The organism is Mesorhizobium opportunistum WSM2075 (assembly GCF_000176035.2).
In the GTDB taxonomy this organism is placed as follows: Bacteria; Pseudomonadota; Alphaproteobacteria; order Rhizobiales; family Rhizobiaceae; genus Mesorhizobium; species Mesorhizobium opportunistum.
Genome location: NC_015675.1, coordinates 4,675,987 through 5,123,702, shown reverse-complemented (window position 1 = coordinate 5,123,702; position 447,716 = coordinate 4,675,987). Strand labels below are relative to the sequence as shown.

Annotated in this window: 457 protein-coding genes, 9 tRNA genes and 2 pseudogenes (2 of these 468 only partly in view); 275 read left to right on the top strand and 193 right to left on the bottom strand. The window is 62.5% G+C overall.

The genetic code is table 11. The features are described from left to right. Nucleotides 1-651 carry the 5' portion of a formimidoylglutamate deiminase gene (locus tag MESOP_RS24765; RefSeq protein WP_013896069.1) on the bottom strand. It extends 702 nt beyond the left edge of the window, so the window shows 651 of its 1,353 coding nt (coding positions 1-651); its start codon is at nt 649-651; its stop codon lies off the left edge, out of view. 100 nt (nt 652-751) lie between these two features. Between MESOP_RS24765 and hutI the strand changes: the two genes are divergently transcribed. The 8 genes from hutI to MESOP_RS24725 all read left to right on the top strand — a co-directional run bounded on the left by hutI (nt 752) and on the right by MESOP_RS24725 (nt 18,962). Next, on the top strand, nt 752-1,987 hold the full coding sequence (hutI, locus tag MESOP_RS24760; RefSeq protein ID WP_013896068.1) for an imidazolonepropionase: 1,236 nt from the start codon (nt 752-754) through the stop codon (nt 1,985-1,987). Continuing rightward, on the top strand, nt 1,984-3,519 hold the full coding sequence (gene hutH / locus MESOP_RS24755) for a histidine ammonia-lyase (RefSeq protein WP_013896067.1): 1,536 nt from the start codon (nt 1,984-1,986) through the stop codon (nt 3,517-3,519). The genes hutI and hutH overlap by 4 nt, the downstream gene beginning before the upstream one ends. Before the next feature lie 262 nt (nt 3,520-3,781). Then, entirely contained in the window at nt 3,782-4,597 is an 816-nt protein-coding gene (hutG, locus tag MESOP_RS24750) for an N-formylglutamate deformylase (RefSeq protein WP_013896066.1), read from the top strand. Nucleotides 4,598-4,628: 31 nt separating this feature from the next. Next, nucleotides 4,629-6,299 (top strand): urocanate hydratase, encoded by a 1,671-nt coding sequence (gene hutU, locus MESOP_RS24745; protein WP_013896065.1) that lies wholly within the window; start codon nt 4,629-4,631, stop codon nt 6,297-6,299. 12 nt (nt 6,300-6,311) lie between these two features. Next, a complete protein-coding gene (locus MESOP_RS24740; RefSeq protein WP_013896064.1) occupies nt 6,312-6,908 on the top strand; it encodes a HutD/Ves family protein in 597 nt (198 codons plus the stop codon). Nucleotides 6,909-7,174: 266 nt separating this feature from the next. Then, complete coding sequence (locus MESOP_RS24735; protein ID WP_013896063.1) at nt 7,175-15,817, top strand: glycoside hydrolase family 94 protein; 8,643 nt, start codon at nt 7,175-7,177, stop codon at nt 15,815-15,817. A 373-nt stretch (nt 15,818-16,190) separates the two neighbouring features. Next, nucleotides 16,191-17,963 carry a glucan ABC transporter ATP-binding protein/ permease gene (locus MESOP_RS24730; protein WP_013896062.1) on the top strand — a complete coding sequence of 591 codons (1,773 nt, stop codon included), beginning with the start codon at nt 16,191-16,193 and terminating at the stop codon, nt 17,961-17,963. Between the two features lie 234 nt (nt 17,964-18,197). After that, nucleotides 18,198-18,962, top strand: coding sequence for a heme ABC transporter permease (locus MESOP_RS24725; protein WP_013896061.1), 765 nt, complete (start codon nt 18,198-18,200; stop codon nt 18,960-18,962). Between the two features lies 1 nt (nt 18,963). Here the strand turns inward: MESOP_RS24725 and MESOP_RS24720 are convergent, their stop codons facing one another. Further along, nucleotides 18,964-20,022, bottom strand: coding sequence for a D-TA family PLP-dependent enzyme (locus MESOP_RS24720; protein ID WP_013896060.1), 1,059 nt, complete (start codon nt 20,020-20,022; stop codon nt 18,964-18,966). A gap of 247 nt (nt 20,023-20,269) precedes the next feature. Between MESOP_RS24720 and MESOP_RS24715 the strand changes: the two genes are divergently transcribed. Then, nucleotides 20,270-20,956 (top strand): D-lyxose/D-mannose family sugar isomerase, encoded by a 687-nt coding sequence (locus MESOP_RS24715; protein WP_013896059.1) that lies wholly within the window; start codon nt 20,270-20,272, stop codon nt 20,954-20,956. A 27-nt stretch (nt 20,957-20,983) separates the two neighbouring features. Here MESOP_RS24715 and MESOP_RS24710 read toward each other — a convergent pair whose 3' ends face one another. From MESOP_RS24710 to MESOP_RS24685, 6 genes are read right to left on the bottom strand one after another with little or no spacing between them, the layout of a single operon-like run. Then, nucleotides 20,984-21,847 (bottom strand): RDD family protein, encoded by an 864-nt coding sequence (locus tag MESOP_RS24710; RefSeq protein WP_013896058.1) that lies wholly within the window; start codon nt 21,845-21,847, stop codon nt 20,984-20,986. After that, nucleotides 21,834-22,853: a stage II sporulation protein M gene (locus tag MESOP_RS24705; protein WP_013896057.1), complete on the bottom strand. Its 1,020-nt coding sequence runs from the start codon at nt 22,851-22,853 to the stop codon at nt 21,834-21,836. The genes MESOP_RS24710 and MESOP_RS24705 overlap by 14 nt, the downstream gene beginning before the upstream one ends. Beyond that, nucleotides 22,850-24,154 carry a DUF58 domain-containing protein gene (locus tag MESOP_RS24700; RefSeq protein ID WP_013896056.1) on the bottom strand — a complete coding sequence of 435 codons (1,305 nt, stop codon included), beginning with the start codon at nt 24,152-24,154 and terminating at the stop codon, nt 22,850-22,852. The genes MESOP_RS24705 and MESOP_RS24700 overlap by 4 nt, the downstream gene beginning before the upstream one ends. Beyond that, complete coding sequence (locus tag MESOP_RS24695; RefSeq protein ID WP_013896055.1) at nt 24,151-25,107, bottom strand: AAA family ATPase; 957 nt, start codon at nt 25,105-25,107, stop codon at nt 24,151-24,153. The genes MESOP_RS24700 and MESOP_RS24695 overlap by 4 nt, the downstream gene beginning before the upstream one ends. Continuing rightward, nucleotides 25,094-26,305 (bottom strand): hypothetical protein, encoded by a 1,212-nt coding sequence (locus MESOP_RS24690; RefSeq protein ID WP_013896054.1) that lies wholly within the window; start codon nt 26,303-26,305, stop codon nt 25,094-25,096. The genes MESOP_RS24695 and MESOP_RS24690 overlap by 14 nt, the downstream gene beginning before the upstream one ends. Continuing rightward, nucleotides 26,302-26,934 (bottom strand): DUF4129 domain-containing protein, encoded by a 633-nt coding sequence (locus tag MESOP_RS24685; RefSeq protein WP_013896053.1) that lies wholly within the window; start codon nt 26,932-26,934, stop codon nt 26,302-26,304. The genes MESOP_RS24690 and MESOP_RS24685 overlap by 4 nt, the downstream gene beginning before the upstream one ends. A 147-nt stretch (nt 26,935-27,081) precedes the next feature. Here MESOP_RS24685 and MESOP_RS24680 point away from each other — a divergent pair, with 147 nt between their 5' ends. Continuing rightward, nucleotides 27,082-27,861, top strand: a complete 780-nt coding sequence (locus tag MESOP_RS24680; RefSeq protein ID WP_013896052.1) for a hypothetical protein — start codon at nt 27,082-27,084, stop codon at nt 27,859-27,861. A gap of 48 nt (nt 27,862-27,909) precedes the next feature. Here the strand turns inward: MESOP_RS24680 and MESOP_RS24675 are convergent, their stop codons facing one another. After that, nucleotides 27,910-29,595, bottom strand: a complete 1,686-nt coding sequence (locus MESOP_RS24675) for a hypothetical protein (RefSeq protein WP_013896051.1) — start codon at nt 29,593-29,595, stop codon at nt 27,910-27,912. 47 nt (nt 29,596-29,642) lie between these two features. After that, entirely contained in the window at nt 29,643-30,275 is a 633-nt protein-coding gene (locus MESOP_RS24670; RefSeq protein ID WP_013896050.1) for a hypothetical protein, read from the bottom strand. Nucleotides 30,276-30,458: 183 nt separating this feature from the next. On the opposite strand from MESOP_RS24670, the gene MESOP_RS24665 reads away from it, so the two are divergent. Beyond that, nucleotides 30,459-30,701, top strand: coding sequence for a hypothetical protein (locus MESOP_RS24665; protein ID WP_013896049.1), 243 nt, complete (start codon nt 30,459-30,461; stop codon nt 30,699-30,701). On the opposite strand, the pseudogene MESOP_RS35250 reads toward MESOP_RS24665, so the two are convergent. Beyond that, nucleotides 30,701-30,787 (bottom strand): annotated as a pseudogene (locus MESOP_RS35250) (DUF899 domain-containing protein); the annotation flags it as partial. The gene MESOP_RS24665 and the pseudogene MESOP_RS35250 sit on opposite strands and share 1 nt — an antisense overlap. A gap of 310 nt (nt 30,788-31,097) precedes the next feature. Between MESOP_RS35250 and MESOP_RS24660 the strand changes: the two are divergent. Beyond that, nucleotides 31,098-31,637 (top strand): hypothetical protein, encoded by a 540-nt coding sequence (locus MESOP_RS24660; protein WP_013896048.1) that lies wholly within the window; start codon nt 31,098-31,100, stop codon nt 31,635-31,637. Between the two features lie 129 nt (nt 31,638-31,766). Here the strand turns inward: MESOP_RS24660 and MESOP_RS24655 are convergent, their stop codons facing one another. Beyond that, a complete protein-coding gene (locus tag MESOP_RS24655) occupies nt 31,767-32,078 on the bottom strand; it encodes a hypothetical protein (protein ID WP_013896047.1) in 312 nt (103 codons plus the stop codon). Nucleotides 32,079-32,169: 91 nt separating this feature from the next. Then, entirely contained in the window at nt 32,170-32,499 is a 330-nt protein-coding gene (locus tag MESOP_RS24650; protein ID WP_013896046.1) for a hypothetical protein, read from the bottom strand. Between the two features lie 99 nt (nt 32,500-32,598). Here MESOP_RS24650 and MESOP_RS24645 point away from each other — a divergent pair, with 99 nt between their 5' ends. Continuing rightward, on the top strand, nt 32,599-33,552 hold the full coding sequence (locus MESOP_RS24645) for an Abi-alpha family protein (RefSeq protein ID WP_013896045.1): 954 nt from the start codon (nt 32,599-32,601) through the stop codon (nt 33,550-33,552). A 63-nt stretch (nt 33,553-33,615) separates the two neighbouring features. Continuing rightward, nucleotides 33,616-34,131, top strand: a complete 516-nt coding sequence (locus MESOP_RS24640) for a hypothetical protein (RefSeq protein ID WP_013896044.1) — start codon at nt 33,616-33,618, stop codon at nt 34,129-34,131. A gap of 87 nt (nt 34,132-34,218) precedes the next feature. Here the strand turns inward: MESOP_RS24640 and MESOP_RS24635 are convergent. Both MESOP_RS24635 and MESOP_RS24630 read right to left on the bottom strand, forming a co-directional pair. Then, nucleotides 34,219-34,292, bottom strand: a tRNA-Gln gene (locus MESOP_RS24635). 243 nt (nt 34,293-34,535) lie between these two features. Further along, on the bottom strand, nt 34,536-35,468 hold the full coding sequence (locus tag MESOP_RS24630) for a lysylphosphatidylglycerol synthase domain-containing protein (protein WP_013896043.1): 933 nt from the start codon (nt 35,466-35,468) through the stop codon (nt 34,536-34,538). 276 nt (nt 35,469-35,744) lie between these two features. Between MESOP_RS24630 and MESOP_RS24625 the strand changes: the two genes are divergently transcribed. After that, nucleotides 35,745-37,109, top strand: coding sequence for a Ppx/GppA phosphatase family protein (locus tag MESOP_RS24625; RefSeq protein ID WP_013896042.1), 1,365 nt, complete (start codon nt 35,745-35,747; stop codon nt 37,107-37,109). Nucleotides 37,110-37,273: 164 nt separating this feature from the next. Here MESOP_RS24625 and MESOP_RS24620 read toward each other — a convergent pair whose 3' ends face one another. After that, nucleotides 37,274-38,212: an IS110 family RNA-guided transposase gene (locus MESOP_RS24620; RefSeq protein ID WP_013892107.1), complete on the bottom strand. Its 939-nt coding sequence runs from the start codon at nt 38,210-38,212 to the stop codon at nt 37,274-37,276. Between the two features lie 269 nt (nt 38,213-38,481). Between MESOP_RS24620 and MESOP_RS24615 the strand changes: the two genes are divergently transcribed. Next, entirely contained in the window at nt 38,482-39,192 is a 711-nt protein-coding gene (locus MESOP_RS24615; protein WP_013896041.1) for an RlmE family RNA methyltransferase, read from the top strand. Nucleotides 39,193-39,396: 204 nt separating this feature from the next. Here MESOP_RS24615 and MESOP_RS24610 read toward each other — a convergent pair whose 3' ends face one another. After that, on the bottom strand, nt 39,397-40,818 hold the full coding sequence (locus tag MESOP_RS24610; RefSeq protein WP_041164299.1) for an MFS transporter: 1,422 nt from the start codon (nt 40,816-40,818) through the stop codon (nt 39,397-39,399). 268 nt (nt 40,819-41,086) lie between these two features. On the opposite strand from MESOP_RS24610, the gene MESOP_RS24605 reads away from it, so the two are divergent. From MESOP_RS24605 to MESOP_RS24585, 5 genes are all read left to right on the top strand, one after another. Beyond that, entirely contained in the window at nt 41,087-41,332 is a 246-nt protein-coding gene (locus MESOP_RS24605) for a type II toxin-antitoxin system prevent-host-death family antitoxin (protein ID WP_013896039.1), read from the top strand. Then, nucleotides 41,329-41,784 carry a PIN domain-containing protein gene (locus MESOP_RS24600; RefSeq protein ID WP_013896038.1) on the top strand — a complete coding sequence of 152 codons (456 nt, stop codon included), beginning with the start codon at nt 41,329-41,331 and terminating at the stop codon, nt 41,782-41,784. Before MESOP_RS24605 ends, MESOP_RS24600 begins: the two co-directional genes overlap by 4 nt. Before the next feature lie 134 nt (nt 41,785-41,918). After that, entirely contained in the window at nt 41,919-43,421 is a 1,503-nt protein-coding gene (gene guaB / locus MESOP_RS24595) for an IMP dehydrogenase (RefSeq protein WP_013896037.1), read from the top strand. Between the two features lie 22 nt (nt 43,422-43,443). Next, nucleotides 43,444-43,995 carry a hypothetical protein gene (locus MESOP_RS24590; RefSeq protein WP_013896036.1) on the top strand — a complete coding sequence of 184 codons (552 nt, stop codon included), beginning with the start codon at nt 43,444-43,446 and terminating at the stop codon, nt 43,993-43,995. A 43-nt stretch (nt 43,996-44,038) separates the two neighbouring features. Beyond that, a complete protein-coding gene (locus tag MESOP_RS24585; protein ID WP_013896035.1) occupies nt 44,039-44,458 on the top strand; it encodes an MAPEG family protein in 420 nt (139 codons plus the stop codon). Between the two features lie 67 nt (nt 44,459-44,525). On the opposite strand, the gene rnd is transcribed toward MESOP_RS24585, so the two are convergent. The 3 genes from rnd to MESOP_RS24570 form a co-directional block, all read right to left on the bottom strand. Further along, nucleotides 44,526-45,677, bottom strand: a complete 1,152-nt coding sequence (gene rnd / locus MESOP_RS24580) for a ribonuclease D (RefSeq protein ID WP_013896034.1) — start codon at nt 45,675-45,677, stop codon at nt 44,526-44,528. Nucleotides 45,678-45,752: 75 nt separating this feature from the next. Next, complete coding sequence (locus tag MESOP_RS24575; RefSeq protein WP_013896033.1) at nt 45,753-46,997, bottom strand: MFS transporter; 1,245 nt, start codon at nt 46,995-46,997, stop codon at nt 45,753-45,755. 95 nt (nt 46,998-47,092) lie between these two features. Beyond that, on the bottom strand, nt 47,093-48,325 hold the full coding sequence (locus MESOP_RS24570) for an MFS transporter (protein WP_013896032.1): 1,233 nt from the start codon (nt 48,323-48,325) through the stop codon (nt 47,093-47,095). Between the two features lie 118 nt (nt 48,326-48,443). Here MESOP_RS24570 and MESOP_RS24565 point away from each other — a divergent pair, with 118 nt between their 5' ends. Then, entirely contained in the window at nt 48,444-49,202 is a 759-nt protein-coding gene (locus MESOP_RS24565) for a DeoR/GlpR family DNA-binding transcription regulator (protein ID WP_013896031.1), read from the top strand. 209 nt (nt 49,203-49,411) lie between these two features. Next, complete coding sequence (gene aspS / locus MESOP_RS24560) at nt 49,412-51,202, top strand: aspartate--tRNA ligase (RefSeq protein ID WP_041164986.1); 1,791 nt, start codon at nt 49,412-49,414, stop codon at nt 51,200-51,202. Nucleotides 51,203-51,319: 117 nt separating this feature from the next. On the opposite strand, the gene MESOP_RS24555 is transcribed toward aspS, so the two are convergent. Beyond that, a complete protein-coding gene (locus MESOP_RS24555; protein ID WP_013896029.1) occupies nt 51,320-52,510 on the bottom strand; it encodes a hypothetical protein in 1,191 nt (396 codons plus the stop codon). Nucleotides 52,511-52,849: 339 nt separating this feature from the next. On the opposite strand from MESOP_RS24555, the gene parC reads away from it, so the two are divergent. Together parC and MESOP_RS24545 are read left to right on the top strand one after the other, a co-directional pair. Then, the gene (parC, locus tag MESOP_RS24550) at nt 52,850-55,102 is read left to right on the top strand and encodes a DNA topoisomerase IV subunit A (protein ID WP_013896028.1); all 2,253 of its coding nucleotides are present in this window, start codon (nt 52,850-52,852) and stop codon (nt 55,100-55,102) included. A 242-nt stretch (nt 55,103-55,344) separates the two neighbouring features. Then, nucleotides 55,345-56,559: an AI-2E family transporter gene (locus MESOP_RS24545; protein ID WP_083833293.1), complete on the top strand. Its 1,215-nt coding sequence runs from the start codon at nt 55,345-55,347 to the stop codon at nt 56,557-56,559. A gap of 35 nt (nt 56,560-56,594) precedes the next feature. On the opposite strand, the gene MESOP_RS24540 is transcribed toward MESOP_RS24545, so the two are convergent. The 3 genes from MESOP_RS24540 to MESOP_RS24530 form a co-directional block, all read right to left on the bottom strand. Continuing rightward, nucleotides 56,595-57,491 carry a DMT family transporter gene (locus MESOP_RS24540; RefSeq protein WP_041164298.1) on the bottom strand — a complete coding sequence of 299 codons (897 nt, stop codon included), beginning with the start codon at nt 57,489-57,491 and terminating at the stop codon, nt 56,595-56,597. Nucleotides 57,492-57,619: 128 nt separating this feature from the next. After that, on the bottom strand, nt 57,620-58,384 hold the full coding sequence (locus MESOP_RS24535) for an arginyltransferase (RefSeq protein ID WP_013896025.1): 765 nt from the start codon (nt 58,382-58,384) through the stop codon (nt 57,620-57,622). A 138-nt stretch (nt 58,385-58,522) separates the two neighbouring features. Beyond that, nucleotides 58,523-58,993, bottom strand: a complete 471-nt coding sequence (locus tag MESOP_RS24530; protein WP_013896024.1) for an RDD family protein — start codon at nt 58,991-58,993, stop codon at nt 58,523-58,525. A gap of 210 nt (nt 58,994-59,203) precedes the next feature. Here MESOP_RS24530 and sthA point away from each other — a divergent pair, with 210 nt between their 5' ends. Continuing rightward, nucleotides 59,204-60,592, top strand: a complete 1,389-nt coding sequence (gene sthA, locus MESOP_RS24525; RefSeq protein WP_013896023.1) for a Si-specific NAD(P)(+) transhydrogenase — start codon at nt 59,204-59,206, stop codon at nt 60,590-60,592. 80 nt (nt 60,593-60,672) lie between these two features. Here sthA and MESOP_RS24520 read toward each other — a convergent pair whose 3' ends face one another. Beyond that, on the bottom strand, nt 60,673-61,368 hold the full coding sequence (locus MESOP_RS24520) for an alpha/beta hydrolase (protein WP_041164296.1): 696 nt from the start codon (nt 61,366-61,368) through the stop codon (nt 60,673-60,675). 202 nt (nt 61,369-61,570) lie between these two features. Between MESOP_RS24520 and MESOP_RS24515 the strand changes: the two genes are divergently transcribed. Beyond that, nucleotides 61,571-62,749 carry an OpgC family protein gene (locus tag MESOP_RS24515; protein WP_013896021.1) on the top strand — a complete coding sequence of 393 codons (1,179 nt, stop codon included), beginning with the start codon at nt 61,571-61,573 and terminating at the stop codon, nt 62,747-62,749. Nucleotides 62,750-62,764: 15 nt separating this feature from the next. On the opposite strand, the gene MESOP_RS24510 is transcribed toward MESOP_RS24515, so the two are convergent. Continuing rightward, nucleotides 62,765-63,841 carry a LacI family DNA-binding transcriptional regulator gene (locus tag MESOP_RS24510; RefSeq protein WP_013896020.1) on the bottom strand — a complete coding sequence of 359 codons (1,077 nt, stop codon included), beginning with the start codon at nt 63,839-63,841 and terminating at the stop codon, nt 62,765-62,767. A 371-nt stretch (nt 63,842-64,212) separates the two neighbouring features. Here MESOP_RS24510 and MESOP_RS35815 point away from each other — a divergent pair, with 371 nt between their 5' ends. After that, nucleotides 64,213-64,362 (top strand): hypothetical protein, encoded by a 150-nt coding sequence (locus MESOP_RS35815; RefSeq protein ID WP_013896018.1) that lies wholly within the window; start codon nt 64,213-64,215, stop codon nt 64,360-64,362. Nucleotides 64,363-64,374: 12 nt separating this feature from the next. Here the strand turns inward: MESOP_RS35815 and MESOP_RS24505 are convergent, their stop codons facing one another. After that, entirely contained in the window at nt 64,375-64,740 is a 366-nt protein-coding gene (locus MESOP_RS24505) for a DUF423 domain-containing protein (protein ID WP_013896017.1), read from the bottom strand. Nucleotides 64,741-64,779: 39 nt separating this feature from the next. Continuing rightward, nucleotides 64,780-66,033 (bottom strand): MFS transporter, encoded by a 1,254-nt coding sequence (locus tag MESOP_RS24500; RefSeq protein ID WP_013896016.1) that lies wholly within the window; start codon nt 66,031-66,033, stop codon nt 64,780-64,782. Nucleotides 66,034-66,150: 117 nt separating this feature from the next. On the opposite strand from MESOP_RS24500, the gene MESOP_RS24495 reads away from it, so the two are divergent. Further along, entirely contained in the window at nt 66,151-66,816 is a 666-nt protein-coding gene (locus MESOP_RS24495) for a GntR family transcriptional regulator (RefSeq protein ID WP_013896015.1), read from the top strand. A gap of 103 nt (nt 66,817-66,919) precedes the next feature. Next, on the top strand, nt 66,920-67,180 hold the full coding sequence (locus tag MESOP_RS24490; protein WP_013896014.1) for a DUF982 domain-containing protein: 261 nt from the start codon (nt 66,920-66,922) through the stop codon (nt 67,178-67,180). Nucleotides 67,181-67,230: 50 nt separating this feature from the next. Here the strand turns inward: MESOP_RS24490 and MESOP_RS34005 are convergent, their stop codons facing one another. Continuing rightward, nucleotides 67,231-67,377, bottom strand: a complete 147-nt coding sequence (locus MESOP_RS34005) for a hypothetical protein (protein ID WP_013896013.1) — start codon at nt 67,375-67,377, stop codon at nt 67,231-67,233. A gap of 200 nt (nt 67,378-67,577) precedes the next feature. On the opposite strand from MESOP_RS34005, the gene MESOP_RS24485 reads away from it, so the two are divergent. Beyond that, entirely contained in the window at nt 67,578-68,549 is a 972-nt protein-coding gene (locus tag MESOP_RS24485; RefSeq protein ID WP_013896012.1) for a glycosyl transferase family 90, read from the top strand. Between the two features lie 156 nt (nt 68,550-68,705). Next, the gene (locus tag MESOP_RS24480) at nt 68,706-69,677 is read left to right on the top strand and encodes a glycosyl transferase family 90 (RefSeq protein ID WP_013896011.1); all 972 of its coding nucleotides are present in this window, start codon (nt 68,706-68,708) and stop codon (nt 69,675-69,677) included. A 13-nt stretch (nt 69,678-69,690) separates the two neighbouring features. On the opposite strand, the gene MESOP_RS24475 is transcribed toward MESOP_RS24480, so the two are convergent. Then, nucleotides 69,691-70,734: an aldo/keto reductase gene (locus MESOP_RS24475; RefSeq protein WP_013896010.1), complete on the bottom strand. Its 1,044-nt coding sequence runs from the start codon at nt 70,732-70,734 to the stop codon at nt 69,691-69,693. Nucleotides 70,735-71,015: 281 nt separating this feature from the next. Here MESOP_RS24475 and ppk2 point away from each other — a divergent pair, with 281 nt between their 5' ends. Continuing rightward, on the top strand, nt 71,016-71,936 hold the full coding sequence (ppk2, locus tag MESOP_RS24470; protein ID WP_013896009.1) for a polyphosphate kinase 2: 921 nt from the start codon (nt 71,016-71,018) through the stop codon (nt 71,934-71,936). Between the two features lie 65 nt (nt 71,937-72,001). On the opposite strand, the gene MESOP_RS24465 is transcribed toward ppk2, so the two are convergent. The 3 genes from MESOP_RS24465 to MESOP_RS24455 form a co-directional block, all read right to left on the bottom strand. Further along, nucleotides 72,002-72,649, bottom strand: a complete 648-nt coding sequence (locus MESOP_RS24465; RefSeq protein WP_013896008.1) for a dihydrofolate reductase family protein — start codon at nt 72,647-72,649, stop codon at nt 72,002-72,004. Nucleotides 72,650-72,862: 213 nt separating this feature from the next. Beyond that, complete coding sequence (gene hemB, locus MESOP_RS24460) at nt 72,863-73,894, bottom strand: porphobilinogen synthase (protein WP_013896007.1); 1,032 nt, start codon at nt 73,892-73,894, stop codon at nt 72,863-72,865. Nucleotides 73,895-73,980: 86 nt separating this feature from the next. Next, nucleotides 73,981-74,838: a DUF2066 domain-containing protein gene (locus tag MESOP_RS24455; protein ID WP_013896006.1), complete on the bottom strand. Its 858-nt coding sequence runs from the start codon at nt 74,836-74,838 to the stop codon at nt 73,981-73,983. Nucleotides 74,839-74,980: 142 nt separating this feature from the next. On the opposite strand from MESOP_RS24455, the gene MESOP_RS33065 reads away from it, so the two are divergent. From MESOP_RS33065 to MESOP_RS24365, 17 genes are all read left to right on the top strand, one after another. Then, nucleotides 74,981-75,529, top strand: a complete 549-nt coding sequence (locus tag MESOP_RS33065) for a methyltransferase family protein (RefSeq protein ID WP_013896005.1) — start codon at nt 74,981-74,983, stop codon at nt 75,527-75,529. 107 nt (nt 75,530-75,636) lie between these two features. Beyond that, entirely contained in the window at nt 75,637-76,680 is a 1,044-nt protein-coding gene (locus MESOP_RS24445; RefSeq protein WP_013896004.1) for an enoyl-CoA hydratase/isomerase family protein, read from the top strand. Next, nucleotides 76,677-77,099, top strand: a complete 423-nt coding sequence (locus MESOP_RS24440) for a DUF6163 family protein (RefSeq protein ID WP_013896003.1) — start codon at nt 76,677-76,679, stop codon at nt 77,097-77,099. The genes MESOP_RS24445 and MESOP_RS24440 overlap by 4 nt, the downstream gene beginning before the upstream one ends. 238 nt (nt 77,100-77,337) lie before the next feature. Further along, nucleotides 77,338-77,853, top strand: coding sequence for a transcriptional regulator LdtR (gene ldtR / locus MESOP_RS24435; RefSeq protein ID WP_013896002.1), 516 nt, complete (start codon nt 77,338-77,340; stop codon nt 77,851-77,853). A gap of 558 nt (nt 77,854-78,411) precedes the next feature. Next, on the top strand, nt 78,412-79,347 hold the full coding sequence (locus MESOP_RS24430; protein WP_041164293.1) for a hypothetical protein: 936 nt from the start codon (nt 78,412-78,414) through the stop codon (nt 79,345-79,347). A gap of 1,055 nt (nt 79,348-80,402) precedes the next feature. Further along, nucleotides 80,403-81,656, top strand: coding sequence for a L,D-transpeptidase family protein (locus MESOP_RS24420; RefSeq protein WP_013895999.1), 1,254 nt, complete (start codon nt 80,403-80,405; stop codon nt 81,654-81,656). Between the two features lie 207 nt (nt 81,657-81,863). Then, the gene (locus MESOP_RS24415; protein ID WP_013895998.1) at nt 81,864-83,507 is read left to right on the top strand and encodes a Na+/H+ antiporter; all 1,644 of its coding nucleotides are present in this window, start codon (nt 81,864-81,866) and stop codon (nt 83,505-83,507) included. Nucleotides 83,508-83,682: 175 nt separating this feature from the next. Next, on the top strand, nt 83,683-84,996 hold the full coding sequence (gene glyA, locus MESOP_RS24410) for a serine hydroxymethyltransferase (protein ID WP_013895997.1): 1,314 nt from the start codon (nt 83,683-83,685) through the stop codon (nt 84,994-84,996). A gap of 139 nt (nt 84,997-85,135) precedes the next feature. Next, a complete protein-coding gene (locus tag MESOP_RS24405) occupies nt 85,136-85,714 on the top strand; it encodes a hypothetical protein (RefSeq protein ID WP_013895996.1) in 579 nt (192 codons plus the stop codon). A 157-nt stretch (nt 85,715-85,871) separates the two neighbouring features. Then, a complete protein-coding gene (gene nrdR, locus MESOP_RS24400) occupies nt 85,872-86,351 on the top strand; it encodes a transcriptional regulator NrdR (RefSeq protein WP_013895995.1) in 480 nt (159 codons plus the stop codon). A gap of 2 nt (nt 86,352-86,353) precedes the next feature. Then, the gene (ribD, locus tag MESOP_RS24395; RefSeq protein WP_013895994.1) at nt 86,354-87,484 is read left to right on the top strand and encodes a bifunctional diaminohydroxyphosphoribosylaminopyrimidine deaminase/5-amino-6-(5-phosphoribosylamino)uracil reductase RibD; all 1,131 of its coding nucleotides are present in this window, start codon (nt 86,354-86,356) and stop codon (nt 87,482-87,484) included. Nucleotides 87,485-87,669: 185 nt separating this feature from the next. After that, entirely contained in the window at nt 87,670-88,287 is a 618-nt protein-coding gene (locus tag MESOP_RS24390) for a riboflavin synthase (protein WP_013895993.1), read from the top strand. 69 nt (nt 88,288-88,356) lie between these two features. Beyond that, nucleotides 88,357-88,617, top strand: a complete 261-nt coding sequence (locus MESOP_RS24385) for a CopG family ribbon-helix-helix protein (RefSeq protein WP_013895992.1) — start codon at nt 88,357-88,359, stop codon at nt 88,615-88,617. After that, nucleotides 88,617-88,892, top strand: coding sequence for a type II toxin-antitoxin system RelE/ParE family toxin (locus MESOP_RS24380; RefSeq protein WP_013895991.1), 276 nt, complete (start codon nt 88,617-88,619; stop codon nt 88,890-88,892). Before MESOP_RS24385 ends, MESOP_RS24380 begins: the two co-directional genes overlap by 1 nt. A gap of 81 nt (nt 88,893-88,973) precedes the next feature. Next, nucleotides 88,974-89,468, top strand: a complete 495-nt coding sequence (ribH, locus tag MESOP_RS24375) for a 6,7-dimethyl-8-ribityllumazine synthase (RefSeq protein WP_013895990.1) — start codon at nt 88,974-88,976, stop codon at nt 89,466-89,468. Continuing rightward, nucleotides 89,465-89,965: a transcription antitermination factor NusB gene (nusB, locus tag MESOP_RS24370; RefSeq protein ID WP_013895989.1), complete on the top strand. Its 501-nt coding sequence runs from the start codon at nt 89,465-89,467 to the stop codon at nt 89,963-89,965. Before ribH ends, nusB begins: the two co-directional genes overlap by 4 nt. Then, nucleotides 89,962-91,173, top strand: coding sequence for an MFS transporter (locus tag MESOP_RS24365; protein ID WP_013895988.1), 1,212 nt, complete (start codon nt 89,962-89,964; stop codon nt 91,171-91,173). Before nusB ends, MESOP_RS24365 begins: the two co-directional genes overlap by 4 nt. Before the next feature lie 9 nt (nt 91,174-91,182). Here the strand turns inward: MESOP_RS24365 and MESOP_RS24360 are convergent, their stop codons facing one another. Further along, entirely contained in the window at nt 91,183-91,755 is a 573-nt protein-coding gene (locus MESOP_RS24360; RefSeq protein WP_013895987.1) for an NADPH-dependent FMN reductase, read from the bottom strand. A 207-nt stretch (nt 91,756-91,962) separates the two neighbouring features. Here MESOP_RS24360 and osmF point away from each other — a divergent pair, with 207 nt between their 5' ends. From osmF to MESOP_RS24335, 5 genes are all read left to right on the top strand, one after another. Continuing rightward, the gene (osmF, locus tag MESOP_RS24355; protein ID WP_013895986.1) at nt 91,963-92,874 is read left to right on the top strand and encodes a glycine betaine ABC transporter substrate-binding protein OsmF; all 912 of its coding nucleotides are present in this window, start codon (nt 91,963-91,965) and stop codon (nt 92,872-92,874) included. A 312-nt stretch (nt 92,875-93,186) separates the two neighbouring features. Further along, nucleotides 93,187-94,350 (top strand): ABC transporter permease, encoded by a 1,164-nt coding sequence (locus MESOP_RS24350; RefSeq protein WP_013895985.1) that lies wholly within the window; start codon nt 93,187-93,189, stop codon nt 94,348-94,350. Then, nucleotides 94,347-95,285 (top strand): ABC transporter ATP-binding protein, encoded by a 939-nt coding sequence (locus MESOP_RS24345; RefSeq protein ID WP_013895984.1) that lies wholly within the window; start codon nt 94,347-94,349, stop codon nt 95,283-95,285. The genes MESOP_RS24350 and MESOP_RS24345 overlap by 4 nt, the downstream gene beginning before the upstream one ends. After that, entirely contained in the window at nt 95,282-96,031 is a 750-nt protein-coding gene (locus tag MESOP_RS24340; protein ID WP_013895983.1) for an ABC transporter permease, read from the top strand. Before MESOP_RS24345 ends, MESOP_RS24340 begins: the two co-directional genes overlap by 4 nt. A gap of 251 nt (nt 96,032-96,282) precedes the next feature. Beyond that, nucleotides 96,283-98,424, top strand: coding sequence for a sodium-translocating pyrophosphatase (locus MESOP_RS24335; RefSeq protein ID WP_013895982.1), 2,142 nt, complete (start codon nt 96,283-96,285; stop codon nt 98,422-98,424). A 91-nt stretch (nt 98,425-98,515) separates the two neighbouring features. Here MESOP_RS24335 and MESOP_RS24330 read toward each other — a convergent pair whose 3' ends face one another. From MESOP_RS24330 to MESOP_RS24320, 3 genes are all read right to left on the bottom strand, one after another. Beyond that, complete coding sequence (locus tag MESOP_RS24330; protein WP_013895981.1) at nt 98,516-99,508, bottom strand: glycosyltransferase family 2 protein; 993 nt, start codon at nt 99,506-99,508, stop codon at nt 98,516-98,518. Nucleotide 99,509: 1 nt separating this feature from the next. Beyond that, nucleotides 99,510-100,055, bottom strand: coding sequence for a dTDP-4-dehydrorhamnose 3,5-epimerase family protein (locus MESOP_RS24325; RefSeq protein ID WP_140571369.1), 546 nt, complete (start codon nt 100,053-100,055; stop codon nt 99,510-99,512). 157 nt (nt 100,056-100,212) lie between these two features. Continuing rightward, nucleotides 100,213-100,728: an outer membrane protein assembly factor BamE gene (locus MESOP_RS24320; protein WP_013895979.1), complete on the bottom strand. Its 516-nt coding sequence runs from the start codon at nt 100,726-100,728 to the stop codon at nt 100,213-100,215. Between the two features lie 114 nt (nt 100,729-100,842). Between MESOP_RS24320 and MESOP_RS24315 the strand changes: the two genes are divergently transcribed. From MESOP_RS24315 to MESOP_RS24285, 7 genes are all read left to right on the top strand, one after another. Then, entirely contained in the window at nt 100,843-101,391 is a 549-nt protein-coding gene (locus MESOP_RS24315) for a ubiquinol-cytochrome C chaperone family protein (protein ID WP_013895978.1), read from the top strand. Next, a complete protein-coding gene (locus tag MESOP_RS24310) occupies nt 101,388-101,936 on the top strand; it encodes a YceD family protein (RefSeq protein WP_013895977.1) in 549 nt (182 codons plus the stop codon). Before MESOP_RS24315 ends, MESOP_RS24310 begins: the two co-directional genes overlap by 4 nt. A 113-nt stretch (nt 101,937-102,049) precedes the next feature. Continuing rightward, the gene (gene plsX / locus MESOP_RS24305) at nt 102,050-103,120 is read left to right on the top strand and encodes a phosphate acyltransferase PlsX (protein ID WP_041164288.1); all 1,071 of its coding nucleotides are present in this window, start codon (nt 102,050-102,052) and stop codon (nt 103,118-103,120) included. A gap of 9 nt (nt 103,121-103,129) precedes the next feature. Then, the gene (locus tag MESOP_RS24300; RefSeq protein WP_013895975.1) at nt 103,130-104,101 is read left to right on the top strand and encodes a beta-ketoacyl-ACP synthase III; all 972 of its coding nucleotides are present in this window, start codon (nt 103,130-103,132) and stop codon (nt 104,099-104,101) included. A 102-nt stretch (nt 104,102-104,203) separates the two neighbouring features. Beyond that, the gene (locus MESOP_RS24295; protein WP_010915609.1) at nt 104,204-104,527 is read left to right on the top strand and encodes an integration host factor subunit alpha; all 324 of its coding nucleotides are present in this window, start codon (nt 104,204-104,206) and stop codon (nt 104,525-104,527) included. A 225-nt stretch (nt 104,528-104,752) separates the two neighbouring features. After that, nucleotides 104,753-105,292 (top strand): MerR family transcriptional regulator, encoded by a 540-nt coding sequence (locus MESOP_RS24290; RefSeq protein WP_013895974.1) that lies wholly within the window; start codon nt 104,753-104,755, stop codon nt 105,290-105,292. Between the two features lie 87 nt (nt 105,293-105,379). After that, nucleotides 105,380-105,682 carry a hypothetical protein gene (locus MESOP_RS24285; protein ID WP_013895973.1) on the top strand — a complete coding sequence of 101 codons (303 nt, stop codon included), beginning with the start codon at nt 105,380-105,382 and terminating at the stop codon, nt 105,680-105,682. 215 nt (nt 105,683-105,897) lie between these two features. Here the strand turns inward: MESOP_RS24285 and MESOP_RS34000 are convergent, their stop codons facing one another. Both MESOP_RS34000 and MESOP_RS24280 read right to left on the bottom strand, forming a co-directional pair. Beyond that, nucleotides 105,898-106,098, bottom strand: coding sequence for a hypothetical protein (locus MESOP_RS34000; protein ID WP_083833291.1), 201 nt, complete (start codon nt 106,096-106,098; stop codon nt 105,898-105,900). Between the two features lie 196 nt (nt 106,099-106,294). Beyond that, entirely contained in the window at nt 106,295-106,909 is a 615-nt protein-coding gene (locus MESOP_RS24280; protein WP_013895971.1) for a hypothetical protein, read from the bottom strand. Nucleotides 106,910-107,222: 313 nt separating this feature from the next. Between MESOP_RS24280 and MESOP_RS24275 the strand changes: the two genes are divergently transcribed. Next, nucleotides 107,223-107,507: a helix-turn-helix domain-containing protein gene (locus MESOP_RS24275; RefSeq protein ID WP_013895970.1), complete on the top strand. Its 285-nt coding sequence runs from the start codon at nt 107,223-107,225 to the stop codon at nt 107,505-107,507. A 147-nt stretch (nt 107,508-107,654) separates the two neighbouring features. Further along, on the top strand, nt 107,655-108,116 hold the full coding sequence (locus tag MESOP_RS24270) for a YbaK/EbsC family protein (RefSeq protein ID WP_013895969.1): 462 nt from the start codon (nt 107,655-107,657) through the stop codon (nt 108,114-108,116). Between the two features lie 120 nt (nt 108,117-108,236). On the opposite strand, the gene MESOP_RS24265 is transcribed toward MESOP_RS24270, so the two are convergent. The 7 genes from MESOP_RS24265 to MESOP_RS24235 form a co-directional block, all read right to left on the bottom strand. Then, entirely contained in the window at nt 108,237-109,004 is a 768-nt protein-coding gene (locus MESOP_RS24265; protein ID WP_013895968.1) for an outer membrane protein, read from the bottom strand. 250 nt (nt 109,005-109,254) lie between these two features. Further along, nucleotides 109,255-109,596 carry a hypothetical protein gene (locus MESOP_RS24260; RefSeq protein ID WP_041164287.1) on the bottom strand — a complete coding sequence of 114 codons (342 nt, stop codon included), beginning with the start codon at nt 109,594-109,596 and terminating at the stop codon, nt 109,255-109,257. A 144-nt stretch (nt 109,597-109,740) separates the two neighbouring features. Continuing rightward, a tRNA-Pro gene (locus tag MESOP_RS24255) sits at nt 109,741-109,817 on the bottom strand. A 57-nt stretch (nt 109,818-109,874) separates the two neighbouring features. Continuing rightward, entirely contained in the window at nt 109,875-111,143 is a 1,269-nt protein-coding gene (locus MESOP_RS24250) for an O-antigen ligase family protein (protein ID WP_013895967.1), read from the bottom strand. Beyond that, nucleotides 111,140-112,675 (bottom strand): undecaprenyl-phosphate glucose phosphotransferase, encoded by a 1,536-nt coding sequence (locus MESOP_RS24245; protein ID WP_013895966.1) that lies wholly within the window; start codon nt 112,673-112,675, stop codon nt 111,140-111,142. Before MESOP_RS24245 ends, MESOP_RS24250 begins: the two co-directional genes overlap by 4 nt. Before the next feature lie 88 nt (nt 112,676-112,763). Continuing rightward, the gene (locus tag MESOP_RS24240) at nt 112,764-113,894 is read right to left on the bottom strand and encodes a glycosyltransferase (RefSeq protein WP_013895965.1); all 1,131 of its coding nucleotides are present in this window, start codon (nt 113,892-113,894) and stop codon (nt 112,764-112,766) included. Between the two features lie 10 nt (nt 113,895-113,904). Then, the gene (locus tag MESOP_RS24235) at nt 113,905-114,468 is read right to left on the bottom strand and encodes a polysaccharide biosynthesis/export family protein (protein ID WP_041164984.1); all 564 of its coding nucleotides are present in this window, start codon (nt 114,466-114,468) and stop codon (nt 113,905-113,907) included. Nucleotides 114,469-114,726: 258 nt separating this feature from the next. On the opposite strand from MESOP_RS24235, the gene MESOP_RS24230 reads away from it, so the two are divergent. Then, nucleotides 114,727-116,955 (top strand): GumC family protein, encoded by a 2,229-nt coding sequence (locus MESOP_RS24230; protein WP_013895963.1) that lies wholly within the window; start codon nt 114,727-114,729, stop codon nt 116,953-116,955. A gap of 30 nt (nt 116,956-116,985) precedes the next feature. Here the strand turns inward: MESOP_RS24230 and MESOP_RS24225 are convergent, their stop codons facing one another. Both MESOP_RS24225 and MESOP_RS24220 read right to left on the bottom strand, forming a co-directional pair. After that, nucleotides 116,986-117,822, bottom strand: a complete 837-nt coding sequence (locus MESOP_RS24225; RefSeq protein WP_013895962.1) for a GNAT family N-acetyltransferase — start codon at nt 117,820-117,822, stop codon at nt 116,986-116,988. Between the two features lie 125 nt (nt 117,823-117,947). Then, on the bottom strand, nt 117,948-119,177 hold the full coding sequence (locus MESOP_RS24220; protein ID WP_013895961.1) for a GNAT family N-acetyltransferase: 1,230 nt from the start codon (nt 119,175-119,177) through the stop codon (nt 117,948-117,950). A 90-nt stretch (nt 119,178-119,267) separates the two neighbouring features. Between MESOP_RS24220 and MESOP_RS24215 the strand changes: the two genes are divergently transcribed. Beyond that, nucleotides 119,268-120,326, top strand: a complete 1,059-nt coding sequence (locus MESOP_RS24215; protein ID WP_013895960.1) for a polysaccharide deacetylase family protein — start codon at nt 119,268-119,270, stop codon at nt 120,324-120,326. 29 nt (nt 120,327-120,355) lie between these two features. On the opposite strand, the gene MESOP_RS24210 is transcribed toward MESOP_RS24215, so the two are convergent. Beyond that, nucleotides 120,356-120,571, bottom strand: coding sequence for a DUF2842 domain-containing protein (locus tag MESOP_RS24210; RefSeq protein ID WP_013895959.1), 216 nt, complete (start codon nt 120,569-120,571; stop codon nt 120,356-120,358). A gap of 152 nt (nt 120,572-120,723) precedes the next feature. Between MESOP_RS24210 and MESOP_RS24205 the strand changes: the two genes are divergently transcribed. Next, the gene (locus MESOP_RS24205) at nt 120,724-121,815 is read left to right on the top strand and encodes a COX15/CtaA family protein (RefSeq protein ID WP_013895958.1); all 1,092 of its coding nucleotides are present in this window, start codon (nt 120,724-120,726) and stop codon (nt 121,813-121,815) included. 166 nt (nt 121,816-121,981) lie between these two features. On the opposite strand, the gene MESOP_RS24200 is transcribed toward MESOP_RS24205, so the two are convergent. The 3 genes from MESOP_RS24200 to speB are packed head-to-tail and all read right to left on the bottom strand — an operon-like array spanning nt 121,982 to nt 124,828. Continuing rightward, nucleotides 121,982-122,824, bottom strand: coding sequence for an aminoglycoside phosphotransferase family protein (locus MESOP_RS24200; RefSeq protein WP_210160826.1), 843 nt, complete (start codon nt 122,822-122,824; stop codon nt 121,982-121,984). Nucleotides 122,825-122,863: 39 nt separating this feature from the next. After that, nucleotides 122,864-123,790 carry an N-acetyl-gamma-glutamyl-phosphate reductase gene (argC, locus tag MESOP_RS24195; protein ID WP_013895956.1) on the bottom strand — a complete coding sequence of 309 codons (927 nt, stop codon included), beginning with the start codon at nt 123,788-123,790 and terminating at the stop codon, nt 122,864-122,866. A gap of 30 nt (nt 123,791-123,820) precedes the next feature. Continuing rightward, a complete protein-coding gene (gene speB / locus MESOP_RS24190; protein ID WP_013895955.1) occupies nt 123,821-124,828 on the bottom strand; it encodes an agmatinase in 1,008 nt (335 codons plus the stop codon). 124 nt (nt 124,829-124,952) lie between these two features. On the opposite strand from speB, the gene MESOP_RS24185 reads away from it, so the two are divergent. Both MESOP_RS24185 and MESOP_RS24180 read left to right on the top strand, forming a co-directional pair. Continuing rightward, the gene (locus MESOP_RS24185; RefSeq protein WP_013895954.1) at nt 124,953-126,161 is read left to right on the top strand and encodes an acyltransferase family protein; all 1,209 of its coding nucleotides are present in this window, start codon (nt 124,953-124,955) and stop codon (nt 126,159-126,161) included. A 97-nt stretch (nt 126,162-126,258) separates the two neighbouring features. Then, nucleotides 126,259-127,314, top strand: a complete 1,056-nt coding sequence (locus tag MESOP_RS24180) for a glycerophosphodiester phosphodiesterase family protein (RefSeq protein WP_013895953.1) — start codon at nt 126,259-126,261, stop codon at nt 127,312-127,314. Nucleotides 127,315-127,582: 268 nt separating this feature from the next. Here the strand turns inward: MESOP_RS24180 and rpsI are convergent, their stop codons facing one another. The 4 genes from rpsI to MESOP_RS24160 all read right to left on the bottom strand — a co-directional run bounded on the left by rpsI (nt 127,583) and on the right by MESOP_RS24160 (nt 129,955). Continuing rightward, complete coding sequence (gene rpsI / locus MESOP_RS24175; protein WP_013895952.1) at nt 127,583-128,065, bottom strand: 30S ribosomal protein S9; 483 nt, start codon at nt 128,063-128,065, stop codon at nt 127,583-127,585. A gap of 1 nt (nt 128,066) precedes the next feature. Further along, complete coding sequence (gene rplM / locus MESOP_RS24170; protein ID WP_010915638.1) at nt 128,067-128,531, bottom strand: 50S ribosomal protein L13; 465 nt, start codon at nt 128,529-128,531, stop codon at nt 128,067-128,069. A gap of 267 nt (nt 128,532-128,798) precedes the next feature. Further along, entirely contained in the window at nt 128,799-129,407 is a 609-nt protein-coding gene (locus tag MESOP_RS24165) for a LysE family translocator (protein ID WP_224730394.1), read from the bottom strand. Between the two features lie 101 nt (nt 129,408-129,508). Further along, nucleotides 129,509-129,955, bottom strand: coding sequence for a PaaI family thioesterase (locus MESOP_RS24160; protein WP_013895950.1), 447 nt, complete (start codon nt 129,953-129,955; stop codon nt 129,509-129,511). Between the two features lie 154 nt (nt 129,956-130,109). Here MESOP_RS24160 and MESOP_RS24155 point away from each other — a divergent pair, with 154 nt between their 5' ends. The 6 genes from MESOP_RS24155 (at nt 130,110) to MESOP_RS24130 (ending at nt 134,597) form a co-directional block, all read left to right on the top strand. Then, nucleotides 130,110-130,931 (top strand): enoyl-CoA hydratase, encoded by an 822-nt coding sequence (locus MESOP_RS24155; protein WP_013895949.1) that lies wholly within the window; start codon nt 130,110-130,112, stop codon nt 130,929-130,931. A 13-nt stretch (nt 130,932-130,944) separates the two neighbouring features. Beyond that, a complete protein-coding gene (locus MESOP_RS24150) occupies nt 130,945-131,367 on the top strand; it encodes a VOC family protein (protein WP_013895948.1) in 423 nt (140 codons plus the stop codon). 27 nt (nt 131,368-131,394) lie between these two features. Continuing rightward, complete coding sequence (locus tag MESOP_RS24145; RefSeq protein ID WP_013895947.1) at nt 131,395-132,177, top strand: AAA family ATPase; 783 nt, start codon at nt 131,395-131,397, stop codon at nt 132,175-132,177. After that, a complete protein-coding gene (locus MESOP_RS24140; RefSeq protein ID WP_013895946.1) occupies nt 132,174-132,695 on the top strand; it encodes a CoA-binding protein in 522 nt (173 codons plus the stop codon). Before MESOP_RS24145 ends, MESOP_RS24140 begins: the two co-directional genes overlap by 4 nt. Nucleotides 132,696-132,852: 157 nt before the next feature. Further along, nucleotides 132,853-134,133 (top strand): O-acetylhomoserine aminocarboxypropyltransferase, encoded by a 1,281-nt coding sequence (locus tag MESOP_RS24135; protein WP_013895945.1) that lies wholly within the window; start codon nt 132,853-132,855, stop codon nt 134,131-134,133. Between the two features lie 116 nt (nt 134,134-134,249). Then, entirely contained in the window at nt 134,250-134,597 is a 348-nt protein-coding gene (locus MESOP_RS24130; protein ID WP_013895944.1) for a cupin domain-containing protein, read from the top strand. Here MESOP_RS24130 and MESOP_RS24125 read toward each other — a convergent pair whose 3' ends face one another. The 4 genes from MESOP_RS24125 to MESOP_RS24110 form a co-directional block, all read right to left on the bottom strand. Continuing rightward, nucleotides 134,598-135,662, bottom strand: coding sequence for a hypothetical protein (locus MESOP_RS24125; RefSeq protein ID WP_013895943.1), 1,065 nt, complete (start codon nt 135,660-135,662; stop codon nt 134,598-134,600). It lies immediately after the preceding gene. Between the two features lie 25 nt (nt 135,663-135,687). Continuing rightward, a complete protein-coding gene (locus MESOP_RS24120) occupies nt 135,688-136,932 on the bottom strand; it encodes a cytochrome P450 (protein ID WP_013895942.1) in 1,245 nt (414 codons plus the stop codon). Between the two features lie 105 nt (nt 136,933-137,037). Further along, the gene (locus MESOP_RS24115) at nt 137,038-138,417 is read right to left on the bottom strand and encodes a pyridoxal phosphate-dependent decarboxylase family protein (RefSeq protein ID WP_013895941.1); all 1,380 of its coding nucleotides are present in this window, start codon (nt 138,415-138,417) and stop codon (nt 137,038-137,040) included. 84 nt (nt 138,418-138,501) lie between these two features. After that, on the bottom strand, nt 138,502-139,092 hold the full coding sequence (locus MESOP_RS24110; protein ID WP_013895940.1) for a hypothetical protein: 591 nt from the start codon (nt 139,090-139,092) through the stop codon (nt 138,502-138,504). 352 nt (nt 139,093-139,444) lie between these two features. Between MESOP_RS24110 and clpP the strand changes: the two genes are divergently transcribed. From clpP to MESOP_RS24090, 4 genes are all read left to right on the top strand, one after another. Continuing rightward, entirely contained in the window at nt 139,445-140,074 is a 630-nt protein-coding gene (gene clpP, locus MESOP_RS24105; RefSeq protein WP_013895939.1) for an ATP-dependent Clp endopeptidase proteolytic subunit ClpP, read from the top strand. Between the two features lie 294 nt (nt 140,075-140,368). Then, complete coding sequence (gene clpX, locus MESOP_RS24100) at nt 140,369-141,643, top strand: ATP-dependent Clp protease ATP-binding subunit ClpX (protein ID WP_013532190.1); 1,275 nt, start codon at nt 140,369-140,371, stop codon at nt 141,641-141,643. A gap of 275 nt (nt 141,644-141,918) precedes the next feature. Next, a complete protein-coding gene (lon, locus tag MESOP_RS24095; RefSeq protein ID WP_013895938.1) occupies nt 141,919-144,330 on the top strand; it encodes an endopeptidase La in 2,412 nt (803 codons plus the stop codon). A 197-nt stretch (nt 144,331-144,527) separates the two neighbouring features. Continuing rightward, on the top strand, nt 144,528-144,800 hold the full coding sequence (locus MESOP_RS24090) for an HU family DNA-binding protein (RefSeq protein ID WP_006201846.1): 273 nt from the start codon (nt 144,528-144,530) through the stop codon (nt 144,798-144,800). 82 nt (nt 144,801-144,882) lie between these two features. Here the strand turns inward: MESOP_RS24090 and MESOP_RS24085 are convergent, their stop codons facing one another. Continuing rightward, on the bottom strand, nt 144,883-145,905 hold the full coding sequence (locus MESOP_RS24085) for an aldo/keto reductase (protein WP_013895937.1): 1,023 nt from the start codon (nt 145,903-145,905) through the stop codon (nt 144,883-144,885). Nucleotides 145,906-146,021: 116 nt separating this feature from the next. Here MESOP_RS24085 and MESOP_RS24080 point away from each other — a divergent pair, with 116 nt between their 5' ends. Beyond that, the gene (locus MESOP_RS24080; RefSeq protein ID WP_013895936.1) at nt 146,022-146,648 is read left to right on the top strand and encodes an SIS domain-containing protein; all 627 of its coding nucleotides are present in this window, start codon (nt 146,022-146,024) and stop codon (nt 146,646-146,648) included. 3 nt (nt 146,649-146,651) lie between these two features. After that, nucleotides 146,652-147,395 (top strand): creatininase family protein, encoded by a 744-nt coding sequence (locus MESOP_RS24075; protein ID WP_013895935.1) that lies wholly within the window; start codon nt 146,652-146,654, stop codon nt 147,393-147,395. A 48-nt stretch (nt 147,396-147,443) separates the two neighbouring features. On the opposite strand, the gene MESOP_RS24070 is transcribed toward MESOP_RS24075, so the two are convergent. From MESOP_RS24070 to MESOP_RS24060, 3 genes are all read right to left on the bottom strand, one after another. After that, nucleotides 147,444-148,361, bottom strand: a complete 918-nt coding sequence (locus MESOP_RS24070) for a carbohydrate ABC transporter permease (protein ID WP_013895934.1) — start codon at nt 148,359-148,361, stop codon at nt 147,444-147,446. 12 nt (nt 148,362-148,373) lie between these two features. Next, the gene (locus tag MESOP_RS24065) at nt 148,374-149,495 is read right to left on the bottom strand and encodes a carbohydrate ABC transporter permease (RefSeq protein WP_041164284.1); all 1,122 of its coding nucleotides are present in this window, start codon (nt 149,493-149,495) and stop codon (nt 148,374-148,376) included. 90 nt (nt 149,496-149,585) lie between these two features. After that, nucleotides 149,586-151,250, bottom strand: a complete 1,665-nt coding sequence (locus tag MESOP_RS24060; RefSeq protein ID WP_013895932.1) for an ABC transporter substrate-binding protein — start codon at nt 151,248-151,250, stop codon at nt 149,586-149,588. A 292-nt stretch (nt 151,251-151,542) separates the two neighbouring features. On the opposite strand from MESOP_RS24060, the gene MESOP_RS24055 reads away from it, so the two are divergent. The 3 genes from MESOP_RS24055 to rbsK are packed head-to-tail and all read left to right on the top strand — an operon-like array spanning nt 151,543 to nt 154,051. Further along, on the top strand, nt 151,543-152,592 hold the full coding sequence (locus tag MESOP_RS24055) for an ABC transporter ATP-binding protein (RefSeq protein WP_013895931.1): 1,050 nt from the start codon (nt 151,543-151,545) through the stop codon (nt 152,590-152,592). Nucleotides 152,593-152,649: 57 nt separating this feature from the next. Further along, the gene (locus tag MESOP_RS24050) at nt 152,650-153,102 is read left to right on the top strand and encodes an RbsD/FucU family protein (RefSeq protein WP_013895930.1); all 453 of its coding nucleotides are present in this window, start codon (nt 152,650-152,652) and stop codon (nt 153,100-153,102) included. 4 nt (nt 153,103-153,106) lie between these two features. After that, a complete protein-coding gene (gene rbsK / locus MESOP_RS24045; protein WP_013895929.1) occupies nt 153,107-154,051 on the top strand; it encodes a ribokinase in 945 nt (314 codons plus the stop codon). A 196-nt stretch (nt 154,052-154,247) separates the two neighbouring features. Here rbsK and MESOP_RS24040 read toward each other — a convergent pair whose 3' ends face one another. Then, complete coding sequence (locus MESOP_RS24040; RefSeq protein WP_041164282.1) at nt 154,248-154,763, bottom strand: hypothetical protein; 516 nt, start codon at nt 154,761-154,763, stop codon at nt 154,248-154,250. Between the two features lie 342 nt (nt 154,764-155,105). Further along, a tRNA-Asp gene (locus MESOP_RS24035) sits at nt 155,106-155,182 on the bottom strand. A 217-nt stretch (nt 155,183-155,399) separates the two neighbouring features. Here MESOP_RS24035 and MESOP_RS24030 point away from each other — a divergent pair. After that, nucleotides 155,400-155,475: transfer RNA gene (locus MESOP_RS24030), tRNA-Val, on the top strand. A gap of 384 nt (nt 155,476-155,859) precedes the next feature. Here MESOP_RS24030 and MESOP_RS24025 read toward each other — a convergent pair. Both MESOP_RS24025 and MESOP_RS35240 read right to left on the bottom strand, forming a co-directional pair. Continuing rightward, nucleotides 155,860-157,536 carry a hypothetical protein gene (locus MESOP_RS24025; protein ID WP_013895927.1) on the bottom strand — a complete coding sequence of 559 codons (1,677 nt, stop codon included), beginning with the start codon at nt 157,534-157,536 and terminating at the stop codon, nt 155,860-155,862. After that, nucleotides 157,533-157,958: a hypothetical protein gene (locus MESOP_RS35240; RefSeq protein WP_013895926.1), complete on the bottom strand. Its 426-nt coding sequence runs from the start codon at nt 157,956-157,958 to the stop codon at nt 157,533-157,535. The genes MESOP_RS24025 and MESOP_RS35240 overlap by 4 nt, the downstream gene beginning before the upstream one ends. Nucleotides 157,959-158,770: 812 nt before the next feature. Between MESOP_RS35240 and MESOP_RS24020 the strand changes: the two genes are divergently transcribed. Continuing rightward, nucleotides 158,771-159,022: a hypothetical protein gene (locus tag MESOP_RS24020; protein WP_013895925.1), complete on the top strand. Its 252-nt coding sequence runs from the start codon at nt 158,771-158,773 to the stop codon at nt 159,020-159,022. 115 nt (nt 159,023-159,137) lie between these two features. On the opposite strand, the gene MESOP_RS24015 is transcribed toward MESOP_RS24020, so the two are convergent. The 6 genes from MESOP_RS24015 to MESOP_RS23990 all read right to left on the bottom strand — a co-directional run bounded on the left by MESOP_RS24015 (nt 159,138) and on the right by MESOP_RS23990 (nt 164,570). Then, nucleotides 159,138-159,404, bottom strand: coding sequence for a hypothetical protein (locus tag MESOP_RS24015; RefSeq protein ID WP_013895924.1), 267 nt, complete (start codon nt 159,402-159,404; stop codon nt 159,138-159,140). A 240-nt stretch (nt 159,405-159,644) separates the two neighbouring features. Beyond that, nucleotides 159,645-160,415, bottom strand: coding sequence for an SDR family NAD(P)-dependent oxidoreductase (locus tag MESOP_RS24010; protein WP_013895923.1), 771 nt, complete (start codon nt 160,413-160,415; stop codon nt 159,645-159,647). A 30-nt stretch (nt 160,416-160,445) separates the two neighbouring features. Beyond that, nucleotides 160,446-161,441: an ABC transporter permease gene (locus MESOP_RS24005; RefSeq protein ID WP_013895922.1), complete on the bottom strand. Its 996-nt coding sequence runs from the start codon at nt 161,439-161,441 to the stop codon at nt 160,446-160,448. A gap of 121 nt (nt 161,442-161,562) precedes the next feature. Continuing rightward, nucleotides 161,563-162,603: a sugar ABC transporter substrate-binding protein gene (locus MESOP_RS24000; RefSeq protein WP_013895921.1), complete on the bottom strand. Its 1,041-nt coding sequence runs from the start codon at nt 162,601-162,603 to the stop codon at nt 161,563-161,565. 39 nt (nt 162,604-162,642) lie between these two features. After that, nucleotides 162,643-163,407: an ATP-binding cassette domain-containing protein gene (locus tag MESOP_RS23995; RefSeq protein ID WP_013895920.1), complete on the bottom strand. Its 765-nt coding sequence runs from the start codon at nt 163,405-163,407 to the stop codon at nt 162,643-162,645. Continuing rightward, a complete protein-coding gene (locus tag MESOP_RS23990) occupies nt 163,404-164,570 on the bottom strand; it encodes an ROK family transcriptional regulator (protein ID WP_013895919.1) in 1,167 nt (388 codons plus the stop codon). Before MESOP_RS23990 ends, MESOP_RS23995 begins: the two co-directional genes overlap by 4 nt. Before the next feature lie 220 nt (nt 164,571-164,790). On the opposite strand from MESOP_RS23990, the gene MESOP_RS23985 reads away from it, so the two are divergent. Both MESOP_RS23985 and MESOP_RS23980 read left to right on the top strand, forming a co-directional pair. Then, nucleotides 164,791-165,969, top strand: coding sequence for a M24 family metallopeptidase (locus MESOP_RS23985; protein ID WP_013895918.1), 1,179 nt, complete (start codon nt 164,791-164,793; stop codon nt 165,967-165,969). 10 nt (nt 165,970-165,979) lie between these two features. Further along, nucleotides 165,980-166,867, top strand: a complete 888-nt coding sequence (locus MESOP_RS23980) for a class I SAM-dependent methyltransferase (RefSeq protein WP_013895917.1) — start codon at nt 165,980-165,982, stop codon at nt 166,865-166,867. A gap of 27 nt (nt 166,868-166,894) precedes the next feature. Here MESOP_RS23980 and MESOP_RS23975 read toward each other — a convergent pair whose 3' ends face one another. Continuing rightward, nucleotides 166,895-168,199, bottom strand: a complete 1,305-nt coding sequence (locus tag MESOP_RS23975) for a M23 family metallopeptidase (protein ID WP_013895916.1) — start codon at nt 168,197-168,199, stop codon at nt 166,895-166,897. Between the two features lie 300 nt (nt 168,200-168,499). Here MESOP_RS23975 and MESOP_RS23970 point away from each other — a divergent pair, with 300 nt between their 5' ends. Together MESOP_RS23970 and MESOP_RS23965 are read left to right on the top strand one after the other, a co-directional pair. After that, nucleotides 168,500-169,495: a sterol desaturase family protein gene (locus MESOP_RS23970; protein WP_013895915.1), complete on the top strand. Its 996-nt coding sequence runs from the start codon at nt 168,500-168,502 to the stop codon at nt 169,493-169,495. Continuing rightward, on the top strand, nt 169,492-170,634 hold the full coding sequence (locus MESOP_RS23965; RefSeq protein ID WP_013895914.1) for a GNAT family N-acetyltransferase: 1,143 nt from the start codon (nt 169,492-169,494) through the stop codon (nt 170,632-170,634). The genes MESOP_RS23970 and MESOP_RS23965 overlap by 4 nt, the downstream gene beginning before the upstream one ends. 75 nt (nt 170,635-170,709) lie before the next feature. Here the strand turns inward: MESOP_RS23965 and MESOP_RS23960 are convergent, their stop codons facing one another. Continuing rightward, complete coding sequence (locus MESOP_RS23960; RefSeq protein WP_013895913.1) at nt 170,710-171,177, bottom strand: peroxiredoxin; 468 nt, start codon at nt 171,175-171,177, stop codon at nt 170,710-170,712. Between the two features lie 95 nt (nt 171,178-171,272). On the opposite strand from MESOP_RS23960, the gene MESOP_RS23955 reads away from it, so the two are divergent. Beyond that, the gene (locus MESOP_RS23955; RefSeq protein WP_013895912.1) at nt 171,273-174,653 is read left to right on the top strand and encodes a DUF3971 domain-containing protein; all 3,381 of its coding nucleotides are present in this window, start codon (nt 171,273-171,275) and stop codon (nt 174,651-174,653) included. Between the two features lie 7 nt (nt 174,654-174,660). Here MESOP_RS23955 and tyrS read toward each other — a convergent pair whose 3' ends face one another. Beyond that, a complete protein-coding gene (gene tyrS / locus MESOP_RS23950; RefSeq protein ID WP_013895911.1) occupies nt 174,661-175,914 on the bottom strand; it encodes a tyrosine--tRNA ligase in 1,254 nt (417 codons plus the stop codon). 309 nt (nt 175,915-176,223) lie between these two features. On the opposite strand from tyrS, the gene MESOP_RS23945 reads away from it, so the two are divergent. The 4 genes from MESOP_RS23945 (at nt 176,224) to MESOP_RS23930 (ending at nt 179,821) form a co-directional block, all read left to right on the top strand. Then, nucleotides 176,224-176,958: a glycosyltransferase family 2 protein gene (locus tag MESOP_RS23945; protein ID WP_013895910.1), complete on the top strand. Its 735-nt coding sequence runs from the start codon at nt 176,224-176,226 to the stop codon at nt 176,956-176,958. After that, nucleotides 176,951-177,283, top strand: coding sequence for a lipid-A-disaccharide synthase N-terminal domain-containing protein (locus MESOP_RS23940; protein ID WP_013895909.1), 333 nt, complete (start codon nt 176,951-176,953; stop codon nt 177,281-177,283). The genes MESOP_RS23945 and MESOP_RS23940 overlap by 8 nt, the downstream gene beginning before the upstream one ends. A gap of 42 nt (nt 177,284-177,325) precedes the next feature. Further along, nucleotides 177,326-178,975, top strand: a complete 1,650-nt coding sequence (locus MESOP_RS23935; RefSeq protein WP_013895908.1) for an ArnT family glycosyltransferase — start codon at nt 177,326-177,328, stop codon at nt 178,973-178,975. Nucleotides 178,976-179,158: 183 nt separating this feature from the next. Then, on the top strand, nt 179,159-179,821 hold the full coding sequence (locus tag MESOP_RS23930; protein ID WP_245264956.1) for a phosphatase PAP2 family protein: 663 nt from the start codon (nt 179,159-179,161) through the stop codon (nt 179,819-179,821). 12 nt (nt 179,822-179,833) lie between these two features. Here MESOP_RS23930 and MESOP_RS23925 read toward each other — a convergent pair whose 3' ends face one another. Both MESOP_RS23925 and MESOP_RS23920 read right to left on the bottom strand, forming a co-directional pair. Beyond that, nucleotides 179,834-180,502 carry an FMN-binding negative transcriptional regulator gene (locus MESOP_RS23925; RefSeq protein ID WP_013895906.1) on the bottom strand — a complete coding sequence of 223 codons (669 nt, stop codon included), beginning with the start codon at nt 180,500-180,502 and terminating at the stop codon, nt 179,834-179,836. A 43-nt stretch (nt 180,503-180,545) separates the two neighbouring features. Further along, nucleotides 180,546-181,220: an alpha/beta hydrolase gene (locus MESOP_RS23920; RefSeq protein WP_013895905.1), complete on the bottom strand. Its 675-nt coding sequence runs from the start codon at nt 181,218-181,220 to the stop codon at nt 180,546-180,548. A gap of 238 nt (nt 181,221-181,458) precedes the next feature. On the opposite strand from MESOP_RS23920, the gene MESOP_RS23915 reads away from it, so the two are divergent. The 7 genes from MESOP_RS23915 (at nt 181,459) to sufA (ending at nt 188,804) form a co-directional block, all read left to right on the top strand. Then, a complete protein-coding gene (locus MESOP_RS23915) occupies nt 181,459-182,637 on the top strand; it encodes a cysteine desulfurase family protein (protein ID WP_013895904.1) in 1,179 nt (392 codons plus the stop codon). Between the two features lie 243 nt (nt 182,638-182,880). Further along, on the top strand, nt 182,881-184,398 hold the full coding sequence (gene sufB / locus MESOP_RS23910; protein ID WP_013895903.1) for a Fe-S cluster assembly protein SufB: 1,518 nt from the start codon (nt 182,881-182,883) through the stop codon (nt 184,396-184,398). A gap of 227 nt (nt 184,399-184,625) precedes the next feature. Next, the gene (sufC, locus tag MESOP_RS23905) at nt 184,626-185,381 is read left to right on the top strand and encodes a Fe-S cluster assembly ATPase SufC (RefSeq protein ID WP_013895901.1); all 756 of its coding nucleotides are present in this window, start codon (nt 184,626-184,628) and stop codon (nt 185,379-185,381) included. A 25-nt stretch (nt 185,382-185,406) separates the two neighbouring features. Beyond that, nucleotides 185,407-186,675, top strand: a complete 1,269-nt coding sequence (gene sufD / locus MESOP_RS23900; RefSeq protein WP_013895900.1) for a Fe-S cluster assembly protein SufD — start codon at nt 185,407-185,409, stop codon at nt 186,673-186,675. Between the two features lie 5 nt (nt 186,676-186,680). Continuing rightward, complete coding sequence (locus tag MESOP_RS23895) at nt 186,681-187,925, top strand: cysteine desulfurase (RefSeq protein ID WP_013895899.1); 1,245 nt, start codon at nt 186,681-186,683, stop codon at nt 187,923-187,925. Nucleotides 187,926-187,930: 5 nt separating this feature from the next. Then, nucleotides 187,931-188,323, top strand: coding sequence for an SUF system Fe-S cluster assembly protein (locus MESOP_RS23890; RefSeq protein ID WP_041164978.1), 393 nt, complete (start codon nt 187,931-187,933; stop codon nt 188,321-188,323). Between the two features lie 100 nt (nt 188,324-188,423). Next, entirely contained in the window at nt 188,424-188,804 is a 381-nt protein-coding gene (gene sufA, locus MESOP_RS23885; RefSeq protein WP_013895897.1) for a Fe-S cluster assembly scaffold SufA, read from the top strand. Between the two features lie 33 nt (nt 188,805-188,837). Here sufA and MESOP_RS23880 read toward each other — a convergent pair whose 3' ends face one another. Next, nucleotides 188,838-189,335, bottom strand: a complete 498-nt coding sequence (locus MESOP_RS23880; RefSeq protein ID WP_013895896.1) for a GFA family protein — start codon at nt 189,333-189,335, stop codon at nt 188,838-188,840. A gap of 92 nt (nt 189,336-189,427) precedes the next feature. Here MESOP_RS23880 and MESOP_RS23875 point away from each other — a divergent pair, with 92 nt between their 5' ends. Continuing rightward, a complete protein-coding gene (locus MESOP_RS23875) occupies nt 189,428-189,751 on the top strand; it encodes a TfoX/Sxy family protein (protein ID WP_013895895.1) in 324 nt (107 codons plus the stop codon). A 24-nt stretch (nt 189,752-189,775) separates the two neighbouring features. Here MESOP_RS23875 and MESOP_RS23870 read toward each other — a convergent pair whose 3' ends face one another. Then, a complete protein-coding gene (locus tag MESOP_RS23870) occupies nt 189,776-190,693 on the bottom strand; it encodes a pseudouridine-5'-phosphate glycosidase (RefSeq protein ID WP_013895894.1) in 918 nt (305 codons plus the stop codon). Between the two features lie 73 nt (nt 190,694-190,766). Continuing rightward, complete coding sequence (locus MESOP_RS23865; RefSeq protein WP_013895893.1) at nt 190,767-191,711, bottom strand: carbohydrate kinase family protein; 945 nt, start codon at nt 191,709-191,711, stop codon at nt 190,767-190,769. A 280-nt stretch (nt 191,712-191,991) separates the two neighbouring features. Between MESOP_RS23865 and recA the strand changes: the two genes are divergently transcribed. Both recA and alaS read left to right on the top strand, forming a co-directional pair. Next, nucleotides 191,992-193,092 carry a recombinase RecA gene (recA, locus tag MESOP_RS23860; RefSeq protein ID WP_013895892.1) on the top strand — a complete coding sequence of 367 codons (1,101 nt, stop codon included), beginning with the start codon at nt 191,992-191,994 and terminating at the stop codon, nt 193,090-193,092. A 261-nt stretch (nt 193,093-193,353) separates the two neighbouring features. Further along, nucleotides 193,354-196,020: an alanine--tRNA ligase gene (gene alaS / locus MESOP_RS23855; RefSeq protein WP_013895891.1), complete on the top strand. Its 2,667-nt coding sequence runs from the start codon at nt 193,354-193,356 to the stop codon at nt 196,018-196,020. Between the two features lie 234 nt (nt 196,021-196,254). Here the strand turns inward: alaS and MESOP_RS23850 are convergent, their stop codons facing one another. After that, complete coding sequence (locus MESOP_RS23850; RefSeq protein WP_013895890.1) at nt 196,255-196,881, bottom strand: glutathione S-transferase family protein; 627 nt, start codon at nt 196,879-196,881, stop codon at nt 196,255-196,257. 68 nt (nt 196,882-196,949) lie between these two features. After that, a complete protein-coding gene (locus MESOP_RS23845) occupies nt 196,950-198,161 on the bottom strand; it encodes an NADP-dependent isocitrate dehydrogenase (RefSeq protein WP_013895889.1) in 1,212 nt (403 codons plus the stop codon). Nucleotides 198,162-198,376: 215 nt separating this feature from the next. Between MESOP_RS23845 and MESOP_RS23840 the strand changes: the two genes are divergently transcribed. Continuing rightward, nucleotides 198,377-199,297, top strand: a complete 921-nt coding sequence (locus MESOP_RS23840) for an RNA methyltransferase (RefSeq protein ID WP_013895888.1) — start codon at nt 198,377-198,379, stop codon at nt 199,295-199,297. Then, entirely contained in the window at nt 199,290-200,117 is an 828-nt protein-coding gene (gene murI / locus MESOP_RS23835) for a glutamate racemase (protein ID WP_013895887.1), read from the top strand. The genes MESOP_RS23840 and murI overlap by 8 nt, the downstream gene beginning before the upstream one ends. On the opposite strand, the gene MESOP_RS23830 is transcribed toward murI, so the two are convergent. Next, nucleotides 200,087-201,466, bottom strand: a complete 1,380-nt coding sequence (locus MESOP_RS23830; RefSeq protein ID WP_013895886.1) for an RNB domain-containing ribonuclease — start codon at nt 201,464-201,466, stop codon at nt 200,087-200,089. The two genes, murI and MESOP_RS23830, sit on opposite strands and share 31 nt — an antisense overlap. Nucleotides 201,467-201,580: 114 nt before the next feature. On the opposite strand from MESOP_RS23830, the gene MESOP_RS23825 reads away from it, so the two are divergent. After that, on the top strand, nt 201,581-201,769 hold the full coding sequence (locus MESOP_RS23825; RefSeq protein ID WP_013895885.1) for a DUF3008 family protein: 189 nt from the start codon (nt 201,581-201,583) through the stop codon (nt 201,767-201,769). Nucleotides 201,770-201,846: 77 nt separating this feature from the next. Here the strand turns inward: MESOP_RS23825 and MESOP_RS23820 are convergent, their stop codons facing one another. Beyond that, entirely contained in the window at nt 201,847-202,044 is a 198-nt protein-coding gene (locus MESOP_RS23820) for a hypothetical protein (protein ID WP_013895884.1), read from the bottom strand. Nucleotides 202,045-202,420: 376 nt separating this feature from the next. Between MESOP_RS23820 and rpsD the strand changes: the two genes are divergently transcribed. The 5 genes from rpsD (at nt 202,421) to MESOP_RS23795 (ending at nt 205,852) form a co-directional block, all read left to right on the top strand. Then, nucleotides 202,421-203,038, top strand: coding sequence for a 30S ribosomal protein S4 (rpsD, locus tag MESOP_RS23815; RefSeq protein WP_013895883.1), 618 nt, complete (start codon nt 202,421-202,423; stop codon nt 203,036-203,038). Between the two features lie 133 nt (nt 203,039-203,171). Beyond that, nucleotides 203,172-204,047 carry a tRNA 2-thiocytidine(32) synthetase TtcA gene (gene ttcA / locus MESOP_RS23810; RefSeq protein ID WP_013895882.1) on the top strand — a complete coding sequence of 292 codons (876 nt, stop codon included), beginning with the start codon at nt 203,172-203,174 and terminating at the stop codon, nt 204,045-204,047. Next, complete coding sequence (locus MESOP_RS23805) at nt 204,037-204,864, top strand: inositol monophosphatase family protein (protein WP_013895881.1); 828 nt, start codon at nt 204,037-204,039, stop codon at nt 204,862-204,864. The genes ttcA and MESOP_RS23805 overlap by 11 nt, the downstream gene beginning before the upstream one ends. A 100-nt stretch (nt 204,865-204,964) precedes the next feature. Continuing rightward, a complete protein-coding gene (locus MESOP_RS23800) occupies nt 204,965-205,348 on the top strand; it encodes a hypothetical protein (RefSeq protein ID WP_013895880.1) in 384 nt (127 codons plus the stop codon). A 66-nt stretch (nt 205,349-205,414) separates the two neighbouring features. Next, nucleotides 205,415-205,852, top strand: coding sequence for a VOC family protein (locus MESOP_RS23795; RefSeq protein WP_013895879.1), 438 nt, complete (start codon nt 205,415-205,417; stop codon nt 205,850-205,852). Nucleotides 205,853-205,916: 64 nt separating this feature from the next. On the opposite strand, the gene MESOP_RS23790 is transcribed toward MESOP_RS23795, so the two are convergent. The 5 genes from MESOP_RS23790 to purL all read right to left on the bottom strand — a co-directional run bounded on the left by MESOP_RS23790 (nt 205,917) and on the right by purL (nt 210,975). After that, on the bottom strand, nt 205,917-207,185 hold the full coding sequence (locus MESOP_RS23790; protein WP_083833394.1) for a multidrug effflux MFS transporter: 1,269 nt from the start codon (nt 207,183-207,185) through the stop codon (nt 205,917-205,919). A gap of 191 nt (nt 207,186-207,376) precedes the next feature. Beyond that, nucleotides 207,377-207,712: a Grx4 family monothiol glutaredoxin gene (gene grxD / locus MESOP_RS23785; protein ID WP_013895877.1), complete on the bottom strand. Its 336-nt coding sequence runs from the start codon at nt 207,710-207,712 to the stop codon at nt 207,377-207,379. 152 nt (nt 207,713-207,864) lie between these two features. Beyond that, complete coding sequence (locus MESOP_RS23780; RefSeq protein WP_013895876.1) at nt 207,865-208,098, bottom strand: BolA/IbaG family iron-sulfur metabolism protein; 234 nt, start codon at nt 208,096-208,098, stop codon at nt 207,865-207,867. 124 nt (nt 208,099-208,222) lie between these two features. Further along, nucleotides 208,223-208,747, bottom strand: coding sequence for a hypothetical protein (locus MESOP_RS23775; protein ID WP_013895875.1), 525 nt, complete (start codon nt 208,745-208,747; stop codon nt 208,223-208,225). Beyond that, on the bottom strand, nt 208,744-210,975 hold the full coding sequence (purL, locus tag MESOP_RS23770) for a phosphoribosylformylglycinamidine synthase subunit PurL (RefSeq protein WP_013895874.1): 2,232 nt from the start codon (nt 210,973-210,975) through the stop codon (nt 208,744-208,746). The genes MESOP_RS23775 and purL overlap by 4 nt, the downstream gene beginning before the upstream one ends. A 162-nt stretch (nt 210,976-211,137) precedes the next feature. Here purL and MESOP_RS35810 point away from each other — a divergent pair, with 162 nt between their 5' ends. Continuing rightward, complete coding sequence (locus MESOP_RS35810; RefSeq protein ID WP_013895873.1) at nt 211,138-211,302, top strand: hypothetical protein; 165 nt, start codon at nt 211,138-211,140, stop codon at nt 211,300-211,302. Between the two features lie 57 nt (nt 211,303-211,359). On the opposite strand, the gene MESOP_RS23765 is transcribed toward MESOP_RS35810, so the two are convergent. Further along, a complete protein-coding gene (locus MESOP_RS23765; protein WP_013895872.1) occupies nt 211,360-212,778 on the bottom strand; it encodes an aminotransferase-like domain-containing protein in 1,419 nt (472 codons plus the stop codon). A 92-nt stretch (nt 212,779-212,870) separates the two neighbouring features. Between MESOP_RS23765 and MESOP_RS23760 the strand changes: the two genes are divergently transcribed. Beyond that, nucleotides 212,871-213,116 (top strand): DUF1127 domain-containing protein, encoded by a 246-nt coding sequence (locus tag MESOP_RS23760; protein WP_041164275.1) that lies wholly within the window; start codon nt 212,871-212,873, stop codon nt 213,114-213,116. A gap of 5 nt (nt 213,117-213,121) precedes the next feature. Here MESOP_RS23760 and MESOP_RS23755 read toward each other — a convergent pair whose 3' ends face one another. From MESOP_RS23755 to purQ, 4 genes are all read right to left on the bottom strand, one after another. Further along, nucleotides 213,122-213,763, bottom strand: a complete 642-nt coding sequence (locus MESOP_RS23755) for a Pr6Pr family membrane protein (RefSeq protein WP_013895870.1) — start codon at nt 213,761-213,763, stop codon at nt 213,122-213,124. Nucleotides 213,764-213,765: 2 nt separating this feature from the next. Next, a complete protein-coding gene (locus tag MESOP_RS23750) occupies nt 213,766-214,173 on the bottom strand; it encodes a hypothetical protein (RefSeq protein ID WP_041164273.1) in 408 nt (135 codons plus the stop codon). Further along, nucleotides 214,170-214,835, bottom strand: a complete 666-nt coding sequence (locus tag MESOP_RS23745; protein WP_013895868.1) for a glutathione S-transferase family protein — start codon at nt 214,833-214,835, stop codon at nt 214,170-214,172. Before MESOP_RS23745 ends, MESOP_RS23750 begins: the two co-directional genes overlap by 4 nt. A 70-nt stretch (nt 214,836-214,905) precedes the next feature. Further along, nucleotides 214,906-215,574 (bottom strand): phosphoribosylformylglycinamidine synthase subunit PurQ, encoded by a 669-nt coding sequence (gene purQ / locus MESOP_RS23740; protein WP_013895867.1) that lies wholly within the window; start codon nt 215,572-215,574, stop codon nt 214,906-214,908. A 119-nt stretch (nt 215,575-215,693) separates the two neighbouring features. Between purQ and MESOP_RS23735 the strand changes: the two genes are divergently transcribed. Then, the gene (locus MESOP_RS23735) at nt 215,694-216,440 is read left to right on the top strand and encodes a hypothetical protein (RefSeq protein ID WP_013895866.1); all 747 of its coding nucleotides are present in this window, start codon (nt 215,694-215,696) and stop codon (nt 216,438-216,440) included. On the opposite strand, the gene MESOP_RS35805 is transcribed toward MESOP_RS23735, so the two are convergent. The 3 genes from MESOP_RS35805 to purC are packed head-to-tail and all read right to left on the bottom strand — an operon-like array spanning nt 216,426 to nt 217,682. Further along, nucleotides 216,426-216,596 carry a hypothetical protein gene (locus MESOP_RS35805; RefSeq protein ID WP_013895865.1) on the bottom strand — a complete coding sequence of 57 codons (171 nt, stop codon included), beginning with the start codon at nt 216,594-216,596 and terminating at the stop codon, nt 216,426-216,428. The genes MESOP_RS23735 and MESOP_RS35805 overlap by 15 nt on opposite strands. Nucleotides 216,597-216,615: 19 nt before the next feature. After that, nucleotides 216,616-216,858, bottom strand: a complete 243-nt coding sequence (gene purS / locus MESOP_RS23730) for a phosphoribosylformylglycinamidine synthase subunit PurS (RefSeq protein WP_013895864.1) — start codon at nt 216,856-216,858, stop codon at nt 216,616-216,618. A 29-nt stretch (nt 216,859-216,887) separates the two neighbouring features. Beyond that, the gene (purC, locus tag MESOP_RS23725; protein WP_013532127.1) at nt 216,888-217,682 is read right to left on the bottom strand and encodes a phosphoribosylaminoimidazolesuccinocarboxamide synthase; all 795 of its coding nucleotides are present in this window, start codon (nt 217,680-217,682) and stop codon (nt 216,888-216,890) included. A 276-nt stretch (nt 217,683-217,958) separates the two neighbouring features. On the opposite strand from purC, the gene MESOP_RS23720 reads away from it, so the two are divergent. Both MESOP_RS23720 and MESOP_RS23715 read left to right on the top strand, forming a co-directional pair. Then, nucleotides 217,959-218,279, top strand: coding sequence for a DUF1476 domain-containing protein (locus MESOP_RS23720; RefSeq protein WP_013895863.1), 321 nt, complete (start codon nt 217,959-217,961; stop codon nt 218,277-218,279). Nucleotides 218,280-218,439: 160 nt separating this feature from the next. Further along, nucleotides 218,440-219,213, top strand: a complete 774-nt coding sequence (locus tag MESOP_RS23715) for an HpcH/HpaI aldolase family protein (protein ID WP_013895862.1) — start codon at nt 218,440-218,442, stop codon at nt 219,211-219,213. Between the two features lie 31 nt (nt 219,214-219,244). Here the strand turns inward: MESOP_RS23715 and MESOP_RS23710 are convergent, their stop codons facing one another. Together MESOP_RS23710 and MESOP_RS23705 are read right to left on the bottom strand one after the other, a co-directional pair. Continuing rightward, complete coding sequence (locus tag MESOP_RS23710; protein ID WP_174324783.1) at nt 219,245-219,424, bottom strand: hypothetical protein; 180 nt, start codon at nt 219,422-219,424, stop codon at nt 219,245-219,247. Between the two features lie 142 nt (nt 219,425-219,566). After that, nucleotides 219,567-220,115 carry an RBBP9/YdeN family alpha/beta hydrolase gene (locus tag MESOP_RS23705; protein WP_013895860.1) on the bottom strand — a complete coding sequence of 183 codons (549 nt, stop codon included), beginning with the start codon at nt 220,113-220,115 and terminating at the stop codon, nt 219,567-219,569. Nucleotides 220,116-220,354: 239 nt separating this feature from the next. On the opposite strand from MESOP_RS23705, the gene MESOP_RS23700 reads away from it, so the two are divergent. Then, nucleotides 220,355-221,167: a VOC family protein gene (locus tag MESOP_RS23700; protein WP_013895859.1), complete on the top strand. Its 813-nt coding sequence runs from the start codon at nt 220,355-220,357 to the stop codon at nt 221,165-221,167. A gap of 191 nt (nt 221,168-221,358) precedes the next feature. On the opposite strand, the gene purB is transcribed toward MESOP_RS23700, so the two are convergent. Genes purB through MESOP_RS23685 form a run of 3 tightly spaced genes read right to left on the bottom strand, consistent with a single transcriptional unit; the run spans nt 221,359 to nt 223,960 of the window. After that, on the bottom strand, nt 221,359-222,666 hold the full coding sequence (purB, locus tag MESOP_RS23695; RefSeq protein ID WP_013895858.1) for an adenylosuccinate lyase: 1,308 nt from the start codon (nt 222,664-222,666) through the stop codon (nt 221,359-221,361). A gap of 59 nt (nt 222,667-222,725) precedes the next feature. After that, on the bottom strand, nt 222,726-223,238 hold the full coding sequence (locus MESOP_RS23690; RefSeq protein WP_013895857.1) for a hypothetical protein: 513 nt from the start codon (nt 223,236-223,238) through the stop codon (nt 222,726-222,728). After that, on the bottom strand, nt 223,235-223,960 hold the full coding sequence (locus tag MESOP_RS23685; RefSeq protein WP_013895856.1) for a DUF2259 domain-containing protein: 726 nt from the start codon (nt 223,958-223,960) through the stop codon (nt 223,235-223,237). The genes MESOP_RS23690 and MESOP_RS23685 overlap by 4 nt, the downstream gene beginning before the upstream one ends. A 134-nt stretch (nt 223,961-224,094) precedes the next feature. Between MESOP_RS23685 and MESOP_RS23680 the strand changes: the two genes are divergently transcribed. Further along, nucleotides 224,095-224,349 (top strand): DUF2171 domain-containing protein, encoded by a 255-nt coding sequence (locus MESOP_RS23680; protein WP_013895855.1) that lies wholly within the window; start codon nt 224,095-224,097, stop codon nt 224,347-224,349. 9 nt (nt 224,350-224,358) lie between these two features. Here MESOP_RS23680 and MESOP_RS23675 read toward each other — a convergent pair whose 3' ends face one another. Continuing rightward, complete coding sequence (locus MESOP_RS23675; RefSeq protein WP_013895854.1) at nt 224,359-225,384, bottom strand: P1 family peptidase; 1,026 nt, start codon at nt 225,382-225,384, stop codon at nt 224,359-224,361. Between the two features lie 16 nt (nt 225,385-225,400). Then, entirely contained in the window at nt 225,401-226,468 is a 1,068-nt protein-coding gene (locus tag MESOP_RS23670) for a branched-chain amino acid ABC transporter substrate-binding protein (protein ID WP_041164269.1), read from the bottom strand. Nucleotides 226,469-226,648: 180 nt separating this feature from the next. Here MESOP_RS23670 and MESOP_RS23665 point away from each other — a divergent pair, with 180 nt between their 5' ends. From MESOP_RS23665 to MESOP_RS23635, 7 genes are all read left to right on the top strand, one after another. Next, nucleotides 226,649-227,176 carry a flavin reductase gene (locus MESOP_RS23665; protein ID WP_013532115.1) on the top strand — a complete coding sequence of 176 codons (528 nt, stop codon included), beginning with the start codon at nt 226,649-226,651 and terminating at the stop codon, nt 227,174-227,176. Further along, nucleotides 227,173-228,102, top strand: a complete 930-nt coding sequence (locus MESOP_RS23660; RefSeq protein WP_013895852.1) for an AAA family ATPase — start codon at nt 227,173-227,175, stop codon at nt 228,100-228,102. Before MESOP_RS23665 ends, MESOP_RS23660 begins: the two co-directional genes overlap by 4 nt. 3 nt (nt 228,103-228,105) lie before the next feature. After that, nucleotides 228,106-229,350 carry a vWA domain-containing protein gene (locus tag MESOP_RS23655; protein WP_013895851.1) on the top strand — a complete coding sequence of 415 codons (1,245 nt, stop codon included), beginning with the start codon at nt 228,106-228,108 and terminating at the stop codon, nt 229,348-229,350. A gap of 50 nt (nt 229,351-229,400) precedes the next feature. Beyond that, nucleotides 229,401-229,739, top strand: coding sequence for an XdhC family protein (locus tag MESOP_RS23650; RefSeq protein ID WP_013895850.1), 339 nt, complete (start codon nt 229,401-229,403; stop codon nt 229,737-229,739). 6 nt (nt 229,740-229,745) lie between these two features. After that, on the top strand, nt 229,746-230,450 hold the full coding sequence (locus MESOP_RS23645; protein WP_013895849.1) for an XdhC family protein: 705 nt from the start codon (nt 229,746-229,748) through the stop codon (nt 230,448-230,450). After that, nucleotides 230,447-232,057 carry an NTP transferase domain-containing protein gene (locus tag MESOP_RS23640; RefSeq protein ID WP_013895848.1) on the top strand — a complete coding sequence of 537 codons (1,611 nt, stop codon included), beginning with the start codon at nt 230,447-230,449 and terminating at the stop codon, nt 232,055-232,057. The genes MESOP_RS23645 and MESOP_RS23640 overlap by 4 nt, the downstream gene beginning before the upstream one ends. A gap of 230 nt (nt 232,058-232,287) precedes the next feature. Then, entirely contained in the window at nt 232,288-233,139 is an 852-nt protein-coding gene (locus MESOP_RS23635; protein ID WP_041164266.1) for an alpha/beta hydrolase family protein, read from the top strand. 27 nt (nt 233,140-233,166) lie between these two features. Here MESOP_RS23635 and MESOP_RS23630 read toward each other — a convergent pair whose 3' ends face one another. Further along, nucleotides 233,167-234,219 (bottom strand): DUF1176 domain-containing protein, encoded by a 1,053-nt coding sequence (locus MESOP_RS23630; RefSeq protein WP_013895846.1) that lies wholly within the window; start codon nt 234,217-234,219, stop codon nt 233,167-233,169. Nucleotides 234,220-234,359: 140 nt separating this feature from the next. Here MESOP_RS23630 and MESOP_RS23625 point away from each other — a divergent pair, with 140 nt between their 5' ends. Beyond that, nucleotides 234,360-234,866, top strand: coding sequence for a DUF1993 domain-containing protein (locus tag MESOP_RS23625; RefSeq protein ID WP_013895845.1), 507 nt, complete (start codon nt 234,360-234,362; stop codon nt 234,864-234,866). A 54-nt stretch (nt 234,867-234,920) separates the two neighbouring features. Here the strand turns inward: MESOP_RS23625 and MESOP_RS33980 are convergent, their stop codons facing one another. Further along, entirely contained in the window at nt 234,921-235,085 is a 165-nt protein-coding gene (locus MESOP_RS33980; protein WP_013895844.1) for a hypothetical protein, read from the bottom strand. A gap of 397 nt (nt 235,086-235,482) precedes the next feature. Here MESOP_RS33980 and MESOP_RS36270 point away from each other — a divergent pair, with 397 nt between their 5' ends. The 3 genes from MESOP_RS36270 (at nt 235,483) to MESOP_RS23610 (ending at nt 238,456) form a co-directional block, all read left to right on the top strand. Continuing rightward, complete coding sequence (locus MESOP_RS36270; protein ID WP_049802390.1) at nt 235,483-235,950, top strand: hypothetical protein; 468 nt, start codon at nt 235,483-235,485, stop codon at nt 235,948-235,950. A gap of 121 nt (nt 235,951-236,071) precedes the next feature. Continuing rightward, complete coding sequence (locus tag MESOP_RS23615; RefSeq protein WP_013895842.1) at nt 236,072-237,139, top strand: aldo/keto reductase; 1,068 nt, start codon at nt 236,072-236,074, stop codon at nt 237,137-237,139. A gap of 48 nt (nt 237,140-237,187) precedes the next feature. Continuing rightward, the gene (locus MESOP_RS23610) at nt 237,188-238,456 is read left to right on the top strand and encodes a cysteine desulfurase-like protein (RefSeq protein WP_013895841.1); all 1,269 of its coding nucleotides are present in this window, start codon (nt 237,188-237,190) and stop codon (nt 238,454-238,456) included. 15 nt (nt 238,457-238,471) lie between these two features. Here MESOP_RS23610 and MESOP_RS23605 read toward each other — a convergent pair whose 3' ends face one another. The 9 genes from MESOP_RS23605 to MESOP_RS23565 form a co-directional block, all read right to left on the bottom strand. Beyond that, nucleotides 238,472-239,500 (bottom strand): histone deacetylase family protein, encoded by a 1,029-nt coding sequence (locus tag MESOP_RS23605; protein ID WP_013895840.1) that lies wholly within the window; start codon nt 239,498-239,500, stop codon nt 238,472-238,474. Then, complete coding sequence (locus tag MESOP_RS23600; RefSeq protein ID WP_013895839.1) at nt 239,497-240,009, bottom strand: GNAT family N-acetyltransferase; 513 nt, start codon at nt 240,007-240,009, stop codon at nt 239,497-239,499. The genes MESOP_RS23605 and MESOP_RS23600 overlap by 4 nt, the downstream gene beginning before the upstream one ends. Before the next feature lie 210 nt (nt 240,010-240,219). After that, nucleotides 240,220-241,149, bottom strand: a complete 930-nt coding sequence (gene kce / locus MESOP_RS23595; protein ID WP_013895838.1) for a 3,5-dioxohexanoate:acetyl-CoA acetone transferase — start codon at nt 241,147-241,149, stop codon at nt 240,220-240,222. Nucleotides 241,150-241,153: 4 nt separating this feature from the next. Next, nucleotides 241,154-242,539, bottom strand: a complete 1,386-nt coding sequence (locus MESOP_RS23590) for an aminotransferase family protein (protein WP_013895837.1) — start codon at nt 242,537-242,539, stop codon at nt 241,154-241,156. A gap of 1 nt (nt 242,540) precedes the next feature. Further along, nucleotides 242,541-244,181: a N,N-dimethylformamidase beta subunit family domain-containing protein gene (locus MESOP_RS23585; RefSeq protein ID WP_013895836.1), complete on the bottom strand. Its 1,641-nt coding sequence runs from the start codon at nt 244,179-244,181 to the stop codon at nt 242,541-242,543. 8 nt (nt 244,182-244,189) lie between these two features. After that, nucleotides 244,190-244,954, bottom strand: coding sequence for an amino acid ABC transporter ATP-binding protein (locus MESOP_RS23580; protein WP_013895835.1), 765 nt, complete (start codon nt 244,952-244,954; stop codon nt 244,190-244,192). After that, nucleotides 244,951-245,610, bottom strand: a complete 660-nt coding sequence (locus MESOP_RS23575; RefSeq protein ID WP_013895834.1) for an amino acid ABC transporter permease — start codon at nt 245,608-245,610, stop codon at nt 244,951-244,953. Before MESOP_RS23575 ends, MESOP_RS23580 begins: the two co-directional genes overlap by 4 nt. 11 nt (nt 245,611-245,621) lie before the next feature. Beyond that, a complete protein-coding gene (locus tag MESOP_RS23570; RefSeq protein WP_041164262.1) occupies nt 245,622-246,269 on the bottom strand; it encodes an amino acid ABC transporter permease in 648 nt (215 codons plus the stop codon). 64 nt (nt 246,270-246,333) lie between these two features. Then, nucleotides 246,334-247,116: an ABC transporter substrate-binding protein gene (locus MESOP_RS23565; protein ID WP_013895832.1), complete on the bottom strand. Its 783-nt coding sequence runs from the start codon at nt 247,114-247,116 to the stop codon at nt 246,334-246,336. Nucleotides 247,117-247,252: 136 nt separating this feature from the next. On the opposite strand from MESOP_RS23565, the gene MESOP_RS23560 reads away from it, so the two are divergent. Next, nucleotides 247,253-248,212, top strand: coding sequence for a LysR family transcriptional regulator (locus MESOP_RS23560; RefSeq protein WP_013895831.1), 960 nt, complete (start codon nt 247,253-247,255; stop codon nt 248,210-248,212). Nucleotides 248,213-248,227: 15 nt separating this feature from the next. On the opposite strand, the gene MESOP_RS23555 is transcribed toward MESOP_RS23560, so the two are convergent. After that, nucleotides 248,228-248,644, bottom strand: a complete 417-nt coding sequence (locus tag MESOP_RS23555; RefSeq protein ID WP_013895830.1) for an acyl-CoA thioesterase — start codon at nt 248,642-248,644, stop codon at nt 248,228-248,230. A 165-nt stretch (nt 248,645-248,809) separates the two neighbouring features. Between MESOP_RS23555 and MESOP_RS23550 the strand changes: the two genes are divergently transcribed. From MESOP_RS23550 to MESOP_RS23540, 3 genes are all read left to right on the top strand, one after another. Further along, nucleotides 248,810-249,058 carry a ParB N-terminal domain-containing protein gene (locus MESOP_RS23550; RefSeq protein ID WP_013895829.1) on the top strand — a complete coding sequence of 83 codons (249 nt, stop codon included), beginning with the start codon at nt 248,810-248,812 and terminating at the stop codon, nt 249,056-249,058. 173 nt (nt 249,059-249,231) lie between these two features. Beyond that, nucleotides 249,232-249,717, top strand: coding sequence for an SRPBCC family protein (locus MESOP_RS23545; protein ID WP_013895828.1), 486 nt, complete (start codon nt 249,232-249,234; stop codon nt 249,715-249,717). Between the two features lie 63 nt (nt 249,718-249,780). Continuing rightward, entirely contained in the window at nt 249,781-250,731 is a 951-nt protein-coding gene (locus MESOP_RS23540) for an alpha/beta fold hydrolase (protein WP_013895827.1), read from the top strand. Nucleotides 250,732-250,780: 49 nt separating this feature from the next. On the opposite strand, the gene MESOP_RS23535 is transcribed toward MESOP_RS23540, so the two are convergent. Beyond that, entirely contained in the window at nt 250,781-251,809 is a 1,029-nt protein-coding gene (locus MESOP_RS23535; RefSeq protein ID WP_174324782.1) for an isopenicillin N synthase family dioxygenase, read from the bottom strand. A gap of 114 nt (nt 251,810-251,923) precedes the next feature. On the opposite strand from MESOP_RS23535, the gene MESOP_RS23530 reads away from it, so the two are divergent. From MESOP_RS23530 to MESOP_RS23505, 6 genes are all read left to right on the top strand, one after another. Beyond that, the gene (locus tag MESOP_RS23530) at nt 251,924-252,322 is read left to right on the top strand and encodes a GFA family protein (protein WP_013895825.1); all 399 of its coding nucleotides are present in this window, start codon (nt 251,924-251,926) and stop codon (nt 252,320-252,322) included. A gap of 151 nt (nt 252,323-252,473) precedes the next feature. Next, a complete protein-coding gene (locus tag MESOP_RS23525) occupies nt 252,474-252,671 on the top strand; it encodes a hypothetical protein (protein WP_013895824.1) in 198 nt (65 codons plus the stop codon). A gap of 227 nt (nt 252,672-252,898) precedes the next feature. After that, nucleotides 252,899-253,771, top strand: a complete 873-nt coding sequence (locus tag MESOP_RS23520; protein WP_041164261.1) for an undecaprenyl-diphosphate phosphatase — start codon at nt 252,899-252,901, stop codon at nt 253,769-253,771. 143 nt (nt 253,772-253,914) lie between these two features. Then, on the top strand, nt 253,915-254,541 hold the full coding sequence (locus MESOP_RS23515; RefSeq protein WP_013895822.1) for a transglutaminase-like cysteine peptidase: 627 nt from the start codon (nt 253,915-253,917) through the stop codon (nt 254,539-254,541). A gap of 132 nt (nt 254,542-254,673) precedes the next feature. Then, a complete protein-coding gene (locus tag MESOP_RS23510) occupies nt 254,674-255,465 on the top strand; it encodes a phosphodiester glycosidase family protein (protein WP_041164259.1) in 792 nt (263 codons plus the stop codon). Between the two features lie 216 nt (nt 255,466-255,681). After that, nucleotides 255,682-256,749, top strand: coding sequence for a glycoside hydrolase family 25 protein (locus MESOP_RS23505; protein WP_013895820.1), 1,068 nt, complete (start codon nt 255,682-255,684; stop codon nt 256,747-256,749). 33 nt (nt 256,750-256,782) lie between these two features. Here the strand turns inward: MESOP_RS23505 and MESOP_RS23500 are convergent, their stop codons facing one another. Continuing rightward, on the bottom strand, nt 256,783-256,971 hold the full coding sequence (locus MESOP_RS23500; RefSeq protein ID WP_013895819.1) for a hypothetical protein: 189 nt from the start codon (nt 256,969-256,971) through the stop codon (nt 256,783-256,785). A 181-nt stretch (nt 256,972-257,152) separates the two neighbouring features. Between MESOP_RS23500 and MESOP_RS23495 the strand changes: the two genes are divergently transcribed. After that, complete coding sequence (locus tag MESOP_RS23495; RefSeq protein WP_041164258.1) at nt 257,153-257,776, top strand: class I SAM-dependent DNA methyltransferase; 624 nt, start codon at nt 257,153-257,155, stop codon at nt 257,774-257,776. A 43-nt stretch (nt 257,777-257,819) separates the two neighbouring features. Here the strand turns inward: MESOP_RS23495 and MESOP_RS23490 are convergent, their stop codons facing one another. Beyond that, a complete protein-coding gene (locus tag MESOP_RS23490) occupies nt 257,820-258,191 on the bottom strand; it encodes a VOC family protein (protein ID WP_013895817.1) in 372 nt (123 codons plus the stop codon). A 110-nt stretch (nt 258,192-258,301) separates the two neighbouring features. Here MESOP_RS23490 and MESOP_RS23485 point away from each other — a divergent pair, with 110 nt between their 5' ends. Next, the gene (locus MESOP_RS23485; protein ID WP_013895816.1) at nt 258,302-259,267 is read left to right on the top strand and encodes a DUF3592 domain-containing protein; all 966 of its coding nucleotides are present in this window, start codon (nt 258,302-258,304) and stop codon (nt 259,265-259,267) included. A gap of 13 nt (nt 259,268-259,280) precedes the next feature. Here MESOP_RS23485 and MESOP_RS23480 read toward each other — a convergent pair whose 3' ends face one another. Continuing rightward, entirely contained in the window at nt 259,281-259,640 is a 360-nt protein-coding gene (locus tag MESOP_RS23480) for a hypothetical protein (protein ID WP_013895815.1), read from the bottom strand. 194 nt (nt 259,641-259,834) lie between these two features. Here MESOP_RS23480 and MESOP_RS23475 point away from each other — a divergent pair, with 194 nt between their 5' ends. From MESOP_RS23475 to MESOP_RS36265, 3 genes are all read left to right on the top strand, one after another. Next, nucleotides 259,835-260,113 (top strand): TfoX/Sxy family DNA transformation protein, encoded by a 279-nt coding sequence (locus MESOP_RS23475; RefSeq protein ID WP_013895814.1) that lies wholly within the window; start codon nt 259,835-259,837, stop codon nt 260,111-260,113. A gap of 95 nt (nt 260,114-260,208) precedes the next feature. Next, nucleotides 260,209-260,730 (top strand): hypothetical protein, encoded by a 522-nt coding sequence (locus MESOP_RS23470; protein ID WP_013895813.1) that lies wholly within the window; start codon nt 260,209-260,211, stop codon nt 260,728-260,730. Nucleotides 260,731-260,815: 85 nt separating this feature from the next. After that, entirely contained in the window at nt 260,816-260,983 is a 168-nt protein-coding gene (locus MESOP_RS36265; RefSeq protein WP_245264954.1) for a hypothetical protein, read from the top strand. Nucleotides 260,984-261,250: 267 nt separating this feature from the next. Here the strand turns inward: MESOP_RS36265 and MESOP_RS35795 are convergent, their stop codons facing one another. From MESOP_RS35795 to MESOP_RS23430, 7 genes are all read right to left on the bottom strand, one after another. Then, on the bottom strand, nt 261,251-262,417 hold the full coding sequence (locus MESOP_RS35795; RefSeq protein ID WP_013895811.1) for a hypothetical protein: 1,167 nt from the start codon (nt 262,415-262,417) through the stop codon (nt 261,251-261,253). A gap of 140 nt (nt 262,418-262,557) precedes the next feature. Beyond that, nucleotides 262,558-266,349 (bottom strand): vitamin B12-dependent ribonucleotide reductase, encoded by a 3,792-nt coding sequence (locus tag MESOP_RS23455; RefSeq protein ID WP_013895810.1) that lies wholly within the window; start codon nt 266,347-266,349, stop codon nt 262,558-262,560. A gap of 685 nt (nt 266,350-267,034) precedes the next feature. Next, nucleotides 267,035-267,346, bottom strand: coding sequence for a PilZ domain-containing protein (locus MESOP_RS23450; protein ID WP_013895809.1), 312 nt, complete (start codon nt 267,344-267,346; stop codon nt 267,035-267,037). A 107-nt stretch (nt 267,347-267,453) separates the two neighbouring features. Then, nucleotides 267,454-267,942: an NUDIX hydrolase gene (locus MESOP_RS23445; RefSeq protein ID WP_013895808.1), complete on the bottom strand. Its 489-nt coding sequence runs from the start codon at nt 267,940-267,942 to the stop codon at nt 267,454-267,456. Nucleotides 267,943-268,153: 211 nt separating this feature from the next. Then, complete coding sequence (gpt, locus tag MESOP_RS23440) at nt 268,154-268,654, bottom strand: xanthine phosphoribosyltransferase (protein WP_013895807.1); 501 nt, start codon at nt 268,652-268,654, stop codon at nt 268,154-268,156. 116 nt (nt 268,655-268,770) lie between these two features. Beyond that, the gene (locus MESOP_RS23435; protein ID WP_013895806.1) at nt 268,771-269,604 is read right to left on the bottom strand and encodes a universal stress protein; all 834 of its coding nucleotides are present in this window, start codon (nt 269,602-269,604) and stop codon (nt 268,771-268,773) included. Nucleotides 269,605-269,742: 138 nt separating this feature from the next. After that, a complete protein-coding gene (locus MESOP_RS23430) occupies nt 269,743-270,486 on the bottom strand; it encodes a competence/damage-inducible protein A (protein WP_013895805.1) in 744 nt (247 codons plus the stop codon). A gap of 159 nt (nt 270,487-270,645) precedes the next feature. Here MESOP_RS23430 and MESOP_RS23425 point away from each other — a divergent pair, with 159 nt between their 5' ends. Together MESOP_RS23425 and MESOP_RS23420 are read left to right on the top strand one after the other, a co-directional pair. Further along, a complete protein-coding gene (locus tag MESOP_RS23425; protein ID WP_013895804.1) occupies nt 270,646-271,662 on the top strand; it encodes an alpha/beta fold hydrolase in 1,017 nt (338 codons plus the stop codon). A gap of 53 nt (nt 271,663-271,715) precedes the next feature. After that, nucleotides 271,716-272,003 carry a hypothetical protein gene (locus MESOP_RS23420; RefSeq protein ID WP_013895803.1) on the top strand — a complete coding sequence of 96 codons (288 nt, stop codon included), beginning with the start codon at nt 271,716-271,718 and terminating at the stop codon, nt 272,001-272,003. Nucleotides 272,004-272,099: 96 nt separating this feature from the next. On the opposite strand, the gene MESOP_RS23415 is transcribed toward MESOP_RS23420, so the two are convergent. From MESOP_RS23415 to MESOP_RS23400, 4 genes are all read right to left on the bottom strand, one after another. Next, entirely contained in the window at nt 272,100-272,339 is a 240-nt protein-coding gene (locus MESOP_RS23415) for a DUF2188 domain-containing protein (RefSeq protein WP_013895802.1), read from the bottom strand. Nucleotides 272,340-272,368: 29 nt separating this feature from the next. Continuing rightward, nucleotides 272,369-272,647 (bottom strand): DUF982 domain-containing protein, encoded by a 279-nt coding sequence (locus tag MESOP_RS23410; protein WP_013895801.1) that lies wholly within the window; start codon nt 272,645-272,647, stop codon nt 272,369-272,371. A 154-nt stretch (nt 272,648-272,801) separates the two neighbouring features. Then, nucleotides 272,802-273,119 (bottom strand): SH3 domain-containing protein, encoded by a 318-nt coding sequence (locus MESOP_RS23405; protein ID WP_013895800.1) that lies wholly within the window; start codon nt 273,117-273,119, stop codon nt 272,802-272,804. 129 nt (nt 273,120-273,248) lie between these two features. After that, on the bottom strand, nt 273,249-274,352 hold the full coding sequence (locus MESOP_RS23400; protein ID WP_013895799.1) for an NADH:flavin oxidoreductase/NADH oxidase: 1,104 nt from the start codon (nt 274,350-274,352) through the stop codon (nt 273,249-273,251). Nucleotides 274,353-274,511: 159 nt separating this feature from the next. On the opposite strand from MESOP_RS23400, the gene MESOP_RS23395 reads away from it, so the two are divergent. Then, nucleotides 274,512-275,090, top strand: coding sequence for an NUDIX domain-containing protein (locus MESOP_RS23395; protein ID WP_013895798.1), 579 nt, complete (start codon nt 274,512-274,514; stop codon nt 275,088-275,090). A 1,128-nt stretch (nt 275,091-276,218) separates the two neighbouring features. Further along, nucleotides 276,219-276,518, top strand: coding sequence for a hypothetical protein (locus tag MESOP_RS35230; RefSeq protein ID WP_150111226.1), 300 nt, complete (start codon nt 276,219-276,221; stop codon nt 276,516-276,518). 726 nt (nt 276,519-277,244) lie between these two features. Here the strand turns inward: MESOP_RS35230 and MESOP_RS23385 are convergent. The 3 genes from MESOP_RS23385 to MESOP_RS23375 all read right to left on the bottom strand — a co-directional run bounded on the left by MESOP_RS23385 (nt 277,245) and on the right by MESOP_RS23375 (nt 279,362). Continuing rightward, nucleotides 277,245-278,219, bottom strand: a complete 975-nt coding sequence (locus MESOP_RS23385; protein ID WP_013895796.1) for an AlbA family DNA-binding domain-containing protein — start codon at nt 278,217-278,219, stop codon at nt 277,245-277,247. A 109-nt stretch (nt 278,220-278,328) separates the two neighbouring features. Further along, nucleotides 278,329-278,414: transfer RNA gene (locus tag MESOP_RS23380), tRNA-Leu, on the bottom strand. Between the two features lie 282 nt (nt 278,415-278,696). Beyond that, entirely contained in the window at nt 278,697-279,362 is a 666-nt protein-coding gene (locus MESOP_RS23375) for an outer membrane protein (protein WP_013895795.1), read from the bottom strand. 259 nt (nt 279,363-279,621) lie between these two features. On the opposite strand from MESOP_RS23375, the gene ade reads away from it, so the two are divergent. After that, nucleotides 279,622-281,439 (top strand): adenine deaminase, encoded by a 1,818-nt coding sequence (ade, locus tag MESOP_RS23370; protein ID WP_013895794.1) that lies wholly within the window; start codon nt 279,622-279,624, stop codon nt 281,437-281,439. 41 nt (nt 281,440-281,480) lie between these two features. Here the strand turns inward: ade and MESOP_RS23365 are convergent, their stop codons facing one another. After that, nucleotides 281,481-282,641, bottom strand: a complete 1,161-nt coding sequence (locus MESOP_RS23365; RefSeq protein WP_013895793.1) for an alpha/beta hydrolase — start codon at nt 282,639-282,641, stop codon at nt 281,481-281,483. A 144-nt stretch (nt 282,642-282,785) separates the two neighbouring features. Further along, complete coding sequence (locus MESOP_RS23360) at nt 282,786-283,859, bottom strand: alpha/beta hydrolase (RefSeq protein ID WP_083833288.1); 1,074 nt, start codon at nt 283,857-283,859, stop codon at nt 282,786-282,788. Between the two features lie 409 nt (nt 283,860-284,268). Between MESOP_RS23360 and ilvA the strand changes: the two genes are divergently transcribed. Both ilvA and MESOP_RS23350 read left to right on the top strand, forming a co-directional pair. Beyond that, complete coding sequence (ilvA, locus tag MESOP_RS23355; RefSeq protein ID WP_013895791.1) at nt 284,269-285,525, top strand: threonine ammonia-lyase IlvA; 1,257 nt, start codon at nt 284,269-284,271, stop codon at nt 285,523-285,525. Next, nucleotides 285,522-286,076, top strand: a complete 555-nt coding sequence (locus tag MESOP_RS23350; RefSeq protein ID WP_013895790.1) for a DUF1697 domain-containing protein — start codon at nt 285,522-285,524, stop codon at nt 286,074-286,076. Before ilvA ends, MESOP_RS23350 begins: the two co-directional genes overlap by 4 nt. A 2-nt stretch (nt 286,077-286,078) precedes the next feature. Here the strand turns inward: MESOP_RS23350 and MESOP_RS23345 are convergent, their stop codons facing one another. Both MESOP_RS23345 and gloA read right to left on the bottom strand, forming a co-directional pair. Next, entirely contained in the window at nt 286,079-286,372 is a 294-nt protein-coding gene (locus tag MESOP_RS23345) for a DUF2218 domain-containing protein (RefSeq protein WP_013895789.1), read from the bottom strand. Between the two features lie 141 nt (nt 286,373-286,513). Continuing rightward, entirely contained in the window at nt 286,514-286,954 is a 441-nt protein-coding gene (gloA, locus tag MESOP_RS23340; protein WP_013895788.1) for a lactoylglutathione lyase, read from the bottom strand. Between the two features lie 216 nt (nt 286,955-287,170). On the opposite strand from gloA, the gene MESOP_RS23335 reads away from it, so the two are divergent. Genes MESOP_RS23335 through MESOP_RS23325 form a run of 3 tightly spaced genes read left to right on the top strand, consistent with a single transcriptional unit; the run spans nt 287,171 to nt 289,138 of the window. After that, entirely contained in the window at nt 287,171-287,767 is a 597-nt protein-coding gene (locus tag MESOP_RS23335; RefSeq protein ID WP_013895787.1) for a cold-shock protein, read from the top strand. Between the two features lie 23 nt (nt 287,768-287,790). Next, nucleotides 287,791-288,351: a DUF192 domain-containing protein gene (locus MESOP_RS23330; protein WP_013895786.1), complete on the top strand. Its 561-nt coding sequence runs from the start codon at nt 287,791-287,793 to the stop codon at nt 288,349-288,351. A 19-nt stretch (nt 288,352-288,370) separates the two neighbouring features. Continuing rightward, the gene (locus MESOP_RS23325; RefSeq protein WP_013895785.1) at nt 288,371-289,138 is read left to right on the top strand and encodes an alpha/beta fold hydrolase; all 768 of its coding nucleotides are present in this window, start codon (nt 288,371-288,373) and stop codon (nt 289,136-289,138) included. 235 nt (nt 289,139-289,373) lie between these two features. On the opposite strand, the gene MESOP_RS23315 is transcribed toward MESOP_RS23325, so the two are convergent. Then, a complete protein-coding gene (locus tag MESOP_RS23315; RefSeq protein WP_013895784.1) occupies nt 289,374-289,979 on the bottom strand; it encodes an HD domain-containing protein in 606 nt (201 codons plus the stop codon). 145 nt (nt 289,980-290,124) lie between these two features. On the opposite strand from MESOP_RS23315, the gene cysE reads away from it, so the two are divergent. Together cysE and MESOP_RS23305 are read left to right on the top strand one after the other, a co-directional pair. Further along, the gene (gene cysE, locus MESOP_RS23310) at nt 290,125-290,973 is read left to right on the top strand and encodes a serine O-acetyltransferase (protein ID WP_013895783.1); all 849 of its coding nucleotides are present in this window, start codon (nt 290,125-290,127) and stop codon (nt 290,971-290,973) included. Between the two features lie 152 nt (nt 290,974-291,125). After that, entirely contained in the window at nt 291,126-291,329 is a 204-nt protein-coding gene (locus tag MESOP_RS23305) for a DUF3126 family protein (RefSeq protein WP_013895782.1), read from the top strand. A 56-nt stretch (nt 291,330-291,385) separates the two neighbouring features. Here the strand turns inward: MESOP_RS23305 and MESOP_RS23300 are convergent, their stop codons facing one another. After that, entirely contained in the window at nt 291,386-292,117 is a 732-nt protein-coding gene (locus tag MESOP_RS23300; protein ID WP_013895781.1) for a hypothetical protein, read from the bottom strand. 123 nt (nt 292,118-292,240) lie between these two features. On the opposite strand from MESOP_RS23300, the gene MESOP_RS23295 reads away from it, so the two are divergent. Then, nucleotides 292,241-292,582: a DUF6949 family protein gene (locus MESOP_RS23295; RefSeq protein ID WP_013895780.1), complete on the top strand. Its 342-nt coding sequence runs from the start codon at nt 292,241-292,243 to the stop codon at nt 292,580-292,582. A 20-nt stretch (nt 292,583-292,602) separates the two neighbouring features. After that, entirely contained in the window at nt 292,603-293,130 is a 528-nt protein-coding gene (locus tag MESOP_RS23290) for a gamma carbonic anhydrase family protein (protein ID WP_013895779.1), read from the top strand. Nucleotides 293,131-293,173: 43 nt separating this feature from the next. Here MESOP_RS23290 and MESOP_RS23285 read toward each other — a convergent pair whose 3' ends face one another. From MESOP_RS23285 to MESOP_RS23270, 4 genes are all read right to left on the bottom strand, one after another. Next, on the bottom strand, nt 293,174-293,734 hold the full coding sequence (locus MESOP_RS23285; protein WP_013895778.1) for an ankyrin repeat domain-containing protein: 561 nt from the start codon (nt 293,732-293,734) through the stop codon (nt 293,174-293,176). Nucleotides 293,735-294,012: 278 nt separating this feature from the next. Further along, the gene (locus tag MESOP_RS23280) at nt 294,013-294,621 is read right to left on the bottom strand and encodes a transglutaminase-like cysteine peptidase (protein ID WP_013895777.1); all 609 of its coding nucleotides are present in this window, start codon (nt 294,619-294,621) and stop codon (nt 294,013-294,015) included. Between the two features lie 280 nt (nt 294,622-294,901). Continuing rightward, complete coding sequence (locus MESOP_RS23275) at nt 294,902-295,519, bottom strand: PilZ domain-containing protein (RefSeq protein ID WP_013895776.1); 618 nt, start codon at nt 295,517-295,519, stop codon at nt 294,902-294,904. 118 nt (nt 295,520-295,637) lie between these two features. Then, on the bottom strand, nt 295,638-296,270 hold the full coding sequence (locus MESOP_RS23270) for a PAS domain-containing protein (protein ID WP_013895775.1): 633 nt from the start codon (nt 296,268-296,270) through the stop codon (nt 295,638-295,640). A gap of 393 nt (nt 296,271-296,663) precedes the next feature. On the opposite strand from MESOP_RS23270, the gene MESOP_RS23265 reads away from it, so the two are divergent. After that, entirely contained in the window at nt 296,664-297,419 is a 756-nt protein-coding gene (locus MESOP_RS23265; protein ID WP_013895774.1) for a rhomboid family intramembrane serine protease, read from the top strand. A gap of 87 nt (nt 297,420-297,506) precedes the next feature. Further along, nucleotides 297,507-297,938, top strand: a complete 432-nt coding sequence (locus tag MESOP_RS23260) for a CBS domain-containing protein (protein WP_013895773.1) — start codon at nt 297,507-297,509, stop codon at nt 297,936-297,938. Between the two features lie 46 nt (nt 297,939-297,984). Here the strand turns inward: MESOP_RS23260 and MESOP_RS23255 are convergent, their stop codons facing one another. Continuing rightward, the gene (locus tag MESOP_RS23255; RefSeq protein ID WP_013895772.1) at nt 297,985-298,242 is read right to left on the bottom strand and encodes a YjhX family toxin; all 258 of its coding nucleotides are present in this window, start codon (nt 298,240-298,242) and stop codon (nt 297,985-297,987) included. Between the two features lie 288 nt (nt 298,243-298,530). On the opposite strand from MESOP_RS23255, the gene gatB reads away from it, so the two are divergent. The 3 genes from gatB (at nt 298,531) to MESOP_RS23240 (ending at nt 301,381) form a co-directional block, all read left to right on the top strand. Then, the gene (gene gatB, locus MESOP_RS23250) at nt 298,531-300,030 is read left to right on the top strand and encodes an Asp-tRNA(Asn)/Glu-tRNA(Gln) amidotransferase subunit GatB (protein ID WP_013895771.1); all 1,500 of its coding nucleotides are present in this window, start codon (nt 298,531-298,533) and stop codon (nt 300,028-300,030) included. Between the two features lie 4 nt (nt 300,031-300,034). Continuing rightward, entirely contained in the window at nt 300,035-300,526 is a 492-nt protein-coding gene (locus MESOP_RS23245; protein WP_013895770.1) for a GNAT family N-acetyltransferase, read from the top strand. Nucleotides 300,527-300,682: 156 nt separating this feature from the next. Then, on the top strand, nt 300,683-301,381 hold the full coding sequence (locus tag MESOP_RS23240) for an AIM24 family protein (RefSeq protein ID WP_013895769.1): 699 nt from the start codon (nt 300,683-300,685) through the stop codon (nt 301,379-301,381). An 87-nt stretch (nt 301,382-301,468) separates the two neighbouring features. Here MESOP_RS23240 and panC read toward each other — a convergent pair whose 3' ends face one another. Together panC and panB are read right to left on the bottom strand one after the other, a co-directional pair. Further along, nucleotides 301,469-302,320: a pantoate--beta-alanine ligase gene (gene panC / locus MESOP_RS23235; RefSeq protein WP_013895768.1), complete on the bottom strand. Its 852-nt coding sequence runs from the start codon at nt 302,318-302,320 to the stop codon at nt 301,469-301,471. After that, nucleotides 302,317-303,183, bottom strand: a complete 867-nt coding sequence (gene panB, locus MESOP_RS23230; protein ID WP_013895767.1) for a 3-methyl-2-oxobutanoate hydroxymethyltransferase — start codon at nt 303,181-303,183, stop codon at nt 302,317-302,319. The genes panC and panB overlap by 4 nt, the downstream gene beginning before the upstream one ends. A 232-nt stretch (nt 303,184-303,415) precedes the next feature. On the opposite strand from panB, the gene MESOP_RS23225 reads away from it, so the two are divergent. The 3 genes from MESOP_RS23225 (at nt 303,416) to MESOP_RS23215 (ending at nt 305,031) form a co-directional block, all read left to right on the top strand. Then, on the top strand, nt 303,416-303,814 hold the full coding sequence (locus tag MESOP_RS23225; protein ID WP_013895766.1) for an NADH:ubiquinone oxidoreductase subunit NDUFA12: 399 nt from the start codon (nt 303,416-303,418) through the stop codon (nt 303,812-303,814). A 158-nt stretch (nt 303,815-303,972) separates the two neighbouring features. After that, nucleotides 303,973-304,566 carry a DUF2155 domain-containing protein gene (locus tag MESOP_RS23220; protein ID WP_013895765.1) on the top strand — a complete coding sequence of 198 codons (594 nt, stop codon included), beginning with the start codon at nt 303,973-303,975 and terminating at the stop codon, nt 304,564-304,566. A gap of 75 nt (nt 304,567-304,641) precedes the next feature. Next, a complete protein-coding gene (locus tag MESOP_RS23215; protein WP_013895764.1) occupies nt 304,642-305,031 on the top strand; it encodes a hypothetical protein in 390 nt (129 codons plus the stop codon). A 3-nt stretch (nt 305,032-305,034) separates the two neighbouring features. Here the strand turns inward: MESOP_RS23215 and aat are convergent, their stop codons facing one another. The 6 genes from aat to MESOP_RS23185 form a co-directional block, all read right to left on the bottom strand. Further along, on the bottom strand, nt 305,035-305,652 hold the full coding sequence (gene aat / locus MESOP_RS23210; protein ID WP_013895763.1) for a leucyl/phenylalanyl-tRNA--protein transferase: 618 nt from the start codon (nt 305,650-305,652) through the stop codon (nt 305,035-305,037). Nucleotides 305,653-305,664: 12 nt separating this feature from the next. After that, nucleotides 305,665-307,008 carry an acetyl-CoA carboxylase biotin carboxylase subunit gene (gene accC / locus MESOP_RS23205; RefSeq protein ID WP_013895762.1) on the bottom strand — a complete coding sequence of 448 codons (1,344 nt, stop codon included), beginning with the start codon at nt 307,006-307,008 and terminating at the stop codon, nt 305,665-305,667. Between the two features lie 10 nt (nt 307,009-307,018). Continuing rightward, nucleotides 307,019-307,477: an acetyl-CoA carboxylase biotin carboxyl carrier protein gene (accB, locus tag MESOP_RS23200; RefSeq protein ID WP_013895761.1), complete on the bottom strand. Its 459-nt coding sequence runs from the start codon at nt 307,475-307,477 to the stop codon at nt 307,019-307,021. A gap of 26 nt (nt 307,478-307,503) precedes the next feature. Then, the gene (gene aroQ, locus MESOP_RS23195) at nt 307,504-307,938 is read right to left on the bottom strand and encodes a type II 3-dehydroquinate dehydratase (RefSeq protein ID WP_013895760.1); all 435 of its coding nucleotides are present in this window, start codon (nt 307,936-307,938) and stop codon (nt 307,504-307,506) included. 145 nt (nt 307,939-308,083) lie between these two features. Further along, nucleotides 308,084-308,905, bottom strand: coding sequence for a DsbA family protein (locus tag MESOP_RS23190; protein ID WP_013895759.1), 822 nt, complete (start codon nt 308,903-308,905; stop codon nt 308,084-308,086). A 64-nt stretch (nt 308,906-308,969) separates the two neighbouring features. After that, nucleotides 308,970-310,361, bottom strand: a complete 1,392-nt coding sequence (locus MESOP_RS23185; RefSeq protein ID WP_013895758.1) for a M48 family metalloprotease — start codon at nt 310,359-310,361, stop codon at nt 308,970-308,972. Nucleotides 310,362-310,507: 146 nt separating this feature from the next. On the opposite strand from MESOP_RS23185, the gene MESOP_RS23180 reads away from it, so the two are divergent. Then, entirely contained in the window at nt 310,508-311,656 is a 1,149-nt protein-coding gene (locus MESOP_RS23180; protein ID WP_013895757.1) for a pyridoxal phosphate-dependent aminotransferase, read from the top strand. A gap of 4 nt (nt 311,657-311,660) precedes the next feature. Then, on the top strand, nt 311,661-312,626 hold the full coding sequence (locus tag MESOP_RS23175; protein WP_013895756.1) for a glutaminase: 966 nt from the start codon (nt 311,661-311,663) through the stop codon (nt 312,624-312,626). Nucleotides 312,627-312,729: 103 nt separating this feature from the next. On the opposite strand, the gene MESOP_RS23170 is transcribed toward MESOP_RS23175, so the two are convergent. Beyond that, entirely contained in the window at nt 312,730-315,738 is a 3,009-nt protein-coding gene (locus MESOP_RS23170; protein WP_013895755.1) for a ribonuclease E/G, read from the bottom strand. A 651-nt stretch (nt 315,739-316,389) separates the two neighbouring features. Between MESOP_RS23170 and MESOP_RS23165 the strand changes: the two genes are divergently transcribed. The 5 genes from MESOP_RS23165 (at nt 316,390) to MESOP_RS23145 (ending at nt 322,735) form a co-directional block, all read left to right on the top strand. Next, entirely contained in the window at nt 316,390-317,649 is a 1,260-nt protein-coding gene (locus MESOP_RS23165; RefSeq protein WP_013895754.1) for an N-acetylmuramoyl-L-alanine amidase, read from the top strand. 213 nt (nt 317,650-317,862) lie between these two features. Continuing rightward, nucleotides 317,863-320,307 (top strand): penicillin-binding protein 1A, encoded by a 2,445-nt coding sequence (locus tag MESOP_RS23160; RefSeq protein WP_013895753.1) that lies wholly within the window; start codon nt 317,863-317,865, stop codon nt 320,305-320,307. A 150-nt stretch (nt 320,308-320,457) separates the two neighbouring features. After that, nucleotides 320,458-321,589, top strand: a protein-coding gene (prfB, locus tag MESOP_RS23155; RefSeq protein ID WP_150111225.1) for a peptide chain release factor 2 whose coding sequence is annotated in 2 segments (ribosomal slippage) — nt 320,458-320,523 and nt 320,525-321,589 — 1,131 coding nt in all. Because the reading frame shifts where the segments join, the coding sequence is not laid out codon by codon here. A 33-nt stretch (nt 321,590-321,622) separates the two neighbouring features. After that, the gene (locus MESOP_RS23150) at nt 321,623-322,045 is read left to right on the top strand and encodes a GFA family protein (RefSeq protein ID WP_013895751.1); all 423 of its coding nucleotides are present in this window, start codon (nt 321,623-321,625) and stop codon (nt 322,043-322,045) included. 312 nt (nt 322,046-322,357) lie between these two features. After that, a complete protein-coding gene (locus MESOP_RS23145) occupies nt 322,358-322,735 on the top strand; it encodes a hypothetical protein (RefSeq protein ID WP_013895750.1) in 378 nt (125 codons plus the stop codon). A gap of 76 nt (nt 322,736-322,811) precedes the next feature. Here MESOP_RS23145 and MESOP_RS23140 read toward each other — a convergent pair whose 3' ends face one another. Continuing rightward, nucleotides 322,812-323,681, bottom strand: coding sequence for an NmrA/HSCARG family protein (locus MESOP_RS23140; RefSeq protein WP_013895749.1), 870 nt, complete (start codon nt 323,679-323,681; stop codon nt 322,812-322,814). Between the two features lie 104 nt (nt 323,682-323,785). Between MESOP_RS23140 and MESOP_RS23135 the strand changes: the two genes are divergently transcribed. The 4 genes from MESOP_RS23135 to MESOP_RS23120 all read left to right on the top strand — a co-directional run bounded on the left by MESOP_RS23135 (nt 323,786) and on the right by MESOP_RS23120 (nt 326,802). Beyond that, nucleotides 323,786-324,676, top strand: a complete 891-nt coding sequence (locus tag MESOP_RS23135) for a LysR family transcriptional regulator (protein WP_013895748.1) — start codon at nt 323,786-323,788, stop codon at nt 324,674-324,676. Between the two features lie 106 nt (nt 324,677-324,782). Next, nucleotides 324,783-325,151 carry a GFA family protein gene (locus MESOP_RS23130; RefSeq protein ID WP_013895747.1) on the top strand — a complete coding sequence of 123 codons (369 nt, stop codon included), beginning with the start codon at nt 324,783-324,785 and terminating at the stop codon, nt 325,149-325,151. Between the two features lie 154 nt (nt 325,152-325,305). Continuing rightward, the gene (locus MESOP_RS23125) at nt 325,306-325,956 is read left to right on the top strand and encodes a YiaD family glycine zipper/OmpA-like lipoprotein (protein WP_013895746.1); all 651 of its coding nucleotides are present in this window, start codon (nt 325,306-325,308) and stop codon (nt 325,954-325,956) included. A gap of 240 nt (nt 325,957-326,196) precedes the next feature. Beyond that, entirely contained in the window at nt 326,197-326,802 is a 606-nt protein-coding gene (locus MESOP_RS23120; RefSeq protein ID WP_013895745.1) for a hypothetical protein, read from the top strand. Nucleotides 326,803-326,886: 84 nt separating this feature from the next. Here MESOP_RS23120 and MESOP_RS23115 read toward each other — a convergent pair whose 3' ends face one another. The 3 genes from MESOP_RS23115 to glf form a co-directional block, all read right to left on the bottom strand. Next, nucleotides 326,887-328,497: a DEAD/DEAH box helicase gene (locus tag MESOP_RS23115; protein WP_041164249.1), complete on the bottom strand. Its 1,611-nt coding sequence runs from the start codon at nt 328,495-328,497 to the stop codon at nt 326,887-326,889. A 192-nt stretch (nt 328,498-328,689) separates the two neighbouring features. Then, complete coding sequence (locus MESOP_RS23110; protein ID WP_041164248.1) at nt 328,690-329,463, bottom strand: NAD kinase; 774 nt, start codon at nt 329,461-329,463, stop codon at nt 328,690-328,692. Between the two features lie 582 nt (nt 329,464-330,045). Next, a complete protein-coding gene (gene glf, locus MESOP_RS23105; protein WP_013895742.1) occupies nt 330,046-331,230 on the bottom strand; it encodes a UDP-galactopyranose mutase in 1,185 nt (394 codons plus the stop codon). 249 nt (nt 331,231-331,479) lie between these two features. On the opposite strand from glf, the gene MESOP_RS23100 reads away from it, so the two are divergent. The 4 genes from MESOP_RS23100 to MESOP_RS23085 all read left to right on the top strand — a co-directional run bounded on the left by MESOP_RS23100 (nt 331,480) and on the right by MESOP_RS23085 (nt 336,102). Next, on the top strand, nt 331,480-332,403 hold the full coding sequence (locus tag MESOP_RS23100; RefSeq protein WP_013895741.1) for a hypothetical protein: 924 nt from the start codon (nt 331,480-331,482) through the stop codon (nt 332,401-332,403). A 361-nt stretch (nt 332,404-332,764) separates the two neighbouring features. Then, a complete protein-coding gene (locus tag MESOP_RS23095; protein ID WP_013895740.1) occupies nt 332,765-333,799 on the top strand; it encodes an extracellular solute-binding protein in 1,035 nt (344 codons plus the stop codon). A gap of 110 nt (nt 333,800-333,909) precedes the next feature. Continuing rightward, nucleotides 333,910-335,337, top strand: coding sequence for an amidase (locus tag MESOP_RS23090; RefSeq protein WP_013895739.1), 1,428 nt, complete (start codon nt 333,910-333,912; stop codon nt 335,335-335,337). A 48-nt stretch (nt 335,338-335,385) separates the two neighbouring features. After that, nucleotides 335,386-336,102, top strand: coding sequence for a TetR/AcrR family transcriptional regulator (locus MESOP_RS23085; RefSeq protein WP_245264951.1), 717 nt, complete (start codon nt 335,386-335,388; stop codon nt 336,100-336,102). Nucleotides 336,103-336,120: 18 nt separating this feature from the next. Here the strand turns inward: MESOP_RS23085 and MESOP_RS23080 are convergent, their stop codons facing one another. Genes MESOP_RS23080 through MESOP_RS23060 form a run of 5 tightly spaced genes read right to left on the bottom strand, consistent with a single transcriptional unit; the run spans nt 336,121 to nt 340,680 of the window. Beyond that, nucleotides 336,121-336,882, bottom strand: coding sequence for an MBL fold metallo-hydrolase (locus tag MESOP_RS23080; RefSeq protein WP_013895737.1), 762 nt, complete (start codon nt 336,880-336,882; stop codon nt 336,121-336,123). A 2-nt stretch (nt 336,883-336,884) separates the two neighbouring features. Next, nucleotides 336,885-337,949 carry an ABC transporter ATP-binding protein gene (locus MESOP_RS23075; protein WP_013895736.1) on the bottom strand — a complete coding sequence of 355 codons (1,065 nt, stop codon included), beginning with the start codon at nt 337,947-337,949 and terminating at the stop codon, nt 336,885-336,887. Continuing rightward, on the bottom strand, nt 337,946-338,728 hold the full coding sequence (locus MESOP_RS23070; protein ID WP_013895735.1) for an ABC transporter permease: 783 nt from the start codon (nt 338,726-338,728) through the stop codon (nt 337,946-337,948). The genes MESOP_RS23075 and MESOP_RS23070 overlap by 4 nt, the downstream gene beginning before the upstream one ends. A gap of 2 nt (nt 338,729-338,730) precedes the next feature. Further along, complete coding sequence (locus tag MESOP_RS23065) at nt 338,731-339,582, bottom strand: ABC transporter permease (protein ID WP_013895734.1); 852 nt, start codon at nt 339,580-339,582, stop codon at nt 338,731-338,733. A 6-nt stretch (nt 339,583-339,588) separates the two neighbouring features. Continuing rightward, on the bottom strand, nt 339,589-340,680 hold the full coding sequence (locus tag MESOP_RS23060) for a polyamine ABC transporter substrate-binding protein (protein WP_013895733.1): 1,092 nt from the start codon (nt 340,678-340,680) through the stop codon (nt 339,589-339,591). A gap of 90 nt (nt 340,681-340,770) precedes the next feature. Here MESOP_RS23060 and MESOP_RS23055 point away from each other — a divergent pair, with 90 nt between their 5' ends. Then, nucleotides 340,771-341,385 carry a TetR/AcrR family transcriptional regulator gene (locus MESOP_RS23055; protein ID WP_013895732.1) on the top strand — a complete coding sequence of 205 codons (615 nt, stop codon included), beginning with the start codon at nt 340,771-340,773 and terminating at the stop codon, nt 341,383-341,385. A gap of 127 nt (nt 341,386-341,512) precedes the next feature. After that, nucleotides 341,513-342,082 (top strand): DUF2569 family protein, encoded by a 570-nt coding sequence (locus MESOP_RS23050; RefSeq protein WP_013895731.1) that lies wholly within the window; start codon nt 341,513-341,515, stop codon nt 342,080-342,082. Between the two features lie 62 nt (nt 342,083-342,144). Here MESOP_RS23050 and MESOP_RS23045 read toward each other — a convergent pair. Then, a tRNA-Thr gene (locus tag MESOP_RS23045) sits at nt 342,145-342,220 on the bottom strand. A gap of 156 nt (nt 342,221-342,376) precedes the next feature. Between MESOP_RS23045 and MESOP_RS33965 the strand changes: the two genes are divergently transcribed. From MESOP_RS33965 to MESOP_RS23035, 3 genes are all read left to right on the top strand, one after another. Then, nucleotides 342,377-342,544, top strand: coding sequence for a hypothetical protein (locus MESOP_RS33965; protein WP_013895730.1), 168 nt, complete (start codon nt 342,377-342,379; stop codon nt 342,542-342,544). A 210-nt stretch (nt 342,545-342,754) separates the two neighbouring features. Next, nucleotides 342,755-342,952 (top strand): hypothetical protein, encoded by a 198-nt coding sequence (locus MESOP_RS23040; protein ID WP_013895729.1) that lies wholly within the window; start codon nt 342,755-342,757, stop codon nt 342,950-342,952. A gap of 222 nt (nt 342,953-343,174) precedes the next feature. After that, nucleotides 343,175-343,486 (top strand): BA14K family protein, encoded by a 312-nt coding sequence (locus MESOP_RS23035; RefSeq protein WP_013895728.1) that lies wholly within the window; start codon nt 343,175-343,177, stop codon nt 343,484-343,486. Nucleotides 343,487-343,557: 71 nt separating this feature from the next. Here the strand turns inward: MESOP_RS23035 and MESOP_RS23030 are convergent, their stop codons facing one another. Next, entirely contained in the window at nt 343,558-344,001 is a 444-nt protein-coding gene (locus MESOP_RS23030) for a hypothetical protein (RefSeq protein WP_013895727.1), read from the bottom strand. A gap of 115 nt (nt 344,002-344,116) precedes the next feature. Between MESOP_RS23030 and MESOP_RS23025 the strand changes: the two genes are divergently transcribed. Beyond that, complete coding sequence (locus MESOP_RS23025; protein WP_013895726.1) at nt 344,117-344,476, top strand: hypothetical protein; 360 nt, start codon at nt 344,117-344,119, stop codon at nt 344,474-344,476. Here MESOP_RS23025 and bhcR read toward each other — a convergent pair whose 3' ends face one another. After that, nucleotides 344,477-345,298 (bottom strand): HTH-type transcriptional regulator BhcR, encoded by an 822-nt coding sequence (bhcR, locus tag MESOP_RS23020; RefSeq protein WP_013895725.1) that lies wholly within the window; start codon nt 345,296-345,298, stop codon nt 344,477-344,479. Nucleotides 345,299-345,511: 213 nt separating this feature from the next. On the opposite strand from bhcR, the gene gcl reads away from it, so the two are divergent. The 3 genes from gcl to MESOP_RS23005 all read left to right on the top strand — a co-directional run bounded on the left by gcl (nt 345,512) and on the right by MESOP_RS23005 (nt 349,241). After that, nucleotides 345,512-347,293 carry a glyoxylate carboligase gene (gcl, locus tag MESOP_RS23015; RefSeq protein ID WP_013895724.1) on the top strand — a complete coding sequence of 594 codons (1,782 nt, stop codon included), beginning with the start codon at nt 345,512-345,514 and terminating at the stop codon, nt 347,291-347,293. A 10-nt stretch (nt 347,294-347,303) separates the two neighbouring features. Continuing rightward, on the top strand, nt 347,304-348,101 hold the full coding sequence (gene otnI, locus MESOP_RS23010; protein ID WP_013895723.1) for a 2-oxo-tetronate isomerase: 798 nt from the start codon (nt 347,304-347,306) through the stop codon (nt 348,099-348,101). Between the two features lie 222 nt (nt 348,102-348,323). After that, a complete protein-coding gene (locus MESOP_RS23005) occupies nt 348,324-349,241 on the top strand; it encodes a 2-hydroxy-3-oxopropionate reductase (protein ID WP_013895722.1) in 918 nt (305 codons plus the stop codon). Between the two features lie 125 nt (nt 349,242-349,366). Here MESOP_RS23005 and MESOP_RS23000 read toward each other — a convergent pair whose 3' ends face one another. Continuing rightward, nucleotides 349,367-350,215, bottom strand: coding sequence for a TrmH family RNA methyltransferase (locus tag MESOP_RS23000; protein ID WP_013895721.1), 849 nt, complete (start codon nt 350,213-350,215; stop codon nt 349,367-349,369). A 200-nt stretch (nt 350,216-350,415) separates the two neighbouring features. Between MESOP_RS23000 and MESOP_RS22995 the strand changes: the two genes are divergently transcribed. Together MESOP_RS22995 and MESOP_RS22990 are read left to right on the top strand one after the other, a co-directional pair. Continuing rightward, a tRNA-Tyr gene (locus MESOP_RS22995) sits at nt 350,416-350,500 on the top strand. A gap of 91 nt (nt 350,501-350,591) precedes the next feature. Then, nucleotides 350,592-350,665, top strand: a tRNA-Gly gene (locus MESOP_RS22990). An 88-nt stretch (nt 350,666-350,753) separates the two neighbouring features. Here the strand turns inward: MESOP_RS22990 and MESOP_RS22985 are convergent. Continuing rightward, nucleotides 350,754-351,218 carry a YidB family protein gene (locus MESOP_RS22985; RefSeq protein WP_013895720.1) on the bottom strand — a complete coding sequence of 155 codons (465 nt, stop codon included), beginning with the start codon at nt 351,216-351,218 and terminating at the stop codon, nt 350,754-350,756. Nucleotides 351,219-351,349: 131 nt separating this feature from the next. Here MESOP_RS22985 and MESOP_RS22980 point away from each other — a divergent pair, with 131 nt between their 5' ends. Beyond that, complete coding sequence (locus MESOP_RS22980; protein WP_013895719.1) at nt 351,350-351,607, top strand: GlsB/YeaQ/YmgE family stress response membrane protein; 258 nt, start codon at nt 351,350-351,352, stop codon at nt 351,605-351,607. An 89-nt stretch (nt 351,608-351,696) separates the two neighbouring features. Here the strand turns inward: MESOP_RS22980 and MESOP_RS22975 are convergent, their stop codons facing one another. Beyond that, nucleotides 351,697-352,584, bottom strand: a complete 888-nt coding sequence (locus MESOP_RS22975) for a DMT family transporter (RefSeq protein WP_013895718.1) — start codon at nt 352,582-352,584, stop codon at nt 351,697-351,699. A 293-nt stretch (nt 352,585-352,877) separates the two neighbouring features. On the opposite strand from MESOP_RS22975, the gene tuf (MESOP_RS22970) reads away from it, so the two are divergent. The 6 genes from tuf (MESOP_RS22970) (at nt 352,878) to MESOP_RS22945 (ending at nt 357,895) form a co-directional block, all read left to right on the top strand. Further along, complete coding sequence (gene tuf / locus MESOP_RS22970) at nt 352,878-354,053, top strand: elongation factor Tu (RefSeq protein ID WP_013895701.1); 1,176 nt, start codon at nt 352,878-352,880, stop codon at nt 354,051-354,053. Between the two features lie 163 nt (nt 354,054-354,216). Next, nucleotides 354,217-355,887 carry a COG3904 family protein gene (locus MESOP_RS22965; protein WP_041164246.1) on the top strand — a complete coding sequence of 557 codons (1,671 nt, stop codon included), beginning with the start codon at nt 354,217-354,219 and terminating at the stop codon, nt 355,885-355,887. Nucleotides 355,888-355,976: 89 nt separating this feature from the next. Continuing rightward, nucleotides 355,977-356,462 (top strand): group II truncated hemoglobin, encoded by a 486-nt coding sequence (locus MESOP_RS22960; protein WP_013895716.1) that lies wholly within the window; start codon nt 355,977-355,979, stop codon nt 356,460-356,462. Nucleotides 356,463-356,493: 31 nt separating this feature from the next. Next, the gene (locus tag MESOP_RS22955) at nt 356,494-357,048 is read left to right on the top strand and encodes a putative glycolipid-binding domain-containing protein (RefSeq protein WP_013895715.1); all 555 of its coding nucleotides are present in this window, start codon (nt 356,494-356,496) and stop codon (nt 357,046-357,048) included. Between the two features lie 85 nt (nt 357,049-357,133). Beyond that, a tRNA-Trp gene (locus MESOP_RS22950) sits at nt 357,134-357,209 on the top strand. Between the two features lie 98 nt (nt 357,210-357,307). Beyond that, nucleotides 357,308-357,895, top strand: a complete 588-nt coding sequence (locus MESOP_RS22945; protein WP_013895714.1) for a cation efflux transmembrane domain-containing protein — start codon at nt 357,308-357,310, stop codon at nt 357,893-357,895. 57 nt (nt 357,896-357,952) lie between these two features. On the opposite strand, the gene MESOP_RS22940 is transcribed toward MESOP_RS22945, so the two are convergent. Then, nucleotides 357,953-358,429, bottom strand: a complete 477-nt coding sequence (locus tag MESOP_RS22940) for a gamma-glutamylcyclotransferase family protein (protein ID WP_013895713.1) — start codon at nt 358,427-358,429, stop codon at nt 357,953-357,955. Between the two features lie 710 nt (nt 358,430-359,139). Between MESOP_RS22940 and secE the strand changes: the two genes are divergently transcribed. The 9 genes from secE to MESOP_RS22895 all read left to right on the top strand — a co-directional run bounded on the left by secE (nt 359,140) and on the right by MESOP_RS22895 (nt 372,212). Further along, the gene (gene secE, locus MESOP_RS22935; RefSeq protein ID WP_013895711.1) at nt 359,140-359,343 is read left to right on the top strand and encodes a preprotein translocase subunit SecE; all 204 of its coding nucleotides are present in this window, start codon (nt 359,140-359,142) and stop codon (nt 359,341-359,343) included. Nucleotides 359,344-359,370: 27 nt separating this feature from the next. Beyond that, nucleotides 359,371-359,898, top strand: coding sequence for a transcription termination/antitermination protein NusG (gene nusG / locus MESOP_RS22930; RefSeq protein ID WP_013895710.1), 528 nt, complete (start codon nt 359,371-359,373; stop codon nt 359,896-359,898). Nucleotides 359,899-360,086: 188 nt separating this feature from the next. Beyond that, on the top strand, nt 360,087-360,515 hold the full coding sequence (gene rplK / locus MESOP_RS22925) for a 50S ribosomal protein L11 (protein WP_010909262.1): 429 nt from the start codon (nt 360,087-360,089) through the stop codon (nt 360,513-360,515). A gap of 4 nt (nt 360,516-360,519) precedes the next feature. Beyond that, a complete protein-coding gene (rplA, locus tag MESOP_RS22920) occupies nt 360,520-361,218 on the top strand; it encodes a 50S ribosomal protein L1 (protein WP_013895709.1) in 699 nt (232 codons plus the stop codon). A gap of 373 nt (nt 361,219-361,591) precedes the next feature. Next, on the top strand, nt 361,592-362,110 hold the full coding sequence (rplJ, locus tag MESOP_RS22915) for a 50S ribosomal protein L10 (protein WP_013895708.1): 519 nt from the start codon (nt 361,592-361,594) through the stop codon (nt 362,108-362,110). A gap of 54 nt (nt 362,111-362,164) precedes the next feature. After that, nucleotides 362,165-362,542, top strand: a complete 378-nt coding sequence (gene rplL, locus MESOP_RS22910) for a 50S ribosomal protein L7/L12 (RefSeq protein WP_006202136.1) — start codon at nt 362,165-362,167, stop codon at nt 362,540-362,542. Nucleotides 362,543-362,806: 264 nt separating this feature from the next. Beyond that, the gene (gene rpoB, locus MESOP_RS22905; protein WP_013895707.1) at nt 362,807-366,943 is read left to right on the top strand and encodes a DNA-directed RNA polymerase subunit beta; all 4,137 of its coding nucleotides are present in this window, start codon (nt 362,807-362,809) and stop codon (nt 366,941-366,943) included. A gap of 150 nt (nt 366,944-367,093) precedes the next feature. Continuing rightward, nucleotides 367,094-371,290 carry a DNA-directed RNA polymerase subunit beta' gene (gene rpoC, locus MESOP_RS22900; protein WP_013895706.1) on the top strand — a complete coding sequence of 1,399 codons (4,197 nt, stop codon included), beginning with the start codon at nt 367,094-367,096 and terminating at the stop codon, nt 371,288-371,290. Between the two features lie 256 nt (nt 371,291-371,546). After that, the gene (locus MESOP_RS22895; protein ID WP_013895705.1) at nt 371,547-372,212 is read left to right on the top strand and encodes an O-methyltransferase; all 666 of its coding nucleotides are present in this window, start codon (nt 371,547-371,549) and stop codon (nt 372,210-372,212) included. Nucleotides 372,213-372,376: 164 nt separating this feature from the next. Here the strand turns inward: MESOP_RS22895 and MESOP_RS22890 are convergent, their stop codons facing one another. Both MESOP_RS22890 and MESOP_RS22885 read right to left on the bottom strand, forming a co-directional pair. After that, nucleotides 372,377-373,303: a Gfo/Idh/MocA family protein gene (locus tag MESOP_RS22890; RefSeq protein WP_013895704.1), complete on the bottom strand. Its 927-nt coding sequence runs from the start codon at nt 373,301-373,303 to the stop codon at nt 372,377-372,379. Nucleotides 373,304-373,470: 167 nt separating this feature from the next. Next, a complete protein-coding gene (locus MESOP_RS22885; RefSeq protein ID WP_013895703.1) occupies nt 373,471-373,752 on the bottom strand; it encodes a hypothetical protein in 282 nt (93 codons plus the stop codon). A 472-nt stretch (nt 373,753-374,224) separates the two neighbouring features. On the opposite strand from MESOP_RS22885, the gene rpsL reads away from it, so the two are divergent. The 41 genes from rpsL (at nt 374,225) to MESOP_RS22680 (ending at nt 405,192) form a co-directional block, all read left to right on the top strand. Then, nucleotides 374,225-374,596: a 30S ribosomal protein S12 gene (gene rpsL, locus MESOP_RS22880; RefSeq protein WP_006333356.1), complete on the top strand. Its 372-nt coding sequence runs from the start codon at nt 374,225-374,227 to the stop codon at nt 374,594-374,596. 71 nt (nt 374,597-374,667) lie between these two features. Beyond that, nucleotides 374,668-375,138, top strand: coding sequence for a 30S ribosomal protein S7 (gene rpsG, locus MESOP_RS22875; RefSeq protein ID WP_008875664.1), 471 nt, complete (start codon nt 374,668-374,670; stop codon nt 375,136-375,138). Between the two features lie 29 nt (nt 375,139-375,167). After that, entirely contained in the window at nt 375,168-377,258 is a 2,091-nt protein-coding gene (gene fusA / locus MESOP_RS22870; protein ID WP_013895702.1) for an elongation factor G, read from the top strand. A 67-nt stretch (nt 377,259-377,325) separates the two neighbouring features. Then, on the top strand, nt 377,326-378,501 hold the full coding sequence (tuf, locus tag MESOP_RS22865; RefSeq protein ID WP_013895701.1) for an elongation factor Tu: 1,176 nt from the start codon (nt 377,326-377,328) through the stop codon (nt 378,499-378,501). Nucleotides 378,502-378,570: 69 nt separating this feature from the next. After that, on the top strand, nt 378,571-378,879 hold the full coding sequence (gene rpsJ, locus MESOP_RS22860; protein ID WP_010909272.1) for a 30S ribosomal protein S10: 309 nt from the start codon (nt 378,571-378,573) through the stop codon (nt 378,877-378,879). A gap of 61 nt (nt 378,880-378,940) precedes the next feature. Then, complete coding sequence (gene rplC / locus MESOP_RS22855; RefSeq protein ID WP_013895700.1) at nt 378,941-379,654, top strand: 50S ribosomal protein L3; 714 nt, start codon at nt 378,941-378,943, stop codon at nt 379,652-379,654. Beyond that, nucleotides 379,654-380,274: a 50S ribosomal protein L4 gene (gene rplD / locus MESOP_RS22850; protein ID WP_013895699.1), complete on the top strand. Its 621-nt coding sequence runs from the start codon at nt 379,654-379,656 to the stop codon at nt 380,272-380,274. Before rplC ends, rplD begins: the two co-directional genes overlap by 1 nt. After that, a complete protein-coding gene (locus MESOP_RS22845; protein ID WP_010909275.1) occupies nt 380,271-380,564 on the top strand; it encodes a 50S ribosomal protein L23 in 294 nt (97 codons plus the stop codon). Before rplD ends, MESOP_RS22845 begins: the two co-directional genes overlap by 4 nt. A 23-nt stretch (nt 380,565-380,587) precedes the next feature. Next, nucleotides 380,588-381,421 (top strand): 50S ribosomal protein L2, encoded by an 834-nt coding sequence (gene rplB, locus MESOP_RS22840; protein ID WP_013895698.1) that lies wholly within the window; start codon nt 380,588-380,590, stop codon nt 381,419-381,421. 16 nt (nt 381,422-381,437) lie between these two features. Beyond that, nucleotides 381,438-381,716, top strand: coding sequence for a 30S ribosomal protein S19 (rpsS, locus tag MESOP_RS22835; protein WP_006205463.1), 279 nt, complete (start codon nt 381,438-381,440; stop codon nt 381,714-381,716). Between the two features lie 2 nt (nt 381,717-381,718). Further along, on the top strand, nt 381,719-382,108 hold the full coding sequence (gene rplV / locus MESOP_RS22830; RefSeq protein ID WP_006205462.1) for a 50S ribosomal protein L22: 390 nt from the start codon (nt 381,719-381,721) through the stop codon (nt 382,106-382,108). Next, the gene (gene rpsC / locus MESOP_RS22825; protein WP_013895697.1) at nt 382,108-382,833 is read left to right on the top strand and encodes a 30S ribosomal protein S3; all 726 of its coding nucleotides are present in this window, start codon (nt 382,108-382,110) and stop codon (nt 382,831-382,833) included. The genes rplV and rpsC overlap by 1 nt, the downstream gene beginning before the upstream one ends. 27 nt (nt 382,834-382,860) lie before the next feature. Continuing rightward, complete coding sequence (gene rplP / locus MESOP_RS22820) at nt 382,861-383,274, top strand: 50S ribosomal protein L16 (RefSeq protein WP_006205460.1); 414 nt, start codon at nt 382,861-382,863, stop codon at nt 383,272-383,274. A gap of 13 nt (nt 383,275-383,287) precedes the next feature. Further along, a complete protein-coding gene (gene rpmC, locus MESOP_RS22815; protein WP_006205459.1) occupies nt 383,288-383,488 on the top strand; it encodes a 50S ribosomal protein L29 in 201 nt (66 codons plus the stop codon). Nucleotides 383,489-383,499: 11 nt separating this feature from the next. Then, nucleotides 383,500-383,739, top strand: a complete 240-nt coding sequence (gene rpsQ, locus MESOP_RS22810; protein WP_010909280.1) for a 30S ribosomal protein S17 — start codon at nt 383,500-383,502, stop codon at nt 383,737-383,739. A 72-nt stretch (nt 383,740-383,811) separates the two neighbouring features. Beyond that, nucleotides 383,812-384,180, top strand: coding sequence for a 50S ribosomal protein L14 (gene rplN, locus MESOP_RS22805; RefSeq protein ID WP_006205457.1), 369 nt, complete (start codon nt 383,812-383,814; stop codon nt 384,178-384,180). A 12-nt stretch (nt 384,181-384,192) separates the two neighbouring features. Next, nucleotides 384,193-384,507, top strand: coding sequence for a 50S ribosomal protein L24 (gene rplX / locus MESOP_RS22800; RefSeq protein WP_006205456.1), 315 nt, complete (start codon nt 384,193-384,195; stop codon nt 384,505-384,507). Further along, complete coding sequence (rplE, locus tag MESOP_RS22795) at nt 384,500-385,078, top strand: 50S ribosomal protein L5 (RefSeq protein ID WP_013895696.1); 579 nt, start codon at nt 384,500-384,502, stop codon at nt 385,076-385,078. Before rplX ends, rplE begins: the two co-directional genes overlap by 8 nt. Nucleotides 385,079-385,105: 27 nt before the next feature. Next, a complete protein-coding gene (gene rpsN / locus MESOP_RS22790; RefSeq protein ID WP_013895695.1) occupies nt 385,106-385,411 on the top strand; it encodes a 30S ribosomal protein S14 in 306 nt (101 codons plus the stop codon). A gap of 12 nt (nt 385,412-385,423) precedes the next feature. Next, entirely contained in the window at nt 385,424-385,822 is a 399-nt protein-coding gene (rpsH, locus tag MESOP_RS22785; protein WP_006205453.1) for a 30S ribosomal protein S8, read from the top strand. Between the two features lie 89 nt (nt 385,823-385,911). After that, nucleotides 385,912-386,445, top strand: a complete 534-nt coding sequence (gene rplF, locus MESOP_RS22780) for a 50S ribosomal protein L6 (RefSeq protein ID WP_013895694.1) — start codon at nt 385,912-385,914, stop codon at nt 386,443-386,445. Nucleotides 386,446-386,585: 140 nt separating this feature from the next. Continuing rightward, nucleotides 386,586-386,945 (top strand): 50S ribosomal protein L18, encoded by a 360-nt coding sequence (gene rplR, locus MESOP_RS22775; RefSeq protein ID WP_010909284.1) that lies wholly within the window; start codon nt 386,586-386,588, stop codon nt 386,943-386,945. Nucleotides 386,946-387,021: 76 nt separating this feature from the next. Then, on the top strand, nt 387,022-387,585 hold the full coding sequence (gene rpsE / locus MESOP_RS22770; protein WP_006333394.1) for a 30S ribosomal protein S5: 564 nt from the start codon (nt 387,022-387,024) through the stop codon (nt 387,583-387,585). 24 nt (nt 387,586-387,609) lie between these two features. Beyond that, on the top strand, nt 387,610-387,807 hold the full coding sequence (rpmD, locus tag MESOP_RS22765) for a 50S ribosomal protein L30 (RefSeq protein WP_006205449.1): 198 nt from the start codon (nt 387,610-387,612) through the stop codon (nt 387,805-387,807). Between the two features lie 22 nt (nt 387,808-387,829). After that, nucleotides 387,830-388,303, top strand: coding sequence for a 50S ribosomal protein L15 (gene rplO / locus MESOP_RS22760; RefSeq protein WP_013895693.1), 474 nt, complete (start codon nt 387,830-387,832; stop codon nt 388,301-388,303). A gap of 194 nt (nt 388,304-388,497) precedes the next feature. After that, entirely contained in the window at nt 388,498-389,838 is a 1,341-nt protein-coding gene (gene secY, locus MESOP_RS22755) for a preprotein translocase subunit SecY (RefSeq protein ID WP_013895692.1), read from the top strand. Next, entirely contained in the window at nt 389,835-390,443 is a 609-nt protein-coding gene (locus tag MESOP_RS22750) for an adenylate kinase (RefSeq protein WP_013895691.1), read from the top strand. Before secY ends, MESOP_RS22750 begins: the two co-directional genes overlap by 4 nt. A 206-nt stretch (nt 390,444-390,649) precedes the next feature. Continuing rightward, nucleotides 390,650-391,018 (top strand): 30S ribosomal protein S13, encoded by a 369-nt coding sequence (gene rpsM, locus MESOP_RS22745; RefSeq protein ID WP_006205445.1) that lies wholly within the window; start codon nt 390,650-390,652, stop codon nt 391,016-391,018. A 127-nt stretch (nt 391,019-391,145) separates the two neighbouring features. Then, nucleotides 391,146-391,535 (top strand): 30S ribosomal protein S11, encoded by a 390-nt coding sequence (rpsK, locus tag MESOP_RS22740; protein WP_006205444.1) that lies wholly within the window; start codon nt 391,146-391,148, stop codon nt 391,533-391,535. A gap of 100 nt (nt 391,536-391,635) precedes the next feature. Then, nucleotides 391,636-392,646: a DNA-directed RNA polymerase subunit alpha gene (locus tag MESOP_RS22735; RefSeq protein ID WP_006205443.1), complete on the top strand. Its 1,011-nt coding sequence runs from the start codon at nt 391,636-391,638 to the stop codon at nt 392,644-392,646. Between the two features lie 104 nt (nt 392,647-392,750). Beyond that, nucleotides 392,751-393,182: a 50S ribosomal protein L17 gene (gene rplQ, locus MESOP_RS22730; protein WP_013895690.1), complete on the top strand. Its 432-nt coding sequence runs from the start codon at nt 392,751-392,753 to the stop codon at nt 393,180-393,182. 181 nt (nt 393,183-393,363) lie between these two features. Further along, complete coding sequence (locus MESOP_RS22725) at nt 393,364-394,857, top strand: DegQ family serine endoprotease (protein ID WP_013895689.1); 1,494 nt, start codon at nt 393,364-393,366, stop codon at nt 394,855-394,857. A 41-nt stretch (nt 394,858-394,898) separates the two neighbouring features. After that, nucleotides 394,899-396,206, top strand: a complete 1,308-nt coding sequence (locus MESOP_RS22720; protein ID WP_013895688.1) for a replication-associated recombination protein A — start codon at nt 394,899-394,901, stop codon at nt 396,204-396,206. A 5-nt stretch (nt 396,207-396,211) separates the two neighbouring features. Continuing rightward, nucleotides 396,212-396,889 carry a DUF930 domain-containing protein gene (locus MESOP_RS36260; RefSeq protein WP_245264946.1) on the top strand — a complete coding sequence of 226 codons (678 nt, stop codon included), beginning with the start codon at nt 396,212-396,214 and terminating at the stop codon, nt 396,887-396,889. A 159-nt stretch (nt 396,890-397,048) separates the two neighbouring features. Continuing rightward, nucleotides 397,049-397,879, top strand: coding sequence for an aspartyl/asparaginyl beta-hydroxylase domain-containing protein (locus MESOP_RS22710; RefSeq protein WP_013895686.1), 831 nt, complete (start codon nt 397,049-397,051; stop codon nt 397,877-397,879). Between the two features lie 380 nt (nt 397,880-398,259). Then, nucleotides 398,260-399,918, top strand: coding sequence for a hypothetical protein (locus MESOP_RS22705; protein ID WP_013895685.1), 1,659 nt, complete (start codon nt 398,260-398,262; stop codon nt 399,916-399,918). A 67-nt stretch (nt 399,919-399,985) separates the two neighbouring features. Then, nucleotides 399,986-400,360 carry a fluoride efflux transporter CrcB gene (crcB, locus tag MESOP_RS22700; protein WP_013895684.1) on the top strand — a complete coding sequence of 125 codons (375 nt, stop codon included), beginning with the start codon at nt 399,986-399,988 and terminating at the stop codon, nt 400,358-400,360. Between the two features lie 61 nt (nt 400,361-400,421). Then, nucleotides 400,422-401,402, top strand: a complete 981-nt coding sequence (locus MESOP_RS22695; RefSeq protein ID WP_013895683.1) for an RluA family pseudouridine synthase — start codon at nt 400,422-400,424, stop codon at nt 401,400-401,402. 41 nt (nt 401,403-401,443) lie between these two features. Then, nucleotides 401,444-402,316: a DMT family transporter gene (locus tag MESOP_RS22690; RefSeq protein ID WP_049802473.1), complete on the top strand. Its 873-nt coding sequence runs from the start codon at nt 401,444-401,446 to the stop codon at nt 402,314-402,316. Nucleotides 402,317-402,327: 11 nt separating this feature from the next. After that, on the top strand, nt 402,328-403,119 hold the full coding sequence (locus tag MESOP_RS22685) for an ATP12 family chaperone protein (RefSeq protein ID WP_013895681.1): 792 nt from the start codon (nt 402,328-402,330) through the stop codon (nt 403,117-403,119). Between the two features lie 183 nt (nt 403,120-403,302). After that, nucleotides 403,303-405,192 (top strand): MFS transporter, encoded by a 1,890-nt coding sequence (locus MESOP_RS22680; RefSeq protein ID WP_013895680.1) that lies wholly within the window; start codon nt 403,303-403,305, stop codon nt 405,190-405,192. Between the two features lie 78 nt (nt 405,193-405,270). On the opposite strand, the gene MESOP_RS22675 is transcribed toward MESOP_RS22680, so the two are convergent. Then, the gene (locus tag MESOP_RS22675; RefSeq protein ID WP_013895679.1) at nt 405,271-405,462 is read right to left on the bottom strand and encodes a DUF2735 domain-containing protein; all 192 of its coding nucleotides are present in this window, start codon (nt 405,460-405,462) and stop codon (nt 405,271-405,273) included. 317 nt (nt 405,463-405,779) lie between these two features. Here MESOP_RS22675 and MESOP_RS22670 point away from each other — a divergent pair, with 317 nt between their 5' ends. After that, nucleotides 405,780-406,820: a glutamine synthetase beta-grasp domain-containing protein gene (locus MESOP_RS22670; RefSeq protein WP_013895678.1), complete on the top strand. Its 1,041-nt coding sequence runs from the start codon at nt 405,780-405,782 to the stop codon at nt 406,818-406,820. Between the two features lie 122 nt (nt 406,821-406,942). Here MESOP_RS22670 and MESOP_RS35215 read toward each other — a convergent pair whose 3' ends face one another. The 3 genes from MESOP_RS35215 to MESOP_RS22655 all read right to left on the bottom strand — a co-directional run bounded on the left by MESOP_RS35215 (nt 406,943) and on the right by MESOP_RS22655 (nt 409,650). Continuing rightward, on the bottom strand, nt 406,943-407,107 hold the full coding sequence (locus MESOP_RS35215; protein WP_174324781.1) for a hypothetical protein: 165 nt from the start codon (nt 407,105-407,107) through the stop codon (nt 406,943-406,945). 720 nt (nt 407,108-407,827) lie between these two features. Continuing rightward, complete coding sequence (glnA, locus tag MESOP_RS22660; protein ID WP_013895677.1) at nt 407,828-409,237, bottom strand: type I glutamate--ammonia ligase; 1,410 nt, start codon at nt 409,235-409,237, stop codon at nt 407,828-407,830. A 74-nt stretch (nt 409,238-409,311) separates the two neighbouring features. After that, on the bottom strand, nt 409,312-409,650 hold the full coding sequence (locus MESOP_RS22655) for a P-II family nitrogen regulator (RefSeq protein WP_006205430.1): 339 nt from the start codon (nt 409,648-409,650) through the stop codon (nt 409,312-409,314). Between the two features lie 358 nt (nt 409,651-410,008). On the opposite strand from MESOP_RS22655, the gene MESOP_RS22650 reads away from it, so the two are divergent. Continuing rightward, the gene (locus tag MESOP_RS22650) at nt 410,009-411,538 is read left to right on the top strand and encodes a bifunctional ADP-dependent NAD(P)H-hydrate dehydratase/NAD(P)H-hydrate epimerase (RefSeq protein ID WP_013895676.1); all 1,530 of its coding nucleotides are present in this window, start codon (nt 410,009-410,011) and stop codon (nt 411,536-411,538) included. A 13-nt stretch (nt 411,539-411,551) separates the two neighbouring features. On the opposite strand, the gene MESOP_RS22645 is transcribed toward MESOP_RS22650, so the two are convergent. After that, entirely contained in the window at nt 411,552-413,084 is a 1,533-nt protein-coding gene (locus MESOP_RS22645) for an acyl-CoA carboxylase subunit beta (protein WP_013895675.1), read from the bottom strand. A gap of 66 nt (nt 413,085-413,150) precedes the next feature. Between MESOP_RS22645 and MESOP_RS22640 the strand changes: the two genes are divergently transcribed. The 3 genes from MESOP_RS22640 (at nt 413,151) to MESOP_RS22630 (ending at nt 415,464) form a co-directional block, all read left to right on the top strand. Next, nucleotides 413,151-413,387: a transcriptional regulator gene (locus MESOP_RS22640; RefSeq protein WP_013895674.1), complete on the top strand. Its 237-nt coding sequence runs from the start codon at nt 413,151-413,153 to the stop codon at nt 413,385-413,387. A 6-nt stretch (nt 413,388-413,393) separates the two neighbouring features. Then, nucleotides 413,394-413,681, top strand: a complete 288-nt coding sequence (locus tag MESOP_RS22635) for a type II toxin-antitoxin system RelE/ParE family toxin (RefSeq protein ID WP_013895673.1) — start codon at nt 413,394-413,396, stop codon at nt 413,679-413,681. A 349-nt stretch (nt 413,682-414,030) separates the two neighbouring features. Beyond that, nucleotides 414,031-415,464, top strand: a complete 1,434-nt coding sequence (locus MESOP_RS22630) for a DEAD/DEAH box helicase (RefSeq protein WP_013895672.1) — start codon at nt 414,031-414,033, stop codon at nt 415,462-415,464. Between the two features lie 114 nt (nt 415,465-415,578). Here MESOP_RS22630 and MESOP_RS22625 read toward each other — a convergent pair whose 3' ends face one another. After that, complete coding sequence (locus MESOP_RS22625) at nt 415,579-416,553, bottom strand: alpha/beta hydrolase (protein WP_013895671.1); 975 nt, start codon at nt 416,551-416,553, stop codon at nt 415,579-415,581. A gap of 92 nt (nt 416,554-416,645) precedes the next feature. Further along, nucleotides 416,646-417,470, bottom strand: coding sequence for an SDR family oxidoreductase (locus MESOP_RS22620; RefSeq protein ID WP_013895670.1), 825 nt, complete (start codon nt 417,468-417,470; stop codon nt 416,646-416,648). Between the two features lie 225 nt (nt 417,471-417,695). Between MESOP_RS22620 and MESOP_RS22615 the strand changes: the two genes are divergently transcribed. From MESOP_RS22615 to MESOP_RS22590, 6 genes and pseudogenes are all read left to right on the top strand, one after another. Next, a complete protein-coding gene (locus MESOP_RS22615) occupies nt 417,696-418,730 on the top strand; it encodes a cysteine synthase A (RefSeq protein WP_013895669.1) in 1,035 nt (344 codons plus the stop codon). Next, entirely contained in the window at nt 418,730-419,473 is a 744-nt protein-coding gene (locus tag MESOP_RS22610) for an alanyl-tRNA editing protein (RefSeq protein WP_013895668.1), read from the top strand. Before MESOP_RS22615 ends, MESOP_RS22610 begins: the two co-directional genes overlap by 1 nt. Before the next feature lie 30 nt (nt 419,474-419,503). Continuing rightward, nucleotides 419,504-420,370, top strand: coding sequence for a 3-mercaptopyruvate sulfurtransferase (sseA, locus tag MESOP_RS22605; RefSeq protein ID WP_013895667.1), 867 nt, complete (start codon nt 419,504-419,506; stop codon nt 420,368-420,370). A 5-nt stretch (nt 420,371-420,375) separates the two neighbouring features. Then, on the top strand, nt 420,376-420,939 hold the full coding sequence (locus MESOP_RS22600; protein WP_013895666.1) for a GNAT family N-acetyltransferase: 564 nt from the start codon (nt 420,376-420,378) through the stop codon (nt 420,937-420,939). A 98-nt stretch (nt 420,940-421,037) separates the two neighbouring features. Next, a pseudogene (locus MESOP_RS22595) lies at nt 421,038-421,596 on the top strand (OmpA family protein). A 181-nt stretch (nt 421,597-421,777) separates the two neighbouring features. Then, nucleotides 421,778-422,245 (top strand): DUF1203 domain-containing protein, encoded by a 468-nt coding sequence (locus MESOP_RS22590; RefSeq protein ID WP_013895665.1) that lies wholly within the window; start codon nt 421,778-421,780, stop codon nt 422,243-422,245. 231 nt (nt 422,246-422,476) lie between these two features. On the opposite strand, the gene MESOP_RS22585 is transcribed toward MESOP_RS22590, so the two are convergent. Further along, entirely contained in the window at nt 422,477-423,787 is a 1,311-nt protein-coding gene (locus tag MESOP_RS22585; RefSeq protein WP_013895664.1) for an outer membrane protein, read from the bottom strand. A 213-nt stretch (nt 423,788-424,000) separates the two neighbouring features. Beyond that, nucleotides 424,001-425,116, bottom strand: a complete 1,116-nt coding sequence (ald, locus tag MESOP_RS22580; RefSeq protein WP_013895663.1) for an alanine dehydrogenase — start codon at nt 425,114-425,116, stop codon at nt 424,001-424,003. Between the two features lie 158 nt (nt 425,117-425,274). Between ald and MESOP_RS22575 the strand changes: the two genes are divergently transcribed. Next, nucleotides 425,275-425,748: an Lrp/AsnC family transcriptional regulator gene (locus tag MESOP_RS22575; protein ID WP_013895662.1), complete on the top strand. Its 474-nt coding sequence runs from the start codon at nt 425,275-425,277 to the stop codon at nt 425,746-425,748. Nucleotides 425,749-426,204: 456 nt separating this feature from the next. Here the strand turns inward: MESOP_RS22575 and MESOP_RS22570 are convergent, their stop codons facing one another. Continuing rightward, nucleotides 426,205-426,855 (bottom strand): 5-formyltetrahydrofolate cyclo-ligase, encoded by a 651-nt coding sequence (locus MESOP_RS22570; protein ID WP_013895661.1) that lies wholly within the window; start codon nt 426,853-426,855, stop codon nt 426,205-426,207. A gap of 165 nt (nt 426,856-427,020) precedes the next feature. Between MESOP_RS22570 and MESOP_RS22565 the strand changes: the two genes are divergently transcribed. After that, entirely contained in the window at nt 427,021-428,286 is a 1,266-nt protein-coding gene (locus MESOP_RS22565) for an NAD(P)/FAD-dependent oxidoreductase (RefSeq protein WP_013895660.1), read from the top strand. Between the two features lie 148 nt (nt 428,287-428,434). Further along, nucleotides 428,435-430,414 (top strand): bifunctional 2',3'-cyclic-nucleotide 2'-phosphodiesterase/3'-nucleotidase, encoded by a 1,980-nt coding sequence (locus MESOP_RS22560; RefSeq protein ID WP_013895659.1) that lies wholly within the window; start codon nt 428,435-428,437, stop codon nt 430,412-430,414. 54 nt (nt 430,415-430,468) lie between these two features. Here MESOP_RS22560 and MESOP_RS22555 read toward each other — a convergent pair whose 3' ends face one another. The 4 genes from MESOP_RS22555 to MESOP_RS36615 all read right to left on the bottom strand — a co-directional run bounded on the left by MESOP_RS22555 (nt 430,469) and on the right by MESOP_RS36615 (nt 434,185). Further along, entirely contained in the window at nt 430,469-431,455 is a 987-nt protein-coding gene (locus MESOP_RS22555) for a glycerophosphodiester phosphodiesterase family protein (protein WP_041164239.1), read from the bottom strand. 37 nt (nt 431,456-431,492) lie between these two features. Then, nucleotides 431,493-432,323, bottom strand: coding sequence for an NmrA family NAD(P)-binding protein (locus MESOP_RS22550; protein ID WP_013895657.1), 831 nt, complete (start codon nt 432,321-432,323; stop codon nt 431,493-431,495). A gap of 325 nt (nt 432,324-432,648) precedes the next feature. After that, the gene (locus MESOP_RS22545; protein ID WP_013895656.1) at nt 432,649-433,905 is read right to left on the bottom strand and encodes an SAM-dependent methyltransferase; all 1,257 of its coding nucleotides are present in this window, start codon (nt 433,903-433,905) and stop codon (nt 432,649-432,651) included. Between the two features lie 94 nt (nt 433,906-433,999). Continuing rightward, the gene (locus MESOP_RS36615; RefSeq protein WP_150111224.1) at nt 434,000-434,185 is read right to left on the bottom strand and encodes a DUF1365 family protein; all 186 of its coding nucleotides are present in this window, start codon (nt 434,183-434,185) and stop codon (nt 434,000-434,002) included. 24 nt (nt 434,186-434,209) lie between these two features. On the opposite strand from MESOP_RS36615, the gene MESOP_RS36610 reads away from it, so the two are divergent. Then, complete coding sequence (locus MESOP_RS36610) at nt 434,210-434,344, top strand: hypothetical protein (protein ID WP_013895655.1); 135 nt, start codon at nt 434,210-434,212, stop codon at nt 434,342-434,344. Nucleotides 434,345-434,485: 141 nt separating this feature from the next. Continuing rightward, nucleotides 434,486-434,776, top strand: coding sequence for a Dabb family protein (locus tag MESOP_RS22540; RefSeq protein ID WP_013895654.1), 291 nt, complete (start codon nt 434,486-434,488; stop codon nt 434,774-434,776). Here MESOP_RS22540 and MESOP_RS22535 read toward each other — a convergent pair. From MESOP_RS22535 to MESOP_RS22520, 4 genes are read right to left on the bottom strand one after another with little or no spacing between them, the layout of a single operon-like run. Continuing rightward, nucleotides 434,746-435,714: a glycosyltransferase family 2 protein gene (locus MESOP_RS22535; RefSeq protein ID WP_013895653.1), complete on the bottom strand. Its 969-nt coding sequence runs from the start codon at nt 435,712-435,714 to the stop codon at nt 434,746-434,748. The two genes, MESOP_RS22540 and MESOP_RS22535, sit on opposite strands and share 31 nt — an antisense overlap. After that, a complete protein-coding gene (locus MESOP_RS22530) occupies nt 435,711-436,712 on the bottom strand; it encodes a GNAT family N-acetyltransferase (protein ID WP_041164238.1) in 1,002 nt (333 codons plus the stop codon). The genes MESOP_RS22535 and MESOP_RS22530 overlap by 4 nt, the downstream gene beginning before the upstream one ends. Further along, the gene (locus MESOP_RS22525; RefSeq protein WP_013895651.1) at nt 436,705-437,682 is read right to left on the bottom strand and encodes a hypothetical protein; all 978 of its coding nucleotides are present in this window, start codon (nt 437,680-437,682) and stop codon (nt 436,705-436,707) included. The genes MESOP_RS22530 and MESOP_RS22525 overlap by 8 nt, the downstream gene beginning before the upstream one ends. Continuing rightward, complete coding sequence (locus MESOP_RS22520; RefSeq protein WP_150111223.1) at nt 437,679-439,259, bottom strand: glycosyltransferase; 1,581 nt, start codon at nt 439,257-439,259, stop codon at nt 437,679-437,681. The genes MESOP_RS22525 and MESOP_RS22520 overlap by 4 nt, the downstream gene beginning before the upstream one ends. On the opposite strand from MESOP_RS22520, the gene MESOP_RS22515 reads away from it, so the two are divergent. The 3 genes from MESOP_RS22515 to MESOP_RS22505 all read left to right on the top strand — a co-directional run bounded on the left by MESOP_RS22515 (nt 439,218) and on the right by MESOP_RS22505 (nt 441,490). Beyond that, nucleotides 439,218-440,108, top strand: coding sequence for a VOC family protein (locus MESOP_RS22515; protein ID WP_013895649.1), 891 nt, complete (start codon nt 439,218-439,220; stop codon nt 440,106-440,108). The two genes, MESOP_RS22520 and MESOP_RS22515, sit on opposite strands and share 42 nt — an antisense overlap. Next, entirely contained in the window at nt 440,105-440,965 is an 861-nt protein-coding gene (kdsA, locus tag MESOP_RS22510; protein ID WP_013895648.1) for a 3-deoxy-8-phosphooctulonate synthase, read from the top strand. Before MESOP_RS22515 ends, kdsA begins: the two co-directional genes overlap by 4 nt. Before the next feature lie 159 nt (nt 440,966-441,124). Continuing rightward, entirely contained in the window at nt 441,125-441,490 is a 366-nt protein-coding gene (locus tag MESOP_RS22505; protein WP_013895647.1) for a PRC-barrel domain-containing protein, read from the top strand. Nucleotides 441,491-441,571: 81 nt separating this feature from the next. Here MESOP_RS22505 and MESOP_RS36605 read toward each other — a convergent pair whose 3' ends face one another. After that, on the bottom strand, nt 441,572-441,697 hold the full coding sequence (locus MESOP_RS36605) for a hypothetical protein (RefSeq protein ID WP_013895646.1): 126 nt from the start codon (nt 441,695-441,697) through the stop codon (nt 441,572-441,574). 198 nt (nt 441,698-441,895) lie between these two features. Between MESOP_RS36605 and eno the strand changes: the two genes are divergently transcribed. From eno to MESOP_RS22480, 5 genes are all read left to right on the top strand, one after another. After that, nucleotides 441,896-443,170 carry a phosphopyruvate hydratase gene (gene eno, locus MESOP_RS22500; RefSeq protein WP_013895645.1) on the top strand — a complete coding sequence of 425 codons (1,275 nt, stop codon included), beginning with the start codon at nt 441,896-441,898 and terminating at the stop codon, nt 443,168-443,170. 159 nt (nt 443,171-443,329) lie between these two features. Beyond that, complete coding sequence (locus MESOP_RS22495; protein ID WP_013895644.1) at nt 443,330-443,653, top strand: FtsB family cell division protein; 324 nt, start codon at nt 443,330-443,332, stop codon at nt 443,651-443,653. 193 nt (nt 443,654-443,846) lie between these two features. Continuing rightward, a complete protein-coding gene (pdhA, locus tag MESOP_RS22490) occupies nt 443,847-444,884 on the top strand; it encodes a pyruvate dehydrogenase (acetyl-transferring) E1 component subunit alpha (protein WP_013895643.1) in 1,038 nt (345 codons plus the stop codon). Between the two features lie 16 nt (nt 444,885-444,900). Continuing rightward, complete coding sequence (locus tag MESOP_RS22485) at nt 444,901-446,298, top strand: pyruvate dehydrogenase complex E1 component subunit beta (protein ID WP_013895642.1); 1,398 nt, start codon at nt 444,901-444,903, stop codon at nt 446,296-446,298. An 18-nt stretch (nt 446,299-446,316) separates the two neighbouring features. Then, nucleotides 446,317-447,716 carry the 5' portion of a pyruvate dehydrogenase complex dihydrolipoamide acetyltransferase gene (locus MESOP_RS22480; protein WP_013895641.1) on the top strand. Its footprint extends 22 nt past the window's final position, so 1,400 of the gene's 1,422 nt are visible here — the first part of the coding sequence; the start codon lies at nt 446,317-446,319; its stop codon lies beyond the right edge, outside the window.

The following is a 447,716-nucleotide window of genomic DNA, read 5'->3' as shown; positions in this document are numbered from 1 at the left end:
CTTGAGTTCTTCGGGCGTCGCGGCGCGCAGGCTGTGCGGTGCGACGCCGACGACAGCTTGATTCAACGCGCGAACCGATTCGCGGCTTTTCTCAACGAGCCGGGAGAACTGATTCACATCGTTGACGAATCGCCGCTGGCCCTCGTTTGGAGCCGCGCCGCCAAAAGACGAATGCGCGTAAAACACCGGCAGCAGCGTCAGGCCGATGCCGGTTTCGCCGGCCGCGGCCGCGATCCGCTCGGCCATCTCGGCAAGATTGGCGTAGGGTTTTCCATCGCGGTCATGATGCAGATAGTGGAATTCGCCGACGCGTGAAAAGCCGGCCTCCAGCATTTCGACATAGAGCTGCGCCGCAACTGCCTCGACCTGGTCGGGCGTCATCGACAGCGCGAAGCGGTACATCACCTCGCGCCAGCTCCAGAAACTGTCGGCGGAAGGGCCGCGGAGCTCGGCAAGCCCCGCCATGCCGCGCTGGAAGGCGTGGCTGTGCAAATTGGGCATGCCGGGCACGAGAATGGAATGGCGCTCGTCGACGGCCGATGCAACGGCTCCGGGCTCGACGGCCGTAATGCGGCCATCGGCGAAAATGATCCGCACATTGTTGTGCCAGCCATCGGGGAGGAGAGCCCGTTCCGCAAGGATCGCTGTCACTTTTTTCTCTCCGCTTCCCTGTCCAGCATGCGATGATAGCACTTGCAGTGCGTTTCGATATGTATATACATAATCGCCGCCGATTGAAACGGAAAAGATGATGGCCGCAGAGAGCAAAAGCCGGGCAGGGGATCTTCGTCTGTGGCGCAATGCGCGCCTGGCGACCATGGCCGAAAGTTCCGCCGGACTTGGTGTCGTCGAACGCGGCGCTGTCGCCGCACGCGATGGCCGCATTGTCTATGCCGGCCCGGAATCGGAGATGCCGGCGGCATTTTTGCAGGGCGCCGAGACCGTCGATTGCGAAGGCCGCTGGATCACGCCGGGCCTGATCGACTGCCACACGCATCTTGTTTATGCCGGCAACCGCGCCAACGAATTCGAGATGCGGCTGGCCGGCGCGACCTATGAGGAAGTCGCCCGGGCCGGCGGCGGTATTGTGTCCTCGGTCAAGTCGCTGCGCGCCGCCAGCGAGGATGAGCTCGTTGCCCAGACGCTGCCGCGCCTCGATGCGCTGATGGCCGAGGGTGTCACGTCGGTCGAAGTCAAATCGGGCTATGGCCTCGATCTCGACAATGAAAAGAAGTCGCTGCGCGCCGCCCGCCGGCTGGGCGGAGAACGGGCGGTGACGATCCGCGCGACCTGTCTGGCTGCGCATGCCCTGCCGCCCGAAGCAAAGGGGGACAAGGACGCTTTTATCGATCTGGTCGCCAGGCAGATTGTTCCGGCGATTGCCGCCGAAGGACTGGCGGATGCGGTCGACGGTTTTTGCGAAGGCATAGCGTTCTCGCCGGAGCAGATGGCGCGCGTTTTCGATGCCGCCAAGGCTTTGGGGCTGCCGGTCAAGCTTCACGCCGATCAACTGTCCAACCTGCACGGCGCCGAACTTGCCGCGCGCTATGGCGCGTTGTCGGCGGATCATCTCGAATACACGGATGAGGACGGCGCTGCCGCGATGGCGAAAGCCGGCACGGTGGCGACCATCCTGCCCGGCGCCTATTACTTCATCCGCGAAACGAAGAAGCCGCCTGTCGACTTGTTCCGCCGCCATGGCGTGAAGATGGCGGTGGCGACGGACAGCAATCCCGGCACGTCGCCGCTCACCTCGCTGTTGCTCACCATGAATATGGCGGCGACGCTCTTCGGCTTGACCGTCGATGAGTGCCTTGCCGGCGTCACCCGCGAGGCCGCGCGAGCGCTTGGTCTTCTCGGCAAGGCCGGCACGCTGGAAGCCGGAAAATCCGCCGACCTGGCGATCTGGGACATCGAGCGCCCCGCCGAACTCGTCTACCGCATGGGCTTCAACCCGCTCCATGCCCGCATCTGGAGAGGACAATGACCGAACTGACCCTGAAGCCCGGCAGTGCGACGCTAGCCGACTGGCGCGCCATCTATCGTGGCGCCGTGCCAAAACTCGACAATGCCTGCCGTCCAAAGATCAAGGCGAGCGCCGAGGCGGTCGCCAGGATCGTTGCCAAGGGTGAGCCCGTCTATGGCATCAACACCGGCTTCGGCAAACTGGCCAGCGTCCGCATCCCGGCCAGCGATCTCGAGACCTTGCAGCGCAACATCGTGCTGTCGCACGCCGCTGGCGTTGGCGAGCCGATGCCGGTTGCCGTGGCCCGGCTGATGATGGCGCTGAAACTTGCCAGCCTGGCGCAGGGCGCCTCTGGCGTCCGCTCCGAGACCATCGAGTTGCTCGAGGCAATGCTCGCCAACGACGTCATCCCGGTGGTGCCGGCGCAAGGCTCGGTCGGCGCCTCCGGCGATCTCGCGCCGCTGTCGCACATGACGGCGGTAATGATCGGCGTCGGCGAATGCTTCACCCCGCATGGCCGCTTTCCGGCCAAGGTCGCCTTCGTCTCGCACGGACTGGAGCCGGTGACATTGGGCGCCAAGGAAGGCCTGGCGCTGCTCAACGGCACGCAGTTCTCGACCGCCTACGCGCTCGCCGCCCTGTTCGAGGCCGAAGTGCTCTACCAGTCGGCGCTGGTTGCCGGCGCGCTCTCGACCGATGCGGCAAGGGGCTCCGACGCGCCCTTCGATCCGCGCATCCATGTGCTGCGAAAGCATCCCGGCCAGATCGAGACGGCGGACGCGCTGCGCAATTTGATGGCCGGCAGCGCTATCAGGGAATCGCACCGTGTCGGCGACGAGCGGGTGCAGGATCCTTACTGCCTGCGCTGCCAGCCGCAGGTCATGGGCGCTGCACTCACCGTGCTGCGTCAGGCCGCCGACACGCTCGGCACCGAGGCCAATGGCGTCACCGACAATCCGCTGATCTTCGCCGAGGACGACACCGCGCTTTCCGGCGGCAATTTCCACGCCGAGCCGGTGGCCTTCGCCGCCGACATGATCGCGCTTGCGGTTTGCGAGATCGGCTCGCTGTCGGAACGCCGCATCGCCATGCTGGTCGACCCCGCGCTGTCCGGCATGCCGGCCTTCCTGACGCCGAAGCCCGGCCTGAACTCCGGCTTCATGATCCCGCAGGTGACGGCGGCCGCGCTCGTTTCGGAAAACAAGCAGAAGGCCTATCCGGCGAGCGTCGATTCCATTCCGACCTCGGCCAACCAGGAAGACCACGTCTCGATGGCCGCGCATGGCGCCCGCCGCCTGATCGGCATGGTCGAGAATGCGACGGCTGTGATCGGCATCGAGTTGCTGGCCGCGGCGCAAGGTTGCGATTTCCATGCTCCGCTGGCCTCGAGCGATGCGCTGGAAGCCGTGCGCAAGCTGGTCCGGGACGAGGTGCCGCATCTCGACAACGACCGCCACTTCCACCCCGACATGGAAAAGGCGATCGCCATGGTGCGCAGCGGCGCCGCGGTGAAGGCGGCAGCGGCGGTGCAACTGCCGGGTATTGCGTCGTGAGACGGCACGCTCTGATAGGCCGAGTTCTGTCGCGCCCCCCTCTGTCCTGCCCGTCCTCCGCAGCAGCTGCGCTGCAGCTGCGGAGGATGGACCGGACATCTCCCCCTCAAGGGGGGAGATCAGCAGCTTCTTTGGCGCCGCCCGTTCTCCCACGCTGGCGATTGGCGAAAGCCGGCGTGACAGCCAATCTCCCCCCAAGAGGGGGAGATGTCCGGCAGGACAGAGGGGGGCGCCATAGAGCTCCAACCTGCGGAGGTTTCGCATGACACCTCCTTGGCTGACAGTAAAACAAGGCACCGCGCCGCTGCTGGTGTCGATCCCGCACACCGGCATCGACCTCGCCGGCCTCGAAAGCCGGCTGGTGTCGCGCTGGCTCGGACGCCGCGACTGCGACTGGTGGATCGACAATCTCTATGATTTCGCCGGCAGCCTCGGCGCCACCGTCGTCCACACCGCGATCTCGCGCACCGTCATCGACGTCAACCGCGATCCGTCCGGCGCTTCGCTCTATCCCGGCCAGGCGACAACAGGCCTTTGCCCGACCGAGACTTTCGATGGCGATCCGCTCTACGGCGAGGGCGAAGAGCCGGGACCGTCGGAGATCGACGAACGGCGCCAGAAGTTCTTCGTACCCTACCATGCCGCCCTGCAGGCCGAGATCGACCGGCTGCGCGGCATGCACGACAAGATCGTCCTCTACGACTGTCATTCGATCCGCTCGGTGCTGCCGCGCCTGTTCGAAGGCACGCTGCCGGTCTTCAATCTCGGCACCAATGATGGCAAGAGCGCCGACCCGGCGCTGCAGGAGAAGGTGGCTGCAATCCTGGCCGAAACCGGCGAGACATGGGTCGTCAACGGCCGCTTCAAAGGCGGCTGGATCACGCGCCATTTTGGCCAGCCGCTGCAGGGCGTCCATGCGCTGCAGATGGAACTCTCCAACCGGGGCTACATGCGCGAGCCCGACGAAAAGGGCACGCCGGAGAACTGGCCGGTCCCTTACGACGCTACCTATGCGGCGCCGATCCGCGCCACGCTGAAGACCATCCTCGAAACCGCGATCGGCTGGGCAACGCGCTGACGCGCCGCCGTCTTGCTTGAAAGGGACAATGATGACCAATCCTCGTCACAACATTCGCGAAGTGCGCAGCCCCCGCGGCGACAAGCTCAATGCCCGGTATTGGACGACCGAGGCGCCGCTGCGCATGCTGATGAACAATCTCGACCCCGACGTCGCCGAGAACCCCAACGAACTGGTCGTCTATGGCGGTATCGGCCGGGCGGCGCGCACCTGGAACGATTTCGACAGCATCGTCGCCTCGCTGAAGACGCTTGGCGAGGACGAGACGCTCTTGGTGCAGTCCGGCAAGCCGGTCGGCGTGTTCCGGACGCACGCCGATGCGCCGCGCGTCCTGATCGCCAACTCCAACCTGGTGCCGCACTGGGCGAATTGGGATAAATTCAACGAGCTCGATAAGAAGGGCCTGATGATGTACGGCCAGATGACGGCCGGCTCGTGGATCTACATCGGCACCCAAGGCATCGTGCAGGGCACCTACGAGACCTTCGTCGAGGCCGGCCGTCAGCACTATGGCGGCAATCTCAAGGGCAGGTGGATCCTGACCGGCGGCCTCGGCGGCATGGGTGGCGCCCAGCCGCTGGCCGCCGTCATGGCCGGCGCCTGCTGCCTGGCGATCGAATGCAATCCGGATTCGATCGATTTCCGCTTGCGCACCCGCTATGTCGACGAGAGGGCCGAGACGCTCGACGAGGCGATGGCGATGATCGAGCGCTGGACCAAGGCCGGCGAGGCGAAGTCGGTCGGCCTGCTCGGCAACGCAGCCGAGATCGTGCCCGAAATGTTCAGGCGCGGCATCCGCCCCGACATGGTCACCGACCAGACCTCGGCCCACGACCCCATCAACGGCTATCTGCCGAAGGGATGGACCATGGCCGAGTGGCGCGAGAAGCGCGTCAGCGACCCGAAGGCGGTCGAGAAGGCTGCCCGCGCCTCGATGCGCGAACATGTCGAGGCAATGGTGGCGTTCTGGAACGCCGGCGTGCCGACGCTCGACTACGGCAACAACATCCGCCAGGTGGCCAAGGACGAAGGCTTCGAGAATGCCTTTGCCTTCCCCGGTTTCGTGCCTGCCTATATCCGCCCACTGTTCTGCCGCGGCATCGGTCCGTTCCGCTGGGCCGCACTTTCGGGCGATCCCGAGGACATCTACAAGACCGACGCCAAGGTGCGCGAACTGACGCCGGGCAACACCCATCTGCACAACTGGCTGGACATGGCGCGCCAGCGCATTTCCTTTCAAGGGTTGCCGGCGCGCATCTGCTGGGTAGGTCTGGGCGACCGGCACCGGCTCGGCCTCGCCTTCAACGAGATGGTGGCCAAGGGTGAGCTCAAGGCGCCGGTCGTCATCGGCCGCGATCATCTCGATTCCGGTTCGGTCGCTTCGCCCAACCGCGAAACCGAATCCATGAAGGACGGCTCGGATGCCGTCTCCGACTGGCCGCTGCTCAATGCGCTGCTCAACACCGCGTCGGGTGCCACCTGGGTATCGCTGCATCATGGCGGCGGCGTCGGCATGGGGTTTTCCCAGCATGCCGGCATGGTCATCGTCGCCGACGGCACGCCGGACGCCGCAAGGCGGCTGGAGCGGGTGCTGTGGAATGACCCGGCGACCGGCGTCATGCGCCACGCCGACGCCGGCTACGACATCGCCATTAATTGCGCCAGGGAACACCAGCTCAACCTGCCCGGCATTCTCGGGTGACAGGCTGAACACATGCGCATCCTTCGTGCCGCCGAATACCGCGTCATGCCGTGGAAGAACGGCGGCGGCACGACGACCGAGATCGTCGTCTGGCCCAACGGTGCCGGGCTCGACGATTTCGATTGGCGCGTCTCGATGGCGCGCGTCGAAGGCAGCGGCCCATTCTCGAAGTTTGCCGGGATCGATCGCACGCTTGCCATACTTGAAGGCGAGGGCATCGTGCTCGATATTGCCGGCCGCCCGCCGGCATCGGTCAACAGGGCAACCGCCCTGTTTTCCTTTCCGGCCGACGTGCCGACGTCCGCCACGCTGGTTGGCGGGCCGATCACCGACCTCAACGTCATGACCCGCCGCGGCAGGACGACGCACTCGGTCGAACGCCTGGTCGTTTCTGCCCCAGTGGAAATCCGGACGGAGCCCGGCACGACCCTCGTCCTGTGCCCGGACGGGGAGGTGGTCATCGCCGCCGCCGAACCGGTTCGGCTTGGTCCGCTCGACACGTTGCTGGTCGAACACGACACCGCCAGCCAGCCTGCCCAGCCCACGCTGCTTGTCCGGCCTACCCATGACACGACGCTGTTCGTGATCCGCATACGCGGCAACGATTAACGCTTGTTTCCAAACATGATCGCGATGCCGGCGAAATATAGCGTAAGCTCTTGTCGGCATCACGAAAAAGCCCGAATCCTTTCCGTCGATCGATCCCGATGGGAAGAGGGGCGATCGTCTTTGAATGTTGTCGAGAGATGACGCCCTGTCGCGGTGCGGAAACAAACTTTCGGCAAGTGGGATTATGCAACCAATTGCATTTGAATCGGTTTTAGGGCCATTGCCGTAGCGGTGACGCCGCTGAGTGGCCGCTTACGGAATTTTCAATGAATATTCAGACGAATCCAGCACACATCGAGAAGACAAGCGCGAGCTTTCCGGCCATTACGGAAGAGCCGATAAGATCGACCTTTCTGCCGGAGGAACGCCTCCGGCTGCTCGGCGAGCGCCTGGCAAAAGGCGATCTCACCGACTTGTTCGGCCTGACGCCATTCGACTTCCAGGCCCGCATCCGCGACAGCGCCAAGAAGATACTGGAAGTCTACCGGTCGACCAATGCGGCGCAGGGCAAGGGAGAGACGATCACCCCGGCCGCGCAATGGCTGCTCGACAACAACTATCTGGTCGAGGAGACCATTTTCCAGGTCAAGCGCGATCTGCCGCGCCGTTTCTATCGCCAGTTGCCGACGTTGAAGCTGCCCGATGGCGGCACCGTGCCGCGCGCGCTGGCGCTGGCCTGGACCTATGTGGCGCATTCGGACAGTTCCGTCTCGGCAACCATGTTCAAGGCGATCGTCCAGGGTTTTCAGTCGGTCGAGCCGCTGAAGATCGGCGAACTCTGGGCCCTGCCGTCGCTCCTGCGCTTCGTGCTGATCGAGAATCTCCGCCGGCTGGCGGTCAGGGTCAATCGCACCCGCCAGATGCGCCAGATCTCCAACGACGTGGCCGACAAGGTACTGGCGACCGACGACAGCGCCGACCGGCAGGCGATCCTGGCCAATTTCTGCGCGCATGCGCAGGACACCACCTTTGCCACCCAGCTTCTCTATCGCCTGCGCGACGGGTCGCAGAATGCCGGCAAGGCCCTGGAATGGCTTGAAGGCGAGCTCGAGAAGACCGGTTCCGATGCCGAGGAGATCATCATCTCCGAGCACCACACGCTCTCCAGCGGCAATGTGACGACCGGCAACATCATCCGCGGCCTGCGCCTCATCAACGACGTCGACTGGACGGTGTGGTTCGAGGGCGTCAGCCGCATCGATACGGTGCTGCGCGAGCGCACCGACTTCGCCGCGCTCGACTTCTTTTCGCGCGATCAATACCGCACCGCGATCGAGGAATTGGCGCGCCGCTCGAACCTGTCGGAATACCGTGTCGCCGAAAAGGCCATCGAACTGGCCAGCCAGGCAGCTAGTGAACGCGCCGCCAGTGAAATTGCGGCCAGTGAAATTGCGGCCAGCGAACTTGCGGCCAGTGAACTTGCATCGGCTGGCGATGCTGCCGATTCCGTGCCGGCTCCGTCCGCGCACACCGATGTCGGCTTCTTCCTCGTCGGCCCGCGCCGGCTGGAGCTGGAAAAGGCGATCGGCTATCGGCAGACGATCAGCCAGACGGTCAAGCGCACCTTCGCCAAGACCGGATGGGTGGGCATCGTGCTGCCGGTATTTGCTTTGACCGCTCTGCTGCTTGTGGTCACCGGCAATGCCTTGGCCAACCTTGGTCTGTCGGTGACCTCGATCGTCCTGATGCTGGCTCTGTTTGCCGTGCCGGCGAGTGAGGGCGCGCTGGCCTTCTTCAACACCGTGGTTTCGCTGTTCCTCAAGCCGACACGCCTTATCGGCTATGACTACAGGCATGGCGTGCCGCCCGAGGCGCGCACGCTCGTGGTGGTGCCGTCGCTGATCGGCTCGCGTGACGATGTCGAGGAAAACATCCGCAACATCGAAGTGCACTACCTCGCCAATCTCGCGGACGAGATCCATTTCGCGCTGCTGTCGGACTGGCCCGACAGCAAGATCGAGATCGATGCGGCGGACACCGAGATCCTCGAATTCGCCCACGCCGAGATCGCCCGCCTCAACGCCCGCTATCCCTCGGAAGGCGCACCGCGCTTCTACATCCTGCACCGCCGCCGGCTCTTCAACGCGGCGCAAGGCGCCTGGATGGGCTGGGAGCGCAAGCGCGGCAAGCTGCATGAGCTTGACCTTTTGCTGCGCGGTGACAGCGACACCACCTTCCTGCCCTTGGAGGTGCCGCTGCCGGAGAAAGTCGTCCATGTGATGACGCTCGACGCCGATACCCGCACCACCCGCGACGCGGTGGCGACCCTGGTCGGCAAGCTCTGCCATCCGCTCAATCGTCCGCATTTCGACGCGACGCGGCGCGTCGTCACCGCCGGCTACACGATCCTGCAGCCGCGCATCACCGCTTCGCTCACCAGCGGCGACGAGGCCTCGTTCTTCCAGCGTGTGTTCTCGGCCAACCGCGGCCTCGACCCCTATGTCTTCGCCGTCTCGGACCTCTATCAGGATGTCTTCGGCGATGGCTCCTTCACCGGCAAGGGTCTCTATCATGTCGACGCCTTCGAGGCGGCGCTGAAGGGCCGCATCGAGGAAAACACCATCCTCAGCCACGATCTGCTCGAGGGCGCGCTGGCGCGTTCGGCGCTGGTCACCGATGTCGAGCTGGTCGAGGACTACCCGACCCGCTACTCCGTCGACGCCTCGCGCCACCATCGCTGGGCACGCGGCGACTGGCAGCTCCTGGGCTTCATCCTCGATCCGCGCTCCGGCGTTCCGGCCCTGTCGCGCTGGAAGATGATCGACAATCTGCGCCGTTCGCTGACGCCCATCTTCTGGGTGATGGCGGCCATCGCCGGCTGGACCTTGCTGCCCTTCACGCAGGCCGCGCAATGGCAGGCCCTGCTGATCCTCAGCCTGTTCATGGCGCCGACATTCGATGTCGTCAACGCCATCCTGCCCAAGAGCGGCGACCAGACGCCGCGCGGCCATTTCTCGGCACTCGCCCGCGACGTCGCCTTCGGCACCGCCATGGTGGCGCTGAAGATCGTGCTGATGGCGCACAACGCCTGGATGATGGGCGATGCCATCGTGCGCACGCTCTACCGGTTGTTCGTCAGCCGCCAGAACCTTCTGGAATGGCGCACCGCTTCGCAGGCCCACAAGGCCGGCGACAACGATATCGGCTCGTACTATGGCATGATGTACGGTGCCGTGATCATCGGCTTCGTCGGCCTCGCCATTCCGGTGCTGGCCGATTCCACCGGCGCCTTCGTCGCCTTCTTCTTCGCCCTGTTCTGGATCGGCTCGCCGGCGATCGCCAGCTGGATCAGCCGCTCGGCGGAAACCGAGGACCGCTTGCGCATATCGCAGGCCGATATCCATACGCTGCGCACGGTGGCGCGGCGCACCTGGCATTATTTCGAAACCTTCGTCACGGCAGAGCATCACCATCTGCCGCCCGACAATTTCCAGGAAAGCCCGGCGCCGGTCGTGGCGCCGCGCACCTCGCCGACCAACGTCGGTGTCTACCTCTTGTCGGTCGTCTCCGCGCGCGATTTCGGCTGGATCAGCCTGTCCGACGCCATCACCCGCATCGATGCCACCATGGCGACCATCGAGAGCATGCCGCGCGAGCGCGGCCACCTCTTCAACTGGTATGACACCACGACGCTGAAGCCGCTCTATCCGCTCTATATTTCCGCTGTCGACAGCGGCAACCTCGCTGGCCATCTTGTCGCTGTGGCGGCTGCCTGTGCCGAATGGGCGGAAGCGCCTTCCGTTCACCTCCAGGGCGATTTCGAAGGCATTCTCGACACCGTCACCATCCTCAGCGAAAGCCTCGATGAGCTGCCCGACGACCGCCGCCAGTTGCGGCCGCTGCGCCAGCGCCTCGTCGACCGCCTCGACGGCATGCGGCGCGCGGTCGATACCATCAAGGCGCAGCCGGAAATGGCCTCGATCCGCACCATCAACCTGGCCGTGCTGGCGGGCGAGATCCGCAAGCTGGCGACCGCAATCCACACCGAGGCGGCATCGGCCCAGAGCGACATCATCGTCGACTGGGCGGCCAGGCTGGAAGCGACTTGCGAGGCGCATGTCCACGATGCCCACAGCGACGAAAACGCCGTCGAGGCGTTGCGCGCCAAGCTCCTGACCTTGCGCGAGCGCACACGCCGTTTCGCCTTCGAGATGGAATTTGCCTTCCTGATGCGACCGGAACGCAAGCTTCTGTCGATCGGCTACCGGGTCGAGGAACATCAGCTCGACGAAAGCTGCTACGACCTTCTCGCCTCCGAGGCGCGGCTGACCAGCCTGTTCGCCATCGCCAAGGGCGACCTGCCGACCGAGCACTGGTTCCGGCTCGGCCGCCCGATCGTCGAGATCGGCTTCCAGGGCTCACTGATGTCCTGGTCGGGCTCGATGTTCGAATATCTGATGCCACCGCTGGTGATGAAGGAGCCGCAAGGCTCGATCCTCAACCAGACCAGCAAGCTGATCATCAAGCGCCAGATGCAGTACGGCCGCCAGAAGAACGTGCCGTGGGGCATTTCGGAAGCTGCCTACAATGCCCGAGACCGGGAACTGACCTACCAGTACACCAATTTCGGCGTGCCCGGGCTTGGGCTGAAGCGCGGCCTTGGCCAGAACACGGTGATCGCGCCCTATGCCACCATATTGGCGGCGCAGTTCAACCCGCGCGAAGCGGTGCAGAATCTTGCGCGTCTGCGCGAGATCGGCGCGCTTGGTCCCCATGGTTATTACGATGCGGTCGATTTCACGCCGCAGCGCGTGCCTGAAGGCACCAACCATGCGGTCGTGCTGAATTACTATGCGCACCATTCGGGCATGTCGATCGCGGCGGTGGCCGACGCGATCTTCGAGGGTCGCCTGCGCGACCGCTTCCACAGCGATCCGGTCATTGAATCTGCCGAACTCTTGCTGCAGGAGAGGGCGCCGCGCGACATCCCGACGGCGACCGTCCGCACCGAGGCCGACGAGCGCTCCAAGGACGAGACCGAGATCGAGAGTCCCGATACCCGCATCGTGCTTGATCCCTTGAGGGCGCTGCGTTCGACCAATGTGATGTCGAACGGCCGCTATTCGGTGATGGTGACCGCGACCGGTTCCGGCTACAGCCGCTGGGGCGATCTTGCCGTCACGCGCTGGCAGCCCGACCCGGTCGAGGACCGGCTTGGTTCCTACATTTTCCTGCGTGACGCCACCACGGGCGACTGGTGGTCGGCGACATCGGAGCCCAAGCGCGCGGCCGAGGAAAAGACGCAGACCCTGTTCTCCGACGACAAGGCGAGCTTCGTAAAGTTGGTTGGCACGCTGCGCTCCGAAGTGGAATGCATCGTCGTCTCCGAAGGCAATGGCGAAGGCCGGCGCGTCACCCTGTTCAACGAAGGGCCGACCGACCGTCACATCGAAGTGACGTCCTTTGCCGAGCTGGTGCTGGGTTTGGAGGCTTCCGACAACGCGCATCCTGCCTTCTCGAAGATGTTCGTGGAGACCGAAATCGCCGCCAACAACGGCGCGATCTTCGCCACGCGCCGCAAGCGCGAAACCAGCGAGCCCGACATCACCCTGGTACATTTCGTCACCGATCCGTCCGGGCCGGCGCGTGACGCCGAGGCAGAGACCGACAGGCGCGCCTTCATCGGCCGTGGCCGCACCATCGTCGATGCCGCCGCCTTCGATCCCGGCGCCAGGCTCGGCGGCGGCTCCGGCTTCACGCTCGATCCTATCGCCTCTCTGCGCCGCCAGGTGCGCGTGCCCGCCAACAAGAAGATATCGCTGACTTTCTGGACCGTCGTCGGGGCCAACCGCACCGAACTGGAGGAGGCCATAAACCGCCTCGACCATCAGGAGAGCTTTGCCCGCCAGGCGATGCTTGCCTGGACCCGAAGCCAGGTGCAGACCCGCCATATGGGCCTCAGCCTCGCCGATGCCGCCAATGTGCAGAAACTGGCGCGCTATCTGATCTATCCCGATCCGTTTCTGCGTCTGCCGGCCGATTCCATCGCTGCGGGCCTTGGCAAGCAGTCGAGCCTGTGGCCGACCAGCATTTCCGGCGACTTCCCGATCTTCCTGGTCAGGATCGGCGATGTCGCCGATCTGGAGATCGTTGCCCAGGCACTGCGCTTCCAGGAATACATGCGCACCCGCGGCATGATGATCGACTTCGTCGTCGTCAACGAGCAGGCCTCGTCCTATGTCCAGGACCTGCAGCGTGCGGTCGAGACGCTGTGTGAAAACAGCCGTCTGCGCGGCAAGGAACTCGGCCCCCGACAGCACATTTTCGCGGTGCGCCGCGACCTGATGGAAGAAACCACCTACAGGACGCTGCTCGCCGTCGCCCGGGTGGTGCTGCATACGCGCAACGGCACCATCTTCGACCAGATCGAGCGGGCCGATGCGGCTGCCTTGCAGGCGCGCGACGGCCTTCAGCCGGGCGGGCTGCCGGCCCCGCGCGAAATTACGGCGCCGACGACGCATGCGTTCGCCTCGCAGGCCCTGGCCGATGTCAGCGCCGATGGCGCCGGCCTCAGCCAGTGGAACGGTTTCGGTGGCTTCGACGGCGACGGGCGGCACTATGTGGTGAGGCTTGCCGGCCGGCGCACCACGCCGCAGCCGTGGATCAACGTCGTCTCCAACGCTTCTTTCGGCTTCCACACCTCGGCCGAGGGTGCTGCCTTCACCTGGAGCCGCAACAGCCGCGACTACCAGTTGACGCCGTGGTCGAACGACCCGGTCTCGAACCGGCCGGGCGAGGGCATCTACATCTACGACCAGGCCAGCGGCCGGGCATTCTCGCCGCTCGCAGCCATGGTGCGCGATCCCTCGATGACCTACGAGGCCTGGCATGGCCAGGGCTTCTCGACCTTCCGCTCGAAGCGCGGGCCTCTGTCGATGGACCTGACCCATGTCGTCGATCCCGTCGATCCGGTGAAGATCACGCGCCTGCGCATCCAGAACTCCGGCTCGGTGCCGTCGCGGCTGCGCGTCTATGCCTATGCCGAATGGGTGCTTGGCGGGCATCGGTCCCGCACCGCGGCAACCATCGTCCCGTCGCGCGACGGCGCGACCGGCGCGTTGCTGGCGCAAAACCCATACGGCCTCGATTTCAGTGAGCGGGTGGCTTTCCTCGCCGCCGATGCCGGCGTCCACTCGGTGACGGCGGACCGCGCCGAATTCCTCGGCCGGCATGGCTCCAGCGAGCTGCCGCAGGCGGTGCTGAGCGGTGCGGCCTTATCGGGCCGTGTCGAGGCCGGAGACGATCCTTGCGCGGCGATCGCCCGCGACATCGAGATTCCGGCCGGTGGCGACGTTACGCTGCTCTGGCTGCTCGGTGACGCCGAGTCCTCCGCGCAGGCGAGCGCGCTGGTGGAAAGGCACCGCGGCAAGGATTTCGACCAGCGCCTGGCCGACAACGAGCGCGAGTGGCGCGGTTTCCTCGACACCATCCAGGTCGAGACGCCGGACAAGGCCCTCGATGCCATGGTCAATCACTGGCTGCCCTATCAGAGCCTTGCCTGCCGCATCCGCGCCCGCTCGGCCTTCTACCAGGCGAGCGGCGCCTTTGGTTTCCGCGACCAGTTGCAGGACACGCTGTCGCTGCTGGCGCACGATCCGACGCTGGCGCGCGACCAGATCCTCAATGCCGCGCGGCGGCAGTTCCCCGAGGGAGATGTGCAGCACTGGTGGCTGCCGCGCACCGGAGCCGGCGTGCGCACCATGATCTCCGACGACGTGGTCTGGCTGGCCCATGCCACGGCGCGCTATCTGACGGTGACCGGCGATGCCGGCATCCTGAAGGAGCAACTGCCCTTCATCGACGGGCAGGCGCTGGGCGAGGGCGAACACGATGCCTTCTTCACCCCGGAAATCTCGAAGAAGACCGTGTCGCTCTACGACCATTGCGCGCGTGCGCTCGACCTTGCCATCAAGCGCAGCAGTCCTGGCGGCCTGCCGCTGATCCTCGGCGGCGACTGGAACGACGGCATGAACCGCGTCGGCGAGCACGGCAAGGGCGAGAGCGTGTGGCTGGGCTGGTTCCTGCTGAAGACGTTGGGCGATTTCGCCCCCGTCGCCAAGGCCGAGGGTGACACCAAGCGTGCGCAGGCCTGGACAAAGCATGCCGAGGCGCTGAAGCGGGCGCTTGAAAGCACGGCGTGGGACGGCGAATGGTACCGGCGCGGCAGCTTCGACGACGGCACGCCACTGGGCTCCCGCACGTCGCAGGAGTGCAAGATCGACTCCATCGCACAATCCTGGAGCGTGCTTTCGGGTGAGGGCGACCCGGCGCGGTCGACGACGGCGATGCAGCAAGCGACCAAGCTGCTCGTCGACGACAAGCTCAAAATCGTGAAACTGTTCACGCCGCCCTTCTCGAAGACGCAGAAGGATCCCGGCTACATCAAGAGCTATCCGCCGGGCGTGCGCGAGAATGGCGGCCAGTACACCCACGCCGCCACCTGGTTCGTCATTGCGCTGGCCGAGATGGGGCTGACCGATGAAGCCTATCGCTGCTTCTCGATGCTGAACCCGGTCAACCACGCCTTCGACGAGGCCTCGGCCGAGCATTACCGTGTCGAACCCTATGTGGTCGCGGCTGATATCTATGCCGGAGACGACAAGGGAGGCCGTGGCGGCTGGACCTGGTACACCGGCTCGGCCGGCTGGCTCTACCGGGCGGCGGTCGAAGGCATTCTCGGCATCGAACGGCGCGGCAAGCAGATCACATTACGGCCGAAACTGCCCAGCCACTGGGATGGCTACCAGGCCTCGCTCAAAATGCTTGGCGCCGAGATCAAGGTTCATGTCATTCGCGACAAAAAAACCAAGACGATCTCGCTTGAAGTCAATGGTTCGAAGACAAAGTCCGCGTCCTTCGAACCCAAAGCCGGCAGCCAGACCGAGGTTGTGGTCAAGATACCGGGGTGAAATCAAAAGGTTAATCCGACCTATCGCGCGTCCTGCGGGGCGCGCGAAGCCGCGCCCGGTTTACTTGCGCGAGATCCGTGGCGGCAACCGCCGGGTGGCCCCTGAATAGGCCGTTCAAGCCTACTGTGATTAAAAATGTGGCACTGCTCTGCCGTTGCCATGATTTTGCCGCAAGGCTGACATTTCACCTTTTATCTCAAACCGTTAGGTGATCACGTCAGATTTCGCATCGTCGTCATCTTTTGTTCGCTAAATGGGAACGGAAGCGATAGACGGGCATTGTTTTGCGACGCGTCAACCGTTACGTGTCATTAAATGGTGCAGTGCACAATACTGGAATTGAGCACAATAGAGAGTTGGCGGAGTAGCTGAAGTGTCACTTCTGCAGATCTATTGGAGAGCGCTGGGGTATTTGGCCGCCGACAAGAAGCGCGTCGCGCTGATTTGCGGCGCCAATATCGCCCTTGCCGCCATCGCCATCCTGGAGCCGATCATGTTTGGCCGGGTGATCGATGCGATTTCGGCGCATGGCTCGGTATTCTCCACGCTTGCCGTGTGGGCCGGTTTGGGCGCCTTCAACGTCATGGCTTTCGTTCTCGTGGCGCGCGGCGCCGACCGCTTTGCTCATGCCCGGCGCAGCGAAGTGCTGTGCGAGTCCTTCGAGCGTGTCATCACCATGCCGCTTGCCTGGCACCATCAGCGCGGCACGTCGAACGCCTTGCACACGCTGCTGCGCGCCGTCGAGACGCTGTTCAGCCTGTGGCTCGAATTCATGCGCCAGCATCTGTCCACGGCAGTTGCACTTGTGCTGCTGGTGCCGACCGCACTTAGCATGGATGTGCGTATGTCGATGGTGCTGCTTGGGCTCGGCATCCTCTATGTCGGCATCGGCCGTCTGGTGATGAAGCGCACCAAGGCCGGCCAGGCCGCCGTCGAGCGCCACTATCACAAGGTGTTCGCGCACGTGACGGATTCCGTCAGCAACGTCGCTGTTCTCCAGAGCTACAATCGCCTTGGCCATGAGGCCGAAACCTTGCGCCGCTACGTCAAGAACCTGCTCGACGCACAGAACCCGGTGCTCGACTGGTGGGCCATCGCCAATGCGCTCAATCGCCTGTCGTCGACCATCTCGATGATGGTGGTGCTTCTGATCGGCGCCTATCTGGTCACCCACGGCCAGTTGCGGGTTGGCGATGTGATCGCCTTTACCGGCTTTGCCACGCTGTTGATCTCGCGGCTCGACCAGATGTCGGCTTTCGCCAACCAGATTTCGGAGGCCCGCGCCAAGCTCGAGGACTTCTACAAGCTCGAGGACTCGGCTGCCGATGTCGCCGAACCGGATGGCTTGCGCGATCTCACCAACGTCACCGGCCATGTCCGCTTCGAGGAAGTCGGCTTCGAATTCCCCAATTCGGGCCAGGGCGTCAGCGATGTTTCCTTTGAGGTCCAGGCCGGCCAGACCGTCGCCATCGTCGGACCGACGGGTGCCGGCAAGACGACGCTCATCAACCTGCTGCAGCGCGTCTTCTCGCCGTCGCACGGTCGTATCCTGATCGACGGCATCGATACCCGCACGGTGACCCGCAAGTCGCTGCGCCATTCGATCGCCACCGTGTTCCAGGATGCCGGCCTGCTCAATCGTTCGATCGAGGATAACATCCGCGTCGGCCGCGCCGATGCGACCAATGACGAGATCCATGCCGCCGCCAACGCGGCTGCCGCGCAGGATTTCATCCTGGCCAAGAGCGGCGGCTACGACACCGTGGTCGGCGAGCGTGGCGGCCAGCTGTCGGGTGGCGAGCGCCAGCGCATCGCCATTGCCCGCGCCGTGCTGAAGGATGCTCCGATCCTGGTGCTCGACGAGGCGACCAGCGCGCTCGACGTCGAAACCGAGGACCGCGTCAAGGAAGCGATCGACGAGTTGCGGCGCGACCGCACCACCTTCATCATCGCCCACCGCCTGACCACCGTTCGCGACGCTGACCTGGTCGTGTTCATGGACAAGGGCAAGGTGATCGAGATGGGTGGCTTCGCCGAATTGTCGCTGCGCAATGGCCGCTTCGCCAGCCTGCTGCGCGCCGGCGGCTTGCTCAACGACGAGGAAGTCCGCCGCCTCAGCCGCTCCGTGCAGGGCGAGGCCGCGTAAGCAGGTGACGGTTCTTCCTTCTCCCCTTGTGAGAGAAGGTGGATCGGCGCGCAGCGCCGAGACGGTTGAGGGGTGTTCCAGGGAACGCCAACGCCTCACTCCGCTGGAACACCCCTCATCCGACCTCGCTTCGCGAGGCCACCTTCTCCCGCAAGGGGAGAAGGAAGAGGCTTATACGCCTGCGACACCGCCGCTCGATTGCCCCAAATGCATTGGCGGTCTATGTAAAGCCGCATGAGCGACATCACCTCACGCCTGACCGGCTGGACCGATCTTGCCAACCCGACGCGCTTCGTCGGGCTGGCGGACAAGGTTGTGCCGTGGCTGGCAGCGATTGCGGCGCTTGTCCTCGCCGTCGGGCTCTATATGAGCTTCACCGCGCCTGAGGATTTCCAGCAAGGCATCACCGTTCGCATCATGTACATCCATGTGCCTTTCGCCTGGCTCGCCATGATGTGCTACACGCTGATGGCGCTCTCGGCACTCGGCACCCTGGTCTGGCGCCATCCGCTGGCCGATGTCGCGCTGAAATCGGCTGCCCCCATCGGTGCCGCCTTCACCGCACTGGCGCTGATTACCGGCTCGATCTGGGGCAAGCCGATGTGGGGCACCTGGTGGGTCTGGGATGCGCGGCTGACCTCGGTCTTCGTGCTGTTCCTGATGTATCTCGGCATCATCGCGCTGACCCGTGCGCTCGATGACGCCAGCCGCGCCGCCTGGGCCGCCGCCATCATCACGCTGGTCGGCTTCATCAACATCCCGATCATCAAATTTTCGGTCGACTGGTGGAACACGCTGCACCAGCCGGCCTCGGTGTTCCGCATGGGCGGATCGACCATCGACCCCTCGATGCTGTGGCCGCTGCTGGTCATGGCTATCGGCTTCACGGTGCTGTTCTTCGCATTGCATCTGATGGCAATGCGCACCGAAATCCGCCGCCGCCGGGTCATCGCCATGCGTCGCGTGGCGGCACGGCAGGCCGAACGGCAGCCGGCCTAATTCATCGCATCCGCCCGCGCGCGGCCACCGGCAGCGTTTCCAGCACCGTCTCGCCGTCGATCAGGTTGACCTCGTCGAACAAATTGGTGACGACGCAGCAATGGTCGGGCACCACACGCACGCGCTCGCCGATTTTAAGCGTGCCATCGCCGGAAAGCGTTACGGTGCCATGCTCTTCGCTGAGGCCTGTCACCCGCGCGCCGGAGACGCCGAGCAGCTCGCCGAAGTCGGGCAGCCCCAGCGTGTCGCTGGACAACGCCTTGCTGCCGCTGTCGAGGATGGCGCGGGTCGGTGTCGGGTGGCTGACCACCGTCGACAGCACCGTCAGCGCGCAATCGTCGAGCGAGCCGACGCCTTTGGCGACCTGATAGCGGTCGAGATAGATGTAGGTGCCGGGGCGGTATTCGGTGACGACGCTGTCCTTGCTGGAACGCCACATGTCCGGTGTGCCGCCGCTGGAGATGCGCTCGCAGGCGAGACCGCAGACGGCAAGCGCCTGGCTGGCGTTGGCGAGCCAGGCTTCGGCCTCCGCCGCACGGCCCGCGGCCGGATAGGTCATCAGCCCGCCGAAGGCGAGGCCTTTGGCAGTGTCGATCTGTCTTGCCAGCCCAACCGCGTCACCCGCTGTCTGTACGCCGCAGCGCCCCATGCCGGTGTCGCACTCGACCAGCACCGTCAGACGATGGCCGGCATCGGTGAAGGTGGCGGCCAGCCCATCGATGGTCTCCGTGCTGTCCGCCGTCACCGACAAGATTACGCGCCTGTGCAGCGCCAGAAGCCGCTCCAGCTTGGCGCGGCCAAGGATGTTGTAAGGGAGAAAAATATCGGTCAGGCCGGCCTCGGCCATCACCTCGGCTTCGCCGATCTTCTGGCAGGTGATGCCGACCGCGCCCGCCGCCACCTGCTTCTTCGCCCAGTAGGGCAGCTTGTGCGTCTTGATATGCGGCCTCAGCTTCAGCCCGTTCTTGTCGGCATGGGCCTGCGCGCGGGCAATGTTGGCTTCGGCGCGTGCGGCGTCGATCAGGATCGATGGCGTATCGAGGTCATGGATGGTCGGCATCAGCTATCACTCCTGAATTCCGCAGGGGTTATGGCCTCGAAAGCGCGTGATGTCACGCAGCCAGCGGACGGGATCGGTGGGCCATCGGTTCACGGCCAGGGCGGAGCAGGCGGCTGGATGGATCGACACCGCACCAGTGTTCGGCTATGCGAATTGCCATGCATGTCGCCCAAAAAGTGGCCAATGGTTTTGGGACAACGACATGCATGCTGCCAAACAAAGCGTATCGACACGAAGGACCATGATCATGAAACGCTCCGCCATCAACGACATCATCCGCGAAGCCGACGCTTTCATCCGCTCGTTCGGCTACATCATGCCGCCCTTCGCCTACTGGTCACCCGAGGAGATGAAGGCGCGCCAGGTCGATTCCTCGGCCATCTTCACCTCGCGGCTCGGCTGGGACATCACTGATTACGGCCAGGAGAAATTCAACGAGCTCGGCCTGTTCCTGTTCACCGTTCGCAACGGCCGCTACGAGGACATGAAGAAGGGCATGGGCATGCTCTACGCCGAGAAGATCATGATCTCGCGCAAGGACCAGCTCTCGCCGATGCACCGCCACAACATCAAGGCCGAGGACATCATCAACCGCGGCGGCGGCAAGCTGGTGCTGGAACTGTTCATGCACGATCGCGACGGCGGCATCGATCCCAAGGCCGAAGTATCGGTGCCGGTCGATGGAACCATCCACAGGATGCCGGCCGGCGGGTTGCTGAAGCTCGACCCGGGCCAGAGCGTCACGCTGCTGCCGGGCGTCTGGCACGCCTTCTGGGCCGAGGGCAAGGACGTGCTGATCGGCGAGGTGTCGACCGTCAACGACGATCTCACCGACAATGTCTTCCGCGAGCCGATCGGCCGCTTCTCCAACATCGACGAGGATGTCGCGCCGGTGCACCTCTTGGTGTCTGACTATGAGAAGTGGCTGAGGTAGAAAACCCGGCTGGCGTAGAGACCCGGGCTACCGCGCATACTTGTCCACCTTGCGGTTGCCGAGCAGAAGCTTGCGTTCCAGATGCGCCCTGAGCTCACCGTAATAGGCGGTCAAGAAGGCCTTGGAATCGTTCGGTTCGATCGTCGCGCCGATCTTGCGGCCGATGGTTTCGGCAACCGCCTTCATCGCGAAATGGTCATCGCGCCGCAGCACTTCCTCCAGTCTGTGCAGTTCGGCGATGCCGTAGGCGTCGAGCTGCGCCGGGCTGAAGTGGAAGCGGCCGGCGGCCGGATCCTGTCTTAGCGACAGGTCTTCGACCAGCGCCAGCTTCGGCGCCTCGACCACCCATGTGCCGGCGAGCAGGTCGCCGATGCGCAGGCGATCGCGGTTGAACAGCGGAAACAGCGAAAAAAGCAGCGCCCACACCAGGCCGAAGATCGTCGACAGCGTATCGGCGACGCCGGTGCCGCCGCGCACGGCGATGATCGACAATGGCAAAAACACCTCGAGCTCGCGCATCAGGTTGCGGGCGATGACCTGGTCGATCGTGAGGCCCGCGCCGCCGCGCGACGCGACCCGAACGCCGACGATCCGCTTGCCTGGTGTCGCGGCGCGCCGGCCCGCCTCGAAGGCGATGAAATAGACGTTGCGCAGCAGGAAGATGAAGATGATCCAGACCACGAAAAGTGGCTCCGCCTCGCGCAGGCCAAGGCCGCCGAGGCCGAAGATCGCGACCAGGCTGACGGCCACCGCGGCGGCGACGATAATGACCACATCGAGCAGGAAGGCCGAAGCCCGCGTGCCGGCGTCCGCCAGCTTGACCCTGAGGTCGACGCCCTCCGGCGTGATCAACGGCCTGATCAGTGCGGCGGGGTTCCTAGCCGTTGCCATGCCGCACCATCCGGAACAGGTAGAAATAGGCAATCCATAGCGTCAGCATGCCGCCGCCAATGGCGTAGCGGGTCGCATCGCTGGTGATCGTCTGCCGGCCGATGCCTTCGAGCAGGCCGGCAAACAACAGCATCACCATCACGCCGACCATCACGGTCGCCGCCACCTGTCCGGCTTGAGCGGCGGCGGCCATCCGGGTCGATTCGCCGGGAAAGGCGATGCGCGTGCCGATCCGCATGCCCGCGGCACCGGCCAGCGCGATGGCAAACAGTTCGGTCGTGCCGTGGATCGACAGCCAGCCGCCAAGCGCAAAGCCCAGCCCCTTGGCGGCGTAGACCTGGAACAGCGCGCCGAGCATGCACCCGTTCATCAGGATGATCAGGACGCTCGGCACCGCGAAGGCGAAGCCGAGCGCAAACGCCAGGATCGCCACTTGCGTGTTGTGGGTGAAGAGATAGGCGGCAAATCCCGACAGGAAGTGGCTGCTGCCGCCATCGTAAAGCACGCTGCGCAGCGCCTCGACCGACGAATCCGGATTGCGGCCGCCGGCAAGGCTGGGCGCGATGATGGCGTCGTACCAGCGGTTGTCGGAGGCGACCAGCCAGTAGCCGGCAATGGCGCCGACAAGGGTCAGTCCGACCGAGACCGAGGTCTCGCGCCACAGATCGCGGATCGCCGCCGGCCAATCGCGCAGGAAAAAATCGCCGACGCGCTGCCGCAAGCCCCGTTTCGCGCCATAGAGATAGAAATAGCCGCGCAGGCACAGCGCCTCGAGATAGGCGATCAGCGCGCTGTCCAGCGATGTCGCGCGGGCGACCGACAGCGAAGAAAGCGCCGAACGGTAGAGCAGCGGCAGCGACAGCAGCTCATCTTCCGAAAGCGTGCGCGGGGCGCGTTTCTCGACGCGCGCAAGCAGCGCCTCGAATGCCTTCCAGTCGGCCTCGCGCTCCTGACGGAAGCTCGCCAGCGATTGGCGTACCGCATCGGTGCCAGCGGGCAGCGTCATAGAAGGTTCTCCTCCTTGAGCTGAATATAGCGCTCGACCAGCGCCGGGCCGAGCCGCTGGTGGTCGGCCTCGATCACATGCGCGCCGAGCAGCCGCAGCCGGCCGATCACCACCTGGCGTTGCCGAAGCAGGCCGCCGGCGGTGACCGCACGGGCTACATCCTCCGGCGTGGCGGGTGCCATGTCGGCCAGCGCCTCCAGCTCGGCGTCCTTCATCAGCATGAACAGCACCAGATGCCGCTCGGTCAGCCGGCCGACGGTGCGCAGCATCAGCTCGGCGCTGATCGGATCGACGAAATCTGTGAAGATGATGACCAGCGAGCGCCTGTCGAGCTTGGCCGCCAATGTCGTCAGCGCCAGGGTGAAATTGGTCTCCTCGCTGGAATAGTCGATCTCGGCGGCGCGCTTCTGGATCATCGTGAAACTCGGCGAGCCGCGCACCGCGCCGCTCGACACGCGCGGCCTGGCGTCGAAGGAGAACAGGCTGACGAGGTCGCCGCCCTTGAGCGCGATGAAGGCCGACAACAGCGCTGCCGTGACCGCCCGGTCGACTTTCGGCACGCCGTCCACCGGCTCGCACATCAGCCGTCCGCAGTCGATCGCCAGCACGATGTTGTTGTTCTCCTCGATGCGAAATTCGCGCGCCAGAAGCTTGCCGTGGCGCGCGCTGCGCTTCCAGTCGATCATCCGACGGCCCATGCCGGGCTGATAGTCCTTCAGCGCTTCGAACTCGCGGCCCTGGCCGGCCCGCCTTTGCGCATGGCCGTCGGCCAGCGCGGAGCGCTGCAGCAATGTGATCGCCTCGTCGCGGGCACTGCTGACATCGGGCAGCACCGCGACTTTCCGGTCCATCGGCAGGACCACCTGGTTCCAGATCAGTCCGAACGGGCCGCGCCAGCGCAGCCACAGCCGGTCGAAGCCGGCGATGCCGCGCCTGAGCGCATCGAATTCGAGGTCGAGCGTGCCGCCATTGGCCGGCAGCGCGCCGCCGGTGCCGGCCACTGGCGCCAGCCGCTGATCATGGCCGACCCGCGCCTGCAGCGCGCGCGGCCGCCCGCCGAGGCTGGCCGCGACATGAAGGGTGAAACGGCCGCCGACGCCGACTTGCGGTGGGGCGGAAAGGCTGGCGGTGAGCGCTGCACGCCCACGCCCGGCAGCCGCGTCGACCGCCAGGAATGCAAGCAGGATGCAGATCCACAGCAGGCCGAGATACCAGAAAGAGGGCAGCGCAAGCGCGATCAGGAAGGCGGGGATGGCGCCCGCCGCCGCTGCCCAGACCGCACGGCCGCTCGGATAGATCAACGCGGTGCTTCCGTCTGGTCGACAAGATCGGACACGATCTGCTCCACCAGCCGCCCGTCGATCTGCGCCGCCGGCGACAGGATGACGCGGTGGCGCAATGCCGGCACCGCCAGCGCCTTGACATCGTCGGGGATGACATAGGCGCGGCCGTCGAGCGCTGCCCTGGCGCGTGCGGCGCGCGCCAGCATGGCGCCCGCGCGCGGGCTTGCGCCAACCTCCAAATCGGGGCTCTCTCGCGTGCCGCGCACGAGGGCGGCGATGTAACCCACGACATCGTCGACCAGCATGACGTCGCCGACGGTGGCGAGCGCCTTCTCCAGCGTCTTTCGGTCGGCCTGCGCCGTGATGCCATATTGCTTGATGTCGTGGGAAGCGGAGCCGCCGCCATGATGGACGATGATGGCGCGTTCCTCCCGCGCGTCGGGATAGCTCACCTTGTGCTTGAACAGGAAGCGGTCGAGTTGGGCTTCGGGAAGCGGATAGACACCCTGATGCTCGATCGGGTTCTGTGTCGCCACCACCATGAAGTTATGGCTGAGCGCATGCGTTGTGCCGTCGAAGGTGACGGCGTGTTCCTGCATGGCTTCCAGCAGCGCCGCCTGCGTCTTCGGCGGCGTGCGGTTGATCTCGTCGGCAAGCAGGAGGTCGCAAAAGATCGGGCCGCGCGTCAGCGTGAACTGCCCGGTCTGGAAATTGTAGATGTTCGAGCCGACGATGTCGCCCGGCATCAGGTCAGGCGTGAACTGGATGCGCCCGTAGACGACGCCGAGCGCCTGCGCGAAGCAGCGCGCGGTCATGGTCTTGGCCGTGCCTGGCGGGCCCTCGAGCAATATGTGCCCGCCGGCGAACAATGCCGTCAGCATCAGATCGACCGTGTCGCGCTGTCCGGTGATCGCCTTCGCCACTTCTTCCCTGATCGCGGTCGCCAGGGCCTTCACATCATCGACGTTCACCGAGCCTCCTTGTCGTCCAGTCATGCAGCTCCTGCGCTGCTTCATGCATTTGAGCCAAATTCCTGGCTTCGTTCGCGGCCTTGAAGCGACGGCTGAAGCCTCGGGTTTCGCCGTGGTCGCGGGAATCGAGCCAGCGGTCGAGCGCTTCGCCTGGCAAGCCTTGCGGCGCGCCGAGCAATGCTGCGGCACGCGCACGCATCAGCACCGCATAACGGTCGCCGAGCTCCTGCAACCGCCCGGCGCGCCTGAGCAGCATCGCCGTGGTGTCGACCAGCGCCCGCTTGCCGAAGGCGATCGCCCGGCCCTCGGCCCGTGGCGGACCGAACCGACCGAGACCATGCAGGAAGGCAAGGGCGGCCGCCGCCAGCACCGACAGCGTCAGCGCCAGGAACGGCGGCTCGACCAGCAATTTGGCAAGATCGTATCTCTGGCCGGCACCGTGCAGCGTCAGATCGAAGATCACGGCGCCCTTGGCCGGTTCGAGTGAAGCGATGAGGTCGAGCGCCGCCTGGGCTTTGGTGAAGTCCTTCAACGCGGCATTGTTGATCAGGTCCGGATCGGTCAGGATATAGAATGGCTGGTCCTTGACTTCGGAGAGCACTGCCTTGCCGTTGCCTGCCGCGATCAGCGGCTGGTCGTCGGCAATCCATTGCAGTTGATCGGGCGCGACGACCATATGACCCTGCACGTCGATCTGCCCGACAGTGCTGTTGCCGATACCGAGCCTTGCCTTGACGATGTGGCCGAGCCAGTCGTTGACCACCGTATCGGGCAGCCGTTCGATCTTCATCTCAAACTCCTGGCGCCCCTCGAGCGGCAGGGTCAGCCATTTCGGCAGCACGAACAGCGTCGGCTTGTTCGCGCGAAGCCTGACGATGCGGTCGAGCGCGGCGGGGTCGCTGTCTGGCGAGATGGTGACGATCAGCAGGAACCCGGACAATATGCCTGTGCTGATATCTTTCTGGTTTCGCGCCATGGGTGCCGGCGTTCCCGTCAATTGCAGCCATTTGACGATGCCGGCATAGCCCGAGCCGCCCTTAGAGAGCGGGGTGGCGCCGCCGCCGGGCTGGCGGAAATCCGGGGCATAGGTGGACAGGAGAAAGAATGCGGCCGCGGCCAGCAGGCTGGCAAAAATGCCCCAAAACAGGGTTCTGCGGCTGAACGGTTCCTGCGCTGTCTCGGCAGCCGGCGCGCTCATGTCCAGGCATCCCTGAAGGCAAATCGCTCATAGGCGCCGCGCGCCCGCTGCCAGCCTTCGGCGCCGACCGGCCGGCGGGCAAAGAGCGCCGCCTCGACGATGCGCGCGATCTCGCTGAACGCCTGGCGCGCCCGCGACGGAAGCGATGGTGCAGTTGCGATGTCGCGCGACGTCAGCGATGGGCGCAGGAAGTCGGGCAGCCGTCCGGCGATGTCGGCGACGCTGCGCCGAAGCAGGAGATGCACCGCCTCGTCGAACGCGCCGCGCGCTGCGAGCGCGTCAGCCTCGGAAAGCAGGATCTGCGCCGCGCTGGAATCCGGGCGCCAGTCGTCCTGCGTCTCCGCTTCCTTGCGGGTGCGCCGCCAAGGCAGGCGCCAGGCCACCCCCTTCGCTTCGAGTGCGACCAGAAGGACGATGACCGCCACGCCGATAATCACCGCGCCCCAGAACATGTAGATCATGTAGGGGCCCATCCGCGCCAGCATCTCCAGCACGGGCTTCAGCCATGCCGGCGGTTCTGATGGCACCAGGCTCGGCAGATCGAATTGGATGGAGTGGTCCGCCAGCAGCTGCGTGTGCAGATTTGCCAGCCCTTCGGCGTCCGCCGTGTCCGGCTGTGCGACTGTCACCCGCTCGCTCCCTGCAACCCGCGGTTCGTCGCCAACACTGGCAATGCTGCACGGCAATTGCAAGTGATTGGACGTCGGTTATCAATACTGACAGATTAGCAGTCGGGAACACCGCTTGGCATGGCCCGGTGAGGAGGGGACGACGTCATGACTTCAACCACATTGGCACGGCGGGAGAAATTCGATATCGGCAGGGTGTTCAACAACACATTTGCTGTTATCGGCCGCAACATCGGGCTCTGCATTGGCCTTGCCGCCGTATTTTCAGGATTGCCGAATCTTGTCTCGCAGCTTGCGCGACCAGCTGCCCCTGCAGTTGGAGATCCGGCTGGTCTTGCCGTGGCGACCGCGAATTACACATTCGGCTATTTCGTCGGCTTCGCGGTGTTTGGAATACTCTATGTCGGTCTTTCGCTTCTGTTGCAGTCCAGTCTTGTTCGAGCGGCGATCGAAGATCTGAACGGCAAGAGGCCGAGCTTTGGCGACTGCATCCGGGTGGCGATCCGCAATTTGTTGCCGACGCTCGGGATTGGCCTGCTTGTCGGGCTTGGCGTTGGCGTTGCCTCGATTGCTTTGGTGGTGCCCGGCATCATCCTCTGGCTCGGCTGGTCGGTGTCGATACCGGTGCTTATCCAGGAGCGGCTCGGCGTGTTCGGCTCGATGTCGCGCAGCCGCGCGCTGACGAAGGGCAGCCGCTGGGCCCTGTTCGGGCTTTTCCTGATCCTGATGATCATAGCACTTGTCATCCAGTCGATGAGCGCGGTGGTCATCTATCTCTTCCACGGAATTGCCGCTGCGGTCTTGGGCGCCCTGGTGCAGACCATCGTGTCGATGGTGATCTCCGTCGCCACGGCTGTCAGCTATGTCGAACTGCGCCAGGTCAAGGAAGGCGTCAGCGTCGACGAGTTGGCGGAGATCTTCTCGTAGCGGAAGGTGCCGTTCGCGTCAGCGCGACGGCCCACTTCCGCGACAGCTTCAATGACAGCAGCAATGATCCGCTTGCACGCTCGTCCTGCATAGGCAGGACGAGGTGATCGGCACGTCCGCCTTGGCCGACGCCACGGCAAGACGTGCCTGCAGCGCCTGCAATTCGTCGCTCTCGCCACGCCGTGTCAGGCATTCCACCAGCCCGTGCAGTGCCCAGACATTGTTCGGGTGCTGGGCGCAGCGCTGCACCGTGCCGCTGAGGCCGAGATCGTCGCGGTAGACCTGCTCGGCCTCCTCGGCGTGGCCCTGGTCGAGCAGCAGGGCGGCCAGTGCATGGCGCGGCGGGTGCATCCACGCCCATGGCTCGGTGTAGGAGAGGTTGTCGTCCAGCTCGACCGCTTGCCGCAGATGGCCATAAGCCTCGTCGTGCCGGCCCTGGTGATAGGCAAGCTCGCCATCGAGCAAGGCAGCCCCGACCGCGAGCGAGGCACGGGTGGGATTGCTGAGAAAACGCCGCTCCGGCGCAATGCTTTCCACATGCCGGTGGAACCGCTCACGCTCGCGCTCGGCCTCGGCGAATTGCCTCAGCGTCGCGTGCGCGACGCCCTTGGCGTAGTGCTGCATGGCCGCCGTCAGTACATAGAGGCCGGGCTCCGCCGTCACCGGTTCGTCGATGATCTCCTGCCAGCGGCCGAAGCGCACGAGCACATGCGACTTCATCGCGTGATAGCCTTCCACTGTTTGCGTGAGCTTGGGACGATCCTGGATGGCGACCACGTCGCGCACGACCAGGCTTCGCACCTTGTCGGCGGCCCACAGCGCCGGCCGGTATTGGCCTGACAGCATGCAGGTGAACATCATCAGGTGCAGATCGTGGCAGCAGCCGAGCAGATAGTAGGTCGGCTCGTTGGCATAGGCGAGATAGAGGTCGTTGGCGCGCACCGCCTTTTCGCTGGCGAGTTTCGCCTTCTCGTATTCGCCGCACAGCACATAGATATGGCCGGGCATGTGGTTCATGTGCCCGGCATCGGGACACATCTGCCCGAGCAGGTCCGCCGAGCGCATGCCGCGTTCCGGCATGGTGGACATTTCCAAGAGATGGATGTGCAGGTGGACGATCGCCGGATGCTGGGCGACGCCGGCCCGGTCTGCCAACCGGATTGACCGCTCGCAGACCTCCAGGGCTTCAAGCACGTCCGAGTTCGGCGCCGGCGCACCGGTCTTGAGGTTCCACAGCCGCCGCACCGTGCGCATCATCAGCGCCTCGACCAGCAGTGCCATCACGTCATGGTCATCAGGAAAATCCTGGTAGACCAGCCGCATCGCGGCGGCATAGGCATCGTCCCACTGCTCGAATTCCTGTGGGCTCACCTTCTGTGGCTTCTGGAAGCGAGCGGCCAGCGCCTCGATCAAGGCCCGTTCGATCTCGCTGGCGGCAGCCGCATTGGCGTGCGCCTGTTGCACATGCTCGAAGCAGCGCTTCGTCGCGCTGTTTGCCTCGGCCTCGCCATGCTCCTTCCAGGTCAGGTTGTAGAAAGGCCCGGCGGCATAGGCGATGCCCCAATGCACCATCGGACAGTCCGGATCCGTTTCCAGCGCCTTCTCAAAACACTTGATGCCTTCCTCATGATTGAAGCCGTAGCACCAGTTCAGCCCGACATCGAACCAGCGCTGGGTTTCAGTCGAGCGGGTAGAGATGGGGCGGCGGTAGGTGCCGAGATTGAAGCGGTCCATGTCTTCCATTCAAGTTTGATCGGCTGTTCCAGGTATTACCGCCGCCCTTAGTCGGTCCCTTCGGGCACCGCTTCATTTTGCCATCCGGCCAGCTCTGGCAGGTCGTCGAGCCAGCTTTTCTCTGAAATCAAGGCATCGTCGGCCTGCGGGGTAGCCTCGGTGGCGTTTTGAATGAGCCAGTCCATCCATTTCCGATAGGCAACTGGATCCAGCTGCGGCGGCAGCACCTTGGCCTTGAGCAGCATCCTCTTGCGGAAACTGGTTTGCCGGCGGAGCTTGGTCGTCGTGAACTTGATGACCTTGCCCTGGTATTCAACCGTCCAGCGGCCATCGCCATGGCTAGCGAGCCTGTCGATGGCAAAACCGGCATCGACAGGCCTATCGCGCCAGGGAAGCTCGATGGCATTCTTCCTCAGGTCGAGTGCCCATCGCCTGTAATTGGTCCCGGCACGCTGGGGCGGCAGCACACCAGCCTGTTCGAGTATCTTCCTGCGGAAAGTAGGCTGCTTCTTGAGCTGGCCGGTCGTGAACTCGATCCGGTGCCCGCGAAACTCGACGTGCCAACGGATCCTTCCGTTGCCGACATACTTCACCAGCCTGTCGATGAGGAATTCGCCATCGTCAAGCACCGCACAGCCCTGGCTGATGCTTTCGAGAATGTACTGGCTGTCAGTGACCATTATGGAGCCCAATGCAAAAAACCTTTGCGGAGCTTAGCCCGGCAGCGACTGCCATGACCAACGCGTTATTTGCCTCTGAGGAGGGAGCCGGGTCGGATCAAAGGGATAGGGCCTCGTCCTTTTGAAGGAATCGCAAACCGTGAGAAGCCGGCGTAAGGATTCGTTGCGCACAGTGAGGTCCCCATGTTTTTTGAACCGCTCAATCTGGACGGCCGAAAGCGAAGCGCCGCCCATCATGCAACACGGCTTTCGAAGCTGCACGGCCGGCTGGCGAAGAAGCTCGACCAGGTCGACCATGCGGCCGACCGGGTTGAACGGGCAGCGGCCGTCTTGGTCGAGGCCACCCGTCAATCTGCCATGCATGAGACGATGGCACCTTCGGCAGTTTTCGTGCATCTGGGCGCCAGTCAGACACTCGGTCTGTGAAGCGTCGCCTTTTCCTTCACCAGCATCTTTTCGCGTGCGGCTTCCCAGTCCTGCCGTGAAACGACCGGCGGTGTCTTCATCGTCATGTGCTTGGTCGCGACGTTATCGGCGCTTCATTTCTGATTTGAGGGATCGCTTCCCCTGTCCTAAGTGTCATCATTTAAGTGCTGACTTTTAGGACAGGGGGAAAGTCATATACTGCAGGGATTGGGCGACGAGAAAAGCAAGCGGGAAGGAAACAAGACCCGGTTCGAAAAGACCAAAGAGGTCGCGCGAAGCGCGAGCAAGGCCGAAGGCCGCGCAGGGAGGGCCGAAGGCCCGAGTAGACGCGCTTTGGTTTTGCGCTCACAATACGTGCTTTGAACGCGTGTTTAGCCGGTGATTTTAGGATTCCAAATGGAAACGTTTCATCTTCGCGTCTTTCAGCGGCAGGTCTTGGATCAATGTAAGTTCCTCCTCACCGCAGCCAACGAGATAAACGCGGGCCTAGCCTCACATAACATCGACCACGTTTTATACGCGGTGCAAAACCTGCTTAATGCTGGCGCGAACATCTCTAAAATGTTGTGGGGGCAGAAGGGAAAACTCGCCAACCAACGCGAGCGACTCCGCCAAAGCATTGGCATTGCCGATGACTCGCCGCTCCGGGACGTCAATATGCGAAACAATTTTGAGCACATGGACGAGCGCATAGACAGGTGGTGGGCCGAATCTAAGTCGCACAATCATGCTGATAAGATCATCGGGCCTAAAAACAGTGCCATCGTTGGGATGGAGCCAACGGACATGTTCCGAATGTTCGATCCGCAAACGACGGACGTCATATTCTGGGGAGAGGAATTTAACATTCAGGCCCTCGTAACCGAAGCCCAACGGATACTCCCACTGCTCCAAGCAGAGGCACATAAGCCACATTGGGATGAGCCCGGCCGATAAGGCTGGCAATAGGAAATAATTCCTCTTCCCCCAACGGCCTCGAAAGTGGCCACAGGATCACGGCTACGCAACGGTCAGCTAGATAATGGCACACATGCGAAGGGCGCGGATCATACCGCGCTCTTCCGCTTACCGCCGGCTCCTGTAGTAGGGTGTGACCCGCGTTCCGTTGGCCTTCGTGTAGCCGGCCACGCGTGTGGTTCTAGGATTGCCCGTTATCTCACTTATGGCACCGTAGCCAGTCGCGGCGCTTCCGCTTTGCTCGCGCAGCCGCTGTTGTGCAAGCAGCCCGGCTTGGCCATCCCAATACAGCGGTCCGGTAACCCGTTCATTGGTCTTCTCGCCGAAGTAGATGATGGACGGCCATTTTTCTTCGGCGCTGGCTGAAACCAGGCCAGGCGTCGAGAATAGAACAGAGAGTAAAAGCACGGTCCGGCGCATGTATGAATCTCCGCAGCGCGAAGGCAAAAGACTCCACACGGCTTGAAACTAGAGGGGGTGACGTTAGCGGCGCGGTTAAGGAAGGCTTGCTCTATGAGAAGTCCCTCTTCACGTATTGCGCCGCGAATTCTGCTTCCAGTCGCTTGTAATCGTCCCACGACATCGGGTTGGGATTATTCTTCTCCCATGCCCGCAAGCGCACGTCTGCAGCTTTCATCGCTTTAAAGATGTCACGGTTCGAAAGGTCGTCGGCTCCAGTTTCATGCCTGAAGGATTTTGCCGCTTCATGTCGTCGCTCGGACCATTCGGCATAAGCAGCATGGTTGGCGAGCCGGTATTCTTGAAGCACGTGTTCGCGGTGCTCGGCGGAACGCTTTTCCCAAGGGGCCGGTTTGCCCTTTTTTCCCGGATTGTTGCTCATCGGCTTCTCTGTCTTGCTATCAGAAGTGGGTTCTATTTGCATGTGACCAGAACAACCTTATGTTCTGCTGCGGGACAAATGGGAAGAGGGCTGCTTTTGATGGGAACCGACCTAACGCCTGCTCCGGAAATAACGCTGATAAAAAGCGAGATGGAGGCCGCAGCGGCTCGCGTGGCAGAAAGGGCGATGAACACAACGCTGGATGGCATTTCAGGCGTTCTAGGGGATGTATTTGGCGGATGGTTTGGCGACGACGTGAAGCAATGGAGAACGCGGCGACTCATCACAACCCTCATCAAGACAAAGGAACATTTGGAGGCGGCCGGCATCCCTATCGAGAATGCGAAATCCCTGCCGATGGGGGAGCTTTATGCGATCTTCGATGGGTGCTCTAAGCAAGAGGATATCTCCCTCACAGAAATGTGGTCGGCTTTGCTCGCAAACGCTATGAATCCGACCAATGACAAGTATATTGATCCATCGTTCTCTAGGATTCTTGGAAATTTAAGCGGGCTAGATGCGGCGATCTTAAAGTATATAATGGACTTTAATAGTAAAAGAGATGCATTATTTGCGAAGCGTAGAGAAATATTGAACGATGCTCACGTTAATAAGCAGATGAAGGGAGGTAAGAGTTTTGATCTCATGATTGATGAAATCGAAAAGGAGTTCTCAGATTGGGCTGATGGTGAGCATCAGGGTCAGTTCAAAGGATTTAGTGTAGAAAATATTTCCTATTCCATAAGCAATTTGCTTAGAATCGGATTGATTTACTCTCCGGAATACACGATCCCAGAAAATCTTATCCAGGTCGGCATCAAGAAAAAAACCGGGAGGGAGAATGAACTCGTAGCTGACGATAGGCGGTTGCGTGCATATCTACGAGCGATGAACGATCAGGCGGGCGCCGCCATCGAGAAGAAAAGCACCCTTCAAAGCCTTATCACAAGCGTCCGTCCCAATTGGCCAATGATTCAGCGAAACCCGACAATTCAGCCGGCGTATTCGCTGTCTGGCCTTGCAACGCGGTTCCTGCTGGCGTGTTCTCCATAGGTGGCCTACGGCGCTGGTAACCACGCAGGAAATCAAAAATAGCGTTTTGGGGGAGGAATGGAAATGTCATCCGTCCAGCATTGGGTGGGAGTTGCGGGGCTATGTTGCGACTTCTACGGGGTTCTTTTGCTCACCAAAGAGTGGCCCTTCATGTTCGGGCGCGGACTGACCCGGTTGGCCGACAAAGTGGGTGTTAGAAACGTTCGCAGGGCAGAGAAGATTCAAGCCAAATTCGAGAAACTCACCGCCGACAGGCGTCGGAACGAACACAAGATTTTCGATTGGACTTATCGGCTGGCGCAATCGGCGCTGCGGCTGGAATCTCGCCGGGAGGCATGGGCAATAAAGAGGCAGGTCACAGGGCCAGCCGGCAGCGTAGTTGGCGCCGATCTAGATATTATTGATCCGAACGGCCTGCTTGATCCGATCGCCGTAAAGCGTCTGGGCGCCTCTATCCATGGATTCTTGGAGGATCTGGTGGAAAATGGTGAGGCGCGCGATTTGTCGGGGAAGGGACTTAAGTGGGTTCTTGTCGGTCTTACCGGCCAACTTATCGGAACTCTGCCGCTAGGACTCTAAATGACCATGTGGAGCATCCACAAAGGTGTAACACTTCATGTGCGCTAACATTGCTTAACTCATTGAAAAACAACGAAGAAAGAGAGTTGGCTGGGGAACCTGGATTCGAACCAGGACTAACGGAGTCAGAGTCCGTGGGTCTACCGTTAACCTATTCCCCAGCAGGCGTGGTCATGGACCGCGCGGGCCGAACGGCTGAGCCGCTTGAGCGCTGCCTTGTAGCCGCCAGCGGAAAATAGTCAAGCCTGCTCTGCGGCTCAAATCGGCCAATCGCACAAGTTTGCGCTGCCCCTCATCCGCCTGCCGGCGTTCGTCGGACGAAAAGCCAAGCAGTTGGCTTTTCGTCCGCTTTGCGGACCGCTCCTCAACTCCCCGTGAACGGGGAGAAGGCCGCCGAACGCGTCTCAGCTCTCCGTCCGGCTGAACTGCGAGCGTTCGAAGAACAGCACGACGCCAAGCCCGAGAATCAGCGGGATGATGAGATAAAACAGCCGGAACACCAGCAGCGCCGCCAGCACCCCGACCGGGTCCATGTCCGAAAGCCCGGCCAGGAACACCACCTCGAACACGCCGAGGCCGCCCGGTGCGTGCGAGATCTGGGCGATCGAGAACGAGACGAGGAACACGCCGAGCACGACGAAATAGCCGGGATTGTGGGTCTCGGGCAGGGCGAAGAAGATGATCGCGGTCGCCGCCAGGAGTTCGATCGGGCCGACCAGCAATTGCCTGGCGACGATCGGCAGTGCTGGATAATGCACCTGAAAGCTGGCGATCTTCAGCGGGCGCAGGTGCAGCCAGCTGCCGAATATGTAGGCGGCGACGAGGATCAGCATGGCGATGCCCGCCGCTTCCGACAGGCCGTGATGGGCAATGCCGGAGAACCGGTCGAGAACCTGCGGCTCGAAGACCAGCACGAGGCCGGAGACGAGGATGGTCGACAGCACGAAGGTGATCCAGCAGATCGCCACCAGCACGCCGACATCCTGGCCGTTCAGGCCCCTGGTGCCGTAGGCGCGGTAGCGGATGACGGCGCCGGAGAACACCGAGCCGCCGATGTTGTGCGACAGGGCGTAGGTGGTGAAGGAACAGAGCGTCACGAACAGCCACGACACTTTTTTACCGATATGAAGCAGGGCGATGTGGTCGTAGCCGGCGAGCGAGGCATAGGCGATGACCGAACTCACGGCCGCCAGGACCCAGCCGCGGGTTGGGATGGCCGCGAGACCCTCCCAGACATCGTCGAGCGAAATGCCGCGCAGTTCGTGCCAGAGCAGCAGCAGTGAGAAGATCACCGCGGCGATGCCGACGACCGGCCAGAAATAGCGTCTCCAGTTCATTGCCTGACTGCCATGCGTTGCGTTTCCGCTTCCTTTTTGCCTGATGGTGGGAGGCCGGCTGCCCGGTGACCTCAATCCATTTCAGAAATGCCTCATTGAAGCCGGCTATTCAACCGCGAACACTTGTCGCGCGGGCGGCCGCGCGGCCAGCCGGCAAAATTCAGCAACCGGCTCTTGGTGATCGGGCGCGGCACTGTTAGTCTGGCGGCAACTTGAAACATGCCAAAGCGCCTGCTGCGTCCGTCACCGGTTCGCGCGGCGCCGGAAGGAACGACAGTGGAAGACCGCGACACCGGCGCAGGCGCGCCGGAGGTGGGCGCGTCCAGCGCTTCCCCAGGGCCATCGGGCTCGGGGACGGCCGGTTGGCAGCAACGCCGCCCGACGGAGCCTCGCTCCGCCGACGGGCAGGCGGGCGACGCGACCCATAACCAGAAGGGCAAACCCAAGAAGCGGCGCAAGCGAAGGCGCGGGCGCAAGGTTTTCGCGCGCGATGAAGCGCGTCCGCAGGACAATCGGTCACCGGTGCCGGGAACGGCCGCGGTCCTGGCAGTGGCGCCTATTCCGTCGGCGGCTGCGGCGATCGCATCGGTCGTTCCAACACCACGCCCCGAACAGGGTACCCGTCGGCCTCCGGTGCACGAGCTTCCCGTTTTCGCGGCCCTCGACCTCGGCACCAACAATTGCCGGCTGCTGGTCGCGGTGCCGACGCGTCACGGCCAGTTCCGCGTCATCGATGCCTTTTCGCGCATCGTCAGGCTGGGCGAGGGGCTGACCGCCAATGGCCGGCTCGGCCAGCCGGCGATGGACCGCGCCGTCGAGGCGCTGAAAGTCTGCGGCGACAAATTGCGCGGCCGCAAGATCAGGAAGGCCAGGCTGATCGCCACCGAAGCCTGCCGCTCGGCCGAGAACGGGGTCGAATTCCTCGAACGCGTCGAGCGCGAGGCCGGGCTGAAGCTCGAGATCATCGACCGCCAGACCGAAGCGCGGCTGGCGGTTTCCGGCTGCGGTTCGCTGGTCGAACGCGACACGCAGGGCGTCGTCCTGTTCGATATCGGCGGCGGTTCTTCGGAGATTGCGTTGATCGACCTCACCGGCCGCCGTTCGCCGCGGCTCGCCAACCACATCGTGTCCTGGACGTCGCTGCCGGTCGGCGTCGTCTCGTTGGCCGAACGTTTCGGCGGCCGCACCGTGACGCGCGAGATTTTCACCGCCATGGTCGATGACGTCGCCGGCAGGCTGGCCTCGTTCGACGGTCGCGACCGGTTGAGCCATCTCAAGGCCAGCCCGAATTTCCATCTGCTCGGCACATCCGGCACGGTGACGACGCTCGCCGGCGTCCACCTCGATCTCGAGCGCTACGACCGTCGCCGTGTCGACGGGCTATGGATGGACCGCGACAGCGTCGATCGCATGGTCGAGAAGCTGGTCGGCTGGGATTTCCAGCAGCGCTGCGCCAACCCGTGCATCGGCGCCGATCGCGCCGATCTGGTGCTGGCCGGCTGTGCTATATTGGAAGCCATCCGTGCGGTGTGGCCATCCGAGCGGCTGCGCGTCGCCGACCGCGGGCTGCGCGAGGGCATATTAAGCGAGCTGATGGCGGATGACGGCGTCTGGCGCAACGATGGGTGGGGCAGGGCATGATCCCGAATCTAAGGACCTCGTCAGCAATGAGCAGTCGACCCCCACTCCGTCGAGCTTCGCTCGACACCTCTCCCCCGGTCGACGGGGGAGAGGAAAGGCGCGAGCGTGCGCCGGCTGGCGCCTTTCCTCTCCCTCCGGAGGGGGGAGAGCGACTGTCTGGGGTGTCAAGTTGCATTTGCGAACTCGGCTCGCGCATCGCGTGCTTTTGCATTGAGGATGACGAGGAGTTTTCGGGCGAGTGCGATGCGGATGAGCATTTTGGACTTTCCGGCCTGTTGCAACCGCTGAGCGAACGCTTTGAGATGGGGATCGAACTTGGCCACGATGGCCGCGACGATGAAGAGGATGCCTCGCGGCCCGGCGCGTCCGCCGCGCACATGCCTGTTGCCGGCCCGCCTGCCGCTGTCATCTGCGATGGGGGCGAGGCCTGCCAGCTTAGCGATGGCTTTGTTGGAGATGAGGCCGATCTCAGGCAGTTCGGCCATCAGGCGGGCGACGGTGCGCCCGGCCACCCCCTTGAGCGAACGGAAGGCCCGCTCCAGCCTGGCCCACAGCGGATCGTCGTCGATCATCGAGGCAATCTCGCCTTCCAGCCGTCGTTGCTCGCGCTTGAGGAAGGCCAGCATGGCCTCGATGCTGGCGCATGTCTCGGCGTCGCGTGCGGCACTTCTGCGCTGCTTGTTGATGGTCGCATCGCCGACAACCTGGCAAAGCCGCGCAACCAGTGCGGCGAGCCGCTGCTGGGCAGCGCTCGGCGGTGGCGTGGGGACCGTCTTCTTGACTTCGCTGTAATGGGCGATGACAGCAGCGTCGATCCGGTCGGTCTTTTCCAGATAACCCATCGCCTCGGCGAAGCGACGCACGCTCTTGGCATTGACCACGCCGCACGGCATGCCATGCGCCCACAAAAGCATGAACCCCAGCCTCTCATAGCCGCCCGACGCCTCCATCACCGCCATTGCTGCGCCGTGGCCACGGCAGAACAGCCAAAGAGCTGCGATGCCCGTCGCGTCATTGGCGAAACGCTCTGCCGCACCGCCTGGCCAGACATGCGCGTCCAGCCAATCCTTCGAAACATCAACTCCACAAATGATCTTGTTCACGGTAACCTGCCTTGTGCGTACGGTTGGAACCAAGCGACTGTTCGGTCGTGCGTGACGAAGGCGAAGATCCCAAGCTCTCCCGCGGCTGTAACCTCAGGTGGTACGGGCGACTTCGCCAAGCCAAGGTCCGGGCGGCCGCCCGGACCTTGGCTCAATCGCTTCAATCCCACGAAATCGCTCTCGTGTAGATACAAGGTGGCGCCGCGAAGCGGCGACGGAATGGGGGAAGCCCTCCGCGAAACGCACATGCTCAAGCAAGAAATCAACCAATGACCAAGAAACCGGAAAAACCAGGCTCCGCCAGCATTCGCGTGCTGAAGACGCGAATCAAGAAGAAGAGTGGCCTGAAGGAATCGTCGCGCCGCTGGCTGCAGCGCCACATCAACGATCCCTATGTCCAGCGGTCGAAGGCCGACGGCTACCGCTCGCGCGCGGCCTACAAGCTGATCGAGATCGACGACAAGCATCACTTGCTCAAGCCCGGCATGAAGGTGATCGACCTTGGCGCCGCGCCCGGCGGCTGGTGCCAGGTGGCGGCCGCGCGGACGAAATCGACGGCGGAAAACCCGCATGTCATCGGCATCGACTATCTGGAAATGGATGCCGTGCCCGGCGCGCCGGTGCTGCTGATGGATTTTCTCAATCCGGCAGCCCCGCAGAAGCTGGCCGAGGCGCTGGGTGGTGACCCCGATGTCGTGCTGTCCGACATGGCCGCACCTACCACCGGCCACAAGCGGACCGACCATATCCGCACCATGCATCTGTGCGAGGTGGCCGCCGATTTCGCGCTATCGGTGCTGAAGCCGGGCGGACATTTCCTCGCCAAGACGTTTCAGGGCGGCGCGGAGAACGAGCTGCTCTCGATGCTCAAGAAGAATTTCCGGTCGGTGCACCACGTCAAGCCACCCGCCTCGCGCGATGAATCTGTAGAGCTTTATCTCTTGGCGAAGGACTTCAAGGGGCGAGACGACAGGGTGTGAAAGACGCTTGGTAGCGATCCTTCACACCCCCCTCTGTCCTGCCGGACATCTCCCCCGCAAGGGGGGAGATTGGCAGCTTCATCGCCTAGCCAGCCTTCCAATGTTGGTGATTGGCGAAGGCCGAGGCGACATCCGATCTCCCTCCTTGCGGGGGAGATGGCCGGCAGGCCAGAGGGGGGTGCTGTCCCGCCGGGGTCAAAAAATTCACTCCCCCGGCGATCTCACCGGTTCCAGCGTCTTGGGCGTGGTCAGCCGGCCATGGCCGGAGACGGCGTTGCCGGCATCGGGCGCCAGGCGCATGAACGACAGCGACGCGGCGGCCGAAATCGCGGCGACGATGAAAAAGGCGAGGTGGAAATCGGCCAGCATCAGCGATCCGCCATGGATGCTCGTAGACACTTCCAGGATGCCGCCCGCAACCGCCACACCGAGCGCGATCGACAATTGCTGGAAGACGGCGGCGATCGGCGTCGCCTTGCTGGTATCCTCGGCCGAAACCTCCGCATAGGCGAGGGCGTTGACGCCGGTGAAGAACATCGAGCGGATGAAGCCGCCGACCAACAGCATGGCCAGCATCAGCAGATAGGGCGTGTCGGGGGTGAACAGGCCGTTGATGGCGATCGACCCCGCCGCCACCAGCGAGCCGACGATCAGCACGCGGCGGAAGCCGGCAACGCGAAAGATCAGCGCGGTGACGAATTTCATGCCGATGGCGCCGATCGCCGAGACGAAGGTGATCATGCCGGACTGGAACGGCGTCAGCCCGAAGCCGATCTGGAACATCAGCGGCAGCAGGAACGGCACCGCACCGATGCCGATGCGAAACAGAGAACCGCCAAGCACCGACGAGCGGAACACCTGGTTGCGGAACAGGTCGAGCGCCAGCAAGGGGTTTTTCGCGCGGCGCGCATGCATCAGGTAGAGCGCGCCCGACAACAGGCCGACAGCGACGGTGATGAAACCGGTCGCCGGCGGCAGATAGGGCAGGCTGACCACCGAGAGGCCGAACACGACGCCGGATGCCGCCAGCCCGCTCAGCACGAAACCGATGAAATCGAGTGGCGGCGTTTCCATCGATTCGGTTTCCGGCAGGAAGCGGGTGGCGAGCCAGATGCCGATCAGGCCGATCGGCACGTTGATCAGGAAGATCCAGTGCCAGGTGAAGTAGGTGGTGATGAAGCCGCCGACCGGCGGTCCGACCAGCGGACCGACCAATGCGGGAACGGTCAGCCACGACATGGCGGCGACCAGTTCGCTCTTGGGTGTGGCGCGTACCAGCACGAGGCGCCCGACCGGCGTCATCATGGCGCCGCCAATGCCTTGCAAGAACCGCGAGACCACGAAGGCCGGCAGCGAACCGGAGAGAGCGCAGGCGATCGAGCCGGCGATGAACACCGCGATCGCGGCACGAAAGACGTTCTTGGCGCCGAAGCGGTCGGCCATCCAGCCGCTGATCGGAATGAAGATCGCCAGCGACACCAGATAGGCCGTCAGCGCCAGCTTGAGTGCGATCGGGCTGGTGTGGATGTCGATGGCGATCGCCGGCAGCGATGTCGCGATCACGGTCGAATCCATGTTTTCCATGAAAAGAGCGACCGCCAGTATGAGCGGGATGGTGCGGTTCACGAGCGTGGCCGTTTCAGATTTCTTTCCGGCCCACTTCTTGTCTAGAAAGGGGGCAAGCCGATACAAGGGGGCGGTTATCACGGCCGGACACCGATGTCGTGTTAATTTGCTGTCACTTTTGTGCGACCGGGCCGAGACGGCGACGGCTCTCCTGGCCTGCCCGAGAGACTGGCGGCCGCATTCCAGGGCGGTGGGCGGCGATGAGAAGCTTGCGGAAAACGGTGCGCCTCATTATTGTAGTGATAATAACTACTATATAGGCCGTATCATGGAAGAAGCCGTTTCGGCAGCCGATGCCAACCGCAAGTTCTCGCTCATCCTGCGCGGTGTTCGCGAAGGACAAAGCTACGTCGTGACCAGTCACGGACGCCCCGTGGCGCGGATCGTGCCCGCGGATCAACAAGAGGGGGTGGTCTCCCGCTCGCGCGCAGCGCTGCTGTCGCGCCTCGAACGCCAGCCTGCGACTGATGTTGGGCGCTGGACCCGCGATGAGCTTTACGAGGACGAGCGGTGAAGGTCGCGCTCGACACCAATGTCCTTGCCTATGCGGAAGGGGTCAACGGTGTAGAGAAGCGCGACACCGTTCTCGAGTTGATGCGCAAGGTCCCGCAAGAGGCCGCCATTATTCCCGTTCAGGTCCTTGGTGAATTGTACAATGTTCTCGTCCGCAAGTCCGCAAGACCGCCTGTCGAGGCCCGGGATGCCCTTCTGAGCTGGCGCGATGCGTTTGCGGTTGCCGCGACAACGCAGGACGTGATGATGATGGCGGCTGATCTGGCGACGGACCATCGCTTCAGCATTTGGGATGCGGTCATTCTCTCCGCCGCCTCGCAAGCCGGTTGCCGGCTGCTGCTTTCGGAAGATCTGCAGGACGGCTTCACATGGGGAGGGGTAACTGTCGTCAATCCTTTCGCATCGCCGCGCCATGCCTTGCTGAATGCTCTCGTGGGAGAGTCCGCCGAATAGACGCGCCGGGCGCAACGATCGGCTTTTCATCGGCGCCACGACGTGTTACCAGCCAGCGCCAATCCTGAAAGGGAATAACGAGTCGGCGCTGTCCATTCCGGTCCAGCGCCTTTCATGCATTCTAAGGACTGGCCATGGCAAAAATCATCGAAACGTCCACCGGCGCACTGGCGCTGACCTTTGACGACGTGCTTCTGCAGCCGGGTCATTCCGAGGTCATGCCTGGCGAAACCGATGTCCGCACCCGCATTGCCGGCGATATCGACCTCAATGTCCCGATCCTGTCGGCCGCGATGGACACCGTCACCGAGGCGCGTCTCGCCATCGCCATGGCCCAGGCCGGCGGCATCGGCGTCATCCATCGCAATTTCTCGCCGGCCGAGCAGGCCGAGCAGGTGCGGCAGGTGAAGAAATTCGAATCCGGCATGGTGGTCAACCCGGTCACCATCGGGCCCGATGCTACCCTTGCCGATGCGCTGTCGCTGATGCGCACCTATTCGATCTCGGGCATTCCGGTGGTCGAGAATGGCGGCACCGGCGGTCACAAGACGGGGCGGCTGGTCGGCATACTGACCAACCGCGACGTGCGCTTTGCTTCCGATCCGGCGCAGAAGGTCTACGAGTTGATGACCCGTGAGAACCTGATCACGGTCAAGGAGAATGTCGACCAGGACGAGGCCAAGCGGCTTCTGCACCAGCACCGGATCGAAAAGCTCGTCGTCGTCGACAAGTCGGGCAATTGCGTCGGGTTGATCACCGTCAAGGACATCGAGAAGTCGCAGCTCAACCCGCATGCCACCAAGGATGCGCAGGGGCGCCTGCGCGCCGCCGCCGCCACCAGCGTCGGCGACGATGGCTTCGAGCGCGCCGAACGCCTCATCGAGGCCGGCGTCGACCTCCTGGTGATCGACACCGCGCATGGCCACTCGCAGCGCGTGCTGGACGCCGTCACGCGGGCGAAGAAGCTCTCCAACTCGGTGCGCATCCTGGCCGGCAACGTCGCCACCGCGGAAGGCACGCAGGCGCTGATCGATGCCGGCGCCGACGCCGTCAAGGTCGGCATCGGCCCGGGCTCGATCTGCACCACCCGTATCGTGGCCGGCGTCGGCGTACCGCAGCTCTCGGCCATCATGTCGGCGGTCGAGACGGCGCATAAATCGGGCGTTTCGGTGATCGCCGATGGCGGCATCAAATATTCGGGCGATCTTGCCAAGGCGCTCGCCGCCGGCGCCAGTGCCGCCATGATCGGTTCGCTGCTGGCCGGGACGGACGAGAGCCCGGGCGAGGTCTATCTGCACCAGGGCCGTTCCTTTAAGGCCTATCGCGGCATGGGTTCGGTCGGCGCCATGGCGCGCGGATCGGCCGATCGCTACTTCCAGGCCGAGGTGCGCGACACGCTGAAACTGGTGCCGGAAGGCATCGAAGGGCAGGTTCCCTATAAAGGACCTGTGTCTGGCGTGCTGCACCAGCTTGCAGGCGGGCTGAAAGCCGCTATGGGTTATGTAGGCGGCCGCGACCTTGCCGATTTCCGCGACCGCGCCACCTTTGTGCGCATATCCAACGCCGGACTTCGTGAAAGCCACGCCCATGACGTCACGATTACCCGCGAAAGCCCGAACTATCCCGGAGGAGTCTGACCCTTCCGGAACCTGGCGCAGCTTGACGGTGGCGGTCCTGCGGCTGTCGCGTCATGCCGCGGCACTCTGTTTCCTGTCGGGCGCGGTTTTTATCGCCATGACTGGGCTGGAATTCTTCTATTTCCGTCAGTTGAGCGGCGGTTTGCCTTCGCTCGACATGCGCTTTTTCGGCTTCACGCCCGACGAAGGCATGGCCTGGCTGACGGCGCTCGGCCGGCGCGGCGGCGAGATCATTCTCGTCTGGCACTATCTGACCTTCGATCTGCTGTTTCCGGCGCTGCTGTCGCTGACGCTGGTCAGCCTGATCCTGGCTATCGGCCGGCGCCTGAAGAATTTCCGCGTGCTGCCGCCGCAGGTGCAGTCGATCTTCGCGCTGGTCCTGGTGCTGCCCTATACGCTTGCCGACTATGCCCAGAACATCGCCGTGGCGCGTCTCCTGTCCGATTTCCTGTCGGCCAACCCGGATTCGCTGTCCTTCGCCTCGGCTCTCATCGTCACCAAATTCGCGCTTCTCGCCATCCCGGTGATCGTCATTGCCGCTTTCTGGCTGGCGAGCCAGAAACATCAGGCTTGATGCCGGACCGGAGAGCGGGCATTTACCGGGCAGGGGGCGTGTCATGAACCAGACGACGATCTTCTGGCCTGTCCTGGCCCACGTGCTGCTGATCTACATCGTCTACTGTGTCCTCGGCCGCCGCAGATATGGCGCGGTCAAGTCGGGAGAGGCCAAGGTCGGTCAATACAAGATGCGCTCGACCGAGCCGGCGTCCAGCGCCACGGTCGCCGCCAATCTCAGCAACCAGTTCGAACTGCCGGTGCTGTTCTACGTGCTGTGCCTGACGCTGCATGCCACCAACGGCGTCAACTATCTGACGCTCGCGCTGATGTGGATCTTCGTCGCCTCGCGCTATGTCCACGCCTGGGTTCACCTGACCAGCAACAACCTACTGCTGCGCAACCGCTCTTTCGTTATAGGTGCCGGGGTTATCCTGCTGGGCTGGATCTGGTGCGCGCTGCACCTGCTTGGGGTGGTTTGAACAGTCTGACCCTCTCCCTTGTGGGAGGGTCACTCCGCAAAGCGGAGCGGGCGGGGGTACGCTATTCCTACAAATCGAAGACCGCGATCTTGCGCTTGTCGAACTTGATGCCGATCTCGCCGCGAACCAGCTTCAGCGCCGCTTCGCCGAACACGGCGCGCCGCCAACCTTGCAGGGCCGGCACGTCGGCCTCCTCGCCTTCGGCCGCGATACGGTCGATATCGTCGCTGGAGGCCAGCACTTTCGAAGCCACGCCCTGCTTTTCGGCGATGATCCTGAGCAGCACTTTCAACAGTTCCGCGGCAGCGCTCGATCCCTCGGGCGGTTGGAAACTCTTCGGCAGCTTCGGCATCTGCTCCTTGGGCAAGGCTAGCGCCGTGTTGACGGCGCCGAGCAGCGCCGTCGCCGTCGATGACCGCTCCCAGCCCTTCGGCGTCGTGCGCAGCTTGGCAAGGGCCGCCGCATCGCGCGGCGCCTGCTGCGCCACCTCGTAGATCGCGTCGTCCTTGAGCACCCGGCCACGCGGCACGTCGCGTTCCCTGGCCTCGCGCTCGCGCCATGCCGCCACGGCCTGCACGATCGCCAGTTCCTGCGGCTTGCGCAGCCGCATCTTCAGCCGCTTCCAGGCGTCCTCGGGATGCGGATCGTAGGTCTCGCGCGAGGTCAGCACGTCCATTTCCTCGTTCAGCCAGTGGGCGCGGTTTTCCCGCGCCAGTTCGGCGTTGAGGTGCTGATAGACCTCGATCAGATGGGTGACGTCGGCCAGCGCATAATCGAGCTGCTTGTCGGAAAGCGGCCGGTGGCGCCAGTCGGTGAAGCGCGACGACTTGTCGAGCCGCGCGCCGGTGATGCGCTGCACCAGCTGATCATAGGAAACGCTGTCGCCGAAGCCGCAGACCATCGCCGCGACCTGTGTATCGAAGACGGGATGCGGAACCAGGTCGCCGAGATGGACGATGATTTCGATGTCCTGCCTGGCGGCGTGGAAGACTTTGACCACCGCCTCGTTGGCCATCAGCTTGAAGAACGGCCTCAGGTCGATGTCCGATGACAAGGGATCGATCAGCGCCGTCACGCCCGGCGCGGCCATCTGGATCAGGCACAGGATTGGCCAGAAGGTCGTCTCGCGGATGAATTCGGTGTCGACGGTGACGAAATCCGACTTTTCGAAAGCGGCGAGAGCGGTCTCGAGTTCTTTCTGGGTGGTGATGACGTGCATCAAATCGCTTTTGGCAGGAGTAGGGTCTTCCTAGATTTCAGCCGGGAAGGCTTTCGTCAAGCCGTGGCACCCTCGTCACGGCTTTTCCGGGCCGTCCGGATCGCCGTTTCTTCTGGCCAGCCGTGCGAAAACGGTGGAAGTGCGCAACAATGCGGTGAAACGGCTGCGCTTGCCCGCTGGCACGCCGGACCGTGCCTGCATGCGGTAGAGGATGACGGCGATGAAGATCGCGTAGACCATGGCGCTGAACACGAACAGCGCGCTCGGCCCGAAATACTGCATCGCGGTCGAGGCGGCGAAAGGGCCGCCGATGGCGCCGAATGAGTAGAACAGCATCAGCGCCGCGTTGATCAGCACGAACTCGCCAGTGTCGGCGCGGTCGTTGGAATGCGCCGCCGACAGCGAATAGAGCGGCATGGCGAAACAGCCGAAGATGAAGATGATGACGAAGTTGAGCGCGGGGTTGCTGCCGGCGATGAACACCAGCGCTAGGGCCGAAAGCATCGCGCAGCAGGTGGTCATCAACAGCACCCGGCGCCGGTCCCAGCGGTCGGAGAGGTAGCCCAGCGGATACTGGATGATGGCGCCGCCGAAAATGCCGACGCTGACGAAGGTGACGACATCGGCGACCGACATGCCGATCTGCTCGGCATAAACAGGTGAGAGCGTGCGAAACGCGCTGTTGGTGACGCCCACGGCGATGCAGCCGAAGCAGCCCAGCGGTGAAATCCGCCAGACGCGCGCCAGGTCGAGCTTGACCCCCTCCGGTGGCGTCGGGTTGGATCGGTCGCCGAGGGAAACCGGCACCAGCGACAGCGTGATCATGATCGACATGATGGCGAAGATGGTGAAGCCGCCGGCGCCGAAGACCGGGATCAGGAACTGGGCGCCGGTCACCGAACCGGTATCGACCATCCGGTAGATCGCCAGTACGCGGGCGCGGTCGTGGTTGCTGACGCCGGAATTGAGCCAGCTTTCCACGATCGTGAACAGCCCGGCGAAGCAGAAGCCGCCGGCAAAGCGCACCGCGCACCACATCACCGGATCGAGGACCAGCACTAGCAGCAAGGTGCCGACCGAGGCGATCGCCGCTAGCGCCGAAAACGCCCTGATATGGCCGACCGCCTTCATGATGCGGGTGATGGCCAGGCAGCCGAGCAGGAAACCGGCGAAATAGAAGGTGCCCATCAGGCCGATGTCGGAGGCGGAAAACCCTTCCTGCGCACCGCGCAGCGCGATCAGCGTGCTCTGCAGCCCATTGCCGCCGAGCAGGATGCCTGCGGCGAGAAGAAGCGGGATCAAGGGGCGGATGGAAGACATGTAAAAGGACGATCACGTATCGGTGATCCCTTCTTGAAACATTGCCCTGGTCAATGCCAGCGGCAATTCCAGGTCGCCAACAGGGCGCGTGCTCCTCAGGCCTCGCCGGTCCGCGCCGGTATTTTCCGCCGCGCCAGGCCGGAGGCCTCGTTGGACGTCGCCGCTGGCTTCTCCGAGGGCGCCCGTCGGCCAAGCGCGCCGGCGGTTAGCAGGCTGAGCGCAATGAACGGAATGCCGATGCCGAAGGCCGAGCGGATGCCCCAATGGTCCGAGACGAAGCCGAGCAGCGGCGGCCCGAGCAGGAAGGCGACGAAGGAGATCTGCGACAGCGCCGCGACATTGATTGCCGCCGGCCGGTCCGTCCGCTGCGCGGCCGCAGAGATCGCCAGTGGGAAGAGCGCGCTCGTGCCGATGCCTAGAAGAGCAAAACCCAGCATGGACAACAGCGGCGAAGGCGACAGGAAGACCATGAAGACGCCGGCCGCCATGCAGGCCAGCAGCACCCGTGCCACGCCGCTCGGCGAGTGCCGATCGACGAAGCTGTCGGCGAAGAAGCGCGTGGTCGCCTGCGAAAACGCAAACAGCGCCACGGTGAAACCGGCAACGAACGGGCCGGCATCGAACACGGTGCGCATGTAGATCGCCGACCAGTCGATGCTGGCGCCCTCCATCAGCATCGCAGAAAGCGTCACCGCCACCAGGACGAGGATCGGCAGCGTTGGCCGCGCGAAGGTGGGCGCCTTGTCGCCGGTGCTGGCGAAACGGGCCGGTGCCGGCTGGTAACCGCCGAGAAACAGCGCCATGGATATCGCGACCATGGGCACGACAATAGCCAGGTGCAGTTGCGGCGACACACCGAGATGCCCAAGTGCTGCACCGAACAGGCCAGCGCCGAAGAAGCCCATGCTCCAGAACGAATGCGCCCTGTTCATGATCCGGCGTTTCAGCAGGAATTCCGTTCTGTCGGCTTCGACATTGAGCATGATCTCGACGCTGCCGATCATCAGGCCGACCGGAAAGAGCATCAGGAACAGCGCCAGCGGACCCCTCGCATGTACGGCGATGGCATAGGCAAGCGCCACCAGCGGGATCAAGGCAAGCAGCGCGCGGCGGAAGCCGACGCGCTCGAGCAGCGGCGTCGCAAGGGTCAGCGCCGTCAAGGTGCCGATCGGCGTTCCGATCAGGCTGAGGCCGAGCGTGCCGTCCTCGATGCCCATGGCGTGCTTGATGTCGGGCAGCCGCGGAAAGATGTTGCCCATGGCAAACGAATAGATCGCGAAGCCGGCATAGACCCGGTGTTGAGGGGAGAGGCTGAGGCCAAGGGTCATCGCTATGCCTTCAAGGAAAGAGGAGCCGCGGCTGGTCTGCTCGACTGCCCGATGCGTCGACTTCTTGCATAAGCATGCAGAACATGCAAGAACGTGCACAAAAATATAGGAATGTGCAATGCTGACCGATGAACGGCACCAACTCATTCGCGACCGGCTTGCATCGGAGGGCCGGGTATTGGCTGGCGAACTGGCGACTCGCTTCGGTGTATCGGACGATACGGTCCGGCGCGACCTGAGGGAGCTGGCAAAGGCCGGGCAATGCCGCCGCGTCTATGGCGGCGCGGTCGCGCCCGCACCATTCGCCGCGGCGTCCATCAACCTGCGCGGCAGCCATGCCGTCGAGGAGAAGATGCGGCTGGCGCGGACGGCGGTGGCTCTGCTCTCCAGCGGGCAGAGCCTGTTCATCGATGGCGGAACCACCAATGCCGCGATCGCCAAGGCCATTCCGCGTGACCTCGAACTCACCATAGCAACCAATTCGCTCGGCGTCGCCTCGGCCCTGTCCGATCACGCTCTGGTCGAATTGATCGTGCTGGGCGGAAGGTTCGACCGCGAACTCGGAACCTGCGTCGGAGGCGACACGCTGGCCGCCGTCGCGCAGCTTGGCGCCGATCTGTTTTTCCTCGGCTCCTGCGGTCTCGATGCCACAAGAGGCGTGACCGCTTTCGATTCGGCGGAAGCCGAGGTGAAGCGGGCCATGGCCAGGAACAGCGGCGGCATCGTCATCGCCGTTACCAACGACAAGCTGGCCACTGCATCGCCCTATCGTGTCGCCGGCCCCGAAGCGATCCGCCATCTGGTCGTCGACAAGACCGCGCCGGCCAGTATCCTTGCGGAATTCGAACGTCAGGGCGCTGAAATCCACTTCGCTTGAAGCCGTCGCCCGCGCATCCGCCAACGGGGTGCCCTGATTTCGAGTTTTCGCCCGGGCTTCGACCCGGGCTTCGACAAGGGATGTCGAAACAGGCGGCTGCGCTCGCTTGCCTTGACAAATCCGGCCTCCCATGCGCTTTTCGCGCAAATTTTGAGGCCGGGCTTGATGCTTCGGCCTGCAACCCAGCACCCCGGACTTTACCAATGACCATGCACCGTTACCGCAGCCACACCTGTGCCCAGTTGAGAAAGAGCGACGTCGGCTCGACCGTTCGCTTGTCGGGCTGGGTGCATCGCGTGCGCGACCATGGCGGCCTGCTGTTCATCGACCTGCGCGACCATTATGGCCTGACCCAGATCGTCGCCGACCCCGATTCGCCGGCCTTCAAGGTTGCCGAGACCGTGCGCGGCGAATGGGTGATCCGTGTCGACGGCGAGGTCAAGGCACGCTTGCCCGAGACCACGAACGCCAACCTGCCGACCGGCGAGATCGAGATTTTCGCCCGCGAGATCGAGGTGCTGTCGGCGGCCAAGGAACTGCCGCTGCCGGTGTTCGGCGAGCCGGACTATCCTGAGGACATCAGGCTGAAATATCGCTTCCTCGACCTGCGCCGCGACACGCTGCACAAGAACATCGTGGCGCGGACGAAAATCATCGCCGAGATGCGCAAGCGCATGACCGATGTCGGCTTCACCGAATTCTCGACGCCGATCCTGACCGCGTCCTCGCCGGAAGGCGCGCGCGACTTCCTGGTGCCGTCGCGCATCCATCCCGGCACCTTCTACGCATTGCCGCAGGCACCGCAGCAGTACAAGCAGCTGATCATGGTGTCGGGCTTCGACCGCTATTTCCAGATCGCGCCCTGCTTCCGCGACGAGGATCCGCGCGCCGACCGTCTGCCCGGCGAATTCTACCAGCTCGACCTGGAGATGAGCTTCGTCGAGCAGGACGACGTGCTGTCGACCATGGAGCCGGTGATGCGCGGGGTCTTCGAGACCTTCGCCAACGGCAAGCCGGTGACGCAGACATTCCAGCGCATCCCCTATGATGTCGCCATGCGCAAATACGGCTCCGACAAGCCCGACCTGCGCAACCCGATCGAGATGCAGGCCGTCTCCGACCATTTTCGCGATTCGGGCTTCAAGGTGTTCGCCAACATCCTGGCCAACGACCCGAAGGCCGAGGTCTGGGGCATTCCGGCCAAGACCGGCGGCAGCCGCGCCTTCTGCGACCGCATGAACTCCTGGGCGCAAGGCGAGGGCCAGCCGGGGCTGGGCTACATCTTCTGGCGCAAGGAGGGCGACAAGCTCGAAGGCGCCGGTCCGCTCGCCAAGAACATCGGCGAGGAACGCACCGAGGCGATCCGCCTACAGCTCGGCCTTGCCGATGGCGATGCCGCCTTCTTCGTCGCCGGCGATCCGAAGAAATTCGTCTCCTTCGCCGGTGCCGCGCGTACCCGCGCCGGCGAGGAGCTGAACCTCGTCGATCGCGAGCGCTTCGAACTGTGCTGGATCGTCGACTTCCCGTTCTTCGAATGGAACGAGGAGGAGAAGAAGATCGACTTCGCCCACAATCCGTTCTCGATGCCGCAAGGCGGCATCGATGCATTGAATGGCGAGGATCTGCTCGGGATCAAGGCGTTCCAGTACGATATGGTCTGCAACGGTTTCGAGATCGCCTCAGGCGGCATCCGCAACCATCTGCCCGAAACCATGGTCAAGGCCTTCGAGACGGTCGGGCTCGACCGTGCCACGGTCGAGGAGCGCTTTGGCGGCCTCTACCGCGCCTTCCAGTACGGCGCGCCGCCGCATGGCGGCATGGCTGCCGGCGTCGACCGCGTCGTCATGCTGCTGGTCGGAGCGAAGAACCTGCGCGAGATTACCATGTTCCCGATGAACCAGCAGGCCTACGACCTGCTGATGAACGCGCCTTCGGAAGCGAGCCCGCAGCAGCTTCGCGAACTGGCGCTGCGCGTCGCACCGACCAAGAAGGACGCCTGATCGGAAGCTTCGGGTGGCACTTTAAAGAACCGCCCGAACCGATTCTTTCGAGTCGATAATCCAAAAAATAGCCCGGCATCGCTGCCGGGCTATTTTCGTATCTTGAGCTAACTTCGATCAGTCTTCGTTCGCCTTGACGCTGACGCCCAGCGTCTTCGGCAGGTCGAGCGGGTTGGACATGGCGCCCGCCATGATCAGCGCGAACGGCACCGATGCCGGCGGCTCGGCCGAGATTTCGAGGCTCTTCGGGTCGTCGAGATACTTGCCGACGGCTGCCGTCACCTGCGCCGTCAGTTCCGGATTGTTGAGCTGCGCCATGCCGAACGGCACGATTGCCTTGGCCTGGTTGGCGATGTCCTTGGCCGACATGCCCTGCTGCTTGCCGACATATTCCAGCACCTTGTTGGTCAGCGAATCGTCGTCGAAGCGGATCGAGGCGCTGTTGAACGAAAGCTGCTGCAACAGGCCGAGCATGGCCATGCCCTGCGCGGAATTGTCGGCGCCTTCGGGCTGCGCGGCCATCTTCTTCTGCATCTCCTGCAGCGACTTGACGAAGTCCATCGTGTAGCCGCCGAGGTCGAAGGTCATGCCGAGCGTTCCGGCATTCTCGACGGAAATGTCATATTTCGACAGTTCGATCTTGCCATCCGAGGGCTGCCAGGTGCCGGCCATTTCGAGATTGCCCGAGATATTCTGGTAGCCGAGAGCGTTGATGACTTCCTTCGACTTGGGATCGTCGACCAGCGTCAGGTCCGCATTGAACTTTTCCGTGGTGCCGGTGAATTCCATCGCCTTGCCGTCCGCCGGCGGCGTGATCTCGATGGCAAGGCCGTCCATCGAGAAGGCGGTCTTGTCGGCGACCTTGACGGTCATGTTTTCGAGTTCGGCGGATTTGTACATCATCAGCGAGCCCAGCGGGCCGGTGGAGCCATCGGCCGGAACCGTCATGTCATGGATGACGAAGGGGCTGAGATTGAGGGTGACGCCATCCTTGCTGTGTTCGAAGGCCGACGTCGACACGGTGGCGATGTCATAGCCGCCATTGGCTTCGGTGACGCCCTCGAGCTTGACGTCGCCGATCGGCAGGGCTTCCTTTTCCGCAGCCGGTTTGATCGCGACGCCCTGCAGCACCATGCTGGTGTTGTCGCCGGTCACGCCGGTCCAGGAGATGTCGACGCCCTGCGCGGAAAGCGCCGCCTTCAGCCGGTCGGCGACCGCGGCGTCCTGTGCCAGGGCCGCATTCAGTGGCAGCGTGAGCAAGAAGGTCGAAAGAGCGAATTTCCGGAGAATTGAGCGGTTGATTGTCATCACAAGGTCCCTGAGAGTGTTCTGAAATTGTTTTTCAATTCTTTGCGCCATCACCATTCCGTGACGAACTGGACGGGAAAAAGGCGTATCCCCCGGCACATTGGTCAAAAATCGCGGCGAAAGGCAAACCCGATCCGAACGTCATTGTCTAAAGCGGTGAATTTGGCGTGAAGAGCGGGTCACGCAGCGCCGTCGCGCTTGGCAATAGATGCGGCGTGTAACAGATTGATGTTGGCCGGCAAGCCGGACCTTTCGGCTTCATGTTGCACAAAGGACGCAAGTCGATTGGCCCGGCACGCGCCACTTGCCGCGAATCACCCGCTCGGCTAGTTCCAGCCCATGGGAAAAAGGCTTTTGCCGCCTGACAATGGCGGTGGCGATCATATCGAACCGGTCGACCTGAAGAAGGCGCTGGAAGAGCGCTATCTCGCCTATGCGCTGTCGACCATCATGCATCGGGCGCTGCCCGACGTGCGCGACGGACTGAAACCGGTCCATCGCCGCATCATGCATGCCATGCGCCTGCTGCGGCTCAACCCCGACCAGGGCTTCGCCAAATGCGCCCGCATCGTCGGCGAGGTGATGGGCAAGTTCCACCCGCATGGCGACCAGTCGATCTATGACGCGCTGGTGCGGCTGGCGCAGGATTTTTCGATGCGCTATCCGCTGGTCGACGGGCAGGGCAATTTCGGCAACATCGACGGCGATAACGCCGCCGCCATGCGTTACACCGAAGCGCGCATGACCGACGTCGCGACCGAGCTGTTGGCCGGCATCACCGAGGATGCTGTCGACTACCGGCCGACCTACAATGAAGAGGACGAGGAGCCGGTCGTGCTGCCCGGCGCTTTCCCGAACCTCCTGGCCAATGGCTCGTCGGGCATTGCCGTCGGCATGGCGACGTCGATCCCCCCGCACAACGCAGCCGAACTTTGCGACGCCGCACTTCACCTGATCGAGCACCGGGACGCGCCGGTGGCGAAGCTGATGGATTTCGTCCAGGGTCCGGATTTCCCGACCGGCGGCATCATCGTCGACAGCCGCGCCTCCATCCTCGAAGCCTACGAAACCGGCCGCGGCGGCTTTCGTGTCCGCTCCAGGTGGAGCCAGGAAGACCAGGGCAGGGGCACCTGGAGCATCGTCGTCACCGAAATCCCTTATGGCGTGCAGAAGGCGCGGCTGATCGAGAAGATCGCCGAGTTGCTGATGGCCCGCAAACTGCCGCTGCTCGAAGACATCAGGGACGAAAGTGCCGAAGACATCCGCGTCGTGCTGGTGCCCAAGAGCCGATCGGTCGATCCCGGCATCCTGATGGAATCGCTGTTCAAGCTCACCGAGCTCGAAAGCCGCTTCCCGCTCAACATGAATGTGCTTTCGCGCGGCAAGGTGCCCAATGTGCTGTCGCTCAAGGGCGTCCTGCAGGAATGGCTCGACCATCGCCGTGATGTGCTCGTCCGCCGCTCCAAGCATCGCCTGGGCGAGATCGAAAGACGGCTGGAGATCCTCGCCGGCTATCTGATCGCCTATCTCAACATCGACGAGGTGATCAAGATCATCCGCGAGGAGGATGAGCCCAAGCAGGTGATGATGGCCCGCTGGTCGCTCACCGACACCCAGGCCGAAGCCATCCTCAACATGCGCCTGCGCGCCCTGCGCAAGCTGGAGGAGTTCGAGATCCGCAAGGAATTCGACGGCCTCACCACCGAGAAGAAACAGATCGAGGCATTGCTTGCGTCCGACGCCAAGCAATGGTCGACGATCAAGTGGGAAGTCACCAGCATCCGGGACAAGTTCGGCCCGGAGACAGAGCTCGGCAAGCGCCGCACCCAGTTCGCCGATGCACCCGAGCACGACCTGACCGACATCGCCCATGCCATGATCGAGCGCGAGCCGGTCACCGTGGTGGTTTCGGAAAAGGGCTGGCTGCGGGCGATGAAGGGCCATCTGGCCGATCTCTCGACGTTGACCTTCAAGGAGGGCGACAGCCTCAAGCTCGCCTTCCACGCCCAGACCACCGACAAGGTGCTGGTGTTCACCACCGGCGGCAAGTTCTACACGATCGGCGCCGACCGGTTGCCGGGCGGGCGCGGCCATGGCGAACCGATCCGCATCATCGTCGACATGGACAATGACCAGGATATCGTCACCGCCTTCGTCCACGATCCCAAGCGCAAGCTGTTGCTGGCCTCCTATGACGCCAACGGCTTCATTGTGCCGGAGGAGGAAGTCGTCGCCAACACCCGCAAGGGCAAGCAGGTGATGAACGTCAAGGCGCCGGACGAAGCCAAGCGCTGCGTCCCGCTCACCGGCGATCATCTCGCCATCGTCGGCGAGAACCGCAAGATGCTGGTGTTCGCGCTTTCAGACATCCCGGAAATGGGTCGCGGCAAAGGCGTGCGGCTACAGAAATACAAGGATGGCGGCCTGCTCGACCTAAAGCCGTTCACGCTGGAGACCGGCCTGTCCTGGCAGGATTCGGCCGACCGCACGTTTACCCGGTCGCGCGAGGAACTGGCCGAATGGATCGGCGCCCGCGCGTCGGCCGGACGGATGGTGCCGAAGGGATTTCCGAGGACGGGGAAGTTTGGGTAGCGGCTGATCTCCACCCTCGAGGGGGAGACGTCGCCGAAGGCGACAGAGGGGGTCGGTTCGACCGGACGCAACCTCCTGCTTTAACAGAAGAGGCTAACGCCTTACGGGCGGCGACCCCTCTGGCCTGCCGGCCATCTCCCCCTCGAGGGGGAGATCGCTCACTCCCCCAACTCATTTGGAGTATCGTCACGATTGCTGCACTATATCCGTGCATAATGGGGTGCTTGGGAGAGACGGGCGTTTTGAAGGAAGCAAAAATCCAGAAACCGGAACGGCAGCAGCGCCTGTTCGGCCTGTCGACGCCACTGCGGTCCGCGGTCATTCCGCCGCTGTCGGCGGCGCGCTGGCTGCTGGTGCTGATCGTCGCCGCCGGCGTCTATTTCTTCCACGGCTTCCTTTTCCCGGTGCTGGCGGCGCTCGTCATCGCCTTCGCAAGCTGGCCGCTCTACCGGCGCCTGCTGGCCAGCGTCGGCGGCAACCGCACCATTGCCGCCACCTTTGCCATCCTGTTCATCCTGGCCTTCCTGGTCATACCGATCGCGCTTGCCGGCACCTACGCCATCAACGAGGTGCGCGAGTGGGTCGGCTGGGCGATCGAGACCAATCGGCACGGTGCCACCACACCGCACTGGATTGCTACGCTGCCTGTCATCGGTGAGTGGCTGAACGAACAATGGACGGACAATTTTGGCCATCCCGGCGGCATCGGCGAGCTGATCCAGTTGATCAGCGGCGCCAATATCGGCAGCATCTATCGCGGCGTGCTCGCCGCCGGCGGCAGTGCTTTCGGGCTGTTGCTGACGCTGCTGTTCATGATGATCGCGCTGTTCTTCGCCTATCGCGACGGCGAACACTTTGCCGGCCAGGTCGACCGGCTCGGCGAACGCATCCTGCCGACCCGCTGGGAGCGGATCTCGCGCGTCGTGCCGGCGACGATTTCTTCGACCGTGACCGGCATGACCGTTATCGCCATCGGCGAGGGGCTGGTGCTGGGCATTGCCTACTGGCTGGCCGGGGTGCCATCCCCGGTAACGCTCGGCGCCCTGACCGGCGTCATGGCGCTGATACCCGGCGGCGCACCGCTGTCCTTCACGCTGGTCTCGATCTACCTCGCCGCCAGCGGCTCGCCGATGGCCGGCCTGGCGCTGTTCCTGTGGGGAGCGGTCGAGCTGTTCATCGTCGACAAGACATTGCGCCCGAAGCTTGTCGGCGGCCCGATAAAGCTACCCTTCCTGCCGACCTTTTTCGGCCTCATCGGCGGCGTCAAGACCATGGGTTTCCTCGGCCTGTTCATCGGACCGGTGCTGATGGCGCTGCTGGTGGCGATCTGGCGCGAATGGCTGCGCGAGGTGGAGCTGGCCGACGAGACGGCCGCCGACTCGGCGGCCGAAATCGAGGCCGGTCCGCAGATCGAAGTCCTGCCGGAATCCAGTGCGGCGAAGAAAGCCAGCGCCTGATAAGGACCGGCTTTGCGCCGTAAGCCGAATTGTCGCTAGACCGGGTGGTGCACCGCGAAATCGACCCGGCGCTTGCGCCCTTCATGCAGCTGCCAGAGCGAGTGCGCGACCAGCGTGACGATCAGGATCGCGCCGCCGATCAGGCTGTTGCGGGTCGGTGCCTCGGCAAAGATCATCCATACCCAGACCGGCGCCAGCACGGTTTCGAGCAGGTAGAACATCGCCACCTCCGGTCCTGAAATGTATTTCGGCCCGGCGGCGAGGCAGAAGAACGAGATCGGCATGATGATGGCGCCGTTGAAGACGATCCACCATGGCGCGTTCACATGAAAGCCTTCGCCTGACACCATGAAGACCGCCAGCGCGAGCGGCAGAAGGACGCCGACGAGCGAGGTGAATCCCATGTCCTTGCCGCTGGCGCGCGAGATGGTGATGGCCACCGCGATGAAGAAGGCCGAGCACAGCGCCATGAAATCGCCGAACAGCTTGCCGGTGCCGACCGAGCCGCCGACGATGACCAGCACGCCGAGGATCATGATCGCCATCGCCGCGATGGTCACAAGCCGTGGCCTTTCCCTCAGGAATATCCAAGATAGCAAGCCCGCGAAGACGGTGTTGAAAGCCAGGATGAACACCAGGTCGGCGGTCGAGGTGTGGTAGACGGCGGTGACGAAGGTGATCCCGGTCAGCCCGTAGCATATCGCCACGATCAGGCCGGACCAGCCGGGGATGAGCGGCGGGGCGCTTCGGCTGAGTGCCCGCCAGACCGACCAGATGACCATGGCCGCCACGAAAGTAGTGCCGGTGCGCAGCAGCATGATCGTCCATGCGCCTCCGTCGGCGAGGCGGATCAACGGTATATCGACAGTCAGCGTGAGCCCGCCGAGGGCGGTTATCAAAAGACCTTTCTGGTGATCGTAATGAGAGGACATGCAGGAACTTTCGCAATGAAATGCAGGCTGGCGGCCGGCTGGTGCAATGGCGCACTCTCTCCAGCCAACCGGCTGAAAGACCAGCATCCCCTGCCTTGAAACAGTTTAAGGGCGGACCGTGGAAAAACTCAGCGCGAAACCGCTTCGTTGATGTAGCGTTCCCAGCCCTTGGGGCCGAGATGCTCCTGCGGCATGAAGCGCATCTTATAATTCATCTTGCGCGAGCCATTGACCCAGTAGCCGAGGTAGACATGGGGCAGGCCCATCGCCCTGGCGCGGGCGATGTGGTCGAGGATCATGAACGTGCCGAGCGAACGGCTTTCGAAATCGGGATTGAAGTAGGAATAGACCATCGACAGGCCGTCGGCCATCTTGTCGGTGAGCGCCACCGCGATGAGTTCGCCCTGGCCCTTGCCTGTGATGAAGGTGTCGGGGCCGCGCCGCCGGTATTCGATCACCTTGGTGTCGACATGGGTATCCTCGACCATCATGGCGTAGTCGAGCACCGTCATGTCGGACATGCCGCCGCGGCGGTGGCGGGCATCGAGATAGCTGCGGAACAGTGAATATTGTTCAGTCGAGGGCTCGGCATTGTGCATGGCGCCGACGAGGTCGGAATTATGCTGCAGCACGCGCTTCATGTTGCGGCTGGCAACGAATTCCTGGGCCAGGATGCGCACGGACACGCAGGCGCGGCAGGTCTCGCAGGCCGGTCTGTAGGCGATGTTCTGCGAGCGCCGGAAGCCGCCTTGCGTCAGGAGATCGTTCATCTCCGACGCCTTGTCGCCGACCAGATGCGTGAACACCTTGCGCTCGAACTGACCGTCGAGGTAGGGGCACGGCGACGGCGCGGTCAGGAAGAACTGCGGCGACTGGGTCGGGTGCTGCGTCATCGAGCCTTGGAAACACTCCTTCGAGTCGCTCTACCTTTGGCGCGGAAAGCGAAAAATTCAACAGGATTGTGAAGGTACGGGCGAACAGACGCCTTCACATTTGTGCCGATATGGCGGTAGCGCTTCCAGAAAATGCCGTCAACGGCCGGTGCGGCTGACCACGGTGCCGAGCAGAAGGTCATGCAGCGTGCGCTTGCGGTCGGCAAACAGGGTCACCAGCAGGACGAGCGGCGACAGGATGACGTTGCCGGCCCAGAACAGCACGGAATGGACGACCGCGGTGAGGCCGTCGATCGGCCTGCCGTCGAGCCGGTCGAGGCGGATGCCCATCATCTTCATGCCCGTGGTGGCCTGGTCGGTGCTGCCCAGCGTGTTCCAGATGTAGAGGATGGCAACGGCCGGCACGAGGACGCCAAACAGCACCCAGCCAAGGCCGAGGGTCAAGAGCCCGAGGAAGAACACCAGTATGGCGAACGGAATGGTGAGCAGCGCGACCATGATATAGTCGAGCACGAAGGCCAGGATGCGCCTTGTGCGCACGCCTTCATAGGCCCTGACATCATCGAGCCTGGTGTTGATGATTTCGCCGTCGAGAACGCGCGCGTTCATGTCATTTCCTCGTAACAGGGCCCGACATAGGCTGCGGGCCGCCCGACAATGAAATGGTGAAGGCCTGTGCCGGAATCAAGATCGGGCTTCATTGCGGGCGCGAGGACGGAACGGCGTCTGGCGCAAGCCGAACCGGTTGAATTTGCCGCGCGAATGGCATTAGCTTGCTGCGGCGCACCAAAGCGCCGAGGGGCAGGGGAACGGGGCACTATGGACTACGACATGCTGGTCATCGGCAGCGGCCCTTCCGGCCGCCGCGCCGCGGTGCAGTCCGCCAAGCTCGGCAAATCGGTGCTGGTGGTCGATAGGGGCCGGCGTCTTGGCGGCGTCTCGGTGCACACCGGCACCATCCCTTCCAAGACGCTGCGCGAAACGGTGCTCAACCTCTCGGGCTGGCGCGAACGCGGCTTTTATGGACGCGGCTACCGGGTCAAGCAGGATATCTCGGTCGGCGACCTGGTCGAGCGGCTGCACAAGACGCTCGACCATGAGGTCGAGGTCCTGCAGCACCAGTTCATGCGCAACACGGTCAAGAGCGCACGTGCCGCGGTAAAATTTCTCGGTCCAAACAAGGTCAGCCTGACGACCGACAATGGCGACTACAGCGAAGTCGGTTTCGCCAATGCGCTGATCGCGGTCGGCACCAGACCGCACCGGCCGCGCGACGTGCCCTTCGACAAGACCCGCGTCTTCGACAGCGACGAGATGCTGGAACTCGACCGCTTGCCGCGCACGCTGACGGTGATCGGCGCCGGCGTCATCGGTGTCGAATACGCCACGATCTTTTCCGCTCTCGACGTGCCGGTGACGCTGGTCGAGCCGCGCAGCTCCATCCTCGATTTCGTCGACCGCGAGATCGTCGACGATTTCATCCATCAGATGCGTGATCGTGGCATGACGATAAGGCTGGGCAGTGCGGTGAAGGAAATCCGCTCCAGGCCGGAAGCCGCCGAGGTAGAACTGGCCGATGGCCGCACCATTCGCTCCGAGGTCGTGCTCTACGCCGCCGGCCGCACCGGCAATGTCGGCAGCCTGGGGCTGGATGTGGTCGGCATCGATGCCGATACCCGAGGCCGCATCAAGGTCGACCCGCAGACCTTCCAGACCAGCGTGCCGAACATCTACGCGGCTGGCGACGTCATCGGCTTTCCGAGCCTCGCCTCCACCTCGATGGAGCAGGGCAGGGTCGCCGCCTGTCATGCCTTCGGCGTGGCATTGCCGCCGCCGCCGGAAACATTCCCTTATGGCATCTATGCGGTGCCGGAAATCTCGACCGTCGGCCAGTCCGAGGAACAGGTGCGCGAGAGTGGCGCCGCCTACGAGGTCGGCGTGGCGCGCTTCCGCGAGACGTCACGCGGCCACATCATGGGCGTCAACACCGGCTTCCTGAAATTGTTGTTCTCGATCGAGACGCGTCGCCTGCTCGGCGCGCACATCGTCGGCGAGGGCGCTACCGAACTCATCCACATCGGCCAGGCGGTGATAAATCTCGGCGGCACGGTCGACTTCTTCGTCAACAACACCTTCAACTACCCGACGCTTGCCGAGGCCTACAAGATCGCCGGACTTGATGCCTGGAACAGGATGGGGCGGGGGTAGGCGCTAGCTCTCCACGCGGATTCCGCAGGCCCGCACGGCCGAGCGCAGATCGACACTCTGACCGTTCGGGACAGAAGCCCTCAGCTTCGCTGTATCGCCGCCTGTCCCGCCAGCCATTGCTTGACGATCGCCGCGTCCGGCTCACCGATTTCATGGCCCGAAGGAATGATCCGGGCGTCGATCTCGCTGCCGTGGCGGCTGAGCAGCGTCACCAGTGCAGGCGCGAAGGGACCGTAGGTCTCGTCGGCTGCTCCGGCGATGATCAGCGTTCGTGTCCCGATGAGGGTCGCCGCCGGCGCCTGGTCGAGTACAGGCATTTCGGGCTCAGGCATTTCGAGCACAGGCATCGGCCTCAGCAGCGCCGCCCCGCGCACGATGCCTGGATGCAGCAGCATCAGGCTTGAAACCAGATTGGCGCCGTTCGAATAGCCGAGGAATGTTGCCCGGGCGAGCTCAAGCCCATGGCGCTTGGCCGCTTCGCCGGCGAATGCCGCGAAAGCGGCAGTTTCGGCAACGATGTTTTTCTGTTCGAATCGCGTCGGGGTGATCCGCTCGAACCAGCGAAAACCGTCCTCCTGGGGGATCCGGCCACGCGCAGCGATCAGCACGGCGTCGGGCGCGATCTGTCTCGCCAGCGGCACCAGGGTCGTCTCGTCGACACCGGAACCATGGAGCAGGAACAGGCATTCACGGCGGCTCCCGCCGGCACCTAGAAGCCGGTAGGGAAAGGCCAGATCCATGACCAGCGGGCCGTTTTCGACGCTGTCGCCCATCATTCCGCATCCTCTTGATTATATGAGGTTTCGCTGAATTTGCCGGCTTCAAAACGCAATATTTTCATGCTCCGCGAAAGTTGATTGAACCGGGCGCATTCCAGCCCGTTTCTGCGCCGATACACTCCCGTGGGAGGAATCGAAGCGGTGCGCCCCGGGGGTCGCATTGCTGGACATGAACAACCAGCTTTGAGGCCTTTTGTCGATGACCACCCCCATTTCGCCGGAACGCGATACGCGTATCGATGTACTGCGCGCGCTCGCCCTGCTCACCATCTTCGTCGACCATGTGCCGGGCACCGCTTTCGAGGTGCTGACCTACAAGAATTTCGGCTTCTCGGACGCGGCCGAGGCGTTCGTGCTGATTTCCGGCATCTCGGTCGCGCTCGCCTACGGCACGAAATTCCGGCCGGGCGGCCGGCTTCTCGCAACCTTGAAGATGTGGCGGCGGGCGGGTGTGCTCTACGTCACCCACATCGTGACGACCATGGCGGTGATGGCCCTGTTCTGCGCCGTGGCGGTGTTTGCGAGGCGGCCGGACCTGCTGAGGCTGATCAACATCGAGCCGCTGATGAAGAACCCGCCGGAAGTGCTGGTCGGCATCGTCACGCTCGGCCATCAGCTCGGCTACAACAACATCCTGCCTGTCTATGCCGTGCTGCTTTTGATGGCGCCGGCCTTCGTCCTGTTCGTCAGCTACAGGCCCGTCGCCGCACTTGTCGTGTCCGGCGCGCTGTGGCTCGTCGCCGGCATCTGGCAGATCGCCCCGCCCAACTATCCAGAGCCTGGCTTCTGGTTCCTGAACCCGCTGTCCTGGCAGTTCCTGTTCAACATCGGCCTGGCCGCCATGCTGCATGTCAGGCGTGGCGGTGTTATCCCGGTCAATCGCTGGCTGGTCGGCGCCGCCGCTGCCTATGTGCTGACGGCGCTGGTCTGGGTGCACAGTCCGCTGTGGGGGCAGATAACCTGGTTCAAGCTGCCCGTGGTGATCGGCGGCTTCGACAAGACCTTCCTGTCGTTGCCGCGGCTGTTGCACATCCTGGCGGTCAGCTATCTCGTCGTTGCCCTGCCGGCGCTCTCCAGTCTGTTCCGGACCAGCCCCGACCATCCGCTGGCGATACTGGGCAAGCGCTCGCTTCCGGTCTTCATCGCCGGCACGCTGATTGCCATGCTCGCCCAGGTGATGAGGCTGATCAATCCGGGCGGGCTCGTCTATGACAGCCTGCTGCTATCGGCCGGCATCGCCATGCAGTTCGCGCTCGCCTTCTATCTCGAATGGCTGTCGACCATCGCAGGATCGGGCAAAGCCCGCGCGACGCAAAAGGACGTCGCGCCGGTCCGCGCGCCTTTCGGCATCTCCGCCGTGGCGAGAGCCAATCGCTGAGCTTGGCCGCACGGCTCAGCCGCGTGGCGGAGCCGACGAGGCCCGCACGATCAGTTCGACAGGCAAAAGCTGCCGGCTGACCCTGCCGTCGCTCTCCAGGATCGCTTTGACGGCAAGGCGGCCGATCTCGGCGATGGGCTGGGCGATCGTGGTCAAGGGCGGCTTGGACGTCGCCGCTTCCGGAACGCCGTCGAAGCCGATGACGGAAACGTCGCCGGGCACGGCCAGCCCGCGCGCGCTCAGCCATTCGAGCGCCACCAGGGCTGTCCTGTCGGACATCGCCAGGATGGCGGTGGGCGGCTCGCTGGAAGCGAAGATGGCTTCAAGCCCCGCTTTCGTGGTGGCCGCATCGTTGGCGGTCTCGTAGACGGGCACTTTGGATATGTCGACGCCAACCCGCGAAAGCTCCTGGAGATAACCGGTGAGGCGGTCGCGCGTCCCCGCATAGGTCGCGGCACGAACCTGCTCGGGCGACACAAGACCTGTCCTGTCGTCGGCGAAAGGCAGCGCCAGGACGGCAAAGCGGCGATGTCCGAGATCGGTGAGATGGCGCGCCGCCAGGCCGGCGCCGGCGATGTTGTCGACGCCGATCGCCGCGACCGATCCGTCCTGCGAATCCAGATCGAGCGCCACGAACGGCAGTTTGCGCTCGCGTGCCAGTTCCACCAGACGCGAGCCGCCTTCGATGCAGAAGACGATGAAGCCGTCGACCAGCGCGCTCTGGATGTTCCAGGCAAGCTGTTCGTTGTTGGCGGCCGAGACCAGGGAAATCCCGGCCCCGGTTGCGTCGCAGGCTTGCGAGATGCCCGCCATCATGACGCGCGCGAAGGGATCGTCGAAGAAGTAGGAGAGGGGCTCGGCGGTGGCCACGCCGATGGCGTTGACCTTGCCGGCCCGCAGCAGCCGGCCCTTCGGATCCGGCCCGCCATAGCCCATCGCCTCTGCAGCCGCCTTGACCCGTTCACGGACTTCCTCGCGCACGATCTCGGGGCGGCTGAAGACATTGGACGCGGTGCCATGCGAGACACCTGCGGCCTTGGCGATGTCGGCCAGCCGGACGGGTCGTCGATTGCCTGCGGTGAGTGACGCCATTTTGCGCGTGCCTCCTGACATGCATTTAGCACGTTCCGGGCTTGCATCTAGCACTTTCGTTGGATCGATTCAAATTCTGCTTGACCAACGGCGGCCGAGGGCCTATCTTTGAATCGATCCAAACTGGCAGATTCAGGCTGCCGAAATGACCGAAGGGGAGGTGCGCCATGCATCCCGTCAACTATCTGTTTCAAGACATCTATCGCAACGACTGGAGCATTGTGTCAGCTGCCAACAGATCCAGGCGTCGAAATCATGCCGGCCCATGGGTTCGGGACCTTCGCTTTCTGGTGGAACGCAAGCGGAGCTGATCGGCGCAGCCGTTTTGTGCTCACCGATTGGATCGATTCAATTCAAGAGAGAGAAAAACCATGCATCCCGTCAAGCATCTGTTCGAAGACATCTATCGCAACTATTGGGGCATCGCGCCGGCCGCCGAGCGGCCCGAGGCGCCGCGCCGGACAAGGCTAGCCTCGCGCGGTCGCGACCTTTGGGTCCGATCCGAACGTCACCGGGACTGACCGTTCGGCATCTCAGGATCTTGGGCGCACCAAGGCGGAGGCGGCAATCGCCAGCCAGCCTGCGATGAGCAGGGTGCCGCCGATCGGCGCCGACATCGGAAACAGTCTCGATCCGAGAAAGTCGCGGGCGAGCAGATCGCCCGCGAAAAGCACGAGCCCGACAAGCAGGGCCAGGCTGGCCATCCGCAGCAAGCGGTTCGCACCGGCAAGGCCGACGGCGAGAAACACCGGTGCGTGCATCAGGAGGAACGATGCGGCCGTGCCGGTAAAGGCGCCGCCACGGTGCGCGGCCGCCGCCGACAGTGCCACACCTGCCGCACCGACGAGACCGCCGGCAAGCACGAGGATGCGGCTGGCGTTGGATTCAGCGAGACTCATGATAGCACGGCCCTTCGATTGCTGACTTGGGCGAATCCCTCAGGGCTCGCCCGCCTCCAGCAGCATATGCCGTGTCCGCCGCGACTGGACAATCCAGTTGTAGACGGCGCCGCCAGCCATCAGCACCGATGTGCCGAGAAACACCGCCGGCATGCCGAAGTGGCCGCCGACGAAGCCGCCGGTCAAGGGTCCGGCGACCTGCCCGACATATTGCGCCGAAATCGCCAGGCCAAGCACGTTGCCGCCGACGCCGTCGGGGACGTTGTGGCGGATGACGCTGGTGATGCAGGGCAGCAGGCCGCCAAGCGCCAGACCCATCAGGAAGCGCAGTCCTATCAATTGCCAGCTGTCGGTGACGAAAGCCTGCGGAATGAGCAGCAGGGCCGAGACAGCGAGCGCGCCCACGACGACGTTCCAGTGACCGACGCGGTCGGCGAGCTTGCCGAGCCAGGAGGCCGACAGGATGGTGCCTAGCGCCGCCGCCGACATCACCACGCCGGCGACCAGCGTCACCCGGCTCTGATCCTCGATGAGCTGCTGCACATAGACGGTGATGATCGGCTCGATCGACATGGTGGCGAACGCAAGCAGCATTCCGGTTGTCAGCATCGCCACGACCGGACGCTTGTCCGGGATCTGCGACCAGCCGCTCTTCGGCTTTGCCGCCGAAGCCGCTTTGGCTGCCTTCGGGCGGGGGGTCTCCTTGATCAGGAAGGTCGTGGCCAGGAAGGCAAGGAAGATGACGCCGCCGGACAACAGGAAGGTGGCGCGGATGCCGATGACCGGCGGCAGGGCGCCGCCGAGCAGGGGGCCGACCAGCGAGCCCGCTGTGATCCCCGCCGACAGGACGCCGAGCGCCCAACCAGAGCGGTCCTTGGGCGTCTGCATGGCCACCAATATGGTCGAACCCGAGGAATAGCCGCCGGCAAAACCGATCAGCAGGCGCAGCAGCACCAACTGCCAGACCGTTTCGACCATGCCTGTCAGCGACATGCAGATCGCCATGCCGAAACTGGCGCGCACCAGCATCACCTTGCGGCCGTAGCGGTCGCCCAGGCGTCCCCATAGCGGCGCAACCATGGCCGCGGCGAAGAAAGTGGCGCCATAGGCGATGCCGGACCACTGCACGATGGCCGCATGTCCCTGCGCGCCGAGCTGTTCGACATAGAGCGGCAGGAAAGGCAACAGCAAGGTCATGGCGATGAGCGTGCTGAACGAGCCAGCGAAGCAGACGGCGAGATTGCGCCGCCAGTGGATGTTGTAACCGCTTTGTCGGGTGTCTTCCTGCGTCATGTCCTTGCCTGCTCGATACCAGCGCTTGTTGCGGATACCGTTTTGGGATACCAAACTGGTATACGTCATGAACTTCAACCCCGCTGCTGTCAATGCGGCTTCGGAAAGGCGAGCGCGATGTCGCAGATGCAGAATGTCGAACGGCGGTTGCGCGAGATGATCCTGGGGCTCGAGATCGGGCCAGGAGAGCGGCTGACCGAGCGTTGGATCGAAGGCCGCTTCGGCGCCTCGCGCACGCCGGTCAGGGCAGCGCTTCTGCGGCTGGAGACCGAGGGGCTGGTCGGCAGGGACGGGCGCGGCTGGACGGTGTCGCCCATCAACCTTGCCGAGCTCGAGCAGATCGCGGTCTATCGCGAAGCGGTCGAGGTCGCGGCTCTGCGGCTGACATGCACGCACGTCGACGGGAATGCCATCGATGTCATCGAGGCGATGCTCGATTCCTGCGACGAAAGCACGCCGCGCGAGGAGTGGCATCGCGTCGGCATGGATTTTCACATCGAGCTGGCGCGCCTGTCGGGCAATGAATTCCTGTTCCGGGCCGTTCGCGATGCCATGACGCGGCTGTCGCGCGCCCGCTGGCTGGAGGTTCGCGACGAAGCCGCCCTTGGCCGCGCCTGGGCCGAGCATCGCGCCATCCTGGCGGCAGCACGCCTTGGCGATGCCGATGAAGCGGCCCGCCGGCTTTCAGCCCATATCGTTGGCAGCCGTGACCGGCTGGTGACGTCGCTTGCCAACGATCGACGCGGGCTTCGCGCCAGGGGTTTTGCCGTGGTCGCTGCTTAGCGCGGTCTGCACAAGGCGGGGCGATCGCTGCGAAAAGGCTGCGTCCCGATACAAAGCGCACTTTCGGCCTCGCTTCATGGATGCTGATGGCGTAAGAGCGGCGATGGAAAACAACCGATTTGAAACACCCGTGACCGTCAAGTCCGTCACGGCGGGAAGCACTCAGCTCTTGCGTTCGGCCCGGGAGGCTTCCGATTACCTCCTCAACAGCTGGCCCGGCAAGCGCAGCCCCAAGCACCGTGCGGCGCTGCAGGCCTGTCATGACGCGCTGGCCGGCGACAAGCCGGCCATGAATGCCAGGCGCGCCTTCATCGCGGCGGCGCGTGAAGTCGACGTTTTCGTCAGCGACAAGGCGCCCGCTTGACGCAATCCAATCGGATTGAGACGAGGCCCGCATTCGCGGGCCTCTTGCCGTCATTCCTCTGTTTCGGCGTCGGTCTCGGTCTCCGGCTTGGACCGTTCCCGCGCGGCGACCTTGGCGGCCTGCTTTTCGGCCTTCTTGGCTGCCTTTTGCCGGTCGCGTTCCTTGCGTTCCTGATCGTAGTTTGGTGCTCGCGCCATATCGGCTCCTTTTTGACCTGCCTTGCGGCTCAAACCTTGCCTAGGAGCATTAGCCGTCAAACACAACAGCCGAGGCAAAAGTACCGCAGCGTTCGCTTCCGCGGTTGGGTAGGGCTTGCCAGATGCGCGGCACAATGGTGTAGGAAGCGTCGGGGCGCCAACGAATTGAGAGCTGCCTGTTTGTTTTGATCAAGTGAACCATGGCCACAATTGCGCGGACGACGGCGAGGGTGTTCTATTATGCGCGAAACGTCGCGCGCGACGTCATTCCCCAAGCCCTGTTTCGACGCAGGCTGGCCGCTCGTCTCGAAACGGCCAGGCTTTCCGGCGAGCCGGCGCGCCGGCGGCTGAATTACTACAACAAGCTGCAGGATGGTTTCACGCCAAGCGCAAAGGCCGTGCGCATCAGCGAGCTGCCCTTCACTCCGACCATGTATTATTACGACCTGAAGGAGTTTGCCCGCTACTTCGATCCCGGCTTGCTGATCGACGTCCAGTTCGGAGACGTCATGAAGGTGCCGAAGGTGCCTTCGATCGTCAAGGATCGGCCGATCCGTGACGACGACAGCAACGCGGTCATCATGAAGCTCGACAAGTTTCGCCATTTCCAGATGCCGGCCGATACGATCCCGTTTGCCGACAAGCTGCCGACGGTGGTCTGGCGCGGCGATCTCAACAATCCGATCAGGACACGGTTTCTGGAAGCGGCGCGCGACCTGCCGTTCTGCGACGCCGGCTCGCACAAGGCCAACGCGCCGGCGGAGTATGCCAAGCCCTTTCTCACCATCCGCCAGCACCAACGCTATCGCTACATCGTTTCGCTCGAAGGCAACGACGTGGCGACCAACCTCAAATGGATATTGAACTCGAAGTCACTCTGCCTGATGCCGCCTCCGACATACGAGACATGGTTCGCGGAGCGGCAGCTCGAGGCCAATGTTCACTACGTGCCGCTCGCAGCGGACTTCTCCGACCTTGCTGAACATGTGGCTTTTTTCGAGCGGCACCCGGCGAAGGCCGAGCGCATCGTCGCGGCCGCGAACGCCTATTGCCGGACGTTCGACAATGAGCAGACCGAACAGGCGATCTCCCTGCTGGTGCTCTACAAATATTTCGTGCTTAGCGGCCAGATCAAGCCGGATGCCGATGTCTGGCGCTACATAACGGGATAGTTGCCGGCGACATAGCCGGCCCCTGTGGCCAAGCGCGCTGTCACCATTTGGAGGCGTCGCCCATTTTGCGAAATCTCTGACACGACCACGCGGGGGCGCGCGAGGAACTATTTCGGCTGTCGTGCGTTTGCTGGCGCTTGTTTTGATCAGAGAACGATGGCCACCATACAGCGAACGACCCAAAAGGTTTTCTACTATGCGCGGAATGTCATACGCGATGTCGCACCACAGGCAATCTTCCGACGACGGCTGGCAGGTCGCCTCGAGCAGGCCAGGCTCTCCGATGAGGCCGTCCGCCAACGATTGAACGACTACAACAAACTGCACGACACGTTCTCGCCCAGCCCCGATGCCGTCCGTATCGACAGCCTGCCGTCGACACGCAGCATGTATTACTACGACCTGAAGGAATTTGCCCGTTACTTCGATGCCGGACTGCGCCTCGACCTGGAGTTTGGCGACGTCATCGAGGTGCCCAAGGTGCCGTCATTCGTCAAGGATCGCCCGATCCAGGCCGACAACGACAATGCGGTGCTCATGAAGTTCAACAAGTTCCGCCACTTCTACATGCCTGTCGACACGGTTGCCTTCGCCGACAAACTGCCGGCCGTGGTCTGGCGTGGCGATCTCAACAATCCGCTCAGGACAAGGTTTCTGGATGCCGTGCGCGACTTGCCGTTCTGCGATGCGGGCTCGCACAAGCCGAACGCGCCGGCAAAGTACAGCAAGCCCTTTCTCAGCATCGGCCAGCACCTGCGCTATCGCTACATCGTCTCGCTGGAGGGCAATGACGTGGCGACCAATCTGAAGTGGATCATGAATTCGAACTCGCTCTGCCTGATGCCGCCGCCGACCTACGAAACGTGGTTTAGGGAGAGCCAGCTCGAGGCCAATGTCCACTATGTGCCGCTCGATCCGGATTTCGCCGATCTGGCCGAAAAAGTAAGCTATTTCGAACGGCACCCGGCCGCGGCGGAGCGCATCGTCCTCGCGGCCAATGCGCATTGCCGCAAGTTCTCCAACCAGCGAGACGAGCAGGCGATCTCCCTGCTCGTGCTCTACAAATATTTCGTGCTCAGCGGCCAACTCGAACCCTATCCCGAACTCTGGCGGTTCATCGGGGGCTAGATCCTGATGTCCGTCAGATGGCGCTGCGGTCGAGAACCGTGTCGGCGGGGCTGAAGCGATCCTTTGCCGTCAGTTGCTGGTGCCAGTAAGGGTAGAGCAAAGGCGGCCGGCTGACCGCGTCGAGGCGCTGGCGTTCGTCGGCACTGAGTTCCAGGGCGGCGGCTGCGAGATTGTCCTTGAGCTGGGCATCGTTGCGGGCGCCGATCACCAGGGAGGAGACGGCGGGGCGGCCGAGCAGCCAGGCAAGGGCCACCTGCGCCGCGGAAACGCCGCGGGCCTTGCCGATTTCGACCAGCACGTCGACGATCCGCCAGAGCCGGTCCTCGTCCCGGATCGGCGGCTCGGACCAGCCAGCGAGCTGCCGGGCGGTGGGGCTGTCGCGGCGGTATTTGCCGGACAGCAAGCCGCCGGCGAGCGGGCTCCACACCAGCACGCCGAGCCCCTGGTCGACCGAGATCGGCAGCAATTCATACTCTGCCTCGCGCGCCTCCAGCGAGTAGTGGATTTGCTGGGTGACAAAACGCGGCTGGTGATGGCTGTCGCTGACGGCGAGCCCCTTCATCACCTGCCAGCCGGAGTAGTTGGAGCAGCCGACATAGCGGATCTTGCCCTGGCCGACCAAGGTGTCGAGCGCGGCGATGGTTTCCTCAAGTGGGGTCAGGCCGTCCCATTCGTGCAGGAAATAGATGTCGATGACATCGGTCTTGAGCCGCTTCAGGCTCCTCTCGCATTCGCGGATCAGGTGATAGCGCGACAGGCCTTCGTCGTTGGGCCCCTTGCCGATCCGCATCCTCGCCTTGGAGGCGATCAGCACGTCGCTCTTGCGCTTGCCGCCGAGTGCCTCGCCGATGATCTCTTCCGAGATGCCGTTCGAATAGACATTGGCGGTGTCGAGAAGATTGATGCCGGCATCGATGCACATGTCGATCATCCGTTTGGCTTCGGCGAGATCGCTGTTGCCGACCGCGGCGAACGGGCCGGCGCCGCCGAAGGTCATGGTGCCCATGGTCAGTGTCGAAACCTTCAGGCCGGAACGGCCGAGAGTACGGTATTCCATGTCAGTCCTCGCGATTGTGTTGAATTGGGGCGGCGCGAAAGGGCAGCCCGGAATGCGACCGGGGATTTGTAGGACAATTCGGTCCGCTTGTCGCCATGCCAGGACGACGATCGATCATATCTCGCGGAATTTGCAGCGCCGGCAATCGTGCTCGGGCTGCAATAAAACCGTCACTGCCGGCCTATATTGAATTCGGCTAAGGTGTTCCGTTCCAGGCCGCGGGCCAGCAGGGTTGGGGCGCCGGGACATAAACCGACAGGCTTGCACGCGGAGCAACTGATATGACCGAGCTAAGACAGAATTCCCCTGCAAAAGACTGGCTCGAAGCCGAGCTCGCCGACACGCTCGACGAAGACTATGAGCTCGAAATGTCGGAACCGGCGCTGTCGATGGAGATCGCCAAGATCTACAAGAACTCGCATCCGCCTTCGATCGACCGCATGCAATATTTCCGCGACCTGATCACCTTGCAGTCCGAGCTGATCAAGCTGCAGTCGTGGGTCGCCTATCACAGGAAGAAGCTGGTGGTGATCTTCGAGGGCCGCGACTCCGCCGGCAAGGGCGGCGTCATCAAGCGCATCACCCAGCGGCTCAACCCGCGCATCTGCCGCGTCGTGGCATTGCCGGCACCGACCGAACGCGAAAAGTCGCAATGGTATTTCCAGCGCTACGTCCCGCATCTGCCGGCCGGTGGCGAGATCGTGCTGTTCGACCGCTCCTGGTACAACCGTTCCGGCGTCGAACGGGTGATGGGTTTTGCCGGACCGGAGCAGGTCGAGGAGTTCTTCCACGACGTGCCGGAGTTCGAGCGCATGCTGGTGCGCTCGGGCATCACCGTGGTCAAATACTGGTTCTCGATCACTGACGAGGAACAGCAGATGCGCTTCCTGATGCGCATCCACGATCCGATGAAGCAGTGGAAACTGTCACCGATGGACCTGCAGTCGCGCGTGCGCTGGGAACAGTACACCAAGGCCAAGGAAGAAACCTTCGCCCGCACCAACATTCCCGAGGCGCCCTGGTTCATCGTCGAAGGCAACGACAAGAAGCGCGCGCGGCTGAACTGCATCGATCATCTGCTGAAGCAATTGCCGTATGAAGAGGTGCCGCACGAGGAGATCACGCTGCCCGAGCGCGTCTTCAACCCGGAATACGAGCGCCAGGTCCTGCCGCGCGAACTTTACGTGCCGGAGAAGTATTGAGGGTTCTTCCTTCTCCCCGTATAGTGACGGGGAGAAAGGGGCCTGCCGCCAAGGGTTTCGCCAAACTACGCGCGATCGATGATCACATGCGTGGCAAGCGCTGTCGCCACCTGCTCCGTGCACCGATAGCCAAGCTTCACCATATCCAGGCTCGCGAAGAGGTTCTCGCCTGTGCCCAGCAGCACCGGTGAGATCGCCAGGTGCATGGTGTCGATAAGCTTCTCCTGGAGATATTGCCGGATGGTCGAGACACCGCCGCCGACCCGCACATCCTTGCCGCCAGCCGCCGACCTTGCCTGCTCGAGCGCCGAATGGATGCCGTCGGTGACGAAGTGGAAAGTGGTGCCGCCCTCCATCGTGATCGGCGCTCGCTTGAAGTGTGTCAGCACGAAAACCGGCACATGGTAGGGCGGGTTGTCGCCCCACCAGCCCTTCCAGGTTTCGTCGGGCCATTCGCCGCGGATCGGTCCGAACATGTTTCGGCCGAGGATCCAAGCGCCGACATTCTCGAAGCTGCGCGCCGCGAACGCCTCGTTGATATCGGTGGCGCCGCCGTCTTGTCCCAGCACCATCTTGCGGAAGGTGCGGGTATCGACAAACCACTTGTGCAAGGATTCCCCACCGACGCCGAGCGGATTTTGCAGATCCTGGTCGGGACCGGCGCCATAGCCGTCGAGCGATAGGGTGAAAGCGTTGACACGCAGCTTGGACATGAAAACCTCCTCGATAACCAGTTGTATTTTGCAAGTGGTTGCCTTGTAGCAAACCGATTGCGAATTGCAAGTGGTATTTTCTACGGCGAAGAAACACGTACCCGGACCTCTCCGCCATGTAGCGGGAAGTCCTTGCCTGTAAGTTCCTTATGGAAGTCGCGGATGCCGTTCATGGACGACCACGTCGCTGAATGGCCGGGGGAGGGCGAGAACCTACCCCTTCAGCATCGTCGCCACCTCTGGCGCGAAATAGGTCAGGATACCGTCGCAGCCGGCGCGCTTGAAGGCAAGCAGGCTCTCCAGCATCGCTTTCTCGCCGTCGATCCAGCCATTGGCGCCCGCCGCCTTGATCATCGAATATTCGCCCGACACCTGGTAGGCGAAGGTCGGCATCTGGAATTCGTCCTTCAGCCTGCGGATGATGTCGAGATAGGGCAGGCCGGGCTTGACCATCAGCATGTCGGTCCCCTCGGCGATGTCCTGTTCGGCCTCGCGCACGGCTTCGTCCGAGTTGGCATGATCGATATAGTAGGTCTTCTTGTCGCCCTTGAGCAGGCCGGCGGTGCCGACCGCCTCGCGATAGGGGCCGTAGAAGGCCGAGGCGAATTTGGTCGCGTAGGACATGATCGCCACGTCCTGAAAGCCGTTGGCGTCGAGCGCGTCGCGGATGGCGCCGATACGCCCGTCCATCATGTCGGACGGCGCGATGATGTCGGCGCCGGCCGCCGCCTGGATGACGGCCGCCGCCGCGACCTGTTCGACCGTCTCGTCGTTGACGATGATGCCGTCGCGCAGGATGCCGTCATGGCCGTGGCTGGTGAACGGGTCGAGCGCGGCGTCGGTGATGATGCCGATCTCGGGCACCGCGTCCTTTATGGCACGGGTGGCGCGGTTGATGACATTGTCGGGGTCGAGGATGTGCGAGCCGGTCTGGTCGCGCAAGGCCAGATCGACATTGGGGAAGGTGGCGAGCGCGGGAATGCCGAGCCTGGCCGCGCGCTCAGCCTCCTTGATTGCAAGGTCGATCGACAGGCGGAAGACGCCCGGCATGGCGGCAATCGGCTCGCGCACATTTTTGCCCTCGACGACGAAGATCGGCCAGATCAGGTCGTCGACCGTAAGCCGGTTCTCCTGCACGAGCCGGCGCGACCAGTCGGCCTTGCGCATGCGGCGCAGGCGGCGGCTGCCGGTGACATCGTCGACGCTTCGAGCGCCGGCTGGCTTTGTCGGGGTGAATCTGTTCATTGCCAAAACTCCGGATCAGCGGCTTTTACCACGAGCCCTCGGTGCTGACCAATGCGACACGTTTGTGCCAGGAGCCGCACGCTATGTCAGCCGGGTTGACCATTGCCGGATAGTATTTGTGCGGCGCCACGGATCGCGGCGCGGAACGCCTCGTCGAAGCTGACGCCGCGGACCTGCCACTCATAGGTTTTGCCATCGACCGCAAGGGTTTTGCCATCGACCGTAAGCCACCAGTCGACGACCCAGCCCAATTCCTTGTCGCGCCAGCTGATGTGCCCGAAAAGCAGCGGTCGGCCGCCAAGGGTTCTTGCAACGCCGCCCAGCATTTCGGGCGAGGTGGCCATGGCCCTTACCTCCTCGAAAATGAAGCCGCCCTTGGTGAGCTTAGCCTTGTCTGGAATGACGATCGACATTGCCAGGGGCTGGGCAGCCGCCTCAAACGATTCCCGCATATAGGGGCTCTCGTCCCCGTCACTGGCGAGTACGAAGCCACGCCCAGCACGTTCCACGGCCAAGAGTATCGTCAGCGCCGGCCGTTCGCCAAGCCAGGGCCTGCTGCCCAGCGACGCCAGCACCTTGTCGATCACGTCAGGCTTGTAGAGACAGGTGAGATCATGCGGCCGGTCATGCGTGCCTTGCTCGTCGTGGATCGGAATGCCCTCCAACCGGTCATGGTAGCGGAAAGCATCGACGAAGCTGCCGGCCTTGTCGCGCAGATCCGCTATCTCTGGCTTGTCGAGCAACCGCTGGTCGCCCGAAACCCTGACCAGAACCCGGTCCAGGCAATCCCGGAAGCCTGTCTGGCGGTTCTCCTCGCCTTGGCCGGTGACGATGGTCTGCGACTGGTAGAGATCGTCCAGCGTGGTTGCCAGGACAGGATGGGCGGCCAGGCATCGCCCGATCAGCCCGATTGCCACCAGCGCAAGGCGTAAAAATCGAGCCATGAACAACGTCCGCCGTCCAGCATTTGCCGGTCGATTTCTAGCATCGACCACGGACGCGAGCCAAGAGGCTGTACCGGCCTTGTGGCGTTGACGTGTCCTTGCAGCACGCTAGGTCGGCATGGGGCGGCGGAAGGAGCAAGCCATGGTCTTCGTCTGGTCCATCTATGCCGCCTGGCTCGTGCTGATCGTCTACCTGACCGTTTCGGCGTTCGGTGTGAAACGGGATACCGAAGAGCACATGCCGCAGCGACTGGCACTGTTGGCCGCCATGATCGTCGCTTTCCTGCTCCCGCGTGTGCCGATGTTCCGGTTCGTCAACTTCGCACCCGTGAACGCCGTGTTGAGCAGCATCGGTGTCATCGTGGCCGTTGCCGGGATGGCCTTCCTGGTCTGGGCGCGGCAAACCCTTGGCAGCAATTGGAGCCAGATCGTCTCCGCCAAGCAAGGCCATGAACTGGTGACGTCAGGCCCTTACCGCTATGTCCGCCACCCCATGTACACAGGTGGCCTTGTTGCATGCATCGGCTCGGCGATCGTGGTGGGCGGTGGTTTCGTCTTTCTGCTGATCCTGCTAGGCGTGATCTTCCTGTGGCGTGTCGGCGCGGAAGACAGGCTTCTGGCAGGGCAATTTCCCGACGAATTCCCAGACTATGCGCGTCGCACGAAGGCGTTGATCCCGTTCGTGTGGTAGCAATTCCAACCGATCATGCTTCCTGTCCCGGCACACGACAATTGACGTTCGCTCGGTCGCCGCTTAGCACTTCAGTCCCGCAGGCGCGGGGGAGGGATTCTCTGGCGATGGATTTTGGTGGAGGCGACGAAATTCGCTTCGAACGGTTGGGCAGGGCTGGTGTCGTCACGTTGACGCGGCCGCAGGCGCTCAATGCCGTCACCCATCGCATGGTCAAGGCGCTGGGCAAGGCCCTGCGTTCCTGGGAGCGTGACGACGGTGTCGACGTCGTGGTCCTCAAGGCCGAGGGCAGGGCGTTTTCGGCCGGAGGCGACATCCTGGATATCTACGAAGCCGGCCGTGCCGGAGAGCCGCCGGTCGCGTTCTTCGCCGACGAGTACCGGCTCAACGCCTACATAGCGCGCTTCAAGAAACCCTACGTGGCGCTCATCGACGGCATCGTCATGGGCGGCGGCGTCGGCATTTCGTTCCACGGTTCGCATCGGGTGATGACCGAGAATGCCCAGTTCGCCATGCCGGAGGTCGGCATCGGCTTTTTCCCGGATGTCGGCGCCAGCCATCTGCTGCCCGATCTTGGCGGCTCGTTCGGCATGTATCTGGCGCTGACCGGCAACCGCATCCGCTATGGTGACGCGCTGTGGTCGGGGCTGGCCACCCACACCATCAAGGCCGAGGACCAGGCGAGCTTCCTCGATCGGCTGGTACTGACCGGCGATCCGGAATCGGTGCTGCGCGGTTTCTTCGTCCAGGCCAGGCGAGAGACCGACAGGCCGATCCTGGAAGCGATATCGCGTCATTTCGCCCAACCATCGCTGCAGGATGTCGTCGACAGCCTGGAACGCGCGGCGGGCACCGACGAATTCGCGGCAAAAACGTTGGCGACGATCCGCATGCGCTCCCCGACCAGCCTTCGCGTCGCCTGGCGGCAGATCAACGCCGGGCTGACATTGTCGATGGACGATTGCATGAAGATGGAATTCCGCATTCTCAACCGCATGCTTGCCGGACACGATTTCTATGAAGGCATCCGCGCCGCCATCATCGACAAGGGGTCAAAGCCGCAATGGCGGCCGGCAAGCCTCGACGCGGTCAGCGAGGCCGATGTCGAGGCCTATTTCGCCCCGCTCGGTGAACGGGAACTCCTGGCATGAGCGAGGTGACTTCGAGACGCGTGGTGCTTCAGCCCTCGACGGTCGAGGTCATCTTCGCCTGGTTCCAGCGCGTCATCGCCGGCTACTGCCTGCTGTTCGGCATCCTGTACTGGGTCAAGCTGATCGGCTTCTATCCAGGTTCGCTGTGGCGCTTCGACCTCATGCCGGTGCACTGGCAGGTCGCGGCGGTGATGCTCGCCGTGTTCTTCCCCTTTGCCGCGGCGGGACTGTGGATGCTGGCCTCCTGGGGGCCGGTGATCTGGTTCATTTGCGCGGTCACAGAGACCGTCATGTATGCCGGCTTTCCCGAGCTTTTCGGTCATCGGCTGCTGATTGTCGTCTCGCATGCGGCGGTGGCGCTGCTCTACATCGTCTTTCGCGTCGTCATCTGGCTGCAGAAACGCCCGGTACGGCACTAAGCCGTTGAGCGCATTGATGACTTCGTGATCGCCCCGAACCGGCCCCGCGAGAGGCGCCTAAGCCTTTAGGTTAATTATCCTTACTCGGGTGACCGTTCGTTAAGCCTCTTCCGAAACCTATTACCGGTAAGCTCTTGTTAGCCCTAGCGTTTAAGTCGAATTTTATGAGTATTCGATAGTGTCGCGATCAAGGTGAAAAACAAAAAATCACCAAGGCGACAAACGAGAGGCAAAGACAATGATCAATTCGCGTCCGGCGGCGAAGACCGCCAACGTATCCGACGATCGCCGCGAGGCTATCCGTTCCCTGTACATGGAATCGCTGCAGCTTGTTGAGCGGCTGCACCGCCGCCTGCTTGATGTGATCAAGGACGAATTCGACCGCAACGGCCGTTCCGACATCAACGCCATCCAGGCGCTGCTGCTGTTCAACATCGGCAACTCCGAACTGACCGCCGGCGAACTGCGCTCGCGTGGCTACTATCTCGGCTCGAACGTGTCCTACAATCTGAAGAAGCTGGTCGATCTCGGCTTCATCAACCACCAGCGTTCGCGCATCGATCGCCGCTCGGTCCGCGTCTCGCTGACGCCGAAGGGCAACGAAGTGGCCGATGTGGTCGCCGGTCTTTATGAGCGCCATGTCGGCTCGATCGAGCAGGTCGGCGGCATCAACACCGACGAGTTCAAGCAGATGAACCGTGCCCTGCAGCGGCTCGACCGCTTCTGGAACGACACCATCGCCTATCGCATGTAAGGCGTCCGTCGCATCGGATTTGGCCCGCGCCAAAGAAGCGCGGCCGCAAGAGCGACCTTCAGTCAGGACCGGTGCCGAAAGCACCGGTCCATTTTCTTGTGGGGTTTTGGCAGGCATGTCGGGTTACGGCATCAGTCGGCAGAGCTTCTCGGGGCACTGGGGAGTGGCGATTGCAGTGCCTCGGTGAGTCCTGGAACAGCCGGGCGACCGAGCGGCTCCAGCAGAACTTTTCAAGCTCTGGCGCGGCTTAGGCACATACGTGTTGTGTCGCGGCAGATATCGGTCCCATCACGAAAATTTTACCGAAGTATTGCCGCTGGTGATGCAACCCCGTCCGCCAACCGTGAAAACCGAAATTACGCAGCCGCTTGTTGATTGGGATTAAAGTCATCTCGAAGAATCCATTGATCGAAATGTCTTCGGTGCCGGCCGGCGGATACCAGATCGGCGACAAGGAGATACTTGAAATGAAAAATAAAATGTGAAGGAATGCGAAGAGGGGTCGCCAGAACAAAAAATGAGAACTGGCGCGGAGGGGGATACGTGCACAAGATTTGCATGCTGACCGTGTCGGCGGTCTCTATATGCCTTGAGGGATGCGGCATAAGGCCATTACCGCAAGACGTAACTAAATATAATACGTCGGATATTGTTCGTCACATCAGATGTGAAACGCGAGAGGCCATAAAACATCAGCTGATCGCGTGGCTTGAGGATCGTGGCAAGCACGGGGATCCTGCGGCCATTCGAGTGGCTCAGGACATTCGAGACAAAAAAGACCCCAGAAAAATAATTTACGACGGACTCAAGCCTGATACCGTTTACGCTATCGGGTTGTTTGCTCAAACGGTCGTCGCCTACGCATTTACGTTCGACATGACCGTTGCAAGCAATAACACTTTCGGAATGAATTTCCTAGATACATTGCACTCCGGAGCAAAGAATACATTAGGTATAGGCGCTGGAATGAATCTCTCACGGAATAATATAAGGACTCTCACGGCGGCCGATACTTTTGCTAGCCTCTACACGGATGTCGGCAACAATTATTGCGACAACGAGCTGAAGGAGGCGAATTACCTTTATCCTATCACTGGGAAAATAGGTATGGATGAACAGATTTCCGATTTTGTCGACAATTCTATTTTCAACAGCCTGGCTGGAAAGGATGGATCGACATCCGGCCCGGAAACTGAGGCCGACAGTCTGGATTTCGAGACAGTCGTAACGGGCAATATAAATCCGAAGATTACGCTCGCGGGAGCGAGCGGTTTGACGGATGTGTCTTATATTGGATCGATAACCCGCACGGATAAACACAAGGTGATAATAGGATTCTCACTTCCGGTTGGTGGAAAAGGGTCGGCGGATGTGAAGGAATTTGTAGGTAAATATATATCTGGAAGCGGAGACGCGACGATGAGACGTGCGTATCGTGTCATCGATCAGGCCAAGCAAGATCAGTTGCTATCAAGGGCTATAGTGTTGAATTGAGGAGGGATGAATGAGTAACAGTTCAAAGATAAAATCGGAGAAGACGACTGTAAAGCGGAAGCCTGCGGTAACTCGGAACAATGTGATGTCTGAGGCGGATGAATTTTCACAATCGTCCACGCCGATGACGTTCACCTCGGCGCACGCACTGCGGTTTGTTCGCGCGCTGGACAAGCATAAAGTCTTAAGCAGATTTATAAAGGAGTCGAAATTGGACAAGGAGAATTCTATCTCTTTCAGTCCGTCGGCAATTAATTTGGGAAAGAAGCTTTTGGCTGAAAAGAACGCTCACAGGACTGATGTGTTTGCCAAGAGCATAGTTGGAGACCCTCAGATACCCAGCACGGACCCTAAACGGTGCCCTCACTACGATAAATGATCACTATAGTTTGTATGTTCACTATTCGGTAGGTACGAGGTTTGCCACACGGGATCGATCTATTCTGTTGCAGATTGGCTAGATCGTGTTTCATTTTTTCAGCCAGCAGAATTTCTCGCCAAAATCTGCAAGGCCCGTTAGGTAGTGGATGCCGCCGTCTTCCTCGGCTGCTTAGCTCGTGAAGACCGCGGGCGATCGGGAACCTGCCGCAAAGGTTCGTTTGCCTGTTAGCCTTATCTGAGGGGCGCCCTGTTGCAGATGGTGTAGTGAGATAGGCGTCAATCTCTGACAATCTCTTAGGACTGCTGCCGTTAGGGCTGCCAGCCTATCCGAGTGCGTCTTTGACGGTTGGCGGATTGCTGGTCGATCTCGGGGCAGACAACAACGGTTCGGTACCGGAAAAGCACGCACCTTTCATTTCGCTGCACCGGCAGGCTCGATTTGAGCCCAAGGCCACGTTGCCGCCATAATCGCGGTGGAAGCGAGGATGCGGGTGATGCTGCCGGCCAGCGCTTGCGCTCACTTGAACCCGCATCGCGACAGCGCATTTGACGCCTATGCGATGCAGGTCATGGTTGGCTAATTCTTAACATTGCCAACCCTAGACTGCGGGCTCAATCGCCCGTTGAGAGCAAACCGAGCGAGATCGAACACAGCAAGAATGTCTGGAACGTCCATGAGAACCAGCCGCCGTTTTTTCCTTTCTGGAGCCTCCGCGCTCGCCGCCGCCATGGTGGCCGGCCGCGCGAGTGCGCAGGATGTGATCGGGGATATCCTGAAATCCTCGGCTCGCGGCAATTGGGATGACCAGTTCGACGCCCGCGCCAGCGAAGGCGGCAAGGTCGCCTCGACATTGCCGATCTTCAGTCCGCAGACCGTTGCATTCACCGAACAGGCGGTGGCGCAATACCAGAACATTGTCGGTCAGGGCGGCTGGGTAGATGTTCCCGCGACCAAGAAGCTGGAACTCGGCGTCGATGACCCGGACGTCGTCCCGCTGCGCAAGCGCCTGATGATTGCGGGCGACCTGTCGCAGAGCGCCGGCATTTCGACGGCCTTCGATTCCTATGTCGACTCCGCGGTCAAGCGCTTCCAGTTGCGCCACGGTCTTCCGGCAGACGGCTCTATGGGCAAATACACCTATGCGGCGATGAATGTTTCGGCGCAAATCCGGCTCGGTCAGTTGCAGACCAATCTGCAGCGGCTGAAGGAGAAGGCCGGCACGCTCGGCAGCCGCTATGTGCTGGTCGACATTCCGGCGGCGCAGATCGAAGCGGTCGAGAACGACCGCGTCGTGCTTCGCCACACGGCCATCGTCGGCAAGATCGATCGCCAGACACCGATCGTCAATTCCAAGATCAACGAGATCATCGTCAATCCGTACTGGAACGCGCCGGTCTCGATCGTGCGCAAGGACATCATTCCGCTGATGCGGAAGGATCCCGACTATCTGAAGAACAGCCATATCCGCCTGTTCGCGCCGGATGGCAGCGAAGTCGATCCGATGAATGTCGACTGGTCGACCGACGATGCCGCCAAGTACCGTTTCCGGCAGGATCCCGGTTCCGAAAACGCCATGGCGTCGGTGAAGATCAATTTCCCGAGCCCGGATGGCGTCTACATGCACGATACGCCGCAGCAGAGCCTGTTCGGCAAGATGATGCGGTTCGATTCCTCGGGCTGCGTGCGCGTCCAGAACGTGCGCGACCTCGTCACCTGGATCCTGCGCGACACGCCCGGCTGGGACCGCCAGCATTTCGAGGCGGCGATCAAGACGGGACAGAACACGCCGATCCAGGTCACCAACCCGGTCCCGGTGCACTTCCTCTATCTGTCGGCCTGGTCGACCGGCCCCGGCGTCGTCCAGTTCCGCGACGACGTCTATGCGCTCGACGGCAACAGCGAACTGCAGATCACGTCTTCGCTCTAAGCGCCTGATAATTTTGACGAAAAGCCGCCTTCGAGGCGGCTTTTCTGTTTGCGGGCGCAGCCGCTGATTGACCAGCCTCGCCACCGCTTGCGCACGATTGATGACGCCGAGTTCGGGGATGGCCTTTGGTCATCTTGGTGCCGGCGCGGCCTGGCTGGACGCGGCGCCGGCGATTGCGCATGGTCTCCCGACAGCCGGAATCGCGCAATGCAAACCGCCATCTTCATCCTTGTCGTGCTCGTCTTCGTCGCCGTTTCCGGCGCGCTGGTGCGCCTGGTGCGGGTGCCGCTGCCGGTGCTGCAGATCGCCATAGGCGCCGCGCTTGCCTGGCCGGTGCGCGGCATCCATGTCGAGATCGATCCGGAACTGTTCCTGCTGGTGTTCATTCCGCCGCTGCTGTTCAGCGACGCCTTTGGCGCGCCCAAGCGCGAACTCATCGCTTTGCGCCGGCCGATACTCGATCTCGCCATCGGCCTCGTCTTCTTCACCATTGTCGGCTTCGGTTATGCCTTGCACTGGCTGGTGCCGAGCATTCCGTTGGTCGTGGCCTTCGCGCTCGCCGCGGTGCTGTCGCCAACCGATGCGGTGGCTGTTTCCTCGATCGTCGACAGGAACGTGGTGCCGGCGCGGCTGATGCACATCCTGGAGGGCGAGTCGCTGCTCAACGACGCGTCGGGCTTGGTGATGTTCCGCTTCGCCGTCGCGGCGGCATTGACCGGCAGTTTCTCCTTCGCCGCCGCCTCGCTAAGTTTCCTCTATGCCGTGGCGGTCGGCATCCTGGCCGGGGTGGCTGCACTGTTCGTCGCCGCCAAGATGCTGCAACTCTTGAACCGCATTGGCGGCGTGCCGGCCGAGGCGCAGGTGCTGATAACCATCCTGCTGCCCTTCGTCGCCTATCTCGCGGCCGAGCATTTTGGGGCTTCGGGTATCCTGGCCGCGGTCACCGCGGGCCTTTTGACCGGGAGCACCGGGATATTCCGCTTCCTTGGCGTCTCGGCGCGCATGCAGACCATCTCGCTGTGGACGACGTTTTCTTTCGTCTTCAACGGCGCGCTGTTCATCGTGCTCGGCCTGCAGCTTCCCGAAATCATCCGCAAGGTGCCGGCGGAACTCACCGGCCACTATCCCGTCGTCCAGCCAGTGCTGACCGTGCTGGCGCTGACGCTGTGCCTGATCGCGCTTCGCTTCGTCTGGATCTGGATCGGCGACATCACGGCGGGTATCGCGGCGCGGCTCGGCAAGCGCGAGGCCGAGCCATTCGGCCTGCGCGTGCGGTTGGCCGGATCGGTGGCGGGCGTGCGCGGGGCGATCACGCTGGCCGGCATCTTGTCGCTGCCGCTGGCCTTGCAGGACGGCACGCCATTCCCCGCGCGCGACCTTGTCATATTCCTCGCCGCCGGCGTCATCATTTGCTCGCTGGTGATCGCTAGCCTTGCCCTGCCGGTGATCGCGCGCGGGCTGGTCGAACCGGGCGAAGATGCCGGCGCGGCGGAGGAGCGCTTGGCGCGTGTCAATGCGGCGAACGCTGCAATTGCCCACATCGAGAGCATGGCGAGCGGCAGCGACGACGACGGCGAGGTGCCCGGCGCCAGACTTGTCGCCGCCGAAAACATCGTCGCCGGCTACCGACGCCGCATCGCTGCTTCCGACGCTGCCGATGAGGCCCGAGCCGAGGCGCGCGAGGCCGGGCGGGTGGAGCTCGAAATGCGACTTGCCGGCATCGAGGCCGAGCGCTCGGCCGTACGCAACATGGTCCGCAGTGGCCAGATCAACGACCATACCTCGCGTGCGTTGTTTACCGAGATCACGCTCACCGAAGCCTTGCTCAGGGGGCGGCAGGAGCGGAAATAGCCGGTTCCGGTCCGCCTCTGCCGCAAAACGGCCAGCAAATTTCGCGCTGCAAACGTGGCGAGGCCAAAACAACTGTGTTAATGGCGCGGCAATGCAGGTCGCCCAAAGGCGTGCAACGATTTTGGGCCGACGATGTGCATAAACAAATTGCCCCCGAACCGGAGGATTTCAGGCCATGGCAATAGCAGCGGCAGCGTCGAACAAATTCGAATCCTTCTTCGAAACCACGCTGGAAGACGCCGATCCGGAGATTTTCGGCGCCATCCGCAACGAACTCGGTCGCCAGCGCCATGAGATCGAACTGATTGCCTCGGAGAACATCGTTTCCCGCGCGGTGCTCGAGGCGCAGGGCTCGATCATGACCAACAAATACGCCGAGGGCTATCCGGGCAAGCGCTACTATGGCGGCTGCCAGTTCGTCGACGTGGCCGAGGAACTGGCCATCGAGCGGGCGAAAAAGCTGTTCGGCTGCAACTTCGCCAACGTCCAGCCCAATTCCGGCAGCCAGATGAACCAGGCGGTGTTCCTGGCGCTGCTGCAGCCCGGCGACACATTCATGGGTCTCGACCTCAATTCCGGCGGCCATCTCACCCACGGCTCGCCGGTCAACATGAGCGGCAAATGGTTCAAGGTCGTGTCCTATGGTGTGCGCAAGGAAGACCATCTGCTCGACATGGACGCGATCGAAAAGACCGCGCACGAGACCAAGCCGAAGCTGATCCTGGCCGGCGGCACCGCCTATTCGCGCATCTGGGACTGGAAGCGATTCCGCGAGATCGCCGATGCGGTCGGCGCCTATTTGATGGTCGACATGGCGCACATCGCGGGCCTCGTCGCCGGCGGCGTGCATCCCTCGCCTTTGCCGCACGCGCATGTGGTGACGACCACCACGCACAAATCGCTGCGCGGCCCGCGCGGCGGCATGATCCTGTGCAATGACGAGGACATCGCCAAGAAGATGAACTCGGCGGTGTTCCCCGGCCTGCAGGGCGGACCGCTGATGCATGTCATCGCTGCCAAGGCGGTCGCGTTCGGGGAAGCGCTGAAGCCGAGCTTCAAGATCTATGCCGAGAGCGTCGCCGCCAATGCCAAGGCTCTGGCCTCCAGCCTTCAGGAAACGGGCCTCGACATCGTGTCCGGCGGCACCGACAACCATCTGATGCTGGTCGATCTGCGCCCCAAGAACGCCACCGGCAAGCGCGCCGAGGCAGCCCTTGGCCGCGCCAACATCACCTGCAACAAGAACGGCATCCCCTTCGACCCGGAAAAGCCCTTCGTCACCTCGGGCGTGCGGTTGGGCACGCCGGCCGGCACCACGCGTGGCTTCGGCCAGGCCGAATTCCGCGAGATCGGGAAGCTGATCGCCGAGGTGCTGGACGGGCTCAAGGTCGCCAATTCCGACGAGGGCAATGCCGCGGTCGAGGCGGCGGTCAAGGCCAAGGTGGTGTCGCTGACCGATCGTTTTCCGCTCTATCCTTATCTTGGCTGACCATCCTTGTCTCGATTGACCATCCTTACCTCGATTGACAAGGCCCTTATCTCGATTGACCAGACGCGAAGCGTCATCTTTTATCCGCCGGCAGCGCGTCGCCCCTGATCGGGTGGCGCATGAAACTGGAGAATTGATGATGCGCGATTTTCGTCTTGCCTCACTCGGCGCTCTGGGCTGGCTGGCTGCTTGCGGATCCGCCTTGGCGCAGACCCAGCCGGCCCCCGACATGCCTGCCAGCAGCACGTTCGGCCGGTGGACAACCATGGTCGATACGCTCGACACCGGCCAGGATGCGCGCAAGACCTGCGCGGCTTCGACGGCGTTCTACGATGCGGGTGGCAATTCGGGCACGCTGACCTTGTCGATCTCGAACGGCGATGCGCTGCCGCCGGATGCCTATCCGGCAGTCATGATCACCATCGACAACAGGAGCCTGCAGACCGGCAAGAAGATCGCCGCGATTTTCGGCGATCCCGGCGTCAAGGTTTCGACGACTGTCTATTCCAACGACGCGGTCAATGGCCGTCCGACCTGGACGGTCGACAATCAGCCCAAGACCAGTCTCGCGCTGCTGCGTGCCATGCGCCAGGCCACCTCGCTCGACGTGACTTTCGGCAAGCAGGCTATCGCCAGCATCCCGATGGACGGCTTTACCAAGGCCTATCGCAGCCTTGGTGCATCCTGCGGCTTCCCGACCAAAGACGTCGCGCCGTGACGCGGACAACCGGATCGGCATAGGCGCCGCTGGCAATCTTCCTCGTGCCTCGCTATCTCTGATGCGGCAGGCCGTCGAAGACACGGAATTGCTTCAATCCCGGCCGGAAAGGCTCTAAGCCTTTCGCCTCACCAGATTCGCGAACCCAAGGCTCTCCATGCGCTGTCCCTATTGCCAGTCCGAAGATACGCAGGTGAAGGATTCGCGCCCCGCAGAGGACGGCGCGGCGATCCGCAGGCGGCGTGTCTGCCCCGATTGCGGCGGCCGGTTCACCACATTCGAGCGCGTGCAGCTGCGCGACCTCGTCGTGGTCAAGAAGTCGGGGCGAAAAGTGCCATTCGACCGCGACAAGCTGCTGCGCTCGGTCGAGATCGCGGTGCGCAAGCGCAATGTCGATCCCGAGCGCATCGACCGCGCGGTGACCGGCATCGTGCGCCAGCTCGAAAGCTCCGGCGAGACGGAAGTGGCCTCGGGCGAGGTCGGCCGCCTGGTCATGGAGGCGCTGAAGTCGCTCGACGATGTCGCCTATGTGCGGTTCGCCTCGGTCTACCGCAATTTCCGCGAGGCCAAGGATTTCCACGAGTTGCTGGGCGAACTGAAGGGCGACGAAGACAAGAGTGAAGAGGAAGCCGGCTGAGCATGGCAGGATCGCGACAGGGCGAGGCCGCACAAGCGGCCCTTGATCACCGTTTCATGGCCGCTGCGCTACGGCTGTCGCGCAGGAATGCCGGCAGAACCTCGACCAACCCTTCCGTCGGCACGCTGATCGTGCGCGATGACGGTGCTGGGCCGATGATCGTCGGCACAGGTGTCACGGCAGTCGGCGGCCGGCCGCATGCCGAGACCGAGGCGCTGGCCGAAGCGGGCGAACTCGCGCGCGGTGCCACGGCTTACGTCACCCTGGAACCCTGCGCCCATCACGGCCGCACGCCGCCTTGCGCCAATGCGCTGGTCAATGCCGGCGTCGCGCGCGTCGTCGGTGCCTCCAGCGATCCTGATCCGCGCGTCTCCGGCAAGGGCTATGCTATTCTGCGGGCTGCCGGCATCGAGGTAGTCGAAAAGGTACTGGCGGCGCAAGCCGCCGAGCAGATGGCCGGCTATCTCATTCGATCACTCAAAAAACGTCCGGAAGTGATTCTGAAACTTGCGCTTTCCAGTGACGGCAAGATCGGCAGGGAGGGCGCCGGCCAAGTCGCGATCACCGGCGACATGGCCCGCCGCGAAGTCTATCTGATGCGGGCCGAGGCTGACGCCATCCTGGTCGGCATCGGCACGGCGCTTGAGGATGACCCAGCGCTGACGGTTCGCTTGCCCGGGCTGGAGAACCGTTCGCCGGCGCGCATCGTGCTCGACCGGCAGATCAGGCTGCCAGAGGCTTCGAAACTGGTTTCGGGCGTGGATCGCGTGCCGCTGTACGTCGCCGCTTGCCTGCAGGCCGATCCGCAGCGCAGGGCGGCCCTCGAGCGCGCCGGCGTGCGCTTCATCGGCACGGAAACCCATGAAGGCGGCGTCGCACTGCCGGAGCTGCTGGAGGATCTGGCGGCGCTCGGCATGGCAAGCGTGCTGGTCGAGGGCGGCGCCAGGGTGGCGAGCGCCTTCCTGGCCGACGGGCTGGTCGACCGTATCGTGCTGTTCCAGGGACCGGAAGCGATCGGCGAGGGCGGCATTGCATCGCCCATCGACGGTGACCATATCCCGGCAGGCTTTCGTAAGCTGCGCGAGATGCGTTTCGGCGAAGACGGTTATGCCGAGTGGATTAGAGATCTCTAGACCATGATCCCGAAAAGTGGGACCCGGTTTTCGGACAAGGTCATGGTCAAACGGGATAGACCATGATCCCGAAAGGTGGGACCCGGTTTTCGGACAAGGTCATGGTCAAAACGGGACAGACCATGATCCCGAAAGGCGGCACCCGGTTTTCGGGCAAGATCATGCCAAACAGGAAGACAACATCGATGTTTACCGGAATTGTCACTGATGTCGGCACCGTCGCGGCGATCAAGTCGCTGAGCGAAGGCGTCGGCTTGCGCATCGACACCGCCTATGACCCCACGACCATCGCCATCGGCGCGTCGATCTCCTGCGGCGGCGTTTGCCTGACGGTCACAGCTTTGCCTGACCATGGTTCGAACGCCCGCTGGTTCGAGGTCGAAGCGTGGGAGGAAGCCTTGCGGCTGACCACGGCCTCTGGCTGGAAATCCGGCACCAAGGTCAATCTCGAACGGGCGCTGAAGATCGGCGACGAACTTGGCGGCCACATCGTTTCGGGCCATGTCGACGGCACCGCCGAGATCGTCGAGCGCAAGGATGAGGGCGACGCGGTGCGCTTTACGCTGGAAGCGCCGCGCCATCTGGAGAAGTTCATCGCGCCGAAAGGCTCCGTCGCGCTCGACGGCACCTCGCTCACCGTCAACAAGGTCGAGGGGACCCGCTTCGACGTGCTGCTGATCCACCATTCGCTGACCGTGACCACCTGGGGCGAGCGCAAGGCCGGCGACCGCGTCAATCTCGAGATCGACACCATGGCCCGCTACGCGGCGCGGCTGGCGGAGGCGGCGGAAGAGGGACTTTGAGTGCTGCCTGCTTGAACCTCGACTTAGTCAGTACTAATCGCTATGATTAAGTCTGATTGTGAGGCTCAGATGGACACAAAAGTAATCACCGCTCACGTTCCGCTGCCGCTAGCAGAAAAGGTGGATCAGCTAGCTGCTCGCCTCGATCGCCCGCGCGGCTGGATCGTCAAACAAGCTCTTTCCGCGTGGGTGGATTTGGAGGAGGAGCGCCGACGTCTCACGCTTGAAGCACTGGCCGATGTGGATGCAGGACGGGTCATCGATCACCAGGCCGTGCAGGCGTGGGCTGAGAGTCTTGGCACCGACAAGCCACTACCGGTGCCTCGTTGATGGAGCTGAAATGGACCAATAAGGCTTTGTCCGACTTGGTCCGGCTCCACGATTTTCTCGCGCCAGCAAATGGCCCGGCGGCCGCACGCGCCGTGCAGGCGCTTGCTGCCGCGCCGGCACGGTTAGTCGAGTATCCGCGCATCGGTGAGAGACTAGAAGAGTTCGAGCCACGAGAAGTGCGCCGCATTTTGGTAGGCAGCTACGAAATTCGTTACGAAATACAGAACGCGACAATTTCTGTGTTGCGCCTGTGGCATACGCGAGAGGATCGATAGGCCCGGCGGCCCTCCGCCAATCTTCCGCTTGCGATCAACCCGGCTTCGGCCTAAGTCACCGGCAACCCCCCGGAGACTTTTATGGCTGGTACCTCCCAACACGGCAAAGCCTTCATTCGCCCGAAGGCGAAGGCGCACTTGCTTATCATCGAAGCGCGCTTCCACGACGGCCTTGCCGACGCGTTGCTTGATGGCGCGACAAGGGCGCTCGATGAAGCGGGCGCGACCTACGACGTCGTCACCGTTCCAGGTTCGCTGGAGATTCCCGCGGTCATCACCTTCGCGCTGGACGGCGCGGCGGAAGGCGGCACGAATTACGACGGCTTCGTCGCGCTCGGCACCGTCGTTCGCGGTGATACATATCATTTCGACATCGTCGCCAATGAATCCAGCCGCGCGCTCATGGACCTGTCCGTGCAGGACTCGGTCTGCATCGGCAACGGCATCCTGACCACCGAGAACGACGCGCAGGCGTGGACGCGGGCCAAGCGCTCGGAAGGCGACAAGGGCGGCTTTGCCGCGCGTGCGGCGCTGACCATGATCGCGCTCAAGGAAAAATTGGGAGCGCAATCGTGAGCGAGCCCGCTTCGCCCGGCCAGCCGGCGGTGCGCCACGCCAACAAGCGCGGGGCTGCCCGTCTTGCCGCCGTGCAGGCGCTCTATCAGATGGATGTCGCCGGCAGCGGCGTCTTCGAGATCACCGCCGAATATGAGGCGTTTCGCCTTGGCAAGGAAGTGGACGGTGCGCTCTACCGCGAGGCGGATGCCCAATGGTTCCGCGCCATCCTGACGGGCGTCGTAGAGGACCAGAAGACCATCGATCCGATCATCCGCCAGTCGCTGACCGAGGACTGGCCGCTGTCGAGGCTGGATTCGACGCTGCGCGCCATTCTGCGCGCCGGCGTCTATGAACTGATGAAGCGGGAAGACGTGCCGGTGGCGGTGATCGTCTCGGAATATGTCGACATCGCCAAGGCCTTCTACGAGGAAGATGAGCCGAAGCTGGTCAATGCCGTGCTCGACCGCGTGTCACGCCGGGTGCGCGGCGAGGGACGCGGCAAGGACGCATCGTGACAGCCATCGCCGTCGAGGTGGGCAAGGGTGGGCGGCGCACAGCGCTGATCCTCGCCGCCTCGCAGGCGATCATCGGCTCGGCGGCACCCATTGCTATCTCCATGGGCGCGCTGGCCGGGCAATATCTGCTCGGTGCCGACAAATCGCTGGCGACGGCGCCGATCACCGGCTTCAACCTTGGCGTGGCGCTCGGCGCTCTGCCCGCCGCGGCCATCATCCGCAAGATGGGCCAGCGCGGCGGCTTTATGACCGGAACCGTCGTCACCGCGCTTGGCGGCCTGGTTGCCACCTTCGCGCTTTTCCATGGCAGTTTCTGGCTATTCGCGTTCGCGCTGCTGGTGATCGGCATCGGCGGTGCCTTCGTCCAGCAGTTCCGCTTCGCCGCCGCCGACAACGCACCACCGGAGTTCAAGGCGCGCGCCATCTCCTTCGTGCTGGCGGGCGGCATCATCACCGCCATCCTTGGGCCGCAGATCGTCATCTTCACCCGCGAACTGTTCGCGCCGGTGATGTTTGCCGGATCGTTCGCCGCCATCCTGCCGCTTGCCGCGGCCGGCGCCATCATCCTGTCCTTCCTGCAACTGCCGGCGAGGGCGCCCGGCAGGGTGGAAATCGTCGACAGCGACGCAAGACTGTTGGCGGAAATCGTGACCAAGCCCCGTTTCGTCGCGGCGCTGTTCTGTGCGGTCGGCAGCTATGCGCTGATGAGCTTCGTCATGACCGGCGCACCGCTGGCCATGGTCGGCTGCGGCCTGTCGGAGGATGATGCGACGCTGGGCATCTCCTGGCACGTCATGGCGATGTTCGCGCCGAGCTTCTTCACCGGCTCGCTGATCCATCGTTTCGGCGCCGAACGCATTGTCGCCATCGGCCTGCTGCTGCTGATCGGCTGTGGTGCCGTAGCTTTGTCGGGCCTGGCGCTGTGGCAGTTCTGGACGGCTCTCATCCTGCTTGGCCTCGGCTGGAACTTTGCCTTCATCGGCGCCACCGCGATGGTGGCGGCCAGCTACCGGACGTCGGAAAAGGGCAAGGTGCAGGGCTTCCACGACTTTGTCCTGTTCGGCTCCGTCGCCTGCGCTTCGCTGATGTCGGGCATGGTCTACAACGCCTGGGGCTGGACCATGCTGAATTGGATGATCTTCCCGGTTGCCGTGCTCTGTTTCGTGGCGCTGGGCGCGCTGAAGGTGACGAGCGCGCGTCCGGCTTGACGTTAAAACCTATGCGTCCGGCGGCAGAACCTGAAGCACCCGCGCTATGAACATGTGGAACTCGGCCATGTAGTTGCGCAGGAAATCCTCGGTGGATTCGACCGTCACTTCGCCGTCGTCCGTTATCAGTCCCGGGGTGAACTGGATGTAGGCCTCTGGGGCATTCATCTGGGGTGAGTTGCAGAAGCTCAGAACGCTGCGCAGGCTTTGCTGGGCGACAGCGGTTGCGATGGCGCCCGGCGATGTCCCGATGACGGCGGACGGTTTGCGCGCGAATGAATTCTTTCCATAGGGGCGGCTGGCCCAATCGATCGCGTTCTTCAATCCTCCAGGGATCGAGCGATTGTACTCCGGCGTGACGAACAGCACGGCCTGGACGGACGCGATCGCCTTCTTGAAATCCTGGGCGACCTGCGGGAAATCGGCGTCGTAGTCGTAGCTGTAAAGGGGCAGATCCCTGAAGGGGATTTCGGTCATTTCAAGTTCCGGAGGAGCCAGTTGAACGAGCGCCTTCGCGAGCTTGCGGTTGATGGATCCCCGGGCAAGACTGCCGATGAGGTAGCCGACTTTGTGTATGGCCATGACACGCTCTCCGTGTTTGCCACCCCGCACCCTCACTGCATTATCCGCCAGATGGCGGCAGATCGCCAGCGTCGCCTCGAAATTGCCCTTCCCAACAAAAATATTGCGTCTGTGCCCATTGTTATGAAACCGTGTGCCCCGACTGGCCGTTGAAGCCATGCTCATATGCGGCGGCCGCACTACGGTTCACAGCAAGGGATTTTCACGATGTTTTCAGTCAAGGTTCTGGCCAGCGCGGCATTGGCGCTCGGCATCACAATGGCATCCGCCAGCGCCCAGGTGGTTGTCTCCTCGAAGATCGACACCGAGGGTGGCGTGCTCGGCAACATCATCCAGTTGGTCCTCAACGCCAACAACATCAAGACGACCGACCGCATCCAACTCGGCGGCACGCCGGTGGTGCGCAAGGCGATCACCGCCGGCGAGATCGACATCTATCCCGAATACACCGGCAATGCCGCCTTCTTCTTCGAGAAGGCCGACGACCCCGTGTGGAAGGATGCCGCCAAGGCCTATGAGACGGCAAAGAAGCTCGACTACGACGCCAACAAGATCGTCTGGCTGTCGCCGGCGCCCGCCAACAACACCTGGGCGATCGCATTGCGCAAGGAAGTGGCCGACACCAACAAGCTCGCCACGCTCTCCGACTTCGGCAAATATGTCGCGGGCGGCGGTCAGGTGGTGCTGGCGGCATCCGCCGAGTTCGTCAATTCGGCGGCAGCCTTGCCGGCCTTCCAGACCACCTATGGTTTCAAGCTGAAGCCTGAGCAGTTGATCACGCTCTCCGGCGGCGACACGGCGGCGACCATCGCCGCGGCCGCCAATCAGACCAGCGGCGCCAACGCCGCCATGGTCTACGGCACCGACGGCGGCATCGCGCCGTCCGGTCTTGTCGTGCTGGAGGACGACAAGGGCGTGCAGCCGGTCTACCAGCCGGCGCCGATCATCCGCGAATCCGTGCTCAAGCAACATCCCGAGATCGAGACGCTGCTGAAGCCGGTCTTCGCCAAGCTCGACCTCGTCACCCTGCAGGAACTGAACGGCCGCGTGCAGGTCGGTGGCGAGCCGGTCAAGGGCGTCGCCGAGGGCTTTTTGAAGAAGAACGGGTTTTTGAAGTAGTCAGCCAGAGATCGTGACGTTGGTGCGAGGCGCCCCCCTCTGGAAGCTGTTGATCTCCCCCCTTGCGGGGGAAATGTCCGGCAGGACAGAGGGGGGTGCTGTCCCGCCGACCTCTCAACCCGTTACAGCTGCGGGCTTCGACAGGATTGCTTCTGAACAAGCCAACGATCGAAAGTTGGCGATCCTTCACACCCCCCTCTGGCCTGCCGGCCATCTCCCCCGCAAGGGGGGAGATCGGATATCGCGTCGGCTTTCGCCAATCGCCAGCCAGCCGTGCGCAACATGGCAAGTCGCCACCCAAGTGGGGCGGCCATGACCCTCCGCTTCGACAAGCTCGGCGTGGTCATCGCCGCGATTGCGGCCTACGCGGCGTTCCTTGCCCCCTTCGCCACGTTCCGCGCCAACCGCATCGTCCCTGGCCAGCCGCGCTCGATTCTCGAGGCGCTGCCGGCAATCACCGGGCCGTTGCTTTTGGCGATCGTGGTCACGGCAGCGCTCATAGCACTGTTCAAGACGCCGCTCGTGCTGCGGCTTGCCGCCAGCGTGGTTGCGCTGGTCGCGCTCGCAGTGCTTGTCGGCGTCGCCGGCACATTTCTGACGCCGGCCGGCAACACGTTTGCCAGGGTGTCGCCGGCCTCTGGTTTCTGGATATTCATCTTCGCCTTCACGCTTTTGCTGGCGGACGTGCTGACGCGCCTGAACCTGTCGCCCTCGGCCCGTGTCGGCGTGCTGCTCGCCGCCGCCGCGGCCATTGGCCTGCTTTTGGTGTCGGGGGCCTGGAACGACCTTTCCATCCTCAAGGAATACGCCAACCGCGCCGACAGTTTCTGGGCCGAAGGCTCCAAGCATGTGACCCTGGCGCTCGGCTCCCTGCTTGCCGCGGTGGTCGTCGGCCTGCCGCTCGGCATCCTCTGCCATCGCGTCGAAAGGCTGCGGGCCGGCGTGCTCAACGTGCTCAACATCATCCAGACCATTCCCTCGATCGCGCTGTTCGGCCTGCTGATCGCGCCGCTCGGCTGGGTCGCTACGCATGTGCCGGGGGCTGCCGCGCTCGGCATCCGCGGCATCGGCACGGCACCTGCTTTCGTCGCCCTGTTCCTCTATTCGCTGCTGCCGGTGGTGGCCAACACCGTGGTCGGCCTCGCCGGGGTGCCGCGAGCCGCCAACGATGCGGCGCGCGGCATGGGCATGACCGAACGCCAGCGCCTGTTCGGCGTCGAGTTTCCACTGGCCTTTCCGGTGATCCTGACCGGCATCCGCATCGTGCTGGTGCAGAACATCGGCCTCGCCACCATCGCAGCACTGATCGGCGGCGGCGGCTTTGGCGTGTTCGTCTTCCAGGGCGTCGGCCAGACGGCGATGGACCTTGTGCTGCTCGGCGCGGTGCCAACCGTGGCGCTCGCCTTCGCCGCCGCCATCATCCTCGATGCGGTGATCGAAATGACTGCCACCAAGCGCAGGGTTGAAACGGCATGATCGAGATCGAAGGCATTACCAAGCGCTACGACGCGACAACGGTGGTCGACGACGTGTCGATGGTCATCGAGCCGCGCACCATCGCGGTCATTGTCGGCACCTCGGGCTCCGGCAAGACGACGCTGCTGCGCATGATCAACCGGCTGGTCGAACCGACCGCCGGCATCATCAAGCTCGACGGCGCCGACAATCGCTCGGTGCCCGGTTACGAACTGCGCCGCAGCATCGGTTATGCCATCCAGGGCCATGGCCTGTTTCCGCACCGAACCGTGGCGCAGAACATCGCCACCGTGCCGGTGCTGCTCGGTTGGGACAAGGCCCGTATCGATGCGCGCGTGGACGAGTTGATGACGCTCTACCAGCTCGATCCCCGGGAATTCGGGCCGCGCTACCCGCACGAATTGTCCGGCGGTCAGCAGCAGCGCGTCGGCGTTGCCCGCGCGCTCGCCGCCGAACCCAACGTGCTGCTGATGGACGAGCCGTTCGGCGCGCTCGACCCGATCATCCGCACCAAGGCGCAGGAAGACCTGCTGGCCATCCAGAAGCGCTTCGGCACCACCATCATCCTCGTCACCCACGACATGGAGGAAGCCGTGCATATGGGCGACAAGATCGCCGTGATGGATGCCGGCAAGCTCGTGCAATACGCCAAGCCCGCCGAGATCCTGGCAAACCCGGCCAGCAGCTTCGTCGAGACCCTGGTCGGCGCCAGCGAACGGCCATTCAGGCTGTTGTCGCTCGGGCGGGTGCGCGACGCTGTCGAGAAGGGCGCCGCCGATGGCGAGGCGATCCCCGGTGACGCCAGCCAGCGCGATGCGCTGGCTGAACTCCTCTGGTCGGGCCGGCCGGCGCTGCCGGTGAAAGGCGCCGACGGCAAGCCGCTCGGCCGCGTCACGGTGGACGGGCTGGTCAAGCGCGCGGCGAGGCCAGCATGAAGGCCTGGCTGCCTTTGCTGCTCAGGCTTGCGCTGGTGGTGCTGCTCGTTGCCTTCGTCACCAGCCCTGGATGGTTCGAGCCGCTGCTGAAACCGCTGACCGAAAACAACGCTCCTGTGATCTACAACCAGGGCAGCCTGCTGACGCTGACGCTTTTGCATCTGCGCACCGTGCTGATCGCCACCGTCGCCGCGACCATCGTCGCGGTGGCCTTGGCTATCCTCGTCACCAGGCCGGCCGGCGCCGAATTCCTGCCCTTGTCGCGCAGCCTGGTCAACATCGGCCAGACCTTTCCGCCAGTGGCGGTGCTGGCGCTCGCGGTGCCGGCTGTCGGCTTCGGCGAGAAGCCGACACTGATTGCGCTGTTTCTCTATGGCTTGCTGCCGATCTTCGAAAATGCGCTGACCGGGCTGACGACGCTCCCAGCCAACGTCGTCGAGGCGGCGCGCGGCGCCGGCATGACCGGCTGGCAGCGGCTGACCAAGGTCGAACTGCCGCTCAGCGCGCCGATCATCCTTGGCGGCATCAGGCTGTCGGTGGTGATCAGCCTGGCCACGGCCACCATCGGCTCGACCGTGGCCGCCAGGACGTTGGGGGAGGTCATCATTGCCGGCCTGTTGTCGAACAACTTGGCCTTCATCCTGCAGGGCGGCCTGATCGTGGCCGCACTTGCCGTGCTGATCTATGACGGCCTGTCGGCCGTCGAGCACTACGCGGCGCGGCGCATGGGACGCCAGGCGGAGTAGCTCTTGAGGGCGCTGGCGGTGATTCCCTTGCGTCATTTCAATCGATCTAAATGAAAGACCACACGGGCAGGACCGTCGCGGCTTTTGTCTTTTGGGCGAAAGCCGGGCAAAAACCGAACAATATCTTGACGTTCGCGACCCTGTTTCGCATACACCGCTGCGAAGAGGCGGATTCCGTTCGCGGATCCGGTCTTTGTCTCAACGGCCCAGGGAGGGGTTCTTTTGGGCCATCAATCGAGGAAAATCCGGCAATGACAATTATTTCCGCCGTCATCGCCTGCGGTCTGCTTTCTGTCCTTTACGCCATCTGGGCGACACGTTCGGTTCTCGCGTCCGATCAGGGCAATGCACGCATGCAGGAAATCTCCGCCGCCATCCGCGAAGGCGCGCAAGCCTATCTGGCACGCCAGTACACAACCATCGCCATCGTCGGCGTGGTCGTGCTCGTGCTCGCCTGGTGGCTGCTTTCCATCACCGCCGCGATCGGCTTCCTGATCGGCGCCGTGCTGTCGGGCGCCGCCGGCTTCATCGGCATGCATGTTTCGGTGCGGGCCAATGTGCGCACGGCGCAGGCAGCCTCCAACAGCCTGGCCGCCGGCCTCGACATCGCCTTCAAGTCGGGCGCCATCACCGGCATGCTGGTCGCGGGCCTCGCCCTGCTTGGCGTCTCGATCTACTATCTCATCCTGACCCACTTCATGGGCCTTGAGCCCAACGACCGTATCGTCATCGACTCACTGGTCTCGCTCGGTTTCGGCGCGTCGCTGATCTCGATCTTCGCCCGTCTCGGCGGCGGCATCTTCACCAAGGGCGCCGACGTCGGCGGCGATCTGGTCGGCAAGGTCGAAGCCGGTATTCCCGAGGATGATCCGCGCAACCCGGCCACTATCGCCGACAATGTCGGCGACAATGTCGGCGACTGCGCCGGCATGGCCGCCGACCTGTTCGAAACCTACGCGGTGACGGTCGTCGCCACCATGGTCCTCGGCGCCATCTTCTTCGGCGGCACCGCCATCCTGGGTGCCGCGATGCTCTATCCGCTCGCTATTTGCGGCGCCTGCATCCTGACCTCGATCGTCGGTACCTTCTTCGTCAAGCTCGGCTCCAACGGCTCGATCATGGGCGCGCTCTACAAGGGCCTGATCGTCACCGGCCTGCTGTCGATCGTCGGCCTCGCCGTCGCCACCTCGGCAACGCTCGGCTGGGGCGAGGTCGGCACCGTCGCCGGCATGACCATCACCGGCAAGAACCTGTTCATCTGCGGCCTGATCGGCCTCGTGGTGACCGGCCTTATCGTGGTGATCACCGAGTACTACACCGGCACCAACAAGCGCCCGGTCAACTCGATCGCCCAGGCGTCGGTGACCGGCCATGGTACCAACGTCATCCAGGGCCTTGCGGTCTCGCTGGAATCGACGGCGCTGCCGGCAATCGTCATTGTCGGCGGCATCATCTCGACCTACCAGCTCGCCGGACTCTACGGCACGGCGATCGCCGTCACCACCATGCTCGGTCTTGCCGGCATGATCGTCGCGCTCGATGCCTTCGGCCCGGTCACCGACAATGCCGGCGGCATTGCCGAAATGGCTGGCCTGCCCAAGGAAGTGCGCCACTCCACCGACGCGCTCGACGCGGTCGGCAACACCACCAAGGCCGTGACCAAGGGCTACGCAATCGGTTCGGCCGGCCTTGGCGCGCTGGTGCTGTTCGCCGCCTACTCGAACGACCTGAAGTTCTTTGCCGCCAACGGCGACAAATATCCTTACTTCCAGGGCATGGGCGAAATCTCCTTCGACCTCTCCAACCCCTACGTGGTCGCGGGCCTCATCTTCGGCGGCCTGATCCCTTATCTGTTCGGCGGCATCGCCATGACGGCCGTCGGCCGCGCGGCGGGCGCCATCGTCGAGGAGGTGCGCAAGCAGTTCCGCGAGGATCCGGGCATCATGGCCGGCACCTCCAAGCCGAACTACGCACGCGCGGTCGATCTTCTGACCAAGGCGGCGATCCGGGAAATGATCATCCCGTCGCTGCTGCCGGTGCTGGCGCCGCTCGTCGTCTATTTCGGCGTGCTGCTGATCTCGGGTTCGAAGGCGTCCGCCTTCGCAGCTCTCGGCGCTTCGCTGCTCGGCGTCATCGTCAACGGCCTGTTCGTGGCCATCTCGATGACTTCGGGCGGCGGCGCCTGGGACAACGCCAAGAAGTCGTTCGAGGACGGTTTCACCGACAAGAACGGCGTCAAGCACCTGAAGGGCTCCGAGGCACACAAGGCCTCGGTGACCGGCGATACAGTCGGCGATCCCTATAAGGACACCGCCGGCCCGGCGGTCAATCCGGCGATCAAGATCACCAACATCGTCGCCCTCTTGCTGCTGGCCGTGCTCGCGCACGGCTGAGCGGCCGGCGTTTTGAAATGAAGATCCGCGGGGAGCGATCCCCGCGGATTTTTATTGGGAGCGGTTTCTCGCCGGAACGAATGGTTTTGGCTTAGCTGTCCTTGGCGGCGGCATCCTTGCGGTCGCGATAGAACATCAGCATCTCGTCCACGCCCGGTTCGCGCTCCGGCATTGGCGCGAGGCCGCGTATCTCGCGCAGCCGGGCGACAAAGGCGCCGCGTCCATGCTTGTGGCGAAAGGACCGGGCCCTGGGATGGATGCCGCAGGCAGCCAGGACCCTACGCCTGAGATAGGTATATCGGCTCGAGCGGGGCGCTTCGGCCGTGGCAAGGACCGTCGCACGCAGGGCGTCCGGCATGTGCATTGCGTCAAGGAGTTCCTCCTGCTCCGTCGCCGTGTCGCCGACATAGCTGCCCTTGCGGGTGCCCGAATGCAGCTTGAGCACGGTCAGATGGGGCATCGTCGAGATGAGTGCGCCCTTTCGCCAGGCCCGAAACAACCAGTCTTGCGATGATTCGCAAAAGCACTGGCTGGCCGGACGCCAGGGTCCCAATCGGTTCAACGATGCCCGCCGCACGATCTGCGCCGACCCAAACCCGGTCGTCGAAGCGGGATCGTAGAAGCCGTCCTTGCCGATCCCGAATATCGAGTTCTTGACAGGCTTGCCATCAACCGGCGGCTCGACAACGACACCGCGCGCGATCACCACGTCGGCATTGGTCGCGTCGATCCATCCCGTGGTCGCCGCGAGATGGTCGGGAAACCAGAGGTCGTCATGGTTGAGCAAGGCGACGAACCGGCCGCGCGCCCTGGCAAAGCCGATGTTGTTGGGGCCTGATTGTTCGCCAAAATTGACCGGCAGGTCGACATAGAGGATGCGCGGATCGCCAAATTCGCCGACGACGGCTGCTGTGTCAGGGCGGCAGGCGTCGCCGATCACCAGAATTTCAAAGTCCTGCAAGGTCTGGGCCAGCACACTCTTCAACGCCTGTCGCAGCGCGGCGGGCCGGTTGTGCGTGGCAATCACCACCGAGACGAGCGGCGCGTTCCACCCGGTCGCATCGGACTGGCCCGGTTGCTCCACGCTACACCAGCTTGTAGGGGATGTGTTCGGTGTCCGGCGGCAGGCGCCAGTGGTCCGGCGCGTCATAGGCATAGGCCTTGTCGACCAGATTGAGCAGCATGGCCGTCTCCGGCCCGAGCGCGGTCACACCGTGCCACACGCCCGGCGGGATGATGACAATCGCCGGGCGCAACGCACCGACGATCTTGTGCCAGACGGCGCCGAAACTGGGGGAGGCCTTTCGGCCGTCATAGAGCGATATGCGGACACTGCCGGCACAGCAGAACAGCCGATCCAGCGTCACATTGTGTGCGTGCCAGCCCGTCACCGCGCCGGGATACATCGTGCGCTGAAACACCTGGCCGACGGGCAATTGATCGAGCTCCCACTCGTCCCGGAAGACCTCGGTCAAATAGCCGTTGGACGTTGCGACCGGCCGAATTTCCTTGATCCTGACGCCATCGATCGTTGGTGGGTCGATGGCAAGCCAGTCGGATGTCACGGTTTGACGGTCAGGCGAACCGGTGGCCATCCAGCCATCCGGCCTTGCATGATCATTGCCACTCATTTCGAAGCCCCCAGCACCGGCAGCTTTGATAGGGTTTCGCCCCATCGCTGGCAAGCCGGACCGTCCCTGACCAAAACAAAAACCCGCAGGATCGCTCCCGCGGGCTTTTGGTCGCCTGAGATGGTGCTGCCCTCCAAGGGAAGGCAGGATCTGAAGATCAGGGAGTGCCGCCGCCGGGAATGCCGGGCGCCAGCTTGCTGGCGCCGTTGATGATCTGGCTGAGGAAGTTCTGGTCCTTGCCGCCGGTCGGCGTGGTGCGCGAGATGAAGTCGAAAATCTTGCCGTCCTTCATCCCGTAATTGGCGATCTGGGTGACGCGGCCGTCATCGCCGAAATAGACCGCCAGCACTTTCTGGTCGATCAGTCTCGGCTTGTCGAAGGCGACATAACGTTTGCGGGTTTGCGAGATGTAATAAAACGCCTCATTGTCGAAAGTGGCCGTGGTCGACGGCGTGCCAAGCGCCAGAAGCACCTGCTCGCGGCTGGACCCGACGGGCACCGAATCGACCGCCTGCTGGTCGTAGACATACCCTTGCGTCAGCGTCTCGCTCGGGCTGAGATCGCCGATCATCTTGCTGGTGTGGCATGCCGACAATGCCGAAACGACAAGCAGCAGCGAGATCGCGCCGGCGGGCCCGGAAGTGAAGGTCGACTTGAAATTCAGCGCGCGCAACAACAATTCTCCATTACATCGCCGCAACTTGCGCTGGGCCGCAAAACCGGTAAACCAGCTTGCTTGCCGTTGCAACAAGGCCAATTCAACAAACGGTCCCCGGAGACCATCCCCATGTTCCAGCGCCTTTTTGGCCGCGAACGCCACGCCAACCGCGCCATCACCGACGCGCTTTACGCACAAATCGTGGCGGCGGCGCGGCAGACTGCATTTTATTCCGATTTGAATGTGCCGGATACGCCACTCGGCCGGTTCGAGATGCTTTCGCTGCACATGTTCCTGTTCCAGCATCGGTTGCGCGGCGAGGATGGCGTGGGCCAAGAGGTCGCGCAGGTGCTGATCGACGAGTTCTTCCTAGACGTCGATCATTCGCTGCGCGAACTGGGCATTGGTGACGTCGGTGTGCCCAAACGCATGAAGAAACTGGCCAAGATGTATTATGGCCGCACCGCAGCCTATGACGATGCGCTGGAGAGAAACGATCACGACGGGCTGACCGCGGCACTTGCCCGCAATATCCAGCCCGATGCCGGCTCGTGGCCGCAGGCATCGCAACTGGCCAACTATGTCGCCGACGCCCGTCGGCAACTGGCCGCGCAGCCGTCCGAATCAATCGTTTCCGGCACGGTGTTTTTTCCGCTCGCAAGCGAGGTTGATCGATGAAACATGCCGATCCGCAAAGCCCGGTTTCCTTCCGCGCAAATGTCGCCCGTCTGCCGCACAAGGGGCTGCCCGTAGTGATCGACGCCGACGCGGCGCAGCGCGCCGCGCTCGCCGAGGAGCACGGGCTGCTGTCCGTCGAAGCCTATCGCGCCGAACTCCTGGTCGTCTCCTGGAAGCGCAATGGCGTGAAGGTCAGCGGCCGTGTCGAGGCCGACATCACCCAGGCCTGCATCGTCACCCTCGAGCCCGTCGAGGCCCATATCGATGAGCCGGTCGAGGCACTGTTGCTGCCCGAGGACTCCAAGCTTGGACGGCAGGGGTTCGAAGGCGGCGGCGAAATACTGCTCGATGCGGACGGGCCCGACAGTCCCGAAACGTTTTCCGGCGACACCATCGATGTCGGGGCTCTCGCCGAACAGTTCTTCGGCCTGGCGATCGACCCCTATCCGCGCAAGTCGGGCGCAGCGCTGGATGCCGCCGGCGATACCGAACCGGAGGAGAATGAATTTCAGCAAAAACTGCGATCCTTGCTGGGAAAATCCTGAAAACCGCGACGGCGACGGAAAAGTCGGTTGTGTGAAAACCCAAAACCGCTATTTTCGCCGAACCTTTGCGGCCACTAAAGCGACCTGCCGCATAACCGTGAGATGAATACCGCGTGATCAGGATTTCCATCGATGCCATGGGCGGCGATCACGGACCAGCCGTGGTCATTCCGGCGCTCATGACGGTCGCGACCCGCCGTCCCGACATCCGTTTCGTCATCTACGGGCGTGAGGAGTTGGTGCGTCCCGAACTGGCCAAATTTCCCAGACTGGCCGAGGTCAGCGAGTTCATCCACTGCGAAATCGCGGTCAGGATGGATGACAAGCCGAGCCAGGCGTTGCGCCATGGCCGCTGGAAGTCATCGATGTGGAAGGCGGTCGAAGCGGTCAAGTCGGGCGCCGCGGACGCCTGCATCTCCGCCGGCAACACCGGTGCGCTGATGGCGATGTCGAAATTCTGCCTGCGCACCATGGCCACCATCGATCGCCCGGCGATCGCGGCATTGTGGCCGACATTGCGCGGCGAAAGCGTGGTTCTGGACGTTGGCGCCACCATCGGCGCCGATGCGCACCAGCTCATTGATTTTGCCATTCTGGGCACCGGCATGGCGCGTTCCGTGTTCGGCATCGCCCGGCCGATGGTTGGCCTGCTCAATGTCGGCGTGGAAGAGATCAAGGGCCAGGAAGAGGTCAAGGAAGCGGGGCGCATGCTGCGCGAGGCCAACATGGCCTCGATGAACTATCATGGCTTCGTCGAAGGCGACGATATCGGCAAGGGTACGGTCGACGTGGTGGTGACGGAAGGCTTCGCCGGCAATATCGCGCTGAAGACGGCGGAGGGCACCGCGCGCCAGATCGCAGGTTATCTGCGCGCCGCCATGAGCCGTACCCTGATGGCCAAGATCGGCTACGTCTTCGCCAAGGGAGCCTTTGATCGCCTGCGCGAAAAGATGGATGTCGGCCGCTCCAATGGCGGCGTTTTCCTGGGCTTGAACGGCATCGTTGTCAAAAGCCATGGCGGTGCTGATTCGGACGGGTTCGCCGCCGCGATCGAACTTGGCTATGACATGGTCCGCAACAATCTGCTCGACCGCATCGAGGCCGACCTGGACCTGTTTCATGCGCGCAACCCGCATGCCCTGACATCTAGGAAATCCGACGTCGTTATCGACGCGAAGGAATAGGAAAGAACTTTGATCAGATCAGTCGTGCGCGGCACCGGTGCCGCGCTGCCCCACCGCATCATGAAGAATGCCGATTTCGAAGGCATGGTCGAAACCTCGGACGAGTGGATCGCCCAGCGCACCGGCATCCGCCAGCGCCATATCGCGGCCGACGACGAGACGACGGCTTCCCTGGGTGAGGCCGCGGCGCGCGCGGCACTGGCCGATGCCGGGCTGACGCCGGACGACATCGACCTGATCGTGCTGGCGACCTCGACGCCCAACAACACATTCCCTGCCACCGCGGTCGACATCCAGAACCGGCTTGGCATGCATCACGGCTTTGCCTTCGATATGCAGGCGGTGTGCTCCGGCTTTGTCTATGCGGTGACGACGGCCGATCTCTACATCCGTGGCGGCCTTGCCAAGCGCGTGCTGGTGATCGGCTCGGAGACTTTTTCGCGCATTCTCGACTGGAGCGATCGCTCGACCTGCGTGCTGTTCGGCGACGGCGCCGGCGCGCTGGTTCTGGAAGCCGGGGAGGGCAGCGGCACGATCGCCGACCGCGGCGTTCTGGCGGCCAGCCTGCGCTCCGACGGGGCGCACAAGGACAAGCTTTTTGTCGACGGCGGCCCATCGACCACGGGAACGGTCGGCCACCTCCGCATGGAAGGCCGCGAAGTCTTCAAGCATGCGGTCGGCATGATCACCGACGTCATCGAGGCGACCTTCTCGGACGCCGGCATCACGGCCGCCGACCTGGATTGGTTCGTGCCGCATCAGGCCAATAAACGAATTATTGACGCTTCCGCCAGGAAGCTCGGGATAGATGACCAAAAAGTGGTGGTTACCGTCGATTTGCACGGTAACACCTCGGCTGCTTCCGTACCGCTGGCGTTGTCGGTGGCCGTTGCCGATGGCCGCATCAAGAAGGGTGACCTCGTGCTCCTGGAAGCGATGGGCGGCGGCTTCACCTGGGGCGCTGTTCTGGTTCGTTGGTAAGTTGCCAAACGGTCCGGTTTCGGTCCTTGACCTTGCCGGATCAATTACTTAGGCTCTGCGGCTGTTGTGCCGATTTTATGTTTGAACTGATGGGACGGTCGCATGGGGGGAAAGACACTTACGCGCGCCGACCTTGCCGAGGCCGTCTACCGAAAGGTCGGTCTGTCGCGGACTGAATCCGCGGAGCTTGTCGAAGCGGTGCTGGATGAAATCTGCGAAGCCATCGTTCGTGGCGAGACGGTAAAATTATCGTCATTCGCGACATTCCATGTCCGCTCCAAGAACGAGCGTATCGGGCGCAATCCCAAGACGGGTGAAGAGGTGCCGATCCTGCCGCGCCGGGTGATGACCTTCAAGTCGTCGAACGTGCTGAAGAACCGCATCCTGCGTTCTCACCAGAACAGCAAGGCCAAGGGCGGCAAGTAGCCTCCCAAGGTGCGTCCATTGTACGGTTGAAAACCGGCCCCGGCATGACACCGGGCTTGAATATTGTTTCACAAACCGCTGAAATAAGGCCCGATTCGGCAGCATGGCCGGATTGGTGTTCTGCGTAAGATCCATTCTGTGCAAACGGAATGAGCTTTCTCTTGGTTGAGCGTGATCCCGTCTGAAGACCGTTCCGGATCACGCTCCAGCGTGAGGATTTCGCCCATGGACAAGAGCCCTGACGCCTTCCGGACCATCAGCGAGGTCGCCGAAGATCTCGACCTGCCACAGCATGTGCTGCGTTTCTGGGAGACGCGCTTCAACCAGATCAAGCCGATGAAGCGTGGCGGCGGCCGCCGCTACTACCGCCCGCAGGACGTCGAATTGATCAAGGGCATCCGTCACATGCTCTACGATCAGGGTTACACGATCAAAGGCGTGCAGAAGCTGCTGCGCGAAAACGGCAATCATTTCCTGGTCGCCATCGGCAATGGCGACATGGCCGCCGTCGAGGCGATCTCGCAACGCAAGCAGGCCGACCAGGTGCCGTTGACGCCGGCGGCGCAGCCACGCGGCGGAGACGATGAGCTGGTTGGCCAACCAAGGGTCAAGCCCAGCCGGCGCTTTTTCGGCCTCGGCAAGGGCGATGAGGAAGGTCCGGTCCAGCCGGACGCGTCGAAACTCTCGCGCGACAACCGCGCGCTGCTGCAGGAGGCGCTGTTCGACCTTCTGGAATGCAAGCGCCTGCTCGACCAGGTGCGCTGACCCGCGCACGAAGGCTCCGGTGCGCAAACCGGAACCCGCCTGCGGGTGAGGCGTTACGTTTCCTTCTGCAAATGAAGGAAGCACGTCATGGCATCGTTCTCGACCCTTTCGGACATTGACCTCGATAGGCAGGTCGCGGCCCTCTCCAGGGAATTGGCGGCGTTGAAAAAGGCCGTCTCCCAACGGAGCGGCGCTTACTACGAAGATGGTCGTGACGCCGCGCTCGACACCTATTCAGATCTGGCCGGACGCCTGCGCGATGCCATGCCGGCGATCCGCAAGCAGGGCAGGGTGATCGAAAAATCGGCCCGTGACCATCCGGCGGCGGCCGCGGCGGTCGGTCTTGTGGTGCTCGGCCTGGTTGCCAGCCTGCTGTTCAGCCGGCGCTGATGCCCGTCCATGCGACCCGAGCGCGAAGTGCGTCGGCATAGAGGCCACGGCAGCTTTGTGGCGCCGCCGCAGGAACGCGGATCGGTCGAACCGCCAGAGCCGCCCGATCTGGCCGGCGAACGCCGGATCGATACGGCCCGCAATCGAGCCTCTTGAATCAGGAGGAGACCAGCCTTGAACAGGGAAGCCAAGGCCGGTCTTCTCATTGGCAATCCTTAGGCCTTGTTGCCCATCTTCTTCATGTGGTGGTGGTGATGATGGTGGTGATGATAGCGATGGTGGTGGCGATGATGATGGTGATGACGATGATGATGCCTTGCCATCGGGGCCGCATCCGCGCTCGTTGCACCGATCACCGGCACCGTGAAAGCAAGCGCGACTGCAAGCCCGAGGGCCGAGAGGAGGGACTTCTTCATGGATCGTTTCCTTCTTTTCGCAGGCAGGTATGAAACGGGCCGACAACCCGACCGCCGCGATGGCGATTACGCTCCTCGATTTTTTCGTCAGTATTTCCCGATTGTAGAATTTTGTTTCTGAACTATTTCCGGGAATCCAGGCTTTTCGCCGTCTTCATCCCGCAGGCCAAAAGCCGCGTTTTGCCGCGGGTTTCCACTACATCGGCGGTACCACGCCTTTGTTTCCCACCACGACGCGGCTGGAGCTCAGCGTGCCGTCAGCCTCGCGCTGCGCGGTGACGAAGACCGTTGCGCCTGGCTTGAGATCGGCCGGCGTGGCCGGAGCGAAGGTCACGACAGGCGTGCTGTCGGGTATCGAGATCTTCTTGGTCTGCCCGTTGTCGTAGGTCAGCGTGACGGCTCGTCCGTTGATGTCGGTGACGTCGGCGACGGTGCCGTTGGTCATGCGGCTGTTCGGCTGCAGGTCCCATGGCCGATCACCCTCGCCGGTGCCCTTCAGGGCCGCCGGAAAGACCACCACTTCCAGCGCGCCGCTGCCGCCATCCGCCTTCGAGACGGAGGCGATGCCGAGGAAGTCGCCCTGCTTGATGTCCTTCATGGAGGCGCTGGCGACGCCTGAAACCTTCCAGCCGGCATTGAGCTTGATCGCCGAGGTCTCACCCTGGCGGGTTTTCACCGTGAGCAGCGATGGCTCGAAACTGACGACCGTGCCGCGCACGCGCAGCGCGTCCGCCGCCTGGGCGGCAGCCACGCCGGCGCCGGAAAGCATGGAAATCGTGCCGAGCACGAGGAGGGATGTCTTGAGCTTCATTTGCGTATGTCCTTCTAGGAAAAGGCTGGCCAGGAAAAGGCTGGCCAGGAAAAGGCTGGCAGGAGCCGATCGGCTTTCATGCCAGCAACGCCAGGACAACGAATGGGCGTGGCCAAAATGCCGAGCAAAAGGCGCTTCGGCGTTCAAAACAACTTGATCGGGACGAGATGGCCGGGACGCCGCGCGCCCCCCTGCTTCACGATAGCGTGACGGTCTTTTTGGGACTTGGCAAATCGCCGCCGAGCGGGCATCTTCCCATCGTCTCAGGCAACATCCCATTTTGATCAAACTCTTTCAGCCAACGGAGTTGCCAATGCCCAAAAATGCAAAAAGCCATGCCCTCTCCGAACCGTTAGCCAATGAGATCGGGCAAGATTACAGTGCCCTCAAGGCCATGCGGGAAACCCGCGGATACAGTTTGGAAGAGCTTTCCCTGACGTGCGGCCTGTCGGTCGACGAAATCGAGGACATCGAGAACGGCAGGGCGGCCGATCCGGCGAAGCTGCGTCGTATTGCGTCCGCGCTTCGGCTTCCTCCGGACACTCTCATTGCTTCGGCAGCCAGCACGCCGGCCGCACAAGGCCGGCCCCTGGCATAAGCCAGTACCAGGCATGCCCGAGAACCCGCCAAGGCCCCTTGGCGGGTTTCTTGCTGATGCCACGGGTTTTGCCACCGGCCGGGCTTGCCGATTTGCAAATCGCACGTGTTTATACGCGCGGCATCCTTGAACCCTGGGGTTTTCGATATGAGCCTGGAATCCGTTCGTGCGTTCTTCGCCGCTCATGCGCCTGACATCGAGGTCATCGTCACGGAAGCGAGTTCGGCGACCGTGACGCTGGCGGCGCAGGCGCATGGCGTGTTGCCGGCGCAGATCGCCAAGACGATCTGCCTTCGCGTCGGCGACCGCACCATGCTGGTCGTGACCAGCGGTATCGCGAGGCTGGACAACCGCAAATTCAAGGACCAGTTCGCCGGCAAGCCGCGCATGCTGGACGCGGAGGAAGTCGTCGCCGCCACGAGCCATCCGGTCGGCGGTGTCTGCCCGTTCGGCCTGCCGGCGCCGCTGCCGGTCTATTGCGACGTGTCGCTGCGCGAGTTCGACGAGGTTGTCCCCGCCGCCGGCGCCACCAACGCGGCGGTGCGGATTACGCCGCGGAGGATGGTCGAGCTTACCGGCGCTGAATGGGTGGATGTCTGCCAGGGATAGGCCGCGACCGGGCAGGGCCGTCGCCCTAATCGACCAATGGCGTCATGAAAACCAGATGCGAATAGGGGAGCTCCTCGCGGGCTCCCCGTGACGCTTAGATGCTGAAGCCCAAACGGCTAATTACTGACCCATTCCGAACTTGTAGGTTAGCCTGGCCATCACGGCATCGACCTTTGCCTCGGTGCGATACGTCTCAGGATTGTCACCGAGGTGCCCGTCATCGTAAACGTTGTCGCCCGTGCTCGTCTTATGACCGAGGTCAATGTGGGTGTAGTCCACGCCCAGCGAGAGGTTGTTCGTAAGAGCATAGTCGATGCCGGCGCCGAGCGCATAGCCGTTCTGCCACTCATTCTTCTCGTAGGACACGAGAGCGTCATTGTCTCGGGCGCGGAAATCCACCTTGCCGCCGGCATAGCCCGCCTTCGCGTAAATCAGCACGCGATCGAAGGCGTAGCCGACACGGCCAACGATCGTGGCATAATTCGAGATCTTGCCGGTCTCGGTGTCACTGTCCGGGTAATAGGGACTGGTGATGGTTTTGCGGATGCCCGTTGCAGTCCAGGTCGCCTCGCCGCCCAGAACGAATTGCCCCCACTGCCATTGCGCGCCCGCATGGATACCCCCGGCTACGCCCGCTTTGTTGAAGTCAAAGCCCTCTGTTCCGGCCGGAACGAGCTCGGTGAAAAAGCCGCCGTTTGGCTCGGTCATGTCCGTCGCCGTGATATCACCATCGGCAACGCCGATATGGCCGCCGACATAGAAACCGCTCCAGTCATAGGCCGACCCCGCAACCGGGGCCACCACGTCCGCTGCTGAGGCAGTGCTTGCCGACAGGGCGGCAACAGCGAAAACTGCTAAGAATTTATTCACGTATTTCTCCCAGCCCAAGTAATTCCCCCGTCCATGACAATAGCCGGGGCGGTGTAAAAAGTATGTGACCTTTTTGCAACTAGCTGTATTTTGCCTTGGCCCAATCTTCCATCGATCACTGTGCCTACACTGACCTGACACTTCCAGGCGCAAATCGAGCCCAGTAAAGGGCTTGTAGAGCGCTCGGCCCCGAAATCCGTATATCAGTCAACGGACAGATCTTCACTGGTAGAGCGATTCCTTGAGGAAGACGTTAGGTGTGCGGTTTTCATTCGGGCATGAAAAAGCCCGCACCCCAAAGCCGAGGCGCTTTTCCCGCCGGAAAAGACAAAACGAAGGGGCTTGCGTCGCATGCATTGCCACCCGGGCTCGAGTCGCCGCCAATGATTGGCGTGCCGTTTACGACGGCGATTTCGTCGAAACTGACATACTCGTTTGCGTGTATGACTTTTCCATCGACTGATAGCTGATCCTGAGTTTGACCAACCTTGTTCTTCAGTATCGAAATGTCATGTCCGAACGCACGGAGTTCCCCGCCAGAGGCCGGCTGCAGTTCGATGCACCATAGAATATGCACGCCAGAGTAGCGCGACAGATCACCATCTCGCATTCCCCTTACATACCCGTCGATAGTCGCAGGAAACGCTCGGAAATCAATGAAAGAGCCCAAAGCAGCTCTGTTACTCCATCAGTCATCCTGCGCAGTACGCCGGAACTGAGAGTAGGACTTTTGGGGCAAGTCCTTGTTCTAAAATGGTCGGAGTGGCCGGATTCGAACCGACGACCCCTTGACCCCCAGTCAAGTGCGCTACCGGGCTGCGCTACACTCCGGACCGGTCGCGATGTATCGTGATAACCCCGCTCGGGTCAACCGAAATTCGGCGTTTATTATGTTGCCGCGATCGCAGGTGTCGATGAGCCGCGCAATACCGGCCGCAACAGCCGCTGATGGCGGTATTCGAGCGCGATGGCGCCCCAGATCAGGCCTAGCAGCAGGTACATGTGGCGCCAGTGGTCGATGTCGATGAAGGTGCCAAGCCCGACATTGCCGATGAAGGCGACGTAGGAGCACAAGAGATAGGGTTGCCACGGCCGGTCGCGCAGCAGGATGCGGAACCCGGCTGCGATTGTCCACAGGACGAGCGTCAGGAACGACACGAAACCGATCCAGCCATAGTCCATCAGCATCTTCAGCCAGATGTCGTGCGTGTCCTCGCCGAAAATCGTGCCGAAGACCAGCGGCCCGATGCCGAACGGATGCTCCATCGCCATCTGGAAACCGATCGTGTAGCGGGCGAAGCGGCCGAGGCGGGCGGTGTCGTAGCTCTGTTCGAGATGTGCACGGTTGGAGAACATTTCCGACACCCCGGGCAGCTGCAGGATGACAATGATGGCGATCGTCAGCAGCGACAGCGCGGCGACGGTCATGATCACCACGCGCAGCCGGAACATGCCGCTGGCGCTCTGCAGGAACAGACAGCCGGTGAGCAGCACCGCCGAAACCGCGAACATGCCCCAGGCGCCGCGCGAGAACGAGAAGAAGATGCCGGCGGTGATGATCAGCAGCGGTACCGCCAGCAGCGGCATGCGCGAAACCGAACCGGTCAGGATCAAATAGAGCAGGTAGATGCCGGGCAGCACCAGGAACGGCCCGAATACGTTCGGGTCCTGGAAGGCGCCGGCGGCACGGTCGTATTTGGTGAACATCTCGGCGCCGGGGAAGGCGTGGAAATAGCCTGCTATGCCGAGCAGCGAAGTCATCACGGCCGAGATCACATAGGCAATGAAGATCAGCCGGTAGAGGCCTGGCTGCGTGGCTGTAACCGAGGCGAAGAACACGGCGCTGAAGGCGAGGAACAGCGACACGGCAAGGTAGAGCGGCGTGTTGGCGAGATCCGCCATCTGCGTCATCGAAATCATGCCGCCGATGTTCATCGTCACCAGCAGCACCAGCAGCGGCAGCGCCGCACGGGAGATCCTCATGCCGAAAAGAGCCCAGATGGCGATCAGCCCGGCCATGTAGAGTTCATAGGGCGCCGGTTCGCTTATGACGAAACCGGACAGCAGGATGCCCAGCACGACCGCCCCCGAAGAGATCATCGCGATCAGCTTGGCGTTGACGGCGGCCTGCGGCAGCTCAAAGGAGGTCGCGCTCAATAGGCGTTTTCCGTGTTGAGCAGGCGGATCGGTGTCAGGAACAGGATTCTGAGATCGAACAGCAGCGACCAGTTCTCGATGTAATAAAGGTCGTATTCGGTCCGCATGCGGATCTTCTCGTTGGTATCCATCTCGCCGCGCCAGCCATTGATCTGCGCCCAGCCGGTGACGCCGGGCTTGACCTTGTGGCGGGCGAAATAGCCGTCGACCACTTCATTGTAGAGAAGGTTGTGCGACTGCGCGGCGATCGCATGCGGGCGCGGACCGACCAGCGACAGCGAACCCAAAAGCGAGTTGAAGAACTGCGGCAATTCGTCGATCGAGGTCTTGCGGATGAAGCGGCCGACACGGGTGACGCGCGGATCGTTGCGGGTCACCGTCTGCTTGGCGGTCGGGTCCGAACGGTCCGTGTACATCGAGCGGAACTTGTAGACCTCGATGATCTCGTTGTTGAAACCATGCCGCTTCTGGCGAAACAGCACCGGCCCCTTGCTGTCGAGCTTGATGGCGATGGCGGTGGCCAGCATCACCGGCGAGAACACGACGATGCCGATCAGGCTGAAGATGATGTCGAAGGCGCGCTTGGCGACCGAATCCCAGTCGTTGATCGGCTTGTCGAAGATGTCGAGCATCGGCACCGAGCCGATGTAGGAATAGGCGCGCGGGCGAAATTGCAGCGCGTTGGAATGCGCGGACAGGCGGATATCGACCGGCAGCACCCACAGTTTCTTCAAAAGCTGCAGCACGCGCGATTCGGCGGTCAGCGGCAGCGACACGATCAGCATGTCGATGCGCGCGATGCGGGCGAATTCGATCAGCTCGGAAATGGTGCCGAGCTTGGGATAGCCGGCGACAAGCGGCGGCGAGCGCTTGTCGTTGCGGTCATCGAAGATGCCGCAGATGCGGATGTCGTTGTAGGGCTGCTTCTCGACCGAGCGGATCAGGACTTCCGCCGCCTTGCCGCCACCGACGATGACGGCGCGCCGCTCCATGCGGCCATCGCGTGCCCAGCGTCGGATCAGCCTCGACATCACCAGCCTGAGACTGAAGAGGCAGACGAAGCCGACGACGAACCACGTGCCGAACAGCAGGCGCGAATAGTCCTGCGACATCTTCATGGCGAAGGCCGTCAAGGCCATCAGCGCGAAGGCGCCGGCCCAGACCAGCAGGATGCGGCCGAAATTGGCGATAGGCCGCATCAGGGACACGACCTGGTAGCAGTCGGTGACGTCGAGCAGCACCACGGCCAGGAATGACGCGGCGCCGATCGTCAGCGGATATTGCCAGGCGAGATAGTTGAAGAACCCGACATAGTGGAAATAGACGCAGAGGCCCGAAACCAGAAGCACCCCGAATTCGACCATGCGCAGGACACCGCTGACCATGATCGGCGACATCGTGTCCCGCCGGTACTGCGAGGCGACCTGCCGGGCAACGTCGTTCATGCCGCCGGGCGCAATGCCCTCGGCCGGAGTGTCGAGTTTACGCACTGCTTCTGGTGAAAAGCGGCGCGCGGGATCGATCTCATTCATGGAACAGTCCGCAAGCTTCCCCAGGGTGATTAGCAAAAGAGAGCTAAGAAACCCTTGAAACAACGCGTGGCTTTGGAAGGGCCTGGGGCTATCTGTCGAGCGCGGCGAAGTAGGCCTTCTCGATTTCGGCGGCCATGACGTCGGCGCCGAAGCGCGCCCTGAGGCTGGCATCGTCGGGCATCAGCTTGCTGTAGGCGGCGAGATCGGTCAGCGCCTGGCTCATCTTGTCGGCGAGTTCGGTCGGGTCGGGTCGGATCAGGGCAGGGGAGTTTGAACCGAAAATCTCCGGTATGCCGCCGACGGAGGTCGCGATCATGGGTCTTGCCGCGGCAAGCGTTTCCAGCACGATGTATGGCATGGCTTCGGCGCGCGAGGGAACCACGACGAGCGCCGCCAGCCCAAACGCCTCCCGGGCCGGCATCGGCGGCAGGAAACGGACGTGGCCTTCAAGACCGAGACGCTTCACCTGTGCTTGGTAGCGCGGCAGGTCGTCGCCGTCGCCCACCATCACCGCGCTCAGTGCGCGGCCGAGCCGGGGCCCGGCGAGGGCCAGGGCATCGATGAAGATGTCGGGTCCCTTGAGGTCCCGCATCATGCCGATATAGAGCAGGTCCGCCGCGTCGGCGCTGGGGACAACCGGCTCGAATTCGGTGGCGCGAAGTCCATTGTAGGCCAGCGTGTTCGGGATCGGCGGCTCGCCGACCTTCCTGCGATAGGTCAGCCGCTCGTAGTCGGAGACGAACAACAGGCAATCGGTGAAGCGCGCCATGATGCGCTCGAGCGCGAAGAACAGCTTTCCGGTGACGGTGCTCTCGTCATAGTGGAGAGAGCCGCCATGCGGCGAATAAAGGCGGGCTACGCGAGACCTTGATACCCGCAACAATGAGCCGAACAGACGGGCATAGGCACCACCCTTGGCGCCATGCCCGTGCAGAACGTTCGGCTGCAATTCCTTGATGATCCTGTAGGTGCGCCGGGCCGAGGCGAGGTCGCCCAGGCCGACATGGCGCTGCATTGGCGTGCGATGGATGCCGAGCGCCAGCACGTCCTTCATCTGCTCGAACAGGCGCTCCTCGAATTCGCCGCCCGTCGTCGAATCGCAGACGATGCCGACCGCATGACCGGCGGCGACCTGGGCTTCGGTCAGGTCGCGCACATGCCGGAAAATTCCTCCGACGGGTGAACGAAAGCAGTGGACGATCCTGAGCTTGTCCGCCACGTGGTGCCGGTCAGAACAGGCGTTCGCGGACGTAGACGGTATCTCCGGGCAGCAGTGGATCCGAGGTGACCACGCGGCCGGTCATCACCTTGCCATTGATGTCGCGGGTGACGTCGACGCTCTCCTGGTTGGCGCGCGGTGTGAAGCCTCCGGCAATGGCGATGGCCTTCTGCACCGTCAGGCCGGGCACATAGGAATACTGGCCGGCGGCGCCCACCTCGCCCATGACGAAGATCGGCCGGTAGCGATCGATCTCGACGGAGACATCGGGATCGCGAAGGTAGCCTTGCCGCAACTTGTCGGCGATCTCCTTTTCCATCTGCTGTGCGGTGTGGCCACGGGCGGGTATGGCGCCGACAAGCGGGAAAGAGAGATAGCCGGACTGGTCGACGCTGTAGGTGTTGGTCAGCCCGTCCTGTTCGAACACCGTGACGCGGACGCGGTCGCCGGCGCCGAGACGATAGGGTTGGTCGAGGACCTCGTGGAAGGCTGCCGGTGTCGGCCGGTAGCTGGAGCAGCCGGCAAGCATCGATACGGCAAGCAGCGCGCGAAAGAGGGAAGCAGTGCTTTTCATGACCGGACACGTACCTTCGACTGGCCGCTGCGGCGTCGCAGCAAACATCTGATATCAAGGCTCGTTATCATCCTGTTAGGGTTAATGGCCGGTAAAGGAGCCGGCCGATACCGTCCGCGCCGGCAAGGATTTTGGTATTTTATCGTTTTTTTCTTGCCGCTCGCCAGCAAGTCCTAACGAGAGCTTACCTTGGTCTTAACGGCTGAGTTACCATAGTTGTTTACGGTGCATCCTGACCCAGTTTCGGAGTAGGGATGCATGTCCGTTCAGTCCGCGGCCGCAGATGTCGATGTTGACCTCAAGCAGCTCTTCGCCAGCCTGGCGAGGCGTTGGCTGCGCACAGTGCTTGTCGTTCTGGTGGTGACGGGGCTGGCCTTCGCTTTGGCGTCGCTGGCAACCCGGCACTATAAGGCGGAGACGCAGGTGGAGATCGTGCCGCGCGAATCCGTATACACGCGGCCGGCCAGCAACAACAGCGACACCGACAAGCCGATTCTCGATGAACAGGGCGTCGCCACGCAGGTCCAGATCATTTCCTCCAACGAAATCCTCAAGCAGGTGGCGCAGAAGCTTGGCCTGGAGAAACTGCCCGAGTTCAACGATGCGCTCGACATGTCGCCGCTGAGCCGCCTTTTGGTCCTGGTCGGACTGAAAAGCGATCCGATGGAAATTCCGACGGAAGAGCGCGTGCTCAAGAAAATGCACGAGAAGCTCAACGTCTATGGCGTCGAGAAGACCCGTATCATCGCCATCGAGTTCTCATCGGAAGATCCAAAGCTCGCGGCCGCCATACCCGACGACATTGCTGCCGCCTATATTGCCGGCCAAGGCGCGGCAAAGCTCGAATCGAACAACGCCGCCGCCGACTTCCTGGCGCCGGAGATCGCCGACCTGCAGCGGCAAGTCAAGGATGCCGAGGCGAAGGTCGCGGCCTATCGCGCGCAGTCCGATCTTTTGATGGGCGGCAACAATTCGGTGCTCGCCACCCAGCAGCTTTCGGAATTGTCGAGCGAACTGTCGAAAGTGCGCGCCAATCGCGCCGCGGCCGAAGCGACAGCCGACGGTGTACGCAAAGCGCTGCAGAATGGCGGCTCGCTGGACGCGGTGCCGGAAGTTCTGTCATCCAACCTGATCCAGCGTCTGCGCGAGCGTCAGGTCGAACTGCGCACCAACATCGCCGATCTGTCGACGACGCTGCTCGACAATCATCCGCGCATTCGCGCACTGAAATCGCAGCTGTCCGATCTCGACGCACAGATCCGCAGCGAGGCGCAGAAGGTGATGAAGGGCCTGTTGATGCAGGCCGAGACCGCCAAGGCCCGCGAGAGCCAGCTTGTCGCCGACGTCAACACGTTGAAGGCGGCGTCGGCCCAGGCCGGCGAACAGCAGGTCGATCTCGACGCATTGCAGCGCGATGCGGCGGCCAAGCGCCAGCAACTCGAACTTTATCTGACCAATTACCGCGAAGCGGCTTCGCGCCAGGATCGCAAATATCTGCCGGTCGACGCCAGGATCGTCTCGAAGGCCTCGGTGCCTTCGGAAGCCTATTTCCCCAAGATCGGGCCGATCGTCGGCGCTGCCTTCGCGGCCTCGCTGCTGCTGATGGCGGTGCTCACGCTGTTGCAGGAACTCTTTTCGGGCCGCGCCATGCGCCCGGCCAGTGGCGCCCGTTTCGAGCCGATCGATGAGGTGGCGATGCCGGCGACGGCTCGCTCCGAGCCATCCGGCCGCCTGGAACCGCTAATCCCCAGCGAGCCCGCCAACCGTGCCGCCGAGACACCATGGCCTCCCGAAACGATCTCGGATCCGGAGGCGCGGCCAACTGCCGAGCCTGTCGCCGAATCCGAGCCCGAAGCCGAGCCCGTCACGGAGGTTCGGCGGCCACGATCGGTGCTCGGCGAGATCGACATCGAGAAGGCGGCTGAAAAGCTGATCGCGAGCGGAGCCGCGCGCGCCATATTCGTTTCGCCCGAAGGCGACGAGGCCGCCGCATCGGCGATCCTGGTGGCGCGCGAGGTTTCCGACGCCGGCTTGCGCGTCCTGCTGCTCGACCTTACCGCCTCGGGCGCCGCCTCGCGGCCGATGCTGGACAGCGGGCTTTTCCCCGGCATCACCGATCTGCTGGCTTCGCAGGCGCAGTTCAGCGACGTGATCCATGCCGATCTCTATTCCGACTGCCACGTCATTCCCGTCGGCACCGCCGATCCGGTCCGCGCCATGCGCGCCGCCGACAGGCTGCCGATCATCATGCAGTCGCTGACCACGGCCTACGATCTGGTGGTGGTCGAATGCGGACCGGCCGACGCACAAGGCATCAGCCGTCTGGGCGGCGATGCCACCGAGGTGTTCCTGTCCATGCTGGAGCCGGACGACGAGGTAGCGCAGGCCGCGGTCAAGCTGATCGAGAACGGCTACCCGGACGTGACGCTGGTGACGCCGCTTGGTCACGAACCGCCGGGCACCCCGGGACGCCGTTCCGCCGCCTGAAGGAACCGCTGTCCAGAGGCAGGCTTCGGCCTATCCGAGTTCAAGCGTTGTCACGCCGAATATCCTGTTGGCGTCGAGCTTCGGCGGCGGTCCTTTGTACATGCGGGTGGTGGAGAAGGTCGGTGAGAAACCCGCCGCGCCGAGTGCCGCGATGAAATCCACCTGGGTGGCCGGTACGTCGATGTTCAGGTCGCCACCCTCGCACGCGCTCGCCAGTTCCTCGAGCAATCCGACCGCGGTCTGCATGTCGTCGGCGAAAAGCGGGCCGATCTTGAAGCCGCTGCGGCAGGATCGCGCCACCGCATAACCCGCCATTCCCCGCGGCGTGATCGCCGCCAGCGCATGGTGCGGCGGCTGCACCCATCGCCGCAGGAAGGAACTCCGGGATGCGGGAAAGCAAAGTGCGTCATAGGCGATGATGTCGGGCATCAGTTGCGCCGTCACCATGCGAGGCCGCTCGGCGCCGATGGGCGCGGCTGCGGGGCGCCCGCTGTAGCGGACGGTTTCGTAGGCCGGCGTGAATCCCTTGCTCTGGTAGTTGGCCTGCTGCTCCTCGACGCCATCGAGCCCGATGGTGCGCCCGGCCAGCCGGTCCATGCCCGCGGTCCACACCATCTTGCCGTAACCCTTGCCGCGCATGTCCGGACGGCAGATGTAGAGACCGATGAAACCGAAATCGTGCCCATAGGCCACAGCCGAGATCGCGGCGACCATTTCGTTGCCGACAAAGGCACCGATGAACCCCTCCGGATCCGCTGGCTGGAACATCGCGGCATCTTCAAGGCCGGGATTCCAGCCCTCGGCAGCTGCCCAGTCGACGAGGACGGCCAGTTCTTCAAGCGACAGCGCGCGCATGGTCGGCTTCATGATGCTCATTTCGCAGCGAGGTTGTGGTCGAAGGATTTCAGCAGAGATGACCGGTCTTGGCCAGTCGCTTGCATCGGCGCCGCGCTTCGAGGTCGAGGCCTGCCGAAAGCAAGCCGCGGCAAGGCCTAGTTGTCGTCTTCGGCGGGGGCGGGGGCCGGCTGTCCAGCGGCCTTGCGGCGCAGCATCTTGGTCAGCTTCCAGACCATCGGGCTGTTCTTGATAAAAGCCTTCAGCCGCGTGCCCTGGCGAAGCGCCAGCGCCAGCGCGCGGCCCTTCAGCGTCAGCGGGACCAGCACCTCGAAATGCCGGGTTTCGATATCGCACCATAGCCGCTTGTAGGGCTCGTCGCCGACCGAGAAATCATAGACCTCAAAGCCGGTCTCGCAGGCTTCTTGGATGTTGTTGAAGAACAGGAAGTCGCCGGGACTGGTGTGAGCGAGATCGTCCTCGGAGATCGCCCCGAATTCACAGATCACACGTTTGCCCGAAAAGCTGGATCCGGTGACGGCGCGCAGCCTGCCGGCAACCTCTAGCCCGTGCAGCACGAAGGAGGGTTTTTGTTCGGCCAGGGCCTGGCCGAACAATGCCCGGAAGAAAGCGCGCGTGTGGTCGTCGCCGAAGACGTTGGCAATGCCCATCTTGCGGAAGCGGGATTCCTTCATCTCGAAGAAGGCGTCGAGCAGCCTGTTCACCTCTTCCGGTGTGGCGGCCGTGATGCGCCGATGGCTGCCGACGGCCTCGAACTTGCGTGTCTGCGAACGATGCTTCTTGCGTTTGCGCTTGCCGCTCGCACGCGCCAGCAACGCGTCGAAGCCGCCGTCGAGATCGACGGCCAGCGCAAGGTTGGGGCTGGCAAAATGATCGAGCGATGCGAAGGGATTGGCGATGCCGTCGAGGTCGGGCAACAGTCGTTCCAGCGCGATGAGATCGATGTCGGGGCGCGCCCTGGCGATGGCGGCAAGCAACGTCCGGATGGCCGCGACATCCGCCTTGGCCAGCCATTGCGGGTCTGCGGCGGCAAAATTGCCATTGGCGTGTCGGCCGCCCATGAAACGGGCGACCCGGAACGGGCCGCGGCGGGTCACTTCCAGCGCCAACGCCAGGACCGGTTTGCCTCCGAGAGCGAGCGTCGCGACGATCGGATCTGGCCTGACCTGCGTGGCCCAGTTCAGGGTCCATATAGCGCCCTGTGCCGGAGCGCAGAGCGCAGAGCGGCAGAACGCCGCATAGGCCGCGAGCCCCTCGGCGGCGGCAACGCAAACAGACAGCCCGGCGGCATCTTTCGGCAGGGCCCGTGACGAGGCTTCGGTCGCCGTGAGCCGATTGCCCTCAAATGACGCCGATGCGTCAACCATACCTCAATCCTTAGGGCGTATTGATCCCGATTTGGGGTTCGCTCAGGCGTATTCTGTGCTTGGATCAGCCTAGGCGCAAAAGGTGAATGAATGATCGACGGCGGGGAGGCAATCCGGAAACTGGCGCTCAACGTCGCCCGCTATACCGGCCTCGCACCGCTGGCCAGGCCGTTTGTCGGCGGCATCGGCGCCATCCTGATGCTGCACCGCGTGACGGCGACGCCGGAAAAGCCCGATAGCGTTAACCGGCACCTCAACATCTCGCCCAGCTTCCTCGACGCCATGATCGCCGACATGAAGGCGGGCGGCTATGCCTTCGTCTCGATGGACGAGGCGATCGAGCGCATCAAGGCAGGCGGCAAGGGTGGCCGGTTCGCCACCATCACCGCCGACGACGCGTACCGGGACAATTTGACCGAGGCTCTGCCGGTGCTGGAAAAGCACGGCGCGCCGATCACCATCTATGTCGCACCCGGGTTGATCGACGGCACCGCCGATCTGTGGTGGGATGTGGTCGAGGACATCGTCAACGCGTCCGACCGCCTGACCCTGACGACCTCGAACGGCCCGGTGCTGATCGATTGCAAGACCCCCGCCAGGAAACACCAGGCCATCGCCCGGCTGCACACCTACTTCACCACCGAAGTTCGCGAGGAAGACTTGCGGACCGTGCTGCGCGAACTGGCCAGTGCAAATGGCATCGACGTGGATGCCTCACGCCGGCGCACGCTGATGAACTGGGATGAGATCCGCACCATCGCGGCGCACCCGCTGGTGACGATCGGTGCCCACACCATCAATCACAGCAATCTGAAGCGGCTTTCCGAGGCCGGCGCACGGCAGGAGATCGGCGCTGTGAAGGACATGTTGCGGGCTGAGCTTGGCGCCGAGCCCCGTCATTTCGCCTACCCCTATGGCTATGCCAGTGCCGTCGGCTGCCGCGAGGTGGGCTTTGCCCGTGATGCCGGCTATGCCTCCGCGGTGACGACCCGCCACGGCGTGCTGCGCGCCGAGCACGCCGGCTTCCTGCATGCCTTGCCGCGCCTCTCGGTCAATGGCCGCTACCAGAGCCTCGCTCATATCCGCACCATGCTGTCGGGCGTGACAACGCCGCTCGCCAATGCCGGCAAGATGGTCGTGACAATCTGACGGATTATCTGGCTAGGCCAGGCCAAAGCTCAGCGCTTGGCCCGCGGCTCCAGCATCAGCCATTTGATGATGCCCATCGCCGGCAGCACCCACAGCAGGCCGCTGAGCAGGAAGAACAGGAACTGCACCAGCGCACCGGACTCCGACAGCCGGGCGACCGCGAAGATCGAGGCGACCAGCGCATAGATGATGACCAGTGCCACCAGCAGGAACATTCCGATCAGCTTTTTCAGGCGAATGGGCATGGCTTGGCCTCGTTGATCGCACTCGCTTAAGCCGAACGCGGGGCACGCGCAACCCGCGGCGGACGGCGCGACGGCGTGCCGCGCCGGACGGTCTTGCCAGCACGGGTACGATGGTCCACCAATCCGCGACCTCAACCTGCCGGGAATAGATCATGGCTGCCATTTCAGCCGCCGCGCCGTACGTGGCCCGCGACCGCGACCTGCACAACCGCGCACTGCTGCGCGGCTGGCTTTATGTCGTGCTTCTGGTGTTGTTCGCGCTGGTGCTGGTCGGCGGCGCCACCCGGCTTACCGAGTCCGGCCTATCGATCACGCAATGGCAGCCGATCCATGGCGTCATTCCGCCGCTCAACGATGCCGAGTGGCAAGAGGAATTCCAGCGCTACCAGCAGATCCCCCAATACACCGAGCTCAACAAGGGCATGAGCATCGAGGCGTTCAAGTCGATCTTCTGGTGGGAATGGGCACATCGCCTGCTGGCACGCAGCGTCGGCCTGGTCTTTGCCGTGCCGCTGCTGGCCTTCTGGGCGACGCGCCGCATCGAGCGCGGCCTCGGACCCAAACTGGTCGGGATTCTGCTCCTCGGCGGTTTGCAGGGCGCCATCGGCTGGTGGATGGTGGCCTCGGGCCTGGTCGACCGCGTGTCGGTGAGCCAGTACAGGCTGGCGACGCACCTGACGCTGGCAGCGCTGATCTTCACCGCCACCATGGTCGTGGCGCGTGGACTGGCGCCGCATTCCGAACCCGCCGCCGATCGCTCGACGCAGCGCCTGGCCGGCTTCATCGTACTGTTGGCGCTGATCCAGATCTATCTCGGCGGCCTGGTCGCCGGCCTCGACGCCGGCATGAGCTACAACACCTGGCCGCTGATGGACGGCAGGATCATCCCGGGCGATCTGCTGATCCTCGAGCCGGCATGGCGCAATTTCTTCGAGAGCCCGAAGACGGTGCAGTTCGTCCATCGTCTGGGCGCCTACACGGTCTTCGTCGTCGCGCTCTGGCACATGATCGCGACGCGTCGGCGGCTGCCCGGGTCGACCCATGCGCGCCGCGCGACGCTGCTGTTTGTGCTGGTGCTGGTGCAGGCCTCGATCGGCATCGGCACGCTGCTGATGCAGGTGCCGCTGCATATGGCGCTGACGCACCAGGGTTTTGCGCTGGTCGTGCTGGGCTTCGCCGCCGCTCACTGGCGCGGCACCAAGGGTGCTTACCCCCTGCCGCACCAGGTTGCGCTCCGGACCTGATCGCGAGCCGATCGGTCGATCACATCCAGAATTCGTTGGACCGCGTGGTCTTCTCGCCGTCGAATTCCGCCTGGCGCAAGGTGGCGGCGGATGGGGTGGACTGGCTCTGGGCTGCCTTGGCAGCCTTGTCGGCGTCGGCAAGCGATTACCGCTCCCGTCCACGGACTTAGAAAGCGGCCCGCACCGTCCGGATCGCCGCGGCTATCGACAGTTCGCGGTTCTCCTCGACCGCGTTGTCGTCCTCGTGATGCCAGGCCGCGGACAGGCAGCCATAGGCGATGGCGTGGTCCAGCATCGCTGCGGGTGTCTGCTTCAGCGTCATGGCAAAGACTTCGGCCATATGCGCGATCCGCTCCGGATCGAGGCAGAGTGCGTCACGATCGAGCGGATTGTAGAACATGTTGGCGGCGTCGAAGCCGGGGTCGCCGAGCACGCCCTTCGGATCGATCGCCAGCCAGCCGCGCGGGCCATGCAGGATGTTCTCGTGGTGCAGGTCGCCGTGGAGCGGCCTGACATTGCGCGGGTCGGCCAGCAATCGATCTGCGATTGCGGCGGCCTCGACATAGGGGCTGTCATGACCGTTGGCGCGATCGGTTGCGGCTTTCTTGAAAAGGCTGGCGAACCGCTCCCTGAGCGGCTGAAGCTCGGACGGGAAGGAGTGCTTCGATGGCGAGAGCAGCCTTGCCATCACCTCGGCGGCGATTTCGGTGGCGATTTTGTCGCCTTGCTCATCGAGAACCTTGGAAAGCAGGGTTTCGCCGGAAAATTCGAGCAGCATGCTGTGACCGTCGCGGCCAAGCAGGCGCACCGCGCCTTCGCCGCGCCGCCAGGCAAGGAAATGCTCGCCGCGCAACTCGTCAGCGACATCGTCGAACGGCTTGAGCGCCTTGACGATCGCCGGCGAGCCATCCTCGCGCCGCACCTTCCAGATGCGGCTCGAAAAGGTTTCGGCGATGAGTTCTGGCGCGCTGACATTCCAGCGCGCCGGGAAGGCTGGTGCGTCCATCAATGCATGTCGCTCAAGAGTGGCCCCGAAAGACGACGCGCTTTAGGTCCCGAGCATCAGGTCCATGTTCTGGACGGCGGCACCCGACGCGCCCTTGCCGAGATTGTCGTAGACCGCCAGCAGCAGTGCCTGCGCGCGTTTGTCGTTGGCAAAGACATAGACCTTCATGCGGTTGGTGCCGTTGTAGACCTCGGGGTCGATGTCCGGCACGCGTTCCAGATGCGCATAAGGCGCCACCTCGACCACGCCGCCCTTGATTGCGGCGAAATGGTCGGCAATCGCGGCATGCAGCTCGGCACCGCTCGGTACATGATCGAGGCCGCCGAGCTGCAGCGGCACCACGGTAATCATGCCTTGGGCGAAATTGCCCACTGCCGGCTGCATGATCGGGTCATGCGACAGCTTCGCATAGGCCCGCAATTCCGGCACGTGCTTGTGCTGCAGGGTGAGGCCGTAGGGCAGGAACTCCGAAGCATCTTCGCCCTTGGCGACATAATCCTCGATCATCGGACGCCCGCCGCCCGAATAGCCCGAAATGCCGTTGACGGTGATCGGGAAATCCGCCGGCAGCAGGCCAGCGGTGACCAGCGGCCGCAGCGTCGCGATCGGTCCTTGCGGCCAGCAGCCGGGGTTGGCGATACGCTTGGCCGAGGCGATCGTCTTCGCCTGATCCTTGTCCATTTCAGCGAAGCCATACGCCCAGCCCTCGGCCACGCGATGCGCGGTCGACGCATCGATGACCTTGGTCGTGTCATTGGTGATCAGCGAGACGCTTTCCTTCGCCGCGTCGTCCGGCAGGCACAGGATCGCGATATCGGCGGCATTGAGGAATTCGGCGCGTGCGGCCGTTTCCTTGCGGCGCTCGGCGGGAATGGAAATGATCTCGAGGTCGCCGCGCTCGGCAAGCAGCGCCCGGATCTGCAGGCCGGTGGTGCCGTGCTCGCCGTCGATGAAGATTTTCGGTTTCATTGCCTGATCAAATTCCCTGAAATTTCAAGACTATATGCCGTTACCATGATTCACCACGGCACCGTTGTGGTTGCCGTTGTTCAGCTCTTCGAGCCGGGCCTTTCGCTCCGCCAGCAGGCCGAGATACTGCATGGCCACCATCGAGCCGGCAATCGCCGTTATATCGGCGTGATCATAGGCCGGCGCAACCTCCACGACATCAGCGCCGACAATATCGACCTGGTTGAGCTGCCGCAGCGTCGACAGGATCTTCGCCGAGGACGGCCCGCCGGCAACCGGTGTGCCCGTGCCGGGCGCATAGGCCGGATCGAGGCAGTCGATGTCGAACGTCAGATACGTCTTCTTGCCGCCGGTGCGGTCGACGATGGCGTAGGCGATGTCGGACGCGCGCATCTCCTCGATTTCGTGGCCATGGAGAATCTTGATGCCGAACGTGTCGGGGGCATGGGTGCGGATGCCGATCTGGATCGACCGGTCGGGATCGATGATGCCTTCCTTGACCGCGCGGCCGACGAAGGAACCGTGGTCGATGCGCTTACCGTCGTCCTCCCACGTGTCCTGATGCGCGTCGAACTGCACCAGGGCGAGCGGTCCGTGGATTGCGGCATGCGCCTTGAGCAGCGGCCAGGTGACGAAATGGTCGCCGCCAAGCGTCAGCAGGAAGGCGCCCGACTTCAGGATCTTGGCCGCCTCGCGCTCGATCGTGCCCGGCGTCTTCTGGTGGTTGCCCGAGTCGAGCAGGCAATCGCCATAATCGACCACCGCGAGGTGCTCGAACAGGTCGCGCGAAAAGGGGTATTGCGGGTCGTTGTCGAGGATCGCCGAGGCACGGCGGATAGCCTGCGGGCCGAAACGCGCGCCTGGCCGGTTGGTGACGGCGGCATCGAACGGAATGCCCCACACGACCGCGTCCGCGCCCTTCACGTCCTTCGTATATTTGCGCCGCATGAACGACAGCGCGCCGGAATAGGTCGGCTCGAACGCAGCGCCCGTTTTGGAGCGGGCGGTGAAGGCATGGTCGATGGTCTTGGTCGCCATTAATGGTCCTCGGTTTTCATCGGGGTGCAACAACTACAGAACCGGCATGGAAGATGCCAGTCACAGCTTGGGGAGACGAAACCGCGCCGCCCGGGTGCCACGGCAAGACAGGATTTGTACCATCATGACGCAAACAGCGTTTCTTAATCCGTCCCGTGCCGTGGTGTCGACCCACGCCGGCACGATCGCCGGCGAACGCTTCCAGGTTCTCGATTCCTGGCGCGGGATCTGCGCGCTGCTGGTGGCGCTGTTTCACTTCCCGACCGCTTCGGTGATCTCGCAGAGCCGTTTCATCGGTTCGTCCTATCTTTTCGTCGACTTCTTCTTCGTGCTTTCCGGCTTCGTCATCGCCAGCAGCTACGCCGACCGCCTGAGCCAACCCGATGAGGTCGCTCGCTTCGCGCTGGTGCGTTTCGGCCGCATCTATCCCCTGCATTTCATCATGCTCGCGGCCTTTGCCGGGTTCGAACTGCTGCGGCTGATGCTGCCGCAACTGCATGGCGCCGGCGCTGCTCCGTTCACCGGCGGTTTCGACCTGAAAAGCCTGCTTGCCAATCTTCTTCTGCTGCAAGGTGTCGGCTTCGAGGATCGCCTGACCTGGAATGCACCAAGCTGGAGCATTTCGGCGGAGTTCTTCGCCTATCTCCTGTTCGCTGGCGTCGTCTTCGTCGCCGGCGCGCGTGCCTGGATATGGTTCGTCGCCGCCGCTGTCACGGCGCCGCTGTTCCTGCTCGGCTTCTCCACGCATCATATGGATGTGTCCTATGATTTCGGCTTCATCCGTTGCCTCTACGGCTTCTCGCTCGGCGCCCTGCTGGCTTGGTTTCAGCATGATTCCATTGCAAGGGCGCGACAGGTTCTCGCCAGGCGCGGCCCACGGGTGAACTGGACCCTTGCCGAAATCGTCATGGTGGCGGTCATCGTTCTTTTTGTCTCGCTGGCGGGCAGCAATGATTTTGGCATCGCGGGACCGCTGGTGTTCACGCTGGCGCTGTTTCTGTTCGCCCACGAAGGCGGCTGGATTTCAGCTCTGCTGAGGGCGCCGTTCATGCTGACGCTCGGCGCGCTGTCCTACTCGATCTACATGGTCCATATCTTCGTCCAGGCGCGGCTGATCAATGTCGCCGGGCTCGTCGAGCGCAAGCTCGGCCTCGGCCTTGTCGGCGACATCGTGCTGCGCGGGCAACCTGCGACCGGTTTCGGTGCCGGTTGGGTCGGGATAGCCGCGATCGTTCTCATGCTCGCTGCCACCGTCGCTCTATCCTGGATCACCTGGCGCTTCGTCGAAATGCCTGCGATGGCATGGTTCCGCCGGCAAGCGAAACGCATCTGACGCACCGGCCAGCGCGCATTCCGCTAGCCGGCTTCGTTCACCTGGATGTCACGGGCATCGCCTATCCGGATCTCGATCCGGCAAGGAGCGATTCTCGATGCGGACCATCTGGCTGAGCGTTCTGTTTTCCACGGCACTCGCGGCCGCCTGCGGCCAGGCCTTGGCCGGCGAGACCCGCGCCGGGCAGATCCTCGACCGCTTCGAACATGCCAATCAGTGGCGGGACCACATCATGGTGGCCGCGCATCGCGCCGGCAGCATGCAGGCCGGCAAGACGCTCTATGCGGAAAATTCGCTCGCGGCTGTCGAAGGCTCGATCGCCATGGGCGCCGAGATCGTCGAGGTCGACATCAGGCGCTCGAAGGACGGCGAGTTCGTGGTCATGCATGACAGTTGGCTCGACCGCACGACGACCTGCAAGGGCGAGGTGGTGAAATACACGCTGGCCGAACTGAGGACCTGCCGGCTGGTGATCGAGGGTACCCGCGCCGTCACCAACGAGACGGTCTCGACGCTGCGCGAAATGCTGATGGCGACCAGGGACAGGATCCTCATCAACCTTGACAACAAGCTCGAGGTCGGTGACCTCCCAGGCATGATCGCCGTGGCGCGCGATCTCGGCATGGCGGATCAGGTCATCGTCAAGGAAAACCTGTGGAACCAGGGCAGGATCACCGCGGCAAAGGCCGCCATGGCTGCGGTCGGCGGCGTCCAGTTTATGCCGATCATCGCCGATGACGCGGTGCATGATGCCGGTTTCGCCGAGACGGTCGACCATGCTTTTGCGCCGCGTGCGATCGAACTGATCAACTGGCGCGCAGGCGCCGAGACGCTGACCGAAACCGGCGGACCGCTGTTCAGCACGCGCATGCGGGCCGCCGCGGTGCGCGGCAACTGGCACATCTGGGCCGACACCTATGCCATCGCTGGCAAGCCGGGCGGCTTCCTGGCCGGCGGCCGTGGCGACGAGCTGGCGGTGCAGGCCAGCCTGCCGCGCGAAGCCTGGGGTTTTTGGGCCGACCGCGGCGCCACCATCATCCAGACCGACGAACCGAAGGCGGCAATCGGCTGGCTGGCGGCGAACGGCTACCGCGTGCCTTATGCCGATGAGGTACGGCCGGTTGAGGCCTCCAGCACTGCCAGCATCAACTAGGAAAAAATAGGAAATCCGACGCTGGCGCCATTACCCCACCCGGCGCTGCGCGCCGACCTCCCCATCGAGGGGAGGTAAGGCGCCGGGTTTTGGTCAGTCACGAATCCCGACCGCTCCGACACTGCATTGGCCGGTGCAAAGGACACGCACTCTTCTACCTCCCCTTGATGGGGAGGTCGGCGCGTAGCGCCGGGCAGGGTGACTGCCGAGCCGCAAACAAAAAGGCCACCCGGAGGCGGCCTTTTCGATTGTCCAAACTGCGGAGCGCTTAGCGCTTCGAGAACTGGAAGGAGCGGCGGGCCTTCGCCTTGCCGTACTTCTTGCGCTCGACGACGCGGCTGTCGCGGGTCAGGAAGCCGCCCTTCTTGAGCACGGCGCGCAGCGCAGGCTCATAGTAGGTCAGCGCCTTGGAGATGCCGTGACGCACAGCACCGGCCTGGCCGGAGAGGCCGCCGCCGACGACGGTGGCGACGATGTCGTACTGGCCAGCGCGGTTGGAGGCGATGATCGGCTGGTTGAGGATCATCTGCAGGACCGGACGCGCGAAATAGGTTGCGAATTCCTTGTCGTTGACGACGATCTTGCCGGAACCCGGCTTTACCCAGACGCGCGCAATGGCGTTCTTGCGCTTGCCGGTGGCATAGGCGCGGCCCGACTTGTCGAGCTTCTGGACGTGGACGGGTGCCGCGGCCTGCGTATTGGTGTTGCCGGTGGCGGCGCCCAGTTCTGCGAGCGAGGAAAGCTCAGCCATCTTATGCGACCTTCTTGTTCTTGGAATTCAGCTTGGCCACGTCGAGGACTTCTGGCTGCTGGGCGACATGCGGATGCTCGGCACCTGCATAGACGCGCAGGTTCTTCATCTGGCGACGGCCGAGCGGGCCACGCGGCACCATGCGCTCGACGGCCTTCTCGACGACACGCTCGGGGAAACGGCCCTCCAGCAGCTGGCGCGCGGTGCGCTCCTTGATGCCGCCGGGGTGGCCGGTGTGCCAGTAATAGACCTTGTCGGTGAACTTCTTGCCGGTGAACACCACCTTGTCGGCATTGATGACGATGACGTTGTCGCCGTCGTCGACATGCGGGGTGAAGGTCGGCTTGTGCTTGCCGCGAAGATGATTGGCGATGACAGTGGCGAGACGGCCGACGACGAGACCCTCGGCGTCGATCAGGATCCACTTCTTCACCACATCCGCAGGCTTCTGCGAAAAGGTTGTCATGTTTTCTGCTCTCGGTTTGGACCTTCCCAAAAACATAGAGAAGGCGTTTCTTGTTGCTTGGATTGGCGAAAAGCACTTGCCCGCCGCCAATAACAAAACGGCGGCCTTTGCGGGCCGCTGCTTCGTGAGGGCTTATAGGGGAGAAGGGTAGCCCTCGTCAAGCATCATTGGCGGTCAACGAAACCGAAAAACCGTTAAATTTCAAGTGTTAAACTATGTGGTATTATTTTACAACACGGCCTGCCGCCAAAACGGCTGGTATTTCGCTCACCGCCGGCCACTCGTCACTGCAAGCAGGAGTCTGATGCCGACGGCGACCATAATGGCTCCGGCCAGCCTTCCCTGCCACACGACGAAGCTGCTTCGGCGCGACAGCCAGCCGCCGACCGCGCCGGACGTCAGCGCGACGGCGCCGAGGACAACCATTCCCATCATCTTCATAGTCGTGCCGAGAATGATGAACTGCAACGCCGCTGGACCGGCCCAAGGGTGAACGAATTGCGGCAGCATCGCTAACATGAAGGCAAGCGTCGTCGGATTGGTGAGATTGCAGATCATGCCCTGCCGGAAAGCGGCTGCAGTGCCACCGGTGTTGGCAAAGGCAAAGATACGACTTTCATCCTGCCGGCGCGCCAACAGGAATTTGACCCCGATGGCGATCAGATAGATGGCGCCGACGATTTGGAGAAAGCTGTAAAGAGGCGGCGAGGATGTGATCAGCGTGGCAAGTCCCATCGCAAGTAATGGAATTTGCACGACGCCGGCCGATACGCAGCCTGTCGCGGCCGCCAGTGCGTGGCGCCAGCCCTGTCCGACGCCGCGACTGATCACAAGCATCATATCGGGCCCGACGCCGGAAAGCTGGTAGGCAAGCACGGCGCCGAGAAAGGCAAGGTATGTGGTCAGATCGGGCATGCCGCAAAACGGACGTGTCGATCGGGAGTTCCGGCCAGGATGCCGGATCGGCCTTCTCCGTGTCAGCGTTTCGGCGGGATCGAATAGGTCCCCGTCGCGTGCGCGATCGTGTGTCCGCCCTCGCCGGCGACGATGTCGATGTCGAACACCATCAGGTTCTTTCCCAGCTTCAGGATGCGGCAGTGGCCATCGATCGGTCCTGTCCCGGCCTTGCGGACGAAGTTGATGTTGAGGTTGGTGGTGACCGAGAGTGCATCCGGCCCGGCATGGCTGAGCACGCATACATAGCCGCCTATGTCGGCCAACGTGAACAGGGCAGGGCCGGACACCGTGCCGCCTGGACGAAGATGCCGGTCGCCGGCATTGAGCCGCACGATGCAGCCGCCCGGGAAAACGTCGATCGCCTCATAGGCCGCGACTCTTTCGTTAAGCTGCGGAAACTCGGCTTCCATCAGCGCATTCACCTGCTGTGCGTTCAGCACCGGCTTGAGGTTAGTCTGGGCGGGCATGTCGGTCTCTCGTTTTGCGCCGGACCCTGTATGAGCGCAGCCGCCCGTTTCTGGCAACACCTCCGTCCGTCTGGCGCAAGCGATCGGTGTTGGACGAAACCCGATCCGGTATTAGATACTCAGGCAGCCCGAGCGGAATCGCGGAGACCTTAACATGGCCGAAATCCTTGCCATCAAGCCTGCCGCTGTCGAGGGGCCGGTCGCGACCCGGCTGGACAAGGGCGTGCTGCGCCTCATGCTGGCCAATCCGCCCGCCAACGCCCTGTCGCTGGCGGTGATGGCGGCGCTGACGGCGGAACTCGAACGCGCCAAGGCCGACAAGGCCGTGCGCGTCATCGTGCTGTCGGCGGCAGGCAAGGTGTTCTGCGCCGGCCATGACCTCAAGGAGATGACGGCGCGGCGTGCCGACGCCGATCGCGGCAAGGCCTTCTTCGAAGAGACGTTTGCCGCCTGCGCCACGTTGATGCAGGCGATCGTGCGGCATCCGCTGCCTGTCATCGCCGAGGTCGACGGCCTGGCGACGGCCGCCGGGCTGCAACTGGTCGCCAGTTGCGATCTGGCAATCGCCTCGCACGAAGCGACCTTCTGCACGCCGGGCGTCAACATCGGCCTGTTCTGCTCGACGCCGATGGTGGCGCTGTCGCGCAATGTCTCGCGCAAGCAGGCGATGGAGATGCTCTTGACCGGCGAGACGATCGACGCGGCGACCGCGAAGGACTTCGGCCTGGTTAACCGCGTCGTGCCGCGCGAGTACCTGAATCAGATTGTCACCAAATACGCGCAAACCATTGCTTCCAAATCGTCTTTGGTGGTGAAGACCGGCAAGGAAGCCTTTTACGCCCAGGCCGAGATGGGATTGGCGGACGCCTATGCGCATACCGGCCGCGTCATGGTCGAAAACATGCTGGCGCGCGACGCGCAGGAGGGCATCGGTGCCTTCATCGGCAAGCGCAATCCGGAATGGATGGACGAGTAAGGGAGACGCATTCATGGAACCGCGCATCTCCATCATCACCATCGCCACAGACGATCTCGATCGCGCGGTGCGTTTCTACGAGGCGATGGGCCTGAAACGGCATGCCGGCATCACCGAAGGCGTCGCCTTCTTCCAGATGGGGGGCGTCATTCTCGGCCTGTTCCCGCGCGAAAGCGCCGAGCAGGATTCCGGCGTCTCCTTCACCGGGGCGCCGTCCGCCGTCTATCTCGCCTACAACACCCGCTCTGATGCCGAGGTCGACGAGGTGCTCGCCATGGCGGAAAAGGCTGGCGGCCGCATCGTCAAGCCGGCCGGCCGCGCTTTCTGGGGCGGCTGGTACGGCTATTTTGCCGACGCCGACGGCCATGTCTGGGAAGTGGCGCACAATCCGGCCTTTCCAATCGCGGAAGACGGCACGATTTCGCTGCCCGAATGATGCAGCCCCGGCGATGCTGACCAAGTGATGGCCCACCGCAAGCAGCTGACGCGGCTCAAGGCACCCTATCTCAAACGCATCCTGCTCGATCCCGCGCGCGTGAACGATTGGGAAAAATACCCGTGGAGCCTGCCGCTGTTTCGCGGCCGTGCCTTCGAACTCGAATTCACCACGCCGATCACCATCATCGTCGGCGAGAACGGCACCGGTAAATCGACCTTGCTCGAGGCGATCGGCGCTCTGGCCGGTTACGACGAGGCTGGCGGCGGCAAGGGCTACCGGCCGGTCGACCATTCCAGCGCCATCGACAAGAGTGGCGCCGCGCTGGCGAACACGTTCCGTGGCCACTGGCTGCCGAAGGTCACCGCCGGCTGGTTCTTCCGCGCCGAATCCTTTTATTCCGTCGCCCGCTACCTCGACCAGGCAGCGCTGGAAGACCCATTCAAGCCGCCGCCGCCGGATTTCCTGTCCTGGTCGCATGGCGAAGGGTTCATCCGCTTTTTCGAGGAACGTTGCCGCAGGCAAGGCATCTATATCCTCGACGAGCCCGAAAGCGCGCTCTCCCCGTCGCGCCAGATCGAACTGCTCAAGATGCTGCGGCGCATGGACCAGTCGGGCACCGCGCAAGTGATCATGGCCACGCACTCGCCGCTGCTGATGGCCTGTCCCGGCGCGCGGCTGTTCCGCATCAGCCGGTTCGGGCTCGAGCCCGCCGACTTTCGCGATACGGACCATTTCCGCATGCTGCGCGATTTCAGCAATGACCCGGATGGTTTTCTCACCGAGGCGTTGTATGAGGACGAGGCATGAATCACGATAGCTACGACAACACCTACATCGGCGGCATCCTCAATTCGGTGAAGACCATCGCCATGGTCGGCGCGTCGGCCAATGACGTCAGGCCAAGCTATTTCGTGCTCAAATACCTGCTGGCTAAGGGGTTTTCAGTATTTCCGATCAATCCTGGCCAGGCCGGCAAGGAAATCCTTGGCCGCATGACCTATGCCAGGCTGGCCGACATTCCGGAGCCGATCGACATGGTCGATATCTTTCGCGCGCCGGCGGCGGTGCCAGGCATCGTCGACGAGGCGTTGCGGCTCGATCCCCTGCCGAAAGTGATCTGGATGCAGCTTGGCGTGCGCCATGACGAGGCGGCCGCACGTGCCGAGGCCGCCGGCATCAAGGTGGTGATGAACCGCTGCCCCAAGATCGAGTACGGCAAGCTCTCCGGCGAGATCGGCTGGACCGGGGTTAATTCCGGCGTCCTGTCGTCGAAGAAGCCGCTGATGCGCCAGGGCTTTCAGAGCTTTGGTGTGCGCCAGAAATAGGCAGCAGCAAAAGCGCAAAATTATTCCGGCAAAAGCCGTATTTCCCTTCGGCTTGGTCGAAGGTTCCACGCCGAAGGGTATTTTCTTCTTTGCATTCCGGGCCGGGCTTCGCCAAGAATGCCCGGCGATTTTCAGAAGGTTTTTTAGGGAGGTTTCCGTGACCCGTACGCCCGGTTTCAATACGCTCGCCGTCCATGCCGGCGCCAAGCCCGATCCGGCCACCGGCGCGCGCGCCACGCCGATCTACCAGACCACGTCCTTCGTCTTCGACGATGCCGACCATGCCGCCTCTCTCTTCGGCCTGAAGGCCTTCGGCAACATCTACACCCGCATCATGAACCCGACGCAGGCTGTGCTCGAAGAGCGCGTCGCCGCACTCGAAGGCGGCACGGCTGCCCTTGCGGTGGCATCCGGCCATGCCGCGCAGGTGATCGTGTTCCACAATCTGATGCAGCCGGGCGACAATTTTGTCGCCGCCAATAAGCTTTATGGCGGATCGATCAACCAGTTCGGCCATGCCTTCAAGAATTTTGGCTGGGAGGTGCATTGGGCCGAAGCCAATGACGTCTCGACCTTCGAAAGCCAGATCGACGACAGGACCAAGGCGATCTTCATCGAGAGCCTGGCCAATCCTGGCGGTACCTTCGTCGATATCGAGAAGATCGGCGAAATCGCGCGCAAGCATGGCCTGCCGCTGATCGTCGACAACACGCTTGCCTCGCCCTACTTGATCCGGCCGATCGAGCACGGCGCCGACATCGTCGTCCATTCGCTGACCAAGTTCATCGGCGGCCATGGCAATTCGATCGGCGGCGTCATCGTCGATGGCGGCACCTTCGACTGGTCGAAGTCGGGCAAATACCCAATGCTGTCGGAACCGCGCCCCGAATATGGCGGCCTCGTGCTGCACGAGACCTTCGGCAATTTCGCTTTCGCCATTGCCGCGCGCGTGCTCGGCCTGCGCGATCTCGGCCCGGCGATCTCGCCGTTCAACGCGTTCCTCATCCTGACCGGCCTCGAAACCTTGCCGCTGCGCATGCAGCGCCATTGCGACAACGCGATCACCGTCGCCGGCTGGCTGTCCAACCATCCCAAGGTCGCCTGGGTGAATTATCCCGGTCTTCCCAGCGACAAGAACAACGCGCTGCAGAAGAAATATTCGCCGCAAGGTGCCGGCGCCGTGTTCACCTTCGGCCTCAAGGGCGGCTATGAGGCCGGCGTCAAGTTCGTCGAGGCGCTCGAACTGTTCTCGCATTTGGCCAATGTCGGCGACACCAAGTCGCTGGTCATCCACCCGGCGTCGACCACGCACCGCCAGCTTTCCGACGAGCAGAAGGTCAAGGCCGGCGCCGGTCCGGATACCGTGCGGCTTTCCATCGGCATCGAGGATGTCACCGACATCGTCGCCGACCTGGAACAGGCGCTCGCCAAGGTCTGATTTTTGAGTCAGTAGTCAGTAGTGACTAGCCACCCGAGCGTCGACGGGAGCGCTTCCACTCACCACTCACCACTCACCACTCACTACTGACTACTACTCACTGTGGGAGGCAAGTCTTGTCCGCGCATTACCTGACAATATCGACCGACAGCGTCGAATCGGAATCCGGCGCACCGGCGCCGGATCGGCTGATCTCGGGCGACCCGAAATTCCGCACCTGGAATGTCGAGGAGCGGGATGGCGGGCTCTACGCCGGCATCTGGGAATCCACCCCGGGCAAGTGGCGCATCGTCTATGACGAATGGGAATTCTGCCACATCCTGTCCGGGGTCTCGATAGTCGCGGAACAGGGCGGCGAGGCGCGCACGGTCAGGGCAGGCGACAGTTTCGTGCTGAGGCCAGGCTTCAAGGGCAGCTGGGAAGTGCTTGAAACGACACGCAAGGAGTATGTGATCAAGCTGTGATCACTTCGCCGGAAACTGGCCGAGACAGGCTTCCGAAGCCTTGTCATGGGCGGTCAGCAAATTGGCGTCCTGGGCTTCGAGATCGGCGTCGGCAATCTCGTCGCGATAATATCGCGTCAACAGGTCCAGCCCTTCCTGGGCGATACCCTGGGTCGGCATTTCCCGCGCCAGACAGCCGCAAAGGCTGAGTGCGCGGTCCGGCGAGCCGACCTTGCGGTTGGTCAGGATGAAATCCTGGGCCGGGCAGGCGGCGATGAAGTCGTTGAAATCCAGCCCCTGTTGCGGCTGGTCGCCATGGTTGAAGTAGGCCGGCTGCCACTGGCTCTTGCCGCTGACGACGTCGCAGCCGGTTGCGGTGTCGCTTGCCTTCGTGGTGACGGCTTGCCAGGCTTTCTCCTTGTCGCCGCTGGGATACTCGAAATTCTCGCCCAGCGAGGCGGCATACTGGTCAAGGTCGTCCTGGGTGAAGCCGATCGCCTGAAACCGGTTGAACTGGCATTGGCATTCACCGGCAACCTGTTCGGCCTCGCCCTCTTCTGGCTGTTCGCTGGATTTGCTTTTTTGGCAGGCGGCGATGAAGACGGCGCCATCGAGCGACGTGACGGGGAAGGTCGAGACTTCAGCGTAGTGGTCGCCGGTCCAGCCAAACAGCTTCTGGTCGAGTTGCAGGTCGATGAAGCCGTTGCGCTTGAAAGCACCGAGCGCGACCCTGTCTGGAGCCGTCAGCCTCGCACCGGGGATGTCACCGAGAACCTCACGGTAGCCATCGCCTTCCAGCACGAAAAGGAAAAGCCCGCATTTGGCGCCATCGCAAGCGGGATCCGCGACGTAGGCGTAGATTTCGGACAGACCGTCGAGGTTGAAGTCGACTTCATAGGCCGAGAACTTGTCCGCGGGCACGGCAGCACCCGTCTGGCGCTCCAGCAGGCCAGCCGCCATCGCCCTGGCGATGGCATCGCTGTTTTCCTGCGGGATGTTTTCCGGCTGCTGCGCCTGGGCGTGCGCCAGGCATGCGCATAGCAATGCCGATGCGAACGCCGTCGCCAGTTTGGAAAACAGTCTCATCGCGCAGCCCCTGGCCCGCGATCGTTCAAAAGCCGACAGCGAGCGTTTCCAGCCCATGGAAATGGTAAGTGTCGCGGAAGCGCGGGCTTTCGGCAAGATGCAGCTTTGGCTGGCGCTCGAACAAGGTCTTCAGCGACACCTGCAATTCGAGCCGGGCGAGCGGCGCGCCGATGCAGAAATGGATGCCGGCGCCGAAGGACACGTTCTTCTGGTCTGTCCGGTCCGGCCGGAAGTCCTGCGGGTCGGCAAAGGCCCGCGGGTCGTGATTGGCCATGCCGAGCAAGAGCCCGATCGTCTGGCCCGGCTGCACGACGATGCCTGGCGCCACTTCGATCTCCTGATAGGCGTATCGGGTGAACATGTGCAGCGGTGCGTCGAAGCGGAGGCATTCCTCGACTGTTGCAGCGGTAGCTTCCGGCGAGGTGAAGAAGCGGCGCGGGTCGCCCTGTTGCGCCAGGATCGAGCGCACCGCATTGCCGGTCTGATGCACGGTCGCTTCATGGCCGGCGTTCAGCAGCAGGATGGCCGACGACACCATCTCGTCCTCCGACAGTCTTTGGCCGTCTTCCTGCGCCGAGATCAGCAGCGACAGCAGGTCGTCACCCGGGTTCTTGCGGCGTTCGGTGATGTAGCCGCGCAGGAAATCGGCAAATTCGCCCGCGGCGCGGTTGGCCGTCTCCTCGGTCTCGCGGCTGCGGCCATGGATGTACATGGCGACCATTTGATGTGACCAGTCGAGCAGTTGCGGCCCCATCTCGACAGGTACGCCGAGCATTTCGGCGATGATGGTGATCGGCAACGGCGCCGCGAAGGCGGGCAAAAGGTCGACCGGACCGGCCGGATCGAAACGGTCGATCAGCTCATTGGCAAGCGCTTCGACACGCGGCCGCAGCCGTTCGACCTGGCGCGAGACGAAGGCGCGATTGACCAGTGTTCGCAGCCGGGTGTGCACCGGCGGTTCCAGCTCCAGCATGGAGTTCGCTTCGATGCCGTCGAAGGCCTTGAGATGGCTTCTGTCCTGGCCGATGCCGCGACTGTCGGGAATGCCAGCCGGGTTCTGGCGGCCGAAGCGGCGGTCGCGCAGCAGCCGGTTGACGTCGTCGAAGCCGCCAAAGCACCAGCAACCGAACTCCTCCCAGAAAAACGCATTCGATAGGCCGTGCAGGCGTGCATAGGCCTCGTACGGGTTGAGGAAGAAAGCCGGCTCGTGTGGATCGAGCCGCAGGTGGCGGGTGGCTGGATCAAAGGCCAGATAGGGGAGCGTGGTCATGCCAGACCCATAGCGCGGCTTGCCAGCCCCATTCCAGACCGTATGTTGGTGCGCGATAGCCCATGAGTTGAGCCAGCCGGTGCGGCTACGGAAGGTCTCGGCGGCTCAGCGATTGAGCTCTTCGGCGGCGGCAATGACTTCCGATACAATGGCCCGCACGTCATCCGGGGCCGTCCGGTGATTGACGAAACACGCCCGCAGCACGAACTGACCATTGATCGTTGCATTCGACAGATACACCCGGCCGCGCTCGATCACGCGTCGGAGGATCGCTTCATTGTCCTTCGAGCGATGACGGAAGCAGACCGCGCTCAGCGACACGGGCGCAAGCTGTTCCAGCTCTGGATGCAATGCGATCGTTTGCGCCAATATTTGCGCATGATCGAGATCGCGCCTGATGGCTTCGCGATAGGCACCGCGTCCGTGAAACTGCAGCGACATCCAGAGCTTCAGCGCGCGGAAGCGTCGAGACAGCTCGATCGACTCCTCAAAGAACGCAAAGGCTTCGGTGGGATCTTCGCTCAATATCCTGACATAGTCGTCGCTGTGCGAGAAAGTCGTGCGCGCGATGTCTGGATGACGATTGAGCAGGCAGCCGCAATCGAGTGGTTGATACAGCCATTTGTGCGCGTCGAGCGACAGCGAATCCGCCAAGGACAATCCCTCGAACTTTTCCGGCACTGCCAGGGCCGCCATCCCGCCATAGGCACCATCGACGTGCATCCACAGCGCCTCCCTGCGGGCAATGTCCGCGATTTCAAGGAGGGGATCGATTGCGCCGGAGACGATGGTGCCGACCGTGGCCACGATGGCGATAGGCACGTTTCCGGCCTCGCGGTCGGCGGTTATGGATGCCTGGAGGGCGTCCGTGCGCATCTTGAATTTGTCGTCGACGGGGATCAGGCGCAGATTTCTTCTGCCGATGCCCAGCAATGCGACGGCTTTTGGTATCGACATGTGCACTTGCTCGGAAGCGTAGATCACGCATGGCTGTACGCCCGTTTCATTGGCGGGCAGCTTCGCTTCCCGCGCCATCGCCAGCGCCATGAGGTTGGCCATCGAGCCGCCGCCGCACAGGCTGCCTGTAAATCCGGCGCAGCCGACGGCCTCGGCCAACCACCCGACGACGGCGCGTTCGATCGATGTCGCCGCCGGCGCCGACCGCCATGACGTCACATTTTGATTGAGCACGGCCGCCAGCAATTCCCCCAGCGCGCCGATCGGTTCGCCCGAGCCGACGACGTAACCGAAGAACCTGCCGGTGCCGGGGCGCGCATGCTCCGCGATCGACTTGAAATCCTGAAGAATTTCCCGACCACGGCCGTTCTCCAGCCAGGGCCGCGAGAAGAGCTCGGTCGTGTCCTCGCCGCTGGTCGAGGGATATGCCCGACGCCCTTCGAGAGACGCCCAATAGCTTTTGGCCAGCCCCAAGGCTTCTTCCGCAATATCCGACAGTTCCTGGTTGGAAATTTCCAGGTCGCGCATTGCTCGGCCCAAAACAGGTTTCCGTTGCGCGCAGACTACACTTCCGGTTGAAATCCAACAACCGTCGTGGGGTCGTCTATGTCGCTAGTCCTGGCAATGCCTTGGAATATGTACGCGCCGCCAGCCTGACGACCCTTCGCGCACCAGAACGCGCCTTGCGACGGTCTGGTAAGAGGCGGGAATATCGATAACGCGCCTTTGCTCGGGCCGAACCAGCACCTCCTCGGCGATCCGGTCATACTGCGCCGGAATGACGATGCGCCGTGTGCGCTCCGGCTGGACCACCACGGTCTCGGCGACGCGCTCGTAGCGCGCCTGGTGCCGGACCTTGCACAGCACCCTGCGGCCATGGATGACGCGCCATTCCCAGGAATAGCCGCCATCATCGACCTGGACCGTATGGTAGACGGTGCGGGTGACGGCGGGCACGACCTCGTAGCTCACCTGGGCCGGAACGGTCATCACCACGCGTTCGCGCGTGCCATAGATGGGCGGGTCGTAGTCTACCTGCTGGCCGGGCGGGCTGACCATCACGTCCTCGTAGACCGTATCGTAGACGGCAGGCGAACGGACCGGCTCATAGCATTCGACGGCGCGGCCACCGGCCGCCGTCGGCGAAATCGTGCCGAGCACGGTCAGCCCGGCAATGGTGAAGCACGCGATTTTCCCAGGCATGGCACTCCCCCTGCTGAACGGCGCAATGACAGTTCAACGTTGGATTGTAGGGGAAGCGGCTTCGGAGGAAAGCGGTTTCGGCGCATTTCGTTAAGTGACGCGGTTAAGAAACTGCTACCCGGCTGACCCGAGGGTGTGCGTTATAGAGCGGCAGAAGCGTCGGCCGCTGCGAATCCTTGGCTGGAAACCTTGATTCGACTTGCCCAGATGGCTAGGACGGGTCGGCCTTGCACAAGGATGAGCCGGCATCCTATTTACAGAATAACGATCCAGAACCGATTCTGCCCGACTTGCCAGCCCACTTGCCAGCCTTCCCGGAGCCGGAATCCCACCGCGAGATAAGAGACAACGAATGAAGAACCCCGTCGAAACCTACATGAACCTCGTTCCGATGGTGGTCGAACAGACCAATCGCGGCGAGCGTGCCTACGACATTTTTTCGCGCCTCCTCAAGGAGCGCATCATTTTCATCACCGGTCCGGTCGAGGACGGCATGGCGACGCTGGTCTGCGCGCAGCTCCTGTTCCTCGAAGCCGAGAACCCGAAGAAGGAAATCAACCTCTATATCAATTCGCCGGGCGGTGTCGTCACCTCGGGCATGGCGATCTACGACACCATGCAGTTCATCAAGCCGGCGGTGTCGACGCTCTGCATCGGCCAGGCGGCCTCGATGGGCTCGCTGCTCCTGACCGCCGGTCACAAGGACATGCGCTTCGCCACGCCGAACGCCCGCATCATGGTTCACCAGCCCTCCGGCGGCTTCCAGGGCCAGGCGTCCGACATCGAGCGTCATGCCCAGGACATCATCAAGCTGAAGCGCCGCCTCAACGAGGTTTACGTCAAGCACACCGGCAAGAGCTACGAAGAGATCGAGAAGACGCTCGACCGCGACCATTTCATGACCGCCGACGAGGCCAGGGACTTCGGCCTCATCGACAAGGTCATTTCGTCGCGCGAGGCGGCCGAGGGAGCGCTGGCATAAGGGCTTGTTGGCAGTTGGATGGCACCATCACGCGCTTTTGGTGCGTCTTGCGTCATTTCGGCCACAATTGGCTGTTCCCTCGACGGTCGGGATTGCCTACGTTAAGGCTATGTTGATTTTCGACGGCTTAGCTTTACGTGGGGAGCTGCGAATCATTGCCACGTTTTCTGATTTGTGTTTCGTACGGAATACGTTGCGGGAGCCGGGACACTGGCGGCGGCGGATTCCCGCGATAGATTGAAGTTGCGCCCTTTCAGCCAGACCATCGGCGGGCGGCCATGAAAGGACATGAAAATGAGCAAGGTCGGCAACAACAGCGGTGATTCCAAGAACACGCTCTATTGCTCGTTTTGCGGCAAGAGCCAGCACGAGGTGCGCAAGCTGATTGCTGGCCCGACGGTCTTCATCTGCGATGAATGCGTCGAGCTCTGCATGGACATCATCCGCGAGGAGAACAAGACCTCGATGGTGAAGTCGCGCGAGGGCGTGCCGACACCGCAGGAGATCCTCAAGGTTCTCGACGATTATGTCATCGGCCAGCCCTATGCCAAGCGCGTGCTGTCGGTGGCGGTCCACAACCACTACAAGCGCCTCGCGCATGCCGGCAAGAACAACGATGTCGAACTGGCGAAGTCCAACATCCTGCTGATCGGCCCGACCGGTTGCGGCAAGACGCTGCTCGCGCAGACGCTGGCCCGCATCATCGACGTGCCGTTCACAATGGCGGACGCCACGACGCTGACCGAAGCCGGCTACGTCGGCGAGGACGTCGAGAACATCATCCTGAAGCTGCTGCAGTCGGCCGACTACAATGTCGAGCGCGCCCAGCGCGGTATCGTCTACATCGACGAGATCGACAAGATTTCGCGCAAGTCCGACAATCCCTCGATCACCCGCGACGTGTCGGGCGAGGGCGTGCAGCAGGCGCTTCTGAAGATCATGGAAGGCACGGTCGCCTCCGTGCCGCCGCAGGGCGGCAGGAAGCACCCGCAGCAGGAATTCCTGCAGGTCGACACCGCCAACATCCTGTTCATCTGCGGCGGCGCCTTCGCCGGACTGGACAAGATCATCTCGGATCGCGGCCGCAAGACCTCGATCGGCTTCGGCGCCGTCGTCGCTTCGCCGGAAGATCGGCGCACCGGCGATGTCTTCCGCCTGGTCGAGCCGGAGGATCTCTTGAAGTTCGGCCTGATTCCGGAATTCGTCGGCCGCCTGCCAGTCCTGGCGACGCTGGAAGACCTCGACGAGCCGGCGCTGATCCAGATCCTGACCGAGCCGAAGAATGCGCTGGTCAAGCAGTATCAGCGGCTGTTCGAGATGGAGAATGTCGACCTGACCTTCCACGAGAACGCCTTGTCGGCGATCGCCAAGCGCGCCATCGAGCGCAAGACCGGTGCGCGCGGCCTGCGCTCGATCATGGAAGCGATCCTGCTCGATACGATGTTCGAACTGCCCGCGCTCGAAGGCGTGCGCGAAGTGGTGATTTCGGAGGAAGTGGTGACCGGCAGCGCCCGGCCGCTCTACATCTACTCCGAGCAGAAGGAAAAGAAGGGCAACGTCAGTGCCTGATATGGCACTTCAGCCCATATTTTTGTGGAACGGCGCCCTTGCGGCGCCGTTTTGCTGTCACGGGGCATACGACCTTTGCAATGGAATGGATTGCGGACGATGTTAACTCTTGATCTTTGCCCCGCTTGCATCCACCTAACACGAGAAGGCCGAGGTGCCCGATTTCTGTGCTGTAAAACTCCCGTCACAAACGGTGGTAGGCGGAACGATCCCCGGTCGTTAATATAAGATTCGCGGTTGGCTCAATTAGCGGCCGCGACATGAAAGGTTGGACAATGGCCAAAATATCCAAGGCTCCCAGCGACGGCGTCTTCGCAGTCCTCCCACTGCGCGACATCGTGGTGTTCCCGCACATGATCGTTCCGCTCTTTGTCGGGCGTGAGAAATCGATCAAGGCGCTGGAAGAGGTGATGGGGCAGGAAAAGCAGATCCTGCTTGCCACCCAGATGAATGCCGCCGATGACGATCCCGAGCCCGATGCCATCTTCGATATCGGCACGCTCGCCAATGTGCTGCAATTGCTGAAGCTGCCCGACGGCACCGTCAAGGTTCTGGTCGAGGGCGCCTCGCGCGCGAAAATCGTCTCCTTCACCGACCGTCCCGACTTCCATGAGGCCCGCGCTACGGCGCTGGTCGAGCCGGAAGAGGAAGAGGTCGAGGTCGAGGCGTTGGCGCGTTCGGTCGTCACCGACTTCGAGAACTACGTCAAGCTGAACAAGAAGATCTCGCCCGAAGTGGTAGGCGCTGCCAGCCAGATCGACGACTATTCCAAGCTCGCCGACACGGTTGCCTCGCATCTCGCCATCAAGATCCCCGAGAAGCAGGAAATGCTGGCCACGCTCTCTGTCAAGGAGCGGCTGGAAAAGGCGATGGGCTTCATGGAAGCCGAAATCTCCGTCCTGCAGGTGGAGAAGCGCATCCGCTCGCGCGTCAAGCGCCAGATGGAGAAGACGCAGCGCGAATACTACCTCAACGAGCAGATGAAGGCGATCCAGAAGGAGCTCGGCGAAGGCGAGGACGGCCGCGACGAGGCCGCCGAAATCGAGGCGCGCATCAAGAAGACCAAGCTCTCCAAGGAGGCCCGCGAGAAGGCGGAAGCCGAATTGAAGAAGCTGCGGACAATGTCGCCGATGTCGGCGGAATCGACCGTCGTGCGCAACTATCTCGATTGGCTGCTGTCGATCCCGTGGGGCAAGAACTCCAAGGTCAAGCAGGATCTGGCTTATGCGCAGAACGTGCTTGATACCGATCACTTCGGCCTCGACAAGGTCAAGGACCGCATCGTCGAGTACCTTGCCGTGCAAAGCCGCCAGAAGAAGCTGAAGGGGCCGATCCTGTGCCTCGTCGGCCCTCCCGGCGTCGGCAAGACCTCGCTCGGCAAGTCGATCGCCAAGGCGACCGGCCGCGAATTCATCCGCATGGCGCTGGGCGGCGTGCGTGACGAAGCCGAGATCCGTGGCCACCGGCGCACCTATATCGGCTCGATGCCCGGCAAGGTCATCCAGTCGATGAAGAAGGCGAAGAAGTCCAACCCGCTCTTCCTGCTCGACGAGATCGATAAGATGGGCCAGGACTTCCGTGGCGATCCGTCGTCGGCGCTGCTCGAGGTGCTCGATCCCGAGCAGAACTCGACGTTCATGGACCATTACCTCGAGGTCGAATACGACCTGTCGAGCGTGATGTTCGTGACGACGGCCAATACGCTGAACATCCCTGCGCCCTTGATGGACCGCATGGAGATCATCCGTATCGCCGGCTATACCGAGGACGAGAAGATCGAGATCGCCAAGCGGCACCTGATGCCGAAGGTGGTGCGCGATCATGCGCTGCAGCCGAAGGAGTTCTCCGTCGGCGAGGACGCGATCCGCGCCATCATCCAGACCTACACCCGCGAAGCGGGCGTCAGGAGCCTGGAGCGCGAGCTGATGAAGCTCGGGCGCAAGGCGGTGACCGAGATCCTGAAGACGAAGAAGAAGACGGTGACCATTACGGCGGCGAACCTCGCCGATTACCTTGGTGTCCAGCGCTTCCGCTTCGGCCAGGTCGAGGCTGACGATCAGGTCGGCGTCGTTACCGGGCTTGCCTGGACGGAAGTCGGCGGCGAGCTGCTGACCGTCGAAGGCGTCATGATGCCCGGCAAGGGCCGCATGACGGTGACCGGCAATCTGCGCGACGTGATGAAGGAATCGATCTCGGCGGCGGCCTCCTATGTCCGCTCGCGCGCGCTCGATTTCGGCATCGAGCCGCCGCTGTTCGACAAGCGCGACATCCATGTCCACTTGCCGGAAGGCGCCACGCCGAAGGACGGCCCGTCCGCGGGTGCTGCGATGGCGACAGCCATCGTGTCGGTGCTGACGGGTATTCCGGTCCGTGCCGATGTGGCGATGACTGGCGAGATAACGCTTCGCGGCCGCATCTTGCCGATCGGCGGCCTCAAGGAGAAGCTGCTCGCCGCACTGCGCGGCGGCATCAAGAAGGTGCTGATCCCGGAAGACAACGCCAAGGATCTGGCGGATATACCGGACAACGTGAAGAACGGCATGGAAATCATTCCGGTCTCGCGGGTCGGCGAGGTGTTGCGCCACGCGCTGGTGCGTATGCCGGAGCCGATCGAATGGGTCGAACCGGTCAATCCGCCGGCCACGACGGACACCACCGACGATGCCGGAAAGTCGCTTGCACATTAGTAATTGCTAAAGTTGCAGCGCACAAACAGAAGAGCCGGGCCTCGCGCCCGGCTTTTTCATGTGAAAAACCCCGGAATTCCGGGCTTTTTCCGGTTTTTTCCTGCCTTTTCGACTTGGTTGCGGAAGCGCTTCTTTCTAAAGTCCGTTTCCTGCCGGATGAGTCGTTAGTTCCGGTGTTCTCATGGAAGGGAATTTTTATGAACAAGAACGAACTGGTGTCCGCTGTCGCCGACGCCGCGAGCATTTCGAAGGGTGACGCGCAGTCGGCGGTCGATGCGGTATTTTCCGTGATCACCGGCGAACTGAAGAAGGGCGGCGATGTCCGGCTTGTCGGCTTTGGCAATTTCACCGTGTCAAAGCGTGCGGCTTCGACCGGCCGCAACCCTCAGACCGGCGCCGAAGTGAAGATCCCGGCACGCACCGTGCCGAAGTTCTCGGCCGGCAAGGGCCTCAAGGACGCAGTCAACTAAGCGTTTTTTCTTTTTCAGAGACCAGAAAAGCCGGGCCCGCCCGGCTTTTCATTTTTGTGCGTTCGGCCGCCAGGGCCCCGGTCTATGCGGTGGGCGCATCCGCGCGCATCAGGCCTTCCTTCTTGAGGTCGGCCCACAGGGCCGCGGGCAGCTTGGCGTCGAGCAGCGATCGGTTGCTCTCCACTTCGCTCGGCCGCTGGCCGCCGGGGATCACCGAGACGACCGATGGATGCAGCAGCGGGAACTGCAGCGCCGCCTCGATCAGCCTGACGCCATGGCGCTTGCAGACGCCCTCGATGCGGGCGACCCGCTCAAGGATGTCCTTGGGGGCCTCGGAGTAGTTGTAGTAGGCGCCCGGTTTCGGTCCGGTTGCCAGGATGCCGGAATTGTAGGGGCCGCCGAGAACGATGCCGATGCCGCGCTTCTGGCAGAGCGGCAGGAAGGACGTCAGCGCCTCCTGTTCCAGCAGCGTGTAGCGCCCGGCAAGCAGGAACAGGTCGAAATCGCCGCGCTCGGCCAGCGTCTGGGCAACCTGCCATTCATTGATGCCGCCACCGAACGCCTTGATCACGCCCTGGTCACGCAATGACAGCAGCCCGTAATAGCCCGAGCGCATGAACTCCTCGATGCGCTGGTCGGACGCTTCCTTGCTGCCATGGGTGAAGATGTCGACATCGTGCACGAAGAGGATATCGATGCGGTCGACGCCGAGGCGCTCCAGCGAGGCCTCGAACGAGCGCATGACGCCATCATAGCTGTAATCGTACACCTCGCGCCGCGACGGCGTGTCGAAGAACTTGCCTATGCCCGTGCGTTGCTCCGGCGGGCAGGCGCGCATGATGCGGCCGACCTTGCTCGACAGCACATAGTCGTCGCGCTTCCTGCCGCGCAGGAACGGGTTGAGGCGTGTTTCCGACAAGCCAAGCCCGTAGAGTGGCGCGGTGTCGTAGTAGCGGCACCCGGTCCCCCAGGCGGCTTCGAGCGTGGCATTGGCATCCTCATCCGAAACGGCGCGGTAGAGATTGCCGAGCGGCGCGGTGCCGAAGCCGAGCTCGGTAAAAGTGATGCCGCCATTGCCGATGCGGTCGAAATGCCGTGTCTTCATGTCCTGCAGTGTCCCGGATTGATCTGTGGGTTGATTTGTCTGGCATGACACTATCATGCCTGTGATCAGGCAAAAGCGCCGCGCGGCGTTGGACACGCATTTTCGCGGTTGCTAGCATGAACGAAATCAAGCTGTTCGTGGGAAAATCGCAAGATGATTTCGAGAGCGGGTTTGCCGTGAGCGACCGGAACGAAACCCTGTTCAGGACCGCGCTTGCCGAACTCGGCGGCGTGCTGGAGCGCGTCGACGAGAGCCGGATCGACACCGCCTGCAAGATGCTGGCTGATGCTGGACGGGTCGTCGTCTATGGCTGCGGCCGCGAGGCCTTGCAGGTCAAGGGCTTCGCCATGCGGCTCTATCATCTCGGCCTGCCGGTTTCCGTGGTCGGCGACATGAACACGCCGCCTCTGGGGCCGGGCGACGTCTTCCTGGCCAGTTCCGGACCGGGAGAAACCACGACCGTGCTGACCTTGATGCAGGTTGCGCACGCCGCCGGCGCGACCAACCTTCTGCTGACCGCCCAGGCCGAAAGCAGCGCTGCGAAGCGCGCCGATTTCACGCTGCTCATTCCCGCACAGACCATGGCCAACGATCAGGGCGCGCAAAAGACATCGGTGCTGCCGATGGGCTCGGTGTTCGAAGGAGCGCTGTTCCTGCTGTTCGAAGTGATGGTGCTGAAGCTCAAATCCCTGACCGGTGCGTCGCCTGAAGCCATGCGCGCCCGCCACACCAACATGGAATAGATCATGCGCTATGAACTGATGCTGCCGCACCAGATCCGCAAGGCGATCGCTGAGAATTGGCCGGTCGCGCTGCCGCTCGGCGTGCTCGAATACCATGGCGAGCACATGGCTGTCGGCATGGACACGCTGGCTGTCGTCAAGACGCTGGAACTGTTCGAGAAGGAGAGGGAGGTCGTCATCCTGCCGCCCTTCTACTACGGTGCCGCGAGCTACGCGGTGGCGCCGCCGGAGGGCACCGGCTCGGTGCAGGTCGGCGGCAATCAGCTGGCGCCGTTCGCGGAAGAGCTGTTCTACGGCCTGCTGCGCATCGGCTTTCGCAACATCCACGCCGTCATCCACCACCAGACCGAGAACTTTGCCGCCGGCATGCCGACCGACCTCGCCTTCAAGACCGCCGGCCGTCAGGCGATCTTCCGTTTCCTCGAAAAGCAGCGCGGCGAGGGCTGGTGGGGCTCGCAGGAGATGGCCGACTACTATTCCGGGCATGCCGCGGGTGAAAACTTCTTCAACTGGGTGCAGGTGCATCCGCTGATGCCGGCGACCATGAACGGCAAGTACCCGTTCGACCACGCCGGCATCGGCGAGACATCGCTGATGTTGGCGTTATGTCCGGAAGCTGTCGATGCCGCCCACTTCGCCGATAACACCGGCTGGTACACGGCAAGCGCGCCGGAGGCCTCGGCGGAGTTGGGGCAGAGGGGCGTGGCGATGATTATGGATCATCTGAGAGAAATCCTCAGGCGCTAGCGGAGGTTCTTCCTTCTCCCGCAAGGGGAGAAGGAAGAGCGGCAACCGCTACTTCACCGCTCCCGCGGTCATGCCCATGATCAGATAGCGCTCCAGCGCGATGCCGATGACCGCCAGCGGTGCTATCGCGGCGGTGGCAAGCGCTGCCATCGACCACCAGTTGATGCCTTGCGAGCCGGTCTGGCTCGCTACCATGACGGGAATGGTCTTGGCATCGGTCGAGGTCAAAAGCGCGGCGAAGAAATACTCGTTCCAGCACAGCACCATCGCCAGGATGAAGGCGGCGACCATGCCCGGCAGCGCGATCGGCATGACGATGCGGAAGAAAGCGCCCCAGATCGACAATCCGTCGACGAGCGCTGCCTCCTCGAGCTCGACGGGGATGGAGTTGAACTGGTCGCGCATGATCCAGATGACGATCGGCAGCACCATCAGCGTGTAGAGCAGGATCAGCCCGATGCGGGTGTCGAGCAGCCCGACTTCCCGGTAGAGCACCAGGAAGGGCAGGGCGAGCACCACCGGCGGCAGGATCAGCTGCGACAGGAAGAAGAAGGAGATGTCCTCGTTCTTGAACCAGGCGAATTTGTAGCGGTAGCGCGTCAGGCCGTAGGCGGCGAGGCTGCCGATGACGATGGCGAGGCTCGACGCGCCGACCGAGGTGATGACCGAGTTCATGAAACGCTTGAAGAACTCGTCGCGCACCGTGGAGGTCTGGAAGATCGAATCCGGCGACAGGCCGAGCGATCGCCAGCCTTTCCAGTCCGGCCAGAAATCGACGAACGGGATCAGATGTCCTTGCGTGACGTCGACCGCCGATTTGAACGAGGTCGTTATCGTCCAGTAGATCGGGAACAGGCAGATGAAGGCCCAGAAGACAAGCGCGCCGTAGATGACGACACGGCTGGTGATGAAGCTCGCTGGAGAGCGGATTTCGGAAACGGTGTATTCGGTTGTCTGAACGCTCATGATCCGGCCGCCCTAGTTCACGTTGCGCACGAAGCGGTTGGCGATCTTCAATAGCCAGGTCACGAATACGACGATGATCACGAGATAGGCCATCGCCAGCATGGTGCCGTAGCCGACATTCGAGCGGTCGCGGTATTCGCGGTAGATGAAGCTGGAGACGGAATCGGTCGCGCCGCCCGGGCCTCCGGACGTCACGGTGATGATGATGTCGGCAAGCTTCAGCTTAAAGATGATGCGCAGGATGACAGCGGTCACCGAAACCGGCAGCATCAGCGGGAAGGTGACCTGCCAGAAGGTCTGCCAGGCATTGGCGCCGTCGACGCGGGCCGCTTCCAGCACCTCGCGCGACATGGCCTGCAGGCCGGCCAGCAGCATGATCATCATGAACGGAATGAAGGTCCAGGCATCGAGTATCATGATCGAGATGCGCGCGATGATCGGGTCGGAAAAGAAGGCGGGATTTTCCCAGCCGAGATGGCGCGCCAGCGTCGCCGCCGGGCCGAACCGGTACTCCATCAGCGATTTGCCGATCATCCAGGATACGGCGACCGGCGACAGCATCAGCGGCATCAGGAAGACGACGCGGAAGAATTTTCGCGCCCGGATCTGTGCGTTGAGCAGAAGCGCCAGCCCGAAGGCGATGACATATTCGACCAGCACCGCCAGCACGTAGAGCACCATGTTGAACAGCGCGTTGCGGTAGTAAGGATCACCCAGCATCTGCCAGAAATTGTCGAGCCCGTTGAACTTGCGGCCCGAGAACGAACTCAGGTTCCAGTCCGTCAGCGCGATGTAGAAGCCGAACAGCGTCGGGAAGATCACCATGGCGATGGTGAACAGCAGCGCCGGCAGCAGGAACAGCGCGCGTTGGCCGTCCTCGCCGCGCATCAGCACCTGGCCGACGCCGAGCGCCACGCCCCACAGCACATAGGCATAGACGACCGGGCGCCAGGTCTCGAAGCCGACGGTGCCGGCCTCGGTCTTGTACAGGATCTCGATCACGATGATCGCCAGCAGGCCGAGCGTTGCCGCAGCCATCAGCGCCCAGCCAAGCCGTTTGCGGGCCGGGGAAATCAGATCGTAAGCACCGGCATCTGCCGGCCACTGGTTTGCGGTCGAAGTCTGGTCAGTCACAAATCTCGCCCGTTTGGAAGGCTCCTCGATGAGCCGGAGCCGGTCTAAAGTGGTCCGGCGTTGCCGCCGGACCACGGTTCATAGGCCAGCCTACATGCCGAGCGAGGCCTTGTAGAGCTTGATCTGGTTGTCGCGGCCGATCTGGTCGGTCAGCTTCTCCCAGGCCGCTGCAATGGCGTCCGCGCCTTCCTGCGCCTTCATCTTGCCGGCGAAGGTGTTGGCCAAAATATCCTCGGCGGCGGAATAGTACTGGAAGATGCCGGGGATACGCGGCTCGATCGCCGCATTCGGGTGGTTGTAGCTGTCGCCTTCCGACTTGAGATACGAGGTGATGAAGGCCTCGTCATAGCCGGCCGCCACCCACTCGGGAATGTCGAAATGCGAGTTGCGGTAGGGCTGGAAGCCCGACGGGTACATGGCCGTCCAGATCGACAGGTCCTTGCCGCCGAGATGGGCGGCCGCGGACCATGCCGCCTTCTTCTTCTTCTCGTCGGCATCGACGCGGGCCATGACATAGACGCCCCAGCCGAGATAGGCGCAGTTCGGCGCGTAGTTCGGCCCGCTGGCGAGCTTGTCCCACTTACCGGTCTTCGAATTGTAAACGTCGTCCGAGCCCGGCAGGATCGAGAAGCCGGTGACGTCGCCGATGACCGAGGAATCGTTCGTTTTGACGTTGGAACCGACGTCGCCCCACCAGGTGACCATCGATCCGGTACCCGCCAGGAACTGCTGGAAGGCGGTCGTGTTGGGGTCGGCGTTGATCTGGTCGGCGGGTTCGGACGGCAGCGCGTCGATGACGTCCTGGATGGCGCGCACCCAGGCCGGGTTGTTGACGCGCGGCTTCATGGTGTCGGCGTCGAACAGCCAGGCCTTGTCGTCGGGGTGCTTGGCATAGGCGGTGGCGCGGCTGCCGAGGAAGTAGAAGCCGAAGCCGCCCCACGGCTTTGGCGCGTCGAGATAGCCGTAGACGTCCTGGTCCTTGAGCTTCTTGCCCTTGAGGAACTTGGTCACGGCCTGCACCTGCTGCCAGGTCTTCGGCACGCCCCATTCGCCTTCGCCGCCGCCATCCTTCCAGGCCTTGGCGAGATCGGCATCGGCGAACACGTCGGTGCGGTAGTTGAAATTGTGCGCGTCGCCGTCGACGGTCACGCGGTACTGCTTGCCGTTCCAGGTGCCGACCGGCGGTTTCAGGTAGTTGACGAGATCGTCGAAATCGATCTGCGTCTTGACCCAGTCGGGCATCTCGGAGGTCAGGCCCTTGCCGCAAACATCGCCCTCGAAGGGCGCGCCCATCTCGATGATGTCGAAGTCGACGGTGCCGGTGGCGATCGACTGCTGCAGGCGGGCATTGTAGTCGGCCTGCGCCAGGTCGATCCAGCTGATCTTGGCGCCGGTATAGGCCTCCCACGGCTTCAGGAAGCCGCGGAACAGCACATTGTGCAGGTTCTGGTTGTTGAGGCCCATGAAGGTCAGCTCGACGCCGGCGAATTCGCCTTCCTTGACATTGGCCTTGGTCGCTTCGAGGCAGAGCTCGCCAACCTTCTGGAAGTCGGCATCGGTCGGCTGGCCTTTGCCAACGCCGGGAATCTGCAGGATTTGCTTGCGTAGCTCGCTTGCCGCGGAAGCAGGGCGCGTCAGGGCGCCGAGCCCCGCGCCGGATGCCGCCGCGATCGCGGCCATGCTGGCCGCGCCCTTCAATATGTCGCGCCTTGTAGCGCCGGCACGGGTCAGTTTTTCGTAAAGATCGACTCTCATGTACCATTCCTCCCAGAACAACAGCCGTGATTGAAATGCCAACTTCTCTCGGACGCCGGAACGTCGACGGTTCTCCTCGATAAAACAGGGACCTGAGACCCCACCCAGTGTCCGCCTGGAGCTCCGTCTTCCGGTCAAAGGTCCGGCATTCGGAATTGGCGACCATCACTATTCTCGCAACGCGATGGCGTGTCAACGAGATCGGGTTTTTATCTATAAGGGACCGACTTGCCCTGACAGGTCGCGTTGGTTAGCTTCTGCGCCTACGGCTGGTGGAGCCGATGGGGGAGACATGGCTCAAGTCGCAATCAGCAAAGTGGCCAAGGCCTTCGGAACCGTCAAGGTTCTGCACGAAGTCAGCGTCGATATCGCCGATGGCCAATTCGTGGTGCTGGTCGGCCCTTCGGGTTGCGGCAAGTCGACGCTGCTCAGGATGGTGGCCGGGCTGGAGACCGTCTCGGGTGGCACGATCGCCATCGGCGACCGCGTCGTCAATCATTTGCCGCCGGCCAAGCGCGACATCGCCATGGTGTTCCAGAACTACGCGCTCTATCCGCACAAGACGGTCGAGCAGAATATGGCCTTTGCGCTGAAGCTGCGGAAGACCGATCCGGCCGTGGTCGCCGAGCGGGTCAAGCGCGCCGCCGACATCCTCGACCTCAACCCTTATCTGAAGCGCTATCCCCGGCAGCTCTCGGGCGGGCAGCGCCAGCGCGTGGCCATGGGCCGCGCCATCGTGCGCAATCCGCAGGTGTTCCTGTTCGACGAGCCGCTCTCCAACCTCGACGCCAAGCTGCGCGTACAGATGCGCACCGAGATCAAGGAACTGCACCAGCGGCTGAAGACCACAACCATCTACGTCACCCACGACCAGATCGAGGCCATGACCATGGCCGACAAGATCGTCGTCATGCGCGACGGCCGCATCGAGCAGGTCGGCGCGCCGCTGGAATTGTTCGACCGGCCGGCGAACCTCTTCGTTGCCGGCTTCATCGGCTCGCCTTCGATGAACCTGCTCAAGGGTGTCGTGCGCAAGGATGGCGTCGACATAGCCGGAACGCTGTTCCCGATCGCCCCCAACAATACCGTGCAGGACGGTCAGGCCGTCGTTTACGGCGTGCGCCCGGAACATCTCGAAATCCATCCCGATGGCGTACCGGCGAAGATTTCGGTGGTCGAGCCGACCGGCTCGGAGACGCTGGTTTTCCTGCGCTTCGGCGATGGCGAGATGGTGGCGCTGTTTCGCGAGCGCCACGACTTCAAACCCGGTGACACGCTCAAGCTGCGGCCAAGGCTCGACCATATCCACCTGTTCGACGCCGAGACCGGCCAACGTCTTTGATCTCATCAGCGTCTCTAACGGCGTCTCCAATCTCAAACGGACTTCACGAGGACCATCATGCTCAAAGGGATCCATCCGTTGCTCAATGCCGACGTGCTCCAGGCATTGCGGGCAATGGGACATGGCGATGACCTGATCATCGCCGACACCAATTTTCCTGCCGCTTCGGTGGCGAAGCAGACCGTGCATGGCAAGCTCCTGCGCATCGATGCGCCGGCCGCCGAGGTGGTCAAGGCGGTGCTGTCGCTTTACCCGCTCGATACGTTCGTCGACGACTCGGCCGCGCGCATGGAAATCGTCGGCAAGCCCGACGAGATCCCGCCGGTGCAGACGGAAGTGCAAAAGGAGATCGACAAAGCCGAGGGCAAGGCCTGGCCGATGATCTCCGTCGAGCGCTATGCCTTCTATGAGCGCGCCAAGCAGGCTTATTGCGTCATCCAGACGGGCGAGCGCCGCTTCTATGGCTGCTTTGCCTTCCGCAAGGGCGTCGTCCCGCCGGACGCGGAGTAGCGGCATGGCCTCGGGCAAGCCGGTCGTCATGAAGCCTGTGGTCATATTGGGGGTCTTCGTTGCCGATACCGCCTATCGCGCCGATCGCCAGCCGCGCATGGGCGAAACGATTCTCGGCAATTCGTTCAAGCTCGGACCTGGCGGCAAGGGCTCCAACCAGGCGGTCGCCGCCGGCAAGCTCGGCGCCGACGTCACGTTTCTGAGCCGCCTTGGCGTTGACCCCTTCGCCGACATGGCGAAGCAGACCTGGGCGCAGGCGGGTGTGAAAAGCGCCGTCATCGACACGCCGGACAGCTACACGGGCGCCGCCTACATCTTCGTCGAGGAGGGAAGCGGCAACAACGCCATCATCGTCAGCCCGGGCGCCGCCATGCTGATCTCGCCGGCGGATATCGAGGCCAACGCGGATCTGATCCGCGCCGCCGGCGTCTTCGTCACACAGCTCGAACAGCCGATCGATGCGGCGATGCGGGCATTGGAGATCGCGCGCGGGGCAGGGGTGACGACCATCCTCAACCCGGCTCCGGCGGCAAAGCTTCCCGATCGCATCTACACGCTCTGCGACTATCTCACGCCCAATGAAACCGAGACGGAGGAATTGACCGGCATGAAGGTCTCTTCGGTCGGCGAAGCACGGGCCGCCGCGGACAGACTGCTCGAAAAGGGCGTCGGCACGGTCATCGTCACGCTCGGCGACAAGGGCGCGCTTCTGCACGCGAAGGATCGCTCGGAGCATGTTCCCGTCGTCAGCGCGGGCCCGGTGGTTGAAACCACCGGAGCAGGGGATGCCTTCAACGGCGGCTTCGCCGCGGCCCTGTCGCGAGGCGTGGAGCCGCTGGAGGCTGTGCGCTTCGCCTGCGCCGTCGCCGGTATTTCCGTGACCCGTCCAGGCACGGCGCCATCGATGCCGACGCTGCAGGAGGTCGAGGCGCTGCTGGCGAAGGGTTGAGATAATTGAGGTTCGCGGGCCGACCGAACGATCAGGCTGTTCCAGCCCTAAGGCATGCCGCCCAACAATGACCTCGGTTTTGGGACCTCGGTTTTGGTAGAACGGCATGCCTTGAAACTAAGGGCCCAAAGCGAGTCGCATGAATCCGCTTCAACGCGATGCGCCTTGGATGTCCCGTGAGCGATCGTCTGACCAATTACTGCTTGATGTAGCAGCGCTTTCTCTGATCAGGCGCGGGATCGCCGAATACATCGTTGTCGCATTGGACACCGTTGCGGAACACGTCCTGCGTGAATCGGCCGCGCGCTCCGTACCTGACCACTTTGCGGCCATCGAAGTCGCAGAACTCACCTTCATCGGCACAGACCGCCCAGCTCTCGCGGCGCGGCGCGTCGTAATCGTCATCCGACTGGTCCCGGTCGCGCATGACGATGAAGCACGACTTCGGCCTGCCCGGTGCTGGGTCGCCAAAAACGCGATTTGAACAGGGTACTGCGTTTCGCTCGATATAGCGCGAGGTGGTGCGGCCCCGGGCGCCGTACACCACCTCGGCGGGGTACGGCAGACGGCAGATGCCGCCCTCGCGCGCGCACTGCTGCAGCCGGTCGGCCGACGCGGTCGCCGGGAAAAGGGCGGTGGCGATCGTCGTTACGGCACCCAGGTAAAGGAGCGTGAATATCGTGCGTATAGGAATGTTTCGTGCGATTGACACTGTAAGTCCTCCATGCCGTTTCGGCAGCATATCTGTGCAGCTCCGCTGTCTGCGAAATGAATGGAGCGCTTTGTGGGCAAATCCGCAAGCCGGATCCGCAATCAGACACGGTTCAACGGTTTCAAGAGCCGCTTTTCAGCATATTGGAGTGGCCTCCCGTTTGCCGCACCGTCGCTTATGCATGTTTGTTTTTTGAAGCCGGCTGTGAAGACCGTCGGCCGTGTACGACCGGCGCGGGGAGCGATCACTGACCGCGCCTCGACACTTCATTTCCGAAAGTGGACTTTGACAATTTATGTCGGCATTTCCCTTGTACCAAGAGTTTGAAACCCTTGAGAGAAATGGCGCGAGTGACGGGGCTCGAACCCGCGACCTCCGGCGTGACAGGCCGGCACTCTAACCAACTGAGCTACACCCGCGCATTGACGAGCACGTGTCAGCCGTGTTCGTCGTTGGGGCGCTGGATAAGGGGTTCGCCACCGGGTGTCAAGCGCACCAAACCATCATAACAGCAAACTGGAGAAGGTTTTTTGACAGCCGGCGTTTTGTTGGCAAATCCGGCCCGCGAACAGGGCGTCGCCTTTTCATTTGGCCTTGCGAAGCCGGTCCCGACCGCTTAAAGGTCCGGCCCGGAGCGGGCGATTAGCTCAGTTGGTAGAGCGCTTCGTTTACACCGAAGATGTCGGCGGTTCGAGCCCGTCATCGCCCACCACTTTGATTAAACAAGGTAATTTTTGTTTTTGTGCTTTTTCTGCAAACCGTCGAAAATTGCCGCCTAGCTACAAAATAGCAACAGGAACAAAAGTAGCTCGCCAGATTCTCTCGGGCCTTGTAACGGCGATCTTCATATCTTAGCTCAAGGCACAACAAAAAAATGGCGGTCTGTCCAACGGCCTAGGCCATCTCAATCAGAGGGCAATCTTGGTCATCCGAGATCTCGGAATTCGGGCTAACCCTATCGCTTAGGCGCTTCGCTCTGATCAACCATTCTTGCCAACTAGGACAGTGGTCGGACGTGCGACTCGCATTCTCATCGCTGTCCTGCATTTTTCGAGGGTAGCTATGAGGCCTTTTGGCGGCGGACTGACCAGCCCAATCAGTAAGGTCCGCGCCAGTTATCAAGAAATGATCTCCCTTTATCTATCGGCACGATATCATAAAAAATGTAGCCTCCCTCGATCGTGGAGTCTGCGAAAACGGTGAAGCCATCGCCATTAAGAATATACGAACCGATTCCACATTGAAGATAGTCAATGCGCGCGTTACCGATTGCAGTAATTTCTTCCGTCGATAGCTGAAAAATATTCGCAAACACAGTGACCGACAAAGCGATCTGCCGATAATATTCAACTGAACCAAATTTTGCGCCAACAGGCAGGGCGAATCGAATGCTTTTTAACCGTCCATAGTCCTCGATGACCTCCACAAAGCCTTTAAGTTCTTTATCAATAGGAAAGCCAACCCAGCACTCGGTGCCGGGGCACAGCTTGCCCTCCTCCATGCCATAGAATCCAGAAAGCGCGCGTAAAATATCATTTGAATTCCAGGGAAGGTCAGCTTGCGTAGCTGGCTCTCGACGAAACGATATCGACGGATCATTCAACGTGTTCAAGAGATCGGTGCCTTCTCGAACATTGAAATGTCCTCGAAATTCAAACTTGTCCGTCATGACCTGCAGAAGCCTCACCGCTCTTTCGAAATTATGAGGATGGGTGAGATAGACGTTTGCCCCCCTCAGCCGCTTTGCAAGCCCCTCATACTCAGATCTGGTAAGGACAGGGAGATGAGTCTCAGCACCTACAGCAACACGATCTGGGTTCGTATAGTCGAGATCAGCAAACGCAGAGTTATTTCGGCAACTGGCGTGGAGCATCTTGATGACGAAATCCTCCGCATTTAACCCTCTCTCCCCAACCAGCAAGTGATTAAAGACTATATCTTTCATTAGAAAGAGATAGGATTCCATCCCTTCCGCAAATAGCTTAGCGTTTAAGCTATTGTTTTTCTTAATGTATAGGTATGTGTTCCCCACGTCGATTGCGGCGACAGTGTCCGCTCGCACCTCCTCGTCAAACGTGCTCTGCGCTAGACGGCGATCTAAGAAGTCTAGGAGAGAGTCGAATAATCCGCTTGTCTCTGCCACTGGCACTTCAATTGTTTTGAGATGTGCGAGCTCGTGAAAAAGCAGCTGCGAAAAGGCCCCCGCAAAAACAAAATCTATGTGCTCATCATGGAGGGCCCCCGCCGCGCGCAGCAGATCCTTAACCTCCTTAGTAACATCTTCACCGTCCGGAACGTATCCCCTTCGTAATTCCCTCAGTAGCGTAAGGCGTCTGATTGAGAATATTTTTAAGTCAGTTATAGAATCCGTCAGAGCATCTCCCGATCTATTTGCGTTTTCGTATGTATAAGCCAATGATGAATTCATGGCGCCTAAAGTCAAAGTCGATGCAAGCAATTCACTAATCAGAATGATGTTAGGCTTGACGGCCATCGCATTCATGCTCAAACTTGGCATCGATGAGTACAAAATTGCTGACTCCTTGACTACCTTGATATTAACCTTCGATCCATCCAGCCCAGGCCCGACATGAATGTAGTCTCCTATCCTGAGGAGCTCTACAACAGATGCCAGCCTGTCGCGAAATTCAGGAACCTCGAACTCATCCTTAGCGAGATCGCGGATATCCGAGGCTGACCGCGCTGATCCTAATGAAAGGAGCAGGCCGCATATTACGGCGGCAATTGTTCGCGCCACTTTGAAAGCGTTCATACTTGCGGTTTTTTGGAGTACTTGCTTTCAACCGACGCAAGTATTATTCTGAAGAAAAACCCGTTCTGATACGATATTAAAAAGGCAACAAACGAGTCTGTGATGGAAATTATAGAATTATATGTGTACATAACGACAATAGGTGCTATTAGAGAAGCGGATATAATGCCTTTCTTTAAATCTGTTGGTTTTTCGGTGATGTACTCATAGATTGATTTTGATATAACACCTAGAAATGTCCCAACCGACGCAATAAGTGGAGCTTTGTAGTCTCGCAGTATCGAAATATCAAAATCTCCATGCACCTCCGGGTCTCTGAAAAAATTGAAGTAGAGCGCATAAGCAAGATAGGTCAGTGCGAGCACAAGGAGCGCATAAATTACATACAGAGGGACGGGAGGCAGGCGGCGGCTTTCAGCCATTAGTGGCGTCCTCCAAGTGCGGTTTCGCACTAAGTTGGCCGATTGGGCGGCCTTAGTTGGTCCTGTTGGGAGACCATGGCCTCTAAGGCGATCGACCGTTCATGTTGACCTTGGGGAATCTATCATGCAGTGGGGCAGCCGGTCACGCAAATTGTGGCGGCAGGGTCGAATACTGTGCGGCCAAACGCAAACGCTCTGATCGATCCAACACACGCGCCGAGCCTAGTCCGAGGCAGCATCCCTGAGCATCATCAGCGATGAGGGTAGGAAGTCTTGGGTTGCACCAGGAACATGAAGCCAATCGGCTAGCTCGTCATCTATCGGCGCAAAGCCTGCCCCATAGGCGTTAGTGTCTTAATTTGAAAACGGGTTCACGATTGATCCCTGCTCAACCAGTTTTTGGCCGTAGGATTTTTGTCAGCTTTCTATAACCGCAGCCCTAGTTAGACCTGCGCCCGGAGTAGAGCAGTTTACCTGCCTCCCGGCTTCCTGCGCTGCAACTACAGCCGCGTTCCATGGTCTATCCTCTGTCATCGGTCCTTTCAACTGTGAACACTTGTTTGTCACGATCGGTCACGATCAGGAGAAATGGCTTAATTGGCATGTTCGATCTCTCTTTCGATGTTTCGCCACGATCGGAGCCCGCACGGCATCAACCGGCGTATTGATCGGCGGTATCTGTAGCACGGCGTGCGCGCTCACAAGACCCTGCGCATTACGGCAGCTATGGCGGCAGGTGTGCGCAATCGGCTATGGTCGAAGGAAGAATTGGTGGAAGCGAGCGTATCGAGCTGAAATGGGAGGAGCGGTAAATGTCGGACCAGACGCAAACATATGTAGAGTGCGAAGTTGGAAATGATCTGTCGAATGATGAGGTTTTTGCTTGGGTCGATCAAGCGCTTGAGCAGAACAAAAACATGGCCGCGATTGGAATCAACGTAAGCAACTCGCTGCATCAACGCGGTCTTACTGGCGAACATCGTGGCGTGAAAATCGCGATGGACCCAAGCCTGTACCCACGCGATGTCGTGCGCATTCAGTTCGGACCCAAGAAATCAAATTAGGAGACTACCCCATAGGCACTTGCCGGTACGGAGCGGCCAACGGTGTTCGTCGGCAGCGCGGACTGCAACGAGATTGACCGGCATATATGTCCGCTGGAGGGTCGGTTCGCCAGCGTCAAGGATTTTGAGCGCTCTTTAGTTCCTGGATTTCCTCAAGCAGGTTTTTGACCAATATCTGGTAGACTTGCGTGAGTTCCGCTGGTGTGAGTTCGACCCGGATATCGTACGAGCCGGCATAGTTCACTTGCAGCGTCGCCGTCCCGAACAGCGTCGTGGTGCCGTCGCGAATATCAGTCGCCACGATCAGGTTTTGGACAGGTTGGTCGAGCAGGATGACGCCAGCTTCGCCGGGATTGTTATGGGTCGTTGTCCTAATTCTCATGTCGGCCTCCTGTTCACACACAGCAGCGTGCGGCACCATTGTCTTCCGCGATCGCACCATAGGCTAATACGATCAGGCAGTTCACAATACACCTACAAGCGGTCGATTCCTCCGGGATGTAGCCACTCCAAAAACCCGCCACGGGTCGCTCCCGTGGCGGGTTTTTCATCGATCAGGGGGTTGCGGGCCACCGGCGCGAGCTTCCTGACGCCTCGTCGGCGTGATTTCGCACCTGAGGGGTCACGGCGGCAGCAGCCGAAAGTCATTGCCCTCGGGCAGCAATTGTCCGCCATCGACGACGATGGTCGTGCCGGTGATGTAGCTGGCGTCATCCGAGGCGAGGAACAGGAAGGCGTTGGCGACGTCGCGCGGGCTGCCGAGCCTGCCGAGCGGGATGGAATCCTCCATGTTCTTGATGTAGGCGGCGCCGCGATGCTGCTGGATGGCTTCGGTCAGGATGTTGCCGGGCTCGACGCCGTTGACGGTGATGCCATAGCCGGAGAATTCCAGCGCCGCCGCCCGGATGAAGCCGTTGATTCCGGCCTTGCTGGCCGAATAGTGGCCGTGGCCCGGGCTGGTCACGTGCGGACCGGTTATGGAGGAGGTGTAGAGCATGCGGCCAAAACGCTGCGCCTTCATCGGCACCAGTGCGGCGCGGCTGGCATTGAAGGTGCCGCGCAGATTGACGGCCATGACGCGGTCCCAGTCGTCGGCGCTCGTGTTCTCGATCAATTGCCAGGGATAGATGCCGGCATTCTGCACGATGATGTCGAGGCGGCCGTGCTGCTTCAGCGCCAGAGCCACCGCGGCCTCGGCGTCGCTCATCCGCGAGATATCGGTGCGGATGAAGGGCACGCCGAGTTCGCTGGCGGTCGCTTGGCCGGCCGCCGCCTCGGTATCGGCGAGCACCAGCCTTGCGCCTTCCTCGGCGAAACGCTGCGCGATGCCCTTGCCGATGCCGCGCGCGCTGCCGATGATCAGCGCCACCTTGTCTTTCAGTCGTCCGGTCATGCCCGCCTTCCTGTCATGCGAATCGTCCTGTCATGCGAGTCTTTGGCGAATGGTTTGCTTGAAGGCGTCGAGCAGCACGGCCGCCAGCACCAGCAGGCCGTGGATGACCTGGGTGAAGTTGGCGGGCAGCCCCATCAAATTGATCGCCGTGTTGATGGCCGAGAGCAGAAGCACGCCGGCATAGACGCCGGGCAGGGTGCCGACGCCGCCCTTCAGGCTGACGCCACCGATGACGACCGCGGCAAAGGCGTTGAACAGCAGGCCGACGCCGAGATTGGCGGTGGCGCCCGAGGTGCGGATCGCCAGCAGCCAGCCGGCTAGGCCGGCTATGGCGCCGGCGAGCACGAAGGCGATGACTAGGTTGCGGTTGACTCGGATGCCGGCGCGGAAGGTTGCCGTCTCGTTGCCGCCGATCATCACCAGGTGTCGGCCGAACGGCGTCTTGGCCATGATCAGCGAGAAGACGACGAAACAGGCGATGGCGATCCAGGCGGTGAGCGGCAGGCCGGCGAGGCGCTGGATGCCGAACCAGCGAATGGCCGGCGCCAGGTCCTGCGCCGAGCGGCCGCCCGAAATGACCAGTACCAGGCCGCGCACCCAGATGTAGGACGCCAGCGTGATGATGAAGGCGCTCATCTTCACCTTGACCACCAGATAACCGTTGAAGACGCCGATGAGGCCGCCGACGGCCAGCGCCAGCAGCAGCGATACCGGCACCATCAGCCATTCCGGATGCAGTTGCACGCCCATGCCAATGCCTGACGAGCAGAACAGGATGCCGACCGCCATGGCGCTGAGCGCGGCGACGGATTCGACCGACAGGTCCATGTGGCCGGCGATGATGACCAGCGCCAGGCCGATCGACATGACCCCGAGCACGCTCGAAGCCTCGATGATGTTGGCGAAGATGCCGAGCTGAAAATAGTTCGGCACGAAGATGGAGAACACCACCAGCACGAACAGCAGCATGAACCAGACGAGGTTGTCGAGAACGAACTCCAGGGCATGGCGGGTGCGGAGGTTCATGGGCTGATCCGGCTGGCGCATGCCTCCGAAAATCAGTTCGATTTTCGGAGGCATGCGCGGATTGGAATTGCGAAGGATTGGCTCCGGGCCGAGAGGGCCCGGAGCGTTTCAGGCGAGATGCCTATTCGACCGACTTGACCGTGTCCGTCGGCGGCTTCTGGTTGCCCCAGAAAGCCGGGTTGTCGACGTTTTCCTTGGTAATGGCCGCACCCGGGATCTTGATGTTCGGGCCCCAGCTTTCCTTGGTGACGACCGATTTCAGGCCAAGCACGTCATAGTCGCCGGGCTTGATTTCTTCCTTCTTGACCACCTTGTCCATGAACATGGCAACCGCCGCGGCCTGTGCGTAGAGCGGCTGCTCGACTTCGACGTTGAGCCAGCCCTTGCGGATCAGGTCGAGGCCGACCGGAGCGCCGTTCGAGCTCATCAGCATGACGTCGCCCGGCTTCTTGCCGGCGGCCTCGAGCGAGGCGACGGCGGCGACCGACAGGTGCGCGGCATGGCTGAAGATCAGGTCGATGTCGGGGTTGGCCAGCATCTGGTCGGCGACGATGGTGCCGGCGTTGCTGGCTTCCCACTGCATGGCCGGAAGCGAGATGATCTTGACGTCCGGAAACGCCTTCATCTTCTCCTCGAAGCCCTTCTGGATGTCGAGCGTATAGGGATCGCCGGGGTCGCCCAGCACTTGCAGCACCTTGCCCTTCACCGAGCCGTTCTTGGCTTTCAGCAGTTTCTCTGCCTGGTCGGCCGCGACATGGCCGATCTCGACGGTTCCGGCGACCGATGTGAAGTCGGAAGGCGTCGAGGTGATCTGGCGGTCGAACTCGACCACCGGGATGCCGGCCGCACGCGCCGCCTCGATGGACGGTTTCAGCGCGTTGAAATCGACCGCGGCCAGGATGATGGCCGCCGGCTTCAGCGCGATGACGTCGTTCATCTGCGACTGCTGCGCGTCGGTCTTGTTGTCGGCATTCAGCGTTTTCACTTCATAGCCGACCTGCTTGAGGAACAGCTCCAGCGCGCTCACCGAGCCGGTCTGGAACTCGTCGAGCAGTGTCGGCACCATGTAATAGACGGTCCCCTTGGACTGGGCGAATGCCGGCGTGAGCGTGGCAAAGGCCAGTGCCAGGATACCGAAGACAGCAAGAAGTACTCGCTTCATGTTGTTGGCTCCCTGTTAAGCCGGACCCCTCTTTGTCCCTCAGCCCGCCGGTCCGGCACCGGCAAGCGTTTCACCGGTGATCATGTTGATCACCGCATCGGGACTTGTTTTGCTGCGTGCGACATCGCCCGCCACGACGCCTTGCCGGATCACCACGATCCGGTCGGCGACCTGAAAGGCCTGCTGCATGATGTGGGTGATGATGACGACGCCGATGCCCTGGCTCGCCACCTGGCGGATCATGTCGAGGCCGCGCCGCGTCTGCTCGACACCAAGGGCGGCGAACGGTTCGTCCAGAAGCACCAGCTTGCCGCCCCAGTGTACGAACCGGTTGAGCTCGATGGCTTGCCGCTGGCCGCCCGATAGGTGCTCGACATTGGTGCGCAGAGACGGAATGCGGGTGCCGGCGCTCGCCAGGGCCTTCCCAACGACGGCCTCCATGGCGCGCTCGTCGAGCACGGGAATGCCGAGAACCTTCCGGGTGATCTCGCGGCCCATGAAGAAATTGGCCACCACATCGACATTGGTGCACAGCGACAGGTCCTGGTAGACGGTCTCTATGCCCGCCGCCTTCGCTTCGGCGGGCGATTTGGCGAGAAACTCCTTGCCCTCGAACAGCATGCGGCCCGAGGTCGGCTCCAGTCCGCCCGCTATGATCTTGACCAGTGTCGATTTGCCGGCGCCGTTGTCGCCGAGCAGGGCCACGACCTCGCCCTTGCCGATCGAGAAGCTGATCCCCTTCAGCGCTTCGATCGCGCCATAGTTCTTGGTGACGTTGTCGAGCACCAGCAGAGGTTCACTCATGCGGCAATCTCCTTGGCCGCCAGGAGATCGCGGCCACGCTCGCGCTCTGCCGTGAACATCTGCCCGAAGCGCGGCGACAACACCCCTGAAACTGCAAGGGCGGCGGCGCCGCGCAGCACGGATTGCTGGCCGCCGCCCGCGACGACCACGCGGGGCGCCTTGCGGTCGCCGCGGGCCGAGACCGAATTGAGCAGCGGCGTTGCCGCGCCCGCCAGAAGTTGCAGCAAGTCCGGCGCCGCCAGCCCGCCGAGCACGATCGTCTCGGGATCGAACAGGTTCTCGATGATGGCGATGGCATTGCGGAAGATCGGGCCGACCTCAGCCACCCAATCGGCGTCGTTGCCGGCCCAGCGCCCCCGTGCTTCGAGCGAAAGATAGCGTTCGAGGCAGCCCCGGTTGCCGCAAGGACAGGGCTCGCCGCCGGGAACGACGGGAATGTGGCCGATTTCGCCGGCATTTCCCCAGGCGCCGCGCATCACGCTGCCGTCATGCATCATGGCGCTTCCCAGCCCGACGCCGAAATAGAGATAGTAGTATTCGGAATGGTGGACCCCGATGCCATAGAGGCGTTCGCCCATCGCGGCGGCGGCCATGTCGCTTTCGAAGAACGCCGGCAGTCCCGTCGCGGCCGTCAGCCGCTCGCGCAGCGCCACATCCTTCCAGCCAGCCATCGTCGTTGGCCCGACGAAGCTCATGGAGTCCACGCCAAACGGTCCGGGAAGCGCCATGCCGATGCCGATGACACGGCCGCCGGCCCGCTTCCCCGTTAGATCACGGACCATGCCGCCGATCTCATCGAACGCATGATCGGGCGCCGCGTTGGGCGCTTCGCGGTGCGAACTCTCGATCACGTCGCCGCTGAGATTGATCAGTGCTGCATCTATCCCGAGCGGCGTCAAATGGATGCCGACAGCATAGCCGCCCTCTGGATTGATGCGCAGCGTCGCCGGAGGTAGGCCGCGCCCCTTGGGTTCCTCTCGCAGGGACAGGATGTAGCCCTGTTCCTCCAACTCGCGGACGATGGTCGATACGGTCTGCACGGTGAGCCCGACATGCCGGGCGATATCGCCGCGGGCGATGGGGCCGTTACGGCGGATCGACTCGAGCACGATGCGCCGGTTGTACGGCCGCCCAAATTCCTGATTGGTCCCCCGCAACGCCATGCCTTGCACTCCCAACGGATACAAGTTTGCATCAAAGATTTATTCAGTCAAATGGAATTCAAAAATAAATCAGCAAAAAGTCCGGGGGCAAAAAGGCGCTGGGATGGACGTTGCTGGGTTTAGGACCTGTTCAGGTGCCGCCCTTGGCCGATTGCCGCAATCGCGAGAACCGCTTCAATGGTGGCCAAGCAACCGCGACGCAACACAGCATGGAGCAAAGATGATCGAATTGCCGTTTGCCCGCGAGGAGTACCAGCAGCGGCTTCGCAAGATCCGCGCCGAGATGGCCAAGCGCGGTCTCGAGCTCCTGATCGTCAACGACGTTGCCAACCAGCACTATATCACCGGCTATGACGGTTGGTCGTTCTACACGCCGCAGGTGGTGCTGGTTCCCGTGGAAGACGTCGAGCCGGTCTGGATCGGGCGCGCCATGGATGCCGCCGGCGGTCTTCTCACGGCCTGGATGAGACCCGAGAACGTGGTTGGCTTCCCGGAAGATCACGTCCAGCGTGTCGATCGCCATCCGATGGACTGGATCGCCAACTGGATCGTGGCCAAGGGCTGGGGTACCAGGCATATCGGCATCGAGCTCGAAGCCTATTATTTCTCCCCGAAAGCGCATGCGCGGCTCGTCGCCGGCCTTCCCAATGCAAAATGGCACGATGCCGATCTCCTGGTGAACTGGATCCGTGCGGTCAAATCGGCGCCCGAGATCGCCTATTTGCGCAAGGCGTCGACCCTGGCCGAAGCGGCGGTGGCGCGGGCCTTCGAGGTGATCGCGCCGGGTGTGCGCGAGTGCGATGCGATTGCGTCCATCCAGGCGGCGCAGATCGCCGGCAGCCCGGATTTCGCCGGCGACATCACGGCCCTTCCGCCGACAATCCTCGGCGGCGAGAACGCCTCGGCCCCGCACATCATGTGGAGCGACCGTCGGTTCGGGGACAACGAGACCATTGCCCTGGAACTCGCCGGCGTCTGCCGCCGCTATGCCGCCGGGTTGGCGAGAACGATGCAGCTTGGCAAGACGCCGACGCGTGTCGCGGACACGGCAAGGGCGGTGATCGAGGGCATGGACGCGGTACTCTATGCGGTCCGGCCAGGAACATCGGCCGAAGCGGTCGAAGGTGCATGGCGCAAGGTCATCCAGCGCTACGGGCTGAAGAAGGAGTCGCGCATCGGCTATTCCATCGGCGTCGCCTATCCGCCGGATTGGGGCGAACACACGATCAGCCTCCGCCCGGGTGACAAGACGGTGCTTCAGCCCGGCAACGTCGTTCATTCCATCCTCGGCATGTGGATGGACGGCTGGGGTATCGAGATCAGCGAGACCATCCTGGTCACCGAAACCGGCCATGAGACGCTGACCAGGTTCCCGCGGGAGATCCATGTCAAAGCCTGAGGGATCGGTCATGGCCGACGGTGGCGCGATTTCCGGCGGTGTTGGCCAGGCCTGTTATTGTCGGAGGCGCTGCAATCCAGGCTTCAGATGTCGGCGGGCCGGTGCGGTATGGACCAAGCAGGCAAGTCCATGGCCGCTTGATTTTCCATCCCACCTCACTCAAAAGGGCGCATTTGGGGGAGCGCGAATAGTGTCAAAACTTACAAGTTTTCTGGAGGGCCACGGTCTCAAGCGAAAGCGCCGGCCATCGGCTGTTGTGCTTCCAGAACGGCGTATGACACAAATATTGCACGAGCGCTGCGTTATCGAGAGTGCCGATTTTGCGGCGCCGCACATGGAAAATGCGCTGCTTTTCGACGACCACCAGCAAATACGAAATTATGCAATCGAGAAAGTCGCGAAATCCGGGTTTCTGCTGGAATTTGGTGTCTTTGACGGGACAAGCATCAACCATTTCGCAGGGAGACTTTCGTCATCTGGCGACACGCGGTCAATCTTTGGATTTGATGCTTTCCTAGGTCTTCAGGAAAACTGGACTGGAACTGGCTTCCAGGCCAGAGGCCGGCAATTCAACAGGGACGGCGTTGTGCCGAAGGTTCGGCAAAATGTGAATCTGATAAAGGGCTGGATTGAAGATACGCTTCCAACGTTTCTTAAGCAGCACCAAGGTCCAATTGCTTTCATTCATATTGACACGGACACCTACACGCCCTGCAAAGCCATTCTCACGCTCTGCAAGGACAGGCTTGTCAGTGGCAGTGTCGTCCTGTTTGACGAACTGCTCTGCTACCCAGGATGGCGATTTGGAGAGTACAAGGCGCTGAACGAGGTGTTGGGTCCAGACCGGTACACCTGGGCAGCGTTCGAAGAGCAGCGGGCCGCGCTTGTCATCAACTGAAGGTTTCACTCCGAGGACTGGCGCGCCTCAGAGATACTGGGCGACCTTCTTGCCGACGGTGAGGAAGCGCAGCGGATCGATCGCTTCGCCATTGTGGCGCACTTCGTAGTGCAGATGCGGGCCGGTCGAGCGGCCGCTGCTGCCGGTCTTGCCGAGGACGGCGCCGGCATCGACCTTCTCGCCGACGGTCACGTCGATTTCGCTCAGATGCCCGTAGCGGGTCGCAAAGCCGTTGCCGTGGTCGACTTCCACCATGCGGCCATAGCCGCCGTTCCAGCCGGCCTTGGTGACGACGCCGGGCGCCGTGACCCTTGCCGCCATGCCGATCGGCGCCCTGAAATCCATGCCGGAATGCAGCGCGGCGGTGCCGAGGAGGGGGTCGGTGCGAATGCCGAACGGGCTGGTGACGGAGTGGCCGGGTGCGGGGTTGGACAGCGGCAGCTGGCGCGCTTCCTTCTTGAGATGGTCGAGCGTATCCAGGGCTTCGTCCAGTTCCTTGACCTTGCTGTCGAACATCATCGAGCTGTCGAGCGGGATCAGCGGTCCGCCGACATCGCTCTGGTCCTTGCCGAAATCGCCGTCGACCGGCAGTCCCGCCGCTTGCAGCGCCTGGGTGATCGCGTCGGCGCTCTTATAGGCATTGTCGGCGAGTGCGCTGATGCGGGTGAGCTGCTCGGTCTCGATCGATTTCAGCGACTGGTTGATCGAGACGAACAATTTGTCGGCGCGATCGGCGGCTGAATCGTTTGGCAAAGGATCGGAGCGGGTCGACCACAAGGAGAACGGCCTCGTGTCTGCGGCTCCGGGGTCCGCGCTCAGGCTAGCGACCGCGTAATTCTGCGCCGGCTGGCTGATGCTGCCGGTCACTTCGGCGGGTTTGTCAGGCTTCGCGGCTGCTGCCGGGGCCTCGCCTGGCGCTGTTCCGACGTCATTCTCTGCGCGTTCGAGCAACGGGCCGAGGCGGCCGTGACGCTGGCTGAGCTGCGTCTGCCGGTCAAGCAACTCGCTGACCTTGGTCTCCATCAATTGCTGATCGAGCAGCTGGCGGCTGGTGATGCGGTCGACCTGGGCGCGCAGTGCCGAAATACGGTCCTCGTAAGCCTGCTGCATGCGCGCCTGGCGCGCGGTGGTGGCGCCGATCAAGTCATCGCGCAGCACCAGGTAGGACGTGGCCAGCAGGTAGCCGACGGCAATGGCGGCGAGTGCCGAGCCGATGAATGCCGCGAGCCAGGGTCGGATCGTGAAGTGCCTGATCTCGTTACCCCGGGCAATGATGACAGTGTGGGGTTCCTTGCGCCTGCCGAAGACTGCGGACTGACCGGTTGCGTTCACGGGACCAAGCTTTCGTTTACGACACCACGACGGCTTGATTACACATTATTAGGGTTAACAAAGGCTTGCCGGACCGATCGCGCGGCAACGAATACACGCGGCGAGGGCAGTGGGTTGCATCAACACTGCCGAGGGAGCGGCCATCGTGCGCGCGTCACGCACCATGTTTCAACCAGAGGAACGGGTCACTCGCCGATTAAGGTCAAGAATCCTTAACTCTCTTTGATCGCATTTACTTGACGGTTTTCGGTTAAAGGCGTGATGGGGTTTGGGAATCTATTGAAGAAGGCGGTCCAAGGGATGCTGAGCGATCTGGTTGGCAAGGTCCTCGACAGGCTCTCCGGCACCAGTCTGCTGGCGACCGGGCTTTTGCTGCTGACTGCCTTGGTCAGCGCGCTCGTGGCCTATTGGCGCACGGTGGAGGAGAAGAGCTGGAAGGAGTTTTTCGAGTTCGCCGTCCCGCATGAGGTTATCACTCATCCCTCGGCGAGAGCCGACCTGCTGTTCTGGGTGACGAAGAAAGCTCTGATGCCCTTCCTGATGCTGCCCGCCGGAATTGTCTTCGTCACGGCGGTAGGCTACGGGACCAACTGGCTGTTCTCGACACTGTTCCAGTTCCAGCCGCCGCTGATCGAGGGGCCGGCGGGTCCGGTAACGGTGCTGATCTTCACCATCACCATGCTGCTCGCCTACGACATTTCCTATTATCTCTATCACGTCGCCCAGCATCGCTATCCGGTGCTCTGGGAACTGCACAAAGTGCATCACTCGGCCGAGGTGATGGTCGGTATCACCAAGGACCGGGTCCACCCGCTCGACGAACTGATGAACCGCGCCTGGGACGGCATCGTGGTGGGCATCTGCTTCGGCATCTGGTCGCTGGTTTCGCTGAACCTGGTCGAACTGACGGTCTTTGGCGTCAACGTCTACGTCATGCGCAACATCCTGATGATGGATTTCGTCAGGCACACGCATTTCAAGATCTCGTTCGGCCCGCTCAACAATTTGATCCTGTGTCCCCATTGGCACCAGCTGCATCACAGCACCGATCCGCGCCACTACGACAAGAATTTCGGGCTGCTCTTCTCGTTCTGGGATCGCCTCTTCGGAACATTGTGCGTGCCGAAGCCCGACGAGGATTTCAAGTTCGGCCTGGTCGATCGCGATGTGCGCGACTACCAGTCGCTTGCCGGCCTCTATGTCATGCCGCTGAAGCGAATGTGGCGACATATCGCTCGGCGCGTCCGTCCCGGAAAGCCGGAGACAACGCGAGCATCGCAGAGGGCTCGGTCGTGAACGCTCCCGTGGCGCCCACTATTCCGCGGAGCTTCGTCTTCGAAGTCGTGACATCGGCGGCGCGTTTGGACGAGATCGCCCCGGCCTGGAGTGCGCTTTGGCAGCGAGCCGGCGGGCTTGTCTTCCAGCATCCGGCCTGGATCGCGGCCTGGTGGCGCACCACCCCCCATCAGGAGCGGCGCACGCTCAGGATCGGGCTGGCCTGGAACGGCGACCGGCTCGAAGGCGTGATAGCGCTCGCCACCTTCAGGCGCTCCGGCATCCGCGTTCTCGAATGGGCGGCGAAGGATCACAGCGACTATGGCAACGCGCTGTTTGCCCCCGGCGGCGACCCGCAACAACTCTCCCGGCTCTGGCAGTATGTTCTCGACCAGGGCGGCTTCGACCTCATCTATCTCAATCGTCTGCTGCCGGATGCCGGTTTCCGTGCCCTGCTGGATCCGGCCTCGCGCCACGGCAAGGCGCTTCGGCGCAACCACCGCTGGGAAATCAGCTACCGTGTCGAGGGTTCCTGGCCGCGCGGCGCGGACTGGTTCGAGACGCTGTCCAAAAAGGCCCGGCAGAACTACCGTCGCGGCTGCAAGTTCATGGAAGAAGGCGGCGCATTGCGTTTTCGCCTGATGGATATCGGCGAACCGCTTGAGCCGGTGCTCGCTCGGGTCGCGGCGCTGAAGCGGCTGTGGCTGGCGCGGCACGGGCGCGTCTCGGACCTGTTCGATGAAGGCTCGCCTGTTCTCGCCGCGCTTGTGTCGGTGCTGGCCGAGCTCGGGCTGTTGCGCATTTTCGTCTTGGAGCTCGACGATACGATCGTCGCCGTCTCGATCAATTTCGAGCAGCACGGCACCATGATGGCTTTCGTCACCACTTACGATCCCGAATACGAGCGCGCCTCGCCGGGTATGGTGCTGATGGTGGACTATATCCAATGGTCGCTCGACCGTGGCCTTGGCAAAATTGATTTCCTCTGCGGCGGCGAGGATTTCAAGCGGCGCTTCGCCACGCAGTCGGTCAGGCTGTCATCGGTGATCGGCGCGCGCGGCTTGCGCGGTCGCCTCGCCGCGCTGGCCGATCATCTGAACCATGTTTCGAAATCCTGGCGGGCGCGACAGCAGCCGAAGGTGGAAACACCCGAAGAGTAAGGACGCCTGATTTCGGCATCAGCCGGATTTCGTGCGCCGACATGAAGGCCGTATCGCCGTCGGCCTTCGTGGCGCTCAAAGCGCTCGGACGGCCTCGAGAACTTCCTCGGCATGGCCCTTCACCCGGACCTTGCGCCAAATCCTGGCGATCCGGCCATCGCGGCCAATCAGGAACGTGGCGCGCTCGACGCCCATGTATTTGCGGCCATACATCGATTTCTCGACCCACAGATGGTAGGCATCGATCACCTTGCGCTCCTCGTCGGCGGCGAGGTCGATGGTGAGGCTGTATTTGGACTTGAACTTGTCGTGCTTCTTGACGGGGTCGGGCGACAGGCCGATCACCACCGCTCCGGCCTTCTCGAATTCCGGCTTGAGCTGTGAAAAGCTGATCGCCTCCTGCGTGCAGCTTGTTGTGTCGTCCTGCGGATAGAAATAGAGCACCACGGGCTTGCCGGCGGATGCGGCAAGGCTGATTGAGCCGCCGCCGTCTCGCGGCAGGTCGAATTGCGGCGCAAGATCGCCCACGACGAGGTCAGCCATACCGATGCCCTTGTTTGAGGTTACGCGCGAAGCCACACCGATATAGTGTCGAGCGGGGATTCGTCCACGAGCGAATTCGTACAACGGAAGATTGCGTGGATCAGGAGCAACCGCAGCACGAGAAGATCAGGTTCAGGCGGGATGAGATCGCCGACCTGGGGACCTTGCCGTCCGCGTGCCGGGTGCCGCCGCTTGGTCAGGCCCGGATCGGACGTGGCCTTCGCATCCTTTCGCGCGTGTTCGCGGGCATGGTTGCGCTCACGCTGCTGGTCGCGATAGCCGTCTATCTCATCGGTCTTTCCGGCATCGGGGCGGACCGGCTGCGCGTCGAGGCGGAAACCGCCATCGAGAAACTCGCCGGCGTCGATGTCCATGTCGCGGTCGGGCCCGCTCGCATCACGCTCGACAGTTCGAGTTTCGTTGCGCTCCAGGTCAGCGACGTCAGCCTGAAGACGAACGACGGCAAGCCCATGGCCGACGCCGGGCGTGTGCGCTTCGGTGTCCGCCTTGTGCCGCTGCTGTGGGGTGAGGTGCGGCTGACGAGCGCCAGGATTTCCGATGCGCGCATCGTCATGGCGGCGATGCCCTCCGGCGGCGACTGGACCGCCGCGCTGCGCAATGAGGACGGCCTCGTCGATCCCGAGAAACTGTCGGACGCGGTGTTCGGCAACATCCATCGCGCCCTCGACGCCGTGCGGGAAGATTCGATGCGCCGGATCGATCTCAGCAATGTCGAATTCGTGCTGCCCGATACCGGATCGATCAAGCTGGTCAAGATCGCCGACGCCACCGTCGTTCAGTCGGGGCCGGGCGGCATGGAATTTTCGTCACAGGCCGATGTCGACGGCAGGACGATCAAGGTTGCCGCTTCCGCCACACGCGATGTCGCGGCGCATCGCGTGACGGCGCTGGAAGCGAGCATCGATCTGGCGGCTCCCGCCGGCACCACGGCCGGCGCCGGGAAGCTGGGCGCCGTGGCGTTGAAGCTGAAGGGATCGGAAGGTGCCGGCACGAATGCGTCGCAACTGACGGCCGCCTTGTCGTCGACCGGGTCGGTGCTCGATCTCGGCACACGTGGATTGCTGCCGGCGGACGTCGCGGTCGATGCGACGCTTGTCGCCGGCAGCAACAAGATCCAGGTGGACAGGATGCTGTTCAAGACCGGCCGGTCGACATTCGATTTCGCCGGCTCCATCGGGCCGAAGCCGGCATCGGGAGCGGCCGGCGACGAACCCGCCTACCGCTACGATCTGACCAGCGACGGTTCGTCGCTGGCGCCATCGGAGTCACCCGAGCCCGCGTTGAGCTTCCTTGCGCGAATAGCCGGCGTGTACCAGACCAAAAGCCACAAATTGGTGGCCGAGCAGATCGCGCTTCGTTCCGATACCAGTGGCGAAGTGCTGGGAACCGCGGCCGTCGAGTTCGTCGACGGCAAGGCGCCCGGGATCAACCTCGCTTTCAACGTTCACAACATGCTGGTCTCCCACGTCAAGCAGCTCTGGCCGTGGTTTTCAGCGCGCAATGCGCGGCTCTGGGTGCTGAGCAATCTGTTCGGAGGCCGCGTCGTCGACGGCAATCTCCAGTTCCAGGTGGTGCCCGATCGCCTCGGCAACGGTGTGCCGCTTTCCGCCGACGAAGTGTTCGGCCGCTTCCAGATCGACGGGACGCGTTTCGACACGGCCGGTCGCATTCCGCCGATACGCGACGCGGTCGGTGTCGTCGCCTTCCACGGCAATGACGTCGACGTCTCCCTGTCCTCGGGCACCGTCTTCATGCCCAGCGGCCGCACCGTGGCGGCCAGCAACGGCACGCTGGCGGTAAAGGCGGCGAACCGCCCGCCGGTCATCGGCGCGCTCGACATCGACGTTGCCGGCGACGCGGCGGCTGTCGCCGAATTGGCCTCCTACGAACCGATCAATGCCATGCGCCATGTCGGCTTTCTGCCGGATGACCTGTCCGGCAGCGTCACCGGCCATGTCAAGGCTGATATCCCGCTTCAGTCCGGCGTCGACAGCTCCAAACTCGACTGGCTCGTATCGCTCGACTACACCGGCCTTTCACTGGCCAAGCCGTTCGAAGGGCAGACCGTGGCGGATGCCGACGGCTCGATCACGGTCGATCCCGAAAAGGCGGTGATCTCGGCCAAGGCGTCGCTGAACGGCATTCCGGCCGAACTCGACCTCGTCGAGCCGCTGGCCGATGATGGGCCGGCGCGCAGCCGCAAGGTCGCCCTGGTGCTCGACGACAAGATCCGTGCCGCCGCCATGCCCGGCCTTACGCCGCTGCTTGCCGGCACGGTGAAGGTCGCGATCGACAAGAGCGGCAGCGGCAATCAGAACGTCTCGGCCGACCTGACCAATGCCAGGCTGGACATTCCCTGGGCCGGCTGGAGCAAGGGGGCAGGGGTTCCCGCCACCGCTACATTCGTCATGACAAAGTCGGGCGAGACCACGACGCTGTCCGACTTCGAGCTCGACGGCAAGACTTTCTCCATCGACGGCAACGTTGTCCTGCTCAACGGCGCCCTGTCGTCGGCAAAGTTCAGCAAGGTCACCTTGAATCGGGGCGACGACGTGGCGGTGTCCGTCAGGCGATCGGGCAAGGGCTATGCTGTCAACGTCAGCGGCAACGCCCTGGATGCCCGCTCGCTGATCAAGCAGTTCACCTCGGACGTCGACACCGCCACCAAGACCACTGGCGCCGACGCCATTTCGGTGAGCGCCGACGTCGATCGGCTCACCGGTTTCCACGACGAGCAACTCTCCAACCTGAAGCTCGACTACAGCGCGGCCGGCTCGCGGGTGAACGGCCTGAAGGTCAGTGCGACGGCGAGTTCTGGCGCCGCCATCACCATCAGCAACACCACCGGTGACGGCCAGCGGGCGCTCAACGTGCAGTCCGCGGACGCCGGCGCCATATTGAGGTTCCTGAACGTCTACGAGCACATGGAAGGCGGGTCGATCATGCTGGCCCTGTCGGGAGCCAGCGACGGGCCGATGAAGGGCAAGGTCGACACCAGCAATTTCTTCGTCGTCAACGAACCGAAGCTCGCCTCAATCGTCTCGACCACCCCGGCCGGCGACAGCCGTAGCCTCAACCAGGCGGTCAAGGGCAAGCTCGACACGTCGCGGGTCAAGTTCGAGCGTGGCTACGCCGAGATCGAGAAAGGCAGCGGTTATCTGAAGCTGGCCAACGGCGTGCTGCGGGGGCCGCGTATCGGCACGACCTTCCAGGGCATCCTCTACGACCAGAACAACAACATGGACATGACCGGCACCTTCATGCCGGTCTACGGCCTCAACCGCATCTTCGGCGAGCTGCCGATCGTCGGGGCGCTTCTCGGCAACGGCCGTGACAGGGGCCTCATCGGCGTGACCTACCGGCTCAGGGGCAATGCCAACAAACCGGTGCTCGACATCAATCCGCTCTCGGTGATCGCGCCGGGGATATTCAGGTCGATCTTCGAATACCGGTGAAGCGGCCTTAGATAGGCCGCACCAAAATGTGCTTTTTCCTGCCCAAAGATAGCTTTACGACGTTTTCCGGACTCAGATCCTGAAGCGTCACCAGCCGGCGCTCGTCGCTGACAGGCTGGTCGTTCAACCGCACCGCACCGCCTTGCACATGCCGCCGCGCTTCGCCGTTCGACGCCGCCAGCCCGGCGGTCACCAGCAGCGACAGGATACCGATGCCGGCTTCGAGCTTGGCGTTCTCAACCTCGACGGTCGGCAGCGATTCGGCGAGCGCGCCTTCCTCGAACGTCTTGCGTGCCGTGTCGCTGGCCTGTTCCGCCGCCGCGCGACCATGCAGCAATGCGGTGATCTCCGTGGCGAGCACCTTCTTGGCGTCGTTGATCTCGGATCCGCCGAGCTGCCCGAGGCGCGCGACCTCGTCCAACGGCAGCGTCGTGTAGAGTTTCAGGAACCGGCCGACATCGGCGTCCTCGGTGTTGCGCCAATACTGCCAGAACTCGTAAGGCGAGAGCATGCTGGCATCGAGCCAGACCGCGCCCGAGGCGGACTTGCCCATCTTGGCGCCCGACGAGGTGGTGAGCAGCGGCGTGGTCAGCGCATAAAGCTGCGCGTCCTCCATGCGGCGACCGAGATCGATGCCGTTGATGATGTTGCCCCACTGGTCGGAGCCGCCCATCTGCAGACGGCAGCCGAGGCGCTTGTAGAGTTCGACGAAGTCGTAGGCCTGCAGGATCATGTAGTTGAATTCGAGAAAGGACAATGACTGCTCGCGGTCGAGCCGCAGCTTGACGGAATCGAACGCCAGCATGCGGTTGACCGAAAAGTGACGGCCGACATCGCGCAGGAAATTGACGTAGTTGATCTCCATCAGCCAGTCGGCGTTGTTGACCATGATGGCGTCATTCGGACCGCTGCCGAATTTGAGGTACGGCACGAAATTGCGACGGATGCCGACGAGATTGTCGTCGATGTCCTGCGGGGTCAGAAGCTTGCGCGCCTCGTCCTTGAAGGAAGGGTCGCCGATCATCGAAGTGCCGCCGCCCATCAGCGCGATCGGCCGATGGCCGGTCTGCTGCAGCCAGTGCAGCATCATGATCTGGATCAATGAGCCGGCGTGCAGGCTCTTGGCGGTGGCGTCGAAGCCGATATAGGCCGTCACCGTCTCCGTGGCGAAGAGATTGTCGAGGCCGGCATCATCCGAAGTCTGGTGGATGAAACCGCGCTCGCTCATCGTGCGCAGGAAGTCGGATTTGAAGGCAGGCATGGTTTCTTTCCCGAAAGCGTCCGCCCGTCCGGCGCGGGCGTATGTGAACGGGCGCGTTTAGCATCCAAGCGCGATCAGCAAAAGTGGATTCCGATCTTGCGCCGGATTGCCTGCCAACCGAGGGGCTGCGACCAGCAGGGGGTGGATGCGGTTTTGTGGCACGCACGGATGATGTCCGTCATGCTTGCTTCATCGTTTCGGCTGGCGTAATGAGGCGCCGCGCCACAAGGTTCTTGCAGCCCACGACCTCCAGCGGCACCGTACGGCATTCAAAACATGCCATATCCGACGACAGAGCCCCGACGCGACATGCCGGACGCATTGATATCCATTGTCATTCCCTGCCGGAACGAGGCGGCAAACCTGCCGTTGCTGATCGACGAGATCGAGGCGGCGATGGTAGGGCGCGACTTCGAACTGATCATCGTCAATGATGGCTCGACCGACGACACCGCGGCCGTTCTTGCCGAACAGGCAGGTCTTCGCCCGTTCCCGGTGCGGGAATTGCGGCACCGGAAATCCGCCGGCCAGAGCCTTTCGGTGCGTTCGGGCGCCTGGGCAGCGCGCGGCGGCATCGTCGCCACGATCGATGGCGATGGCCAGAACGATCCGCAATACATTCCCGTGCTGGTCGACGCCTTGCGGCAGGCCGGCCCCGATTTCGGCGCCGCACAGGGGCAGCGCCTCAAGCGTCGCGACAGCAAGGTCAAGCAACTGGCGTCACGTTTCGCCAATTGGCTGAGGAACGCCATCCTGCATGACGAGACGCGCGATACCGGCTGCGGCCTGAAGGCTGTTCATACCGACATCCTGCGCAAACTGCCGTTCTTCGACGGCACGCATCGCTTCGTGCCGGCTCTGGTCATCCAGGAGGGGTACCGCGTCGTGCACTGCGACGTGGTCGACCGTTCGCGCCGGCACGGCAAATCGAATTACGGCATCTTCGATCGTGGCCTGCAGGGCGCGCTCGATCTTGGTGGCGTCTGGTGGCTGCGCCGCCGGCGCCGCAGAATGCCAAAAGTAGAGGAAATCAAGCGTGTTTAACGTGCTTCAGGAACTGGGGACCTGGCTTCATCAGGTCTTCATCAAGCAATTCGATGCGTGGGTCCTGCTCGGCTTCATCGCCCAGTTCTTCTTCACCATGCGCTTTCTGGTGCAGTGGTTGGCCTCCGAAAAGGCCAAGCGCAGCGTTGTGCCGGTTGCCTTCTGGTTCTTCTCGCTGTTCGGCGGCGGCCTGCTTCTGATCTACGCCATCCAGCGCCAGGATCCGGTGTTCATCGCCGGCCAGGCCATGGGCCTGTTCATCTACATCAGAAATCTCTGGCTGATCGCCAATGAGCGCAAGGCGGCGATGACCAAGGTCGATTGAGCGGCCCGTGTGCGTGAAGAACATGATCGGAGAGGCTCAAAAATGGCGTTGAACAGGAACTACATCCTTCTCTTCCTGTTCAGCCTGATGATGACGGCCTCGGGGCTGGCATCCCTGCCGCCGATCGACCGCGACGAGTCGCGCTTCGTCCAGGCTACCAAGCAGATGGCGGAGAGCGGCGACTATGTCGACATCCGCTTCCAGGAGGCCTCGCGCTACCAGAAGCCGGTTGGCATCTACTGGCTGCAATCGGCAGCCGTGACGCTGAGCGGCAAGGGCGCTGAAGCACCGATATGGGTCTACCGCACGGTCTCGGCGCTCGGCATCGCCATTGCGGTGCTGGCGATCGCGTGGACGGGAACCAATCTTTTCGGAGCGAATGCCGGTGTCGTCGCTGGCCTGGTGATGGCTGCGATCTTCGCCACCGCCTTCGAGGGGCGGGATGCCAAGACCGATGCGATGCTTTTGGCCTGCTGCGTGGCCGCGCAAGGCGCGCTGGCGCAGATCTACCTGGCATCGCGCCGCAACGAGCCGGTCGCCGGCCATCTCTGGTGGATTTTCTGGATCGCGCAAGGCGCGGCGATTCTCATCAAGGGGCCGATCGCGCCGCTGCTTTCGGCGCTGACCATCGCGGTGCTGTTTGCCTTCGAGCGCGATGGGCGCTGGCTGTCGAAGCTCAGGATCGGGCGCGGCCTGCTGCTTGTCGTGGTGATTGCGCTGCCCTGGCTCGCCGCGATCACCTGGAAAAGCCATGGCGCCTTCCTGCAGCAGGCCGTCGGCAAGGACATGCTTGGCAAGGTCGCGTCGGGCGAGGAATCGCACGGCATGCCGCCGGGCTTCTATATGCTGACCTATTCGCTGTTCATGTGGCCGTTCGGCCTGATCGCGGTCGGCGCCGGGCTGCAGGCCCTCAACCGGTTGCGCGACGACCCCAGGCTGCGCTTCTGCCTTGCCTGGTACATCCCGTTCTGGCTGGTCTTCGAGTTGATCCCGACCAAGCTGCCGCACTATGTCCTGCCGGCCTATCCCGGCATGGCGCTGCTGATCGGCTGGCTTTTGACCTTGCAGCCCGAGGATGCCAATGCGCCGCTCAAGCGCTGGCAGACCTGGTTGTGGTGGTCGACGGCATTTGGCCTGGTCGTGGTCAGCCTCGGCCTGGCGGCGGTCTGCGTGGGCGCACCGATCTACCTCACGCACACATTCTCATGGTGGAGCATCCCGGCCGCGGCGGCGGCGCTCGGCGCCGGCTACCTCGCCTTTTCGTGGCAGTTGCAGGTGCCGCTGCCCCGCATCGGCGCCATCGCCGCCTGTGCGGGCATCACCTATGGCTTGCTGTTTGGCGTCATCGCGCCGTCGCTGAAGCCGATCTGGCTGAGCCCGACCATCGAGACCGCGGTCAGCGCCTACAAGCCTTGCGATACCACGGTGCTGGCCTCGGCGCGGTATCAGGAACCGAGCCTGGTATTCCTGGTGGGCACGAAAACGGTGCTGACCGATATCGGCGGCGTGGCGGAACATCTGCTGGCCGATCCTGCCTGCGGCTTGGGACTGGCGCCGATCGAAGACGAGCAGAAACTGAACGGCATGCTGTCGGTGCAAGGCAAATCCGTGAACCGCCTCGCCGAGGTCGATGGCCTCAACTATTCGTCGGGAGACAAACTGTCGCTCGGCCTCTATCGTGTGGCGCCATGACGGCTGGTCCATGACAGGGTCGAATTCCCAATGCTCGTGAAACCGCGCCCTTCCGCTTTCGCCAGGCTTGTAGCGGTGAGACGCCGCTCCCTCGACAATTTTCGCGACACGTTGCGGATCGTGAGAAGGCGCTTTGCCGTTCGTCCAGCACGTTACCCTGACGTTGCATGGCCGGTTTGGATCGTGGTTTGGGTGCTGCTGACGGCGGCGGCCTTTGTCCGTCTCGACACACCGGCAGGGATGCTTCATGGCCAATGGTCGGGGGCACGGTTTGCCGAGTTCACGACCCAGTTCGCTCTCGGCGGCTGGTATCTGATCCCATCGGCGCTCTTGCTCGTCGCGGCCAATCTGATCGATTGGCGAGGCCTTTCACGGCGATCGTTGATGCTCGTCTACAACTGGACCTGCCTGGCATTCCTGGTGCTGAGTTCGGTTGGCCTTTCCGGCTTGCTGGTCAATGTCCTGAAATATGCGATCGGCCGCGCCCGCCCGCTCTACTTCCAGGATTTTGGTGTCCTGGCGTTGCATCCATTCGCCTTTGACGCGCGCTTCGCCGGTTTTCCCTCCGGCCATGCCACGACGATGGGCGCCGTGTTCGGTATTCTTCTGCTCTTGTTTCCACGGCGCTGGGCCATCGCCCTGATGGTCACGGCCTGCATCGCCTCGACCAGGGTCTTCGTCGGCGCGCACTATCCGAGTGACACCGTTGCCGGCTTCGGCCTCGGCTGCGCCTTCGCTCTCGCATGCGGATTGGTCTTTGCCCGGCTGGGCTTCATTTTCCGCCCGGCAGCCTCCGGTTTGCCGGTACGCAAAGCATCGTTCCGGCTGATTGCGCCGGAACGATAGGTCGCTGCCGGCTTAATTGCCGTCCAGGCCACCGTAAGACTTTACCAGGCGAACCATATCGGACGAATCGGCGACTTCGCTTTCAAGTCCGTGCGCGACGCCGACGCGATCAGCGACGGGACGGTTCTGGCTGACCTTCCACTTGCCGTGGATCTCGCCGATCTCGATCTCCAGCCCAATGATGCCCTTGATCTGCGACTGGATGAAGGGCGCCGGCGCGTCCGTCACCGCCCAGGGTGCCTCGCGAACGCCTTCCTGGGAGGCGGTCAGATCCGCGATCTGTCGTGCCAGCCAGTCCTGGTCATCCATCACCTTGACGGTGCCGCGCACCTGCACGATGGCGTAGTTCCAGGTCGGCACCACCTTGCCGGTCTCGCGCTTGGTCTCGTACCAGGACGGCGTCACATAGGCATCGGTGCCCTGGAAGACGATCAGCACGGGCGACGCCGGATTGTCGGCGATGAGGCGCCATTGCGGGTTGGCCCTGGCCAGGTGCGCGCGCAGCCTGCCGTTCGGCGGCAGGCTTTCACTAAGTTCAGAGGGGGCATCGAGCAAGAAGGGAATGGCGTTGGCCACCGGGCCGTCCGGCCCGTTCGAGATCAGCATGCCGAGCGGATGCGCCCGGATCAGTCCGTGCAGGACATCCGGCCGCGTTTCCTGGAACTGGGGAGGCTCATACATCCGCGCTCGTACCTTCCTTTTGCTTATCTCAGCCGCCCTTTTGCTATCTCAACCGCTTGGGCCGCGGATCCGACAATTCTCCAGCCAGCCGGCGGTCGAGATAGTCGGAGCATTCCTCGATCAGCAGATCGGCGTCGTTGGCGAAGAAATGGTTGGCGCCGGGCAAGGTCTTCTGCGTGATGGTGATGCCCTTCTGGGTGTGCAGCTTGTCGACCAGGCCCTGCACATCCTTCGGCGGCGCCACCTTGTCGGCGTCGCCATGGATGATCAGGCCCGATGACGGGCAGGGCGCCAGGAATGAGAAGTCATAAGTGTTGGGCTGCGGCGCGATCGAGATGAAGCCTTCGATCTCGGGCCGGCGCATCAGGAGCTGCATGCCGATCCACGAGCCGAAGGAATAACCGGCGACCCAGCAGCTCTTGGAATCCGGATGCAGCGATTGCACCCAGTCGAGCGCAGCCGCCGCGTCCGACAACTCGCCGGTACCGTGGTCGAATTCGCCCTGGCTGCGGCCGATGCCGCGGAAGTTGAAGCGCAGCGTGGTGAAATCGCGCTTCTGGAACATGTAGAAGAGGTCGTAGACGATCTTGTTGTTCATCGTGCCGCCGAACTGCGGATGCGGGTGCAACACGATGGCAATCGGCGCGCTCTTTTCCTTTGAGGGTTGGTAGCGCCCCTCCAGACGGCCGGCCGGACCGGTAAAAATGACCTCAGGCATGAAATACTCCACTTGTAATACGAATGCGCGGCGCCCGGAACGAACCTTCCTCTGGCCTTGACGCAGGGCGAGCGTCTTCCTAGAAGCTAGTTTAGAACTGTTCAAAACTGAGTGGCCAGACGTCGAGCCCGGCCACCGGCGCCGCAAGCCGCGTAAATAGGACGGCTCGCCTTGGAATTTCAAGGAAATAACGCCATACGACAACCGAATGGCTTCTGACGGGACCAACTGGACGAAAATGGCCGCAAAACGTGCCTATCTCGACTACAATGCCAGTGCACCGCTGCTTGCCGCGGCGCGCGAGGCCATGGTCGCGGCACTTGATGTTGCCGCCAACCCGTCATCGGTCCACGCGGAGGGGCGCGCGGCGCGGCGCCTGATCGAGACGGCGAGGCGCGAGGTGGCGGCGCTGGTGAATGCCAGGCCCGAACATGTCGTGTTCACCTCCGGTGCGACCGAAGCCGCCTCGACGCTGCTTTCCCCGGACTGGCAGATGGGACGCGGCAGCGTGCGCATGAGCCGGCTCTACGTCTCCGAGGCGGACCATCCCTGCCTTTTGAATGGCGGGCGCTTTCCCGCGGCGCAGGTGACGCGCATCGGCGTCGATGCCAACGGCATTGCCGATTTCGGCGCTTTGGCCACAGCGCTTGGCGGTCACGACAAGGCCGATGGCCTGCCGCTGGTCGCGATCCATGCCGCCAACAACGAGACCGGCGTCATCCAGCCGATCGATCGCATCGCCGAAATCGTCAAGGCGGCGGGCGGTGTCCTGGTGGTTGACGCGGTCCAGGCAACGGGCCGCGTTTCGATCGATATGTCAGCGGGTTACGCCGATTATTTGGTTCTGTCTTCGCACAAGATCGGCGGCCCCAAGGGTGTCGGCGCCATTGTCGCCGCCGCGGACCTGATGATGCCCAAGCCCCTGGTCAATGGCGGCGGTCAGGAAAAGGGCCATCGCGGCGGCACGGAAAACCTCGCCGCCATTGCCGGTTTTGGCGCTGCCGCGCGTGAGGCCCTGAACGGGCTGCAGGCGATCGATACGGTGCGCAAGCGCCGCGACGAGATCGAGGCCATCGTGAAAACCTTGGTGCCCGAGGCGGAAATCTTTGGAACCGGCGCGCCAAGGCTTGCCAACACGACATTCTTCGCTATTCCCGGCGTCAAGGCCGAAACCGCGCAGATCGCCTTCGATCTTGCCGGCGTGGCGCTGTCGGCGGGCTCCGCCTGTTCGTCGGGCAAGGTCGGGCCGAGCCATGTGCTGAAAGCCATGGGTTACGGTGACAGTCTTGGTGCCTTGCGCGTGTCGATCGGTTCGGCGACGGGCGCCGAGGATATCGAGCTGTTCAGGACCGCACTGGCGGGCATCGCTGCAAGGCAGGCCGCCAGGGAAAAGGCGGATAGAGAAGAAGCCGCGTAGCGGTTGGGAGCATCGGACCGAAAAGTGCGTAGCGGTTTTCGGGAAAATCCGATGCTTGACTAAGATGTTTTGGGTCTTTTTGACCTGGTAGAGCCGTGCGTTTCATGTTGGCCGGGTGAATTTCCGGTCGAGACGCATTATATGGAACTTACGCTGCCGCGAGCGCTTCTTTGGCGGTCATTTCGGCGGTGCCATAGTTTGAAAACTGTCGGGCCTTGACCCCGGCGTGGATGGAGAACGCATATGCCTGCTGTGCAGGACACGATCGATCGGGTCCGAAAGATCGACGTCGACCAATACAAATATGGATTCCAGACCGAGATCGCCGTCGACAAGGCTCCCAAGGGGCTGAGCGAAGACATCATCCGTTTCATTTCGGCCAAGAAGGACGAACCGTCCTGGATGCTGGAATGGCGCCTGGAAGCCTATCGCCGCTGGCTGACGCTGGAAGAGCCGACCTGGGCGCGCGTCAACTATCCCAAGATCGATTTCCAGGACATCTACTACTACGCGGCGCCCAAGAGCACGCCTGGCCCGTCGTCGCTCAGCGACGTCGATCCCGAACTCTTGAAGGTCTATGAGAAGCTCGGCATTCCGCTGCGCGAGCAGGAAATCCTCGCCGGCGTGCAGAAGACGGATGTTTCCGAGCTCGAGGAAGCCAGCGACAATGTCTACAAGTCGGGCCGTGTCGCCGTCGACGCGGTGTTCGATTCCGTCTCGGTGGTCACGACCTTCAAGAAGGAACTGGCGCAGGCCGGCGTCATCTTCTGCTCGATCTCGGAAGCCATCCGCGAGCATCCGGAACTGGTGAAGAAATATCTCGGCTCGGTCGTGCCGACGTCGGACAATTTCTATGCCACGCTGAATTCGGCTGTCTTCACCGACGGCTCGTTCGTCTTCGTGCCCAAGGGCGTGCGCTGCCCGATGGAGCTGTCGACCTATTTCCGCATGAACGAGAAGAACACCGGCCAGTTCGAGCGCACGCTGATCATTGCCGAGGAGGGGGCTTACGTCTCCTATCTCGAAGGCTGCACGGCGCCGCAGCGCGATGAGAACCAGCTTCACGCCGCCGTCGTCGAACTGGTCGCGCTCGACGATGCCGAGATCAAATATTCGACGGTGCAGAACTGGTACCCCGGCGACGCCGAGGGCAAGGGCGGCATCTACAATTTCGTCACCAAGCGCGGCGACTGCCGTGGCAACCGTTCGAAGATCTCGTGGACGCAGGTCGAGACCGGCTCGGCGATCACCTGGAAATATCCGAGCTGCATCCTGCGCGGCGACGATTCCCAGGGCGAGTTCTATTCGATCGCGGTGTCGAACGGCTACCAGCAGGTCGACTCTGGCACCAAGATGATCCATCTCGGCAAGAACACGTCGAGCCGCATCATCTCCAAGGGCATCGCCGCCGGCTTCTCGCAGAACACCTATCGCGGTCAGGTTTCGGCGCACCGCAAGGCGACCAATGCCCGCAACTTCACCAACTGCGACTCGCTGCTGATCGGCGACCAGTGCGGCGCGCACACCGTGCCCTACATGGAAGCCAAGAACTCGACGGCGCAGTTCGAGCACGAAGCGACGACCTCGAAGATTTCCGAGGACCAGAAGTTCTACGTCATGCAGCGCGGCATTCCCGAGGAGGAAGCCATCGCGCTGATCGTCAACGGCTTCGTCAAGGATGTCATCCAGCAGCTGCCGATGGAGTTCGCCGTCGAGGCGCAGAAGCTGATCGGCATCTCGCTGGAGGGAAGCGTGGGGTGACAAAGGCGCGCAAACGCGAACCCGCAGAAAGACATGTCTACCTGCGGGATCGAGTGGATAACTGGGAAGCGGGCCTGGGCCTCGCATTCTGGCTGTGCGCGATAGGAATAGCGCTGCTCGCTGCGGCCTACTCGCCGGATGGCTTTTGGCAGGGGCTTTGGGAAGCCTTGAAGCAGTTGTTGAATCGAGTTTAGCCAGGCAGACGGCTACTGATAGGACGAATGGAAATGCTTGAAATCAGAAACCTCCATGCCCGCATCGTCGATGACGGCACCGAAATCATCCGCGGCCTGAACCTGACGGTAAAAGCCGGCGAGGTCGCCGCGATCATGGGCCCGAACGGCTCGGGCAAATCGACATTGTCCTACATCCTCGCCGGCCGCGAGGATTATGAGGTGACCGAGGGCGACATCCTGTACAATGGCCAGTCGATCCTCGAAATGGATCCGGCCGAGCGCGCGACGTCGGGCATCTTCCTCGCTTTCCAGTATCCGATGGAGATACCGGGCGTGGCGACCATGGAATTCTTGAAAGTGGCCATGAACGAGCAGCGCAAGGCGCGCGGCGAGGAGCCGCTGAAGATCCCGGAATTCCTGAAGCGCGTGAAGGAAGCCGCCGCCTCGCTCAGCATGGACATGGCGATGCTGAAGCGGCCGCTCAATGTCGGCTTCTCCGGCGGCGAGAAGAAGCGTGCCGAGATCCTGCAGATGAAGCTCCTGGAGCCGAAGCTCTGCGTGCTCGACGAGACCGATTCCGGCCTCGACATCGATGCGCTGAAGATCGTTTCCGATGGCGTCAACGCGCTGCGCGCGCCGGACCGGGCGTTCCTGGTCATCACTCATTACCAGCGCCTGCTCGAACACATCGTGCCCGATAGCGTGCACGTGCTCTACAAGGGCCAGGTCATCAAGTCCGGCGACAAATCGCTGGCGCTCGACCTCGAAGCCAACGGCTATGCCGGCGTGATCGGGCAAGCCGCGTGAGATGCCAGAAGGCAAGGTCAAACTGATGAATATTCACACACAACCCCAGCGGACACCGGCCGAGACGGCGTTGATCGACGCCTTCGGCGACCGGCTGTCGCTGCTGCCGGGCGATGGCGCGGTGATGCTGAAGCGCGACGACGCCATCGAAGCGATCAAGCACGGCCTGCCGACGCGGCGCGTCGAATCCTGGCACTACACGGACCTTCGCCGGCTGCTGAACGCGGTGCCGGATTTCGATCCGGCTGCCGCCCCCAAGGCCGTTGGTCCGATCGTCGAAGGCTCTGCCGTGCTGGCGGTCCTGAACGGCAAGTCCGATGCGAAGATGCCGGCGGTGGACGGCGTCACCGTTGAGCGTCTGTCGGAAAAGCTGACCGACGGCAGCATCGCGCCGGGGCTCGATCCCTATGGCAGCGACGATGCCATCGGGGCGCTGAACACGGCATTCGTCGCCGATGGGTATTTTGTCGACATCGCCGACGGTGCCGAACTGGAAAAGCCGATCGAATTGCAGAATTTGCAGGCCGGCGGCCAGACCCATGTGCGCCTGCCGGTGCGTGTCGGTGCCGGCGCCAAGGCGGTCATCGTCGAACGCCAGGCCGGCGAGGGTGCGGCGTTGACCAGTTCGGTCAGCCAACTCGTGCTCGGCGAGGGCGCCGACGTGACATGGCTGATCGTCCAGGAACAGCCCGAGACCGCGACGCATCTGGCGCAGTTCAAGGCCCATATCGGCAAGGACGCGAAGCTGACGCTGTTCGTCATGAATGCCGGCGGCAGGCTGGTGCGCCAGGAGATCGTGGTCAGGACAACCGGCGAAGGCGCCGATTTCAAGCTGCGCGGCATCAATCTGCTGGCTGGCGACACCCACACCGACGTGACCATGGTGCTCGACCATGCCGTGCCGCATACGACCTCGACCGAAATTGTCCGCAACGTGGTGACGGGCAAGGCGCGCGGCGTCTTCCAGGGCCGCATCAACGTCCATCAGTATGCGCAGAAGACCAACGCCAAGATGGCCTGCAACACGCTGCTGTTGTCGGACGATGGCGAGTTCTCGACCAAGCCCGAGCTCGAAATCTTCGCCGACGACGTCGTCTGCGGTCATGGCGCGACGGTCACCGAGATCGACCACGACCATCTCTTCTACCTGATGGCGCGCGGTGTTGACGAGAAGAGCGCCCGCGGCCTTCTGGTCAAGGCGTTCGTCGCCGAGGTGATCGAGGAACTGGACGACGAAGCGATCGTCGACGCGCTCGAAGCGCGGCTCGACAGCTGGTTCGTGGCACACGGGTGATCCTGATGAACGCTCCAGGCAAGATTGGAGATTTCTACGACGTCGAGGCGATCCGCCGCGACTTCCCGATCCTGTCGCGGGAAGTCTATGGCAAGCCGCTGGTCTATCTCGACAATGGCGCCTCGGCGCAGAAGCCGCAGGTGGTGCTGGATACGATCCAGCATGCCTATTCCCAGGAATATGCCAACGTGCATCGCGGCCTGCATTTCCTGTCCAATGCGGCCACCGACGCCTATGAAAAGGCGCGGGAAACGGTGCGTCGCTTCCTCAACGCACCGAGCACCGACAACATCGTCTTCACCTCCAACACGACGTCGGCCATCAACACGGTCGCCTATGGCTATGGGATGCCCAACATCGGCGAGGGCGACGAGATCGTGCTGTCGATCATGGAGCATCACTCCAACATCGTGCCCTGGCATTTCATTCGTGAGCGGCAGGGCGCGAAACTGGTCTGGGTGCCGGTCGACGATCTCGGCATCTTCCACATCGAGGAATTCGAGAAGCGCCTGACCGACCGCACCAAACTGGTCGCCATCACCCAGATGTCGAACGCGCTGGGCACGGTGACCCCGATCAAGGAAATCGTGCGCATCGCGCACGCGCGGGGCATTCCGGTGCTCGTCGATGGCAGCCAGAGCGCTGTCCATATGCCCATCGACGTCCAGGACCTCGACTGCGACTTCTTCGTCTTCACCGGCCATAAGGTCTATGGGCCCTCGGGCATCGGCGTGCTCTATGGCAAGAAGGACATTTTCCAGGGCATGCGCCCCTTCATGGGCGGCGGCGAGATGATCGAGGAGGTGACGGAAGACATCGTCACCTACAATGAGCCGCCGCACCGCTTCGAGGCCGGCACGCCGCCGATCGTCCAAGCGATCGGGCTCGGTGCCGCGCTGGAGTATATGGAAAAAATCGGCCGCGAGCGCATTGCCGCGCATGAGGAAGACCTCAAGATCTATGCTCATGAACGGCTGCGCGCCATCAACTCGCTGCGCATTTTCGGCGACGCTCCAGGCAAGGGCGCCATCATATCGTTCGAACTCCAGGGTATTCATGCCCATGACGTGTCGATGGTGATAGATAGGCAAGGCGTGGCGGTCCGCGCCGGCACCCATTGCGCCCAGCCGCTGTTGAAACGCTTTGGCGTAACCTCCACATGCAGGGCATCGTTCGGCATGTATAATACCAGGGCCGAAGTCGACGCTTTGGCTGAAGCGCTTGAAAAAGCGCGCAAGTTCTTCGGGTGACGATGATGGATGACGCGAGCCCCACTGCCGAGACCACCGCGGAAACCGCCGCCAACGCCGTGGTTTCGGCGTCCGCCATTCCCGCCGACGAACTGGCGCGGTTGACCGACGACATCGTTTCGGCGCTGAAGACGGTCTACGACCCGGAAATCCCCGCCGACATTTACGAGCTCGGCCTCGTCTACAAGATCGACATCGAGGACGACCGCTCGGTCAAGATCGACATGACGCTGACCGCCCCCGGCTGCCCGGTGGCCGGCGAAATGCCCGGCTGGGTCGAAAATGCTGTCGGCGCCGTCGAAGGCGTTTCCGGCGTCGAGGTCAACATGACCTTCGACCCGCCCTGGTCGCCCGACCGCATGTCGGAAGAGGCACAGGTGGCGGTGGGCTGGTATTAAGTGCAAGCGGAAGGCGCACTTGCGCCAGCGGTAAAACTTCACCATTTTAGGTGAGGAATCGTTCGGCAGGCCTTGAACCTGCACGGAATGGAGAAAACGAATGGGACGCTTTGCCGTCATCACCATGACCGAAAAGGCCGCCGACCGGGTGCGCGAGATCGTGGCCACGCGTGAGAACGCGCATGGCATTCGCCTTGGCATCAAGAAGGGCGGCTGCGCCGGTATGGAATACACGGTCGATCTGGTGACCGAACCCAACACCAAGGACGACCACATCGAGCGCGACGGCGCTCATGTCTATGTGGCGCCTGAGGCGGCCCTGTTCCTGTTCGGCACCGAGATGGATTTCGAGCAGACGACGCTGCGCACCGGCTTCACCTTCCACAATCCGAACCAGAGTTCGGCTTGCGGTTGCGGCGAATCCGTTGAACTGAAGCCTGCGGATTTGAAGGCGCTGGCCGAAGCACGCGCTTCGGCTTGATCGTCCTTCGCCCCGTTTACGGGGAGAAGAAACTCACTCCACCCACATCCCCGTCCGCTTGTGCCAGTCGGCGATCGATTCCTCGGGATAGACGTCAAAAGTCTTGTCGCCTTTGCCGACATCCGGCTCGACCCAGTTCGCCTTGTATTTCAGCATCAGGTGTACCTTTTCAGGCGGTTTCGGCAGGTCGCTGTCGATCGCCGAGGCGAAGGGATGCACCAGCTCCGGCCAGGTCGGGTCGTAGAGCCAAAGTGCTGATCCACATTTCTTGCAGAAATTGCGCTCGCCGGTCGAGATTTCGCAATGCGGATGCTCGTCGTCCTCGATCTCGGCGCGGTAGACGCCAAGGCTCCTCTTGCCCCGGATGTTCAGCGTTTCGTAGTCGGCGCCGAGATTGATGGCGAAACCGCCACCGCCCTGCTGCTTGCGGCAAATCGAGCAGTAGCACAGCATGAACGGCACCGGCGTGTGGCTTTCCACCTCGAAACGGACGGCATTGCAGCGGCACGAGCCTTTGAGCAGGACAGGCATGGCGGGAAACTCCGATCGATCCTCTTTCAACCTGTCAGCATGATTTTGGTTGCGGCGATGACAAGCTCTGACGCCGATGACATGATCGCGGCATGGACAATGAACGCATCGCCGAACTGTTCGAAGGCCTCGGCCCGGTCAGCATACGCAAGCTGTTCGGCGGCAAGGGCATCTACTTCGATGGTGTCATCGTCGCCATCGTGCTGCGCGGCGAATTGCTGTTGAAGGCGGATGAACAAAGCGCCCCCGATTTCGAAGCCGCCGGCTGCAGGCAATGGACCTACACCGGCTCTCGCCACGGCAAGCTGGTCGCCATGCCCTATTGGAGCATTCCTGACAGCGCTTTCGATGATCCCGACGAGATGACGGTGTGGGCACGCCGCGCGTATGAGGCGGGGCGAAGAGCTGGGAAGTGATGCCAACTTGCGGACGTCGGCGCCCTACAGCGCCTTCGCGATCCTCGCCGCCAGCCGCGCATTGTTCTCAACCAGCGCGATGTTGGTCTTCAAACTGCGGCCGCCGGTCAGTTCGAGGATTTTCGACAACAGGAACGGCGTCACCGCCTTGCCCGTCACATTGAGCGCCTCTGCCGCCTTTTGCGCCGCCTCGATGTAACCAGCCATCTCCTCAGCCGGGATCTCGTGGTTTTCCGGCACTGGATTGGCGATCAGCATGCCGCCACTCAAGCCCAGTGCAGCCCTGGTCCGGAAGAAATGCGCGATCTCTTCCGGCTTGTGCAGGGTCAGCGGCGCGCGGAAGGGCGACTGCCGCGACCAGAAGGCCGGCATCGTTTCGCAGCCAGCGCCGACGACCGGCACGCCGCGCGTCTCCAGCACCTCCAGCGTCTTTTCGATGTCGAGGATCGCCTTGGCGCCGGCCGAGACGACGATGACCGGCGTGCGCGCCAGTTCGTCGAGGTCGGCCGAGATATCGAAACTCTTTTCCGCCCCCTTGTGCACGCCGCCGATGCCGCCGGTGGCGAATACTTTTATGCCGACCATGTGCGCCGCGATCATGGTGGCGGCGACCGTGGTGCCGCCGGTGCGCCCTTGCGCGACGGCAAAGCCGAGATCGGCACGCGACAGCTTCATGGCATCGCCCGTCATGGCCAGCGATTCCCGCTCGCCATCCGAGAGGCCGATCTTGATGCGGCCGCCGACCACTGCGATCGTTGCCGGCACGGCGCCGCCGTCGCTGATGATCTTTTCCACATCCGCCGCCATGGCGCCATTGTCGGGGTAGGGCATGCCATGGGTGATGATGGTGCTTTCCAGCGCCACCACCGGCTGGCCGGCGGCGAGGGCCCGCGCCACCGGCGCATGGACGTCGATGAAGGGGTGGGCGGTTTCCGGGTTCATCTGGATCTCCAAGCTGGAGCGCCCGCGTCTATCTCGACGCTGGCCGGCGCTGCGGACCATGAATTTGCCGGTCTCATGCCATTTCCTGCGCATCCGGCACAAGGGCCAGGGCTTGCACGAAGGATGCCTCGCTGAAATCGGGAACGGCATCGGCGCTTTCGATGGCCAGCGTCGCCGCCGCGACTCCGTCGCGCAAGGCCTCGCGAAAAGGCAGACCGCGCAGCAAGGCCGCGATCGTTGCACCTGCCAATGCGTCGCCGGCTCCGGTGACATCGGCGATTTTTCTCGGGGCAGGCGGCAAGATCGAAAAGGCGCCTGCTTGGTCGAAACCCAGCACCGCGCCGCCACCTGCGGTGACCACACCGCTTCTGAGACCGCTGCAGCGCAGCCCGTCGACGACAGCCGGACTCGCGGCATTTGCGTTGACGCCCGCCAGCGCGATGGCCTCGCTCCGGTTCATGAAGACCAGCGCCAGCGCGCCGAGCACCGGCATCAGCCGCACCACCTTGGCCGGCGAAATGGCAATCGCGTACACCGGCTTGCCCGCGGCGAGTGCGACGAGCCGCTCCAGCGCCGAGGACGGCAAATTGGCGTCGCACAAGATAGCATCGGCGGCCGCGACCACCTCCCGCACCTTGGAACGCCTGATCTGCTTGGGGAACGCCATGTCGTAGAGAGCCATGTCGGCAAAGCCGACGATCAGTTCGCCCTCGCGGTCGATCAGCGCCGTATAGCTCGGCGTGGTTCGGTCGAGGAACACCGCCGAGAGATCGGCGATGCCAGCTTCCGCTATGGCGCGCGAAACGGTGTCGCCCGCCGCATCGCCGCCGCGCATCGACATCAGGGAGGCCGACACGCCGCGCCGCACTGTGCTGCGCAACGCATTGAAGACGCCGCCGCCGACATCCTCGCGCATCGTGCCGGGATTGGACGCGGCGGGCACATAGGCGCCGGACACCTGGCCACGCCGGTCTATGTGGGCGCCGCCCACGGCCAGTATCTTTGCGGATTTCACCATGCCGGCGATATGCCCTTTGTTATTCCTGCCGCACAAGCGTTAGGCTGCGGATGGAGTTTCGCACGCAAGGCAGCGATTCGGCGAACCGAAACAATCGAGCTGTCTGGCCCAATCTGAGGTGCATTGCTGTTCGATCCCTTGGTACGAAAAAAGAACAAATCCGGATATCACTTGTTTTTCAGATGTTTGATCCCTCTTGCCAAACGAGAACAAAAAAGGTACAAAATGGTAGGGATTACGGATTGTCCGGCCTTCATTGACGACCAAGGGGTGATGTATCATGGCTCAGAATTCTTTGCGGCTTGTAGAGGATAAGGCAGTGGACAAATCAAAGGCTCTGGATGCGGCGCTGTCGCAAATCGAGCGGGCTTTCGGCAAGGGCTCGATCATGCGGCTCGGCGCGAACGAGCAGGTCGTCGAGATCGAGACGGTGCCAACGGGCTCGCTCGGCCTCGACATCGCGCTTGGCGTCGGTGGCCTGCCGCGCGGCCGCATCATCGAGATCTACGGGCCGGAAAGCTCGGGCAAGACGACGCTGGCGCTGCACACGGTGGCCGAAGCCCAGAAGAAGGGCGGCATCTGCGCCTTCGTCGATGCCGAGCATGCGCTCGATCCGGTCTACGCCCGCAAGCTTGGCGTCGATCTCGAAAACCTCCTGATCTCGCAGCCCGACACCGGCGAGCAGGCGCTGGAAATCTGCGACACGCTGGTGCGTTCCGGCGCCATCGACGTGCTGGTGGTCGATTCGGTCGCGGCGCTGACGCCACGCGCCGAAATCGAAGGCGAGATGGGCGATTCGCTGCCGGGTCTGCAGGCCCGTCTGATGAGCCAGGCGCTGCGCAAGCTCACCGCCTCGATCTCGCGCTCCAACACCATGGTCATCTTCATCAACCAGATCCGCATGAAGATCGGCGTCATGTTCGGCTCGCCCGAAACCACCACTGGCGGCAATGCGCTGAAGTTCTACGCCTCGGTGCGCCTCGACATCCGCCGCATCGGTTCGGTCAAGGACCGTGACGAGGTCGTCGGCAACCAGACACGCGTCAAGGTGGTCAAGAACAAGCTGGCGCCGCCCTTCAAGGTGGTCGAGTTCGACATCATGTACGGTGAAGGCGTGTCCAAGACCGGCGAACTGGTCGATCTCGGCGTCAAGGCCGGCGTGGTCGAGAAATCGGGCGCCTGGTTCTCCTACAATTCGCAGCGTCTCGGCCAGGGCCGGGAAAATGCAAAACTGTTCCTGCGCGACAATCCCGATACGGCGCGTGAGATCGAACTGGCGCTGCGGCAGAATGCCGGGCTGATCGCCGAGAAATTCCTCGAAAATGGTGGCTCCGAGGGCAATGGGGACGACGGTTTCGAGGATGAAGCCGGCGCAATGTAGGCCAATGGCCGGAGTTCGGCCATAATTCCTGCCTATGATCCAATGCTTATGTAATCGAGTTCTTTAGTACCGCGTCCAAAACCGCCGGCCTTCGAGCCGGCGGTTTTTGTTTTTGGGCTGCCGGCAAGCTGGTGGATTGGCCCAATTCCGTGTTTCTGGACAGGGTGAAGCGTGCCCGCTAAAAGGCCCAATCTATCTCTGGAAAAGCAGAGCCCATTTCCGCCGGGTCGCCGGCGGTTTTCGCGAAAAAAGGCAGCAGTCATGAGTGGCGTGAACGAAATCCGGTCGACATTCCTCGACTATTTCCGCAGGGAGGGCCACGAGGTCGTCGCCTCGAGCCCGCTCGTGCCGCGCAACGACCCGACATTGATGTTCACCAATGCCGGCATGGTGCAGTTCAAGAACGTCTTCACCGGCCTGGAGAAGCGGCCCTATTCGCGCGCCACGACTGCTCAGAAGAGCGTTCGCGCCGGCGGCAAGCACAACGACCTCGACAATGTCGGCTATACCGCGCGCCACCTGACCTTCTTCGAGATGCTCGGTAATTTCTCGTTCGGCGATTACTTCAAGGAACGCGCCATCGAACTTGCCTGGAACCTGATCACCAAGGAGTTCGGGCTGAAGAAGGACAAGCTGCTGGTCACCGTCTATCACACCGACGATGAGGCCGCCGGCTTCTGGAAGAAGATCGCCGGTTTTTCGGACGACCGCATCATCCGCATCCCGACCTCGGACAATTTCTGGGCGATGGGCGACACCGGTCCTTGCGGCCCGTGCTCGGAAATCTTCATCGATCGTGGCGAGCACATCTGGGGTGGTCCTCCCGGCAGTCCCGAAGAGGATGGCGACCGTTTCCTCGAATTCTGGAACCTGGTGTTCATGCAGTATGAACAGGTGACGAAGGAGGAGCGGATCGACCTGCCGCGCCCGTCGATCGACACCGGCATGGGCCTGGAGCGTATGGCGTCCATCCTGCAGGGGGTGGAAAGCGTCTTTGAGACCGACCTGTTTCGGCACCTGATCGACGTGGCGTCCTCCGCACTCGGGCGCGCTCCCGATGCGGAAACCGTGGCGTCCTACCGCGTCATCGCCGATCACCTGCGCTCGTCCTCCTTCCTGGTCGCCGATGGCGTGCTGCCGTCGAACGAAGGCCGCGGTTATGTGTTGCGCCGCATCATGCGCCGCGCCATGCGCCACGCTCAGTTGCTCGGCGCGAACGAGCCGCTGATGTGGAAGCTGGTGCCGGCGCTGGTGCGCGAGATGGGCCAGGCCTATCCCGAACTGCTGCGCGGCGAACAGTTGATCACCGAGACGCTGAAGCTCGAGGAGACGCGCTTCCGCAAGACGCTGGTGCGCGGCCTCGGCCTGCTCTCGGAGGCGACGGAAACGCTTACCGCCGGCGACATGCTGGACGGCGAGACAGCCTTCAAGCTCTACGACACCTACGGCTTCCCGCTCGACCTGACGCAGGATGCGCTGCGCCAGCGCAGCATCTCGGTCGACCTTGCCGGCTTCACCAATGCGATGGAACAGCAGAAGGCCGAGGCCCGCAAGCATTGGACCGGATCCGGCGAGGCCGCGACCGAGACAGTCTGGTTCTCCGTGCGTGAAAAGACCGGCGCTACCGAGTTCCTCGGCTACGAAACCGAGCAGGCGGAAGGCCTCGTCCAAGCGCTGGTCAAGGACGGCAAGACCGTCGACAGCGCCGGCAAGGGCGACGCCGTTGCGGTGGTCGTCAACCAGACGCCGTTCTATGGCGAGTCCGGCGGCCAGATGGGCGACACCGGCATCATCTCCGGCGAAGGGTTTTCGATCGAGATCTCCGACACGCAGAAAAAGGCCGACGGGCTGTTCGTGCATCTCGGCACGGTGGCGAGCGGCACCGTCAAGGTAGGCGCCGCCGTTGAACTCAAGGTGGATCACGCGCGCCGGTCCAGGCTGCGTGCCAACCACTCCGCGACGCACCTGATCCACGAGGCGCTGCGCGAGGTGCTGGGCACCCATGTCGCGCAGAAGGGTTCGCTTGTCGCGCCCGAACGCCTGCGTTTTGACATCTCGCACAACAAGCCGATTTCACCGGAGGACCTCGAAGAGGTCGAGCGCATGGCCAACGAGATCGTCGTCCAGAACGGCCCGGTGACCACGCGCCTGATATCCGTCGACGACGCCATAGCCGAGGGCGCCATGGCGCTGTTCGGCGAGAAATACGGTGACGAGGTGCGCGTCGTCTCGATGGGCACCGGTGTGCACGGCGCCAAGGCCAACCGGCCCTATTCGGTCGAACTCTGTGGCGGCACCCATGTCCGGGCGACCGGCGATATCGGCTTGGTGCGTGTCGTGTCGGACAGCGCCGTCGCCGCCGGCGTGCGCCGCATCGAGGCATTGACAGGCGAAGCCGCGCGCAAACATCTCGACGAGCAGGACAGGCGTTTGAAGGCGACGGCAGCCGTGTTGAAGATTTCGCCGGCCGATGTACCGGCGCGCGTCGAGACGCTGCTCGAAGAGCGCAAGAAGCTCGAGAAGGAACTGACCGAAGCGCGCAAGAAGCTGGCGCTGGGCGGCGGTGCCGCGGCCGGCGCGCCCTCTGAAAACGAAACGGTCGCGGGTGTCGGCTTCCTCGGCAAGATGGTCTCCGGTGTGTCGCCGAAGGACCTGAAGCCGCTGGCCGATGCCGGCAAGACATCGCTCGGCTCCGGCGTCGTCGTCTTCGTCGGCGCCGGCGAGGACAACAAGGCCAGCGTCGTGGTCGCCGTCACCGACGACCTCGTTGGCCGCTTCAGCGCCGTCGACCTCGTCCGCGTCGCCTCCGCCGCGTTGGGCGGGCAGGGCGGTGGCGGCCGGCCCGACATGGCCCAAGCCGGAGGCCCGGATGCGTCCAAGGCCGGCGATGCGATTGCGGCGGTAAGGGCGGCACTCGAAGCGGTGTAGGCAAGTGGGCTGAATTTATTGCAATGGTTGGAGGGACAGCGCCCCCCTCTGTCCTGCCGGACATCTCCCCCACGAGTGGGGAGATCGGACGTCGCATCGGCTTTCGCCAATCTCCCACGTGGAAACACCGCGCCGGAATAGGCGCGCCAGCGGACGCTGCCAATCTCTCCCCAAGTGGGGGAGATGTCCGGCAGGACAGAGGGGGGCATTGTCCCGCAGACGTCTCAACACTTGTCAGCCGACTTTTTCAGTCCGAACGAAGCTCGGCCACGCCGCAATGCGCGCATACCAGTCCCGGATATCCGCGAACCGCGCCAGCAGCTTTTGCCCCTCGCTGACCTTGACGAAATAGGCAATGATCGGCGCCGCGTGCAAGTCGGCCAGTGTCAGCCGCTCGCCGAGCAACCATGGTCCCTCAGTCGTCAGCGAGGTCAGCACGTTGAGCACCGTCTCCGCTTGCCGCAGGCCGCCGGCGATCAACGCCTCATCCGCCGCTTCCTTTTTCAGTCGCTCGACGGCGACATCCCAGACCATTGACCGGTAGGCATAGGCGTCGAGCATGCCGATGATCTGGCCCATCCTGGCGCGGCTGCGCGCGTCGGCAGGCTGCAGCGCCGGTCCGTCGAAGGCCTCGTCGATATAGCGGGCAATCGCATTGGTCTCGAAAACGCGAAACCCGTCATGCTCGAAAGCCGGGATGCGGCCGAAAGGATGGTGCTCGAGATACCAGGCTGGGATGCCCTCGGCGGCGAAGATATCGACCGGCACGAGTTCGTGGTCGACGCCTTTCTCCTGCAGCGCCATCCGGGCGATGCGCACATAGACGCTGTAATCCGCGCCGTACAGGATTGGCTTGATCATGCTTTCGCTCTCGGTGGTCTAAAAAGCGAAAGCCCCTTTCGGAGCCTTCGCATCCAGACTGCCGGTATTTACGCCATTGCCTTCTGCAAATTCTCGTCGATCTTGTCGAGGAAGCCGGTGGTCGAGAGCCATGGCTGGTCGGGGCCGATCAAGAGCGACAGGTCCTTGGTCATGAAACCGGACTCGACGGTCTGGATGCAGACCTTCTCCAGCGTGTCGGCAAACCGCTTCAATTCGGCATTGTCGTCGAGCTTGGCACGGTGGGCCAGGCCACGCGTCCAGGCGAAGATCGAGGCGATCGAGTTGGTCGAGGTTTCCTCGCCCTTCTGGTGCTGGCGATAGTGGCGGGTGACGGTGCCGTGCGCGGCTTCGGCTTCCACCGTCTTGCCGTCCGGCGTCATCAGCACCGAGGTCATCAGGCCGAGCGACCCGAAGCCTTGCGCCACCGTGTCGGACTGGACGTCGCCATCGTAGTTCTTGCAGGCCCAGACATAGCCGCCCGACCATTTCAGGGCGGAGGCCACCATGTCGTCGATCAGGCGGTGTTCGTACCACAGCTTCTTCGACTTGAACTCGGCCTCGAATTCGGCCTCGTAGACTTCCTGGAAGATGTCCTTGAAGCGGCCGTCATAGGCCTTGAGGATGGTGTTCTTGGTCGACAGGTAGACCGGATAGTTGCGCAGCAGGCCGTAGTTCAGCGAGGCGCGGGCGAACTCGCGGATGGATTCGTCGAGATTGTACATGGCCATGGCGACGCCGGCGCCGGGCGCATCGTAGACATCGTGCTCGATCACCTGGCCGTCCTCGCCGACGAACTTGATGGTCAGCTTGCCCTTGCCGGGGAAGCGGAAATCGGTGGCGCGGTACTGGTCGCCGAAGGCGTGACGGCCGACGATGATCGGCTTGGTCCAGCCGGGTACCAGGCGCGGTACGTTCTTCATGATGATCGGCTCGCGGAAGATCGTGCCGCCGAGGATGTTGCGGATGGTGCCGTTCGGCGACTTCCACATCTTCTTCAGCTTGAATTCCTCGACGCGCTGCTCGTCGGGGGTGATCGTCGCGCATTTCACGCCGACACCGTATTTCTTGATGGCGTTGGCCGAATCGATCGTCACCTGGTCGTTGGTGGCGTCGCGATGCTCGACACCGAGGTCGTAATATTCAAGCTTGAGGTCGAGATAAGGGTGGATCAGCTTGTCCTTGATGAACTGCCAGATGATGCGGGTCATCTCGTCGCCGTCGAGTTCGACGACCGGGTTCGCCACCTTGATCTTCGCCATGGAAAGAATGCCTCGTTGCTGGGAATGGGACGGCCTTGCCCGTGTGGCATTCGGCCGGGGGATGCCGCCCGTATATCAAAGCGCTTTTGGCCGCGCAAACGGCGATCGGTCACGAATGCGGGGCTGCCGCCGCGATCATTTGCGAATGCTTCATTTTCGCCGCCGAATATGGCAGGGGACGCTGAAATGCCGCAAACAGCAGTTCATTGACAATCATGCCCATCACCAAAGATCCCGATAACGCTTCAGCAGCCGGTCCGGCCATCATCCTCGTCGAGCCGCAGCTTGGCGAGAACATCGGCATGGTCGCTCGCGCCATGGCCAATTTCGGCCTCTCCGAGCTGCGCCTGGTCAACCCGCGCGACGGCTGGCCGAGCGAAAAGGCACGCGCGGCCGCCAGCCGTGCAGATCATGTCATCGATGCGGTCAAGGTGTTCGACGACCTCGCCTCGGCACTTGCCGACCTCAATTTCGTTTTCGCCACCACTGCGAGGCAACGCGACGGCTTCAAGACCGTGCGCGGCCCGGTCGAAGCGGGCAGGGTGCTGCGGGCGCGTCACGGAATGGGTCAGCGCACCGGCATCCTGTTCGGCCGCGAGCGCTTCGGTCTCTACAATGACGAGGTCGGCCTCGCCGACGAGATCGTCACCTTCCCGGTCGATCCCGACTTCTCCTCGCTCAACATCGCCCAGGCAGCGCTTCTGATGTCTTACGAGTGGATGAAGTCCGGCCTTGAGGACGAGACCAGGACGAATTTCTCCGGTCCGGACATGAAGCCGGCCAGCAAGGAAGAGCTGCACGGCCTGTTCGCCTATCTCGAAGGCGCGCTCGAGGCGCGCGGCTATTTCCGGCCGGCGCCGAAGAAGCCGAAGATGGTCGACAATCTGCGCGCCGTGCTGACGCGCGCCGGCTTTGCCGAGCCGGAGCTGAAAGTGCTGCGCGGCATTATCTCGTCGCTCGACAGGTTCTCACCGGCAATGCCGCGCGGCGATGGTTCGCCGGGCGACGATCCACGGCGGTTGCCCGCGGCGGCCGCGCGTGCCCGCAAGGCGGATACGGCTGGCCATGCGCCGGACGCCAACGGCGATGACACGGACACGCCGCCGCTCGGCGGCAAGGGAACCGACAATGACTGACCAGCCGATCCTGATGTTCGATTCCGGCGTTGGCGGCCTGACCGTGTTGCGCGAGGCGCGCGTGCTGATGCCGGACCGGCGCTTCGTCTATGTCGCCGACGATGCGGCCTTTCCTTTCGGCGCGTGGGAAGAACCGGCGCTGCGCACCCATATACTGGAACTGTTCGCCAGGCTGCTCGACCGGTTTTCGCCGGTCATTTCGGTCATCGCCTGCAACACTGCCTCGACGCTGGTCATCGATGCGCTGCGCGACAGATTTCCCGGCCATCCCTTTGTCGGCACTGTTCCGGCGGTCAAGCCGGCGGCCGAGCGCACGCGCTCGGGCCTGGTCTCGGTGCTGGCGACGCCGGGCACGGTCAAGCGGCAATACACGCGCGACCTGATCAGCAAGTGGGCGCAGAAATGCCATGTCCGCCTGGTCGGCAGCGACAGGCTGGCGGGGCTTGCCGAAGCCTATATGCGCGAGGGCTTCGTCGACGAGGAGGCCGTGCGCGCCGAGATCACCCCCTGTTTCATGGAGCATGACGGGCGCAGGACCGACATCGTCGTGCTGGCTTGCACCCATTATCCATTCCTGGTCAATCGCATGCGCAAGACCGCGCCCTGGCCAGTCGACTGGATCGATCCGGCCGAAGCGATCGCGCGGCGGGCGCTTTCCCTTCTGCCGCCTGTCGATGGGGCGCTGCCGCAAGGCGAGCCTGATATCGCCGTCTTCACGTCTGGCAAGGCGGATTTCGCCGTCAGCCGGCTGATGCAGGGCTTTGGACTGGTGGCGGAAGCGTCCGCTGTTCAGGCAGGTTCGAACACGATTCGGCGTTGATCCGGATCGGCCAGGACTAGCCTTAGCGTTAGGCCGTCACCCTGTCTGACCCCGGTCGCGTTCAGGTTGGCAACGATAGGCATGTCGGCAAGCTGGACGCGCACCCCATGGTTGACGTCGGTCACGACGGCCTTGAACGTCTCTCCCTCGCGTCCCCTGAGCATCACCGCCTCGGCAAGGTCGATGGCCGCATGGTTGATCTGCGAAGCGCGGGCACCCGCCCGTCCCATCACTTTCGGCAATCTGGTGAACGCATCGGTGACGGCCTGCGGTGCGGGCTGGCCGTTGGCGATTGCCAGCACGCAGCGCACGACGTAGCGATCTGCCAGTCGCCTGAGCGGCGCGGTTGCATGGGCATAGGTCGCCGCCATCGCCTCATGCCAGGGGACGACACCTTCCTGATAGGGTTGGTAAGACGCGCCGGGGCTCGCATGGCGGATTTCCAGCATCAGCGCCGCCTGTTGCGGATCGGCCGGGTCAAGGGTTCGCTGGTAGTCGTGCAAGCTGGTAGAGGCCGGCCAGGACAGCCCCAGAGCCAGTGCCGCGTTGCGCAGTCTTTGCACCTTGGAAGCATCCGGCTCCGACATCACACGGAACAAGCCGGTATGGTGCGCAAGCATGGCGTCGGCAATCGCCATGTTGGCGGCCAGGGAAAGCGCGGCGTTGTCTTGCTCGGATTGCAGCAGCGGCCTGAACGAAAGCCGGAACGTGCCGTCGGCGAGCCTTTCCACCTCCTGCTCGGGCGGGTCGACGCGGGACGCGCCACGCCGCTTCTCGTTCATCGCCATGCGCCGTGCCATTTCGGCGAAGCCGGCCGGAAGATCGGAGGCCTGCACGCTGTCATAGGCGAGCTTGGCGCGGCTTTGAATGATTGCCCGCTCCGCGCCGTCCAATTTCACCAGACCATCCTCGGCGACCCGGACGGTGAAGACGACCGCCGGTCGCGGTCCATCCGGCAGCAGGCTCGCTGCGCCTTCGGCGAGTGCCGGCGGGTAGAGCCCGGCCTTGCCGTCCGGGAGGTAAAGCGTCTCGCCCCGCGTCCAGGCGTCGAGATCGATCGCGTCGCCGTCCTCGACGAACCAGGCTACGTCGGCAATGGCATAATGCAGCAGCAGATCGCCGCCGCTCGCCTCGATTGAAAACGCCTGATCAAGATCGGTGGAGCTTGCCGGATCGAGCGTGACGAAGGGCATCGCTGTTCGATCGGTGTGCTGGCTGGGCACGCGTTTGGCCGCCACCTCAGCGGCGGCCATTACGACTGCCGGAAATCCATCCGGCACGTGGAATTCGGTGCGGATTTTCGTTAAGCCCGTGGAGAGTGCTTGTGAGGGATCGGTCAGTGATTTCATGCCGCAGTCCTACACTGGCGCTCCGGACACGGGAAGGCGGGAACTGGGCGCCGCTGGCGACGGAACCGCCGCCGAGGCGCGGGCGTTTCTCCTGACAGCAAAGGAGAAACGGCCATGCCAGCCACCTCGAAAGCCCAGCAGAAAGCCGCCGGCGCTGCCCTGTCGGCCAAGCGCGGAGAGACGAAAAAGAGCGAACTCCAGGGCGCTTCCAAGGGCATGTATAAATCGATGAGCGAAAAGCAGCTTGAGGAATTCGCCGAGACGAAGCGCAAGGGACTGCCGGAGAAAAAATCCAAGGATTGAGCGCTTCGAGCCAGCCTGACTATTGAATGAAAAGGCCAGCGACGGTTCGCTGGCCTTGGATTGTTGCATTGGGCAGCTTACCAGCGGTGGCAGCGCCTCACCCTCTGTACGATCACCCGGCGATGGCCGTGCCGCCATACCACCCTTTTCTTGACGATAACGCGGCAGACCTGCTTGTGCCCGTGCCAATGACGGGCCATCGCCGGCTCCGGCGCAACCGCCATCGACCCGGCCAATACCGCGGCACCGGCCAAGGTAAGGAAGAACTTCTTCATGCTCATTGGACTCCTCTAGCTCCAGTCGCTTCCTGGTGCCGTTGGCGCAAACCTCCCGCCACAACCGGCATCGCATCTACGTCCCGGACGGTATAAGGTTGTGTTACGCCGCGCCACTCACAAGCTTGACATCGGTTAAATCTCGGTTTAACCAGCCGCCAACGCCGGGCAGCGATGTCCGGTGTTTGTTTTGTATGCGCAAGGTCGGCGACCCTGGTTGTTTCTGGTCTTGTTTGAACTGACGTGTCCCGTGGGCTTTCCGCCGCGTTGCGTGGGAAAACCCTGTCAGGCCTCGAAAACGGAGGCCAGAGGAGGGCGCGTTTCCTTCACCCGGACCATGAGGTGCCGGGTGTGTTGTTTTTGAAAAGGGAATGCGATGAGCAAGCGCGAATCCGCGAAATACAAGATCGACCGCCGTCTCGGCGAAAATATCTGGGGCCGCCCGAAGTCCCCGGTCAACAAGCGTGAATACGGCCCCGGCCAGCACGGCCAGCGCCGCAAGGGCAAGCTTTCCGACTTCGGCCTGCAGCTGCGCGCCAAGCAGAAGCTGAAGGGTCACTATGGCGACGTTTCGGAAAAGCAGTTCCGCAAGGTCTATGAAGAGGCCGACCGCCGCAAGGGCGACACCTCGGAGAACCTGATCGGCCTGCTCGAGTCGCGTCTCGACGCGGTCGTCTACCGTGCCAAGTTCGTGCCGACCATTTTCGCCGCCCGTCAGTTCGTCAACCACGGCCACGTCAACGTCAACGGCAAGCGCGTCAACATCGGTTCGTACCGCTGCAAGCCGGGCGACGTCGTCGAAGTGCGTGAAAAGTCGAAGCAGCTCGTGATCGTCCTGGAATCGGTCGGTCTCGCCGAGCGCGACGTTCCGGACTACATCGAAGCCGATCACAACAAGATGGTCGCGACCTTCTCGCGCATCCCCGGCCTGGCGGACGTTCCGTTCGCCGTGCAGATGGAGCCGAACCTGGTCGTCGAATTCTATTCGCGCTAAGCGAACGCTTTTCTGCGATATCGGAAAGGCCGCCCTCGAGGCGGCCTTTTTGTTTCGTGCATCCGCTTTGCCGTTTCGGTTTTCCGGCCGATGCGCTAATCCGGTCGGTAGTCACATACGGGGCCGTCGCGCCATGAACATGCAGCCAGACATCGAAACGCTTGAACCGATCGCCGAAGGTGGTTTCCATCCGCTGTTCGCCGATGTGCCGTCCTCGGTCGAGTTCAACAAGCTGCGCAAGCGGCTGCTGCGGCTGACCCGCCAGGCGATCGAGGATTTCTCCATGGTCAGGCCCGGCGAGCGCTGGCTGGTCGCGCTGTCGGGCGGCAAGGATTCCTACGGCCTGCTTGCCGTGCTGCTGGATCTCAAATGGCGCGGGCTGCTGCAGGTCGACTTGCTGGCTTGCAATCTCGACCAGGGCCAGCCGAATTTTCCCAAGCACATCCTGCCGGATTATCTCAACGCCAACGGCATCGCGCATCGGATCGAATACCAGGACACCTATTCGGTCGTCACCGACAAGCTGCCGCAGGGCAGCACCTATTGCTCGCTGTGCTCGCGGCTGCGCCGCGGCCATCTCTACCGGATCGCGCGCGAGGAGGGGTGTTCGGCCCTGGTGCTTGGCCACCACCGCGAGGATATCCTCGAGACCTTCTTCATGAATCTGTTCCATGGCGGCAGGCTCGCCGCCATGCCGCCAAAGCTGCTCAACGACGACGGCGACGTCATGGTTTTGCGGCCGTTGAGCTACTGCGCCGAGATCGACCTCGAAAAATTCGCTGCCGCCATGCGGTTCCCGATCATTCCCTGCGACCTCTGCGGCAGCCAGGAGGGCCTCCAGCGCAATGCCATGAAGGCGATGCTGGACGACATCGAAAAGCGCATGCCTGGCCGCAAGGACACCATGCTGCGTGCGCTCTCCAACTCCAGGCCGTCGCATCTGCTCGACCGGAAACTGTTTGATTTTGCAGCCCTCAACGAAACCCACAGGCAAGCCGATGACATTTGACGATACCGCGATCGACTGGCTGGCCAGCCTGCTGGCTGAAGCAGCCGACACCGAAATCATGCCCCGCTTTCGCCGGCTGGGCGATGGCGACGTCAGGCAGAAGACTTCCGCCGCCGACCTGGTGACGGAAGCGGACGTCAATGCCGAACGGCTGATCACCGCCAGGCTTCGCCAACGCTATCCCGGCGCCATGGTCGTCGGCGAGGAGGCCTGTTCCGACAATCCGGCACTGCTCGACGGTCTGGGCAACGCCGATCTTGCTTTCGTCATCGACCCGGTCGACGGCACCTTCAACTTCGCTTCCGGCGTGCCGCTGTTCGGCGTCATGCTTGGCGTGGTGGTCAAGGGCGAGACGGTCGCCGGCATCATCCACGATCCGGTCGGCAAGGACTGGCTGATCGGCGCCAGGGGGGCCGGCAGCCATATCCGTCATGCGCATGGCACGCTGGAGACAGTGCGGGTTGCCGCGAGCGTATCGATCTCTGAGATGACCGGCGCGGTCTCCTGGCAATACATGGCCGAGCCCGACCGCACGCGGCTGGCCTGCAACCAGACCAAAACGCTGTCGCAGTTCAATTACCGCTGTGCCGCCCACGAATATCGCTTGCTGGCCAGCGGCCACGGCCATTTCGTCGTCTACAACAAGCTGATGCCCTGGGATCATCTGGCCGGCGTGCTGATCCATGCCGAGGCCGGCGGCCATGCCGCGCGGTTTGACGGCACACCCTATCTGCCGTCGCATGTCGGCGGCGGTCTGCTGGTCGCGCCGGACCGGGAAAGCTGGCAGGAATTGCGCCGCGAACTGTGGTCGCAATAGAGGTAGATTTTCCGCAGGCGGCGACCGGGCCGCCGGCTTTTACCGGCGAAGACTGATGCGACCACCTGCAAACCCAAAGACCCGGCGAATATTGTGTGCGATGGTCGTGGCGGCCATCGCCTTGTTTGCGGGCTCCAATGAGGCCGGGGCAGGGCAACGCGGCTGCCGCAGCCCTGATCCCATCGACACCATCGAGGAAATGTCCGAGGCTATCTTCGCGTGTTGGAAGCCGCCGGCTGGAACCGCCGGCATGTCCCTGACATTGCAATTCTCGCTTCGCCGAAACGGCACACTGATCGGCAAGCCTCGGGCCACCTATTCCGATCTCGGGGCTGACGCCCAGCTTAGCCGGGCCTTCGTGGCTTCCATCCTCAAGGCTCTCGATGATGCCTTGCCACTGCCCTTTTCGGACAGCATGGGCGGGGCAATCGCCGGGCGTATGCTAACCCCTCGCTTCACGGCAACTCTTGAAGGTGCATCCTAGGGTGCGCGGCGGTTTTGGGGCAGTTTTATGAGTTGCGGCCTCGACGGTACCTTGTAGATTGGACGCATGGCGCTCAAGCGGATGGACAACATAGGAATCGTCGTCGATGACCTCGAAGAGACGATCGATTTCTTTCGCGAGCTCGGCCTTGAGCTCGAAGGGCGGGCCGCGATCGAAGGAGAATGGGCCGGGCGTGTCACTGGACTGGGCGATCAGCATGTCGAAATCGCCATGATGCGCACGCCGGACGGCCACAGCCGGCTCGAACTTTCCCGCTTCCTCGCGCCGCCTGTCGTCGCGGATCACCGCAACGCCCCGGTCAACGCCCTGGGCTACCTCCGCGCCATGTTCGCCGTGGACGACCTCGACGAGACGCTTGAAAGGCTCCGCAAGCACGGCGCGCGGCTCGTAGGCGAAGTCGTCCAGTATAAGGACGTGTATCGGCTCTGCTACATCCGCGGGCCTGGAGGGCTTCTCATCGGACTCGCCCAGGAACTCGGCTGAGCGCAATACGACGACGATAGCGAAGGCCGACCAATGTCAGCGTCCCACCAAGGGTTGGACCAGGCTAATGCAGGTCGGTAACGTGCCCTGAAACCGGCGGGTTGTGCGGCTGGAACATCTTGCCGCGCTCGGCGATGAGGATCATCAGCAGCGCTGCGACCGAAACGCTGCAGAAGCCGGCGGCAAGCGGCGTTACCGTGCCGTTGAACGCCTGGCCGATCAACGTGCCGAGAATGCCGCCGAGAAAAGTCTGCATGAAACCCAGGATCGATGACGCCGTGCCGGCCAGTTGCCCGAGCGGCTCCATGGCCAACGCATTGAAATTGGCGCCGAGCGCACCGAACGGCAGCATGGCGGCGGCAAAAAAGGTAACGAACAGCCACAGCGGCATCTTCAATTCCAGCGACACGACCAGCCATGCGAGACTGATGGTCAAGAACAGCAGCAGCGCGCTTTGCGACAGGCGGCGCATGCCGATGCGGCCGACGAGGCGCGAGTTCAGGAAGTTCGAGAAGGCGAGCACGCCCGCAACCCCGGCGAAGATGAGCGGGAACATCTCGCCGACATTGAATATGTCGACATAGATCTGCTGCGCCGAGGCGATGAAGCCGAACATGGCGGCGAAGATGAAGGTGCTGGCGAAGGCATAGCAGAGCGCGACGCGGTTGGTGAGCACGATGCGGAAGCCGCCAAGGATGGATGATGCCGTCAGCGGCCTGCGATGTTCGGGACGCAGCGTTTCAGGCAGGCGCAGCAGTGACCACGCCGACACCAGCAGCGCCCCGACGGCCATGGTGATGAAGATCCAATGCCAGGTGGCAAACAGCATGATGAACTGGCCGATCCCCGGCGCAATGACCGGTATCGCCATGAACACCATGAAGATCAGCGACATCACCTCGGCCATGCGTCGGCCTTCGAATGTATCGCGCACGATCGAGACGGCGATAACGCGGGTAGCCGCGGCCCCGACGCCTTGCACGACGCGGCATAGCAAAAGTGTTTCAAAGCTGGGTGCGATGGCTGCCGCGCCCGCCGCCGCCACGTAGATGATCAAGCCGGCGACCAATGGCGCGCGACGCCCGAACCGGTCCGAGATCGGCCCGAAGAAAAGTTGGCCGCCGCCGAAGCCGAGCATATAGGCGACCACGACATATTGCCGGTGGTTTTCGTTCTCGACGCCGAGCGAGGCGCCGATCTGCTGCAGCGCGGGCAGCATGATGTCGATGGCCAGCGAATTCAGCGCCATCAGCGCCGCGCACAGCGCGATGAATTCCCAGCGCGGAATAGACAGTTTGCTTGCCGATTGCGGCGCTATCGATTGCTGGTCCACGGCAAGTCCGATCTCTAAAAACGAAAACGCGCCGGCGGGCCGGCGCATTGGCTCGTCCTGGTCCCGATATCAGGGGGTCCCGATATCAGGGGGGCCCGACATCAGGGACGTAAAATTGCCGAGGTGGGGCCGCCCCGGTGCCCACAAACAGAAGTCAGGCATGTCGACAGCGACATGCCCAAAGACTGGAATCAGGCGGCGCCTTTGACGCTCACGCCTTTTTCGACCAGGAAGGTCTGCAACTCGCCGGCCTGGAACATCTCGCGGATGATGTCGCAGCCGCCCACGAACTCGCCCTTGACGTAGAGCTGCGGGATGGTCGGCCAGTTGGAATAGTCCTTGATGCCCTGGCGCAGTTCGGCCGAGTCCAGAACATTCACGCCTTTGTAATCGGCGCCAATATAGTCGAGGATCTGGACGACCTGGCCGGAAAACCCGCACTGCGGGAAACCGGGCGTGCCCTTCATGAAAAGGACGACGTCGTTGCCCTTCACTTCGTTGTCGATGTAGTCGTTGATACCGCTCATGGAATATCCTTTCACGCCTGTGGGAGTCAGGCTCGAAGCATGCCTTTCAAATAAACCCATAGGTTGCCCGAAACAAGAGTTTAGCCAAGCCATCGGCCAAATGGCGCAAAGGATGGGTTGTTTTGGGCCAAGCGGGTCTGAGGCTGTATGCCTCAGTCGGGAACGCTGGTCTGCAGCGCCAGCGCGTGCAGCACGCCGCCCATATTCCCCCTCAGCGCGTCATAGACCATCTGATGCTGCTGGACGCGGCTCTTTCCCCGAAAGCTTTCGGCCACGACCTCGGCCGCGTAGTGGTCGCCGTCGCCGGCGAGGTCGCGGATCGTCACTTTTGCGTCCGGAATGCCGTCCTTGATCAGTTTTTCGATGTCGTGGGCGTCCATTGCCATGAAAGAAATTCCTGTTTTCGGGCGGGCGGCGGCGTGGCTGCCGGTGCGATGAGAGTCGGGATAAACCTAAAGCCTTTCCGGCCGGGATTGAAGCCGTTACGTCCAGCACCGTCGCGATTGTGGCCTACGGCGCATTCTCATCCGGATGGACCGCATCGACTGGAGGATCGTCTTCGCGCATCGAGAAGGTGCGACCGAGGCTGAAGACCAGCACATAGAGCGGGATGTTGACCGCCAGGTTGGCAATCGGCAGATAGCTGGTCATCCGCCAGGCGGGCGAGAAGAACGGCTGGCCGTAGCCATCGCAGACCAGCGAAGAGCCGTACTCCCACAGCGCCCCGAGGATGGCCGCTACGGCGAAAAGCTTGAGGCAGGTGACGGCGCGCCTGGTCCGCGCCTGGTCCGGCAAGAGCCGGCTCCACAGCACCAGGCAGATGAGCGGAACCGCATAGATGAGGTTCTGCAGCACCAGCATCGGAAGCGTGCCATTGGCCGCCGCGAGGAACTCGGCGCGCGTTTCCAGCCTGGGGCAAACCTCGCTGGAGGTCGTCGATAGCAGGAAGAAGACGAACGGCCCGAGGCACCAGAAGAAGAACAGCGACGGCCAGAAAACGACTGCGAGCAGCGCCCGGGCAGCCAGTCTGCTCAACTGGCCTGATCCATGAAGCGCGGGAACCAGCCTTCGTGAGCGGCGGTCAGATCGCTGACAGGGATCGCCCTGGCATCGCCGAGCTTCAGCGTCTTGCCGCCGGTCGAGCCGATCCACGGCGCGAAGATGCCGAGTTCGCCCTGTTGCTTGCGGATGGCATCCCATTCATCGCCATGTGGATCGATCGACAGCGTCAGGAGGTAGCGCCCTTGGTCCTCGCCGAACCAGACGGGAATGGGATCGGTGCCGACGAGGCCGGGAACGGTTGCGCCTATGCCCGACGCCATCGCCATCTCGGCCAAGGCGACCGCGATGCCGCCATCGGAAACGTCATGCGCCGCGGTGACGATGCCGGACGCGATCAGCGAGCGCACATGGTCGCCGACGCGCTTCTCGTGCTCGAGGTCGACCGGCGGCGGCGGACCGTCGGAACGGCCGTGGATGTCCCTGAGATAGACCGATTGGCCAAGATGCGTTCCCCAGGAGGCGGGTGCGCCGACCAGAAGGATCATCTGAGATTCGGCGACAAAGCCCGTTCGCACCATTTTCGACCAGTCGGCGATCAGGCCGACGCCGCCAATGGTCGGTGTCGGCAGGATGCCCCGGCCGTTGGTCTCGTTGTAGAGCGAGACATTGCCCGACACGATCGGGAAGCCGAGCGCGCGGCAGGCATCGCCGATGCCTTTCACCGCGCCGACCAGCTGGCCCATGATCTCGGGCCGTTCCGGATTGCCGAAATTGAGATTGTCGGTGGCGGCGAGCGGCAAGGCGCCTGTGGCGGTCAGGTTGCGCCAGCATTCGGCCACTGCCTGCTTGCCGCCTTCATAAGGGTCGGCCTCGCAATAGCGCGGCGTGACATCGGAGGAGAAGGCGAGTGCCTTGGTCGGATGGCCCTCGACGCGCACCACGCCGGCATCGCCGCCGGGAAGCTGCAGCGAGTTGCCCTGGATCAGCGTGTCGTATTGCTCCCACACCCAGCGGCGCGAGGAGAGATCCGGTCCGCCGAGCAGCTTCAGCAGCGCATCGGCAACGTCGGCCTGCGGAATGTCGTCGGCGGCAAGCGGCGCCGGCTTCTTCGGCTCGACCCACGGCCGGTCGTACTCCGGAGCCTTGTCGCCGAGATCCTTGATCGGCAGGTCGGCGACCTGGTTGCCCTGGTGCAGCACACGGAAGCGCAGGTCGTCGGTGGTCTTGCCGACGATGGCGAAGTCGAGCCCCCATTTGTGGAAGATCGCCTCGGCTTCCTTTTCCTTCTCGGGGCGCAGCACCATCAGCATGCGCTCCTGGCTTTCCGACAGCATCATCTCGTAGGCGCTCATGCGCTCCTCGCGCACCGGCACCTTGTCGAGATCGAGCTCGATGCCGAGGTCGCCCTTGGCGCCCATCTCGACCGCCGAGCAGGTGAGGCCGGCCGCGCCCATGTCCTGGATGGCGATAACCGCGCCCGAGGCCATCAGTTCAAGGCTAGCCTCCAGCAGGCATTTCTCGGTGAAGGGATCGCCGACCTGCACGGTCGGGCGCTTCTCGTCGATCTTGTCGTCGAATTCGGCCGAGGCCATGGTGGCGCCGCCGACGCCGTCGCGGCCGGTCTTGGCGCCGAGATAGACGACCGGCAGGCCGACGCCCTTGGCCTCCGACAGGAAGATCGCATCGGTCTTGGCCAGGCCCGCTGCAAAGGCGTTGACCAGGATGTTGCCGTTGTAGCGGGCGTCGAAATTGACCTCGCCGCCGACCGTCGGCACGCCGAAGGCGTTGCCGTAGCCGCCGACGCCGGAAACCACGCCTGAGACGAGGTGCCTGGTCTTGGGATGATCGGGTGCGCCGAAACGCAGCGCGTTCATTGCCGCGATCGGACGCGCGCCCATGGTGAAGACGTCGCGCAAGATGCCGCCGACGCCGGTCGCCGCACCCTGGTAGGGCTCGATGTAGGAGGGGTGGTTGTGACTCTCCATCTTGAAGACGACGCAGTCGCCGTCACCAATGTCGACCACGCCGGCGTTTTCGCCTGGGCCCTGGATGACCTGCGGCCCGGTGGTCGGCAGCGTGCGCAACCATTTCTTCGAGGATTTGTACGAACAATGCTCGTTCCACATCGCCGAGAAGATGCCGAGCTCCGTAAAGCTCGGCTCGCGTCCGACAAGATCGAGGATGCGCTGATACTCGTCGGGCTTCAGCCCATGCGCGGCAATGAGCTCTGGGGTGATCGGCACGGAATTGGAAATGGTCATGGGCGGCGGTTGATGTCCATGGGAGCGGGGATTTTGAGTCCCCTCTTATCGCAAGCTTTGCGGCCGATACACCCGTTGATCGAGGAAAAAGACAGAAAGCAACCTTGGGAACGCTAAGGGTGTCCCGCCGTTAGGGTCTCAACCACTGAGGAGACCCGCACCATGGCTGACAAGCAAGGCAAGAACGACAATCGCCTCTCGGATAAGGAGGCCATCCATATCGCGGAGACCACCGACGTTTCGCCCCGGCAAGCCAAGGAACTGGCTGAGAAGCACGGCAAGGAGAAGGCCAAGAAGGAAGCCAAGAACTTCAAGGCGGAGGGCTGATCCGAGATCAGGCTTCCGAGCGGCAGTTTCGCAAGCCGGCCTGCGTGGTGCAACGGCTCAGGAGAAACTGTCGTAGCCGGCGCGGCCCTCGTCGAGGAGACGCCGGATAACCGCAACGCCGTCGGCGACATCCCCGCGCTGTCTCGGCTGTGAAACGCCGAAGCGGATGCCGTGGAAAACCTGCTCGGAGCGCCCGGCCTTGAACTGGTCCTCATCATTGATCAGCACGCCGTGCTCAAGGCAGGCATTCTTGAAGGTGCCGGAAAGCCACGGGTCTGGCAGTGTAAGCCAGACAAAGGGCACCTTCTCGTGCGACTTGAATGCGAAGCCGGCCAAAGTCTCGCGCACGATGGCGATGCGGGCGCTAATTTCAGCGATGCTGCGCTTGCGGATATCGCTGGCCTGACCGGAAAGCACCAGCCGCGCATTCACCTCCGCCAGAAGGAAGGGCATGCCGCCGGTCATCATCTTGTGGGCGACACGGATGCGGTGGCGATAGGCGGGCGGACAGGAGAGCCAGCCGCCGCGAACGCCGGCCGCGACCGACTTCGACAGGCCGCCAGCGACAATGGTGCGTTCAGGGGCATATTCAGCGAGCAACGGTGTCGGATCGTCGGTCAGATGACCATAAAGATCGTCCTCGATCAGGATGACATTGTATTCGCGCGCAACCCGCGCGATCGCCTCGCGACGCGCCGCCGACAAGGTCGCCAGCGTCGGGTTCTGCACCGTCGGCATCAGGAAGATCATCTTGGGATGTTTTTGCGCGCAGACGCGCTCGAAATCATCGGGGTCGAGGCCTTCATCGTCCGATGCCACCAACGCCGTCCGTCGGCCGATCAGGCTGGCGCTGCGGGAAATCTGTGAATAGGTGAGGTGCTCGAAGGCGACATAATCGCCAGGGGTGGTCAGCGCGGCGATCGCTGACATCACCGCGGCAAGCGTGCCGAGCGTCGGGACAACGGCGTCGGCATTTGGGTGGAAAGAATTGCGTGACAGCCAGCGGGCACCGGCCTCGTACCAGCGGTCGGGAAAATCGCGCGTGTAGCTTGATATCTCATGGGGATGGTCCTGCGCCACGCGCGACAGGACATCGGCGACATCAGCGCCCTGGCCGATGTCGGGCGCCGCCATGCTGTCGAAACGCAGTTCGCCGCGCGGCGCGTCGATAGTGCGTGTGCCTTCACCACCGACGTCCGGAGCCAGGAAGTCCGGTTTTGCGCCATCGGCGCGCTGGCCGACCACATAGGTTCCGCGCCCGACTTCGCCGCTCACCAGCCCCCGTTCGCGCAACAATTGATACGCCCGGCCGACCGTGCCGACCGTTGTGCCGATGTCATAGGCGAGGTCGCGCTGTGGCGGCAGTTTTGCGCCAGCATCGATCACGCCACGGTCGATGTCCGTTTCGATGGAATCCGCAAGCCTTTGGTATAGCGGGCCCGAGCCGGCGGTCAGGTCTGGAAGCCAATTTGTCATGGTGACAATTTTCTATATTGCACCGAATTATGAGTCAATACATATCAGCCATGCGCTAAAAAAGGTGCAATTTAGACCATTGGCAGAAAGAAATGGATACAATCGCGACAATACGTCATTCGAGAACCGAGGGCCAGATTATGCGCCCGTCCGGCCGGCGCGGCTTCGTCAGCCGTCTGGCGCGGCTGGCCAGGTCGCTGGCGAGGTGGATCGACTATCTGCTGGATCGCCGGCGCAGCCGACTGGCATTGCTGGAAATGACAGACGACCAACTCAAGGATATCGGCATCTCCCGCTGCGACGCCCATCGCGAGGGCATCAGGCCGATCTGGGAATAGACGCCCTAGCGGGCGGTTTTGGTCCGCAGGCGAGCAACTCCCTGGTCTGCGAGAACGGCGACGACGCATATCACCAGGAACAGCCCGGTGATGGCCAAAGACGCCATGGCGACGCTGCCCCAGCCGTTCTTGGCGACATCGAGGAACGAGTAGGGCACCTCGCCGGCGAGCGGCGCCCGCGCCAGTGCATAAATCAGATACGCGATGGGGTAGAGCACCCACCAGGAGATGTCGCTCCAACGCGTCTTGCCGTCGGCGCCCGACATCAGCCACCACAGCACGAACAGCACCGGCGTCACATAGTGCAGCAGGACATCGCAGAGCAGGAACAGGCCCTGCGGCTGCCAGAGGCGTGCCAGCACCGTGGCATAGACGATCATGACCATGGCGATCGAAACCGCGACACCCGCACGCATCCGTGGCCCGGCGAAGGCAGGCAGCCATGCGTAGCCGGTGGGCGACAGCAGCGAGGCGTGCACCAGCACCGCGCCGATGTTGGTCAGGATGGTGAAGAAGCTGAAATAGAAGACGATCGAGCCGAGCAGACCGCGGCCGGCTTCCATCGATGCCGGAACGGTGATGCAGAACTGCAGGACAAGTCCGGCCAGGCCGATGATCAGACCCGCGACCGGCAGAAAACGACCCATGGTCAGGCGGTCGCGGCGCAAGCCGGGTTGCCGGCTTGCCAGCGGGCAATGTCGGAACCGATGCGCGCGCCGAGCGGATCGTTCATCAGCGGTCCGAAGGCGTCGACGCGGCTTGAATTGCCTTGCGCCTGCACGACCAGCAGGGGCTTGCCGCCATAATGCTTGGCCGGCACCAAAAGGAAACGCGGCGTGCCGCTGAACGAATTCAGTTCGTTGGCCATCTGATATTGCTTGAAGGCCGGGTCCTTGCTGGCGATCCAGCACTTGTGGGCTGCTATCGCCACTTGCTCCATGGCCAGCAGCGCCGCACTTTTGCCCGACGGGACCGGCACGCTTTTGGGGGTGGACTGGCAAGATGCAAGGGCGAAGCCTGCCGCGGCAACCAATGCGATCGTCCTGGTCTTGATCAAGCGGCACCCATCTCGAGTTCGGACAGAAAGGTCTCCAGGCCATCGGTCATTTCGCCCCATACCCGCGACAACGCCGGATGCTGCAGGGCGATCTGCTCATAGGCATCGAATTTGGGATAGGCGTCGAGCAGGTCGTTGCGGCCCGTCATGGCGCGGAAATTGTTGAAGATGAACCGCGTTGGCGTCAGCCAGGCATCGGCGAAGCTGATGTCGTTGCCGAGCGCGAAGGGGCCTTGCGCCATGCGCGCCTCGATCGCCGCCAGCCCATGGTGCAGGCGGGCGAATTGGGCGTCGATCTCGGCGCTGTTGCGCTTCGGCACGGAATGCAGTTCGAAAAGCTTCATCATCGGCGTCAGCACGTCGAGATCGGTGATGCGCGCGAACATGCGCACCAGTGCGCGGTCCTTGGAATCGGGTGGCAGCAGCGCCGGCTCGGGAAAGCGCTCCTCGAGATATTCGGCGATGACGACCGATTCGACGATCGTTTCACCCGAGCCGGTGATCAGCACCGGTATCCGGTTCATCGGCGAGATGGCGCGAAATCCTTCAGGGATCGGAAAACCCGGCGGCGGCGCGATGATCTTGATCGGCACGTCCTTGACGTAGGCGAGCGCCCGCACGATCGACGAGTAGGGCGACAACGGCCGCGAATAGAGTTTCATGACCGTCTCTCTCCCCAGAGCAATGGACTTGATGTCCTTGTAAACTTTAGCGCATTCTCGGCTGAAATCGTCAAGCGGCGATGCCGAGCGCGCTCTCGAACAGCGCACGGCCGTCGCTGCCGCCATGGGCGGCTTCGATCAGGTTTTCGGGATGCGGCATCAGGCCGAGCACATTGCCCCGGTCGTTGATGATGCCCGCGATGTCGTTGATGGAGCCGTTGGGGTTGGTGCCCTCGGCATAACGGAACACCACCTGTCCTTCGCCTTCGAGGCGCGCAAGTGTGCGGGCATCGGCAAAATAGTTGCCGTCATGATGCGCTACCGGCGAGCGGATGATCTGGCCCGGTTTGTAGCGGCTGGTGAACATGGTGTTGGCATTGGTGATTTCGAGCTTCACCTGCCGGCAGACGAATTTCAGCGAGGTGTTGCGCATCAAGGCGCCAGGCAAGAGACCGGCCTCGACCAGGATCTGGAAACCGTTGCAAACGCCGATAACCGTCACGCCCTTGGCCGCCTTTTCGGCGACCGCCCGCATGACCGGCATGCGCGCCGCGATCGCGCCGCAACGCAGATAGTCACCGAACGAGAAGCCGCCGGGGATGGCGATCAGGTCGACATCGGGGATTTCAGTGTCGGTCTGCCAGACCGTAACCGGCGGTTTTCCCGAAATCTTGGTCAGCGCCGCGATCATGTCGCGGTCGCGGTTGAGGCCGGGAAGGAGGACGACGGCTGATTTCATGACATGTCCAGCTGATTCAAGAGGCATATCCGGAACTGGCGTATCGGCAGCGTATTTGCGGGTCAAGCGCCAGTTAAGGCTTTTAAGCTATTTTGCGGTTGCAAACTGGGCAGGCAAATTTGAAGAGCGGCTGGGAACTCAAATTCGAAGACCAACGTTGGGCATCTGGCGTTTCCGGTGCGACGGTGCTGCTTTTGTCGGCATTCATTTATGCGTTTTTCTCTCAGGCCGACGCCAATTTCGCTACGGCGTTTTCGAGAATTTTTTCGCTTAAAGTCGATCTTGGACTTTGCTCTTCATCCTTTGCCAATTTAATCATGGCCCAGATTGCCTATGCGCTGGCGATTTGCCTCGTCCTGCTAGGATTTGTGTTCGCCCTTGGCGTCGCAGCCATTGCTGATGCTACAAGCAGGATGCGGTATCTCAAGCTTGCGCTAGGAACGTTAGTATTGCTGCTCATCTTTCTGGCGTTGGCCATGAAGGATGACGGCCTTTGGCTTGACTCCACCACCCGTAGGTCTATTTCGGCACATTTAAGTATAGTGGATGCATGCACGCAAAGTCACAGTACCGATTTCCTTCGCGTCTATGTCATGAGTGCGTGGCTTTTTGTTGGATCATGGATAGCCATCACGGTGGATATCATATTCTTTAGAATTATATACTTTAAGAGAAACTACAGCGATCTACCGAAGGATCCAGCGTTTCGTGCCGAAATATTGGCGATCCACGCCAAATACGGTGCCGTTCATCGGCCGATACAAAAGCCGCCATGGACATTTTCCCTGATGGCTTTTGTAGGTTTCTTGCTATTCATAGCGGTGCATAGCCTATACAAGTTGGCCGCCGTTTTAGGCGTCCTTTAGGCGGAATTCGATGCGCTCAAGCCGGGCATCCCGACGAGCCAGCACGCCATAGATATTCTTCATGTCGCTCTCGGTGGCGATGAGATGAAGCTCACCGACTCGATGATCTAGGCGCTTCAGAAGCTCGTACATCAGCTCATTCGTGACTTCAGGCATCGGTGCCTCCGGCACAACCCTAGGTAAGCGTCACACTATAATTCTCAATCACCGTGTTCGCCAGCAGCTTGTCGCACATGGCTTTCAGGTCTGCCTCGGCTTTGGCCTTGTCGCTTTCCGCCAGCTCGACGTCGAACACCTTGCCCTGCCGCACTGCGCCCACGCCATCAAAGCCCAGTCCGGACAGCGCGTGTTCGATCGCCTTGCCTTGCGGGTCGAGCACGCCATTCTTGAGGGTAACGGTAATGCGGGCCTTGATCACGCTGGACATGCTCCTGTTCGAACTCTTGGTTAGTGCGGCTTGCCTTTGAGGCCGTCGGTCGAGGCGACAAGCACCGGGCCGGTCGGGCGCGGCGGTTCGTTCTCGTTCATGATGCCGAGGCGGCGGGCGACTTCCTGGTAGGCTTCGACCAGGCCGCCCATGTCGCGGCGGAAACGGTCCTTGTCGAGCTTGTCTTGCGTTGCCACGTCCCACAGGCGGCAGGAGTCCGGCGAAATCTCGTCGGCGACGACGATGCGCATCATGTCGCCTTCGAACAGGCGCCCGCATTCGATCTTGAAGTCGACGAGCTGGATGCCGACACCCATGAACAGGCCGGAGAGGAAGTCGTTGACGCGGATGGCCAGCGCCATGACGTCATCGATCTCCTGCGGGCTTGCCCAGCCGAATGCGGTGATATGCTCTTCCGACACCATCGGGTCGTCGAGCGCGTCGGCCTTGTAATAGAATTCGATGATCGAGCGCGGCAGAACCGTGCCTTCCTCGATGCCGAGGCGCTTCGACAGCGAGCCGGCGGCGACATTGCGCACCACCACTTCGAGCGGAATGATCTCGACTTCCTTGATCAGCTGCTCGCGCATGTTGAGCCGGCGGATGAAGTGCGTCGGAATGCCCATGCGGTTCAGGTGATTGAAGATATATTCGGAAATGCGGTTGTTGAGCACGCCCTTGCCGTCGATGACCTCGTGCTTCTTCTTGTTGAACGCGGTTGCATCGTCCTTGAAGAACTGGATCAGCGTGCCCGGCTCGGGTCCCTCATAGAGGATCTTGGCCTTGCCTTCATAAATGCGGCGGCGATTTTTCATCTGAATTTTTCTCTGGATTTGCGGGCAGGCGGCAAGCGACCAGTTCCTGTCCGTCTGCCTAAATTAGTGTGGCGACGGTTGGGTTCAATGCCGGGTCTATCCCAATCACATCGTTTGCTCAATCGGCAAATCCCCCCAATCAACCGCTTTCGGGACCGAAATGCCGCAGCGCAGCATGCGACGAAGCGTATTGACCGGCCCGCGACCTTTTGGTTTGTGCTTTGGCAACACACATATCCTTTTGCAAACGAATCGCATTTGACCCGGAGGGACGCCATGAGCAGCATGAAAGACCGCGAAGAGGGCTTCGAACGCAAATTCGCATTCGACGAGGAGCTTCGGTTCAAGGCCTCCGCCCGCCGCAACAAGGCGCTCGGCCTTTGGGCCGCCGAAAAGCTCGGAAAGTCGGGCGCTGACGCCGATGTCTATGCCAAGGAAGTGGTGGTTTCCGACATCGAGGAAGCCGGCGACCACGACGTGTTCCGCAAGATCCGCAAGGATTTCGATGCCGCTGGCGTCGACCAGTCCGACCATCAGATCCGCCGCACCATGGACGAGCTGATGGCGCAAGCGATCGAGCAGATCAAGAACACCTGATCCGGCCGAATCTGGTTCCGCAAAAGTGTCCCACGGTTTTGCGACGGAGCCTGCGACAGAATAACTGGACCAATCGACCGCCCGGTCCAGCCGGGCGGTTTTTCTTTGCCTTTGCCATGGTTTCCGGCTGAAACTGCGATCGTTAACAAGGAAAGTGTCCATGTCCCTGAAGTCCCGTCTCGCCGCCGATGAAACGCTGGTCACCGCATGGTCGGGCGTGCCCGACGCACTGACCGTCGAGATCATCGCCAAGCAGGGCTTCGATGCCGTGACGCTGGACATGCAGCATGGCGGCCATCACGAGGACAGCGTCCTGCGCGGTCTGGTGCCGGTGCTCGCCGCGAATAAACCCGCGCTGGTGCGCATACCGGTCGGCCGTTTCGACATGGCGAGCCGGGCGCTCGATTTCGGCGCCGAGGCGGTCATCGCCCCGATGGTGAACTCGGTGGCCGACGCAAGGCTGTTCGCAGCGGCGATGAAATATCCGCCGCTCGGCGAGCGTTCGTGGGGTCCGACCTATGCTTTTCCACGCCATGGCAAAGGCGACCAAGCCGAATGGCTGCGCGACACCAATCAACGCACCATGGCCTTCGCCATGGTCGAGACGCGCGCCGCGCTCGACGCGCTCGACGGCATTCTCGACACGCCGGGCATCGACGGCATTTTCCTCGGTCCGTCGGATTTCTCGATCGCCTGGACCAACGGCACTACGGTCAATTCCACGCTGGAGAGCATGATGGAGACGGTGGCGTCGGTTGCCGAGCGCACCCGCAAGGCCGGCAAGCATGCGGCGATCTATGTCGTCGAACCGGCAATAGCCGGTCGTGTCGTGTCGATGGGTTATCGTCTGCTGGCCACTGGCTCGGAGCATGCGCTGATTTCGCTGGGCGCAAAGACCCTGCTCAAGAGCATCAAGGATTCGATCGGATCCTGAACCCGAACCGGCTGCCGCAAGCGTCGCGTGGTCAGGCCTTGGCTGCCGCGGGCGCCGCTGCGGAGGGCCTGCTGCGTCCGACTTTGTCGAACAAGGCGCCGAGCGCTTGAACCCAGCGGTTGTTGAAGGCCATCAGCGGCAAGGCCACGAGAATCGAACCTGCTATGGCGGCAGCGGCGGCGAATGCGGTCGAACCGCTGGCCAGCACCACGCCCTCCGCCAATGGCGCGAAAGCACGCAAACAATGCTCATTCAGAACAACGAGTGCGGCGACTCCTCTCAACAATTCGAGTGAAGCATACTTGCGCGATGGCCTGCCGAGCAGCTTCGTGTTCAGGCTTTGACCGTATATATTACAGGTCCGTCAGGAACTTGGCGAAGGTCATGGAGCCTTCGGGCCAAGGGCCGAATCCTGAATCTTCGCTGAGATGCCCGGTCTCGCCGGCGTCGATGAACAGCGAGCCCCAGGCGCCGGCAATGTCCTCGGCGACATCGAAGGCGCAGAACGGGTCGTTACGGCTGGCGATCACGATCGAAGGAAAAGGCAGCGGTTCGCGCGGGTAGGGGCCGAAGGTCATCAGGTGCCTTGGCTTGATCTTTGGATTGGCGACATCGGGCGGCGCCACGAAAAAGGCCCCGGCGACCGGCTTCTGGAACCGCGGAATGGCTTGCACCGCCGCGGCGACCCCCAGCGAGTGGGCGACGATGACAACCGGCCTCTCGGCTTCATTGACCGCTTTGGCCACGCTCGCCGTCCAGTCCTCGCGCACCGGCTTTGACCATTCCGCCTGCTCGACCCGCCGCGCCGTCGACAATTTCGATTGCCAGCGGGTCTGCCAATGCTCGGGCCCGGAATTGGTGTAGCCCGGAACGATCAGAATATCTGCGTCTTTGACTTTCATGGCGCTGAGATAGCGAGAGCGCTTATCTCATGCAACCGCTGATGGGCGCCCCTCGTAATGGTGAACACGATGTTCGCTTTTCGCTGTCTTGTGTGAACGATCGCGATCGACGATTTGTCGTTGGGAAAGAAACAGCCGTGAAGGACCGGATTTTGGCGCTGACACGACGTAGGATGATCGGCGGCGCAGGGCTCTTGGCTTTGGGAGTTCCGTGGAGCGTGGCCGCAACGGAGACAATGATGAGCGAACTGCCATTTGCCGCCACCACGCCGGTGAGCGTAGCCCGCGTCGGGCTGAAGGCGCGCGATGCCGAAGGCCTCGCAGCCTATTACCGCAGGGTCGTCGGCCTGCAGGAGTTGAGCCGCGCCGACGGCGCGATCACGCTTGGCGCCGGCAGCCGTCCGTTGCTGGTCCTCGAACCGGATGCCTCCGCCAAGCCGGACGATCCGCGCAGCGCCGGCCTGTTCCATACGGCTTTCCTGCTGCCCAGCCGCGCCGATCTCGGCCGCTGGATAAACCATGCTATCGCCGACAAGATCGCCATCGAGGGCGCTTCCGACCATCTGGTCAGCGAAGCGCTGTACCTGACCGATCCCGAAGGCAACGGCATCGAGATCTACGCCGACCGCCGTCCGCAGGACTGGAAATGGAATGGCGACAAGATCGCCATGGCGACCGAGCGCCTGAACATTCCCTCCGTCGTCGACGAAGTGCCGGCCGGCGATGCTGGCTGGCAAGGTGCGCCGGAAAACAGCATTGTCGGCCACGTTCACCTGCGCGTCGGCAGGCCTGAAGAAGCCGAAGCCTGGTGGAACCAGGAATTCGGCTTCGACACGATGGCCAGATATGGCGGCCAGGCGGTGTTTCTGTCGTCCGGCGGCTATCACCACCACATCGGCGCCAATGCCTGGCAGAGCTCCGGTGCCGGTCGTCGCGACGCGTCGCGATCGGGTCTCGCCTGGGTCGAGATGCGCTCGGACAATGTGAGCAGTGAAACGACCCGTGAGGACCCTTGGGGCACAGTGATCAGGACCGTGCCTGGCAAGGCTTAATTTGACATCGGCACAGCTTCTTTCTCCCCGTTTACGGGGAGAAATGCCCGGCAGGGCAATGAGGGGCGGCGCCGAGGTTGGGAGGTTATCGTTTCTGCACAAAGCGATGGGTAGCTTTAACCGCCAAAGTCCGCGCCGCCCCTCATCCGCCCTTCGGGCACCTTCTCCCCGAAAACGGGGAGAAGGAAAGCTCAAGCCTCGCCGAACACCCGCCTGAAAATCGTGTCGACATGCTTGGTGTGGTAGCCCAGGTCGAATTTCTCGCGGATCTGCGCCTCGGGCAGCGCTGCGGTCACTTCCTTGTCGGACAAAAGTTCTTCAAGAAAATCAGCGCCTTGTTCCCACACTTTCATGGCGTTGCGCTGCACCAGCCGGTAGGAGTCCTCGCGTGACAGGCCGGCCTGTGTCAACGCCAGCATGACGCGCTGGGAATGCACCAGCCCGCGGAACTTGTTCATGTTCTTCAGCATGTTCTCCGGATAGACGACAAGCTTGTCGACGACGCTGGTCAGCCGCGACAGCGCGAAATCGAGCGTCACCGTGGCATCCGGACCGATCATCCGCTCGACCGAGGAATGCGAGATGTCGCGCTCGTGCCAGAGCGCCACATTCTCCATTGCCGGCAATGCCATGGAGCGCACTATGCGGGCGAGGCCGGTGAGGTTTTCCGTCAGCACCGGGTTTCGCTTGTGCGGCATGGCCGATGAGCCTTTCTGGCCCGGCGAGAAAAACTCTTCCGCTTCCAGCACTTCGGTGCGCTGCAGATGCCGGACCTCGATCGCCAGCCGCTCGATCGACGAGGCGATGACGCCGAGCGTGGCGAAGAACATTGCGTGGCGGTCACGCGGGATCACCTGCGTCGACACCGGCTCCGGTTTCAGGCCGAGTTTTGCCGCCACATGCTCCTCGACATAGGGTTCGATGTTGGCGAAGGTGCCGACCGCACCCGAAATGGCGCAGGTGGCGATATCCTCCCGCGCATGCACCAGCCGCTCGCGGCAGCGCGAGAATTCGGCATAGGCCTGCGCCAGCTTGATGCCGAAGGTTGTCGGCTCGGCATGAATGCCGTGGCTGCGGCCGATGGTGACGGTGTCCTTATGCTCGAAGGCACGGCGCTTGAGCGCCGCGAGCAGCCCGTCGATGTCGGCGAGCAGGATGTCGCTGGCGCGGGTCAACTGCACGGCAAAGCAGGTGTCGAGAACATCCGATGACGTCATGCCCTGGTGGATGAAGCGCGCGTCCGGACCGACGAATTCCGCCAGATGTGTGAGGAAGGCGATGACGTCATGCTTGGTGACGCGCTCGATCTCGTCGATCTTCTCGACGTCGAATTTCGCGGCACCGCCCTTTTCCCAGATGGTTTTCGCGGCTGCCTTAGGGATGACGCCGAGTTCGGCCAGCGCGTCGCAGGCATGGGCTTCGATCTCGAACCAGATGCGGAACCGGGTTTCGGGTGACCAGATGGCGACCATTTCCGGCCGGGAATAGCGTGGGATCATCGGTCAGTCCTGACATATCGAGAGGTTTGCCCGCGTCCTAACAGAGGCGGACAAAATGCTCAACGCCGCCGCCGCGCAAACCATGCGCTCGCGGCGAACAAGGCGATGAAACCGAGCGGAAAGTAAAGCCGGATACCCAGCACCACGAACTGGTAGAACGCGATCAAGGTCGTGAAGACGAGCTGGAGAGCCCAGGTGTGGGTGAGGGCAGGCGCATGCCACTCGGCATAGTAGGAGCGGTATTGCAGGGCGTAGAGCCCGCCGGTCAAGCCGATCGTCGCTGCGGCGAGGCACACGAACGCTGCCGCGAAGGCAACTTCCCGGCGCCTTCCGAGAGACAGCAACTGCGCCGCAAACAGGCCAAACGGAAAGGCCAGGGTTCCACCCATCGCAAAGAGCAGCGACACGGTGCGTATCTTCTCCGGCGTCTCCCAATCGTCCAGCAGCAGATTGAGAAGCGCGCTGCCGCCCATCATCACGGCCCACACCAGGGCGCCGAGAAACGCCGTCCGCCACCCCGGCAAGGCGCGGCGGACATAGTTCGGGCCGGGGCTGGCGGCGTGCGGTGTCACAGGCGGCCCGTCACGGCGATCCAGCGGTAGTCCGGCCCCTCGAAACCGTACTGGCGCACCGCGATCACCACGGCATAGGCGCTGAGGCTGTCCATCGAGAACGTCTGGACCGCACCGATGCTGTAGCCGTTCGGGCAGCCGCGGCTCTTGGGGACTGACTTGTCCTCGTGCAGCAGCCTGGTCGTGCCGCCGTCCCGAGCCTCGACGCGCAGCAGCCGGAAGCCGTTGATCTCGCCCTGGCTCTCGCAGCCTTCGGTGCTGTTCATGCCCAGCTCGTCCAGCCGGAATTCGAGCGGCTGGTCGACCGGCGAGAAGATCGGGCGTGGGTTGACCACCATGCGGTGCGGATCGGCCGAAAGTTCGGTCACCGGATTGAAACCGGCGGTGATGCCGCGGTTGGCGCTCAACTCGGCCTGGCTGACAATGGCCTCGCCCTTCTGCCGGGCTTGCAGGCGCGCCGCCTCGAGCGTGGCGGTCTCGTCGTCAAGCCGCACTCGGATCGGCGTTCCCTTGAGAAAGCTGTCATCATTGGTGTCGATATAATAGCGATTGGCGTAGGGGAAACCCGACCCATCCTGGACGCCATATTCCTCGAAGGCGAACACGCCGCCGTCCTTGGTGAATCCCAGGATTTCGAGCTCGGCGACATCGCCGGCACGGGCCACGATCGGTGTCGTGACCTGTGCTAACAGGCAAACGGCAAACAACAAAAGGATCCGCATCGTCTTTCACCCCCGGTGTTCGTGATCGTCTAGTCCCCTAGCATGATGGGATCAAAACGTCGTGCTGCCTGAAAGCCGATGCATCCAATCGGCCGGTCGTTTGTTATTGTCGGCAGTCCCAATGGAGAACCACCATGACCGACACCAGCAAAATTCGTGAGCATATGGAAGTCGTTGGCGCCGATGGCGTGCATATCGGCACCGTCGACAAGGTCGACGGCCAACGCATCAAGCTGACCAAGGCCGACAGCGGCGAGGGCGCTCACAAGGGCCATCACCATTACGTCCCTCTGGCGCTGGTTGCCGAGGTCGACGGCAAGAAGGTTTGGCTGTCGGCGAATTCCGATGTCGCGGTGACCTTCGAGGAAGAAAGATCCGATCGTGTGTGATCGACCGGTTCAGCCGGGGCGCGACGACCAGGCCGGGAAAAGATCGTTTTCGGCGGGTGTTGCGGCGAACACGCCGCGGCTGATGGCGCGCGCCATGGTGGCGCCGGCCGCGGCATAGAGGTCGATTGCCGCGTCGGCTTCGAGCCGGATGCCGCTCTTGCCGGTCGCCAGCGCGAACACCAGGTCGCCATCGGCTGGCGTGTGCGTCGGCCAGATGGCGCGCACGAAGCCGTCATGCGCCGATATCGCCAGGCGCTTTGCAGCAGCCTTGGTCAGAACCGCGTCGGTGGCGATGACGGCGATGGTCGTGTTGCCGCCGGTCTCCATCTGCCTCCCGGCATGCTGGTCGCGGTATTTCAGCAAGATCCTCTTTGCATCGTCCGGCATTGGCGAGGGATAGCCGAGCCCGCCGAATTCGTCGTCGATTTCGAAAGGTGCCGCCCAGAAATAGCGCGTGCGGCCAACAGTCACCGAGCCGGTCGGGTTGACGGCAGCCAGCGCACCGATGGTGACGCCATTGTCCAACAGCGTCGAGGCCGAACCCAGGCCGCCCTTCAGCCCCGCGGTCAGCGCGCCGGTGCCGGCGCCGGCCGTACCGAGCTGGAAATCCATTGCCGCGGTTTGCGCTGCCTCATAGCCGAGGTCGCGGTAGGGCGGATAACGGCCCCAGTCCTTGTCGCCGCCATTGCGCAGGTCGAACAGGATCGCCGCCGGCACGATCGGGACGCGAAAGCCGCCCACCTCGAAGCCGATACCGCGCTCGCGCAATGCCGCCTGCACGCCGGACGCCGCGTCGAGGCCGAAAGCCGAACCGCCCGACAGCACCACGGCATGCACCGCCTCGACCGAATTGTGCGGTTCGAGCAAGTCCGTCTCGCGGGTACCCGGCGCGCCGCCCAGGATTTGCACGCCGGCGATCGCCGGCTCGTCGCAAAGGACGGTCGTCACCCCGGACTTCAACAAGGCGTCGGTCGCATTGCCGACGCGCAGGCCGGCGACATCGGTGATCAGGTTGCGCGGGCCGGTGCGGAACATCAGTTGCCTTCCAACATCAGTTGCCTTCCAGGGGCACGAAGCGCGTGCCGTCGAAGCGGAACACGCGATAGGGGCTCTGGCTGAGGTCGCCCTTGGCGTCGAAGCGGATCGGCCCGATCGCCGTGGTGAAATCATGCCCGGTCAGCACCTCGGTCAGCGGCATGCCCGAGGACAATGCCGCCGCCGACTTGGCGATTTCGATCGCCGCATAGGCCGGCACCGTGTAGCCGTCCGGCACGATCTTTTGCGCGGCGAAGCTTTCCAGCACCTTGGGATCGGCGACATCGGCCCATTCGGGCGGCGCGATCATCAGCGTGCCCGTCGCATAGGGCACGTCGCCGGGCGGCGTGCGCAGGTTTTCACCGCCGGCAAAGACGATGCCCGCCTGGAGCTGTGCAGCATCGCGGCCCATGATGGCGATGTCGTCGCCATCGCCGCCGGCAAAAACGTGCGTGGCGCCGGCCTTCTTCAGCCGGCCGATGAGGCCGATCTGGTTGTCGAGCTGCGGCCGGAACGTGTCGACGAAGACGGGTTTCAGCGCCGCTTGCTCCGCTGCGGCGCGAAACGTCTCGGCCATCTCGCGGCCATAGATGGTACCGTCGTCGATGATGGCGAACAGCTCGTTCTGCCACAGGTGGGTGAGGGTGGAGGCAACGGCGTTGCGCTCATCGTCGCCACGCGGCCCCAGGCGATAGACCGGCCATCCGGTCTTGGCGCGGCGGTCGGTCAAGCTTTCGGTTCGCACGCCAACGGTGATGACCGCGATGTTGGCGTCCCTCAGGATCGGCATCGCCGCCTCGATCGCGTCTGTGCAGAGGAAGCCGACGACGATATTGACTTTGGCTGCCACGAAGTCCCTGGCCGCGGCTGCCCCGCCATCGGCGGTACAGGCGTCATCCACGGTCTTGAGTTCGACACCGTTTGCTTCCGCCGCGAGCCCGGCACCGGCCTCGACCTGCTTGCCAAGAATGGCCGATGGTCCCGACAGAGGCGCGGCAACGCCGATCGTGAGCGTCTGGGCGTTGGCGGCGCCGGCCAGCAGCAGCCAGGCCAGCGCGGCGGATATCGTTGCCCGGGATCGCATCCTGCCGAAGTGTTCCTCCAAGCCCGCGACATCGCGCAGGCACCAGCTCCCGCCAAGACCTAAAGGCTGCCCGGCCTTGGTGCAACACGCGAATTTGGCGATATGGGCCAAGCACTTCGCTTGTGGCATGTCATGTCTAGCCATATATAGCGGTGAGGTTTCTGGCTGTGGAAAATTCTGGTGCTGAAGAAGAATGACATTGGACCTCAGGCCTATCGCGACGCGATGAGCCATTTTGCCGGTCACGTCCATGTGGTTACCACCGACGGGCCAGCCGGCAAACGCGGCGCGACGGTGATCGCGGCCTGCTCGGTGTCGGACACGCCGCCGACCATTCTGGTCTGCCTCAACCGTGAGAATCCCAAGAATGAGCCGTTCGTGAAGAACGGCCGATTTGCCCTAAACACACTGGCTTCGCACCAGGAGCCGCTGTCGGTCGGGTTTTCAGGCATCACCGGCCTGCCGGTCGAGGAGCGTTTCGCGCTCGGCGAATGGGACGTGATTTCCACCGGCGCGCCGACCTTGAAGGGCGCGCTCGCCGTTTTCGACTGTGAGTTGATCGACACCAAGGACCTTGCCACCCATCGTGTGCTTTTTGGCAAGGTGACAGGCCTGCGCATGGGCGATAATTTGCGGCCGCTGATCTACCACGCCCGCGGCTACCACGTTCTGGAAAGCGGAGCAGCGGCGTTCACGGAGAAAGAATGAACGAGCTGAAACCGCGAGCCGTGCCGCGGACGATCGATGAAACACTCGATCTCCTGACTGGCGCGGACTATGTAGCGGACCGGTCGCTGGCGACCGTGCTTTTCCTGTCGCTGCGCATGAAACGGCCATTGTTCCTCGAGGGCGAGGCCGGCGTCGGCAAGACCGAGATCGCCAAGGTGTTGGCGCAGGCGCTTGGCCGCCGGCTGATCCGCCTGCAGTGCTATGAGGGGCTCGATGTCTCCTCGGCGGTCTACGAGTGGAACTACGCCGCGCAGATGATCGAGATCCGCATGGAGGAGGCGGCTGGCAAGGTCGATCGCTCCGCCATGGAACGCAACGTGTTCTCGGAAAAATACCTGATCCGCCGCCCGGTGCTCGACGCGCTGACCGGCAAGGCGGGTGCGTCCCCGGTCTTCCTGATTGACGAGCTCGACCGCACCGACGAAGCCTTCGAGGCCTTCCTGCTCGAAATCCTCTCCGACTTCCAGGTGACGGTGCCAGAACTCGGCACCATCAAGGCGGAAGAGCCGCCGATCGTCATCATCACCACCAACCGCACCCGCGAGATCCACGACGCGCTGAAGCGGCGCTGCCTCTATCACTGGGTCGACTATCCCAATGCCGAGCGTGAGCTTGAGATCGTGCACCGCAAGGTGCCGCAGGCCAACCAGCGGCTCTCGGCCGAGGTGGTCTCCTTCATCCAGAAACTGCGCCAGATCGAGCTGTTCAAGGTGCCTGGCGTTGCCGAAACCATCGACTGGGCCGGTGCGCTGACCGAACTCGACAAGGTCGCGCTCGATCCGGAGACGGTATCCGACACGATCGGCGTGCTGTTGAAATACCAGGACGACATAGCCCGCATCGAACAGGGTGAAGGCCGGCGCATCCTCAACGAGGTGAAGGCCGAGCTTTCGGCGGCGGAGTAGGCGATGCCGCGCCCCGAACCGAAAGAGGCGACAGCGGATGGCCGGATCGCCGACAACATCGTCTATTTCGCCCGCACCTTGCGCAAGGCCGGCATGCGCGTCGGGCCAGCCTCGGTCAAGGACGCCATCGAGGCCGTGCTCGTCGCTGGTATCGGTTCGCGCGATGATTTCTACTGGACGCTGCACGCCGTGCTGGTCTCGCGGCACGAGGATCACGCCATCTTCGACGAAGCTTTCCGGCTGTTCTGGAAATCGCGCGAGTTGATCGAGAAGATGCTGGCGATGTTTTCGCCGGTGGCGCCCGACGCCAGGGAGAAGCAGAAGCCGCGCGCGGCCGAGAACCGCGTCAGCCAGGCGATGTTCGAAGGCCACCAGAAGAATCAGCCGCCGCAGGAAATCCCCGAGATCGAGGTCGATGCCCGCTTCACTTTTTCCGGCAACGAGGTTTTGCGGGGCAAGGATTTCGCCCAGATGAACGCCGCCGAGATCGCCGACGCCAGGAAGGCGATCGCCGGGCTGCGTCTGCCGGTCGACATGGTGCGGATCAGGCGCTTCAAGGCCGATGCGTATGGCCACCGTATCGACCCGCGCGCCATGATGCGTTCGGCCGCGCGCACCGGCGGCGAACTGATCTTGCCGAAATTCCGCTCGGCCCGTGAAGTCCACCCGCCGCTGGTGGTGCTGGCCGACATATCGGGCTCGATGAGCCAGTACACCCGCATCTTCCTGCATTTCCTGCATGCGTTGACCGAAAAGCGCCGGCGCGTGCACACTTTCGTTTTCGGCACGCGGCTGACCAATCTGACCCGGCAGATGCGCCACCGCGATCCCGATGCGGCACTTGCCGACTGTTCGGCGGCGGTCAAGGACTGGTCGGGCGGCACGCGCATTGGCGATACGCTGGCCGAGTTCAACCTGATTTGGTCGCGGCGCGTGCTGGGGCAGGGCGCGGTGGTGCTTTTGATCACTGACGGGCTGGAGCGCGACGATGTCGCCGGGCTTTCGGAGGAGATGGAGCGGCTGCACAAATCCTGCCGGCGGCTGATCTGGCTGAACCCGTTGCTGCGCTTTGACGGTTTTCAGGCGCGCGCCCGCGGCGTCAAGGCGATGCTGCCGCATGTCGACGAATTCCGTTCGGTGCACAATCTCGAGGCGCTCGCCGACCTCTGCGCCTCGCTGGATAAGAAATCGGCACTGTCGGTCGATCCGCGGCGATGGATGGATGCTGGCGAGAGGCATGCCGCATAACCATATGTTTTCCCTGTTCCCTGGAAAAACAGACCCTGAGAGAAGCAACCATGAGCGACAGTCTTTATCTCGATGAGGCCCGCGATCCGCTGATCATCGCCGAAGGTTGGATGAAGGACGGCAAGGATGTCGTTATCGCGACGGTGGTCGAGACCTGGGGTTCGGCGCCGCGCCCGGTCGGCAGCCACCTTGTCATCGATGCCGAAGGTAATTTCCACGGTTCGGTTTCCGGTGGCTGCGTCGAGGGCGCCGTGGTGACCGAGGCGATCGACGTCATCGGCTCCGGAAAGGCCAGGATGCTGGAATTCGGTGTTGCCGACGAGGCTGCCTGGCAGGTCGGCCTGTCCTGTGGCGGCCGCATCAAGGTGTATGTCGAGCGATTAGGCTGATCTCAGATGGATCCATATACCCTAAAAACCTTGAATGCCGAGCGCCGCGCCCGCCGTGCGGCGATCCTCGTCACCGATCTCGGTGACGGCCGCGATCGTATCGTGCGCGAGGGCGACCACGTCGCCGGCGATCTCGGAACGGCGATCGCCAAGGCCTTTCGATCGGGCAATTCCGGTTCCGTCGAGGCGGAGGGGCGGACCTTCTTTCTCAACGCGCATCTGCCGCAGCCGCGCCTGCTGGTCATTGGCGCCGTCCACATCAGCCAGGCGCTCGCCCCGATGGCACGCATCGCCGGCTATCCCCTGGAGATTATCGATCCGCGCACCGCCTTTGCCACGCCTGACCGCTTTCCCGATGTCGCCTTGCATGCCGAATGGCCCGAGGATGTGCTGACGCGCCAGCCGCTCGACAGCTATACGGCGCTCGCCGCCGTCACCCATGACCCCAAGATCGACGATTTCGCGCTGAAGGCCGCACTCGACGCCAAATGCTTCTATGTCGGGGCGCTTGGCAGCCGCAAGACCCACGCCAAGCGCGTCGAACGCCTGCTGGCGCTGGGCGCGAGCGCCGACCAGATCGCCCGCATCCATGCGCCGATCGGCCTCGATATCGGTGCCGCGAGCCCCGCCGAGATCGCCGTCGCCATTCTGGCGCAGACCATCCTTGCCTTCCGCTCGCGCGGCCTTAATGCAAAAGGCGCGGCAGCGTGAAATTCGGTCCAATTCCGATCGACGCGGCCGAAGGCGCGGTGCTGGCGCATGCCACCACCGCCGGCGAACGGCGGTTTCGCAAGGCGCACAGGCTGACCGCCGAAGACATCTCCATACTCAAGGGGGCCGGGATTTCGCAGGTCGTCGCGGCCGTGCTGGCCCCGGACGATCTGGGCGAGGACGCCGCGGCGCAAAGAATTGCCGAGTGCATGACATTCAGCGGCATCGAGGCGAGGCCCGCCGCCACCGGCCGGGTCAATCTCCATGCCAAGGCGGCCGGCATCTTCACGGTCGATGCCGCTGTCATCGACGCCATCAACGCCGTCGATCCCGCCATCACCATCGCCACCCTGGCCCAGCACGCACCGGTCGAGAAAGGGCAGATGGTCGCGACGGTCAAGATCATCCCCTTCGCCGTCGCCTCCATGCTGGTCGACACGGTGACCAAACTCTGTGCCGGCGGCGAGATCTTTGCCGTCAACGTCTACCAGCCGGTGCGCGTCGGCGTCATCCAGACGGTCTTGCCGGGCACCAAGCCTGGCGTGCTCGACAAGACGCTGCGTGTCACCGAAGCGCGGTTGGCGCGCTCGGGCGGCAGGTTGACGGCGGAGCGCCGCACGCCGCATGAGATTGCGCCCGTGGCGGAGGCCGCGGCCGCGCTGGCGCGCGACAACGATATGGTGGTGATCTTCGGCGCCTCCGCGATGAGCGATTTCGCCGATGTCGTGCCGGCGGCGATCGAAAGGGCCGGCGGTACCGTGATCCGCGCGGGCATGCCGGTCGATCCCGGCAATCTGCTGGTGCTCGGCACGCTCGGTGGCAAGCGCGTCATCGGCGCGCCCGGCTGCGCCCGCAGCCCCAAGGAAAACGGCTTCGACTGGGTGCTCGATCGGTTGGTTGCCGGCCTCGATGTCACCGCGCGCGACATCGCCGGCATGGGCGTCGGCGGGCTGCTGATGGAAATCCCGACGCGGCCGCAGCCGCGCGAACCGGTGCCGGCCAAGAACCAGCTCAAGGTCGCGACCGTGCTCCTGGCGGCAGGCCGGTCGAGCCGCATGGGCGGGCCGAACAAGCTGCTGGCGCTGTTCGACGGCAAGCCGCTGGTGCGCCGCACCACCGAGCGCGCTCTCGCCTCGAAGGCCGCGGGCACGATTGTCGTCACCGGCCATCAGCGCGAACGGGTGCGCGCGGCATTGTCGGGCCTGGATGTCACCTTCGCCGACAATCCAGATTTTGCCGATGGCCTGTCCACGTCGTTGAAAGCCGGGATTGCCTATCTGCCGCAAGACACCGCCGGCGTGATGATCGTTCTCGGAGACATGCCGGGTGTCGCGTCCAACGATCTCGACCGGCTGATCGACGCATTCCGTCGGGCCGGAGGCAATTCCGTGGTCCGCGCCTCGCATCTTGGGAAGCGCGGCAACCCGGTGCTTCTGCCTCGCTCGCTATTCCCCGCCGTCGCCCATCTCGAAGGCGATACCGGCGCACGCCATCTGGTCGAAGCCGAAGGGCTCGACGTCGTCGACGTCGAGATCGGCGAGGGCGCATCCGTCGATGTCGATACCCGCGAGGCGCTGGAAGGCGCCGGCGGGGTGCTGCAGGATTGACAAACCCGAACTGAATTAAGCATGGCTTGGGGATGGCTATTCGTACCGTCGCACCCCCCTCTGGCCTGCCGGCCATCTCCCCCTCAAGAGGGGAGATTGGCAGCTTCCGCATCGACACTCTTTCTCCAGCGGCGGTGATTGGCGAAAGCCGTGATGACATCCGATCTTCCCCCTTGAGGGGGAGATGGCCGGCAGGCCAGAGGGGGGCGTGCCGCGCTGTCCTAGCTGCCTTGCTTTTCTTGTTTTCTTCGGCCGCCAACGCCGACACTTTGTCCCTAAAATCCTTCAAGGACGATCTCTTCGCCTATCCGGCTGCGCTTTCCTCCGACACCAACGGTGCCTACACGGTCATCGACTATCGCGAAATGCGCGACATCAACCAGCGCGACGAGGTGCCGGAAAAGCGTGTGCATGCGCAGTACACCGACACCGGCGTGCGCAAGGTGCAGCAGGATCTGCTCCTGAAGACCGATGCCGGCGACGTCAGGCATGTCGCCGTCGGCAAGACGGAGGGCGCCGGCATTATCGTGCTTTACCTGCACGGGCAGGGTGGCAGCCGCAAGCAAGGCGTCGACGACTTCACCTTCGGCGGCAATTTCAACCGCCTCAAGAACCTGATGGCCGCCAATGGCGGCCTCTATCTCAGTCCTGATTTTCCCGATTTCGGCGACAAGGGCGCGGCACAGCTGGCGGCGCTGATCGATCATTACGCCGAACAGTCGCCGGGCGCGAAGATCTTCGTCGCCTGCGGCTCGATGGGCGGTGCGCTTTGCTGGAAGCTGGCCGCCCGCAAGGACACCGGCGGCCGCATCAATGGCCTGCTGCTGCTCGGCTCGCTGTGGGACGACAGCTTTTTCGCCAGCCCTGCCTTCAAGCGCCGCGTGCCGGTCTTTTTCGGCCAGGGCAGCCATGACGTGGTCTTTCCCGTGGCAAGCCAGGAGGCCTTCTTCCGTTCCATCATCGCCAAATCGAAAGCCTATCCGACCCGGTTCGTCCGCTTCGAGACCGGCACGCACGGCACGCCCATCCGCATGGTCGACTGGCGCGGGACGCTCAACTGGATGCTGTCGAAGGCGCCGTAATCGACGCGGCTTGAAGCAGGCCGGCGCTCAGGGCGCGGTGTTGTAGTCGACGACCGTCTGCGGGTTCTCCTTGCCGTCATAGGACGCGTCGACGTCGTACTGGACCAGCGAGAAATTGCCATTGCGGAACAGATAGGTGCCGGCGTCCGACGCATCGCCGACACCGCGCCACTTGTTGAACGTGGTGATCGTATGGGCATCCGGATCATAGTCGGAATTGACCGCCCAGCCGCTCGTCTGGAAGCCGACGATGCTCATGCCCAGCAATTTGCCATTGCTGTCATTGTTCTCGTAGCGGATGTCCATCTTGGGTTCGGCGAACTGCAATTGCTGCACGGCCGACAACTCGTCGGTCATGTAGTAGACCGAGCTTTCATTGTAGGCGGCCGCCGAGCAGGAAAAATGGAACAGCCGCGTCTCCTTGTCGGGATCTCCGGGCCGGGCATCCTTGTCCTTGTACTTGATTGAAAAGACCTCCGGCTCATTGGCCACGAGATCCTTGTCGCACTGGTCGCCATAGGTCGCCAGAAAGGCCTTCTTGGCCTGTTCCAACGCCGTGTCCTTCTTCGGTGGCGGCGGCCCGTCGCCGCAGCTAGGCGGCACCGCCTCCTCGAAATCAGCGGTGGAGGGCTTCAGCGCGCCCTTTTCGATGTGGATCGGGTCGAAAGGCGGCGCGGCCTGGATCTGGGCATTGACCTGGCGCAGCGTGTAGCAGCCGGCGAAAACCTTTTCGCCGCCGGTCTTGTCGGTGGCGCGGATGGCGACGGGAACGTTGTAGAAAATGCTGCCCGCGGCACCTTCGTCCGAGATAGCGCCGGTCTCGACCTCGACCTTTGCGGTGCCGTCATAGCCCTTGACGAAGCTGTCAAAATCCTTTGCCGGCTTTGTATCGCCGAAATAACTCCAGGCGCGGGCGAATTCGTGCCGGTTGATGGCGCTGTAGAGCGAATGGATGACCGCCTCGGCGCTCGAACGATCATCGACATAGGGCGCTTCGGCGGCATCACCGGCGGCCAGGGCCGTTTGGCCCGTCGTGGCAAGGGAGAGAAGGGCAATCGCTGCGAGAAGGGCGCGTCTCATCGGGAATCTCCGCTCGATAACGAAGATTCTACCACGGCGATTGCGGCGGCGTGGTGACGCCGCGTCGACGGCGCTTGAAGAATCGAGCGCGAAGGCGCTACCTCCCGACCGCCGGCGTTCGGCCGGACGGGAGATTTGACGTGACGATATCGATGTATGAGGCATCCGTGCCCGTGTTTTCGGCCCGGCTGAAAGCACTTTCCAATGTGCTGGCATCAGCCGAACAGAATGCGCTTGAGCGCAAGATCGACCCGCAGGTGTTTTTGACGGCGCGCCTCGCGCCCGACATGTTCGCGCTGACCCGGCAGGTGCAGATCGCCACCGACCATGCCAAGGGCGCGCCGTCGCGGCTCGCCAGCCGCGAAGTGCCGAAATATGAGGACAATGAGGCAAGCTTTGCCGATCTCGAGGCGCGGATCGCCAAGACGCTCGCGCTTCTGGCAACGTTCTCGGCTGCCGATATTGATGGTTCGGACGACAAGATGATCGAGTTGAAGCTCGGCGGGCGCGAAACCACATTAGGCGGCATGCAGTATCTGCTGCATGTTGCCATGCCCAACTTCTACTTCCACCTCACCACCGCTTACGACATTCTTCGCCACAATGGCGTGCCGCTGGGCAAGTCGACATTCCTCGGATCGCGCTGAGGAATTGGACGTTGAGATGTCCCGTGCCGATCCGGGACATCTCGCAATATGCATTTAGCGAATGGACATTTCGCGGGCGATGCGCGGAAAATCGGCGGGCTTGACGCCGATGTCGGCACGGTCGGCATTGCTCATCGAATGAAGCAGCGCGAGAGCCGCGCGATATCTCAGATGTTCCTGCGGGCGCGGCCGGGCGAACATTTCAGTGAAGAAACCCATGACTCAGGCTCCTGGTTGGTCCTCCACAACCGGCAATATAGATGAATCGTGACAATTGTGCAGTGCAGCATTTGCATGCCTGCCATGTCGGAATGATTTGCATAAAATTTTTTTGGGGCCCGGTGAAACTTTTGGGCCGCAGGACCCGTAGGCTTGAACGCTGGCACATGGCCAGTTTTTCCTCGCCACTCCTGGCGAATTTCCGGGCTGCATGAAAGTGCAGTCCGGCTTTTGTTTGAGGAGCTTTGGGTGCTCGGGCGGCAATCCTCGCAACGGCTAAATTCGTTAACATCGGTGGCATGTATTTTTAACGAGCCGGTTCTATGGTCTGTAACCCAGACAGTCGGGCAAGTGGGAGGCTGACATCGCTACCAGCGCCAAGCGCGATTTCGCTTCGCTGCTCGACGACCTCTTCGTTGCGTCTGACGGCATCGGGGGCGACGGCATCGAGGGCGACGGGGCCGGTGCGCGTCCGTCCATTCCGTTCGATTATCTGTCCGTTGCCGATGAACTCCATTCCGGCCGTATCAAGGTATCCGCGGCCGAATATCGTGAGGCGGGTACCGACTTGGCCAGCGAATTCGCTGCCTTGCTCGAACACGCCAAGCTCGCTCTGGCCGGCGAAGAACCAAAGCCCGAGGAGATATTGCCGCCGATCGATCCTGAATCGATCGCGGTCGAACTGGGACTGGATCAGCCAAAGAGCACCGCCGATTTCGGCCGCGTGCGTCGCCGCTTTGCCTTCGCCAACCATCCGGACCGCGTCGCCCCGCATCTGCGCCAGCGCGCCATGATCCGCATGCAGGTGGCCAATATGCTGATCGACGAAGCCAAGCGCCGCGCGGTGGCCGGCGCTCGCCGCTAAACAACACCAGTTCACGCAAAAGTCGGCTTGCCGAGGCTTGGAGAGCACCGCCGCTTTCCCTATAGATGCTGACCTCATTCCCGCGCAGCCGCGCACGCTTTCCCTCCGGAGCAGAAATTCCATGCACAAACGCCGTCTCGGTCGGACCGATCTCCTTGTTACCCAGATTTGCCTGGGTTCAATGACCTGGGGTCAGCAGAACACGGAGGCCGAAGGCCACGCGCAGATGGACCTGGCGTTTTCGCGCGGCGTCAATTTCATCGACACCGCTGAACTCTATCCGATCCCGCCGAAGGCAGAGACGCAAGGGCGGACCGAAAAGATCATCGGCAGCTGGATGAAGGCCAAGGGCAACCGCGACAAGGTGATCCTTGCCTCCAAGGTCGTCGGCCGCACCGCCAACAGCTGGTTTCGCGGCGACAGGCCGTCGCAACTGGTGCGCGCCGATATTCTTGACGCTATCGACAAATCGCTGGCCAAGCTCGGCACCGATTATCTGGACCTTTATCAAATTCATTGGCCGGAAAGGGACATTCCCTGGGGCGCCAACCCGACACGCGTCGGCGCCGTAGCGCGGCGTCCCGATGCGATCGGCGCGCCGACCGACGAAACGCCGATAGAAGAGACGCTTGCCGTCTTCGAGGAACTGGTGAAGGCGGGAAAGATCCGCCATTTCGGCCTCTCGAACGAGAGTTCCTGGGGGGTCATGCGGTTCCTTGCCGAGGCCGACAAGGGCGTTGGCCCGCGCGTCGCGTCGCTCCAGAATGCCTACAATCTCGTCAACCGCACCTTCGAGGTCAACCTCGCCGAGGTCTGCGAACGCGAGGAGGTGTCGTTGCTCGCCTATTCGCCGCTGGCGCAGGGCTACCTCACCGGCAAGTACGACCATGGCGCCCGCCCGCAAGGGTCGCGGTCGCAGCTGTTCAATCGCGGCCAGCGCTACGAGACGCCCAATGCCGCGGAAGTGCAACTCGAATACAACGAGTTGGCGCGCTCGTTTGGGCTGGAGCCGGCGCTGTTTGCCAATGCCTATGTGTCGAGCCGTCCGTTCGTCACCTCGAACATCGTTGGCGCCACGACCATTTCGCAGTTGGAAATGGCGTTGTCCTCGGTGGATGTCATCTGGACCGAAGAGATGCAGAAGGCGGTGGATGCGATCCATCAGCGGGTCGGCAATCCTTGTCCTTGATTGGTGCAAGGTACGGAATTAGTCAGGAATAACAAAAGGGTGGAGACAATGGCGGACTTTCCGATCGAGGCGGTGCGAGCAAGATTCCCGGCTCTGTCCCTGACCGACAAAGGGCGTCGCCGCATCTATCTCGACAACCCCGCGGGCACGCAGGTGCCGCAGGCTGTCGCTGACGCGGTGTCGCGCTGCCTGCTCACCACCAATGCCAATCTCGGCGGCTATTTCGAAACGACGATAGCCGCTCAAGCTGTCGTCGATGACGCGCATCAGGCAATGGCCGATTTCCTCGGCGCGGAGAGCCGCGAGGAAATCATCATCGGCGCCAACATGACGACGCTGACCTATCACATGTCGCGCACGCTCGGCCGCACCATGAAGCCCGGCGACGAGATCATCCTCACCCGCATGGACCATGAGGGCAATGTCTCGCCCTGGCTGCAGCTGGCCGAGGATCTTGGCCTTGTGGTGCGCTGGCTGCCCTTCGACGAAAGGAGTTGGCAGGTCGAGGAGGCAACGCTGGCCGATCTGCTATCCGACAAGACGCGGCTGGTCGCCTTGAACTATGCCAGCAACCTCACCGGTTCGATCAACCGGGTTAAGTCCCTGACTGCCATTGCAAAACAGGCCGGCGCGCTGGTCTATGTCGACGCCGTCCAGTTCGCGCCGCACGGCCTGATCGACGTGCGGGAACTCGGCTGCGATTTCCTGATCTGCTCGGCCTACAAATTCTTCGGCCCGCATATGGGCATATTGTGGGGACGGCTGGATATCATCGATGGCCTGAAGGCCTACAAATGCCGTTGCTCGTCCAATGGCCTGCCGGAGCGGTTCGAACTCGGCACGCCGCAGATCGAGCTGATGGCCGGTGTTACGGCGGCGGTCGATTATTTTGCTGACGTTGGAGCTTCGGCGGGCGAGGGCGGTTCGCGCAGGCAGAAGATCGCGAGGGCGTTCGAAGTCTCCATTGCCTATGAAAACCCGCTGGCGCAGAGGCTGATCGATAGCCTGGCCGACATTTCAGGCCTGACCATCCACGGCATCACCGACCCGAAGCGGCTCGGAGATCGCGTACCGACGGTCTCCTTCACCGTTGACGGCATCATTCCCGAAACCATCGTCCGGCAGATGAACGCCGAAAACATCTTCCTGTGGTCCGGCCACAACTATGCCTGGGAGATCGTCCATCAGCTGGGCATTCCAGCCGAGCAAGGCGTCGTGCGCATCGGCATCGCCCACTACAACACACACAATGAGATCGACGAGACGCTGGAGAGCGTGCACCAGGTGATCGCGATGCTCAGGCAGCAGCGATCCTGACGCCGGCCAGAATTGTCACCGCGCCTTGCCGCCGAAACCGGTGAGGAAGGCGGTGAGATTGTCGCCGAGTGCGTCGCAGAGATAGCCGCCTTCCTGGACGATGACGCTCGGCAGGCCGAGCCCGGCGATCGCCTCGCCAATGCGCGAGAAGCCGGGCGTGGTCACCGAGAGACCGCCGAACGGATCGCCCTCGAATGCGTCGAGACCGAGCGCCACGACAAGCGCATCCGGCGAAAAGGCACGGATGCGCTGGAACGCGACCTCGAGCGCTTCGAGGAACGCCGCGTCGGCGGATTTGCGTGGCAGCGGCAAGTTGAAATTATAGCCGAGGCCCGGCCCTTCGCCTCGCTCGTCAGCATGACCCCAGAAGAACGGATAGAAACGCACCGGGTCGGCGTGCAGCGAAACGGTGAGCACATCGGGCCGTGCATAGAAGATGCCTTGCGTGCCGTTGCCGTGATGCAGGTCGACATCGAGGATCGCCACGCGGGCTGCGTTTCTGCGCAAAACCTGAGCCGCAACGGCCGAGTTGTTGATGAAGCAGAAGCCGCCGGCGACATCGGCAAAAGCGTGGTGGCCGGGCGGGCGGCACAGCGCATAGGCGGCCGGTGCGCCAGCCATCACCGTTTCGGCGGCTTCGACCGCGCTCCAGGCGCTCCACAGCGCGCTTTGCCATGTCTCGCCGGAGATCGGGCAAGCCGTGTCGGCCATGTGATAGCCGGCCTGGCCGACCGCCGAGGCCGGATAGGAACCGTTGCGGGCGATCGGGTGGATGTTGGGGATCACCTCGGCGGATGCGCCATCGATGCGTTGCCAGCGTTCAAAGATGTGCTCGAGAAAGTCGAGATATTCGGGTGTGTGCACCGCCGAAACGGGGCCGAGCCCGTGATCGCGCGGCCGTTCGATCGTGCAGCCCGCAGATATCGCGCCGGCTAATAATCTCTCGACGCGTTCGGGCTTTTCCGGATTGGGCTGTGCGGCACCGCTGGAAAGAAAGGCCTTGGGATCGTGGCGTTTCTGCTCCTGCGCATAAAAGGCTTTCATTCCTGCTCCCCATTTTCCGGCGCATCCGCGAAGGCGAAAAAGGCTTCGCCGATGATCTTCTGCGTCTGTTCGTAGCTCGACCAGGCAATGCCCAGCCTTTCATAGAAAGCCTTGGCGCCTTCATTGTCGGTGTCGACGGACAGTCTGAGATAGACCCCGCCTTCTTTTCGGCACTGCGCTGCGACGCGCCGCAACAGCCGCTCGCCGATCTTGCGGCCGCGGAACCGGTCCTCGACGTAGAGATCCTGCACGTAGACGCCAGGCCGCCCCATCCAGGTCGAAAAGATCGGGAAATACAGGCACAGCCCGGCGAACTCGCCGCCGACTTCGGCGATCAGGGTCGAGAAGGCGGGCTTTTCGCCGAAGCCCCAGGTTCTGAGATCGTCCGCCGTCGAGACGATTTCCTCGGGCGCGCCGATATGGGTGCCGAGTTTCAGGATTGCCGCGTGTATGGTTTCGACGTCTTCGATGCGGCCGGGGCGGAGGAGGACTTCGGAGCGGTTGCTCACGATAGGCAAGGCGCCCAGGCACCCCCCTCTGTCCTGCCGGACATCTCCCCCGCATGGGGGGAGATTGGCAGCTTTGGCCTTGCCGCCACTGTTTTGACGTTGGAGATTTGCGAAAACCGGAGTGACATCCGATCTCCCCCCTTGCGGGGGAGATGTCCGGCAGGACAGAGGGGGGTGTGACGGAACGCAAACATCTCAGTCAAGGGCATCTCAAAACGCCACCCTATCCCCACCCTTGAGCGCCAGCATGTGGCGTGCTTCGGCCGGTGTGGCAACTTCCAGCGACAGCCCGTCGAGAATACCACGGATGCGCCGCACCTGATCGGCATTGGATTTCGCCAGCTGGCGGCCATCATAGAGGCTGTCTTCCAGCCCGACACGGACATTGCCGCCCATCGCCGCGGCGATCGAGATCAGCGGCATCTGGTTGCGGCCGGCGGCCAGCACCGAAAACTGGTAGCTGTCGCCGAACAGTTTGTCGGCGATGCGCTTCATGTGGACGAGATTGTCCGGGTCGGCGCCGATGCCACCCAGGATGCCCAGCACGAACTGGATGAACAGCGGCCCCGACACCAGGCCGCGGTCGCGGAAATGCGCCAGCGAATAAAGGTGGCCGATGTCATAACACTCGAACTCGAAGCGCGTGCCGCAGCCTTTTCCGAGTCTTTCGAGCACGCCCTCCATGTCGGCGAAGGTGTTCTTGAAGATGGTGTCGCGGGTGGCTTCTAGCAGTTTCGGTTCCCATTCGTGCTGCCACTCCCGTGGTTTGTCCAACATCGGGAACAGCGCGAAGTTCATCGAGCCCATGTTGAGCGAGCACATTTCGGGCTCGGCGCGGAGCGGCGCAGCCAGCCGTTGGTCGAGCGTCATCAGCGACGAGCCGCCGGTGGTGATGTTGATCACCGCGTCGGTTGCCTGCTTGATGCGCGGCAGGAACTGCATGAAGACGTCCGGATCGGCGGTCGGGCGGCCATCCCTGGGGTCGCGGGCGTGAAGGTGCAGGACCGAGGCACCGGCTTCGGCCGCCGCAATGGCATCCGTCGCGATCTGGTCCGGCGTCACCGGCAAATAGGGCGACATCGACGGCGTATGCACCGAGCCGGTGACCGCGCAGGTGATGATGACTTTTCGCGGCGCCATTCCCTTACCCCCGGCCTTCGACCGGCAGGTCGAGCTCGGAAGCCAGAACCTCCAGCGCGTCACCGATGATGGAGACGATTTCGCCGACCTGTTCGCTGGTGATGATCATCGGCGGCGCGATCATGAAATTGTCGCCGTCGACGCCGCCCTTGACCCTGCGGCCATAGATGATCAGCCCGCGCGCATAGGCGAGGTCGAGCAGGCGCTGCGTCGCCTTCTTGCTCTGGTCGATCGGCCGCAGCGTCTCTGGATCGGCGACCATCTCGGCGCCGGTGAGCAGACCCTTGCCGCGCACGTCGGCAATGAACGGGAAGCGCTTGGCAAGTCCCTTCAATCCGTCCATCAGCACATCGCCCATCGCAGCCGCATTGGCGATCAGGTCGAGTCGGTCCATTTCACCCAGAACCGCAAGACCGGCGGCGCAAGCGAGCGGATTGCCGGCATAGGTGTGGCCGTGCTGGAAGCCGCCGGAGGCGAGCAACGGCTGCACCAGCCGCATCGGTGCGGCGAGCGCGCCGAGCGGCGCATAGCCAGAGCCCAGGCCCTTCGACAGCGCGACGATATCGGGCTTGCAGTTCCAGTGGTCGCCGCCGAGGAATTTGCCGGTGCGGCCGGCGCCGCTCATCACTTCGTCATGGATGAGCAGGATGCCGTAGCGGTCGCAGATCTCGCGGATGCGGGCATAGTAGCTGTCCGGCGCCACCAGGGCTGCTGTGGCGGCACCCCCGATCGGCTCCATGATGAAGGCGACCACGCTTTCCGGCCCCTCGGTGAGGATCTTCTCCTCCAGCATGTCGGCATAGCGAACGCCGCGCTGCTCCATCGAAAGATTGTCACGGTCGCGCCAGGCGGTCGGCGCCGGCACGGTCGGCATCGACCGCATCATCGGCGCAAAGGTTTCGGACAGCGCATCGTCGCCGGTGATCGAGAGCGAACCCAGCGTGCCGCCATGATAGGAGGGAAAGCGGGTGATCACCTTCCAGCGGCTGGCCTGTCCGGTGGCGACCGCCCATTGCCGCGCCAGCTTGATGCAGGATTCGGTCGCTTCCGAGCCGCCCGAGACGAAGAAGATGCGGTCCATGCCCTCCGGCAGTTTCCCCGCGAGTTCCCGCGCGAGTTCTTCCGCCGGCTCGTTCTCGAAATGCAGCCGGTAGGCGAAGGTGGCGCGGTCCATCTGCCGCTTCATGGCATCGAGCACGTTGCGGTTGGAATGGCCGATATTGGCGACCATCGGCCCGCTCGATCCATCGATGAAGCGGCGGCCGTCCTGCGTCCACATGTAGATGCCCTCGGCGCGGTCGATCAGCGGCCGGCGCAGGCTGGACAAATAGAACAGATGTGATTCTCGCCGGGCTTCGGTCTGTTGAGCGGCGATCTGGGTTTTCGACATGTCAGGGCTTTCCGAGATAACGATCGAGGACATTTTTTGTGACGCGTTCGACCATCGGGTCCTGTCTTAGCAGGCCGGCAACCCATTCGCAGCTTCCGGCGTGGAACACCTCGCCCTTGCCGCGCGGAAAATTGACGATCATGCCGTTGCCGCGTTTGACTTTCTCCAGATTGGCGTCGCTGCCCTCGCCGAACAGCGTTTCGGCGCTGAAGCGGCCATCCTCGTCGGTGAGGAACTGGTCCTCGATCGGGATATCGGCGCTTTCCTCGACCTGGGAAGCCATGCCGACGGCGAGAACCTGCAATCCATCCGGCGCGCCGCTGTCTGACGTGGGGTAGGGCAGGCCGCCGCGGATCTCGAAGTCGAGCCCGTCCACCTCATAGCCATAGACGTGGCTGTCGGCGCCGAGCAGGTCGCCGTAGTAGATGCCGGTGCCGGCAAAGGCCCAATGCTCCGGTCGATAGACCGGGAAACCGCGCACGCCGCGCGGCGCGCAGCCGCCCCAGCCGGTATAGAGGCCACGGGTGGCGTTCAGCCCGAAGGTTGCCGAGCCCGGCCGGCCGATTTCGGGCGCTTCCCAGGAGTTGGTGGCGCGGGTCACGTCGCCGCCGCGATAGGCGGGATCCTCGGCGCGGGCACGGTATTTGTAGCAGACCTGGCGGCGTCCCTCATCCTCCAGCCGCGTCTGCCACATGAAGTTGCCGGCAAAGCGCGCCGCATGGCCACCGCGCTCCACATATTTGTCGACCGCGTCGCGCATTTCCCAGGTCCAGTACTCGTCATGGCCGACGAAGACGGCGCAGTCATAGCCGTCGAGGATGTCGGGCGAGAAATGCAGGTCGTGCTGGCTGGCGAGGTCGACACCGTAGCCGGCCCGCTCGGCGAAGCGGAAGAAATGGCTGTCGTAGCTGGCCCAGCCCGACGAGGCGTATTTCTTCGAATGGCCGGTGGCGAGCGCCCATTCCATATGCGGATAGCGCGGCACGGTCTTCGGCGGCACGGCGACTTCCAGCGGCACGCGCGGCGCATCCCCGGGCAGCACGACAAAGCCACGGCACCAGGGGCGCTGGGTCGATACGATGGGCGAATACTGGTTGCGGTCAGGCCCGGTGATGCCCTGATAGTGGTTGGAGCCGCCCCAAGTGTTGTAGGCGAGCCAGGTGCCCGTCGCCGCAACCTGCAGCACGCGGCCGGGCTTCTTGCCAGGTTGCGGGCTGACGATGAACAGATGGTGGCACTGGATCGGCTTGCCGTCGCGACCGCCGGCGGTCAGCGTCACGCGGTATGCACCGGACGGCCAGTCGCCGCCGAGGCGGAATTCGAACGAAGTCTCCCAGCCGCAGCCCTCGGCCGAGCATTGGTCCGGACTGTCCTGCCAGCGTGCCGCGATGCCCGATTTCTCGAACACTTTCGTTTCGGTGCCGCCGTCGCGGGTGATCGTCATGCTAAAGGACGGAGCCGTCGAACTGACATGCAGCGTCACCGTCTCGCCGGGACGATAGGAAAATCGGTCCGAGTAGCACCAGATCTCGCCGCGCTCGCCATCCATCCCAGGCCATTCGTAGTAGTGGCCGCGCACGGCGTGACGGCGCCGCTCTGGCGTCAGTCCGAAATCGGGGAATTCCGTGGGCAATCTGGTCATCATCGTACTCAGGCGGAAAGATATTTCTTGAGGAAGGTGCGGGTGCGTTGTTTCTGTGGGGCTCGAAACATGTCGCCCGGCGGTCCCTCTTCCACCACCACGCCACCGTCCATGAACAGCACACGGTCCGCCACTTCGCCGGCAAAGCGCATCTCGTGCGTTACGATGAGCATGGTCATGTGTTCCGCGGCAAGCTGTTTCATCACTGCGTTGACCTCGTCGACCAGTTCCGGGTCGAGCGCCGAAGTGGCTTCGTCGAACAGCATCACCTTGGGCTGCATGGCTAGCGCTCGGGCAATCGCCACGCGCTGCTTCTGGCCGCCCGAAAGACGCGACGGATAGGCGTCGATCTTGTCGGCGAGCCCGACCTTGGACAACAGCCCATGCGCCAAAGCCCGGGCATCCGCCTTCGGCATGCCTTTCAGGATCATCGGCCCCATGGTGATGTTCTCGATCACGGTCAGGTGCGGAAACAGATTGAAGTGCTGGAACACCATGCCCATCTGCTGGCGCACCTTGTTGATGTGCCGCTCGAAAGCCTGGCCGTGCAGTGGCTGGTTGACCTGCACGCCGTCCAGCCAGACGTCACCGCCGTTCAATGTCTCGAGATGGTTGATGGAGCGCAGCAACGTGCTCTTGCCGGAGCCGCTCGGCCCGATGATGGCGACGATCTGCCCACGCTCGACCGACAAATCTATGCCTTTCAGCACCTCGACGGCGCCGAAGGATTTGCGCGCACCGCGGACCTCGACCATTGGCCGCTGCGTACTCATCGGGAGACCTCCACATGTCTTTCAAACCGATGCAAGGCCGCTTCGAGCACGAGGTTCAAGATGTAATAGAGCGCCGCGGCCGTGATGTAGAACTCGAACGGGCGGAACGTTTCGCTGATCGCCAGTTGCGCCGAATGAACCAGTTCCGCGATGCCGATGACCGAGACGACGGAGGATTCCTTCAGCAGCGCGATCAGGTTGCTTCCGATTGGTGGCGCCGTGTTGCGGATGGCTTGCGGTATCACGACATAGCGCAGCGTCTGCCACTTGCCGAAGCCGATGCTGCGTGCGCCTTCGGTCTGGCCGATGTCGACAGCCACGACACCTGCCCGGATCACGTCTGCATTGTAGACGGCAAAGTGCAGGCCAAGCCCGACGATGCCGGCGGCAAGTGCCGGGATGTCGATACCGACCTGCACCAGTCCGAAATAGATCAGGAAGAGCTGCAGCAGCAGCGGCGTCCCCATGAACAGCCACATGAGCGCGCGCACGGGATAAGCGAGGATTGCCGGAGCATAGAGTACGGTGATGGCAAACAGGATGCCGAAGACGAAGCTTAAGGCTCCCGCCGAAATCGTCAGCACGGCGGTCCACCAGGCGCCTGTCACCAGAAGGTCCCAGTAAGGCGCGACGATGGTGAAATCCAGACCTTGCATCTCGTTCCCCGTCAGACGATTGCAAAGCGCTTGTCGAGCATGTCGACGATGCGGGCGAGGGCGTAGACCATGACCATGTAGAGCAGTGCCGCGACACCGAAGATCTCGAATGGCTTGTAGGTGGAGCCAATGAAGCGCTGGGCGGTGTAGGTCAGCTCTACCACCGAGATGGTGGACACCAATGCCGAGCCCTTCAAAAGAGCGACGGTGTTGACGCCGAGCGGGCGGATCATCAGCCTGGCGGCTTGCGGCAGCACCACTTTGCGCAAGGTCTGGAAGCGGCTGAAGCCGATGGTGCGGGCAGCTTCGGTCTGGCCCCGGTCGACTGCTATCACCGCACCACGGATCGATTCCGCCATGTAGGCACCGATGTTGAGGCCAAGGCCGATGACGCCGGCCGCGAACGGATCCAGATTGATGCCGATCTGCGGGCCGCCGAAATAGAGCACGAACAGCTGGATCAGGCACGGCGTGCCGCGAAACAGGCTGACATAAACAGCGCCGAGCGCACGCAGGATCGCGGATCTCGACATCTTGGCGGCCGCGGCCAGCGCTGCCGCCGCCAGCCCCAGAACCAGGGCCAGCGCTGTCAGTTCCAGCGTCAGCAGCGCGGCCTCCACGAAGAAGGGGAAGACGCGGCTCATCAAGGAGAAATCCATGGGGCAGCCCAGCAGAAATGACAGGCGGCCTCAGGCGAACTTGCGTCGCCTGGGGCCTGGGAAATTAACGGATGTCGCTGCCGACCCAGTGCTTGGAGATCTTCTCGTAGGTGCCGTCGGCCATCATCTCGTCCAGCGCCTTCTGCATGGCGGCCTTGAGTGCCGGATTGTCCTTGCGGATGGCGATGCCGATGGCGACGCTACCGCCCTCGATATCAGGCGTATCGAGTTTGCGGACCTTCTCGCCGGTTTCCTTGACGGCGACCATGACCGGAATGTTGTCGACGACGATGGCATCGACACGGCCGGCCTTCAGTTCCAGCAGCAGTTCCGGCAGTCCCTTGTAGGTGCGGATGTCCCAGCCACCCTGTTCGCGCGCCCATTTCTCGTGCGTCTCGCCGAGCGTTACGCCAAGGGTCTTTCCCTTGAGTTCGTCGAGGCTCTGCACCTTGGAATCCTGGTTCACGAAGACCGCGCGGCCGGCGTGGTAGTAGGGGCCCACGAAATCGACCACCTTCTCGCGCTCGGGGGTGATCGTCATCGAGCCGACGACGGTGTCGTATTTGTTGGCGAGCAGACCGGCAATGATGCCGTCCCAGGCGGTGGTGATGATCGTGCCCTTGACGCCGATGCGCTCTGCGATCGCCTTGCCGATATCGGCGTCAAAGCCGACGACCTCGTTCTGGTCGTTGACGAAGTTGAAGGGCGGGTACTGGCCGCTCATGGAGATTTTCAGTTCGCCCGCCGCCTTGATCTTTTCGAGATCGTCGGCCTTGGCCGAAACGGCGGTGAAGGTCGACGCAAGCAGCAGCGCCGCGACCGCAATGCCGGAAAATACCCTGTTCATCTGGTTCCTGTCCTCTGGATTGGAGCGCGAAGGCTTGTTCTTGGGAGGCGTTGGGGCGCGCTCCTGACGGCAATGATTGCCTTTGCGGCAGCATTGCGCAAATAGATAATAGGAATAGGGAGCATAGATATCAGGAATGACCTTGCCGCGCCCCGAACGTCTGGTCTGGGACCTGGACTGGAACCTTCTGCGGACCTTCGTCGTCATCGCGGAAGTGAAGAGCATCACCCGCGCCGCCGAGCGGCTCAACCTCAAGCAGCCCAGCGTCAGCAACGCGCTGCGGCGGCTTGAAGACCGGGTCGGCAGGCGGCTGGTCGAGCGTGACGCGACCCGCTTCGAACTGACTGAAGTCGGGCGGCTTCTCTACGAGCAGAGCGTCGAGGTGTTCGGCACGATATCGCAGCTGCCGCTGCTGATGCGCGGCATCAGCGACGATGTCACCGGCCACGTCGTGATTGCCACGGCAAGCCATGTCGTCTCGCCGCTCTTCGACCGGGCGCTGGCGGAGTTTCATCGCGATTATCCGCGTGCCAGCATCACCATCTCGGTCGCGGCAAGCACCGAAGTGGCCAAGCAGGTGCGGGAGCGGCGCGCCTCCTTCGGTATCTGCCTGGTCAGCCAGCGCGATCCGGCGCTCGACTATGCGATGGTCTATCGCGAATTCTTTGGTTTCTTCTGTGGCCCCCAGCACAGGCTCTACGGGAAAACCGGACTGGCGCTGGCGGATCTGCGGGGCGAGCCTTCGGTTTCCTTCCAGACCGACCATATTTCGGACGCGTTGCGGCCGGTCGCGCTGTTGCGCAGCGAAGCCCGGCTGAGCGCCGATGTCGTCGGCGTGTCCTCAAGCCTGGAGGAGGTACGGCGCATGATCGTCGCCGGGCTCGGCATCGGCCCCTTGCCGTTGCATGTGGCGCGGCGCGACGTGGCTGACGGCACGTTGTGGCGGCTGCCACCCTACGATGCGCCGCCGGCCATCGACATCTTCCTGCTCACCAATCCCGACAAGGTGATGAACCGTGCCGAGAAGGCATTGCTGTCAGGGCTGCAGGCGCTGATCACGGAGACGCCGCTCAACGACCGTATCTACAATGGCTGAACGGCCAAGCCCGGTCTATTCGATCAGGAACGCTGCCGCGCGATCGCGCATCGGCTCGTCCAGGGCCACCGAGGCCCTCGCGGCAAGGTCGAAGCGCACGCTGGTCGTCCGGCTCGATGCGTGGACGATGCCGTCGAGCGATCCCGACATCACCTGCTCGAAGGTGATGGAGGTGCGGCCGATCTTCACCACATGCGAGCGGATGGTGAGGAGCGAGCCGGCTTTCGTTTCATGGCGGTAGTCGATTTCGGTGCGCACGTCGGCCCACCCGGTTTGCGACGGCTGGTTGCCGTCCTGCTCAGCGATATGGCCGAGCAGCTGGAAACTGGCGTCGTCGAACATTGCCGCGTAGTGGCGCACATTCATGTGTCCCATCACGTCGCACATCCAGGGATGCGCGACGCCGACGAAGGTGACCAGGGGTTCGCTCATGGGAATTGCTTGCTCCGTGACCATCGACGACCGCGAAGACGCAATATCGAAACGTGCGATGACAGGCAAACGCTTCGCCGTATTCGTTGGCCGCGCTCTTGGCCCTCCGGACCAAACCGACTATCTCAGGAGTGACGACGGCGTTTTTCCGCCACGGGGATCGGCATGCTCAGAGTGCAAAAGGTCAAGGTCGACGACATCTACGTGCCGACGGCGCGCAAGAAGACATTGCACCCCGAGACCGTCCGCCATCTCGCCGAGGACATATTGGAGAACGGCATGAAGACGCCGATCCAGGTCCGCCACGACGGCAAGCGTCATGTACTGGTCGAAGGCCTGCATCGGCTCGAGGCCGCGAAGTGGCTCGGCGAAACCGAGATCGACGCCTATCTGGTGCAGGCCAAGCGCCACTGACGCGAGCTTCGTTCGCCGCCCAGCCTTCAGACCATACAAGCAGTCGCCAGATTTTCTCCAATCGCCAGATTTTTTCACTGGCGGTGTCGGGTTGCATTGCATCGGCTCGTCCTTGGGGAAGGAAGCCGGACCAACCCCCCAAGATCAAACAGATCAAACCCGAGGAGACCACCGTGGCCACCAAGCTCGACATCGCCCCCGACAACGACCGCGAACTGGTTCTTGCCCGCATCATCGATGCGCCGCGCGACAACGTCTATCGTTGCTGGACCGAGCCGAAGCTGATCACGCAATGGTTCTCGCCAAAGCCGTGGACGACGCCGCGCGCCGAGATGGATGTGCGCACCGGCGGCTCGAGCCTTGTCGTCATGGCTAGCCCGGACGGCAATGAGTTTCCCAACCCCGGTGTCTTCCTGGAAGTCATCCCCGGCCAGAAGATCGTCCTCACCGATGCTTACACACAGGCGTGGAAGCCGTCGGCAAAGCCGTTCATGACCGTCGTGCTGACCTTCGAGGACGAAGGCGATGGCAAGACCCGCTACATCGCGCGCGTTCGGCACTGGAGCGTCGCCGATCGCGAACAGCACGAGGCGATGGGTTTTCATCAGGGTTGGGGCCAGTGCGCCGACCAGCTTGAAGATCTCGCCAAGACGCTTTGACACCGACAAGACGCTTTGAACCGACAAGACGCTTTGACACCGGCAGGACTGGAGGAGACCGATATGTCCAGAACCCTGTTTTTCGCCATTCTTGCTTCGGCCGCGGCGCTTCTCGCCTGCCCGGGCACCACCAATGCAAAGGAACCTGCCATGACGACCGAAACGAGAACACCGCTGAAGCCCGGAAAGTCCGGCCTGCTGCCGATCAACGGCCTGAATTACTATTACGCCGTCTACGGCAAGGGCGAGCCGCTGCTTCTGTTGCATGGCGGTCTTGGCTCGACCGACATGTTCGCGCCGATCCTGCCCAAGTTTGCCGAAAATCGCACCGTCATCGGCGTCGACCTGCAAGGCCATGGCCGCACGGCGCTCGGCGACCGGCCATTCAGCGTGGAGGCGATTGGTGACGACATGGCCGATATCGTCAAGGCGCTCGGCTACGACAAGGTCGACGTCATGGGCTATTCGCTCGGCGGCGGTGTTGCTTTCCGCATGGCTGTCCGCCATCCCGAGATGGTGCGCCGCCTTGTGCTGGTCTCGACCGGCTATGCCACGGACGGTTTCTATGACGAGATGCGCCCGCAGCAGGCTCAGGTGAGCGCCGCCGCCGCGCCGTTCATGAAGGACACGCCGATGTACAAGTCCTACGTCGCGGTTGCGCCGCATCCGGAAGACTTCCCCAAATTGCTCGACGCGCTCGGCAATTTCATGCGCCAGAACAGGGACTACTCGGCCGATGTTCCCAAGCTGAAGATGCCGGTCATGCTGGCCTATGGCGACAGTGACATGTACAAACCCGAGCACGAGATCAAGTTCTACCAGATGCTCGGCGGCGGTCTGAAAGATGCGGGCTGGATGCGCGAGAACCTGTCGCGGAACCGCCTGGCGATCCTGCCCAACCGCACACATTACGACGTCTTCTTCGCCCCGGAACTGACGGCCGCCGCGCTGCCCTTCCTCAACGGCGAGACCAAGGTGAAGAGCTGGGACGAAGTGGTCGGCGAAACGGAGTAGCCTGTCATTTCCCCGCCGGCCGTCTCTGCGACGAGATGGCTGGCGTTGCCTATGAAGCCTTGGCGCGGCGCGGCTGCCTGAGATGCTTGATGCCGCTCATCTCGACGAAATTCGTCGCCGCTTCCCAGAGATAGTCACCGTAGAGAAACGGCTCGAAGGGCTCGGCGCCTTTCAATGGCAGCGGCGCAATTTCTGCATCGACGCGGGGTTCGTAGAAGAACGGGATCGACAGCCGCACCGTCTTCGGCGCGATCACCCGGTGCCGCGTCGCACGGACGCGCCCGCCGGTCCAGCGCTCCAGCAACTGACCGAAATTGACCGCCAGCGTGCCGTTGGCCGGCGGCACGTCGATCCATTCGCCGGCGAGATTTTTGGCCTGCAGGCCTTCGACACCATCCTGCGCCAGCAAGGTGACGAAACCGGAATCGGCATGCTCGCGCCCGATGATGGTGCGTTTCTCGCCCTTGTGGATCACCGAAAATTCCGGGCCGCTGGTGTCGACGCCGGCGTTGGCATCGCGCAGGGGATAGCGGATCAGGCGCAGCGTCGAGATGCCGTCATCGAAATAGGCATCGAAGATCGTCTCCGGCAGGCCAAGCCCGCGCGCGATCGACCGCATCAGCGCGTTGCCGACGCTCTCCATCGACCGGTAGTAGTCCGCCGCCGCGGCGCGCCAGCCGGGCAGGGCACCTTCGGCCGGCAGCGGCGTCGGCTCGCACAGCGGATCGTCGGAGGCCGAAAAACCTCCGGCATCGGCGATATCCGGCCCGATGTCGATGCCTTCCTTGTAGGAAACGGCTGTCGGCTGCAGCGGGAACCAGCCGCGGTAGACGTTCTTCCTGGTCGGGTCGAAATTCCAGCGCAACAACTTCTGCTTCTCGGCTTCGGACAGCGCGAAGATGCGCAGCAATTGTGCTCGCCTGTCCGGCGTCAGCCAGTGATCGCCGGGAAAGTCGCGGACAGCCATGAAACCGATCCCCGAGGCGGCGGCCATGATCCTGGTGTCAACATGGTCGCGAGCCGGCGAGGGCGGCTCGAACAGGTCGGCAATTCCGATGGTCTCGATCTCTTGCGCCACGACAAACTCCATCGCATTCCGATTATCGATGGCATCGTATCAAGGCTTTTCAATTGACCCTGTCGGCCGTGCGACTACCTTGCCGCTTATTTTCTCGATTTGCGGAACAAGACGATGGCTAAACATCAGGGCGGCTGCCTGTGCGGAGCGGTGCGCTACAGCACCGACGCGGCTCCGATCAACGAACGCATCTGCCACTGCAGGCTTTGCCAGAAGGCGATCGGCGCTGCCTTCAACGCGCGCGTGCTGTTTCGCATCGACGATGTGACGATCGAGGGACCGCTGGCGACGGTGAACAGCTCGCCGGATCTCGAGCGCGGTTTTTGCCCGGGCTGCGGCACGACAATGTTTTCCAGGCGCGCAACCGCCGGCATCATCGGCGTCACCACCGGTTCGCTCGACGACCCGTCGGCCTTCAGGCCGCAGATGCACATTTTCACCGCCTCGAAACAGCCTTGGGTGGTGCTCGATGATGGCTTGCCGCAATATGAAGGCGCTCCGCCACCAGCCTAGACTTTCCCTCGCCACGCGGCGGCGCCGGGACAGTAAGGCGATGACCAAAATTTAATCCAAAACATCACGCGATAGCCGGCAAAACGTCATTGGCGGGCCATGATTGTCTTCCTATCTATGCTGCGCGGGCCGGCATTCGAGGAGACGACGGATGAACGACAGCATCAGCACCCTGGACGAGCTTTTGAGCGATCCGATGGTCCTGCTTGTGATGGAGCGCGATCGTGTGCGCCCTGAGCAGGTGCGCATGCTGCTCGAACGGGCTCGCCGGCCTTCCGTCGACGAGCCGGTCGTTCCGCCGGCGCATGTGATCGCCAGGACCTGCCAGAAACTCTGGCTGTGTCCGTAATCGCCTTGTCTTTTTCTCCTGTGAGAACACTCCCTGTGAGACCGTAGGCCGGCCCATTGGGGCCGGTCCCCTACCGACGCGCGTTCAGTGCTGCGTCACCAGCTTACAAATCCGTAAATTGATTATCCCGTCCATGACGGTAAGGCTTGCCCACGACAGGCCAAGGCGGGACAGGTCAAGGCTGGTCGATGCCGCGCAAATTCGATCCCTCACACACGGAACCCGACATGGCTGACATCTGTACCCAGGGCCTGGATACGGGCTTTGTCGGCCTGGGATATGCCAAGGTCGCCTTTCTCGGCCTTGTGCAGGGCATTACCGAACTGCTGCCGATCTCCTCGACCGCCCATATGCGCGTCGTGCCGGCGGTGCTCGGCTGGCAGGATCCTGGGTCGGCCTTTTCCGCCGCCATGCAGCTTGCGGCCCTTGCCGCCGTCGTCAGCTATTTCTGGGGCGATGTCAGGGACCTGCTGTTCGGTTCCATCGACGCCCTCACACGCCGCGATTTTGCCGACCGGCATTTCCGGCTGGCCTCCTGGATCGTGTTGGCGACGGTCCCGATCGTCATTGCCGGCGTGGCGCTGTCAGGCATCCTCAACGCCTGCAATTCACCGCTGCGCAGCCTGAGCGTGATCGGCTGGTCCTGCATTGTCATGGCCGTCCTGCTGGCGCTGGCCGAGATTTTCGCCCGCCACCGGCGCACCATGGGCGAAGCCTCGCTCGCCGATGCGCTGCTTGTCGGCGTCGCCCAGATCGGCGCGCTGATACCCGGCGTCTCGCGCTCGGGCTCGACCCTGACGGCAGCACTTGGGCTCGGCTTCAAGCGGGCCGAGGCAGCGCGCTTCTCGTTCCTGCTCGGGCTGCCGGCCATCGCTCTTGCCGGCCTCAAGGAGCTTTGGGAACTGCACAAGGTCCATCTCGATGCCCACGGATGGTCGGTTCTCGCCACCGGACTGGTCGTCGCCTCGATTTCCGCCTTCTTGGCCATCTGGGGCCTGATGCGCGTGCTGGAACGGTTTTCCGCCTGGCCTTTCGTCATCTATCGTGGCCTGCTCGGCATCGTCTTGCTGCTGGGCGTTGCGATCGGGTGGCTTGCCTAGGCTCGCGGTCGGCTCTGTGTTGCGCGGGAGCAACCTTGAAACCTCCACGCTTCGGCCCGCAAAGATGTGATCAGCCGGCTTGATTGACTTCGGTAGGTAACAGCCTTTAACGTTCTGTTAACAAAACAGATGGGCGGGGCCGGATGGCATCCTCGAAGGGTTGGCGCCGAAAGGCGAAGGGGCTGGGGCTGGCGGTTGCTCTGACCGCGATGTGTTCCGCAGCGAGTTTCGCCTACGCGGCTCCTGTTTCCATGGTCGTCGGCGGCTCGACCTCCCAGCCGATTGGCCACTATGATTTCTGCAAGATCCATGCCGCCGAATGTTCGGTCCGCTCACACGACAGCGTGCCGGAACAGATGACCGGCAAGCTGCTGCACGAGATGTCAGCTGTAAATCTCTCGGTCAACACGCGCGTCAAGCCGATGAGCGACGTGGACAATTACGGCAAGGACGAGTGGTGGGCCTATCCGGACAACGGCTTCGGCGACTGTGAGGATTACGCGCTGGAAAAGCGGCGTGAACTGAACAGGCTGGGCATTGCCATAGCCAATCTGCTGATGACGGTGGTTCGCAAGCCTGATGGTGAAGGTCATGCCGTGTTGACGGTGCGGACGGACAAGGGCGACTTTATCCTCGACAATCTGACCGACAAGGTCCGGCTCTGGAACCAGACCAGCTACCGCTATCTGAAGCGGCAGGCGAGCGACGACACTGGACACTGGGTCTCCATTCTTGGTGGCGACGAACAGCTGGTCAGTGCTGTCAAATAGTCTCGTCGGCTCCGCGGCCAGTGCCCTCGGGTCCGCGACATCCCATTGCCGATCCACGCCGTTCCAGGCCGAGCTTCCACAATGCCGGCCAGCGATGCTATCCACGGTAGCTCGTTGGAGCTGGGTGGGTGCATGGATTTTCTGACGCTTTTCAATTCCGCGCCGCTGCTGCTGGCCTTGATCAAGGCCACGTTGCCGCAGGCGGTCGCCACGACGGTGGCATTCGGCCAATGGTTCGCGACGGTGCCGCCGTGCCGCGACTTTACCTTCGAGGCGACCAGCTATCTGGTCTGCGAGGTCGACCCCAAGCAATATTCGGTCGAGCTGTTCTGGAAAGACCAGACAGGCAAGCCATTTCAATCGCTGCACAATCTCGACGCCGCCCAGCGCATGGCTGGCCGCACGATGCTGTTTGCCATCAATGCCGGCATGTACCATCCAGACCTCAGGCCGGTCGGCCTCTATGTCGAGCGTGGCCGGGAAATGGCGACGGTCAAGACGGGATCCGGCAGCGGCAATTTCTCGCTGCAGCCAAATGGCATCTTTTACGTCAGCGACGGCAAGGCCGCGGTCCGGGCGACCAGGGACTTCGTCAGCAAGCGGCCGCCCACCGACTATGCGACGCAATCGGGACCGATGCTGGTGATCGACGGCCAGCTTCATCCGAAATTTCAGGCCGACGGCACATCGCGCAAGACCCGCGACGGGGTAGGGGTGCGCAAGGACGGGGTCACGGTCTTTGCCATTTCGAACGGCACGGTGACGTTCCATGCATTCGCCCGGCTGTTCCGCGATGCGCTCGGGTGCGACAACGCGCTGTTTCTCGACGGTACGATATCGAGCCTGCTCGCCCCGGCCATCGGCCGCAACGACGACTACTGGAATCTGGGACCGATGATCGGCGTCTTCAGGAAAAGTGGCTAGGATATGGCCAGGTTCGCGCGGCCCGCCTGCCACGCAGCCTGATGACGACCACGGCGACGATCATCACTGCGATGGCGCCGGCGGCGAATGTCCGAAACCGGCCACAGGCATGGTAAAAACTTGATTCAATCTTTATTGGTAATTTCTCGTTCATAACTGGTCCGGTTGTCCGTCGGCCGTTGCCCTCGGTCTGTTGTGTTTCGAGTACAGGTCCAGATGCGGTTATCAGGCGTCGTCAGTTTCATGATCGCATCGCTGTGCCTTGCCGGCTGCTCGTCGACATCGGGCATGGACGCGCTCGACGTGCAGAGGCCGTCAAACGAGACGACAAGTTCGGTGGTGCGGCCAAGCGCGCCGATCGCATCCGTCCCTATGGCGAAGGTCGGCAATGCGCGCAGGCTGGCCGAGGCCGCGCCAGTGGACGACAATGTTCAGCCTTTCGGCCTGGCGGAGGAGGAGACGGTAGCGTTTCCAGCGCCCGAATTGCCCGACAGCGCCGATGCTCCGGTCGAGCCGGCAGCCCTGGTCTCGCCGCCGAAACTGCTGACGCGGGCAGCCCCTGCCATGCTCGCCGGTCCAGTCACGCGCTACGGCTTTCGCGACGCCAAGCCGATCAATTTCGGCCGCTCCTCGCCACGGCACCTTGCCGTGCATGGCGTCGACGTGTCGCGCTGGCAGGGCAACGTGAACTGGGAGAAGCTGCGCGCCCAGGGCGCCAATTTCGCCTACATCAAGGCAACCGACGGCGGCGACCATCTCGATCCGATGTTCATGAAAAACTGGCGCAACGCCGACGCCGCCGGGCTGAAGCGCGGCGCCTACCACTTCTTCTACTGGTGCCGCACCGCCGGCGAACAGGCCGACTGGTTCATCCGCAACGTGCCGAAGGTCGACGGCGCATTGCCGCCGGTGATCGATGTCGAGTGGAACGGCGACTCCAGCTGCAAGCGACGCCCGTCGCGCGAAAAGGTGCTGGAGAAGATGCAGGTGTTCATGGACAAGCTCGAGCGCCATTACGGCCAGCGGCCGATCATCTACACCGCGCCGGATTTTTACCGGGACAATCTCAGGGGCCAATTCCTCGACTATTCGTTCTGGCTGCGCGCGGTGGCGAGGCATCCGTCAAAGGTCTATCCCGACCGCAAATGGCTGTTCTGGCAATATTCCGGCTCCGGCCTGTCGCATGGTGTCACCGGCCGCATCGACCTCAACGTCTTCAATGGCGACGAGCGGCAATGGCGCGCCTGGGCCGGCGGCCGGCAAATGGTGGCCGACGCGGACTAGGGCTTCTTGCGCGTTGCTGCTCGTTCCGGCTGCCTATTGGAGCTGGTTGCTCCGGTCGTTCCGCTCCTCGCTCAGCCGCAGGCTCCTCCTCAAGGCCATGATCTCGGCAATCGCGGCATCGATCATGGTGAGAAGCGTAAGCGTGTCGTGCTGGGTCGGATCGGCCCTGACATAGGCGAGCTGGTTCACGATGTCGCCGTCATCCTCGGGTTCGTCGCTCATGCGCACCTTCCGGCTGTGTCTCCGCGGATTTTTCATCCGATCGCATCGATCGTCAAATGACCCTTTTATCACGTCGTCGTGTCGATGGGCGCATGTCGGATCATTTCCCAGGACGACATCGGCATGCTTGACGGATGCGTATTTGCCGGCACCATTCGCTGAAGGAAGCTCTTTGACCAGCATGGATGCAAGGGAGGGAAAGATGTTGTCGAAGGCTCTGGCCAAGAGCCGCCGGACGATCAGTGCCTATGAGGACTATGCGGAACGCTACGATGCCATCGTGCGGCATGTCCCCAACGAGAGAGAGCAGGCGTCGTTGAAGCGCCTTGTGGCGATTGCCGGCACATCCGGCCGGATTCTGGAAGTCGGGTCGGGTGCCGGCTACGACGCGGATTTTCTGGAGGGCCTGGGCGTGAAGGTTCGCCGCACCGACGCAACAAAGCGGTTTCTCGAACTGCAGGCCGCGCGCGGCAGGCATGGTGAGCTTCTCGATCTCATCACTGATGATCTCGGCGGCCCCTATGACGCCGTCCTGGCCCTGGCCGTCCTGATCCATGTGCCGCGCGACCAGACCGACCAGGTGCTTGGCAAGATTGCCGGGGCACTGCGGCCAGGCGGCGCCTTCCTCGTATCGATGCGCAATGGCGATGGCGAGACATCAGGCAGATATCATACGGTCTACTGGCGCAGGGACGACTTCGCGGCCCGTCTCGAAAGCGCCGGGCTGGTCCTCCTCAGGGATGATTTCAACATCGGCCGCAACAACGAGGAATGGAACACGTTTCTGGCTGTGAGGCCGGCATGAAGGGATATTTTTCCCTTCTCCCTTGTGGAAAAAGGTGAGCGCGTCACGCCTCGTTGATCATCGCCTCGATGTTGTAGCCATCGGGGTCGAGCACGAAGCAGGCGTAGTAATTCTCGGCATAGTCCGGACGCAGGCCGGGCGCCCCATTGTCTTTGGCTCCGGCCTCCAGCGCTGCCGCATGGAACGCGTCGACCTCTGCCTTGCTGCCGACGCGGAAAGCGACGTGCAGATGGGTGAGCGGTGGCGCTTCGCCGGTTCGCTGGATCTCGAACAGGCAGCCATTGCCGACATCGAAAGCCCAGAAGACGCCTTCCTTGCCGAAGGACAGGCGATACTTCAGGGGCGCGAAAGCGCGTTCGTAGAAAAGCTTACTCTTCTCCAGATCACCCACTTCGATGGTTATGTGATCGATCATTTGGTGCTCCGTCTGGGATGTGATGGGTTGCCTTGCGATTTTGCGAATAAGCGAGACATTACCGTCGCGGTGCTGTCTAGTGCCGGTTCCTGCGCTCCGGGGGGATCAGGGTGGAACTCAAGATTCTGCTTGTCGGCTTTGCCTGCGCGGTCGCCGGCATGTTGTCGTTCATCGGCGTCATGAAATGGCGGGAGGTGCGGGCGCTCAGCCACTGGTTGCCGACACCGGGAAAGATCGTCTCGTCGCGCGTCGAGGCGCGTGAAGTCAGAAGCTCGGGCGCTGGCTCGGACAGCAGCGATACCACCGAGATGCGCAATTTTCCGGCGATCACCTTCGAATACAAGGTGGGCGGCAAGAAATTTCAAAGCTCGCGCTACAGCGTGCAGGAAAATCTGGGGAATTTCGAGGTCACCGAGACCCTTGCGCAGTTTCCGCGCGGCGCCGACGTGACCGTGTTCTACAATCCGGCCGATCCGAGCAAGGCCGTCATCGAGCGCACCATGCCGGACGGCGCCTTCAAGTTCATGTTCCAGCTTTCGGCCGGACTGGTGATCGGCGCGCTGGTTCTGGTGTTTTCCGTCGGCGGTCTGCTGGAGGCGATCCGGCCGCATCTGCCCAAACCGCAAAACCTCGGCGCCGCGGCACTGCTGCTGTTCATGGGCCTGTTCGCGCTGCGCATGGGTTTCGCCCAGAAGTCGCTTGCCGGGCAGGCCGCGAAATGGCCGGTCGCCGCCGGCCGCATTGACACCTCGGGCCTGCAGGCGCTCCGCAACCATAGCAACTATCGACGCTGGCGCACCGTCTTCAAATCCCGCATCGTCTACAGCTATGGCGTCGCCGGCCAGCGCTACACCTCCGACCGTGTCACTTTCGGCGCCACGGTCACCGCTTCGCTGCCCGCCCTAGTCAGCGGCCAGGCACGAAGCTATGCCGAGGGCAGCCAGGTCGAAGTCCACTACGACCCCGCCAATCCCGCCTCTGCGGTGTTGGAATGCCGGGTGCGGGGGCTCTGGCTGCTGTGGGTCTGTTCGGTGGGCTTTCTCGGCGGCGCGGCCTTGCTGGTCGGGCTGGTTTGAGACGCTGATTGCTTCAGCAGCGCACGAGCGGTCCGCTGTCGAAGCCAGGCCAGGTGAACCGCAACATGGCGCCATGCCTCTCGATATGGACAACACGAGCGAACGGCTCCTCGAGTGTCGGATCGGAGCCGTAGCACTGGCTCGCATGCACCACCCAGCCCGTGGCTGTTTTGCGAAAGGCCGCATGCTCGCAACCGAATTCGGGAAGCGACAGGGCCGCTTTGTCCACCGTGAAAACCGTCTGGCGTTGAACGTCGGCGGCCGCGCTACAGTTCAGCCGGTCGTGGGACCAGGTTCCGACATAAGGTGGCGCGGCCAGCGCGGTGCCGCTCGCGCATGCGGACATTGCCATGGTCATTGCCAAACGCCGCATCACCTGTCTCCTCGATCCGCCATGCTCGATCGTATAGCAGTGGTGGGATTTGTGCGGAGTATTCGTCCAGCAGAAAATGCGGCCATTCCGGATTCCGCTTTTGGCCGGATGATGCGACTGTGGGCCAACGGTCCAAACAAATCGCCAAATCCTGGAGACTATCTCATGCGCCTTCAACGCTCTGAGGCCCGGCGATGAGCACTCGCATCCAAGACATGAGGAACCTCGGACCGGCTATGGCGCGGATGCTGGCGGAAATCGATATTCTCTGTGAGGTGGATCTGCGCGGTTTCGGCGTGGTTGAAGCTTACCACCGGCTGAAGTTCCGTTTCGGACGGCAGGTGACGATCCTCGCACTTTATTCGATGGGGGCGGCACTTCGCGGTTGCGACTGGCGGGCGCTTGATGCCGAAACCAAGGAGCATCTGCGTGAGCAGGCGCACCAGAACAGGCAACCGGCAGGGAGTGGATAAACGCAGCCGCGCCGGATTTCGCTTATGCTTTTGCGCGGATGATGCGACTGTGCGGGCCGGCACCCGGCCGGGCAACGTTTTCCCAGAGACATTTGATGATCACTCGCAAATTGGCCTTCGTTTTGCTCGGCCTGCTCGGCCCGGTGCAGGCAGCGACCGCCAAGGAATGCCTGCTGAGCCATGCCACCTATCGCGAGCCGCGCTCGGGCGCGGTCATGCAATTCCGGCCGATCGACAACGAACCGGCGGCACTGACGGCGCAGGTGTTTTCGCTGACCGTACCCAACACCGGCACGAGCCTGCCGGCCGACATCACCTGGACCAATGGCAAGAATTCGTTTCCGCTCGGCACCATCCGCCATGCTTGCACCGATGACGACCGCGAGGCGGGCCTGCAGGACGGCAGTGGGCTGTGCAGGCTATGGGACGGCCAGGTCTATGCCTTGACCGGCGGCGGCGCCGAGCAGTTGAACGCGCGCGAAGCGACAGCGGCGCCGAAAGGGCTGCTTCTGCCCGATTTCGGCGTGGCTTTCACCGAATGGGCCGATTTCGCCAACGCCAATCCGGATGGCTCGGCCTGGGATGCCTTTGCTCTGACAGGTTGCAGCGATGAGTAGCGCCATAAGATCGATCGCCTGGGCCTGCGCCCTGTCTGCGTCCGCAACACTATCAGCCGTGGCGGACGAGCCGGCGCCGCCGCGAGTGCCGATCGACAAATGCGTCTGGGAAAGGCTGGCCGACAAGACAATCGGACTGGCCGCCTGGGCACAGCGCTGCGATTTCGGCTTCCGCCAGATCCATTTTAGCGATGACAATGCTCAATGGTCGTCCGCTACCGAGATCCTAATGCCAGAAGACAGTCTGCTCTGAACCCGTATAATCGCCCGGCAACCGACATCATGCGATGTGCTACTTGAACGAGCGCGACTATAATGGCTCAGCCGACGGCCGGGGAGTTGAAGCAGCTCGGTGTGCCTGTGCCGCATGGACGAACGATGCCGGGATGATCGGACCGCCTTCTGGAACTCCGCCCGTGGCCAGCTTCTGTACGAAAGGGTGTCATCCGCGAGCAGGGAGATCAGCTTGCAGCCAGGAGGCTCCGGGTGACAACACTGCTATATGTCTGACAGTTTTCGTCTATCCGTTGACGAAGTAGTACCCATTCATCCGCTTTTCCCTGATGTCGCGGAACGGGCTGTTCGAAGCCAAATGAGCATCGAACTCGGGATCGTGCATCCATGGTTCATCGATCAGGCACCAGTCCAGGTGCAGGAACTCGCCATCCTTCGAGACGACCACCCCGATGCCCCGCCTGGCCTTGCTCAGATACTTCGCGGCCGCCGTGAGGTTTTGGAGGCCAATTGTTCGGGCTTGCTCACCTTCCTGTCCGGTCGTGGGTTTGCCAGGAGGGAACGGTGCGAACATGAAGCTGCAATCAGTTTCAGGAAAATAGAATCTGTAGGGCTTTTCGAAATGCTCGTTTTTGGCCGCCCCGATCGACAAATCCAGTCTCTCCCTCGCCGCCCTCCAGGCAGACCTCGGCAACTTCGCAAACTCTAGGAGTATGCGGGCGTAATCGCCAGAGTGGTCCGGGTTCTGAATGTGGTCGGCGAGACGGTTCATGATCACCGACAGGTCTACGTGGTCAGCGTCATCGACAAGACGATCCAGGTGCTTGTGGGACGACGGGGTAGGAATGTTTTCATCGGACATGTAGGCAGCAAGGATGTCGCTCTCGACGACTGCCGTCTTGATGGCGCGGAGCTCCACCAGCGCCTTCTCGCGATACTGAAGATATCGCCGAACTTCGTCGGGGACGGCAAGCATCTTGACTACCAGGCTATAGTCGCTTCGCTCGAAGATGTGGATGAAGCCAGCAGTCTCGCTGTCGTGGTACTGGATGCGCCGGCATTCATCTGGCAACGACGGGCCAGCGGCGTAGAGAACAACCTTTTCAATGTGTCGGAGATCGCTGCCGCGAACGTCGTAGCGCTGACCGCGTCCGTTGGCGATCGAAATTGTTTCGTGCTCTTTGAGGAAACGGACGGAGTCCTTGACCTGACTAACTGCCTTTCGGCGGACCGCATCCTTAAACCAGCGTCCTTCGACTCCGGGATCGTCCGTCGGCTTCGCGCGCTCCTTCATCTGGATGACGAACGCAGTCTCACCGAGCCATACGAAGCTGTCGGCGAGCTCCAACTCCTGACCTGGCCGCGGCGAAAACTGGTTTTGGGAGAACGTGAACTCCTTCCAAAAGATGGAGCCGTTCAGTTGAGCGGTGAATTCTTCGAAGGTTATCGCCACGGCACGGCATCCAGGCGCCGAAGTGCCTGGATGATCAACATTAATGCCGGGTGAGCCAACTTCTAGTGTCGAACGAGCCATCTATCATGACGTTGAGCGAGATTCAGTGACGCATCAGGGTTTTAATGTCTCAAACTGTCTCAGCTGCACCCGCTCGTGGCGCCGCACGTATCGCACTTCTCGCAGGTCCCGTTGCGCACCATGGTGAAGTTCTGGCACTCGGAGCAGGAATTGCCGGTGTAGCCTTGGAGCAGGGACTTGGCACGGCGGTCGGCGGCGAGTTTCTTCGCCTCGGCCGCTTCGTTCGCTGCGGCGTCGGTGAACAGGGCCGCGGTGGCATCCGTGGAAGCGTTGGACGCCGCGTCGGCTGCCTCCTCGAACGCCATGTCTTCGGCCAACTCCTTGGCGCGATCCTCATAATCGCGCTTGTAGGCGATCGCCTCGTCGCTGGCCGGCTTCAGCGCCAGCACGTTGGAGCCGGAAAAGGCTGTCGGCGCCGAACGGGCAGGGGTGCCGGTGGAACCACCGGCAAAGCCCTTCGGATCGTTGCCGCTTGCCCTGGAAACCAGCTTCACCGGCGAACCGCGGGTCAGGCCCTTGGAAACGGCGTCGGTCTTGCCTTCGCTGATGTTGCGGCCAAGTGCGGTGTTGGAGAAGTCCGACTGGTCGACATGGGCGAGGTCGTTGCGGCCGAGATAGGAAATCGCAAGCTCGCGGAACACGTAATCGAGGATCGACGTCGCGCTCTTGATCGCATCATTGCCCTGCACCATGCCAGCCGGCTCGAACTTGGTGAAGGTGAAGGCGTGCACATATTCGTCGAGCGGCACGCCGTACTGCAGGCCGAGCGAGATGGCGATGGCGAAGTTGTTGAGAAGGCCACGCAGCGTGGCACCCTCCTTGTTCATGTCGATGAAGATCTCGCCGAGGCGGCCGTCATCATATTCGCCGGTGCGCAGGAAGATGGTGTTGCCACCGATCTTGGCCTTCTGTGTGTAGCCCTTGCGGCGGCCGGGCAGCTTTTCCTGCTCGCGCGACACACGCTCGATGATGCGCTCGACGATCCGCTCGGTGATCTGGGCAGCGCGGGCGGCGGCGGGTGCCTGGATCAACTGCTCGAGGGCCTCATCCTCGTCGTCCTCGACATCGGCGAGCAGCGAGGAGTTCAGCGGCTGCGACAGCTTCGAGCCGTCGCGGTAGAGCGCGTTGGCCTTCAGCGCCAGCTTCCACGACAGCATGTAGGCGCCCTTGGCGTCTTCCACCGTCGCGTCGTTCGGCATGTTGATGGTCTTGGAGATCGCGCCCGAGATGAAGGGCTGTGCCGCCGCCATCATCTGGATGTGGCTGTTGATCGAAAGCGAACGCTTGCCGATCTTGCCGCACGGGCTGGCGCAGTCGAACACCGGCAGGTGCTCGGCCTTGAGGAAGGGCGCGCCTTCCAGCGTCATGGCGCCGCAGACATGGATATTGGCGGCCTCGATGTCCTTCCTGGAGAAGCCGAGCGCCGGCAGCATCTCGAACGAGAAGTCGTTGAGCTGCTCGTCGGTGAAGCCAAACGTCTCCTTTACCCAGTCGGCGCCGAGCGTCCACTGGTTGAAGACGAACTTGATGTCGAAGGCCGACTTCAGCGCGGCATTGAGCGCCGCGATCTTGTCATCGGTGAAACCCTTTGCCTTGAGCGAGCCGGGATTGATGCCGGGCGCCTGGTTGAGGTTGCCATGGCCGACCGCATAGGCCTCGATCTCGGCGAGTTGGGCTTCGGAATAGCCGAGCGTGCGCAGCGCCTCCGGCACGGCGCGGTTGATGATCTTGAAGTAGCCGCCGCCGGCGAGCTTCTTGAACTTCACCAGGGCGAAATCGGGTTCGATGCCGGTGGTGTCGCAATCCATGACCAAGCCGATCGTGCCGGTCGGCGCGATGACGGTTGCCTGTGCGTTGCGGTAGCCATGCTCCTCGCCAAGCTCGATGGCGCGGTCCCAGGCGGCTTTCGCATGATCGGCCAGCGCTTGCTGCTTGAGGTCGGAGGCGACCAGAGGCACCGGATTGACGGCCAGCTTCTCATAGCCGTCCTTGTCGCCATAGGCGGCGCGGCGATGGTTGCGCATGACGCGCAGCATGTTCTGGGCGTTGCGGTCATAGTCCGCGAAGGCGCCGAGCTCGGAGGCCATTTCGGCCGAAGTGGCATAGGCGGTACCGGTCATGATCGCGGTGAGTGCGGCGCAGATCGCGCGGCCCTCGTCGGAATCATAGGGAATGCCCGAGGTCATCAGCAGGCCGCCGATATTGGCGTAGCCGAGGCCGAGCGTACGGTATTCGTAGGAGAGCTTGGCGATCTCCTTCGACGGGAACTGCGCCATCATCACCGAGATTTCGAGCACGATGGTCCACAGCCGGACCGTATGCTCATAGGCGGCGATATCGATCGTGCCGTCGGCGTTGCGGTAGGGCAAAAGGTTGATCGAGGCGAGGTTGCAGGCCGTGTCGTCCAGGAACATGTATTCCGAGCACGGGTTGGAGGCCCGGATCGCACCGGCCGACGCGCAGGTGTGCCAGTCGTTCATCGTCGTGTTGAAATGCAGGCCCGGATCGGCCGAAGCCCAGGCGGCGTAGCCTATCTTTTCCCAGAGGTCCCTGGCCTTCAGCGTCTTCAAGACCTTGCCGTCCTTGCGGGCGGTCAGGTGCCAGTCGCCATCCTGCTCGACAGCGCGCAGGAAATCGTCCTTCAGCGACACCGAATTGTTGGAGTTCTGGCCCGAGACCGTCAGGTAGGCGTCCGAATCCCAGTCGGTGTCGTAGGTCTTGAACGACATCGAGGTGTAGCCCTGCTTGGCGAACTGGATGACGCGGTAAATGTAGTTCTCCGGCACGGCCGACTTCTTGGCTGCCTTGATCTCTCGCTTCAGCGCGGTGTTGATGGCAGGATCGAAGCAGTCGTCGTCATGGCCTTCGCAGTTGACGCAGGCCTTCATGATCGCTTCGAGATGCTTCTTGACGATCTTGGAGCCGGTCACCAGCGAGGCGACCTTCTGCTCTTCATTGACCTTCCAGTCGATGAATTCCTCGATATCAGGGTGGTCGGCGTCGACAATGACCATTTTCGCCGCGCGCCGCGTCGTGCCGCCCGACTTGATGGCGCCCGCCGCGCGGTCGCCGATCTTGAGGAAGCTCATCAGGCCGGAGGAACGGCCGCCGCCAGACAGCTTTTCGCCTTCGCCGCGCAGAAACGAGAAGTTCGAGCCGGTGCCGGACCCGTATTTGAACAGGCGCGCTTCACGCACCCACAGATCCATGATGCCGCCCTCGTTGACGAGATCGTCCTGCACGCCCTGGATGAAGCAGGCATGCGGCTGCGGATGCTCGTAGGAGGACTTCGACTTGGTCAGCTTGCCGGTGAAGGGGTCGACATAGAAGTGGCCCTGGCTCGGACCGTCGATGCCGTAGGCCCAGTGCAGGCCGGTGTTGAACCATTGCGGCGAATTTGGCGCCACGCGCTGCGTGGCCAGCATGTAGGCAAGCTCGTCACGGAAGGCGAGCGCATCGTCCTCCGACTTGAAGTAGCCGCCCTTGTAGCCCCAATAGGTCCAGGTGCCGGCCAGCCGGTCGAAGACCTGGCGGGCGTCGATCTCGGAACCGTAGCGCTCGGCTTCCGGCAGTTTGGCAAGCTCGGCCTCGTCGGCAACGGAGCGCCACAGGAAGGAGGGGACGTCGTTCTCTTCGACCTTCTTCAGTCGCGCGGGGACACCGGCCTTGCGGAAATACTTCTGCGCCAGGATGTCGGCGGCAACCTGGGAGAACTGCGCCGGCACATCGATGTTGTCGAGACGGAACACCACCGAGCCATCCGGATTCTTGATCTCGGAAAGCGCCTTGCGGAATTCGATCTCCGCGTAAGCAGATTGTCCCGGCTTGGTGAAACGACGCTCGATGCGCATTGGTCCTGTCCCTTTTGTCTATATATAGCGCTTTCGTCAGGGGATTTCTGCCCCCAATGCGAAACACGCATGTCCGCCGTCTGCCGGCGTTCGAAAACGGCCGGCTCTCCATTTCGCGGTCTCCGTCGGTCCTTGCAGGTCAGGCTCCTTGCGAAGCGTATGTCTAGCGGACCGGCGGACCCTCGCGGGTCCCTCAAATCTGATTTTTTCGATTCCCTCACTCGAGGGAAATTCACACTATCTAGCGTCGAACCTACCTGCAAACACTAAATATAGTGTTAACAGACAATTTATTCCAGTCCGACAATTCTCCCTTTCGTCGCCCCGCCACCCACAATCCCAACGCTTCCGCCGGCCTCGTAAACAGGCGGAAATGCGGGCAAAACTCACATAATCCGGGAAAAAGACCGGGCTCAGAACTTTCCGGTCGCACTCTCAACAGGAGCACATGGCCTATAAAAGGCGACTCGTTTTGCGCCGTCAAGGATTCGTTTGCGTAGCTTTTGTGACCCCAACATCTTGTGTGTCACATATGTGGATAACGGGGACAGATTGACCCGCCGCGACCACTATTTTCCCGGCGGCGGGATACGCGCCGCCGATGGTCGGCGCGACGGCCGGCGAAAACGCTTCAGCCGGCAGCGAAAGTCGGCGGTCCGGCCCCCGGAAAGCAGCCCCCGGAAAATCAGCCGTAGTGCATCTTCGGCTTTGGCTCGATGCCGATGAATTTCACGCCAACCCGGTCATTGCGGCGCCAGCGAACCTCGCAGCGATAGGCGACGCCGTCGAGCGGCACATAGAGAAGGAAACGATCCGGAACCCGGGACTCGAGCGGTACTTTCAATTCGGCGCCGCCCGCGTGCTGATTGCGCAAGGTAACGACGACTTCCGAGTTTTGAATGCCGGTGATGACAGTTCCACCCTTGAGCACGCGCGGACGATGCTTGCGCTCCGGCTCGCCGGGATCTTGCTGAAGGTTGTCTACGGGATTCGTCATCGATCCAACGCCAGATTGATCAATTTGTAGCGGAGAAAAATTAGCAAACCATTCATGCCGCGCATCACAGGGTTGTGAATCGGCCATGATGCACGCGCAAGGGGTGGTTAGGAGAACCTGTGCGGGTCGGCGCAGAAATAGGCGATGATCTGGCAAAGGTCCGGTTCGTTGACCATGCGCACCGCTTCGCTGGAACTGACCCATTTGCGGGTACGGGCGCGCTTTTCCTTCCAGCGGTCGGCAATCTTTTCGACGTGCAGCGGAAACACCAGCACCTCGCAAGGCACTTCTTCACCAGAAGCCAGCACCTTGGCATAGAAGTAGCGGCCGGCTTCAAGGTGGGAGACGGTTCCGCGCAATCCGGCTTCCTCGCCGGCCTCGCGCGCCGCCGCCTCGCAGAGCGGCTCCCTGGCCTCCGGCCAGCCCTTCGGCAGCACCCAGCGGCCGGTGTCGCGGCTGGTGATCAGCATGATCTCGACACCGTTCCCGGTATCGCGCCAGGGCAGGGCGGCAACCTGCAGACGACACGGCGCTGTGCCGAAGAGTCGTCGGACCCTTTCGGCCAGATGGTTGTGCGTCGTTGGCCTCGTCAACATCGGAGAAGCTAGCCCCAGCCTCCAGAATCGTTTGCCGTCTCACGAATCTTACGGCGAATCGTAATCTATAAAAGTAAAAAACTTCATATAGGCCGGTAAAAATGCACCATAACGCGCCGATTTCACAAAATATTGTACCTTCAGCTGCCTATTTGGCAGCAAAAGGCACCCGCCGAACTCGTACCGAGTAGAACGAGGGTTGTTCTGCGAATCAGCCGGCGTGATCGTCGGCGATCGGCTTCTGATAGGTGAAGCCCATATCCCAGGGGAAATAGATCCAGGTGTCCTGGCTGACCTCGGTGACGAAAGTATCGACCAGCGGCCGGCCCTTGGGCTTGGCGTAGACGGTGGCGAAGTGGGCCTTCGGCATCATTGCCCGCACGATGCCGGCGGTCTTGCCGGTGTCGGTCAGGTCGTCGATGATCAGCACACCGACGCCATCGTCGGCCAGCAGCGCAGGCGTGACCTCCTTGAGCACCTGCAACTGCCCCTGGCTGGTGTAGTCGTGATAGGAGGCCACGCAGACCGTCTCGATGACGCGGATGCCGAGTTCGCGCGAGATGATCGCCGCGGGCACCAGTCCGCCCCGCGTGATGCAGACGATAGCCTTCCATTGACCCTTGTTGGTACCGGCAAGCCGCCAGGCAAGCGCGCGGGCGTCGCGGTGGAACTGGTCCCAGGAGACCGGGAAAGCTTTTTCGGGAAGGGACATGTCTCGCGCACTCCGCAGCACGCGAGGACCGCGTGCGAGAAAACAGGGGAATGCGCGCGGAATTAACTGGAAAACCTTGGGCTTGGCAAGGGCGGTCGGCAGTGATCGCTGTGGACTTATCGCGACAGGAAGGCCGCCACCTGCGTTGTGCGCAGCACCGTGCGCGTCACGCCGCCAAACAGGAGCTGGCGCAGCCACGAGTGGCTGTAGGCGCCGAGAACCAGAAGATCGGCGCCGGTCTCGGCGATCCTGTTCTGGATCATGTCGTCGACCGAGGTGCCGCCCGATTTCTGCACCGAGACGCTGACCGTGGCACCGTGGCGTGACAGCGCCGACGCGATCTCGGCACCGGCGGCTTCCGGGCTTTCGTCGAGCGTTTCGGGCGGATCGATGACCAGTATGTCGGTTTTCTCGGCCTCGATGATGAAGGGCAGGGCGTCGAAGGCGGCGCGCGCGGCCTCCTTGCTGCCGTTCCAGGCAAGCAGCACGTGCTTGAACGTGGTGACCAGCGGCCCTGCGTGCGGCACCACAAGCACAGGCCGGCCGGCATCATAGACCAGCGTGTCGACATCCGCGCCCGGATCGCCGCCGGTGTCGCGCTGGGCGGCAACAATAAGGTCGGCGGCGCGCACCGTCGAAATGCCGGTCAGCGCGCTGTCGCCGGAGAAGCTCTCCAGGCTGCGCCATTCGAAAGAGAGACCGGAATCCTCGATGCGCCTGAGGAAGATGGCCTGCAGCTTGTCGGCGCGCTCCCGGTTCATGTCGGCCGACACCTGTAGGAACTCGGTATCCGGAAAGCCGGTCGCCGATGTGTAGGGCACCGGAAGCGCCTCGGCATGGATGCCGACCAGATGGCTCTGGAAACGGCTGGAGAGCGGAATGGCGCAATCAAGCACGCGCTCGGCGTCTTGCTCGTTCTGCAGAATGGCAACGATGGTCTTGAAGCGCATGGTGATCCCCCAATCCGGCGAGCGTTCGATCTCGCGTGCAGGGAAACGCCGCGGTGCCTTGCTTGGTTCCGGCTGGAGCCAATTCCCTGGGGAATTGCGTCAAATGGGAATTGCGTCAAAACAAGGGGATAGAGCGGATCAGCCCGCCTTGGCGGCGAAACCCGCGACCATCGCCTCGACATCAGCCCGCGCGGCGTCAAGCGCGTCCTGGCTGCGGGCGCGCACGACCAGTTCGGTCCAGAACTTGCCGTCGCCATATTTCGGATAGGAGCCGATGATGGTGTCCGGATGCGCTTTTTGGATATCGCCCAGCGGTCCGCCGACAAGGCCTTCGCCAAACGGACAGTGCACGGTCGCCGACAGCATCTTCGTACCGGCTCTCAGCGTCGGCACGACATTGTCGAGCATGGCCTGGAAGATCGAGGGCACGCCGGCCATGACATGGACGTTGCCGATGCGGAAGCCGGGTGCCACGGACACCGGGTTGTCGATATGGTCGGCGCCGCGCGGCATTCTTGACATGCGCTTGCGTGCCTCGGTGTATTCGATGCCGCGCTCGGCATAGCTCGCTTCCAGCAGCGCATAGGCCTTGGCATCGTATTCGCAGGGCACGCCGAACGCCTTGGCAATCGAATCGGCGGTGATGTCGTCATGGGTCGGGCCGATGCCGCCGGTGGTGAACACATAGGTGTAGCGTGCGCGCACGGCATTCACCGCCGCGACGATCTCGTCTTCCTCGTCGGGAACGATGCGCACTTCCTTCAGGTCGATGCCGATAGCCGTCATGATGTCGGCGAGGTGGCCGATGTTCTTGTCCTTGGTGCGGCCGGACAGAATCTCATCGCCGATGACAAGCATGGCGGCGGTCACGATTTCAGGCATGGAAGGCTCCGGCAGGACGGGTCGCCTGAAATAGCGCGACGCGCGGCTGTCGGCAATGCCGGCCGAGCGGTAGTATCCGGCAATGTCCGGTTCGCTTCGATGCGAGGTTGCGGCGCGACCGGATGCAACTAAGCTGACCTCGTCTGATCCGGGTGAACGATGCTCCTGTCGATACTGTCGTGGCTGCTGGCCGTTCTGCTCCTGCTGGCGGTCCTCGCCATCGGCTGCCTTGTGCTGGCGACATTGTGGATCGCGGCCAAGGCCGAAAGGCTGGTGCCGCCGGTCGGAAAATTCATCGAGGTCGACGGCAACCGCATTCACTATGTCGATGTCGGCGATGGACAGCCGATCGTCTTCCTGCACGGGCTTGGAGCTCAACTCCACCACTTCCGCCACACGCTGTTCGCACATTTCGGCCCGGGCTACCGGCTGATCGCGCTCGATCGTCCGGGATCGGGCTATTCGGTTCGGGCGCGCGGCGCGACGGGCCGGTTGCCCGAACAGGCCGAGCTCGTGCGGCGTTTCATCGAAACGCTGAGATTGGAGAAGCCGCTGGTGGTGGGCCATTCGCTGGGCGGCGCCATCACGCTGACCCTGGCCGTGGAACATCCCGAGGCGATTTCGGGCATAGCCTTGCTGGCGCCGTTGACCCATATGCAAGCCGGCATGCGCGAGAAGTCCGGCTTGCTCAATATTCCGTCACCACTCCGGCGCTGGATCATGGCCTACACGGTCGCGATACCGACGAGCCTGCGGTATGCGCGGCCGACCATGGAATTCATCTTCGCACCGCAGGCTTTTCCAGCAGACTACATGGTCGACGGCGGCGGCTGGCTCGGGCTGCGGCCAGCCCATTTCCAGGCAACATCCGCCGATGTCGTGGCCATCGAACGCGATCTTGGCCGTATCGAGCAACGCTATGGTGAGATCGCCATGCCCGCCGGCATCCTTTTCGGCACCTCCGACCAGGTCATCGACATCGGCATCCATGGCGAGCCGATGCAAGGCAAGATCAAAGGGCTCGGCTTCGAACCCGTCGACGGCGTCGGCCACATGCCGCAGTTCGTCGAACCGGAACGGGTCGCGGCCTTCATCCAGCGCATGGCCGCTCACGCATTTTGTGATGCGACTTCACCGCCGCTTCACAAGGAATTCAAGGAACCATTCGGCCGATGACCGGTTTGCCAAGTGTCGCACGCAAAGCGACAAAGACGAAACGGAGTGATCCAATGTACAAGAAACTTCTCGCAGCATCCGTTCTGACGATCGGTCTCGCCACATCGGCGATGGCGCAGTCGTCGGACGGCACCTATTCCAACCATCAAGATTGGCTTCATCACAACTGGCTCTGGGGCAACGAGGATTCCTCGAGCGTTGACCGGACCACGACCGGAAGCATCAATGCGGACGGTTCCGGGCTGAACACCTACGGCAACACTGGACCCTGCGCCTTCAATACCCCTGGTCCAGATGCCAATGCCCAGGGCAACGTCAACGATCAGTACTGCGGCAAATAGCCAGCCGGGGCCCCGTGCTGGCCGCGGGACGTCTTTCTCTCCTGACGTCCGCGGCCGGCGCGCTCAGGCCCCATGATCAGGCTTTGGGCTGCGAAATCAGTCGGAGACCTCGGTCTGCGGCCGATCGCGGCCATCAGCCAGTTCCTCATGCCACTTGCCTTCGGCATCCTCATACTGGATGCCGTCAGTGGAGCCCGCCACCTGTTGCTCGGCTGAAGCGATTTCGGCTGCGCGCAGCGCGTCCTGGTGCGTGGGAAACGTCTCCGAGAAAGTGGCGCCGACCTTGTAGGCCCAGCCGCCGTCATGTTCGACGATCTTGTAAGTCAGCTTCGCCATGAAAACCTCCGGTTGAAAGGTCCGCCTGCTCAATGCAGCCGGTCGTCGGACAGTCTGTCGTCTGGCACCAGCACTTCCGATTCCCTTGCGGCCTCGATCAGTGCTCGACGCGCATCCGCTGTCGAACGATAACCTTCCAGCACTTTGAGGCAAGTGTCGAGGGCATCACGATGGCGCGGGCCGCGATTGAGCGGCCACACCGTCATCAGGCATTCCGCCGCCTCCTGGGCGCTGCGTATTTGCCGATATTTGCCGACATGGCCAAGCTCGACCACGACGGGCGTTTCAAAAGGTTTGTTGTCCATCATGGCCGCAACGCAAAGCAGCCAATTTGGTTGCAAAAATGGCCTTCAGCCTGCGCCCAAAAGTCGCTTGCGACGCGCTTCAGTCTTTGTCTGATGCCTGTCCCAAAATCACGTGTCCCAAAACCGGATCCAGTTTTGGGCGACATGCGCGGCCAGCTCAGTAGCCGCAATCGTTGCGCAGCCAGCGCGCGTTCGCCCAGCCGGTCGTGCCGCCGATTTCGACCTGGTACCAGTTGCCGCGCCGGTCGAAGATCTCGGTGTGATCGCCATTGAACAGCTGCCCGATCATCCGCGACGACGAGTTTGGCCGTGTCCGCACGGCGAGAAAACCGCTGCCGGTCGCCAGATTGTAGCGGCCGGAAAGGCCGTGCACCGTACCTTCGCAATATTGCGCGACGCTCGCCGTTGACGCGCCAAGCCAAAACCCGGCAGCAGCCACGAACGCTGCCGCCGGCAAGAATGCCCTCATTGACATGATGTCCTCCCAAGCCCGGCCGCGCCCGCCGCAGCCTCACCCAACGTAGCAGTTCACGGCCGGAATTGAAGCAGGCGAACTTTCCGGGACCGCAGGCAGGGGCGCGCCGGTTTCAGGAAAACGGGCCGATCAGCCCGCCGCCTTCATCCAGTGCTCCATCGTCGTCACCGAGCGGGCGAGCTGCGGCGCCGGATGGATCTTTTCGCTGAACGTGGCGGCCGCACGCCATCCCCAGCGCGGGTCGGCGAGGAAGGCACGCGCCAGCGCCACCATGTCGGCGCGGCCCTCGGCGACAATTGTCTCGGCCTGCTTCGGATCGTCGATCAGGCCGACCGCGCGGGTCGGGATACCGGCGCCCTTGCGCACAGCTTCCGCCAGGTGCACCTGGTAGCCGGGGCCGCTGGGCAATTTCTGCAATGGCGAATTGCCGCCGCTGGAGCAGCAGAGATAAGCGACACCCTCGGCCTTCAGGGCTTTCGCCACCTCGATCGCGTCCTCGACGTCGAAGCCGCCATCGACCCAGTCCTTCACCGACAGCCGTGTGCCGAGCATCAGCTTCGGCACCGCTCGCCTCACCGCCCTGGCGATTTCGACGACAAGACGCATCCGGTTTTCCAGCGAGCCGCCCCAGCGGTCCGTGCGCTGGTTGGACAGCGGCGACAGGAACTGGAAGATCAGGTAGCCATGCGCGGCATGCAGTTCGATGAAGTCGAAGCCGGCGCGTTCGGCCCGCCTCGCGGCCTCGGCGAACCGCTCGATGAGTTGCAGGATCTCCTCGTCCTCCAGGGCGTGCGGCACGTTCCAGCCGCTGTCGTAGGCGATGGCCGAGGCCGAGACGGTCTGCCAAGGATCCTCGTTTGGCTGCAGCGGGCCGCCGCCCTCCCAGGGCTTGCGGTTCGAGGCCTTGCGGCCGGCATGGGCAAGCTGCGTGCCGAATTTCGTGCCGGGTGCGGCCACTCGCCTGGCGGCGTCCAGCGTCCGCCGCGCGGCGGCTTCATTGTCTTCGGAATAGAGGCCAAGGCAGCCATGGGTGATGCGCCCGCGCCGCTCGACATCGGTCATCTCCACCGTGACCATGCCGGCGCCGGACATGGCAAGGTTCATCCAGTGGTAGAGGTGCCAGTCGCTGGCCGATCCGTCCTCGGCGGAATACTGGCACATCGGCGCCACGGCGATGCGGTTGGGGAAGGTCAGCCCGTCGAGCGTGATCGGCTGGAAAAGCGATGTCGTCATGAGGAAACTCCGGGGAGGGGGAATGCGCTATTTAGGGAGCGGACCTCTTCCATACCACACACGAGAGAGTGAAGCGCACTGGACCAATCGCTGGTCCGATCGCGCCGGAGCCGGTTCGCGGCTACGCCTGCGTCCGCCAAGCAAGCACCGAGGTATCCCATGGAAGATCGCGTTCGCATCCGCTCGGAAGAGGTTCTTTCCGACGACTGGGCGGTCCTGAAGAAGACCGTGCTCGACTATCGCCGGCGTGACGGCCAGTGGGAAACGCAGGTCCGCCAGACCTATGATCGCGGCGACGGCGCGGTGATTCTGCCCTATGATCCTCAGCGTTCGACCGTGCTCCTGGTGCGCCAGTTCCGCTATCCGGCCTATGTCACCGGCCATCGCGAACCGCTGATCGAGGCCTGCGCCGGCCTGCTCGACGAAAACGATCCCGAGACCGCCATCCGCAAGGAGGCCGAGGAAGAGCTCGGTTACCGGCTGAAGGATATCGAGCGGCTGTTTTCGCCATATATGAGCCCCGGCAGCGTCACCGAGCGGCTCTGGTTCTTCATCGCCCGCTATTCACCCGCCGACCGCATCTCGGCCGGCGGCGGCACGGCCGAAGAAGGCGAGGACATCGAAGTCCTGGAAATGCCGCTGGACGAGGCGCTGGCCGGCATTGCCGATGGCCGCATTATCGATGCCAAGACGATTATTTTGGTTCAGCATTTGAAGCTGAACCCGATCAAGGCTTGACGACACTACATCATCGGGCCCTCTGCCCGCTCTGGAGAGTTTTCCGCGCGCCAGCGTCGTTTTTCGGGGACCAGGCGCTAGCCACACAACGTGACACCGTACCGAGAAATCCCTGCACGAATTCGAAGATCGTCACAACCGCCAATGCGACCTAGCACGACGATGAACTCTGGCTGGAGGTCGAATATCTGGGCGATGCTTCGTTACCGCAGGGCTCATTCGTCAGCGACACCAAGGCATCGCCATTGACCACAGCCGCCGCGCAGACCTCAAGTTCGGAAACCCGGGGTGGCTCGACGGCATCGTTCAAGCTGAACGTTTCGTTCACGCCGCAGCAAGAAGGCTGGATCCTAAAGCGTGTCGCGATTAATCGGAGGCCGGCAAGGCATCGGCAACGCTCTATGTCGACCCGAAGGTGACGCTGACCTAAGCGGCCTTCGGCGGGTACTCGAAGAGCGCTTCAGTCCTCGCGCTCTTGTACTGGTCAAGGCCGGCCCAGATGCCCAATTGGCGACGGGTGCTGCTCGCGCCGAAAGCTGCATTCCGCTCTTTCCGTTCGTAAGATCGAAATTGATCGACTGGTGCACGAAGCCTTGAGGCGGAGCAAACCTGATGATTGTCCCGCCGTTGTCGATGAACAATCGCATTTGCGCGTCCTGTTGAAACGCGTTCCCCGGCGCGGTTTCGGGGCCAGGCCGCTCTTCGAGGAGCCATTTCGTGCCATAGGAGATACAACGATCTGTAGACGAGCCTTCGTACCAAGTCAGGGGAGTCTTGAATTCAGGGCTGGCGAGAATGCCATACAGTGGGTCCCCATCACCGCCGGCGCCGAGCATCGACGCCAGTGAGCTGCTGGAGCCAGAGTTGAGCGCGAACCGAAACAGTTCCCCTGGCACAAGATCTTTGGCGCTCTTGTGGGTGAGACCCAGAAGGCTTTGCATGTCGCTATTCCTTTTTCCTGACCACCAGGGAAGCCCTGATCCTGGACACGCCCTCGGCCCGCTGCGCTGGGCTAAATGCGCTTTCGGAGAAGCAGCCACGGCAAAAAGTGCCGTCGAGCTCGTGCAGGTGCGTTCCCTCGTAGAGGCCTTGTCCCATCTGCACAGGTCGACCGCATAGGTCGCAATCGTGCATTACTTTATCGCCGATGATCTCGCGGAACACCATTGGGGGCAGACCCTGTCTCTAACCGAACTCGATCGAGATCAAGTTCTCGCCCCTCGTTTTGAAGCGATTGAAGGTGAGCGGCTGACCATGGTCGCATGTGCCGAAAATCACTTCAGCGTCATCGGGCAACTCGGCGATCGCGTTCCTTACGTCCCCGACTGTCAGCGGCCCGCCGCCGCCAGATCTCGTGCCGCCCGAGACGACATGCTCTCGATTAAAGTTCCGGCTTCAGCCATAACAAGCCCTCCCAGGATCTCCTGATTCGGATGTTCGCGTGGATAGCAGCAGAGCGCAAGCCGAGCTTCCCTAAAGGCATCTGTTAAACCTAAATCGTCTCGGGGACAGCTGCGCTTTCCCATGGAAGCCTGGATTGGCAATAGCCTCGGCGGCGATCCCATCGATGAGAGCTAACCGCGGTTATCCGGAAGATCTTTTTGCTGGCGCCGGTGGACGATGCCGAAGGAGCTATCTTTTGGCACCCACCTTCAGTGTAATGTTGTGGTGTTTCTCAATGTATTTCGTGACCACTCTCGGGTCTCCCGGCGTTGATAACGTAAATACTGCTCTGGGGCGGATTCGAATATATCTTGTAAGTCTCTCTGCCTTTTTCATCAAAAAGCGGACTGCTTACAAACCACCCAGCACCTCTCATCGTGACGTGGATTTGAGCTGCTTTGAGCCGATATTGTGTACCTCTGTGGATTCTCGTGGAAATGCGGCGCGAGGTCCAATTGGTTGATATAGTTAACAGTATCGGCCAATTCGTAAAGGTATTTCGGAGTTTTGTTTCGGATGCAACTTAGGGTGCATCTGGGGACGTTAATGGCCAGAAGCTTCTGTGGATAGCCCGCGATCTGGCGGAACGTCTCACCGAAACCGCATCGGCCTGCCATCACAAGGTCATTGACGACCGCAAAGCCGCTGGTTGAAAAGCTGCAAGTTTGCAGGATTGGTCCGCTGCCTCACGGTGGCGGGCTCTTTAGAACCTCAACGGGGCCATCGAAGCGGAAAGAGCGGAAATTCCATGTGCTGTTCACGTGCCACGACATCACGAGCGGTCAAGAGGTAATCGAATTCGAGCCGCGCCATATGTGGCTCCGCGCCCCCTACGGTCACGGCCTCCTGTTTGTCGTCGATTTTAGCGACAAATCTCCATGTTGCGATTTGCCTGGCAGTGCCAGGATGAATGACGAACTCTGAGTTTCCATGCGCCGTGGTTCGGCCTCCATCGCGTAACAGGGCCGTGTCAAGAACTTGACCGTACCAATCGTACTTTGAACCCTGACTGTTCCATACTGTGAGCGATGGGAAAAACGCGGTAACTCGCGACGTATTTTCGAGAAATACGCTTACCTCAAAAGTCCATTCGCTGCCGGCCACCATCCTCCGAGTGAAATTTAGGCGCAGCTCCAATGAAGGAACCGCGACGCGCCTAAAGGCGTCTTCGATGTCATAGTGCTCCATCGCATAGCTTCCGGAGCCAGAGCGCTTAAAATACTGTTTTAGATCGGTGGCTTCGCTGCGATGCGGTCGGCGCTCGGAACGAGGCACATCTACAATTACATAGCCGAGGCTCTGATTCTCCTCGGACGCAAATGCTTCGACGCGGATGCCGTCATTTTTTGGCTGCAAAAGATCACCCACGGCCGAACTCACCGCACTGAGTGCGGTCTTCCAATTGGGCAGCGGTTCAAGGTCACAGGCACAATCGACCCCGTCGGTATTCTTGCGGCATTCGACTCCAATGACCAGAACACCGCCAGCGGAGTTGCTAAAGGCCGAGAGGGCTTTGGCTAAACTGCTTCTTCCATCCTTGGTAAGTTGGCCTTGCGGGGTAAATGCCGCGCCTTGCTTGGCGACAGCAGGCGCTTTGAAATCCAGTCTCAGGCCCTCTTGCGTTTCAAGCAGAATTGCCTCGCGCAGGAACGCCTCTTTGCCAGAAATGATGTCGTCAAATTCCATTGCTTAGCCCTCTTCCTCTATCGTCGGCTTCCCCTACGGCTACCCACTTAGAATCTTTCTGGGTAGCCAGCAGCGCCTCGATCGACAAAATCTCTCTTTAATTTCAGGGTGGTGCGGACGACGGGAATCGAACCCGTACGATCAGAGATCGAGGGATTTTAAGTCCCTTGCGTCTACCAATTCCGCCACGTCCGCAGGCCTGCCCTTTTCAGACGCCAGGCACAGGCCGTCAAGTCGTGTTCTTGGGCTGTCTGAACGCGCAACCCAGAGGAGGGCGCGCGGCGATACTGGTGCGATCGCGGAATAATCCTCGCCGGAGGCTGTGGTAACATTGGCGCGGCGGATTTGATCCGCCATGGCCGGCGCCTCTCAGGCCCAACCCATTCCCCCGCCCCCTGCGGGCGTCGGCCGCCCCCCATCCGCAGGATCGATCCACAAGCCAAGGCCTTGTCGACAGTGTGACGCTGTTGGCGATGTTCAGAACTTGTAGCTCAGATTGACGCCGACGGTGTTCAGCTTCGTATCTTGGTCGCGGTCGGCGAAGCCGTTGGATCCATCAAAGTGCTCCGAGCCGAAATCGTAGTAGCGATACTGCGCGCCGACGACGAACTTGTCGGTCAGCGCATAGTCGACGCCGGCGCCCACGGTCCAGCCGACATTCGTACGTGTTTCGGAGAAGGCGGCGCCCGCGGATTGCGAGGTTTCGATACCGGCGAAGGCGACGCCACCTATGCCATAGACCAGCACGCGGTCCACGGCATAGCCGGCCTTGGCATTGACCGACCCGAACCACTTGACGTCGGTGCCGAGCGTGTTTCCCGCGCCTAGGTCGGCCGTCCCGTCGACGGAGGAATAGTTGAGGTCGGCCTCGGCGCCGATCACCGCCTGGTCGAATTGCCACAGCCCGGCGACGTGCCCGCCGACGAAGCCGCCACCGATATCGGGCGAGACGGAAAACGGTCCGCCGCCGGTTCCGGAGATATCGGATTGGCCCCAGCCATAACCCGCCTGCATACCGGCATAGTAGCCGGTCCAGTCGAAGCCGGGCGCGGTCATCGGCACATCGACCGTCGGGTCGGCTGCCAAAGCCGGCACGGACAGGGCTGCAAGAAGACCGGCACTTGCGACGATCAGGCGGTACATCGAACTCCCCGGACCAAGAGCCAGAAAAATCCTTGCGGGCAACGTAACCTGATTTGCCGCAAAACGGAATCAGATTTCCGATAGCGGCCTATGCCGCCTGCCGCGCCGGTGCGGTGGCAAGCCTGGCGGCGTTGCCGTCACAGCGTCGGTAAAGGCCGAATAGGCTTTGCGAGGGCTGGGCAGGCCTCACCCTATCCGCCGTTTGGCGCTGGTCAAAACCAGGCGGGCTTGGCACAGTCGCGCAAACAGGAGTTCCTTCATGGCAAAGAAGCCGGCGGCGCAAGCGACGAAACCCAGGCCATGGACCGAGATGGCGACCCATCTCGTCGACGTCGCCATGGGTCGCAAGCCCGCCGATCTCGTCATCCGCAACGGCCGCTGGGTGAATGTTCACTCCGGCGAGATCATCGCCGGCACCGACATCGCCATTGCCGGCGGCCGCTTCGCCTATTGCGGACCGAATGCCAGCCACGCGATCGGCCAGGGCACCAAGGTGGTCGACGCCGGCGGGCGCTATCTGGTGCCCGGCCTTTGCGATGCGCATATGCATGTCGAGAGCGGCATGGTGACGGTGACCGAGTTCTGCCGCGCCGTCATCCCGCACGGCACCACCTCGATGTTCATCGACCCGCACGAGATCGCCAATGTGCTGGGCCTGCCCGGCGTGCGGCTGATGCATGACGAGGCGGTGGCGATGCCTATCAACGTGCATGTCCAGATGCCGTCCTGCGTGCCCTCGGCGCCGGGGCTCGAACATGCCGGCGCCGAACTGACGGTCGCCGATGTGGCGGAGGCGATGAGCTGGGAAAACATCATCGGGCTCGGCGAAGTGATGAATTTCCCTGGTGTGGCGGCCAACGATCCGGTGATGTCGGGCGAGATCGCCGCGACGGTGAAGGCGGGCAAGACGGTGGGCGGGCATTATGCCTCGCGCGATCTCGGCCTGCCGTTCCACGGCTATGTCGCCGGCGGCCCGGAGGACGATCATGAGGGCACGCGCGCCGAGGACGCCATCGCCCGCGTGCGCCAGGGCATGAAGGCGATGCTGCGGCTGGGCTCGGCCTGGTACGATGTCGCCTCGCAGATCAAGGCAGTGACGGAAGGCGGCATCGACCCGCGCAATTTCATTCTATGCACGGACGACAGCCATTCCGGCACGCTGGTCCACGAAGGCCACATGGACCGGGTGGTGCGCCACGCCATCAGCCAAGGGCTGAAGCCGGTGACGGCGATCCAGATGGCGACGATCAACACCGCCCAGCATTTCAGGCTGGAGCGCGAGATCGGTTCGATCGCGCCGGGGCGATTGGGTGACCTGCTGATCGTCTCCGATCTCGCCGCGATGACCATCGACGAGGTCTATGCGCGCGGCGTCAGGCTGGCCAAGGGCGGCAAGCTCGACATCGATATTCCGGCCTATGACTATCCGAAGACGGCGAAGAACACCGTCAAGTTGGGCAAGAAGCTGAAGGCCGGCGATTTCGACATTACGGCGCCCAAGGGCGCCAACGAGGTGCGGGTGCGGGTCATCGGCGTCATCGAGAACCAGGCGCCGACGCGGGCGCTGGAGGCGGATCTTGCCGTGGAGGACGGGCTGGTCGCCATGGATCGCCGCAACGACATCTGCCAGATCGCGCTGGTCGAGCGGCACAGGGGCACCGGCGGCGTCACCAACGCCTTCGTCTCCGGTTTCGGCTATATGGGTGACTGCGCCCTGGCTTCCAGCGTGGCGCATGACGCCCACCACATCATCTGCGTCGGCACCAACAAGCAGGACATGGCGCTGGCGGTCAACCGGCTGGGCGAGGTCGGAGGCGGGGTCGTGCTGTTCTCCAAGGGCAAGGAACTGGCGCTGGTCGAAATGCCGATTGCCGGCCTGATGTCGGACGAGCGGGCCGAGATCGTCGCCGCCAAGGCGGACAAGCTGACCGAGGCGATGCGCAAGATGGGCTGTTCCCTGAACAACGCCTACATGCAGCACTCGCTGCTGGCGCTGGTCGTCATTCCGGAGCTCAGGATCTCCGACGTCGGCCTGATCGACGTCACGACGTTCCAGAAGGTCGATCTGTTCGTTTAATGCTGACGATACTCAGGTGACGTAGGCCTATCAGGGGTTGCTCAGCCACCGGTGGCGATCGTCAGCACCTTGAACGGCGTGGTGATGACGATCTCGGCGACCGAGCCGACGGCCTTGCCGAGGCCCTGGCCGAGATTGTTGAGCTGCGTCGGGTCGGGTTCGTCCGACGCCAGGCCGGCCGGCGCCCGCAACCGGTCTCCGAGCAACTGCACCAGGATTGGATTGTCGGCGAATTTCGCATGGTTGAGGCCACCGTCGCCGCCCTTGGTCTTGGTCAGGTCGGCCACTAACACGCCATAGCTGGCGAGATCGGCCGCATCGCCATAATCGCCGACACGCGGTTTGTCGCCGGAGATAAGGGAGGACAATTTGAGTGCCCGGTCATCGCCTGAAAGCAGCACGGCGAACGGCTTGTCGGGCTTGCCATAGCGGATCATCTGCTTCTTGAACACGTCGACATCGATGTCCGGGGAGGCGAGGATGACGTAACCGAGCTTGCCACCGAGATCGCGGTCGCCGGTGATGGCGAGCTGGCGCAGCGCCTCCATCGTCAACCAGGTGCCCATCGAATGCGCGATGATGTCGATACTCTTTACCCGCGTCTTGGCGAGCATCCTGAGCGTCGCCTCGAGATCGTCACGGGCGGCGGTGGAACTGTCCTTGTCGTAGATATAGCCCGTGGTCTTGGCGCTCGACGCCCAGGAAAACAGCACCGGCGTGCCCGGATATTTCGTGTCATGGGCGATTTGCGTCAGCCGGTAGATGCCGTCGTCGAAGCCATTGTTGAAGCCGTGCACGAAGACCAGCGCACGGTCGCCGCGCATCGCGATGTCGGCGCCGACCGCCTTGGCGAATTGCGGTGCGCCTTCATAGTAGGTGACGTCCTTGGCGGTGAAATCCTTGGCTGGATTGCTGTTGGCGGATCCCTTGGCCCGCTCGATGGCGCCGACCTGATGACTCCTCGGAACGGTAACGTCGACGCGGGCGTAGCTGGTGGTCAGGGAACGGTCGCCGTCGAACACCTGCCGCGGATCCTTCGTTGCCCTCTGGCGCGTCGTCGCAACGAAAATCTCATGTGTAGCCGCGATGTCCGAAGCTGGCGCGGCGACGGTGGTCTTGTTGAGGAGGTCATGCGTAGGGCCGGCGCAGCCGCCGATGGCGAGCACAAATGCGACGAGCAAACCCTTCAAACGCACAGTCACACGTTGGCTCCCGCAGCGGGGGACGTCAAACGCATGACGTCGCTGACTATTCCGATAAGGCCAGTGACCGGCGCGGTCCAGTTCAAAGTGGATTGACGGCTCGGCAATGGTGAGCGGGCACGGCGCAATCCGCTGCGCCCGCATCTATTGTCCGAGCAGGCTGATGCGGTCGGTCACGTCGCGGTCGCTGGCAAAGCCGTCATCCTCGCGCAGCCGCTGGCCGATCATCTTCACCAGGGCCGGATTGTCGGCGAATTTCGTATGGTTGAAGCTGTCGCTGCCCTTGACCTTGGAGAGATCGACCACCGTCACGCCATAGGTGGCAAGATCGGCGGCATCCTTGTAGTCGCCGACGCGCGGCCGCGAACCGGCGATCAGGCCGGAGAGCCTGAGCGCCCGGTCGTCGTCCGATAACAGCAGGATGAACGGCTTGTCCGGCTTGCCGTAGCGGCGCATCTGGCTCTTGAACACGTCGACGTCGATGTCGGGCGAGGCAAGCACCACGTCGCCGAGCTTGCCGCCGAGGTCGCGGTCGCCGCTGATGGCCATCTGGCGCAGCGTTTCCATGGTCACCCAGGTTCCCATCGAATGCGCTACAATGTCGATACGCCGCGCGCCGGACTGCTGCAGCATGCGCAAGGTCACTTCGAGCTGGTCGCGAGCGGCACTGGCACTTTCCTTGTCGTAGACATAGTCGGTGGTCTTGGCGCCCGAGGCCCAGGAGAACAGCACGGGTGTGCCAGGATAACCGGAATCGTGGACGATCTGGGTCAGGCGGTAGACGGCATCGTCGAAGCCGGTGTTGTAGCCATGGACGAAGACCATGACGCGGCCGCCGCGCGCGGCGATGTCGGCGTTGAGCGCACTGGAGAATTTCGGCTGGGTGTCGTAGCCGACGACCTCGGAGGCCATGAAATACTTGGCCGGATCGTTCGATTTGCCACGCGAGCGCCGCTCGATCTGGCCGGTCTGGTGGACGCCTGGCACGGTGACGTTGACGCGTGCGTAGTTCAGCGTCGCCGAGCGTTCGCCATCGAAGACCTTGTTTGGATCGTCGGAATGCTTGCGCGTCGTGGCGATGAAGATCGAATGGTTGCCGGCGATTTCCGTCACCGGTACGGCCATGACCGCGCTACCGAGCAGTTCCTCGGTTTGCCGGCCGCCGCAGCCCGCAACCAGCAAGGCAAGCGCAAGAATGCAAATCGTCTTCAAATGCACGTCAAAATTCCACGTCAAATTCCACCCGGGCCCAAACAAGGGCCGTCCACCCTCCGCGATATCTCCCCAGCAGGCCAAAGTGCGGCGGAAGTAAGTCGTGTCCAGCCGAAATCTCATCGGCGCCCGGCGATGGCCATCCTACTGTTGCGCGAAAGCCAAACGACGGCAGGAGGGCTGGAACGCCGCGGAAGGCCAGCACCCCAGGGCTCGGCCGGATGCCGCGAGCGACACCGACGATGCGCGCTCACACCGTTTGCAGAGGACATCAACAAACGCCTTCAAGTGACTGCAATTATGACAGGAACATGTTGCAGTTGGCGCGACGCCAATCGGACAATGGTCTTGCCCTGCCGGATGTGCAATAGGGTTGGGTCTAACTCGCCTGCGGGCGGTCCAGGATGATCTTGCCATGACCAGCTTTTCCTCGCGCGTCGCCACCGCTGCTGCCGCGATCCGTCAGATTTTTCCGGAGACGCCGCTGCAGGAGAATGACTATCTGTCGAAAAAGACCGGGGCGCGGGTGCTGCTGAAGCGCGAGGATCTGAGCCCCGTTCGGTCCTACAAGATCCGTGGCGCTTTCAACTTCTTCCGCAAGGCGCTTGCCGCCGGCAACCAGGCCGAACTGTTCGTCTGCGCTTCCGCGGGCAACCATGCGCAGGGCTTCGCGTTCGTCTGCCGCCATTTCGGCAGGAAGGGCGTGGTGTTCATGCCGGTGACCACGCCGCAGCAGAAGATCGACAAGACCAGGCTGTTCGGCGGCGACTTCGTCGAGATCAGGCTGGTCGGCGACTTCTTCGACGACTGCTATCGCGCCGCCTTCGAATTCACTGAAAGCTCCGGCGCCCACATGGTGCCGCCCTTCGATCACAAGGACATCATCGAGGGACAGGCGACGGTCGCCTATGAGATCGCGGACCAGATGCCGGGCGCGCGCATGCCCGACATCGTCATGCTGCCGGTCGGCGGCGGAGGCCTGGCTGCCGGGGTGACGCACTACTTCGCCGATCAGGGCCGGGAGGCGCGTTTCGTCTTCTGCGAGCCGGCCGGGGCGCCGAGCCTGCGCGAGAGCCTTGCGGCGGGAAAGCGGCTGAAGCTCGCCAAGGTCGACAATTTCGTCGACGGTGCCGCGGTCGCCGAGATCGGCCGCGAACCGCTGCGGCATCTCAGGGAGTTCGCCGCCGACACGGTGCGGCTCATCCCGGAAAACCGGCTCTGCGCCACCATGATCGAGATGCTCAATGTCGAAGGCGTCGTGCTGGAGCCGGCCGGCGCGCTGGCGATCGATGCGCTGAAGGATTTTTCCAGGAAGGAGATCCGGGGCAAGACCATTGTCGCCGTGGTCTCCGGCGGCAATTTCGATTTCGAGCGGCTGCCCGATGTCAAGGAGCGGGCGCTGCGCTTCGAGGGCCTGAAGAAATACTTCATCATCCGCTTTCCGCAGCGGCCGGGCGCGCTGCGCGACTTCCTCGAAATGCTTGGGCCCGACGACGACATCGCGCGCTTTGAATATCTGAAGAAGTCGGCGCGCAATTTCGGCTCGGTTCTGATCGGCATCGAAACCAAGGATCGCCGTAATTTCGATCTGCTGAAGGCGAATTTCGAGGCTGAAGGCGTCCAGTATCAGGATATCACCGACAACGAGACGTTGGCGGGGTTCATCATATGAGCGCAAAAACCTTCATCGCCCTGTTTTCCGGGATCAATGTCGGCGGCAACCGCATCGTCAAGATGGCGGAGCTGCGGGCGTTCTTCGAGGATCTCGGCTTTTCCGAAGTCGCCACCTATGTGCAGAGCGGCAATGCCGTGTTCCGGGCCAGGAAGGGCGATGCCGCCACGCTGACAAAGCAGATCGAGGCGGCCTTCGAGAAGAAATGGGGTTTTCATTCGCGCATCATGGTGCGCGATCTCTCCTGGTTCGAACGGCTGGTGAACGAAAATCCCTATCCGGAAGCGGCCGCCGACCATACCAAGCTCCACGCCTATGCACTGGAGCGTGAGCCGACCGCCGAAGAGGTGGCGCGGCTCGCCGAAAAGTGCACCGGCCCCGAGCGCTTCGAAATCAAGGGAGACGTGCTCTACCTCAGCGCGCCGGACGGGCTCGGCAAATCAGTATTTGCCAACCTCATTCCGCGCGTTCTGAAGGTGCCTTGCACGGCGCGCAACTGGCGCTCGGTGCTGGCGTTGCTGGAAATGGCCGGTAAGGCCGGCAAGAACTAGGACTACGCCGCCGGAGCCCGCTTCCAGTCGAAACTCAACTCTTCGCGGAAGGCAAAGCGCTTGATATGATCGGCAACAACGCTTTCCAGGCGCTCGAGCGAGCCTGCTTCGTCAGTCGATACCGCGATGTGCAGCGCACTTGCATCGGCATCCATTGTGGTGCGGCCGAGCGAGAGATCGATCGTGCCATGGGTGGGATCGAACTCGACCGGGAATTTGTGCGCCCAGTGCTTGCACAATTGCTGCAAATAGCGGCTGGCATGTTCGGTGGCGACGTCGGCATGGCTGGACGGCATGACTGAATTCTCCGCGGGCGGACGCCCATTGGCATGACAAGGCGCCGGCGGTTCAAAGCCGGCGCGACATCGGACAGATAGGCGCTGTGTTGCCGAACGCCAAAGGCCGCCGGGCAATATTCGCCCGGCATGGATGGAAGCTTACCAGCTTCCGGTGTTCGCCATCGAAGCCCAGGGCTCGGCCTTGGCCTTGGCCGGACCTTTCTGCAAAAGCTCGATGGAGATGCCGTCGGGTGACCTGACGAAGGCCATGTTGCCGTCACGCGGCGGCCGGTTGATGGTGACGCCGCTGTCCATCAGCCGCTGGCAGGTGGCATAGATGTCGTCGACCTCATAGGCGAGGTGGCCAAAATTGCGCCCGCCCTTGTAGTCTTCCGAATCCCAATTGTAGGTGAGTTCGACCAGCGGTGCCTTCTCGTTGATGCCGCTTTGCTCGTCTTCCGGCGCGGCGAGGAAGATCAGCGTGTAGCGGCCCTGCTCGTTTTCATAGCGGCGCACTTCCTTCAGGCCGAGCTTGTTGCAATAGAAATCGAGCGAGGCATCGACATCGGCGATGCGGACCATGGTGTGCAGATAGCGCATGTGTTTTCCTCGATTTGTTGGGTTGCGGCGCAACATAGGGTCGGGTCGCTCAAAGGGCAATCGTCGGGCCGCGGGGATGCCGGCAAAGAACAAATACGGTATTCCCGCAATGAACCGTGAAAAAAGGCACGTCAGGTCTTGCACACACGGGAAGCGCCGGTGTTAATCTGGTATCAAGAATCAGTTGCGGTGTTCTTGAAAAGAGGGGGCATTCTTATGGGGGAAAAGGCCTCTTTGACGGGGCGGGCCGATACCCTTGGCGACGCCTTGACGCGCGACGAAGGCGGCGATGCTGCCGATCTCGTCGAAATAGCCGGCGCCATCAAGTGGTTCGATGTGGCCAAGGGGTACGGGTTCATCCTTCCGGATGACGGTATTTCGGGCGATATCCTCCTCCATGTGACATGTCTTCGACGGGACGGCTTCCAGACAGCCCTGGAAGGCGCGCGCGTGGTCTGCCTTGTCAAACAGGGTGAGCGCGGCCTGCAGGCCTTCCGCGTGCTGTCCATGGATGTCACCACCGCCGTCCATCCCGCGGAAATGCAGGAGCAGCGCACCCATGTCTCGGTGACGCCGGAGAGCGGGCTCGAACGTGCCTTGGTCAAATGGTTCAACCGCACCAAGGGATTTGGCTTCCTGACGCGCGGCGAGGGTACCGAGGACATTTTCGTCCATATGGAGACCTTGCGCCGCTACGGCATCACCGAGCTTCGGCCTGGACAGGTCGTGCTGGTCCGTTTCGGGCGCGGTGACAAAGGCCTTATGGCCGCCGAAATTCACCCTGATATGGGTACCTTGCCGGTCTCGCATTAGGGCGACCCGGCCGAGGATTTCGTATGGCTCACAGGAACTGGCTGACGGCGGGCGTGATCTGCGCCGTTGCTGCCGTCATCATCGCCGCAGGCGCTTTCTTCTATTTCCAGGTACCCAGCGCGGCCGATGGCCGGGCGATGCTCCTTCCTGTCGACCCGACGCCGCTGGTCGCGGCCACGAAAAGCGGCGAACGCTCCTTTTCGATCGAAGTCGCCGATAACGAGGCAGAGCGGGAGGCCGGCCTGATGTTCCGCAAGGACATGGCCGACGATCATGGCATGCTGTTCGTCTTCGACGAGACCCGTGAGGTCAATTTCTGGATGAAGAACACGCCGATGCCGCTCGATCTGATCTTTGTCGGCCAGGACGGCAGGATCCGGGCGATCAAGCAAGGTGAGCCGCAATCCGAGGCGATCGTGTCGCCAGGCGAGCCGGTCCGCTTCGTGCTCGAACTCAAGGCCGGCACGGCCGCCCGGGACGGTATCGCGGACGGCGATCTGTTGCGCCATCCGGCGATCGGCACCGCATCGGGGCCTGGCGTGCCGCCGGCCGACAAGGGCGATGCGCCCAACGGCGGCGGTTGAGTACGCAGGCGGGTCGCTGATGCAGTATTTTTCACATGACGGTTTCGATCTTGCCTTCCTCGACCGCCAGCCGGCATCGGGCGAGGGCGATCCGGTGCTGATGATCCACGGCTTCGCTTCGAGCCACTATGTCAACTGGGTGTCGCCCGGCTGGTTCAAGACGCTCAACGATGCCGGCTACCGCGCCATCGCCTTCGACAATCGCGGCCACGGGTCGTCGTCCAAGAGCTATGACGAGGCCGACTACACGCCCGACGCCATGGCCTCCGACGCGGCCGCCCTGCTGGATCATCTCGGCATCGAACGTGCGCACGTGATGGGTTATTCGATGGGCGCGCGTATCGCGGCGTTCTTGGCGCTGTCAGACCCGGACAAGGTGGCGACGCTGGTCTTCGGCGGCCTCGGCATCGGCATGATCGACGGTGTCGGCGACTGGGATCCGATCGCCGCGGCCCTTCTTGCCGACGATCCGGTCACGACCACCCATCCGCGCGGCCGCTCGTTTCGTGCCTTCGCCGACCAGACCCGCAGCGACCGCCGGGCGCTTGCCGCCTGCATCGCCAAATCGCGGGAGCTGTTGAGCGAGGACGATATTGCCCGCATCTCCCAACCGACGCTGATCGCGGTCGGCACCACCGACGACATTGGCGGTTCGCCGGACGAGCTAGCCGCCCTGATGCCGAACGCCAGGGCATTTCACATCGAGGGCAGGGACCATATGCTGGCGGTCGGGGACAAGACCTTCAAGCAGCGCGTGCTGGAGTTCTACGCCGAACATCCGCTTTGAAGCTGCGCGCCAGTGCCGGGCTCAGTCTCGGCCCCTTGGGCCTTGAACCGACTTTGCGAGCACGCACAGCAATCAAGCCGAGGGCCTATGCGTTCAGCTCCATCCACCGGGTCGCCTACCGCAAGACCGATGCCCAGCGCTCGCTTGTCCAGGCGTTTCTCGGGGCCCTGTTCGATACTGCCCCGGTGGCACGAACTACTTAAGGTGACCTACACAAGGGCGTCGCGGGGACCGATCACGCAGGCTTCTGCAGCGCCTCCAGCGACCGTGCCATGTTCAGCCTGGCCTGCGGCTCGAAACGTTGGCGAAATTCCTCCGTGTGGAAGATGTGCGGACGGGCAAGGAAATTCGTCAGCACCGCGCCGCGGCCGGCACGCCACATCGGCTCCTCGACCCAGTCATATTCGCGGCGGACCGCGCGCTCATAGGCGTCGAAAGCATCCGGCCCGGCACCCAGGATCGACAGATCCATGTCGAGGAACAGGCTGGCGTCCCGCGTCGCCGTTGCGTCGTCGAACCGGGGCGGTTCATGCGTTGCGGTGGCCAGGATCATCGCGCTGATACGGCTCAGGCGCCCGGCATCGATGCGGCCTGCGAGCCATTTCTCGGCAAGAGCCGCACTTTTGGCCTCATTGTCCTTGGCCTTGCTGTCGTAGATGGCGTCGTGGAACCAGATTGCCGCCTCGACGGCCTGGGGGTCGCTGAGCAGCCGCCGATAGTCGCCAGCCAGCGCCAGCATCGCCTCGATGTGGGCAAGGTTGTGGTAGTGGCGGCCCTTTGCCTGGTAGAGCGCCGAAAGCTCGGTTTTCACTGCATTGTCGATCAAGGGTTCGTTTTCCATGGCTGCTTGAATTCCTGCGAACCAAATCCATTTGACAGAGCACTAAGGAAAATTGAGTTCAATCGTGCTATGATCTGGCCTATATGTGCGGCCGGATAGCAGGCAGCACCACAGGCAAGCTAGCAGGACGCAGGACAAGACGTCGATGAACAGCATCAGCATTTCCCGCCACAGCGCGTTGCAGCCGGTCGATCCGATCTGGCGTTCGATCCGTGACGAAGCGATGGAAGCGGTCAACCGCGATCCGCTGCTTGCCGCCTTCCTCTATTCGACGATCCTCAATCAGGAGAGCCTGGAAGAGGCCGTGATCCACCGGATCGCCGAGCGGCTCGCCCATCAGGATATCGGCTCCGACCTCATCCGCCAGACCTTCAAATCGATGCTGGCCGACGACAAGGGCTGGCCGACCACGGTGCGCGTCGACATCCAGGCCTATTATGACCGCGACCCGGCCTGCGACCGGTTCATCATGCCGGTTCTTTATTTCAAGGGCTTTCACGCCATCCAGACCCATCGGCTGGCGCATTGGCTGTGGAACCAGGGTCGCAAGGATTTCGCGCTCTACCTGCAGAGCCGCTCGTCCTCGGTCTTCCAGACCGACATCAACCCGGCCGCGCGCATCGGCATGGGCATCTTCATCGATCACGCCACCGGCCTCGTCGTCGGCGAGACCGCGGTCATCGAGGACGACGTATCGATTCTGCACGGCGTGACGCTGGGCGGCACCGGCAAGGCCGGCGGCGACCGCCACCCCAAGATCCGCCGTGGCGTGCTGATCGGCGCCGGCGCCAAGATCCTCGGCAACATCGAGATCGGCCACTGCTCCAAGATCGCCGCCGGCTCGGTGGTGCTGTCACCGGTGCCGCACAACAAGACCGTTGCCGGCGTGCCGGCCCGTGTCGTCGGCGAGACCGGCTGCGATCAGCCTTCGCGCCAGATGGACCAGTTGCTGCCGTCGCAGACGATGGACCAGGTGGTCAGCTTCGACATCTGATTTTCCACGCCGGCGTGCTGCCTGGCGTGATCGCGATTGCCCGGCGGCGCTGCGGCTTCCGGTGCAATACAGCGGGCTTGCCTTTACATCGCCATTGTCGACGTGCCAGAAGCGCCCTTCAAACCAGCAAGCCCGATGATCGGAGAAGACTGTTGAAGCCGGACGAAATCAGAAAGCTGGACGCCTATTTCAAGCGCGTCTTCCAGAACCCCAAGCTTATGGTCAAGGCACGGCCGCGCAAAGAGGATTCGGCCGAAGTCTATGTCGGTGAAGAGTTCCTCGGCATCGTCTTCAAGGATGAGGACGACGGCGACTACAATTTCTCGATGGCGATCCTCGACATCGATCTGGCCTGAGCCAGCTATTTTCATGGCGGGCCGCGTCGAGCGCGGCCGGCCTCGGCACCTGTCCGTCAGTGCCCGGTTTTCAGGATTCGCGCGGCCTCGTCCGTCATTGCCGCGTCGAGCGCCTGCCAATCATCGAGAAACTCTTTCGGAAAACGATAGGTGAGGCTGAGATCCTCGCCGACATGGATATCCCGCTCGCAGGGCGCCAGCGATTCGCCGGCGCTCGGCCCGCTCAGGCATCGCGCCACGAAGGGGTCCTTGCCCTCCCGCTTGCCGACGACCAGCACCTCGTTCAGGTAGCCTGACTTCTCGTTGAAGCCGTAGACCGTCGTGCCGCCAGGCCCGGGAATGCCGGGCTGGACGATCAGAGCACTGTAGATCGGCGCGAACCGGCCGCTCATGTCGCGCGACATCATCTGCTGTTCGAAGGACAGGAAAATGATGTTCTTGGCTGTCCCGGTGTGATTGAAGTCGTCGCTCGCCGCCGCACTGAAGCCGTCCATCTGCGGATAGCGAAGATAAAGGTCGAGACGCGAGGCGATGCCGTCGCGCCGGGCCTGGGCGAACCGGATGGTGTTGGCTGGAACGGCAATGACATTGTTGCCGATGACCACCTGATGGATGGTCGGATCGTCCGTATAGCCGGCCATGGCGATGGAGTGCCCGAACCATTTGCCGCCAAGGCTGATGGCGATCGACAGCAAGGCCAGCGCCGCGAAGGCGTAGAACACCCGCTTCATCAGCACGGAATCGACCACGGTGAGCTCGGGGCCGTCGGCGATCGTTGCCTGTTTCATCTCGGTCCTCGGATCCAGCTTGCCATGCGCCTTGGGTGTCCCTCGGCGGCACACATCGCTCGGCACGGCTCTTGCAGCCTTGCTGAAACGACTGTGCGATTTCATGGTAAATGGAAGGTTAAGATGACTGATATGGAACCCTTCCTGTTCGCTTTTGTCGTCGGGCTGACTGTCTGCGGATTGATCGGCTCGACGATGGAACTGGTGTCAGGCCGCAAGGTCGCCTTCGCGGAACCCTATGTATCGGCCTCGCATGTGCTGCGCTCGCTGGCGGCGACCGCCGGCGCCGGGCCATTCATGCTGGTCAACGATGCCCTGGATGCCCGACGCCAGAACCGCATTTCGACAGTGGCGCTCTTGTCGTGCGGTTGCACCGCGATTGCCTGGTCCCTGGCGCTGGGCATCGTCGTGCTTGCCATTGCCTCATGGACGATCCGTCTCCTAGGGTCCGGCATTCCAGCCTGAAGGCGATTCGGAGGCCGACAATGCCGCTTTATGCGATCGATGGAACGGAGCCCAGTTTCGTGGACGCCGGCTCGAACTGGATCGCACCCGATGCGACGCTGATCGGCAATGTCAGGGTCGGCCGCAACGCAGGGTTCTGGTTCGGCGTCGTCATCCGCGGCGACAATGAGCCTGTTGTCATCGGCGCCGACACCAATGTGCAGGAACATACGGTCATGCACACCGATCCCGGCTTTCCGCTGACCATCGGCGAAGGCTGCACGATCGGCCACCGGGCCATGCTGCATGGCTGCACGATCGGCGACAACAGCCTGATCGGCATGGGCGCCATCGTGCTGAACGGAGCGAAGATCGGCAGGAATTGCCTGGTCGGCGCCGGCGCACTGGTCACCGAAGGCAAGGAATTCCCGGACAATTCGCTGATCGTCGGCTCGCCGGCCAAGGCGATCAGGGTGCTGGACGACGCGGCGGTCGCCAGGTTGCGCGGCTCGGCTGCGCATTACGTCGCCAACGGCAAACGCTTCAAGGCAGGGCTGAAGAAGGTTTGAGGCCAGTCTGGCTTGTTCCTGTTGCCGACAGTCGCAGCCCAATTCACCGTCCGCTAGAGTCGCGTCCGGCTATCGCATCACGCAACAATGAAGCACCGGCTTCGAAGCCTGCATTGTCGGCCTCCTCTACGGCTGTCGTATAGTTGTCGATGCGGGTTTCGAGCATCGGGTCGGCGCCTGCCGCCAAAAGCACGCGGATTGCTTCGGCGCTGCGAATGGCCACTGAATAGTGAAGCGGTGTCCAGTCGTTCACGCCCCGCATGTTGGGATCGGCGCCACCGTCGATCAACAGTCTGACGATTTCCAGTCGGTCGGTGCGGTCGGCGGACAGCGCGGCAATGATTGCCGGAAAGCCACCGTGATCCTGATAATTCGGATCGCAGCCCGCATCCAGCAACGTCGAGATGAAGCCGACCGAACTCCAATAAATCGCATATTCCAGCGGGTGCCCGAGCCCAAGCTCGAACGGCATGCGCTCGTCGAACCAGCATGGTGAGCCGCCCAGGGCTTTGCCAAGGCCATCGAAGTCACCGGCCTTGAACGCGTCGTCGATCGCCTTGAACAGACGATGGCGCTCGCATCGATCTTCCGGGATTTCCAACATCACCGTGATCCAGGTGGCGAAATCAATGGCGTATAGTGCCTCGACCTGCTGCTCGTGGAAAGGTGGGTCGGGATGACACCATTGGCTCGACCGACCTTCGGGGCCGCCAAAGGTGATAGGTTGCTCAAGCGACCGCCAGAAATGGCGGAGCCGGCCCGGGGACGGGGCCGGCTCCTATGACCCGGTCGTTGGGGACGGGGAGGGTGGGGACTCGACCGGGTTTCTCCTAAAGCGCGTCCATTCGTGCGACGCGCTTGATCTCTGTTCTCTGTGCGCCCTTAGCGGACGCTGGCGACCGCGTCGGAACGGCCGTCGTTGATCGTCACCCAAACGCCGGAATTCTCCGTCGATTGGCGCTTGAGATAGGTGTAGTCGGTGTCCGTCCAGGACAGCACCTTGGTTTGCAGATTGTCGAGAATGAACTCGCCGAGGCTGGTGCGCACGGTCAGCACGGCATGGCCGTCGCCGTTCGGCTGGCGGGCGACCGTCATCAGCAGGTCGCCGGCCGGCACGCCGATATCCATCAGCGCGCGGCGCTTTTCCAGCGCGTAGTCCTCGCAGTCGCCATAGCCATTGTCGGGATAGGCCCAGTATTCCTCGACACCGTAGTTTTCCATGTCGGTGCGCGGCTTGACGCGGGTGTTGACCGAATTGTTGATGTTGATGATCGTTGCCCAGAGCTTGCGGGTCAGGTCGACCGGCGCTCCTTTGGGCGTCTTCTCGTTGCATTCGCCGGGAATGCGCTGGCAGAATTCATAATGGCCAACAGGCTGTGTGGTGCGGCCGCCAGTGTGCATATAGGCCGGTCCCGCGGCATATGCTGATCCCCAAGCGGAAAGCTGCATCGCCATTGCCAGCAGCAATAGCTTGCCCCTCGTTTTTTTCATTTCTAGTCTCCCCGTTCGAAGGAGACATTGCCACAGGTGGATTTATTTGACGCAAAGGCGCGAAGTAGATATTAAGTAAAACGCCTATAGAATAAACATAAAATTTGAATCATTTGAGTATTGAATTGTTTGGATTGCAGAAACCTGTCTTTCGAGGGCGCAGGCTGTCGACAACCGCGATCTTGGGCTGTCCGGCAGGATCTCAGTTGCTGTGGCGCTGAACAAAAAACCGGCCGCGAAGGGCCGGTTCGATTGGGGCGTCCTGGCCTGGCCGACCCGGTCAGGCGCGCGGTGTGTTGAATTCGGAATCGAGCGTCTCGGGGCGCTGGATGACGGCGAATTCGATGGCGACGCCATCCTCGAAATGGCGAACGATCTGCCCGCGCATGGTGCCGAGCGTGACCTGGACGCCGATCGCCGGTTTGACGTCGATCTCGACCGCCGCGCCCGACAGCGACAGGTCGATGATCCGGCACTGATACTGGCGGCCGTCGGTGAGCTGCAACACGCTGGTCGGATTGCGCGGCGCGACGCGCTCGTGGCGGCGGTCTTCCGGCAGGTCGAGTTCGTGCTTGTTGGCAAGCCAGGTCAATTGCGCGGCGAGCTTGTCCTTCTTGCGGTCGGATGCAATCACCGTCATCGCAAAGCCGTCCTGCAGGGTGCGTGTCACGACACCTTCGATGCGGCCGATATGGTCGATATAGGCAATGACTTTCTCGCCGGGCATGCCGATGCGATCGGTGCGAAACGCGACGTTGCCGGGCGACATGTCGACGACCTGGCAAGGGTGTTCGGTGCGGTCTTCCAGCATGAAGCGCCCGTATATCTTTACCCGGACGCGCTGAAAGTTACGCCTTTCAGCTTGGGACGGCGCGTAGTCGACCGCCGCTGACCTCATGTCTGCCTACACCCCGTTTGGCATTCCGCGCGTCGATGCGAGGAACTTCATCGCAGAACTACAACAAAGCGGGTTAACAAAGGGGAAAAGTGAGCCCGTCGGGCCGGCAGATCGTCAACTATTCCTCACGTCCGCCGTCGAACACGACGAGATGGCGGATGCGGCGCGCGCGGCCGAGTTCCGAGATCGTTTCGGGCGTGTCGATCTCGTCGGGAACGAGCGACGGAACGCTGATCGCAGGGCGGTTGTTGAGGAGTTCCTTTTCCGGGTCGATGACGCGGATCGAATCGATCAATGCGTCGTTGATCGGATCCGCGCCCAGCCAGAACGGCTTCTCCACGGCGCTGATCACGCCGAGGCAACGCGGGTTTTCGACACCGCCGTCAAGCGGCAGGGCAAGCAATTCGAACTTGTTGGAGCGGCCGTTGCGGCTGAAGCCCTCGAAGGCGATCAGCACGACCGATTTCTGGTCGAAGACGCCATGGATCAGCCGCGATACCAGCCGCTGGTCCTTTTCGCGCCACAGCGACGGGAACGAGAACCCTTTGAGTTCGCGGCCATAACAGGCGCACAGCCTGGTGCCGGCCAGGCGAAACACGGGTTGCCCGCGCGTGTCCCGTTCCAGGATGAACGTATCGGCCAGCAGCGCTTTGATGTCGGCCGGCTCGACCTCCGACCGCTTCGGAGCGGGGCGTCCGTCACGCAGGCGGTTCCAATAGTGGAACAGCGTGATCGATCCGTTCTGGTTCATGCTATGCAGCTCCGCGCATTCTGTCGTCTGATGTCCCATCGGTGAACAGAAGGGCGCCCTCCGATGACCTACATGCGTTGCCGAGCAGGAAGCGTGCCAGCGTCGTTAACACTTGTTCACGGGTCGGGGCCGTTAAGGTTAACAAGTGGTTTACGTTGCGCCCGGGCGGGCCCTGTGGCACACCAAAACCACTCCAGAAGCGGTCGTTTCGCGACGATCGGCAGCACTTCAGTCAAGAGTTTTAGGGGAGCAGGGGGCTCGACCGGCCGTTCAAGGGAAACCTTGGACGGCTTCTTTTTTGATTCGCGCTGGGGCGATTCGCCCTTTGTGAGTTGGCTGCCAGTGGTCTAGATGCTCGCCCGACTGAATTCCCTGGATCGAGTGCTGGCGCTTATGAGCGAACCCGAAAGTCCCCCCGAAATGGAACAGGCCGGCCTGGAGCCGGAGCGGCGTCGCGAGCCGGTGTTCAACCTGCCGCCGGTGGTGCTCGCGATCATCGGCATCTGCGCGGCTGTCTTTCTGCTGCAGCAGTATGGGCTGAACGACACGCAGCAGATGACGCTGTTGTATGACGGGGCCTTCATTCCCGTCCTCTACACCGGACAATACGGCTTCGACTGGTTCCTGTTCACGCGGCCCTTCACCTATGCCTTCATGCATGGCGGCTTTGCCCATATCGCCATCAACATGGTCTGGCTCGCGGCTTTCGGCTCGCCGCTGGCCAATCGTCTGGGCGCACTCAGGTTCGCGCTGTTTTTCGCCGTGACAGGGCTGGCTTCCGTGGGCCTCTTCTGGGCGATGCATCCGTACGGAGAGGCGCCGCTGGTCGGCGCTTCCGGCGCCATATCGGGCATGATGGGTGCCGCGGCGCGTTTTGGCTTCCACACCGACCGCTCGGCCGGCAAGGCTGCTTTCGCCGGCCCGGTGCTGCCGGTCTCGATCGTGCTGCGCTCGCGCGGCGTCGTCATCTTCCTTGCCATGTGGATGATCATCAACCTCGCCACCGGCCTTCTCGGCTTCGCGCCGGGAACAGATGGCCAGATTGCCTGGGAGGCTCATATTGGCGGCTTTATCGCGGGCTTTTTCGGCCTGCGGTGGTTCGACAGGGGATGGCAGGCACCGGAATGGGAGAGCCTCGACCGCACTTGAAATGCAACCGATCACGGCGCACGATGTTCACTCTTACGTGAAGCCGGTCTGGGCAGGGAACCGGCAGGCGAAGCAGAGGAGGACGCCATGACGGTTAAGGCAATTCTGGAAAGAAAAGGCCATGACGTGTTGACGCTCGGGCCGAACGAAAAGCTGAGCGAAGCCATCCGCATCCTGGCCGAACACAAGATCGGCGCATTGGTCATCACCAACGGCGATCACAAGATCGTCGGCATCCTGTCCGAACGCGACATCGTGCGGGTGGTCGCCAGGGAAGGTGGCGCCGCGCTCGACATTCCCGTGCGCTCGGCCATGACGCCGAAGGTGAAGATCTGCAACGAGAACCACACCGTCAACGAGGTGATGGAGATCATGACCAGGGGGCGTTTCCGCCACCTGCCGGTGGAAAAGGACGGCCTGCTCGATGGCATCGTCTCCATCGGCGACGTGGTCAAGCGCCGCATCGAGGATGTCGAGCGTGAGGCCGAGGAAATACGCGCCTACATCGCCACCGCCTGAGCGGCGAAGGAAACCGCCGGCCGATATTCCGGCCGGCGGCACAAGGCTACCTGTTGTCGAGTTCGGAGCGGACGAGTTCAAGTCCGCGCCTTGTGATGCGGTAGGGACCGCCACCCGACGACGAAACCGCCTTCTTGCGTTTCAGTTTTCGAAACAGGTCGAGATCGACGCCCGGATAATGCCACCCGTCACGGGTCAGGCATTTGACGGAGGCGATCCGCTTCTTCTGGTTCTTTTCGATTTCAATGCGCCCGCCCTGCGCAAGCAGGTGCAGGATGCGCTGTTCAGTGCGCGAAATATCCATGGGAGAATTTTCCGGGAAAACAAAAAAGCCGCCGCCGCGGAGCTTCGCGGCACGGGTTTCAGGTTTTCTGCCCTGCCTCGCTACGAGTCAGGGCCTTACCGGGACTGAGCGTAAGTGGACATCCACTCTCCATTGGAATGGACGTCCTATAGGCGAAAGTGGCTGAAAAGGACAGCCTGCGGCTTTGCGCTTGTCTCTTTTGGCGGTTTGCACTAGCGAATGACTTTCACTTAAGACGTGAAAGTCACGTTCAAACGTGAGTTCACTCACCGCAATTCGTAGGCCGCCATGACCCTCATCGATACCCGCACGCCCGACGCAAAACGCCTGATCCCTGGCGCCACCGGTGACTGGGAGATCATCATCGGCCTCGAGGTCCATGCGCAGGTCACCTCGGAAGCAAAGCTGTTTTCCGGCGCCTCGACCACTTTCGGCGCGGCCCCCAACGCCAATGTCAGCCTGGTCGATGCGGCGATGCCCGGCATGCTGCCCGTCATCAACGAGGAATGCGTCAAGCAGGCGATCCGCACCGGCCTCGGCCTGAAGGCGCAGATCAACCACAAGTCGGTCTTCGACCGGAAGAATTATTTCTATCCCGATCTGCCCCAGGGCTACCAGATTTCGCAGTTCAAGCAGCCGATCGTCGGCGAGGGCACGGTGATCGTCTCCGTCGGTCCTGATCGCCAGGGCGAATTCGAGGACATCGAGGTCGGCATCGAACGCCTGCATCTGGAACAGGATGCCGGCAAGTCGATGCACGACCAGCATGCGACGATGTCCTATGTCGATCTCAACCGCTCGGGCGTAGCCCTGATGGAAATCGTCTCCAAGCCCGACATGCGCTCGGCCGACGAGGCCAAGGCCTACGTCACCAAGCTGCGCACCATCGTGCGCTATCTCGGCACTTGCGACGGCAATATGGACGAAGGCTCGATGCGCGCCGACGTCAATGTCTCCGTGCGCAAGCCCGGCGGCGAATTCGGCACGCGCTGCGAGATCAAGAACGTCAACTCGATCCGCTTCATCGGCCAGGCCATCGACTATGAGGCGAGGCGCCAGATCGCCATCCTCGAGGATGGCGGCAAGATCGACCAGGAGACGCGTCTGTTCGATGCCGTCAAGGGCGAGACGCGCTCCATGCGCACCAAGGAAGAGGCGCACGACTACCGCTATTTCCCCGATCCGGATCTTCTGCCGCTCGAGTTCGACCAGGCCTATGTCGATGCGCTGGCCAAGGAGTTGCCGGAATTGCCCGACGCCAAGAAGGCGCGGCTGATCGCCTCGCTCGGCCTCTCGACCTATGATGCCTCGATCCTGGTCTCGGAAAAGCCGATCGCCGATTATTTCGAGAAGGTGGCCGCCGGCCGCGACGGCAAGCTCGCCGCCAACTGGGTCATCAACGATCTGCTCGGGCAACTGAACAAGGCCGGCCAGGGTATTGAAAACGCTCCGGTTTCGCCCGATCAGCTTGGTGCTGTCATCGACCTGATCAAGGACGGCACGATCTCCGGCAAGATCGCCAAGGATCTGTTCGAGATCGTCTGGAACGAGGGCGGCGATCCGCGCCAGCTGGTCGAGAGCCGCGGCATGAAGCAGGTCACCGACACCGGCGCCATCGAGAAGGCCGTCGACGAGGTGATCGCAGCCAATCCTGATAAGGTCGAGCAGGCGCGCGCCAAGCCGACGATGGCCGGCTGGTTCGTCGGCCAGGTGATGAAGGCAACGGGCGGCAAGGCCAACCCGCAGGCGGTCAACGACCTCGTCAAGGCCAAGCTCGGCATAGAGTAAGGCTATGTTCGTCCGCACCGCAGGGGATCGTGACCTTGCTGCCATCCGGGCGTTGCTGGTCGAAACCTGGCACGCGACCTATGACGCCATCTATGGCGTCGAGCGGGTCACCGCGATCACCGAGGAATGGCATTCGATCGCCGCGCTGAAGGCGCGGCTGACCAAGCCGAACAGCGAATTCCTCGTCGCCGATGACGGCAAGCGCATTGGCGGCGTGGCTTTTGCCGAAAGCGTCGATGGCGGAGACCTGGTTGTCCTGAAACAGCTCTACGTGCTTCCAACCCTGCAGGGCAGGGGCATTGGCGGCATGCTCCTCGACGAGGTCATCGAATGCTTCCCCGAAGCCCGGGCCGTTCGTCTGGAGGTGGAGAAGCGGAACACGCACGCCATCGCCTTCTACGAGGCGAACGGCTTCGTGCGGTCCGGCGATGCCGGCGAGCGCGCACGCGCCACTGGTGAGGCAACGCTCGTCTATCACCGGCCGCTCGCCGGCTGATTCCTTCCGGCGGACAGGTCTGGATCACCTTCGCGCGAGCGGCGTTGTGGAGGGGCTGTTTTCGTTTGACGCCCCTTGGCTCCGGCCCCAAAGCTGCCTCAGCTGACCGCGCGGAAGCCGGAATGAACCGGCACGCAAGGCGGCGTTGGGGGGATCATGCCAAGCTTGCCGGAACTGATGCCGACACAGGTGTCGGACGAAACTTTTGGTGGCGTCACCTATCATATAGCGGGCGAGCTGGTGCCCGTGCTTTCCGTCGATGTGAGGCAGATGCCGGTCTATTTCGAGCACCACATCCTTTTGTGGAAGAACTCCACCATCACCATCGGGCTGAAATCGCTGAAGGGCGCGCTGAAGCGCATGATGGCAGGCATGCAGATCTTCGTCACCGAGGCGTCGGGGGCGGGCATCATCGCCTTCAGCCGCGACGGACCCGGCCACATCGTGCCGATCCATCTCAGGTACGGCGAGGAGATCCAGGTGCGCGAACACCAGTTTCTCGCCGCTACCGGCAATGTCGACTACACGTTCGAGCGGGTGCGCGGCCTGGCGACGATGCTGTTCGGACAGAGCGGTTTTTTCATCGACCGTTTTCGCGGCGATGCCGGCGACGGCATCGTCTGGCTGCACGGCTACGGCAATGTCTTCGAAAAGACGCTTGCACCAGGCGAGACCATCGACATCGAGCCGGGCGGCTGGCTGTTCAAAGACACCTCGGTCAAGATGGAAACCAAGATCGACCGCCTGTCGAGCGGCTTCTTCGGCGCCAACATGAATTTCATCGTCAACCGCTTCACCGGCCCGGGCCGGGTCGGCATCCAGTCGATGTACCTGCATATGCCGACCGAGGAATAGGCGGCGACCGGAGTTTCAGGCCCCGCAGCGTGAGCGCAAGGCGGCGACAATTCGCGGATCATGCCGCACTGGCCGTCGGTTGTTACATCAGGCGGAGGCAATTTCCACATTATCGATCAGCCTGGTTTTTCCAAGCCAGGCGGCGGCGAGAACGCGGCCTGCGCGCTCGCGCCGCCATGGCCCGAGCGTCAGGCTCTCACGAGCCTCGACATAGTCGACCGTCTGGAAGCCGGCGGCGATCAAGGTGCTGCGGGTTTCGGCGATCGTGTCTTTCTGGCCCGCGCCCGCCGCCAGCGCCGCTGCTGTCTTGCGCAGGACCACGTTGAGCTGGCGAGCGATCTGGAGTTCGGCCTCGCCGAGATAGGCGTTGCGAGACGACATGGCGAGGCCATGCGGATCGCGTATGGTCGGTGCGCCAATGATCTCGACGGGCAGGTCGAGGTCTCGGCAGAGCTGCCTGACGACGCAAAGCTGCTGATAGTCTTTTTCGCCGAAGACGGCAAAGTCGGGCGCTGCCTGCAGGAACAGCTTGGCCACCACGGTGGCGACGCCATCGAAAAAGGTGGGGCGAAAATCCGATTCGAGCCCGGCGGACGGGCCGCCGACCGAAATCCTGGTGGCAAAGCCGGCGGGATACATCGCATCGACCGTCGGTATGAACGCAAGATCGGCCCTGGCCGTCGCCAGCATATCGAGATCGCGGGCGAGCTGGCGCGGGTACTTGTCGAGATCCTCGCTCGGCGCGAACTGCGTCGGGTTGACGAAGATCGACACCACGCAGCGCTCGGCTCTTTCGCGTGCGATCCTGATCAGGGAGAGATGCCCCTCATGCAACGCGCCCATGGTCGGCACCATGGCGACGCGAAGCCCATCGCGGCGCCAGTCCCGGATCCGCGCGCGAAGGGCGGCAACGCTGTCGACGACGTCAGGCCGGCTCATGCGTCATCTCCGCCACTTGTGTTCGTGCGGGAAAAGAGTTTTGAACTCGAAAAGACATGGGCAGGACCGGGAAATGTCCGGCTTCGCACCTCTAGTGCGTAGCGCTCGGCGGCATGCGCGATCACGCTGCGCAGATCGGCATATTCCTTGACGAATTTCGACACGCGATCGACGGTCAGCCCGACCATGTCGTCGATGACCAGGATCTGGCCGTCGCAGTCGGCGCTGGCGCCGATGCCGATGGTAGGAATGGCGATGCGGCGCGTGATGTCGGCGGCGGCCGCCTCGATGGTGCCTTCGATGACCACCGAGAACGCACCGGCCTTTTCGACTGCCAGCGCGTCCGCCACCAGCGCCGCGACATTCTCGTCAGTGCGGCCCTTGATCTTGTAGCCACCCTCCTTCTCGACCGATTGCGGCAGCAGGCCAATATGGCCCATGACCGGAATGCCGTTGGTCACGATCGCGGCGATCCGCCCGGCCATGTCGACGCCGCCCTCCAGCTTGACCGCCTGGCAGCCGGTCTCGCCGACGATGCGCCGCGCCGAGGCAACGGCCTGTGCCGCTGAATCCTCATAGGTGCCGGCCGGCATGTCGACGACCACGCAGGCCCTGGCGGAGCCGCGCATCACGGCCTGCCCATGCGCGATCATCATCTCGAGCGAGGCGCCCAGCGTCGTCTGATGGCCATGCAGGACCATGGCGACGCTGTCACCGACCAGAAGCAGGTCGACATGGGGATCAAGCAGTCGGGCGACGGGATAGGTGTAGGCCGTGAGGCAAACGAGAGGCGTACCTCCTTTGCGCTGGCGAATCAGGCTTGGACTGACGCGGCTATCGGTGGTCGGCAATTCCGTGGCCAATCGTCACCTCCGTTGGGCTCGCGGTCAGTTTGGATATTGCCGCGCGGACCGCGCCGAGCTTTAGAAACACCGGGAAGACTTGGCAAGCGCGCATCCCGTTATGTGGAAAGATCACAAGTCGGTGTCGATCCCGGGCGCGCCATTTGCGCGCTCTGCGCGGCAAAACCCTTGCCTTCCCGAAGGCCTGACGCCATAAGCAGGAAACAGGCGCCGCCAGCGCGAGGGTTCTGAGATGAAGACTTTCCTGACGCAATTTTTCACCTGGTGGAACAGCCAGACGCTGGGAACGCGCCTGCACACCTGGCGGTACGGCAAGAAGGTCGGCCAGGACGAGACGGGCAACGTCTATTACGAAGGCGGTATCGATTCGGAAGGCCGTACGCGCCGCTGGGTGATCTACCGCAACTATTCGGAAGCTTCGGCCATTCCGCCCGGCTGGCACGGCTGGATCCATCACCGTGTCGACGTCGCGCCCTCTGGCGAGGACTACAAGCCGCGCGATTGGCAGAAATCGCATCAGTCCAATCTGACCGGAACGCCGGCGGCCTATCGCCCGAAGGGCTCGGTGTTGACCAACCAGCACCGCCCGCAGGTTACCGGCGACTACGACGCCTGGACGCCCGGGTCGTAACGGCCCGGCTCGTAACGGCGCCCCGACTTGTCACAGCACGAAGTGCAGGCCGGTCCTTTATCGCCACAATTGGTGTTTAGCTGCTTGCTCATCAGAAAACGGCGAATAGCCTTGGCGATCGACGGAATCACCTGGGCGCGAACCACCGGTACCCTTGCATGAGCTTTTTCAACCGAATCTCGACAGGCGGTCTGACGGTAGCCGCCAGCCTCGCCGTCAGCACCGCCGCCTTTGCCGCGTCGCCCGCACCCGCGGCACCCGCGCCGGCTCCGCCTGCGGGATCGGATCGCATCACCAACCCGGTTGCCGAGTTCGCCGGCATCGACAAGATCACTGGCCGCATCATCACCTTCGATGTCTATATCGACGAGACGGTGCAATTCGGCGCTTTGCAGGTGACGCCGCGTGTCTGCTATTCCCGGCCGCAGAACGAGGAGCCGAAGACGGACTCCTTCGTGGAGGTCGACGAGATCACGCTGGACCGCAAGATTCGCCGCATATTCACCGGCTGGATGTTTGCCGAAAGCCCCGGTCTTAACGCCGTCGAACATGCCGTCTATGACGTCTGGCTGAAGGCGTGCAAGCAGAAGTCCGATGTGCCGGCGCCGGATGCCACCAAACCGGACGCCACCAAGGCCGATGCTTCGGAGCCGGCGGTCGCCAAGCCGGCTGCCGCCAAGCCGAACGCTGAGGTCAGCCCGGATGTGGAACAGCCCGATCCCACGGAGCCGGACACCTCCGACACCAACTGATCCCCGGGAACCGTCGTGGTCATCATGCGTTGGGCCACGGACGACCGCGCATCGATGCGCCCGGAGGACAGTCCGATGTCGGACAGCAAGCGGATCACGGCCAGCAAGACAGAGTTGCTTGAACTCGAAAAAGGCTTCTGGACAGGCGATGCCGCTTATTATGCGGCCAATGTCGACACGGAGTGCCTGGTGGCATTTCCGCGGATGGCACGAGCGATGGACAATGCCGATCTGGCCAAGACGGCGACCAATCCCAACCGATGGCGCGACCTCGATATCGAGCTCAAGGGCATAATCGAACCGGGCAGTGATGTCATCATGCTGACCTACGAGGCGCATGCGACGCGGGAGAACGGCGAACCCTATGCCGCGCTGGTCAGCACCGGCTACGTCCACCGCGTCAACGGCTGGAAGATGATGTTCCATTCGCAGACCCCGATCGAGGTCGCGGCCGATAAGGCTTGATCCCTACGGAAAGAAGACCGCTTCGCCCTTCAGGGCCTCGGCCAGCATCTTCTCGTATTTGCCGCGCGGCACGTCGACAGCACCAAAGCGCTTGAGGTGCTCGGTGGTGAACTGCGTATCGAGTAGGGCGAACCCGCGCGCCTTCAAGCGTTCGACGAGATGGACGAGGCAGGTCTTCGACGCGTCCGTCTCCTTGGAAAACATGCTTTCGCCGAAAAACACCCGCCCCAGCGACACGCCATAGAGGCCGCCGACCAGCCGCTCCTCGCGCCAGGCCTCGACCGAATGGCAATGGCCCATGCGGTGCAGTTGTACATAGGCTTCGCGGATCGGCGCGTTGATCCAGGTGGAGCGGCGCTCTTCGCGCTTTTCGGCGCAGCCGTCGATCGTCGCCTCGAAGTCGAAGTCGAAGCGGATGTCGAACAGGTTTTTGCGGACTGTCTTCCTCAGGCTCTTCGGCGTGTGGAATCCGTGCAGCGGAATGATGCCACGCGTTTCCGGCCGCACCCAGAACACCTCCGGGTCGGCAGCGCTTTCGGCCATGGGAAAGACGCCCGAGGCGTATGCCTTGAGCAGGAGGTCCGTGGGGATGCGATAGCCTGGCGCGTAAGGGCGGGTCATCGCGTCCCCGGACTACTCTTCCTTGGCCAGGTATTTTTCCAGCCAGTGGATGTCATAGTCGCCATTGGCGATGTCGGCATTGCCGACCAGATCGCGAAACAGCGGCAAGGTTGTCTTGATGCCGTCGACGACGAATTCGTCGAGCGCGCGGCGCAGCCGCATCATGCACTCGACGCGATTGCGGCCATGCACGATCAGCTTGCCGATCAGGCTGTCGTAGTAGGGCGGGATCCTGTAGCCGGAATACACGCCGGAATCGACGCGGATGCCGAGGCCGCCAGGCGTGTGGAAATGCGTGATGGTGCCTGGCGAGGGCGTGAAGGTGCGCGGATCCTCGGCATTGATGCGGCACTCGATGGCGTGGCCGTTGAACTTGATGTCTTCCTGCCTCACCGAAAGTCCGCCGCCGGAGGCGACCCGGATCTGCTCGTGGACGAGATCGATGCCGGTGATCGCTTCCGTCACCGGATGCTCCACCTGCAGGCGCGTGTTCATCTCGATGAAATAGAACTCGCCGTTCTCGTACAGGAATTCGATCGTCCCGGCGCCCGAATAGCCGAGATCGGCAATGGCCGTGGCGCAGATGCTGCCGATACGGGACCGCTCCTCGGCGTTGAGAGCCGGCGAATTGGCCTCTTCCCAGACCTTCTGGTGGCGCCGTTGCAGCGAGCAGTCGCGCTCGCCGAAATGCACGCCGCGGCCAAAGCCGTCGCCGAACACCTGCACCTCGATGTGACGCGGCTTCTGCAGGTATTTCTCGATGTAGACGGCGTCGTCGCCGAAGGCGGCGCCCGCTTCCGAGCGCGCCGTCTGCAAGGCGACCTCGAGGTCGGCCTCGGTATGGGCAACCTTCATGCCGCGTCCGCCGCCGCCGGCCGATGCCTTGATGATTACCGGATAGCCGATCTCGGCGGCGATGCGCTTGGCTTCCTTTTCCTCGGTCACCGCGCCATCGGAACCCGGCACCACCGGAATGCCGAGGCGCTTGGCGGTGCGTTTGGCCTCGATCTTGTCGCCCATGATGCGGATATGGTCGCCGGACGGGCCAATGAAGGTGATGTTGTGGGCGGCCAGGATATCGGCGAACTTGGCGTTCTCCGACAGGAAGCCGTAGCCCGGATGCACGGCGTCGGCGCCGGTGATCTCGCAGGCCGCGACGATCTGGTGGATGTTGAGATAGCTGTCGCGCGACGGCGGCGGGCCGATGCACACGCTCTCGTCGGCAAGCCTGACATGCATGGCGTCGGCGTCGGCGGTCGAATGCACCACAACGGTCTGGATGCCGAGTTCCTTGCAGGCGCGCAGCACCCGAAGGGCGATTTCGCCGCGATTGGCGATGAGGATCTTTTGGAACATCCGGCCCGCTCTACTCGATCACGACAAGCGGCATGCCGTATTCGACCGGCGTCGCGTCCTCGAACAGGATCGCCGTCACCGTGCCGGCGCGCGGCGAGGGGATCTGGTTCATCGTCTTCATCGCTTCGATGATCAGCAGCGTCTGGCCTTCCTTGACCTTCTGGCCGATCTCGATGAACGGCTTGGCGTCCGGTGAGGGCGCCAGGTAGGCGGTGCCGACCATCGGTGAAGCCACCGCGTTCTTCGACACATCCGCGGCCGCCGGGGCCGAGGCCACGGGCAGAGCGGCTGCCGCTGGCGCATAGGCGGGTTGGGGGGCCGCAATCGCGTGGACGGCGGGCGCCTGCCGCGACACGCGCACCTTCAGGTCGCCCAGTTCAACCTCGATCTCGGTCAGGTTGGTGTCGTTCAGTATGCCCGCCAGATCGCGGATCAGCTGCTGGTCAACACCGGTCTTCTTTATCGACATTTTCGAGCCTTCTGTTTGTGGGCCGGTCATAGGCGCGCGGCCAGCGCCTGCAGCGCCAGCGTGTAGCCGAGCGGCCCAAAGCCACAGATCATGCCGACGGCGACCGGCGCGACCATGGAGACATGGCGGAATGGTTCCCGCGCGTGGATGTTGGAAAGATGAACTTCGGCGACCGGCAGCGGCGCGACCGAGCGGATGGCGTCGTGGATCGCGATCGAGGTGTGGCTGTAGGCGCCTGGATTGATGACGATGCCGGCAGCCTTGTCTCCGGCTTCCTGGATCCAGTCGACGAGGTCGCCCTCGTGGTTGGACTGGCGGAAATCGATCTCGATCCCAAGCGACGCGCCCGCCTGCTTGCAGTCGTCGGCGATCGCGGCAAGCGTCTTGCCGCCATAGATGCCCGGCTCGCGCTTGCCGAGCGCGTTGAGATTGGGACCGTTCAGGACGAAAACCGTTTTCAAAAAAGCCGACCTTTTTCGGCGCCGGCGTCAAGCCGGCGCGCTGGGCCTCTATACCGGGCATAGTCGCCCGCGGAAAGAGCGCAACTGCGTTCTTTCACTGTCCACAACAGGCCGAAATGCACCCGTGATGAAAATCGGCGGCGGATCAAAGCGCGGCTTTCGCCGCCTCGATCTTCTCCGCCAGCACATCCTGTCCGAGAGCCCCGAACACGACCTCGTTGCCGACGACGTAGGACGGCGTTCCGGTGATCGACAGCTTGTTGGCCAGATCGTAGGTCTTGGAGAAGGCTTCGGGGATCGAAGGATCCTTCATCTTCTCGCGCAACGTCGCCTCGTCGGCGCCGAGCGAAAGCGCGATCTTGATAGCGGCCGCCTCGGTGGCGCGTCCCTGGCCACCAAGCAGCGCATTGTGGAACTCGCCGTACTTTTCCGGCATCATCAGGTGGAACGCCATCGAGACGACGCTCGCCTTCTGCGAATCCGGGCCGAGGATCGGGAACTCCTTGAGCACGAAGCGCAGGTCCGGATCGGTCTTGGTCAGCGCCCGCATGTCCTCGATGGCGCGTTTGCAGAAGCCGCAATTGTAGTCGTAGAACTCGACGATCGTCACCTTGCCGTTCGGATTGCCGACGACGCCATCGAAGGCGGAGTTGAAGATCTGGTCCTTGGCGTTCTTGATGACGCCGAGATGGGCGATGCGCTGCTCTTCCTTCTGCTTGGCCTCGAGCGCGTCCTGCACTTCGAGCAGCACCTCGGGGTTCTTCAAGAGGTAGTCGCGGATGATGCCTTCGACCTCGGCGCGGTCGATCTTGGTGTCGGCGCCCGCCATCTGGACAGGCTCAGCCGTCTGAACAGGCTGGGCCGTGCCGGCCTTGGCGATCTGCGGGTTGCCGGCGACGAAACCGAAAGCGAGCATCGCAAGGGCTACAGCGATTCCCGTGGTGCCCAACAGCAGTGCCTTTTTCATTGTTCTCGTTCCTTTTGCCTGTTTCCCGGTCTGGCTATGTCGCAGCGCATGGCCGGAGGGTTCACTAGATCTTGCCTGATGATTTGTAGTTTATGATGTCCTGGGCGCGAATCCAGCGCGGCTCGCCGCGCTTCATCTGCTGCTGCGCCCGCATGGCGAATATCTTCGCATCCTTGTAGTTACCGGAATAGAAATGACCTTCGGCAGTGGCGAGCTCGGCGCCCGGTATGTCCCCCAACTCGCCATAGGCCTGTGCCAGATAGCGATATCCGATGGAATTTTCCTTGTCGCGCCCCAGACCATTGTTGATCTGCGCGACGGCTTTCCTGAGCGAATCGGGCGTGCCGATGGCCATCAGCGCCTGTCCAAGCGAGACCGGCAGCAAGCCGGACCGCGCCGAATCGAGGCTGACCGCCTTGGCGTAGGCTTCCGCCGCATCCTTGGGGTTGTTCGCCTTCATCAGAATGTCGCCGCGCAACTCCTGGAAGTAGGCATTCCTGGGCTGCGCCTTGATCAGGGCGTTGGTCTTGGCGAGCGCTGCGGCGATATTGCCGTAAAGGTAGGTCGACTGGGCATCGCCATATAGCCCGGCCAGCGTTCCTTGCATCTTTCGCATCAGCCGTGACCCAGCCGCCTGGCCTTCCATGTAGACGGCAATCTTGACCCGCATCATGTCATGGCGCTGCTGCAGCGCCGGCGGATCGACCTTGCCGACATTGGGGCTCTGTTTGACCAGCACTTCGAGATTGGCGATGCGTTCCTGCGGCATCGGGTGGCTGATACGATAGGGATCGACCTGCGTGCCGGACAAGGACAGCGCGCTTTGGAAGCGGGCGAATGTCTTCAGCATGCCCATGCCGGACTGGCCGGTGGCGTTGAGATAGGTGATCGCCGAGCGGTCGGCGGTCGTCTCTTCGGTGCGCTGATAGGCGAGGATGCTGCGCTGCGCCATCTCGCCGCCGCCAGCCGCCACGCCCATGCCGGCGCCGGCAAGGCCGCGGCTGTTGGTGGTGGCGCCGGCAACAATGGCGCCGGCGCCGAGCAAAGTGGCGATAATGGCCATGGTCTTGGCGCGTTCGAGCTGGTCGCGCAGTTTCTGCTGGTGGCCGCCGGCGATATGGCCGGCCTCGTGGGCGATGACGCCAATGATCTCGTTCGGCGTTTCAGCCATCATCAGCGCGCCGGTGTTGATGAACAGCCGGCGTCCGGTAACGAAGGCGTTGAAGCTGGAATCGTTGACCAGGACGATGTCGATGCCGTCATTCGCCAGCCCGGCCGCCCTGAAGATCGGCCGCGCATAGTCGCGAACCAAAGCCTCGATCTCGGCGTCGCGCACCACCGGCACGGACTGGGCAAAGGCAGTGACCGAACTCGCCACCGCGACAGCGAGGCCGAGCGAAAGTGTCGCGAAAACACGCGCCACCTCTGCAATGGTCGGTCTGGGTCGGCTCAGCATGACGTGTCCACTGGTAGACGAGCGGGCGAAAGATGAAAAGTCGGCACCGGAAAAACTTCCTCAACTTGTGATCCTCACACCAATCGGGCATTTGTGCGGCGTATGCGTCCAGGGCATGCCGTGCTCAACCGTCGGGATAGGATAAAATGGTCGTTTCGCTCTCACGCCGTGGCAATGTCGAGCCGTTCCACGCCATGGATGTGCTGGCTGAAGCCAACCGGCTGAAGGCCCAGGGCGCGCCGGTGATCTCCATGGCGGTCGGCCAGCCATCCGATCCGGCGCCCGCACGGGTTCGCGCCGCGGCGGCCAAGGCCCTGCAGGAAGGCCGCATCGGCTACACCGACGCGCTGGGTCTGGCCGGTTTGCGCAAGGCGATCGCCGGGCATTACGCGGATCACTACGGGCTCGATGTCGAGCCGGGGCGGATCGCGGTAACCACCGGATCGTCGGCCGCCTTCAATCTCGCCTTCCTGGCGATGTTCGATCCGGGCGACCGCGTTGCTATCGCCGCGCCCGGTTACCCCGCCTATCGCAACATCATGGCGGCGCTCGGCATCGATGTCGTCGAGATCGAGCTCGGCGAGGCGGCCTATCTGCATGCCGGCCATCTAGAGGCGGCGCATCGCCAGAAGCCGCTGAAGGGCGTCCTGTTTGCAAGTCCGGCCAACCCGACCGGCGCCGTCATTCCGGCCGACGAACTGTCGGCGCTGATCAGCACGGCGGAGGCGCTCGGCATCGCCGTCATTTCCGACGAGATCTACCACCGGCTGGCCTATGGCGCCCCCGACACCACGGCGCTCGCCTTCGGTGACAGCGTGACGGTGATCAACTCGTTCTCGAAATATTATTGCATGACCGGCTGGCGTATCGGCTGGATGGTGCTGCCCGAGGAGCTGGTGCGGCCGGTCGAGCGCATCGCCCAGAGCCTCTACATCTCGCCACCGGAGCTGTCGCAGATCGCCGCGATCGAGGCCTTTGCCGCGACGGAGGAACTGGAGGCGGTCAAAGGCCGCTATGCCTGGAATCGCGAGCTGCTGATGAAACGTTTGCCCGAGCTCGGCTTTCCGCTGGCGGCGCCCATGGATGGTGCCTTCTATGCCTTTTGCGATGTCACCCGGCACAGCAACGACAGCATGGCGTTCGCGCGCAAGATGCTGGCGGAAGCCCATGTGGCGGCGACGCCCGGCCGCGACTTCGATACCCAGGCGGGGCACCGCACGATGCGGTTTTCCTATGCCGGCAGCCATGACGACATGGTCGAGGCCATGGCGCGCCTCGAACGCTGGTTGAGGTAGCGCCATGCCGGAACTCGAACAGGCCCCCAAACTTGATCAGGCCCCCAAACTTGATCAGGCATTGGCCGAGGTCGCCGCCGAAATGGCCGAGCGCACCGATCGCGGCGACGTCGCGACCTACATTCCCCAGCTGGGCAAGGTCGATCCGAGGAAATTCGGCATTGCCGCCGTCACCAATGACGGCCGCGTGCTGGTGGCGGGCGATGCCGACCAGCCGTTCTCGATCCAGAGCATCTCGAAGGTCTTCACCTTGACCCTGGCGCTCGGCAATGTCGGCGATGCACTGTGGAAGCGGGTGGGGCGCGAGCCGTCCGGCAATCCGTTCAACTCCATCGTACAGCTCGAGCACGAGAACGGCATTCCGCGCAATCCGTTCATCAATGCCGGCGCCATCGTCATTTCCGACATCCTGCTCGCCGGCCACCAGCCGCGCGAGGCGATTGGCGAGATCCTGCGTTTCATACAGTTCCTGGCCGACGACGAGACCATCATCATCGACCGCGAGGTGGCGGCCTCCGAGCGCGCCACCGGCTATCGCAACTTTGCGCTCGCCAACTATATGAAATCCTTCGGCAATCTCCATCATGCACCGGAGCTTGCGCTAGGCGTTTATTTCCATCACTGCGCCATCGCCATGAGTTGCCGGCAACTGGCGATGGCCGGCCGCTTCCTCGCCAATGGCGGCAAGAACCCGGCGACGGGGCATTCCGTGGTGTCGGCCGAGCGGGCGCGGCGCATCGGCGCCATGATGCTGACCTGCGGCCATTATGACGGCTCCGGCGATTTTGCCTTCCGCGTCGGCATTCCCGGCAAGAGCGGCGTCGGCGGCGGCATATTGGGCATCGTGCCGGGTGTCGCCTCGCTTGCCGTCTGGTCGCCCGGCCTCAATGCCAACGGCAACTCCAAGCTCGGTTCGATCGCACTGGAAAAGCTGGCCAGGATGATGAACTGGTCGATCTTCGCGCCTTAGCGTTTCCCGCCCTATCGGAATGCCGGGTATGAAAAATCCCGCGCCATCTTTTCGATCGCGCGGGATTTTCTTGTCAGAACATCAGCTCAACGAGCTGAAAAGCTTAGAAAAAGCCCTTCCGCTGCCACCAACCGGCACGCTTCGGCTTTTCTTCGGTCTTGGCCTCATCGGCGACGCTCGAAGAAACCACTGGCACGACCGGAGTATCCGCAGCCACCGCCTTGCGCCGCGACGGGCGGGCCTTCGCCGGCTCCTCTTCGGCAACGGACGGCTCGGCAACGACGTTCGCATCGTCCACAGGAGCGGGCTCGACGGCAGCTTCCGGATCTGCCTCGGTCACCGCCTCGGCGGGGACTTCGGCTGCGGCCTTCTTTGCCCTTGAAGCACGCTTCTTCTTCGGCTTTTCGGCTGGAGCGTCGTCGTTCGCCGGTGCAGAAGCCGCGGTTTCTTCAACCGCTACGGGCTCGCTAGCGACCGTCTCAGCTTCAGCGGCATCGATCACCGAGGCGTCGGCGGCTTCGCCGGCCTCGGCCTCGGTCTCGCCTTCACCGTCCTCGCGACGATTGCGCTTGCCGCCGCGCTTGCCGCGCCGGCGCTTCTTGCCCTGGCTGTCATCGGAAGCCTGTACCGCCTCGTCGGACGCGCTGGCGGAGATCGCAACGGCATCGTCCGTTTCGGTGTCGTCATTGTCCGCCTCATGTACCGATTCGGCGAAATCGCCGGCCGGTGCGGAGATGGACGAGCCGTCCGTCGGGGCGCCATGTTCGCGGTCGCGATCCTTGCCGCCACGCCGTCTGCGGCGCTTGCGGCGCTTGCGGTCGCGGCCTTCGCCGTCCTCGCCCGACCTCGGCTCGCCCGTCCTGGGTTCGCCAGACCTTGGCTCACCCGACCTTGGCTCACCCGACCTTGGCTCACCCGACCTGGGCTGCTGGTGCTGCGATGGCTGGGCGTGCCTTGGCTGCTCGGCCTGAGCCGGTGCTTCCTCGTCTTCCTCGATGACGACCTCGTCCTCGGGTTCTTCCGGCTCGACATAGGCCGGCAGGCTGCGCAACTCGACAAAGCCTTCGGGCTTTTCGGCCAGCGCGCCGCGGAAGATCGCATAGTGCTGGGCGCCAACCGCATCGTCGGCCTCGATGGTGATGGTCAGGCCGAAGCGGCTTTCGAGTTCCACCAGCGTGCCGCGCTTGTGGTTGAGCACGTAGAGTGCGGTCGCCGCCGGCGTGCGTACCGTGATGTGGCTGCGCGAATCCTTGAGCAGGAATTCCTCGATCGCCCGCACCACCATCAGCGCGACCGAAGAATCGGAGCGCACATGGCCGGTGCCGCCGCAATGCGGGCAGGGCTTCATGGTCGATTCCAGCACGCTGGCGCGGATGCGCTGGCGCGACATTTCCATCAGGCCGAAATGCGAGATGCGGCCGACCTGGATGCGCGCACGGTCGTTCTTGAGGTGATCCTTCAACCGCTTTTCGACGGAGCGGTTGTTGCGGTTCTCCTCCATGTCGATGAAGTCGATGACGATCAGGCCGGCAAGGTCGCGCAGCCGGAGCTGACGCGCGACTTCCTCGGCCGCTTCCAGATTGGTGTGGAGCGCCGTATCCTCGATCGAGTGCTCCTTGGTGGAGCGGCCCGAATTGACGTCGATGGCGACCAGCGCTTCGGTCTGGTTGATGATGATGTAGCCGCCGCTCTTCAGCGTCACCTGCGGCTGCAACATGCGGTCGAGCTGCGCCTCGATGCCGTTGCGCACGAAGATCGGCGTCGTGTCGCGGAACGGCTGAACCACCTTGGCGTGGCTCGGCATCAGCATGCGCATGAAGTCCTTGGCCTCGCGGTAGCCTTCGTCGCCGGAGACGAGAATCTCGTCGATATCCTTGTTGTAGAGGTCGCGCACCGAGCGCTTGATCAGGCTGCCTTCCTCATAGACGAGGGCAGGGGCGGTGGACTGAAGCGTGAGATTGCGCACGTTCTCCCAAAGCCGCATCAGATATTCGTAGTCGCGCTTGATCTCGGCTTTGGTGCGGCTTTCGCCGGCGGTGCGCAGGATGACGCCCATGCCTTGCGGCACTTCGAGATCGGCAACGACCTCCTTGAGGCGCTTGCGGTCGACCGCGCTGGTGATCTTGCGGGAAATGCCGCCGCCGCGCGCCGTGTTCGGCATCAGCACGGAATAGCGACCGGCAAGCGACAGGTAGGTGGTGAGTGCGGCGCCCTTGTTGCCGCGCTCTTCCTTGACGACCTGCACCAAAAGGATCTGCCGGCGCTTGATCACTTCCTGGATCTTGTACTGGCGGCGCACCGGCTTGCGGCGGTTGCGCACTTCTTCCAGCGCATCTTCGGCGCCGACCGATTCGATCTCATGATCGTCCGGATGCGAGGACGACACCTCTTCGAGCATGCCGCGATCATTGTCGGCGGAGGTGGCCTCGCTGCCCTGGTCCGCCTGCGAGACGGGCTCGGAAATCACATCGGCTTCGACGGAGGCGGCGATCGAGGTGGGGCCGCCTTCGCGGGCTTCGCTTTCCTCCTGCTCGGCAGAAGCCTCGTCATGCGAGGATGCGTCGGCATCGGCCGACGTATCCGCCGCGTGTTCGACGGTCTCGGAAACGTTGGAGGTGTCCTCGGCGACGGCATCGGCGCCATTGTCGCCGTTTTCTCTTGCCTCGCCAGCGGCTTCGTTTGCCTCGCCGGATTCGGCTCCGCCTGCATCGCGCGGGTGCTCGCCGCGGTCGCGGCTCTTGCCGCCGCGCCGGCGTCCACGCCGGCCGCGATCGCGGCTCTGGCGATCCTCGCCTTCGCTATCCTCGTTCTCCTCGTCCTCGGCCTCCTGCGCTTCCGCGCGCAGCAGCGCCTGACGGTCGGCGACCGGGATCTGGTAGTAATCGGGATGTATTTCACTGAAGGCGAGAAAACCGTGACGGTTGCCGCCATATTCGACAAAGGCTGCCTGAAGGGAAGGTTCGACGCGCGTTACGCGGGCGAGATAGATGTTTCCTTTGAGCTGCTTCTTGTCCTGAGATTCAAAGTCGAATTCTTCGATACGGTTACCGCGTACGACGACAACTCGTGTTTCCTCCGGGTGGGAGGCGTCTATCAGCATTTTGTTGGGCATTATTTCGTTTCCCCCCGGCAGCCGTCAGCCGCAGCTGGCGGGGCAAAGCCCGCTGCTGTGTGTCTGGATGAATATGGGTGCCGGATAATTGAACGTCCGCCGGACGCTGCCTGCGTGTCATGGCGGTGCCGCCCGCTGCCATATTGGCGCGGTTTGATGCGGACCTTTCCATGATTGCGCTTGAAGCCATCGTCACCAGCAGAACCTTTGAACCAAAGCCCGGAAACCGGACCAGCTTGTTTGCTCGTACAGAGCCGGCGCGGGAACAAACCCGGCCGTTTTCCTCACGCAGGCGATTCCCCCGCCACGGGCGCACACCTGCGAAATTCGTCGCGATCACCTGAAGCCTTTTCGCGTGAAGCGAAAGGAGCCGCCTTTCATCTGACCCTGTAGCAGGAAGCTGCGGAGGAGGGCGGTTCCAGGATTGCAGTGATCCACTATCGCTTTTATGATTTGGCGGGGTGGAAGGCAACCCCGATTTCCGATGCCGGCAAAAAGCAGTTCCGTAGCGTAAACCTGGCTCCAGCCCTGCATGAAAAGGCTTGGTTAACCTTCTCTGGATACCAATCGTTAATCGAGTTCGCGGCCTAACCGGCACTTCGACGAAACGAGCGGGCGCCGGGCGCCAAACCGGGAGCGACTGGAAGAGAGATGGGACTGGCAGACCTCGCAGACAAGGGATGTCGTGTCGGCGGCCGGATTCTCGGCGCCTTCTGTCTCGTGCTGCTGGTGGTTTGTTCCCCCCTTTCCTCAGTCGCCAATGCCGCCGATGCGCCGCTGGTGGCGAAAGGCTACAAGATGGCGGGCGATGCCACCAAGATGCGCATCGTCATGGAATTCGATCGCGAGCCTGACATCAAATGGTTCCTGCTGCGTGCTCCCAATCGTCTGGTCATCGACCTGGCGAACACCAGACTGGCCATCGATGCTAAGGATCTGAAGCCGCGCGGTCTGGTCAGGGGCGTGCGCCTGGGCGAACTCGGCGACGGCGTTTCGCGGCTGATCCTCACCGGCAAGGGGCCGTTCGCCGTCGATAAGCTCGATGTGCTCAAGGACGAGGACGGCACCGGCTACCGCATAGCCATCGACATGTCGGCGGCCTCCGCGCGCGAGTTCGATGCAGCCCTTGCCAACCAGGCGCTGACCACCGGCTCCACGGTTTCGACCGACAAGGGCGGGCGGGTCGGCACCGGGCCCGTCTCCAATCCCGGGCACCGCTTCACGGTCGTCATCGATCCCGGTCACGGCGGCGTCGATGGCGGCGCCGAGGGCCTGAACGGCACCATCGAGAAGAACGTCACGCTCGCCTTCGCCACGGAGTTGCGCGACAAGCTCGCCGCGGCCGGCAAATACGATGTCTTCATGACCCGCGACAGCGATGAATATTTGCGCCTGGACGACCGAGTCCGCATTGCGCGGCAGCATGAGGCCGATCTGCTGATTTCGATCCACGCCGACACCATCAGCGTCAAGGGCATCCGCGGCGCCACCGTCTATACGGTTTCCGACAAGGCGTCGGATCCCGAGGCGCAGGCGCTGGCCGACCGTGAAAATCTCTCCGACCAGTTCGCCGGCATGGTGATCAAGGACGATAAGAAGGAGGTGACGGACATCCTGATCGACCTGATCCGCCGCGAGACGCACACCTTTTCAATGAGTTTCGCCCACACATTGGTCGGCCAGCTTTCGACCAGCGTCGGCCTCATCAACAATCCGCAGCGTTCCGCTGGGTTCAAGGTGCTGAAGGCGCCAGACGTGCCATCGGTGCTGGTCGAACTCGGCTATCTCTCGAACGCCAAGGACGAGGCGCAGCTGCTCAACGCCGATTGGCGCGACAAAGCCGCGCAAAGCATCACCAACGCCGTCGCGCTTTTTGCTTCCGCCCGTGCCGGAACCGGAACCGGAGGCTAATATGCCTGGCCACGCCTGCAACCAGAGGCGGCGTTGCTGTATGACAACACCCGATGCCTTTATTTCCAGCACGCGGCCACGAAACAAGGCCTTGCCGTATTTTGTCCACATGGCGGCGACATGGGTTTTCGATTACGGTTTGGGCCCGGCACGAAAGCTTGCGCGGAAGGCGGCTTCGTTTAGGAAATTCCCGAACCAAGGACTGGAGCGGGTATGATTCGTCTCATTGGCTATTTCTTCGGCATCGGCACGACGCTGGCCCTTCTGGTCGCGGCGGGCGTTGCGATTTACATCGGCCATGTGGCAAAGGATCTGCCTGACTACGAAGTGCTGGCCAAATACGAACCGCCGGTGACCACCCGCATCCATGCCTCGGATGGCTCTCTGATGGCGGAATATGCGCGCGAACGGCGCCTGTATTTGCCGATTCAGGCGATCCCCGATCGCGTCAAGGCTGCCTTCCTGTCCGCCGAGGATAAGAATTTCTACAATCACCCTGGCGTGGACATAACGGGATTGGGCCGGGCGGCGCTCACTTACCTTTCGGGTGGACCGATGCAGGGCGGTTCGACGATCACCCAGCAGGTTGCCAAGAACTTCCTCCTGACCAACGAGCGCTCCCTGGAACGCAAGGTCAAGGAGGCCATCCTTTCGTTTCGCATCGAACAGGCCTATTCCAAGGATCGCATCCTTGAACTCTATCTCAATGAGATTTTCTTTGGCTTCAACGCCTACGGTGTCGCTGGCGCCGCGCTGACCTATTTCGACAAGTCGGTGAACGAATTGACCGTGGCCGAGGCCGCTTATCTGGCATCGCTGCCGAAAGGCCCAGCCAACTACAATCCCTTCAAACATGCCGATCGGGCGCTTGAGCGGCGAAACTGGGTCATCGGCCAGATGGTCGAGAACGGTTACGTGACTCCCGAAGAGGGTGCGAAAGCGAAGGCCGAGCCACTTGGCGTTGCCCCGCGCCGCACCGGCTCCTACCTTTTCGCCGGCGAGTATTTCACGGAAGAGGTTCGCCGGCAGATCATCGCCCGTTACGGCGAGAACGCGCTCTATGAGGGCGGCCTGTCCATTCGCACCACCCTCGACCCGAAGGTCCAGCTCATTGCCCGCAAGGCGATGCAGAACGGTTTGATGAAATACGACACGCTGCGCGGCTATCGCGGGCCGGTGAAGACAATCGACGTGTCCGGCGACTGGGGCGCCTCGCTGGGCGCCGTCAAGGGGCTGGAGGACGTTCCCGAATGGTCGCTTGCCGTCGTGCTCGACAGTTCGGCGACTGGATTGTCGATCGGCCTGCAGCCCGCACGCCAGGCGTCGGGCGAGATCGTCAAGGAACGCGTCGAAGGCACCGTCAGCAAGGACGACATGGGTTTCGCCATGCGCCATTTGGTCGATGGCAAGACAGTCAGGGCCAAATCACCGGCCGACGTGCTGAAGCCAGGCGACGTCATCTTCGTGCAGAAGAACGAAGGCTCCGACAACACCTACAGCCTGCGCCAGGTTCCCGAGGTGGAGGGTGGCCTGATCGCCATGGATCCGCACACCGGCCGCGTACTGGCCATGGTCGGCGGCTTCTCTTATTCGCAGTCGGAATTCAACCGCGCCACCCAGGCGATGCGTCAGCCGGGCTCCTCATTCAAGCCGATCGTCTATTCGGCCGCGCTCGACAATGGCTACACGCCGGCCTCGGTGATCATGGACGGACCGATCACCATCCAGAGCGGCAACACGACATGGACGCCGAAGAATTATGACGGCACCGTCGCCGGTCCGGCGACGCTGCGCTCCGGCATCGAGAAGTCGCGCAACCTGATGACCGTGCGGCTTGCCAACGACATGGGTATGAAGCTCGTCGTTGAATATGCCGAGCGCTTCGGCGTCTACGATCATCTGGCGCCGTATCTGCCGATGGCGCTTGGCTCTGGCGAGACCACCGTCATGCGCATGGTTTCGGCCTATTCGATCATGGCCAATGGCGGCAAGTCGATCAAACCGTCGCTGATCGACCGCATCCAGGATCGCTACGGCAAGACGGTGTTCAAGCAGGATGAACGTGGCTGTGAAAGCTGCAATGCGCCTGAATGGAAGAACCAGCCGGAGCCGGAACTGGTCGACAATTCCGAGCAGGTTCTCGATCCGATGACCGCCTACCAGATCACGTCGATGATGGAAGGCGTCGTCCAGCGCGGCACCGGCGCCACCATCGGTGAGCTCGGCCGCCACATTGCCGGCAAGACCGGCACCACCAACGACGAAAAGGACGCCTGGTTCATCGGTTACACGCCGAACCTCGTGGTCGGCCTCTACATGGGCTACGACACGCCGCGCGGCCTTGGCCATGGCGCCACCGGCGGCGGTCTCGCGGCCCCGATCTTTAAGGATTTCATGCGCGTGGCGCTGGACGGCACGCCCAATGTCGACTTCAAGGTTCCCGATGGCATGAACCTGATCGCCATCAACCGCAAGACCGGCATGCGGGCGGCATCGGGCGATCCGGGCACCATCGTCGAGGCCTTCAAGCCGGGCACCGGCCCCGCCGACAGCTATTGGGTGATCGGCATGGGCGCCGACGGCTCCAATGCCTCCGGCGGCGCCTTGTCGCCACAGGCCAACCAGGCCATCCAGGACGGCGGCGGCGGACTCTACTAACGGGTCCGGTCGTCGGCACGGCTGGCCTTGGGGTTGGCCCTGGGGCCGGCCTATTCGCTTTGCACATGTTCGCTTTACACATGGCGGCGGCGTCCCTATGTATCGCGCCGACCGAAGTGTCACTTCAGCAACAGGACAAAATACCAGGCCATGCGCGCGGAAACGCAGAATATTGTCGACGAGATCAGGCAGGCGATAACCCTGCTGAGGAGGCATCTTTGACTGGGATCAGGCCATAAAGCGGCTTGAATACCTGAACGTTCGCGCCGAGGACGCCAGCCTATGGAACGAACCGCTGGAGGCGCAGAAGCTGATGCGCGAGCGCCAGGGCCTCGAGGAAGGCATTGCATCGGTCAAGGGTCTGACGCAGGCGCTGGAGGACAATATCGGCCTGATCGAGCTCGGCGAGGAAGAGGGCGACGAAGGCGTCATCGCCGAGGCCGAGGCAGCGCTCCGCTCCATGCAGGGCGAGGCGAAAGCCCGCCAGGTCGAGACACTGCTGTCGGGCGAAGCCGACGCCAACGACACCTATCTCGAAGTCCACGCAGGCGCGGGCGGCACCGAAAGCCAGGACTGGGCCTCGATGCTTTTGCGCATGTACACGCGCTGGGCCGAGCGCCGCCGCTTCAAGGTCGAGGTGCTGGAAGTGCATGACGGCGAAGAAGCAGGCATCAAGTCCGCGACTTTGCTGATCAAGGGCCACAATGCCTATGGCTGGCTGAAGACGGAATCCGGCGTCCATCGCCTGGTGCGCATTTCGCCCTATGACAGCAATGCGCGCCGGCACACCTCCTTCGCCAGCGTCTGGGTCTATCCGGTCATCGACGACACGATCGAGATCGACGTGTCCGAATCCGACGTCCGCATCGACACCTATCGCTCGTCGGGCTCGGGCGGCCAGCACGTCAACACAACCGATTCGGCCGTGCGCATCACCCATATCGCCACGGGTATCGCGGTTGCCTGCCAGGCCGAGCGTTCGCAGCACAAGAATAAGGCCAAGGCTTGGGAGATGCTGCGCTCGCGCCTCTATGAGGAGGAGCTGAAGAAGCGCGAAGCCGTTGCCAACGCGACCGAAGCGTCCAAGAGCGATATCGGCTGGGGCCACCAGATCCGCTCCTACGTGCTGCAGCCCTATCAGCTGGTGAAGGACCTCCGTACCGGTGTCGAAAGCACCAGCCCTTCCAGTGTACTCGATGGCGACCTCGACGATTTCATGGAGGCTTCGCTGTCGCAACGCATCGAGGGCGGTGCGGGTGAAGTGGTGGCGGATCTGGATTAGAGCAGCCACTTGAACGACGGAGCTGAACCGACGATGGCACGCAGGCTCTCGGGAAAATGCCTCTGCGGAGCAGTGCGCTACGACGTCGCCGACGAATTCGTCTACGCGGCCAACTGCCACTGCTCGAATTGCCGGCGAACCACCGGTTCGGCCTTCAAACCTTTTGCCGGGATCGAGCGGGACAAGTTGGCCCTCGTCAAGGGCGAGGACAAGCTCCTGATCTTCGGCGATCAAAGCGGCGCTCATGACGCCCACTGCGGACTGTGCGGCTCATTGCTCTATTCGCTTGTCCGCGAAGGAGCCTTTTTCCATGTGCCGATGGGAACCCTTGTCGACGATCCTTCCATCCGTCCGACCGCGCACATTTTCGTCGGCTCCAAGGCGGGCTGGTTCGACATCACCGACGACCTGCCGCAATATCAAGAGCACGTGATCGTCGGCTCCGACGCTCGATAGGCTGGAACCGATTCGGACCAATCGCCGTTATTTCGATGCTCGCCCGTTATTCGAAACTCGTATGCCGGGAGTGGAACCTGGCCTGAATCTCGTCAGCAATTGCAGAGGGTTGGCGCCTGCACGGCGATATCGCCGATAGCAGCAGCTTCTTGCGCCTACCAGGGAATCAGCCCAGCATCCAAAGGCTGGGAGAGAAAAAGCATTTATGGCCGGACGCGGCATATCTGCGACCTGACGATCCGGCCACTGGGAAGACACGTTCCGGGAACGGGCAAGCGAAACGCTTGATGCTCGTTTGAAAGGAACGTTTCCATGTCTGCTGCCACATTCCGATCGGCCAGAGCCGTTCAACCGGCTGGCCGACTTATGTTTTCCCTGCTCGCCATCGGTGCGCTCGCGATACTTACGCCAGCTGCTTTTGCCCATGACGCCAAGCCCACGGCGGCAAAGCCGCAAGGCTGGAGTTATCCATTCGCTTGCTGTGCCAACTATGATTGTCGTGCCACACACACCGGGGAAGTGCTGGAGAAGCCCGAAGGCTATGTGATCGCCGGCACCGGCGAGGTCGTTCCCATGACAGACAAGCGCATCAAGGACAGCCCTGACGGCGAGTTTCACTGGTGCGCTCATCAAGGCGGTCTCGATGCCGGCAGGACGATCTGCCTGTTCGTCCCGCCGCGCTCATTTTAGGTTGTGACAAATGCATCGGAAGACCAGCCATCGTTCCACAACCTTGCTGAGATGGCTGGCCTGTGACGCTGTTGCCTCACGCGGAGGCCGCGACTGCTGAGGCGAAGTCGCGATATGGGCGCAGTGGGCGGCCCAGAAGCGCGGTCAGGCGCTCGACGTCGCCGGCTTCCGGCAGCATCCCGTCGGTGAAGAAGCGCTCGCCCATCAAGCGCATGTCGTAAGCCATCCAGGCGGGCAGGAACTGCTTGAGGTTTTGCTCGAAGCCCTCTGTGTTGTCGCCGCTATAGTTTATCGGCCGGGCAAGCACGTCTGACCAGATTGCGGCGATATCCGTCCCGGTCAGTGTCTGCGGACCGACGAGGTTGATCCGTTCGATCGCAAGTGGCTCCGCGGACTGTTCGCGGCGCAACAGCTCAAGGGCGGCGATTTCGGCGATATCACGGGCGTCGATCATGGCAAGACCCTTCGTGCCGATCGGCATTGGGTAGGTGCCGTAGCCGGTGATGGTGTCTTCGACCATCAGATCGTTCTGGATGAAGTAGGCCGGGCGCAAGATCGTGGCCTTGAAGTCCATCTGCTCGATCATCCGTTCGACGCCGAACTTGCCGGCGAAGTGCGGCACGTTCACGTAGACGTCAGCGTGGATCACCGACAGATAGACGATCCGCTCGATGCCGGCCGATCGGGCGACGTTCAGCGCGACCAAAGCTTGGGTGAACTCGTCCGGTACCACGGCGTTCAGGAGGAACAGAGTGGAAACTCCAGACATGGCTTTGCGCAGCGAATCGACATCGAGAAAGTCGCCTTGCACGACGGATACGCCTGCCGGGAAGCTGGCTTTCGACGGATCGCGGACGAGGGCACGTACATCGGCGTTGCGCTTGACGAGGTGGTCGACGACTTGGCGCCCAATGTTGCCCGTGGCGCCGGTAACGAGAATGGTCATGAAATTTCTCCTGTTGGGGTGCTTGACGCCTCCCATATGTGTGGCTCACAAAGCGCCAAACAGGCGGAAAATTTAGACGCATCGTCTCACTGGTGGAACACGCCATGGATCTTCTTGCCCTCGCGGATTTCAATCTCGTTGCCCGCCATGCTGGCTTCGGCAAGGCGGCAAGGGCCACTGGCCGGCCCAAGGCAACGCTGTCCCGGCGCGTTGGAGAGTTGGAAAGCAGTCTTGATCTGCGCCTGTTTGAACGGGGCGCGCGTGACTTGAAGCTGACCGAGGAAGGACGGGCCCTCTTCGAGCGGACGGGGACGTTGCTTGCCGAACTGGACGAGACGGCGGCGGCGATTGCCTCGGGCGGTCAGAGACCCAAGGGCAGATTACGGATCAGTGCACCTCTCCATTTTTCTCAGACCGCAATGGGGAGGATAGCCGCGGGATTTGCCGTTAAGTATCCGGAGGTTAGGCTGGAGGTCACGACCGAGGATCGGTATGTGGACATGATCGAGGAAGGTTATGACCTGGCAATTCGAGTCAATCCAGATCCCGACGAAGGCCTGGTCGGACGGGCGTTTCTGCGCGACCGTCTGGTCGTGGTGGCAAGCCCCGGCCTTCCTCGCACGACAGATGGACTCGCCGCTCCTAGCGTTGCCCGCGGCCCAGGCGATCGGCAAACATGGCACGTGAAGACACAAGCTGGCCGCTCGACGATTACAGTCGAGCCTGTCCTCACGCTGTCAACGCTCATCATGGTCCGGGACGCGGTGCGAGCCGGCGTCGGTGCGGGACGGCTTCCCATTTCATTGGTGACCCACGACTTGGCTGACGGCACATTGGTGAATTGGGGAGATATCGACGGCCCCGAGATCTCTCTATGGGCGCTCTACCCATCTCGGCGGCTGCTCAGTGCGCGCGTATCGGCGTTCTTGGACTTCCTGAAACAGGCTTTCCCAAATGGGACGCCGGACGAACTGGCCGCCTATATTGGCAGGTGAAGGCCGAGGTTGCCTTCAGCCGTAGCCTGCTGACGGACAGTTGTCAGCATCGCTTCTTTATGGTGCCCTGTTGCAGGGGCGGCGGCCAACGGAGAGGTGATGTTTCATGACCATCAAGGGAAGCTGCCACTGCAAGGCGACAATGTTCGAGGTCTCGCAGGCCCCACAAACGGTGACGCAATGCACCTGTTCGTTCTGCTCGAAGCGCGGTTCGCTGTGGGCCTACTACATCCCCTCGCAGTTCAAGCTCATCACGCCGCCGAACAAGGTTTCCTTCTATCAGTGGGGATCGAAAACCGTAAAACATGGGTTTTGCGCCATCTGCGGCTGCGGCACTTTCACCGAAACACCGGACTGGTCCACCGGCGAGCCGGATTTTGACAATCCGAAGATCAGCGTCAATTCACGGCTGTTCGATGATTTCGATCTCGACAAGGTCGAAGTGGTGGTCATTGACGGCAAGAATCTCTGGTAGCCAGCCAACACGGTTCGTTACCCGACCGGCTCCAGGGAAAAAGCCGTTGCAGGCGATTTTTCCCGTTCCGCTTTTCGCCGCATTTCATGGTACAAGTCGCGGCAAGGGCTGATTTGGCGCCGTCGAAAAGGCGCGACTTGGAGAGGGACCATCTATGAAGAAGACCGTGCTCGTCGTCGTGGCGACGGCTTTGCTCGTGAGCGCCTGCACCACCACGGATCCATATACGGGCGACCAGAAGATTTCCAACACGGCCGCGGGTGCCGGTCTTGGTGCCTTGGCGGGTGCCAGCCTCGGTCTGCTTGCCGGCGGCAATGACCGTCGCAATGCGCTGATCGGCGCCGGCATCGGCGCGCTGGCCGGCGGCGCTATCGGCGCCACGATGGATCAGAACGAGGCGGAGTTGCGTCGGCAGCTCGAGGGCACCGGCGTCAGCGTCACCCGCAGCGGCGACCAGATCATCCTCAACATGCCGTCCGACATCACCTTCAATTCGGATCAGGATGCGGTGAAGCCGGGCTTCTACCAGGTGCTGAACTCGGTTGCGCTGGTGCTGAAGAAGTTCAAGCAGACCACGGTCGACGTTTTCGGCCACACCGATTCGACCGGTGGCGACCAGCACAATTTCGATCTGTCCCAGCGTCGTGCGCTGGCGGTCGCCAATTATCTGGCCGGCCAAGGCGTCGATCAGCGCCGCTTCGCCGTCACCGGCTTCGGCAAGACGCGTCCGGTCGCCTCCAATGCGACGTCCGAGGGCCGCGCCCAGAACCGCCGCGTCGAGATACAGCTTTCGCCGCTCACCTGATCTGTCCGGCAAGCGCCCCGACCTGTTCGGCAAGCCAAAACAAAACGGCTCCCACGCGGAGCCGTTTTGTCTAAGTGCGCGCTCTATTTTAGCGATTTCTAATAAATTTCTTTCCCGCGACCATGGAAAGGAATATCATCCTCGCTGTTCCGGAGGGGATGAGGCGGTACAATCGGCCGCGCAATCAGCATTTTTCCGCCTCGGTCTTGCACGGCCAGATCAGAAGTCTGGGAGGAATGCATGACAAGAACAGCCACCCTTGGGCGCTGCGGCGTCCTTGCTTTGACAGGCATTGCAACTTTATGGCTGGGCCTCGCCGCGGCGAGGGCCGAGGACGCCAACAAGGCCGACATCGATGCCTTGAAAAAATCGCTCGCCAAATATGAGGATTACACCGCCGCCGTCCGCGACCTCTATCTGTCGACGGTCGGCTGCGTCTACTACAGCGGAGAAAAGATAGCGGGCTCGATGGATTACCCGAAGGGCGCCATGGGCATCCATTTCGTCAATGTCCCGAGTGTCGGCCAGAAACTCGACCCGATGAAGCCCAACGTCCTGATCTACGAGCCGACCAAGAAAGGCCTGAAGTTGGTCGGTGTGGAATGGCTGGTGCCGCTGACGCCGGACGTCAAAGCGCCGCCGAAGCTGTTTGGACAGACCTTCATGGGCCCGATGGAGGGGCACTATCCGCTCATCCCGAGGGAGTTCGTCCACTATGACCTTCACGCCTGGCTGACGGACAATCCGAACGGCATGTTCAGTCCGACGAACCCGAAGGTGAAATGCAACAAGGCCGAGTTTCCGATGCTGGAGAAACCGACCAAGATGATGCCAGGCCCGATGTAGCAGGCACGCCAAGCCGAGGCCCGTCGATATCCATCGGTGCGTCTACCGAGGGCAAGCCGGATCGCTGGCTTGCCCGCCCGGGAATCAGACCTTGGCGACGATTCGCATGAAGGCCGGCATGTCGTCGCCGAAGCCGACGGTGGCGTCGTTGTCTTCCTGGTGGCGTTGACGGCCAGGGCGGTTGTTGTCGCCGCGCTGCGGCCTTGTATCACCGCGTTCCGGTGCGCGCTCATTGCGATCGGAGGATTTACGCTCGGTGTTTTCCGAACGGATTGCATCCTTGCGCGCGCGCCGTTCGACAACGTCGGCGACCGGCGTCTCTGCTGCGTCGGACTGCTCGTGCTGCTGGGCAACCACGGCCGGCGCGTCTTCTTCGCTGTGTCTGGCGCGACGTTCGCCGCCCTTCTTACGCTCGCCCCCGTCCTTGCGCTCGCCCCTGTCCTTACGGTCGTCATCTTTGCGGCCGGCACGGCGCGGTGCGCCTTTGCCACGGCGCGGCGCGTCGTCCTCGCCTTCGCTGGCGACCACCGTCGACAGATCGCCGTCATGCCACTCGATCTTGGTGCCGATCAGCCGCTCGATGGCGTCGATATACTTGGTGTCGGATTTGGTCGCGATGGTGAAGGACTTGCCCGAGCGCCCGGCGCGGCCGGTACGGCCGATGCGGTGGACATAGTCCTCGGCATGGATCGGGACGTCATAGTTGAAGACGTGGCTGACATCGGGGATGTCGAGGCCGCGCGCGGCAACGTCCGAAGCGACGAGGTAGCGCAGCTTGCCATCACGGAAATTGGCCAGCATCTGCATGCGGGCGCGCTGGTCCATGTCGCCATGCAGCGCACCGGCGTCGAAATCATACTTCAGCAGCGAGCGGAACAGTTCCGACACCTCGACCTTGCGGTTGCAGAAGATGATGGCGTTCTTCAGTTCGGCATCTTCGGCCTTGATCAGGTTGCGCAGCGTCTCGCGCTTGTCCCAGGGTTTCGAGCCCGACTTGACCAGCCGCTGGATGATATTGGTTGCGGCCGACGCGGCCTTGGAGACCTCGACGCGCACCGGCGCGTGCAGGAATTTTTCGGTAAGCTTGGTGATTTCCGGCGGCATCGTCGCCGAGAAGAACAGCGTCTGCCGGGTGAACGGGATCATCTCGCAGATGCGTTCGATATCGGGGATAAAGCCCATGTCGAGCATGCGGTCGGCCTCGTCGATGACGAGGATTTCGACGCCGTTGAGCAAGAGCTTGCCACGTTCGCGGTGGTCGAGCAGGCGGCCGGGCGTCGCGATCAGCACGTCGGCGCCACGCTCCAGCTTCTTGTCCTGTTCGTCGAACGACACGCCGCCGATCAGGAGCGCGATGTTGAGCTTGTGATTCTTGCCGTACTTGATGAAGTTTTCCTCGACCTGCGCGGCAAGCTCACGCGTCGGTTCCAGGATCAGTGTGCGCGGCATTCGGGCACGCGCGCGGCCCTTTTCCAGCCGGGTCAGCATCGGCAGCACGAAGGAAGCCGTCTTGCCGGTGCCGGTCTGGGCAATGCCCAGCACGTCCTTGCCGAGCAAGGCGTGCGGAATGGCGCCAGCCTGGATCGGAGTCGGCTGCGTGTAGCCGGCATCGGTAACTGCGGAAAGCACCTTCGGCGACAGGCCGAGGTCTGAAAAGGTCAACGCTTCTTGAGCGGTCGTGGTGTCTGAGGACAAGTGTTGCTGTCTTTGGCTGGTTCGGGGAAGCGCAACGTTGTTCGTCGCGGCAAGCGCCACGCGCCTGCAAGATTGGTATTGCGATTAGGCGCAAGCCCGCGATTTGTCAACAGAAACGGGCGGGATTGGCGCGATTGTGAAGTCGTAACCTTAATCGCGATGCTTAATCCGGCTGCTTGTGTCTGTGCCGGCTCAATACCGGAACTGTTCGGCCAGGATGCGCTCGTTCCAGGAGTGGTTGGGATCGAACAGCAAGGTCGCCGTCGCAGTCGGCGACTCCCGCACCGTCACGGTGGTCACCGCCTTGACCTCCGTGTGGTCGGCGGCGGCGTTCACCGGCCGCTTTTCCGGCTCCAGAATGTCGAAGCGCACGGTCGCCTTGTTGGAGAGCAATGCACCGCGCCAGCGGCGTGGACGGAACGGGCTGACCGGGGTCAGCGCCAGAAGCGGCGCATCGAGCGGCAGGATCGGGCCGTGCGCGGAGAGATTGTAGGCCGTGGATCCGGCCGGCGTCGCGATCATGACGCCATCGCAATTCAACTCTTCAAGCCGTATCTGATCATCGATGCTGATGCGAATCTTGGCCGTCTGATAGGATTGGCGCCACAGCGCCACTTCGTTGATCGCCAGAGCCGAGACCGTTTCGCCTTCCGAGGTGACGGCCAGCATCTCCAGCGGGCGGATCGTTTCGGCGACCGCTGCCGCGATGCGCTCGGTGAGCCCGCCGGAACGGTACTCGTTCATCAAGAACCCGATGGTGCCACGGTTCATGCCGTACACCTTCTTTCCCGTCCCCATCGTGTCGCGCAAGGTCTGCAGCAGGAAGCCGTCGCCGCCCAGGGCCACGACAACCCCTGCATCCGCGACTGGACATTGGCCATAGCGCGCCGACAGGCTTTCCAGCGCCGCCTTGGCGTCTGCTGTGTCGGACGAGACGAAGGCGATGCTGTTGGCGGCTGTGCTCATGGCTTCCCGATCGCGACCGATTGGCGGCAGTTCCGACCGCGCCAACGCCGGGGTAGCATGGGGCGGGCAGGTCTGCAAAGAGAGCCATTGTGTCGGCCGGCAAAGCGATCGTGCCACGGTCTGCCGAGGCCGGCCGGTCGCGGTTGATGTCAAGGCACCAACGAATGTGATGGTTAAGGCCGGCCGTAACCTCTCGTAAAGCTGGATCGATCATGTTAGCCGGCATGGGTGGCGTGGGGCGCCCGCAGCATTGCCGGATCCTTCGGGACATCAAAAGGACGCTGCGGCACTTTTGATCTGTGCGCATGATCCCTCGAGAATATCTGATGTTCGGGGATGTGCGCGCCAACCAGACGAGGCCGACATATTGCCGGTAGCACGCCTGATCATCGTTTTTGTCATCCTGGGAAGCTTTGCGCTGGTCTTCGCCGCGCTGGTTCGCCAGTCGGAAGAAATGAGCAACAGACCAGTGCCCACCGCATCTCGCTGTGGCGATGCCGCCGGAATGCCTTGCCCGCAAAGGGCGGAGCTGTAAGCCGTACGGCCCTTCATTCCGATCGTGAAGCCGTTGCGATCGTGAGATCATGCCGATCGCGGAAGTGAATCGAGCTTGCCTGTGAAATGGGGGGCAAAGACGGTTTCGAAGGCCTTGAGGGCCGCGCCGATCGCCTGGTGCATGTCGAGATACCGGTAGGTGCCCAGCCGTCCCCCCAGATGCAGGTTTTTCTCGGCCGCCGCCCTTTCGAGGTAACGACGGTAGATCGCTTGGTCCTTGCGTGTGTCGATTGGATAGTAAGGTTCGTCGGCGCGGCCGGCGAAACGGGAATACTCGCGGCCGATGAGTGTCTTGTCGCTTCCGTGCTGGCGTTCCGGATTGAAATGCCGGAATTCGACCACGCGGGTGTAGGGCACGGCTTCGTCGGCATAGTTCATGATCGCCGTGCCCTGATGATCCGGTGTGTTCACCACCTCCAGATCGATATCGATGGTCCGCCAGCCGAGTTCGCCCTCGCAATAGTCGAAATAGCGATCGATCGGGCCGGTATAGACGACCGGCAGGTCCTTCGGCAGCAGGGGCTTGATGTCGAAGAAGTCGACGCCAAGCCGTGTTTCGATGAGGTCGTGTGCAAGCATCTTTTCGAAGATCGCGGTGTAGCCATCCACGGGCTGACCCTGGAAACGGTCATTGAAATAGCCGTCCTCGAACGTGTAGCGGACCGGCAGGCGCGCGATGATCTGCGCCGGCAGTTCGCGCGGGTCCGTCTGCCATTGCTTGGCGGTGTAGCTCTTGATGAAGGCTTCATAGAGGGGACGGCCGACAAGGGAGATCGCCTTCTCCTCGAGATTGGCCGGCGGGCGGTCGCCAAGCTCCGCAGCCTGCTCGGCGATCATGCCGCGTGCCTCGTCCGGGCTCAGCCGCTTGCCGAAGAACTGGCAGATCGTGGCGAGGTTGATCGGCAGCGGATAGACCTTGTCGCGATAGGTCGAGAATGCGCGATGGCGATAGGACGTGAAGCCGGTGAAACCCTGCAGATAGTTCCAGACCTCCTCGTTGGAAGTGTGAAACAGATGCGGCCCGTAACGATGGATTTCGACGCCGGTGACGGGATCCTGCTCGGTATAGGCATTGCCGCCGATATGCGTGCGCCGATCGATCACCAGCACCCGCCGGCCGAGTTGGGTGGCGATACGCTCCGCCAGCGTCGCGCCGTAGAATCCCGCGCCGACGATCAGGATGTCGGCTTTGCTCAGCAGGTTCTTGTCCATTCGGCCGATCCATCCAGCGTTTGAAGTCCGTGCCTTATTGGCTGCTGCCGCTCACGACACAAGCGAAAAACGACATGGGGTTGAAGTGTTTGGAACACGAGGTGGCAGTCCGAATGGACAGAAATATTTTTTGGCAAGCTACATCAGCTTTGTTGTAGCCTGAAAGAAACTTCAGTATTCGACCACCTGATTTGTCATCGTTGGTCAATCGGCCGAGTAAACCATCGCCATCACAGGATTGTACGTTTCATGAAGCTGATCGTTGTGACTCCGGCAGGGCGCGAGAAATATCTTCGCTTGCTCAGCCATCACGTTTTGAAAAGCCCCGACGTGCACGAATGGCACCTGTGGGACAATTGCCGCAATGAAGCCGACCGCGCCTACCTTCAGCGGCTGGCCGCCTCCGATCCGCGATGCCGGATCAAGAAACTTCCACATGCCGATGGCGGGTTTAACGTCATCGGCGACTTCTATCGTTTTTGCGACGACGCCGAGGCTTTCTACCTGCGCCTCGACGACGATGTGGTTTTTGTCGAGGATGGCTTCTTTCAAAAGTTCATGACGAGGGTCATGGCCGAGAGAGGATCGGCCATCTGGTACGCGCCGTTGATCATCAACAACGCCATCTGCAATTCACTGATCAAGCAGCTTTCCAGGGTCCTGGTGGACGGGCCGCTGACTTGCCAGGCGTCATGCGAATTCTCCTGGGCTCATGCCAGCTTTCCACAGGCGCTTCATCCGGTCTTCATCGAGGCCGTCCGCGCCAACCGGCTTGATGACTTCCGCGTGCCGGACAGGGAGATCAGGCTGTCGCGCTTTTCGATCAACGCACTCGGCTTTTTCGGATCGGATATTGTCGGCCTGGGAGAGAGTTTCCATCCGCCGTCGGGCGATGAGGAGGAGTGGCTTTCGGCGACCTTGCCTACCAGACTGGACCGGCCGGGCAAGATATTTGGTGACCTGATCGTGGCGCATTTCAGCTTCTATCCGCAGGAACGCCAATTGCTGCGTACCAACATCCTCGATGGCTATTACGAACTCGCTGGCCTTGCTCCTCCGATCTACGAGAAGCCTCCAATCCGCCTGAGAGATCGGTTTAAGCAGTGGAGGAGAGGCCGGAAGGCGTCGACACCACCGCGCTATACGATCTCGCTTCCACCCGTAACAACCTGAAGGTCGCCGTCGAGCGTCCAGGCAACTTCTTGGCTGCGCCTGCCGGGACCTTGCATGGTCTCACCAGGTAAGCCAGGCCGTCCTTCAACCAGTCGCTGACGTCCCTTTGGAAATCGCTCGGGAAGGCAGCGGCCGCGCGTGGCAAAGCTTGTGAAAACATATTGACTGTATGGTTAGTTATAATTATTCCTGGCGTTAAGAGTTGGCCAGCCGGCATGCGCCGGTGAATGGCCGCGAAAAGGGGAATATCGTGTCGGCCATCCGGCCCGCAATCGGGGCGAAGGCGTCATCAGGCTTGTTCATCAGCAGGAAATGGACCTGAGGCGATACGCAGCCCGGTCCCAACAATGGGAGCACTCGCATGAACTGGAAATTGACCGCGGCAACCGTCGGGCTGTCGCTGCTCGCCGTAACCGGCGTCGCCCGCGCCGATGGCGAACTCAACATCTATAACTGGGGCAATTACACCAACCCGGACCTGATCAAGAAATTCGAGGAGACCTACAAGGTCAAGGTCACCGTCACCGACTATGATTCCAACGACACCGCATTGGCCAAGGTCCGCCAGGGCGCTTCCGGCTACGACATCGTCGTGCCCTCCGCCAGCGTCGTGCCGATCTGGATCAGCGAAAGCCTGCTGCTCGAAACCGATCCCAGCAAGATGGAGAATTTCAAGAACGTCGATCCCAGATGGGTAGACGTTCCCTTCGATCCGGGCCGCAAATATACCGTTCCGTGGCAGTGGGGCACGACAGGCATTTCGGTGAACAAGTCGGTCTATGCCGGCGACCCCAACACCTCGGCGCTCTTCCTCGATCCGCCGCCCGAGCTGGTCGGCAAGATCAACGTCGTCCCCGAAATGGGGGACATCATGTTCCTCGCCATCGCCTATGAAGGCGGCCAGTACTGCACCAACGACATGCAGGTGCTGAAGAAGGTCCACGACAAGCTGGTCGAGGCCAAGGCGAAATGGCTTTCGCTCGACTACGCGGCCGTCGACGGCCTGGGCAGGGGCGACATCGCCGCCGGTGTCAACTGGAACGGCATTTCGCTGCGGCAGAGACTGCAGAACGACAAGATCGTCTACGGCTATCCCAAGGAAGGCTTTCCGATCTGGATGGACAATGTCGCCGTGCTCAAGGACGCCAAGAATGTCGAGAATGCCAAGCTCTTCCAGAATTTCATCATGGACCCGAAGAACGCTGCTATGATCTCGGCCTTCGCGCGCTACGCGAACGGCATAAAAGGTTCGGAAGCCTTCATGCCTGACGACATGAAAAACGCACCCGAGGTCAATGTTCCGGCCGAATTCGCCGCCAAGGGCCAGTTCATGCCGGCCTGCCCATCGGATGTGCAGGCGCTCTACACGAAAATCTGGACAGACCTGCAGAAGTAGCGCCGCCGGCCGAACCCGACGAACAGCCACCGGACCGCAGCGCGCGGTCCTGCTACCCTCATATCCGACCTTGATGCCAGTGCGGTCTCGCGATCGCGGGGAGATTTCCGATGTCCGATCTCGACCTTTGCTACATGCCGGCCCATGAGGCACTGCGACTGTTCAAGGCGAAGAAACTGTCGCCCGTCGAATTGATGCGCGCCACGATCCGCCGTGCCGAAGCCACCAAATCGGCGATCAACTGCCTCACCTTCACGCATTTCGAGGAAGCGATGGGGCTGGCGGCCAAGGCCGAGGCGAAATATGCCAAGGACGCCCGCACCGGCGCGCTCGAGGGCCTGCCGATCGGCATCAAGGACGAGAGCTACATCAAGGGCAAGCCGACATCGCACGGCTCGCTGCTGTCGAAGGACACCATTGGCGGCCACACCTCGACGATGAACGAGCGCGTCATCAAGGCTGGCGGCATCGTCCATGCCCGCACGGCGACGCCCGAGTTCAGCTGTGCAGGCTACACCTGGTCGAAGCGCTGGGGCGTCACCCGCAACCCGTGGAACCGCGACTTCACGCCGGGCGGTTCGTCCGGCGGTTCGGCGGCCACGCTTGCCTCCGGTACGTCGTCGATCGCAACCGGCTCGGACATTGCCGGATCGATCCGCATTCCGGCCTCGGCCTGCGGCCTCGTCGGCTTCAAGCCGCCTTACGGGCGCAATCCGGACGAACCGCCGTTCAATCTCGACTTCTATTGCCACACCGGTCCGCTGGCGCGAAACGTCAGGGATGCGATCCTGCTGCAGAACGTCATGGCCGGACCGAGCCCGCTCGATATCGCCACGCTGCGCCCGAAGCTGCGTCTGCCGCTCGACTACAAGCCGATCAAGGGCTGGAGGATAGCCTTTTCCATGGATCTCGGATCGTTTGAAGTCGACCCTGACGTGCGCAAGAACACTCTTGCCGCCTGCGACGTGTTCCGCTCGCTCGGCGCCACCGTCGAGGAAGTCGACCTGGGCTGGGGGAATGATGTGCTCAAAGCCGGCATGGCCTACCTGGAGCATCTTTTCGGCGCATCGCTGTCGCAACTGCTCGGGAAGCACGGCAAGGACATGACCAGCTATGCCCGGCAGTTCGCCGAGGACGGACAAAAATCCAAGGCGACGGATTTTGTCGCAACGCTCGATGTGGCGGCCAAGATGTACCAGACGCTGGGTCCACTGCTGGAGGCCTATGACGTGCTGATCTGCCCGACCAACGCGCTTCCGGCGGTGCCGGCGGAGTTCGACCAGACCAGGGACAGGGTCGAGATCAATGGCAAAGAGGTGAACCCGTCGCTCGGCTGGGTGATGACGACGCCATTCAACATGATGAGCCGCTGCCCGGTTCTGTCCATACCTTCGGGGCATGCGGCCAGCGGCGTGCCGACAGGCATCCAGATCGTCGGCCGGACCTATAGCGATGCCGATGTCTTCCGGGCTGGGCTAGCCTATGAAACGGCCCGGGGGCAATGGTATGGAGACGCCGGGACACGCCCTTCGCTCTGAGTGACCTCTGGAGCGAGCGAAGTAACTATGCGGCTGGATATTTCCGCCGTGGGTCCGAAAGGCCTGACGAAAATGGCGCAACGCAAGGCAACCGCAAAGCCGGAGAAACGCAAGGCTGCGACGGCCAAGGGCAGGGGCGCGGCAAACGATGCCGCCCCCAAGGACCGTCGGCGCGAGCGCGGCGAAGCGAGCGTGCAGCGGATCATCGACGCCACGATCGAGCTCATCGCGGAGGAGGGCCTGGCGAGCGTCACCATGCAGCGCATCGCTGAACATGTCGGCTCGTCCAACGCGCTGGTCGTCTTTCACTTTCGGAGCAAGGAAAACCTGTTTCGGGCCGTCCTGCAGTATCTCAGCGATCGATATGACGAGCTGTGGGTGATGCTGGTGAGGGCGCCCGGCCTGTCGCCGGTCGAGAGGCTGCTGGGCGCCGTCGATTGCGCGCAGCGCTTCGCCCGGCAGCATCCGAAATGGGTTTCGGTCTTTGTCGTGTTCTCCAGCGACCGCAAGAGCATGCAGATCTACAATGAAATCGGCCTGCCGAGCGATCTCGCCTACACCGCCGAAGCACGCGAGCTGCTGATCGAGATTTCGCGCAGCGGTGGTTACACCGGCGTCGACATACACACCCTGTCGGAAAGCCTGAATTATCTGGTTCATGGCGCCTGGTACTGGGACCATCTGAACCCTTCCGGCCGTGACACCGATGTGCTGCGCAAAACCATGCTGCTGCTGCTGCATCAGGCATTTCCGCAACATTTTTGAACTGATGCGTTAAGGTCGTCAGGGGCTCTTGTGCAGATGGCAGCCGACCTGCCGTTTTCGCGCCAGGTATTCATCGATCAACTGGCGATAGCGGACCTTGCCGAAGCTCGGGAAATGGCCGCCATGCACGACCGAGACGCCGAGGTCGCGCAGGGCGGCGAGTGTCTCGACATAGTCCGGGATGTCCGAGTGATAGACGTCGTCGATCAACGGACCGTCATAGACGATGTCGCCGGACAGCAGGATGCCGGTCTTCTTTTCATGCAGCGCTATGCCGCCGGGGGAATGGCCGGGTGTGTGGATCACCTCGAAGGCGCGGTCGCCGAGATCGATGACATCGCCATGTTCGAGCAGCCGGCCGGCCGGCGCGGCTGAAATGCCGTAGCGCGCGGTGTCCCAGCCTTTCGGGATGCCATCGAACATCTCGTCGGTCGCATAGCGGTCGGCCACCGTCCATTCGTTGCGCGGATCGGCGAGGATTTCCCCCTCGGCGCGGTGCACGCAGCGGTCGGGAAATTCGTGATGGCAGCCGATATGGTCGAAATGCGTGTGGCTGGCCACGCAGGTCAGCTTGCGCTCGGCCACCAGCGGCACGTGCTGCCTGAGGCTGAAATGGCCGAGCCCGGTGTCGAAGAGAAGATCGCGGTCGCGGCCGCGCACATGCCACATGTTGCAGCGGAAGAACGGTTTGATCCACGGCTCATGGATCAGCGTCACGCCGTCGGCCATACGGATGGTCTCGTACCAGTCGGGTGCGTCGATGACCGCAAGCATGCCCATGTTCAATCCGTCAGCAGGATGATCTGGTCGGTATCGCACGAAGCCGCGACCGTGTCGCCCGGCTGGACCGTGGCCGCTGCGGGCAGCTTGGCGATGAACCGCACCGAAGGGTCTTCGACGGACATCGCGAGCACACGCTTGAAGCTGCCCTGGAAGACGACGTCGCTCACCTTGGCCGTGCCCAGCCTTGTGGCGCCTGAGGCCGCGCCCAAGGTCAGATGTTCCGGCCGTATGGCCAGCGCAACGGCCGAGCCTGCCGGCAAAGCACCGGGCAGCGAGACCGCCCCGACCGGCGTCGCGACAGTGCTTGTCTTGTCCTTGGCCTCGGTGACCGTGCCAGCGAGGATCGTGCTTTCGCCCATGAAGGTGGCGGAAAAGCGCGTCGCCGGCCGGGCATAGACGCGCTCGGGCGGTCCTTCGTCCTCGATGCGGCCGTCATTCATCACCACGCAGTGGTCGGCAAGCGCCATCGCCTCTTCCTGGTCATGGGTGACATGGATGAAGGCGGTGCCGACGCGTTTTTGGATCGCCTTCAATTCGTCCTGCATCTGCCGGCGCAGCTTCAGGTCGAGCGCGCCAAGCGGCTCGTCGAGCAACAGCACCGCCGGCTCGATCACCAGCGCACGCGCCAGCGCCACGCGCTGCCGCTGGCCGCCCGAGAGTTGATGAGGCTTCTTGTCGAAGGCCGAGGCAAGTCCAACCAGAGCCAGCGCCTCGCGCGCCCGGGCGGCACGGGTCGCACCGTCGACGCCCTGCATGCGCAGCCCAAAGCCGACATTGCCGCCGACGCTCATATGCGGAAACAGCGCATAATCCTGGAAAACGGTAGTGGTCGGGCGCCTGGCCGGCGGCACCGAGGTGCAATCCTTGCCGCTGATGAACACCTTGCCTTCGCTGGGCGTGACGAAACCCCCAAGGATGGACAACAGCGTCGTCTTGCCCGAACCCGACGGTCCGAGCAGGATCGTGTAGCTGCCGGGCTCGATCTGCAGCGAGACATTTTTCAGCACGGCCAGTTGCCCGAAACGGTGCGAGACGCTGCGTATGTCGACCAGGGGCGCGATCATGTCTTTCTCCTGCGCAACAATGTCAGTTCGAACGCCACGACCAGCACGATGGAAACGGCAAAGACCAGCGAGCCGACCGCATTGGTCTTGGGATTGAGGCCGGAGCGCAGCAGGTTCCAGATTTCCACCGGCAGCGTGGTGTCGAAGCGCGTCAGCAGGAAGGAGATCACGAACTCGTCCCAGGAGAAGGTCATCGACAGGAAGAAGCCGGCGAAGATCGCCGGGGCCATCACCGGCACTGTGACCAGCAGCAGCACCTTCCATTCCGGCGCGCCAAGATCGCGCGCGGCGCGCTCGATGTTGATCTGGTGGCCGCCCATCTGGCTGTAGATGATCGCAAAGCAGAGCGGCAGGTTGATCACCACATGGCCGATGCCGGCGGCAAGCAGCGATTTCGGCACGCCGGCCCAGTTGAACAGCACCAGCAGCCCCATGCCGATGATCAGGTAGCTGACCGTCAGCGGCAGCGTGATCAGCCCGCGCAGCAGGCCCGAGCCGGGCAGCACGAAGCGCGCGAAACCCCAGGCCGAGAGGAAACCCAGCGTGACCGCGGCGAGGGACGAGATCGATGCGACCAGCAGCGAATTGATCAGCGCCGAGGTCAGTCGCGTGTCGGACAGAACGGCCTCGTACCAGCGCAGCGACGGGCCGGTGAACGGCGGGATCGGGAATGACGTCGCCTGCAGCGAAAACAGCACCAGCACGACCACCGGCAGGAAGATGAAGCCATAGACCGCAAGCGCGTAGACCAAGGAAATGACGCGGACAATCCTATGCATAGTCAGGCCCGCTCGATCTTCAGCCAGCGCGCGCAGGCGAGGTAGGCGACGGTGACCACGGCCATCAGGATGATCGACAGCGCTGAGGCGAGCGGGAAGTCGCCACGCCGGCCGATCTGCATCATCACCAGCTGCGGCATCAGAAGCTCGTTGTTGCCGCCAAGTATCTGCGGCGTGATGTAGTCGCCGATGCACAGCACGAAGGTGAGGAAGGCGCCGACCATGATACCGGGAAGCGTCAGTGGCAGGACGACGTGCAGGAAGGTGCGCACCGGTCCGGCGCCGAGATCTGCCGCGGCCTTGCGGTAACTCGGGCTGAGCTGCTTCAGATTGGCGAAGATGGTCAGCGTCAACAGCATGACGAAGAAATGCACGAAGCCGGTGACCGTGGCTAACCGAGTGTTGGCGAGCTGCAGCGGCTCGGTGATGAGGCCGGCGCCGGTCAGTGCGCGGTTGATGACGCCGTTCTGCGCCAGCACCAGCAGCCAGGAATAGGAGCGCACGACATAGGAGGTCCAGAACGGCAGCACGGCCAGCATCAGCGCCAGCCGCTGCCAGCGTTCCGGCACCTGTTCGGCCAGGATCCAGGCGAAGGGGTAGGCGAGCAGCACCGAGACCACGGTGACGATCGCCGTCACCTCGAGCGAGTTCACCATGGCCTGCCAGTAGGACGGGTCGGTGAAGAACTGGCTGTAATTGGCGAGCGTGAAGCCGCCGCCCTCATGCACTGTCAGGCTGGAAAACCCCATGGCGATGAAGGGCAGCACGAAGAACAGCAGCGTCCAACCGAGCGCCGGGGTGACCAGCGCCCAAGGCAGGGCATTGCCCCGTCCGCTGCTTCTCACCGAATTCATGAGCACTCACTTCGCCTGCAGCATTTCGGTCCACATATCCTGCATCTTCTTGTCGAGATCCGCGTTCGGCGCCGGATAGGCCTGGGCGCGGGCAAGGAAGCCGGGCTGCTCGTCGAAGCGCAGGATCTTCTTCTGATCGTCGGTCAGTGCCGCCTTGGCGTTGGACGGCATGCCCCAATAGCAGGACGAGGTGGCAAGCTGCGCCTGGCCTTCCGGGCTCATGATGTACTGGATGAACTTCAGCGCCATGTCCTTGTTCTTGGAATCCTTGAACATGGCCAGCGACTGCGACCACAGCACCGCGCCTTCTTTCGGAATGGAAAAGTCGAGCGCCGGGTTTTCCTTGGCCAGCCCCGCCGTCACCCATTCGCCGCCGCCGACCAGTATGTCGACCTCGCCGGTCGCAAGCGCCGTCTGGCTGGCGGTGACTTCGCCGACCAGCTTGGCATTGGCCTTCATCTTGAGCAGCTCTTCCTTGAGGGCGGGAAGATCGGCTTCGGTGAGGTCGGCCGTCTTCTTGCCGATGGCGAGTGCCGCCATGCCGATGACCGGCAGGTAATAGTCGTAGATGGCGACCTTGCCCTTGTACTTGTCGCTGGTCAGCGACGCCAATGACTGCATGTCGGCCGGGTCGACCTTGGTCTTGTTGAAGCCGATGGTGTTGTAGCCGAACTTTTCGGTGATGCCGTAGCGCTTGCCGCCGACCACGGTCGAGCCGTCCATCTTCACCTGCGGGAACAGGTCGGCCAGCGGCAGCTTGTCTTCCGGCAGTGGCTCGAACAGGCCCTTTTCGACGCCGCGCGGCACATCGATACTATCGATCACCATCACGTCCCAGTCACCGGGCTGCGACTGTTCGACGATGGCGAGACCGGCGCCGGTGCCTTCGAATTCCTTGACGTTGACCTTGACGTTGTTGGCCTCCTCGAAGGGCTGCAGCAGCGCCGGATCGGAATGATCGCACCAGATCAGCGCGTTGAGATCGGCGGCCTCGGCGAGACTGCCGGCGCCAAGCAGCAGCGCCGTGGCAGCGCAGGCGGCGCGCAGTTGGTTCTTCAGGACGGAAAGCGGATTCATGGCTTTTGACTGTGCGGACATCGAGTGTTCTCCCTGCCTTCGTGGCTTCTTGCAAAAAATTGAACCAGTTTTAAAATTGAGTCAATTCTATTTTTGTGGCAAGAGGCTGATATGAGCGGATTGCGGGCAAGGCAAAAGGCGGATCGGCACAGGCGCATCATCGAGGCGGCGGCCGCACTTTTCCGCGAGGCCGGCTATGAGGGCGCCAAGATCGAGGCGATCGCCACTCAGGCCGAGGTCTCGGTCGGCACCATCTACAATTACTATGAGAATAAGGGCGACATCCTCGGCGCCATCGTCTCGCTGGAGGTCAACGAAGTGCTCAACGCCGGCCGCGGCGTCGTCGCCAGGCCGCCGGCCAATGTCGGCGACGCGCTGGACACGCTGATCGGCATCTATATCGAGCATTCGCTGCATTATCTCAGCAAGGAGATGTGGCGGCAGGCGATGGCGATCTCGATGCAACTGCCCGACAGCCCATTCGGCCAGGCCTATACGGCGTTGGACCGCTCGCTGACGGAACAGATCCGCGCGCTGATCGCCCGGCTGCAGGAGATTGGGCTGGTACGGCAGGACATCGACGGGGCAGCGCTCGGTGAACTGATCTTCAACAACATGAACATGATGTTCATCGAGTTCGTGAAGCGCGACGACGCAAGAATACCGGAGTTGCGTGCGGCGATACGGAGGCAGAACCGCATATTGGTGGCGGCGATCGGAGTGTGAGCGAGTCAGGAGCAGGCAGGAGAAATCGTCACCTCGGCATATATGTCGTGTCACGCGAGGCTCGTCTCTTGAGTTGAGCTTGAAATCTGGTACAACTTAGAGGAGCATAAAAAAGGGGGAGGGGTAAATGGGGGCGTTTTCCGTCTGGCATTGGGCGATCGTGCTGCTGTTGATCGGCGTGCCTGTTTTCTTTGCTGCTCGATCAGCCGCGAAGCCGTCACAGAATCCTGAGGCTCTTGTGGGCTTCGGCGGTTGGCTGATGCTGCTGGCTATCGGTCAGGCATTATCACCGTTGCGCACACTTGCCGACTTCGCCAACTCGGCCGACGGCTACCAGCAACTCATGGCCCTCTCAAACGGGCCGCTGGCGGTGTATGGCGAGGTTGCTCTCAATCTGGCATTTCTGGCGCTTCAACTGGTTGTGCTCGTTTCCATGCTGCGGAAAAGCCGCCGGTTCCCGCAGTTGTTTCTGCTCCAGTGGCTTGCGATCCCTGTCGTTTTTGTCCTGGACACGATCTGGATTTCTTCAATTCTGGGCGTTCCGGTGAACCAGGTGCTCGCAGGTGATGCGCTGGCGGCACCGATAGCCTCGTTTGTCGCGGCTGGCATCTGGGTTGCTTATGTCTACAGGTCTGTCAGGGTGAGGAACACGTTCAACAAAGCGGGCGCATCAGGGCAAGTCGCCAGCGCCTCATAGCGATATCGCGTTGCGGTCGCGCTCGGAGAGGCTTCCGGCTCTTGACGGATCGTTAGGTGAACTGGTGCCCCCGGACGGAATCGAACCGCCGACCTTCGGTTTACAAAACCGCTGCTCTACCAGCTGAGCTACAAGGGCACGGCGCTCCGGTAGCATATTTGTTGCGCCAGTAAAGACAAAACTCCGTTTTCGGTTACTCGCCGTGGTGGATGACGTCGCGGCGCGAGGATGCTGAAATCCGCAAAGGCGTTTCCTACATATCGGATGGTGTAATCGCTTCAACCGGGGTTTCGCATGATCAGGCTCATCATCATTCTCCCCATGGTCGTCATCGCCTGGATGCTGCTGGTGAAGCTTATCAGCGATGTGAAGAAGGCCAATGTCGACTGGACCGGCGTGACCACCATCATCGGCTTCATCGCGCTCGCCTTCTGGCTTCGCCATGTGACGGGCATGGGGTGAACGAAGAGAGTGAGTAGGGAATAGTCAGTAGTCAGTAGTGAGCCGTGCGGCTCACTTCCACTACTCACTACTCACTACTCACTACTCACTACTCGCTTCCCCGAGCCTCGCCGAAAAAAATCCTCGCCCCTTCGAACCTTTTCCCGCGCCGCGCCGACTGATGTTCGGAGGCGAATGGGTCGCCTCGATCAAAAGATCCAGGAGATCATCATGTTCAAGCGCACTCTCACTTCAGGCCTCGTCGCCATCTTCGTCGCCACCGGCGCGCTCGCCGGCACCGTCGGTACCTCGTCTGCCCATGGCATGCACGGCCATCATCATCATCACCACCACTTCAAGAAGTTCTGGTGGAAGCACTACAATCACCATCATCACCACAGGCACGGCAGGGTGATCATTTTCCTTTGATGGAGGGACCCAATTCCTCAAAAGGGCGGCTTCGGCCGCCCTTTTTGCATTAGACGCCGGCAGCCGCCGGAATTCGCGATACCCGAGTCCGCCCATCGCGGTGGACGCGATTTCCCCAGTTCAAAAAAAGACGAAAAAAGATTCGAACCTTTCTTCTTGCCGCAACGACAGATGATCAAGAGGCGGATGGATCGCCTCGGTCAACGAAGCAAGGAGATCATCATGTTCACGCGCACACTCGTTTCCGGCCTCATCGCCACCACTGTCGCCGCCACCGCATTGGTTGGCACCGTTCAGCCTTCGGCAGCCCACAGCCATCACCACAACCATGACATCGGCATCGGCATCGCCGCCGGCGTCGGCGGCTTCGTCCTCGGCAGCCTGCTCTCCCAGCAGCCGCCGCGTACCGTCTATGTCGACGAAGACGGTGGTTCTTGGCACGTCCGCCGCTGTTTCGACCGCTACTCGAGCTACGATCCGGAGTCCGACACCTACATCGGCCGCGACGGCTATAGCCACTACTGCCGGCTCTGAGCGGAGGCCAACCAACGACAGGAAAGAGGGGTTGCGGGCAGCCCCTCTTCTTCGTTTTGAAGGTCGCGGGTCTAGAACTTCGCGTCGGCGTCGAGAACCGGCAAACCGGCCGCGCGGCAGAGGCCCTGAATTCGAAGCCGGGAATCCGCCGATCCATCGCTCATCGCGGCGAGTTCGAAGCTGCTTCCGGCATCCGGGTAGATCTTGGCGACAAAGGCTTTGTCATCGCCGTGAGCCCCGGATGAGATCCTGTTGCTGACGGTGCCGCAGGCCACGATCTCCTGGCGGCCCCCCGACGTCCGCTCGCCGGCCAGCATCGTCCCGAACTTGGCGGAGGCCGGATCCGGCAGATGCTGGCGGATGCCGCCGGTAATGATCTCCTCCAGCGCGAGCGAGATCGGAATGGGCGAGATCGGAATGGGATTGCCGCGTTGGTCGCCCGCATCGAGCCGAGGTGCCGCCGCCACGCATCCGCACAATGAAGCGACAAGCAAAAGCTGGATCGTTTTTCTCATCCGCGCCCTTTCGCATGCATTCGAACGCCACGGCAAGGCGGTCCCATGCAGCGGGCGCTATACAGCGATTTTCGGAGCGTCTAGTCTCTTGCGATGGGCATCGAGGGAGGGTGGCTTGGACGAGCAGGACCCGAAAGAAGACCTGATCGAGACGGTTTTCCGCAATGGCACCGTCACCACGGTCGGCATCCTGCTGGCATTTTCGCTGGGTTTCATCACCCATTGGGCCGCCAACCCGATTCCCTGGCAAACCTACCATCTGGTCGCCGTCCTGCCGATCCTGGCCGGTATCGCCTTGCAGATGCGGGCGCTGTCGCTGCTGCTCGACACAAAGTCGCTGCAGCGGCGCGTCTACGAACGCGCCAACCGCATCTTCATCGCCGGCCTCGTCTTCACGGCCTGCGGTGTCGGCATGGCGATCCTGCTCGATTTCTTCGATATCGCGACCAGGAGCGCGTTGCCCGGGGCGGGCTGATCAGCCGGCTTGCATGCCGCCGATCATCCTGGTCACTTCAGCCGCGGCATTGCGCACCATCGGCCCGATCTCGGCCAGCCGCTCCGGCGTCACCCGCACGGTCGGCCCCGACACGGAGACGCCGCCGATCGGCTCGCCGAACTCGTTGAAGATAGCGGCCGCCACGCAGCGCATGCCGGGGTGCCGTTCCTCGTCGTCGACCGACCAGCCGCGCAGCTTGATGACAGCTAGGTCATGCGCAAGCGCCGGGATTTCCGAAAGCGTCTTGTCGGTGAAGCGCTGCAGGCCGGCCTTGCGCAAAATGATGCCGACGCGCTCGGGTTCGAGATGCGCCAGCACCGCCTTGCCAATGCCGGAGGCATGGAAGGGGCTGCGGGTTCCCGGGCGGAAGAAGGCGCGGATCGCCTGATGCGTCTCGACTTGGCTGACGAACACCACGCAATCATCCTCGGCGACGCCGAGATTGGCGGTCTCGCCGGTCTTTTCCATCAGCTCCTGCATGACGATGCGAGCGCGGTCGACCAGCTTGCGGCGGCGCAGGAATGCAGCGCCCATGCGGTAGGTCTCGACACCGATCGACCACAATTGGTCGCTGGTGTCGAACTCGACCATGCCGTGATTCTGCAGTGTGGTCAGCATGCGGTAGGCGGTGGAGGCAGCAAGGCTGCTTTGCGCGGATATCTCGCTCAGCGACAGGCCACTGCCTTCGGCGACAATGGCCAGGATACGCAAGGCCCGGTCGAGCGACTGCACCGAATTGGCTTCGGATGGCCCGTTGAAGGCGCGCGGCCGGCCGCGCTGGCGTTTTTCGGTCGTGTCCATGGGCGCCATTCTCCGCCGTTTCGCCAAACAAGCAATGAAAAAGTTTTTCACTCGCGCAAGTGGTGGGATTCTTGGAAAACGGAAAATCCAATAAAATCAGCAGATAGCTGTCGTTTTCTAGAAATGAAAAAATATTCTGAAAAAATTGAAAAATAGCCATCTTGCTGACATTCTCGGCCATCCAACAATGACAACCCTGAGGAGGGTCGGAAAATGGCCAGGATGCGCGCTGTCGATGCCGCGGTTCTCGTTCTCGAAAAGGAAGGCATCGCCTGCGCCTTCGGCGTGCCGGGCGCGGCGATCAACCCGCTCTATTCGGCACTGAAGGCGAGGGGCACCATCCGCCACGTGCTGGCCCGCCACGTCGAGGGCGCTTCGCATATGGCCGAAGGCTATACGCGCGCCAAATCCGGCAATATCGGGCTTTGCATCGGCACGTCGGGTCCGGCGGGCACCGACATGATCACCGGTCTCTATTCGGCCGCCGCCGATTCCATTCCGATCCTGTGCATCACGGGCCAGGCGCCGCGCGCACGGCTGAACAAGGAAGATTTCCAGGCTGTCGATATCGCCGCCATCGCGGCGCCTGTCGCCAAGTGGGCGGTCACGGTCATGGAACCCTATCTCGTCCCCATGGCGCTGCAGAAGGCGTTTCACCTGATGCGCTCGTCGCGGCCAGGTCCGGTGCTGATCGACCTGCCGGTCGATGTCCAGCTGGCCGAGATCGAGTTCGATATCGACGCCTATGAGCCGATGACGCCGTTCAAGCCGGCGATGACGCGGGCGCAAGCCGAAAAGGCGCTGGCGATGCTCAACGCGGCCGAAAAGCCGCTGATCGTCGCCGGCGGCGGCATCATCAATGCCGATGCGTCCGATCTGCTGATCGAGTTTGCCGAAATATCGGGCGTGCCGGTCATCCCGACGCTGATGGGCTGGGGCGCGATTCCCGACGACCACCGGCTGATGGCAGGCATGTGCGGGCTGCAGACCTCGCACCGCTACGGCAATGCGACGATGCTGGAAGCCGATTTCGTCTTCGGCATCGGCAACCGCTGGGCCAACCGCCACACCGGTTCGGTCGACGTCTACACCAAGGGGAAGAAATTCATCCATGTCGACATCGAGCCCACGCAGATCGGCCGTGTCTTCGCGCCTGATCTCGGCGTCGTCTCGGATGCGGGTGCCGCGCTGAAGATGCTGCTCGATGTCGCCACCGAGTGGAAGACCGCCGGAAAGCTGCGCGACTGGTCGTCCTGGGCGAAGGAATGCCAGGCCCGCAAGAAGACGATGAAGCGCAAGACGCATTTCGACCAGGTGCCGCTGAAGCCGCAGCGTGTCTACGAGGAGATGAACAAGGCGTTCGGCCGCGACGTCACCTACGTCACCACGATCGGCCTGTCGCAGATCGCCGGCGCGCAGTTCCTGCATGTCTACAAGCCGCGCAACTGGATCAATTGCGGCCAGGCCGGCCCGCTTGGCTGGACCTTGCCGGCAGCTCTTGGCGTTCGCGCAGCCGATCCGGACCGCACCATCGTGGCGCTGTCGGGCGACTATGATTTCCAGTTCATGATCGAGGAACTGGCGGTCGGCGCGCAGCACAGGCTGCCCTATATCCACGTTGTCGTGAACAACGCCTATCTCGGCCTGATCCGCCAGGCGCAGCGCGGTTTCTCGATGGACTACGAGGTGAGCCTGGCCTTCGAGAACATCAACCGGGCGGACGATCCCGAGGCCGGCTATGGTGTGGATCATGTCGCGGTTGCCGAGGCGATGGGCTGCAAGGCGGTCAGGGTGCGCAAGCCGGAAGAATTCGCCGGCGCCTTCAGGCAGGCGCAGCGGCTGATGAAGGAACACCAGGTGCCGGTCGTGCTCGAATTCATTCTCGAACGCGTCACCAACATCTCCATGGGCACCGAGATCGACAAGATCACCGAATTCGAGGACCTTGCCGAGCATCAGGAAGATGCGCCGACCGCGATCGTGATGCTGGATTAGGAGAAAAAGAATGCCGCGTTTTTCAGCCAATCTTTCGATGCTCTTTGGCGAGCACGATTTCCTGGACCGCTTCGATGCAGCCGCCCGCGCCGGCTTCAAGGGCGTCGAATATATCGGTCCGTACGATCATGCACCCGAGGTGGTGGCCGCGAGGCTGAAGAAGAACGGCCTGACACAGGTGCTCTTCAACCTTCCGGCGGGCGACTGGGGCAAGGGCGAGCGCGGCATCGCCGTGCTGCCGGACCGTGTGCCGGAATTCCGCCAGGGCATCGCCAAGGCGATCACCTATGCGCAGGCGCTCGATTGTCCGCAGGTCAACTGCCTGGCCGGCATCGCGCCTGTCGGCGCCGATCGCAAGGTGCTCGAGGATGTTTTCGCCGAAAACCTCGCCTTCGCGGCGGAAAAGCTGGAGCAGGCGGGCATCAGGCTGCTGATCGAACCGATCAACACCCGCGACATCCCAGGCTTCTTCCTCAACCACTCGGATCAGGCGCTCGACCTCATTGACCGTATCGGCTCGAAAAACCTGTTCCTGCAATATGACATCTATCACATGCAGATCATGGAGGGGGATCTCGCCCGTAAAATCGAGGCAAACCTCGGCCGCATCGCGCATATCCAGCTTGCGGACAATCCCGGCCGTCACGAGCCGGGGACGGGCGAGATCAACTATCCCTTCCTCTACGACCACATCGACCGCATCGGCTATTCCGGCTGGATCGGGGCGGAATACAAGCCGAAGGCCGGCACGGAAGCCGGGCTGGCCTGGTTCCGGGACCTGACCGGGCAGGGCAGTGCGGCGGCTTAACGACTATCGCAGTCGAAGTCCTGTTCCTTGGCGCCCCCCTCTGGCCTGCCGGCCATCTCCCCCACAAGGGGGGGAGATCGAATGTCATCTCGGCTTTCGCCAATCTCCAACGTTGCAAGATGAGCGAGGCGCCGAAACAGCCAATCTCCCCACCTGTGGGGGAGATGGCCGGCAGGCCAGAGGGGGCGCGACAGAACGCTGCCTTCACAAAGGAGAACCACAATGGAAACCATAGGCTTCATCGGTCTCGGCATCATGGGCGCGCCGATGGCGGGGCATCTGCTGGATTCTGGCTACAAGGTCATCGCCAGCGATCACCGCTCCAAGCCGCCGGCGGATCTCGTGGCCAAGGGCCTGAAGACCGTGACCGGCCATGCAGCCGTGGCCAAGGCTGCCGACATCGTCATCCTGATGGTGCCCGACACGCCGCAGGTGGCCGAAGTGCTGTTCGGCGACAACGGCGTCGCCTCCGGCCTTTCGAAGGGCAAGCTGGTCATCGACATGAGTTCGATCTCGCCGATCGAGACCAAGACCTTCGCCCAGAAGATCAATGCGCTCGGTTGCGACTATCTCGACGCGCCAGTCTCGGGCGGTGAGGTCGGCGCCAAGGCGGCGTCGCTCACCATCATGGTCGGCGGCGAGGAAAAGGCTTTTGAACGAGCCAGGCCGGTGTTCGAGAAGATGGGCAAGAACGTCACTTTGGTCGGGCCGAACGGCGTCGGCCAGACCACCAAGGTCGCCAACCAGATCGTCGTCGCGCTGACCATTGAAGCCGTCGCCGAAGCTCTTGTTTTTGCTTCAAAAGCCGGCGCCGATCCGGCCAAGGTCAGGCAGGCGCTGATGGGCGGTCTGGCGGCCTCGCGCATCCTCGAAGTGCATGGCGAGCGCATGGTCAAGCGCAGCTTCGCGCCGGGGTTCCGCATCGAATTGCACCAGAAGGACCTCAACCTGGCGCTGGAAGGCGCCAAGGCGCTTGGCGTGTCGCTGCCCAACACCTCGACCACCCAGCAACTGTTCAATTCCTGCGCCGCCAATGGCGGCGCGAAGGAGGATCACTCGGCGCTGGTCAGGGCGCTTGAGCGGATGGCCGATTTCGAGGTCGGCGGCGAGGCGGCCGAGGCCAAAGGCAAAGCGGCATAGGTCGGGAGAGGGCGGTATAACGTTCCCAGGCCGCCAGCTCCCTTTCCTGTCGAAGAACGGGTTCCCGCGACCATCGCCGGGACCCGTTTCTCGTTCAGATCGGCGACGGAACTGTCGCCTCCGGCTCAGTCGCGCTTCAGGAACGCCCGTGCCGCGTAGAGGCTCACCGCCGCGGCGTTCGACACGTTGAGCGATCTGATTGCGCCGGGCATATCGAGCCGGGCCAGCGTCGTCACCGTCTCGCGCGTCTTCTGGCGCAGGCCCTTGCCTTCGGCGCCGAGCACCAGCGCGACCCTGTCTCCCGCAAAGCTGGTTTCGAGTTCCGCCGGCCCATCCGAATCGAGCCCGATGGTCTGGAAGCCGGCCTCGTGCAGCTGCCCGAGCGCGTCGGCGAGGTTTTTGACCTCGATCTGGTCGATATGCTCCAGCGCGCCGGAAGCGGATTTCGCCAGCACGCCCGATTCCTGCGGGCTGTGGCGTGCCGTGGTGATCAGCGCGCCGGCGCCGAAGGCGACCGCCGAGCGCAGGATGGCGCCGACATTGTGCGGATCGGTGACCTGGTCGAGCACCAGCACCAGTTTCGTGTCGCCCAGCGCGTCGAGGCGTTTGGGCTTCAGCGGCTCCGCCTCGATCAGCACACCCTGATGCACGGCGTCCGATCCGGTGATCTTGTCGATATCCCTGGGCTCGACCAGTTCGGCCGAGAACGGCAGGGCGGCGAGATCGGCAATTTCAAGACGCTCGGCCGCATTGCGCGTCACCAGCATTTTCTTGATCCGGCGCCGTGGATTGTCGAGCGCCGCCCGCACCGTGTGCAGGCCATAGAGCCGCACCAGGCCATCGCCTGCGTTTTCGCCCGGGGGGACAGGCTGACGTGGCTTGAATGCCGGCGCGCCGCCGCTCTTCTCGTCGCGAAAGGCGCGGCGCAGCTTGGCGTAATGGGTGTCTTTCGGAGTGTTGGTCTTGTTGCTCATGGTCGGCTTCTATAGCCGTCTGCGGCGGCCAGGGATACGGCCCGTCGCCGCAGTCGGCGAACAAGTTCGAAAAAGCCCGGCTGCGCGGTTGACACCCACTGGCCTTGCCGCCATAAGGCGCTTCGCTGATTTCGGAGAAGACATCTATCTCGGGTCCGGATCGGCAAGAATGCCTCGTTGCATGGCTCCGGCGGCAGACTGGAGAGGTGCCCGAGTGGTTAAAGGGGACGGACTGTAAATCCGTTGGCTTAGCCTACGTTGGTTCGAATCCAACCCTCTCCACCACTGCCGGCCCGGAAGCCCTGAAACGCGAAGAGCATCGGAGGCGAAAAGCGCATGGCGCTTTTCGGATGAATCCGGTACTTCAGTGCAAGGCGCGGGTATAGCTCAGTGGTAGAGCAGCAGCCTTCCAAGCTGAATATGCGGGTTCGATTCCCGCTACCCGCTCCAGATTTCCATCGCCCAGAATTCCATCGCAACCACCTGCAAGCCGGAACACTGCGCGATGCGCGCAGCGCTCCGATCGTCTCCGCCCGCGTCAGCTGTTGAACGCGGACGCCACCTGGTGCTGCTGCGGCACTTGGCCGTTCGGCGTCAGCTTGTCGACGATGCCGGGCAGGGCCGTGGACAGTTGCTTGAGCAGTTCCTGCTCGTTCATGCCGGTCCGTTGCGCGATCTCGCGGATAATTTGGGGTCCAATCGCATTGCCGAGATCATTGGCGTTGATCGACTGGTTCTGCCCGGTGCCGACCCAGGAGTCGGCGGTGTTGCCGTGACCGGCATCCCTGAGCTTGTCGAGCAGGCCGCCGAGGCCACCGAGCAGGCCGCCGTCACTGGCGGTGGCTTCGGTCGGTACGGGGGCGGGTGGAGCGGCAGCTTCGGGTTGATCCGGCTGTTCGGCACTTCTGCCGCTCAGCATTTTTCCGACCAGCAACGCGCCGAGTGCGATCATCAGCGGTTTGGTGATGTTGCCGCCGGGAACGGCGTTGTCAAAAAGTCCCATAGTGGATCCTCCATCTCAACCAAGCCCAGCCCAGCTTCCACAATGGCGCATTCGGGCGGAATTTCAAGCTGGCTTGAGCTTTTGACAATCATATGAAAATGTCGCGCTGGCGAGGGATGGAGAGGAAAAAAATGGGTATCATCAGCTGGATCATTCTCGGCGCTATCGCCGGCTTCCTGGGCAGCAAGATCGTCAACAAGACCGGCCAGGGCCTGATCATGGATATCGTGCTCGGCATTGTCGGCGCCATCGTCGGCGGCGTGATCTGCAGCCAGATCTTTGGCGTGGGTGTCACCGGTCTCAACATCTCCAGCCTGATCGTCGCCGTGGTTGGCGCCGTGGTCGTGCTGTGGGCCTACCATCAGTTCAGCGGACGCAGGACGCTTTAGCCGGAACGCACGCGCCTTTTTTGCTTGCCGGTCACCAGCTTGTTTCGGGGCCGGTGACCGGCGTCCTGGCGTCGTAGTGCGAGCAATGGCTACGCGACCACGGCCAGCCGGCGCTTGCGTTGGTCCAGTGACACGATGGTCAGCCCGCTGCCCACCACCAGCAGGATGCCGCAGACGGCCAGCACATTGGGGAATTGTCCGAACACCAGCAGTCCCGAAATGACGGCCCAGACGGTGAAGCAATAATAGAACGGCGCCACCGCGCTGGTCGGCCCGACGCGGTAGGCCATGAAGATGAAGAAATGGCCGAAGATCAGGAAAAACCCGGCGCCGGCCATCAGCAGCAGGTGACGTGCCTCCGGCATCACCCAGCGCTCGGAAACCAGATGCGCGGCGCCGGCGCCGATCAGCACCACCACGACGGCGGAGATCGCCACGATCATCCCCGGCACCTCGGCCGAGACCCGCCTGCCGGCAAGGTCGCGCGCCGCCGCCAGCGCCGCATTGCCGAGCGCCAGCAGAGCGTAGACCGAAATGCCTTGCATCGTCGGCTGCGCCACCATCAGCGCGCCGATGAAGCCGAGCCCGATCAGCGCCATGCGCAGGCCGCCGATGCGCTCGCCAAACAGGATCGACGAGCCGACCAGCATCAGGAGCGGCGTTATCTGTCCGAGCGCGGTGGAATCCGCGATCTGCATGTTGGCGAGCGCCACGACATAACAGAGGATCGCCGCCATCTCGAGCAGGTTCCTGCCCAGCACGCGTCTGTCGAAGATCAGCGGGATCTGTTTGCCGTAGCCAAGCGCGAACAGCAGCGGAAACCCCCAGAGCGCCGCCGCGACACCGCGCAGGAACAGCACCTCGTAGGACGGCAGCCCGGCGGTCGCGAGTTTCATCATCGTATCGTTGACGAGATACGACCCGGTCGAGATGATCATGAACAGTGGGCCGCGAACGGTCGTCGGAAGGAAATGCATCGGGTCAGGAGATCAGAGCTCGATGACGACCGCAATGGGCCATCGACGGGCCGTGAAGCGGACACGGATTGGCGGGCATGAGGCCGCCGGGGCGGCCCGATCGACCCGGCTTTCACCCATTTCATTCCGTCCAGGGCCTACCTATATCAGCGCCACATCCCCGCAATCGGATCCCAGGTTCGGACTGAGTGAGACGGCACCCGGCCAAAAGACGCTTGTGTTTTTTGGCCTTTGTCGCTAATCGCCCCGCATTCGACTGAACTGAAGGTCAAGGCCGTCCAAGGAAAGAGACTATGGCAAAAGGTAAATTCGAGCGCACTAAGCCTCATGTGAACATCGGCACGATCGGTCACGTCGATCATGGCAAGACGTCGCTGACGGCGGCGATCACGAAGTATTTTGGCGAATACAAGCGCTACGACCAGATCGATGCGGCGCCCGAAGAGAAGGCGCGCGGCATCACGATCTCGACGGCGCACGTCGAATACGAGACGGCCAACCGCCACTACGCCCACGTCGACTGCCCCGGCCACGCCGACTATGTGAAGAACATGATCACCGGTGCCGCGCAGATGGACGGCGCGATCCTGGTGGTGTCGGCCGCCGACGGCCCGATGCCGCAGACCCGCGAGCACATCCTCTTGGCCCGTCAGGTCGGCGTGCCGTCGATCGTGGTGTTCCTGAACAAGGTCGACCAGGTCGACGACGCCGAGCTGCTCGAACTGGTCGAGCTCGAGGTTCGCGAGCTTTTGTCGAAGAACGAGTTCCCCGGCGACGACATTCCGATCGTCAAGGGTTCGGCTTTGGCCGCGCTTGAGGATTCGAACAAGACCATCGGCGAGGACGCGATCCGCGAGCTGATGGCTCAGGTCGACGCCTACATCCCGACCCCGGTTCGTCCGCTCGACAAGCCGTTCCTGATGCCGATCGAGGACGTGTTCTCGATCTCGGGCCGTGGCACGGTGGTGACCGGCCGCGTCGAGCGCGGCGTGGTCAAGGTCGGCGAGGAGCTGGAGATCATCGGCATCCGTCCGACGACCAAGACGACCTGCACGGGCGTGGAGATGTTCCGCAAGCTGCTCGACCAGGGCCAGGCCGGCGACAACATCGGCGCGCTGTTGCGCGGCGTTGACCGTGAAGGTGTCGAGCGCGGCCAGGTTCTGGCCAAGCCGGGCACGGTGAAGCCGCACAAGAAGTTCGTGGCCGAAGCCTACATCCTGACCAAGGACGAAGGTGGCCGTCACACGCCGTTCTTCACCAACTACCGTCCGCAGTTCTACTTCCGCACCACGGACGTGACCGGCATCGTGTCGCTGCCGGAAGGCACCGAGATGGTGATGCCCGGCGACAACATCACGGTCGATGTCGAGCTGATCGTGCCGATCGCCATGGAAGAGAAGCTGCGCTTCGCCATCCGTGAAGGCGGCCGCACCGTCGGTGCCGGCATCGTCGTCACCATCAAGGAATAATCGATCCGGCTACTGCCGGTCAGATAAGAAAAGGGCGGTCTTCGGGCCGCCCTTTTTGTTTCCATCATGGCCGCGTGAGAGGCGCATTTGCCGGCCGCTGAAAGCTGTTGCAAGCGCCATCGCCGCAACTAGTATAGGTTGCACCGAGGGAGCTTGGCCAAGAGTGGTTCCAGGGCGTCGTTTCGATGGACAGGCATGGTGGTTGCGGGCGCTGGCCCGCCTCGTGCTGTTGCTTGCCGTGGCGCTGCCTGTCTGTGCGGCTCAGGCCGAGGAGGAGCAGCCGGATATCCCGCCGATGCGGTTCGCCGTCGTGCGCAGCAGTGCGCCGGGCTGCGAGCCCAACTGTCCGGAATGGATATCGGCGGAAGGCACCATCGAGGCTGGCACGCCGGCCTTGTTCAAGCGCGCACTCAAGACGCTCGCCGGCCGGCAACTGCCGGTCGTCGTCAATTCCCCCGGCGGCAATGTCGACGCGGCGCTGACGCTTGGCCGGCTGATCCGCAAGAACAAGCTCGATGCCGCCGTCGGCACGACCGTCTTCACCGGCTGCGAGCCGCGGATGAAGAACTGCACGGACAAGGACGGCAAGAACAAGGACGGTAAGGCAGCCGGCTATTTCGGCATGGCCTATGACAGCGGCGCCATGTGCAATTCGGCCTGTCCGCTGATGTTTTCCGGCGGTGTCCGCCGCGTGGTCGGCGATTTCGCCTATCTCGGTGTCCACCAGATCACAACCACCTTCCAGCGGACGAGGCTGGTCTACCGGACCACCTACCGGATCGTGAACGGCAAGAAGAAGATCATCAGCACCAGGATCGTCAGCCGAAAGAACGCCGGCAGCTACAAGACCTACGAAATGAGCAAGGGGGTCGAGAAACGCCTTGCCGCCTATCTGAAGGAAATGGGCGTCGACCAGGACGTGCTCGAGACGATGAAGCAGACGCAGGCCAGCGACATCCGGCAGATTGCCCTCGATGCCATGCTGCGCATGAAACTCGTCACCAGCCTGGACAGCGTCGATGTCATGACCGGGGGGACCGTCTGCAGGCTGGAGCAGCCGCAGGCGAACTGCCGGCAGGTACCGGCAGGCAAGGACACCGCCGGCGCCCCGACCGCCGGGGCCAGGCCTGCCGTGCCTCAGCCGGCTGAAGGCATGCCGCCGAAGGAAGCGGATATGCGCTTCGTGCTTGTGCGCGGCAGCAATCCGCTGTGCAATCCCGACTGCCCGGAATGGATCTCCGCCGAAGGGTCGATCACCGCACAGACGCCGGAAAGGCTGCGCCAGGCGCTCGATGCCGCCGGTGGGCGGCGGCTGCCGATCGTGATCAGCTCGCGAGGCGGCGATGTCGACGGCGCTCTCGCCGTCGGCAGGACGATCCGGGAGCATAAGCTCGATGTCGTCGTCGCCCGCACGGATTTCGTCGACTGCGGTCCCTCCCTGGACTGCCTGGCCAGGGATGGCGCCCACACCGGGCTGACCATCGATACGGAAGGTGAATGCGCCTCGGTCTGTCCGATCGTGGTCGCCGGCGGCATCAGGCGCCTGATTGGGCCGGATGCGCGCCTCAGCGTGCAGGCGCTCGGACAGGAGGAGAAGGTCAAGGCGTATCTTGAGGAGATGGCGATCGGGCCTGGCCTGTTCGAGGCCATGCAGCGCTCATCGGGCCAAACGCAGCTCGATCGAGACACGGCGCTGAGGCTCGGGCTGGCGACCGGGCGTCAGTCCGCCGACGAACTGACAGGTGCCACCATATGCAGGGCGGCAGCGAAACCGGACAATTGCAGGGTTACGCCGTCAGCCAATGCCGAAGCCGAGACGCCGGCGAAACTGTAGTCGCGCAGGCTGGCTGGCCATCGGGGCAGGTTGAGCAGAGCGAGGGCTTTCCGCTATTGTTCTCGGGCAGCCAGGACAGGTGAACTCTGATGCGCAAGAACGTCCCGACACTCTACGAATGGGCCGGCGGCAGCGAGGCGCTGAACCGGCTGACGCAGACCTTCTATGACAAGGTGGCGCAGGATCCGATCGTCGGGCCGGTGTTCAAGACCATGTCGCCCGACCATCCCGCCCATGTCGCCGCTTTCATCGGCGAGGTTTTCGGCGGGCCGAAAACCTATAGCGAACAGCATGGCGGGCACCGCGAAATGGTCATGCATCACCTGGGCAAGCATCTGACTGAGGAACAGCGCCGCCGCTGGATCAACCTCCTGGCAGACGCCGCCGATGCCGTCGGCCTGCCCGACGATCCCGAATTCCGTTCAGCCTTCATGGGCTATGTGGAGTGGGGATCGCGGCTGGCCAAGATGAATTCCAATCTCGGCGAGACCTGCGACCCGGAAACCGAACCGATGCCGACCTGGGGCTGGGGTGTGCCTGGCGGACCCTACACGCCGCCTGATGCCAAATCATGACCGGCAAAGCCTGCCGAGAGCTGCTGGAGCAATGACTGCCGAGGCATTCAAGATCGTGCGCTGGCGCGAGTGGGAAGGCCCCGGCCTCGAACATCTTGTGCTGCGCGAGCGGGCCGGCGAGGTGTTGGCCGATTCCGTCGTCATTTGCTCCGGCCAAACGCCTTTCGCCGTCCGCTATCGCATAAGCTGCGACGCGAACTGGCGCGCCAGGAGCGTCACGGTCGACATGATCGGTAGCGAACGGACGCTGGTTCTTGCCTCTGACGGCGATGGCCACTGGGCCCGGGACGGCATGCCCGTGCCGGAGCTCGACGGTGTCTTCGACCCGGACCTCACCGTGACGCCGTTCACCAACACGCTGCCGATCCGGCGCTTGCGGCTTTCCACCGGGCAAAGTGCCGAGATCACCACCGCTTTCGTCGATTTCCCCGCGCTCACGGTGGTGAGGAACCCGCAGCGCTACTCATGTCTCGAAGAGGGCAAGCGGTACCTCTATGAATCGCGCGCCAGCGACTTCAAGCGGGAACTCGAGATCGACGATGACGGGCTGGTCGTCAGCTATCCCGATTTCTGGCAAAGGGGATGAAGGCGCGTTTGCCTGCAAACCGCTCTTTACAGACAGCGCGGAAGCTTTTAGGAAGCCCCTGCTGCTGCGCCGAGGCGCACACGATACGGGCATAGCTCAGTTGGTAGAGCGGCGGTCTCCAAAACCGCAGGTCGTAGGTTCGAGCCCTGCTGCCCGTGCCATTTTCCAAAATGGCCATCCGAACGATATTTGCTGCTGGCCTTGGAAAATCGGCGAACCGCTGGTGGCCGGACATGCTAAATCGTGAGAAGGTTTGGATATGGAAGCCCATAGCGCGCTCCGCCGTATTGTCCTGCTCGTCGCACTTCTGAACCTGAGCTATTTTGGCATCGAGTTCGCCGTGGCGCTCGCCATCGGATCGGTGTCGTTGTTCGCCGACAGCATCGACTTTCTGGAAGATGCCTCGGTCAACCTTCTCATTCTGCTCGCGCTGGGCTGGTCGATGCGCGCCCGCTCGCGGGTCGGCATGGCGCTGGCGCTTATCCTGCTTGTGCCGGGCGTGGCGACCCTCTGGACGGCGTGGGAAAAATTCAACGCGCCGGTGCCGCCTCAAGCCTTCGCCCTGTCGCTGACAGGTCTGGGTGCACTCGCGGTCAATCTCTCCTGTGCCTACATGCTCGCCGCCTACCGGCACCACGGCGGCAGCCTGACGCGGGCGGCATTCCTGTCGGCACGCAATGACGCATTCGCCAACATTGCCATTATTGCTGCCGGGCTGATGACGGCTTTCGTATGGCGATCGGCGTGGCCAGATTTGCTGGTGGGTTTGGGGATTGCGGCCTTGAATGCCGACGCCGCCCGCGAAGTGTGGGAAGCTGCGCGTCAAGAGCGCCGGGCAGCCGCTTGATTGCCGCCGTGACGACAATTTGGGCGATATCATGAGCGCCTTTTTACGGTTGGCAGATCAACCGGATACGATCCCGACATACTCACCCAGCGCGTCGAGCATGGCGAGATAGGGGGCGGGCAACCCATGGTGCCGGCCGCCATCGCGCATCAGTGCTAAATACTCGGCATTTGGGGGAGGGGGATTTTCCTGCCGCTCAGCGACATAGGTCTGCATTTCGGTGGGCTCGCCACCCATGGTCACCACTATCGTCATCCGGTTATAGCGGTTCTCGCCCGCGGGTCGGCTGGCTTCGTATCCCTCCTCCCGATCGAGACGGACCACGTCATCGGGCGTCAACCGGTAGACAACGCCCCATACCACCCCGTCGTGAACCGGCTCTATGGACGATACTCCGCACCCGCGATTCTTTGACAGCCGCGGAAAACAGAGCCGATGGCTCGGCAACATGCCGATGCCCACGACCTGGTGGCCAGGGCAGCGCTTTGCGATCTGCAGCGGGTCCATGTTCGATCCGTAGGCGAAATATAGCATTGGGACACCCTCGAAAGGCCTAGCAGGGCTGCTGATGAAATACTCATTTGGCTTTCAGAATGGCTTCGCCGCCGTTGGGATAGGCAATGTGATCTTGAGCGAGCCGTCGTCGAGCAAGTTCGGCGGAGCCATCGCCAATAACCTCGCCATCCGTCGAAGCCAGCTTATGTGAAGAACACCATCTTATCGGGCCATATCGGTGCTGTCCCTTCCGCATTGAATGGCATCCGCGAAATTCTCGCTTATCCTGCTTGTGCGCATGTGAGCATAAGGTGGCGCCTTGCCAACCGCGGCCGCGCCTCCATTCCCGCCGTCGGCCGTAGTTCGGCTGAAAAGGGCCAGTTTCCGTCACACGAATGCCCTGCGCGCATCGATATTTTGCGGGTCGGCCTTTGAAAATCGGCGACCCGCTTGCCATATTAGCCTGATTGGGGCATAAGGCAGCCATAGCCGGGACGGAACGACTGGATGGTTCCGAGGCGGTGTTTGGTCATAAAGCGGACACTTGCCACTTGCGTGGATCAAGAATCGGTTTTATGTAGACAGAACAGACACGCGACGCGTGGAGCTGGGAAGCCGGCTTTACGCGTCTGATTTGCATGGGCGAAATGGTTGCGCTGATTCGGCGCGACTCTGGGCTCAGGCGGCAAGTCCCGGTCAGCGGGATCATCCAGGGGGCCCGGCCAACGGGTCTTGAAGACAGGCGGCATATGGCTTCGAAAACCACAAATCCTTTCGTCTTTCTCCAGCAGGTCCGCTCGGAGACAGCCAAGGTGACTTGGCCGTCGCGTCGCGAGACCATGATCTCGACGGTGATGGTTCTGGCCTTCGCTGTGATTGCGATGGTCTTTTTCTTCACCGCCGATCAGCTCATGGGCTTTGCGGTCGAACAGATTCTGGGCATTGGACGTTAAGTCCGGCGATTACGGAGAAGTCTAAAAATGACTGCGCGCTGGTACATCGTCCACGCTTATTCGAACTTTGAAAAGAAGGTCGCCGAGGACATCGAGAACAAGGCCAAGCAGAAGGGCCTGTCCGCCGATATCGAGCAGATCGTGGTGCCGACCGAGAAGGTCGTCGAAGTTCGCCGTGGCCGCAAGGTCGATGCCGAGCGCAAGTTCTTTCCGGGCTATGTGCTCCTGAAGGCCAATTTGACCGATGCGGTGTTCTCGCTGGTCAAGAACACGCCGAAGGTCACCGGCTTTCTCGGCGACTCCAAGCCGGTGCCGATCACCGAGGCCGAGGCGCAGCGCATCCTGAACCAGGTCCAGGAAGGCGTCGAACGGCCGAAGCCGTCGGTCACCTTCGAGATCGGCGAGGCGATCCGCGTTTCGGATGGTCCGTTCGCGTCGTTCAACGGTTTCGTCCAGGAAGTGGACGAGGAGCGGGCTCGGCTCAAGGTGGAAGTTTCGATCTTCGGGCGCGCCGTGCCTGTCGATCTGGAATTCGGACAGGTCGAAAAGGGCTGATCCGAAATCCCCGATGTTGGACCGGCGACGCCGGTCGGCGATCGGGGGAGGCGGCGCACAAGCGCGCGGCCTCGAGAACGGTGGGAGGCGAATGCGGCTTTAGCCGGCCGCGCGAACCGCACCACCAGACTGCAACCGCCGGGTTTCCCAGATAGTGGATGCCGGCATAGACAAAGGCAGGAAAAGAGATGGCTAAGAAAATTGCAGGCCAGCTCAAGCTCCAGGTCTCCGCGGGTTCGGCTACGCCGTCGCCCCCGATCGGCCCGGCGCTTGGTCAGCGCGGCATCAACATCATGGAGTTCTGCAAGGCGTTCAACGCGCAGACCCAGGAAATGGAAAAGGGATCGCCGGTTCCGGTCGTCATCACCTACTATCAGGATAAGTCATTCACCTTCGTCATGAAGACGCCGCCGGTGAGCTATTTCCTGAAGAAGGCAGCGAACCTGAAGTCGGGCTCGAAGGAGCCGGGCAAGGTCAAGGCTGGCACCGTTTCGCGCGACAAGGTTCGCGAAATCGCGACTGCCAAGATGAAGGATCTGAACGCAAACGACGTCGAAGCGGCCATGCGCATGGTCGAGGGCTCCGCCCGCTCGATGGGTCTGGAAGTGGTGGGCTGAGATCATGGCAAAGATTGCAAAGCGTGTATCGAAGACCCGCGAAGGCATCGATCCCAACAAGGCTTACGCCCTGGGTGATGCGCTGAAGCTGCTCAAGGACCGTTCCACGGTCAAGTTCGACGAGACCATCGAAGTCGCCATGAACCTCGGCGTCGACCCGCGCCATGCCGACCAGATGGTCCGCGGCGTGGTCAACCTGCCGAACGGTACCGGCCGCTCGGTTCGCGTCGCCGTGTTTGCCCGTGGCGACAAGGCCGAGGAAGCTAAGGCCGCCGGCGCCGACATCGTCGGAGCCGAGGATCTGGTCGACATCGTCCAGAAGGGCACGATCGATTTCGATCGCTGCATCGCCACGCCGGACATGATGCCGCTCGTCGGCCGTCTCGGCAAGGTGCTCGGCCCGCGCGGCATGATGCCGAACCCGAAGGTCGGCACCGTCACCACCGACGTCGCCGCCGCCGTCAAGGCATCGAAGGGCGGCGCGGTCGAGTTCCGCGTCGAGAAGGCCGGCATCGTTCATGCCGGCGTCGGCAAGGTCTCGTTCGACGTCAAGGCGCTGGAAGAGAACATCCGCGCCTTCGCCGACGCGGTGACCAAGGCAAAGCCGGCTGGCGCCAAGGGCAATTACGTCAAGAAGGTGTCGGTCACCTCGACGATGGGCCCGGGCCTCAAGCTCGACGTCTCGACGCTCGCAGCGTCCTGATACGACCATTTGGATCGTCTTCCAAGAGACTGATCCGCAAGTGAATTCCGGGCCTCCGACGTGTCGGCGGCCCGGTGCCGGAAGCCGAAAGGCTTCCGGACATCCTGTCCGAGATTGCAGGCGGCCCAAAAGCCTTAATTCATGTGGGCCTGCATGAGACGGGTGAAGACCTGACAACGGAGCAAGTGCTCCAATGAAAGGTTCGAACCGTGTTTGCCTTTTGTCTGCGCATCGTCGGCTTGGCCGCCGGTGTGGCGAAAGGGGGCAGGATCCTCGAGCGTCGTTCGGGAGATCCGTTACTGGATGGCCCGGCCGGCAAAGGCAACCCGACGCCTGTCCTATTTTAGGGGCAGGGGTCAACTGGAGATAGGCAGTGGACAGAGCGGAAAAACGCGAACTCGTCACGGGCCTGAACGATGCGTTTGCAAGCGCAGGTTCAGTGGTCGTGGCCCACTATGCCGGTATCACCGTCGCGCAAATGAACGACCTTCGGTCGAAAATGCGCGCCGCCGGTGGCACCGTTAAAGTCGCGAAGAACCGTCTCGCCAAAATCGCTCTTCAGGGCACGGACTCCGCATCGATCATCGAGCTGTTCAAGGGACAGACGCTGATTGCTTATTCGGAGGATCCGATTGCGGCGCCGAAGGTCGCGTCCGATTTCGCCAAGGGAAATGACAAGCTCGTCATTCTCGGCGGCGCAATGGGCACCACCTCGCTCAATGCCGACGGTGTGAAGGCACTCGCCACACTTCCGTCGCTCGATGAGCTGCGCGCCAGGCTGGTTGGCATGATCGCCACGCCGGCAACCCGGATCGCCCAGATCGTCAATGCGCCAGCGGCCTCGGTCGCGCGCGTCATCGGCGCTTACGCCCGGAAGGACGAGGCGGCATGAGGCCGTTCCTCGCTATCACAAACACACGTTCGAACCTTATGAAGGAATACAACAATGGCTGATCTCGCAAAGATCGTAGACGACCTTTCGAAGCTGACCGTCCTCGAGGCGGCCGAGCTGTCGAAGCTTCTGGAAGAAAAGTGGGGCGTTTCGGCTGCTGCTCCGGTGGCGGTTGCCGCTGCTGGCGGCGCTGCTGCTGCCGCTGCTCCGGTCGAGGAAAAGACGGAATTCGACGTCGTCCTCACCGACGCTGGCGCTCAGAAGATCAACGTCATCAAGGAAGTCCGCGCCATCACCGGTCTTGGCCTCAAGGAAGCCAAGGATCTGGTCGAAGCGGCTCCGAAGCCGGTCAAGGAAGGCGTTTCCAAGGCCGACGCTGACAAGTTCAAGGCCCAGCTGGAAGCAGCCGGCGCCAAGGTCGACCTGAAGTAAGCGTAAAAGCGGCGGGCGGCCTCGCGCCGTCCGCCACTCCCCTCACCTGGAGGGGAGGACGCGTAACGCGAGATGTACGAGAACCTCTTTCCTGAGGGCCCGAACAGGCCTTCAGGAAACGGGTTTTCTCCCGTTTCGGCCGGCCGCCGCCAAGCAATTGGTTGTGGCTGCCGGAGAACAGACAGAGGGCCGCCGCCCAGGCGGCTCGGTATGCAAGGCGAGCCGCGGCGAGGCTCGTCCCGAGTTTAGAGCTAAGGAGCGACGATGGCCCAGACCCAGACTTTCAATGGCCGCAGACGCGTACGCAAGTTCTTCGGAAAGATCCCGGAAGTTGCGGAGATGCCGAACCTGATCGAGGTTCAAAAGGCATCCTATGACCAGTTCCTGATGGTGGACGAGCCCAAGGGCGGACGTCCGGACGAGGGACTGCAGGCCGTTTTCAAGTCGGTCTTCCCGATCTCCGATTTTTCTGGCTCCTCGATGCTGGAGTTCGTGAAGTACGAGTTCGAAGGACCGAAATTCGACGTTGACGAATGCCGTCAGCGCGACCTGACCTATGCCGCGCCGCTGAAGGTGACGCTGCGCCTCATCGTGTTCGATATCGACGAGGATACCGGCGCCAAGTCGATCAAGGACATCAAGGAGCAGGACGTCTACATGGGCGACATGCCGCTCATGACCTTGAACGGCACCTTCATCGTCAACGGCACCGAGCGCGTCATCGTCTCGCAGATGCACCGTTCGCCGGGCGTCTTCTTCGACCATGACAAGGGCAAGTCGCACTCGTCGGGCAAGCTTCTGTTTGCCGCGCGCGTCATTCCCTATCGCGGCTCGTGGCTCGACATCGAGTTCGATTCCAAGGACGTCGTGCACGCCCGTATCGACCGCCGCCGCAAGATTCCGGTGACGTCGCTGCTGATGGCACTCGGCATGGACGGCGAAGAGATCCTGTCGACCTTCTACAACAAGATCACCTACAAGCGCGCCGGCGACCACTGGCGCATTCCGTTCAACGTCGAGCGTTTCCGCGGCCTCAAGGCCGTCGGCGACCTGGTCGACGCTGATACGGGCGAGGTCGTTGTCGAAGCCGGCAAGAAGATCACCGCCCGTCAGGCCAGAGCGCTTGGCGAAAAGGGTCTCAAGGCGATCAAGGCGACCGACGAGGATCTGCTCGGCAACTACCTGGCCGAGGACATCGTCAACTACGCAACCGGCGAGATCTTCCTCGAAGCCGGTGACGAGATCGATGAAAAGACTCTCAAAGTGCTTCTCGGCACGGGCGAGAACGAGATCAAGGTCCTCGACATCGACCATGTCAATGTCGGCGCCTATATCCGCAACACGCTCAACGTCGACAAGAACGAAAGCCGCCAGGACGCGCTGTTCGACATCTATCGTGTCATGCGCCCCGGCGAGCCGCCGACGCTCGAGACCGCCGAAGCCATGTTCAACTCGCTGTTCTTCGACAGCGAGCGCTATGATCTGTCGGCCGTCGGCCGCGTCAAGATGAACATGCGCCTCGAACTCAAGGCCGAGGACACCGTGCGCGTCCTGCGCAAGGACGACATCCTGGCCGTGGTCAGGACGCTTGTCGAACTGCGCGACGGCAAGGGCGAGATCGACGACATCGACAATCTCGGCAATCGCCGCGTGCGCTCGGTCGGCGAGCTGATGGAGAACCAGTACCGCGTCGGCCTGCTGCGTATGGAGCGCGCGATCAAGGAGCGTATGTCCTCGATCGAGATCGACACGGTGATGCCGCAGGACCTGATCAACGCCAAGCCGGCGGCCGCCGCCGTGCGCGAGTTCTTCGGTTCCTCGCAGCTGTCGCAGTTCATGGACCAGACCAACCCGCTGTCGGAGATCACCCACAAGCGTCGCCTGTCGGCGCTTGGACCGGGCGGTCTGACCCGCGAGCGCGCCGGCTTCGAGGTGCGCGACGTGCACCCGACGCATTACGGCCGCATCTGCCCGATCGAGACGCCGGAAGGCCCGAATATCGGTCTGATCAACTCGCTGGCCACTTTCGCACGTGTCAACAAGTACGGCTTCATCGAGAGCCCGTACCGCAAGATCGTCGACGGCAAGCTGACCAATGACGTCGTCTATCTCTCGGCGATGGAAGAAGCCAAGCACCACGTCGCGCAGGCCAACGCCGAGCTCGACAAGAATGGCGGCTTCGTCGACGAGTTCGTCATTTGCCGCAGCGCCGGCGAAGTGATGATGGCGCCGCGCGAAAACGTCGACTTGATGGACGTGTCGCCGAAGCAGATGGTGTCGGTGGCCGCGGCCCTGATCCCGTTCCTGGAAAACGACGACGCCAACCGCGCTCTGATGGGCTCGAACATGCAGCGTCAGGCCGTGCCGCTGGTGCGCGCCGAAGCGCCGTTCGTCGGCACCGGCATGGAGCCGATCGTCGCCCGTGACTCCGGCGCCGCCATCGGCGCCCGCCGCGGCGGCATCGTCGACCAGGTGGACGCGACGCGTATCGTCATTCGCGCCACCGAGGATCTCGATCCGGGCAAGTCCGGCGTCGACATCTACCGGTTGATGAAGTTCCAGCGTTCGAACCAGAACACCTGTATCAACCAGCGTCCGCTGGTGCGCATGGGTGACCGGGTCAACAAGGGCGACATCATCGCCGACGGTCCCTCGACCGAGCTCGGCGATCTGGCGCTCGGCCGCAACGTGCTGGTCGCGTTCATGCCGTGGAACGGCTACAACTACGAGGACTCGATCCTGCTCTCCGAGCGCATCGTCGCCGACGACGTCTTCACTTCGATCCACATCGAGGAGTTCGAGGTCATGGCGCGCGATACCAAGCTCGGTCCGGAGGAAATCACGCGCGACATTCCGAACGTTTCGGAAGAAGCGCTGAAGAACCTCGACGAAGCCGGCATCGTCTACATCGGCGCGGAAGTGCAGCCTGGCGATATCCTGGTCGGCAAGATCACGCCGAAGGGCGAAAGCCCGATGACGCCGGAAGAGAAGCTTCTGCGCGCCATCTTCGGTGAAAAGGCCTCCGACGTGCGCGACACCTCGATGCGCATGCCTCCGGGCACCTTCGGCACCGTCGTCGAGGTGCGCGTGTTCAATCGCCACGGTGTGGAGAAGGACGAGCGCGCCATGGCGATCGAACGCGAGGAGATCGAACGCCTCGCCAAGGACCGTGACGACGAACAGGCCATCCTGGACCGCAACGTCTACGCGCGTCTTTCCGACGTGCTCGTCGGCAAGGAAGCGATTGCTGGACCGAAGGGCTTCAAGAAGGGCTCGACGCTGTCCAAGGACACGCTCGACGAGTATCCGCGTTCGCAGTGGTGGCAGTTTGCCGTGGAGAACGAAAAGCTCCAGAGCGAACTGGAAGCCCTGCGTGGCCAGTACGACGACTCCAAGAAGGCGCTCGAGCAGCGCTTCATGGACAAGGTCGAGAAGGTGCAGCGCGGCGATGAAATGCCTCCGGGCGTCATGAAGATGGTCAAGGTCTTCGTGGCCGTGAAGCGCAAGATGCAGCCGGGCGACAAGATGGCCGGCCGTCACGGCAACAAGGGTGTCGTGTCGCGCATCGTTCCGGTCGAGGACATGCCTTTCCTCGAGGACGGCACGCATGCCGATATCGTGCTCAACCCGCTGGGTGTGCCGAGCCGCATGAATGTCGGTCAGATCCTGGAAACGCATCTGGGCTGGGCTTGTGCGGGCATGGGCAGGAAGATCGGCGAGCTGATCGACACGTATAAGGCGGCCGGTGATATCAAGCCGCTGCGCAAGACGCTCGAGAGCTTCATGCCGGCCAACGACCGCAACGAGCCGGTCCGCGAGTATGACGACGAGAGCATTGTTCGCCTCAGCGAGCAGATGCGTCGCGGCGTCTCGATCGCGACCCCGGTGTTCGACGGCGCGCACGAGGCTGACATCAACATCATGCTGGAGCAGGCGGGCCTGCATACCAGCGGTCAGTCGCAGCTCTATGACGGACGCACCGGCGAGCCGTTCGATCGCAAGGTGACGATGGGCTATATCTACATGCTCAAGCTTCACCACCTGGTGGACGACAAGATCCACGCGCGTTCGATCGGTCCGTACTCGCTCGTCACCCAGCAACCGCTGGGCGGCAAGGCGCAGTTCGGTGGCCAGCGCTTCGGCGAGATGGAGGTCTGGGCGCTGGAAGCCTATGGCGCCGCCTACACGCTGCAGGAAATGCTGACGGTGAAGTCGGACGACGTCGCCGGCCGTACCAAGGTCTACGAGGCGATCGTCCGCGGCGACGACACCTTCGAGGCCGGCATCCCGGAGAGCTTCAACGTGCTCGTCAAGGAAATGCGGTCTCTCGGCCTCAATGTCGAGCTGGAGAACACCAAGCTCGACGACAACCCGATCCGGCTGCCCGATGCTGCCGAATAGGGGCGCGGTCGAGTAAGACCAAGACATGGCGCGTCGCGGAAGCTTGCGACGCGCCTACCAAATTCGACGGCCAGTGGCCGACAAAGACGGCGGGCGTTTGGTCCGCGTTAGATGCAAGGGGTTTTCGAGGACCCCGAAAAGGAGAACGGCATGAACCAAGAGGTCATGAATCTCTTCAATCCGCAGGCGCCTGCGCAGGTGTTCGATTCCATCCGGATCTCGCTTGCCAGCCCTGAGAAGATTCTGTCCTGGTCGTTCGGCGAGATCAAGAAGCCGGAGACCATCAACTACCGCACCTTCAAGCCGGAGCGTGACGGTCTGTTCTGCGCGCGCATTTTTGGCCCGATCAAGGACTACGAGTGCCTGTGCGGCAAGTACAAGCGCATGAAGTACAAGGGCGTCATCTGCGAAAAGTGCGGCGTCGAAGTCACGCTGTCGCGCGTTCGCCGCGAGCGCATGGGCCATATCGAGCTCGCCGCTCCCGTCGCCCATATCTGGTTCCTGAAGTCGCTGCCCTCGCGCATCGGCACGCTGCTCGACATGACCCTGAAGGACATCGAGCGGGTCCTGTACTTCGAGAACTACATCGTCACCGAGCCTGGCCTCACCGCGCTGAAGGAGCACCAGCTGCTCAGCGAGGAAGAGTACATGATCGCCGTCGACGAGTATGGCGAGGATAGTTTTACCGCCATGATCGGCGCCGAGGCCATCCACGACCTCCTGGCCGGCATGGACCTGGAGAAGATCGCCGGCGACCTGCGTTCGGAACTGGCTTCGACCACGTCCGAGCTGAAGCAGAAGAAGTATCTGAAGCGGCTTAAGGTCGTCGAGAACTTCATGGAATCCGGCAACCGTCCGGAATGGATGATCATGAAGGTGGTTCCGGTGATCCCGCCGGACCTGCGTCCGCTCGTCCCGCTGGACGGTGGCCGTTTCGCCACGTCCGACCTGAACGACCTCTATCGCCGCGTCATCAACCGCAACAACCGTCTGAAGCGGCTGATCGAGCTGCGGGCACCGGGCATCATCGTGCGCAATGAAAAGCGCATGCTGCAGGAAGCCGTCGATGCGCTGTTCGACAATGGCCGTCGCGGCCGCGTCATCACAGGCGCCAACAAGCGTCCGCTGAAGTCGCTGTCCGACATGCTCAAGGGCAAGCAGGGCCGGTTCCGCCAGAACCTGCTCGGCAAGCGCGTCGACTATTCCGGCCGTTCGGTCATCGTGACCGGTCCGGAGCTCAAGCTGCACCAGTGCGGCCTGCCGAAGAAGATGGCGCTCGAACTGTTCAAGCCCTTCATCTACGCCCGTCTCGACGCCAAGGGTTACTCCTCGACCGTCAAGCAGGCGAAGAAGCTGGTCGAGAAGGAGCGTCCGGAGGTCTGGGATATCCTCGACGAGGTCATCCGCGAGCATCCCGTGCTGCTGAACCGCGCGCCGACGCTGCACCGCCTCGGCATCCAGGCGTTCGAGCCGATCCTGATCGAAGGCAAGGCGATCCAGCTGCATCCGCTGGTCTGCACGGCCTTCAACGCCGACTTCGACGGCGACCAGATGGCGGTCCACGTGCCGCTGTCCCTGGAAGCGCAGCTTGAAGCCCGCGTGCTGATGATGTCGACCAACAACATCCTGCACCCGGCTTCCGGCGCGCCGATCATCGTGCCGTCGCAGGACATGGTTCTGGGTCTCTACTATCTCTCGATCGTCAACCAGAACGAGCCGGGCGAGGGCATGGTGTTTGCCGACATGGGCGAACTCCAGCACGCGCTCGAGACCAAGGCGGTGACGCTGCACGCCAAGATCAAGGGCCGCTTCCGCACGGTCGACGCCGAAGGCAAGGTCGTGTCGAAGATCCACGACACTACGCCTGGCCGCATGATCATCGGCGAGCTTCTGCCGAAGAACGTCAATGTGCCGTACGAGACCGCAAACCAGGAGATGACCAAGAAGAACATCTCCAAGATGATCGACACCGTCTACCGCCATTGCGGTCAGAAGGAGACGGTCATTTTCTGCGATCGCATCATGGCGCTCGGTTTCGCCCACGCCTGCCGTGCCGGCATTTCGTTCGGCAAGGACGACATGCTGATCCCGGACTCCAAGATCAAGCTGGTGTCGGACACCGAGGCTTTGGCCAAGGAATACGAGCAGCAGTACAATGACGGCCTGATCACCCAGGGCGAGAAGTACAACAAGGTCGTCGACGCGTGGGCCAAGTGCTCGGAAAAGGTCGCCGACGAAATGATGGCCCGCATCAAGGCCGTGGAGTTCGAGGACAATGGCCGTCAGAAGCCGATGAACTCGATCTACATGATGTCGCACTCCGGTGCGCGTGGCTCGCCCACGCAGATGCGCCAGCTCGCCGGCATGCGCGGCCTGATGGCCAAGCCGTCGGGTGAAATCATCGAGACGCCGATCATCTCGAACTTCAAGGAAGGCCTGACCGTGCTCGAGTACTTCAACTCGACCCATGGCGCCCGCAAGGGTCTGGCCGACACCGCCTTGAAGACGGCGAACTCGGGTTACCTCACCCGTCGTCTCGTCGACGTGGCACAGGACTGCATCGTCAACTCCGTGGATTGCGGCACCGACAAGGGCCTCACCATGCAGCCGATCGTCGATGCCGGTCAGGTTGTCGCTTCGGTCGGCCAGCGCGTGCTGGGCCGCACCTCGCTCGACGATATCAACCATCCGGTGACCGGCGACCTGCTGGTCAAGGCCGGAACGCTGATGGACGAGCGTGACGTGGAGCAGATCGAAAAGGCCGGCGTCCAGTCGGTCCGCATCCGCTCGGCACTGACCTGCGAGGTCAGGGTTGGCGTGTGCGCGGTCTGCTACGGACGCGATCTGGCCCGCGGCACCCCGGTCAACCAGGGTGAAGCCGTCGGCGTCATCGCGGCGCAGTCGATCGGTGAGCCGGGCACCCAGCTCACCATGCGCACCTTCCACATGGGCGGTACCGCGCAGGTGGTGGACAGCTCGTTCCTTGAAGCCTCCTACGAGGGCAAGGTCGAGATCCGCAACCGCAACGTGGTGCGCAACTCCGACGGCCAGCAGATGGTCATGGGCCGCAACATGGCGGTGCTGATCCTCGACGAAGCCGGCAAGGAGCGCGCCACGCACCGCGTCACCTATGGTTCGCGTATCTTCGTGGACGATGGCGACAAGGTGAAGCGCGGCCAGCGTATCGCCGAGTGGGATCCCTATACCCGCCCGGTCCTCACCGAAATCGAGGGCAAGGTGTCGTACGAGGATCTGGTCGACGGCATTTCCGTCCAGGAAACGGCCGACGAATCGACCGGCATCACCAAGCGTGAGGTCATCGACTGGCGTTCGACGCCACGCGGCAACGACCTCAAGCCGGCGATTGCGATCCTGGACGCCAAGGGCAAGGTCGGCAAGCTGTCGAAGGGTGGCGACGCCCGCTTCCTGCTCTCGGTCGAGGCCATTCTCTCGGTCGAGCCGGGTGCGCAGGTTCGCCCCGGCGACGTCCTGGCGCGTATCCCGATGGAAAGCGCCAAGACCAAGGACATCACCGGCGGTCTGCCGCGTGTTGCCGAACTGTTCGAGGCCCGCCGTCCGAAGGATCACGCCATCATCGCCGAGATCGATGGCACGATCCGCTTCGGCCGCGACTACAAGAACAAGCGCCGCATCATCATCGAGCCGCATGACTCGACGCTCGAGCCGGTCGAATACCTGATCCCGAAGGGCAAGCCGTTCCATCTCCAGGACGGCGACGTCATCGAGAAGGGCGACTATATCCTCGACGGCAATCCGGCGCCGCACGACATCCTGGCGATCAAGGGCGTGGAGGCACTTGCTTCCTACCTCGTCAACGAAATCCAGGAGGTCTACCGCCTGCAGGGCGTGTCGATCAACGACAAGCACATCGAGGTGATCGTTCGCCAGATGCTGCAGAAGGTCGAGATCACCACGCAGGGCGACTCGACCTACATTCCGGGCGACCACGTCGACGTGATCGAGCTGGAAGAGGTCAACGAGCGCCTGATCGAGGACGGCAAGAAGCCGGCCGAAGGTCAGCCGGTGCTGCTCGGCATCACCAAGGCCTCGCTGCAGACGCCGTCCTTCATCTCGGCCGCCTCCTTCCAGGAGACGACCAGGGTGCTGACGGAAGCCGCGGTTGCCGGCAAGACCGACATGCTGCAGGGCTTGAAGGAAAACGTCATCGTCGGCCGGCTGATCCCGGCCGGTACCGGCGGCACGATGAGCCAGATCCGGCGCATCGCCACCTCGCGCGACGAACTCATCATCGACGAGCGCCGCAAGGCCTCCGGTGTGGAAGTCGCCGAGCCGATGCTGGCCGACATGACAACCGCCGCGCAGTAAGCGCGGCGGCAGCAATTCCAGGAAAAGTGTAAAACGGTTTTCCGTCCGGAATTGCCAAAATAAGGATAGAGCGGTTCATCGTTTTCTTGAACCGCTCTTGGAAATCTCAGGCAACAAGGCCGTCGGGGCAACCCGGCGGCCTTTTTGTTTGTTCGGGGTTTGATGTTGGGTATTCATATTCATGGCAGCTTTTCGCCCGTGGTGCCTAGCGGCATCCTTTCGCGTTTTGGCTTTCAATGGATCGGAGATTAAAACGATGAGCAAGAAGACCTGGGCTGCTGTCGACGACTACATCGTCGATGCCCTGTTCGAGGCAGATCCCGCCCTCGACGCCGTTCTGGCGGCCAATCATGACCAGGGCCTGCCTGCGATCGACGTGTCGCCGGCGCAAGGCAAGCTGCTTTCAATTCTGGCGCGCATGAAAGGGGCAAGGAAGATCCTCGAGATCGGTACGCTGGGCGGCTATTCGACGATTTGGATGGCGCGCGCACTGCCTGCCGACGGCAAGATCGTGACGCTTGAACTCGACCCGCATCACGCCAAGGTCGCGCGGTCGAATTTTGAGCTTGCAGGGGTGTCGGAGCGGGTCGACCTGCGGGTCGGGCCAGCGCTTCAATCGCTTGCCGCGCTGAGCGCCGAAAATGCCGGCCCGTTCGACCTCATCTTCATCGACGCCGACAAGCCGAACAATCCGAACTATCTGTCATGGGCGATGCGGCTGTCGCGCTCAGGAACCGTCATCGTCTGTGACAACGTCATCCGTGACGGCGCGGTGCTCGATGAGGACGGTCGTGATCCCAATGTCGAAGGTGCACGCGCCGCCTTCTCCTTCATCGGCGGCGACAGGCGGCTGGACGGAACCGCCATCCAGACCGTCGGTGCCAAGGGCTATGACGGTTTTGCGATCGCGATCGTCGAATGATCCCAGAGGGAAGCCGCATCGACGAGCGTTGGCTGCAATAGGTTCGCGCCCTTCCTCTACCCCGTCGATCGGGGGAGAGGTGGCTCGGCGTAGCCGAGACGGAGTGGGGGTCGACCTGGCACGAGCATTCAAGCCATGTCCGCGATCCCGTCGCGGTGCACAAATCAGTCGAAGAACGCCTCGACCACATTGCGCTTGCCCAGCATGAAGGCATCGGCGACATGCTGCAGCGGCGCGAGGTCGACATCCGAGGCGCCTGCACGCACGATCTCGGCGAAGCGCTTGTAGAGCATCGGGTATTCGGCTTCCGGCTCTTCGTGGACCACCTTGCCATCGATGGCGAGCTTAGAGCCGCCGCCCGAGAGCACCATCTTGCCGGCATCCGTGTCGGCCAGGATGTCCCAGCTTTGCGGCCCGGTCTGCAGCCAGTCGAGTTCCATCGTCACCGGCAATCCGTTCGAAGTGCGGAAGGCGACTTGCGCGGCGACTGGGGCGGCCCGGTTTTCGGGGAAATCGAGAACCGCCGAGGTGATGAACATCGCCGGCAGGATGTGGGTCGCGATCGACAGCGCGTTGATGCCGGGATCGAAGACGCCGAAGCCGCCTGGCTGCCAGATCCAGTCCTGGTTCGGGTGCCAGCGGCGCACGTCTTCCTTCCAGACGATCGCCGCCGAGCGGATCCGGGTCGATGCGAGAAAGCTCCGCGCTTCCTCCACCGCCGGCGCATAGCGTGAATGCCAGCTGGCGAAGAGGGTAACGCCCTGTCTCGCCGCCAGCGCCTTCAGGTCCTCGACCTCGCTGACCGTGGCGCCGGGAGGCTTTTCCAGGAAGACATGCTTCTTGGCCTCGAGCGCGGTGCGCGCGGCATCGTAGCGGAATTGCGGCGGCATGCAGAGCGAGACGGCGTCCAGTTCCGGCACCGCGTCGAGCATCGCCTCGATGGCAGGAAAATTCGGGATGCCGTCGACCTTGCCATGCCGGCTGGCGGCGGCGGTCAGTCGGTAATCCTGGTCTTTCGCCAGGGCCGGCAGGTGCTGGTCGCGGACGATCTTGCCGACGCCGACGATGCCAATCTTGATGGGCTGGGACACGGTCGCTCCGTCTGTTGGGTGATGATCAGCGCTTCTTATCAGAACACTTGCCCCGAACAAGCCAGCGGTGGACGGTCAGTCCCAGCTTTGCCGGACTGCAGCGCCCAACTTTTTTCTTTCGCCGGAAGGGGCTGGCGGCGATTCGAAAGGCGAGGGGTGCCTGATTCTCAGATCGGCTCCTCGAAGGTCACGATCGACACTTCGCCTTCGAGCGCGCCTTGATAGGCTGACAGATGCGGCTCGTCGTCGGGCACGCCGTCCATGTCACCGATCTGGTCGAGCTCGGCCTCGGCGTAACCCTCAGCCGCGAGCGATTCGAGCGCTTTGCGCACAGCCGAATCGTCGTCGGGTGCGACCAGCATGACATGCACGCCTTCCACTTTGCCGCCCTTCCGCTTCCACACCCGGCCGGTGATGATGGTCACTGGGCGTTCGTCATTGTCGTTCACGAGCTGATTCCTCTTTGCAAGGGATGGCGAGGGGGCTTCGGTCGCTCATGCCGCCTTTTCGCATGAAGCAAGGGCGCGCAAAAGCCAAAAGCCGGTCACTTTCTTCCTTGCCATTGCAAAATGGCGAAAGAAAATTACATGCGGTTTTCGCATGGCTGCCAAGCCTCGGCTTCGATGCAATATTTGCCACGCCGGGGTTGACGGTTCGCGGGCTTACGAGTAGAAGCCGGCCAGTCAGAACCGATGTGAGGCTCTCCTTTCCGAAGCGACACGCTTTGGAGTTTGCCTCAAACAGGGTTCGTTTTACGAGCGAAAAGACATTTCCGGCGTGCACGAAGCGGCTTCCGCTTCCTCTGCCATTTGTTCGGGCAAGACCGCGAGGCGCGGTTTGTGGCCCGAATTTGCGTATGGAAATGACGCTTTGAGCGGCCCTGACCGGGCGAGACACGGAATTGAGAGACAAGAGGGTTTAATGCCTACCGTCAACCAGCTGATCCGCAAGCCGCGCATTGCGCCGGTGAAGCGCAACAAGGTCCCGGCCATGCAGCAGAACCCGCAGAAGCGGGGCGTCTGCACGCGCGTCTACACGACGACGCCGAAGAAGCCGAACTCGGCGCTGCGCAAGGTGGCCAAGATCCGCCTGACCAATGGTTTTGAAGTGATCGGTTACATCCCCGGCGAAGGTCACAACCTTCAGGAACACTCCGTGGTGATGATCCGCGGCGGCCGCGTCAAGGATCTTCCGGGCGTTCGCTACCACATCATCCGCGGCGTGCTCGACACGCAGGGCGTGAAGAACCGCAAGCAGCGCCGTTCGAAGTACGGCGCCAAGCGTCCGAAGTAAGGCGTCCGAAGTAAGATTTTCCGGCTCTGGCGCTCCAATGCGTCGGGCTACGAGATTGAGAGACAAAAGCCATGTCGCGTCGTCACAGTGCAGAAAAGCGTGAGATCAACCCGGATCCGAAGTTCGGCGATCTGATCGTCACCAAGTTCATGAACGCCGTCATGTATGACGGCAAGAAGTCGGTTGCCGAGACCATCGTCTACGGCGCGCTCGACCAGGTTCAGTCGAAGACCAAGCAGGAGCCGGTCACCGTCTTCCATCAGGCGCTCGACAATGTCGCGCCGCATGTGGAAGTGCGTTCGCGCCGCGTCGGCGGTGCGACCTACCAGGTTCCGGTCGATGTGCGCCCCGAGCGTCGTCAGGCGTTGGCCATCCGTTGGCTGATCGCCGCCGCGCGCAACCGCAACGAGACCACGATGGTCGACCGCCTCTCTGGCGAGCTGATGGACGCGGCCAACAACCGCGGCACGGCCGTCAAGAAGCGTGAAGACACCCACAAGATGGCTGAAGCCAACCGCGCTTTCGCGCACTACCGCTGGTAAAGCGCGAACGAGACTGAGAGGCAGCTACGATGGCCCGCGAATACAAAATCGAAGATTACCGCAATTTCGGTATCATGGCGCATATTGACGCCGGCAAGACGACGACCACCGAGCGCGTCCTCTATTATACGGGCAAGTCGCACAAGATCGGCGAAGTCCACGACGGCGCTGCCACCATGGATTGGATGGAGCAGGAGCAGGAGCGCGGCATCACCATCACGTCCGCCGCGACCACGACCTTCTGGAAGGGTCGCGACGGCAAGATGCACCGCTTCAACATCATCGACACCCCCGGACACGTCGACTTCACCATTGAAGTCGAGCGTTCGCTGCGCGTGCTCGACGGCGCCATCGCGCTGCTCGACGCCAACGCCGGTGTTGAGCCGCAGACGGAAACGGTCTGGCGCCAGGCCGACAAGTACAAAGTTCCGCGCATGATCTTCTGCAACAAGATGGACAAGATCGGCGCCGACTTCTACCGCTCGGTCGAGATGATCGGCTCGCGCCTCGGTGCGCAGGCTGTCGTCATGCAGCTGCCGATCGGCGCCGAGATCGACTTCAAGGGCGTCGTCGATCTCGTGGAAATGAATGCGCTTGTCTGGCGCGACGAGACGCTGGGCGCTGCCTGGGACGTCGTCGAGATCCCGGAAGACCTCAAGGCCCGTGCCGAGGAATACCGCGAGAAGATGATCGAAGCCGCCGTCGAAATGGACGAGACGGCTCTCGAGAACTACCTCGAAGGCAAGATGCCGTCGAATGACGAGATCCGTTCGCTGATCCGCAAGGGCACGATCGCGGTCAAGTTCTACCCGATGTTCTGCGGCTCGGCCTTCAAGAACAAGGGCGTGCAGCCGCTGCTCGACGCCGTTGTCGAATACCTGCCGTCGCCCGCCGACGTGCCCGCCATCAAGGGTGTGGACGCCAAGACCGATGCCGAGATCGAGCGTCATGCGGACGATAACGAGCCGCTGTCGATGCTCGCCTTCAAGATCATGAACGACCCGTTCGTCGGGTCGTTGACCTTCGCCCGCATCTATTCGGGCAAGCTCACCAAGGGCATCTCGGTCGACAACACCGTCAAGGGCAAGAAGGAGCGCATCGGCCGCATGCTGCAGATGCATGCGAATTCGCGCGCCGACGTCGAAGAAGCTTTCGCCGGCGACATCGTCGCTCTGGCTGGCCTGAAGGACACGACCACCGGCGACACGCTGTGCGATCCGCTGCATCCGGTCATCCTCGAGCGCATGGAATTCCCCGATCCGGTCATCCAGATCGCCATCGAGCCGAAGACCAAGAACGACCAGGAGAAGATGGGCCTCGCCCTTCATCGCCTGGCTGCCGAGGATCCGTCTTTCCGCGTCAAGACCGACGAGGAAAGCGGCCAGACCATCATCTCCGGTATGGGCGAGCTGCACCTCGACATCATCGTCGACCGCATGCGTCGCGAGTTCAAGGTGGAAGCCAATGTCGGCGCTCCGCAGGTGGCTTATCGCGAGACGATCACCCGCAGGTTTGAGCAGGACTACACGCACAAGAAGCAGACCGGCGGTACCGGTCAGTTCGCCCGCGTCAAGGTTGTGTTCGAGCCGAATGCGGAAGGCGAGGACTTCGTGTTCGAGTCCAAGATCGTCGGCGGCGCGGTGCCGAAGGAATACATCCCGGGCGTCGAAAAGGGCATCCAGAGCGTCATGGGCGCCGGTCCGTTCGCGGGCTTCCCGATGATCGGCGTCAGGGCGACGCTCATCGACGGCGCCTACCACGACGTCGACTCCTCGGTTCTGGCCTTCGAAATCGCGTCCCGTGCGTGTTTCCGTGAAGCGGCACCCAAGCTTGGCGTGCAGCTGCTCGAGCCGATCATGAAGGTCGAGGTCGTGACGCCGGAAGATTATGTCGGCAGCGTCATTGGCGATCTGAACGGCCGTCGTGGCCAGATCCAGGGCCAGGAAGCGCGCGGCGTAGCTGTCGTCATCAACGCGATGGTGCCGCTCGCCAATATGTTCAAGTACGTCGACAACCTGCGCTCGATGAGCCAGGGCCGCGCGGCCTACACGATGCAGTTCGATCACTACGAGCCGGTCCCGACCGCGGTCGCCCAGGAAGTCCAGAAGAAATACGCGTAACTCGAAAGAGCTGCCGCGGTAACGCAATTCAAAGCCCGCACGGGCGAGCAGGAAATGGAGACATCACATGGCAAAAGGTAAATTCGAGCGCACTAAGCCTCATGTGAACATCGGCACGATCGGTCACGTCGATCATGGCAAGACGTCGCTGACGGCGGCGATCACGAAGTATTTTGGCGAATACAAGCGCTATGACCAGATCGATGCGGCGCCCGAGGAGAAGGCGCGCGGCATCACGATCTCGACGGCGCACGTCGAATACGAGACGGCCAACCGCCACTACGCCCACGTCGACTGCCCCGGCCACGCCGACTATGTGAAGAACATGATCACCGGTGCCGCGCAGATGGACGGCGCGATCCTGGTGGTGTCGGCCGCCGACGGCCCGATGCCGCAGACCCGCGAGCACATCCTCTTGGCCCGTCAGGTCGGCGTGCCGTCGATCGTGGTGTTCCTGAACAAGGTCGACCAGGTCGACGACGCCGAGCTGCTCGAACTGGTCGAGCTCGAGGTTCGCGAGCTTCTGTCGAAGAATGAGTTCCCCGGCGACGACATTCCGATCGTCAAGGGTTCGGCACTGGCCGCGCTTGAGGATTCGAACAAGACCATCGGCGAGGACGCGATCCGCGAGCTGATGGCTCAGGTCGACGCCTACATCCCGACCCCGGTTCGTCCGCTCGACAAGCCGTTCCTGATGCCGATCGAGGACGTGTTCTCGATTTCGGGCCGCGGCACGGTGGTGACCGGCCGCGTCGAGCGCGGCGTGGTCAAGGTCGGCGAGGAGCTGGAGATCATCGGCATCCGTCCGACGACCAAGACGACCTGCACGGGCGTGGAGATGTTCCGCAAGCTGCTCGACCAGGGCCAGGCCGGCGACAACATCGGCGCGCTGTTGCGCGGCGTTGACCGTGAAGGTGTCGAGCGCGGCCAGGTTCTGGCCAAGCCGGGCACGGTGAAGCCGCACAAGAAGTTCGTGGCCGAAGCCTACATCCTGACCAAGGACGAAGGTGGCCGTCACACGCCGTTCTTCACCAACTACCGTCCGCAGTTCTACTTCCGCACCACGGACGTGACCGGCATCGTGTCGCTGCCGGAAGGCACCGAGATGGTGATGCCCGGCGACAACATCACGGTCGATGTCGAGCTGATCGTGCCGATCGCCATGGAAGAGAAGCTGCGCTTCGCCATCCGTGAAGGCGGCCGCACCGTCGGTGCCGGCATCGTCGTCACCATCAAAGAGTAATTTGGACTTAAACCGATCTGTCGCGGGCGCGGGAGTTGCCCGCGCCGCGCCAGAACAAGGAAGTGACGCATGAACGGACAGAATATCCGCATCCGCCTGAAGGCGTTTGATCACCGCGTGCTCGACGCCTCGACGAAGGAAATCGTGTCGACGGCCAAGCGTACCGGTGCAAACGTCCGCGGCCCCATTCCGCTGCCGACGCGGATCGAAAAGTTCACGGTCAACCGGTCGCCTCACGTCGACAAGAAGAGCCGCGAGCAGTTCGAGATGCGCACGCACAAGCGTCTGCTCGACATCGTCGATCCGACCCCGCAGACCGTCGATGCTTTGATGAAGCTCGATCTGGCCGCCGGCGTCGACGTCGAGATCAAGCTCTAAGGGAATGAGAGCGCGGTAAGGGGCGGTGCCCCTGGCCCGGAACTCTAAAGGAATTGAACCGATGCGTTCAGGTGTGATTGCAAAGAAGGTGGGAATGACCCGCATCTACAACGATGCCGGGGAACATGTTCCCGTCACCGTTCTCCAGATGGAGAACTGCCAGGTCGTGGCGCAGCGCACGCAGGAGAAGAATGGCTACACCGCCGTTCAGCTCGGCGTTGGCCTCGCCAAGGTGAAGAACACGTCGAAGGCGCTGCGCGGCCATTTCGCGACCGCTTCCGTCGAGCCGAAGGCTAAGGTCGCCGAGTTCCGCGTCTCCGCCGACAACATGATCGATGTTGGCGCCGAGATCACCGTCGAGCACTTCGTCGCCGGCCAGAAGGTCGATGTGACGGGCACGACGATCGGCAAGGGTTTCCAGGGCGTCATCAAGCGTCACCACATGGGTGGTGGCCGCGCGACGCACGGTAACTCGGTTTCGCACCGTACGCACGGTTCGACCGGCCAGCGTCAGGACCCGGGCAAAGTGTTCAAGGGCAAGCATATGGCTGGCCACATGGGCGACACCCGCGTCACCACGCAGAATGTCGAGATCGTCTCGACCGACGCCGATCGCGGCCTGATCCTGATCCGCGGTGCGGTTCCCGGATCGAAGGGCGCATGGATCCTGGTCCGCGACGCGGCCAAGGTGGCGCTGCCGGCCAATGCGCCGAAGCCCGCCGCGATCCGTGCCGTTGCTAAGAACGAGGCTCCGGCCACAGAGGGAGCGGAATAATGGATCTCAAGATCACAACGCTAGGCGGCAAGGACGCCGGCAAGGTGAAACTCTCCGAGGAGATTTTCGGCCTTGATCCCCGCGAGGACATCCTGCAGCGCGTCGTGCGCTGGCAGCTGGCCAAGAAGCAGCAGGGCACGCACAAGGCCAAGGGCCGCGCCGAAATCGCGCGCACCGGCGCCAAGATGTACAAGCAGAAGGGTACGGGCCGCGCCCGTCACCACTCGGCACGTGCTCCGCAGTTCCGCGGCGGTGGCAAGGCCCATGGCCCGGTCGTCCGCAGCCACGAGCACGACCTGCCGAAAAAGGTCCGCGCGCTCGGCCTCAAGCATGCTCTCTCGGCCAAGGCCAAGAGCGCGTCGATCATCATCATCGACGAGCTGAAGCTGACAGAGGCCAAGACGAAGGCGCTGATCGCGAATTTCGCGACGCTGGGCCTGAGCAACGCCCTGGTGATTGGTGGCGCCGAGCTTGACCAGAACTTCAAGCTGGCCGCGACCAACATTCCGAACATCGACGTGCTGCCCATCCAGGGCATCAACGTCTACGACATTCTGCGCCGCGGCACGCTGGTCCTTTCGAAGGCCGCCGTCGAGGCTCTCGAGGAGCGCTTTAAATGACCGACCTTCGTCACTACGACGTGATCGTCAGCCCGGCGATCACCGAAAAGTCGACCATGGCTTCCGAGCAGAACCAGGTCGTCTTCAACGTCGCCAAGAAGGCGTCGAAGCCGGAAATCAAGGCCGCCGTCGAAGCGCTGTTCGGCGTCAAGGTGATGGCCGTGAACACGCTTGTCCGTAAGGGCAAGATCAAGCGCTTCCGCGGCACGATCGGCCGCCAGAGCGACGTCAAGAAGGCGATTGTGACGCTGGCCGACGGCCAGTCGATCGACGTCGCGACGGGTCTCTGAGCAAGGCCGCGAGGACAACAACAATGGCACTGAAAAAATTCAACCCGGTAACGCCGAGCACCCGCCAGTTGGTCATCGTCGACCGCTCGGGCCTCTACAAGGGCAAGCCTGTCAAGGGTCTGACCGAGGGCCTGACCAAGTCGGGCGGCCGCAACAATCACGGCCGCATCACCGCCCGCTTCATCGGCGGTGGTCACAAGCGTTCGTACCGCATCATCGACTTCAAGCGCCGCAAGTTCGACGTCGTCGGCACGGTCGAGCGCATTGAATACGATCCGAACCGCACCGCCTTCATCGCGCTGATCAAGTACGACGATGGCGAGCTGTCCTACATCATCGCCCCGCAGCGCCTTGCCGCCGGCGACAAGATCGTGGCTGGCGAAGCGGTCGACGTGAAGCCGGGCAATGCGATGCCGCTGGCCTCGATGCCGGTCGGCACGATCGTCCACAACATCGAACTGAAGCCGGGCAAGGGCGCCCAGGTCGCCCGTTCGGCTGGCGGTTACGCCCAGCTCGTCGGCCGCGACCAGGGCATGGCGATCCTGCGCCTCAATTCGGGCGAGCAGCGTGTCGTCCACGGCTCCTGCATGGCCACCGTCGGTGCCGTGTCCAACCCGGACCACGGCAACATCAACGACGGCAAGGCCGGCCGCACGGTTTGGCGCGGCAAGCGTCCGCACAATCGCGGCGTGACCATGAACCCGGTCGACCACCCGCATGGCGGTGGTGAAGGCCGCACCTCCGGTGGCCGTCATCCGGTCAGCCCGTGGGGCAAGCCTACCAAGGGCAAGAAGACGCGGTCCAACAAGGCGACCGACAAGTTCATCCTGCGCTCGCGCCATCAGCGCAAGAGCTAAGAAGAGGTAACGCCAAGTGACTCGTTCTATTTGGAAAGGCCCCTTCATCGACGGCTACCTTCTCAAGAAGGTGGACAAGGTTCGTGAAGGTGGTCGCAATGAGGTGATCAAGATGTGGAGCCGTCGCTCCACCATCCTGCCGCAGTTCGTCGGCTTCACCTTCGGTGTCTACAACGGCCAGAAGCATGTTCCCGTTTCGGTGAACGAGGACATGGTCGGTCATAAGTTCGGTGAATTCGCTCCGACCCGGACCTATTACGGTCACGGCGCGGATAAGAAGGCGAAGAGGAAATAATCATGGGCAAGGCCAAAGCTCCGCGCAGGCTTGCTGACAACGAAGCGCGCGCCGTGTTGCGCACGATCCGTATCAGCCCGCAGAAGCTGAACCTGGTTGCCGCGCTAATCCGCGGCAAGAAGGTCGCGACAGCGCTTTCCGATCTCGAATTCTCGGCCAAGCGGATTTCCGGTACGGTCAAGAAGACGCTGGAATCGGCGATTGCCAACGCGGAAAACAACCACGACCTGGACGTCGATGCGCTGATCGTGGCGGAAGCCTATGTCGGCAAGTCGATCGTCATGAAGCGGTTCCACGCTCGTGGCCGTGGTCGCGCCAGCCGTATCGAGAAGCCGTTCTCGCACCTCACGATCGTCGTTCGTGAAGTCGAAGAAAAAGGGGAGGCCGCATAATGGGCCAGAAAGTCAATCCGATCGGTCTTCGCCTCGGCATTAACCGCACCTGGGATTCGCGCTGGTTCGCGAACACCGGCGAGTACGGCAAGCTGCTGCATGAGGACATCAAGATCCGCAAGTATCTTGAGAAGGAACTCAAGCAGGCCGCGATCTCCAAGGTCGTGATCGAGCGCCCGCACAAGAAGTGCCGCGTCACCATCCATGCCGCGCGCCCGGGTCTGATCATCGGCAAGAAGGGCGCCGACATCGAGAAGCTTCGCAAGAAGCTGATGGAGATGACGAAGTCCGAGACGCACCTCAACATCGTCGAAGTGCGCAAGCCGGAAATCGATGCGACCCTGGTCGCCCAATCGATCGCCCAGCAGCTCGAGCGTCGTATTGCGTTCCGCCGCGCCATGAAGCGCGCCGTGCAGTCGGCGATGCGCCTCGGTGCCGAAGGCATCCGCATCAACTGCGCCGGCCGTCTCGGCGGCGCCGAGATAGCGCGCATGGAATGGTACCGCGAAGGCCGCGTGCCGCTGCATACGCTGCGCGCCGATGTCGACTACGGCACGGCCGAGGCGAACACGGCGTACGGTATCTGCGGCGTCAAGGTCTGGGTATTCAAGGGCGAGATCCTCGAGCACGATCCGATGGCTTCGGAGCGTCGCGCGACCGAGGGTGATGCTGCGCATGGCGGTGGTGGTGATCGCGAACGCGGTCGTCGTCGCGAAAACGCCTGAGACATTTAGGAATTTGGAGTTAGAACGATGCTGCAGCCAAAGCGCACAAAGTTCCGCAAGCAGTTCAAGGGCCGTATCCATGGTACCGCAAAGGGCGGCACCAACCTGGATTTCGGTGGTTTCGGGCTGAAGGCGCTTGAGCCGAACCGCGTCACCGCGCGTGAGATCGAGGCGGCCCGCCGTGCGATCACTCGCGAAATGAAGCGCGCTGGCCGCGTCTGGATCCGTATTTTCCCGGACGTGCCGGTCACCTCGAAGCCGACCGAAGTCCGCATGGGCAAGGGCAAGGGCGCGGTCGACTACTGGGCGGCGCGCGTCAAGCCGGGCCGCATCATGTTCGAGATCGACGGCGTCAATGAAGAAACCGCCCGTGAGGCGCTGCGTCTCGGCGCGGCCAAGCTCTCGGTCAGGACGCGCTTCGTACAGCGCATCGCAGAATAAGGACGGGCTGATCATGAAAGCCGAAGACATCCGGACCAAGACCCAGGACCAGCTGACCGACGACCTGGCCAGCCTGAAGAAGGAGCAGTTCAACCTGCGCTTCCAGAAGGCCACCGGCCAGCTCGAGAAGACCGCGCGCGTGAGACAGGTCCGTAAGGATATTGCGCGTATCAAGACCATCGCTGCGGAAAAGTCCGCGGCTAAGAAGGCTTAAGGACGAAAACCATGCCAAAGCGCATTCTGCAGGGCACCGTCGTCAGCGACAAGAACGAGAAGACGGTTGTCGTCAAGGTCGAACGGCGCTTCACGCATCCCGTGATGAAGAAGACCGTGCGCATGACCAAGAAGTACAAGGCGCACGACGAGAACAACGCCCACAAGGTTGGCGATCAGGTGTTCATCCAGGAATCGAAGCCGATTTCCAAGGATAAGCGCTGGATCGTCGTATCCTCGGACCAGGCGTAAACAAACGAATTTTGGACAGACCGGGGAGGGGTGAAGAACCCGTCCCGTTAGAAAAGAAGAAGGCGGCCAGTCATGATTCAGATGCAAACAAACCTCGACGTGGCGGATAATTCCGGCGCGCGTCGTGTCATGTGCATCAAGGTGCTGGGCGGCTCGAAGCGGAAATACGCTTCCGTGGGCGACATCATCGTGGTGTCGATCAAGGAAGCCATTCCGCGCGGCCGCGTTAAGAAGGGCGATGTGATGAAGGCGGTCGTGGTTCGCACGGCCAAGGACATCCGCCGCCCGGACGGCAGCGTGATCCGTTTCGACAAGAACGCGGCCGTTCTCGTCGACAACAAGAAAGAGCCGATCGGCACGCGTATCTTCGGACCGGTTCCGCGCGAACTCCGCGCCAAGAACCACATGAAGATCATCTCGCTCGCGCCTGAAGTGCTGTAAGGAGCCGGACCAATGCAAAAGATTAGAAAAGGCGACAAGGTCGTCGTTCTGGCCGGCAAGGACAAGGGCCGTTCGGGCGAAGTCCTCTCGGTTCAGCCGAAGGATGACACCGCGCTGGTGCGCGGCGTCAACATGATCCGTCGTCACCAGAAGCAGTCCCAGTCCCAAGAGGGCGGGATCATCACCAAGGAAGCGCCGATCCAGCTGTCGAACATCGCGCTGGCCGACCCCAAGGATGGCAAGCCGACCCGCGTCGGTTTCATCTTCCAGAAGGACGGCAAGAAGGTGCGCGTCGCCAAGCGCTCGGGAGAAGTCATCAATGGCTAAGGCTCAAAGCAAGCAGGCGACTGCCACCAACACGCCGCGCCTCAAGCAGGTCTATAACGAGACCATCCGCAAGGCGCTGCAGGAGCAGTTCGGCTACGACAACGACATGCAGGTTCCGCGCCTCGACAAGATCGTGCTGAACATGGGCGTTGGTGAAGCGACCGCCGATTCGAAGAAGCCTTCGGTTGCCGCCGAAGACCTGGCGATGATCGCTGGCCAGAAGGCCGTCGTCACCCGCGCCCGCAATTCGATCGCCGGCTTCAAGGTCCGCGAGAACATGCCGATCGGCGCCAAGGTCACGCTGCGCAAGGAACGCATGTACGAGTTCCTCGACCGCCTCGTGAACATCGCGCTGCCGCGCGTCCGCGACTTTCGCGGACTGAATCCGAAGAGCTTCGATGGCCGTGGCAACTACGCCATGGGCATCAAGGAACACATCGTGTTTCCGGAGATCAACTACGACAAGGTTGATCAGATCTGGGGCATGGACGTCATCGTTTGTACGACTGCGAAGACGGACGACGAAGCCAGGGCATTGCTCAAGGCCTTCAACTTCCCCTTCCGCCAGTAACGGCAGCGAGAAAAGGAAAAATCTGAAATGGCAAAGACCAGCTCAGTCGAGAAGAACAACAGGCGCCGCAAGCTTGCCGACCAGTACGGTCCCAAGCGGGCTGCCCTCAAGGCGATCATCATGGATCAGTCCAAGCCGATGGAAGAGCGCTTCCGCGCTCAGCTCAAGCTTGCCGCCATGCCGCGCAACTCGGCCAAGATCCGCATCCGCAACCGCTGCGAAGTCACCGGGCGCCCGCGTGCCTATTATCGCAAGCTCAAAGTATCGCGCATCGCGCTTCGTGATCTCGGCAATAACGGCCAGATCCCGGGCCTGGTCAAGTCGAGCTGGTAAGGAGGACATAACATGTCATTGAGCGATCCTCTCGGCGATATGCTGACCCGCATCCGCAACGCCTATGGCCGCAAGAAGTCGAGTGTTTCGACGCCGGCTTCGCGTCTGCGCACCCGCGTCCTCGACGTGCTGAAGGCTGAAGGCTATATCCGCGATTACAGCCAGACCGACTTCGACAACGGCAAGTCCGAAATCGAAATCGAACTGAAGTATTTCGACGGCGCGCCGGTCGTGCGTGAAATCGCCCGCGTCTCGAAGCCGGGCCGCCGCGTTTACGTTTCGGCCAAGTCGATCCCGCACGTCGCCAACGGCCTCGGCATCGCCATCCTTTCGACACCGAAGGGCGTGATGGCCGACCACGAAGCACGCGAACAGAACGTCGGCGGTGAGATCCTCTGCCAGATCTTCTGATCTGGCAGCTGACCGCAAAGTGGAATCCGGTCTTCGGATCGTTTCCGAAGACAGAGACCTGAAACAAGAGAAGTGACGAGGACAACAAAATGTCTCGTATTGGAAAGAAACCCGTTTCGCTGCCGCAGGGCGTGACCGCGACCGTCAACGGCCAGACCGTGACGGCGAAGGGCCCCAAGGGCGAGCTGAAGTTCGTGGTGAACGACGAAGTCCTGGTCAAGATGGAAGGCAGCGAGATTGCTGTCCAGCCGCGCGACCAGACCAAGACGGCCCGCTCCAAGTGGGGCATGTCGCGCACGCAGATCGTCAACATCCTGCAGGGTGTGAAGGACGGCTTCGAGAAGAAGCTCGAGATCACCGGCGTCGGCTATCGTGCCGCACTTCAGGGCAAGAACCTGCAGCTGGCGCTTGGCTTCAGCCATGACGTCGTCTACGAGACGCCGGCTGGCATCACCATCACGGTGCCGAAGCCGACGGAAATCACCGTGGCCGGCATCGACAAGCAGCAGGTCGGCCAGGTGGCCGCCGAGATCCGCGAATACCGCGGCCCCGAGCCCTACAAGGGCAAGGGCGTCCGCTACGCCGGCGAGAAGATCGTCCGCAAGGAAGGCAAGAAGAAGTAGTGGGCTTGGCCCCGAAAGGTTGAAGACTTTTCGGAAAGGGCCAAGCTGAAGAAGTGCAACGCCGCGGGGAGCGGTCGCGGGAGGCGCTTTCGCCTACCGCACATGGCGGCCCCCGTTTTTTGAAGGCAAGGAAGACCATCATGGGTACCAAGGAATCCACGCAGCGCCGTGCGCAGCGCGTTCGCCGCCAGATCAGGAAGGTCGCCGGCGAGCGTCCGCGTCTGTCGGTTCACCGCACCTCGAAGAACATCTATGTCCAGGTGATCGACGACGCCAAGGGCCACACCATCGCTGCCGCCTCGACGCTCGAGAAGGACCTCAAGGGTTCGCTCAAGACCGGCGCCGACACCGCCGCCGCCGCCGCGATCGGCAAGCTGATCGCCGAGCGCGCCACCAAGGCCGGCGTCAAGGAAGTCGTCTTCGACCGTGGCCCGTACATCTATCATGGCCGCGTCAAGGCGCTGGCTGAAGCTGCCCGCGAAGGCGGCTTGAGCTTCTGATCTTTCACCGTCGGCGACCCAAAGCGGCGCCGGCAATCAGCAACCCGTGCTTCCGGAAAAGAACAAGGAACAGGATATGGCACAGGAACGTAGGGATGGCGGCCGCGGCCGCGATCGTGAAGAACGCGATGACGGCATGGTGGACAAGCTGGTCCACATCAACCGCGTCGCCAAGGTCGTCAAGGGCGGCCGTCGCTTCGGCTTCGCCGCACTCGTCGTCGTCGGCGACCAGAAGGGCCGCGTCGGCTTCGGTCACGGCAAGGCACGCGAAGTGCCGGAAGCGATCCGCAAGGCAACCGAATCGGCAAAGCGCGACATGATCTTCGTGCCGCTGCGCTCGGGCCGCACGCTGCACCACGACGTCGAGGGACGCTGGGGCGCCGGTCGCGTTCTGCTGCGCGCTGCCAAGCAGGGTACCGGCATCATCGCCGGCGGCCCGATGCGCGCCGTCTTCGAGACGCTCGGCATGCATGACGTGGTCGCCAAGTCGATGGGTTCGTCGAACCCCTACAACATGGTTCGCGCCACCTTCGACGCGCTGAAGAGCCAGATGCATCCCAAGGATGTGGCTGCCGCGCGCGGCATCAAGTATTCGACCCTTCAGGCCCGCCGCGGCACCGCCGTTGCGGCTGAAGAATAGTCGATCTGACCAGGGATTTTGACCATGGCCAAGAAAGCAACCAAGACCATCACCGTTGAGCAGATCGGTTCGCCGATCCGCCGCCCGAAGGAACAGCGCGCGACGCTGGTCGGCCTCGGCCTCAACAAGATGCACAAGCAGCGCACCCTGGAAGATACGCCTTCCGTGCGCGGCATGATCGCTGCCGTTCAGCATCTCGTCCGCGTCGTGGACGAGGGCTGAGCCAAAGCGCAGGAGAACCCAGATGAAACTCAACGATCTGCGTGACAAGGACGGCGCGACGCACTCCAAGAAGCGTCTCGGCCGTGGCATCGGTTCCGGCTCGGGCAAGACCGCCGGTCGCGGCGTCAAGGGCCAGAAGGCGCGCTCCGGCGTCGCCGTCAACGGCTTCGAGGGTGGCCAGATGCCGCTCTACCGGCGCCTGCCGAAGCGTGGCTTCAACAACATCTTCGCCAAGAGCTTCAACGTCGTCTCGCTGGCCCGCATCCAGGTGGCCATCGACGCCAAGAAGCTCGATGCCAAGGCAACCGTGACGGCTGAATCGCTGGTTGCCGCCGGCGTCATTCGTCGCGTCAAGGACGGTGTGCGCATCCTTTCGGACGGCGAGATCAAGGCGAAGCTCGCCTTCGACGTCGCCGGTGCCTCCAAGGCCGCGATCGAGAAGATCGAAAAGGCCGGCGGCTCGGTCAAGCTGCCGGAAAAGGCAGCCGCGGAGTAACGGCAATTTGAAGCGCGACCGGTAAGAATGGGATCCCGTTTTTGCCCACGGTCGCGCTTTGATCTGCTCAATTAAGCGGCCGCGTCAACGCGGCCGCTTGCATGTTTAGAGCCCGGAGCTTATCTCGTGAGCTTCGGTGAAACGCACCGCCTGACCTCACGGGCCATCAAGCGTTACCAAGCGGAGAATCAGGCATGGCTTCGGCTGCTGAACAATTAGCCTCGAATCTGAATTTCTCGGCCTTCGCCAAGGCGGAGGACCTGAAGAAACGCATCTGGTTCACCATCGGCGCGCTGCTCGTCTATCGCCTCGGTACCTACATTCCGCTTCCCGGCATCAATCCCGACGCCTTCGCCCAGGCCTTCTCTTCGCAGAGCAAGGGTGTGCTCGGCATGTTCAACATGTTCGCCGGCGGCGCCGTGCAGCGCATGGCGATCTTCGCGCTCGGCATCATGCCCTACATCTCCGCCTCCATCATCATGCAGCTGATGACCTCGGTCATCCCTTCGCTGGAAGCGCTGAAGAAGGAAGGCGAGCAGGGCCGCAAGGTCATCAACCAATACACGCGCTACGGCACCGTGCTGCTCGCGCTGGTTCAGGCCTATGGCATTTCGGTCGGCCTGGAGAACGGCAACGGCATCGTCAGCGATCCCGGCATGTTCTTCCGCATCTCGACCGTCGTCACCCTGGTCGGCGGCACCATGTTCCTGATGTGGCTCGGTGAGCAGATCACCGCGCGCGGCATCGGCAACGGCATTTCGCTGATCATCTTCTCGGGCATCGTCGCCGGCCTGCCGCATGCCATCTCCGGCACGCTGGAACTCGGCCGCACCGGCGCCCTGTCGACCGGCCTGATCCTGGCGATCATCGTGCTGGCCATCGTCGTCATCGCGCTGATCGTGTTCTTCGAGCGCGCCCAGCGGCGCCTGCTGATCCAATATCCGAAGCGCCAAGTCGGCAATCGCATGTTCCAGGGCGACACCTCGCACCTGCCGCTCAAGCTGAACACGTCGGGCGTCATCCCGCCGATCTTCGCCTCGTCGCTGCTGTTGCTGCCGGCGACCATCGCCGGCTTCTCGCAGACGACCAACATGCCGGCCTGGGCCAGCACCATCCTGGCCTCGCTCGGCCACGGCCAGCCGCTCTACATGGCGTTCTACGCGGCGATGATCGTGTTCTTCGCCTTCTTCTACACAGCGATTGTCTTCAACCCGAAGGACACCGCCGACCAGCTCAAGAAGCACTCGGGCTTCATCCCAGGCTATCGTCCGGGCGAGCGCACCGCCGATTACATCGATTACGTTCTCACCCGCATCACCGTCGTCGGCGCCATCTATCTGGTGCTGGTGTGCCTGCTGCCGGAGTTCCTGATCTCGGCGACTGGCGTACCATTCTACCTTGGTGGCACATCGCTTCTGATCGTGGTCAGTGTCACGCTCGATACGGTTGCGCAGATTCAGGGCCACCTGATCGCGCACCAGTATGAAGGCCTGATCAAGAAGTCGAAGCTGCGCGGGGGGAAGAAAGCCAGATGAGGTTGATTTTGCTTGGGCCGCCAGGAGCGGGCAAGGGGACACAAGCACAAAGACTGGTAGAGAAACACGGCATACCCCAGCTGTCGACGGGCGACATGCTGCGTGCCGCCGTTCAAGCCGGCACCGAAGTCGGCAAGCGTGCCAAGGCGGTGATGGATGCCGGTGAACTGGTGTCCGATGCCATCGTCAACGCCATTGTTGCCGAGCGGATCGACCAGGCCAACTGCGCCAAGGGCTTCATCCTCGACGGCTACCCGCGCACGCTGGTGCAGGCCGATGCGGTCGAGCAGATGCTTGCCGAGCGTGGCATCGGCCTCGACACGGTCATCGAACTGGTCGTCGACGACAGGGCCCTGGTCGGCCGCATCGTCAAGCGCGCCGAGGATGCCAAGGCAGCCGGCCAGCCGGTGCGCAAGGACGACAATCCCGCGGTGTTCGAAGAGCGCCTGCGCGAGTACTACAAGAAGACCGCTCCGCTGACCGGTTACTATTACGCCAAGGGCAGGCTCAAGACTGTCGACGGCATGGCCAGCATCGACGCGGTGACCGCCGAGATCGAGGCCGTGCTCGCGGCGGCCGCTCAAGGGGCGGAGTCGGTAAATTAACGATTGCGCTTGACGGGAGCGGTTCGCTGCGGTATGGCGGCCCGTCTTCCTATCAGGCATGGGCTTTGCTTGTCCGCAAGGGCAAGGCAGTCGCCTTGAACTGGAAACTCCCGCATGGGCCGGCCTCCACCGGACGCGGGGCAACTTTGACAGCGCCGGATCTGCCTTTTTGAGGGTTGGCCGGCCCACATGGAGAAGAGAAGAACATGGCTCGTATAGCCGGCGTCAACATTCCGACCAACAAGCGCGTCGTCATCGCGCTTCAGTACATTCACGGCATTGGCAAGAAGTTCGCCCAGGAGATCGTCGACAAGGTCGGCATCCCGGCGGAGCGCCGCGTCAACCAGCTGACCGACGCGGAAGTGCTGCAGATCCGCGAGACCATCGACCGCGACTACCAGGTCGAAGGCGACCTGCGCCGCGAAGTGTCGATGAACATCAAGCGTCTCATGGACCTCGGCTGCTACCGCGGCCTGCGTCACCGCCGCTCGCTGCCGGTTCGCGGCCAGCGCACCCACACCAATGCACGCACCCGCAAGGGCCCGGCCAAGTCGATCGCCGGCAAGAAGAAGTAAGTGAGCGAATAGCGAGTAGCCATTAGCGAGTAGGGGATCCCTATTCGCTAATTACTACTCACTACTCGCTTTCAAAGGTGGAGCCGCTGGCATTACGGCGGTGTAGAGATCAACTGAAAGGACTATCATGGCCAAGGAAGCCGCTCGTGTTCGCCGTCGCGAACGCAAGAATATCTCGTCGGGCGTTGCCCACGTCAATTCGACCTTCAACAACACGATGATCACCATCACCGACGCGCAGGGCAATTCGATCGCCTGGTCGTCGGCCGGTGCCCAGGGCTTCAAGGGTTCGCGCAAGTCGACCCCGTTCGCCGCCCAGATGGCTGCCGAGGACGTTGCCAAGAAGGCCCAGGAACACGGCATGCGCATGCTCGAAGTCGAGGTCTGCGGACCTGGCTCGGGCCGTGAATCGGCGCTGCGTGCCCTGCAGGCGGCCGGCTTCACCATCACCTCGATCCGTGATGTGACGCCGATCCCGCACAATGGCTGCCGCCCGCGCAAGAAGCGCCGCGTCTAACATTATTGAACGCCGCGCGAACGCCGAAAGGCGTTCCTCCACGGTATTCCAGGTCGCCCGCCACGATTGGATGGTGGCGGGTCAACGGAAGGAAAGCATCATGATCCAGAAAAATTGGCAGGAACTGATCAAGCCGAACAAGATCGAGTTCTCGTCGAAGAAGAAGACGCTGACCACGCTGGTCGCCGAGCCGCTCGAGCGCGGCTTTGGCCTCACGCTCGGCAACGCGCTGCGCCGCGTGCTTCTGTCTTCGCTGCGCGGTGCGGCCGTCACCGCCGTGCAGATCGACGGTGTCCTGCATGAATTCTCGTCCATCGCCGGCGTGCGCGAGGACGTGACCGACATCGTCCTGAACATCAAGGAAATCGCCATCCGCATGGAAGGCGATGGGCCCAAGCGCATGGTCGTGCGCAAGCAGGGACCGGGCGCGGTTCTGGCCGGCGACATCCAGACGGTTGGCGACGTCGAGATCCTCAACCCCGACCACGTCATCTGCACGCTGGATGAAGGCGCTGAAATCCGCATGGAATTCACCGTCGACACCGGCAAGGGTTACGTGCCGGCAGAGCGCAACCGCGCCGAGGATGCGCCGATCGGCCTGATCCCGGTCGACAGCCTGTATTCGCCGGTCAAGAAGGTCTCCTACAAGGTCGAGAACACCCGCGAGGGCCAGGTTCTCGATTACGACAAGCTGACCATGACCATCGAGACCGACGGTTCGATCTCGGGCGAGGACGCAGTGGCGTTCGCCGCTCGCATCCTGCAGGACCAGCTCGGCCTGTTCGTCAACTTCGACGAGCCGCAGAAGGAAGTCGCGGCGGAAGCCGTCACCGAGCTCGCCTTCAACCCGGCGCTGCTCAAGAAGGTCGACGAACTCGAGCTTTCCGTGCGTTCGGCCAACTGCCTGAAGAACGACAACATCGTCTACATTGGCGATCTCATCCAGAAGACCGAAGCCGAGATGCTGCGCACCCCGAACTTCGGCCGCAAGTCGCTGAACGAGATCAAGGAAGTGCTGGCGGCGATGGGCCTGCATCTCGGCATGGAAGTGCCGGACTGGCCGCCGGAAAACATCGAAGACCTCGCCAAGCGTTACGAAGATCAATACTGAGCATGAATTCCAAGGATCGGCGGCGTGGGCCGCTCGATCCGACGGTCATGCGGAAAACCATCAGAGGCCGTGGCCTCTTGAACAACTGAAGAAGGAAATGAGCCATGCGCCACGGTTTCAAAGGCCGTCGCTTCGCCCGAAGCATTAGCCATCGCAAGTCGATGTTCGCCAACCTCGCCGTGTCGCTGCTCGAGCACGAGCAGATCGTCACCACCTTGCCGAAGGCGAAGGACCTGCGTCCGATCGTCGAGAAGCTGGTGACGCTCGGCAAGCGCGGCGACCTGCACGCCCGCCGCCAGGTGATCGCGCAGATCGGCAATGAAGGCGTCGTCAAGCGCCTGTTCGACACGATCGCCCCGCGCTACGCCAACCGTAACGGCGGCTACCTGCGCATCATGAAGGCGGGCTTCCGTCACGGCGACAATGCCGCGATGGCCGTCATCGAGTTCGTCGATCGCGACACCTCGGCCAAGGGCGCCGGCGACCGCGCCCGCCTCGAAGCCGAAGGCACCGAAGCGGACGCCGCGGCCGCATAAGGTCACGTCTTTCCAGAATGAATTGAAGGGGCCTGCGGGCCCCTTTTTCATGTTCTGCGCGGTTCAAAGCACGCCCATAAAGATCTGCTTGCGCGAAAATAATCGGATTTCAGCGGCTTAGCCTTTCATTTTGCACAATCGTCGGGACAATGCGCCCGAACTTGCCTTGGAGGATTCGCGAATGCGCGCCAAAAGACTGTCCCTTGTCCTGCTCTGCGCCTTCATGGTGTTCGCAGCCGCACCGGCAGTTCGGCAGGCGTTGGCCGAAGACGCCGCAAAGCCAGCCGATCCGGGCCTGTCGGACGTGCTGACCGATCTGTTGCATGGTGTCGAGGGCGAAAACGCTACCTCAGGACCCGACAAGCGCGTGCCGTTCGGCCGCGAAGAGGTGCAGCTGTCGTTCGCGCCGCTGGTCAAGCAGACGGCGCCCGCCGTGGTCAATGTCTATGCCTCGCAGACGGCCAAGGTCACGTCGCCTTTTGAAGGCGATCCGTTCTTCGAGGAGTTTTTCGGCCGTGCCCGGCCGCGCGCGCAGTCCTCGCTGGGTTCGGGCGTGCTTGTCGATCCGAGCGGCGTCATCGTCACCAATTTTCACGTCATCAAGGATGCCGACGAGGTCAAGGTGGCGACCGCCGACGGGCGCGAATTCACCAGCAAGGTGATGCTGAAGGACGAGACGCTCGACCTTGCCGTGCTCAAGATCGAATCCGACAAGCCATTCCCGGTGATCGCCATCGGCGATTCCGACGCGCTCGAAGTTGGCGATCTGGTGCTGGCCATCGGCAATCCCTTCGGCGTCGGCCAGACCACCACAAGCGGTATCGTCTCCGCACTTGCCCGCAGCCATATCGGCGTCTCGGACTCGGGCTACTTCATCCAGACCGACGCCGCCATCAATCCCGGCAATTCCGGCGGCGCGCTGATCAACATGGGCGGCCAGCTAGTCGGCATCAACACCGCAATTTATAGCCGCAGCGGCGGCTCGATCGGCATCGGTTTTGCCATCCCGGCCAACATGGTGCGGGCTTTCGCCGATGCCGCCAAGGCCGGTCTCGACTTCTTCGAGCGCCCCTATATCGGCGCCGAGTTCGAGGCGGTGACGCCGCAGATAGCCGAATCGCTTGCCATGGAAAAGCCGACCGGCGCCCTGGTCTCGTCCGTCGATGCGACGGGGCCGGCGGGCAAGGCGGGGCTGAAGCCGGGCGACGTCGTGCTGCAGATCAACGGCAAGCCGGTCGAGAGCATCGAGGCGCTGGACTATCGCATGGCGACGCTGTCGATCGGCACCAAGGCCAATTTCGCGATCCTGACTAAGGGCCAGCAGGCGGCGATGGACATCGCGCTGGAGCGCGCGCCGGAGGGTGCGAAGGCCTCGGAAGTGACGCTGCATGGCCGCAGCCCGTTCTCGGGCGCCAAGGTCGCGGAGCTGTCGCCACGGCTTGCCCAGAAGCTCGGCCTGCGCACCGATCTCAAGGGCGTGACGGTGATCGACATCAACCGCGACTCGCCGGCCGCCGATTTCGGTTTCATGCCGGGCGACATCGTGCGCGAGGTCAACGGCACCGCGATAGACACTGCCGCGACGCTGGCGCAGGCTGCCCAGCAGGATACGCGCTGGTGGCGCTTTACCGTCGAGCGCGGCGGGCAGATACTGCGCCAGGTGTTGCGTTACTGAGCTCGATCTGAAGGGATCGCGCTCCAAACCAAAAGAAGTGCATGGCCGATCTGTTCAGCGTTGACGAACCGGAAAAGACGCCGCCAGGACGGCCGCTAGCCGACAGGCTGCGGCCGAAGAATCTGGGTGAGGTCGTTGGCCAGGAACATCTGACCGGGCCAGATGGCGCGCTGACCCGGCTGATCGGCTCGGGTTCGCTCGGCTCGATGATCTTCTGGGGCCCGCCCGGCACCGGCAAGACCACAGTGGCAAGGTTGCTTGCCGGCGAGACCAGCCTTGCCTTCGAACAGATATCGGCGGTGTTTTCCGGCGTCGCCGACCTGAAGAAGGTCTTCGAGGCCGCCAAGCTGCGCCGCGCCAATGGCCGCCAGACATTGTTGTTTGTCGACGAGATCCATCGTTTCAACCGCGCCCAGCAGGATTCCTTCCTCCCCGTCATGGAGGATGGGACGGTCGTCCTGGTCGGCGCCACGACCGAAAACCCGTCCTTTGAATTGAACGCGGCCCTGTTGTCGCGTGCGCGCGTCATGGTCTTTCATTCGCTCGGCGAGGAGAGCATCGCCAAGCTGATGACGCGGGCGGAGGAGACGGAGGGCAGGGCGCTGCCGCTCGATGACGAGGCGCGGACAATGCTCATCCGCATGAGCGATGGCGACGGACGCGCCTCCCTGACGCTCGCCGAGGAGGTCTGGCGTGCCGCCAAGCCTGACGAGGTGTTCGATCCCGAAGGGCTGCAGCGCATCGTCCAGCGCCGTGCGCCGATCTACGACAAGGGCCAGGACGGCCATTACAATCTGATCTCGGCGCTGCACAAATCGGTGCGCGGCTCGGATCCCGACGCCGCGCTCTACTATCTCGCGCGCATGTTCGATGCCGGCGAGGATCCGCTCTATCTCGGCCGCCGGCTGGTGCGCATGGCGATGGAGGACATCGGCCTTGCCGATCCGCAGGCGCTGGTCGTCGCCAACGCCGCCAAGGATGCCTACGACTATCTGGGCTCGCCCGAGGGCGAACTCGCCTTTGCCGAGGCCACCGTCTATCTCGCCACGGCGCCCAAATCCAACGCCGTCTACACCGCCTTCAAAGCGGCCACGCGCGCTGCCAAGGAGCACGGCTCGCTGCTGCCGCCAAAGCACATTCTGAACGCGCCGACCAAGCTGATGAAGGAAGAGGATTACGGCGCGGGCTATCGCTACGATCATGACGAGCCGGACGCCTTTTCGGGCCAGGACTATTTTCCCGAGAAGATGGGCCGCCAGACCTTCTACGATCCGCCTGAGCGTGGTTTCGAGCGCGATATCAGGAAGCGGCTCGATTATTGGGCAAAGCTGCGCAAAGAGCGGGAATAGCCGGCTTGCGCGGCCCGGTGGTCGTCACGCTTCGAGACGAGGCTTCGCCCTGGGGTGTTTCCGCCTCTGTTGTCCTGCACACGCTGCTCGCCGCCGCGCTGGCCTTGATGCCATTGCCGAAGCCGCCGAAACGGCTGGAGGAAGAGCGGGTGTCTGTCGACATTCTGACGCCGCTGCAGTTCGAGGCTTCGACAAGGCGATCGCCCGCGCCAACGCCGTCACCGCTACCGGCGCCGGAGGCGCGAACTCCGGCGCCAACGCCGGATGCCCCTCAAACTCAACAGCCGTCTGCGCCGGCCATGATCCGGCCGACCGAGATGCTGTCGGCCAAGACGCTCGCCGATCCACGCAGCCGGCAGGCGCGCGCCGATCTCGCCACCTTCGCTTCGGATGAACGCATGGTGCAATTGTGCAATCTCGAGGCCATGGACCAGATTCGCCGCTGGCGCGCGGACTTTCAGCCCGAACGCGTCGTGCCTTACGCGACGGCGGAGGAAAAAATCACTGGAACCACGATTGCCGCGAACGGTGCGGCTTTCCGCAGCCGCAAAAACTGGTACAGTTTGAAGTTCAAATGCCAGCTCGCACGAGACGGCGAAAGCGTCATCGGCTTTGAGTTCCTGGTCGGCGATCCCGTGGCCAGGGAAAAATGGGACGAGCTTGGTTTGCCGGCGGTGCATTGACCGAAGTCCGGCGACCTCCACGAGGCAGCCGCCAGGCACGATGCCGTGACCGTTGTGTGGTGACCCAAAAGACCTTATCAAGGCGCACGGCCGGGCGGTGGTCGTTGCCGTGATTTTGGCAGTTCATTCGCAACAGGATCGCGCTTCGCGCGTGGAAAAATGACAAAAACCCTTCGCAAATCCCTTCGCAAATTGGCCATTGCCGTCCCGCTTCTCGCCCTTGGCTTCTATTTCATCCCCATCCTGACGACGATCTTCATCGTCTGCGGCCTGATCGACGTGCTGCGCAATGACAGGAAGGATCTCTCGCTGTTCTCAGGTTACTTCCTCGGCAACGGCCTGTTCACCTGGCTGCTGTCGCCGTTCAACCTGCTGGTCGATCTGCTCTGCTACAGGAATCCCGGCGTGTGGAAGCTGGAGCAGTTTCCCGCCGATTATCAGCGCGAGGTCAATGAGGTCCTGGACATCTTCAAGGCGCGCAAGGACGAGATCATCGCCGACATCGATGCCAATTTCGGCACCGGCCGGCGCGGCATGTATGTCTACCAATGGTACGGCAAGCACAGGATCGACAACGTCGCCGAGTTCAACAAGGATTTCAAATACATCAAGACGATCGCCGTTTCCGTCTTCAGCAAGCGCGAATCGACCTCGTGGCATTTCGGCCCGCTGCGGCTCAGCCTGCGCATTCTCTACAATCTGGTCCCGGTGAAGTCGGAGATCTTCGTCGAATGCGGCAACGTCAAGAATTACTGGTACGACAATCCGCTGTTCATTTTCGACGACACGCTGCTGCACCGCTCGGTCAATGAGTATGACGGCCGCCGCTACTGCGTGTTCATGGACGTCATCAGGCCGTCCCCGGTTCCCCGGCTGATAGCAGGCATGCTCGCCATCGTCTCGGTCAGCGTGGAGCGCATCAATTCCATGTTCTACAAGAACTGGAAAATGATCGGCTCGACCAAGCCTAAGAAAGTCGAAACCACCTGAGCTGAAAGCTATCGACGCTGTCGGGCTCCGCCGGCAGCGTCCTGGTGGCTGCAGGATGAGGTGTGGCCAGGACGAGGTGTGGTCAACTTTGACGGCGCTCGTGCACAGGCTTGGCATCGCCAAGTCTTGAAACTCCGGTACCTCTTGAATCTCCGGTACCTCTTGAGCCTCCGGCACCGGGACTCCGTTCGGCAATGCCGTCGCTGGGCTTGAGGCGAGCAAGGCGTCGCCGCGCTTGTTCTTTCACCGCCATTTGGGGTCTCGACAATTCATTATATGAATTGTCTCGCTAGATTCGCATTTGCCGGAACGGCTCCTGCGTTGGGAGTTGGTGCGGTTCGGGTTCCACGGCTCTGTCTTTTCCTCCCAGGCGGCCTCCAGTGACAAAGAACAAAATCTTCGGATTCTGGACGGGGGCTTATATTTGCACCCTGATACCGGGCCTTGTTCTGAGCGCCATATATGTAAGCCTTGAAGAGCCCGTCTATTATTGGGACTTCGTCGCCTACTTCAATACATTCCGGCATCAAGGGGCGCTCCTGATCGACGGGCCTTTTCAATGGCTAAGCCAGTTGGCCACCTCTATCGCGACAGATGACTATGGTTCGGCGATTTTGGCGCCGTTGATGCCGATTTATGTAGTTTTCGGAGGTTCGCGGTATGCGTTTGTCGCCGGAATAGTCGCGGTCTATCTGGTACCGACGGTTCTCCTCATAGCCCGAATGAGCTATCTGGAGGCGACTTCCGAGACGGCTTCGCCCCGAGCCTGGCTCGCCGTCTGGATTGCGGCCTTCCTCTATACTCCGTTCTGGGCGCCGACGCTTCGTGGAATGCCGGACATTGCCGGTTGTCTTGCCATTACCGTGGCAACCTATTTTCTTTGGAAGTCAAAGTTTCTTACCAGCGAACCGGTGATCAGCGGAATTTGCGTGGGTGTGTGCCTGTGGCTGGCGTTCATGCTGCGTCGCTGGTACGCCTACGCCGTCATTGGCATCGCCGTTTCCGCCGCCTTCTTTTGTTTGCTGCAGATTGCAAGGGATCGGAGCTATCCGTCCTATGGCAAAGCGGCATTGGGCGGCCTGTGTGCGATTTTCGTTATTGCCGCGACCTCATTGAACTTTCAGCTACCGCTGATCGCCAAGATTCTAGGCACCAGCTATGGCGATCTCTACAGCGGATACAGGACGACCTTCCTCATCCAACTTGGCGAGATGGGATCCCGGCTCAGCTATGTGAACTGGCTGCTGATCATGGTCGGCCTCTATATCTCGGTCGTGCGCCGCAAGGGGTTTTCGCTGCTGTGCGCCTTTGCCTCGGTGCTCACCTTCCTGATCTTTATCCGCACGCAGGATCCGGAGCGGCATCATTCATTGCCGATGTTTCTTTGGCTGTTCCCGGCATACGCCCAGGCAATCGTTGCAATCGTTTCGATGCCGGCACTGAAGTCACGATGGTCGGCGGCCGCCATCGCTTGTGCCGCCGGTTTTGCTTTTTTTGGCACTTTTTTTCCAGTCGGTCGTCAACTGCTGTCGCCGGTCGGCTTCGTTTTCGCCGAGGAAGCGACGCTCCCGCTACACCTCGACAATCTTCCCGAATACAGACGCTTGATTGCCGACCTGCTTGGCAAAATGAAAGCTGAGGATCGTTTTTCGGTGTTTGCCTCAGGCGCGGTTTTGAGCGACTCGCTGTTGTTTGGTTTGGATCCCAAGCTCACTCCGCACGTCGGATGGATTTGTCAGGTGGATAGTCGCGATCGATTCCGGCCGGAGGCTTTGAAATCCAGATATGTTGTCGTGGCTGACCGGCCCGTTATCCACCTGCAGCCGGGTGCGCAGATCTGTGTCACGCTTCCCAACCAGAATATTGTCGAGGGAACGGGCATCGGCGCTGCCTACAAACGCGTTGAAACCTACCAATTGTCCGGCGGCCTTACCGGTTACCTCTATGAGCAGGTGCGCCCGGTCGGCAAAGCTGAAGTGGATGCCCTCTACAGCGAGTTCCAGAAGAGATATCCGAACTGGACGGCGCCCGAGTGGTGAAGGCGGGGTCGACTGTCGGGTCTTGAAGGGATTGACGCCGCCGCCCCTGCAGGGGCAGTAAACGACCATGTTCAATCTGCTTCTCGTGGTCGTCGGCGGCGGCATCGGCGCCGGCATCCGTCATCTCGCCAATATGGGCGCGCTGCGCCTCGTCGGTCCCAATTATCCCTGGGGCACGATGGCGATCAACATCGTCGGCTCCTTTGCCATGGGTCTGTTCATCGCCATCCTGGCGCGCCGCGGCGGATCGACCGAAGTGAGGCTGTTTGTCGCCACCGGCATCCTTGGCGGCTTCACCACCTTTTCCGCTTTCTCGCTGGATTTCGCGACATTGTGGGAGCGGGGAGCCACGCTGCCGGCGTTTGGATATGCGCTTGCCAGTGTCATTGGCGCCATTATCGCCCTGTTTCTGGGACTTTGGCTCGCAAGAAGCCTGCCTTAGTGCTATTGCCGCGCCGAGAGTAGGGCCGAGCCCTGCCGGGAAATGGATAAGCGAAGAAAACATGGCAGGCGTTGAACAGATCACGGTGGAGGCCGGCGAGGCGGGCATGCGGCTCGATCGCTGGTTCAAGACCCATTTCCCGGGCCTCGGCTTCGGCCATCTGCAGAAGCTGCTGCGCTCGGGCCAAATCCGCGTCGATGGCGGCCGCGTCAAGGCGGACAGCCGTGTCGAGCCTGGCCAGGTGGTGCGTGTCCCGCCGCTCGAGGTGGACAAGAAGGGCGAGAGCCCGCTGACCGGCCACTCGATCCGTAACCAGGGCGATGCCGACGTCCTGGCCAAAATGCTGATCCATGAGGATCCGAAGGTTTTCGTCTTCAACAAGCCGGCGGGTCTGGCGGTGCAGGGCGGTTCGGGCGTTACCCGCAATGTCGACGACATGCTGGAAGCCTGGCGCAACCAGAAGGGCGAGAAGCCGCGGCTGGTTCACCGGCTCGACCGCGACACGTCGGGCGTGCTGGTCGTTGCCCGCACGAGGCTGGCGGCGATGAAGCTCTCCGAGGCGTTCCGCGCCCGCGAGACCAAGAAGACCTATTGGGCGCTGGTCAAGGGCGTGCCGCCCAAGCGCGAGGACAAGATCTCGACTTGGCTGATCAAGGAGCCGACACCCGACGGCGACCGGGTGCGCATCGCCGCGCATGGCGAAAAAGGCGCCGACCACGCCGTGTCCTACTACCGCATCATCGAGCAGGCGGCGCAGACGATGACCTGGTTGGAAATGGAGCCCTATACCGGCCGCACCCACCAGTTGCGCGTCCATGCCGCCTATATCGGCTGCCCGATCATCGGCGATCCGAAATATTTCGAGGCCGACACCAATTGGGATTTTCCCGGCGGCATCCAAAATCGCCTGCACCTGCACGCGCGCCGCATCGTCATCCCGCACCCGGACAAGGGCTTCATCGACGTCACCGCGCCGATGCCGCCGCATATGCGCCAGAGCTGGAACCTGATCGGCTTCGACGACGCCAGCGCGGAGGATTGATCGTGGTCACCGACACGCTCGATCGGCGCGACACGGTCGACATGGCCGCCGCCGCGATCATGGTCGGCCTGACTTTTTCCTGGGGACTGAACTACGTCGCCGCCAAGATCTCCTATGCCGGTTACGACCCCGTCTTCCTGTCGATCGCGCGTTCGATCATCGGCGGCTTCTGCGTCTTCCTCTGGTGCCGCTGGCGCGGCATCGCGCTGTTCACGCGCGACGGCACCTTGCTTGCCGGCATCGCGGTGGGCGTGCTTTTCGGCGTGGAATTCCTTTGCCTTTACGTCGGCCTGGAACACACGACCGTTGCCCGCAACACCCTGCTGGTCAATACCATGCCGTTCTGGATGCTGATCGGCGGCCACTTCCTGCTTGGCGAACAGATCACCTTGCGCAAGTTCCTCGGCCTGCTCTTGGCCTTCGCCGGTCTTGCCGCTGTTTTTTCCGATAAGCTCGGCGGCGGCGGGGACATGCTGTTCGGCGACCTACTCAGTCTCGGCTCAGGGTTTTTCTGGGCCCTGACCAATATCCTCATCAAACGCTCGAAACTGGTCGAGGCGAGTGCTGAAAAGCTGCTGCTTTACCAACTCGCCGGCGCGGCCATCGTTGGCCTTCTGGTTCTGCCTTTGGCGGGCCCGCCGGTCCGCGATCCCACATTGCTGCCGACCCTGGCGCTGCTGTTCCAGGCGATCTACATCGTCGCCTTCACCTACGTGTTGTGGTTCTGGCTGCTGCGCCGCTATCCGGCGTCGGGTCTGTCCAGTTTCACCTTCCTGTCACCGGTGTTCGGTGTTTTGTGCGGCGCAATCATCTTGAACGAGCCGCTGACCATCCGCATCTTCCTGGCACTTGGTCTGATTGCCGCCGGCCTGATCATCGTCAACCGGCCGGCGCGCAAGCTGACACCGGTGTGAGAGAGACCTTCATGCGCGATATCCTCAACGACCTCGAAGCGGGCAAATACCTTTCCGATCCGGACCCGGTGCGCCGCGCCCAGATCCAGATGAAGACACCGCTGCCGAAGCGCTTCTACAAAACCGTCTCGGTTGCGCCGGTGGAAGACGGGTTTGCCGTCCATCTCGACGGCAGGCCGGTGCGCACACCGGGAAAGGCGCTGCTGTCGCTGCCGACCGAAGCAGCCGCGGCGCTGGTTGCCGACGAGTTCGCCGCCCAGGGCGAGACCATCAATCCAGTAACGATGCCGGTGATGCGCCTGGTCAACACCGCCATCGATGGCGTCGCCAGCGATCCGCAGGCGGTGCTGGAAGACATATTGCGCTTTGCCTCGTCCGACTTGCTTTGTTACCGCGCCGATGCGCCGCAAGGGCTGGTCGAGCGGCAGAACGAGCACTGGGACCCGGTGATCGATTGGGCACGCGGCAGCCTTGGAGCCCGCTTCAATCTTGCTGAAGGCATCATTCATGTCGAGCAGCCGCGCGAGACGATCGCCGTGCTGGGCGCGCATCTTGCTCAGCGTGCCGATCCGCTGCGGCTCGCCGCCATCCACGTCATGACATCGCTGACCGGTTCGGCGCTGCTGGCGCTGGCTGTCGATTTTGGCGAGCTCGACGTCGAGGCCGCCTGGGCCGCCGGCCATGTCGATGAGGACTGGCAGATCGAGCAATGGGGCCAGGACGCGGAGGCGGTTGCCCGCCGCTCCGCCCGCAAGCGCGATATGATGGCCGCCGTCCAGCTCCTGGAAGCGCTCAAGGCCTGAGCTTCGCACGGCTTTGCCGCACCGCACCTAATACCAAAGTCATAATCCCATCGTCGCTCTGCCGCCGGGGGGCGCTTTCTGTCATTTTTTCCGCGATGGCTGTCGTTGAGTCCGCGTTCGGAGGAGAACGCCGACGATTGAAACGCAGCGTCGAGGAAAAGGGTCTCACGGGAGGAAAACGCAATGGCATTGGCATCGACCGCCGGCGGAACGAGCCGCGGCATGACGCGGGAAGAGAAGAAGGTCATCTTCGCTTCCTCGCTCGGCACCGTTTTCGAATGGTACGATTTCTATCTCTACGGCTCGTTGGCGGCTTTCATCGGCTCGACCTTTTTTGCTCCGACGATCCCTGAGGCGACACGCAACATCTTCGCGCTGCTGGCCTTTGCCGCCGGCTTCCTGGTGCGCCCTTTCGGCGCCCTTTTGTTCGGTCGTATCGGCGACCTCGTCGGCCGCAAATATACGTTCCTTGTCACCATGACGATCATGGGCCTGTCCACCTTCCTGGTCGGCCTGCTGCCGGGGTATGCCACCTTGGGCATCGCCGCTCCGGTGATCCTGATCATCCTTCGCATGCTGCAGGGCCTGGCGCTCGGCGGTGAATATGGTGGCGCGGCGACCTACGTCGCCGAGCACGCGCCCGACGACCGCCGAGGCTTCTATACGTCATGGATTCAGACGACGGCTACGCTCGGTCTGTTCCTGTCGCTGATCGTCATCCTGATCGTTCAGGGCTCGTTGAGCAAGGAAAGCTACGCTGCCTGGGGCTGGCGCATTCCGTTCATCGTTTCCTTCCTGCTGCTCGCCGTCTCGATCTGGATCCGGCTGTCGCTTTCTGAGTCGCCGACCTTCCAGAAGATGAAGGAAGAGGGCAAAGGCTCCAAGGCGCCGCTCTCCGAGGCTTTCGGTCAGTGGAAGAACGCCAAGATCGCGCTGCTGGCGCTGCTTGGCCTCACTGCCGGCCAGGCCGTCGTCTGGTACAACGGCCAGTTCTACGCACTGTTCTTCCTGCAGAACGTGCTGAAGGTCGATGCGCAGTCGGTCAACATCATGATCGCCATTGCGCTGGCCATCGGCTCGATCTTCTTCGTCGTGTTCGGCTGGCTGTCCGACAAGATCGGCCGCAAGCCGATCATCATGGCTGGCCTTGCGCTGGCAATTGTCTGCACCTTCCCGCTGTTCAAGGCGTTGACCTGGGCTGCCAATCCGGCGCTGGCCACGGCACAGCAGAACACCCGGGCAACGGTGACGGCCGCCCCCGGCGATTGCAGATTCCAGTTCAATCCGGTCGGCACCGCCAAGTTCACGACGTCCTGCGACATCGCGACTTCGTTCCTGACCAAGAACTCGGTTCCCTACGACATCGTCTCGACGGCCGCGGCCGGAACAGCCGCGTCGGTCAAGATCGGCAACGAGACCGTGGAGTCCTACGACGCCGTCGCTGCCGGCGACCAGGCCAAGGCCAAGGACGCCGCCTTCGTCAAGGCCGTCAACATGTCCCTGCGGGACGGCGGTTATCCGCTGAAGCGCGCGGCAATCAAGGTTGCCGACCAGAAACTCGACGCCTTCATCGCCGCCAACCCTGAACTGAAGCTCGATGCTGCCGCCATCCGTGGCGGCGAAAAGACAGCGGTGCCGACCGAACAGGCAGTCAAGGACAAGATCCTGACCACCGATGAGGCAGCAGGCGCGCCCGAGGTCACTGTCTACAACATACCGGGCGGTGGCGCCTTCGCCATGTTCGCCGATCCGGCAGCCGTCAACTGGCCGATGACGATTGGCATCCTGTTCATCCTGGTGCTGTTCGTCACCATGGTCTACGGGCCGATCGCGGCGATCCTGGTCGAGATGTTCCCGACCCGCATCCGCTATACCGGCATGTCGCTGCCCTACCATATCGGCAATGGCTGGTTCGGAGGCCTGCTGCCGGCGACCGTGTTCGCCCTTAGTGCCTACAAGGGTGATATCTACTATGGCCTCTGGTATCCGGTGGTGATCGCGGCGATGTCGCTCGTTATCGGCATGATCTTCGTCAAGGACACGCTTGGCACCGATCTGCACGCCAAGGAGTAGCCGACGGATCGTCCACCAAAAGCCCGGCGTGAGCAATCACGCCGGGCTTTTTCGTATCCGAGACCTGAAGGGGGTGGCTCAGCTCTTCCGCTGGTTTTCTTCCTCGACGGCCGCCTCGTGGTACCAGCCGTCAAAATCGGCGTGCGTGTTGCGCAGCGAAGCAAGCTCTGCCGCGAACTTGGCCTTTGCGCCTAAATTTGAGGCAGATTTGCGGGCTGCCAGAGGGAACATCAGGATCTTTGCCGACGGACGGGAGATGATGACTTCCATAAGCGGCCTCCTTTCTTTTGCAGGAGCTTTTCGATTCAGCTTTATTGCAAGATAGGTTGTGCGATTCATTTGGGCAATATGCCTACGAAAAGATCATCTTTTGCATATTATTTATGCATTTTGCATTGTTGATCGATCTCGATCCATCGATGAGGCGGCTCAGCAAATTCAACCGGGTATCGCCGCCATTTTGCCGCACCCGCTGGCGCCCGAGTGGCACACGAATTGCATTTTAGTGATCCGGCAGGGCCGGCTGCTGACGGCAGACGCGTGTCGACGCCGTTCAGTGTTCGGTGATCAAGCAACGAGAGGCTAGAATGACGAAATACAAGCTCGAGTACATTTGGCTCGATGGTTACACCCCGGTCCCCAACCTTCGCGGCAAGACGCAGGTCAAGGAATTCGCCGAATTCCCGACGCTCGACCAGCTGCCGCTGTGGGGTTTCGATGGTTCCTCGACCATGCAGGCCGAAGGCCACAGCTCCGATTGCGTGCTGAAGCCGGTCGCGGTTTATCCGGACCCGACCCGCACCAATGGCGTGCTGGTCATGTGCGAAGTCATGATGCCCGACGGTGTGACGCCGCACGCCTCCAACAAGCGCGCCACCATTCTCGACGACGAGGGCGCCTGGTTCGGCTTCGAGCAGGAGTATTTCTTCTACAAGGACGGCCGTCCGCTCGGCTTCCCGGAGACCGGTTATCCCGCACCGCAGGGCCCATACTACACCGGCGTCGGCTACAAGAACGTCGGCGATGTCGCACGCCAGATCGTCGAGGAGCATCTCGACCTTTGCCTGGCGGCCGGCATCAACCATGAAGGCATCAACGCCGAAGTGGCCAAGGGCCAGTGGGAATTCCAGATCTTCGGCAAGGGCTCCAAGAAGGCCGCCGACCAGATGTGGATCGCCCGCTATCTGCTTCTGCGCCTGACCGAAAAATACCGCATCGACATCGAATTCCACTGCAAGCCGCTTGGCGACACCGATTGGAACGGCTCGGGCATGCATGCCAACTTCTCGACCGCTTATATGCGCGAAGTCGGCGGCAAGGCGTATTTCGAATCGCTGATGGCGCAGTTCGACAAGAACCTGATGGACCACATCGCCGTCTACGGCCCGGACAATGACAAGCGTCTGACCGGCAAGCACGAGACCGCGCCATGGAACAAGTTCAGCTACGGCATCGCCGACCGCGGTGCGTCAATCCGCGTGCCGCACTCCTTTGTCAAGAATGACTACAAGGGCTACCTGGAAGACCGCCGTCCGAATTCGCAGGGCGACCCCTACCAGATCGCTTCGCAGATCCTGAAGACGATCTCGCAGGTTGCGACCGACGCATCGGTTTCGGCTGCCGCCTGATTGTTTTCGCGGCGCGGACGCAAGATCTTCGCCGCACCAGAACTCGATGACGAAAAAGGCCCTGGCGAAAAACGCCAGGGCCTTTTTCGTAGTGCTTGCGGGGCGAGGCACGTCCGCCTTGGTCAGCGGGCGGCAGCTCCACGTGCTTTCAGCGCAGCGACAACCTTCGCATGGGGCAAAGCGAGGTTGCGGTTGCCGTCGCGGCCGATCATGTCGCTGTTGGCGATGAGGGCGCTGGGCACCGCCTCTTCGGGCGCCTGCACGACGGCTGCGTAAAAGTCGTCCATGCGCCCCCATGCCGGATAAGCGTCGCCTTCCGACGTTCTGTCCTTGCGAGAACTCCGGCCGTTGCCGGGGTTCTTTTTGCCGTGCTGGCCCGGCGGGGTGAATTCCCCCAAAAAAAGTCAGGTTGAAAAGGACCGGGCAATTTCCTGTCACGGAGAGGCTTTTGGCAGGCGCCTTTTGCCGTCATGAAATATCCAGCGTTTCCGAGTTCGTTGAAAAACCCCGGAAAACAGCCTGTTTCAGCTCGTCCGTACACCAATGACTATCTATATAAGCCACTGTTCATACATCGAAATCGGCGATTTATGCCTCGGGCTGGCGGCGTTGACAGATCACGCCGCGGCATGCGTATTCGGGACCTTGGGTTACGCCAAAGCGATGCTGTTCGAACGGGCGGGGTTTCTTGAACGACGGCATTGGCGGGGGCGCCGGACGAGCGGGCATTGCAGCCTGAGGCAGTGTGCCGCTCGCTCCTGGCGACTTTTCCGCGCGAAAAGCCATCTGCCGCTCACCGCAAATGGGCCGCGATGGCCCAGTGTTACGACCGTGACCGACGTTGCCTGCCCTCGGCAAATCCAGCTAACAACGATCCCCGTAAACCAAAAGCGGGTGGCCGCTGTCGCATGGCTGGTCACGCAAACCATCCGCGGACATCTGGTGACAGCAAAAAGCCCTTGAAGGGGAGATCCTTCAAGGGCTTTGCAAGTTTATGCGAACGAGATTTAGACCGAGTAGTACATGTCGTATTCGACCGGATGCGGGGTCATTTCGAAGCGCATCACCTCGGCCATTTTCAGCTCGATGTAGCTGTCGATCTGGTCGTCGTCGAAGACGCCGCCGGCCTTCAGGAAGCCACGGTCCTTGTCGAGGCTCTGCAGGGCTTCACGCAGCGATCCGCAGACGGTCGGGATCTTCTTCAATTCCTTCGGCGGCAGGTCGTAGAGATCCTTGTCCATCGGCTGGCCGGGATGGATCTTGTTCTTGATGCCGTCGAGACCAGCCATCAGCATGGCGGCGAAAGCGAGGTAGGGGTTTGCGCCCGGATCGGGGAAGCGGACCTCGACGCGCTTGGACTTCGGCGACGAGCCGAACGGGATGCGGCAGGACGCCGAGCGGTTGCGCGCCGAATAGGCAAGCAACACCGGCGCTTCGTAGCCCGGCACCAGACGCTTGTAGGAATTGGTCAGCGGGTTGGTGAAGGCATTGATCGCCTTGGCGTGCTTGATGATGCCGCCGATGTAGAACAGGCAGCTTTCCGAAAGACCGGCGTACTCGTTGCCGGCGAAGGTCGGCTTGCCGCCCTTCCAGATCGACTGGTGGACGTGCATGCCCGAGCCATTGTCGCCGAAGATCGGCTTCGGCATGAAAGTGGCCGTCTTGCCGTAGGCGTTGGCGACCTGGTGCACGACATACTTGTAGATCAGCATCTTGTCGGCGTTGCGGACCAGCGTGTCGAACTTGATGCCGAGTTCGTGCTGGGCGGCCGCGACCTCGTGGTGGTGCTTCTCGACGCGCACGCCCATTTCGGCGAGCACGGTCAGCATTTCGGAGCGCATGTCCTGCGCGCTGTCGATCGGCGGCACCGGGAAATAGCCGCCCTTGATGCGCGGCCGGTGGCCAAGGTTGCCGGTCTCGTAGTCGGTGTCGTCGTTTGACGGCAGTTCGGTGGAATCGAGCCTGAAGCCGGTGTTGTAGGGGTCGGCCTTGTACTTGACGTCGTCGAACACGAAGAATTCGGCTTCCGGGCCGACATAGATGGTGTCGCCGATGCCTTCCGACTTCATGTAGGCCTCGGCCTTCTTGGCCGTGCCGCGCGGGTCGCGATTGTAGGATTCGCCCGAGACCGGATCGAGGATGTCGCACAGGATGACCATGGTCGACTGCGCGAAGAACGGATCCATGTGGACCGTGTCCGCATCGGGCATCAGCACCATGTCGGACTCGTTGATGGCTTTCCAGCCGGCAATCGAGGAGCCGTCGAACATCACGCCATCGGCGAACATGTCTTCCTCGACCTCGATGACATCCATCGTCACGTGTTGCAGCTTGCCCTTCGGGTCGGTGAAGCGCAGGTCAACGAATTTCACGTCGTTGTCCTTGATCTGCTTCATGATGTCTTTGGCTGTCGTCATGTCATGTATCCCTGTTTGATGACGTTTTTTGATGATGACGTTTTTTGATGATGACGTTTGGGGAGGTGGTCGCGTCAGACGGCGTCCATGCCGGTTTCTCCGGTGCGGATGCGCACGACTTCCTCGATGTTGGAGACGAAGATCTTGCCGTCGCCGATACGGCCTGTCTGGGCCGCCTTGCGGATAGCCTCGATCGCGCCTTCGACGGCGTCGTCGCCAAGCACGACCTCGATCTTCACCTTGGGCAGGAAGTCGACGACATATTCGGCGCCGCGGTAGAGTTCGGTGTGGCCTTTCTGGCGCCCGAAGCCCTTGGCCTCGGTCACGGTGATGCCTTGCAGTCCGGCCTCCTGAAGCGCTTCCTTCACTTCGTCCAGCTTGAATGGCTTGATGATCGCTTCGATCTTTTTCATGTAAAAAGTGGCCTCCACTGCCAAAAAAACGGGTTGTGAGCCCCCGCTTGCGCCTCCATCAAGCACGAACTGTGCCAATCCGAGGGATTCGAAGCGGTCTCATGCGATTTCGAAGCCGCACCGCGCCGGGATGCAAATTCGCGTCATTCGCTGTACAGGATGCGGCACCGGCTTCCGGAACCTACACAGTGCCATCCGTCGTCGCAGCACAATAATTAGGCATGTCGCCCATCGCGTGGGCAATTTTTACCTGTGATGCCTCTCATCCGAACAGTATGGCTGCCCTCGCGCAACCTCTTCCTTGTTTGCTTCGGATCGCAAAGTGGACAATGCTTGATCGAATGCGGATCGGCAATCCATGAGCGATGAACTTCTTACTCCCGCCGAAATGGCCGAAGCGGACCGGCTGACGATCGCTGCCGGTCCAGCCGACGGCATCGGCCTTATGCGTCGTGCCGGCGAGGCCGTCGCGGCCGAGGTTTTCAAGCGCCATTCGGCAGCGGTCCACGTCCACGTGCTGTGCGGTCCAGGCAACAATGGCGGTGATGGCTATGTCGTCGCTCGCATCCTGACCGGCAGCGGCGTCGCCGCGACGATCTGGGCATCCGGCGCACCGAGGCCGCGAAGCGACGCAGCACTGGCAGCGGCGGAGTGCCCGATCAAGCCTCGGCCGCTATCCGGCTTCAAAGCCGAGCCCGGCTCGATCGTGGTCGACGCGCTGTATGGGGCAGGGCTGTCCAAGCCGCTGTCCGGCGATGCCGCCAGGGCGATCGATATCGCCACCGACATGCATTTGCCCGTTATTGCCGTCGACCTGCCATCGGGCGTGTCCGGCGACAGCGGCAAGGTGCTCGGCAAGGCATTTGCCGCCGAAATCACCGTGACCTTCGCGCGCAGGAAGCCCGGCCATCTGCTCCTGCCTGGCCGGGAGCGATGCGGCGAGGTCGTGCTTGCCGATATCGGCATTGGCGACGAGATCATCGCACGGCTGCGGCCCAGGACGTTCGAGAACACACCGGCGCTTTGGTTGCGTGTTTTTCCCGTGCCGGCCATCGATGCGCATAAATACAAGCGCGGCCATGTCGGCGTCTTCTCCGGCGGCCCAAGCGCCACCGGCGCGGCGCGGCTGTCGGCACTGGCCGCTGCGAGGAGCGGGGCGGGGGCTGTGACCGTGCTGTCGCCGGGCAATGCCATGCAGGTCAATGCTGCCCATCTGACCTCGATCATGCTTCGCAAGGCCGATGACGTCGTGGACATCGAAGGATTTGTCGGCGAACGCCGGCCGTCGGCCTTTGTCCTCGGGCCCGGCTTTGGCGTCGGTCAGAAAACGCGGACCTTCGGGCTCGCGCTCCTTGCCTCCGGCCAAAAACAGGATGCTCCCGCCCAGGTCGATGGTCTTGTCTTTGACGCAGATGCGATCACCTCCTTTCGCGACGCGCCGGATGTCTTGTTCGAAGCCGCACGCCGGAAAAACGCGCCGGCCTTGCTGATGACGCCGCATGAAGGAGAATTCGCGAGGCTGTTTCCCGGCATTGCTGGTGACGATGCCTCGTCCAAGCTGGACAAGGCGGGTGCGGCAGCCGCCAATGCCAATGCCGTCATCGTCTACAAGGGCGCCGACACGGTGATCGCAGCGCCCGATGGCAGGGCGGCGATCAATGCCAACGGTGCGGCCTGGCTTGCCACCGCGGGGTCGGGCGACGTGCTGTCGGGCATATCAGCCGGTCTGCTGGCACAAGGCATGCCGGCGTTCGAGGCTGCCTGCGCGGCGGTGTGGATCCATGCCGAGGCCGGCAGCCGCCTCGGGCCTGGCCTGATCGCCGAGGATCTGCCGCAGGCGATGGTGACGGTGCTGCGCGAACTGGTCGCCGCCCGCAGCGGGCGCTGACTGGAATCCCAGCTCACAACGGAATGTTGTCGTGCTTCTTCCAGGGGTTCTGCATGTCCTTGTTGCGCAGCATCCGCAGCGCGCGCGCAATGCGGCGGCGGGTCGAGTGCGGCATGATCACCTCGTCGACATAGCCGCGCTCGGCGGCGACGAAGGGCGACAGGAAGCGATCCTCGTAAGCCTTTGTGTGGGCTGCTATCTTTTCCGCGTCACCGATGTCCTTGCGGTAGATGATTTCGACCGCGCCCCTGGCGCCCATGACCGCGATCTGCGCCGTCGGCCAGGCATAGTTCATGTCGCCGCGCAGGTGCTTCGAGGCCATGACGTCATAGGCGCCGCCATAGGCTTTGCGGGTGATGACGGTGATCTTGGGCACGGTGGCCTCGGCATAGGCGAACAAGAGCTTGGCGCCATGCTTGATCAGCCCGCCATATTCCTGGGCAGTGCCGGGCAGGAAGCCCGGAACGTCGACGAAGGTGACGATCGGGATCGAAAAACAGTCGCAAAAGCGCACGAAACGCGCCGCCTTGCGGCTGGCATCGGAATCCAGAACGCCGGCCAGCACCATCGGCTGGTTGGCGACGAAGCCGACGGTGCGGCCCTCGACGCGTCCGAAGCCGGTGACGATGTTCTTGGCGAAGCTCTGCTGGATCTCGAAGAAGTCGCCCTCGTCGGCGACTTTCAGAATCAATTCCTTGATGTCGTAAGGCTTGTTGGCGTTATCGGGAATCAGCCGGTCGAGCGACAGATCATGGTCGGTGACCGACTGATAGCATTCGATCTCGGGGAGTTCCGATGTGTTGGACGCCGGCAAGAGGTCGACCAGCCGGCGCATCTGCAAGAGCGCCTCGACGTCATTGTCATAGGCGCCGTCGGCGATCGAGGATTTCGTCGTGTGGACCGAGGCGCCGCCGAGGCTCTCGGCGGTCACCGTCTCGTTGGTGACGGTCTTCACCACGTCCGGCCCCGTGACGAACATGTAGGAGGTGTCGCGCACCATGAAGATGAAGTCGGTCATGGCAGGCGAGTAGACGTCGCCGCCGGCGCACGGACCCATGATGACGGAAATCTGCGGAATGACGCCCGAAGCCAGCACGTTGCGCTGGAAGATCTCGGCATAGCCGCCAAGGGCCGCCACGCCTTCCTGGATGCGCGCGCCGCCGGCATCGTAAAGGCCGATGATCGGCGCGCGGTTGCGCAGCGCCATCTCCTGCACCTTGATGACCTTCTCGGCATGGGCTTCCGACAGCGAGCCGCCGAACACGGTGAAATCCTTGGCGAAGAGGTAGACCGGACGGCCGTTGACCGTACCCCAGCCGGTGACGACGCCGTCGCCGGCGATCTTCGTCTTCTCCATGGCGAAATCGGTCGAGCGGTGCTCGACATACATGTCGAACTCCTCGAACGAGCCTTCGTCGAGAAAGACCTCGATGCGTTCGCGCGCGGTGAGCTTGCCCTTCTTGTGCTGCGCATCGATACGCGCCTGGCCACCGCCCATGCGGGCGATATCGCGCCGCCGCTCGAGTTCCTTCAGCACGTCCTTCATAGTCGATCTCCCCGCGACGCCGGAAAATTCTTGGCAGGCATTCGCCAGATATGGCAGACTAATCTTATGAAGAACAACATAGAAATATCCGAGGATCTGAGCCGCCGGATCGACATGTTGGCCTCGCGCTCTTCGCTCACTCGCGGTCAGATCATCGAGGACGCCCTGTCGCACGGCCGTTCTTTGGCGTGGCAAGAAAAATGGATCGCCGGCGTTCAGGCCGGAATCGAGGCTGCCGACCGTGAGGACTTCGCGAGCGAAGAGGAGATTGCGGCTGTTCTGAACAAATTCAGCCAGGCTTAGAGGTCTGTGCGAATTGTCTGGACGCATCACTATCTGATCGAGCTTGCGTCAATTGGCGATTATATCGGCCAGCATAACCCGCGGGCTGCCGCGCGAATCGTCAACGACATTCATTCAAAGACGACCCGGTTGCTATCAGCCAACCCATTCATCGGGCGTATTGGTGAGATCAAAGGTACCCGTGAGCTGGTGATTTCCGGCACACCCTACATCGTCGCCTACCGGGTGAAAGACACTCAAATTGAAGTTCTGTTCGTCCAGCATGGGGCGAGGGAGTGGCCGGATGACGCCTGATCTCGGCCATTCGGTCTGATCGATTTTGCTGCACCGCAACATCACGCCCCTTGCATTCCGGTGTGAACTCAGCCATATGCAGCCCATAGGCGCTTGGGCCGGGAGATTCCGGCCTTCTCGACAAATGAGACTGGTTGCGTCTGTTTTCCCTCTTTTTGGCTGATCGATCCCGATTGGTTGGCAAGGTGGCGAAAAAGCCCCGTGGCATGATGCCTGCGGGCACGACAGCGCAGCCGAGTGGACGTTACCGTCCGCCCGCCTTGTCGTTTCATATCGAATTTTTCGACGGCAGGTTGCGCCCTGCCGCCATTGACGTTTGCGGCCAGAGGCCGCGTGAAAGAAGATTATTTTGACCAACGAAAACACATTGTCCGGTAAGGACACTGGGCCCGACACCGCGGAACTCTCCGGTTTCGCAGCGCTGGGAGTTACGGGTGCGCTGCTCAAGGCCACCCACAATGCCGGCTTCACCGAACCGAAGCCGATCCAAATGCAGGCGATCCCGCCGCAGCTGGAAGGCCGCGATATATTCGGCATCGCCCAGACCGGCTCCGGCAAGACCGCTGCCTTTGCGCTGCCGATCCTGTCCAAGATCATCGCGCTCGGCACCAAGCGGCGCGCCAAGACGACGCGCGCGCTGATCCTTGCGCCGACCCGCGAGCTTGCGGTTCAGATCGAGGACACCATCAAGATCCTCGCCAAGGGCGCGCATGTCTCGACGGCACTCGTGCTGGGCGGCGTCTCGCGCTTCAGCCAGGTGAAGAAGGTTGCACCCGGCGTCGACATCCTGATCGCCACGCCCGGCCGGTTGACCGACCTGGTGCGCGAGGGCGACCTCATCCTCTCCGACACCAAATGGCTGGTGCTCGACGAGGGCGACCGTATGCTCGACATGGGCTTCATCAACGACGTCAAGCGCATCGCCAAGGCGACCGCGCCTGACCGCCAGACGGCGCTGTTTTCGGCCACCATGCCGGACGAGATCGCCGAACTGGCCAAGGGCCTGTTGAAGAACCCTGTGCGTATCGAAGTCTCGCCGCAAAGCACCGCGGCCGCCGAGATCGTGCAGGGCGTCGTCTTCGCCCGCACCAAGCAGAAGCGCCAGGTGTTGTCGACGATGCTCGCCGATGCGGCGATGAAGTCCGTCATCATCTTTTCGCGCACCAAGCATGGTGCCGACCGGGTGACCAAGGACCTCGAGCGCGACGGCTTCAAGGCCGCCGTCATCCATGGCAACAAGTCGCAGAATGCCCGTCAGAAGGCGCTGAACGATTTTCGCGATGGATCGGTGCGCATCCTCGTTGCGACCGACATCGCGGCGCGCGGCATCGACGTTCCCGGCATCAGCCATGTCGTGAATTTCGACCTGCCGGACGAGGCTGAAAGCTACGTTCACCGCATCGGCCGCACCGGCCGCAACGGCATGGACGGCATCGCCATCACGCTTTGCGATCCGTCGGAAAACAGCAAGCTGCGTCAGGTCGAGCGCATCATCCGCACCAAGCTGCCTATCGTTGCCGACCATCTCGGCAGCCCCGATCCGCAGCGCAATCCGGCTGAAAAGAACGAGCGCTTCGAGCCCGCCAATGACCGCAACGACCGCAATGGCCGTCGCGACGGCAGGCGTCCAGGCGGCGAGAACAAGGGCAACGGCTTCGGCAAGAAGCGCTTCGGCGACAAGCCGGCCTTCGCCGGTGAACGCAAGCCGGAAGGCGCCAAGCCCTTCAAGGGCAACAACAAGCGCCGCTTCGGCGGCAAGCGTCCGGCGGCGCGGGCTGCCTAAACAGGCCGCCTCGCATCAGCCGAACCTTTGCATGGTCGGCTGACCAGCCAGCGACAGAAAAAAGGGCGACCGCGGTGATCTCGCGGTCGCCCTTTTTGTGTCTGGACAATCAGCTTACTTCACCACCGCTTCGAGCCAGACGGCGATCCTTTGCGCGAGGAAGGCCGTGGTCGACGGCGACAGCGTGTCGCCGGCGATGACATGGTTGTCCGGATCGCCGGTGTCGTCGACCGGCACCAGTTCGTGCGGCGCGCCCCATCGCCCGGCAATTTCGCGGGTGCGGTCGGGCCGCACCACCTTGTCTGAATCCGAAAAGATGAACAGCGCCGGGATGGTCGCTTTCTCGACCGGCGCGCCAAAGGCAAGTTCCGTCAGCGCCTGCATCGGCAGCGTCGCGGCGATCGGATATTTGGTGGTCCAGAATTTCCCGTGCAGGGCGTTGCGCGGCGCGAAGCTGCGTTCCTTGCCGGCGACGAGTTCGGCGATCTGTTTGCCCCATGGCATGGTGAGGATCTCGGCGCCGGATGCCTTGACACCGAAATTGGGCGAGATGAATGCAATGGCCACGATCCCGTCCGATGCTCCCGGCTGCGTTGCCGCCCACACCGCCAGCGAGCCGCCCGTCGAGGTGGCGATGACGACCACCTTGTCGCCGATCGCCCGGCCGATGGCGAGCGCCTCCTCATAGTCGTTGATCCAGGCGTTGACGCTGCCTTGCGTCATCGCCGCGCCGTCCTGCCCGTGGCCGGTGAGGCGGGTGTAGAACAGGTTGGCGCCGAGCTGGTCGGCCACGTCGTCGGGCAGGGGGCGAACCTCGCCCTTCGATGCGGAGAAGCCGTGGATGTAGACGATCGACAGCGGCGTCTTGGCATGCACCATCGGGTTGGCCCAGACGATCTCCTTCTCCAGCCCATCGCGTATACCCGGTATGGCGGCTTCTGTCCTGGCGACATAGGCTTGCGGATCGTCACCGATGACGGAAGGATCGAAACGGATCGCGGTGTCGATGGGAACGCGTGGGCCAAGGACGAAGATCAATGCAAGGACGGCGATCAGGCCCAGAACGGCAAACACGATCCGTCGCCCCATAGCAGACTCCACGCAACAACAATGAACCTATGGCGATGGCCGTGAACAGGCAACGGCCGTTCAGGCAGCCAAACCATCAATCCTGTGGGCATCTATTCCTTCGGCGGCGGCTTGCGCTCGTAATGCAGCGGCCGTGCCTTCCAGCTGGTCGTCAGGCTGATCACCCACCGGGTTATCGGCCTCGGCAGCAGGGCGAGAAATTTCAGCGGCCAGCTCGTCCGGTACGGAAAGGTGACTTCGAAGCCACCGGATTTGATGCCCCGCACCATGCGGCGCGTCGCGCGGTTGACAGGCATCAGACCCGGCATCGGCAGCATGTTCTTCTCGGTCAGCGGCGTGTCGACGAAGCCCGGATTGATGACCTGGACGCGAATGTTCATCTTGTCGAAATCATATTTCAACGACTCGGCCAGGATGTTGATCGCCGCCTTGGTGCCGCCATAGGCGGCCGTGGTCGGCCAGCCAAAATAGGCGGTGACGGAGCCGACCAGCACGACATGGCCGCGCGCCCTGATCCGCATGTAGTCAAGCACGGGCACCAGCCCATTGATGATGCCGAAATAGTTGACCTCGAAGGAACGGCGAAAATCGCGGACGACTAGCGCCTCTCCGGGCGTTGAGATGTAGTTTCCGGCATTGAAGATGGCGAGCACGATGGGGCCGAGTTCCTTTTCGATCGCGGCAACCGTTCTTGCCATGCGCGGCTCGTCGGTGACGTCGCAAGGAAAGGCCGTGACGCTGCCGGGCATCTGCGCGGTCTCGACGATGAGCGTGTCGATCGGATGGTCGTCGAGCGCCGTTACCGCCACGGCATAGCCCTGGGACGCCAGATCCCTGGCCAGCGAACGGCCTATGCCGCTGCTGCCGCCGGTGACCCAAGCGACGCCGTGTTTCGGATCGGCCCGATAGAGTGTCATGCTGCGCCCTGTCGAGTTGTTGCCGTCTTGCTCTAGCGGCGAAGAAATCGAATGGAAAGAGTGCTTTTCAACGTCGGATGCAAATGAACTGTGCGATACCGATCCGGACTTGAGGGCATCCATGCACAACAGTGCTGGAAATGCGACTGGACCAGGCGAATTCTTGCCTTGAAACCGAGGCTTTGGGTTTCTAGGGTTTCGGCGCACGCACACAAGGAATCCTGAATGCCCCGTTCTGTGATCGATGCGATCGGCAACACGCCTCTGATCCGCCTCAACAAAGCCTCCGAGGAAACCGGCTGCGAGATCCTGGGCAAGGCTGAATTCATGAATCCGGGGCAATCGGTCAAGGATCGCGCCGGCCTGTTCATCATCCGCGATGCCGAACAGCGTGGCTTGCTGAAGCCGGGCGGCGTCATCGTCGAGGGGACGGCCGGCAATACGGGCATCGGGCTGACGCTGGTCGCCAAGGCTCTGGGATACCGCACCGTCATCGTCATTCCCGACACCCAGAGCCAGGAAAAGAAGGACACGATCAGGCTGCTCGGCGCCGAGCTGATCGAAGTGCCGGCAGTGCCCTATAAGAACCCCAACAACTACGTGAAACTGTCGGGACGGCTGGCCGAGCAGATGGCCAGGACCGAGCCGAATGGCGCCATCTGGGCCAACCAGTTCGACAATGTCGCCAACCGCGACGGTCATAACCGCACCACGGCGCAGGAGATCTGGGCCCAGACGGGCGGCAAGGTCGACGGTTTCGTCTCGGCGGTCGGGTCCGGCGGAACGCTGGCCGGCGTCGCTTCCGGGCTGAAGGCCAAAAACAAGGACGTGAAGATCGCGCTCGCCGATCCGCTGGGGGCCGCGCTCTACAGTTTCTACACCAGCGGCGAACTGAAATCCGAGGGCAGCTCGATCACCGAAGGCATCGGGCAGGGGCGCATCACCGCCAATCTCGACGGGTTCACGCCGGACTTCTCGTTCCAGATCAAGGACGAGGACGCGCTGCCGATCGTCTTCGACCTGATCCAGGAAGAAGGCCTGTGCGTCGGCGGCTCGACCGGCATCAACATCGCCGGCGCGATCCGGCTGGCCAGGGAACTGGGCCCAGGCCACACCATCGTGACTATTCTTTGCGACTACGGAACGCGCTACCAGTCGAAACTGTTCAACCCGGAATTTCTGCGCGAGAAAAACCTGCCAATACCGGGCTGGATGGAGCTGCAGAGCAAGATTTCGGTGCCTTTCGAAAAGGTCGCATGATGGCGTACAGGACGGAAGCGCTGTTTCGCGACGACGCCTATCTGAAGACGGCGGACGCCACGGTGGTTGCCGTCAACGACCGTGGCGGCGTCATTCTCGACCGCACCATCTTCTATGCCACCTCGGGTGGCCAGCCAGGAGACTCCGGCGCATTGGAGCGCGCCGACGGCAGCCGCATCGAGATTGCCGCCACCATCACCGGCGAGACCAAGGACGAGATCGTCCATGTGCAGGCGCCTGCACAGGCGGCCTTGGTGGTCGGCGAGAAGGTGAAGCTCGCCATCGATTGGGAGCGGCGGCATCTCCTGATGCGCATGCACGCGGCCTGCCATTTGCTGACCGTCGTCTGCCCGTTCCCGATCACGGGCGCTTCCGTTTCCGAGGACGACAGCCGTGTCGATTTCGACATTCCGGACGCCAGCTTCACCAGGGAAGAGGTGACCGCTGGCTTGATGGACCTGGTTCGGGCCGACCACCCGATCTTCACCAGGCTGATCAGCGACGAGGAACTGGCCGCCAATCCTGGCCTGGTGAAGTCCAAGAACGTCAGGCCGCCGGTGGGCACCGGCAGGATCCGCCTGGTCTGCATCGGCGAGAACGCCTCCGTGGACAGCCAGCCCTGCGGCGGCACGCATGTTAAGAGCACCGGCGAAGTCGGCGAAATCCACATCGGCAAGATCGAGAAGAAGGGCCGTGAAAACCGGCGCTTCCGCATCCGCTTCGGCCCGATGCCGGCGAACTGAACAGACCGCCAGAGGGCGGCAGGAGAAAAAATGGCCGAAGACAGTCCTTTCACCGTCGATGCGGATTGGCTGCAGGGGCGCCTGGGCCAGCCGGGCCTGACGGTCATAGACGCGTCCTGGTATCTGCCGGCGCAAAAACGCGACGCGCGTGCCGAATATGACGCGGCCCACATTCCCGGCGCTCGTTTCCTGGACCAGGATGCGGTTTCGGATCCGGACGCCGCCTTGCCGCATACATTGCCGTCGCCGCAGCATTTTGCGCAATATGTCGGTTCGATGGGGGTTTCGGCCGATGACACCATCGTCGTCTACGACGGTCCAGGTTTCTTCTCGGCACCCCGGGCATGGTGGATGTTCCGCATCATGGGCGTCTTCCAGACCTATATTCTGGATGGCGGCTTCGACGGCTGGAAGGCAGCCGGCCGGCCGGTAACGGCCGAGCCGACGAAGATCGCGCCAAGCGTGTTCCATGCCGATTTCGACGCCGGTCGCGTCGCCAGCCTCGCCGACATGCGCCGGATCGTCGAGATCGGCTCCAGCCAGATTGCCGATGCCCGTGGACCGGGCCGCTTTACCGGCGCCGAACCCGAGCCCCGTGCGGGTATCCGCTCCGGCCACATGCCGGGCGCGCGCAACGTGCCGTACTCCGCCCTGTCGGAAAAGGGGGTGCTGTTGTCGAAGGATCGTTTGCGCAAGGTGATCGAGCAGGCCGGCATTGACCTGTCGAAGCCCGTCGTCACATCTTGCGGCTCCGGTGTCACCGCCGCGGTGGTCACCCTGGCGCTGGAGACGCTTGGCCACACCGACAACAGGCTTTATGACGGCTCATGGACCGAGTGGGGCGGGCTCTCCGACACGCCTGTCGTGACCGGGCCCGCGAAAGCTGGCAAGGAATGAACGCGATGGAAAACGGCGTGCTGCAGGACATCGACGTCACGGTGACTTTCCTCGAAATGCATGCGCCTCCCGCCGCCTCGCCGCCGGTGCCCTACAACCGCCAGGTCGCGCTGCTGAAGACCAAGAATATCCCCTTGCATTTTTACCGCTACCTGATGGACCGGGTGGGGCGCAAATGGCATTGGGTGAATGTTCTCAGGCTGAACGACGACGAACTTTCGGCCGGAATCCACCGCGAGGATCGCGACATCAGGGTGCTCTATCTCGACGGTGCGCCGGCAGGCTTCTTCGATCTCAAGCCACATTTGCCCGAGGAAGTCGAGCTCGCCTATTTCGGCATGATGGAACACGCGACCGGACTGGGCATCGGCCGCTGGTTCCTGGGTGCCGCGATCTCCGCTGCGTGGTCTTACGGGCCAAAGCGGGTAGTCGTGCAGACCTGCACGCTCGATCATCCGGCGGCCCTGCCGCTCTACCAGAAGCTTGGTTTTACGCCGGTTGCGCAGAAGAAGGAAACCGTGCACCCGCTGCCGTTCGCCGAGCGCTCGGCAAGCGTCATGCGGCCATGACACGAGCCGGAACCCGAACCTTTCGTTCATCGCCGATTCAGCCTGCCTTTGGCATTGTGCCCGCATCGCCAATGCGGCCGAGGCCGAAGGAGAAACATATGCTGGCCCGCCGTACACTCGCCGCCGCGCTGATCGCTGCGATTGCCATGCCGAGCCTTGCCGCCGCGCAGGCGACAACACCTTCGGCCGCGACAATCGAACGGAAGCTGGAGGCAGCACCCCGCGTGAAGCTGCGGCCGAACGAGCGCGTCACCATCCGCGAAATTCAAGCGCCGGCCGGATCTGCGCCTCATGGCGCGCTCGATCGATATCCAGTCGATCAATTTCGCCTTCGGCTCGGCGGCCATTTCCAGTTCGCAATACGGCAAGATCGAGAACATCGCCGATGCGCTGAAGCGCATCCTGCGCCGCGATCGCGGTGCTCGCGTGCTGATCGAGGGGCATACCGACGCCGTCGGCTCCTTCCAATCGAACCAGGTCCTGTCCGAACAGCGCGCTGCCTCGCTGAAACGCACGCTGGTGCGTGAATTCGGCGTACCCGGTCATGCGTTGGAGACTGTCGGTTACGGCGAGGAGTTCTTGCTGGTGCCGACGCAGAATGAAAACTGGCAGAATCGCAGGGTGACGCTGCGCCGCTTTGACGATTTCATCCGGTGATTGGGTCCGGTTTGCCCTTTGGCTAGCCGGGTTGCGTATTGGCCCGGCCTGTCGGCTAACTTTCGCAGCTTGCGGGGACTGATCGCTCGCATCGGATCGGTCCCTCGATCTTTGCATGAAACGGGTGGGAAGCATTGGCTCGAGCCGCTAATTTCCGGTCGACAACACCGGAGATTTCACCATGACCATCCAGTTCAAAGCTCTGCCGACCGAAGACGTCAGACCCCTGCAGCGCGGCGGACCCGATGCCTATGGCCACACGCCCGAGCGGCAGATTTCCGATGGCGACGGCATGCCTTGCCGGCATTGCCTGAAGAACATCGCAGCCGGCGATACCTATCTCATCCTGGCCTATCGGCCGTTCCCGAACCTTCAACCCTATGCCGAAACCGGGCCGATCTTCCTGCATGCCGAGGAATGCGAGCGCGCCGACGAGGCGGGAACGCTTCCCGAGATTCTCGAGAGCCCGGACTATATCGTGCGTGGCTATGGCAAGGACGACCGCATCGTCTACGGCAGCGGCGGCGTTATCGCGACCGACGCGATCGCCGCACGGGCCGAGACCTTGTTCGAGCGCGACGACATTGCCTACGTGCATGTCCGCTCGGCACGCAACAATTGCTATCAGTGCCGCATCGAGCGGGGCTGAGGCGTAGAGTTTCCGGCAGGAAATCCTGTCGTACTCCCGTCGTACAGTTGCGATAGAAAGCGATTGTCGATCGATTGGCCGACCGCGGATGAACCGGCGGCAATCTCGATATCGAGGAAGCGGGGCTTTGGCTCCGCTTTTTTGTTGCCCGCGCTTTTCCCAGTTTGCCGAACAACAAAAAAGCCCGCCGGCCAGGCCGACGGGCTTCGACTGTTTGCCTGGAGGGGCTTCTTAGTTGAACTTGTACTTCGCGCCGAGACGCACGGTATGGAAGGAAGGAGTCGTCGTCACCAACCCATCGGGTGCTCCTGATCCCAACAAGAACGACAGGTCCTTCTCGGCGAATTGCGAATAGCGGTATTCCAAACCGATTGTCATGTTGCTCGATACAGCCGTTTCCAGACCGGCACCCACCGAGAAACCGCTCGAACCCCAGTCGGCAATGTCGCCGACCGGGTCGGAAGCGTTCAGGTCGAAATGCTGCCAGCTGTAACCAGCCAGTGCGTAGGCGAGCGTCGATTCGTTCATCTTCATGCCGACGCGGCCAAGCACATCGAAGCCGTAGTCGGTGTCGACATTGATCGATCCGACGCCGAGATCCAGCTTCGACGTCATGCCGGAGTAGCGAGCATCGACCATGACGCCTGCGACCCAGCTGCCGAAGTCCTGGTCGTAACCAACGTTCAATTCGCCAAACGCGCCTTCGCCGCCGAGGCCATTGAACTTGGCGCCGCCCAGGGGTGGGATTTCGATCTGGTGCACGGATGCACCCGCGCCCAACCCGCCACCGATATAGAAACCGGTCCAGTTATACGCAGGGGTTTCAAAGGCAGCACCACCGCCATTTTGGGCGCCAAAACGGTAGTTGGCTGCAATCTGGAACGTATGCCGCGACGTATCGAGGTTGAGAAGGCCATCCGGCGCGCCGATAAGGCCCGCTTCTGAAAGGAGATCCCCCTTGGTGCCGAAGCGCGTATAGCGGTACTCGGTCTTGATCGTCCAGTTGCTGTTGATGGCCGTTTCAATGCCGCCGCCGACAAAGTAGCCGCTCTGGTCCCAGTCGAACCCAAAGCCGGCATTCGAATCGAGCTTGTACTTCTGCCAGGAATAGCCACCGAGCACGTAGCCCAGTGTATTCGGGGTAAACAGATAGCCTACGCGCAGGCCGGCATCGAAACCGTACGTCTCCTGGATCGAGGCGTCGAAACCGGCGGCATCGATCTTGGTTTTGATATCGCCCACGTGGACGTCCAGCAGTCCACCGAGCAGGAAGCGGGGCGAAACCATGTAGTCATAGCCAGCGGTAAGTTCGCCGTAGACGCCTTCGCCGCCGATGCCATTCAGCGAGATCGGAATAAAGTCGCTGCCAAGTTTGTGAACGTTGGCGCCGGCGCCAACACCGAAGCCGACATACAGCCCACTCCAGTTGAAACCGGATGCTTCGACCGGCTGAACCACATCAGCCGCATGCGCAGCCGACATCAAAGCAAATACGGAAACAGCACCGAGAAAAATAGATTTCGCAGAAACGCGAACAGTCATTGCCCAAACCCCTAATCAATAAGCCCGCAATCTTCCTAGCAGGGAGTCGGTCGCATGAGGAATGACAAATATGCAACAGTTGTAGGCAAACTCATACCTGCAACTGACCCCGGTCTGCCCAGTAATCAAGTTTAGCGACCTGGATCGACCAGTAAAAAGCCCGCCGGAGGGAACCGGCGGGCAACAATAGCAAGTTGACTTTTTCTGGGTGTATCAGGCGGCCAGAACGGCTTTCGGCTCGACCAGCTCGTAGCCGAGCGCTTCGGCGACCGCGCGGTTGGTGATCTTGCCCTTGTGGACATTGAGGCCGTTGCGCAGGTGATGGTCGTCGATGACAGCCTTCAGGCCCTTGTCTGCAAGCTGCAGGCCGTAGTGGAGTGTCGCGTTGTTGAGCGCATGGGCCGAGGTGACCGGTACCGCGCCCGGCATATTGGCGACGCAATAGTGAATGACGCCGTCGACTTCATAAGTGGGCTCGGCGTGGGTCGTCGCATGCGAGGTCTCGAAGCAGCCGCCCTGGTCGATCGCGACGTCGACCAGCACCGAGCCCTTCTTCATGCCCGACAGCATCTCGCGGGTGACGAGCTTCGGCGCGGCGGCACCGGGGATCAGCACGGCGCCGATGACGATGTCGGCCGAGAAGCATTCCTCCTCGAGCGCCTCGACGGTCGAGTAGCGGGTATGGACGCGGCCGGTAAAAAGATCGTCGAGTTGGCGCAGGCGAGGGATCGAGCGGTCGATGATAGTGACATCGGCGCCAAGGCCGACCGCCATGCGAGCGGCATGCAGGCCGACGACGCCGCCGCCGAGCACTGTGACCTTGCCGGGCAGCACGCCGGGCACGCCGCCGAGCAGCACGCCGCGGCCGCCATTGGCCTTCTGCAGCGCCGTCGCGCCGGCCTGGATCGACAGGCGGCCGGCGACTTCCGACATCGGCGCCAGCAGCGGCAGGCCGCCACGGTCGTCGGTCACGGTTTCGTAGGCGATCGCCGTCACGCCCGAAGCGAGCAGGCCCTTGGTCTGCTCCGGGTCTGGAGCAAGGTGAAGATAGGTGTACAGGATCTGGCCGTCGCGCAGCTGCACCCACTCATTGGGCTGCGGCTCCTTGACCTTGACGATCATGTCCGACTTGGCGAACACGTCGGCGGCCGTCTTGGCGATCGTGGCGCCGGCGGCGCGATAGGCGTTGTCGTCGGCGCCGATGCCGGCACCGGCGCCGGTCTCGACCAGCACTTCATGGCCATGGGCGACATATTCGCGAACCGCTCCGGGCGTGAGGCCGACGCGGTATTCGTGGTTCTTGATTTCCTTGGGGCAACCGACGCGCATTTTTCTTCTCCTGATCCGGCCCCTTAGGGGCTCACTCCCTGTATGGACAGAGTGAACCATGAATCGGCCTGCAGGTGTTTGCGAATGCGCTTGCGTGATCTGGCATGTTTCGATAATCGTTGCGCAAAACAGCTGGATATTCGCAGGATTCACGAAAAATGCCGCTCGACAGGATTGATATCGCTATTCTCGAGAGTTTGCAGAAGGATGGCCGGATACCCAACGCGGCGCTTGCCGAGAAGGTTGGCCTGTCGCAATCCGCCTGTTCGCGCCGGCTTGATAATCTGGAGAAGTCCGGAACCATTCGCGGCTACCACGCCCGGCTTTCCAATGCGGCGCTCGGCCACCAGATGACGGCCATCGTGCATATATCGCTGTCGGGCCAGTTCGAGAAGACGCTGTCGGATTTCGAGGCGGCGATCAAGCGTTGCCCCAACGTGCTGTCCTGCCACCTGATGTCGGGCGAATATGACTACATCCTGCGCATCGCGGCAAAGGACCTCGTCGACTATGAGCGCATCCACAAGGAATGGCTGTCGGCCATGCCGCATGTGACGAAGATCAACTCGTCATTTGCCTTGCGCGAGATCGTCGATCGCACGGCCATGGGCATGAAGCCTGAGATGGCCTAACGCCAAAGGCACACCCGGACGTCCTTGCCGACATAGCATGCGCCTTCGCGGCGAAGGTCGCCCCAATCTCCGGGTTCACCGTGCGTCGCGCGAATGTCCGAGTTCCCATAGCCTTCCCAAAGATCACCGTCCTTGTATACGACTGCCCAGTAATCTTTGGACATTTCACCAGCCCCGCTGTTCGTATTGGGGTAGTCGATACCTGCAAAAACTTGCCGAGGCCCCTGGATATTAAAACCGCCGCCCCTCTCGATTTGATAGGAGCATCTTCCGGATATGCGTGTCTGACCGTTAACAGCAAGCAGGCAGCGGCCCCATTTATAACCGCTCGGCAAACGATGCCGTGGTTGCGCATGCAAGGGCGAAACGGAAAACGCAATTGCAAGGGCAGCCGCTACAGTTCGTCCGATCATCGTGTCACCTGTCGTGAACCGGTCTCATTTCCCAAACAGGTTTTTACACCTCCGTCACGATCCGATCCATCGGGATGTCGTGCGGCTGCGGATAGATCGTGGCGATGCGCTGCAGTTCGTAGCCGACGCCGATCACCAGCGGCTTGAACGGCATCGCGGCCAGCGTGCGGTCGAAGAAGCCGCCGCCATAGCCCAGGCGATAGTTTGCCGGATCGATGCCGACGATCGGCGAGATGACGATGTCGGGCAGCACCGGATCGCCCTCGGCCGGAATCGGGATGTTCCAGACGCCCTTTTCCAGCCGGTCGCCCGGTTTGTAGGCGCGGAAGATCAGCGGCTGTCCTTTCTCGATGACGATCGGCAGCGCGGTGCGGCCGCCACGCTCATTGATGGACGCCACCCATGGCCGCAAGTCCGGCTCGCCGCGAAACGGCCAGTACAGGCTGACCATGCGCCCAGCGATGTCGCCGATGATCGCGTCGAGCCCATCGGCGATGCGCTGCGACATGGCCGTTCGCGCGTCGGCCGAAACCGCGAGCCGGGCGGTGATCAGCCGTTCGCGCTCGGCCTTGCGCCAGCGCCTCACATCGGTCCAGTCGAATAGCGGCGCGCGGAACTCCGGGTCGAGTTCGTGCATGAAGCAGGGCGGCGAGGAATACTGCGCCGGACCCGGGTCGTCATGATCATTGGCCATGCTTTACCTCATAAGCGTGTTCGATGACGCTATACCTCGCGACACGATACAACATGTGCATTCACGACATGGAACGACGAGTCCCGGGCACTGTCCTTCTGTTGCTGCATTGCACAAAAGTACCTACATCTGGAACAGGCCAATCTAGCCGTCGGGGTGAACGAAATGAGCCAAGCCAGCCATCATGTCGTCGTTGTGGGCGCGGGTTTCGGCGGCCTCGAATTCACGCGTGCGCTTGCCGGCGCCCCGGTGCGCATCACCATGATCGACAAGCGCAACCATCATCTGTTCCAGCCGCTGCTCTACCAGGTGGCGACGACGGCGCTGGCGACCTCCGAGGTTGCCTGGCCGATCCGCCATCTCCTGCGCAAGCGCAAGGACGTGACGACGCTGCTCGCCAATGTCACTGGTGTCGACCGCGCCGGCAAGCGCGTGCTGCTCGATGACGGCAGCGCCATCGCCTACGATACGCTGGTGCTCGCCACCGGTGCCCGCCACGCCTATTTCGGCCACGATGAATGGGAGCCGTTCGCTCCAGGCCTGAAGACGCTGGAGGACGCCACCACCATTAGGCGGCGCATTCTCCTGGCCTTCGAACAGGCCGAGCGGGAGAACGATCCCGCCAAACGCCAGGCGCTGCTGACCATCGCGATCGTTGGCGGTGGGCCGACCGGCGTGGAGCTGGCCGGCACCATCGTCGAATTGGCGCACGACACGCTGCGCGGCGAGTTCCGCAACATCGATACGCGGCAAACGCGCGTGGTGCTGATCGAGGCCGGTGACCGCATCCTGGCCAATTTCGCACCAAAACTCTCCGATTACGCCAGCAAGGCGCTCGAACGGCTCGGCGTGACGGTCGAGCTCGGCCGGGCCGTGACGCGCTGTGACGCCGAAGGTGTTGTGTTTGGCGACAAGCAGCTGGCGGCCCGAACGATCCTGTGGGCGGCCGGTGTTGCCGCCTCGCCAGCCGCCGAATGGCTGGGAGCGAAGGCGGACCGCGCGGGCAGGGTGCTCGTCGAGCCTGACCTCAGCGTGCCCGGCAGTCCGGAGATTTTCGTCATCGGCGATGCCGCCCTTGTGCTGCGGCCCGATGGACGGCCGGTACCCGGCGTGGCGCCTTCCGCCAAGCAGGAGGGCCGACATGTTGCGGCCACCATCAAAGCCAGGCTCGATGGTGACACGGCAGCGCGTCCTTTCCACTACAAGCATGCCGGCGATCTGGCGACGATCGGCAAACGCGCCGCCGCGATCGATTTCGGCTGGATCAAGCTCACGGGCTGGCTCGCCTGGTGGCTGTGGGGAATTGCGCACATCTATTTTCTGATCGGTTTCCGCAACCGGCTTGCGGTTTCCCTGAGCTGGCTATGGATCTACGCCACAGGCCAGCGTAGCGCCCGATTGATCACCCAGGGCGACGACGACAAGACCTGATTTTCTTCACTGCTCCCTTCATCCGCGCGTCATCTGTTGCTGATTGGCTGGCGCTCCGATGTGCGCGACTTCTTGAATGGACTTGAGCCGATTTCGGCGCGAAGTTCGGTTCGGTTCGGGGCAGGGCGTTGTCTAACTAGGAGAAAACATGTCGCAGCTGCTCCATCCCGTCTCTCGTCGTGGTCTTCTCGCGGGCGCCGCCGCCACAGGGGCGCTGATCATGCTTCATCCCTTCTCCGCCCGCGCTCAAGCCAACCAGGCGCATCTTCGGATCATGGAAACCACTGACATCCATGTGAACGTGTTGCCTTATGATTACTACGCCGACAAAGCCAACGACACGATGGGCCTGTCGCGCACGGCGTCGCTGATCGACGCCGTGCGCAAGGAAGCCGTCAATTCGATGCTGATCGACAATGGCGACCTGCTGCAGGGCAACCCGATGGGCGATTACATCGCCTATGAGAAGGGCCTGAAAGACGGCGATCTGCATCCGATCATGAAGGGAATGAACCTGCTCGGCTACGAGTGCTCGACGCTCGGCAACCACGAGTTCAACTATGGCCTGTCGTTCCTGGACAAGGTGCTGGCCGGCGCCAATTTTCCCTTCGTCTGCGCGAACCTGATCCGGGGCACCGAGCTTGCCGCGAACCCGCGCGACGACAAGCTCTACCTCAAGCCCTATGTGATCCTCGACAGGAAGATCAAGGACGGTTCGGGCGCCGAGCAGCCGATCAGGATAGGCATCATCGGTTTCGTGCCGCCGCAGATCATGGTCTGGGATCTCAAGAATCTCGAAGGCAACGTCAAGACCCGCGACATCGTCGAGGCGGCCAAGGCCTGGGTGCCGCAAATGAAGGAGGAAGGCGCCGACATCGTCATCGCGCTCTCGCATTCCGGCATCGATGTGCAGCACGGCGACATGATGGAGAACGCCTCGTTCTTCGTCGCCGGCGTCGCCGGCATCGACGCGGTGTTCACCGGTCACCAGCACCTGGTGTTCCCCGGCAAGAAGGATTTCCAGTCGCTCGAAGGCGTCGACACGCAAAAAGGCACGCTGCAGGGCAAGCCCGCCGTCATGGGTGGTTTCTGGGGCTCGCATATGGGGCTGATCGATCTGATGCTGGAGCGTGACGGATCGAAATGGAAAGTTGTTTCGGCGACGTCCGAGGCGCGGCCGATCTTCGAGCGCGTCGACAACAAGAACAAGCCGACGGTGCCGGACGACAAGCGCGTCATCGCCGCACTCGAACAGGACCATCAGGCGACCTTAGCCTATGTGCGCCGTCCCGTCGGCAAGACGTCCGCTCCGCTCTATTCCTATTTCGCGCTGGTCGCCGACGATCCGTCGGTGCAGGTCGTCAGCCAGGCGCAGACTTGGTACCTCAAGGATATTCTCAAGAGCACGCAGTGGAAGGATGTGCCGCTGCTGTCGGCCGCCGCACCCTTCAAGGCCGGCGGGCGCAACGGCGCCGACTACTATACCGACGTGCCGGCCGGCGATATCGCCATCAAGAACGTCGCCGACCTCTATCTCTACCCCAACACCGTGCGGGCTGTCGAAATTACTGGCGCCGAGGTCAAGGAATGGCTGGAGATGTCGGCCGGCATCTTCAACAGGATCGAGCCGGGCAAGGCCGACCAGGCGCTCATCAACACCGATTTCCCATCCTACAATTTCGATGTCATCGACGGTGTCACCTACAAGATCGACCTGTCGCAGCCGCCGAAATACGACGCCAAGGGCGGCATCGCGAATGCCGGCGCCAATCGCATCGCCGACTTGATGTTCGATGGAAAACCAGTTGATCCCAATCAGAAATTCGTCGTCGCCACCAACAATTACCGCGCCGGCGGCGGCGGCAATTTTCCCGACATCAATGCCTCGAAGATCATCTACGAGGCGCCGGACACCAATCGCGATGTCATCGTCCGCTATATCGTGAGCGAGGGCACGATCAACCCGTCGGCCGACGGCAACTGGTCGTTCGCGCCGCTGCCCGGAACCAGCGTCGTCTTCGAGACCGGCGTCAAGGCCAAGGATTTCATCGCCGATGTGAAATCGCTGAAGATCGAACCGGCTGGCGAGGGCGAAGCCGGATTTGCCAGATATCGCATCCTGCTCTGATACGGCCATTTGAGGCGTTCCAGGCCACGCCGCCATCAGCGGCGTGGAGCCATGTCACGGCCGCCCGAAGCGCGCTTTGATCACGGGCATGACGAGATCCAGCGCATCCGTGGAAATGCCGCCGGAATAGCCGTCCGGAAGCTGGTCGATGAGCTGCGGGTCGTCGAGTCCTTCCGAAAAGCCGCCGCCCGAATAAGGGCCGAGCAGGTAGACCTGTGTATCGACAGCCTGCATGCGGTCGAGAAACCGGTTGGGCCAGCCCCACATCCATTTGGCGATGTTGATCGGGATGAGCAATGTGCCGTGGCGGCAGGCATCCGGAACATAACCGCTCCAGCCCAACGCGGCGTATCGTGCGATGCACTGCGTGAGCGACGCGCGGCTCAGCGTATGCATATCCGGCAGCGCCGCCTTGACCGCGGCAATCGGCTTGTCGCCGCCATAGACCGAGAGATAGCCGCGTTCGGCAGGCGTCAGCCTGGAGAGCCAGGCAGCCAGCGCCTCGCCTTCGCGGGGATCGTTGCTCTTGACGTTGATGTTGAAGCGGCGGGCGGGGAAGTGCGCCAGCACCTCGTCGAGGGATGGCATCATGCCAACCCCCTTGCCGCGAAAGGGGAAGGTCTTGCCGCCATCCGCCGTGTAGCCGTAGCCGATGTCGAGCGTTTTCAACTGAGCCATGGAATGGCCGCGGGTCTCTCCCTTGCCTTCGGTCCGGCAGTCCACCGTCCAGTCGTGGAAGACAGCGAATTTGCCATCCGTCGTCGGGTGGACATCGAGTTCGAGGGCGTCCGCGCCAAACGCGAAAGCGGCCTCCATCGAGGCAATGGTGTTTTCAAGATAGGCATGGCGCGGCGGCAGCATGCGGCTGGCCGTGCACGTATCGGAACCAAGATTTGTGCGGTCGAAATCCTGGGCAAGGCCGCGATGGGCAAGCACGACCGGGCCGCCGGCAGGACGGCCGGACAGCAAGGAGCTGTTGTTGAGCCAGATGCCTGCCGCGACGACAATGACGCCCGCGAAGAAGATTGTCCGTTTGCGCATGATTTCGATTCGCTTGTCCCGGGCCTCGCGTCGGGCGTTATCGAGCACCCGCAGCGAGTTCCTCGAAAAAGACCTTTAGCGAACGCGGTTCATGCCCAAGTATCGCGCGTAGAGTCAGCGGATTACCGAGCAGGTTGTAATGGTCGTAATGCTCGAACATAGTCCTTTGTCCTGGCCCAACTTCGCCGAGCACACCTGGATCGCGGCGCTCCCTGATCTCTCGCCCGAGCACCTCACCCAACAGAGTGACCACATCGTGACGATTGTGCCACCCGGGCGCGCATAGCTCGAATGTGCCGTAAAGCAGACGATCCTCGGTTAGGGCAATGGCGGCGACCTCCGCGATGTCACGATAGTCTACAAGAGAGAAACGGGTCTCGGCCGACCAGGGCTCGGCCAGCACGCCGGTTTCGATGACCTTCGGCCAGAATGCCTCATAATTCTGATAAAAGCGGGATGGGTGAAGGAAGGTGTATTCCAGCTTCGAAGTCAGAATCGCTTCCTCGACCGGGGCTTTCGCTATGTGGTTGCCCAGCACGGAAAGTACCGGATGGATGACAGACGAGAATACAAGCCGACGGACACCTGCGCGGATCGCGGCGTTGACCAAGCCTTTGCCGACTTCGGCTTCCTCGGCCATGAACGCAGGCGCGATGTAGAACACAGCTTCGATATCTTTCAGAGCTGCGTCCAAGCTGGCCCGGTCCCGAAGGTCGCCGACAGCCGTTTCCGCGGCACCATGCTCTCGTACTTGAGCAATTTCTTCCGGCTTTCGCACAAAGCCGCGCACACGGGCGTTACGCTGGGCGAGAGCCGGGATGACATTGCCGGCAAATCGGCCGGCAGCGCCAACAGCAAGAATCGTCATCGTTATCTCCTGTGTTTTTTCTCGTCTCCTGAGGTTTCGCGTTCCCTGGTCCAGGGTCACCTGCTCCAATAGATTGTTGTGCATCCCAAGCGGTCAAGACGACCGCTGCCGCAGCAGATCGGGCACGGTGGGTCGAGAGCTTAGCGTGGTCGCAAGTGACCTATCGCAACAGCTTTTGCGGGCCTCGGATGGGGCGCGGCGGCTTTTGGAGCCCGGCGACGGAAGTTTCAAAGCGCTTCGCCGGAAAAAGCGCATGGCGCTTTTCCTTGGGAATTACGCAAAAACAAAGAGATAGGTCTCCGTTTCCGTGAAACGGTGAAATGCTCTAAGCCTTGTAGACTACCTGGCGCACGTCGATGTAGCTGGCACGAAAGCCGGCTTCGCAATAATGCAGGTAGAACTCCCACAGTTTCTTGAAGCGATCGTCGAAGCCGAGCGGCACGATCTTTTCCCACGATACCCAGAAGCGCTGCCGCCATTCGGCGAGCGTGCGCGCATAGTCATCGGGAAACACGCGTTCGCGCAAATGCGCAAGGCCATGATCCTTGCCGAGCGCTTTCAGGATCGACGGAGTCGGCAGCATGCCGCCCGGAAACACATAGCGCTGGATGAAATCCGGCCTGGCACGATAGGTGTCATAGGCGGATTCGTTGATGGTGATGATCTGCAGGCCCGCGGTACCGCCGGGCTTCAGGCAGGCCTTCATCTTGCCGAAGAACACCGGCCAATATTTCTCGCCGACCGCCTCGAACATCTCGATGGATGCAATGCGGTCGTAAGTGCCTATTTCGTCGCGATAATCCTGCAATTTGATGTCGACCTTGTCGGCAAGTCCAGCTTTGGCGATGCGCGCCTTGGCGAAGTCGTGCTGCTCGCGGCTGATGGTCAGCCCGGTAACCCGGCAACCGATCTCGCGCGCGGCGAATTCGGCAAAGCCGCCCCAGCCGCAGCCGATCTCCAGCACGTGATCCTTGCGGCCGATGCCGATATCCTTGGCCAGCGCCCGATATTTGGCGGCCTGCGCGCTCTCCAGGTCGTTGGCGCCGTTGGCATAGAGCCCCGAGGAATAGGTCATGCTCGGGTCGAGCCACTCCTTGTAGAAGGCGTTGCCGAGGTCGTAATGCGCCGAGATATTGCGTTTCGAACCGGTGCGTGTGTTCTCATTGAACCAGTGGCGGATGCGCTGGATCGTATTGATCAGCCAGCTCGCGCCGCCGGCGACCTTCTCGCCAAGGGCCGAGTTGACCACGAACAGTTCGAGGAAACTGGTCACATCGGGGCTTTCCCAGTCGCCGTCCATGTAGGATTCGGCAACGCCGATCGTGCCGCCGGAAAAGGCGCGGCCCGGCAGGCGCCAGTTCTTGAGCACCAGTTCGGCGTCGGGACCTGGTCCCTTGCCTCCGACCAGGACGGAGCGCCCATCCGGCATCCTGACCTTCAGCGAACCGCGCGGCAGGTTCATCGCCGCCGACAGCACCACGCGCGCCTTGGCCGGCAGGCCCTTGACGATCTCGGCGAAATTGAACTCGTCGAGCCGGACCGCTTCGGCAGGCATCGTGCCAGACTGTTCCTTGTGACCCATGTCCCGCCCCTGGACTTCCGCGATGCCGGCTGACAATCGCCGGTTCCGTTTCTTGCGGTTCATCGCCGGGTTCGGACGTTGCCTGATCCCCGGATCAGCCACGTACGGATCCGAACAAAAGCGCATCCCTCGACCAGAGCTTCAGCGCTTCCCAGTGAATCCCTGCGACAATCTTCCACGTCATCGCCGGGAACTTCAAGAGGCAAGCCGCGAGCTGGGCTGTGCCACGTGCGCACTCGTCTGGTGGAGTCGAACATATCAAAACGCCTATGGTCCCCACCGCGCTTGTGCGATAGCTTTAGCCATGCGTTATGTAATCGTCATTGCCGCCATCGCATTCTTCCTGATCTGGGACGGCCTGTACAATCAGGGCCGCTACCTCGACCTGTCGGTCAGGGAGCTCAATCATGCCGTCCGCTATGTCACCGGCAAGGCCTGATACCTTCTAGAGGCAGCAGCCCGCGCTTGTGCGCGGTGTGCGACGGTCGAGGCGCGTCGCATGGACGCGTGGCGCCATGAACGGTTGACGCGAAGAGACCGCCGTCACAAAAGACCCCGCATTCAGATCGAGGAGGCGGGATTGATCCGGCATATCGTTTTCTTCAGCGCGCGGCGCAAAGAGGATGTGGAGGCGGTGCGTACCGGGCTGCTGGCACTGGGCAACATTCCCCATTCCAGTCTCTTCGAGGTAACCCTCAACACCAAGGTCGACCCGCTGTCCGACGAGATCGATGTCGTCGTCTATGCGGAGTTCTCCGACGACGCGGCGCTGGCCGCCTACAAGGCGCACCCGCTCTACGCGCAGACCACCAGCAAGGTCAGACCCTTGCGCGAATTGCGCTATTCCGCCGACGTCGTGGCCGGGAGCTGATCCAGGGCCTGTTCCAGCTGGTGCCTTTTTCGACGCCCCATGAAATAGCCGGGCAACACGTGAAGGCCGCCGGGCAGATTGTCGGCTTTCCGCCAGGCCTGCAGTTCGGCCAGCATGACGCTGAAATGGCCTTGCATGGCTGCTTTCAGCGCGCCGCGCACCGTCAGATAGCTGAGGATCGACCCATAGCCGCTTGATCGGTAATCGGGACAGCGGCCGACGAAATCGTCCAACCCCTTGATATAACCGGCATGGGTGCGCGAGATCGAATTCGTCGACCGGTATTTGAGGACGTCGGTGGCCGTGCCGAAGGCGATGCGATGCTGTCTCGCCAGCCGCAGCAGCAACTCCCGGTCCTGATGGCGGCGCAGGTCCGGATCGTAGCCCCCGACCGCGTCGAAAGCCGCGCGGCGAACCGTGACGGTCGAGTTGGTCAGCGGAATGCAATGGCAGAGCAGAAGCTGCCGCAGTGTCTCGCTATCGGGGGTAAGGCGGGGCAATCGGTGTATTCGTTCGCCGCGGTCCGAAATGTCGCTGAAGCCGTCGATGGTGCAGGCGATGTCCGGGTTCTCGTCGAAGAATGTGATCAGCCTGTCCACACGCCCGGGGCGGAAGGCGTCATCCGAATCGAGAAAAGCGACGAGCGGTGCGCTGGACAATGCCGCGCCCTGGTTGCGAGCTTCGTTGGCACCGACCGCCACCGGTATGCGGCGCCATTTCAGGCGCATATCGTCGAGCGAGGCCAGATAGCTTTCGGTGCTGTCCGTCGATCCGTCATCTATCACCACCAGTTCGATATCGGTTCGCGCTGTGCAAAGTACGGATGCCAGCGTGCGCGGCAGGCTTTCACGGCGATTGCGGGCAGGCACGACCACGGCAAGACGAGGCGTGGCGACAAGGCCCGCTTCCATCGGAAGAATGGTCGGCAGGACTGTCATGGCCGGAACTCGTGCATGGTCGTACGGGTGCAGCCGAAGTCCGCCTTGAAGGGTTCGTCGCCGATGGTGAAATCGAAGGCTTTGCCGCCCTCGGCGGCCCAGGCGGCCATGACCTGGTCGAGCGCCACGCGACCCGGAGAATGGCGCGCATGGGCGCCATAGTCGCAGGCCAGCAGGATGTAGCGGAAAAAATCGCCGTCGATTAGGCCGAAGACAAAAGCAACCGGACCATCCTTCGAAGCGAGGCGATAGGTTCGTGCAAGGCCGGAGCGCGCGCCGTTCGTAGCGACATCGATGTAGAATTCGAGGCCGTACGGCGTTTGCATCGGATCATCCGGGAAGCGCCCGGCGCGGAAGCCGCGCGCCGCAACCAGGGCCTGACGCACATTGTCGGGCCCGACCAGCTCCAGCTTCAGCCCGCCAGCTTCGGAAAGCCTGCGCGCTTTGCGGTCGAGACTCCCGGCGCCTCGACGGCCAAGGTTGGTCCTGCGCCATTCGGCATAGGGAAAGCCGTAGCGCACGGCATGCGCGCCGAAATCGAGCGCGGACGGCTCGGATCCCAGCAACTGGCGCCATTCATGCAGATGGCTGTGATGAACAGGTCCAATTCTCAGATCCGCATGGTGCCCAAGGACCTCGCGAAAATGCCGCCTGGTTTGTGCACTGAATGTCACGCCCCTGGCCACGATCGGACAGGCATAATCGGTGACGCCCAGGAAGGCATATTCGATCGCCCTATCGCCGCGCCGCACCAGCGGAACCACCAGTTGGAGTTCGCCGTCGCTGTCGCGGCCGGTGATCACCAGCGGCTCGGCGCCGTGCGCCGGAGCGATGTTGCGGTAGAAAGCCGTGAGCCAGTCGGGATGCTGGAAGGCCGATGCCGATGCGCCGGAGAACAGCCGCCGGTATTCAACCGAGCCGAAATCGAAGCTGTCGGCCGCCTCGATCACGATCGGCCGAGCGGAGATCGGATGTCCTGGCGCGGCGCGGTCAAGCACGCTTCAGCCCCGTGAAAAGTCTCCTGAACGCCTGTTGCGGGAGAAGGGCGGGGTCGTCGAGGCCGACGCGGCCGCCGGCCGGCAGGTCCACGGCCCGCAAGGCGGCGTACAGCGTGTCTTCCGAAAGCTTCTGGGTTTCCACGCGCCCGGGGTGCGTTTCCCGATAGATCGTGCCGTGGGAGCCGTGCGCCGGATTGGTGTTGATCTCGAAGATTTGCGGACACCCGTCGACCAGCGAGAAGTCGGCGCGCCCATAATCGATGCCGGCGAGGTCGAATGCCCTGCGCAGCACGTCTTCATACAGATTGCCGACCACAAACCGGCGCTCGTTTTCGAGGAATGTCGCCAACATGGGATGGGCAAGCAGGCGTTGCTTGTCCTGCACGTCCTTGGCCGCCCAGCGGAAATCGACGACGTTGTGATGGGCGATCAGCCGATCGCCGACGCGATAGGTGGCAAAGCGCTGCCAGACGCCGGGGCTGATCTCCTGGCCGGCATACTCGATTACCAGCTTGCCGGCCAGCGGTATGCCGTTCGCTCTCATCCGGCTCAGCGTCGCATCGAGCGCCGGCTGGTCCGCAATCAGCTCGAAGTCCGCAGAAAGGTGGTCGAATTCGTTGCGGATGAAGACCGGAAAAGCGTTCGGACGCGGCTGGCTTTCGCAACGCCAGGCCGAGAAGCAGTTGATGCCGGCCGCGTGCAGGGCTTTCAGCAGATCATGACGGCCAAGCACATGGGCGGGGTGATTGAGAACGCGTGCCCCACCGCGCTCGAGCCGATTGGCGACCCCGGCGGCCAATGCGATCTCGAAGTGCGAAAGCCGCTCGTGATCCGTGAAGACCCAGGTGCCGGAGCGCAGCTCCTTCTGCCGAAAGAGGCGCTCGTAGCTCCAGTGGCGTGCGTTGCCCAACTGGCGGATCAGATGGCGAACAGTATAGCCGTGGCTGCGCGTGGTGACGAAGTTGATCAAGCGCCATCCGGCGAGCTGCCGTCCTCCTGCAAGGTGAGAACGCCGGCTGGCTGCCGTGATCCGTTCACCGAGCCTGCGAGGACCGAAGCATAAAGGGCAAGGTTGAGCGCCACCGCCGAATCCAGCGAGAAATCCCGCACGCGCCGGCGCCCTCGAGCGATCAGGGTGTTCCTTTCCTCGCTATCGGCAAGCAACTGAAGCGTTCGGTCGGCAAGCGCTTCGCGCCGTCTTTCCGGCACCAGCGCCAATGCCTCTGGACGACCGGCGACGTCGCTCACGCCTCCGACGGCATAGGCGACCACCGGTACTTCCGCCGCCATCGCTTCGAGCAGGACGCTGCCGAACACTTCGCGCCGGGAGGGTAGAATCATGACTTCGGAGATCTTGAGTGCCTTCTTGACCTCGGCTGGCGAGACGAATCCGGTGATCGCCCACCAGCCTGGCCTGGAAACCGCGGCGAGCGCCGCTTCAAGCTTGTGGCGGTCGGGGCCGTCTCCGCAGATCAGCAGGAACACATTTTCACCTGACAGGCGCTCGACGAGCACGGGCAGATCCTGCCAGCCTTTTTCACCGCTGATGCGGCCGATAAAGCTGACGATCGTCCGATCGTCCGGGATGCCGTGCTCACGGCGAAAGGCCCGAAGCAACCCAGCTGCGATTGGACGGCGGAACGCTTCGACATCGACCGCATCGGGGATCACCTCGATGCGCGAGGCATCGAGCCCCAGCTCCGAGGCCGCGCTCCTGCCATATGTATCGGTGAGCACGACGACCCGATCGGCCGACCTCAAAGCCAGGCCTTCGAGCCACCGGGTGACGTCATAAGATTTGCCCTTGAGCCCGAGCGCGCTCTGAAGCCCGGACCAGAGCGGCGTGTTCATCGAAACGACAAGCGGTATCTTCAGCCTGCCGACAATAACGGCGATGATCCTGCACCAGACCGAGTGGTTGAAATGGATGTGGACGAGATCGTAGCGGTGTCGGGCCCGAAGAAGCTCCGGGATCGCGCCCAGAAACCAGCTGAAGCAGAGCATCGGCCCGGCCAGGAACTCGGGCAGCCGGAAGCCCGTGCATGTCACCCGCATGGTCGCGGATATCCGCACATGCCTTGGGCTGCCTGGAATGTAGCTGGTCAGAACCGTCTGGGTCGCGCCGGCCTTGTCCATGGCTTGCGCGATCGTCCATGTCTGGTTCTGCAAACCGCCGACAGGATCGAACGCGATCGGCCAGTTGCCTGGCCGATAGAAGTGCGGTGTGATCCGCAAGATCCTGAGCATGCCGTTGCCCGCCATCCGTCGTTCCAGCCATGCACGCAGGGCAATGGGCGCCATTCGACGTCGAATCGCGACGCGGTGACAATCGTCCAAGACCGAGTTCGCAGCATCCCCCATGCGGGGGATATCCTTACGTGAAATACTTTCGCTGCAGAAGAGAAAAGCGGGCGGCCATTTCTGGTGGTTTTTTGCCATGCCCTGGCGCCAGGGCGTGCAATCACGTCTTGAACGGTTATACGGAATGATGCACATCGCGCCTGCATGACCCGTTCCACAGCCGCCGGAATTCATCCGCTCGATCATCTGGTGCTGCCGACGCAGAGCCTCGACGTGGCGCGCGCCCGGCTGACAGCGCTGGGCTTCGTCGTCGCACCCACCGGCATCCATCCCTTTGGAACGGAGAACTGCTGCGTTTTCCTCGCCGACGGCACCTATCTGGAGCCGCTCGCGATCGGCAGCGAACAAATAGCATTTGACGCGGCCGCCGAGGGCAATGCCTTCGTCATTCGCGACCGCATCTATCGCGGCAGCCGCGGCGATGAGGGATTTTCCGCGGTGGTTCTGGGCACCGACAATGCCGATGCCGACCACGCGCGCTATGTGGAAGCCGGCCTGTCGGCGGGCGACACGCTGAGCTTTTCGCGCGCTTTCACCGACACGACGGGCAAAAGCGATACCGCGTCATTCAAGCTCGCCTTTGCTTCGAACAGCCGTGCAACGGATGCTTTTCTTTTTGCCTGTCAGCGGATCAACGCACCGAAAGTGGACCGCGCGGCGTTGCAGGCCCACCCCAACGGTGCCACCGGCATTGTGGAAGTGGTGGCGGTCAGCGACCGACCTGACGAGCAGCGTCGCCTGATCTCCGTGGCGGTGGGCGATCCCGCCGCCATTGGGCAGGGCGGTGCGTTCCGCCTGCCGAATGCGGTTTTGAGCATCCTCGATCCCGCGTCTTTCGCCGCCCGCTTCGGCATTCCGGCCGGCTTGCCTACCGAACTTCGGTTCGCCGCGGTCATCTTTGCGGTCCGCGATGCCGATGCCGTTTCAAGGCTGCTTGCAGCCAACGCCATCCCGCACGATATAGCGGGCAATGACATTGTCGTGCAGCCGGCATCAGGGCAGGGCGCGGCTTTCATCTTCCGGGAGATCCCATGAACAAGCCCCAAGTGCCCAATTCGATGGCGCCCAATTCGGCGGTAGCCGTCGGCAACGTCGTTTTCGATAACAAGGCGGCCTTGGCGCTGATCGCCGGACCGTGCCAGTTTGAATCGCGTCAGCATGCTTTCGACATGGCCGGTGCGCTCAAGGAATTGACCGGCAAGCTCGGCATAGGCCTCGTCTACAAGACCAGTTACGACAAGGCCAACCGTACATCGCTGTCGGCGACGCGCGGCGCCGGCATGGAGGCAGCACTCCCTGTCTTCGACGAACTGCGCAAGGAATTCTCGCTTCCCGTGCTGACCGATGTCCACACCGAGGAGCAGTGCGCCATCGTCGCGCCGCATGTCGATGTGCTGCAGATTCCGGCCTTCCTGTCGCGCCAGACGGACATGCTGGTCGCCGCCGCAAGGACCGGCAAGGTGATCAACGTCAAGAAGGGGCAGTTCCTCGCGCCCTGGGACATGAAGAACGTGGTCGCCAAGATCACCGGTTCCGGCAACCCCAATGTCTTGACCACCGAGCGCGGCGCCTCGTTCGGCTACAACACGCTGGTGTCCGACATGCGCGCTCTGCCCATTATGGCCGAGATCGGCGCGCCGGTGATCTTCGATGCCACGCATTCGGTGCAGCAGCCGGGCGGGCAGGGCGGGTCTTCGGGTGGCGAGCGGCGTTTCGTCGAGACGCTCTCTCGGGCGGCGGTCGCCGTCGGCGTTGCCGGCGTCTTCATCGAGACCCACCAGGATCCGGACAATTCGACCTCTTCCGATGGTCCGAACATGGTGCCGCTGAAGGACATGCCGGCACTCCTGGAGCGGTTGATGGCGTTCGACCGCATCGCCAAGGGGCGCTGAGCCGACGCTTCTCGCGGTGGCAAGATTGCTGCCTATCGCGTCAACATGAAGGTGACCTTCATTCTCGCGGAGTGATCGGCCGACACCGTAAAAAGCCGGGAACTTTAGCCCCTCTCCCACATTGTCGAAGCAGAGTTTGACGACAATGAGGAGCACATCATGACAACTCAAACAGGCCACACCCAAGCCATTGCCGCTTCGCGAGTCATCGGCACAACAGTTTACAATACCGCGGGCGACAGCATCGGCAGTATCGAGGACGTCATGCTCGACAAAACCTCGAACGGCATCATGTTCGCGGTCATCGGTTTTGGCGGTTTTCTCGGCATGGGCGAGAAGTATCATGCCATTCCTTGGGCAAGTCTCGATTATGATCAGGACAAGGGCGGCTATGTCGTACCCTTCTCCAAGGAACAGCTGAAAGCAGCGCCCGCCTATTCGATCAATGAATTGACCGGCGAGGATGGCGAGCGCGCGCGCGACGCATCCTACGAGTATTACAACGTCAAGCCATACTGGCACTGATGGGACAAAAAAGGGCCTCGCTTCGGCGGGGCCCTTTCTTGATTCAACGCAATGCCCGATGGGCTTGCCGGGCCTTCGGGGCTATTGGTTGATGGTCAAGGCCGGCAAAGGCGCGATTGCCTTTGGCGGTGATTGCTGATTGTCGCACGACGTCAGGAACGCCGCCGCGATCAGGAACAAACTCACGATACCGCTGAACTCGGACATGGCGAAACTCCTCCTGTTTCGCCCCGCGCTTCGAAACCATATCTCGAAACGCGCGTCTGGCAGCATGACTTATGATGACAGAAATTTGCGCTTCGTGAATCAGGCGGGCCGCACTATTTGGCCATGGCCCGATTGCCTTTTGCGGCGCTTTGGCTAAGACGGGCGCGACATTTCTTCAGATCAATCGGGGACATCGCAATGACCGCCATCATCGACATTGTCGGGCGTGAAATCCTGGACAGCCGTGGAAATCCGACCGTCGAGGTCGATGTCGTGCTCGAAGACGGTTCGATGGGCCGCGCCGCGGTGCCGTCGGGCGCATCGACCGGCGCCCATGAGGCCGTCGAACTGCGCGACGGCGGCGCCCGTTATCTCGGCAAGGGCGTGCTCAAGGCCGTGGAAGCGGTCAATGGCGAGCTGTTCGAGGCGATCGGCGGCATGGAAGCCGAGAACCAGATCCATATCGACCAGACGATGATCGAACTCGACGGAACGCCCAACAAGAGCCGGCTCGGCGCCAATGCCATCCTCGGTGTCTCGCTGGCGGTGGCCAAGGCCGCGGCCGACGCCGCCGGCCTGCCGCTCTACCGTTATGTCGGCGGCACCAAGGCCCATATCCTGCCGGTGCCGATGATGAATATCATCAACGGCGGCGCGCATGCCGACAACCCGATCGACTTCCAGGAGTTCATGATCCTGCCGATCGGCGCGCCGACGCTGCGCGAAGGCGTGCGCTGGGGCTCGGAAATCTTCCACACGCTCAGGAAAAAGCTGAAGGACGCCGGCCATAATACCAATGTCGGTGACGAGGGCGGCTTTGCCCCGAACCTGAAAAGCGCGCCGGTGGCACTCGATTTCATCATGGAATCGATCGAGAAAGCCGGCTTCAAGCCGGGCGAGGAGATCGCGCTCGGCCTCGACTGCGCCGCGACCGAGTTCTTCAAGGACGGCAATTACGTCTATGAGGGCGAGAAGAAGACGCGCGATCCCAAGGCACAAGCCAAGTATCTCGCCAAGCTGGCCGCCGACTATCCGATCATCTCGATCGAGGACGGCCTTGCCGAGGACGACTGGGAAGGCTGGAAGTACCTGACGGACCTGATCGGCAAGAAGACGCAGCTGGTTGGCGACGACCTGTTCGTTACCAACACCGCGCGCCTGCGCGACGGCATCCGCATGGGCGTCGCCAATTCGATCCTGGTCAAGGTCAACCAGATCGGCTCGCTGACGGAAACGCTCGACGCCGTCGAGACCGCGCACAAGGCTGGATATACGGCCGTCATGTCGCACCGTTCGGGCGAGACCGAGGATTCGACCATTGCCGATCTCGCCGTCGCCACCAACTGCGGACAGATCAAGACCGGTTCGCTGTCGCGCTCCGACCGCATGGCCAAGTACAACCAACTGATCCGCATTGAGGAAGAACTCGGCAAGCAGGCGCGCTACGCCGGCAAGTCGGTGATCAAGAGCTGATCCGACAAATCGTTTCCGAACAGTGGAAAAGGGCGGGGTCATTCCCGTCCTTTTTCATTTCACGGTCGCTCAAGCCAGCCGTCCGTAACCGTCCGTTAAGCACAATCGGGCGAAAAAGGTCGTGAGCCGCCTGAGTTCGCGGCCGCGAGGGAATGGGCGATGTGGACGCGTCAGCACAAGCAGAGAAACACCGGCCGGCTGATCATCCCTTCGCTTTGCGTGGTGTTCCTGGCCTATTTCGGCTTCCACGCCTATCACGGTGAATTCGGCATCAACTCGAAATATCAGCTCGAGACCCAGACGGTCGCGCTGCAGGCGCAGCTCGATGCCGTCAAGGCGCGCCGCATGGAGCTTGAACGGCGCGTTCGGCTCATGCATGACGGCACGCTGGAGAAGGACATGCTCGACGAGCAGGCGCGCAAAGCGCTCAACCTGTCCCAGCCTGACGAAATCACCATCATGTTGCCGGCCTCGTCAAAGTAACCGAATTTCAGTTAATCACCAATATTTTCAATGATATTAACCGCTTAGGCGCATGCCAGCTATGCAAATTCGTCATGGCGCAACGCTGTAACGCGTGTTAGCCTCCCATAAATCGGTGGGGAGGCTGATCTCCCCGGGAGCAGATTTCCTCTAGCTCCAATGTCCGCAAAGAGACGCCAACAGGGAGTGATGCATGGCCACCGCAGCCAGAAAAGCGCCTGCCAAATCGAAATCCGACGGCAAATCGGTGCTTTCAGCACCCAAGCCTGCTGAATTCACCAAGGACGAAGAGCTTGCCGCCTACCGGCACATGCTGCTCATCCGCCGCTTCGAGGAAAAGGCCGGCCAGCTCTATGGCATGGGCTTCATCGGCGGCTTCTGCCATCTCTACATCGGCCAGGAAGCCGTCGTCACCGGCATGAAGATGGCGCTGATCGATGGCGACCAGATGATCACCGCCTATCGCGATCACGGCCACATGCTGGCGATGGAGCTTTCGCCGCGTGGTGTCATGGCCGAGCTGACCGGACGCCGCGGCGGCCTGTCCAGGGGCAAGGGTGGCTCCATGCACATGTTCTCCAAGGAGAAGCATTTTTACGGCGGCCACGGCATTGTCGGCGCGCAGGTGTCTCTGGGCACGGGCCTCGCCTTCGCCAACCGCTATCGTGAAAACAACAATGTCTCGCTGACTTATTTCGGCGACGGCGCCGCCAACCAGGGCCAGGTCTATGAAAGCTTCAACATGGCCTCGCTGTGGAAGTTGCCGGTGATCTACATCATCGAGAACAACCGCTACGCCATGGGCACCTCGGTCTCGCGCTCGTCGGCGGAAACCAATTTTTCGCATCGCGGCGCTTCGTTCAAGATTCCGGGCATCCAGGTCGACGGCATGGATGTGCGGGCGGTCAAATCCGCCGGCGACCAGGCCACCGAATGGTGCCGTGCCGGCAACGGGCCGATCATTCTCGAAATGCAGACCTATCGCTATCGCGGTCACTCGATGTCCGACCCGGCGAAATACCGCTCCAAGGAAGAGGTCCAGAAGATGCGCTCGGACCATGACCCGATCGAGCAGGTCAAGGCGCGGTTGACACAGAAGAAGTGGGCGACCGAGGACGAATTGAAGGCCATCGACAAGGAGGTGCGCGACGTCGTCGCCGACGCCGCCGAATTTGCCCAGAACGATGCAGAGCCGGATCCGTCCGAGCTCTGGACCGATATCGTATTGTAAGGGGAGGGCGAGGAACATGCCGATCGAAATTCTCATGCCCGCTCTCTCGCCGACCATGGAAGAGGGCAATCTTTCCAAATGGTTGAAGAACGAGGGTGACAAGGTCGTCGCCGGCGACGTCATCGCCGAGATCGAAACCGACAAGGCGACGATGGAAGTCGAAGCCGTCGATGAGGGCACGATTGGAAAGCTCCTGATCGCCGCCGGCACCGAAGGCGTCAAGGTCAACACACCGATCGCGGTTTTGCTGCAGGACGGCGAAAGCGCCGCCGATGTCGGCAAGTCCGCGGCTCCCACCAAGGGGGAAGCACCGGCGAAGCCGGAGGCTCCGGCCGAGGACAAGGCGGAGGCCGCAAAGCCGGCCGCGACACCAGTCGCAGCCGCACCGAAAGCGGAAATCGCCGCCGATCCCGACATTCCGGCCGGCACGGAGATGGTGTCGACCACGGTGCGCGAAGCCTTGCGCGACGCGATGGCCGAGGAAATGCGCCGCGACGGCGATGTCTTCGTCATGGGCGAGGAGGTCGCCGAATACCAGGGCGCCTACAAGATCACCCAAGGCCTGCTGCAGGAATTCGGGCCACGCCGCGTCGTCGACACGCCGATCACCGAGCATGGCTTTGCCGGCGTCGGCGTCGGTGCGGCGATGGCCGGGCTGAAGCCGATCGTCGAGTTCATGACCTTCAATTTCGCCATGCAGGCGATCGACCAGATCATCAACTCGGCCGCCAAGACGCTCTATATGTCCGGCGGCCAGATGGGAGCGCCGATCGTGTTCCGTGGTCCGAATGGTGCCGCGGCCCGCGTCGCCGCACAGCATTCGCAGTGCTACGCCGCCTGGTACAGCCACATTCCCGGCCTGAAAGTGGTGATGCCCTATACGGCCGCCGACGCCAAGGGCTTGCTGAAGGCCGCGATCCGCGACCCGAACCCGATCATCTTCCTCGAGAACGAAATCCTCTACGGCCAGTCCTTCGACGTGCCGAAGCTGGATGATTTCGTGCTGCCGATCGGCAAGGCGCGTATCCACAAGACGGGCAAGGACGTCACCATCGTCTCGTTCGGCATCGGCATGACCTACGCGGTCAAGGCGGAAGCGGAACTGCGCGGCATGGGCATCGACGCCGAGATCATCGACCTGCGCACGATCCGCCCGCTCGACCTCGACACGATCATCGCGTCGGTCAAGAAGACCAACCGGCTGGTGGTCGTGGAGGAAGGCTATCCGCAGAACTCGGTCGGCGACCATATCGCCAACCAGGTCTCGCAGCGCGCCTTCGATTTCCTCGACGCCCCAGTCATCACCATTGCCGGCAAGGATGTGCCGATGCCCTATGCGGCCAACCTCGAGAAACTGGCCTTGCCGAATGTCGGCGAGGTCATCGAGGCGGTCAAAGCCGTCGCGTATCGCTGAACCGGGCGGGAGGACAAAATGCCAATCAACATCACCATGCCGGCGCTCTCGCCCACAATGGAAGAGGGCAATCTGTCAAAGTGGCTCGTGAAGGAGGGCGACAAGGTTTCGCCGGGCGATGTCATAGCCGAGATCGAGACCGACAAGGCGACGATGGAAGTCGAAGCCGTCGATGAGGGTACGGTTGCAAAGCTCGTCGTTCCAGCCGGCACCGAAGGCGTCAAGGTCAACGCGCTGATCGCCGTGCTCGCAGCCGAGGGCGAGGATGCGGGGGCGGCGGCAAAAAGCGGTGGTGCTGCGGCGGCGAAGGCGGAAGCCAAGCGAGACGAGGCGCCAATCTCCCCACCCGTGGGGGAGATGTCGGCGAAGCCGACAGAGGGGGGCGCTGTCCCGCCGTCCTCTCAGCGCGAGGCGCCCCCCTCTGGCCTGCCCTCTTTGCCACCACTTGGCATCTCCCCCACGGGGGGGGAGATCCGCCAGTCGCCGGAAGGCCGTACCTTCGCCTCGCCGCTCGCACGCCGCATCGCCAAGGAGGCCGGCGTCGATGTCTCGGCGGTGACCGGCACGGGCCCGCATGGCCGGGTGGTGAAAGCCGATGTCGATGCCGCGATTGCCGGCGGCGGTGCCAAGGCAGCACCGGCGGCCAAGGCCCCGGCTGGCGCGCCGGCCGCTGCTCCGGCGGTGAAGGCGATGTCGGACGAACAGGTGCTAAAACTGTTCGAGGAAGGCTCCTACGAGCTCGTCCCGCACGACAACATGCGCAAGACCATTGCGCGGCGTCTGGTCGAGGCCAAGACCACCATCCCGCATTTCTACCTGACGCTCGACTGCGAGCTCGATGCGCTCTTGGCATTGCGTACGCAGATCAATGCGGCGGCGCCGGTGAAGAAGACCGACAAGGGCGAGGCTCCCGCCTACAAGCTGTCGGTCAACGACATGGTGATCAAGGCGATGGCGCTGGCGCTGAAGGCGGTGCCTGATGCCAACGCCTCATGGACCGAAAGCGCCATGGTCAAGCACAAGCATGCCGATGTCGGCGTTGCCGTCTCGATCCCCGGCGGCCTGATCACGCCGATCATCCGGCATGCGGACGAAAAGACGCTGTCCACCATCTCCAACGAGATGAAGGACCTGGCAAGCCGGGCCCGCAGCCGCAAGCTGAAGCCGGAAGAGTATCAGGGCGGCACGACGGCGGTGTCGAACCTCGGCATGTTCGGCATCAAGGACTTTGCCGCCGTCATCAACCCGCCGCATGCGACGATCCTGGCTGTGGGTGCCGGCGAGGAGCGGGCGGTGGTCAAGAACGGCGAGATCAAAATCGCGACCGTGATGTCGGTGACGCTGTCGACCGATCATCGCGCCGTTGACGGAGCGCTGGGCGCCGAACTGCTGGTCGCCTTCAAGCGGCTGATCGAAAA

Excerpts from the sequence above, each read along its gene's own strand:
- hutI (WP_013896068.1), top strand. The coding sequence starts at position 752 with ATGGCCGCAGAGAGCAAAAGCCGGGCAGGGGATCTTCGTCTGTGGCGC.
- hutH (WP_013896067.1), top strand. The coding sequence starts at position 1,984 with ATGACCGAACTGACCCTGAAGCCCGGCAGTGCGACGCTAGCCGACTGG.
- hutG (WP_013896066.1), top strand. The coding sequence starts at position 3,782 with ATGACACCTCCTTGGCTGACAGTAAAACAAGGCACCGCGCCGCTGCTG.
- hutU (WP_013896065.1), top strand. The coding sequence starts at position 4,629 with ATGACCAATCCTCGTCACAACATTCGCGAAGTGCGCAGCCCCCGCGGC.
- MESOP_RS24740 (WP_013896064.1), top strand. The coding sequence starts at position 6,312 with ATGCGCATCCTTCGTGCCGCCGAATACCGCGTCATGCCGTGGAAGAAC.
- MESOP_RS24735 (WP_013896063.1), top strand. The coding sequence starts at position 7,175 with ATGAATATTCAGACGAATCCAGCACACATCGAGAAGACAAGCGCGAGC.
- MESOP_RS24725 (WP_013896061.1), top strand. The coding sequence starts at position 18,198 with ATGAGCGACATCACCTCACGCCTGACCGGCTGGACCGATCTTGCCAAC.
- MESOP_RS24720 (WP_013896060.1), bottom strand. The coding sequence starts at position 20,022 with ATGCCGACCATCCATGACCTCGATACGCCATCGATCCTGATCGACGCC.
- MESOP_RS24715 (WP_013896059.1), top strand. The coding sequence starts at position 20,270 with ATGAAACGCTCCGCCATCAACGACATCATCCGCGAAGCCGACGCTTTC.
- MESOP_RS24710 (WP_013896058.1), bottom strand. The coding sequence starts at position 21,847 with ATGGCAACGGCTAGGAACCCCGCCGCACTGATCAGGCCGTTGATCACG.
- MESOP_RS24705 (WP_013896057.1), bottom strand. The coding sequence starts at position 22,853 with ATGACGCTGCCCGCTGGCACCGATGCGGTACGCCAATCGCTGGCGAGC.
- MESOP_RS24690 (WP_013896054.1), bottom strand. The coding sequence starts at position 26,305 with ATGAGCGCGCCGGCTGCCGAGACAGCGCAGGAACCGTTCAGCCGCAGA.
- MESOP_RS24680 (WP_013896052.1), top strand. The coding sequence starts at position 27,082 with ATGACTTCAACCACATTGGCACGGCGGGAGAAATTCGATATCGGCAGG.
- MESOP_RS24675 (WP_013896051.1), bottom strand. The coding sequence starts at position 29,595 with ATGGACCGCTTCAATCTCGGCACCTACCGCCGCCCCATCTCTACCCGC.
- MESOP_RS24670 (WP_013896050.1), bottom strand. The coding sequence starts at position 30,275 with ATGGTCACTGACAGCCAGTACATTCTCGAAAGCATCAGCCAGGGCTGT.
- MESOP_RS24665 (WP_013896049.1), top strand. The coding sequence starts at position 30,459 with ATGTTTTTTGAACCGCTCAATCTGGACGGCCGAAAGCGAAGCGCCGCC.
- MESOP_RS24660 (WP_013896048.1), top strand. The coding sequence starts at position 31,098 with ATGGAAACGTTTCATCTTCGCGTCTTTCAGCGGCAGGTCTTGGATCAA.
- MESOP_RS24655 (WP_013896047.1), bottom strand. The coding sequence starts at position 32,078 with ATGCGCCGGACCGTGCTTTTACTCTCTGTTCTATTCTCGACGCCTGGC.
- MESOP_RS24650 (WP_013896046.1), bottom strand. The coding sequence starts at position 32,499 with ATGAGCAACAATCCGGGAAAAAAGGGCAAACCGGCCCCTTGGGAAAAG.
- MESOP_RS24645 (WP_013896045.1), top strand. The coding sequence starts at position 32,599 with ATGGGAACCGACCTAACGCCTGCTCCGGAAATAACGCTGATAAAAAGC.
- MESOP_RS24640 (WP_013896044.1), top strand. The coding sequence starts at position 33,616 with ATGTCATCCGTCCAGCATTGGGTGGGAGTTGCGGGGCTATGTTGCGAC.
- MESOP_RS24630 (WP_013896043.1), bottom strand. The coding sequence starts at position 35,468 with ATGAACTGGAGACGCTATTTCTGGCCGGTCGTCGGCATCGCCGCGGTG.
- MESOP_RS24615 (WP_013896041.1), top strand. The coding sequence starts at position 38,482 with ATGACCAAGAAACCGGAAAAACCAGGCTCCGCCAGCATTCGCGTGCTG.
- MESOP_RS24605 (WP_013896039.1), top strand. The coding sequence starts at position 41,087 with ATGGAAGAAGCCGTTTCGGCAGCCGATGCCAACCGCAAGTTCTCGCTC.
- guaB (WP_013896037.1), top strand. The coding sequence starts at position 41,919 with ATGGCAAAAATCATCGAAACGTCCACCGGCGCACTGGCGCTGACCTTT.
- MESOP_RS24585 (WP_013896035.1), top strand. The coding sequence starts at position 44,039 with ATGAACCAGACGACGATCTTCTGGCCTGTCCTGGCCCACGTGCTGCTG.
- rnd (WP_013896034.1), bottom strand. The coding sequence starts at position 45,677 with ATGCACGTCATCACCACCCAGAAAGAACTCGAGACCGCTCTCGCCGCT.
- MESOP_RS24575 (WP_013896033.1), bottom strand. The coding sequence starts at position 46,997 with ATGTCTTCCATCCGCCCCTTGATCCCGCTTCTTCTCGCCGCAGGCATC.
- MESOP_RS24570 (WP_013896032.1), bottom strand. The coding sequence starts at position 48,325 with ATGACCCTTGGCCTCAGCCTCTCCCCTCAACACCGGGTCTATGCCGGC.
- MESOP_RS24565 (WP_013896031.1), top strand. The coding sequence starts at position 48,444 with ATGCTGACCGATGAACGGCACCAACTCATTCGCGACCGGCTTGCATCG.
- aspS (WP_041164986.1), top strand. The coding sequence starts at position 49,412 with ATGCACCGTTACCGCAGCCACACCTGTGCCCAGTTGAGAAAGAGCGAC.
- MESOP_RS24555 (WP_013896029.1), bottom strand. The coding sequence starts at position 52,510 with ATGACAATCAACCGCTCAATTCTCCGGAAATTCGCTCTTTCGACCTTC.
- parC (WP_013896028.1), top strand. The coding sequence starts at position 52,850 with ATGGGAAAAAGGCTTTTGCCGCCTGACAATGGCGGTGGCGATCATATC.
- MESOP_RS24540 (WP_041164298.1), bottom strand. The coding sequence starts at position 57,491 with ATGTCCTCTCATTACGATCACCAGAAAGGTCTTTTGATAACCGCCCTC.
- MESOP_RS24535 (WP_013896025.1), bottom strand. The coding sequence starts at position 58,384 with ATGACGCAGCACCCGACCCAGTCGCCGCAGTTCTTCCTGACCGCGCCG.
- MESOP_RS24530 (WP_013896024.1), bottom strand. The coding sequence starts at position 58,993 with ATGAACGCGCGCGTTCTCGACGGCGAAATCATCAACACCAGGCTCGAT.
- sthA (WP_013896023.1), top strand. The coding sequence starts at position 59,204 with ATGGACTACGACATGCTGGTCATCGGCAGCGGCCCTTCCGGCCGCCGC.
- MESOP_RS24520 (WP_041164296.1), bottom strand. The coding sequence starts at position 61,368 with ATGATGGGCGACAGCGTCGAAAACGGCCCGCTGGTCATGGATCTGGCC.
- MESOP_RS24515 (WP_013896021.1), top strand. The coding sequence starts at position 61,571 with ATGACCACCCCCATTTCGCCGGAACGCGATACGCGTATCGATGTACTG.
- MESOP_RS24510 (WP_013896020.1), bottom strand. The coding sequence starts at position 63,841 with ATGGCGTCACTCACCGCAGGCAATCGACGACCCGTCCGGCTGGCCGAC.
- MESOP_RS35815 (WP_013896018.1), top strand. The coding sequence starts at position 64,213 with ATGCATCCCGTCAAGCATCTGTTCGAAGACATCTATCGCAACTATTGG.
- MESOP_RS24505 (WP_013896017.1), bottom strand. The coding sequence starts at position 64,740 with ATGAGTCTCGCTGAATCCAACGCCAGCCGCATCCTCGTGCTTGCCGGC.
- MESOP_RS24500 (WP_013896016.1), bottom strand. The coding sequence starts at position 66,033 with ATGACGCAGGAAGACACCCGACAAAGCGGTTACAACATCCACTGGCGG.
- MESOP_RS24495 (WP_013896015.1), top strand. The coding sequence starts at position 66,151 with ATGTCGCAGATGCAGAATGTCGAACGGCGGTTGCGCGAGATGATCCTG.
- MESOP_RS24490 (WP_013896014.1), top strand. The coding sequence starts at position 66,920 with ATGGAAAACAACCGATTTGAAACACCCGTGACCGTCAAGTCCGTCACG.
- MESOP_RS34005 (WP_013896013.1), bottom strand. The coding sequence starts at position 67,377 with ATGGCGCGAGCACCAAACTACGATCAGGAACGCAAGGAACGCGACCGG.
- MESOP_RS24485 (WP_013896012.1), top strand. The coding sequence starts at position 67,578 with ATGGCCACAATTGCGCGGACGACGGCGAGGGTGTTCTATTATGCGCGA.
- MESOP_RS24480 (WP_013896011.1), top strand. The coding sequence starts at position 68,706 with ATGGCCACCATACAGCGAACGACCCAAAAGGTTTTCTACTATGCGCGG.
- MESOP_RS24475 (WP_013896010.1), bottom strand. The coding sequence starts at position 70,734 with ATGGAATACCGTACTCTCGGCCGTTCCGGCCTGAAGGTTTCGACACTG.
- ppk2 (WP_013896009.1), top strand. The coding sequence starts at position 71,016 with ATGACCGAGCTAAGACAGAATTCCCCTGCAAAAGACTGGCTCGAAGCC.
- MESOP_RS24465 (WP_013896008.1), bottom strand. The coding sequence starts at position 72,649 with ATGTCCAAGCTGCGTGTCAACGCTTTCACCCTATCGCTCGACGGCTAT.
- hemB (WP_013896007.1), bottom strand. The coding sequence starts at position 73,894 with ATGAACAGATTCACCCCGACAAAGCCAGCCGGCGCTCGAAGCGTCGAC.
- MESOP_RS24455 (WP_013896006.1), bottom strand. The coding sequence starts at position 74,838 with ATGGCTCGATTTTTACGCCTTGCGCTGGTGGCAATCGGGCTGATCGGG.
- MESOP_RS33065 (WP_013896005.1), top strand. The coding sequence starts at position 74,981 with ATGGTCTTCGTCTGGTCCATCTATGCCGCCTGGCTCGTGCTGATCGTC.
- MESOP_RS24445 (WP_013896004.1), top strand. The coding sequence starts at position 75,637 with ATGGATTTTGGTGGAGGCGACGAAATTCGCTTCGAACGGTTGGGCAGG.
- MESOP_RS24440 (WP_013896003.1), top strand. The coding sequence starts at position 76,677 with ATGAGCGAGGTGACTTCGAGACGCGTGGTGCTTCAGCCCTCGACGGTC.
- ldtR (WP_013896002.1), top strand. The coding sequence starts at position 77,338 with ATGATCAATTCGCGTCCGGCGGCGAAGACCGCCAACGTATCCGACGAT.
- MESOP_RS24430 (WP_041164293.1), top strand. The coding sequence starts at position 78,412 with ATGCTGACCGTGTCGGCGGTCTCTATATGCCTTGAGGGATGCGGCATA.
- MESOP_RS24420 (WP_013895999.1), top strand. The coding sequence starts at position 80,403 with ATGAGAACCAGCCGCCGTTTTTTCCTTTCTGGAGCCTCCGCGCTCGCC.
- MESOP_RS24415 (WP_013895998.1), top strand. The coding sequence starts at position 81,864 with ATGCAAACCGCCATCTTCATCCTTGTCGTGCTCGTCTTCGTCGCCGTT.
- glyA (WP_013895997.1), top strand. The coding sequence starts at position 83,683 with ATGGCAATAGCAGCGGCAGCGTCGAACAAATTCGAATCCTTCTTCGAA.
- MESOP_RS24405 (WP_013895996.1), top strand. The coding sequence starts at position 85,136 with ATGCGCGATTTTCGTCTTGCCTCACTCGGCGCTCTGGGCTGGCTGGCT.
- nrdR (WP_013895995.1), top strand. The coding sequence starts at position 85,872 with ATGCGCTGTCCCTATTGCCAGTCCGAAGATACGCAGGTGAAGGATTCG.
- ribD (WP_013895994.1), top strand. The coding sequence starts at position 86,354 with ATGGCAGGATCGCGACAGGGCGAGGCCGCACAAGCGGCCCTTGATCAC.
- MESOP_RS24390 (WP_013895993.1), top strand. The coding sequence starts at position 87,670 with ATGTTTACCGGAATTGTCACTGATGTCGGCACCGTCGCGGCGATCAAG.
- MESOP_RS24385 (WP_013895992.1), top strand. The coding sequence starts at position 88,357 with ATGGACACAAAAGTAATCACCGCTCACGTTCCGCTGCCGCTAGCAGAA.
- MESOP_RS24380 (WP_013895991.1), top strand. The coding sequence starts at position 88,617 with ATGGAGCTGAAATGGACCAATAAGGCTTTGTCCGACTTGGTCCGGCTC.
- ribH (WP_013895990.1), top strand. The coding sequence starts at position 88,974 with ATGGCTGGTACCTCCCAACACGGCAAAGCCTTCATTCGCCCGAAGGCG.
- MESOP_RS24360 (WP_013895987.1), bottom strand. The coding sequence starts at position 91,755 with ATGGCCATACACAAAGTCGGCTACCTCATCGGCAGTCTTGCCCGGGGA.
- osmF (WP_013895986.1), top strand. The coding sequence starts at position 91,963 with ATGTTTTCAGTCAAGGTTCTGGCCAGCGCGGCATTGGCGCTCGGCATC.
- MESOP_RS24350 (WP_013895985.1), top strand. The coding sequence starts at position 93,187 with ATGACCCTCCGCTTCGACAAGCTCGGCGTGGTCATCGCCGCGATTGCG.
- MESOP_RS24345 (WP_013895984.1), top strand. The coding sequence starts at position 94,347 with ATGATCGAGATCGAAGGCATTACCAAGCGCTACGACGCGACAACGGTG.
- MESOP_RS24340 (WP_013895983.1), top strand. The coding sequence starts at position 95,282 with ATGAAGGCCTGGCTGCCTTTGCTGCTCAGGCTTGCGCTGGTGGTGCTG.
- MESOP_RS24335 (WP_013895982.1), top strand. The coding sequence starts at position 96,283 with ATGACAATTATTTCCGCCGTCATCGCCTGCGGTCTGCTTTCTGTCCTT.
- MESOP_RS24325 (WP_140571369.1), bottom strand. The coding sequence starts at position 100,055 with ATGAGTGGCAATGATCATGCAAGGCCGGATGGCTGGATGGCCACCGGT.
- MESOP_RS24315 (WP_013895978.1), top strand. The coding sequence starts at position 100,843 with ATGTTCCAGCGCCTTTTTGGCCGCGAACGCCACGCCAACCGCGCCATC.
- MESOP_RS24310 (WP_013895977.1), top strand. The coding sequence starts at position 101,388 with ATGAAACATGCCGATCCGCAAAGCCCGGTTTCCTTCCGCGCAAATGTC.
- MESOP_RS24295 (WP_010915609.1), top strand. The coding sequence starts at position 104,204 with ATGGGGGGAAAGACACTTACGCGCGCCGACCTTGCCGAGGCCGTCTAC.
- MESOP_RS24290 (WP_013895974.1), top strand. The coding sequence starts at position 104,753 with ATGGACAAGAGCCCTGACGCCTTCCGGACCATCAGCGAGGTCGCCGAA.
- MESOP_RS24285 (WP_013895973.1), top strand. The coding sequence starts at position 105,380 with ATGGCATCGTTCTCGACCCTTTCGGACATTGACCTCGATAGGCAGGTC.
- MESOP_RS34000 (WP_083833291.1), bottom strand. The coding sequence starts at position 106,098 with ATGAAGAAGTCCCTCCTCTCGGCCCTCGGGCTTGCAGTCGCGCTTGCT.
- MESOP_RS24280 (WP_013895971.1), bottom strand. The coding sequence starts at position 106,909 with ATGAAGCTCAAGACATCCCTCCTCGTGCTCGGCACGATTTCCATGCTT.
- MESOP_RS24275 (WP_013895970.1), top strand. The coding sequence starts at position 107,223 with ATGCCCAAAAATGCAAAAAGCCATGCCCTCTCCGAACCGTTAGCCAAT.
- MESOP_RS24270 (WP_013895969.1), top strand. The coding sequence starts at position 107,655 with ATGAGCCTGGAATCCGTTCGTGCGTTCTTCGCCGCTCATGCGCCTGAC.
- MESOP_RS24260 (WP_041164287.1), bottom strand. The coding sequence starts at position 109,596 with ATGCGAGATGGTGATCTGTCGCGCTACTCTGGCGTGCATATTCTATGG.
- MESOP_RS24245 (WP_013895966.1), bottom strand. The coding sequence starts at position 112,675 with ATGAATGAGATCGATCCCGCGCGCCGCTTTTCACCAGAAGCAGTGCGT.
- MESOP_RS24235 (WP_041164984.1), bottom strand. The coding sequence starts at position 114,468 with ATGAAAAGCACTGCTTCCCTCTTTCGCGCGCTGCTTGCCGTATCGATG.
- MESOP_RS24230 (WP_013895963.1), top strand. The coding sequence starts at position 114,727 with ATGTCCGTTCAGTCCGCGGCCGCAGATGTCGATGTTGACCTCAAGCAG.
- MESOP_RS24225 (WP_013895962.1), bottom strand. The coding sequence starts at position 117,822 with ATGAAGCCGACCATGCGCGCGCTGTCGCTTGAAGAACTGGCCGTCCTC.
- MESOP_RS24220 (WP_013895961.1), bottom strand. The coding sequence starts at position 119,177 with ATGGTTGACGCATCGGCGTCATTTGAGGGCAATCGGCTCACGGCGACC.
- MESOP_RS24215 (WP_013895960.1), top strand. The coding sequence starts at position 119,268 with ATGATCGACGGCGGGGAGGCAATCCGGAAACTGGCGCTCAACGTCGCC.
- MESOP_RS24210 (WP_013895959.1), bottom strand. The coding sequence starts at position 120,571 with ATGCCCATTCGCCTGAAAAAGCTGATCGGAATGTTCCTGCTGGTGGCA.
- MESOP_RS24205 (WP_013895958.1), top strand. The coding sequence starts at position 120,724 with ATGGCTGCCATTTCAGCCGCCGCGCCGTACGTGGCCCGCGACCGCGAC.
- argC (WP_013895956.1), bottom strand. The coding sequence starts at position 123,790 with ATGAAACCGAAAATCTTCATCGACGGCGAGCACGGCACCACCGGCCTG.
- speB (WP_013895955.1), bottom strand. The coding sequence starts at position 124,828 with ATGGCGACCAAGACCATCGACCATGCCTTCACCGCCCGCTCCAAAACG.
- MESOP_RS24185 (WP_013895954.1), top strand. The coding sequence starts at position 124,953 with ATGACGCAAACAGCGTTTCTTAATCCGTCCCGTGCCGTGGTGTCGACC.
- MESOP_RS24180 (WP_013895953.1), top strand. The coding sequence starts at position 126,259 with ATGCGGACCATCTGGCTGAGCGTTCTGTTTTCCACGGCACTCGCGGCC.
- rpsI (WP_013895952.1), bottom strand. The coding sequence starts at position 128,065 with ATGGCTGAGCTTTCCTCGCTCGCAGAACTGGGCGCCGCCACCGGCAAC.
- rplM (WP_010915638.1), bottom strand. The coding sequence starts at position 128,531 with ATGACAACCTTTTCGCAGAAGCCTGCGGATGTGGTGAAGAAGTGGATC.
- MESOP_RS24160 (WP_013895950.1), bottom strand. The coding sequence starts at position 129,955 with ATGCCCGCCCAGACTAACCTCAAGCCGGTGCTGAACGCACAGCAGGTG.
- MESOP_RS24155 (WP_013895949.1), top strand. The coding sequence starts at position 130,110 with ATGGCCGAAATCCTTGCCATCAAGCCTGCCGCTGTCGAGGGGCCGGTC.
- MESOP_RS24150 (WP_013895948.1), top strand. The coding sequence starts at position 130,945 with ATGGAACCGCGCATCTCCATCATCACCATCGCCACAGACGATCTCGAT.
- MESOP_RS24145 (WP_013895947.1), top strand. The coding sequence starts at position 131,395 with ATGGCCCACCGCAAGCAGCTGACGCGGCTCAAGGCACCCTATCTCAAA.
- MESOP_RS24140 (WP_013895946.1), top strand. The coding sequence starts at position 132,174 with ATGAATCACGATAGCTACGACAACACCTACATCGGCGGCATCCTCAAT.
- MESOP_RS24125 (WP_013895943.1), bottom strand. The coding sequence starts at position 135,662 with ATGAGACTGTTTTCCAAACTGGCGACGGCGTTCGCATCGGCATTGCTA.
- MESOP_RS24120 (WP_013895942.1), bottom strand. The coding sequence starts at position 136,932 with ATGACCACGCTCCCCTATCTGGCCTTTGATCCAGCCACCCGCCACCTG.
- MESOP_RS24115 (WP_013895941.1), bottom strand. The coding sequence starts at position 138,417 with ATGCGCGACCTGGAAATTTCCAACCAGGAACTGTCGGATATTGCGGAA.
- MESOP_RS24110 (WP_013895940.1), bottom strand. The coding sequence starts at position 139,092 with ATGCCTGGGAAAATCGCGTGCTTCACCATTGCCGGGCTGACCGTGCTC.
- clpP (WP_013895939.1), top strand. The coding sequence starts at position 139,445 with ATGAAGAACCCCGTCGAAACCTACATGAACCTCGTTCCGATGGTGGTC.
- clpX (WP_013532190.1), top strand. The coding sequence starts at position 140,369 with ATGAGCAAGGTCGGCAACAACAGCGGTGATTCCAAGAACACGCTCTAT.
- lon (WP_013895938.1), top strand. The coding sequence starts at position 141,919 with ATGGCCAAAATATCCAAGGCTCCCAGCGACGGCGTCTTCGCAGTCCTC.
- MESOP_RS24090 (WP_006201846.1), top strand. The coding sequence starts at position 144,528 with ATGAACAAGAACGAACTGGTGTCCGCTGTCGCCGACGCCGCGAGCATT.
- MESOP_RS24085 (WP_013895937.1), bottom strand. The coding sequence starts at position 145,905 with ATGAAGACACGGCATTTCGACCGCATCGGCAATGGCGGCATCACTTTT.
- MESOP_RS24080 (WP_013895936.1), top strand. The coding sequence starts at position 146,022 with ATGAACGAAATCAAGCTGTTCGTGGGAAAATCGCAAGATGATTTCGAG.
- MESOP_RS24075 (WP_013895935.1), top strand. The coding sequence starts at position 146,652 with ATGCGCTATGAACTGATGCTGCCGCACCAGATCCGCAAGGCGATCGCT.
- MESOP_RS24070 (WP_013895934.1), bottom strand. The coding sequence starts at position 148,361 with ATGAGCGTTCAGACAACCGAATACACCGTTTCCGAAATCCGCTCTCCA.
- MESOP_RS24060 (WP_013895932.1), bottom strand. The coding sequence starts at position 151,250 with ATGAGAGTCGATCTTTACGAAAAACTGACCCGTGCCGGCGCTACAAGG.
- MESOP_RS24055 (WP_013895931.1), top strand. The coding sequence starts at position 151,543 with ATGGCTCAAGTCGCAATCAGCAAAGTGGCCAAGGCCTTCGGAACCGTC.
- MESOP_RS24050 (WP_013895930.1), top strand. The coding sequence starts at position 152,650 with ATGCTCAAAGGGATCCATCCGTTGCTCAATGCCGACGTGCTCCAGGCA.
- rbsK (WP_013895929.1), top strand. The coding sequence starts at position 153,107 with ATGGCCTCGGGCAAGCCGGTCGTCATGAAGCCTGTGGTCATATTGGGG.
- MESOP_RS24025 (WP_013895927.1), bottom strand. The coding sequence starts at position 157,536 with ATGAACGCTTTCAAAGTGGCGCGAACAATTGCCGCCGTAATATGCGGC.
- MESOP_RS35240 (WP_013895926.1), bottom strand. The coding sequence starts at position 157,958 with ATGGCTGAAAGCCGCCGCCTGCCTCCCGTCCCTCTGTATGTAATTTAT.
- MESOP_RS24020 (WP_013895925.1), top strand. The coding sequence starts at position 158,771 with ATGTCGGACCAGACGCAAACATATGTAGAGTGCGAAGTTGGAAATGAT.
- MESOP_RS24015 (WP_013895924.1), bottom strand. The coding sequence starts at position 159,404 with ATGAGAATTAGGACAACGACCCATAACAATCCCGGCGAAGCTGGCGTC.
- MESOP_RS24010 (WP_013895923.1), bottom strand. The coding sequence starts at position 160,415 with ATGACCGGACGACTGAAAGACAAGGTGGCGCTGATCATCGGCAGCGCG.
- MESOP_RS24005 (WP_013895922.1), bottom strand. The coding sequence starts at position 161,441 with ATGAACCTCCGCACCCGCCATGCCCTGGAGTTCGTTCTCGACAACCTC.
- MESOP_RS24000 (WP_013895921.1), bottom strand. The coding sequence starts at position 162,603 with ATGAAGCGAGTACTTCTTGCTGTCTTCGGTATCCTGGCACTGGCCTTT.
- MESOP_RS23995 (WP_013895920.1), bottom strand. The coding sequence starts at position 163,407 with ATGAGTGAACCTCTGCTGGTGCTCGACAACGTCACCAAGAACTATGGC.
- MESOP_RS23990 (WP_013895919.1), bottom strand. The coding sequence starts at position 164,570 with ATGGCGTTGCGGGGGACCAATCAGGAATTTGGGCGGCCGTACAACCGG.
- MESOP_RS23985 (WP_013895918.1), top strand. The coding sequence starts at position 164,791 with ATGATCGAATTGCCGTTTGCCCGCGAGGAGTACCAGCAGCGGCTTCGC.
- MESOP_RS23980 (WP_013895917.1), top strand. The coding sequence starts at position 165,980 with ATGGCCGACGGTGGCGCGATTTCCGGCGGTGTTGGCCAGGCCTGTTAT.
- MESOP_RS23970 (WP_013895915.1), top strand. The coding sequence starts at position 168,500 with ATGCTGAGCGATCTGGTTGGCAAGGTCCTCGACAGGCTCTCCGGCACC.
- MESOP_RS23960 (WP_013895913.1), bottom strand. The coding sequence starts at position 171,177 with ATGGCTGACCTCGTCGTGGGCGATCTTGCGCCGCAATTCGACCTGCCG.
- tyrS (WP_013895911.1), bottom strand. The coding sequence starts at position 175,914 with ATGCCTGCCTTCAAATCCGACTTCCTGCGCACGATGAGCGAGCGCGGT.
- MESOP_RS23945 (WP_013895910.1), top strand. The coding sequence starts at position 176,224 with ATGCCGGACGCATTGATATCCATTGTCATTCCCTGCCGGAACGAGGCG.
- MESOP_RS23935 (WP_013895908.1), top strand. The coding sequence starts at position 177,326 with ATGGCGTTGAACAGGAACTACATCCTTCTCTTCCTGTTCAGCCTGATG.
- MESOP_RS23925 (WP_013895906.1), bottom strand. The coding sequence starts at position 180,502 with ATGTATGAGCCTCCCCAGTTCCAGGAAACGCGGCCGGATGTCCTGCAC.
- MESOP_RS23920 (WP_013895905.1), bottom strand. The coding sequence starts at position 181,220 with ATGCCTGAGGTCATTTTTACCGGTCCGGCCGGCCGTCTGGAGGGGCGC.
- MESOP_RS23915 (WP_013895904.1), top strand. The coding sequence starts at position 181,459 with ATGGCCGCAAAACGTGCCTATCTCGACTACAATGCCAGTGCACCGCTG.
- sufB (WP_013895903.1), top strand. The coding sequence starts at position 182,881 with ATGCCTGCTGTGCAGGACACGATCGATCGGGTCCGAAAGATCGACGTC.
- sufC (WP_013895901.1), top strand. The coding sequence starts at position 184,626 with ATGCTTGAAATCAGAAACCTCCATGCCCGCATCGTCGATGACGGCACC.
- sufD (WP_013895900.1), top strand. The coding sequence starts at position 185,407 with ATGAATATTCACACACAACCCCAGCGGACACCGGCCGAGACGGCGTTG.
- MESOP_RS23895 (WP_013895899.1), top strand. The coding sequence starts at position 186,681 with ATGAACGCTCCAGGCAAGATTGGAGATTTCTACGACGTCGAGGCGATC.
- MESOP_RS23890 (WP_041164978.1), top strand. The coding sequence starts at position 187,931 with ATGGATGACGCGAGCCCCACTGCCGAGACCACCGCGGAAACCGCCGCC.
- sufA (WP_013895897.1), top strand. The coding sequence starts at position 188,424 with ATGGGACGCTTTGCCGTCATCACCATGACCGAAAAGGCCGCCGACCGG.
- MESOP_RS23880 (WP_013895896.1), bottom strand. The coding sequence starts at position 189,335 with ATGCCTGTCCTGCTCAAAGGCTCGTGCCGCTGCAATGCCGTCCGTTTC.
- MESOP_RS23875 (WP_013895895.1), top strand. The coding sequence starts at position 189,428 with ATGGACAATGAACGCATCGCCGAACTGTTCGAAGGCCTCGGCCCGGTC.
- MESOP_RS23870 (WP_013895894.1), bottom strand. The coding sequence starts at position 190,693 with ATGAACCCGGAAACCGCCCACCCCTTCATCGACGTCCATGCGCCGGTG.
- MESOP_RS23865 (WP_013895893.1), bottom strand. The coding sequence starts at position 191,711 with ATGGTGAAATCCGCAAAGATACTGGCCGTGGGCGGCGCCCACATAGAC.
- recA (WP_013895892.1), top strand. The coding sequence starts at position 191,992 with ATGGCTCAGAATTCTTTGCGGCTTGTAGAGGATAAGGCAGTGGACAAA.
- alaS (WP_013895891.1), top strand. The coding sequence starts at position 193,354 with ATGAGTGGCGTGAACGAAATCCGGTCGACATTCCTCGACTATTTCCGC.
- MESOP_RS23850 (WP_013895890.1), bottom strand. The coding sequence starts at position 196,881 with ATGATCAAGCCAATCCTGTACGGCGCGGATTACAGCGTCTATGTGCGC.
- MESOP_RS23845 (WP_013895889.1), bottom strand. The coding sequence starts at position 198,161 with ATGGCGAAGATCAAGGTGGCGAACCCGGTCGTCGAACTCGACGGCGAC.
- MESOP_RS23840 (WP_013895888.1), top strand. The coding sequence starts at position 198,377 with ATGCCCATCACCAAAGATCCCGATAACGCTTCAGCAGCCGGTCCGGCC.
- murI (WP_013895887.1), top strand. The coding sequence starts at position 199,290 with ATGACTGACCAGCCGATCCTGATGTTCGATTCCGGCGTTGGCGGCCTG.
- MESOP_RS23830 (WP_013895886.1), bottom strand. The coding sequence starts at position 201,466 with ATGAAATCACTGACCGATCCCTCACAAGCACTCTCCACGGGCTTAACG.
- MESOP_RS23825 (WP_013895885.1), top strand. The coding sequence starts at position 201,581 with ATGCCAGCCACCTCGAAAGCCCAGCAGAAAGCCGCCGGCGCTGCCCTG.
- MESOP_RS23820 (WP_013895884.1), bottom strand. The coding sequence starts at position 202,044 with ATGAAGAAGTTCTTCCTTACCTTGGCCGGTGCCGCGGTATTGGCCGGG.
- rpsD (WP_013895883.1), top strand. The coding sequence starts at position 202,421 with ATGAGCAAGCGCGAATCCGCGAAATACAAGATCGACCGCCGTCTCGGC.
- ttcA (WP_013895882.1), top strand. The coding sequence starts at position 203,172 with ATGAACATGCAGCCAGACATCGAAACGCTTGAACCGATCGCCGAAGGT.
- MESOP_RS23805 (WP_013895881.1), top strand. The coding sequence starts at position 204,037 with ATGACATTTGACGATACCGCGATCGACTGGCTGGCCAGCCTGCTGGCT.
- MESOP_RS23800 (WP_013895880.1), top strand. The coding sequence starts at position 204,965 with ATGGTCGTGGCGGCCATCGCCTTGTTTGCGGGCTCCAATGAGGCCGGG.
- MESOP_RS23795 (WP_013895879.1), top strand. The coding sequence starts at position 205,415 with ATGGCGCTCAAGCGGATGGACAACATAGGAATCGTCGTCGATGACCTC.
- grxD (WP_013895877.1), bottom strand. The coding sequence starts at position 207,712 with ATGAGCGGTATCAACGACTACATCGACAACGAAGTGAAGGGCAACGAC.
- MESOP_RS23780 (WP_013895876.1), bottom strand. The coding sequence starts at position 208,098 with ATGGCAATGGACGCCCACGACATCGAAAAACTGATCAAGGACGGCATT.
- purL (WP_013895874.1), bottom strand. The coding sequence starts at position 210,975 with ATGACCATTTCCAATTCCGTGCCGATCACCCCAGAGCTCATTGCCGCG.
- MESOP_RS35810 (WP_013895873.1), top strand. The coding sequence starts at position 211,138 with ATGGCTGACAAGCAAGGCAAGAACGACAATCGCCTCTCGGATAAGGAG.
- MESOP_RS23765 (WP_013895872.1), bottom strand. The coding sequence starts at position 212,778 with ATGACAAATTGGCTTCCAGACCTGACCGCCGGCTCGGGCCCGCTATAC.
- MESOP_RS23760 (WP_041164275.1), top strand. The coding sequence starts at position 212,871 with ATGGATACAATCGCGACAATACGTCATTCGAGAACCGAGGGCCAGATT.
- MESOP_RS23755 (WP_013895870.1), bottom strand. The coding sequence starts at position 213,763 with ATGGGTCGTTTTCTGCCGGTCGCGGGTCTGATCATCGGCCTGGCCGGA.
- MESOP_RS23745 (WP_013895868.1), bottom strand. The coding sequence starts at position 214,835 with ATGAAACTCTATTCGCGGCCGTTGTCGCCCTACTCGTCGATCGTGCGG.
- purQ (WP_013895867.1), bottom strand. The coding sequence starts at position 215,574 with ATGAAATCAGCCGTCGTCCTCCTTCCCGGCCTCAACCGCGACCGCGAC.
- MESOP_RS35805 (WP_013895865.1), bottom strand. The coding sequence starts at position 216,596 with ATGCCTGAAGTCACGAATGAGCTGATGTACGAGCTTCTGAAGCGCCTA.
- purC (WP_013532127.1), bottom strand. The coding sequence starts at position 217,682 with ATGAAAAATCGCCGCCGCATTTATGAAGGCAAGGCCAAGATCCTCTAT.
- MESOP_RS23720 (WP_013895863.1), top strand. The coding sequence starts at position 217,959 with ATGAGCAGCATGAAAGACCGCGAAGAGGGCTTCGAACGCAAATTCGCA.
- MESOP_RS23715 (WP_013895862.1), top strand. The coding sequence starts at position 218,440 with ATGTCCCTGAAGTCCCGTCTCGCCGCCGATGAAACGCTGGTCACCGCA.
- MESOP_RS23705 (WP_013895860.1), bottom strand. The coding sequence starts at position 220,115 with ATGAAAGTCAAAGACGCAGATATTCTGATCGTTCCGGGCTACACCAAT.
- MESOP_RS23700 (WP_013895859.1), top strand. The coding sequence starts at position 220,355 with ATGAGCGAACTGCCATTTGCCGCCACCACGCCGGTGAGCGTAGCCCGC.
- purB (WP_013895858.1), bottom strand. The coding sequence starts at position 222,666 with ATGATCCCACGCTATTCCCGGCCGGAAATGGTCGCCATCTGGTCACCC.
- MESOP_RS23685 (WP_013895856.1), bottom strand. The coding sequence starts at position 223,960 with ATGCGGATCCTTTTGTTGTTTGCCGTTTGCCTGTTAGCACAGGTCACG.
- MESOP_RS23680 (WP_013895855.1), top strand. The coding sequence starts at position 224,095 with ATGACCGACACCAGCAAAATTCGTGAGCATATGGAAGTCGTTGGCGCC.
- MESOP_RS23675 (WP_013895854.1), bottom strand. The coding sequence starts at position 225,384 with ATGTTCCGCACCGGCCCGCGCAACCTGATCACCGATGTCGCCGGCCTG.
- MESOP_RS23670 (WP_041164269.1), bottom strand. The coding sequence starts at position 226,468 with ATGCGATCCCGGGCAACGATATCCGCCGCGCTGGCCTGGCTGCTGCTG.
- MESOP_RS23660 (WP_013895852.1), top strand. The coding sequence starts at position 227,173 with ATGAACGAGCTGAAACCGCGAGCCGTGCCGCGGACGATCGATGAAACA.
- MESOP_RS23655 (WP_013895851.1), top strand. The coding sequence starts at position 228,106 with ATGCCGCGCCCCGAACCGAAAGAGGCGACAGCGGATGGCCGGATCGCC.
- MESOP_RS23650 (WP_013895850.1), top strand. The coding sequence starts at position 229,401 with ATGAGCGACAGTCTTTATCTCGATGAGGCCCGCGATCCGCTGATCATC.
- MESOP_RS23645 (WP_013895849.1), top strand. The coding sequence starts at position 229,746 with ATGGATCCATATACCCTAAAAACCTTGAATGCCGAGCGCCGCGCCCGC.
- MESOP_RS23630 (WP_013895846.1), bottom strand. The coding sequence starts at position 234,219 with ATGAGACGCGCCCTTCTCGCAGCGATTGCCCTTCTCTCCCTTGCCACG.
- MESOP_RS33980 (WP_013895844.1), bottom strand. The coding sequence starts at position 235,085 with ATGGGTTTCTTCACTGAAATGTTCGCCCGGCCGCGCCCGCAGGAACAT.
- MESOP_RS23615 (WP_013895842.1), top strand. The coding sequence starts at position 236,072 with ATGCACAAACGCCGTCTCGGTCGGACCGATCTCCTTGTTACCCAGATT.
- MESOP_RS23610 (WP_013895841.1), top strand. The coding sequence starts at position 237,188 with ATGGCGGACTTTCCGATCGAGGCGGTGCGAGCAAGATTCCCGGCTCTG.
- MESOP_RS23605 (WP_013895840.1), bottom strand. The coding sequence starts at position 239,500 with ATGAAAGCCTTTTATGCGCAGGAGCAGAAACGCCACGATCCCAAGGCC.
- kce (WP_013895838.1), bottom strand. The coding sequence starts at position 241,149 with ATGGCGCCGCGAAAAGTCATCATCACCTGCGCGGTCACCGGCTCGGTG.
- MESOP_RS23590 (WP_013895837.1), bottom strand. The coding sequence starts at position 242,539 with ATGTCGAAAACCCAGATCGCCGCTCAACAGACCGAAGCCCGGCGAGAA.
- MESOP_RS23585 (WP_013895836.1), bottom strand. The coding sequence starts at position 244,181 with ATGACCAGATTGCCCACGGAATTCCCCGATTTCGGACTGACGCCAGAG.
- MESOP_RS23580 (WP_013895835.1), bottom strand. The coding sequence starts at position 244,954 with ATGAGTACGCAGCGGCCAATGGTCGAGGTCCGCGGTGCGCGCAAATCC.
- MESOP_RS23575 (WP_013895834.1), bottom strand. The coding sequence starts at position 245,610 with ATGCAAGGTCTGGATTTCACCATCGTCGCGCCTTACTGGGACCTTCTG.
- MESOP_RS23570 (WP_041164262.1), bottom strand. The coding sequence starts at position 246,269 with ATGGATTTCTCCTTGATGAGCCGCGTCTTCCCCTTCTTCGTGGAGGCC.
- MESOP_RS23565 (WP_013895832.1), bottom strand. The coding sequence starts at position 247,116 with ATGAACAGGGTATTTTCCGGCATTGCGGTCGCGGCGCTGCTGCTTGCG.
- MESOP_RS23560 (WP_013895831.1), top strand. The coding sequence starts at position 247,253 with ATGACCTTGCCGCGCCCCGAACGTCTGGTCTGGGACCTGGACTGGAAC.
- MESOP_RS23555 (WP_013895830.1), bottom strand. The coding sequence starts at position 248,644 with ATGAGCGAACCCCTGGTCACCTTCGTCGGCGTCGCGCATCCCTGGATG.
- MESOP_RS23550 (WP_013895829.1), top strand. The coding sequence starts at position 248,810 with ATGCTCAGAGTGCAAAAGGTCAAGGTCGACGACATCTACGTGCCGACG.
- MESOP_RS23540 (WP_013895827.1), top strand. The coding sequence starts at position 249,781 with ATGTCCAGAACCCTGTTTTTCGCCATTCTTGCTTCGGCCGCGGCGCTT.
- MESOP_RS23530 (WP_013895825.1), top strand. The coding sequence starts at position 251,924 with ATGGCTAAACATCAGGGCGGCTGCCTGTGCGGAGCGGTGCGCTACAGC.
- MESOP_RS23525 (WP_013895824.1), top strand. The coding sequence starts at position 252,474 with ATGAACGACAGCATCAGCACCCTGGACGAGCTTTTGAGCGATCCGATG.
- MESOP_RS23520 (WP_041164261.1), top strand. The coding sequence starts at position 252,899 with ATGGCTGACATCTGTACCCAGGGCCTGGATACGGGCTTTGTCGGCCTG.
- MESOP_RS23515 (WP_013895822.1), top strand. The coding sequence starts at position 253,915 with ATGGCATCCTCGAAGGGTTGGCGCCGAAAGGCGAAGGGGCTGGGGCTG.
- MESOP_RS23510 (WP_041164259.1), top strand. The coding sequence starts at position 254,674 with ATGGATTTTCTGACGCTTTTCAATTCCGCGCCGCTGCTGCTGGCCTTG.
- MESOP_RS23505 (WP_013895820.1), top strand. The coding sequence starts at position 255,682 with ATGCGGTTATCAGGCGTCGTCAGTTTCATGATCGCATCGCTGTGCCTT.
- MESOP_RS23500 (WP_013895819.1), bottom strand. The coding sequence starts at position 256,971 with ATGAGCGACGAACCCGAGGATGACGGCGACATCGTGAACCAGCTCGCC.
- MESOP_RS23495 (WP_041164258.1), top strand. The coding sequence starts at position 257,153 with ATGGATGCAAGGGAGGGAAAGATGTTGTCGAAGGCTCTGGCCAAGAGC.
- MESOP_RS23490 (WP_013895817.1), bottom strand. The coding sequence starts at position 258,191 with ATGATCGATCACATAACCATCGAAGTGGGTGATCTGGAGAAGAGTAAG.
- MESOP_RS23480 (WP_013895815.1), bottom strand. The coding sequence starts at position 259,640 with ATGCGGCGTTTGGCAATGACCATGGCAATGTCCGCATGCGCGAGCGGC.
- MESOP_RS23475 (WP_013895814.1), top strand. The coding sequence starts at position 259,835 with ATGAGCACTCGCATCCAAGACATGAGGAACCTCGGACCGGCTATGGCG.
- MESOP_RS23470 (WP_013895813.1), top strand. The coding sequence starts at position 260,209 with ATGATCACTCGCAAATTGGCCTTCGTTTTGCTCGGCCTGCTCGGCCCG.
- MESOP_RS23455 (WP_013895810.1), bottom strand. The coding sequence starts at position 266,349 with ATGCGCATCGAGCGTCGTTTCACCAAGCCGGGACAATCTGCTTACGCG.
- MESOP_RS23450 (WP_013895809.1), bottom strand. The coding sequence starts at position 267,346 with ATGACGAATCCCGTAGACAACCTTCAGCAAGATCCCGGCGAGCCGGAG.
- MESOP_RS23445 (WP_013895808.1), bottom strand. The coding sequence starts at position 267,942 with ATGTTGACGAGGCCAACGACGCACAACCATCTGGCCGAAAGGGTCCGA.
- gpt (WP_013895807.1), bottom strand. The coding sequence starts at position 268,654 with ATGTCCCTTCCCGAAAAAGCTTTCCCGGTCTCCTGGGACCAGTTCCAC.
- MESOP_RS23435 (WP_013895806.1), bottom strand. The coding sequence starts at position 269,604 with ATGCGCTTCAAGACCATCGTTGCCATTCTGCAGAACGAGCAAGACGCC.
- MESOP_RS23430 (WP_013895805.1), bottom strand. The coding sequence starts at position 270,486 with ATGCCTGAAATCGTGACCGCCGCCATGCTTGTCATCGGCGATGAGATT.
- MESOP_RS23425 (WP_013895804.1), top strand. The coding sequence starts at position 270,646 with ATGCTCCTGTCGATACTGTCGTGGCTGCTGGCCGTTCTGCTCCTGCTG.
- MESOP_RS23420 (WP_013895803.1), top strand. The coding sequence starts at position 271,716 with ATGTACAAGAAACTTCTCGCAGCATCCGTTCTGACGATCGGTCTCGCC.
- MESOP_RS23415 (WP_013895802.1), bottom strand. The coding sequence starts at position 272,339 with ATGGCGAAGCTGACTTACAAGATCGTCGAACATGACGGCGGCTGGGCC.
- MESOP_RS23410 (WP_013895801.1), bottom strand. The coding sequence starts at position 272,647 with ATGATGGACAACAAACCTTTTGAAACGCCCGTCGTGGTCGAGCTTGGC.
- MESOP_RS23405 (WP_013895800.1), bottom strand. The coding sequence starts at position 273,119 with ATGTCAATGAGGGCATTCTTGCCGGCGGCAGCGTTCGTGGCTGCTGCC.
- MESOP_RS23400 (WP_013895799.1), bottom strand. The coding sequence starts at position 274,352 with ATGACGACATCGCTTTTCCAGCCGATCACGCTCGACGGGCTGACCTTC.
- MESOP_RS23395 (WP_013895798.1), top strand. The coding sequence starts at position 274,512 with ATGGAAGATCGCGTTCGCATCCGCTCGGAAGAGGTTCTTTCCGACGAC.
- MESOP_RS23385 (WP_013895796.1), bottom strand. The coding sequence starts at position 278,219 with ATGGAATTTGACGACATCATTTCTGGCAAAGAGGCGTTCCTGCGCGAG.
- MESOP_RS23375 (WP_013895795.1), bottom strand. The coding sequence starts at position 279,362 with ATGTACCGCCTGATCGTCGCAAGTGCCGGTCTTCTTGCAGCCCTGTCC.
- ade (WP_013895794.1), top strand. The coding sequence starts at position 279,622 with ATGGCAAAGAAGCCGGCGGCGCAAGCGACGAAACCCAGGCCATGGACC.
- ilvA (WP_013895791.1), top strand. The coding sequence starts at position 284,269 with ATGACCAGCTTTTCCTCGCGCGTCGCCACCGCTGCTGCCGCGATCCGT.
- MESOP_RS23350 (WP_013895790.1), top strand. The coding sequence starts at position 285,522 with ATGAGCGCAAAAACCTTCATCGCCCTGTTTTCCGGGATCAATGTCGGC.
- MESOP_RS23345 (WP_013895789.1), bottom strand. The coding sequence starts at position 286,372 with ATGCCGTCCAGCCATGCCGACGTCGCCACCGAACATGCCAGCCGCTAT.
- gloA (WP_013895788.1), bottom strand. The coding sequence starts at position 286,954 with ATGCGCTATCTGCACACCATGGTCCGCATCGCCGATGTCGATGCCTCG.
- MESOP_RS23335 (WP_013895787.1), top strand. The coding sequence starts at position 287,171 with ATGGGGGAAAAGGCCTCTTTGACGGGGCGGGCCGATACCCTTGGCGAC.
- MESOP_RS23330 (WP_013895786.1), top strand. The coding sequence starts at position 287,791 with ATGGCTCACAGGAACTGGCTGACGGCGGGCGTGATCTGCGCCGTTGCT.
- MESOP_RS23325 (WP_013895785.1), top strand. The coding sequence starts at position 288,371 with ATGCAGTATTTTTCACATGACGGTTTCGATCTTGCCTTCCTCGACCGC.
- MESOP_RS23315 (WP_013895784.1), bottom strand. The coding sequence starts at position 289,979 with ATGGAAAACGAACCCTTGATCGACAATGCAGTGAAAACCGAGCTTTCG.
- cysE (WP_013895783.1), top strand. The coding sequence starts at position 290,125 with ATGAACAGCATCAGCATTTCCCGCCACAGCGCGTTGCAGCCGGTCGAT.
- MESOP_RS23300 (WP_013895781.1), bottom strand. The coding sequence starts at position 292,117 with ATGAAACAGGCAACGATCGCCGACGGCCCCGAGCTCACCGTGGTCGAT.
- MESOP_RS23295 (WP_013895780.1), top strand. The coding sequence starts at position 292,241 with ATGACTGATATGGAACCCTTCCTGTTCGCTTTTGTCGTCGGGCTGACT.
- MESOP_RS23290 (WP_013895779.1), top strand. The coding sequence starts at position 292,603 with ATGCCGCTTTATGCGATCGATGGAACGGAGCCCAGTTTCGTGGACGCC.
- MESOP_RS23285 (WP_013895778.1), bottom strand. The coding sequence starts at position 293,734 with ATGTTGGAAATCCCGGAAGATCGATGCGAGCGCCATCGTCTGTTCAAG.
- MESOP_RS23280 (WP_013895777.1), bottom strand. The coding sequence starts at position 294,621 with ATGAAAAAAACGAGGGGCAAGCTATTGCTGCTGGCAATGGCGATGCAG.
- MESOP_RS23275 (WP_013895776.1), bottom strand. The coding sequence starts at position 295,519 with ATGAGGTCAGCGGCGGTCGACTACGCGCCGTCCCAAGCTGAAAGGCGT.
- MESOP_RS23270 (WP_013895775.1), bottom strand. The coding sequence starts at position 296,270 with ATGAACCAGAACGGATCGATCACGCTGTTCCACTATTGGAACCGCCTG.
- MESOP_RS23265 (WP_013895774.1), top strand. The coding sequence starts at position 296,664 with ATGAGCGAACCCGAAAGTCCCCCCGAAATGGAACAGGCCGGCCTGGAG.
- MESOP_RS23260 (WP_013895773.1), top strand. The coding sequence starts at position 297,507 with ATGACGGTTAAGGCAATTCTGGAAAGAAAAGGCCATGACGTGTTGACG.
- MESOP_RS23255 (WP_013895772.1), bottom strand. The coding sequence starts at position 298,242 with ATGGATATTTCGCGCACTGAACAGCGCATCCTGCACCTGCTTGCGCAG.
- gatB (WP_013895771.1), top strand. The coding sequence starts at position 298,531 with ATGACCCTCATCGATACCCGCACGCCCGACGCAAAACGCCTGATCCCT.
- MESOP_RS23245 (WP_013895770.1), top strand. The coding sequence starts at position 300,035 with ATGTTCGTCCGCACCGCAGGGGATCGTGACCTTGCTGCCATCCGGGCG.
- MESOP_RS23240 (WP_013895769.1), top strand. The coding sequence starts at position 300,683 with ATGCCAAGCTTGCCGGAACTGATGCCGACACAGGTGTCGGACGAAACT.
- panC (WP_013895768.1), bottom strand. The coding sequence starts at position 302,320 with ATGAGCCGGCCTGACGTCGTCGACAGCGTTGCCGCCCTTCGCGCGCGG.
- MESOP_RS23225 (WP_013895766.1), top strand. The coding sequence starts at position 303,416 with ATGAAGACTTTCCTGACGCAATTTTTCACCTGGTGGAACAGCCAGACG.
- MESOP_RS23220 (WP_013895765.1), top strand. The coding sequence starts at position 303,973 with ATGAGCTTTTTCAACCGAATCTCGACAGGCGGTCTGACGGTAGCCGCC.
- MESOP_RS23215 (WP_013895764.1), top strand. The coding sequence starts at position 304,642 with ATGTCGGACAGCAAGCGGATCACGGCCAGCAAGACAGAGTTGCTTGAA.
- aat (WP_013895763.1), bottom strand. The coding sequence starts at position 305,652 with ATGACCCGCCCTTACGCGCCAGGCTATCGCATCCCCACGGACCTCCTG.
- accC (WP_013895762.1), bottom strand. The coding sequence starts at position 307,008 with ATGTTCCAAAAGATCCTCATCGCCAATCGCGGCGAAATCGCCCTTCGG.
- accB (WP_013895761.1), bottom strand. The coding sequence starts at position 307,477 with ATGTCGATAAAGAAGACCGGTGTTGACCAGCAGCTGATCCGCGATCTG.
- MESOP_RS23190 (WP_013895759.1), bottom strand. The coding sequence starts at position 308,905 with ATGAAAAAGGCACTGCTGTTGGGCACCACGGGAATCGCTGTAGCCCTT.
- MESOP_RS23185 (WP_013895758.1), bottom strand. The coding sequence starts at position 310,361 with ATGCTGAGCCGACCCAGACCGACCATTGCAGAGGTGGCGCGTGTTTTC.
- MESOP_RS23180 (WP_013895757.1), top strand. The coding sequence starts at position 310,508 with ATGGTCGTTTCGCTCTCACGCCGTGGCAATGTCGAGCCGTTCCACGCC.
- MESOP_RS23175 (WP_013895756.1), top strand. The coding sequence starts at position 311,661 with ATGCCGGAACTCGAACAGGCCCCCAAACTTGATCAGGCCCCCAAACTT.
- MESOP_RS23170 (WP_013895755.1), bottom strand. The coding sequence starts at position 315,738 with ATGCCCAACAAAATGCTGATAGACGCCTCCCACCCGGAGGAAACACGA.
- MESOP_RS23165 (WP_013895754.1), top strand. The coding sequence starts at position 316,390 with ATGGGACTGGCAGACCTCGCAGACAAGGGATGTCGTGTCGGCGGCCGG.
- MESOP_RS23160 (WP_013895753.1), top strand. The coding sequence starts at position 317,863 with ATGATTCGTCTCATTGGCTATTTCTTCGGCATCGGCACGACGCTGGCC.
- MESOP_RS23150 (WP_013895751.1), top strand. The coding sequence starts at position 321,623 with ATGGCACGCAGGCTCTCGGGAAAATGCCTCTGCGGAGCAGTGCGCTAC.
- MESOP_RS23145 (WP_013895750.1), top strand. The coding sequence starts at position 322,358 with ATGTCTGCTGCCACATTCCGATCGGCCAGAGCCGTTCAACCGGCTGGC.
- MESOP_RS23140 (WP_013895749.1), bottom strand. The coding sequence starts at position 323,681 with ATGACCATTCTCGTTACCGGCGCCACGGGCAACATTGGGCGCCAAGTC.
- MESOP_RS23135 (WP_013895748.1), top strand. The coding sequence starts at position 323,786 with ATGGATCTTCTTGCCCTCGCGGATTTCAATCTCGTTGCCCGCCATGCT.
- MESOP_RS23130 (WP_013895747.1), top strand. The coding sequence starts at position 324,783 with ATGACCATCAAGGGAAGCTGCCACTGCAAGGCGACAATGTTCGAGGTC.
- MESOP_RS23125 (WP_013895746.1), top strand. The coding sequence starts at position 325,306 with ATGAAGAAGACCGTGCTCGTCGTCGTGGCGACGGCTTTGCTCGTGAGC.
- MESOP_RS23120 (WP_013895745.1), top strand. The coding sequence starts at position 326,197 with ATGACAAGAACAGCCACCCTTGGGCGCTGCGGCGTCCTTGCTTTGACA.
- MESOP_RS23110 (WP_041164248.1), bottom strand. The coding sequence starts at position 329,463 with ATGAGCACAGCCGCCAACAGCATCGCCTTCGTCTCGTCCGACACAGCA.
- glf (WP_013895742.1), bottom strand. The coding sequence starts at position 331,230 with ATGGACAAGAACCTGCTGAGCAAAGCCGACATCCTGATCGTCGGCGCG.
- MESOP_RS23100 (WP_013895741.1), top strand. The coding sequence starts at position 331,480 with ATGAAGCTGATCGTTGTGACTCCGGCAGGGCGCGAGAAATATCTTCGC.
- MESOP_RS23095 (WP_013895740.1), top strand. The coding sequence starts at position 332,765 with ATGAACTGGAAATTGACCGCGGCAACCGTCGGGCTGTCGCTGCTCGCC.
- MESOP_RS23090 (WP_013895739.1), top strand. The coding sequence starts at position 333,910 with ATGTCCGATCTCGACCTTTGCTACATGCCGGCCCATGAGGCACTGCGA.
- MESOP_RS23080 (WP_013895737.1), bottom strand. The coding sequence starts at position 336,882 with ATGGGCATGCTTGCGGTCATCGACGCACCCGACTGGTACGAGACCATC.
- MESOP_RS23075 (WP_013895736.1), bottom strand. The coding sequence starts at position 337,949 with ATGATCGCGCCCCTGGTCGACATACGCAGCGTCTCGCACCGTTTCGGG.
- MESOP_RS23070 (WP_013895735.1), bottom strand. The coding sequence starts at position 338,728 with ATGCATAGGATTGTCCGCGTCATTTCCTTGGTCTACGCGCTTGCGGTC.
- MESOP_RS23065 (WP_013895734.1), bottom strand. The coding sequence starts at position 339,582 with ATGAATTCGGTGAGAAGCAGCGGACGGGGCAATGCCCTGCCTTGGGCG.
- MESOP_RS23060 (WP_013895733.1), bottom strand. The coding sequence starts at position 340,680 with ATGTCCGCACAGTCAAAAGCCATGAATCCGCTTTCCGTCCTGAAGAAC.
- MESOP_RS23055 (WP_013895732.1), top strand. The coding sequence starts at position 340,771 with ATGAGCGGATTGCGGGCAAGGCAAAAGGCGGATCGGCACAGGCGCATC.
- MESOP_RS23050 (WP_013895731.1), top strand. The coding sequence starts at position 341,513 with ATGGGGGCGTTTTCCGTCTGGCATTGGGCGATCGTGCTGCTGTTGATC.
- MESOP_RS33965 (WP_013895730.1), top strand. The coding sequence starts at position 342,377 with ATGATCAGGCTCATCATCATTCTCCCCATGGTCGTCATCGCCTGGATG.
- MESOP_RS23040 (WP_013895729.1), top strand. The coding sequence starts at position 342,755 with ATGTTCAAGCGCACTCTCACTTCAGGCCTCGTCGCCATCTTCGTCGCC.
- MESOP_RS23035 (WP_013895728.1), top strand. The coding sequence starts at position 343,175 with ATGTTCACGCGCACACTCGTTTCCGGCCTCATCGCCACCACTGTCGCC.
- MESOP_RS23030 (WP_013895727.1), bottom strand. The coding sequence starts at position 344,001 with ATGAGAAAAACGATCCAGCTTTTGCTTGTCGCTTCATTGTGCGGATGC.
- bhcR (WP_013895725.1), bottom strand. The coding sequence starts at position 345,298 with ATGGACACGACCGAAAAACGCCAGCGCGGCCGGCCGCGCGCCTTCAAC.
- gcl (WP_013895724.1), top strand. The coding sequence starts at position 345,512 with ATGGCCAGGATGCGCGCTGTCGATGCCGCGGTTCTCGTTCTCGAAAAG.
- otnI (WP_013895723.1), top strand. The coding sequence starts at position 347,304 with ATGCCGCGTTTTTCAGCCAATCTTTCGATGCTCTTTGGCGAGCACGAT.
- MESOP_RS23005 (WP_013895722.1), top strand. The coding sequence starts at position 348,324 with ATGGAAACCATAGGCTTCATCGGTCTCGGCATCATGGGCGCGCCGATG.
- MESOP_RS23000 (WP_013895721.1), bottom strand. The coding sequence starts at position 350,215 with ATGAGCAACAAGACCAACACTCCGAAAGACACCCATTACGCCAAGCTG.
- MESOP_RS22985 (WP_013895720.1), bottom strand. The coding sequence starts at position 351,218 with ATGGGACTTTTTGACAACGCCGTTCCCGGCGGCAACATCACCAAACCG.
- MESOP_RS22980 (WP_013895719.1), top strand. The coding sequence starts at position 351,350 with ATGGGTATCATCAGCTGGATCATTCTCGGCGCTATCGCCGGCTTCCTG.
- MESOP_RS22975 (WP_013895718.1), bottom strand. The coding sequence starts at position 352,584 with ATGCATTTCCTTCCGACGACCGTTCGCGGCCCACTGTTCATGATCATC.
- tuf (WP_013895701.1), top strand. The coding sequence starts at position 352,878 with ATGGCAAAAGGTAAATTCGAGCGCACTAAGCCTCATGTGAACATCGGC.
- MESOP_RS22960 (WP_013895716.1), top strand. The coding sequence starts at position 355,977 with ATGCGCAAGAACGTCCCGACACTCTACGAATGGGCCGGCGGCAGCGAG.
- MESOP_RS22955 (WP_013895715.1), top strand. The coding sequence starts at position 356,494 with ATGACTGCCGAGGCATTCAAGATCGTGCGCTGGCGCGAGTGGGAAGGC.
- MESOP_RS22945 (WP_013895714.1), top strand. The coding sequence starts at position 357,308 with ATGGAAGCCCATAGCGCGCTCCGCCGTATTGTCCTGCTCGTCGCACTT.
- MESOP_RS22940 (WP_013895713.1), bottom strand. The coding sequence starts at position 358,429 with ATGCTATATTTCGCCTACGGATCGAACATGGACCCGCTGCAGATCGCA.
- secE (WP_013895711.1), top strand. The coding sequence starts at position 359,140 with ATGGCTTCGAAAACCACAAATCCTTTCGTCTTTCTCCAGCAGGTCCGC.
- nusG (WP_013895710.1), top strand. The coding sequence starts at position 359,371 with ATGACTGCGCGCTGGTACATCGTCCACGCTTATTCGAACTTTGAAAAG.
- rplK (WP_010909262.1), top strand. The coding sequence starts at position 360,087 with ATGGCTAAGAAAATTGCAGGCCAGCTCAAGCTCCAGGTCTCCGCGGGT.
- rplA (WP_013895709.1), top strand. The coding sequence starts at position 360,520 with ATGGCAAAGATTGCAAAGCGTGTATCGAAGACCCGCGAAGGCATCGAT.
- rplL (WP_006202136.1), top strand. The coding sequence starts at position 362,165 with ATGGCTGATCTCGCAAAGATCGTAGACGACCTTTCGAAGCTGACCGTC.
- rpoB (WP_013895707.1), top strand. The coding sequence starts at position 362,807 with ATGGCCCAGACCCAGACTTTCAATGGCCGCAGACGCGTACGCAAGTTC.
- rpoC (WP_013895706.1), top strand. The coding sequence starts at position 367,094 with ATGAACCAAGAGGTCATGAATCTCTTCAATCCGCAGGCGCCTGCGCAG.
- MESOP_RS22895 (WP_013895705.1), top strand. The coding sequence starts at position 371,547 with ATGAGCAAGAAGACCTGGGCTGCTGTCGACGACTACATCGTCGATGCC.
- rpsL (WP_006333356.1), top strand. The coding sequence starts at position 374,225 with ATGCCTACCGTCAACCAGCTGATCCGCAAGCCGCGCATTGCGCCGGTG.
- rpsG (WP_008875664.1), top strand. The coding sequence starts at position 374,668 with ATGTCGCGTCGTCACAGTGCAGAAAAGCGTGAGATCAACCCGGATCCG.
- fusA (WP_013895702.1), top strand. The coding sequence starts at position 375,168 with ATGGCCCGCGAATACAAAATCGAAGATTACCGCAATTTCGGTATCATG.
- tuf (WP_013895701.1), top strand. The coding sequence starts at position 377,326 with ATGGCAAAAGGTAAATTCGAGCGCACTAAGCCTCATGTGAACATCGGC.
- rpsJ (WP_010909272.1), top strand. The coding sequence starts at position 378,571 with ATGAACGGACAGAATATCCGCATCCGCCTGAAGGCGTTTGATCACCGC.
- rplC (WP_013895700.1), top strand. The coding sequence starts at position 378,941 with ATGCGTTCAGGTGTGATTGCAAAGAAGGTGGGAATGACCCGCATCTAC.
- rplD (WP_013895699.1), top strand. The coding sequence starts at position 379,654 with ATGGATCTCAAGATCACAACGCTAGGCGGCAAGGACGCCGGCAAGGTG.
- MESOP_RS22845 (WP_010909275.1), top strand. The coding sequence starts at position 380,271 with ATGACCGACCTTCGTCACTACGACGTGATCGTCAGCCCGGCGATCACC.
- rplB (WP_013895698.1), top strand. The coding sequence starts at position 380,588 with ATGGCACTGAAAAAATTCAACCCGGTAACGCCGAGCACCCGCCAGTTG.
- rplV (WP_006205462.1), top strand. The coding sequence starts at position 381,719 with ATGGGCAAGGCCAAAGCTCCGCGCAGGCTTGCTGACAACGAAGCGCGC.
- rpsC (WP_013895697.1), top strand. The coding sequence starts at position 382,108 with ATGGGCCAGAAAGTCAATCCGATCGGTCTTCGCCTCGGCATTAACCGC.
- rplP (WP_006205460.1), top strand. The coding sequence starts at position 382,861 with ATGCTGCAGCCAAAGCGCACAAAGTTCCGCAAGCAGTTCAAGGGCCGT.
- rpmC (WP_006205459.1), top strand. The coding sequence starts at position 383,288 with ATGAAAGCCGAAGACATCCGGACCAAGACCCAGGACCAGCTGACCGAC.
- rpsQ (WP_010909280.1), top strand. The coding sequence starts at position 383,500 with ATGCCAAAGCGCATTCTGCAGGGCACCGTCGTCAGCGACAAGAACGAG.
- rplN (WP_006205457.1), top strand. The coding sequence starts at position 383,812 with ATGATTCAGATGCAAACAAACCTCGACGTGGCGGATAATTCCGGCGCG.
- rplX (WP_006205456.1), top strand. The coding sequence starts at position 384,193 with ATGCAAAAGATTAGAAAAGGCGACAAGGTCGTCGTTCTGGCCGGCAAG.
- rplE (WP_013895696.1), top strand. The coding sequence starts at position 384,500 with ATGGCTAAGGCTCAAAGCAAGCAGGCGACTGCCACCAACACGCCGCGC.
- rpsN (WP_013895695.1), top strand. The coding sequence starts at position 385,106 with ATGGCAAAGACCAGCTCAGTCGAGAAGAACAACAGGCGCCGCAAGCTT.
- rpsH (WP_006205453.1), top strand. The coding sequence starts at position 385,424 with ATGTCATTGAGCGATCCTCTCGGCGATATGCTGACCCGCATCCGCAAC.
- rplF (WP_013895694.1), top strand. The coding sequence starts at position 385,912 with ATGTCTCGTATTGGAAAGAAACCCGTTTCGCTGCCGCAGGGCGTGACC.
- rplR (WP_010909284.1), top strand. The coding sequence starts at position 386,586 with ATGGGTACCAAGGAATCCACGCAGCGCCGTGCGCAGCGCGTTCGCCGC.
- rpsE (WP_006333394.1), top strand. The coding sequence starts at position 387,022 with ATGGCACAGGAACGTAGGGATGGCGGCCGCGGCCGCGATCGTGAAGAA.
- rpmD (WP_006205449.1), top strand. The coding sequence starts at position 387,610 with ATGGCCAAGAAAGCAACCAAGACCATCACCGTTGAGCAGATCGGTTCG.
- rplO (WP_013895693.1), top strand. The coding sequence starts at position 387,830 with ATGAAACTCAACGATCTGCGTGACAAGGACGGCGCGACGCACTCCAAG.
- secY (WP_013895692.1), top strand. The coding sequence starts at position 388,498 with ATGGCTTCGGCTGCTGAACAATTAGCCTCGAATCTGAATTTCTCGGCC.
- MESOP_RS22750 (WP_013895691.1), top strand. The coding sequence starts at position 389,835 with ATGAGGTTGATTTTGCTTGGGCCGCCAGGAGCGGGCAAGGGGACACAA.
- rpsM (WP_006205445.1), top strand. The coding sequence starts at position 390,650 with ATGGCTCGTATAGCCGGCGTCAACATTCCGACCAACAAGCGCGTCGTC.
- rpsK (WP_006205444.1), top strand. The coding sequence starts at position 391,146 with ATGGCCAAGGAAGCCGCTCGTGTTCGCCGTCGCGAACGCAAGAATATC.
- MESOP_RS22735 (WP_006205443.1), top strand. The coding sequence starts at position 391,636 with ATGATCCAGAAAAATTGGCAGGAACTGATCAAGCCGAACAAGATCGAG.
- rplQ (WP_013895690.1), top strand. The coding sequence starts at position 392,751 with ATGCGCCACGGTTTCAAAGGCCGTCGCTTCGCCCGAAGCATTAGCCAT.
- MESOP_RS22725 (WP_013895689.1), top strand. The coding sequence starts at position 393,364 with ATGCGCGCCAAAAGACTGTCCCTTGTCCTGCTCTGCGCCTTCATGGTG.
- MESOP_RS22720 (WP_013895688.1), top strand. The coding sequence starts at position 394,899 with ATGGCCGATCTGTTCAGCGTTGACGAACCGGAAAAGACGCCGCCAGGA.
- MESOP_RS22710 (WP_013895686.1), top strand. The coding sequence starts at position 397,049 with ATGACAAAAACCCTTCGCAAATCCCTTCGCAAATTGGCCATTGCCGTC.
- crcB (WP_013895684.1), top strand. The coding sequence starts at position 399,986 with ATGTTCAATCTGCTTCTCGTGGTCGTCGGCGGCGGCATCGGCGCCGGC.
- MESOP_RS22695 (WP_013895683.1), top strand. The coding sequence starts at position 400,422 with ATGGCAGGCGTTGAACAGATCACGGTGGAGGCCGGCGAGGCGGGCATG.
- MESOP_RS22690 (WP_049802473.1), top strand. The coding sequence starts at position 401,444 with ATGGCCGCCGCCGCGATCATGGTCGGCCTGACTTTTTCCTGGGGACTG.
- MESOP_RS22685 (WP_013895681.1), top strand. The coding sequence starts at position 402,328 with ATGCGCGATATCCTCAACGACCTCGAAGCGGGCAAATACCTTTCCGAT.
- MESOP_RS22680 (WP_013895680.1), top strand. The coding sequence starts at position 403,303 with ATGGCATTGGCATCGACCGCCGGCGGAACGAGCCGCGGCATGACGCGG.
- MESOP_RS22675 (WP_013895679.1), bottom strand. The coding sequence starts at position 405,462 with ATGGAAGTCATCATCTCCCGTCCGTCGGCAAAGATCCTGATGTTCCCT.
- MESOP_RS22670 (WP_013895678.1), top strand. The coding sequence starts at position 405,780 with ATGACGAAATACAAGCTCGAGTACATTTGGCTCGATGGTTACACCCCG.
- MESOP_RS35215 (WP_174324781.1), bottom strand. The coding sequence starts at position 407,107 with ATGGACGACTTTTACGCAGCCGTCGTGCAGGCGCCCGAAGAGGCGGTG.
- glnA (WP_013895677.1), bottom strand. The coding sequence starts at position 409,237 with ATGACGACAGCCAAAGACATCATGAAGCAGATCAAGGACAACGACGTG.
- MESOP_RS22655 (WP_006205430.1), bottom strand. The coding sequence starts at position 409,650 with ATGAAAAAGATCGAAGCGATCATCAAGCCATTCAAGCTGGACGAAGTG.
- MESOP_RS22650 (WP_013895676.1), top strand. The coding sequence starts at position 410,009 with ATGAGCGATGAACTTCTTACTCCCGCCGAAATGGCCGAAGCGGACCGG.
- MESOP_RS22645 (WP_013895675.1), bottom strand. The coding sequence starts at position 413,084 with ATGAAGGACGTGCTGAAGGAACTCGAGCGGCGGCGCGATATCGCCCGC.
- MESOP_RS22640 (WP_013895674.1), top strand. The coding sequence starts at position 413,151 with ATGAAGAACAACATAGAAATATCCGAGGATCTGAGCCGCCGGATCGAC.
- MESOP_RS22625 (WP_013895671.1), bottom strand. The coding sequence starts at position 416,553 with ATGGGGCGACGGATCGTGTTTGCCGTTCTGGGCCTGATCGCCGTCCTT.
- MESOP_RS22620 (WP_013895670.1), bottom strand. The coding sequence starts at position 417,470 with ATGACACTCTATCGGGCCGATCCGAAACACGGCGTCGCTTGGGTCACC.
- MESOP_RS22615 (WP_013895669.1), top strand. The coding sequence starts at position 417,696 with ATGCCCCGTTCTGTGATCGATGCGATCGGCAACACGCCTCTGATCCGC.
- MESOP_RS22610 (WP_013895668.1), top strand. The coding sequence starts at position 418,730 with ATGGCGTACAGGACGGAAGCGCTGTTTCGCGACGACGCCTATCTGAAG.
- sseA (WP_013895667.1), top strand. The coding sequence starts at position 419,504 with ATGGCCGAAGACAGTCCTTTCACCGTCGATGCGGATTGGCTGCAGGGG.
- MESOP_RS22600 (WP_013895666.1), top strand. The coding sequence starts at position 420,376 with ATGGAAAACGGCGTGCTGCAGGACATCGACGTCACGGTGACTTTCCTC.
- MESOP_RS22590 (WP_013895665.1), top strand. The coding sequence starts at position 421,778 with ATGACCATCCAGTTCAAAGCTCTGCCGACCGAAGACGTCAGACCCCTG.
- MESOP_RS22585 (WP_013895664.1), bottom strand. The coding sequence starts at position 423,787 with ATGACTGTTCGCGTTTCTGCGAAATCTATTTTTCTCGGTGCTGTTTCC.
- ald (WP_013895663.1), bottom strand. The coding sequence starts at position 425,116 with ATGCGCGTCGGTTGCCCCAAGGAAATCAAGAACCACGAATACCGCGTC.
- MESOP_RS22575 (WP_013895662.1), top strand. The coding sequence starts at position 425,275 with ATGCCGCTCGACAGGATTGATATCGCTATTCTCGAGAGTTTGCAGAAG.
- MESOP_RS22570 (WP_013895661.1), bottom strand. The coding sequence starts at position 426,855 with ATGGCCAATGATCATGACGACCCGGGTCCGGCGCAGTATTCCTCGCCG.
- MESOP_RS22565 (WP_013895660.1), top strand. The coding sequence starts at position 427,021 with ATGAGCCAAGCCAGCCATCATGTCGTCGTTGTGGGCGCGGGTTTCGGC.
- MESOP_RS22560 (WP_013895659.1), top strand. The coding sequence starts at position 428,435 with ATGTCGCAGCTGCTCCATCCCGTCTCTCGTCGTGGTCTTCTCGCGGGC.
- MESOP_RS22555 (WP_041164239.1), bottom strand. The coding sequence starts at position 431,455 with ATGCGCAAACGGACAATCTTCTTCGCGGGCGTCATTGTCGTCGCGGCA.
- MESOP_RS22550 (WP_013895657.1), bottom strand. The coding sequence starts at position 432,323 with ATGACGATTCTTGCTGTTGGCGCTGCCGGCCGATTTGCCGGCAATGTC.
- MESOP_RS22545 (WP_013895656.1), bottom strand. The coding sequence starts at position 433,905 with ATGGGTCACAAGGAACAGTCTGGCACGATGCCTGCCGAAGCGGTCCGG.
- MESOP_RS36610 (WP_013895655.1), top strand. The coding sequence starts at position 434,210 with ATGCGTTATGTAATCGTCATTGCCGCCATCGCATTCTTCCTGATCTGG.
- MESOP_RS22535 (WP_013895653.1), bottom strand. The coding sequence starts at position 435,714 with ATGACAGTCCTGCCGACCATTCTTCCGATGGAAGCGGGCCTTGTCGCC.
- MESOP_RS22515 (WP_013895649.1), top strand. The coding sequence starts at position 439,218 with ATGACCCGTTCCACAGCCGCCGGAATTCATCCGCTCGATCATCTGGTG.
- MESOP_RS22520 (WP_150111223.1), bottom strand. The coding sequence starts at position 439,259 with ATGATCGAGCGGATGAATTCCGGCGGCTGTGGAACGGGTCATGCAGGC.
- kdsA (WP_013895648.1), top strand. The coding sequence starts at position 440,105 with ATGAACAAGCCCCAAGTGCCCAATTCGATGGCGCCCAATTCGGCGGTA.
- MESOP_RS22505 (WP_013895647.1), top strand. The coding sequence starts at position 441,125 with ATGACAACTCAAACAGGCCACACCCAAGCCATTGCCGCTTCGCGAGTC.
- MESOP_RS36605 (WP_013895646.1), bottom strand. The coding sequence starts at position 441,697 with ATGTCCGAGTTCAGCGGTATCGTGAGTTTGTTCCTGATCGCGGCGGCG.
- eno (WP_013895645.1), top strand. The coding sequence starts at position 441,896 with ATGACCGCCATCATCGACATTGTCGGGCGTGAAATCCTGGACAGCCGT.
- MESOP_RS22495 (WP_013895644.1), top strand. The coding sequence starts at position 443,330 with ATGTGGACGCGTCAGCACAAGCAGAGAAACACCGGCCGGCTGATCATC.
- pdhA (WP_013895643.1), top strand. The coding sequence starts at position 443,847 with ATGGCCACCGCAGCCAGAAAAGCGCCTGCCAAATCGAAATCCGACGGC.
- MESOP_RS22485 (WP_013895642.1), top strand. The coding sequence starts at position 444,901 with ATGCCGATCGAAATTCTCATGCCCGCTCTCTCGCCGACCATGGAAGAG.